446 protein-coding genes, 22 tRNA genes, 3 rRNA genes, 4 pseudogenes, 16 riboswitches and 1 other annotated feature (2 of these 492 only partly in view) are annotated in these 461373 nt (G+C 41.1%); of the genes and pseudogenes, 336 read left to right on the top strand and 139 right to left on the bottom strand.

Annotated features, from left to right (window positions below; all coding sequences use genetic code 11):
- The 4 genes from AC3ISE_RS19645 to AC3ISE_RS19630 form a co-directional block, all read left to right on the top strand.
- On the top strand, positions 1-18 hold the end of the coding sequence (locus AC3ISE_RS19645; protein WP_489222267.1) for a spore germination protein. 1527 nt of this gene lie to the left of the window's left edge; only the last 18 of its 1545 coding nucleotides appear in the window; its start codon lies off the left edge, out of view; the stop codon is at positions 16-18.
- Positions 2-1102, top strand: a complete 1101-nt coding sequence (locus tag AC3ISE_RS19640) for a GerAB/ArcD/ProY family transporter (protein WP_489222266.1) — start codon at positions 2-4, stop codon at positions 1100-1102. Before AC3ISE_RS19645 ends, AC3ISE_RS19640 begins: the two co-directional genes overlap by 17 nt.
- On the top strand, positions 1086-2198 hold the full coding sequence (locus tag AC3ISE_RS19635) for a Ger(x)C family spore germination protein (RefSeq protein ID WP_489222265.1): 1113 nt from the start codon (positions 1086-1088) through the stop codon (positions 2196-2198). The genes AC3ISE_RS19640 and AC3ISE_RS19635 overlap by 17 nt, the downstream gene beginning before the upstream one ends.
- Positions 2199-2330: 132 nt before the next feature.
- Positions 2331-4175, top strand: a complete 1845-nt coding sequence (locus AC3ISE_RS19630; protein WP_489222264.1) for a PAS domain S-box protein — start codon at positions 2331-2333, stop codon at positions 4173-4175.
- 444 nt (positions 4176-4619) lie between these two features.
- On the opposite strand, the gene msrB is transcribed toward AC3ISE_RS19630, so the two are convergent.
- The 3 genes from msrB to AC3ISE_RS19615 form a co-directional block, all read right to left on the bottom strand.
- A complete protein-coding gene (gene msrB, locus AC3ISE_RS19625) occupies positions 4620-5747 on the bottom strand; it encodes a peptide-methionine (R)-S-oxide reductase MsrB (RefSeq protein ID WP_489222263.1) in 1128 nt (375 codons plus the stop codon).
- Positions 5748-6002: 255 nt separating this feature from the next.
- A complete protein-coding gene (locus tag AC3ISE_RS19620) occupies positions 6003-6287 on the bottom strand; it encodes a hypothetical protein (protein WP_489222262.1) in 285 nt (94 codons plus the stop codon).
- 19 nt (positions 6288-6306) lie between these two features.
- Positions 6307-6993 (bottom strand): HAD hydrolase-like protein, encoded by a 687-nt coding sequence (locus AC3ISE_RS19615; RefSeq protein ID WP_489222261.1) that lies wholly within the window; start codon positions 6991-6993, stop codon positions 6307-6309.
- Between the two features lie 127 nt (positions 6994-7120).
- Between AC3ISE_RS19615 and fumC the strand changes: the two genes are divergently transcribed.
- On the top strand, positions 7121-8506 hold the full coding sequence (gene fumC, locus AC3ISE_RS19610; protein WP_489222260.1) for a class II fumarate hydratase: 1386 nt from the start codon (positions 7121-7123) through the stop codon (positions 8504-8506).
- Positions 8507-8965: 459 nt separating this feature from the next.
- On the opposite strand, the gene AC3ISE_RS19605 is transcribed toward fumC, so the two are convergent.
- The 3 genes from AC3ISE_RS19605 to AC3ISE_RS19595 all read right to left on the bottom strand — a co-directional run bounded on the left by AC3ISE_RS19605 (position 8966) and on the right by AC3ISE_RS19595 (position 10830).
- Positions 8966-9373 carry an NUDIX hydrolase gene (locus tag AC3ISE_RS19605; protein WP_489222259.1) on the bottom strand — a complete coding sequence of 136 codons (408 nt, stop codon included), beginning with the start codon at positions 9371-9373 and terminating at the stop codon, positions 8966-8968.
- 208 nt (positions 9374-9581) lie between these two features.
- Positions 9582-9890 (bottom strand): TIGR04104 family putative zinc finger protein, encoded by a 309-nt coding sequence (locus tag AC3ISE_RS19600; protein ID WP_489222258.1) that lies wholly within the window; start codon positions 9888-9890, stop codon positions 9582-9584.
- 118 nt (positions 9891-10008) lie between these two features.
- A complete protein-coding gene (locus tag AC3ISE_RS19595) occupies positions 10009-10830 on the bottom strand; it encodes an SDR family oxidoreductase (protein WP_489222257.1) in 822 nt (273 codons plus the stop codon).
- A gap of 195 nt (positions 10831-11025) precedes the next feature.
- Here AC3ISE_RS19595 and AC3ISE_RS19590 point away from each other — a divergent pair, with 195 nt between their 5' ends.
- Positions 11026-11487, top strand: a complete 462-nt coding sequence (locus AC3ISE_RS19590; RefSeq protein WP_489222256.1) for an NUDIX domain-containing protein — start codon at positions 11026-11028, stop codon at positions 11485-11487.
- Positions 11488-11932: 445 nt separating this feature from the next.
- Here the strand turns inward: AC3ISE_RS19590 and AC3ISE_RS19585 are convergent, their stop codons facing one another.
- Both AC3ISE_RS19585 and AC3ISE_RS19580 read right to left on the bottom strand, forming a co-directional pair.
- Entirely contained in the window at positions 11933-13279 is a 1347-nt protein-coding gene (locus AC3ISE_RS19585; protein ID WP_489222255.1) for an ATP-binding protein, read from the bottom strand.
- Entirely contained in the window at positions 13279-13947 is a 669-nt protein-coding gene (locus AC3ISE_RS19580) for a response regulator transcription factor (RefSeq protein ID WP_489222254.1), read from the bottom strand. Before AC3ISE_RS19580 ends, AC3ISE_RS19585 begins: the two co-directional genes overlap by 1 nt.
- Before the next feature lie 145 nt (positions 13948-14092).
- Between AC3ISE_RS19580 and AC3ISE_RS19575 the strand changes: the two genes are divergently transcribed.
- The 17 genes and pseudogenes from AC3ISE_RS19575 (at position 14093) to AC3ISE_RS19495 (ending at position 32098) form a co-directional block, all read left to right on the top strand.
- Positions 14093-15358 carry a S1C family serine protease gene (locus tag AC3ISE_RS19575; RefSeq protein WP_489222253.1) on the top strand — a complete coding sequence of 422 codons (1266 nt, stop codon included), beginning with the start codon at positions 14093-14095 and terminating at the stop codon, positions 15356-15358.
- 319 nt (positions 15359-15677) lie between these two features.
- Positions 15678-16534 (top strand): annotated as a pseudogene (locus AC3ISE_RS19570) (Mur ligase family protein); the annotation flags it as partial.
- Positions 16535-16543: 9 nt separating this feature from the next.
- Positions 16544-17146, top strand: coding sequence for a glutamate ligase domain-containing protein (locus AC3ISE_RS19565; RefSeq protein WP_489224393.1), 603 nt, complete (start codon positions 16544-16546; stop codon positions 17144-17146).
- 665 nt (positions 17147-17811) lie between these two features.
- On the top strand, positions 17812-19371 hold the full coding sequence (locus AC3ISE_RS19560) for a S8 family peptidase (protein WP_489222252.1): 1560 nt from the start codon (positions 17812-17814) through the stop codon (positions 19369-19371).
- Complete coding sequence (locus AC3ISE_RS19555; RefSeq protein ID WP_489222251.1) at positions 19292-21544, top strand: PA domain-containing protein; 2253 nt, start codon at positions 19292-19294, stop codon at positions 21542-21544. Before AC3ISE_RS19560 ends, AC3ISE_RS19555 begins: the two co-directional genes overlap by 80 nt.
- Before the next feature lie 130 nt (positions 21545-21674).
- Positions 21675-21881 carry a helix-turn-helix transcriptional regulator gene (locus AC3ISE_RS19550; protein WP_489222250.1) on the top strand — a complete coding sequence of 69 codons (207 nt, stop codon included), beginning with the start codon at positions 21675-21677 and terminating at the stop codon, positions 21879-21881.
- Positions 21878-22201, top strand: coding sequence for a hypothetical protein (locus AC3ISE_RS19545; protein WP_489222249.1), 324 nt, complete (start codon positions 21878-21880; stop codon positions 22199-22201). Before AC3ISE_RS19550 ends, AC3ISE_RS19545 begins: the two co-directional genes overlap by 4 nt.
- Positions 22202-22284: 83 nt before the next feature.
- The gene (hutP, locus tag AC3ISE_RS19540) at positions 22285-22731 is read left to right on the top strand and encodes a histidine utilization transcription antiterminator HutP (protein WP_070874867.1); all 447 of its coding nucleotides are present in this window, start codon (positions 22285-22287) and stop codon (positions 22729-22731) included.
- Between the two features lie 119 nt (positions 22732-22850).
- The gene (gene hutH / locus AC3ISE_RS19535; protein WP_489222248.1) at positions 22851-24338 is read left to right on the top strand and encodes a histidine ammonia-lyase; all 1488 of its coding nucleotides are present in this window, start codon (positions 22851-22853) and stop codon (positions 24336-24338) included.
- Positions 24339-24380: 42 nt separating this feature from the next.
- A complete protein-coding gene (hutU, locus tag AC3ISE_RS19530; RefSeq protein WP_489222247.1) occupies positions 24381-26033 on the top strand; it encodes a urocanate hydratase in 1653 nt (550 codons plus the stop codon).
- A 13-nt stretch (positions 26034-26046) separates the two neighbouring features.
- A complete protein-coding gene (gene hutI / locus AC3ISE_RS19525; RefSeq protein ID WP_489222246.1) occupies positions 26047-27330 on the top strand; it encodes an imidazolonepropionase in 1284 nt (427 codons plus the stop codon).
- Positions 27302-28252, top strand: a complete 951-nt coding sequence (hutG, locus tag AC3ISE_RS19520; protein ID WP_489222245.1) for a formimidoylglutamase — start codon at positions 27302-27304, stop codon at positions 28250-28252. Before hutI ends, hutG begins: the two co-directional genes overlap by 29 nt.
- Positions 28253-28310: 58 nt before the next feature.
- Positions 28311-28937 carry a nitrite reductase gene (locus tag AC3ISE_RS19515; protein WP_489222244.1) on the top strand — a complete coding sequence of 209 codons (627 nt, stop codon included), beginning with the start codon at positions 28311-28313 and terminating at the stop codon, positions 28935-28937.
- 173 nt (positions 28938-29110) lie between these two features.
- Positions 29111-29494: a VOC family protein gene (locus AC3ISE_RS19510; RefSeq protein ID WP_489224392.1), complete on the top strand. Its 384-nt coding sequence runs from the start codon at positions 29111-29113 to the stop codon at positions 29492-29494.
- Between the two features lie 102 nt (positions 29495-29596).
- Positions 29597-30388 (top strand): putative hydro-lyase, encoded by a 792-nt coding sequence (locus AC3ISE_RS19505; RefSeq protein ID WP_489222243.1) that lies wholly within the window; start codon positions 29597-29599, stop codon positions 30386-30388.
- A 58-nt stretch (positions 30389-30446) separates the two neighbouring features.
- Positions 30447-30830, top strand: coding sequence for a VOC family protein (locus tag AC3ISE_RS19500; RefSeq protein WP_489222242.1), 384 nt, complete (start codon positions 30447-30449; stop codon positions 30828-30830).
- 698 nt (positions 30831-31528) lie between these two features.
- Positions 31529-32098 (top strand): DUF4256 domain-containing protein, encoded by a 570-nt coding sequence (locus AC3ISE_RS19495; RefSeq protein ID WP_489222241.1) that lies wholly within the window; start codon positions 31529-31531, stop codon positions 32096-32098.
- Between the two features lie 223 nt (positions 32099-32321).
- Here the strand turns inward: AC3ISE_RS19495 and AC3ISE_RS19490 are convergent, their stop codons facing one another.
- Together AC3ISE_RS19490 and AC3ISE_RS19485 are read right to left on the bottom strand one after the other, a co-directional pair.
- Positions 32322-33056 (bottom strand): AAA family ATPase, encoded by a 735-nt coding sequence (locus AC3ISE_RS19490; protein WP_489222240.1) that lies wholly within the window; start codon positions 33054-33056, stop codon positions 32322-32324.
- A gap of 50 nt (positions 33057-33106) precedes the next feature.
- Positions 33107-33877, bottom strand: coding sequence for an alpha/beta hydrolase (locus AC3ISE_RS19485; RefSeq protein WP_489222239.1), 771 nt, complete (start codon positions 33875-33877; stop codon positions 33107-33109).
- 71 nt (positions 33878-33948) lie between these two features.
- Positions 33949-34055, bottom strand: a riboswitch (SAM riboswitch).
- 145 nt (positions 34056-34200) lie between these two features.
- Between AC3ISE_RS19485 and AC3ISE_RS19480 the strand changes: the two genes are divergently transcribed.
- From AC3ISE_RS19480 to AC3ISE_RS19465, 4 genes are all read left to right on the top strand, one after another.
- On the top strand, positions 34201-34617 hold the full coding sequence (locus tag AC3ISE_RS19480) for a DUF4395 domain-containing protein (RefSeq protein WP_489222238.1): 417 nt from the start codon (positions 34201-34203) through the stop codon (positions 34615-34617).
- A gap of 73 nt (positions 34618-34690) precedes the next feature.
- Positions 34691-34798, top strand: a riboswitch (SAM riboswitch).
- An 82-nt stretch (positions 34799-34880) separates the two neighbouring features.
- Positions 34881-34987: riboswitch (SAM riboswitch) on the top strand.
- Between the two features lie 89 nt (positions 34988-35076).
- Positions 35077-36108, top strand: a complete 1032-nt coding sequence (locus tag AC3ISE_RS19475) for a methionine ABC transporter ATP-binding protein (protein ID WP_489222237.1) — start codon at positions 35077-35079, stop codon at positions 36106-36108.
- The gene (locus AC3ISE_RS19470) at positions 36098-36748 is read left to right on the top strand and encodes a methionine ABC transporter permease (protein ID WP_489222236.1); all 651 of its coding nucleotides are present in this window, start codon (positions 36098-36100) and stop codon (positions 36746-36748) included. The genes AC3ISE_RS19475 and AC3ISE_RS19470 overlap by 11 nt, the downstream gene beginning before the upstream one ends.
- A gap of 13 nt (positions 36749-36761) precedes the next feature.
- Positions 36762-37592, top strand: coding sequence for a MetQ/NlpA family ABC transporter substrate-binding protein (locus tag AC3ISE_RS19465; RefSeq protein WP_489222235.1), 831 nt, complete (start codon positions 36762-36764; stop codon positions 37590-37592).
- Between the two features lie 425 nt (positions 37593-38017).
- Here AC3ISE_RS19465 and AC3ISE_RS19460 read toward each other — a convergent pair whose 3' ends face one another.
- Positions 38018-38872 (bottom strand): oxidoreductase, encoded by an 855-nt coding sequence (locus tag AC3ISE_RS19460; protein WP_489222234.1) that lies wholly within the window; start codon positions 38870-38872, stop codon positions 38018-38020.
- Between the two features lie 155 nt (positions 38873-39027).
- Here AC3ISE_RS19460 and AC3ISE_RS19455 point away from each other — a divergent pair, with 155 nt between their 5' ends.
- From AC3ISE_RS19455 to AC3ISE_RS19435, 5 genes are all read left to right on the top strand, one after another.
- On the top strand, positions 39028-39924 hold the full coding sequence (locus AC3ISE_RS19455) for an aldo/keto reductase (protein ID WP_489222233.1): 897 nt from the start codon (positions 39028-39030) through the stop codon (positions 39922-39924).
- A 111-nt stretch (positions 39925-40035) separates the two neighbouring features.
- Positions 40036-40542, top strand: a complete 507-nt coding sequence (locus tag AC3ISE_RS19450) for an RNA polymerase sigma factor (protein ID WP_489222232.1) — start codon at positions 40036-40038, stop codon at positions 40540-40542.
- Positions 40532-41095 carry a hypothetical protein gene (locus AC3ISE_RS19445; protein WP_489222231.1) on the top strand — a complete coding sequence of 188 codons (564 nt, stop codon included), beginning with the start codon at positions 40532-40534 and terminating at the stop codon, positions 41093-41095. The genes AC3ISE_RS19450 and AC3ISE_RS19445 overlap by 11 nt, the downstream gene beginning before the upstream one ends.
- A 50-nt stretch (positions 41096-41145) precedes the next feature.
- Positions 41146-41607 carry a MarR family winged helix-turn-helix transcriptional regulator gene (locus AC3ISE_RS19440; RefSeq protein WP_489222230.1) on the top strand — a complete coding sequence of 154 codons (462 nt, stop codon included), beginning with the start codon at positions 41146-41148 and terminating at the stop codon, positions 41605-41607.
- Positions 41608-41859: 252 nt separating this feature from the next.
- Entirely contained in the window at positions 41860-42378 is a 519-nt protein-coding gene (locus AC3ISE_RS19435) for an NAD(P)H-dependent oxidoreductase (protein WP_489222229.1), read from the top strand.
- 227 nt (positions 42379-42605) lie between these two features.
- Here AC3ISE_RS19435 and AC3ISE_RS19430 read toward each other — a convergent pair whose 3' ends face one another.
- Genes AC3ISE_RS19430 through AC3ISE_RS19415 form a run of 4 tightly spaced genes read right to left on the bottom strand, consistent with a single transcriptional unit; the run spans position 42606 to position 44757 of the window.
- Entirely contained in the window at positions 42606-43514 is a 909-nt protein-coding gene (locus AC3ISE_RS19430) for an EamA family transporter (RefSeq protein ID WP_489222228.1), read from the bottom strand.
- Positions 43515-43526: 12 nt separating this feature from the next.
- The gene (locus tag AC3ISE_RS19425; RefSeq protein ID WP_489222227.1) at positions 43527-43841 is read right to left on the bottom strand and encodes a DMT family transporter; all 315 of its coding nucleotides are present in this window, start codon (positions 43839-43841) and stop codon (positions 43527-43529) included.
- Positions 43841-44179, bottom strand: coding sequence for a DMT family transporter (locus AC3ISE_RS19420; RefSeq protein WP_489222226.1), 339 nt, complete (start codon positions 44177-44179; stop codon positions 43841-43843). Before AC3ISE_RS19420 ends, AC3ISE_RS19425 begins: the two co-directional genes overlap by 1 nt.
- Complete coding sequence (locus AC3ISE_RS19415; RefSeq protein ID WP_489222225.1) at positions 44176-44757, bottom strand: TetR/AcrR family transcriptional regulator; 582 nt, start codon at positions 44755-44757, stop codon at positions 44176-44178. Before AC3ISE_RS19415 ends, AC3ISE_RS19420 begins: the two co-directional genes overlap by 4 nt.
- Positions 44758-44939: 182 nt before the next feature.
- On the opposite strand from AC3ISE_RS19415, the gene AC3ISE_RS19410 reads away from it, so the two are divergent.
- Positions 44940-46118 carry a D-alanyl-D-alanine carboxypeptidase family protein gene (locus AC3ISE_RS19410; RefSeq protein WP_489222224.1) on the top strand — a complete coding sequence of 393 codons (1179 nt, stop codon included), beginning with the start codon at positions 44940-44942 and terminating at the stop codon, positions 46116-46118.
- 122 nt (positions 46119-46240) lie between these two features.
- On the opposite strand, the gene bcaP is transcribed toward AC3ISE_RS19410, so the two are convergent.
- Positions 46241-47626, bottom strand: coding sequence for a branched-chain amino acid transporter BcaP (bcaP, locus tag AC3ISE_RS19405; RefSeq protein WP_489222223.1), 1386 nt, complete (start codon positions 47624-47626; stop codon positions 46241-46243).
- A 371-nt stretch (positions 47627-47997) separates the two neighbouring features.
- A riboswitch (cyclic di-AMP (ydaO/yuaA leader) is annotated at positions 47998-48148 on the top strand.
- Between the two features lie 30 nt (positions 48149-48178).
- A riboswitch (cyclic di-AMP (ydaO/yuaA leader) is annotated at positions 48179-48330 on the top strand.
- Between the two features lie 80 nt (positions 48331-48410).
- Positions 48411-48559: riboswitch (cyclic di-AMP (ydaO/yuaA leader) on the top strand.
- A gap of 104 nt (positions 48560-48663) precedes the next feature.
- On the opposite strand from bcaP, the gene AC3ISE_RS19400 reads away from it, so the two are divergent.
- From AC3ISE_RS19400 to AC3ISE_RS19365, 8 genes are all read left to right on the top strand, one after another.
- Entirely contained in the window at positions 48664-49047 is a 384-nt protein-coding gene (locus AC3ISE_RS19400) for a hypothetical protein (protein WP_489222222.1), read from the top strand.
- A gap of 17 nt (positions 49048-49064) precedes the next feature.
- Positions 49065-49172, top strand: a complete 108-nt coding sequence (locus tag AC3ISE_RS19395) for a hypothetical protein (RefSeq protein WP_133312534.1) — start codon at positions 49065-49067, stop codon at positions 49170-49172.
- Positions 49169-49249 (top strand): potassium-transporting ATPase subunit F, encoded by an 81-nt coding sequence (locus AC3ISE_RS19390; protein ID WP_070874812.1) that lies wholly within the window; start codon positions 49169-49171, stop codon positions 49247-49249. Before AC3ISE_RS19395 ends, AC3ISE_RS19390 begins: the two co-directional genes overlap by 4 nt.
- Positions 49250-49282: 33 nt before the next feature.
- A complete protein-coding gene (gene kdpA, locus AC3ISE_RS19385; protein ID WP_489224391.1) occupies positions 49283-50944 on the top strand; it encodes a potassium-transporting ATPase subunit KdpA in 1662 nt (553 codons plus the stop codon).
- Between the two features lie 93 nt (positions 50945-51037).
- Positions 51038-53089, top strand: coding sequence for a potassium-transporting ATPase subunit KdpB (gene kdpB, locus AC3ISE_RS19380; RefSeq protein WP_489224390.1), 2052 nt, complete (start codon positions 51038-51040; stop codon positions 53087-53089).
- A 21-nt stretch (positions 53090-53110) separates the two neighbouring features.
- Positions 53111-53695, top strand: coding sequence for a potassium-transporting ATPase subunit KdpC (kdpC, locus tag AC3ISE_RS19375; RefSeq protein ID WP_489222221.1), 585 nt, complete (start codon positions 53111-53113; stop codon positions 53693-53695).
- A 60-nt stretch (positions 53696-53755) separates the two neighbouring features.
- A complete protein-coding gene (kdpDN, locus tag AC3ISE_RS19370; protein WP_489222220.1) occupies positions 53756-54907 on the top strand; it encodes a KdpD-like non-kinase potassium sensor in 1152 nt (383 codons plus the stop codon).
- Positions 54908-54922: 15 nt separating this feature from the next.
- Positions 54923-55339, top strand: a complete 417-nt coding sequence (locus tag AC3ISE_RS19365; RefSeq protein WP_489222219.1) for a CBS domain-containing protein — start codon at positions 54923-54925, stop codon at positions 55337-55339.
- Between the two features lie 36 nt (positions 55340-55375).
- On the opposite strand, the gene AC3ISE_RS19360 is transcribed toward AC3ISE_RS19365, so the two are convergent.
- Positions 55376-56788, bottom strand: coding sequence for an amino acid permease (locus AC3ISE_RS19360; protein ID WP_489222218.1), 1413 nt, complete (start codon positions 56786-56788; stop codon positions 55376-55378).
- A gap of 132 nt (positions 56789-56920) precedes the next feature.
- Positions 56921-57097, bottom strand: a riboswitch (Lysine riboswitch).
- 224 nt (positions 57098-57321) lie between these two features.
- Between AC3ISE_RS19360 and AC3ISE_RS19355 the strand changes: the two genes are divergently transcribed.
- Together AC3ISE_RS19355 and AC3ISE_RS19350 are read left to right on the top strand one after the other, a co-directional pair.
- Positions 57322-57498: a twin-arginine translocase TatA/TatE family subunit gene (locus AC3ISE_RS19355; RefSeq protein WP_070874800.1), complete on the top strand. Its 177-nt coding sequence runs from the start codon at positions 57322-57324 to the stop codon at positions 57496-57498.
- A 160-nt stretch (positions 57499-57658) separates the two neighbouring features.
- Positions 57659-59452 carry a M3 family oligoendopeptidase gene (locus tag AC3ISE_RS19350; RefSeq protein ID WP_489222217.1) on the top strand — a complete coding sequence of 598 codons (1794 nt, stop codon included), beginning with the start codon at positions 57659-57661 and terminating at the stop codon, positions 59450-59452.
- Positions 59453-59754: 302 nt separating this feature from the next.
- Here AC3ISE_RS19350 and AC3ISE_RS19345 read toward each other — a convergent pair whose 3' ends face one another.
- Entirely contained in the window at positions 59755-60489 is a 735-nt protein-coding gene (locus AC3ISE_RS19345) for an alpha/beta fold hydrolase (protein ID WP_489222216.1), read from the bottom strand.
- Between the two features lie 118 nt (positions 60490-60607).
- Positions 60608-60748: riboswitch (cyclic di-AMP (ydaO/yuaA leader) on the top strand.
- Positions 60749-60911: 163 nt separating this feature from the next.
- Between AC3ISE_RS19345 and AC3ISE_RS19340 the strand changes: the two genes are divergently transcribed.
- From AC3ISE_RS19340 to AC3ISE_RS19305, 8 genes are all read left to right on the top strand, one after another.
- On the top strand, positions 60912-62159 hold the full coding sequence (locus tag AC3ISE_RS19340) for a dicarboxylate/amino acid:cation symporter (RefSeq protein ID WP_489222215.1): 1248 nt from the start codon (positions 60912-60914) through the stop codon (positions 62157-62159).
- A gap of 141 nt (positions 62160-62300) precedes the next feature.
- Complete coding sequence (locus tag AC3ISE_RS19335) at positions 62301-63662, top strand: sensor histidine kinase (RefSeq protein WP_489222214.1); 1362 nt, start codon at positions 62301-62303, stop codon at positions 63660-63662.
- 3 nt (positions 63663-63665) lie between these two features.
- The gene (locus AC3ISE_RS19330; protein WP_489222213.1) at positions 63666-64346 is read left to right on the top strand and encodes a response regulator transcription factor; all 681 of its coding nucleotides are present in this window, start codon (positions 63666-63668) and stop codon (positions 64344-64346) included.
- Positions 64347-64413: 67 nt separating this feature from the next.
- Entirely contained in the window at positions 64414-64740 is a 327-nt protein-coding gene (locus AC3ISE_RS19325; RefSeq protein ID WP_154318614.1) for a metal-sensitive transcriptional regulator, read from the top strand.
- A gap of 19 nt (positions 64741-64759) precedes the next feature.
- Positions 64760-64966, top strand: a complete 207-nt coding sequence (gene copZ, locus AC3ISE_RS19320; protein WP_133312522.1) for a copper chaperone CopZ — start codon at positions 64760-64762, stop codon at positions 64964-64966.
- A gap of 222 nt (positions 64967-65188) precedes the next feature.
- Positions 65189-67603, top strand: coding sequence for a heavy metal translocating P-type ATPase (locus AC3ISE_RS19315; RefSeq protein WP_489222212.1), 2415 nt, complete (start codon positions 65189-65191; stop codon positions 67601-67603).
- Between the two features lie 247 nt (positions 67604-67850).
- Positions 67851-67994, top strand: a riboswitch (cyclic di-AMP (ydaO/yuaA leader).
- A 99-nt stretch (positions 67995-68093) separates the two neighbouring features.
- On the top strand, positions 68094-68750 hold the full coding sequence (locus AC3ISE_RS19310; RefSeq protein WP_489222211.1) for a potassium channel family protein: 657 nt from the start codon (positions 68094-68096) through the stop codon (positions 68748-68750).
- 27 nt (positions 68751-68777) lie between these two features.
- Positions 68778-70085 (top strand): TrkH family potassium uptake protein, encoded by a 1308-nt coding sequence (locus AC3ISE_RS19305; RefSeq protein ID WP_489224389.1) that lies wholly within the window; start codon positions 68778-68780, stop codon positions 70083-70085.
- Positions 70086-70116: 31 nt separating this feature from the next.
- Here AC3ISE_RS19305 and AC3ISE_RS19300 read toward each other — a convergent pair whose 3' ends face one another.
- Positions 70117-70842, bottom strand: coding sequence for a ZIP family metal transporter (locus AC3ISE_RS19300; protein WP_489222210.1), 726 nt, complete (start codon positions 70840-70842; stop codon positions 70117-70119).
- A gap of 138 nt (positions 70843-70980) precedes the next feature.
- On the opposite strand from AC3ISE_RS19300, the gene AC3ISE_RS19295 reads away from it, so the two are divergent.
- Entirely contained in the window at positions 70981-72621 is a 1641-nt protein-coding gene (locus AC3ISE_RS19295; protein WP_489222209.1) for an acyl-CoA dehydrogenase family protein, read from the top strand.
- Positions 72622-72708: 87 nt separating this feature from the next.
- Here the strand turns inward: AC3ISE_RS19295 and AC3ISE_RS19290 are convergent, their stop codons facing one another.
- Positions 72709-73707 (bottom strand): ABC transporter substrate-binding protein, encoded by a 999-nt coding sequence (locus AC3ISE_RS19290; RefSeq protein ID WP_489222208.1) that lies wholly within the window; start codon positions 73705-73707, stop codon positions 72709-72711.
- A gap of 177 nt (positions 73708-73884) precedes the next feature.
- On the opposite strand from AC3ISE_RS19290, the gene AC3ISE_RS19285 reads away from it, so the two are divergent.
- From AC3ISE_RS19285 to AC3ISE_RS19265, 5 genes are all read left to right on the top strand, one after another.
- Positions 73885-74886: a FecCD family ABC transporter permease gene (locus tag AC3ISE_RS19285; protein ID WP_489222207.1), complete on the top strand. Its 1002-nt coding sequence runs from the start codon at positions 73885-73887 to the stop codon at positions 74884-74886.
- On the top strand, positions 74886-75941 hold the full coding sequence (locus tag AC3ISE_RS19280; protein ID WP_489222206.1) for a FecCD family ABC transporter permease: 1056 nt from the start codon (positions 74886-74888) through the stop codon (positions 75939-75941). The genes AC3ISE_RS19285 and AC3ISE_RS19280 overlap by 1 nt, the downstream gene beginning before the upstream one ends.
- 68 nt (positions 75942-76009) lie before the next feature.
- Complete coding sequence (locus AC3ISE_RS19275; protein ID WP_309194237.1) at positions 76010-76819, top strand: ABC transporter ATP-binding protein; 810 nt, start codon at positions 76010-76012, stop codon at positions 76817-76819.
- A gap of 2 nt (positions 76820-76821) precedes the next feature.
- Positions 76822-77568, top strand: coding sequence for an IucA/IucC family C-terminal-domain containing protein (locus tag AC3ISE_RS19270; RefSeq protein WP_489222205.1), 747 nt, complete (start codon positions 76822-76824; stop codon positions 77566-77568).
- 23 nt (positions 77569-77591) lie between these two features.
- A complete protein-coding gene (locus AC3ISE_RS19265; RefSeq protein ID WP_489222204.1) occupies positions 77592-77858 on the top strand; it encodes a DUF2573 family protein in 267 nt (88 codons plus the stop codon).
- Positions 77859-77900: 42 nt separating this feature from the next.
- On the opposite strand, the gene AC3ISE_RS19260 is transcribed toward AC3ISE_RS19265, so the two are convergent.
- Positions 77901-78125 (bottom strand): hypothetical protein, encoded by a 225-nt coding sequence (locus AC3ISE_RS19260; protein WP_489222203.1) that lies wholly within the window; start codon positions 78123-78125, stop codon positions 77901-77903.
- A 121-nt stretch (positions 78126-78246) separates the two neighbouring features.
- Between AC3ISE_RS19260 and AC3ISE_RS19255 the strand changes: the two genes are divergently transcribed.
- The gene (locus AC3ISE_RS19255) at positions 78247-78789 is read left to right on the top strand and encodes a GNAT family N-acetyltransferase (protein WP_489222202.1); all 543 of its coding nucleotides are present in this window, start codon (positions 78247-78249) and stop codon (positions 78787-78789) included.
- Positions 78790-78878: 89 nt separating this feature from the next.
- Positions 78879-79595, top strand: coding sequence for a gamma-glutamyl-gamma-aminobutyrate hydrolase family protein (locus tag AC3ISE_RS19250; RefSeq protein WP_489222201.1), 717 nt, complete (start codon positions 78879-78881; stop codon positions 79593-79595).
- Positions 79596-79938: 343 nt separating this feature from the next.
- Here the strand turns inward: AC3ISE_RS19250 and AC3ISE_RS19245 are convergent, their stop codons facing one another.
- Both AC3ISE_RS19245 and AC3ISE_RS19240 read right to left on the bottom strand, forming a co-directional pair.
- Positions 79939-80277: a spore coat protein gene (locus AC3ISE_RS19245; protein WP_133312510.1), complete on the bottom strand. Its 339-nt coding sequence runs from the start codon at positions 80275-80277 to the stop codon at positions 79939-79941.
- Between the two features lie 12 nt (positions 80278-80289).
- Positions 80290-80559 carry a hypothetical protein gene (locus AC3ISE_RS19240; RefSeq protein WP_070874751.1) on the bottom strand — a complete coding sequence of 90 codons (270 nt, stop codon included), beginning with the start codon at positions 80557-80559 and terminating at the stop codon, positions 80290-80292.
- Between the two features lie 177 nt (positions 80560-80736).
- Here AC3ISE_RS19240 and AC3ISE_RS19235 point away from each other — a divergent pair, with 177 nt between their 5' ends.
- On the top strand, positions 80737-81654 hold the full coding sequence (locus AC3ISE_RS19235) for a proline dehydrogenase family protein (RefSeq protein WP_489222200.1): 918 nt from the start codon (positions 80737-80739) through the stop codon (positions 81652-81654).
- A gap of 41 nt (positions 81655-81695) precedes the next feature.
- Here the strand turns inward: AC3ISE_RS19235 and AC3ISE_RS19230 are convergent, their stop codons facing one another.
- Together AC3ISE_RS19230 and AC3ISE_RS19225 are read right to left on the bottom strand one after the other, a co-directional pair.
- Positions 81696-82502 carry an alpha/beta fold hydrolase gene (locus tag AC3ISE_RS19230; protein ID WP_489222199.1) on the bottom strand — a complete coding sequence of 269 codons (807 nt, stop codon included), beginning with the start codon at positions 82500-82502 and terminating at the stop codon, positions 81696-81698.
- Positions 82503-82632: 130 nt separating this feature from the next.
- Entirely contained in the window at positions 82633-82782 is a 150-nt protein-coding gene (locus AC3ISE_RS19225; protein ID WP_083328076.1) for a YuzL family protein, read from the bottom strand.
- 202 nt (positions 82783-82984) lie between these two features.
- On the opposite strand from AC3ISE_RS19225, the gene AC3ISE_RS19220 reads away from it, so the two are divergent.
- From AC3ISE_RS19220 to AC3ISE_RS19085, 28 genes and pseudogenes are all read left to right on the top strand, one after another.
- On the top strand, positions 82985-85369 hold the full coding sequence (locus tag AC3ISE_RS19220; protein ID WP_489222198.1) for a 3-hydroxyacyl-CoA dehydrogenase/enoyl-CoA hydratase family protein: 2385 nt from the start codon (positions 82985-82987) through the stop codon (positions 85367-85369).
- 14 nt (positions 85370-85383) lie between these two features.
- Positions 85384-86559, top strand: coding sequence for an acetyl-CoA C-acetyltransferase (locus tag AC3ISE_RS19215; RefSeq protein ID WP_070874742.1), 1176 nt, complete (start codon positions 85384-85386; stop codon positions 86557-86559).
- A gap of 273 nt (positions 86560-86832) precedes the next feature.
- A complete protein-coding gene (locus AC3ISE_RS19210; RefSeq protein ID WP_489222197.1) occupies positions 86833-88617 on the top strand; it encodes an acyl-CoA dehydrogenase FadE in 1785 nt (594 codons plus the stop codon).
- A 154-nt stretch (positions 88618-88771) separates the two neighbouring features.
- Positions 88772-89134: an arsenate reductase family protein gene (locus AC3ISE_RS19205; RefSeq protein ID WP_489222196.1), complete on the top strand. Its 363-nt coding sequence runs from the start codon at positions 88772-88774 to the stop codon at positions 89132-89134.
- Between the two features lie 58 nt (positions 89135-89192).
- Positions 89193-89576: a glycine cleavage system protein GcvH gene (gene gcvH / locus AC3ISE_RS19200; protein ID WP_070874736.1), complete on the top strand. Its 384-nt coding sequence runs from the start codon at positions 89193-89195 to the stop codon at positions 89574-89576.
- Positions 89577-89629: 53 nt separating this feature from the next.
- Positions 89630-89875, top strand: a complete 246-nt coding sequence (locus tag AC3ISE_RS19195; protein ID WP_309194248.1) for a YusG family protein — start codon at positions 89630-89632, stop codon at positions 89873-89875.
- A 134-nt stretch (positions 89876-90009) separates the two neighbouring features.
- Positions 90010-90357: a toprim domain-containing protein gene (locus AC3ISE_RS19190; RefSeq protein ID WP_489222195.1), complete on the top strand. Its 348-nt coding sequence runs from the start codon at positions 90010-90012 to the stop codon at positions 90355-90357.
- A gap of 33 nt (positions 90358-90390) precedes the next feature.
- Complete coding sequence (locus AC3ISE_RS19185) at positions 90391-90699, top strand: thioredoxin family protein (protein WP_489222194.1); 309 nt, start codon at positions 90391-90393, stop codon at positions 90697-90699.
- Between the two features lie 159 nt (positions 90700-90858).
- The gene (locus AC3ISE_RS19180; protein WP_489222193.1) at positions 90859-91188 is read left to right on the top strand and encodes a hypothetical protein; all 330 of its coding nucleotides are present in this window, start codon (positions 90859-90861) and stop codon (positions 91186-91188) included.
- Between the two features lie 77 nt (positions 91189-91265).
- A riboswitch (SAM riboswitch) is annotated at positions 91266-91374 on the top strand.
- Between the two features lie 70 nt (positions 91375-91444).
- Positions 91445-92767 (top strand): O-acetylhomoserine aminocarboxypropyltransferase/cysteine synthase family protein, encoded by a 1323-nt coding sequence (locus AC3ISE_RS19175; protein ID WP_489222192.1) that lies wholly within the window; start codon positions 91445-91447, stop codon positions 92765-92767.
- A 104-nt stretch (positions 92768-92871) separates the two neighbouring features.
- A riboswitch (SAM riboswitch) is annotated at positions 92872-92984 on the top strand.
- A 280-nt stretch (positions 92985-93264) separates the two neighbouring features.
- Positions 93265-94290, top strand: coding sequence for a methionine ABC transporter ATP-binding protein (locus tag AC3ISE_RS19170; protein WP_489222191.1), 1026 nt, complete (start codon positions 93265-93267; stop codon positions 94288-94290).
- Complete coding sequence (locus AC3ISE_RS19165; protein ID WP_070874720.1) at positions 94283-94939, top strand: methionine ABC transporter permease; 657 nt, start codon at positions 94283-94285, stop codon at positions 94937-94939. The genes AC3ISE_RS19170 and AC3ISE_RS19165 overlap by 8 nt, the downstream gene beginning before the upstream one ends.
- Positions 94940-94952: 13 nt before the next feature.
- Positions 94953-95786 carry a MetQ/NlpA family ABC transporter substrate-binding protein gene (locus AC3ISE_RS19160; RefSeq protein WP_489222190.1) on the top strand — a complete coding sequence of 278 codons (834 nt, stop codon included), beginning with the start codon at positions 94953-94955 and terminating at the stop codon, positions 95784-95786.
- Positions 95787-95956: 170 nt separating this feature from the next.
- The gene (locus tag AC3ISE_RS19155) at positions 95957-96325 is read left to right on the top strand and encodes a carboxymuconolactone decarboxylase family protein (protein WP_070874716.1); all 369 of its coding nucleotides are present in this window, start codon (positions 95957-95959) and stop codon (positions 96323-96325) included.
- Positions 96326-96522: 197 nt separating this feature from the next.
- Positions 96523-96693 carry a YuzK family famiily protein gene (locus AC3ISE_RS19150; RefSeq protein WP_489222189.1) on the top strand — a complete coding sequence of 57 codons (171 nt, stop codon included), beginning with the start codon at positions 96523-96525 and terminating at the stop codon, positions 96691-96693.
- A gap of 179 nt (positions 96694-96872) precedes the next feature.
- Positions 96873-97658, top strand: a complete 786-nt coding sequence (gene sufC / locus AC3ISE_RS19145) for a Fe-S cluster assembly ATPase SufC (RefSeq protein WP_070874714.1) — start codon at positions 96873-96875, stop codon at positions 97656-97658.
- 17 nt (positions 97659-97675) lie between these two features.
- Positions 97676-98980 (top strand): Fe-S cluster assembly protein SufD, encoded by a 1305-nt coding sequence (gene sufD / locus AC3ISE_RS19140; protein ID WP_489222188.1) that lies wholly within the window; start codon positions 97676-97678, stop codon positions 98978-98980.
- Positions 98980-100200 (top strand): cysteine desulfurase, encoded by a 1221-nt coding sequence (locus AC3ISE_RS19135; RefSeq protein WP_489222187.1) that lies wholly within the window; start codon positions 98980-98982, stop codon positions 100198-100200. Before sufD ends, AC3ISE_RS19135 begins: the two co-directional genes overlap by 1 nt.
- Positions 100190-100627, top strand: coding sequence for a Fe-S cluster assembly sulfur transfer protein SufU (gene sufU / locus AC3ISE_RS19130; RefSeq protein WP_489222186.1), 438 nt, complete (start codon positions 100190-100192; stop codon positions 100625-100627). The genes AC3ISE_RS19135 and sufU overlap by 11 nt, the downstream gene beginning before the upstream one ends.
- A 38-nt stretch (positions 100628-100665) precedes the next feature.
- Positions 100666-102063, top strand: coding sequence for a Fe-S cluster assembly protein SufB (gene sufB / locus AC3ISE_RS19125; protein ID WP_191557610.1), 1398 nt, complete (start codon positions 100666-100668; stop codon positions 102061-102063).
- 524 nt (positions 102064-102587) lie between these two features.
- Complete coding sequence (locus tag AC3ISE_RS19120) at positions 102588-103445, top strand: DUF72 domain-containing protein (RefSeq protein ID WP_489222185.1); 858 nt, start codon at positions 102588-102590, stop codon at positions 103443-103445.
- Between the two features lie 20 nt (positions 103446-103465).
- On the top strand, positions 103466-104290 hold the full coding sequence (locus AC3ISE_RS19115) for a sulfite exporter TauE/SafE family protein (RefSeq protein WP_489222184.1): 825 nt from the start codon (positions 103466-103468) through the stop codon (positions 104288-104290).
- 15 nt (positions 104291-104305) lie between these two features.
- Complete coding sequence (locus AC3ISE_RS19110; RefSeq protein ID WP_489222183.1) at positions 104306-105709, top strand: bifunctional metallophosphatase/5'-nucleotidase; 1404 nt, start codon at positions 104306-104308, stop codon at positions 105707-105709.
- Between the two features lie 61 nt (positions 105710-105770).
- Entirely contained in the window at positions 105771-106073 is a 303-nt protein-coding gene (locus tag AC3ISE_RS19105) for a YunC family protein (protein ID WP_070874699.1), read from the top strand.
- A gap of 130 nt (positions 106074-106203) precedes the next feature.
- Positions 106204-106971, top strand: a complete 768-nt coding sequence (gene yunB, locus AC3ISE_RS19100) for a sporulation protein YunB (protein WP_070874697.1) — start codon at positions 106204-106206, stop codon at positions 106969-106971.
- 74 nt (positions 106972-107045) lie between these two features.
- Positions 107046-107228: riboswitch (Lysine riboswitch) on the top strand.
- A 138-nt stretch (positions 107229-107366) separates the two neighbouring features.
- Positions 107367-108929 carry a Na+/H+ antiporter NhaC family protein gene (locus AC3ISE_RS19095; protein ID WP_489222182.1) on the top strand — a complete coding sequence of 521 codons (1563 nt, stop codon included), beginning with the start codon at positions 107367-107369 and terminating at the stop codon, positions 108927-108929.
- Positions 108930-109138: 209 nt separating this feature from the next.
- Positions 109139-110645 (top strand): annotated as a pseudogene (locus AC3ISE_RS19090) (sodium-dependent transporter).
- The gene (locus AC3ISE_RS19085) at positions 110645-110749 is read left to right on the top strand and encodes a methionine/alanine import family NSS transporter small subunit (RefSeq protein WP_139149042.1); all 105 of its coding nucleotides are present in this window, start codon (positions 110645-110647) and stop codon (positions 110747-110749) included. Before AC3ISE_RS19090 ends, AC3ISE_RS19085 begins: the two are co-directional and overlap by 1 nt.
- Before the next feature lie 192 nt (positions 110750-110941).
- On the opposite strand, the gene AC3ISE_RS19080 is transcribed toward AC3ISE_RS19085, so the two are convergent.
- A complete protein-coding gene (locus AC3ISE_RS19080; protein WP_489224388.1) occupies positions 110942-111889 on the bottom strand; it encodes a M23 family metallopeptidase in 948 nt (315 codons plus the stop codon).
- Positions 111890-112160: 271 nt separating this feature from the next.
- Between AC3ISE_RS19080 and lipA the strand changes: the two genes are divergently transcribed.
- Positions 112161-113057 (top strand): lipoyl synthase, encoded by an 897-nt coding sequence (lipA, locus tag AC3ISE_RS19075; protein WP_489222181.1) that lies wholly within the window; start codon positions 112161-112163, stop codon positions 113055-113057.
- Between the two features lie 71 nt (positions 113058-113128).
- On the opposite strand, the gene AC3ISE_RS19070 is transcribed toward lipA, so the two are convergent.
- On the bottom strand, positions 113129-113758 hold the full coding sequence (locus AC3ISE_RS19070) for a YhcN/YlaJ family sporulation lipoprotein (RefSeq protein ID WP_489222180.1): 630 nt from the start codon (positions 113756-113758) through the stop codon (positions 113129-113131).
- A gap of 113 nt (positions 113759-113871) precedes the next feature.
- On the opposite strand from AC3ISE_RS19070, the gene AC3ISE_RS19065 reads away from it, so the two are divergent.
- Positions 113872-114147 (top strand): YutD family protein, encoded by a 276-nt coding sequence (locus AC3ISE_RS19065; protein WP_070877943.1) that lies wholly within the window; start codon positions 113872-113874, stop codon positions 114145-114147.
- A gap of 24 nt (positions 114148-114171) precedes the next feature.
- Here the strand turns inward: AC3ISE_RS19065 and AC3ISE_RS19060 are convergent, their stop codons facing one another.
- Positions 114172-114459, bottom strand: coding sequence for a cytosolic protein (locus AC3ISE_RS19060; protein ID WP_489222179.1), 288 nt, complete (start codon positions 114457-114459; stop codon positions 114172-114174).
- A 52-nt stretch (positions 114460-114511) separates the two neighbouring features.
- The gene (locus AC3ISE_RS19055) at positions 114512-114778 is read right to left on the bottom strand and encodes a DUF3055 domain-containing protein (protein ID WP_489224387.1); all 267 of its coding nucleotides are present in this window, start codon (positions 114776-114778) and stop codon (positions 114512-114514) included.
- A 144-nt stretch (positions 114779-114922) separates the two neighbouring features.
- On the opposite strand from AC3ISE_RS19055, the gene AC3ISE_RS19050 reads away from it, so the two are divergent.
- Positions 114923-115360, top strand: coding sequence for a DUF86 domain-containing protein (locus AC3ISE_RS19050; protein ID WP_489222178.1), 438 nt, complete (start codon positions 114923-114925; stop codon positions 115358-115360).
- A gap of 82 nt (positions 115361-115442) precedes the next feature.
- On the top strand, positions 115443-116213 hold the full coding sequence (locus AC3ISE_RS19045; RefSeq protein WP_489222177.1) for a TIGR01457 family HAD-type hydrolase: 771 nt from the start codon (positions 115443-115445) through the stop codon (positions 116211-116213).
- A gap of 381 nt (positions 116214-116594) precedes the next feature.
- Here AC3ISE_RS19045 and AC3ISE_RS19040 read toward each other — a convergent pair whose 3' ends face one another.
- Positions 116595-117095 carry a phosphatidylglycerophosphatase A family protein gene (locus AC3ISE_RS19040; protein ID WP_133312483.1) on the bottom strand — a complete coding sequence of 167 codons (501 nt, stop codon included), beginning with the start codon at positions 117093-117095 and terminating at the stop codon, positions 116595-116597.
- A gap of 171 nt (positions 117096-117266) precedes the next feature.
- Here AC3ISE_RS19040 and yutH point away from each other — a divergent pair, with 171 nt between their 5' ends.
- The 7 genes from yutH (at position 117267) to AC3ISE_RS19005 (ending at position 125151) form a co-directional block, all read left to right on the top strand.
- The gene (gene yutH / locus AC3ISE_RS19035; protein ID WP_489222176.1) at positions 117267-118262 is read left to right on the top strand and encodes a spore coat putative kinase YutH; all 996 of its coding nucleotides are present in this window, start codon (positions 117267-117269) and stop codon (positions 118260-118262) included.
- 64 nt (positions 118263-118326) lie between these two features.
- On the top strand, positions 118327-119292 hold the full coding sequence (locus tag AC3ISE_RS19030; RefSeq protein ID WP_489222175.1) for a 2-hydroxyacid dehydrogenase: 966 nt from the start codon (positions 118327-118329) through the stop codon (positions 119290-119292).
- Between the two features lie 51 nt (positions 119293-119343).
- On the top strand, positions 119344-119517 hold the full coding sequence (locus AC3ISE_RS19025; protein WP_165970995.1) for a hypothetical protein: 174 nt from the start codon (positions 119344-119346) through the stop codon (positions 119515-119517).
- 218 nt (positions 119518-119735) lie between these two features.
- Complete coding sequence (locus AC3ISE_RS19020) at positions 119736-121034, top strand: homoserine dehydrogenase (protein WP_489222174.1); 1299 nt, start codon at positions 119736-119738, stop codon at positions 121032-121034.
- Positions 121034-122092, top strand: a complete 1059-nt coding sequence (gene thrC, locus AC3ISE_RS19015) for a threonine synthase (protein ID WP_489224386.1) — start codon at positions 121034-121036, stop codon at positions 122090-122092. Before AC3ISE_RS19020 ends, thrC begins: the two co-directional genes overlap by 1 nt.
- Positions 122089-123024 carry a homoserine kinase gene (thrB, locus tag AC3ISE_RS19010; protein ID WP_489224385.1) on the top strand — a complete coding sequence of 312 codons (936 nt, stop codon included), beginning with the start codon at positions 122089-122091 and terminating at the stop codon, positions 123022-123024. Before thrC ends, thrB begins: the two co-directional genes overlap by 4 nt.
- A 138-nt stretch (positions 123025-123162) precedes the next feature.
- Positions 123163-125151, top strand: coding sequence for a S9 family peptidase (locus AC3ISE_RS19005; RefSeq protein WP_489222173.1), 1989 nt, complete (start codon positions 123163-123165; stop codon positions 125149-125151).
- A 49-nt stretch (positions 125152-125200) separates the two neighbouring features.
- Here the strand turns inward: AC3ISE_RS19005 and AC3ISE_RS19000 are convergent, their stop codons facing one another.
- Positions 125201-125422 carry a NifU family protein gene (locus AC3ISE_RS19000; protein ID WP_070876112.1) on the bottom strand — a complete coding sequence of 74 codons (222 nt, stop codon included), beginning with the start codon at positions 125420-125422 and terminating at the stop codon, positions 125201-125203.
- 219 nt (positions 125423-125641) lie between these two features.
- Between AC3ISE_RS19000 and AC3ISE_RS18995 the strand changes: the two genes are divergently transcribed.
- A complete protein-coding gene (locus AC3ISE_RS18995) occupies positions 125642-125965 on the top strand; it encodes a YuzD family protein (RefSeq protein ID WP_133312477.1) in 324 nt (107 codons plus the stop codon).
- Between the two features lie 50 nt (positions 125966-126015).
- Here AC3ISE_RS18995 and AC3ISE_RS18990 read toward each other — a convergent pair whose 3' ends face one another.
- Together AC3ISE_RS18990 and AC3ISE_RS18985 are read right to left on the bottom strand one after the other, a co-directional pair.
- Positions 126016-126762 carry a lipase family protein gene (locus tag AC3ISE_RS18990; protein ID WP_489222172.1) on the bottom strand — a complete coding sequence of 249 codons (747 nt, stop codon included), beginning with the start codon at positions 126760-126762 and terminating at the stop codon, positions 126016-126018.
- 542 nt (positions 126763-127304) lie between these two features.
- Positions 127305-128372: an NAD(P)/FAD-dependent oxidoreductase gene (locus AC3ISE_RS18985; protein ID WP_070876044.1), complete on the bottom strand. Its 1068-nt coding sequence runs from the start codon at positions 128370-128372 to the stop codon at positions 127305-127307.
- A gap of 283 nt (positions 128373-128655) precedes the next feature.
- Here AC3ISE_RS18985 and AC3ISE_RS18980 point away from each other — a divergent pair, with 283 nt between their 5' ends.
- On the top strand, positions 128656-128898 hold the full coding sequence (locus AC3ISE_RS18980) for a YuzB family protein (RefSeq protein ID WP_489222171.1): 243 nt from the start codon (positions 128656-128658) through the stop codon (positions 128896-128898).
- 283 nt (positions 128899-129181) lie between these two features.
- Here the strand turns inward: AC3ISE_RS18980 and AC3ISE_RS18975 are convergent, their stop codons facing one another.
- Entirely contained in the window at positions 129182-129862 is a 681-nt protein-coding gene (locus tag AC3ISE_RS18975) for a DUF2225 domain-containing protein (RefSeq protein WP_489222170.1), read from the bottom strand.
- Positions 129863-130108: 246 nt separating this feature from the next.
- Between AC3ISE_RS18975 and AC3ISE_RS18970 the strand changes: the two genes are divergently transcribed.
- The 3 genes from AC3ISE_RS18970 to AC3ISE_RS18960 all read left to right on the top strand — a co-directional run bounded on the left by AC3ISE_RS18970 (position 130109) and on the right by AC3ISE_RS18960 (position 132777).
- Complete coding sequence (locus AC3ISE_RS18970; RefSeq protein ID WP_170292795.1) at positions 130109-131329, top strand: NupC/NupG family nucleoside CNT transporter; 1221 nt, start codon at positions 130109-130111, stop codon at positions 131327-131329.
- Between the two features lie 139 nt (positions 131330-131468).
- Entirely contained in the window at positions 131469-132329 is an 861-nt protein-coding gene (gene dapF / locus AC3ISE_RS18965; protein WP_489222169.1) for a diaminopimelate epimerase, read from the top strand.
- Positions 132330-132414: 85 nt separating this feature from the next.
- The gene (locus AC3ISE_RS18960) at positions 132415-132777 is read left to right on the top strand and encodes a HesB/IscA family protein (RefSeq protein WP_489222168.1); all 363 of its coding nucleotides are present in this window, start codon (positions 132415-132417) and stop codon (positions 132775-132777) included.
- Positions 132778-132833: 56 nt separating this feature from the next.
- On the opposite strand, the gene AC3ISE_RS18955 is transcribed toward AC3ISE_RS18960, so the two are convergent.
- Positions 132834-133352: a hypothetical protein gene (locus tag AC3ISE_RS18955; RefSeq protein WP_489222167.1), complete on the bottom strand. Its 519-nt coding sequence runs from the start codon at positions 133350-133352 to the stop codon at positions 132834-132836.
- A 122-nt stretch (positions 133353-133474) separates the two neighbouring features.
- Between AC3ISE_RS18955 and AC3ISE_RS18950 the strand changes: the two genes are divergently transcribed.
- On the top strand, positions 133475-134143 hold the full coding sequence (locus tag AC3ISE_RS18950) for a hypothetical protein (protein ID WP_489222166.1): 669 nt from the start codon (positions 133475-133477) through the stop codon (positions 134141-134143).
- A 67-nt stretch (positions 134144-134210) separates the two neighbouring features.
- On the opposite strand, the gene yumC is transcribed toward AC3ISE_RS18950, so the two are convergent.
- Entirely contained in the window at positions 134211-135206 is a 996-nt protein-coding gene (yumC, locus tag AC3ISE_RS18945; RefSeq protein ID WP_070876051.1) for a ferredoxin--NADP reductase 2, read from the bottom strand.
- Positions 135207-135597: 391 nt separating this feature from the next.
- On the opposite strand from yumC, the gene AC3ISE_RS18940 reads away from it, so the two are divergent.
- The 5 genes from AC3ISE_RS18940 (at position 135598) to AC3ISE_RS18920 (ending at position 139047) form a co-directional block, all read left to right on the top strand.
- Entirely contained in the window at positions 135598-136821 is a 1224-nt protein-coding gene (locus AC3ISE_RS18940) for an NAD(P)/FAD-dependent oxidoreductase (RefSeq protein ID WP_489222165.1), read from the top strand.
- Between the two features lie 222 nt (positions 136822-137043).
- Positions 137044-137526 (top strand): NUDIX domain-containing protein, encoded by a 483-nt coding sequence (locus AC3ISE_RS18935; protein ID WP_489222164.1) that lies wholly within the window; start codon positions 137044-137046, stop codon positions 137524-137526.
- Between the two features lie 163 nt (positions 137527-137689).
- Positions 137690-137815 (top strand): YuiA family protein, encoded by a 126-nt coding sequence (locus tag AC3ISE_RS18930; RefSeq protein WP_165971027.1) that lies wholly within the window; start codon positions 137690-137692, stop codon positions 137813-137815.
- A 93-nt stretch (positions 137816-137908) separates the two neighbouring features.
- Entirely contained in the window at positions 137909-138208 is a 300-nt protein-coding gene (locus tag AC3ISE_RS18925; protein WP_489224384.1) for a YuiB family protein, read from the top strand.
- 140 nt (positions 138209-138348) lie between these two features.
- Positions 138349-139047 carry a 3D domain-containing protein gene (locus AC3ISE_RS18920; RefSeq protein ID WP_489222163.1) on the top strand — a complete coding sequence of 233 codons (699 nt, stop codon included), beginning with the start codon at positions 138349-138351 and terminating at the stop codon, positions 139045-139047.
- 154 nt (positions 139048-139201) lie between these two features.
- On the opposite strand, the gene AC3ISE_RS18915 is transcribed toward AC3ISE_RS18920, so the two are convergent.
- Both AC3ISE_RS18915 and AC3ISE_RS18910 read right to left on the bottom strand, forming a co-directional pair.
- Entirely contained in the window at positions 139202-140017 is an 816-nt protein-coding gene (locus tag AC3ISE_RS18915; protein WP_489222162.1) for a cobalamin-binding protein, read from the bottom strand.
- A 13-nt stretch (positions 140018-140030) separates the two neighbouring features.
- Positions 140031-140510, bottom strand: a complete 480-nt coding sequence (locus tag AC3ISE_RS18910) for a divergent PAP2 family protein (protein WP_489222161.1) — start codon at positions 140508-140510, stop codon at positions 140031-140033.
- Positions 140511-140683: 173 nt separating this feature from the next.
- Between AC3ISE_RS18910 and AC3ISE_RS18905 the strand changes: the two genes are divergently transcribed.
- The 3 genes from AC3ISE_RS18905 (at position 140684) to AC3ISE_RS18895 (ending at position 144200) form a co-directional block, all read left to right on the top strand.
- Positions 140684-141067, top strand: coding sequence for a DUF309 domain-containing protein (locus tag AC3ISE_RS18905; RefSeq protein WP_070876116.1), 384 nt, complete (start codon positions 140684-140686; stop codon positions 141065-141067).
- Positions 141068-141082: 15 nt separating this feature from the next.
- Complete coding sequence (locus AC3ISE_RS18900; RefSeq protein WP_489222160.1) at positions 141083-142573, top strand: leucyl aminopeptidase; 1491 nt, start codon at positions 141083-141085, stop codon at positions 142571-142573.
- A 298-nt stretch (positions 142574-142871) separates the two neighbouring features.
- Complete coding sequence (locus tag AC3ISE_RS18895; RefSeq protein ID WP_489222159.1) at positions 142872-144200, top strand: Na+/H+ antiporter family protein; 1329 nt, start codon at positions 142872-142874, stop codon at positions 144198-144200.
- A 123-nt stretch (positions 144201-144323) separates the two neighbouring features.
- Here the strand turns inward: AC3ISE_RS18895 and AC3ISE_RS18890 are convergent, their stop codons facing one another.
- Positions 144324-144467, bottom strand: a complete 144-nt coding sequence (locus tag AC3ISE_RS18890; protein ID WP_165970994.1) for a hypothetical protein — start codon at positions 144465-144467, stop codon at positions 144324-144326.
- A 188-nt stretch (positions 144468-144655) separates the two neighbouring features.
- Here AC3ISE_RS18890 and AC3ISE_RS18885 point away from each other — a divergent pair, with 188 nt between their 5' ends.
- Positions 144656-145189, top strand: a complete 534-nt coding sequence (locus AC3ISE_RS18885) for a DUF6241 domain-containing protein (protein WP_489222158.1) — start codon at positions 144656-144658, stop codon at positions 145187-145189.
- 45 nt (positions 145190-145234) lie between these two features.
- On the opposite strand, the gene AC3ISE_RS18880 is transcribed toward AC3ISE_RS18885, so the two are convergent.
- On the bottom strand, positions 145235-145819 hold the full coding sequence (locus AC3ISE_RS18880; RefSeq protein ID WP_489222157.1) for a biotin transporter BioY: 585 nt from the start codon (positions 145817-145819) through the stop codon (positions 145235-145237).
- A 107-nt stretch (positions 145820-145926) separates the two neighbouring features.
- Between AC3ISE_RS18880 and AC3ISE_RS18875 the strand changes: the two genes are divergently transcribed.
- Both AC3ISE_RS18875 and AC3ISE_RS18870 read left to right on the top strand, forming a co-directional pair.
- On the top strand, positions 145927-146523 hold the full coding sequence (locus tag AC3ISE_RS18875; RefSeq protein ID WP_489222156.1) for a sulfite oxidase-like oxidoreductase: 597 nt from the start codon (positions 145927-145929) through the stop codon (positions 146521-146523).
- A 136-nt stretch (positions 146524-146659) separates the two neighbouring features.
- Entirely contained in the window at positions 146660-148432 is a 1773-nt protein-coding gene (locus AC3ISE_RS18870; RefSeq protein WP_489222155.1) for an ATP-binding protein, read from the top strand.
- Here AC3ISE_RS18870 and AC3ISE_RS18865 read toward each other — a convergent pair.
- The gene (locus AC3ISE_RS18865; protein WP_489222154.1) at positions 148429-149364 is read right to left on the bottom strand and encodes a DMT family transporter; all 936 of its coding nucleotides are present in this window, start codon (positions 149362-149364) and stop codon (positions 148429-148431) included. The two genes, AC3ISE_RS18870 and AC3ISE_RS18865, sit on opposite strands and share 4 nt — an antisense overlap.
- A gap of 172 nt (positions 149365-149536) precedes the next feature.
- Between AC3ISE_RS18865 and AC3ISE_RS18860 the strand changes: the two genes are divergently transcribed.
- Complete coding sequence (locus AC3ISE_RS18860; RefSeq protein ID WP_489222153.1) at positions 149537-150268, top strand: DsbA family oxidoreductase; 732 nt, start codon at positions 149537-149539, stop codon at positions 150266-150268.
- 70 nt (positions 150269-150338) lie between these two features.
- Here the strand turns inward: AC3ISE_RS18860 and ald are convergent, their stop codons facing one another.
- Both ald and adeR read right to left on the bottom strand, forming a co-directional pair.
- Entirely contained in the window at positions 150339-151469 is a 1131-nt protein-coding gene (gene ald, locus AC3ISE_RS18855; protein ID WP_489222152.1) for an alanine dehydrogenase, read from the bottom strand.
- Between the two features lie 152 nt (positions 151470-151621).
- Entirely contained in the window at positions 151622-152854 is a 1233-nt protein-coding gene (gene adeR / locus AC3ISE_RS18850; protein WP_489222151.1) for a sporulation transcriptional activator AdeR, read from the bottom strand.
- Positions 152855-153131: 277 nt separating this feature from the next.
- Here adeR and AC3ISE_RS18845 point away from each other — a divergent pair, with 277 nt between their 5' ends.
- The 4 genes from AC3ISE_RS18845 to AC3ISE_RS18830 all read left to right on the top strand — a co-directional run bounded on the left by AC3ISE_RS18845 (position 153132) and on the right by AC3ISE_RS18830 (position 161436).
- Positions 153132-154535 (top strand): alanine/glycine:cation symporter family protein, encoded by a 1404-nt coding sequence (locus AC3ISE_RS18845; protein WP_489222150.1) that lies wholly within the window; start codon positions 153132-153134, stop codon positions 154533-154535.
- Between the two features lie 362 nt (positions 154536-154897).
- Positions 154898-159418, top strand: a complete 4521-nt coding sequence (locus AC3ISE_RS18840; RefSeq protein ID WP_489224383.1) for a cell wall-binding repeat-containing protein — start codon at positions 154898-154900, stop codon at positions 159416-159418.
- A 317-nt stretch (positions 159419-159735) separates the two neighbouring features.
- Positions 159736-160488 (top strand): (S)-benzoin forming benzil reductase, encoded by a 753-nt coding sequence (locus AC3ISE_RS18835; protein WP_489222149.1) that lies wholly within the window; start codon positions 159736-159738, stop codon positions 160486-160488.
- Positions 160489-160884: 396 nt separating this feature from the next.
- Positions 160885-161436 carry a hypothetical protein gene (locus tag AC3ISE_RS18830; RefSeq protein WP_489222148.1) on the top strand — a complete coding sequence of 184 codons (552 nt, stop codon included), beginning with the start codon at positions 160885-160887 and terminating at the stop codon, positions 161434-161436.
- Positions 161437-161568: 132 nt separating this feature from the next.
- Here the strand turns inward: AC3ISE_RS18830 and AC3ISE_RS18825 are convergent, their stop codons facing one another.
- Positions 161569-162030, bottom strand: a complete 462-nt coding sequence (locus tag AC3ISE_RS18825) for a helix-turn-helix transcriptional regulator (protein ID WP_489222147.1) — start codon at positions 162028-162030, stop codon at positions 161569-161571.
- A gap of 239 nt (positions 162031-162269) precedes the next feature.
- On the opposite strand from AC3ISE_RS18825, the gene AC3ISE_RS18820 reads away from it, so the two are divergent.
- The gene (locus AC3ISE_RS18820) at positions 162270-162803 is read left to right on the top strand and encodes an HD domain-containing protein (protein WP_489222146.1); all 534 of its coding nucleotides are present in this window, start codon (positions 162270-162272) and stop codon (positions 162801-162803) included.
- A gap of 51 nt (positions 162804-162854) precedes the next feature.
- On the opposite strand, the gene AC3ISE_RS18815 is transcribed toward AC3ISE_RS18820, so the two are convergent.
- Positions 162855-164363: an esterase/lipase family protein gene (locus AC3ISE_RS18815; protein ID WP_489222145.1), complete on the bottom strand. Its 1509-nt coding sequence runs from the start codon at positions 164361-164363 to the stop codon at positions 162855-162857.
- Between the two features lie 173 nt (positions 164364-164536).
- Between AC3ISE_RS18815 and AC3ISE_RS18810 the strand changes: the two genes are divergently transcribed.
- The gene (locus AC3ISE_RS18810; RefSeq protein ID WP_309194298.1) at positions 164537-164758 is read left to right on the top strand and encodes a YuzF family protein; all 222 of its coding nucleotides are present in this window, start codon (positions 164537-164539) and stop codon (positions 164756-164758) included.
- A gap of 255 nt (positions 164759-165013) precedes the next feature.
- Positions 165014-165145 (top strand): hypothetical protein, encoded by a 132-nt coding sequence (locus tag AC3ISE_RS18805; protein WP_489222144.1) that lies wholly within the window; start codon positions 165014-165016, stop codon positions 165143-165145.
- A gap of 18 nt (positions 165146-165163) precedes the next feature.
- On the opposite strand, the gene AC3ISE_RS18800 is transcribed toward AC3ISE_RS18805, so the two are convergent.
- Complete coding sequence (locus AC3ISE_RS18800) at positions 165164-165730, bottom strand: TVP38/TMEM64 family protein (RefSeq protein WP_489222143.1); 567 nt, start codon at positions 165728-165730, stop codon at positions 165164-165166.
- Between the two features lie 369 nt (positions 165731-166099).
- Here AC3ISE_RS18800 and AC3ISE_RS18795 point away from each other — a divergent pair, with 369 nt between their 5' ends.
- From AC3ISE_RS18795 to AC3ISE_RS18770, 6 genes are all read left to right on the top strand, one after another.
- Positions 166100-166513, top strand: a complete 414-nt coding sequence (locus AC3ISE_RS18795; protein ID WP_133312444.1) for a MerR family transcriptional regulator — start codon at positions 166100-166102, stop codon at positions 166511-166513.
- Positions 166514-166598: 85 nt separating this feature from the next.
- Positions 166599-167933: a hemolysin family protein gene (locus AC3ISE_RS18790; RefSeq protein WP_489222142.1), complete on the top strand. Its 1335-nt coding sequence runs from the start codon at positions 166599-166601 to the stop codon at positions 167931-167933.
- A gap of 153 nt (positions 167934-168086) precedes the next feature.
- The gene (locus AC3ISE_RS18785; protein WP_489224382.1) at positions 168087-169235 is read left to right on the top strand and encodes an AI-2E family transporter; all 1149 of its coding nucleotides are present in this window, start codon (positions 168087-168089) and stop codon (positions 169233-169235) included.
- 614 nt (positions 169236-169849) lie between these two features.
- Complete coding sequence (locus AC3ISE_RS18780; protein WP_489222141.1) at positions 169850-170065, top strand: spore germination protein; 216 nt, start codon at positions 169850-169852, stop codon at positions 170063-170065.
- A 93-nt stretch (positions 170066-170158) separates the two neighbouring features.
- A complete protein-coding gene (locus AC3ISE_RS18775; protein ID WP_489222140.1) occupies positions 170159-171133 on the top strand; it encodes a LacI family DNA-binding transcriptional regulator in 975 nt (324 codons plus the stop codon).
- A 422-nt stretch (positions 171134-171555) separates the two neighbouring features.
- Positions 171556-173610: a molybdopterin oxidoreductase family protein gene (locus AC3ISE_RS18770; protein ID WP_489222139.1), complete on the top strand. Its 2055-nt coding sequence runs from the start codon at positions 171556-171558 to the stop codon at positions 173608-173610.
- On the opposite strand, the gene hpaB is transcribed toward AC3ISE_RS18770, so the two are convergent.
- Positions 173601-175061, bottom strand: coding sequence for a 4-hydroxyphenylacetate 3-monooxygenase, oxygenase component (gene hpaB, locus AC3ISE_RS18765; RefSeq protein WP_489222138.1), 1461 nt, complete (start codon positions 175059-175061; stop codon positions 173601-173603). The genes AC3ISE_RS18770 and hpaB overlap by 10 nt on opposite strands.
- A gap of 508 nt (positions 175062-175569) precedes the next feature.
- Between hpaB and AC3ISE_RS18760 the strand changes: the two genes are divergently transcribed.
- Together AC3ISE_RS18760 and AC3ISE_RS18755 are read left to right on the top strand one after the other, a co-directional pair.
- Complete coding sequence (locus AC3ISE_RS18760) at positions 175570-175959, top strand: YueI family protein (RefSeq protein ID WP_489222137.1); 390 nt, start codon at positions 175570-175572, stop codon at positions 175957-175959.
- A gap of 576 nt (positions 175960-176535) precedes the next feature.
- Positions 176536-177789 (top strand): S8 family peptidase, encoded by a 1254-nt coding sequence (locus tag AC3ISE_RS18755; RefSeq protein WP_489222136.1) that lies wholly within the window; start codon positions 176536-176538, stop codon positions 177787-177789.
- Between the two features lie 150 nt (positions 177790-177939).
- Here AC3ISE_RS18755 and AC3ISE_RS18750 read toward each other — a convergent pair whose 3' ends face one another.
- Entirely contained in the window at positions 177940-178080 is a 141-nt protein-coding gene (locus tag AC3ISE_RS18750) for a lipoprotein (RefSeq protein WP_165970993.1), read from the bottom strand.
- Positions 178081-178217: 137 nt separating this feature from the next.
- Here AC3ISE_RS18750 and AC3ISE_RS18745 point away from each other — a divergent pair, with 137 nt between their 5' ends.
- The 4 genes from AC3ISE_RS18745 (at position 178218) to AC3ISE_RS18730 (ending at position 183126) form a co-directional block, all read left to right on the top strand.
- Positions 178218-179489 (top strand): tetratricopeptide repeat protein, encoded by a 1272-nt coding sequence (locus AC3ISE_RS18745; protein ID WP_489222135.1) that lies wholly within the window; start codon positions 178218-178220, stop codon positions 179487-179489.
- 102 nt (positions 179490-179591) lie between these two features.
- Complete coding sequence (locus tag AC3ISE_RS18740; protein WP_489222134.1) at positions 179592-180827, top strand: EAL and HDOD domain-containing protein; 1236 nt, start codon at positions 179592-179594, stop codon at positions 180825-180827.
- A gap of 72 nt (positions 180828-180899) precedes the next feature.
- Positions 180900-181802 (top strand): aldo/keto reductase, encoded by a 903-nt coding sequence (locus AC3ISE_RS18735; RefSeq protein WP_489222133.1) that lies wholly within the window; start codon positions 180900-180902, stop codon positions 181800-181802.
- Between the two features lie 721 nt (positions 181803-182523).
- The gene (locus AC3ISE_RS18730) at positions 182524-183126 is read left to right on the top strand and encodes a pyroglutamyl-peptidase I (RefSeq protein WP_489222132.1); all 603 of its coding nucleotides are present in this window, start codon (positions 182524-182526) and stop codon (positions 183124-183126) included.
- A 51-nt stretch (positions 183127-183177) separates the two neighbouring features.
- Here the strand turns inward: AC3ISE_RS18730 and AC3ISE_RS18725 are convergent, their stop codons facing one another.
- A complete protein-coding gene (locus AC3ISE_RS18725; RefSeq protein WP_489222131.1) occupies positions 183178-183468 on the bottom strand; it encodes a YuzC family spore coat inner layer protein in 291 nt (96 codons plus the stop codon).
- A 248-nt stretch (positions 183469-183716) separates the two neighbouring features.
- Between AC3ISE_RS18725 and AC3ISE_RS18720 the strand changes: the two genes are divergently transcribed.
- The 10 genes from AC3ISE_RS18720 (at position 183717) to AC3ISE_RS18675 (ending at position 191777) form a co-directional block, all read left to right on the top strand.
- Positions 183717-183944: a hypothetical protein gene (locus AC3ISE_RS18720; protein ID WP_489222130.1), complete on the top strand. Its 228-nt coding sequence runs from the start codon at positions 183717-183719 to the stop codon at positions 183942-183944.
- Positions 183945-184182: 238 nt separating this feature from the next.
- On the top strand, positions 184183-184323 hold the full coding sequence (degQ, locus tag AC3ISE_RS18715; protein WP_101567816.1) for a degradation enzyme regulation protein DegQ: 141 nt from the start codon (positions 184183-184185) through the stop codon (positions 184321-184323).
- 174 nt (positions 184324-184497) lie between these two features.
- The gene (locus AC3ISE_RS18710) at positions 184498-185409 is read left to right on the top strand and encodes a polyprenyl synthetase family protein (protein WP_489222129.1); all 912 of its coding nucleotides are present in this window, start codon (positions 184498-184500) and stop codon (positions 185407-185409) included.
- A 3-nt stretch (positions 185410-185412) separates the two neighbouring features.
- The gene (gene comX, locus AC3ISE_RS18705; RefSeq protein ID WP_489222128.1) at positions 185413-185574 is read left to right on the top strand and encodes a competence pheromone ComX; all 162 of its coding nucleotides are present in this window, start codon (positions 185413-185415) and stop codon (positions 185572-185574) included.
- Positions 185575-185594: 20 nt separating this feature from the next.
- Positions 185595-187907 (top strand): histidine kinase, encoded by a 2313-nt coding sequence (locus tag AC3ISE_RS18700; RefSeq protein WP_489222127.1) that lies wholly within the window; start codon positions 185595-185597, stop codon positions 187905-187907.
- A gap of 80 nt (positions 187908-187987) precedes the next feature.
- Positions 187988-188629: a response regulator transcription factor gene (locus AC3ISE_RS18695; protein ID WP_489222126.1), complete on the top strand. Its 642-nt coding sequence runs from the start codon at positions 187988-187990 to the stop codon at positions 188627-188629.
- An 87-nt stretch (positions 188630-188716) separates the two neighbouring features.
- A complete protein-coding gene (locus tag AC3ISE_RS18690; protein WP_489222125.1) occupies positions 188717-189403 on the top strand; it encodes an SIMPL domain-containing protein in 687 nt (228 codons plus the stop codon).
- Positions 189404-189669: 266 nt separating this feature from the next.
- Complete coding sequence (locus AC3ISE_RS18685) at positions 189670-190752, top strand: PQQ-dependent sugar dehydrogenase (protein WP_489222124.1); 1083 nt, start codon at positions 189670-189672, stop codon at positions 190750-190752.
- 13 nt (positions 190753-190765) lie between these two features.
- Positions 190766-191155: a hotdog fold thioesterase gene (locus AC3ISE_RS18680; RefSeq protein ID WP_070876095.1), complete on the top strand. Its 390-nt coding sequence runs from the start codon at positions 190766-190768 to the stop codon at positions 191153-191155.
- A gap of 61 nt (positions 191156-191216) precedes the next feature.
- Entirely contained in the window at positions 191217-191777 is a 561-nt protein-coding gene (locus AC3ISE_RS18675; RefSeq protein WP_489222123.1) for a GNAT family N-acetyltransferase, read from the top strand.
- A 245-nt stretch (positions 191778-192022) separates the two neighbouring features.
- Here the strand turns inward: AC3ISE_RS18675 and AC3ISE_RS18670 are convergent, their stop codons facing one another.
- From AC3ISE_RS18670 to AC3ISE_RS18635, 8 genes are read right to left on the bottom strand one after another with little or no spacing between them, the layout of a single operon-like run.
- The gene (locus AC3ISE_RS18670; RefSeq protein WP_489222122.1) at positions 192023-192679 is read right to left on the bottom strand and encodes a DNA alkylation repair protein; all 657 of its coding nucleotides are present in this window, start codon (positions 192677-192679) and stop codon (positions 192023-192025) included.
- 38 nt (positions 192680-192717) lie between these two features.
- Positions 192718-193077: a monovalent cation/H(+) antiporter subunit G gene (gene mnhG, locus AC3ISE_RS18665; RefSeq protein ID WP_489224381.1), complete on the bottom strand. Its 360-nt coding sequence runs from the start codon at positions 193075-193077 to the stop codon at positions 192718-192720.
- A complete protein-coding gene (locus AC3ISE_RS18660; protein WP_489222121.1) occupies positions 193061-193345 on the bottom strand; it encodes a Na(+)/H(+) antiporter subunit F1 in 285 nt (94 codons plus the stop codon). Before AC3ISE_RS18660 ends, mnhG begins: the two co-directional genes overlap by 17 nt.
- A complete protein-coding gene (locus AC3ISE_RS18655; protein ID WP_191557221.1) occupies positions 193345-193821 on the bottom strand; it encodes a Na+/H+ antiporter subunit E in 477 nt (158 codons plus the stop codon). The genes AC3ISE_RS18660 and AC3ISE_RS18655 overlap by 1 nt, the downstream gene beginning before the upstream one ends.
- A gap of 5 nt (positions 193822-193826) precedes the next feature.
- Positions 193827-195308 (bottom strand): Na+/H+ antiporter subunit D, encoded by a 1482-nt coding sequence (locus tag AC3ISE_RS18650; RefSeq protein WP_489222120.1) that lies wholly within the window; start codon positions 195306-195308, stop codon positions 193827-193829.
- Entirely contained in the window at positions 195301-195642 is a 342-nt protein-coding gene (locus AC3ISE_RS18645) for a Na(+)/H(+) antiporter subunit C (protein WP_070876102.1), read from the bottom strand. The genes AC3ISE_RS18650 and AC3ISE_RS18645 overlap by 8 nt, the downstream gene beginning before the upstream one ends.
- Positions 195642-196079 (bottom strand): Na(+)/H(+) antiporter subunit B, encoded by a 438-nt coding sequence (locus AC3ISE_RS18640; protein WP_489222119.1) that lies wholly within the window; start codon positions 196077-196079, stop codon positions 195642-195644. Before AC3ISE_RS18640 ends, AC3ISE_RS18645 begins: the two co-directional genes overlap by 1 nt.
- Positions 196076-198466, bottom strand: a complete 2391-nt coding sequence (locus AC3ISE_RS18635) for a Na+/H+ antiporter subunit A (RefSeq protein WP_489222118.1) — start codon at positions 198464-198466, stop codon at positions 196076-196078. Before AC3ISE_RS18635 ends, AC3ISE_RS18640 begins: the two co-directional genes overlap by 4 nt.
- Before the next feature lie 227 nt (positions 198467-198693).
- On the opposite strand from AC3ISE_RS18635, the gene AC3ISE_RS18630 reads away from it, so the two are divergent.
- Positions 198694-198927 (top strand): hypothetical protein, encoded by a 234-nt coding sequence (locus AC3ISE_RS18630; RefSeq protein ID WP_489222117.1) that lies wholly within the window; start codon positions 198694-198696, stop codon positions 198925-198927.
- A gap of 114 nt (positions 198928-199041) precedes the next feature.
- Positions 199042-199599 (top strand): DUF5366 family protein, encoded by a 558-nt coding sequence (locus AC3ISE_RS18625; RefSeq protein WP_489222116.1) that lies wholly within the window; start codon positions 199042-199044, stop codon positions 199597-199599.
- Positions 199600-199631: 32 nt separating this feature from the next.
- Here AC3ISE_RS18625 and AC3ISE_RS18620 read toward each other — a convergent pair whose 3' ends face one another.
- The 3 genes from AC3ISE_RS18620 to AC3ISE_RS18610 form a co-directional block, all read right to left on the bottom strand.
- Positions 199632-200030, bottom strand: a complete 399-nt coding sequence (locus tag AC3ISE_RS18620) for a thiol-disulfide oxidoreductase DCC family protein (RefSeq protein WP_489224380.1) — start codon at positions 200028-200030, stop codon at positions 199632-199634.
- Positions 200031-200088: 58 nt separating this feature from the next.
- Positions 200089-201960, bottom strand: coding sequence for a transglycosylase domain-containing protein (locus tag AC3ISE_RS18615; protein ID WP_489222115.1), 1872 nt, complete (start codon positions 201958-201960; stop codon positions 200089-200091).
- A gap of 109 nt (positions 201961-202069) precedes the next feature.
- Entirely contained in the window at positions 202070-203248 is a 1179-nt protein-coding gene (locus AC3ISE_RS18610) for an MFS transporter (RefSeq protein WP_489222114.1), read from the bottom strand.
- A 384-nt stretch (positions 203249-203632) separates the two neighbouring features.
- On the opposite strand from AC3ISE_RS18610, the gene kapD reads away from it, so the two are divergent.
- Positions 203633-204256, top strand: a complete 624-nt coding sequence (gene kapD, locus AC3ISE_RS18605) for a 3'-5' exonuclease KapD (RefSeq protein WP_489222113.1) — start codon at positions 203633-203635, stop codon at positions 204254-204256.
- A gap of 79 nt (positions 204257-204335) precedes the next feature.
- Here kapD and kapB read toward each other — a convergent pair whose 3' ends face one another.
- Entirely contained in the window at positions 204336-204719 is a 384-nt protein-coding gene (gene kapB / locus AC3ISE_RS18600) for a kinase-associated lipoprotein KapB (RefSeq protein WP_489222112.1), read from the bottom strand.
- A gap of 349 nt (positions 204720-205068) precedes the next feature.
- On the opposite strand from kapB, the gene AC3ISE_RS18595 reads away from it, so the two are divergent.
- Both AC3ISE_RS18595 and AC3ISE_RS18590 read left to right on the top strand, forming a co-directional pair.
- The gene (locus AC3ISE_RS18595) at positions 205069-205281 is read left to right on the top strand and encodes a hypothetical protein (RefSeq protein ID WP_375142574.1); all 213 of its coding nucleotides are present in this window, start codon (positions 205069-205071) and stop codon (positions 205279-205281) included.
- A 104-nt stretch (positions 205282-205385) separates the two neighbouring features.
- Positions 205386-205958 (top strand): superoxide dismutase family protein, encoded by a 573-nt coding sequence (locus AC3ISE_RS18590; protein ID WP_489222111.1) that lies wholly within the window; start codon positions 205386-205388, stop codon positions 205956-205958.
- Between the two features lie 35 nt (positions 205959-205993).
- Here the strand turns inward: AC3ISE_RS18590 and AC3ISE_RS18585 are convergent, their stop codons facing one another.
- From AC3ISE_RS18585 to AC3ISE_RS18575, 3 genes are all read right to left on the bottom strand, one after another.
- Positions 205994-206359: a hypothetical protein gene (locus tag AC3ISE_RS18585; RefSeq protein WP_489222110.1), complete on the bottom strand. Its 366-nt coding sequence runs from the start codon at positions 206357-206359 to the stop codon at positions 205994-205996.
- Positions 206360-206408: 49 nt separating this feature from the next.
- Positions 206409-207704 carry an ATP-binding protein gene (locus AC3ISE_RS18580; RefSeq protein WP_489224379.1) on the bottom strand — a complete coding sequence of 432 codons (1296 nt, stop codon included), beginning with the start codon at positions 207702-207704 and terminating at the stop codon, positions 206409-206411.
- A 174-nt stretch (positions 207705-207878) separates the two neighbouring features.
- Entirely contained in the window at positions 207879-209045 is a 1167-nt protein-coding gene (locus tag AC3ISE_RS18575; protein ID WP_489222109.1) for a MalY/PatB family protein, read from the bottom strand.
- 481 nt (positions 209046-209526) lie between these two features.
- Between AC3ISE_RS18575 and AC3ISE_RS18570 the strand changes: the two genes are divergently transcribed.
- Positions 209527-209781, top strand: coding sequence for a DUF1871 family protein (locus AC3ISE_RS18570; RefSeq protein ID WP_489224378.1), 255 nt, complete (start codon positions 209527-209529; stop codon positions 209779-209781).
- A gap of 301 nt (positions 209782-210082) precedes the next feature.
- Here the strand turns inward: AC3ISE_RS18570 and AC3ISE_RS18565 are convergent, their stop codons facing one another.
- Positions 210083-210916 carry an alpha/beta fold hydrolase gene (locus AC3ISE_RS18565; protein ID WP_489222108.1) on the bottom strand — a complete coding sequence of 278 codons (834 nt, stop codon included), beginning with the start codon at positions 210914-210916 and terminating at the stop codon, positions 210083-210085.
- 242 nt (positions 210917-211158) lie between these two features.
- On the opposite strand from AC3ISE_RS18565, the gene AC3ISE_RS18560 reads away from it, so the two are divergent.
- The 5 genes from AC3ISE_RS18560 (at position 211159) to yugI (ending at position 216433) form a co-directional block, all read left to right on the top strand.
- Complete coding sequence (locus AC3ISE_RS18560) at positions 211159-211659, top strand: Lrp/AsnC family transcriptional regulator (protein WP_070875881.1); 501 nt, start codon at positions 211159-211161, stop codon at positions 211657-211659.
- Entirely contained in the window at positions 211656-212822 is a 1167-nt protein-coding gene (locus AC3ISE_RS18555; RefSeq protein WP_489222107.1) for an aminotransferase, read from the top strand. Before AC3ISE_RS18560 ends, AC3ISE_RS18555 begins: the two co-directional genes overlap by 4 nt.
- Before the next feature lie 209 nt (positions 212823-213031).
- Positions 213032-213589 (top strand): RNA polymerase sigma factor, encoded by a 558-nt coding sequence (locus tag AC3ISE_RS18550; RefSeq protein WP_489222106.1) that lies wholly within the window; start codon positions 213032-213034, stop codon positions 213587-213589.
- Positions 213582-215228, top strand: a complete 1647-nt coding sequence (locus AC3ISE_RS18545) for a hypothetical protein (protein WP_489222105.1) — start codon at positions 213582-213584, stop codon at positions 215226-215228. The genes AC3ISE_RS18550 and AC3ISE_RS18545 overlap by 8 nt, the downstream gene beginning before the upstream one ends.
- 806 nt (positions 215229-216034) lie before the next feature.
- On the top strand, positions 216035-216433 hold the full coding sequence (gene yugI / locus AC3ISE_RS18540; protein ID WP_133312401.1) for a S1 domain-containing post-transcriptional regulator GSP13: 399 nt from the start codon (positions 216035-216037) through the stop codon (positions 216431-216433).
- A gap of 85 nt (positions 216434-216518) precedes the next feature.
- Here yugI and AC3ISE_RS18535 read toward each other — a convergent pair whose 3' ends face one another.
- Positions 216519-216752, bottom strand: coding sequence for a DUF378 domain-containing protein (locus AC3ISE_RS18535; RefSeq protein ID WP_029566094.1), 234 nt, complete (start codon positions 216750-216752; stop codon positions 216519-216521).
- A gap of 158 nt (positions 216753-216910) precedes the next feature.
- On the opposite strand from AC3ISE_RS18535, the gene AC3ISE_RS18530 reads away from it, so the two are divergent.
- The 3 genes from AC3ISE_RS18530 (at position 216911) to AC3ISE_RS18520 (ending at position 220069) form a co-directional block, all read left to right on the top strand.
- Positions 216911-218074, top strand: coding sequence for an iron-containing alcohol dehydrogenase (locus AC3ISE_RS18530; RefSeq protein ID WP_489222104.1), 1164 nt, complete (start codon positions 216911-216913; stop codon positions 218072-218074).
- A gap of 143 nt (positions 218075-218217) precedes the next feature.
- Positions 218218-219567 carry a glucose-6-phosphate isomerase gene (locus tag AC3ISE_RS18525; protein WP_489222103.1) on the top strand — a complete coding sequence of 450 codons (1350 nt, stop codon included), beginning with the start codon at positions 218218-218220 and terminating at the stop codon, positions 219565-219567.
- A gap of 97 nt (positions 219568-219664) precedes the next feature.
- The gene (locus AC3ISE_RS18520; protein ID WP_070875860.1) at positions 219665-220069 is read left to right on the top strand and encodes a YugN-like family protein; all 405 of its coding nucleotides are present in this window, start codon (positions 219665-219667) and stop codon (positions 220067-220069) included.
- Here the strand turns inward: AC3ISE_RS18520 and AC3ISE_RS18515 are convergent.
- Complete coding sequence (locus AC3ISE_RS18515) at positions 220066-221058, bottom strand: potassium channel family protein (RefSeq protein WP_489222102.1); 993 nt, start codon at positions 221056-221058, stop codon at positions 220066-220068. The two genes, AC3ISE_RS18520 and AC3ISE_RS18515, sit on opposite strands and share 4 nt — an antisense overlap.
- Positions 221059-221070: 12 nt before the next feature.
- Positions 221071-221313, bottom strand: a complete 243-nt coding sequence (locus tag AC3ISE_RS18510) for an atypical membrane-integrating protein (Mistic protein) (protein ID WP_489222101.1) — start codon at positions 221311-221313, stop codon at positions 221071-221073.
- 158 nt (positions 221314-221471) lie between these two features.
- Here AC3ISE_RS18510 and AC3ISE_RS18505 point away from each other — a divergent pair, with 158 nt between their 5' ends.
- The 6 genes from AC3ISE_RS18505 (at position 221472) to AC3ISE_RS18480 (ending at position 229708) form a co-directional block, all read left to right on the top strand.
- On the top strand, positions 221472-222776 hold the full coding sequence (locus tag AC3ISE_RS18505) for a glycosyltransferase family 2 protein (RefSeq protein WP_489222100.1): 1305 nt from the start codon (positions 221472-221474) through the stop codon (positions 222774-222776).
- Positions 222777-222893: 117 nt separating this feature from the next.
- Positions 222894-224207: a hemolysin family protein gene (locus AC3ISE_RS18500; protein ID WP_489222099.1), complete on the top strand. Its 1314-nt coding sequence runs from the start codon at positions 222894-222896 to the stop codon at positions 224205-224207.
- A 533-nt stretch (positions 224208-224740) separates the two neighbouring features.
- Positions 224741-225976, top strand: a complete 1236-nt coding sequence (locus tag AC3ISE_RS18495; RefSeq protein ID WP_489222098.1) for a dicarboxylate/amino acid:cation symporter — start codon at positions 224741-224743, stop codon at positions 225974-225976.
- A 600-nt stretch (positions 225977-226576) separates the two neighbouring features.
- A complete protein-coding gene (locus AC3ISE_RS18490) occupies positions 226577-228238 on the top strand; it encodes a glycoside hydrolase family 13 protein (RefSeq protein ID WP_489222097.1) in 1662 nt (553 codons plus the stop codon).
- 149 nt (positions 228239-228387) lie between these two features.
- The gene (locus tag AC3ISE_RS18485) at positions 228388-228804 is read left to right on the top strand and encodes a secondary thiamine-phosphate synthase enzyme YjbQ (RefSeq protein WP_489222096.1); all 417 of its coding nucleotides are present in this window, start codon (positions 228388-228390) and stop codon (positions 228802-228804) included.
- Positions 228785-229708: an MBL fold metallo-hydrolase gene (locus AC3ISE_RS18480; RefSeq protein WP_489222095.1), complete on the top strand. Its 924-nt coding sequence runs from the start codon at positions 228785-228787 to the stop codon at positions 229706-229708. Before AC3ISE_RS18485 ends, AC3ISE_RS18480 begins: the two co-directional genes overlap by 20 nt.
- Before the next feature lie 155 nt (positions 229709-229863).
- On the opposite strand, the gene AC3ISE_RS18475 is transcribed toward AC3ISE_RS18480, so the two are convergent.
- Together AC3ISE_RS18475 and AC3ISE_RS18470 are read right to left on the bottom strand one after the other, a co-directional pair.
- Entirely contained in the window at positions 229864-230196 is a 333-nt protein-coding gene (locus tag AC3ISE_RS18475; protein ID WP_165970991.1) for a DUF948 domain-containing protein, read from the bottom strand.
- A gap of 58 nt (positions 230197-230254) precedes the next feature.
- Positions 230255-230653, bottom strand: a complete 399-nt coding sequence (locus tag AC3ISE_RS18470; protein WP_489222094.1) for an HIT family protein — start codon at positions 230651-230653, stop codon at positions 230255-230257.
- 171 nt (positions 230654-230824) lie between these two features.
- Here AC3ISE_RS18470 and AC3ISE_RS18465 point away from each other — a divergent pair, with 171 nt between their 5' ends.
- The 4 genes from AC3ISE_RS18465 to AC3ISE_RS18450 all read left to right on the top strand — a co-directional run bounded on the left by AC3ISE_RS18465 (position 230825) and on the right by AC3ISE_RS18450 (position 234124).
- Positions 230825-231904 (top strand): NAD(P)H-dependent flavin oxidoreductase, encoded by a 1080-nt coding sequence (locus AC3ISE_RS18465; protein WP_489222093.1) that lies wholly within the window; start codon positions 230825-230827, stop codon positions 231902-231904.
- Complete coding sequence (gene kynU / locus AC3ISE_RS18460; RefSeq protein ID WP_489222092.1) at positions 231905-233173, top strand: kynureninase; 1269 nt, start codon at positions 231905-231907, stop codon at positions 233171-233173.
- The gene (gene kynB / locus AC3ISE_RS18455) at positions 233170-233793 is read left to right on the top strand and encodes an arylformamidase (protein ID WP_489222091.1); all 624 of its coding nucleotides are present in this window, start codon (positions 233170-233172) and stop codon (positions 233791-233793) included. The genes kynU and kynB overlap by 4 nt, the downstream gene beginning before the upstream one ends.
- Before the next feature lie 70 nt (positions 233794-233863).
- Positions 233864-234124, top strand: coding sequence for a hypothetical protein (locus tag AC3ISE_RS18450; RefSeq protein ID WP_489222090.1), 261 nt, complete (start codon positions 233864-233866; stop codon positions 234122-234124).
- Between the two features lie 47 nt (positions 234125-234171).
- On the opposite strand, the gene AC3ISE_RS18445 is transcribed toward AC3ISE_RS18450, so the two are convergent.
- Positions 234172-234996, bottom strand: a complete 825-nt coding sequence (locus AC3ISE_RS18445) for a protein-glutamine gamma-glutamyltransferase (RefSeq protein ID WP_489222089.1) — start codon at positions 234994-234996, stop codon at positions 234172-234174.
- Between the two features lie 201 nt (positions 234997-235197).
- Between AC3ISE_RS18445 and AC3ISE_RS18440 the strand changes: the two genes are divergently transcribed.
- Positions 235198-236592, top strand: a complete 1395-nt coding sequence (locus tag AC3ISE_RS18440; RefSeq protein WP_489222088.1) for an L-cystine transporter — start codon at positions 235198-235200, stop codon at positions 236590-236592.
- Between the two features lie 47 nt (positions 236593-236639).
- Here the strand turns inward: AC3ISE_RS18440 and AC3ISE_RS18435 are convergent, their stop codons facing one another.
- Both AC3ISE_RS18435 and AC3ISE_RS18430 read right to left on the bottom strand, forming a co-directional pair.
- Positions 236640-237104 (bottom strand): hypothetical protein, encoded by a 465-nt coding sequence (locus AC3ISE_RS18435; protein ID WP_489222087.1) that lies wholly within the window; start codon positions 237102-237104, stop codon positions 236640-236642.
- 12 nt (positions 237105-237116) lie between these two features.
- Positions 237117-237896, bottom strand: a complete 780-nt coding sequence (locus tag AC3ISE_RS18430) for a hypothetical protein (RefSeq protein WP_489222086.1) — start codon at positions 237894-237896, stop codon at positions 237117-237119.
- A gap of 154 nt (positions 237897-238050) precedes the next feature.
- Here AC3ISE_RS18430 and AC3ISE_RS18425 point away from each other — a divergent pair, with 154 nt between their 5' ends.
- The 7 genes from AC3ISE_RS18425 (at position 238051) to AC3ISE_RS18395 (ending at position 245388) form a co-directional block, all read left to right on the top strand.
- On the top strand, positions 238051-239814 hold the full coding sequence (locus AC3ISE_RS18425) for an ABC transporter ATP-binding protein (RefSeq protein WP_489222085.1): 1764 nt from the start codon (positions 238051-238053) through the stop codon (positions 239812-239814).
- 252 nt (positions 239815-240066) lie between these two features.
- Positions 240067-240819, top strand: a complete 753-nt coding sequence (locus AC3ISE_RS18420) for a DeoR/GlpR family DNA-binding transcription regulator (RefSeq protein WP_489222084.1) — start codon at positions 240067-240069, stop codon at positions 240817-240819.
- Complete coding sequence (gene pfkB / locus AC3ISE_RS18415) at positions 240816-241727, top strand: 1-phosphofructokinase (RefSeq protein WP_489222083.1); 912 nt, start codon at positions 240816-240818, stop codon at positions 241725-241727. The genes AC3ISE_RS18420 and pfkB overlap by 4 nt, the downstream gene beginning before the upstream one ends.
- Positions 241728-241751: 24 nt before the next feature.
- Positions 241752-243620 carry a PTS fructose transporter subunit IIABC gene (locus AC3ISE_RS18410; protein ID WP_489222082.1) on the top strand — a complete coding sequence of 623 codons (1869 nt, stop codon included), beginning with the start codon at positions 241752-241754 and terminating at the stop codon, positions 243618-243620.
- 100 nt (positions 243621-243720) lie between these two features.
- On the top strand, positions 243721-244035 hold the full coding sequence (locus tag AC3ISE_RS18405) for a hypothetical protein (RefSeq protein ID WP_489222081.1): 315 nt from the start codon (positions 243721-243723) through the stop codon (positions 244033-244035).
- Positions 244036-244290: 255 nt separating this feature from the next.
- Positions 244291-244740, top strand: a complete 450-nt coding sequence (locus AC3ISE_RS18400) for a DUF6376 family protein (protein ID WP_489222080.1) — start codon at positions 244291-244293, stop codon at positions 244738-244740.
- Positions 244741-244773: 33 nt separating this feature from the next.
- On the top strand, positions 244774-245388 hold the full coding sequence (locus tag AC3ISE_RS18395) for a protein kinase family protein (protein WP_489222079.1): 615 nt from the start codon (positions 244774-244776) through the stop codon (positions 245386-245388).
- Positions 245389-245467: 79 nt separating this feature from the next.
- Here AC3ISE_RS18395 and AC3ISE_RS18390 read toward each other — a convergent pair whose 3' ends face one another.
- Complete coding sequence (locus AC3ISE_RS18390) at positions 245468-246319, bottom strand: TetR/AcrR family transcriptional regulator (RefSeq protein WP_489222078.1); 852 nt, start codon at positions 246317-246319, stop codon at positions 245468-245470.
- Positions 246320-246539: 220 nt separating this feature from the next.
- On the opposite strand from AC3ISE_RS18390, the gene AC3ISE_RS18385 reads away from it, so the two are divergent.
- The 5 genes from AC3ISE_RS18385 (at position 246540) to AC3ISE_RS18365 (ending at position 253205) form a co-directional block, all read left to right on the top strand.
- Positions 246540-249758 (top strand): efflux RND transporter permease subunit, encoded by a 3219-nt coding sequence (locus AC3ISE_RS18385; protein WP_489222077.1) that lies wholly within the window; start codon positions 246540-246542, stop codon positions 249756-249758.
- Positions 249759-250204: 446 nt separating this feature from the next.
- Positions 250205-250891, top strand: a complete 687-nt coding sequence (locus AC3ISE_RS18380; protein WP_133313060.1) for an MgtC/SapB family protein — start codon at positions 250205-250207, stop codon at positions 250889-250891.
- 75 nt (positions 250892-250966) lie between these two features.
- Complete coding sequence (locus tag AC3ISE_RS18375; protein ID WP_489222076.1) at positions 250967-251953, top strand: Gfo/Idh/MocA family protein; 987 nt, start codon at positions 250967-250969, stop codon at positions 251951-251953.
- Between the two features lie 355 nt (positions 251954-252308).
- Complete coding sequence (locus tag AC3ISE_RS18370; RefSeq protein WP_133312371.1) at positions 252309-252674, top strand: winged helix-turn-helix transcriptional regulator; 366 nt, start codon at positions 252309-252311, stop codon at positions 252672-252674.
- A 201-nt stretch (positions 252675-252875) separates the two neighbouring features.
- Positions 252876-253205, top strand: coding sequence for a hypothetical protein (locus AC3ISE_RS18365; protein WP_489222075.1), 330 nt, complete (start codon positions 252876-252878; stop codon positions 253203-253205).
- Between the two features lie 138 nt (positions 253206-253343).
- Here the strand turns inward: AC3ISE_RS18365 and AC3ISE_RS18360 are convergent, their stop codons facing one another.
- Positions 253344-254777: an amino acid permease gene (locus AC3ISE_RS18360; RefSeq protein ID WP_489222074.1), complete on the bottom strand. Its 1434-nt coding sequence runs from the start codon at positions 254775-254777 to the stop codon at positions 253344-253346.
- Positions 254778-255228: 451 nt separating this feature from the next.
- Between AC3ISE_RS18360 and AC3ISE_RS18355 the strand changes: the two genes are divergently transcribed.
- A complete protein-coding gene (locus AC3ISE_RS18355) occupies positions 255229-256101 on the top strand; it encodes an AraC family transcriptional regulator (RefSeq protein WP_489222073.1) in 873 nt (290 codons plus the stop codon).
- Between the two features lie 85 nt (positions 256102-256186).
- Here AC3ISE_RS18355 and AC3ISE_RS18350 read toward each other — a convergent pair whose 3' ends face one another.
- Positions 256187-257092, bottom strand: a complete 906-nt coding sequence (locus tag AC3ISE_RS18350) for an exonuclease domain-containing protein (protein ID WP_489222072.1) — start codon at positions 257090-257092, stop codon at positions 256187-256189.
- A gap of 117 nt (positions 257093-257209) precedes the next feature.
- Here AC3ISE_RS18350 and AC3ISE_RS18345 point away from each other — a divergent pair, with 117 nt between their 5' ends.
- The 3 genes from AC3ISE_RS18345 to AC3ISE_RS18335 are packed head-to-tail and all read left to right on the top strand — an operon-like array spanning position 257210 to position 258926.
- Positions 257210-257623, top strand: a complete 414-nt coding sequence (locus AC3ISE_RS18345; RefSeq protein ID WP_489222071.1) for a BlaI/MecI/CopY family transcriptional regulator — start codon at positions 257210-257212, stop codon at positions 257621-257623.
- A 1-nt stretch (position 257624) separates the two neighbouring features.
- Positions 257625-258476: a M56 family metallopeptidase gene (locus AC3ISE_RS18340; RefSeq protein ID WP_489222070.1), complete on the top strand. Its 852-nt coding sequence runs from the start codon at positions 257625-257627 to the stop codon at positions 258474-258476.
- Between the two features lie 60 nt (positions 258477-258536).
- Complete coding sequence (locus AC3ISE_RS18335) at positions 258537-258926, top strand: DoxX family protein (protein WP_489222069.1); 390 nt, start codon at positions 258537-258539, stop codon at positions 258924-258926.
- 158 nt (positions 258927-259084) lie between these two features.
- Here the strand turns inward: AC3ISE_RS18335 and AC3ISE_RS18330 are convergent, their stop codons facing one another.
- Complete coding sequence (locus AC3ISE_RS18330; protein WP_489222068.1) at positions 259085-259915, bottom strand: STAS domain-containing protein; 831 nt, start codon at positions 259913-259915, stop codon at positions 259085-259087.
- 371 nt (positions 259916-260286) lie between these two features.
- Between AC3ISE_RS18330 and AC3ISE_RS18325 the strand changes: the two genes are divergently transcribed.
- Together AC3ISE_RS18325 and AC3ISE_RS18320 are read left to right on the top strand one after the other, a co-directional pair.
- On the top strand, positions 260287-260544 hold the full coding sequence (locus AC3ISE_RS18325; protein ID WP_489222067.1) for a CBO0543 family protein: 258 nt from the start codon (positions 260287-260289) through the stop codon (positions 260542-260544).
- A complete protein-coding gene (locus tag AC3ISE_RS18320; protein WP_489222066.1) occupies positions 260537-261010 on the top strand; it encodes a CBO0543 family protein in 474 nt (157 codons plus the stop codon). The genes AC3ISE_RS18325 and AC3ISE_RS18320 overlap by 8 nt, the downstream gene beginning before the upstream one ends.
- A gap of 34 nt (positions 261011-261044) precedes the next feature.
- On the opposite strand, the gene AC3ISE_RS18315 is transcribed toward AC3ISE_RS18320, so the two are convergent.
- The 6 genes and pseudogenes from AC3ISE_RS18315 to AC3ISE_RS18290 all read right to left on the bottom strand — a co-directional run bounded on the left by AC3ISE_RS18315 (position 261045) and on the right by AC3ISE_RS18290 (position 266532).
- Complete coding sequence (locus AC3ISE_RS18315) at positions 261045-262367, bottom strand: 6-phospho-beta-glucosidase (protein WP_489222065.1); 1323 nt, start codon at positions 262365-262367, stop codon at positions 261045-261047.
- A gap of 2 nt (positions 262368-262369) precedes the next feature.
- The gene (locus AC3ISE_RS18310; RefSeq protein ID WP_309194379.1) at positions 262370-262690 is read right to left on the bottom strand and encodes a PTS sugar transporter subunit IIA; all 321 of its coding nucleotides are present in this window, start codon (positions 262688-262690) and stop codon (positions 262370-262372) included.
- A gap of 12 nt (positions 262691-262702) precedes the next feature.
- Positions 262703-264020: pseudogene (gene celB / locus AC3ISE_RS18305) on the bottom strand (PTS cellobiose transporter subunit IIC).
- 5 nt (positions 264021-264025) lie between these two features.
- Positions 264026-264340: a PTS sugar transporter subunit IIB gene (locus AC3ISE_RS18300; RefSeq protein WP_133312348.1), complete on the bottom strand. Its 315-nt coding sequence runs from the start codon at positions 264338-264340 to the stop codon at positions 264026-264028.
- Between the two features lie 393 nt (positions 264341-264733).
- A complete protein-coding gene (locus AC3ISE_RS18295) occupies positions 264734-265162 on the bottom strand; it encodes a hypothetical protein (RefSeq protein WP_489222064.1) in 429 nt (142 codons plus the stop codon).
- A gap of 38 nt (positions 265163-265200) precedes the next feature.
- Positions 265201-266532, bottom strand: a complete 1332-nt coding sequence (locus AC3ISE_RS18290) for a 5'-deoxyadenosine deaminase (protein WP_489222063.1) — start codon at positions 266530-266532, stop codon at positions 265201-265203.
- A 210-nt stretch (positions 266533-266742) separates the two neighbouring features.
- Here AC3ISE_RS18290 and AC3ISE_RS18285 point away from each other — a divergent pair, with 210 nt between their 5' ends.
- Positions 266743-266961 carry a Rok-like winged helix domain-containing protein gene (locus AC3ISE_RS18285; RefSeq protein ID WP_070875820.1) on the top strand — a complete coding sequence of 73 codons (219 nt, stop codon included), beginning with the start codon at positions 266743-266745 and terminating at the stop codon, positions 266959-266961.
- Positions 266962-267121: 160 nt separating this feature from the next.
- Here AC3ISE_RS18285 and AC3ISE_RS18280 read toward each other — a convergent pair whose 3' ends face one another.
- On the bottom strand, positions 267122-268495 hold the full coding sequence (locus tag AC3ISE_RS18280; RefSeq protein ID WP_489222062.1) for a TerD family protein: 1374 nt from the start codon (positions 268493-268495) through the stop codon (positions 267122-267124).
- Positions 268496-268709: 214 nt separating this feature from the next.
- Here AC3ISE_RS18280 and fabF point away from each other — a divergent pair, with 214 nt between their 5' ends.
- Positions 268710-269945, top strand: coding sequence for a beta-ketoacyl-ACP synthase II (gene fabF / locus AC3ISE_RS18275; protein ID WP_489222061.1), 1236 nt, complete (start codon positions 268710-268712; stop codon positions 269943-269945).
- Between the two features lie 64 nt (positions 269946-270009).
- Here fabF and AC3ISE_RS18270 read toward each other — a convergent pair whose 3' ends face one another.
- Positions 270010-270909, bottom strand: coding sequence for an NAD(P)/FAD-dependent oxidoreductase (locus AC3ISE_RS18270; RefSeq protein WP_489222060.1), 900 nt, complete (start codon positions 270907-270909; stop codon positions 270010-270012).
- Positions 270910-271256: 347 nt separating this feature from the next.
- Between AC3ISE_RS18270 and AC3ISE_RS18265 the strand changes: the two genes are divergently transcribed.
- Entirely contained in the window at positions 271257-272375 is a 1119-nt protein-coding gene (locus AC3ISE_RS18265) for an acyltransferase (RefSeq protein WP_489222059.1), read from the top strand.
- A gap of 154 nt (positions 272376-272529) precedes the next feature.
- A complete protein-coding gene (locus AC3ISE_RS18260; protein ID WP_489222058.1) occupies positions 272530-272844 on the top strand; it encodes a TM2 domain-containing protein in 315 nt (104 codons plus the stop codon).
- A gap of 112 nt (positions 272845-272956) precedes the next feature.
- On the opposite strand, the gene AC3ISE_RS18255 is transcribed toward AC3ISE_RS18260, so the two are convergent.
- Positions 272957-273946: an FUSC family protein gene (locus AC3ISE_RS18255; RefSeq protein ID WP_489222057.1), complete on the bottom strand. Its 990-nt coding sequence runs from the start codon at positions 273944-273946 to the stop codon at positions 272957-272959.
- Positions 273947-274224: 278 nt separating this feature from the next.
- Here AC3ISE_RS18255 and AC3ISE_RS18250 point away from each other — a divergent pair, with 278 nt between their 5' ends.
- The 8 genes from AC3ISE_RS18250 to AC3ISE_RS18215 all read left to right on the top strand — a co-directional run bounded on the left by AC3ISE_RS18250 (position 274225) and on the right by AC3ISE_RS18215 (position 283573).
- Positions 274225-275106, top strand: coding sequence for a sulfite exporter TauE/SafE family protein (locus tag AC3ISE_RS18250; protein ID WP_489222056.1), 882 nt, complete (start codon positions 274225-274227; stop codon positions 275104-275106).
- Positions 275107-275675: 569 nt separating this feature from the next.
- Positions 275676-276470, top strand: a complete 795-nt coding sequence (locus AC3ISE_RS18245; RefSeq protein ID WP_489222055.1) for a 3D domain-containing protein — start codon at positions 275676-275678, stop codon at positions 276468-276470.
- A gap of 164 nt (positions 276471-276634) precedes the next feature.
- Positions 276635-277486 carry a MurR/RpiR family transcriptional regulator gene (locus AC3ISE_RS18240; protein ID WP_489222054.1) on the top strand — a complete coding sequence of 284 codons (852 nt, stop codon included), beginning with the start codon at positions 276635-276637 and terminating at the stop codon, positions 277484-277486.
- Between the two features lie 24 nt (positions 277487-277510).
- Positions 277511-278890, top strand: a complete 1380-nt coding sequence (locus AC3ISE_RS18235; RefSeq protein ID WP_489222053.1) for a YjiH family protein — start codon at positions 277511-277513, stop codon at positions 278888-278890.
- A 16-nt stretch (positions 278891-278906) separates the two neighbouring features.
- Positions 278907-280025, top strand: coding sequence for an amidohydrolase (locus AC3ISE_RS18230; protein WP_489222052.1), 1119 nt, complete (start codon positions 278907-278909; stop codon positions 280023-280025).
- 18 nt (positions 280026-280043) lie between these two features.
- The gene (locus tag AC3ISE_RS18225) at positions 280044-280853 is read left to right on the top strand and encodes a GNAT family N-acetyltransferase (RefSeq protein WP_489222051.1); all 810 of its coding nucleotides are present in this window, start codon (positions 280044-280046) and stop codon (positions 280851-280853) included.
- 1 nt (position 280854) lies between these two features.
- Positions 280855-281964, top strand: coding sequence for an o-succinylbenzoate synthase (gene menC, locus AC3ISE_RS18220; RefSeq protein ID WP_489222050.1), 1110 nt, complete (start codon positions 280855-280857; stop codon positions 281962-281964).
- Between the two features lie 163 nt (positions 281965-282127).
- On the top strand, positions 282128-283573 hold the full coding sequence (locus tag AC3ISE_RS18215) for a DEAD/DEAH box helicase (RefSeq protein WP_489222049.1): 1446 nt from the start codon (positions 282128-282130) through the stop codon (positions 283571-283573).
- 76 nt (positions 283574-283649) lie between these two features.
- On the opposite strand, the gene AC3ISE_RS18210 is transcribed toward AC3ISE_RS18215, so the two are convergent.
- Together AC3ISE_RS18210 and AC3ISE_RS18205 are read right to left on the bottom strand one after the other, a co-directional pair.
- On the bottom strand, positions 283650-284081 hold the full coding sequence (locus AC3ISE_RS18210; RefSeq protein WP_489222048.1) for a hypothetical protein: 432 nt from the start codon (positions 284079-284081) through the stop codon (positions 283650-283652).
- Between the two features lie 164 nt (positions 284082-284245).
- Positions 284246-284455: a hypothetical protein gene (locus tag AC3ISE_RS18205; protein ID WP_489222047.1), complete on the bottom strand. Its 210-nt coding sequence runs from the start codon at positions 284453-284455 to the stop codon at positions 284246-284248.
- 196 nt (positions 284456-284651) lie between these two features.
- Between AC3ISE_RS18205 and AC3ISE_RS18200 the strand changes: the two genes are divergently transcribed.
- From AC3ISE_RS18200 to AC3ISE_RS18185, 4 genes are all read left to right on the top strand, one after another.
- Positions 284652-285545: a TRM11 family SAM-dependent methyltransferase gene (locus AC3ISE_RS18200; RefSeq protein ID WP_489224377.1), complete on the top strand. Its 894-nt coding sequence runs from the start codon at positions 284652-284654 to the stop codon at positions 285543-285545.
- 55 nt (positions 285546-285600) lie between these two features.
- Positions 285601-286440: an MBL fold metallo-hydrolase gene (locus AC3ISE_RS18195; RefSeq protein WP_489222046.1), complete on the top strand. Its 840-nt coding sequence runs from the start codon at positions 285601-285603 to the stop codon at positions 286438-286440.
- A gap of 112 nt (positions 286441-286552) precedes the next feature.
- Positions 286553-286798, top strand: a complete 246-nt coding sequence (locus AC3ISE_RS18190) for a phosphatase (protein ID WP_489222045.1) — start codon at positions 286553-286555, stop codon at positions 286796-286798.
- 243 nt (positions 286799-287041) lie between these two features.
- Positions 287042-287145, top strand: a riboswitch (purine riboswitch).
- A gap of 240 nt (positions 287146-287385) precedes the next feature.
- Positions 287386-288267, top strand: coding sequence for a 5'-methylthioadenosine/S-adenosylhomocysteine nucleosidase (locus tag AC3ISE_RS18185; protein WP_489222044.1), 882 nt, complete (start codon positions 287386-287388; stop codon positions 288265-288267).
- Between the two features lie 407 nt (positions 288268-288674).
- On the opposite strand, the gene AC3ISE_RS18180 is transcribed toward AC3ISE_RS18185, so the two are convergent.
- Positions 288675-288992 carry a hypothetical protein gene (locus AC3ISE_RS18180; RefSeq protein WP_070875801.1) on the bottom strand — a complete coding sequence of 106 codons (318 nt, stop codon included), beginning with the start codon at positions 288990-288992 and terminating at the stop codon, positions 288675-288677.
- A gap of 290 nt (positions 288993-289282) precedes the next feature.
- Here AC3ISE_RS18180 and AC3ISE_RS18175 point away from each other — a divergent pair, with 290 nt between their 5' ends.
- The 15 genes from AC3ISE_RS18175 to AC3ISE_RS18105 all read left to right on the top strand — a co-directional run bounded on the left by AC3ISE_RS18175 (position 289283) and on the right by AC3ISE_RS18105 (position 310611).
- Positions 289283-291670 (top strand): immune inhibitor A domain-containing protein, encoded by a 2388-nt coding sequence (locus AC3ISE_RS18175; protein WP_489222043.1) that lies wholly within the window; start codon positions 289283-289285, stop codon positions 291668-291670.
- Between the two features lie 571 nt (positions 291671-292241).
- Complete coding sequence (locus AC3ISE_RS18170) at positions 292242-294050, top strand: cache domain-containing sensor histidine kinase (RefSeq protein ID WP_489222042.1); 1809 nt, start codon at positions 292242-292244, stop codon at positions 294048-294050.
- Positions 294022-295629 carry a response regulator transcription factor gene (locus AC3ISE_RS18165; RefSeq protein ID WP_489222041.1) on the top strand — a complete coding sequence of 536 codons (1608 nt, stop codon included), beginning with the start codon at positions 294022-294024 and terminating at the stop codon, positions 295627-295629. Before AC3ISE_RS18170 ends, AC3ISE_RS18165 begins: the two co-directional genes overlap by 29 nt.
- Positions 295626-296969: an ABC transporter substrate-binding protein gene (locus AC3ISE_RS18160; protein WP_489222040.1), complete on the top strand. Its 1344-nt coding sequence runs from the start codon at positions 295626-295628 to the stop codon at positions 296967-296969. The genes AC3ISE_RS18165 and AC3ISE_RS18160 overlap by 4 nt, the downstream gene beginning before the upstream one ends.
- Before the next feature lie 220 nt (positions 296970-297189).
- A complete protein-coding gene (locus AC3ISE_RS18155; protein ID WP_489222039.1) occupies positions 297190-297684 on the top strand; it encodes a DUF2798 domain-containing protein in 495 nt (164 codons plus the stop codon).
- A gap of 174 nt (positions 297685-297858) precedes the next feature.
- The gene (locus tag AC3ISE_RS18150) at positions 297859-298242 is read left to right on the top strand and encodes a VOC family protein (protein WP_489222038.1); all 384 of its coding nucleotides are present in this window, start codon (positions 297859-297861) and stop codon (positions 298240-298242) included.
- Positions 298243-298489: 247 nt separating this feature from the next.
- Positions 298490-298942, top strand: a complete 453-nt coding sequence (locus tag AC3ISE_RS18145; RefSeq protein WP_489222037.1) for a MarR family winged helix-turn-helix transcriptional regulator — start codon at positions 298490-298492, stop codon at positions 298940-298942.
- 27 nt (positions 298943-298969) lie between these two features.
- Positions 298970-299488: a spermidine/spermine N(1)-acetyltransferase gene (paiA, locus tag AC3ISE_RS18140; RefSeq protein WP_489222036.1), complete on the top strand. Its 519-nt coding sequence runs from the start codon at positions 298970-298972 to the stop codon at positions 299486-299488.
- A 21-nt stretch (positions 299489-299509) separates the two neighbouring features.
- The gene (locus tag AC3ISE_RS18135; RefSeq protein WP_489224376.1) at positions 299510-300127 is read left to right on the top strand and encodes an FMN-binding negative transcriptional regulator; all 618 of its coding nucleotides are present in this window, start codon (positions 299510-299512) and stop codon (positions 300125-300127) included.
- A gap of 597 nt (positions 300128-300724) precedes the next feature.
- Positions 300725-301696 (top strand): ABC transporter permease, encoded by a 972-nt coding sequence (locus AC3ISE_RS18130; protein ID WP_489222035.1) that lies wholly within the window; start codon positions 300725-300727, stop codon positions 301694-301696.
- A gap of 18 nt (positions 301697-301714) precedes the next feature.
- Positions 301715-302593 carry a carbohydrate ABC transporter permease gene (locus tag AC3ISE_RS18125; protein WP_070875791.1) on the top strand — a complete coding sequence of 293 codons (879 nt, stop codon included), beginning with the start codon at positions 301715-301717 and terminating at the stop codon, positions 302591-302593.
- Positions 302594-302726: 133 nt separating this feature from the next.
- Entirely contained in the window at positions 302727-304331 is a 1605-nt protein-coding gene (locus AC3ISE_RS18120; protein ID WP_489222034.1) for an ABC transporter substrate-binding protein, read from the top strand.
- Positions 304332-304397: 66 nt separating this feature from the next.
- Entirely contained in the window at positions 304398-305861 is a 1464-nt protein-coding gene (locus AC3ISE_RS18115) for a glycoside hydrolase family 32 protein (protein WP_489222033.1), read from the top strand.
- 7 nt (positions 305862-305868) lie between these two features.
- On the top strand, positions 305869-306837 hold the full coding sequence (locus AC3ISE_RS18110; RefSeq protein ID WP_489222032.1) for a carbohydrate kinase family protein: 969 nt from the start codon (positions 305869-305871) through the stop codon (positions 306835-306837).
- Between the two features lie 99 nt (positions 306838-306936).
- Complete coding sequence (locus AC3ISE_RS18105; protein ID WP_489222031.1) at positions 306937-310611, top strand: GH32 C-terminal domain-containing protein; 3675 nt, start codon at positions 306937-306939, stop codon at positions 310609-310611.
- Between the two features lie 80 nt (positions 310612-310691).
- Here AC3ISE_RS18105 and AC3ISE_RS18100 read toward each other — a convergent pair whose 3' ends face one another.
- From AC3ISE_RS18100 to AC3ISE_RS18090, 3 genes are all read right to left on the bottom strand, one after another.
- Complete coding sequence (locus AC3ISE_RS18100) at positions 310692-312050, bottom strand: glycosyltransferase family 2 protein (protein ID WP_489222030.1); 1359 nt, start codon at positions 312048-312050, stop codon at positions 310692-310694.
- Between the two features lie 492 nt (positions 312051-312542).
- Positions 312543-313733, bottom strand: a complete 1191-nt coding sequence (locus AC3ISE_RS18095) for a tyrosine-type recombinase/integrase (RefSeq protein ID WP_489222029.1) — start codon at positions 313731-313733, stop codon at positions 312543-312545.
- 1141 nt (positions 313734-314874) lie between these two features.
- Complete coding sequence (locus AC3ISE_RS18090) at positions 314875-316122, bottom strand: hypothetical protein (RefSeq protein WP_489222028.1); 1248 nt, start codon at positions 316120-316122, stop codon at positions 314875-314877.
- 367 nt (positions 316123-316489) lie between these two features.
- Between AC3ISE_RS18090 and AC3ISE_RS18085 the strand changes: the two genes are divergently transcribed.
- The 3 genes from AC3ISE_RS18085 (at position 316490) to AC3ISE_RS18075 (ending at position 319866) form a co-directional block, all read left to right on the top strand.
- Positions 316490-317719 (top strand): YHYH domain-containing protein, encoded by a 1230-nt coding sequence (locus AC3ISE_RS18085; protein WP_489222027.1) that lies wholly within the window; start codon positions 316490-316492, stop codon positions 317717-317719.
- 12 nt (positions 317720-317731) lie between these two features.
- A complete protein-coding gene (locus AC3ISE_RS18080) occupies positions 317732-317908 on the top strand; it encodes a hypothetical protein (RefSeq protein ID WP_489222026.1) in 177 nt (58 codons plus the stop codon).
- 263 nt (positions 317909-318171) lie between these two features.
- Positions 318172-319866, top strand: a complete 1695-nt coding sequence (locus tag AC3ISE_RS18075; protein ID WP_489222025.1) for an excalibur calcium-binding domain-containing protein — start codon at positions 318172-318174, stop codon at positions 319864-319866.
- Between the two features lie 156 nt (positions 319867-320022).
- Here the strand turns inward: AC3ISE_RS18075 and AC3ISE_RS18070 are convergent, their stop codons facing one another.
- The 5 genes from AC3ISE_RS18070 to AC3ISE_RS18050 form a co-directional block, all read right to left on the bottom strand.
- Positions 320023-320250: an RNA-binding protein gene (locus AC3ISE_RS18070; protein ID WP_489222024.1), complete on the bottom strand. Its 228-nt coding sequence runs from the start codon at positions 320248-320250 to the stop codon at positions 320023-320025.
- On the bottom strand, positions 320247-320489 hold the full coding sequence (locus AC3ISE_RS18065; protein WP_489222023.1) for a hypothetical protein: 243 nt from the start codon (positions 320487-320489) through the stop codon (positions 320247-320249). Before AC3ISE_RS18065 ends, AC3ISE_RS18070 begins: the two co-directional genes overlap by 4 nt.
- Complete coding sequence (locus AC3ISE_RS18060; RefSeq protein WP_489222022.1) at positions 320490-320714, bottom strand: hypothetical protein; 225 nt, start codon at positions 320712-320714, stop codon at positions 320490-320492.
- Positions 320715-320831: 117 nt separating this feature from the next.
- Positions 320832-321041, bottom strand: a complete 210-nt coding sequence (locus tag AC3ISE_RS18055; protein ID WP_489222021.1) for a hypothetical protein — start codon at positions 321039-321041, stop codon at positions 320832-320834.
- Between the two features lie 494 nt (positions 321042-321535).
- Positions 321536-322939: an ApeA N-terminal domain 1-containing protein gene (locus AC3ISE_RS18050; RefSeq protein ID WP_489222020.1), complete on the bottom strand. Its 1404-nt coding sequence runs from the start codon at positions 322937-322939 to the stop codon at positions 321536-321538.
- Positions 322940-323293: 354 nt separating this feature from the next.
- On the opposite strand from AC3ISE_RS18050, the gene AC3ISE_RS18045 reads away from it, so the two are divergent.
- The 4 genes from AC3ISE_RS18045 (at position 323294) to AC3ISE_RS18030 (ending at position 328207) form a co-directional block, all read left to right on the top strand.
- Positions 323294-323902 carry a recombinase family protein gene (locus tag AC3ISE_RS18045; protein ID WP_489222019.1) on the top strand — a complete coding sequence of 203 codons (609 nt, stop codon included), beginning with the start codon at positions 323294-323296 and terminating at the stop codon, positions 323900-323902.
- Positions 323903-324524: 622 nt separating this feature from the next.
- On the top strand, positions 324525-325514 hold the full coding sequence (locus AC3ISE_RS18040) for a hypothetical protein (RefSeq protein WP_489222018.1): 990 nt from the start codon (positions 324525-324527) through the stop codon (positions 325512-325514).
- Positions 325515-325819: 305 nt separating this feature from the next.
- Positions 325820-326485: a GIY-YIG nuclease family protein gene (locus AC3ISE_RS18035; protein ID WP_489222017.1), complete on the top strand. Its 666-nt coding sequence runs from the start codon at positions 325820-325822 to the stop codon at positions 326483-326485.
- A gap of 900 nt (positions 326486-327385) precedes the next feature.
- On the top strand, positions 327386-328207 hold the full coding sequence (locus AC3ISE_RS18030) for a hypothetical protein (RefSeq protein ID WP_489222016.1): 822 nt from the start codon (positions 327386-327388) through the stop codon (positions 328205-328207).
- Between the two features lie 417 nt (positions 328208-328624).
- Here AC3ISE_RS18030 and AC3ISE_RS18025 read toward each other — a convergent pair whose 3' ends face one another.
- Complete coding sequence (locus AC3ISE_RS18025; RefSeq protein ID WP_489222015.1) at positions 328625-329440, bottom strand: LAGLIDADG family homing endonuclease; 816 nt, start codon at positions 329438-329440, stop codon at positions 328625-328627.
- 357 nt (positions 329441-329797) lie between these two features.
- Here AC3ISE_RS18025 and AC3ISE_RS18020 point away from each other — a divergent pair, with 357 nt between their 5' ends.
- Positions 329798-330010, top strand: coding sequence for a helix-turn-helix transcriptional regulator (locus AC3ISE_RS18020; RefSeq protein WP_489222014.1), 213 nt, complete (start codon positions 329798-329800; stop codon positions 330008-330010).
- Between the two features lie 149 nt (positions 330011-330159).
- Positions 330160-331287 (top strand): tyrosine-type recombinase/integrase, encoded by a 1128-nt coding sequence (locus tag AC3ISE_RS18015; protein WP_489222013.1) that lies wholly within the window; start codon positions 330160-330162, stop codon positions 331285-331287.
- Positions 331288-331372: 85 nt separating this feature from the next.
- Here AC3ISE_RS18015 and AC3ISE_RS18010 read toward each other — a convergent pair.
- From AC3ISE_RS18010 to AC3ISE_RS17995, 4 genes are all read right to left on the bottom strand, one after another.
- Positions 331373-331445: transfer RNA gene (locus AC3ISE_RS18010), tRNA-Ala, on the bottom strand.
- 144 nt (positions 331446-331589) lie between these two features.
- Complete coding sequence (locus AC3ISE_RS18005) at positions 331590-332105, bottom strand: hypothetical protein (protein WP_489222012.1); 516 nt, start codon at positions 332103-332105, stop codon at positions 331590-331592.
- 371 nt (positions 332106-332476) lie between these two features.
- Positions 332477-332989 (bottom strand): DinB family protein, encoded by a 513-nt coding sequence (locus tag AC3ISE_RS18000; protein ID WP_489222011.1) that lies wholly within the window; start codon positions 332987-332989, stop codon positions 332477-332479.
- A gap of 30 nt (positions 332990-333019) precedes the next feature.
- Entirely contained in the window at positions 333020-334696 is a 1677-nt protein-coding gene (locus AC3ISE_RS17995; RefSeq protein WP_489224375.1) for an AMP-binding protein, read from the bottom strand.
- Positions 334697-334812: 116 nt separating this feature from the next.
- On the opposite strand from AC3ISE_RS17995, the gene AC3ISE_RS17990 reads away from it, so the two are divergent.
- A complete protein-coding gene (locus AC3ISE_RS17990) occupies positions 334813-335715 on the top strand; it encodes a DMT family transporter (RefSeq protein WP_489222010.1) in 903 nt (300 codons plus the stop codon).
- A gap of 147 nt (positions 335716-335862) precedes the next feature.
- Here AC3ISE_RS17990 and AC3ISE_RS17985 read toward each other — a convergent pair whose 3' ends face one another.
- Complete coding sequence (locus AC3ISE_RS17985; RefSeq protein ID WP_489222009.1) at positions 335863-336945, bottom strand: gluzincin family metallopeptidase; 1083 nt, start codon at positions 336943-336945, stop codon at positions 335863-335865.
- 117 nt (positions 336946-337062) lie between these two features.
- Between AC3ISE_RS17985 and AC3ISE_RS17980 the strand changes: the two genes are divergently transcribed.
- Both AC3ISE_RS17980 and AC3ISE_RS17975 read left to right on the top strand, forming a co-directional pair.
- Positions 337063-337602: a GNAT family N-acetyltransferase gene (locus AC3ISE_RS17980; RefSeq protein WP_489222008.1), complete on the top strand. Its 540-nt coding sequence runs from the start codon at positions 337063-337065 to the stop codon at positions 337600-337602.
- A complete protein-coding gene (locus AC3ISE_RS17975) occupies positions 337599-338486 on the top strand; it encodes an NAD-dependent epimerase/dehydratase family protein (protein WP_489222007.1) in 888 nt (295 codons plus the stop codon). The genes AC3ISE_RS17980 and AC3ISE_RS17975 overlap by 4 nt, the downstream gene beginning before the upstream one ends.
- Before the next feature lie 17 nt (positions 338487-338503).
- On the opposite strand, the gene AC3ISE_RS17970 is transcribed toward AC3ISE_RS17975, so the two are convergent.
- Together AC3ISE_RS17970 and thiT are read right to left on the bottom strand one after the other, a co-directional pair.
- Positions 338504-338701 carry a hypothetical protein gene (locus AC3ISE_RS17970; RefSeq protein ID WP_489222006.1) on the bottom strand — a complete coding sequence of 66 codons (198 nt, stop codon included), beginning with the start codon at positions 338699-338701 and terminating at the stop codon, positions 338504-338506.
- A gap of 102 nt (positions 338702-338803) precedes the next feature.
- Positions 338804-339376, bottom strand: a complete 573-nt coding sequence (gene thiT / locus AC3ISE_RS17965; RefSeq protein WP_489222005.1) for an energy-coupled thiamine transporter ThiT — start codon at positions 339374-339376, stop codon at positions 338804-338806.
- A gap of 107 nt (positions 339377-339483) precedes the next feature.
- Positions 339484-339585, bottom strand: a riboswitch (TPP riboswitch).
- Positions 339586-339727: 142 nt separating this feature from the next.
- Positions 339728-339840: riboswitch (TPP riboswitch) on the top strand.
- Positions 339841-339941: 101 nt separating this feature from the next.
- Here thiT and AC3ISE_RS17960 point away from each other — a divergent pair.
- The 34 genes from AC3ISE_RS17960 to AC3ISE_RS17795 all read left to right on the top strand — a co-directional run bounded on the left by AC3ISE_RS17960 (position 339942) and on the right by AC3ISE_RS17795 (position 361401).
- Complete coding sequence (locus tag AC3ISE_RS17960; RefSeq protein WP_489222004.1) at positions 339942-340232, top strand: MTH1187 family thiamine-binding protein; 291 nt, start codon at positions 339942-339944, stop codon at positions 340230-340232.
- On the top strand, positions 340207-340995 hold the full coding sequence (locus AC3ISE_RS17955; RefSeq protein ID WP_489222003.1) for an ABC transporter permease: 789 nt from the start codon (positions 340207-340209) through the stop codon (positions 340993-340995). The genes AC3ISE_RS17960 and AC3ISE_RS17955 overlap by 26 nt, the downstream gene beginning before the upstream one ends.
- 16 nt (positions 340996-341011) lie before the next feature.
- On the top strand, positions 341012-342004 hold the full coding sequence (locus tag AC3ISE_RS17950; RefSeq protein WP_489222002.1) for an ABC transporter substrate-binding protein: 993 nt from the start codon (positions 341012-341014) through the stop codon (positions 342002-342004).
- A gap of 1 nt (position 342005) precedes the next feature.
- A complete protein-coding gene (locus tag AC3ISE_RS17945) occupies positions 342006-342752 on the top strand; it encodes an ABC transporter ATP-binding protein (protein ID WP_489222001.1) in 747 nt (248 codons plus the stop codon).
- Positions 342753-343073: 321 nt separating this feature from the next.
- Positions 343074-344623, top strand: a 16S ribosomal RNA gene (locus tag AC3ISE_RS17940).
- Positions 344624-344856: 233 nt separating this feature from the next.
- Positions 344857-347787: ribosomal RNA gene (locus AC3ISE_RS17935) — 23S ribosomal RNA — on the top strand.
- Positions 347788-347916: 129 nt separating this feature from the next.
- A 5S ribosomal RNA gene (rrf, locus tag AC3ISE_RS17930) occupies positions 347917-348032 on the top strand.
- The 16S, 23S and 5S rRNA genes sit together here with 21 tRNA genes alongside, the layout of an rRNA operon.
- 21 nt (positions 348033-348053) lie before the next feature.
- Positions 348054-348129, top strand: a tRNA-Val gene (locus tag AC3ISE_RS17925).
- Positions 348130-348224: 95 nt separating this feature from the next.
- Positions 348225-348300, top strand: a tRNA-Thr gene (locus AC3ISE_RS17920).
- 172 nt (positions 348301-348472) lie between these two features.
- Positions 348473-348548: transfer RNA gene (locus AC3ISE_RS17915), tRNA-Lys, on the top strand.
- Positions 348549-348562: 14 nt separating this feature from the next.
- Positions 348563-348643: transfer RNA gene (locus AC3ISE_RS17910), tRNA-Leu, on the top strand.
- Positions 348644-348652: 9 nt separating this feature from the next.
- Positions 348653-348724 (top strand) — tRNA-Gly (locus AC3ISE_RS17905).
- Positions 348725-348733: 9 nt separating this feature from the next.
- A tRNA-Leu gene (locus AC3ISE_RS17900) sits at positions 348734-348822 on the top strand.
- A 14-nt stretch (positions 348823-348836) separates the two neighbouring features.
- Positions 348837-348913 (top strand) — tRNA-Arg (locus AC3ISE_RS17895).
- Positions 348914-348917: 4 nt separating this feature from the next.
- Positions 348918-348994, top strand: a tRNA-Pro gene (locus AC3ISE_RS17890).
- 17 nt (positions 348995-349011) lie between these two features.
- Positions 349012-349087 (top strand) — tRNA-Ala (locus tag AC3ISE_RS17885).
- Positions 349088-349118: 31 nt separating this feature from the next.
- Positions 349119-349195 (top strand) — tRNA-Met (locus AC3ISE_RS17880).
- A gap of 5 nt (positions 349196-349200) precedes the next feature.
- A tRNA-Ile gene (locus AC3ISE_RS17875) sits at positions 349201-349277 on the top strand.
- Positions 349278-349293: 16 nt separating this feature from the next.
- A tRNA-Ser gene (locus AC3ISE_RS17870) sits at positions 349294-349386 on the top strand.
- 90 nt (positions 349387-349476) lie between these two features.
- Positions 349477-349553: transfer RNA gene (locus tag AC3ISE_RS17865), tRNA-Met, on the top strand.
- 3 nt (positions 349554-349556) lie between these two features.
- A tRNA-Asp gene (locus AC3ISE_RS17860) sits at positions 349557-349632 on the top strand.
- A gap of 195 nt (positions 349633-349827) precedes the next feature.
- Positions 349828-349903 (top strand) — tRNA-Phe (locus tag AC3ISE_RS17855).
- Between the two features lie 40 nt (positions 349904-349943).
- A tRNA-His gene (locus AC3ISE_RS17850) sits at positions 349944-350019 on the top strand.
- Between the two features lie 16 nt (positions 350020-350035).
- Positions 350036-350109 (top strand) — tRNA-Gly (locus tag AC3ISE_RS17845).
- Positions 350110-350113: 4 nt separating this feature from the next.
- Positions 350114-350190 (top strand) — tRNA-Ile (locus tag AC3ISE_RS17840).
- A gap of 34 nt (positions 350191-350224) precedes the next feature.
- Positions 350225-350299, top strand: a tRNA-Asn gene (locus AC3ISE_RS17835).
- 5 nt (positions 350300-350304) lie between these two features.
- Positions 350305-350395: transfer RNA gene (locus AC3ISE_RS17830), tRNA-Ser, on the top strand.
- Positions 350396-350410: 15 nt separating this feature from the next.
- Positions 350411-350482 (top strand) — tRNA-Glu (locus tag AC3ISE_RS17825).
- A 1202-nt stretch (positions 350483-351684) separates the two neighbouring features.
- Complete coding sequence (glgB, locus tag AC3ISE_RS17820; RefSeq protein ID WP_489222000.1) at positions 351685-353616, top strand: 1,4-alpha-glucan branching enzyme; 1932 nt, start codon at positions 351685-351687, stop codon at positions 353614-353616.
- Positions 353570-354715 carry a glucose-1-phosphate adenylyltransferase gene (locus tag AC3ISE_RS17815; RefSeq protein ID WP_489224374.1) on the top strand — a complete coding sequence of 382 codons (1146 nt, stop codon included), beginning with the start codon at positions 353570-353572 and terminating at the stop codon, positions 354713-354715. Before glgB ends, AC3ISE_RS17815 begins: the two co-directional genes overlap by 47 nt.
- 81 nt (positions 354716-354796) lie before the next feature.
- Entirely contained in the window at positions 354797-355825 is a 1029-nt protein-coding gene (locus AC3ISE_RS17810; protein WP_070878730.1) for a GlgC family sugar phosphate nucleotidyltransferase, read from the top strand.
- Positions 355822-357273 carry a glycogen synthase GlgA gene (gene glgA / locus AC3ISE_RS17805; protein ID WP_489221999.1) on the top strand — a complete coding sequence of 484 codons (1452 nt, stop codon included), beginning with the start codon at positions 355822-355824 and terminating at the stop codon, positions 357271-357273. The genes AC3ISE_RS17810 and glgA overlap by 4 nt, the downstream gene beginning before the upstream one ends.
- Positions 357263-359668: a glycogen/starch/alpha-glucan phosphorylase gene (locus tag AC3ISE_RS17800; RefSeq protein WP_489221998.1), complete on the top strand. Its 2406-nt coding sequence runs from the start codon at positions 357263-357265 to the stop codon at positions 359666-359668. Before glgA ends, AC3ISE_RS17800 begins: the two co-directional genes overlap by 11 nt.
- Before the next feature lie 375 nt (positions 359669-360043).
- A protein-coding gene (locus AC3ISE_RS17795) for an IS3 family transposase (RefSeq protein ID WP_489221085.1) occupies positions 360044-361401 on the top strand; the annotation gives its coding sequence in 2 pieces (ribosomal slippage) (positions 360044-360515 and positions 360515-361401; 1359 coding nt in all).
- Between the two features lie 161 nt (positions 361402-361562).
- On the opposite strand, the gene AC3ISE_RS17790 is transcribed toward AC3ISE_RS17795, so the two are convergent.
- Entirely contained in the window at positions 361563-362357 is a 795-nt protein-coding gene (locus AC3ISE_RS17790) for a TIGR00266 family protein (RefSeq protein ID WP_191555790.1), read from the bottom strand.
- Between the two features lie 105 nt (positions 362358-362462).
- Between AC3ISE_RS17790 and AC3ISE_RS17785 the strand changes: the two are divergent.
- A pseudogene (locus AC3ISE_RS17785) lies at positions 362463-362594 on the top strand (cell division protein); the annotation flags it as partial.
- Positions 362595-362743: 149 nt separating this feature from the next.
- On the opposite strand, the gene AC3ISE_RS17780 reads toward AC3ISE_RS17785, so the two are convergent.
- Both AC3ISE_RS17780 and AC3ISE_RS17775 read right to left on the bottom strand, forming a co-directional pair.
- Positions 362744-363487 (bottom strand): TraR/DksA C4-type zinc finger protein, encoded by a 744-nt coding sequence (locus tag AC3ISE_RS17780; RefSeq protein WP_070878734.1) that lies wholly within the window; start codon positions 363485-363487, stop codon positions 362744-362746.
- 276 nt (positions 363488-363763) lie between these two features.
- Positions 363764-364699 carry a 1,4-dihydroxy-2-naphthoate polyprenyltransferase gene (locus AC3ISE_RS17775; RefSeq protein ID WP_070878735.1) on the bottom strand — a complete coding sequence of 312 codons (936 nt, stop codon included), beginning with the start codon at positions 364697-364699 and terminating at the stop codon, positions 363764-363766.
- 299 nt (positions 364700-364998) lie between these two features.
- Here AC3ISE_RS17775 and AC3ISE_RS17770 point away from each other — a divergent pair, with 299 nt between their 5' ends.
- The 10 genes from AC3ISE_RS17770 to AC3ISE_RS17725 all read left to right on the top strand — a co-directional run bounded on the left by AC3ISE_RS17770 (position 364999) and on the right by AC3ISE_RS17725 (position 377228).
- Positions 364999-366423: an isochorismate synthase gene (locus AC3ISE_RS17770; protein WP_489221997.1), complete on the top strand. Its 1425-nt coding sequence runs from the start codon at positions 364999-365001 to the stop codon at positions 366421-366423.
- On the top strand, positions 366410-368167 hold the full coding sequence (menD, locus tag AC3ISE_RS17765; protein ID WP_489221996.1) for a 2-succinyl-5-enolpyruvyl-6-hydroxy-3-cyclohexene-1-carboxylic-acid synthase: 1758 nt from the start codon (positions 366410-366412) through the stop codon (positions 368165-368167). Before AC3ISE_RS17770 ends, menD begins: the two co-directional genes overlap by 14 nt.
- Positions 368164-368967 carry a 2-succinyl-6-hydroxy-2,4-cyclohexadiene-1-carboxylate synthase gene (menH, locus tag AC3ISE_RS17760; protein WP_489221995.1) on the top strand — a complete coding sequence of 268 codons (804 nt, stop codon included), beginning with the start codon at positions 368164-368166 and terminating at the stop codon, positions 368965-368967. The genes menD and menH overlap by 4 nt, the downstream gene beginning before the upstream one ends.
- 28 nt (positions 368968-368995) lie before the next feature.
- Positions 368996-369814 carry a 1,4-dihydroxy-2-naphthoyl-CoA synthase gene (gene menB, locus AC3ISE_RS17755; protein WP_070878739.1) on the top strand — a complete coding sequence of 273 codons (819 nt, stop codon included), beginning with the start codon at positions 368996-368998 and terminating at the stop codon, positions 369812-369814.
- 204 nt (positions 369815-370018) lie between these two features.
- Positions 370019-371470: an o-succinylbenzoate--CoA ligase gene (locus AC3ISE_RS17750; protein ID WP_489221994.1), complete on the top strand. Its 1452-nt coding sequence runs from the start codon at positions 370019-370021 to the stop codon at positions 371468-371470.
- Positions 371463-372572, top strand: coding sequence for an o-succinylbenzoate synthase (gene menC / locus AC3ISE_RS17745; RefSeq protein WP_489221993.1), 1110 nt, complete (start codon positions 371463-371465; stop codon positions 372570-372572). Before AC3ISE_RS17750 ends, menC (AC3ISE_RS17745) begins: the two co-directional genes overlap by 8 nt.
- A gap of 736 nt (positions 372573-373308) precedes the next feature.
- On the top strand, positions 373309-374235 hold the full coding sequence (locus tag AC3ISE_RS17740) for a metal ABC transporter solute-binding protein, Zn/Mn family (protein ID WP_489221992.1): 927 nt from the start codon (positions 373309-373311) through the stop codon (positions 374233-374235).
- Positions 374236-374250: 15 nt separating this feature from the next.
- The gene (locus AC3ISE_RS17735) at positions 374251-375009 is read left to right on the top strand and encodes a metal ABC transporter ATP-binding protein (protein WP_070878743.1); all 759 of its coding nucleotides are present in this window, start codon (positions 374251-374253) and stop codon (positions 375007-375009) included.
- Positions 375010-375015: 6 nt separating this feature from the next.
- A complete protein-coding gene (locus AC3ISE_RS17730) occupies positions 375016-376341 on the top strand; it encodes a metal ABC transporter permease (protein WP_489221991.1) in 1326 nt (441 codons plus the stop codon).
- Positions 376338-377228, top strand: a complete 891-nt coding sequence (locus tag AC3ISE_RS17725) for a metal ABC transporter permease (RefSeq protein WP_489221990.1) — start codon at positions 376338-376340, stop codon at positions 377226-377228. The genes AC3ISE_RS17730 and AC3ISE_RS17725 overlap by 4 nt, the downstream gene beginning before the upstream one ends.
- Positions 377229-377306: 78 nt before the next feature.
- On the opposite strand, the gene AC3ISE_RS17720 is transcribed toward AC3ISE_RS17725, so the two are convergent.
- The 3 genes from AC3ISE_RS17720 to AC3ISE_RS17710 form a co-directional block, all read right to left on the bottom strand.
- Positions 377307-377465 carry a DUF1540 domain-containing protein gene (locus tag AC3ISE_RS17720; RefSeq protein ID WP_081414206.1) on the bottom strand — a complete coding sequence of 53 codons (159 nt, stop codon included), beginning with the start codon at positions 377463-377465 and terminating at the stop codon, positions 377307-377309.
- 102 nt (positions 377466-377567) lie between these two features.
- Positions 377568-378611, bottom strand: a complete 1044-nt coding sequence (locus tag AC3ISE_RS17715; protein WP_133313419.1) for a cytochrome d ubiquinol oxidase subunit II — start codon at positions 378609-378611, stop codon at positions 377568-377570.
- A 21-nt stretch (positions 378612-378632) separates the two neighbouring features.
- Positions 378633-379988: a cytochrome ubiquinol oxidase subunit I gene (locus tag AC3ISE_RS17710; RefSeq protein ID WP_489221989.1), complete on the bottom strand. Its 1356-nt coding sequence runs from the start codon at positions 379986-379988 to the stop codon at positions 378633-378635.
- 194 nt (positions 379989-380182) lie between these two features.
- Between AC3ISE_RS17710 and AC3ISE_RS17705 the strand changes: the two genes are divergently transcribed.
- Positions 380183-380425 (top strand): type B 50S ribosomal protein L31, encoded by a 243-nt coding sequence (locus AC3ISE_RS17705; protein WP_070878749.1) that lies wholly within the window; start codon positions 380183-380185, stop codon positions 380423-380425.
- 89 nt (positions 380426-380514) lie between these two features.
- On the top strand, positions 380515-381441 hold the full coding sequence (locus tag AC3ISE_RS17700) for a CobW family GTP-binding protein (protein WP_489221988.1): 927 nt from the start codon (positions 380515-380517) through the stop codon (positions 381439-381441).
- Positions 381442-381482: 41 nt separating this feature from the next.
- Here AC3ISE_RS17700 and AC3ISE_RS17695 read toward each other — a convergent pair whose 3' ends face one another.
- Together AC3ISE_RS17695 and AC3ISE_RS17690 are read right to left on the bottom strand one after the other, a co-directional pair.
- A complete protein-coding gene (locus AC3ISE_RS17695; RefSeq protein WP_489224373.1) occupies positions 381483-382499 on the bottom strand; it encodes a metal ABC transporter substrate-binding protein in 1017 nt (338 codons plus the stop codon).
- A 122-nt stretch (positions 382500-382621) separates the two neighbouring features.
- Positions 382622-383797 carry a GTP-binding protein gene (locus tag AC3ISE_RS17690; RefSeq protein WP_489221987.1) on the bottom strand — a complete coding sequence of 392 codons (1176 nt, stop codon included), beginning with the start codon at positions 383795-383797 and terminating at the stop codon, positions 382622-382624.
- 148 nt (positions 383798-383945) lie between these two features.
- Here AC3ISE_RS17690 and AC3ISE_RS17685 point away from each other — a divergent pair, with 148 nt between their 5' ends.
- Entirely contained in the window at positions 383946-384509 is a 564-nt protein-coding gene (locus AC3ISE_RS17685; protein ID WP_489221986.1) for a beta-class carbonic anhydrase, read from the top strand.
- Here AC3ISE_RS17685 and yidD read toward each other — a convergent pair.
- Positions 384500-384727 (bottom strand): membrane protein insertion efficiency factor YidD, encoded by a 228-nt coding sequence (gene yidD / locus AC3ISE_RS17680; RefSeq protein ID WP_489221985.1) that lies wholly within the window; start codon positions 384725-384727, stop codon positions 384500-384502. The two genes, AC3ISE_RS17685 and yidD, sit on opposite strands and share 10 nt — an antisense overlap.
- A 142-nt stretch (positions 384728-384869) precedes the next feature.
- On the opposite strand from yidD, the gene AC3ISE_RS17675 reads away from it, so the two are divergent.
- Both AC3ISE_RS17675 and purU read left to right on the top strand, forming a co-directional pair.
- Positions 384870-385343, top strand: a complete 474-nt coding sequence (locus AC3ISE_RS17675; RefSeq protein ID WP_489221984.1) for an S-ribosylhomocysteine lyase — start codon at positions 384870-384872, stop codon at positions 385341-385343.
- A 167-nt stretch (positions 385344-385510) separates the two neighbouring features.
- Entirely contained in the window at positions 385511-386362 is an 852-nt protein-coding gene (gene purU, locus AC3ISE_RS17670) for a formyltetrahydrofolate deformylase (RefSeq protein ID WP_489221983.1), read from the top strand.
- Positions 386363-386413: 51 nt separating this feature from the next.
- Here purU and AC3ISE_RS17665 read toward each other — a convergent pair whose 3' ends face one another.
- Together AC3ISE_RS17665 and AC3ISE_RS17660 are read right to left on the bottom strand one after the other, a co-directional pair.
- Complete coding sequence (locus AC3ISE_RS17665; protein WP_083328337.1) at positions 386414-386539, bottom strand: FbpB family small basic protein; 126 nt, start codon at positions 386537-386539, stop codon at positions 386414-386416.
- Entirely contained in the window at positions 386539-386706 is a 168-nt protein-coding gene (locus AC3ISE_RS17660) for a Fur-regulated basic protein FbpA (RefSeq protein WP_489221982.1), read from the bottom strand. The genes AC3ISE_RS17665 and AC3ISE_RS17660 overlap by 1 nt, the downstream gene beginning before the upstream one ends.
- Positions 386707-386943: 237 nt before the next feature.
- On the opposite strand from AC3ISE_RS17660, the gene rpsN reads away from it, so the two are divergent.
- On the top strand, positions 386944-387213 hold the full coding sequence (gene rpsN, locus AC3ISE_RS17655; RefSeq protein WP_191555810.1) for a 30S ribosomal protein S14: 270 nt from the start codon (positions 386944-386946) through the stop codon (positions 387211-387213).
- Between the two features lie 195 nt (positions 387214-387408).
- Here rpsN and folE2 read toward each other — a convergent pair whose 3' ends face one another.
- Entirely contained in the window at positions 387409-388311 is a 903-nt protein-coding gene (gene folE2 / locus AC3ISE_RS17650; protein ID WP_489221981.1) for a GTP cyclohydrolase FolE2, read from the bottom strand.
- 440 nt (positions 388312-388751) lie between these two features.
- Between folE2 and AC3ISE_RS17645 the strand changes: the two genes are divergently transcribed.
- A complete protein-coding gene (locus AC3ISE_RS17645; protein ID WP_489221980.1) occupies positions 388752-389759 on the top strand; it encodes a permease in 1008 nt (335 codons plus the stop codon).
- A 19-nt stretch (positions 389760-389778) separates the two neighbouring features.
- On the top strand, positions 389779-390750 hold the full coding sequence (locus tag AC3ISE_RS17640; RefSeq protein ID WP_489221979.1) for a TIGR03943 family putative permease subunit: 972 nt from the start codon (positions 389779-389781) through the stop codon (positions 390748-390750).
- Between the two features lie 43 nt (positions 390751-390793).
- On the opposite strand, the gene AC3ISE_RS17635 is transcribed toward AC3ISE_RS17640, so the two are convergent.
- Both AC3ISE_RS17635 and ytzI read right to left on the bottom strand, forming a co-directional pair.
- Positions 390794-392149: a S8 family serine peptidase gene (locus AC3ISE_RS17635; protein WP_489221978.1), complete on the bottom strand. Its 1356-nt coding sequence runs from the start codon at positions 392147-392149 to the stop codon at positions 390794-390796.
- Between the two features lie 271 nt (positions 392150-392420).
- Complete coding sequence (gene ytzI / locus AC3ISE_RS17630; RefSeq protein ID WP_309192276.1) at positions 392421-392588, bottom strand: YtzI protein; 168 nt, start codon at positions 392586-392588, stop codon at positions 392421-392423.
- A gap of 109 nt (positions 392589-392697) precedes the next feature.
- Here ytzI and AC3ISE_RS17625 point away from each other — a divergent pair, with 109 nt between their 5' ends.
- From AC3ISE_RS17625 to AC3ISE_RS17605, 5 genes are all read left to right on the top strand, one after another.
- Complete coding sequence (locus AC3ISE_RS17625; protein ID WP_070878770.1) at positions 392698-393138, top strand: Dps family protein; 441 nt, start codon at positions 392698-392700, stop codon at positions 393136-393138.
- Between the two features lie 298 nt (positions 393139-393436).
- Positions 393437-393841 (top strand): phage holin family protein, encoded by a 405-nt coding sequence (locus tag AC3ISE_RS17620; protein ID WP_489221977.1) that lies wholly within the window; start codon positions 393437-393439, stop codon positions 393839-393841.
- A 68-nt stretch (positions 393842-393909) separates the two neighbouring features.
- Positions 393910-394242: a hydrolase gene (locus AC3ISE_RS17615; protein ID WP_309192279.1), complete on the top strand. Its 333-nt coding sequence runs from the start codon at positions 393910-393912 to the stop codon at positions 394240-394242.
- A 66-nt stretch (positions 394243-394308) separates the two neighbouring features.
- Positions 394309-394779, top strand: a complete 471-nt coding sequence (ytkD, locus tag AC3ISE_RS17610; protein ID WP_489221976.1) for an RNA deprotection pyrophosphohydrolase — start codon at positions 394309-394311, stop codon at positions 394777-394779.
- Between the two features lie 108 nt (positions 394780-394887).
- Positions 394888-395439, top strand: coding sequence for a hypothetical protein (locus AC3ISE_RS17605; RefSeq protein WP_489221975.1), 552 nt, complete (start codon positions 394888-394890; stop codon positions 395437-395439).
- A 41-nt stretch (positions 395440-395480) separates the two neighbouring features.
- Here the strand turns inward: AC3ISE_RS17605 and AC3ISE_RS17600 are convergent, their stop codons facing one another.
- The 4 genes from AC3ISE_RS17600 to AC3ISE_RS17585 all read right to left on the bottom strand — a co-directional run bounded on the left by AC3ISE_RS17600 (position 395481) and on the right by AC3ISE_RS17585 (position 399215).
- Entirely contained in the window at positions 395481-396449 is a 969-nt protein-coding gene (locus AC3ISE_RS17600) for a S8 family peptidase (RefSeq protein ID WP_489221974.1), read from the bottom strand.
- A gap of 200 nt (positions 396450-396649) precedes the next feature.
- Entirely contained in the window at positions 396650-397456 is an 807-nt protein-coding gene (locus AC3ISE_RS17595; RefSeq protein WP_489224372.1) for an ABC transporter permease, read from the bottom strand.
- Complete coding sequence (locus AC3ISE_RS17590) at positions 397443-398216, bottom strand: ABC transporter ATP-binding protein (protein WP_489221973.1); 774 nt, start codon at positions 398214-398216, stop codon at positions 397443-397445. Before AC3ISE_RS17590 ends, AC3ISE_RS17595 begins: the two co-directional genes overlap by 14 nt.
- 12 nt (positions 398217-398228) lie before the next feature.
- Positions 398229-399215, bottom strand: coding sequence for an ABC transporter substrate-binding protein (locus AC3ISE_RS17585; protein ID WP_489221972.1), 987 nt, complete (start codon positions 399213-399215; stop codon positions 398229-398231).
- A 134-nt stretch (positions 399216-399349) separates the two neighbouring features.
- Here AC3ISE_RS17585 and AC3ISE_RS17580 point away from each other — a divergent pair, with 134 nt between their 5' ends.
- The gene (locus AC3ISE_RS17580) at positions 399350-400132 is read left to right on the top strand and encodes an alpha/beta hydrolase family protein (protein ID WP_489221971.1); all 783 of its coding nucleotides are present in this window, start codon (positions 399350-399352) and stop codon (positions 400130-400132) included.
- Between the two features lie 64 nt (positions 400133-400196).
- Positions 400197-400439: a DUF2584 domain-containing protein gene (locus AC3ISE_RS17575; protein WP_070878780.1), complete on the top strand. Its 243-nt coding sequence runs from the start codon at positions 400197-400199 to the stop codon at positions 400437-400439.
- Positions 400440-400485: 46 nt separating this feature from the next.
- On the opposite strand, the gene AC3ISE_RS17570 is transcribed toward AC3ISE_RS17575, so the two are convergent.
- From AC3ISE_RS17570 to pckA, 4 genes are all read right to left on the bottom strand, one after another.
- Positions 400486-401154: a FusB/FusC family EF-G-binding protein gene (locus AC3ISE_RS17570; protein ID WP_489221970.1), complete on the bottom strand. Its 669-nt coding sequence runs from the start codon at positions 401152-401154 to the stop codon at positions 400486-400488.
- A gap of 152 nt (positions 401155-401306) precedes the next feature.
- On the bottom strand, positions 401307-401708 hold the full coding sequence (locus tag AC3ISE_RS17565; RefSeq protein ID WP_489221969.1) for a CD3324 family protein: 402 nt from the start codon (positions 401706-401708) through the stop codon (positions 401307-401309).
- Between the two features lie 140 nt (positions 401709-401848).
- Positions 401849-403036, bottom strand: a complete 1188-nt coding sequence (locus tag AC3ISE_RS17560; RefSeq protein WP_489224371.1) for a dicarboxylate/amino acid:cation symporter — start codon at positions 403034-403036, stop codon at positions 401849-401851.
- Positions 403037-403204: 168 nt separating this feature from the next.
- Entirely contained in the window at positions 403205-404794 is a 1590-nt protein-coding gene (gene pckA, locus AC3ISE_RS17555; protein WP_489221968.1) for a phosphoenolpyruvate carboxykinase (ATP), read from the bottom strand.
- Positions 404795-405106: 312 nt separating this feature from the next.
- Positions 405107-405240: riboswitch (SAM riboswitch) on the top strand.
- Positions 405241-405430: 190 nt separating this feature from the next.
- Between pckA and metK the strand changes: the two genes are divergently transcribed.
- Positions 405431-406633: a methionine adenosyltransferase gene (metK, locus tag AC3ISE_RS17550; protein WP_070876597.1), complete on the top strand. Its 1203-nt coding sequence runs from the start codon at positions 405431-405433 to the stop codon at positions 406631-406633.
- A 231-nt stretch (positions 406634-406864) separates the two neighbouring features.
- Complete coding sequence (gene asnB, locus AC3ISE_RS17545; RefSeq protein ID WP_489221967.1) at positions 406865-408754, top strand: asparagine synthase (glutamine-hydrolyzing); 1890 nt, start codon at positions 406865-406867, stop codon at positions 408752-408754.
- 26 nt (positions 408755-408780) lie between these two features.
- Here asnB and AC3ISE_RS17540 read toward each other — a convergent pair whose 3' ends face one another.
- From AC3ISE_RS17540 to AC3ISE_RS17530, 3 genes are all read right to left on the bottom strand, one after another.
- Positions 408781-409923 carry a glycosyltransferase family 4 protein gene (locus AC3ISE_RS17540; RefSeq protein ID WP_489221966.1) on the bottom strand — a complete coding sequence of 381 codons (1143 nt, stop codon included), beginning with the start codon at positions 409921-409923 and terminating at the stop codon, positions 408781-408783.
- A gap of 58 nt (positions 409924-409981) precedes the next feature.
- On the bottom strand, positions 409982-410536 hold the full coding sequence (locus AC3ISE_RS17535; protein ID WP_489221965.1) for a phosphatase PAP2 family protein: 555 nt from the start codon (positions 410534-410536) through the stop codon (positions 409982-409984).
- Between the two features lie 279 nt (positions 410537-410815).
- Positions 410816-411337: a gamma carbonic anhydrase gene (locus AC3ISE_RS17530; RefSeq protein ID WP_489221964.1), complete on the bottom strand. Its 522-nt coding sequence runs from the start codon at positions 411335-411337 to the stop codon at positions 410816-410818.
- Positions 411338-411430: 93 nt separating this feature from the next.
- Between AC3ISE_RS17530 and AC3ISE_RS17525 the strand changes: the two genes are divergently transcribed.
- Both AC3ISE_RS17525 and AC3ISE_RS17520 read left to right on the top strand, forming a co-directional pair.
- Positions 411431-412219, top strand: coding sequence for an alpha/beta hydrolase (locus tag AC3ISE_RS17525; protein ID WP_489221963.1), 789 nt, complete (start codon positions 411431-411433; stop codon positions 412217-412219).
- Between the two features lie 52 nt (positions 412220-412271).
- Complete coding sequence (locus AC3ISE_RS17520) at positions 412272-413318, top strand: tetraprenyl-beta-curcumene synthase family protein (protein WP_489224370.1); 1047 nt, start codon at positions 412272-412274, stop codon at positions 413316-413318.
- A 34-nt stretch (positions 413319-413352) separates the two neighbouring features.
- On the opposite strand, the gene mnmM is transcribed toward AC3ISE_RS17520, so the two are convergent.
- Together mnmM and mnmL are read right to left on the bottom strand one after the other, a co-directional pair.
- Positions 413353-413931 carry a tRNA 5-(aminomethyl)-2-thiouridylate-methyltransferase MnmM gene (mnmM, locus tag AC3ISE_RS17515; protein ID WP_489221962.1) on the bottom strand — a complete coding sequence of 193 codons (579 nt, stop codon included), beginning with the start codon at positions 413929-413931 and terminating at the stop codon, positions 413353-413355.
- Positions 413928-414893, bottom strand: a complete 966-nt coding sequence (gene mnmL / locus AC3ISE_RS17510) for a tRNA modification radical SAM protein MnmL/YtqA (RefSeq protein WP_489221961.1) — start codon at positions 414891-414893, stop codon at positions 413928-413930. Before mnmL ends, mnmM begins: the two co-directional genes overlap by 4 nt.
- Positions 414894-415072: 179 nt before the next feature.
- Here mnmL and AC3ISE_RS17505 point away from each other — a divergent pair, with 179 nt between their 5' ends.
- The 19 genes from AC3ISE_RS17505 (at position 415073) to AC3ISE_RS17415 (ending at position 432509) form a co-directional block, all read left to right on the top strand.
- Positions 415073-415336 carry a YtzC family protein gene (locus tag AC3ISE_RS17505; RefSeq protein ID WP_489221960.1) on the top strand — a complete coding sequence of 88 codons (264 nt, stop codon included), beginning with the start codon at positions 415073-415075 and terminating at the stop codon, positions 415334-415336.
- A 14-nt stretch (positions 415337-415350) separates the two neighbouring features.
- The gene (locus AC3ISE_RS17500; RefSeq protein ID WP_070876588.1) at positions 415351-415512 is read left to right on the top strand and encodes a glycogen biosynthesis protein GlgD; all 162 of its coding nucleotides are present in this window, start codon (positions 415351-415353) and stop codon (positions 415510-415512) included.
- A 492-nt stretch (positions 415513-416004) separates the two neighbouring features.
- The gene (locus AC3ISE_RS17495; protein WP_489221959.1) at positions 416005-416394 is read left to right on the top strand and encodes a GntR family transcriptional regulator; all 390 of its coding nucleotides are present in this window, start codon (positions 416005-416007) and stop codon (positions 416392-416394) included.
- Complete coding sequence (locus AC3ISE_RS17490) at positions 416387-417265, top strand: ABC transporter ATP-binding protein (protein WP_489221958.1); 879 nt, start codon at positions 416387-416389, stop codon at positions 417263-417265. The genes AC3ISE_RS17495 and AC3ISE_RS17490 overlap by 8 nt, the downstream gene beginning before the upstream one ends.
- Positions 417266-417518: 253 nt before the next feature.
- Positions 417519-418244: an ABC transporter permease gene (locus AC3ISE_RS17485; RefSeq protein WP_489221957.1), complete on the top strand. Its 726-nt coding sequence runs from the start codon at positions 417519-417521 to the stop codon at positions 418242-418244.
- 11 nt (positions 418245-418255) lie between these two features.
- Positions 418256-418954 (top strand): ABC transporter ATP-binding protein, encoded by a 699-nt coding sequence (locus AC3ISE_RS17480; protein ID WP_489221956.1) that lies wholly within the window; start codon positions 418256-418258, stop codon positions 418952-418954.
- Entirely contained in the window at positions 418944-420278 is a 1335-nt protein-coding gene (locus AC3ISE_RS17475) for an ABC transporter permease (RefSeq protein WP_489221955.1), read from the top strand. The genes AC3ISE_RS17480 and AC3ISE_RS17475 overlap by 11 nt, the downstream gene beginning before the upstream one ends.
- Before the next feature lie 48 nt (positions 420279-420326).
- A complete protein-coding gene (locus AC3ISE_RS17470; RefSeq protein WP_489221954.1) occupies positions 420327-420731 on the top strand; it encodes a hypothetical protein in 405 nt (134 codons plus the stop codon).
- A 218-nt stretch (positions 420732-420949) separates the two neighbouring features.
- Positions 420950-422140 carry an MDR family MFS transporter gene (locus AC3ISE_RS17465; protein ID WP_489221953.1) on the top strand — a complete coding sequence of 397 codons (1191 nt, stop codon included), beginning with the start codon at positions 420950-420952 and terminating at the stop codon, positions 422138-422140.
- A 358-nt stretch (positions 422141-422498) separates the two neighbouring features.
- Complete coding sequence (locus AC3ISE_RS17460; RefSeq protein ID WP_489221952.1) at positions 422499-423866, top strand: sigma-54 interaction domain-containing protein; 1368 nt, start codon at positions 422499-422501, stop codon at positions 423864-423866.
- Between the two features lie 220 nt (positions 423867-424086).
- The gene (locus AC3ISE_RS17455) at positions 424087-424779 is read left to right on the top strand and encodes a CoA transferase subunit A (protein ID WP_489221951.1); all 693 of its coding nucleotides are present in this window, start codon (positions 424087-424089) and stop codon (positions 424777-424779) included.
- Between the two features lie 14 nt (positions 424780-424793).
- Complete coding sequence (locus AC3ISE_RS17450; RefSeq protein WP_191555832.1) at positions 424794-425468, top strand: CoA transferase subunit B; 675 nt, start codon at positions 424794-424796, stop codon at positions 425466-425468.
- An 11-nt stretch (positions 425469-425479) separates the two neighbouring features.
- A complete protein-coding gene (locus tag AC3ISE_RS17445; RefSeq protein ID WP_430005521.1) occupies positions 425480-426799 on the top strand; it encodes a GntP family permease in 1320 nt (439 codons plus the stop codon).
- A gap of 18 nt (positions 426800-426817) precedes the next feature.
- Positions 426818-427594, top strand: a complete 777-nt coding sequence (locus AC3ISE_RS17440; RefSeq protein WP_489221950.1) for a 3-hydroxybutyrate dehydrogenase — start codon at positions 426818-426820, stop codon at positions 427592-427594.
- Between the two features lie 241 nt (positions 427595-427835).
- Entirely contained in the window at positions 427836-428159 is a 324-nt protein-coding gene (locus AC3ISE_RS17435; protein WP_430005523.1) for a DUF4257 domain-containing protein, read from the top strand.
- A gap of 168 nt (positions 428160-428327) precedes the next feature.
- Positions 428328-428559, top strand: a binding site (T-box leader).
- Positions 428560-428663: 104 nt separating this feature from the next.
- Positions 428664-431078 (top strand): leucine--tRNA ligase, encoded by a 2415-nt coding sequence (leuS, locus tag AC3ISE_RS17430; RefSeq protein ID WP_489221949.1) that lies wholly within the window; start codon positions 428664-428666, stop codon positions 431076-431078.
- Positions 431079-431432: 354 nt separating this feature from the next.
- A complete protein-coding gene (locus tag AC3ISE_RS17425; protein WP_489221948.1) occupies positions 431433-431747 on the top strand; it encodes a rhodanese-like domain-containing protein in 315 nt (104 codons plus the stop codon).
- A 339-nt stretch (positions 431748-432086) separates the two neighbouring features.
- On the top strand, positions 432087-432326 hold the full coding sequence (locus AC3ISE_RS17420) for a DUF2553 family protein (RefSeq protein ID WP_133313465.1): 240 nt from the start codon (positions 432087-432089) through the stop codon (positions 432324-432326).
- Positions 432327-432509 carry a sporulation protein Cse60 gene (locus AC3ISE_RS17415; protein ID WP_070876571.1) on the top strand — a complete coding sequence of 61 codons (183 nt, stop codon included), beginning with the start codon at positions 432327-432329 and terminating at the stop codon, positions 432507-432509.
- A gap of 13 nt (positions 432510-432522) precedes the next feature.
- On the opposite strand, the gene AC3ISE_RS17410 is transcribed toward AC3ISE_RS17415, so the two are convergent.
- The gene (locus AC3ISE_RS17410; RefSeq protein WP_489221947.1) at positions 432523-433800 is read right to left on the bottom strand and encodes a BaiN/RdsA family NAD(P)/FAD-dependent oxidoreductase; all 1278 of its coding nucleotides are present in this window, start codon (positions 433798-433800) and stop codon (positions 432523-432525) included.
- Positions 433801-433983: 183 nt separating this feature from the next.
- On the opposite strand from AC3ISE_RS17410, the gene AC3ISE_RS17405 reads away from it, so the two are divergent.
- Together AC3ISE_RS17405 and AC3ISE_RS17400 are read left to right on the top strand one after the other, a co-directional pair.
- The gene (locus AC3ISE_RS17405; RefSeq protein ID WP_489221946.1) at positions 433984-435606 is read left to right on the top strand and encodes a putative polysaccharide biosynthesis protein; all 1623 of its coding nucleotides are present in this window, start codon (positions 433984-433986) and stop codon (positions 435604-435606) included.
- 35 nt (positions 435607-435641) lie between these two features.
- The gene (locus AC3ISE_RS17400; RefSeq protein ID WP_489221945.1) at positions 435642-436367 is read left to right on the top strand and encodes a pseudouridine synthase; all 726 of its coding nucleotides are present in this window, start codon (positions 435642-435644) and stop codon (positions 436365-436367) included.
- A 102-nt stretch (positions 436368-436469) separates the two neighbouring features.
- Here the strand turns inward: AC3ISE_RS17400 and AC3ISE_RS17395 are convergent, their stop codons facing one another.
- Both AC3ISE_RS17395 and AC3ISE_RS17390 read right to left on the bottom strand, forming a co-directional pair.
- On the bottom strand, positions 436470-436694 hold the full coding sequence (locus tag AC3ISE_RS17395; RefSeq protein WP_029278908.1) for a DeoR family transcriptional regulator: 225 nt from the start codon (positions 436692-436694) through the stop codon (positions 436470-436472).
- Between the two features lie 308 nt (positions 436695-437002).
- Positions 437003-438304 (bottom strand): NCS2 family permease, encoded by a 1302-nt coding sequence (locus AC3ISE_RS17390; RefSeq protein ID WP_154319058.1) that lies wholly within the window; start codon positions 438302-438304, stop codon positions 437003-437005.
- Between the two features lie 188 nt (positions 438305-438492).
- Between AC3ISE_RS17390 and pepV the strand changes: the two genes are divergently transcribed.
- Positions 438493-439887, top strand: coding sequence for a dipeptidase PepV (gene pepV / locus AC3ISE_RS17385; RefSeq protein WP_489221944.1), 1395 nt, complete (start codon positions 438493-438495; stop codon positions 439885-439887).
- A gap of 192 nt (positions 439888-440079) precedes the next feature.
- Entirely contained in the window at positions 440080-441258 is a 1179-nt protein-coding gene (locus tag AC3ISE_RS17380) for an MFS transporter (RefSeq protein WP_489221943.1), read from the top strand.
- A gap of 227 nt (positions 441259-441485) precedes the next feature.
- Here the strand turns inward: AC3ISE_RS17380 and cysK are convergent, their stop codons facing one another.
- On the bottom strand, positions 441486-442418 hold the full coding sequence (gene cysK / locus AC3ISE_RS17375; protein WP_489221942.1) for a cysteine synthase A: 933 nt from the start codon (positions 442416-442418) through the stop codon (positions 441486-441488).
- Positions 442419-442590: 172 nt separating this feature from the next.
- Between cysK and thpR the strand changes: the two genes are divergently transcribed.
- The 7 genes from thpR to AC3ISE_RS17340 all read left to right on the top strand — a co-directional run bounded on the left by thpR (position 442591) and on the right by AC3ISE_RS17340 (position 449472).
- The gene (gene thpR / locus AC3ISE_RS17370) at positions 442591-443142 is read left to right on the top strand and encodes an RNA 2',3'-cyclic phosphodiesterase (RefSeq protein WP_489221941.1); all 552 of its coding nucleotides are present in this window, start codon (positions 442591-442593) and stop codon (positions 443140-443142) included.
- Between the two features lie 53 nt (positions 443143-443195).
- The gene (locus AC3ISE_RS17365; protein WP_489221940.1) at positions 443196-443573 is read left to right on the top strand and encodes a CidA/LrgA family holin-like protein; all 378 of its coding nucleotides are present in this window, start codon (positions 443196-443198) and stop codon (positions 443571-443573) included.
- A complete protein-coding gene (locus AC3ISE_RS17360; RefSeq protein ID WP_489221939.1) occupies positions 443573-444262 on the top strand; it encodes an LrgB family protein in 690 nt (229 codons plus the stop codon). The genes AC3ISE_RS17365 and AC3ISE_RS17360 overlap by 1 nt, the downstream gene beginning before the upstream one ends.
- Positions 444263-444276: 14 nt before the next feature.
- Positions 444277-445218, top strand: coding sequence for an NERD domain-containing protein (locus AC3ISE_RS17355; protein WP_489221938.1), 942 nt, complete (start codon positions 444277-444279; stop codon positions 445216-445218).
- A 126-nt stretch (positions 445219-445344) separates the two neighbouring features.
- Positions 445345-446265 (top strand): diacylglycerol/lipid kinase family protein, encoded by a 921-nt coding sequence (locus AC3ISE_RS17350; protein WP_489221937.1) that lies wholly within the window; start codon positions 445345-445347, stop codon positions 446263-446265.
- Positions 446266-446336: 71 nt separating this feature from the next.
- Positions 446337-448475: a type I pullulanase gene (gene pulA, locus AC3ISE_RS17345; protein WP_489221936.1), complete on the top strand. Its 2139-nt coding sequence runs from the start codon at positions 446337-446339 to the stop codon at positions 448473-448475.
- Between the two features lie 190 nt (positions 448476-448665).
- On the top strand, positions 448666-449472 hold the full coding sequence (locus tag AC3ISE_RS17340) for a phosphotransferase (RefSeq protein ID WP_489221935.1): 807 nt from the start codon (positions 448666-448668) through the stop codon (positions 449470-449472).
- Here the strand turns inward: AC3ISE_RS17340 and AC3ISE_RS17335 are convergent.
- Entirely contained in the window at positions 449469-449747 is a 279-nt protein-coding gene (locus tag AC3ISE_RS17335) for a YtzH-like family protein (protein WP_489221934.1), read from the bottom strand. The genes AC3ISE_RS17340 and AC3ISE_RS17335 overlap by 4 nt on opposite strands.
- Before the next feature lie 566 nt (positions 449748-450313).
- On the opposite strand from AC3ISE_RS17335, the gene trmB reads away from it, so the two are divergent.
- Together trmB and AC3ISE_RS17325 are read left to right on the top strand one after the other, a co-directional pair.
- Entirely contained in the window at positions 450314-450958 is a 645-nt protein-coding gene (gene trmB / locus AC3ISE_RS17330; protein WP_489221933.1) for a tRNA (guanosine(46)-N7)-methyltransferase TrmB, read from the top strand.
- A gap of 53 nt (positions 450959-451011) precedes the next feature.
- The gene (locus tag AC3ISE_RS17325; RefSeq protein ID WP_489221932.1) at positions 451012-451860 is read left to right on the top strand and encodes a YtnP family quorum-quenching lactonase; all 849 of its coding nucleotides are present in this window, start codon (positions 451012-451014) and stop codon (positions 451858-451860) included.
- A 68-nt stretch (positions 451861-451928) separates the two neighbouring features.
- Here AC3ISE_RS17325 and AC3ISE_RS17320 read toward each other — a convergent pair whose 3' ends face one another.
- Positions 451929-452240 (bottom strand): PepSY domain-containing protein, encoded by a 312-nt coding sequence (locus AC3ISE_RS17320; protein ID WP_489221931.1) that lies wholly within the window; start codon positions 452238-452240, stop codon positions 451929-451931.
- A gap of 319 nt (positions 452241-452559) precedes the next feature.
- Between AC3ISE_RS17320 and AC3ISE_RS17315 the strand changes: the two genes are divergently transcribed.
- Positions 452560-453633, top strand: coding sequence for a M42 family metallopeptidase (locus AC3ISE_RS17315; RefSeq protein WP_489221930.1), 1074 nt, complete (start codon positions 452560-452562; stop codon positions 453631-453633).
- Positions 453634-453724: 91 nt separating this feature from the next.
- Positions 453725-454252 carry a DUF84 family protein gene (locus AC3ISE_RS17310; RefSeq protein WP_489224369.1) on the top strand — a complete coding sequence of 176 codons (528 nt, stop codon included), beginning with the start codon at positions 453725-453727 and terminating at the stop codon, positions 454250-454252.
- Positions 454253-454263: 11 nt separating this feature from the next.
- Here AC3ISE_RS17310 and AC3ISE_RS17305 read toward each other — a convergent pair whose 3' ends face one another.
- Positions 454264-454698 (bottom strand): YtoQ family protein, encoded by a 435-nt coding sequence (locus AC3ISE_RS17305; RefSeq protein ID WP_489221929.1) that lies wholly within the window; start codon positions 454696-454698, stop codon positions 454264-454266.
- A gap of 139 nt (positions 454699-454837) precedes the next feature.
- On the opposite strand from AC3ISE_RS17305, the gene AC3ISE_RS17300 reads away from it, so the two are divergent.
- From AC3ISE_RS17300 to murC, 6 genes are all read left to right on the top strand, one after another.
- Entirely contained in the window at positions 454838-455338 is a 501-nt protein-coding gene (locus AC3ISE_RS17300) for a hypothetical protein (protein WP_489221928.1), read from the top strand.
- Between the two features lie 138 nt (positions 455339-455476).
- Entirely contained in the window at positions 455477-455794 is a 318-nt protein-coding gene (locus AC3ISE_RS17295; RefSeq protein WP_489221927.1) for a thioredoxin family protein, read from the top strand.
- 29 nt (positions 455795-455823) lie between these two features.
- The gene (locus AC3ISE_RS17290; protein ID WP_489221926.1) at positions 455824-456642 is read left to right on the top strand and encodes a DUF1444 domain-containing protein; all 819 of its coding nucleotides are present in this window, start codon (positions 455824-455826) and stop codon (positions 456640-456642) included.
- 2 nt (positions 456643-456644) lie between these two features.
- Entirely contained in the window at positions 456645-457256 is a 612-nt protein-coding gene (gene ytpR, locus AC3ISE_RS17285; protein ID WP_489221925.1) for a YtpR family tRNA-binding protein, read from the top strand.
- A 152-nt stretch (positions 457257-457408) separates the two neighbouring features.
- Positions 457409-460111 (top strand): DNA translocase FtsK, encoded by a 2703-nt coding sequence (locus AC3ISE_RS17280; RefSeq protein ID WP_489221924.1) that lies wholly within the window; start codon positions 457409-457411, stop codon positions 460109-460111.
- A gap of 498 nt (positions 460112-460609) precedes the next feature.
- Positions 460610-461373, top strand: the 5' portion of a protein-coding gene (gene murC / locus AC3ISE_RS17275; RefSeq protein WP_489221923.1) for a UDP-N-acetylmuramate--L-alanine ligase. Its footprint extends 535 nt past the window's final position; 764 of the gene's 1299 nt are visible here — the first part of the coding sequence; the start codon lies at positions 460610-460612; its stop codon lies off the right edge, out of view.

Genomic DNA, 461373 nt, shown 5'->3' with positions numbered 1-461373 from the left:
CATGAAAACGAATCATAATATCACGCACAAACAGATGTTTTTCCTTGTCCTTCAAACTCAGATCGGCATCGGAGTCTTGTCGCTGCCTTATAATATCTTTCTTGTGTCGGGTACGGATGGGTGGATATCAGTGATTATTGCAGGTGTATTTGCCCAGCTATTCACCATTTTATTTTGGCTGCTGGTTAAAAAATATCCGGATAAGTCATTGTTTGACATCAATAAACTGCTGCTTGGCAAAATATTAGGGAATTTGGTTAATTTGGGCTACGTCCTGTTTTATATTTTCGTTTCAAGCTTAATCGCTGTATTGTATGTAAATGTATTAAAGAGATGGATTTATCATGAAACTCCGGCATGGGTTTTAATCTTGCTCCTTGCTTCAGTTTCAGTCTATTTTGCAAAAGAGAATATCCGCAAAATGGCACGGTTTTTCGTGATTGTCTCATTTTTGCTGATTTTTCTTTTTTTGCTCACGCTCAATGCTTACCAAACAGCTGATATCCGCTATATTTTTCCTATCGGAGACAGCGGATTGGTTAAAATATTACTGGGAAGCAAAGAAGCAATTATGTCCTTTCTTGGCTTTGAAATCATGCTGTTTCTTTATCCATATATAAACAGTCAGCCGAATCAGGTATTGAAATCTGTTACGGTGAGCAATATCATTGTGACCATTTTTTATTCGTACATTACATTTACCAGTTATGTGTTTTTTAGTCCAAAAGAGATGAAGATTGTACCTGAACCAACTCTTTATTTGCTCAAGGCCATTACCTATTCTGTTATTGAAAGGGTGGATCTTGTTTTCCTTGCTATTTGGGTCGTTTCTGTTATTACGTCGGGTCTGATGTACATATATATTGCAAGCACAGCCATGCAGAATGTGTTTAATAAGAAAAATCATCGTTCTTTTGTTCCGTTAATCGTCTTAGCAGTATCCTTACTTGCTTTATCTCCGGCTGAAAGTGATCAGCTGGCAGGAAAACTCGGTGATTATGTAGATAAACTCTCCTATATATTTGTGTTTACTATCCCAATTTGTTTGCTGATACTATCCTTTTTCAGAAAGGGGAAGAAAAAGCATGATCAGACCTTTTAAGCGGATAATCCCGGCGCTTCTGTTGCTGCCGTTGTTTACGGGGTGCTGGGATCAAAAAATGCTGAAAAACACGGTTTTCATGTCAGCTACTGCCTTTCAAATCACGAATGATGATGAAATTTTAACGACTACGTCTATTCACTCCTATACGTCTAAAGAACAGCAGCCCATCAATAAAACATTTTTTGTAACAGCAACCTCGCCAAGAAATGCAAAAATAAAGCTCAATCAGCAAATGTCCGGAACGGTGATGACCGCTAAAAATAAAATTTTTTTAATAGAGGATGATCTCGCTGAAAAGGGGTTGTTTCAAATAGCGGATGTCCTCTATCGTACTCCTGAAAACCCTCTGAATGGGAAATTTGTCGTTGTTGAGGAAAATCCTCAGGAAATTCTTAATCTGCAAAAGGTCGGCGAGGAATTGATTGGACAATATTTAGCAGGGCTTATTGATACTTCCGAAACGTCTTCTGTCGTACCTGTTGAAACCATTCAAACCATGTGCACGGTTTTATTCGATGAAGGAAAAGGTCTCGTTCTTCCATATATGAAGATTGATAAAGAAAATCATACAGCCGATTTAATCGGAACGGCCCTTTTTCACAAAGATAAATTTTCTGGTACGACAATGGATTTGGCACAATCAAAAACGCTTTTAATCATGGCAAATCGAAAAGATAAACAGATGGATATGAGCCATAAGATCACATATAAGGGGAAAAAGCTTGTTGTTTCCTATGATGTAGCAGAGTCCAAAGCAAAATTGGAAATTAAAAAGGATTATAATCATAAAGTGAAAGCTGTCATTCCTGTAAAAGTGAAAGTAGAAATCACTGAATTCCCGCATGACCATTTATATGACACAAAACTATTAAAGAAAGTCCAAAATAAAATTACTGATTATCTTCAGCAGCAATCAGAGGATACAGCTGCAAAGCTTCAGGAAGCCAATTGCGATTTTCTTGGGATAGGGAGAGAACTCATCGCTTATCATCCTTCTCTTTGGAAGGAGTTAAAATGGGAAGAGGACTACCCGAATATTCTCATTAAGCCCGAGATCAGTGTTGAAATTATTCATCATGGCATTACACATTAGCAATGGATTTTAGCCAGTATCCGCTTTAGGATGCTGGCTTTATTAAATACAGCTTTTTTTATAAAAGTTCAGTAATGGCAGAAAATTTGATATATTATGGGTATGAATGTACTTGGAGGAGGATGGACCGCAATGAAGAATCTGGAACAGGCTCATGAAGAGAAAGTCCTTTCTCAGGAAAAACTGGATGGATTAATGGAAGTTTATCTAAATCAGCTTGAAAACTCTCCAACCGCATTTTTAATTCACGAAAACCGAAAGTGGACATATATAAATCCTTCTGCAATGAGGCTGCTTGGGTTCACACGCAAGGAGGATCTGATAGGAAAACCGATCTGGAATTCCATTGATCCGCAATATAGAGAAATGATCGAGCAGCGGATTACTGATACTAAAAATGGTTTCACGCCAACCTCAATGGAACAGATCTGGTATACCAAAAAAGATTTGCCGATAAACGTGGAAGTGACGACACTCCCAAACGTATGGGGAGACATGCAGTCCACCCAGGTGATTATCAGAGACGTCACTAATAAGAAAAAGCTTGAAAAAGAGCACGAGGAAACGATAAAAAAGTTCCGGCTGATTACGGAGAACATGCGTGATATCGTTGGGCTTCTTGATGAAAATGGACTGTTTACCTATGTTTCTCCTTCTTACAAAGAAGTGCTTGGGTATGACATGTCAGAAGCAGTAGGATATAGCCCTTTTCAATTTGTTCATCCGGAGGACAGAGAACAGATTGCAGACCAATTTTACAAAATGCTGAAAGAAAATAGACAGCTGACGGTTGAGTATCGTTACTTATGCAAGGACAATACTTATATATGGCTTGAATCGCACGGAGTTCCTGTCACTGAAAATGAAACGTTAAAACATGCAATTGTCATTTCCAGAAACATTACGCAGCGGAAGCAAACAGAAGAAAAGCTGAGAAAAAGCGAAAGCAAATACCGGATCATTTTAGAGCACAGCAACGACTTAATTTGTGTAGTTGATTTAAAAGGAAATTATAAATATGCATCACCATCTTACAAAAAAATTCTGGGATATGAGCCTGAGAGTATGATAGGGCAAAACGTTTTCAACTATATTCTTGAAGAAGATCAAGAAAAAGCAGAAGAAATCATGAGCACCCTTTTTGCTACGAAAGAACCTGTCACAATCCCTTATCACAAAATCAGCCATACAGGACAGGCTGTTTTGTTTGAGGGCAAAGGGATGGCTGTTTTAAATCAGCACGGGGAGCCAGAGAGCATTGTGTTTATTTCGAGGGACATAACTGAAAAAAGAAAAGTCGAGGATTATATCCGCAACTATGAAAAGCTTACGGTATTAGGTGAACTCGCAGCAGGTGTTGCCCATGAAATCAGGAATCCGCTTACATCCATAAAGGGCTTTTTTAAGCTGCTGACAGAAGAAGACAGTCACGGGAAAGATAAAAAATATCAGAATGTCATTATGGATGAATTAAGCAGAATTGAGCAGATTGTCAATGAATTCATGGCACTGGCAAGGCCGCAGGCGATTCATCTGAAAGAAAGCACAAATATCGTTCAGCTTCTTAAAGATACAATGATTCTGCTGAATCCGGAGGCATCCCTCAAAAATGTGGACATCGATCTTCAGATTGACTCAGATGCCGCACAGATAGAATGTGAAAAAAATCAAATTAAACAAGTTTTCATTAATGTCATGAAAAATGCAATCGAAGCTATGCCAGATGGCGGCCGCCTCAAAATAAGAGGAGAAAGCAAAGAAGGTTTCTATTATCAGCTGACGTTTGAAGATAATGGGACAGGTATTGATGAAAAACGTCTAGAAAAGCTCGGAACACCTTTCTTTACTACAAAAGAAAAAGGCATCGGCCTCGGTCTTACAATCAGCAACAAAATCATTACCGAGCATAACGGGGAATTCAAAATGGAAAGTGAACTGGGTAAAGGTACAAAGGTGATCATTAGATTGAAGAACTAGCTGAAGGTTCTTGTAGAATGTGCGAGATAAATTCCCCCAACTAGCGAGCTCAAAAGAATAGATAACCCAAAAGAGGCTGGGACAAAAGGTTTCCAGCCAAAGAAAAATCCGAACTATTATGTGAAATTCCAACTTGAATTTCGTTTTAGTTCGGATTTTTTTCTTTGGCTCTTTTCATAAATATTCTTGCTGCAGGCTAAATGATAAAACCTTAAGTGGATTGCAGCGGAAGGAACTTGACTCCTGCGGGAAATAGAGCAAAGTGGGAGACCCCACAGGCAACGCCGAGGAGGCTCCCATGCTCCCCGCGGAAAGCAAGTTCCTGGAGCGGAAAGGAACGGACATTATTTATCATGAAAAACAACAATCTATGCGAAAATAACCTTTTCACACTATTCAATGTTCAGCTTTAATTCAGGAGATGATCGTTACGTCCCAGTCTCTTTATTTCTTAAATAATGATGCAAATTCTCCGTATCCTTCTTTATCTAAGTCCTTAGCAGGCACAAAGCGCATCGCAGCTGAATTCATGCAGTATCTGAGTCCGGTCGGTTCAGGTCCGTCATCGAATACGTGACCTAAGTGGGAATCTGCGTGTTTGCTTCTTACTTCAGTGCGGACTGTAAAGAAGCTTCGGTCTTCTTTTTCAACGATATTTTCTTCCACAAGCGGTTTCGTAAAACTCGGCCAGCCTGTGCCTGAATCATATTTATCAAGAGAGCTGAAAAGCGGTTCGCCTGAAACAATGTCTACATAGATGCCATCATCTTTTAAGTCCCAGTATGCATTGTCATAAGCTTTTTCGGTGCCGTCCTCCTGAGTGACCTCATACTGTATGTCAGTCAGTTCTTTTTTCAACTCTTCTTTTGAACGCTTGGGATAGGCTTTATCAGATGCCTGTTCTTTTTTCAGTTCATCGCCCCACGTTTTTTCTAAAAACTGATCCCGTCCTGAATTATTCCGGTAATATTCATATCGGACCGGGTGCTTTTTGTAATAATCCTGATGATAGTCCTCTGCCATGTAGAATGTTGAGGCAGGCAGGATTGGCGTGACAATCTTTTGATTGAAGCGTCCGGATTGATCCAGTTTTTCTTTAGAGGCCTGTGCCGCCAGTTTCTGATCTTCATTATGAAAAAAAATCGCTGTGGCATATTGCTTGCCCCGATCGACAAATTGCCCCTCAGAATCGGTTGGGTCCACTTGCTTCCAATAAACATCCAGCAGTTCTGCGTAGGACACCACAGCAGGATCATATACGACCTGAACAGACTCAACATGGCCGGTTTTTCCTGAAGAAACGTCATTGTATGAGGGGTTTTCTTCGGTGCCTCCCGTATATCCTGAGACAACTTCCTGAACTCCGTCAAGCTTCTCAAATGGCGGCTCCATGCACCAAAAACAGCCGCCTGCAAATGTCGCTGCTTCTAAATTTTCTTCTTCATAATTGGCTTGAACAGCAGTGCTGCCTGATGATCTTGTAAATAAAGCTTCTCCGCCTTTGACCACCACAAAGACAAGACTAGGAATCAGCACGATTGACATGATTATTTTCACATTCCGTTTTTTCATATCATCCCATCCTTTACCTTTATAGAAAGGTAACGATATTTTCTCGCTGAAAAGATCACTTCTTATCAATAATTTTATTAATAAAATCGTAAATGATTTTTGGGAAGATGAATAGTTTTAATGCTCCTCATGATCCACTAAAAAAATGGCGCATAAACGATTGCGTTTATGCGCCAATTCACTAAATACTGAGGATATATCGTATGCTTGTATATGTTTCAGTTTCTTTTTGTATTTTTATCATCTTATCAACCCTCAAGCATGACTTTTAACTCTGCGGGAATAAAAGCTGATAACGAAAGCAATCATGGCAAGAGCAGCACCTGCCGTAACGAGCATGCCGTCAGGACTGTGATGGCTGCCTGTCAGCTTCCACAATTTATAGGGAATTACCGAAATGGCAATCAGAATTAAAAATCCTAAATATAGTTTAAGAATGTTTTCGTTCTTGTCTTTACTTGAACCCTTCAATTTTGCAAGCGAGTCTAAAACAAAAATTAAGAGCAGCAATGCTGCAGTCAGTACGAAGAAATCTCCCATTCTATCACCTCATTAATAGTTAAACAAACGTTTGATTAAGCTGTGTATTTCCTTGCTGAAGCAAGGTTTTCTTCAGTGCGCTCACTGATGGTGCAAGAAAATCCGCTGATGCTGAGCTCAGTTCTTTCTTTGAACCATACCCATATAAAACCCCAATTGAAGCAATGTTATTTTCCTTCGCTCCAATAATATCGTGCTTACGGTCACCTATCATAATGATTTCTAATTTGGATATATCAGGATAATGCTTTACAACCTCTGCGATGATGTCTGACTTGGAAGTAAGTGAGCCATCAAGATTGCTTCCGGCTATTTGCTCAAAATAGGCATCCATTTTGAAATGCTTAAGAATTTTTTCTGCAAAGATAGTTGGTTTTGAAGTAGCAGCAGCAAGCCGTATATTTTCACGTTGCAAGTCTTCAAGGAGACTGATAATTCCTGGATAAACCTCATTTTCATACATCCCTTTTTCCGTAAAGTACTCCCGGTAAAAGCTGATGGCCTGCTCAGTGTCAGCATGATCGAAATCTAAATGCTTTTGAAACGACACCTGAAGCGGCGGTCCAATGAAGTCTTTTAAAACAGCGGCTGGCGGCATTTTTACATTCATTGCATTCAATGCGTACTTAATAGAATGAATAATTCCTGTCCCGGGATCTGTGAGAGTTCCGTCCAAATCGAACATAGCGAGCTTAAAAGAATTCATTTTATTTCCTCCGCCGTTTTTCTATATTTTATCAAAAAAGCGGCGGGAGAATAGGTGTGTTAAAAAGGTTTATATGAACTTTTCTTGAATTAAAAAGGTAAGGATAAAAAATATGGAGGCGGAGAAAATGGAATTTCGAATTGAAAAAGATACGATGGGTGAGATTAAAGTTCCTGCAGATAAGTATTGGGGAGCTCAGACACAGCGGAGCAAAGAAAACTTTAAAATTGGATCAGAAAGAATGCCTCAGGAGCTGATTGACGCATTTGCCATTTTAAAAAGAAGCGCAGCTAAAGTGAATGGCAGATTAGGAAAACTAAGCACAGAAAAAGAAAATGCGATTGTGAAAGTATGCGATGACATTCTCAGCCGAAAACTCGATGGTCACTTTCCTTTAGTTGTATGGCAGACAGGAAGCGGAACGCAGAGCAATATGAATATAAACGAAGTGATTGCAAACAGAGGAAACACACTGTTAAGAGAATCGGATCAGCTCATTCATCCAAATGATGATGTCAACATGGGACAAAGCTCGAACGACACATTTCCTACTGCGATGCATATATCAGGAGTGCTCTCTATTTTTGATTTATTAATTCCGGCCATTGATAAGCTTTATTTAACGCTTGTGAACAAATCTAAAGAAAACGAAGATGTTGTCAAAATCGGCAGAACACATCTTCAGGATGCTACTCCTCTTACATTGGGTCAGGAAATAAGCGGCTGGGTGCATATGCTGCAAAAGTCGAAAGATATGATTCTCTTATCCGTTGAAAAGATGCGCGATCTTGCCATCGGAGGTACAGCGGTTGGGACAGGCATCAATGCCCACCCTGATTTTGGGAGACTAGCAGCTGAAGAAATCAGCCTGTATACAGCCACCAAATTCCGCACGTCTGAAAATAAGTTTCACGCCCTGACAAGTCATGATGAAATCGTCTTTGTTCATGGGGCTTTAAAAGGTCTTGCAGCAGATTTAATGAAGATTGCCAATGATGTAAGATGGCTCGCAAGCGGTCCAAGATGCGGAATCGGCGAAATTACTATACCTGAAAATGAACCGGGAAGCTCCATTATGCCCGGAAAAGTGAACCCAACTCAAAGTGAAGCCATTACGATGGTGGCAGCACAAGTAATGGGCAACGATGCAACGATTGGATTTGCAGCTAGTCAGGGCAACTTTGAACTGAATGTGTTCAAGCCCGTTATTATGTATAATTTCCTGCAATCAGTGAGACTGCTTGCGGATTCGATTCATTCCTTCAATGACCATTGTGCGATTGGCATCAAGCCAAATCTGGATGTTATTGATAAATATTTAAATGAATCTTTAATGCTTGTAACAGCTTTGAACCCTCATATTGGCTATGCAAATGCTGCGAAAATAGCGAAAGAAGCACATAAAGATGGAAGCACGCTGAAGGAAGCTGCGCTAAAGCTTCAGCTGCTGACGGAAGAGGAATTTGATGAGTATGTGAATCCGCTTGATATGATTGGACCGCGGGGGGAATAGTCCCTCAACTGAAGCATCCTCTTTTTTAGCATCATTGCAGTTTTTAAGAATTCTATGATAAGAAAAGGGCTGTCCAGAAAGTCTGTTTTCGCATAATTATTGTTTTGGAATATTAATTGTTGTCCGTTCCTTGCAGCGAGAGGAACTTGCTTTCCGCGGGGAGCATGGGAGCCTCCTCGGCGTTGCCTGTGGGGTCTCCCAATTTGCTCTATTTCCCGCAGGAGTCAAGTTTATCCGCCACAATCCACTAATAGTTTGTAACATGGAGTCTAAAAATAACAAAGTTATGAAAAGACCCTATAGAAAAAAGCAGAAAGGAAATAACATTAGTTATTCCTGCCTGCTTCATTTTAGATACTTATTGGACAATCCCTTTTATAAGCTGCAATCATTTTAATATTGATAATTAGGAACTCAAACTAAATTATATTGGTCCTTCATTCTAAAGACGAAACTACTTTAATTCCATATAGTTGATTTTTCTTTTAAAAGGTGACTTTCGAACAATTGTTTAGTAATTTCCAAAAGTTCCTTCGGAAAATCAGCTGAGTCAAAGCTGTTAATAAATTGTATTCCCTTTATTTTATCTAATTCATTCATTGAAGGAATACCACTAACGGAATCTGCAAAATAAAAGTGTCCACGCCATTGCATACCCTCAAAGCGAAAATTACCTTGAAATATCTCTGTAAGATTATGAATGTGTAAGCCTATTTCTTCTCTAACTTCTCGTTTAGCACATTCTAAAGGTGTTTCTCCTATTTCCTTTTTACCGCCTGGAAAATTCCAAATGTTCGCCCTGTCTTGAACAACCAGAATATTATTGTTATTATCTTTTATCAGTATACGAGAAAAAACTTTTTGCACTATACCATTCCCCCTTTTCCTCTTCTAAACTTTCTTTTTAAACTTTAACACGAAATTTCAGACAGAGGATTTGGGTGGGTAGATTGCACCCCAATCTTTCATCGCTGAGAAGGTCAATTCTTATGCGAATTGACCTTCTCATTGTCTTGTTATATTTAATTTTGCACTCGGGAACCGAACCAGTAAATAAAAGAGCCCGCTCTTTTATTTACCACAATGGTTTATCTTCTTCTATGTATTCATAGTAGTAAGGCGATAGCAGGACAGAGAGAATTCCTGCGAGAATAATAGCTGTTATTCTTACTGCTGCATCAGCACCAATCATAGAACTGATAAAACTCGCAGCAACGATTGGGATGGCGATTAAGAGTGTTCCCTTGGTTCTGGATTTAGGGGTTGGATACAAATTTGTACCGCACTTTGGACATTTTAGAATTCTGGTGAATTTCAGCGAGGTAAGAAGTGTTTCTTTCCATGTGAATTGATATTGGCATGATGTGCATGTCGGCAGTTTCAAGGCGGGACCTCCTGGGTGAATTAGTGTCAAGTAACTATATTGTAGCATTGATGGAAATTAGAGAGAATATGAGCGGGTAAAAAGGTACTCCCAAAAACAGGAGTACCCCAGATAACCATTATTCCGTTTCTTTTTTCCATTTTTCTTCGATCAGCATTTTTCCCGGCCACGTGTAGGCCATAATTCCGCCGTCTGCTGTAATATCTTCTCCCGTCACATAAGAGCTGTCGTCAGATGCAAGGAAGAGAGCCACAGTCGCCATTTCTTTTGGACTTCCTAATCTGCCAAGCGGTGTTATCCACTTATTCGCGTCCCTGAATTTCTGTCCCATTTCTTCTTCTTTGCTGCCGGCAAGTGTATCAATCAAAGGTGTTTCGATTGTGCCTGGGGATAGAGAATTCACCCGAATTCCATTCCTGGCATAGTCAATGGCCATCGCTCTAGTGAAGTTTGTGATGCCGCCTTTTGCAGCGTTGTAGCCTGAACGGTCAAGATCTGCTGCACGCCCGGACATTGAGGACGTATTAATGATAGAGCCGCCATTTTCAAGCATAAGCGGAATCAAATATTTGCTGCACAGAAAGGTTCCGCGCAAATCTACAGCAATGATCCGGTCAAACAGTTCAACAGGATATTCATGGACTTTTCCGCCCTGCTGATCGACTCCCGCATTGTTGAAGAGGATATCAATCTTTCCGTATGCCTGCTTTATTTTTTCTGCAAAAGAGACAACACTCTCTTCTTCAGCAACATCCAGATAATAAGCTTCCGCCTGTCCTCCAATTGAGCGGATGGCTTCGACCGTCTCGTGCAGCTCATCTTCCTTAATATCTGCACAAATCACAGTTGCTCCCTCATTTGCGAAAACCTCTGCAGTCGCAGCGCCAATTCCTGTTGCTGCTCCTGTTATAACCGCCAGTTTATCCTTTAATCTTCCCATAAGGAAAACCTCCTTTTACTTATCTGATATTCATTTTCCCTGTATGTGAAGCAGTAAACATAAGGTATGTTTTTAGAAAATTGTGCGACTCTTGTCATATCCCGTTAATTGAAACTTTGTACAAAAAATGACAAGTACCTTTAAAATTCCAATATAATAGGGGAGGATGAAATTTCACTCAAAAGGAGATCACATATGGTACGTACAGCATCAAAAGCCATTATTATTACTGACAGCAAGATTTTAGTCATTAAGAAAGAAGATGAGATCGGACCATTCTATATTTTGCCGGGCGGCGGACAGGAGCATGGCGAGAACCTTCATGAAAATTTGAAAAGAGAGTGTATGGAGGAGATTGGGGTTGAAGTGGAAATTGATGACCTGATTTTTGTTCGGGATTATGTCGGGGGGAATCATGGGTTTGATTGGGATAAAGGATTTCATCAATTGGATCTGATGTTTCTATGCCGCATTAAAGAAGGACAGCCAGCACCGGCCGCGGGTGTCATTCCCGATGAAGGCCAAATTGGTGTTGAATGGCTGCCTGTAAAAAACCTTACCGATTATCGGCTTTATCCGATGTCGATGCTGACTTCCATTATGGAACTTGAATCTGGGAAGAAGCCGAAAAAGATATATTTGGGAGATGTTAATTAAGATGGCATTGAAAGAGCAGCATGAAAGCTGTTCTTTTATGTTATTGGGATGGCTGCACGGAAATCATATAAAGAGGCTGGGACATAAGGTTTTCAGACAAAAACAATCCGAACTATTATGTGAAATTCCAACTTGAATTTCGTTTTAGTTCGGATTTTTTTCTTTGCCTCTTTTCATAAATATTGTTGCTGCAGGCTAAATGATAGAAACCTTAAGTGGATTGCAGCGGAAGGAACTTGACTCCTGCGGGAAATAGAGCAAAGTGGGAGACCCCACAGGCAACGCCGAGGAGGCTCCCATGCTCCCCGCGGAAAGCAAGTTCCTGGAGCGGAAAGGAACGGACATTATTTATCATGAAAACAACAATCTATGCGAAAATAACCTTTTCACACTATTCAATGTTAGGCTTTAATTCAGGAGATGATCGTTACGTCCCTGCCTCCTGCTATCTTTTTGGTACTTTCACATAAAACGTACTCATACCATCCTCATTCACAGCCCAAACTGTACCGTGATGAAGCTCGGCGATTCTTTTTACGATGTTGAGGCCGAGTCCAAATTCCCCGTTGCTGCCTTTATGGAAAGGTTCAAACAGATGGGGCAGAACGCCCTCTTCAATTGGAGGACCATCGTTCCATATTTTAAGAAGGAAGTCATTCCCCGCCTGTTTTAGATGAACACCAATCATTGAATCCGCATATCTTAGCTGATTCTCAAATAAGTTTTCAAGCAGCTTGATCCACAGCTCATTATCGCCATGAATAGCCGCATATTCCAGGTTTATTTCATAATCAAGCTCCTGGCGTGACCATCTGATGCGGTCGATGACCCCGCGAATGGTCACATTCAGTTCAACCTCAGATTTACCGGAGTTTCTCGAAGATAAATAATCAAGTTTTGTTATATACAGCAAGTCCTTAATTTTTTTCTCCAGACGCTGTGCTTCCTCCTCGATCACATCCATCGTGCTTGTCAGATCGCCCTTTGGATAAATGCCGTCATTCACTGATTTCGCATATCCGCGGATAACCATAACCGGCGTTTTTAAGTCATGGGAGATATTCTGCAGCAGGGTGCGCTGTGCTTCATCCTTTTGAACAAGCCGTTTTCGCATCACTTCAATTGTTTCTCCAAGCTTTCCAATTTCATCGCTTCGATCAAGTACAACGGGCTCATGCCAATCTTCGTTCGAAATTCTTTTCACATCTTTTTCTAAAGAGACAATAGGACGCGAGAGATATTTAGCAAGCCAGATGGACGGAATCCAGCTGAAAAGAAACACAATGATCATGACGAAAACAAGCTGCTTGAACAAAGTCAGCACAAGGTCATTTCGGTAAGAATCCCATGCATAAGAAAGAAGAAATGCAGGCTGCCCGTCAACAGTCACTTTCTTGATTACAAAAAAGAGCCGTTCATGATTGATTTCCCTCGAGTATTCTTCCGTAATGTCCTTTTGATTAGAAGCAAGTGATTGCGTTTCTTGAAGAAACCTCAATGGAAGCTTTTTCTCGTTGTAAAAAAAAGGCGCACTCTCAGGGAGAATGATGTGCTGAACAGACCGGTCAGGCGAAAGTTTCTCTCCGTTCCTGGTGAGAGGATCCATCTGCACATTTCCCTGAAGCCGGTATTCCGTCAGAATATGCTGCTCATTTTCAATCGTTGTATAGATTTCGTTTGTGAAAAAATTCCTGAGTGTAGTTGGGAATATGATCATCAGCAGCAAGGAAATGACGAGAAGAATCCCTGAGATCACAATCCAAATTTGAAACGTCAATGATTTATTTTTCATTATCCCGTCAGCATCCTGTATCCGTAACCGTAAATGGTTTCTATTTTCAAATCAGGCATTTTTTTGCGGAGGCGGCGGACGAGGTCATCTAACACACGGTCTGTGCCGAAGTAATCGCTTCCCCAAATATGCTCAATCATTTGTTCACGCGAAAAAGCCTGGCCTTTGTTATGCAAAAACAGCAGCAATAAATCAAATTCCTTAGAAGTTAGATTCAGATTTTGCTGATTCAGCGAGACCGAGCGCACACTTTCATCAATCGTATAAGGCGGAAGCTGTACGCTTGATTTAACTGTGCTGCTTTCATAAACACGGGTCAGCAGCTTTTGAACGCGAATGACAAGTTCACGGGGAAGGAAAGGCTTTGAAATATAATCATCGCTTCCAAGCTCAAGCCCGAGCACCCGGTCAATATCTGTATCCCGCGCAGAAATGAAAATAACAGGAGTATCTGACGATGCCGATTTAATTTCTTTTATCAATTGATAGCCGTCAACATCCGGTACCATGATATCGAGAACCCAAAGGTGAGGAGTTTCATGAATGGCCTGGCGCGCTTTTTCCCCATTTGTAAATGAGGTGACCTTATAGCCTTCCTTCTCCAGATATTTTGTCAGCAAATCATTTAAATTCTGTTCATCTTCCACAAGAAAAATAGAGTATGACAAACCGATTCACGCTCCTTCTAATACGTAATTATACAATGTCTTCACAGATATGGTCATCATTTAACAATTTCACATAATCTTTTCATCTTTCTCCCAAAATGATTTTTTATAGTAGGGTTAACAAAGAAAATCACTAGGAGGAATCATGATGGGATATTACGACGATACAGAACGGAAAGATACATTATTAGACACGGACTCACGAGAAATGATGGTCAGATCTGGACAGCCTCAAAAAAAGCCGTCCAGATGGAGAGCGGTTATGTCATCTGTGATCAGCGGGGTAGTCGGAGGAGCGCTGGTGCTTGGGGTACAGCCTTTTCTTGATGAAGAGACAAGCACAAATGAACCTTCTTATTCCATTAATTCAAATACTTCACAAGAAGAAAATGATTCAAGTACAGTGAATACTCAGCCTATTAGTCAAACGAGCGATATTGCGGATATGGTGGAAAAGCTGTCGCCTGCGATTGTAGGAATATCAAATAAACAGCAGCAGCAGGGATTTGGCGGCGGAACTAAGGATGCTGAAGCAGGAACGGGTTCAGGGGTTATATTCAAAAAAGATGGAGATACAGCCTACATTATTACAAACAACCATGTCATTGAGGGAGCAAACAGTATCGAAATCTCTTATTCAGATGGAGAAAAATCACAGGCTGAGCTTGTTGGAGCGGATCCGTTAACAGATACAGCCGTCCTTAAAATTGACAGCAAATATGCAAAAACGGTTGCTGATTTTGGAGATTCAGGCAAGCTTCGTGCAGGTGAAAGGGTCGTGGCGATTGGAAATCCGCTTGGACTCGATTTTTCCCGCACGGTTACGGAAGGTATAATCAGCGGAACAGACCGCACCATTCCAATTTCAACTTCTGAAGGCAGCTGGGAGTTAAATGTTATTCAAACGGATGCGGCCATTAATCCAGGAAATAGCGGCGGACCTTTATTGAATATGAATGGCCAGGTTATTGGCATCAACAGCCTGAAAATCACACAGGACGGGGTGGAAGGATTAGGATTTGCGATCCCAAGCAACGACCTTCAGCCAATTGTAGATGAACTGCTGGAAAAAGGAAAAGTAGATCGTCCTTTCTTAGGTGTTGGTCTTCTTGACCTAAGCGAAGTGCCTGAGCAGTACCGCACAAACACGCTTCAGCTTCCGAACAAAGTGACAGAAGGAGTATTTGTACAGGGTGTCAGCCCGGGATCACCGGCATCTGAAGCTGGCATGCAAGAAGGAGACGTCATCGTTGCGATGAACGGCACAGCCATCAAAAATTCAAATGAACTGCGCAAATTTCTCTATTCACAAACCAATATTGGTGATGAAATAAATGTAGAGTTCTACCGCCAAGGAGAAAAAATCACTGAAAAAGTGAAGCTCTCTCAAAAAGAGGTTGTGAATAGTTAACATAGATCCCCCTTTTAGGCGGCTCCTTAGTTGGAGCCGTTTTTTGATCCACCCATTTCAATTAGTCAGTAAGGTCGATAAGCAGGGGGAGCAAATAACTAGTAACTCACCAAAATTGACGAGTCACCTTCATTTTTTTTGCCGCTAAAAAGCCCAAACACACGTTAATTCGACAATATCCAATATTTTCATCTCCATTCTTCCCTCATAAAACCGGAATGATTTCGAACAGATATGGTATCACATAACGCAAAATGATAACAAAGCTCTTTTTGACGCAACATAACAGAACGGATGCCATGAAATAAGGAGATCAACTATGAAATTACTTACTTTGCTCGAGCAGACTGGCCATTCCATTTTAAATCAGGAAGAACTGGGATCTGCCGAAATCACAGGAATCGACGCAAATTCAGCCAAGATCAAACCAGGCTGCTTATTTGTTGCGATCTCAGGCTTTGAACGGGATGGCCATGATTTTATACAGGATGCGATCAATAAAGGAGCTGCGGCCGTTGTTGGGGAAAAAGATCTGACGGATTTGCCGGTTCCATACGTCAGGGTAGCTAACAGCAGAGATACGCTGGCCAACCTTGCTGCACACTTTTATGATTATCCATCGCGGAAACACATTATGATCGGGATTACGGGAACAAACGGAAAAACGACGACTTCTTTTATGCTGAGGCACATTCTGCAGCATGCCGGCTATTCATGTGCGTTATTTGGCACTGTTCACAATGTGATCAATGGACAGGCATACGTTTCAAAGAACACGACGCCTGATCCGCTTGAGCTGCAGCGGTTACTGGCTGAAAGCAAGGATGACGCTGTGATTATGGAGGTTTCTTCACACGGGCTCTCCCAAAAGAGACTGGAAGGAATCGAATTTGATGTAGGTCTTTTTACGAACCTTGCTCATGAACATCTGGACTATCACAATACGATCGAAGAGTATTTTGAAGTGAAGCAGCAGCTTTTTCAAAATTGAAACAGGGCGGAAAGGCAATCATCAGCACCCATGATGAATGGGGTCAGAAGCTGGCTTGCCTTCTGAAAGAGCGGAACATTCAGGTGTCCACTTTCGGACGGTCATCAATGGATGACCTTGTTTTTACATCGGAAAATGATGTACACTGCTCAAATTTTGAAGTCACTGAAAACGGAGAAAAGCTTCGTTTTTCCATGAGCATTCCGGGTCTTCATAATATCTATAATGCATCAATGGCCTATTTGACTGGACGGAAAATTGGCGTAGACTCAGCAAAGCTTATTGAAGGTTTTCGAACCTTCAAAGGAATCCCTGGACGGTTCGAAATGTACAGCCATCCCAAGGATGCAACGGCGGTTATTGATTATGCCCATACGGCAGATGCGTTTGAATACATTCTGAAAACGGCGAGAGACTGCGGAGCAAAGCGGATTTTTCATGTCTTTGGCTTCAGAGGCGACCGTGATGAAAGCAAACGGGCGGAAATGATGGAGATCTCGTCGCGCATGAGCGACTGTTCGATTCTGACATTTGACGATTTAAACGGTGTTGAGCAAAACGAAATGATTGACGAGCTGAAAGCGTATCTGAAGTCTTCAGGCAAAGAAGCTGACTTGCTCGTGCCGGACCGGACTCTTGCCATTCAAAAAGCATGGGAACTGGCAGAAGCGGGAGACTGGATTCTTGTGACCGGGAAAGGCAGCGAGAAATATAAAGACCAATACGAGCTTCCTGCAGAGTCCGATCAAGAAACGTTTCGTCTTTTGATGAATGAAAAAGAACCCGTAGCTACGTGATGGCCTGCTGCAAAACGAAAAAGAAGGGCGTCAGAACAGGATCATGCATCGTGAGCACACCCTGGCATTTAAAAATAGTGAAAAAGGCGGACATACTTGTTAAACAAGCGGCGCTGTCATTTTTAAAAAGGAAACTCCAATTCAAGCGGAGTTTCCTTTTTATTTTTATTCAGCAGGTTAACAACCAAGTCCGCTGATTGGCAGAGCTCCATATGAATGAACCGGGTTGCTGAGTTATGTAACGTTTTGCAGCAAACAAAACCATTCCTTTCAGTTTTCAAGTTCTATCATTTTTACATTCATAATCTTTCAAAATAATCCATAGTTTGAGCAAAAACCCCAATTTTAAATGCGGTTAAATAGATACTTTGCCTCAGATATTCAATTTTTTTTATCATAATTGAAGTTTCTATCGTTCTGAATAGTTCACAAGACCATTCAAAAACCCCAATTGTTACTTTGCATCCGGCAATATACAATTCTATTAAATTCTTTGGCAATAAACATCATTACAGAAACTCAGTTTAAGAGGATTTTATTTACAGAGGAGGTGTCTTTTCCAGAAAGCAGCAAACGGTTCGTCTCTCTTATCTATGAGTGCATGTTACTTACATCCAGATGTACATATTGAAAGAATTTATTTGTATTATTTAGGAGGATGTATATTGAGAAAATTTATTCTAAAGTCGTTAGTCGCAACCTCTGTATCTGCAGTCATGCTTTCCTCAACTTTCAGCAGCGTCCAAGCAATTAATCAAACAAATCTGAAAAAAACTTCTGAGACTTCTTCCATAATAAATACGATAACAAATAAAGACGAGCATAAAATCACACTGATTACAGGCGATATTGTCACGGTTAAAAAGATAGAAGACGGTAAAAGCGTGATCAATGTGGAGCCTGCCGATCAAAACGGTGCAGGAGCACAGATCATGACCATCGGTGAAGAAACGTTCGTCATTCCAAATTCGGCTATGCCTTACTTGGCAGCTGACAAATTGGACAAGGATTTATTTAACGTAACGGAATTAATTGAAAATGGCTATGACGACAAGAGTCTCGCTTCTCTCCCGGTAATCGTGGAATATGAAGAGACGAAAGCGCGGGCTGCTCAAGCTAAATCGGAGCCAAAAGGGGCAAAGACAGTACGTGCACTTGAAAGTATTAACGGTGCTGCGCTTTCTGCATCAAAAAAGGATGCAGAAACATTCTGGGAAGATATCACCCCTGAAACAGCAGCTTTAGAAAAAGAGAAACCGGAAACAGCTGAGTTTGAAAAGGGGATTGACAAGATCTGGCTGGATGGAAAAGTAGAAGCATCTCTTGCCCAAAGCGTGCCGCAGATCGGTGCTCCGCAAGTATGGGAATCAGGGTTTACGGGGGAAGGCGTAAAAGTAGCTGTGCTTGATACGGGGATTGATCCAGCCCACCCTGATTTTTCGGGCCAGATTGAAACGTCAAAAAGCTTTGTGCCGGGACAGCAGGTTGACGACAAACACGGTCATGGTACACATGTTGCCTCAACCGTCCTTGGAAATGGCGCTGCTTCTGAAGGAAAGAATAAAGGGGTTGCCCCTGAAGCTCGTCTAGTAGTAGGTAAAGTGCTTGATGACTCAGGAAGCGGTCTTGATTCCTGGATCATTGACGGCATGGAATGGGCAGCTGAAAACGCGAAAATCGTGAATATGAGTCTCGGAAGCTCTGAACCTTCTGATGGAACCGATCCAATGGCACAGGCAGTTAACCGGATCAGTGAAGAAAAAGGAACTCTCTTCGTCATCGCAGCAGGAAACTATGGAGCGGAAGGGGCGATTGGTTCACCTGGAGCTGCAGATGCTGCCTTAACAATTGGAGCAGTTGATAAGTCTGATAAGATTGCAGGCTTTACATCTAAAGGACCGCGCTACGGAGATAAGGGGCTAAAACCTGACTTATCAGCTCCGGGAGTCGGCATCGTTGCCGCGCGTTCAGGACTTTCGGCTGGAACCGGCTCATATAAGAGTTTAAACGGAACGTCCATGGCTACTCCGCACGTTGCCGGTGCTGCAGCCCTGCTTTTGCAGAAGAATCCTGGCTGGAGCGGCACTCAGTTAAAAGAAGCACTGATGAGCACGTCTAAAAAATTGCCATATTCTCCGTATCACATTGGTACAGGCCGTCTGGATCTGCCGGCTGCAGGCAGGCAAAGTCCGGGCAACGGGTTCTCTGTCATTCGGTTTCTTTAAATGGCCGAACGCGGATGCACAGCCTGTTCAAAAAACAGTCACTTATACAAATGATTCGGACACAGCTGTCACATTGACTCTACAAGCTGACTTTAAAAATACAAACGGGAACGCTGCACGAGATGGTATGCTGACGATTTCTGAAAGCGAGATCTCAATTCCGGCTGGCGGCACTAAAACCGTTTCCATCACGCTTGATCCGCAATTTGGTGAAGCAGGAAGCAGGTATGAAGGTCATTTGACGGCATTGGAAAACGGGAAACAAGTGGCTCATACTTCACTCGGCACGGTGAAAGAAGAGGAAAAATACACGTTAAAAATGACAGCTAAAGACCGCAGCGGCAATCCAACCCTTGCTTACGTTGGTCTTGTTAACAAGGATATGATTCCAGAGTTCGTCGCTGTAAATGGAGAAGCGGAATTCCGTCTGCGCCCTGGCACATACTCCGCTATGTCCATGATGGAAGTAGATACAACTACAGACCACCGCGGGGTTGCATTAGTCGGAAACCCTGAAATTGTTCTGGACGGACCTCAAACCGTTGAGTTTGATGCCAGAAAAGCAAACGAAATAAAAGTGAATGTGCCAAAAGAGACAGAGCCGAGCTACCAGCGCCTGGAATACTACCGCTCTCTTGACGGGAAATCGATGAACCACGTGTACTTGGCGCCGGTATGGATCGATAAAATGTATGCTGCTCCGACAAAGAAAGTGAAAAACGGAGAATTTGAGATGCTGAACCGCTGGCGTTTAATCAAGCCATATCTTCAAATCCACTTTAAAGATAAAGTGCTCGATGATATTCCTTTAGCAGGCAGCACGCTGCTTGATGGAAAATATAACTTATCAACGGTTTATGCAGGAAGCGGATCTCAGGCTGATTTTGAGCGATTGAATGCAAAAGGAAAGGCTGTCGTTGTTGACCGCAATGCGGATGTTACTCCATCACAGCAGGCTGCTGCCGCACATGCAGCCGGAGCGAAGCTTTTAATCATCGTCAACTATGAAGATACGGAGTTCAGCGTTTATGCAGGCAATACGGATTACACAGACATTCCCCTTGCTGTTGCCGGCATAAGCAAGAGCGAAGGAGACAAAGTGATTAAGGCTGCACGTTCAGGCAACCTGAAGCTGTTCGTTGAAGGCGAAACGAACACGCCATACGTCTATGATTTAATGGATGTTCATGGTGAAAACATTCCAAAGGATCTGACCTATGCTCCTTCTACACGTGAACTTGTAAAAATCGATGCACGCTATAAGTCTGATCAGGAAACTCCTGGCGGGGAATTCCGCTTTGACCTGCGCCCTCATACGGTTAGAGCAGTAGGTTTCATGTATAAAATGCCGTTTCCTTCTGTTCGAACCGAGTGGGTCTCAGCTGTTGAAGGAACACGCTGGTATCACCAGGCTGAAGTTTTAGACAGCACTTGGGCAGTACGCCAGCCGGCTGTGACGTATAAAAAAGGGGAAAGATTGCAGGAAGAGTGGTTCTCGCCAGTCGTCCGTCCTCGTCTGGGTGACGGATATTGGACACCTTTCCGCAGCGGGAACTCGTTCCAGTTTAACATTCCTGCCTGGGCTGATTCAGGAAAAGGACACACAGGCGGAACGGACTTTGATGAATCGCTTAAAAATCAAACACACAAGCTTTATCTGGGAGATACCTTGATTAAACAGGGAACGAGTCAGGCTTTAAATGTATTCAGCGGGATTTCGGAAGAAAGAAAGCAATACCGCTTAGTAACAGATGCCAAGCGGGATCCGGAACGTTGGGATACTTCAGTCAGCACACACACAGAGTGGACCTTCTGGTCTGGAATAGAAGAGAACTCTCGTAAACCGCTTCCGCTTTATTCTCTTGACTACAAGGTTGAAACGGATATGTACGGTGATGCATTGGCCGCACCATCAACGAACCTGGAACTGTCTGCTGCAAAACTGGATGGAGTTGAAGGATACGGAAAATTAGAAGGTGCTGCGCTCGAAGTTTCTTTCAATGAAGGAAAGTCATGGAAGACAGTTAAGCTTGAGCAAACAGCAGAGAACAAATGGACCGCTAAAATCAACAACCCAAAAAACAGCAAACATGTGTCACTAAGGGCATCTGCCTGGGATGATGCCGGCAATAAAATCACTCAGGATGTCATAAAGGCATACGGATTGAGGTAACCAGAAGAATGGTAAGCAGGAAGAGGGGCGTATGCTTCTCTTCTTTTTTATTTCAGTTTAAAAAAGAGTTTACTTTTTATTCCATGTAAAGTAAACTTAACGTAAAGGAAGCTTTACAAGGTGGAGGGACATGAAGAACAGAATCAGGGAAATGCGCGCAGATAAAGGAATGACTCAGGAACAGCTGTCGGTTCAGGTAGGCGTTTCGAGACAATCAATTATTGCGATTGAATCAGGAAAGTACAATCCGTCTTTGGAACTGGCATTTAAGATTGCCAATTCGTTTATGTGCAGAATTGAAGAGATTTTTATTTTTGAGGATGGGGGAGAAGAATGATGGAATCAGCTGGGGCTTTTATCGGGTTATACGGAGGCATGGCAGCGGGTCTAATTGCCTGGTGGCTTGGACTTTATTTTGCGAAGAAAAAAAGGGGAGTGGATGAAGTTTTTCATTTCATTGAACAGAAATCACGGTCTGTCGCATGGATCTTTACGATGGCGGCCATCTATTTTTTCTTCACCCTTCTGCTTTTCGGAGTGGATTTGAGCCCTGCGATGATGCTGTCTCTACTCCTCTTTGTTCATTTGGGCAGCTGGGCGATTACAAAAGTCATTCTCTCGATCCGATTCAGCAGTACTGGATCAGACACCAATTAACCCCTTGACACTTTTCACATTCAATCATAAACTAACGGTAGACACTAGTTTATCAGAAAATTCAGTATGAAGTGAGAATCGATATGAGCATACAACCGGATCATCGTATTGGTAAAAATGCCATGCAGCTCGTTTTGCTCGGTGAAGACGATCAATTTTATGGGCAGCAGCTGACAGAGCAGGGATTTCAATTTTGTCAGGGGAAAACGGGTTCAATGGAGACGCATAAAGTAGTGGCGGCCATTGAAACGGCAGCAAAGCGTTCAGGTGTGATATCACCTGATGGATACCGTGAAACACACTCTTTGTATCATGCCATAATGGAAGCGCTTCATGGCGTGACGAGAGGGCAGGTTCAGCTTGGAAGTGTTTTGCGCACAGTGGGACTTCGTTTTGCCATTGTCCGCGGCAAGCCTTACGAGGCAGAAACGGAAGGCGAATGGATTGCGATTGCTTTGTACGGCACAATAGGTGCGCCTGTTAAAGGTTCAGAGCATGAGGCAATGGGTTTGGGAATTAATCATATTTAAGATGCACCCATAGTTAATAGATAGCAGGGGGCTGTATCGGTAGAAAACACGGTTTTGCGTGTTTCTATTGGTATGGCCTCCTTTTTGATTTTTATTTTGAACAAAAGAGGAGCAGAAAGATGATTGAATTAACGGGAAGTTCACTCACCATACAATCCGCGAAGAAGGTTTTATATGAAAAAGCCATGATTCATATTCCAGACTATGTGTGGGAAAAGGTTGAAAAGAGCAGAAAAGCAGTTGAAAACATAGTCGCTCAGAAGAAGGTCGTTTACGGAATTACAACGGGGTTTGGGAAATTCAGTGATGTCCTGATTGATGCCGAACATGCAGAAGAGCTGCAGATCAATTTGATTCGAAGTCATGCGTGCGGTGTCGGAGACCCGTTTCCTGAAGAGGTGTCACGGGGGATGCTTTTGCTTAGGCTAAATGCCTTGCTGAAAGGTTTTTCCGGTGTCCGCAGGGAGGTTTTATCATTACTTGTATCGCTGCTGAATCACGAGATTCATCCCGTTGTGCCGCAGCAGGGTTCACTTGGAGCAAGCGGAGATTTGGCTCCTTTGTCTCACATGGCACTTGTTCTTGTCGGAGAAGGAGAGGTTTTTTATCAGGGCCGGCAAATGGAGACCGAAGAAGCCTTTCAGTTAGCGGGACTTCATCCTGTGACGCTGCAGGCTAAAGAAGGTCTGGCTTTAATAAATGGGACACAGGCAATGACGGCAATGGGACTCGTCAATTACATTGAAGCTGAAGCGGTGGCGCTGCAGGCAGACTACATTGCTTCAATGACGATTGAAGGTCTGAGAGGAATCATTGATGCGTTTGATGAAGACATTCATATTGCCCGCGGCTACAAAGAGCAAATGGAAGTGGCTGAGCGAATCAGAGGGATTCTGAAAGGCAGCTTTCTGGTCACGCATCAGGGAGAGCTGAGGGTTCAGGATGCCTACTCCTTAAGGTGCATCCCTCAGGTTCATGGGGCAAGTCTTCAGGTCCTTTCTTATGTGAAAGATAAGCTTGAAATAGAAATGAATGCAGCTACGGATAATCCGCTGATTTTTGATGATGGCAAAAAGGTTTTGTCAGGAGGGAATTTCCACGGTCAGCCGATTGCATTTGCCATGGATTTTTTGAAGGTGGGCATCGCAGAGCTTGCTAATATTTCCGAACGAAGAATTGAAAGGCTGGTCAATCCGCAGCTCAATGATCTGCCGCCGTTCTTGAGTCCAATGCCCGGTCTCCAGTCAGGAGCGATGATCATGCAATATTGTGCTGCGTCGCTTGTCTCTGAAAACAAGACGCTTGCTCACCCTGCGAGTGTGGATTCAATCCCATCATCCGCAAATCAGGAGGATCACGTTAGCATGGGGACGATTGCCTCAAGGCATGCCTATCAAATTATTCAAAACTGCAGACGTGTGCTTGCGATTGAATTGATTTGTGCAATGGAGGCAGCCGCCTACCGGGGAATTGAGAAGATGTCTGAAACGACAAGAACATTTTATTTTCATGGAAGAACAGTGGTCCCTGCGATTACGAAGGACAGGGTTTTTTCAAAGGATATGGAAAGCTGCTGCCGCCTGGCTGAAAAAAGCGGATGTAAATAGATTTAAAAAAGATCATAACGATAAAAAGGGGGAAATTTTATCATGAAAGCAAAATTTACAGGAGCAAAACGGGGAACGGAATTAGAGTGCAAAGGATGGGAGCAGGAGGCAGCGCTCCGCATGCTGATGAATAACCTGGATCCTGAGGTTGCAGAAAAGCCGGAAGAGCTCATTGTTTACGGAGGAATCGGAAAGGCCGCGAGAAATCAGGAGGCACTGGGTGGGATCGTCCGGTCGTTAAAATCATTGGAGCATGATGAGACGCTTCTCATTCAATCAGGAAAGCCTGTCGGGATATTTAAAACGCATGAACATGCCCCGCGGGTCCTTCTTTCGAACTCTGTTCTTGTGCCAAAATGGGCAGATTGGGAAAACTTCCACGAACTAGATCAAAAAGGCCTCACCATGTATGGCCAAATGACGGCGGGAAGCTGGATCTATATCGGAACACAGGGAATTCTTCAAGGAACTTATGAAACATTCTCTGCAGTGGCAAAGGAGCATTTTGGAGGAAGTTTAAAAGGCACAATCACTTTGACGGCAGGCCTTGGCGGTATGGGAGGGGCACAGCCTCTTGCAGTCACGATGAATGGCGGAGTTGTAATTGCTGCTGATGTTGATCAAAGCAGAATTGAGAAGAGACTTGCGACAAAGTATTGTGACAGACTGACACACTCTTTGGATGAAGCGGTGCAATGGGCAATGGAAGCGAAATCAGAAGGAAAAGCTCTATCAATCGGATTAGTGGCAAATGCAGTAGATGTTCTTCATGAAGTGATAGAGAAAAACATCAAGGTTGACATCCTCACTGACCAGACATCCGCACATGACCCGTTAAACGGATATTTTCCGCATGATTTACCGATGGATGAAGCGCTGCAGTTGAAGCAGGATCATCCGGATTTGTATGTTAAGAAGTCAAAAAAATCAATGGCAGAGCATGTAAGATGTATGGTGGAGCTGCAAAAGCGCGGAACGATCGTGTTTGATTACGGCAATAATATTCGTCAAGTAGCAAAAGACGAAGGAGTGGAACATGCATTTGCGTTCCCGGGCTTTGTGCCAGCTTATATTCGTCCGCTTTTCTGTGAAGGCAAAGGTCCATTCAGATGGGCAGCTCTATCTGGTGATCCTGCTGATATCCACCGTACAGATCAGTTAATCAAAGAACTTTTTCCAGAAAATGAAGCCCTGCTGCGCTGGATTGATATGGCACATGAGCATGTTGCTTTTCAAGGTCTGCCGGCTCGTATTTGCTGGCTTGGCTACGGAGAACGTGTGAAGATGGGCCTTGCCATTAATGAGCTAGTACGGACAGGAGAACTGAAAGCGCCGATCGTCATTGGCCGCGATCACCTTGACTGCGGTTCTGTTGCTTCTCCAAACCGCGAGACAGAGGCGATGAAGGACGGAAGCGATGCAATTGGAGACTGGGCAGTATTAAATGCATTAGTAAACACATCTGCCGGTGCAAGCTGGGTTTCTTTCCACCATGGCGGCGGAGTAGGAATGGGCTATTCTCTCCATTCAGGAATGGTCGTTGTCGCAGACGGAACGGAAACAGCTAAACACAAATTAGAAAGAGTTCTCGTATCTGATCCTGGAATGGGCATTATCCGACATGCAGACGCGGGCTACGAAGAGGCGCAGACTTTTGCCAAAGAACACAACGTACGCATTCCGATGCAGGAATAGGGGAGGTTCTTATATGAAATATGATCTAATACTTGAAAACATCGGACAGCTCTTGACGATGGATTATGAAAAAGAAGGTCCTCTATGCGGCAAGGACATGGATGAGCTGATTGTTCTTGAAAACAAGGCACTTGCGATTGCCGATGGAAGGATCGCTCTTATTGGCTCAAATGAAGAAGCATCTGAATGGAAAGCTGAGAAAAGGATCGATTGTGAAGGAAAGCTTGTTACACCTGGCCTCATTGACCCTCATACTCATTTAGTGTTTGCTGGATCCCGTGAGCATGAAATGGGACTGAAGCAGCAGGGAGTTCCTTATTTGGAAATCCTGAAACAGGGCGGCGGCATTCTTTCAACGGTAAAAGCAACGCGGGCTGCTAGTGAAGCGGAGCTTTTCGAAAAAGCAGCCGGACATCTTGACCGGATGCTTTCATATGGAATGACCACGGTTGAAGCGAAAAGCGGCTACGGTTTGAACCCGGAAACAGAGCTGAAGCAGCTAAGGACTGCAAAAAAATTAAACGCAGAGCACGCCGCCGAAGTTGTTTCAACTTTTTTGGGTGCGCATGCCATACCTGCAGAGCATAAGCATCAGCCGGACGTTTTTTTAGAAGAAATGGTTCAGCTGCTGGATGTGATTGAAAAAGAAGAATTAGCTCAATTTGTCGATATCTTTTGTGAAACAGGCGTATTCTCGATTGAACAGTCCAGAGTGTTTTTATCAAAAGCAAAGCAAAAAGGGTTTAAAGTGAAAATCCATGCGGATGAAATTGATCCATTAGGCGGTGCGGAACTGGCTTCTGAGCTGGGTGCCGTCAGTGCCGAGCACTTAGTCGGAACTTCAGATAAAGGGATTAAACTGATGGCTGAAAAAGGGGTGATTGCCTGCCTTTTGCCTGGCACCTCTTTTTATCTCAACAAACCGGATCATGCCAAAGCAAGAAAGATGCTGGAAGAAGGAGTCGCGGTGACACTTGCGACTGATTTTAATCCTGGCAGCTGTCCGACTGAGAATCTTCAGCTGATCATGTCGTTTGCAGCGGTTATGTATAAAATGACGGTGAAAGAAATTTGGAATGCTGTCACTGTTAATGCAGCCCATGCCATCGGGTTAGGCGGCATTCGTGGGATTATCGCCCCAATGAAGCAGGCGGACCTTGTCATTTGGGATGCGGGAAACTATGAATATATCCCTTATCATTTCGGCGTGAATCACGCGAGGACCGTGATTAAGAAAGGTGACATTGTTTTTGAAAAGGGGGATCACCGTGAGCCATCTTCCCTTTCTTTCTCATGATGCAAGATTCACAGACCGGGGGATTTCACGGGCTGGAACGCTGCTTAAAAAACGGGATCATGAGATTTGTGAAGGCATTGGGTTAGTTGGAGTTCCATTATCTAAGCCATCAATCAGCCATTCAGGGGCATCATTTGCTCCTGAAACAATCAGAAAAATGATGAACGCTTTTACCACCTATTCGATCCATGACAATACAGATTTAAAAGAAGAGAGAATCATAGACTTTGGCGATATTTCTATGCATGTAACAGACCTTTCAGAATCACACCGGAGAATCGAAACGACGGTGGAGGGAGTTTTGAGTGAACACCCGCAGATGGTTCCTCTTTTTCTTGGCGGCGATCATTCTGTCACAGCACCGATTTTTACTGCTTTTCAAAAAGAAAAAGGAAAGGCTGGAATTATTCAGTTCGACGCTCACCATGACCTGCGCAACCTTGAAGATGGAGGACCGTCAAATGGAACACCATTTAGACAGCTGATCGAAAAAGGTGTGCTGGAAGGAAAACACCTCTATCAGATTGGCATTCGCGACTTTTCTAATGGCAAAGAATATACCGATTTCGGCAAAGAACAAGGCGTCCATATTTTCACGATGCAGGACGTTTATGAAAACGGAATTCTGCAGATTCTCGAGGGATGTGTGAAAGAGTTATTGAAAGAGGTAGATACCATCTATGTTTCTCTGGATATGGATGTCATGGATCAGGCGTTTGCACCGGGATGTCCGGCAATTGGTCCGGGAGGCATGGATTCCCGCATGCTGATTGAAGCAATCCGGTTTTTAGGAGAAATACCGTCGGTGAAAGCCATGGACATTGTTGAAATTGATCCGACGCTTGATTTCCGCGATATGACAAGCCGTTTAGCCGCCTACTCAGTCTTAACCTTTTTAACAGGCTGCAAAAACCGAGTCTGACATCATTCACACTTTTCTGAAAAAAAGCTATACTTGAAAGAAAACAGGAGCGTGGGATTTGAATATGGAGGATAAAATGGTAAAGCTTGCTGTAAATGGAGGCATCAATTTCGGATCAAAGCTTACAGCCAAACAGCTGATCACGCTTGCTGATTATATGGAAGAAGATCAGGAGCTCGAACTGACAACCTTCCAGCAGCTCTATTTAGATATTCCTGAGAGCAGACTTGAAGAAGCAAAAACAGCTTTTGAAACAGCCGGACTGCATTGGTACCCTGTCGGCAATTATGTAAAGAGTTTACGCACCTGCAACTTCTGCAAAGGTGCTGAAGAAGAAGGAATGCCGGTTGCTGCCAAACTAAATGAGAGAATCAAAGGAAAGCCTGTTCCTTTTCCATTAAAGGTGGCTTACACCGGCTGTCCGAATGCCTGCGGAGAGCCGCTCGTCAATGATATTGGCATCATTAAAATGAAAGACGCCTATGACCTGTTCATTGGAGGCCATGCAAAAGGAAAAAATGCACAAATTGGTCAATTATTTTTAGAAAGCCTGCAGCCTGAAGACCTCTATCAAGCCGTTGAAAAAATCATTGCCGTATACGCAGAAAACGGGAAAAAACTCGAGTATTTTGCGAAGTTTTTGAACAGGTACGGAGTTGAGAGACTGAAGGAAGAGATTGTGTAATCATTAAAACTAGCAAATTTTGCACTTCAATCATAAAAATTGGAGTGTTTCTTTAGTTTTATCTTATAAGGATTGGGCAAAACTGAAATGTGTTCTAATAAGTAATAAGGTATACTTAATTAATACTGCGAACTTTCAAAATTATTAATTTCCAAACTGGAGGAAATATGAATATGAAACTTGGTGCATTCTCTGTAAGTTTAAGTGTAAAAGACATAAACAAATCAAAAATATTTTACGAAAATCTTGGATTTCAAGCCTTGGGTGGAGATATTACCCAAAATTGGCTCATTATGAAGAATGAAAGCTGCATAATTGGTTTATTCCAAGGGATGTTCGAAAAGAATATTTTGACGTTTAATCCAGGCTGGAATGAAAATGCTGAAAATCTTCAATCGTTTACGGACATTCGCGATATCCAAAAGCAGCTTAAAGCAAAAGGAATTAAAATACTGTCTGAAGCAGATGAAACAAGCGAAGGGCCTGCAAGTTTTACAATTGAAGATCCTGATGGCAATCCCATCCTTGTAGATCAGCACAGAAAAGCTAGAGGATGAGTTGAAAAAACATGAGTAAGTGGATGGCAGCGGAAATCCACGGTAACTAATACCAACAATGAATGCGAAAACAGCCTTAAGTTTCTAGGAGAGTGATTACAGTTGAAAAACTATGAAAATATGGACCCAGGTGAAATAAGGCAGCTTATTCGCAAACAAACCATTACTGGACCAACTGCCGGCATGTCAAAAGGTTATACACAAGCAAATCTCGTTATTTTAAAGAAAGAATATGCCTTTGACTTCCTGTTGTTCTGTCAGCGTAATCCAAAGCCTTGTCCATTATTAGATGTAACGGAACCTGGTTCTTTCATTCCAGGAAAAATGGCAAAAGATGCTGATATTCGCACGGATATTCCTAAGTATCGGATTTATGAAAATGGTATTTATACGAAAGAAGTAAAAGAGATTACAGAGTATTGGGAAGATGATATGGTGGGTTTTTTACTGGGCTGCAGTTTTACCTTTGAAACCCCGCTAATGGATAGCGGGATTCCTATTCGTCATATTGAAGAAAACTGTAACGTTCCTATGTATAAAACCAATATTCCATGTGAAAAAGCGGGGATATTTGAAGGCCCGACTGTTGTCAGTATGCGGCCCATGAAGCCCGAAGATGCCATCCGCGCGATTCAAATCACCACCCGCTTTCCTGCTGTACATGGGTCACCCATTCATATTGGCGACCCGGGTCAAATTGGAATCCCCGATATCTCAAAGCCGGATTTCGGTGATTCAGTAACAATCAAAGAAGGTGAAATTCCAGTATTCTGGGCTTGCGGCGTTACCCCTCAAGCTGCAGCCATACAAAGTAAACCTTCCATAATGATTACTCATGCCCCGGGTCATATGTTCATTAGTGATGTAAAAGATGAGGAATTCAGTGTTTTATAATGATTAATATAGTTGGATCAACAGTTACCTCGCAGAAATCGAAGGAGGAAAAAATAGTATGAAAATCATTGTTACCAGTATCTTCGTTGAAGATCAAGACAAGGCACTGGAATTTTATTCAGAGAAGCTGGGATTTCTAAAAAAGAATGACGTTCCCATGGGGAAATTCAGATGGATAACGCTTGTTTCTCCCGATGATCAAGACGGTACCGAGCTTTTACTCGAACCGAATGAACATCCTGCCGCAAAGGAGTATCAAAAGAAGATATCTGCCGATGGCATCCCGGCAACAATGTTCGGCGTTGCGGATATTCGCAAAGAGTACGAACGATTAATGGAAAAAGGCGTGAAGTTTACGATGGAACCGACAAAAATGGGCGAAGTCACAATAGCTGTCTTCGACGATACATGCGGCAACCTTATTCAGATTGTGCAGAAGTGAGTTTATGACGAATGTTTCTAAACGACTTTATTGGTAAGTTTTAAGTTCGTGAAGTGTTTTTTATCAAAATGAAACAACTTTAGATTAACCCTGTCCTATTTTTGGACGGGGTTATACTTTCGTCCAATTTGGTTTATGTGGAGGGAAGTGGAAACAAACACCCGGTATGATTCCCCATTTTGGATTTTGCGCAGGGAAGTGGAATCAAAGGTATGCAATGATTCCTCCAATTTGGTTTTTGCAGAGTAAAGTGGAAACAAACACCCGGTATGATTCCTCCATTTTGGATTTTGCGCAGGGAAGTGGAATCAAACGTATCCGATGATTCCTCCATTTTCGTTTTTGCGGAGAAAAGTGGAAACAAACACCCGGTATGATTCCTCCAATTTGGTTTTTGCGGAGAAAAGTGGAAACAAACACCTGGTATGATTCCTCCAATTTGGATTTTGCGCAGGAAAGTGGAATCAAACGTATGCAATGATTCCCCCCAATTTGGTTTTTGGGGAGAAAAGTGGAGACACTTAACAGGTGATGCTGAATGATTCGTTCGCTAAGGTCTCCTTGTTTTTGGAATAAAATAAACGAATTTACTTACTCCTATTTTTTTTGTAAGCTGAAATCACACAATAATTTATTATAAAACAAATAGATATTTATATAAAAATCATTATAAGTAAATACAATTAGGAGGAACTGACATGACAAAAAGCAATAAAAAACAGTTGTCTCAACAACAAAGTGCAGAATTACTCAATCTATTAAAAGTGCGTTTTGAGAAAAACATGAACCGTCATAAAGGTCTTGAATGGTCTAAAGTCCAAGCAAAGCTGGATGCAAATCCTGAAAAAATGTGGTCGCTCAATGAAATGGAAATGACCGGAGGAGAACCTGATGTTGTTGGCTATGATAAACAAAAGGACGAATACATATTCTGTGATTGTTCAAAAGAAAGTCCTAAAGGCCGCAGAAGTGTTTGTTACGACCGTAAAGCGCTAGAGTCAAGAAAAAAACATAAGCCTGAAAATAGTGCTATTGACATGGCAGCCTTCATGGGCATAGAACTATTGAATGAAGAACAATATCGAGAGCTGCAGAAACTTGAACATTTCGATATGAAAACATCAAGCTGGGTGCAAACACCCAATGATATTAGAGAACTCGGTGGTGCTCTTTTTTGTGATTGCCGCTATGACAACGTTTTTGTATATCATAATGGAGCTGACTCCTACTATGCTGCCAGAGGCTTTCGCGGCTTGCTGAAGGTCTGAATATGGCACAAAAAACTGATTGCCTATTACAATTATCCTGAGATTGATGATGTTTCATACGAGGCACCTCCTATAAATATAGACATGTCATTTATCCTCCTTTTTGGATACAAAATAACCTCATCCATAGACTTAAGTAAGTCTTAAGATGAGGTTTGTATTTGCGTTACCACCTTTATTTACAGACCATTCATGTCCTGTTTGAAGCTCAAGAGGTCATTGTTTATTCTTCCTTAAAAAGCTCCTCCAAAAACCGGTCCCGATTCTCCAAAAAATACTTTGTAATCTGATAATGATCTGTGTCCGTATAATCGATTTCGGCAATGCGGTGCGAATCAAAGCTTACTATATTTGCACCGGGAAATCCAAGCAAGATAGGAGAATGTGTGGCAATAATGAATTGTGTGTCACCATCTTTTGTTAAATCATGAATGATGCGCAGCAGGGTCAGCTGTCTTGACGGGGAAAGAGCGGCCTCCGGCTCATCCAGTAAATAGACGGCTTTTTTGCCAAAGCGATTGAGAAAAAGAGATAAAAAGGATTCGCCATGTGATTGATGATGGAGCGATTTTCCGCCATATGATCCAAATACATTACCCGATAACGGGTCTTCATTCAGTTCTTCCAGATAGGATGCAAACTGATAAAAGGACTCGGCTCTCAGGAAAAAGCCATTTTTGATTTTTGGCATCCAGGCAAGCCTGATATACTTCCCTAAATCAGATTGAGAGCTCCTCGTTTCATAAAGATGATGGGTGCCGCCGGCTGTATTGAACCCGCACTGATAAGCAATAGCCTCCATCAATGTCGATTTGCCGGACCCATTTTCACCGACAAAAAAAGTAACAGGGCTTTTAATCTTCAGTTCATCCATGTTTGAAATGGCCGGAATGGAAAAAGGATATGTTTCAAACGAAGGAATCTCTTCTTTTTTTAATTTGATTGATTTTAAGAACATGTTTATCACCTGCTTTTAGTTTAGCAGGAATGTCCGTTTAAAGTCATAATTTAAACGGACATTTTATAAATTGGATGACAGCATAAACGAATGTAGTCCGCTGTTTTATCGGCAATGATCTCTTTATCGTAATCCATGGAAGCAACATGATAGGAGTTATCTAGACTGATGATTTGTTTCATAGTTGATGAGACTTTTTCATAAAGGGTATCGGAGCTGTCCGGAGGGACGACGTGATCTTCTTCGGATTTAAAGATGAGCGCCGGACATGAGACATTTGAAAGCTTTGGTTTTACAGATTTTATCAGGTTAAGGAGATTGTGGACGGCTGTAATCGGAACAGCTGAGTATGTGATTTCTTCAATTCCTTCTGCCTTTATATCCGGTTTTCCTTCGGGGATGTACCTTGGTTCTGACTGATTTTCAAAAGACTCGTATCCAGGCACGCGTAAAGCTGCGTTGATTGTAATCACACCGCTGATTTCTTTATATTTTGCAGCCAAATGCACAGCGAGGATTCCGCCCATTGATTGACCTGCAATAAATACGATGCGGCAGATTTTTTTTAGCTTTAAATAAGCCTGTTCAACGTCTTTGATCCAATCTGTATAACAGCAGGCTTCAAGCTCGAGAATATTAGTCCCGTGACCTTTTAGCCGCGGGGCAAGGACGGTAAAGCCTTTGTCTGCAAGCAGCTTTCCGAGCTCCCCCACACTTTGCGGTGTTCCGACAAAGCCATGGCAAAGCAGAATGCCAATCTCATTTCCTTTATAAAAAAAGCTCTCAGCACCGGGCAATACAGCGTGATTTATTTTAGTCATTTTCCGTTCCTCCAATTCAACAATAATAGAAGAAAAGCCCTATCTTTCACTGGCAATAAAGAGAGGGCTTTTCTTTATCAACCAAAGCGGATAGCTTTGCTGGTGGGAGCACCTTTCCGTTTGCCGGTGGTTGCTGTGAAGTCGGGGAGCCAGATCTCTCGTTCACTCTTGATAATTTATTTAATTCTGATTGGTTTAGTTGGTTTTAATGATCGTATCATGATCAGCTTTTAACTGTCAATAGATTCCTGAAGCATTTGTCTTCACAAAAGACAAAAACTGGAGTAAAATACTTATATTCCAATCAGACAGGTGGGATTTAAATGAACGCCATTCCTAAACCTCTTGTATTAACGAATCAATGGTTTATTGTTTTATCTGTTGCAGCCGCTTGGATTACAGGATTTGGCTGGTTTCTTCTTATACCTCTAATAGCAGGATTAATGGGACTTCTTTTTAAATTTAATCCTATTATGAAGACGGCAAAGCTCTTTTTGAGAAAAAAGCCTTCAGAATATATACCAGAGGATTTTGACCAGCAGCAGTTTAATCAGCTTATTGCAGTGATCTGTCTTAGCCTTGGTTTTCTTGGATATATGATGAACTGGATGACTCTGGCATATATCTTTACCGTTATGGTCGCGCTTGCTGCATTTGTTGCCATTTTGGGCTTTTGTGTGGGCTGCTTTATTCGTTTTCAGTGGCAGCAATATCGATACCGCAGGCTTTCTAAGCAGTGATAATTTTTCTGAAAAAGTGTTGACTTTCTGAAAATACCAGCGTAAAGTAGGACTCACATCGAAAATATGAAACTTCTTATCACGAGAGGTGGAGGGATTTGGCCCTTTGAAACCTCGGCAGCAGACTCCCATGAGAACTGTGCCAACTCCAACAAGCGTGATTTCGCTTGAGAGATAAGAAGAGTGAACGGTCTTTTACCTATGATCTTACCCTCTTCTTGGCTTTCAGGAAGAGGTTTTTTGTTTTCAAAAAATTAATAGATTTCTTATCCAGAGAAGCGGAGGGACTGGCCTGATGATGCTTCGGCAGCGGACTTTTCTAAAAAGTACTGTGCCAATTCCAGCAGGCGAGAAGCCTGGGAGATAAGAAGAGACCTAGTGATTCTTTATGAAGTCATGCCCTCTTCTTGTCGGATAGAAGAGGGTTTTTTTATTTTAAAAATTGCGGGAGGCATACATATGATTCAATTTGAAGGCGTCACAAAGGTTTATAACAGCGGAGGTAATGAAGTGAGAGCACTTGACGGCATTGACCTTCATGTTAAACAAGGGGAAATTTGCGGAGTGATCGGATTCAGCGGAGCCGGTAAAAGCACACTGATCCGCACAGTGAATTTGCTTGAGCGTCCAAGCTCTGGGAAAATCATTGTCGATAATCTTGATTTAACAGCTCTTTCCCAAAAGGAAGTAAGGCAGGTTAAGCGCAAAATCGGCATGGTCTTTCAGCATTTCAATCTGCTGAATTCCAAAACGGTATTCGCCAATGTTGCGATGCCGCTTCTTCTTGCAAAAACCTCTCAAAAAGTAATCAAAGAAAGAGTAACAGAATTATTGTCATTTGTAGGTTTAGAGGATAAAGCGAACCAATATCCTGACCAATTATCAGGCGGTCAAAAGCAGCGTGTCGGAATAGCCAGAGCACTTGCAACACAGCCTTCTATTCTATTGTGCGATGAAGCAACGTCCGCACTTGATCCTCAAACAACAGGCTCCATTCTGAAGCTTTTGAAGAAGATTAATCAGGAATACAACATAACGATTTTAATGATCACCCATGAGATGTCCGTCATCAGGGAGGTTTGCGACAGGGTGGCCGTGATCGAGGGCGGAAAAATTATCGAATCAGGTTCAGTCTTCGATGTTTTCTCAAATCCGCAAACAAAAACAGCTTCGAATTTTGTCAGCTCGGTTCTGAACGATTCCATCCCGGAATCTGTGCTGAAATTAGTGCAGGAGGAGAATGCTCCGGGACAGATTTTCAAAATTAACTTTGTCGGCAAATCTTCAGGACAGCCGCTGCTATCTCAGATTGCAAAACGGTTTGATCTTGATATCAATGTTTTATTTGGAAACATCACAGAGCTTCAGGGCATCCCGTTCGGTCATTTGATTGTTGAACTTCAGGGAACGGAAAGTGAAATTAAACGGGCTTTATTAGTGATGAATCAGGAAAATGTCACAGTGAAAGAGGTGGAAGCACATGCTAGTTGATTCACAGCAAATTATTGATGCACTGATAGAAACACTTGCGATGACAGGTTTTTCATTGCTTTTCTCAACCTTGATCGGACTGCCGCTTGGTGTGCTGCTGGTCATCACAAGAAAAGGTCACCTATGGGAGAATGCCATTATTTTTAATATCTTGAACGGCGTCGTCAATATCTTCCGTTCTGTACCCTTTATCATTTTAATGGTCGCAATTGTTCCTCTTACCAGATTAATTGTAGGAACTTCAATTGGGACAGCAGCAGCTGTAGTACCGCTTGTCTTTTATGCAGGTCCATATATTGCGAGATTGATTGAAAACTCATTATTAGAAGTGGATCCAGGGGTCATCGAGGCAGCAGAAGCTATGGGAGCAACACCAGCGCAAATCATCTTTAAATTTATCGTTCCGGAAGCATTAAGCTCGCTTGTTTTAAGCCTTACAATCGCTACAGTCGGTCTTGTCGGAGCATCAGCGATGGCAGGTGCTGTCGGCGGAGGAGGACTCGGGGATCTCGCCATTACATACGGCTATCAGCGCTTTGATACGGCGGTCATGATCATTACTGTTACAATCCTTGTTGTGCTCGTTCAGGGACTTCAGTCATCAGGTAACTTATTATCTAAAAAAATCAGAAGACGATAGGGAGAGAAACAGGATGAAAAAATTTATAATCTTAGCACTAATTCTAGTATTGGGAGCTCTTGCTGCGGGCTGCGGAAACAAAACAGCAAACGGAAAAGAAGAAGTAAATGTCAAAATTGGCGTTAGCGGATCAGATAACCGCATTTGGGATTTTGTTGCAAAGAAAGCTGAAAAAGAGGGCATCAATATTGAGATCGTCACATTCTCAGATTACGTACAGCCAAATCTGGCACTATCAGAAGGTGAGCTTGATGCAAATGCATTCCAGACTATCTCTTATTTTAACGCATTCAAAAAAGAACACGATCTTGATCTTTCACCGATTGGTACAACTGTCATCGCGCCGCTTGGGCTTTACTCTGAAAAATATAAATCAGTTAAAGACATTCCAGAAGGCGGAAAAATTGCCGTGCCAAACGAAGCAACAAATATGGGCAGAGCGTTCCTTCTGCTTCAGGATGCAGGCTTAATTGAATTGCCTGAGGACTTTGATGGAAATGGTTCATTGGACAAAATCGTCTCAAATCCAAAAAACCTAGAAATTGTCCCTGTTGTTGCAGGCCAGACACCGCGTGTGCTTCCTGACGTAGCGGGATCAATCATTAATAACGGTATTGCTGTGGATGCAGGCTTTAGCCCAGTGAAGGACTCCATTTTCCATGAAGATGAAACGGCTACTCCATATATCAACATTATTGCAGCACGTACAGAAGATAAAGATCGCAAAGAATTGAAGAGAATTGTTGAACTATATCAAGAAGAAGATACTGCAAAATTTATTGAAAAAGAATATGACGGAAGCACGATTCCTACATTTGTGCCTCTAAGCAAAATTGGAGAATGAAATTAAGAATTATATGCAATAAAGGAGTGGAACAGTAAAGAGACTGGGACGTAACGATCCTCTCCTGAATGAAAGCCGAACATTGAATAGTGCGAAAACCTTTAAAAGAAAGGGCTATTTTCCCATAAATTGTTGTTTTTCATGATAAATAATGTCCGTTCCTTTCCGCTCCAGGAACTTGCTTTCCGCGGGGAGCATGGGAGCCTCCTCGGCGTTGCCTGTGGGGTCTCCCATTTTGCTCTATTTCCCGCAGGAGTCAAGTTCCTTCCGCTGCAATCCACTTAAGGTTTCTAACATTTAGTACTGTAGCAACAATATTTATGAAAAGAGCCAAAGAAAAAAATCCGAACTAAAACGAAATTCAAATTGGAATTTCACATAATAGTTTGGATTTTTCTTTGGCTGAAAACCATTTGTCCCAGCCCCTATTTCTTATTGGGCAGCAGTTTCCCAATAATAATCGCTTCCCAAACGCTCCACGGCAGAACTCTTTTTAAGAAAAGAGACAGACGAACCCCTTTCCCAACTATGTATCTCAATTTAACAACCGTCTTTTTTTCACAAAGTTTTACTATGAGTTCAACAACTTCGGCTGGATTTCCAAGCTTTTCTCTTCCCAGTTCAAGTTCATTTTCTATTCCAATCATATATTGATAATAAGGAGAACTTGCATCCATTGAAACAGGCGACACTTTCTTGCCTGTTGTCCAAATATTTGTAGAAAAAGACCCGGGCTCAACCAAAATGACATCAATTCCGAACGGCTTTACTTCTAGGCGAAGACTTTCACTGAAGCCTTCAAGTGCATGTTTTGACGAAACATACGGAGACAATCCAGGAAAACCAATCAATCCGCTGATGCTGCTCATATTAATGATCTTGCCGCTTCGCTGTGACCGCATAAAAGGAAGAACAGCTTGTGTAACGGCAATCACGCCAAAAAAATTCGTCTCAAATTGCTCTCGGTACTCATCCACAGTTATTTCCTCGCCGAAGCCTCCATATGCATATCCAGCGTTATTAATAAGAATGTCTATTTTGCCTCTTTCATTCAAAAATTGGGTAAGCGCCTGAATGGAGTCAGCGGACGTGACATCAAGCTTAAGCAGAGTCACACGGTCGCTCAAGCCATCATCCTCAATCGATTTCATCAGCAAATCCTTCTTTCCCATGTTCCTCATTGTTGCAATCACATCATATCCGGCCTTTGCAAGTCTCTGTGCAGCAAGCATGCCAAACCCGCTTGAAGCCCCGGTGATAAGCACGGTCTTTTTGGACATCCATTTCTCCTCCGTATCTTATATTCTTTCCTTTATTATAGATGCTTTCATCGAAAAGCGGGCGTAAGAGATTTCTAGATTCAAGGTGAATCTTTCGTATAATTATCAGAATTATTATAAAATTAAAGCGCAGACATGCAGAAAGGAATGATGATATGGAACGGCGCGCTTTCGGTAAAACAGATATGAATGTAAGTGTTCTAGGTTTTGGAGCAGCAGAAATAGGCTTTTCAGAAGCAACGCCTGAAACAGTCGACCGTCTGCTTGGCACCGCTCTTGATGCAGGTTTGAATGTCATAGACACGGCAGAATGCTATAACATCAGCGAAGAATTAATCGGCAGCACCATGTCTCATAGAAGAGACGATTATTATTTATTTACAAAATGCGGACATACATCGGGTTTAAACGGTGATGACTGGGATCCTGCCATGCTTGAACAATCGATTGACCGCAGCTTGAAAAGGCTGAAAACGGACTATGTGGATACCATTCATCTCCATAGCTGTTCTGAGGAAGTCCTGCGCAAAGGGGATGTTATTGACGTTTTAAGGCGGGCAAAGGAAAAAGGAAAAACCCGGTACATTGGCTACAGCGGAGATCATACAGATGCCCTTTACGCCATAAAAACCGGGGCGTTTGATACATTTGAAACGTCTGTAAGCATAGCTGATCAGGAAGCAATTGATCTCACCATTCCAGAGGCTTTGAAAAGGGAAATGGGCATTATTGCAAAACGGCCGATTGCCAATGTCGCCTGGAACTATCAAGAGAAGCCTGAGAATGGCTACTATCAGGAATATTGGGAAAGGTTTCATAAGCTGGAATATAGCTTTCTGGAGGGGAATCTGACAGAAGCTGTTGAAAAAGCTCTTCGTTTTACTTTGACCGTTCCCGGTGTCCATACGGCCATCGTCGGGACAGCGAAGCCAGACAGATGGACCCAGAATGCCAAACTCGCGAGCAAGGGAAATCTTACTGAAAAAGAGTACAAAGAAATAAGGTCTCTCTTCCAAAAAGCAGCCCAGTCTGATTGGGTTGGACAAGTTTAGTGAATTTCGTTGAAAAATTCAGTCTGAAAAGACTGAATTTTTTTAATTTAAGTGAGAGAATGAAAATAAATAGACGTCTAATTAGGTAAAGAGTCCAAACGGGGTGGATAAATGAACGAACATCACAGGGAAATCGAGCGGATGTTTAAGCTGTTCGGAGATGATCTGTATCACTTCCTTGTTTACTACAAAGGAACTCATGATGTGGAAGATGATGTCCAAGAAGTGTTCTTCAGGGCTTTAAAAAGCAATTTTCGCGGGGATTCTCATCCGAAAACATGGCTGATTGGCATTGCCAGAAAACTTGTCATCGATCAGCGCCGCAAGAAACGGTTTCTTTCTTGGCTGCCAAAACCCGAGCTGCCGAAAAGTCCTGATGACATTCTGATAGAACATGAAAACATAAGGGAAGCCTGCAAAGCAATCGATGCACTGAAAACAGAATACCGAGATGTAGTCATGCTGAGAGTGATCTCTGAGCTTTCTGTGGAAGAAACGTCAGAAGTTCTCGGCTGGACAAGGGAAAAAGTCAGCCGCACGTATTACAGGGCAATGAAGAAACTAAATCAGAATGGACAGGATGCTATTAAGAAAGGAGGGGCTGAACTTGAATCCTGAAAATCTTCAGTTTCCGAAAAAAACGTTATCTCCCGAACAGCGCGAGAGAATCAGCAAGGCCCTTTCCAAGAATCGGCCAGGAGTTTCCCTTGCCGTGATGCACAGGGTATTCCAGCTGTCAGTCACATTGTTTCTTTTAATCGGAGTTGGCATCTTTTCTCTCTTTTTTGTAAGTGGTGAAAAAGGGGAGGATGCACGAAATGGGGGAGCGAAATACAGCATACAGCTTCCTGATGGAATCGAAGCAGAGGGAAGCGTAAATACACTGATTTTTAAACAAGGTGAAAGGACTGTAGGAGGCACAGCTCCAACTACACCTGAAGAAAAGCAAAGCCTTGAAAGCGGACCTGGAATCTTTGAAAAAAAAGAAATAAATGACTTAAAGTATCCTGCTGTAAGAATACTCGAGCATGTTAAAACAATGACTGCTATTCAAACCTATCACTATTTCGTTCAGACAGAAGAAAAAACATGGGTAAGAGTTTACTTCCATACACCTTACGTAACTGAAGAACAAGCTGCTGAAGCTATGCGAACGTTTTCAATTGAGTAAGCTGAAGTCAAATACAGTTGACTTCAGCTTTTTTTCATGTTAATTTGTATATGCAAATGAAAAAAGGACTGATGAAAGTGAATGAAGAAGAACAAGTATTAATTCATTGCCTCTATTTTACTGCAAACCGCTTTGCCCGCAATATGACGAAACTTGCTGAACAAGTTTTTAACGTTGGAGATCTTGCTCCTTCTTATTTGTATTTGATCATGACTGTGAAGTTCCATCCGGAAATTACACAAAAAGAACTATGCAAAAAGCTGTCAATTGCACCGTCAACCAGTACTAGATTTATTGATAAGCTTGAGAAGCAGCAGCTTGTGAACCGAAAAGTGAACGGCAAGCAATCATTTATCTCGCTGACAGAAGAAGGAGAAAAAGTGTACACCCAGTTCCGTGATTCTTTAAAGGATCTCTTTGAAGACTATTCTGATGTACTCGGACGCGATTTCAGCTTAAATTTAAGCAAAATGCTTCATGAAGCAAGCAATAAATTAGAGAAAGAAAAATAAAAATTTTTTTAAGTTTTCATTTGCATATACAAATGACTAATGGAGGTAAAGAGATAGAATCCGCAGTTTAGCAGACAGTCTTCATTAGGAATTACAGCCGAAAGGTGTTTATGCAGGTACCTTAACAAGCAAAGGGTTTGTTGAGATGCATTTTTGAGATGTGATTTCAAAAGAAGTTATTTATGAAGAGAAAATATAAAAAAATTTAACCTGATATTTGTATATATATAAACGAAAAGAGGAGAATTTAATATGAAAACATTAGTTATAGCAGCTCACCCAAATCTTGAAAATTCAGCAGTAAACAAAACGTGGATGGAAAGACTCCGCAGAGAAAGTGATGTAACGGTTCATGATCTTTATCATGAATACCCAGACTTTAAGGTAAATGTTGAACGTGAACAGAAAATGTTATTGGAGCACGACAGAATCGTTTTTCAATTTCCGTTCTACTGGTACAGCAGCCCGTCTTTACTAAAAGAATGGCAGGATACCGTGCTTTCATATGGATGGGCGTATGGTTCTGAAGGAACGAAGCTTCACGGCAAAGAGTTTGTTTTAGCCATGTCCACTGGAGGGCCGGAAGCGGCCTATCAAGCAGGAGGCTACAACGAGTACAGCATGAGTGAATTGACCAAGCCATTTCAGGCAATGGCTAACCTGACAGGGATGCGTTTTCTCCCTGCATTTATCACGCACGGTGTTCGTTTTCTGACTCAGGAACAATTAAATGAAACTGCTGAAAAGCTGGTTTCTCATCTTAAAGCGTAAAGAAAAAAAGAGGGGATTGTCCAATAAGTCTCTAAAATGAAGCAGGCAGGAAAAACAAAAGTTATTTCCTGCCTGCTTTTTCTGTAGGCTCTTTTCCTAAACTTTGTTGTTTTAGATTACATGTTAAAAATCTTGAATGGAGCGGAAAGGAACGGACAACATTTATAATCGAAAACAACCATTTTATGCGAAAACAGACTTTCTGAACAGCCCCCACTTTTTTACTCTCACGAAGAAATGCTATCCTTCTCAGGCTGCTTAAGTTTTAAAAAGTGATAAAGCTGAGGTGTTACAATTCCAACAAGGATCATGCCGATGCCGGCTGTCTGTAAAAGTGTAACTTGCTCTTTTAAGATAAGTATAGAGCAGAGAATGGCCGTCGGCAGTTCAGCTGCGCCTAAAATCGTTGCAATGCCTGAACCAATTTTGGGTGTTCCAATTGAAAACAAGACAACGGGTATGAATACGCCAAAAAAGCCCAGCAGCAATGCATACACCCATAATCCTGACTGCATGGAGCCATTAGTCAGAAAATCAGGTGAAAAGGTGATTATTAAAAAGAGTGCAGCACCCAATGACATAAACAAACTCCGGTTTAAAGACGGCAATTCGGCAGCCACTCTTCCGCTTGCAAAAATAAACAGTGAAAAGGAAACAGCCGATAATAGTCCCCAGATGATTCCGGGATCACTGAAACTAAAAGCATTTTGGCCAAAGATGTTTCCCGCCAAAAATGTGCCTATTAAAAGAATGCATGCAGCAAGCACCTTATCAGGACCCGGCAGCTTTTTCACAGCGATTGCCTCAATGACAATCCCAATCCAAGTAAATTGAAATAATAGGATAATGGCAATAGATGCGGGAACCGTCTCAAGAGATTTTCCGTAAAAAATACCAGTCAAACTGGTAGTGGTTCCTGTAATCATTAAGACAAGCGCCTGCTTTAAAGGGATTTTTTTTCTTGAGAAAAAGGTCACACAGATCAAAAACATGAAAAAACCGAACAAATATTGGCTTCCAATCACTTCGTTCACTGTAAATCCGTGCATGTAGGCAATTTTAATGATGGTAGAAATAACGCCGTAGCTGCATGCGCCGACCAGAACAAGAAATGAATATTTAACTAAATGGCTCACAATGAAAACTCCTTATGAAACAAGCTTCAATCCAACTGTAGCTGAGATGATCATGCTGATAAAAAGGATTCTTTTCCAGCTGCTTGAATCTCCGTAAAATAAAATGCCTACAAGTGCGCTGCCTGCAGATCCAATTCCTGTCCAGACAGAATATGCGGTTCCAAGCGAAATGGTCTGCAGAGATTGATTTAATAGAAGAAAGCTGAATGAAAAGCCTGCAATCATGATCAGCAAGGGAACGATTCCTTTAGAATCTTTCATTTTGTTGATTCCGATGACTCCGACAACTTCAGATAGGCCTGCTGCTATCAGTAAAATCCAGTCCATCAGTTCGCAGCCTCCTCTTTTTTATCATCAGACAATGTTTTTAGTCCAATGACACCGCCAACTAAGACGATGATTAAAAGTATTTTGATAAGCTGAAATGGCTCGTTAAAAAAGAGAATTTCTGAAATAACGGTTCCTGCAGCGCCAAGTCCTGTAAAGACTGCGTAAACTGTACTCACGGGCAGTCTTTTAGTTGCACTGATCAGCAAATAAAAACTGACACATATTGTAATAATGGTAATAAGCCATTCATACCAAATGTCTGAGTATTTTAATCCCGCCACCCAGATCACTTCGATGAATCCGGCTAAAAAAACGTTTATCCAGTCGCGATTCATGATGTTCTTCCTTTCTGAGAGATAATCCCGTTCCAGTAAACACTAAAACACCCATCTAATCTCTTTTTAAATCGTTCTGCGCCGCCGTAAAGAATTTCAACCAGAACTGCATCAACCAGTCCCATATAGGCTATCACTGCATCTGATTGCTCTATTGATATAGCTTTTTGATCATTGAAGATGGTTGTAAGCAGCTCTTCAAAAGTATCCAAATAGGTGTACACTTTCTTCATCACTTCATCGTAGAGATGAACTGGCGGCAAAAAACTGATCCTGAGCATGAACTTTGTTTTATCGTCTTTTTCATAGCGGATGATATATTCTGACAGGTAATGATAAAGCGCTTCTTTTAAGGAAACGGAATTAGAGAAAACGAAGTAGTTTTTTATATACTCAATTTCGTTTTCAAGCACCTCAGTCATGACAGTAAGAAAAAGTTCATCCTTGCTCTTGAAATGAGTATAGATGGATTGTTTTTTGATGCCAACTTCATTTGCAATTGCTGCTAAAGATGCACCCTCATATCCATGTGCTGCAAAATTGCGTATAGCAGCTTCTTTAATTTGATCTGATGTCATTTTTTTCACCTTCCTGACGTTCGTCAGTCAATTATAATTCCGGAGATCATGAAAGTCAAATGCAAGAATATACGGCCATTTCTATATCTTGACATTGTCACGCTTTATTCCTTCCTGTTATGCTTGTATATGGATTGAATATAGAATAATAATCTAACAACTATACAGGAGATTTTTTTAAAATGATTAAAGCCACTTTGACCCTAACAGGATGCATGTTTTTATCAGCATTATTTTCATTTAAAGCGTTTGCTGAAGAACTCCCTTTAAAAGAACCAGACATACAAAGTGAATCGGCAGTATTGATTGATGCTGCATCAGGTCAGATTCTCTATTCAAAAGACAGTGATGCCATCATGTACCCTGCAAGTGTAACGAAGATGGCTACAGCTATCTATGCGATTGAAAATGGAAATATGGAAGATATTGTTACGGTCAGCAAAAATGCCAGAAGTGTTGATGGAACAAGGGTTTACCTTGAAGAAGGCGAGCAGGTTCCCATGAAAAAGCTCATCCAGGGCTTGTTGATCAATTCAGGAAATGATGCAGGTGTGGCGATTGCTGAACATATCAGCGGTGATACTGAGACCTTTTCTGCGGAAATGACAGCATTTCTAAAGTCAAAAGCAGGGCTTCAGCACACCAATTTCACCAACCCGCACGGCCTGTTTGATCCTGAACATGTAACGACTGCTGAAGATCTTGCAAAACTGACTCAGTACGCTTCACAAAATGATATATTTAGAGAGATTTTTTCAACAGAAGAATTGAAGTGGGACGGAGAAACATGGGATACAACGCTTCATAATCATCACAAGCTTCTTAAAGTAACACCGTATGAGGGTATGATTGGCGGAAAGAACGGCTATGTAAGCCAATCCGGTTTTACTTTATCCACTCTTGCTGAAAGAGAGAATATCAGTCTGATTGCTATTGTACTAAATGCTAAAACAGACCGTATGTCATATAAAGATACCGTGAAATTAATGGATTTTGGCTTTAATCATTTCACATCTGAATTTATTTCAGAAGGTACAGCCTTTAAAGATCAGAGCGGGCAAAAGTTTACACTGAATGAACCTCTTTATTATGCTAAAAAATTTAATGAAAGCATCACAACAGATGTCGACTTAGATGGACTTCTTGCTGTTGAAGGAGAGGATGGAAGAGAGCTCGCCACTCATAAATTAAAACCTGAAACAGCAGATGCCGGGAACGTGATGAAACAAGCAGTTCCAGATGTAAAACCATCGCTTGGTCAAAGCATGCTGCATGATCACCTGAAATTTATTGTCATGGCTTCTTTTGCAGTTGCTTTTCTTCTTGTCGGCTATTTCTTCAGGCAAGTAAGAAGATCATAAAAAAATCCTTCCTCCAATTACTGGAGAAAGGATTTTTTTATGGCGAAGCAGGCGCAGTGCTGTCTGGCTTCAACTTAAGCACTTTGTTCAGACTGGATCTAACCAAGGTGTTTCTGCTTTTCTTAGCTTGAAAGCTTGCTGTTTTTCCGTGCATAAACAAAGTAAATGATAGTTCCTATTGAGATCCAGATGAAAAATGCTGTCCATGTAATGCCAGGCAGGCTTGTCATCAAGTAAATGCAAAATAATGCACTGATTGCAGGGAAAACGGGCACAAATGGCACCTTGAATGCCCGCTCAAGGTTTGGATGGGTTTTTCTTAAGACGATTACAGCGATAGATATAAGTGTGAACGCAGCCAATGTCCCTAAATTTACAAGGTGGGCAAGTGTTGTTAAATCCACAAATCCTGCAATCGCGGCTGCAACTAAACCAGTAATCCACGTATTTTTAAAAGGTGTTTTAAATGCGGAGTGAACACTTGATAAAACACTTGGAAGCAAACCGTCCCTGCTCATCGCAAACGAAATGCGGACCTGAGCATACATCATCACAAGCAGAACAGTAGTAATCCCTGCTATTGCGCCTACAGATACAAATCCTGCAAGAGTATTTTGTCCGACATAATGCAGGGCAAACGATACGGGATCAGCGACATTGAGCTCAGTATAAGGAACCATACCCGTTAAAATTAAGGATACAGCTATGTAGAGAATCGTACAAACAGTAAGGGAAGCAATAATGCCGATCGGAACGTCACGCTGCGGTCTTTTTACCTCTTCTGCCGCGGTAGCGACTGCATCAAAGCCTATGTAAGCAAAGAAAACTGTTGCAGCGCCAGTTACAATCCCATCAAAGCCAAATGGAACAAACGGGGTCCAGTTAGCAGGCTTTACATACCAGACGCCAGCAATGATGAAGGCGACGATGACAGCAAGCTTAACAAATACCATGATATTGTTAACCCGTGTACTTTCCTTAATTCCTTTTGATAATAGTGCCGTAATTATAAAAATAATTAATACGGCAGGCAAATCAATCAATCCGCCTTTCCCCGCACCCGGTGCAGAGGTAAGGACCTCGGGCAATGCAGTGTCAAATCCTGCAAGCAGTGATTGAAAGTAGGCAGACCAGCCAGTTGCAACAGCAGATGTTGCAAGCAGATATTCAAGCATTAAATCCCAGCCAATCAAAAAGGCAAACAGTTCTCCGAGAGTTGCATATGTGTAAGTATAAACGCTTCCTGAGATTGGAACAGATGAGGCGAATTCGGCATAGCAAAAGGCAGCCAGAGCACATGCAATTCCAGACAATATAAAAGAGAGAATCAGGGCAGGTCCAGCAGCTTCAGCAGCGACCACACCTGTTAAAACGAAGATCCCGGTTCCGACTATGGCTCCGATTCCAAGCAGCGTTAAATCAAAAGCCCCCATCGTTCGATCGAGCGATTTTTGTTCGCTTTGCTTCACCATCTCTGTAATGGATTTCTTTCTGAATAAAGTACTCATAGGACCTCCCGAAAACGAATTTTACTATTTTAAAATAATTATTTTGTTGCCTGTTATTTAACCTCATCATTAGTGTTTACGGATTTTCTGTTCATAATGCAGGGCAGTCATAATGAGTAAAAGATAAAATGCTTAAAATGAAAATGTAATTGAAGATTACTTTGAGAGGACCTCTAAATATACCTAACTATTTTAGTCGTTATATTCATTTTAGAAGAAAAACAGCGAATAAATAAGCTAGGATTTTATTTGGTCACTATTTTGAACATATTTAACAGTTTTTCGTCATATTTGATGATTTTAGCGGTTTTATTGTTCTTTACAACTTAAAATCACAGGCGTAATATTACTCTCATGCAACATTGCTAAGTTATACCAGATCGCTTAATCCAATTTGGAGCGGGGGACCCACATCGGTGTGATTCCGGCACTTGGGGTGAATCGATCGCAGCATGCGAAAGAGGGGCAACTCTTATGCCCTAACCCGGCAGCTAACCTCGTAAGCGTCTTAAGAGAAGGGACGGTGCACAATTAATCGACTTGAAAAATAAAATCCGATAATCGCTTAATCCTTAAATAGGAGCGGGGGACCCAATCTTTTGTGGTGAAAATCACTAGGGGTGAGTCCATTTGAAAAATGGTAGGGCTACTCTCAATTGCCCGAATCCGACAGCTAACCTCGTAAGCGTTCTGAGAGAGGATACCTTTGTGGAGAACACTGGGTCTATGCCTCAGTGTTCTTTTGTATGCTTTTTAAATGTAAATTAATTAAATATTTGTAAAAAAAACCTAATCGCTTAATTTCTTAATGAAATCGGGGGACCCAATCTTTTGTGGTGAAAACCACTAGGGGTGAGTCCATTTGAAAAATGGTAGGGCTACTCTCATAGCCCGAATCCGACAGCTAACCCCGAAAGCGTTGTGAGGGAAAATCAAAATCGCAGTGATACGTCACGTTTCTTTAGTGATGCTAAAAGCCGCGGAAGAGATCCCTCTTCCGCGGCTTTTTTATTGAATCAGAAAAGGCAGGGAACGTCATGGAAGCGATGCTGATTTGCATTCCAAGCTATTCAAGGCTCGGCTGCATGGATGAAATTCTCCCGGATGACTCTTCACTTGCATTTGTAACAGGAGATTACAGTGTGCAGAGGTATTTGAAAAGCAGAGGGTTCAAAACGATTTATTTTATCAGGCAGAATGTTCAGTATCTGCTTATACATGAACCGATCGCAAGAGTGCTTCTGCTGGAAGACAAAATCGCAGAAACGTGTCAGTTAATTGAAATTCTCAAAGCCAGTGTAAGAGCTCCGATTACAGTCATCACTAAAAAAGCCAATTACCCGGCAAAGCTTTATGAACTGCTCGGGGCAAAGCACGTTTTTTATTCGAAACAAGATAATGTGAAATTTCTGATTCAGTAAGAACAGGGGGGAACGACATGTTAGACAGTATGATGTTACTTGCATTTGCTGCCCTTGCATTAGTAATGGCGGGGCTTGTCAAATGGTCGGATGAAATTGTGAAAGAAGGCAGGGGAGAGAAATGATGATCGTCTTGCTTCTCGGCATTGCCGCGATTACCCTTTATTTGCTTTATGCATTGGTAAATCCAGAAAAATTTTAACTTGCGGAGGAAAAGACCTTGAGCGTACTATCCATCATTTCAATCATTGTTACTTTGGCACTTGCCGTGCTGCTGGCAAAGCCGGCGGGACATTATATAGCCCGGGCTTTTACGTACCAATCTACTAAATTGGATGCAGTATTCGGTCCTGTGGAAAAAGCGGTTTATAAGATAAGCGGAATTAAACAGGTAGATCAAAGCTTCAGACAATATGCAACTTCTCTTTTATTTTCAAATATGTTCATGATTTTTATTGTGTATCTAGTGTTTCGTTTTCAAGGAAACCTGCCGCTGAATCCGAGCGGCATGGCAGGGATGGATCCAACCCTTGCTTTTAATACGGCCATCAGTTTTATGACAAATACAAATCTCCAACATTACAGCGGAGAAAGCGGCCTGTCCTATTTATCTCAGATGATTGCTATAACGTTTATGATGTTCGTCGCCCCTGCAACTGCATTTGCGGCTGCAATTGCATTAATAAGAGGTCTCGCAGGAAATCCGCTTGGAAATTTCTTTATTGATCTAATCCGGTCTATCACACGTGTTCTTCTTCCGATTGCTTTTATCGCTGCACTGATCTTCGTTTTTCTTGGGGTACCGCAAACACTCGATTCAAGTGTTACGGCCACAACGGTGGAAGGTGCCGAGCAGACAATCGCAAGAGGACCGGTTGCTTCTCTTTTATCTATTAAGGAAGTTGGAAACAACGGCGGAGGTTTTTTCGGAGTAAACTCAGCCCATCCGTTTGAAAACCCGAATGCGATCAGCAACTTGCTTCAGATCCTCTTGATGCTGCTGATTCCGACAGCCATTCCCTTTACGTATGGAAAGATGGTAGGGAATGCGAAACAGGGAAGAATTTTATTTGCTGCAATGGCGATGATATTTGTGGTGTTTCTAGGTACATCCCTTTATGCAGAATTCCAGGGAAATCCAAGATTAGCTGAAGCCGGCCTTGAGCAGGCATCCGGCAGCATGGAAGGGAAAGAAGTTCGGTTTGGTGCAGATCAATCTACTCTTTATGCCATCGTGACAACCGCTTCTGAAACTGGAGCCGTCAATACGATGCATGATACGCTGTCACCTGTAACTGGGATGCTGGCTTTATCCAATATGCTGCTGAATACGGTGTTTGGCGGTATTGGGGCAGGCTTTATGAACATTATCATGTATGCTATCATAGCCGTTTTCCTGTCGGGGTTAATGGTCGGACGTACTCCGGAATTCCTGGGCAAGAAAATAGAAGGAAAAGAAATGAAGCTGATCGCTGTGACGCTGCTTATCCATCCGTTTTTGATTCTGGCTTCAACAGCCGTTGCTTTGTATACACCGCTTGGTTCGGATGGGATTTCAAATCCAGGGTTTCACGGGCTCTCCCAGGTTCTTTACGAGTACACATCTTCTGCAGCCAATAATGGTTCAGGATTTGAAGGGCTTGGGGATGCAACGCCATTTTGGAATATCTCGACCGGAATTGTCATGTTTGTCGGAAGATACTTTGGGATTATTGCCATGCTTGCAGTAGGAGCTTCTTTGGCCGCTAAAAAGATTGTACCCGAGACAATCGGCACATTCCGTACAGATACTGGACTCTTTGGAACCATTTTTGTAGGAGCTGTCTTTATTGTCGGGGCTTTGACATTCTTCCCGGTATTGGTTCTGGGACCGGTAGCAGAGCTCTTAACTTTATAAACCTAATTGGAGGATCCTGAAATGAGTAAGCCATCTTTAGCAACAGCAGTAAAGACTGCTGAGAGATATGAACTGAACAAAGCTTCTGAACAGATGCAGCCTGATGATGATAACAAAGAAAACAAAAAGCCTGCAGAAAAGGGGCTTATAGTGAACGCCATTAAAGCATCCTTTTTCAAATTAGATCCGCGGGTTATGGTGAAAAATCCAATCATGTTCATTGTCGAAATCGGATTTGCTCTAACACTGCTTCTTACATTTTTCCCTTCTGCTTTTGGTTCAACTGAAGTTAATGTCTGGGTTAATCTGACGGTATCCCTGATTCTTCTGTTTACGGTTCTATTTGCGAATTTCGCAGAAGCACTTGCAGAGGGCCGGGGAATGGCACAGGCGAATTCTCTTAAGAATTCGAAAAAAGAAATGACGGCAAATAAGGTAAAACCTAATGGAGATGTGGAAAAAACAGATTCCGCTTCGCTCCGTAAAGGAGATGTCGTCATCGTTTCGCAGGGTGAATTTATTCCAGGGGACGGAGAGGTCATTTCAGGCCTTGCCTCAGTAGATGAATCAGCCATTACGGGAGAATCTGCACCTGTAATAAAAGAAGCGGGAGGAGACTTCAACTCTGTTACAGGCGGCACAAAGGTTGTCAGCGATCAAATCAAGGTAAGAATTACGAGTGATCCCGGTGAATCATTCCTTGATAAAATGATTGCGCTTGTTGAAGGGGCGCAGCGTCAAAAAACACCGAATGAAATTGCTTTAAATACGGTTTTAACAAGCTTGACTCTTATCTTTATGATTGTGGTTGTCACATTGCCTTTTTATACAAATTATCTCGGCTTTCAACTTGAAATCCCAGTATTGATTGCCTTGCTTGTGTGCTTAATACCGACAACAATCGGCGGCCTTCTGTCAGCGATTGGGATCGCGGGGATGGACCGGGTTACACAATTTAATGTGATTGCCATGTCAGGGAAAGCGGTTGAAGCTGCTGGCGATATTAATACCATCATTTTAGATAAAACAGGAACGATCACGTTTGGGAACAGGATGGCAAGTGAGTTTACTCCAGTCGGAAATCACGCGATGCAGGATCTGGCTCAATGGACGGCCATTAGCTCACTTGAAGATGAAACACCAGAAGGAAGATCTGTTCTTGAACTGCTGAAGAAGAAACAGCTTGTCTTTAATACAGATATCGCAATAGGCGGAACGTTTATCGAATTTAAGGCAGAAACGCGCATGAGCGGAATGGACCTTGCGGATGGGAGTGTTGTCAGAAAAGGGGCGGTAGAAGCCGTAAAGAAATGGGTTCTCTCACAAGGCGGAACCATTCCTTCTAATTTAGACCGGAAAACAGATGAAATATCAAAGGCTGGAGGCACACCTCTTGCTGTAGCCATGAACGATCAGATTTTTGGGCTGATTTACTTGAAAGATACAGTAAAGCCAGGCATGAAAGAGCGTTTTGACAAGCTTCGCAGCATGGGAATCAAGACCGTCATGTGCACAGGCGACAATCCACTTACAGCAGCAACGATTGCTAAAGAAGCAGGCGTTGATGAGTTTATCGCAGAATGCAAGCCTGAGGATAAAATTGAAGTCATTAAGTATGAACAATCACAAGGCAAGCTTGTTGCGATGACGGGCGATGGTACAAATGATGCTCCAGCTCTCGCCCAGGCGGATGTTGGTCTTGCCATGAACAGCGGTACGGCAGCTGCCAAGGAAGCAGCAAATATGGTGGATTTAGATTCAAATCCAACAAAAATTATTGAAGTCGTCTCGATCGGAAAACAGCTGCTGATGACACGGGGGGCTTTGACAACCTTCAGCATTGCCAACGATATCGCGAAATATTTTGCCATCATTCCTGCGATGTTCATGCTTGCCATTCCTGAAATGAACGTGCTGAATATCATGAGACTTGATTCACCGATATCAGCTATTCTTTCAGCACTCATCTTCAACGCGGTCATTATTCCAATTCTGATACCTCTCGCTATGAAAGGCGTCAGCTATAAACCGATGAGTTCGAATGCTTTGCTGAGAAGAAACTTGCTTATATACGGTTTTGGGGGAGTACTGGTTCCTTTCATCGGAATAAAAATCATTGATGCAGTTCTTGCTTTATTTATATAAGAAGAAAAGAGGTTTTTTAAAGTGGAAGAAAAACAATCGATCATCGGTCCGATCATCAGAATGAGCTTATTATTAATGGCAGTCTGCGGGTTGGTTTACCCAGCTGCAGTAACAGGGATTGCCCAAACCATTTCTCCTGCAAAGGCAGATGGAAGCTTAGTATATGATGAGAATCACAATGTGATAGGTTCTGAGCTTATCGGGCAGACCTTTGCAGGAGACAGCTATTTTCATGGAAGAATTTCAAGTATAGACAATAATGGCGCCGGCTCAGGATCCAATAACTATGCACCATCCAATGAAGATATGCTGAAGCGTACGCAGGAATCCATCGAAGAATGGAAGAAAAACAATCCGGAAACGCCAATCAGTGAAGTGCCCAATGATCTGCTGACAAATTCGGGCTCCGGACTGGATCCGCATATAAGCCCAAAAGCGGCATATGCTCAAGTCAATCGAGTTTCAGAAGCAGCAGGAATCAAACAATCAGAGCTTGAAAAACTGATCACGCAGCATGTTCAAGGAAGAGACCTTGGAGTGTTTGGAGAAGAAAGAGTTAACGTTCTTCAACTAAATCTGGACTTAAAAAACATGCTGAATGAATGATGAATGTGCACCTCAGCTGTCATTAAGGCTGAGGTCATTCATCTTTAAAGAGGTGAATCAATGAGTGAAAAACACCCTTATTTCAGACGGAAAACGCCACAGGAGCTGCTTGATGAAATTGCAGACTTGAAAAGGGGGAAGCTGAAACTTTACGTCGGGGCAGCTCCCGGAGTCGGTAAATCGTATAAAATGCTGCAGGATGCCCATGATTTAAAACTCGAAGGCATCGATGTTGTGATAGGGCTGATTGAATGTCACGGCAGAAAAGAAACAGAGGAACTGATTAAAGATATGGAAGTGGTTCCTCTAAAAGAGATGAAGTATAAAGGAAGTATGTTTAGAGAACTGAATGTAGATGCCATCATACAAAGAAAGCCGAAAGTCATTGTGATTGATGAGCTGGCCCATACCAACATTCCGGGATCAAAAAATAAAAAGAGATATATGGATGTAGAAGAAATCTTAAATGCCGGTATTAATGTGCTGTCTGCGGTGAATATCCAGCATTTAGAAAGCGTTCATGACATTGTACAGCAAATAACGGGAGTGGCAGTAAGAGAGAGGATACCGGATTTGTTCGTTCAGGATGCCCATGAAGTTCAGCTGATTGATGTTACTCCCGAAACCCTTCGGAAGCGGCTCGCAGAAGGAAAAATCTATGCCTCAGAAAAAATTGAGCAGAGCCTTACTCATTTTTTTACAGTAACCAATCTATCATCGCTGAGAGAACTTGCCTTGAGAGAAGTAGCAGATGATGTAGACGAAAAGATGGAGCAGATCAGCGGGAATTTGGTGAACGGTCCTATAGGTGTTCATGAAAAAATCTTGGTATGTGTCGGGTATGGGCCATCTGCCGAGAAATTAATCAGAAGAGGGTGGCGGATGGCAAATCGCCTAAAAGCTCAGTTGTTTATTTTGAATGTAACGAAGAATTCCCCTGAGGCGTTTACACAGGAAATACGGGAAAGAACGGAGCAATGGAAAATACTTGCCTCTCAATTTAATGCTGTATTTTTGCTGGAGCAGGAATTCAGCCGCAAACCTGCGCAGGTCATTATTGATATTGCAAAACAGTATCACATAACGCAAATCCTTCTCGGGCAGTCAGCGAGAACAAGGTGGGAAGAAATTAGAAAGGGTTCCATCGTGAATACCATAATGAGAAAGACAGAGAATATTGATATTCACATCGTGTCAGATGGACGATCTTAAAGGAGTTCAGGAGAAATGAATATTGCTTTTTTCCTTATACCAAAAAAGGAAGTTGTTTATTTAAACACAAAAGCCACTATGAGGCAGGCGCTTGAACGAATGGAATATCACCGCTATTCAGCCGTTCCGCTGCTTGATGAAGAGGGGAAATATGTATCTACATTAACGGAAGGGGATTTATTATGGAAACTCAAAAACACACCTGATTTAAATTTTCATAATACCGAGAAGATCCGATTAACCGAGGTAGAATTTCATCGGAAAAATGAACCAATTCCTATTCATGCAGAAATGGAACAAATCATCAGCAGGGCGATGGAGCAAAATTTTGTGCCTGTTGTAGACGATCAAGGGATTTTTATAGGAATTATCAGGAGAAGAGAAATCATAGAATATTGTGCGAACCAGCTTTTTGCTGTGAGCAAAGAATAGAAAAAACGGCTGCACGTTAAGTGCAGCCGTTCATCATTAGATTGCAGCAGAATCTTGTTTTTTCATATATTTCGTCAAAAACGGATAAATCACGAAGCCTGCCAAGAAAAGGCCGACTCCCAGTACAAATGTTTTTAAATCAGCTGTACCGGTGACAATGACCCAAACAGAATAAATACAAGCAATGGATGCAATAATTCCGTCTCTTACTCGCGATCCTTGAATTAAATCATATGTTTCTCCTTTAGCGATCAGCTTCAAAAAGAAAATAGATGAAACAAGATATGGGAAAAGATAAGCAAGTGTAGCGGACGTTGTTAAGAATGTATAAGCTTCACTTATGGTTCCGGAAATCGTTGAGAAAATAAAGATTTGAGACATCAAATTCGTAATCAGCAAGGCATTTTTAGGACTGCCTTTTTTATTTGTTTTTGCAAAGAAAGCAGGGAAAATTCCTGTTTTTGCAGCCTGATACGGTACTTCAGCTGAAAGCAGGATCCATCCTATGGTTGAACCAAATAAAGACACGACTGCTAATAATGCCATTGCATTTGCACCGGCATCGCCAATAATGACAGAGAGTACATCTACAAACGGTTTGTCAGATGACTGAAGCTGATCGTGCGGCAGAACACCCATTGTGATAAGCGTGATAATCATATAGATGAACACAGCAATGATTAAGCCGGTAATGGTCGCTCTTTTCACATCACGCTGAGAAGAAGCGCGGCCTGACAAGATGACGGCAGATTCAATGCCTACAAATGCCCATAAGGTTGAAATGGCAGCGAATTGTACTTGATTGCCAAGGCCATAAGTTACACCGGGCTCTGCTTCCACAGGGAAATAAAATTCCCCAAATGATGCTGACTCAAGTGCAAATAAACCAGCGATGATGAAAAGCATAAAACCGATTACTTTAGAAGCAGTCGCAACAAAATTTAATTTTCCGGCACCATTCATGTTCGTTAATAAAATGGTATGAGTGCCCCAAAGCAAAATGGTACAAACAATAAATGTGACCGCTCTTCCTAACTGAATGTCCTGTGAACCTATTGAGAACAGAACAGATTCGTCAGACATTATAGGAAAGAATGAAGAAAGATAGCCGGCAAAGCTAGTGATGATTGCCACGTTGCTGATCCAGTTAGCGACCCAATATCCCCACACCATGCTGAATCCTGCAACGTTTCCCTTTTTCGGTGAATCAAATAACGCTTTTGCATAACTTTGCGGACCAGCTGTTAGGTCGGGTCTGCGAATCGATAAATTGCCGAATACCAGAGCAATCATTAATACTCCAAATCCGGTTACGAGCCAGGCGCTGGTTACTCCAAGCGGACTTGCTGTCTGGGCCAGCGTGCTTGGCAGCATGAATATGCCTGAGCCGACCATATTTCCTACTACAAAGGCTGTTAAAAGCCAAAATCCCCATTTCTTTTGTTTCAAAACTGAAACCTCCTATACATATCAATACTTATCGATATTGTGTGTAGTTTTTAATGAATGTGATCATTTTTCTGCAAACAAAATAGCGCATAGAATAAGTCCATGCGCTAAAAACACAAAAACTCACGATCATCTCCAGATAGCACTCCGCAAATTGACTCTGCGGCAGTCCAGTACCTATTCGATACTGTCCCAGCTTGAAACAAAGTGGCTGTTTCAAACTTCGGCGCCAAATCCTTTCACTTGCAGTCAACAGCTCCACTAGCCTCTTGCAACTTACTCTTAATTGGCGCAACCTCTACCTCACTGAGATGCCGTGAGGATTTTTATTCATTATTTTAATAGAGTAAATTTAGCAGGTTGATCAGAGGATGTCAACTAGATAAATTTTTTTACCAAAAGTTTCAAACCTATATTGAATTAACTGTCACCGAAACTTCACTTTGCAATCCGCCCGCGAATCTACTATAATTTACAAAGATAACGTTTTCTTTCTATTTTTATGAAAATATAACATGGAAGAAGGGCACATGATGAACTTGGGATTTGGCGAAATCATGTTAATTGTCTTCGTGGCACTCCTGCTTTTCGGACCGAAAAAGCTTCCGGAGCTCGGAAAAGCTGCCGGCAAAACACTAAGAGAGTTTAAAAACGCAACAAAAGGTCTGATGGATGACGAAGAAGGTAAGTCAGATAAATCAGTGAAATAAAGGATCGAACAGCCTCGGCGAAATGCCTGGCTGTTTTTTTTTGCGCTTTTAAGTTTTCTTTATTAAAAGTGTTAGAATTATACAAATATTTAGTAAAATGATATATAATAGACCTGAGAGTTTATTTAGTGTAACGAAATATATAGTGGGGGGTATGTCTATGAAAGCCGCTACATATGCAGAGACTTGGGATTTGGATGTTTTTTTCAAAGGAGGCAGCCAGTCTGAAAGCTTTAAGCATCATTTAAAAGAGCTTGAAAATGATGTTCCTTTGTTTAAAGAGCAGGCCGATCAGTTAAAGGTGCCAAGCTCAAAAGAGGACCATATTTACCTTGATGAAATTCTTGAAACGTTCCAGGGAATTGCGAAGAGAGTGAGACAGGCCGGTGCTTTTGTAGGCTGTCTGCAGGCTCAGGATACAACGGATAAACACGCTGCTGTGCTCAGAGGAAAAGTAACGAAGCTCAGCTCTCAGTTTCAAAATGCTCTTGCCAGTCTCGATCAGAAGCTTGTAAAAGTGGAGGATCAAGTATGGGAAGAACTTATAGAGACAGAAAGTCTTTCTGAGCTTGCTTATGTGCTGACTGAACGCAGAAACAAAGCAAAAAATAAATTACCGATGGAGCAGGAGACGCTTATCAATGCTCTGTCCGTAGACGGCTATCATGCATGGGGACAGTTCTATGACACCCTCGTGTCGACTGTGAAAATTCCTTTTATAGAAGATGGGGAAGTAAAAGAACTTTCTGTCGGCCAGGCTGCCAATAAGTTTTCCAGTGCAGACCGTGAAGTCCGCAAATCTGTGTTTGAAGAGTGGGAAAAGGCATGGGGAAGCAAGGCAGATTTATTTGCCCAGACGCTGAACCATCTTGCAGGTTTCAGATTGAATGTTTACGAGAAGCGTGGATGGGAAGACGTCCTTAGCGAGCCGCTTGAAATCAACAGAATGAAGCGCGAAACGCTTGATGTCATGTGGAAAGTTATTTCTGAAAATAAGCAGTCTCTAGTAAAATATTTAAAAAGAAAGGCAGAGCTTCTTGGTGTGGATAAACTCAGCTGGTATGACCTTGATGCGCCGGTTGGCGGGAAAGAGACAAAGGTCACCTATCAGGAGGGAGCAGAATTTATTCTCGATCAGTTCAGCAATTTTGGCGAGGAGCTGACAACATTCACGAAAAAAGCGTTTGAAGACCGCTGGATTGAAGCTGAGGATCGAACTGGAAAGGCGCCGGGCGGATTCTGCACAAGCTTCCCAGAAAGCGACCAGTCCCGCATTTTTATGACATTCTCAGGAACGCCTTCGAATATTGCGACACTGGCCCATGAACTTGGCCATGCTTTCCATCAGCATGCAATGGCAGGCGTTCATCCGCTTAACCGCAGCTATGCCATGAACGTGGCGGAAACGGCATCAACATTTGCAGAGATGATTGTCGCAGATGCTTCTGTGAAAAAAGCAAAAACGGAAGAAGAACGCCTGGCCCTGCTTGAAGACAAAGTGCAGCGCAGTGTTGCCCTTCTGATGAACATTCACGGGCGTTTCATTTTCGAAACAGCGTTTTATGAGGAGCGTAAGAAAGGAATGGTCAGCGCTGAACGTATCAGCGAGCTGATGGAGGCGGCGCAAAAAGAAGCGTACTGTGATGCATTAGGAGAATATCACCCGCATTTCTGGGCATCCAAACTCCATTTTCATATTACAGGAGTGCCTTTCTACAACTTCCCGTATACATTTGGCTACTTATTCTCGCTTGGAATCTATGCAAAAGCGCTTGAAGAGGGGACTGCGTTTGAGGAAAAATACATTGCTCTCCTTAAAGATACGGGTTCCATTCAGGTGGAAGATCTCGCGATGAAGCATTTGGGAGTGGATCTGACAAAAGAAGATTTCTGGCAAAAAGCAGTCGCTCTAACTGTAGAAGATGCAGAGGAGTTCCTTGAGGCGACTAAGTAAAACAAGGTTATTGTGTGATGCTGCATTTTCAGCTTTTAGCTGAGGTGCAGCTTTTTTGTTAAATGGCATAAAAAGGGGTGCAAATGGGGTTTTGCAGTGCGAACTCCTTAAAGTTTGAGGCAAGTCGTTCAGCAAATTCTTTGAATCTAAAACACGTCAATTATGCTGCTAATTGGCGTGTTTTATGATGTGTTATTTATGATGTTGTTTTAATGTTTTGCACCTTGAACCGACCCCGTCAGACGAGCCGCTGTTTCTTTTTATCTGATTCGAACATAAATAAGCCTGGAAACTCTATTTTTTTACTGATTCATCATAATCCACCGGTCAATCTCATTAACCACAAGATCCTGCTGGATAAAGACATTAATGTCCGCTTTTTTATCGCCTTTTTGTTCCCCGTAGATTCCGAACTGTGCATGGTTTCCGTCTTTAATCCGGTAAAAGAATGTATCCTCTGAAAGCAGATGCTTTTTCTCCTGTATATCTGCAAGAGTTGTCAGGGCGTCTTTTTCGGCATAAATCGTCAGAATCGGAAAGTCCGTCCCGGAAAAGTCACTGGAATCAGCAGGATAGGCTGCCAGCAGAAAGAGTCCTTTGAGTGTATCCTGGTGGTTATAGGCATAAATAGAAGCTGACGCGCCTCCAAGTGAATGGCCTCCGATATACCACTTCTTAATGTCACCGTGCTCATTAATGACTTTGTCGGCTTTGTTGATTCCTGCAATGGCCAGGTTGAAAGGCATTTTTGATATAGCAACTGTATATCCTCTCTGTGCAAGCTGCTCAGCAAGATAGGCGTAGGCTTCAGGCTCTACTTTCGCCCCTGGATAAAAAATAATGCCTGTTTCGGTCTTCTGATTCACCGGTTCAAAAAGCAGGTACCCATTCACGTTGTTTTTCTTTTGGATATTTGTCGAATTGTAAAGGTTTTCTGTTGGTTTATATGTCTGCTGGGACCATATATAAAACCCTGCAAATGATAGAATTAAGACCGCTAATGCTATCAGGGAAAAATTTTTTATCCATCTTTTCATTGCTTAAAACTCCTTAAAATATAACGTTTTCTGCTAAATTTTATGTTTAAATCCAACAAAAGGCAAATTTTGATGTTTGCCAAAACAGGATCTTTTATTTAGAATAGTAGTATAACTTAATAAATATACGCTTAATCCTTAACGGGAACGGGGGAACCGAACTGTGCTCATGCACTGGGGTGAATCCTTAAAGTACTAGGTAGGACAACTCTTCGTCCGAATCCGACAGCTAACCTCGTATGCACTGGAGAGACTCATCTGTGGAAAAGTCATAATTATTCAAATTGACGAATACTAACCGCGAGAATTCTCTCGCGGTTTTTTGTATTTTTCAAAAAACTCTCACATTTATGTTTCTCCATCCCGCTTTTTTGGGAATAAAGCATTATCTTTCTATTATTCTTATTTTACGGAGGTTTTATATGAAACTAGCAACGAAAATCATCATTGGTCTCATTCTGGGTGCCATCGTAGGTCTGATCCTTAATATCACGGCTCCGGATTTATTTAAACAGTTAGACACGTTCCTGTTTACTCCGCTTGGAAAAATCTTTTTAAACTTAATTAATATGCTTGTAGTGCCAATTGTTTTCTTCTCTATTACTCTGGGAGTTGCAGGGTTGGGCGACCCAAAGAAATTGGGGAGAATTGGAGTGAAAACTGTTTCCTACTTTTTAGTAACGACAGCTGTAGCTATCGTAATCGGATTAATTCTTGCCTTGACAATTCAGCCTGGAAACGTAGGCGAATTCGATACAAAGTCTGCTGAATATGAAGCAAAAGAAGCTCCATCCGTTGCTGATACATTCTTAAATATGATTCCTACGAATCCTATTAAAGCATTCGCTGACGGAAATATGCTTCAAATCATCATTTTCTCAATCTTTGTAGGACTTGGAATTACGTTCCTCGGCAAGAAAGCGAGTACGCTATATAAAGTCGTTGAACAAGGAAACGATTTAATGATGTACCTTGTAAACGTCGTAATGAAATTTGCTCCATTCGGTACGTTTGGTCTTATCGCAACTGCTGTCGGCAGCCAGGGATTAGACGCTCTTAAAGCAATGGGACTCTACATGGGTGTCGTCCTGCTGGCTCTAGTGATTCATGCAATCGTCACTTACGGATCATCCATTCTTTTCCTGGCAAAACAAAGTCCAATTTGGTTCTTTAAGAATTTCGCTCCTGCAATGGCAGTAGCTTTCAGTACTTCAAGCAGTAATGCAACCCTTCCTGTATCTATGGAAACGGCGCAGAAGCGTCTGAAAGTGCCAGAGCCGATTTCAAGCTTCGTTCAGCCTCTTGGCGCAACGATTAATATGGATGGAACGGCTATTATGCAGGGTGTAGCAACAATCTTTATTGCTCAAGTTTATAATATTGATTTATCTATTACGCAATTGCTTACTGTCGTTCTTACAGCTGTTCTTGCATCGATTGGTACCGCTGGTGTACCGGGGGTTGGACTGATCATGCTAGCGATGGTCTTAAACTCTGTAGGTCTTCCAGTAGCGGGTATTGCCTTAATCATCGGTATCGACCGTTTGCTTGATATGGCCCGTACAGCAGTCAACATCACTGGTGATGCAGCTTGTGCAGTCATTGTAGCAGAAACAGAAAAGAAACACGGCGATTACAAAATTCCTGATATGGAAGAGAAATTATCTTAATAATCAAAGCGGCCTGACATAGGCCGCTTTTTTTGAAGCATTTTTTCTAATTCTGCACCAAAAATGCACAAGTATTTGGTACTGTTAAACTTATCATGCTGAAGGACCGAGACAGGTACTGGTCCTTTCAAGGAGTCATATATGAACAAACTGGCCATAAAGATAGGACTATTATTTTTTACAATCATTCTTATAGTAGAAACATGCCTTTTTTTATTCTTATACCGAAGCCTGGTCAATACACGGGTAAATGAGGAGGTGGCCGCCCTCCAGACAAGGGGCAACAGCCACCGCGATGTCCTGAACAAGCATAATGATGAAACGACAATGGAGCATGTGATTTTAATGGAATCCGAAGCAGATACAGATGTTGTCCTTACAAATGAAAACGGAGAAATTCTTCATTCTTCTAAAGAGATTCATCCATTCATGCAGAAGACAGTCAATGCCCGTGGTGAGGAAGAAATGGACGCTCTTTCCAACTGGCAAAACAATCCTTTCATCTGGTCTGTCAGTCCAATAGAAAAGAATGGTGAAACAACCGGGTTCGTCTATATGTTTAAGGGAACAGAATCTCTTCAATCAATGATTGCGAGATTGAATGATCATTTCATATTTATCGGAACCGTATCTGTTATTTTAACCATCATTGCCGTTGTGTTTTTATCAAAAATCGTGACAAAACCGCTGCTCTCCATGAAACGTGCGACTGAACGTCTGAGCGAGGGGGACTTTACAGTTAAGCTTCATATGCAGAGAAACGATGAGCTTGGGGAGCTTGGACAGTCCATTCAAAAACTTGCTGATGATTTATCTCATTTAAAAAAGGAGAGAAATGAATTTTTAGCAAGTATTGCTCATGAATTGCGTACCCCCCTCACGTATATTAAAGGGTATGCAGATGTTGCACAGAGGCCTGAATTGTCAAGTGCTGATCAGGCAAAATATTTAGATATTATAAGGGAACAGACAGAGCATTTATCAAAGCTTGTGAGTGAGCTGTTTGAACTCGCTAAGCTTGATCATCATTCTTTTCAGATTGAAAAAAAGAAACTGGATCTCGTCTTATTTATAAAAAAAACGATTGAAAAGATGAATCCCATCTTAATGAATGAAAATAGGAAAGTGAATTTTCTTTTACCGGATTATTCTGTTCAGCATTTAATAGATCCGGCAAGATTTGAACAAGTACTTCTCAATATTATGGACAATGCCATCCATTATTCTGAAAAAGAGACCTCCATTACAGTCAAGCTGCTTGACCATGAAGGAAAGATTGAAATCGTTATTTCGGATCAAGGAATTGGAATTCCCGAGGAAGATCTCCCGTATGTATTTGACAGACTGTACCGCGTGGATAAATCAAGATCACGCCACAGCGGGGGAACAGGTCTGGGTCTTGCCATCGTAAAGGAAATAGTGGAGGCTCAGGGCGGCACCGTTCGGGCGAAAAGTACGCTTGGTTCAGGAACGTCCATATACATTTGCTTTAGAAAGGATTAAACGATGAAAAAGATTTTGCTTGTAGATGATGAAAAACTGATGCTGGATCTGCTTGCGCTGTACCTTGCTCCAGCGGGGTATTCGTGCATAAAATCTTTATCAGGAAAAAACGCAGTAGACCATGTTTTAAATGAAGAGCCGGCACTTATTATTCTTGATTTGATGATGCCTGAAATGAATGGTTTTGAAGTGTGTAAAGAAATCAGAAGCTTTTCAGATGTTCCAATCATCATGGTGACGGCAAGAGATCAGCAAGAAGACATTGTAAAAGGACTGCAGACAGGTGCCGATGATTATATTACGAAGCCTTTTAATGAAATGGAATTATTGGCAAGAATAGAAGCGATATTAAGAAGAACTAGAAACAATCATGCTGTGGAATACAAGGGACTTAAATGGAATGAACGAAGTCAGGAGGCAAGCTATAAAGGTGAGCCTATCTTATTTACGCCTAAAGAATTTCAGCTGGCGGGCATCTTTTTAAAGAACAGAAACAGAGTGTTTAATCGAGAACATTTGATTCATTCCATTTGGGGGTATGATGCAGATACGGAGGATCGTACGGTTGATTCCCACGTCCGTCATCTTAGAGAGAAGCTGAGAAAAACCGGGTTTCCAATAGATGATCACCTTCAAACCGTTTGGGGCACGGGATATAAATGGAAGGATGAAAAAAATAAATAAATCTGAATTTTATCTCTTTACATAGGGTAGGGGGGTATGGTAAAGTATAAACAAGGAGGTGCATGGCATGGTTGAAAATATGAATGAACCAGAAAGCTGTCATGTTCCAGGATCGGATCGAAAAAGCCATCATTCAGACGCGGTTAAGAAAAATCTTGTCACGCGATTAAACAGAATTGAAGGTCAGATCCGCGGAGTAAAAGGATTAATTGATAAAGATACTTACTGCGATGATGTACTGACACAAATATCAGCCATACAATCTGCTTTGAACTCCGTCAGCAAGCTGCTTTTAGAAGGCCACATGAAAAGCTGTCTAGTTGAACGCATTCAAGAAGGCGATCTAGAGGTTATTGATGAAGTTTTAGTTACGGTTAAACGATTAATGAAATAATAATAGAGGAGTGTTTTAGATGGAAAATGTTACTTTAAACGTTCAGGGAATGTCTTGCAATCATTGTGTGAAAGCAATTGAAGGCAGTGTTGGCGAACTTAATGGGGTCAAATCGGTCAAGGTAGATTTAAACGAAGGAACAGTTGATGTAGATTACAACCCGAACGAAGTGAATGTAGCTGTCATTAAAGAAGCAATTGATGACCAGGGCTACGAGGTAGAATAATTAGAAAAGCAGAATCGCCCGTTTAGCGCAGGCATGACAGAAAAGGATCTAACAGAAAAGGCGCTTTATGCCAATACTTGCGGACCCGTTCTGGCCGAGGAGCTGGACATTGAAGCGCCAAATTTTATACTTTCTATAATCAAAAAAAAGAAACGTGCTGATCATCGGCACGCTTTCTTTTCAATAAAATATACCCCTATGCGGTATATGGAGGGATTCGAAATGAGCAATCTAAAGGAGACCCAATTTCAGATTACTGGCATGACTTGTGCAGCCTGCTCAAACAGAATTGAAAAAGGCTTAAACAAAATGGATGGTATAGAGAAAGCAAACGTAAACCTTGCACTCGAAAAAGCCACTGTAACGTTTGATAAAGAGAAGACGGAGCCTGAAATGATCCGTCAAAAGATAGAAAATTTAGGCTATGGGGTGGTATCTGAAAAAGCCGAATTTACTATTACCGGGATGACATGCGCGGCTTGTTCAGCAAGAATTGAAAAAGGACTCAGCAAGCTTGATGGGGTCTTGGAAGCGACAATCAATCTCGCACTTGAGACAGGATCCGTAGAATACAATCCATCTATTGTTGCGCCGCAGGATATGATCAAGCGCGTTGAAAAGCTCGGATATGGAGCAAGCTTAAAAAAAGAAAATGAAACGGATTCCGCCCATACAAAAGCTAAAGAGATCCAAAAACAGCAAAGGAAATTTATCGTGTCTGCCATTCTTTCGATTCCGCTCCTTTGGTCAATGGTTGGCCACTTTTCCTTTACTTCTTGGATGTATGTGCCTGAGCTTTTCATGAATCCATGGTTCCAGCTGCTATTAGCCACTCCTGTTCAATTTGTTATTGGCGGACAGTTTTATGTCGGTGCATACAAAGCGCTAAAAAATAAAAGCGCGAATATGGATGTACTCGTAGCTTTAGGAACGTCCGCTGCTTATTTTTACAGTCTTTACCTAACAATTGAGTCGGTCCGGCATAATGGGCATATGCCAGAGCTTTATTTTGAAACGAGTTCGGTGCTGATTACACTTATTCTGCTCGGGAAGTTATTTGAAGTGAGAGCGAAGGGCAGATCATCTGAAGCCATTAAAAAATTAATGGGGCTGCAGGCCAAGACAGCAAGAATAGAAAGAGATGGAATGGAAATTGAAGTTCCTCTTGAAGAAGTTGCTGCGGGTGATATCGTGTTTGTCAGACCTGGTGAAAAGGTTCCCGTTGATGGAGAGATTTATGAAGGCAGATCCGCTCTTGATGAGTCCATGCTGACAGGTGAAAGTATACCGGTAGATAAGACAGCTGGAGATCAGGTTTTTGGAGCTACAATTAATAAAAATGGTTTTTTGAAAATAAAAGCTACAAAGGTTGGGCGTGATTCAGCTTTAGCCCAAATCATTAAGGTTGTAGAACAGGCGCAAACATCAAAGGCTCCGATTCAAAGAATGGCCGATCAGATTTCAGGCATTTTTGTCCCGATCGTAGTCGGAATTGCAGCTGTGACTTTTCTTATTTGGATGCTTTGGATCGACCCCGGCAATTTCGCAGGTGCATTGGAAAAAACGATTGCCGTACTCGTTATTGCTTGTCCCTGTGCACTTGGTCTTGCAACACCGACATCCATTATGGCAGGGTCAGGCCGCGCAGCTGAAGCCGGTATTTTGTTTAAAGGCGGCGAGCATTTAGAAACGGCTCATCTAGTCGATACCATCATTTTAGACAAAACAGGTACAGTTACAAAAGGCACACCAGAGTTAACGGATGTTCATCTTGTAGGAGAAATAGAAGAGGAGAACTTCTTAAAGACTGTGGCTTCTGCTGAAAAGCAATCAGAGCACCCTCTTGCTCAGGCGATTGTAAATGGGGTGACAGGAAGAGGGATAGAACTTAGTGATGCGGCTGACTTTGAAGCGATTCCGGGATATGGAATCAGAGCAAAGGTTGCCAATCAGCAGGTTCTTGTGGGAACGAAGAAGCTGATGGATAAGTACAGAATAAGTGCTGAAGCTGTATTGGAAAAAATGCAGCATTTGGAGTCAGAAGGTAAAACAGCGATGCTTGCCGCCATTGATGGCGAACTGATGGGTCTTGTTGCCGTAGCAGATACGATCAAAGAAACGTCAAAATCAGCTGTTGAAAGATTGAAGCATCTTGGCCTCCACGTTGTCATGATGACTGGTGATAATGAAAGAACTGCTCATGCCATCGCAAAAGCAGCCGGCATTGAACATGTCATAGCAGAAGTTCTTCCAGAGGGTAAAGCTGAAGAGGTACTTAAGCTTCAGCGTCAGGGTAAACGGGTAGCAATGGTTGGCGACGGCATTAACGATGCACCGGCCCTTGCTGCAGCCGATATCGGGATGGCTATTGGCACAGGTACCGACATTGCCATGGAAGCTGCAGATATTACCCTTATGAGAGGCGATTTAAACAGTATTGCAGATGCCATTTATATGAGCAAATTGACGATCCGCAACATTAAGCAGAATCTGTTCTGGGCTTTTGGATATAACACGCTGGGCATTCCTATAGCAGCAGCCGGGCTTCTTGCACCGTGGCTTGCAGGTGCTGCTATGGCATTCAGCTCCGTATCCGTGGTACTGAATGCTCTGAGACTGCAGCGGGCTAAACTGTAAATTTCGGCACCGAGTCCTAAGAGGCTTGGTGTTTTTGTGATTGATTAAATTTGATCCTTGATTTAAACGGACAAGTTTGAAAGTTTGACTGATAGGACGTTGTAAAATAAACAGATACGCTGAGCAAATAAGACTTGAAAGCGCTTAAACGGATGTATTTGGTCATTTATAGCAAAATCCTGCAATAATTGGCTCTTTACTGTCCAATTCAACAGGAGTAAGATACTTTCATAAATACATTTCATATATTCTTAATTCGCTTAATCCATTATGGAGCGGGGGACCCAATTTTGCTGGCATTTTTGCAGCTTGGGGTGAATCCTTTACTGGTAGGGCTACTCTCATTGCCCGAACCCGACAGCTAACTTCGCAAGCGTTCTTGAGAGAGGATAATGAAACTAATGTGACCCTAAAAAATGAGACACAGCGGTTCATGGAACCTCTGTGTCTTTTTGTGTGCAAAAATTGGTATCGAAAGAAGGAAATCCTGTTGAAAAAGCAATTTGCTGTATTTGGTCTTGGCCGTTTTGGAGGAAGTCTAGTAAAGGAATTTCATGAAATGGGCATTGAAGTTTTAGCCGTTGATAAAGACGAAGAGAAGGTTCAATACTACTCTCAATATGCGACTCTTGCTGTAAAAGCGAATGCAATTGATGAAGCGACCCTGAAACAGCTTGGCGTCCGCAATGTAGATCACGCCTTCGTTTCTTTTGGAGACGATATAGAAGCAAGCATTCTTACCTCTCTTCTGCTGAAAGAAATGGAGATTCCGCAAGTTTGGGCAAAAGCTCAAAATGACTATCATCAGAAGGTTTTAGACAAAATAGGAGTAAACAAAGTCATTCATCCTGAACGGGACATGGCAAAGCGGATTGCGCACCATATCATTTCAGAAAAAATGATTGATTATATTGAGCTTTCAAAGGAATTCAGCATGGTAGAGCTCATTGCTTCAGCAAAAATTCACCGAAAAACGTTGATCGACCTGGATATTAGGGGAAGATATGGCTGTAACATAGTCGGCATACAGCGGGAAGAAGAGGTCATTGTATCACCTCCTGCTGATGAATCAATCAAATCCGGTGACATTCTGCTTGTCATCGGACGGAACAAAGACATCATTCGTTTTGAGGAGGAGGGGATGTAGGTGATAAACACAAATAAACTGCAAAAAATGCTTCGCTTCAATCCTTCTCAGCTGCTTGTAATCGCATTTGCAGCGGGTATCATTCTTGGAGCGGTTTTATTAAAGCTGCCAATCGCGACACATGGTTCCATCAGATGGCTTGATGCTTTATTTATTTCAGCTTCGGCCATGACCGTAACAGGTCTCGCTACTGTGGATCCAGGAAGCACATTCACGACCTTTGGGCAGACTATTATTGCTGTTCTCATTCAGCTTGGCGGACTTGGAATCATGTCGTTTGCCATTCTGACATATATGGTTCTGGGAAAGAAAATCGGGATCAAAGAACGGCTTGTCATGCAGCATGCCCTCAATCAGACCTCGCTTGGCGGAGTTGTGAATCTTGTTAAATACTTATTTCTTTTTTCTATCATGATTGAATTTATCGCCATGATTTTTTTATCTTTTAGATGGGTTCCGGAATTTGGCTGGTCGAAAGGGTTATTTTACAGCTTCTTCCACTCTATTTCTGCTTTTAACAATGCCGGGTTTGCTCTATGGCCAGATAACATTATCCGTTATGTGAATGATCCATTAGTGAATATTGTGATATCGTCTCTATTTATTATCGGAGGCATTGGATTTACAGTTCTACTTGATATATGGAAAAAAAGAAAGTTCAGCAAATTTTCTCTGCATACTAGAATCATGTTAGTCGGAACCCTTGTCATCAATGTTTTTGCCATGTTGTTCATCTTTTTCGTTGAATACTCAAATCCAGAAACTCTTGGCAATCTTTCATCTGGCGGGAAATTGCTTGCCTCCTATTTTCAGGCGGTTTCCCCAAGAACAGCCGGTTTTAACACATTGGATATGGCAAGCCTTGATGAGGCCACACTTTTTCTCATGATTATTCTAATGTTTATTGGCGGGGGAAGTGCTTCAACAGCAGGAGGAATCAAGCTTACTACTGCGATTATTATCGTGCTTGCAACGATTACATTTTTGAGAGGGAAAGAAGACATTACAATTGGAAGAAGAAGCATTCATTCACGCTATATCTTAAAAGCGCTGGCAATCGCAATGGTCAGTTTAATGTTTGTCTTAACAGCGATCTTTATCTTAACTATTTCTGAAAAAGCGTCTTTCATAGAAATCCTTTTTGAAACTGTTTCAGCCTTTGGGACTGTTGGGTTGTCGATGGGGATTACAGGCAGCCTTTCGGATCTTGGGAAAGAAGTCATCATCGTGATTATGTTCATTGGAAAAGTAGGGCCGCTTACTCTTTTATTTACACTGACTAAACCACAGAAACAAAAAATTAAATATCCTAATGAAGACATCTTAACTGGATGAGAAAAAGGCTTCGCAGGTGCGAAGCCTTTTATTATAGATTTGAGAGAATTAACGAAGCAAGAACGCCTAAAGAAGCAATCAATCCTACGATCGGCCCGCCTTCTTCGAATGCTTCCGGCATCATCGTCGAAGCTACCATTGCAATGATGCCTCCAGCTGCAAAGGCACCTATGAATGCTATCACTGCAATGTCTGCATTTTGAAGCAGAGAGAAGCCCAGAAATGAACTCAGCGAAGAAAGAAGTAGAACGATCAGCCACATGCTGAGAATTCTTTTCTTGGAATATCCGTCTTTTCTCAAACCGACAGAGCTTGATAGCCCTTCAGGGAAATTACTGATGAAAACGGCTGTCACCATTAAGAAGCTGACAGTATTCTCCTGAAGCAGGCTGACACCGATGATAACGGACTCCGGTATAGCATCAATGACAGTTCCAATGAAAATGGATACTCCTGAGTGGTTTTCAGGATTTTGCTTTGAACGTTTTCTGTCGCTTCCGCCCTTTTTATTTATAAGCAATTCACTGATTGTAAATGTTAATGAACCGAAAATGAATCCGCCCGATGCTGCCAGCAGTCCACCTTCATCTACAGATTCTCTAAGCAGTTCAAAGGAAGCTGCCCCAATCAGGACACCCGTTCCAAACGACATAATAAATCCTAAAAATTTGCGTGGTATCTCTTTGTAGATGCCAAGCAAAGCTCCCAGCAGTATAGAGGAACCAGCAAAAGCTCCCCAGAGTGCGGCCTGCAGCATTAGACTGATTCCCTCCTCACGGAATATCTAATGTTAGCTTACCAAATATCTTACAGAGAATGCAAAAAGCGTATATGAAATGAAGAGAATATTCTGTAAAATAAATTGTAAGCGATTACATAAAGAGGGGTGCTGAATATGCAGGATGCTAATTTGCTGTTTAATCTAAAAAAATTTATGGATGACGAACTTTATGAATATACGGTTCAAAGGCTGGCAGAATTTCAAAAGCTTTGTTTTGAAGAATTTGATCAGCGCGCTGCGCATACGGACAGAGAGGGACAGCCGAAGCTTATCCGCTATGATAAGTTCGGAAATGATGTTTCGGAAGTGTGGCTGAACGAAGGATACAAAAAAACGATTGCGGACACCTATGAAACAGGGATTGTCGGCTATTTACATAAGAACATTCCTGAATTGAACAGAAAGGCAAACTATCACTACTCGTATGCTTTAGGCTATCTTCTGTCACAGGTTGAATCCGGCTTTTATTGCCCAGTGACGCTTACGATGGCAACTGCCTATTTAATAGACGAATATGCAGATGAGGGATTAAAAGCCAGATTTTTGCCGCATGTCATCTCAACAGGTGACGTTGAACTTTATGAAGGAGCTACTTTTTTAACAGAAAGACAGGGCGGTTCTGATGTAGGAGCAAATGAAACGAAGGCTGTGAGAAATGGATCAGGCTACAGGCTTTATGGCGAAAAATATTTTGCAAGCAATGCAGGTGCATGCAAGGTAGCGGCAGTGCTTGCGAGAATAGAGGGAGCGCCGGCTGGAACAAAAGGATTATCTCTTTTCTTGGTTCCATGGAAAAAGGAGGATGGAACTTCAAATCAATTCCATATCAGGCGTCTGAAGGATAAACTGGGGGTAAGGGCCGTTCCTTCGGCAGAAGTTGAATTAAACGGAGCGGAAGCCTACTTGATTGGAAATCCTTCCAGAGGGTTTTACTATATGATGGAGGCCCTTAATCTTTCAAGAATCTGCAATGCCATCGCTTCAGCGGGAATTATGAGAAGAGCTTACATCGAAGCAAAAGGCTACGCCGATCAAAGGAAAGCTTTTGGGAAAAAACTGACGGAATCTCCGATGATTCAGGAAACACTGTGTAAAATGGCTGTGCGGCAGGAAATTCAGACAAGCGCATGTTTTGAATTGATAGAGCTGTTTGAAAAGGTGATGAGAGAAAAGGCTTCTACAGACGAAGAAAAAGCGCTAACCCGTCTTTTCATCGCGCTATTAAAAGCAAAGACGGCAGAAGAGGCAATTGAATTTTCGCACGAGGCCATTGAAATGCACGGCGGAAATGGATACATTGAAGATTTTGTAACGCCAAGACTTTTGCGAGATTCTCAAGTCCTTACCGTATGGGAGGGTACAGCTAATATACTTGGTTTAGAAGTATTGCGTCTCATCAAAAAACATGATGTTCATTTATCTTTTCTCGGATGGATGAGAAAGAACTCTTGCGGAAGCTCAGCTGTTAATAACGGTATAAGGGAACTTGAAGATTTGCTCTCTTTTTTGGAAAAACAAAAAGAAGAGGGATGGAATGTTCATGCGAAAAAATTATCCGCGTTAATGTGCGATCTGCTGCTTAGTGCCATTGCGCTTAAAGATGCCCAATCAGGAGATCAGCGGAAACAGGCAATAGCAGATGTATGGCTAGATGATTGCTGGAACAAATCCTATAAGGATGAAAAAATGCTGGCCATTAAATACTATGATTTAATTGTTGAATCTATGGGATCTGCAATGAATGCTTATATATAGAAGAAAACGAAAAAGTCTTCCGGCTGGAAGACTTTTTTCGTTTAAAAGGGTGAACACAATCTATTAAAATTTGTGTGGGAGACTGATTTATTTCTCGAGAACGAGTTTCTCGATATCATCAAGCATCAAGTTAGCTGCTTTAACTCCTCCAGCTGTATTCCAGATCGCATCATCAACTTGATAAGCTTTGCCTGATTTTACAGCATTAAGGTTTTGCCAAAGCGGATCTTTTGTCCATTCTTCAGCTGTTTTTTCAGCATCTGCTTTTGATTCAGCAGGGGCATACGTAAAGTAGAATAAGATGTCTCCGTCCATTTCAGGAATTAATTCCTTCGTTACTTCACGTGCGAACAAATCATCTGGCTTATCCGAGAATACTTTTTCAAGGTTAGCAGGGCGGCTGAAGCCAAGCTGCTCTAAAATAACACCAGAGAAAGAATCTTTATAATAGATGCGTGTCGATCCAGCTAAGAAACGGACAACAGAAACATCCTGGTTTAGTTTATCTCCAGCTTTTTCTTTGATTTCATTAATGCGTGCATCATAGTCTGCAATGACTTTTTTGCCTTCTTCTTCGCGGTTTAATGCTTTTGCATAGAACTCGAAGTTATCTTTCCACTGCCCTTTAAGCGTTTCAGAGAAGACAGTTGGTGCAATTTTGCTTAATTTTTCATACTGATCTTCCTGACGGAGTTTGTTTCCGATGATTAAATCAGGCTTTAATGCAGCAATTGCTTCTACATTTAGTGCGCTCTCATCTCCTACAACCTCAACATCTGTCATTTCATCAGAGATGTGAGCATACCAAGGATCGCCTAACCATGATTTAACAGCTCCAACAGGCTTAACGCCTAAAGCTAAAAGAGCTTCTGTACCTTCATTTGTTAAAATAACAACCTTTTCAGGTTTTTTCTTAATTTCTGTTGTGCCCATTGCATGCTCAACAGTGTATGCTTCGCTTTCTTTATCTTTGCTGCCATTGTCAGCAGCGTCTTCTTTCTCGCCGTTTCCGCATGCTGCAAGAACTACTGCAGATAAAACGATTGCAATAAGTGCCAGCCATGCTTTTTGATATGTAGCTTGCATTTAATGTTACCCCCATATATTCTTTTGATAATGATTTTCATTTACAATTAAATATTAATTTTTCTGATTTCAAATGTCAACATTTAATTGAAAATGATTTTCAAAGTCAATTGAATTTGTTACAATAGTTTTAGAAAATTATGAAGAAGTGATGGTTTCACATCAAGAGGTATAGATATGTTATTACAGACTAATTTGGTGAAGACAGCTGGACTTCTCACTGGTTTTATTTTGCTTTTACTTAGTATTTGCGCAAGTGTCGTGCTTGGCTATACACAAACCTCGTGGGGTACAGCCATTCATGCTTTTACTAACTTTAATGGATCGAATGAACATTTAATTATTCAAACAGTCAGGCTTCCAAGAGCAGCAGTGGCTGTTGTGGTCGGAGCGAGTCTTGCTGTTGCAGGAGCGCTCATGCAGGCTCTTACGAAAAATCCGCTCGCATCTCCTGGTGTATTCGGAATCAATGCCGGAGCGGGATTCTTTGTTGTGATTGCTGTCTCCATATTTGGCGTGAGCTCTCTGCAGGCTTTCACTTGGATTTCCTTTTTAGGAGCGGCAGTTGCGGCCTTCACTGTTTATTTTGCAGGGTCTTTCGGGAGAGAAGGATTGACCCCGATGAAGCTTACGCTGGCAGGAGCGGCGATGGCTGCTTTGTTCTCCTCGCTGACTCAAGGGTTTCTGGTGAGCAACGAGGCGGCTTTGGATCAAGTCCTATTTTGGCTTGCCGGCTCAGTTCAGGGAAGGAAGCTTGAGCTTCTTTACAGTGTGCTTCCTTATATAGGCACCGCATTTGTTATTTGCATCTTCCTTGCATCAAAAATTAACCTGCTGATGATGGGAGAAGATGTTGCAAAAGGGCTCGGACAGAAGACTGGAACTGTTAAATTAATCACGGCTGCTGTGATTATCCTGCTTGCAGGAGGAGCAGTTGCGATTGCAGGGCCTGTTGGATTTGTAGGGATTGTCATTCCGCATATTGCACGTTTCTTTGTCGGGAATGACCATCGCTGGATTCTTCCTTATTGTGCGGTACTCGGCGGAGTGCTGTTGGTGACGGCTGACATTGGAGCCAGATTTGTAGCGATGCCTGAAGAGGTGCCGGTAGGAGTGATGACGGCTCTTGTCGGAACACCATTTTTCATCTATATCGCACGCAGGGGGTTCCAGAAATAATGAAAAGCTATCAATCATTTAGAATAGGAAAAGGATTTATTTCTTTCCTTATCGATAAAAAGGCCTTAACGGTCTTCAGTGTTTTGCTTCTGGTGACTGCGTTTACATTTCTTTTCAGTACAGGTATGGGTGACATGAGAATCGGACCGATTCAAGTGCTTAAAACACTGGCTGGATACGGGACAGAGATGGATGAGCTTGTCATTCAATCCTTCCGCTTGCCGAGGATTCTGATTGCTTTAATGGTCGGAATATCGCTTGCTGTTGCTGGGGGGATTCTTCAGGGGATCATCCGCAATCCGCTTGCATCTCCGGATATCATTGGGATTACAGGTGGAGCTTCCGTTGCTGTTGTGATGTTTTTAGCCATTTTCAGTGATAAAAATAACTCATTGACTGTTCCTATTCAGTGGATGCCGGTTGCTGCATTCATAGGTGCGACAGTCATTGCCTTATTGGTTTATATTTTGTCTTGGAGAGGCGGCTCCTCTTCAATAAGACTCGTTTTGGTCGGAATCGGACTTTCCATGCTTGCTCAATCCCTTACCACGTTACTGATGATAAAAGGACCGATCTACCGTGCGGCACAGGCAAATATCTGGATTACAGGAACGGTCTATTCCGCAACCTGGGATCAAGTGAAGATTATGGTGTCTGTTACAATTGTATTGGTCATCATCAGCTTTATTTTTGTAAGAAACGTGAACATTCAGGAATTAGGGGATGAGCTTGCAGCTGGTGTGGGAAGTGCCGTTCAGCGCAACCGATTTATTTTGCTGCTCATTGCCACTGCATTAACTGGAAGTGCTGTTGCATTTGCCGGCGGAATCGGCTTTGTAGGTCTTATTGCCCCGCATATCGCAAGAAGACTCGTAGGGTCATCTTTTGGTGCTTTGCTTCCTGTATCGGCATTGCTCGGAGCGGTGCTCGTTATGGTTGCAGATTTGATTGGAAGAACCCTTTTTGCTCCGCTGGAAATTCCTGCAGGGGTTTTCACTGCTGCGATTGGAGCACCTTATTTCATCTACCTGCTTTATAGAAGCAGAAACAACTAGGCTGTTTCCAAATAAATTCACCCCTCAGCCAATAATGAACCCTTATGTGAAAAGGAGCTGGATTGTCAATGACAGCAATTAAAACAAAGGCGCTCACATTGTCATATGGAGAAACAACCATTATAGATGAGCTCGATTTAGATATCCCAAAAGGCGAAATAACGGTATTCATCGGCAGCAACGGCTGCGGAAAATCAACCCTTCTGCGTTCAATAGCACGGCTTTTAAAACCTGAAAAAGGCGCAGTTCTTTTAGAAGGTGAAGCTATTGCGAAGCTGCCTACAAAGGAAGTGGCTAAGAAACTTGCCATTTTGCCTCAAGGTCCTGCTGCACCTGAAGGTCTGACGGTGCTTCAGCTTGTCAAGCAAGGCCGATATCCTTATCAAAACTGGCTTAAACAATGGACCGAAAAAGATGAGCAGGCAGTGATGAGCGCGTTAGAGTCTACGGGAATGCTTGAATTGGCAGAAAGACCAGTCGATTCATTGTCTGGCGGACAGCGCCAGCGCGCCTGGATTGCCATGACTCTAGCACAGGATACGGATATCATTTTACTTGATGAACCAACGACTTATTTAGATATGACTCATCAAATTGAAATCCTGGATCTCTTATTTGAGCTGAATGAAAAAGAACAGCGAACGATTGTAATGGTTCTTCATGATCTGAATTTAGCTTGCCGCTATGCACACCATATTGTTGCCATTAAGGATAAGCAAATCTATGCTGAAGGCAGACCGGAACATGTCATTAACTGCAATCTTGTGAAGGATGTTTTTCAAATGAACTGCGAAGTAACAATGGATCCTCTGTTTGGAACACCTCTTTGCATTCCGCATGGCAGGGGCAGATGCATCATTAAAGAGGCGGCAATATAATTATGAACCATTTTACAAAAGAAGAACTAGGGCATTTATCGAGATTCAGGCTGGGTTTGGAACGAAATGATTCAGTCTTATCGGTAGATGCAGCAAACCTGCTGCATCCTGATTTTCTCTCGCGATATTTGATGGAGATCCAGCCGAGAATTCATTCAGACAGATTAAATGTTACTGGGTCTATGCTTGTAAAACGGTATGCCTTCCTTGCAGCGATGGCTCTTTTCTCTATGACTGTTTTCGGGAAAAAACTGAATACGGACCCTGCAAATCTTTCACTTGTGACGGATGATGAGGATCCATTATGGCTGCCGTCTTTTTACTTCCGTTCGATGGAATGTATTCCCGTTTCTGAAAGCAGAGAAGCGTGGAGAGACGAATTGCTGAGAGATTTATTCCGGGACCATATTAGCAAACTCATTTTGATTGTGGCTAAGGAAGCAAGAATTTCCAAGCTGATACTTTGGGAGAATGTCGTCCTCTATGTTGTATGGATGTACGATACGCTGCTTGCAAACAAACCTGAGTATGTTACGATAGAGCAAATACAAGCGGATTATCTGTATGTAGTGAATGAAGCAGACGGAGAACTTTTCGGAGAAGGAATGAAAAACCCTTTCTTGCCTTTCTATAGGGAACCAGGGCAAGCAGCAAAAGCGCCGAAACTTAGACAAACATGCTGTCTTTACTATCTGACTTCAGAAAAAAGAGATCGCTGCAGTACTTGTCCGAAGCATTGTTTAACATAATGGATGATTAGGAGGAGATCTTGTTGAAGGAAGATCTTAAAGAACCGCTGAATGGCCTAATTGAAAAATATACAGAACTGCTTCTTGGAGAGGCGACGCCAGTACTTCAGGAAAAAGTAAAAAACTGGGTGATCTATTCACATATCGCGAAATCCATGCCGCCTCTTGTAAAGCATTGGAACGATACGTATCCTGCAGAAAAAGAAAAGGTAAAACAGCTTATTGCAGAAATCAAGCAGCTGAATGAACAGCATCGGGAAAAATCACAGATGAATAATAAAGAATCATAATTAATCTCAGAGAACGAATGAACAGCTCTGGGATTTTTTGTTTTATTCGGCAGAATAGTCTTTTGCAGTTTTTTTTGTAAAGAAATAGTAAACAGGCAAGCTTAGGAAAAAGGGTATGACAGAACCTGAAACCGCTTTAATTGTACCATCCTGATAGGTGACTGTGTGTTCCCACTTCAGCCAGACGATTTCAAATGCATAGCCAATCACATATAAGAGACCCACAGAAAAGAGATATAGAAATACAGATGCCGCATAATATTTCATTCGAAATCAACTCCAGTATTTTCCTTTATTGTGATTATACTGTATATTTTGAAAGAGTGAAAGAATGGAAAAATCTTTCATCAGTGAATAAATTCTTGCAAAAATGGGGGACTTACCAATCATGTGTCAGTCAATAGCAATTATCCGTCCAATTGAAACGAAGGATCTTATTCATTTATGGGAGATCAAGTATAAAGATGAGCACCCTGAGTGGAAGAAATGGGATGCTCCTTATTTTGAACATAAAAATCTTACTCTGACAGACTTTCTTTCACAGAAAGACAGTATCGTAGATCAAGAGGATTACTGGGCCATCGTTGCCGGTGACAAAATTATCGGCACAGTAAGCTATTATTGGGAGCATGAGCCTTCACTATGGCTTGAAATGGGGATAGGCATTTATGATCCCTCTTATTGGAACGAGGGATATGGAACGAAAGCCTTCCGTTTATGGATCGATCACTTATTTGAGACATTGCCTATTGTAAGAGTCGGCTACACCACATGGTCCGGAAATATAAGGATGATTAAAGTGGGAGAAAAGCTTGGCATGACAGTAGAGGGGCGCATGAGAAAGTGCAGAGTGGTAAATGGAGAATACTATGATTCCATCAGAATCGGTTTATTGCGGGAAGAGTGGGAAGAACGGCCTGAAAAAAGGTAAATTTTTAAAATGATAAAAAACGGGTTCGACCAGGGAATGAGAGGGGTATAGATAGAAGAAGAGTAATTCCCAGGGAGAGTGAACACAAAATGGACCAATCAAGACCAGTTATCGGCATATCAAGCTCAGTAGTAGATCACGGAGATATTCCGAGCGTGCATGTGCATCAAAAATATATTAGTTCTGTCATTGGGGCTGGAGGGATTCCAGTTGTTATTCCGCTAATAGACGATGAAATGGCAAAAGTTATCGTATCAAAATGCGACGGCTTTATACTAAGCGGCGGGGAGGATGTGGACCCTCATTCTTACGGGGAGGACCCAGATCCAAAACTTAGAAAAACAAACGGTGTGCGGGATGAAATGGAAACAGCCGTTGTGAAATATGCGAAAGAAACCAAAAAACCTGTATTTGGAATTTGCCGGGGCATTGCGATGCTGAACGCAGCTCTCGGAGGTACGGTCACACAGGATATCGAGAGTACTTACGAGAATCCAATAAAGCATTATCAAACAGCAGACCGCCCGAATCCAACTCATGAAATCACGGTTGAAAAAGGCAGCAAACTGCAGGACATTTTCGGAACGGATACGGTCCGTGTGAACAGTATGCACCATCAGGCAGTCGGAAAGCTTGCAGATGGGCTAGTTGCAACAGCTAAAGCGTCAGATGGGATCGTAGAAGGACTTGAAGGAACTGACAGCGAGTGGTATGTACTTGCCGTTCAATGGCACCCTGAAGAAATGGCCGCCCATGATGAGGCGATGCATAACCTGTTTAAAACATTTGTGGATAACTGCAAATAAAAAAGAAAGCGGCATAGTGCTGCTTTCTTTTTTATTTGGGCTTTTCATAGTTGGCCCTCGGCGAGAACGACTCCGCAAGCAGTGGCAAAAAGCGCCTTTACTGTCGGGTCGCCTGCGCTAAACAGTCGGTTCCGCTTTTCTTATTGTCCAGCTCCAACGCCCAGCTCCTCGGCCGATCCTTATCTGTCTGCCTGCGCTAAACGGGCGATTCCGCTTTTCGGTGATGTCTAGCTCCACCTCCTAACTCCTCGGCCAGAACGGCTCCGCCAGCAAAGGCAAAAAGCGCCTTTACTGTCGGATCCTTATCTGTCTGTCGGAGCTAAACAGTCGGTTCCGCTTTTCGTTATTGAAGATAAGGTGATTGCTGCTGCAGGTAATTAGCGAACTGCTGGTGGGATTGCTGCAGTTTTTGGCTGTCTGCCGCTTCGAGCTTGTACCAGCCGTTTTTGTACATGAGATTATATAATTCTCTTTGGCAATTTTGAGTCTCGTTGAAGATCCCCTGAATATCCTGATAAAGAGAATCATGGCTCATTTCATTTAGGGCTGTGCAATAAGAATCTGTCATATATTTTTCAGTAGCCAGCAGTTCATTGATAAAGTCCCGGTCATTCATTTGAGGGGTTTTAGGTACTTGTGTTTCAGGGTTGCCGATTTTGTTCTGGTTCTGATTATTATTCATCCTGCACCTCTCCTACTGAAGCTGTGTTCCGTATGCTTCCTGATTTGGATTTAAATGAGTCAAAATTTTAGAATAATGCTGTTCGTGCATCTTTCCAACCTTCTCAAGCTCGCTTTTTAATTGCTGATCACTGCATTGTCCCGCAAAGAAGTGAGCTTTTTTCATGGCAAGCAAATTCCACGAAAGCATATCTGTTAAGTAAAGGTGATCTTTAGTCGTAATGACTGATGGCGGCTGCTGCATCATGCCTTGCTGCGTGCCTGTATTCTGCTGTTGTTGCATGGGTATAACCTCCTTCAAACATTTTCTTCCTTATCGTTCCTCATCCTAGAAATCCTATACGGAAATTAGGTGACAAATCTCGGGCAACTAAAGGTAAATAATATTCAAACTATTTTAAATATGATAAAGTAACAGATAATTCTTGGTTAATGCGCCAAACAGAGTGGAGGACTTCAAATGGAGCAATTACTTCGAAGTTTTTTCTTGTTTTTATCAAAGAATAAAAGAATGACAAAGGCTGCAAAGAGATATGGTCTAAGATTTGGAGCAGCACGCTTTGTTGCCGGTGAAACGATTGAACTTGCAGCAGCTGCCATAAAAAAGCTGAATGAAAAAAATTTAGATGTGACAATTGATTATTTGGGTGAATTCGTCGATAACGAAGCGGAAGCAAATGAAATGGCGAATCAAACCATTCAAGCAATAGAAGCAATAGGCAGAGAAAATCTGCGGTCACAGCTTTCCTTAAAGATGACCTCCATGGGACTTGATATCTCAGATGAGGCGGTACTTAGAAATATGCGGCGGATTCTGGATGCGGCAAAGATAAATAATGTTTTTATCACCATTGATATGGAAGACTATTCGCGGTGCGGGAAAACCATCAAAATCTTTAAAACCTTGAAGAAAGAGTACGATAATGTCGGAACGGTGATTCAGGCATATCTGTACAGAACGGTTAAAGATATTGAAGATCTGAATCCGCTTCACCCAAATTTGCGACTTGTTAAGGGAGCATACAAAGAATCTCCGCGTGTAGCTTTTCCTGAAAAAAAAGATGTTGACGAAAATTTTAAGAAAATCATCAAAATGCATTTGCTAAATGGAAATTATACAGCAGTTGCTACTCATGATGATGCGATCATTGAATTTACAAAACGATTTGTAAAGGAAAATAACATTCCGAGTGATCACTTTGAATTTCAAATGCTGTATGGCATCAGACCGGAACGTCAGCTCGAACTGGTGAAGGAAGGATATAAGATGAGGGTATATGTCCCATACGGCACAGACTGGTACGGTTACTTTATGCGCCGTCTTGCTGAACGGCCGGCAAACGTTGCTTTCGTACTGAAAGGGATGCTTAAGAAATAATAAAAAACGCTCAGGAACCTGAGCGTTTTTCCGTATGAAGATTATTGTTCTAAAAATCGGAAAAGTTCACTGTTGAATTTCTCTTTTTCATCAAAAAACAAACCATGTCCGCTGTTTTCAAAAGGAATAACAAATGAATACTGAATACCGTCACTCATTGCCTCAGTGAACTCAAACGGACAGATCTGATCTTTCTTCCCGTGGAAAATGGCAGTCGGAACATTTACTTTTGCCAAATCAGAGCGGACGTCTTCATCACGCAATGCTTCCGCAGATTTAATTGTTGCATAGGAAGATGCCTCAAGTCCGAGGCCATGGAACCATTCTTTAAATTCTTCGGAAAGCTTGCTTCCAAAGAACATATTTCCGAACTCTGCAAGCATGGCCGGTCTGTCTGTTTGAAGGTTTGTGATAATATCATCTGTTTCTTCCTTGGATAACCCGTAAGGATAATCATCTCTTTGGGTGAACAGAGGTGCAGCTGCCGCAAGCAGCATTAACTTAGAAACCTTATGTCCTGCGTGTCTTGCCATATATCTTACGGCAATCGGTCCACCCATCGAAAACCCGGCAAGCACGACATTTTCAAGTTTCAAATCATCAATAACCGCTTTAACATCGTCCGCCATTGTGTCATAATCATAACCATCTTTTGTGCGGTCTGATTTTCCATATCCCCTTAGATCGATGCCGATAAAGCGGTAGCCTTTTTCAGGAAGCTCATTCAGCTGATATTCAAACATTTTATGATTCACTGGCCATCCATGCAGGAATACGACTGGCTGTCCTTCTCCAATATCTTCAGCAAATATTTTTACGCCTTTTTCTACTTCGATAAAGTGTCCCATGTTTAATCCTCTTTTCCTTCAAAAGTTTATATGTAAGAAAATGTACCCTGTTCCGAATGCCATAAAACGAAAGACAGAGAGTTTTGCTTTAAAAAAAGCCGATTCTCATAAGAATCAGCTTTCATTTGCCTTATTCATGTCCCATGTTTTTCTTTCCATATTGCTGATTTGTACTAGAGCGTTTGCCCCCGCCATCCATCTCGTTTGTTGGACCAGAGCTGCCTTTTACGCTTGATGCACTTACTCCTGCTTTAGATGGCTGTTTCTTTAATCTTGCCATAATTGGTCACCTCCTGGCTTTTATCCTTCCCGCAGCTGCTTTTTTTCATGCTGTCTGCAATTAATATGTGAATTTTTTGTAAATGTATTGAACAAATTTTCGAAATCTTTTATATTAGTATATAGAGGAATTGATTCCTGACTATTTTTTTCATCAAAAAATGAATGAGCATTCATTCAAAACGACAAAAGGGGGAGCATTCATGGTCCAGCGAATTAAAAAAGCTGCAGTTTTAGGATCTGGTGTAATGGGTTCGGGAATTGCTGCACACTTGGCAAATATCGGAATCCCTGTATTATTGCTTGATATTGTACCGCGCTCACTTACGGATAGCGAAGAGAAGAAAGGACTTTCTTTGGAAGATCATTCTGTCAGAAACCGAATCTCGAGCGAATCCATCCAAAAGTTATTAAAACAAAAGCCGGCTCCGCTGACTGCAAAGGAAAATCTCTCATTGATCGAAGCGGGTAACTTCGAAGATGACATGCACAGATTGTCTGAAGCTGATTGGATTATTGAGGTAGTCGTTGAAAACTTAGACATAAAGAAAAAAGTCTTTACATTAGTCGATCAATATAGAAAACAAGGAAGCATTGTCAGCTCTAATACATCGGGTATTTCTGTCGAGGCAATGGCTGAGGGAAGATCTGAGGATTTTCAAAAGCATTTTCTCGGAACACATTTCTTCAATCCGCCGCGCTATTTAAAATTGCTCGAAGTTATTCCAACTAAAGCAACATCACCAGAGGTTTTATCTTTCATTAAAACATTCGGGGAAGATGTGCTCGGCAAAGGCGTCGTTGAAGCGAAAGACACTCCAAACTTCATCGCAAACCGAATTGGAACGTACGGTCTGCTTGTCACTGTTCAGGAAATGCTGAAAGGAAAATACAGTGTAGGTGAAGTGGATTCTGTAACAGGACCGCTGATCGGACGCCCGAAAAGCGCCACGTTCAGAACACTTGATGTTGTGGGACTTGACACATTTGCACATGTAGCAAAAAACGTATATGACCAAGTTGAAGGCAGTGAAAAAGCGGTCTTCGAAATTCCTGAATTTATGAAGAAAATGCTCGAAAATGGCTGGCTTGGAAGCAAATCAGGCCAGGGATTCTTCAAAAAAGAAGGAAAAGAGATTCTTGAACTGAATCCAGATACGCTCGAATATGGAGAAAGAAAAAAATTAAAGAGCCAAAGCATTGAGATGGCAAAACAGGCAAAAGGTGCAGCAGCTAAAATGAAAGCGCTTATCTACACTGGCGACAGAGCTGGCCAATTGCTTTGGAATATTACAAGTCCGACTCTCCTTTATTCAGCAGAATTATTGAGTGAGATCGCAGATGACATCGTTGCGATAGATGAAGCAATGAAATGGGGCTTTGGCTGGCAGTATGGTCCATTTGAGACATGGGATGCCATCGGGCTCTCAAAGTCAGCTGCAAAAATGGAAGCTGAAGGCCACAGTGTTCCGTCATGGATTAAAGACATGCTTGAGCGAGGATTTACTTCTTTCTATAAAAAAGAAGATGGCATCTCTTATTTTTATCATGATGGAGATTACAGACGCATTCAGCAAAACGAAAAAGTCCTTGATTTAAAAGAGATTAAAGAGAAAAAAGGGGTCATTAAAAAGAACAGCGGTGCAAGCTTAATCGACATTGGAGATGATGTTGCACTTCTTGAATTCCATTCACCAAACAATGCAATCGGCATGGACATCATTCAAATGATTAATTTCTCCATCGATGAAGTAAGCAAAAATTACAAAGGGCTTGTCATCGGAAATCAGGGCAAGAACTTCTGTGTCGGAGCAAACCTTGCGATGATTTTAATGGAAGCCCAAGATGATAACTATTTTGAAGTGGACATGGTTGTCCGCCACTTCCAGCAGGCAATGATGAAGATTAAATACAGTTCTAAACCGGTTGTAGCAGCCCCGTTTGGCATGACGCTTGGCGGCGGAGCTGAAATCTGTCTTCCGGCAGCACACATTCAGGCTTCAAGTGAAACCTACATGGGATTAGTAGAAGCAGGTGTTGGTTTAATCCCGGGCGGAGGCGGCAACAAAGAGCTTTACATTAAACTTCTGAACAGCATCCCGAAAGGTGTAGACTTCGATCTTCAGAATGTTGCAAATAAAGTCTTTGAAACAATCGCTATGGCTAAGGTTTCAGCCTCAGCTGCTGAAGCACGAAACAATTTCTTCTTAAATGAAAGTGACTCAGTAAGCTTTAATGGAGACCATCTCCTTCATGATGCAAAGCTAAAAGTCATTGAACTGTTTGATAAAGGATATAAAGCACCTGTCCGCAAAAAGGTTCCGGTTGTAGGCGAAACAGGTTACGCAGCATTGCTGCTTGGCGCACAATCCATGCTTCAATCCGGCTTTATTTCAGAGCATGATCTAAAAATCGCGAAAAAACTTGCATATGTCATTGCAGGCGGCAAGGTGCCATTTGGTACTGAAGTGGATGAACAATACCTGCTGGATTTAGAAAGAGAAGCTTTCCTGAGCCTGGTTCAAGAGGGCAAATCACAGCAAAGAATGCAGCACATGCTTGTTAAAGGGAAACCACTACGTAATTAGGAGGGGGCACTGTTATGAGAGAAGCGGTCATTGTAGCAGGTGCGAGAACACCTGTAGGAAGAGCGAAAAAAGGATCACTTGCAACTGTCAGACCAGATGATTTAGGGGCTCTCGTTGTAAAAGAAACGCTGAAGCGTGCCGGGGGCTATGAAGGAAATATAGATGATTTAATTATCGGTTGTGCCATGCCTGAAGCAGAGCAGGGATTAAACTTGGCGCGAAACATCGGAGCGCTGGCGGGACTGCCTTACACAGTTCCTGCCATTACCGTAAACCGCTACTGCTCATCAGGATTGCAGAGTATTGCATATGCAGCAGAAAAAATTATGCTTGGCCATTCAGATACGGCGATTGCAGGCGGCGCAGAATCAATGAGCATGGTTCCGATGATGGGTCATGTTGTCCGTCCAAATGCAAATCTGGCTGAAACTGCTCCTGAATATTACATGGGAATGGGCCATACAGCAGAGCAGGTAGCAAGAAAATACGGCGTCAGCCGTGAAGATCAGGATGCATTCGCGGTCCGCAGCCATGAGCGCGCTGCAAGAGCCATCCAAGAAGGCAAATTTGATGATGAAATTGTTGCAGTAGATGTTACACAAAGAAGTGTAGGCAGTGACAATAAGCTTCAGGAAAAACAGTTCCAATTCTCGAGAGATGAAGGTGTTCGTCCTGGAACGAGCATGCAGATTCTTGCGAATTTAAGACCTGCATTTTCTGTTAAGGGATCGGTTACTGCAGGAAACTCATCACAAACAAGTGACGGGGCTGCGGCAGTGATGGTAATGGACCGTGAAAAGGCAGATGCACTCGGACTTCAGTCGCTTGTAAAATTCAGATCCTTCGCTGTTGGCGGAGTTCCGCCTGAGGTAATGGGAATTGGGCCAATTGAAGCGATTCCGCGTGCGTTAAAACAAGCTGGACTAAGCTTATCTGACATTGGACTTTTTGAACTGAACGAAGCATTTGCCTCTCAGTCAATTCAGGTAATCAGAGAACTTGGCTTAGATGAAGATAAAGTAAATGTGAACGGCGGTGCGATTGCACTCGGCCATCCGCTCGGCTGTACAGGAGCAAAATTAACGCTTTCTCTTATTCATGAAATGAAGCGCCGAAATGAACAATTTGGAATTGTTACTATGTGCATCGGCGGTGGAATGGGTGCAGCAGGCGTATTTGAATTAATTTAATAAATGCTCTTTTCGTAAACTTTGTTGCTATCGAATTAAATTTCAAAAGGACTAAATGATAAAAACCTTAAGTGGATTGCAGCGGAAGGAACTTGACTCCTGCGGGAAATAGAGCAAATTGGGAGACCCCGCAGGCACGTCGAGGAGGCTCCCATGCTCCCCGCGGAAAGCAAGTTCCTCTCGCTGCAAGAAACGGACAACATTTAGAATGAAAAACAACAATCCAGGCTAAAACAACCATTTAATTAAATTTAGTAAACGGGGGAACCAATCATGTCTAAAACGACTGAAAATGTAATCAAAGGCGGCAGCTTTTTATTAGATGATGTGACTTTTGAAAGTGTATTTACTCCTGAGGATTTCACAGATGAGCATAAAATGATTGCTAAAACGACAGAGGATTTTGTTGTAAATGATGTTTTGCCGCACTTAGAAGATATTGAGAATCATCAATTTGATAAATCTGTGAAGCTGCTTAAGCAAGCAGGCGATCTTGGACTGCTTGGAGCAGATGTTCCTGAAGAATACGGCGGACTTGGACTTGATAAAATCAGTTCAGCTTTGATCACAGAAAAATTTGCGCGTGCAGGCAGCTTTTCATTATCCTACGGAGCACATGTAGGCATCGGATCTCTTCCAATTGTGCTCTTCGGCAATGAAGAACAAAAGCAGCAATATCTGCCTGACCTTGCAACGGGCCAGCGCATTGCAGCTTACGCATTGACTGAGCCGGGTTCTGGATCAGATGCACTTGGTGCAAGAGCAACTGCAAGACTGAATGCTGAAGGAACTCACTATGTCTTGAATGGAGAAAAGCAATGGATTACAAACTCAGGCTTTGCTGATGTTTTTGTAGTCTATGCAAAAGTTGACGGCGAGCATTTCTCAGCTTTCATTGTAGAAAAAGAATACCCTGGCGTATCAACAGGTCCAGAAGAAAAGAAGATGGGAATCAAAGGTTCATCGACTAGAACTCTTATTCTTGAAGATGCGATGGTTCCAAAAGAAAATCTATTAGGTGACCTTGGAAAAGGCCATGTTATCGCCTTTAATATCCTTAACATCGGAAGATATAAATTAGCGGTAGGTACAATCGGCGGATCAAAACGCATTATTGATGTCTCTGTTCAATATGCGAATCAGCGCCAGCAATTTAAAACGCCAATCAGCAGCTTCTCGCTGATCCAGGAAAAACTGGCTAATATGGCTTCTAAAACCTATGCAATGGAGAGCTCTGTTTACCGTACAGTAGGATTGTTTGAAGACCGCATGAGCCGCTTGACTCCTGAAGAGGTAAAAGACGGGAAAGAAGTAGCTGCTTCCATTGCTGAATATGCGATCGAGTGCTCTTTAAATAAAGTATTGGGATCTGAAACGCTGGATTATGTAGTGGACGAAGGTGTTCAAATCCATGGCGGATACGGATTTATGGCAGAATATGAAGTGGAAAGAGCGTACCGTGATTCCCGTATTAACCGTATCTTTGAAGGAACAAATGAAATTAACCGCCTATTAGTGCCGGGAACGTATTTGCGCAAAGCAATGAAAGGCGAATTGCCATTGCTGCAAAAGGCTCAAGCTCTGCAGGAAGAGTTAATGATGCTAATGCCGGAAGAAGTTGGCGAAGGCGTTCTTGAGCAAGAAAAACATTTATTGAAAAATGCTAAAAAAATCGGCTTAATGATCGCTGGACTTGCTGCACAAAAGTATGGCCAGTCATTGCAGAAGGAGCAGGAAGTATTAGTGAACATTGCAGATATCGTAAGCAATATTTATGCAATGGAATCAGCGATTCTTCGCACTGAAAAAGCAATCAGCAAAGCAGGAGAAGCAAAGAGTGCTCAAAAACTTCTCTACACTCAAGTATATTGCCAGGAAGCATTTAATGAAATTGAAGCACATGCAAAAGAATCTTTAGTTGCGATCGAGCAGGGGGATACACTCCGCATGATGATTTCAGCACTAAGAAAATTCACGCGTCACACTCCGATCAACGTGATTGCTAAAAAACGTGAGATTGCAGCTGCATTAATTGAAGAAAATGGTTACCGCGCTTAAGCAGACTGTAAGTAATAGACCTTTTCCAGTAACGGAAAAGGTCTTATTTCTTTGGGAAATCTGGAAATTCCAAGATAGAAACTTGTGATTATGATTGTCCAAATGATTGTGGTAAAATAATGTTGTTCAATTACGGTTGCAGGTGGTGAAAAGAGTGGCTCTTACGTTTTACTGGTATCCAAAATGCGGTACATGCCGAAAAGCAAAGAAGTGGTTTGAAGATCACAATTTGCAGGTAGAAGATGTACATATTGTCGAAAATCCACCGACAAAAGAAGAATTAAAAACGATGCTTGATAACAGCGGACTAGAAGTAAAAAAATTTTTTAATACCAGCGGTCAAAAATACCGTGAATTAGGCATGAAAGAAAAGGTTGCTTCTTTATCTGACGATGAACTGCTTGAGATTCTGGCATCAGACGGCATGCTTATCAAAAGGCCATTAACAACAGACGGCAAGAAGGTTACCGTCGGCTTTAAAGAAGATCAATATGAAGAAGCATGGGGAAAGAAGTAGAAGACTTACACTTCGGTCTTTTTACAAATAAACATGATAAAACTTGGAGGTAATAAAAATGAACACACCAAAAGAACTTCGTTATTCTGAAGAGCACGAATGGGTTAAAGTTGAAGGAGAAAAAGTACGTATCGGGATCACTGATTTTGCTCAATCAGAACTTGGGGATATTGTATTTGTTGAGCTTCCTGAAGTTGGAGATGAAATTAAAGCAGACGAGCCTTTCGGAAGCGTTGAATCTGTAAAAACGGTTTCTGAGCTTTACGCGCCAATCAGCGGAAAAGTTGTAGAAATCAATGAAGATCTCGATGACAGCCCAGAATTTGTAAATGAGTCACCTTACGAAAAAGCATGGATGATCGTGATTGAGCCTAGCAATGTGAGTGATGTTGACAGCTTAATGACAGCTGAGCAATATGTGGAAATGACAAACGAAGACTGATAAAGGACATAGAACAAGGACACCCTAAGTTATAAAAAGGAGGGTGTTCAAGTATGTCTTTCGAAAAGAAACGTTTAGATATTACAGACCGGGTTACAGGACGTTTTTCGGCTGGTCAAATGAACTTGTTTTTTGAAAAAGAGCAAATTGGCACAATGTCTTTTGGTCAAAATGGAAATCAGGTTTCATTGAAAAATGGATATGAAGAAGAAAACCATTCCTTTTTCCAGTATGCAGACGTTTTATCAAAACAAGATGAAAAGTATGTAGATTGTGACGAAGAAAACGGCTGGTGCTAATCGAATGGCAGTGGAATGAAATGTTCCGCTGCCATTTTTGTTCAATTTATTTCTTTTCATTTCATTTAAGAAACAACCTCATGCAATTCGAATAGGTTATAAGATAACACATACTGACTGAATAGGTGATGGCGATGTCTGCAATTGAGGTTGAAAAGGTCATAATAGTTGAAGGAACATCTGACAAACGCAAGGTTCTTAATGTTGTAAATGAACCTGTGGAAATCATCTGTACGAATGGGACAATAAGCCTTACACGTTTAGACGAAATGATTGATGAGCTGTTTTATCGGGATGTATATGTGCTCGTCGACTCAGATGAATCAGGGGATCGCCTTAGAAAACAATTCAAGCGGGAACTGCCCGAAGCTGCGCATTTATTTATAGATAAAATGTACCGTGAAGTTGCGACTGCACCTGATCAGCATGTTGCTGCAGTGCTTTTAAGCGCAAATATTGATGTTCAGGCGAAATACTTATAATTTTTAAAAGAAAAGGGAGTATCAGATAAAGCAATGATTGAAATTCAGGAAGAACAATTAGATATTTTTGCTGAAAAAGAATTTGGCATTCTTTATCTATACACTCCATTTTGCGGAACGTGTCAGCTGGCAAAAAAAATGCTGACTGTTGTTGAAGAATTGCTGCCGGGTTTAACCATTCATACGGCAAACCTTAATTTTCTTCCAAAGCAAGCGATCGAATGGGGAATAGAAAGTGTACCCTGCATGCTTATCTTTGAAAATGGAGAAGTTGCGCAAAAGAAATATGCCTTTCATTCTGTAGAACATATTTATCAAATATTGAAAGAATATGCCGCCTGAGAAGGGCGGCATTTGACATATTTCTTGGGAAATAGAAAATAACGATTATTTTGTCTGTCCAAGTCCAATAAAGTGTCGAACCTTTCTTAAAGGTGTTGGTTCGTATGAAAACGAATTAATACTTTACGATCAGAAAAGAAAGAAATGGAGAGACAAAAAATGGACTTATTTTCGTTTGTAGAAAAAATGAATGCGTCTCATTTTATCCAGCCGCTGCTTCCTATAGAAGAATTGAGAATACAGATAACCAGTTCCGGCTCGAAACAAAAGCCAGTTCTTCTAGTGCTGAAAAAAGGCACGTGTTTTCTGAGCAGCGGCAATGATCATCTTTCAGCACATGTACTGGTGTCTGGTGATGAAGATCATCTTTCAGACTGTTTTCATACACCAATCAGACTTCTGCAGCTTGCTAAGCTTGGAGCACTGGAGGTTAAGGGGTCTTTTCGCAATGTATTGAGACTTGAATCCATTATTCAGCTGTCTAAATAATTATCTAAAAATTCAAACTACTAATTGACGGAAGAAATAAAGGAGTGTTACAATTCATGTAGATTTAAGTGCGAATAACCTTATCAAGAGAGGCGGAGGGACTTGGCCCGATGAAGCCCGGCAACCGGTTGATTTAACACGGTGCCAATTCCAGCAGAGCAGGCAGACAGCTCTGGCAGATAAGAAGAGATATGGTAATTGTACCTCTTCTATGAAGGGGTATTTTATTTGAAATTATTTAAGGGAGATGGGGAAAATGGGACAAAAAAAGTATCGGCTTGAAACGGTAAATGTACATGGGGGGCTGCAGAAAGATCCGGCGACAGGAGCGCGGGCTGTGCCGATCTATCAGTCTAACGCTTATGTTTTTAATGATACTGAACACGCATCCGATTTATTTGCCTTAAAGGAGCAGGGTTACATTTATACCCGTATACATAATCCTACATCCACGGTTTTCGAAGAAAGAGTTGCCCAGTTAGAAGGGGGAGTTGGAAGTCTTGCTGTGGCAAGCGGCATGGCAGCAATCACGCTCTCAATATTAAATATTGCCGGAACAGGAGATGAGATTGTCTCTGCCTCAAGCCTTTACGGGGGCACCTACAATCTTTTTCAGACGACATTGCCCAAGTACGGGATTCAGACTAAGTTCGTAAATGCGAATGAACCAGAGAATTTCCGGAACGCCATTACACCGAAAACAAAGGCGATTTTTGCCGAAACAATCGGCAATCCGAGTCTTCAGGTTCTTGACATAGAGGCAGTTGCGAAAATTGCTCATGAAGCAGGAATCCCTTTAATTGTTGATAATACCTTTGCAACTCCGTATTTATGCAGGCCAATCGAGCACGGAGCAGATATTGTTATTCACTCTGCAACGAAATGGCTTCTTGGAAATGGCACGACACTCGGCGGAATTATCGTAGACGGAGGAAAGTTTGATTGGAACTCAAGTAAGTTCCCGGGCTTTACGACTCCAGATCCAAGTTATCACAATCTGGTATATGCGGAGGCATTGCCTGAAGCAGCTTTCATAGTAAAAGCACGGGTTCAGCTTTTGAGGGATTTAGGCCCGGCTATTAGTCCGTTTAATGCCTTTCAATTTAATCTGGGGCTTGAGACCCTTCATGTAAGAATGAAAGAGCATATTTTTAACACGAGAAAAGTTGTTGAATATTTGAATGAGCATCCTGCTGTTAAATGGGTCCTGTACCCGGAAGATGAACAGCATCCTGATAAGAATCTTGCGGATAAATATTTGGCTAAAGGAGCAGGAGCAGTAGTCGTGTTCGGCATTGAAGGCGGCCGTGCAGCAGGTGCAAAGGTCATTAATTCCGTTAATCTTTGGTCACATGTAGCCAATGTCGGAGATGCCAAAAGCCTGATCATTCATCCTGCCAGCACGACACATCAGCAGCTGGATGCAGAAGGATTGAAAAAATCAGGAGTAACAGAAGATTTAATCCGATTGTCAGTTGGAATTGAACATATTGATGACCTTTTAGAGGATCTGGAACAAGCGATTGAACAAGCAACAGGTGTGAAATCATTAATTGAATCATCCGTCTTTTCAAATTAATAAAACACTTTAGGATTGACACCTTCTTTTGACACATGATAAAATCACACTCGTAGTACAAACTCACTGAAATTAAACGTTAATTAATTTAATAAATTGTAAGTCTCTTATCCAGAGAGGTGGAGGGAAAGTGCCCTGCGAAGCCCGGCAACCGTCAATTTTATTGAAAAGGTGCCAATTCACTCAAAGCTGATGTTTATGCTTTGAAAGATGAGAGGAAGGTTCTTCTATTGATATGCCTTTCTGCTCATTTATGCAGAAAGGCATTTTTGTTTAGAGATAAGAAAGTATAAAATTTTGCGCTTCGATGTCTAGCTCCATCGCCCAACTCCTCGGCCAGAACGGCTCCGCCAGTAAAGGCAAAAAGCGCCTTTTCTGTCGGATCCTTATCTGTCTGTCGGAGCTAAACGGGCGCTTGCGCTTTTCTTATCTCATCATGAACCTATACCATTTCGTGCAAAATGATAGTGAGTTGAATTTTGGAAGAAGGTGAAGTCGTGATTACGTTAAAGGATGTCAAAAAAGTCTTTCAATCTAAAAGCGGAAATGTTACCGCGGTTGATTCGGTTGACTTGAACATAAATCAAGGAGAAATTTTCGGAATTATCGGTTATAGCGGTGCTGGAAAAAGCTCATTGATCAGATTGCTTAACGGACTTGAAAAGCCCACAGACGGTTCCATTCAAGTAGCTGGGAGAAAGATTGATAAAATCCGCGGAGATGAGCTGAGAAAAGCAAGACACGAAATCAGCATGATCTTTCAGCATTTTAATCTCCTTTGGTCAAGAACAGTCCGGGAAAATATTTCGTTTCCATTAGAAATCGCCGGAGTAAAGAAAGAGCAGCGGGTAAACCGTGTAGAAGAGCTGATTAAGCTTGTAGGACTTGAAGGACGGGAAGATGCCTATCCATCACAGCTGAGCGGAGGACAAAAGCAGCGTGTCGGAATTGCCAGAGCTCTTGCGAATAATCCAAAGGTTTTGCTTTGTGATGAAGCTACATCAGCACTGGACCCGCAAACAACAGATTCCATTCTCGAGCTGCTTGTAGATATTAACGAGAGGCTCGGTTTAACAATTGTCCTGATTACACATGAAATGCACGTTATCCGTAAAATCTGCCACCGGGTTGCGGTGATGGAAAACGGGCGGATTGTTGAGCAGGGTGAGGTACTTGATGTATTCAAAAAACCTCAGCAGTCTATTACGAAGCGCTTTGTGAAACAAATTACAGAGCCGGACGATACGCAGGAAACAATGGAATTAATTCTTGAGAAATACAAGTACGGAATGGTAATTCAATTAACATTTGTGGGAGATTCAACAGAAAGTCCGCTCATTACGAATCTTATCCGAAATCATCCGATTGAAGTAAATATCCTTCAGGGAAAAATATCTCAAACTCAAAGCGGATCATATGGAACCTTGTTCATTCATATGGACGGGGAACCTGATCAACTGGATAAGGCAATGGCATATATCCGCAGTCAGGAAGTAGAAGCGGAGGTGATTGCGAATGTTTGAGAACGTGAGATGGGAAAATGTATGGGAAGCAACTAGTGAAACCTTATTTATGACAGGATTCTCTGTAGCTGCAACCTTTATCTTGGGTATTATACTCGGACTGCTATTATTCTTAACGTCTAAAGGCGGTATTTGGGAAAATAAACCGGTAAATATCATTATATCTGCATTCGTGAATATTTTCAGATCCATTCCGTTTATTCTTCTGATCATTCTGCTGATTCCTTTTACAAAGGCTATTTTAGATACGTTTCTTGGAGCAAAAGCAGCACTGCCGGCCTTAATCATTGGCGCCGCACCGTTTTACGGGCGGATGGTTGAAATTGCTCTGCGTGAAATTGATAAGGGAGTCATTGAGGCAGCAAGATCAATGGGGGCAAAAACATCCACGATCATCTGGAAGGTGTTAATACCTGAATCATCCCCTGCGCTAATCTCCGGAATTACGGTAACGGCCATTGCTCTTGTCGGCTACACAGCCATGGCGGGGGTAGTCGGAGCCGGGGGACTCGGAAATCTTGCATTTCTTGAAGGCTTTCAGAGGAATAATAATGCTGTAACAATGATTGCGACAATCCTGATATTAGTTATTGTATTTATCATCCAATTTATTGGAGACTTTATCACATCAAAACTAGATAAACGTTAGGGAGGAAATTCAAATGAAGAAATTATTGTTAAGTGCTGTATTCGCAACATCCGCTTTCGCTCTTGCTGCTTGTGGTTCCGGTGGCGGAAACGGAGAAGGAGAAGATACAAAAACGCTTAAAATTGGTGCATCAAATGTACCTCATGCTGAAATCCTTGAAGAGGCACAACCGTTGCTTGAGGAAAAAGGCATTGAACTGGATATCGTGCCGTTCCAGGATTATATCCTGCCAAATAAATCACTTGCTAGTAAAGAAATTGATGCAAACTATTTCCAGCACGTTCCGTATTTAGAGTCTCAAATGGCAGAAAATAAAGACTATGACTTTGTTAATGCAGGCGGCATCCATATCGAGCCAATCGGTGTTTATTCTAAAAAACATAAATCGTTAGAAGATATTCCAGATGGCGGCACAATTATCATGAGTAATTCTGTAGCTGACCACGGCCGCATGCTTTCATTGCTTGAGAGCGAAGGATTAATCACAATTAAAGAAGGTGTCGATAAAACGACTGCAACAGTTGATGATATCGATGAAAACAAAAAAAATCTTAAATTCAAAGCAGATGTAGAAGCAAGCATTCTGCCTCAGGCTTATAACAACGACGAAGGCGATGCCGTTTTAATTAATACGAACTATGCAATTGGTGCAGGTCTCAATCCTCAAAAAGATGCGATTGCACTTGAAGGTTCAGAATCACCATACGTTAACATTATCACTGTCCGCAAAGGCGACGAAAACAAAGAAGAAATCAAAGCTTTAGTTGAAGTGCTTCATTCAAAAGAAATTCAATCATTCATTGAAGAAAAATATGAAGGTGCAGTTGTACCTGTAGACGGAAAATAAAAGGCAAGAGAGCATCGAAACATGGTGCTCTCTTTTTTTGTCTGAAAAGGTCAGTATAATATAGTAGAAATTAGGAATAAATGCTTCCCGAAAAACTCTTTTTACGCATACATCTCCCTCATTTTTTGCATACTAACGGTGATTAATATCAGGAATGGAGCTGAAAAAAGATGCAGCATTTTGAAGCGAGAAACAGCAGTGAAGCCGCTTTGCATAATTACAAAGAGGGTCTCGGTGTTTTTACAGAGAAGATGCCTGAGCTTGCACACCTCTATAATGAATTCACGCAAGAATGTTTTAAAGAAGGAACACTTTCCCAAAAAGAAAAGCAGTTAATTGCGCTGGGCATCAGCATCTATTCACAAGATGAATATTGCATTATTTATCATACAAAAGGGTGCTTAGATCAAGGGGCAAGCGAACAGGAAATATTAGAAACGGTCGGAGTGACTGCAGCATTTGGCGGCGGTGCAGCAATGAGCCAATCGGTTACCTTAGTCCAAGAATGCATCACAGAATTGAATCAGCTTAAGCAATAGCATACTCGAGCATATCGGAGCATTTATATAAGATTGCATTCTTAAATGCTGAAATCATGTATGAGGAACCATGATCCTTTCATATCCATCTATATGATGTTTGAGGCTGTTTTGTCGAGGTGTTATCATGTAATAGTACTAATTGATAAACTTTGAAAGGATGATTCATTATCTACGCAAGTCAGCAAAAGCTTGATTTGAATTACACAACTGAAATGGAAAAAGCCTTAATGCAGTCTCATAAAATGGGATATGCAGTGTACAGCAGAAACCATGAAAAGCGTATGGAAGTAGAAAAGAATCGTGAAAAAGATTATCAGCAAAGCAAACAGCTATTTGCAGAATTAGACCGCAAAATGAATTCATAGAACAATCTTAAAGGAATCAGTCACTGGCTGGTTCCTTTTGAGTTATAAATAAATCAGGCACAATCAGGCAAGCCTCCGAAAAAGTTGTATTCACATTTCATTTGTTATAAAATTAGAATGAGAATAAAATGAGAATGATTAAATTGAGATCTTATAGATTATTGGAGGTATAGTTATTTATGGCAGGTTCTACTTTAGTTATTAAAGATTTACATGTTGAAATCGACGGAAAAGAAATTTTAAAAGGTGTAAACCTTGAAATAAAAGGCGGAGAATTCCACGCGATCATGGGACCAAATGGTACTGGTAAATCCACATTATCATCTGCGATCATGGGGCACCCTAAATATGAGGTAACAAAAGGAAGCATCACACTTGACGGTGAAGATGTTCTTGAGATGGAAGTAGATGAGCGCGCACGTGCAGGTCTATTTTTAGCAATGCAATATCCAAGTGAAATCAGCGGGGTTACTAATGCTGACTTCCTTCGTTCTTCTATTAATGCACGCAAAGAAGAAGGACAGGAAATTTCTTTGATGAAATTCATCCGCAAAATGGACTCTAACATGGAATACCTTGAAATGGATCCTGATATGGCACAGCGTTACCTGAATGAAGGATTCTCAGGCGGAGAGAAAAAACGCAATGAGATTCTTCAATTAATGATGATCGAGCCTAAAATCGCGATTCTTGATGAAATCGATTCAGGTCTTGATATCGATGCATTAAAAGTTGTTTCAAAAGGCATTAATCAAATGCGCAATGAAGATTTCGGCTGCCTGATCATCACTCACTATCAGCGCCTGTTAAACTACATCACACCTGATCATGTACACGTAATGATGCAGGGACGCATCGTTAAATCAGGCGGTCCTGAGCTTTCACAGCGTTTAGAATCAGAAGGCTATGACTGGATTAAACAAGAGCTTGGCATCGAAGACGAAACTGTTGGTCAAGAAGCGTAAGCGTTAGGGGGATTAAGATGACAGTAGAGACGAAATTCAACCACGACTATGTCACGGGTTTCTCAAATGAACTCGGTGAACCGGAATGGCTTAAAGAACTGCGCTTACAAGCTCTTGCAAAAGCTGAAGACCTTGCAATGCCAAGACCGGATAAAACGAAAATTGATAAATGGAATTTTACACAATTCCAGACACATTCAGTTAAAAGCAAACCTTTAGCATCTCTTAATGATTTAAGTGATGAAGTAAAAGCTTTAATCGATCTTGAAGATGAGAATAAAAATCTATATATCCAATTGGATACAACACCGGCTTATACATCTCTGTCTCAGGAATTAAAAGACCAGGGTGTAATATTTACGGATATTCATACGGCTGCACGCGAACATTCTGAGCTTGTGCAAAAGTATTTCATGACTGACGGAGTAAAAGTTGATGAGCATCGTTTAACAGCTCTTCATGCAGCTCTTATGAACGGCGGAGTATTTGTATATGTTCCTAAAAACGTTGAGGTAACAGCACCTCTTCAGGCTGTGTATGTGCATGAAAATCCTGAAACGACTCTTTTCAACCATGTGATCGTTGCAGCAGATGACAACAGCTCTGTCACTTATGTTGAAAACTACATTTCAACGACAGAAACAGAAGGATCGATTTTCAACATTGTAACGGAAGTATTTGCAAACAATAATGCAAAAGTTACTTACGGTGCTGTAGACCATTTAAATAAAGGTGTTACAACGTATGTAAACCGCCGCGGAACTGCTGCACGCGATGCACGTATTGAATGGGCGCTTGGTTTGATGAATGACGGCAATACGATTTCTGAAAACACAACAAACCTGATGGGTGACGGCTCTTATGGAGACACGAAATCTGTTGTTGTCGGACGCGGAAGTCAAATTCAAAACTTCACAACAAAAGTCATTCACTTCGGCAAAAATTCCGAAGGCTACATCTTAAAGCACGGCGTAATGAAAGACAGTGCTTCATCTGTCTTCAACGGCATCGGCAAAATCGAACATGGAGCTTCTAAATCAAATGCAGAGCAGGAATCAAGAGTTCTTATGCTAAGCGAAAAAGCACGCGGAGATGCAAATCCGATTCTATTAATAGATGAGGACGATGTAACCGCTGGACATGCTGCTTCTGTAGGCCGCGTTGATCCGCTTCAATTGTATTACCTGATGAGCCGCGGAATTCCTAAAGTAGAAGCTGAGCGTCTTGTCATTCATGGTTTCCTTGCGCCTGTCGTTAAGGTTCTGCCAATTGAAGGCGTGAAGAAACAGCTTGTTGAGGTAATTGAAAGGAAAGTTAAGTAATGAATATCCAAGATATCCGTTCACTCTTCCCGATATTGGATCAGCAAGTAAATGGACAGAATCTTGTTTATCTTGACAGTGCAGCGACTTCTCAGAAGCCGCTGCCGGTCATTGAAGCGTTAGACCGCTATTATAGAGAATATAATTCAAACGTTCATCGTGGAGTTCATACACTGGGCACTAAAGCTACAGATGGCTACGAGGGAGCGCGCGAAAAGGTAAGAAAGTTCATTAATGCTCATTCTGCAGAAGAAATCATTTTCACACGCGGTGCTACTACTGCATTGAATACAGTAGCAGCAAGCTATGGACGTGCAAATCTTCAAGCCGGCGATGAGATAGTGATTACACATATGGAACACCATGCTAACGTTATACCTTGGCAGCAGCTTGCCAAAGCTACTGGTGCGACACTGAAGTATATTCCTTTGCAGGAGGATGGCACGATTTCCCTTGAAGATGCCCGTGAAACGATTACAGATTCAGCTAAAATTGTTTCTGTCATGCAAGTTTCAAATGTATTGGGAACAATAAATCCTATAAAAGAAATTGCTGAGTTAGCCCACAGCAAAGGTGCGATCATGGTTGTTGACGGTGCGCAAAGTGCTCCGCATATGAAAATTGATGTTCAAGATTTGAATTGTGATTTCTTTGCTTTTTCAGCTCATAAAATGTGCGGCCCGACTGGTGTTGGAGTTCTGTACGGAAAAAAAGCGCTTCTTGAAAACATGGAGCCTGTTGAGTTTGGCGGCGAAATGATTGACTTCGTCGGATTATACGAATCCACATGGAAAGAGCTTCCCTGGAAGTTTGAAGCCGGAACGCCTATTATCGCAGGTGCAATCGGGCTTGGTGCTGCCATTGATTTCCTTGAAGAAATCGGTATTGAAAACATTGAAGCATATGAGCACAAGCTTGCTGATTACGCACTTGAGAGATTGTCGGAAGTTGAAGGAATCACAATATACGGTCCTAAAAAGCGTGCTGGTCTTGTAACGTTCAATATTGAAGATGTGCATCCTCATGATGTTGCCACAGTACTGGATGCTGAAGGCATAGCAGTTCGGGCCGGCCATCACTGTGCACAGCCTTTAATGAAATGGCTGAATGTTTCCTCAACAGCTCGTGCTAGTTTTTACCTGTACAACACAGAAGAAGAAGTTGATAAGCTTGTTGCAGGAATCATAAAAACAAAGGAGTACTTCACGAATGTCTTTTAATAATCTGGACACTCTGTACCGCCAGGTCATTATGGATCACTATAAAAACCCGCGGAACAAAGGTGTACTCGAAGATAGTTTAACTATAGATATGAATAACCCTACATGCGGCGACCGTATTCGCTTAACGCTGCAGATTGAAGACGGCAGCATTACGGATGCAAAGTTCGACGGTGAAGGCTGTTCGATTTCAATGTCATCAGCATCAATGATGACTCAGGCGATTAAAGGTCAATCGGTCGAAACGGCTTTAAAGCTTTCTAAAATCTTTTCAGACATGATGCAAGGAAAAGATTACGATGATGACGTTGAGCTTGAGGATATTGAAGCATTGCAAGGTGTTGCTAAATTCCCTGCACGAATCAAATGTGCAACACTTGCCTGGAAGGCGATGGAAAAAGGGGTCCATAGCCAAGAAAAAGAATGAGGGCAGACCTCATTCTACTATGATTGGAGTGAAAACGGATGGCTAAAAAAATGCCAGAAATCGGCGATTACAAGTATGGATTTGCTGATAAAGACGTTTCGATTTTCCGTTCTAAGCGCGGATTAACTAAAGAAATTGTTGAAGAAATTTCTCGCATGAAAAGCGAGCCGCAATGGATGCTTGATTTCCGTCTGAAATCACTGGAGCATTTCTATAACATGCCAATGCCTCAATGGGGCGGCGATATGGCTGCACTTAACTTTGATGAAATTACGTACTACGTAAAACCATCTGAAAAATCAGAGCGCTCTTGGGATGAAGTACCTGAGGAAATCAAACGCACGTTTGATAAACTAGGAATTCCTGAAGCAGAGCAAAAATATTTGGCCGGTGTTTCAGCTCAGTACGAATCTGAGGTTGTATACCACAATATGAAAGAGGATCTTGAAGATCTTGGTATCGTCTTTAAAGATACAGATACAGCTCTTAAAGAAAACGAAGATATTTTCAGAGAGCATTTCGGCAAAGTGATTCCTCCGACAGATAACAAGTTCTCAGCACTTAATTCAGCTGTATGGTCTGGAGGATCATTCATCTATGTGCCAAAAGGCATCAAAGTTGATACACCGCTTCAGGCATACTTCCGCATTAACTCTGAAAACATGGGTCAGTTCGAACGTACGCTGATTATTGTTGATGAAGGCGCACATGTGCACTATGTAGAGGGCTGTACAGCTCCTGTTTACACGACGAATTCACTTCACAGTGCTGTAGTTGAAATTATCGTTAAAGATGGCGGCTACTGCCGTTACACAACCATTCAAAACTGGGCGAACAACGTATTCAACCTTGTTACAAAACGTGCAGTTTGTGAAAAGAACGCAACAATGGAATGGATCGATGGAAATATTGGATCTAAATTAACAATGAAATACCCGGCTGTCATCCTTAAGGGTGAAGGCGCGCGCGGTATGACATTATCCATTGCATTAGCAGGCAAAGGCCAGCATCAGGACGCAGGTGCGAAAATGATTCACTTAGCACCTAATACGTCTTCAACGATTGTTTCAAAATCAATCTCTAAACAAGGCGGTAAAGTAACATACCGCGGAATTGTTCACTTTGGCCGCAAAGCTGAAGGCGCACGTTCAAACATTGAGTGTGATACGTTAATCATGGATAATCAGTCTACATCTGATACAATTCCATATAACGAAATCTTCAATGATAACATCTCTTTAGAGCATGAAGCTAAGGTTTCAAAAGTATCTGAAGAACAATTATTCTATCTCATGAGCCGCGGTATTTCAGAAGAAGAAGCAACTGAAATGATCGTAATGGGATTCATTGAGCCATTTACAAAAGAACTTCCAATGGAATATGCGGTTGAAATGAACCGTTTAATCAAGTTCGAAATGGAAGGCTCTATCGGTTAATAAGAATGAAGAAAAGCTCACCAGTCGCGGTGAGCTTTTTTGTATGGGGAATGATATGAGGGTTGGATTATAATACCCTTCTAATATATGAAGTTTTTTAAAAAGCGGATAGGAATACTTTAGAGACCTTCTTTAAATGTGAAGTGCTTTAAAACCCGGATTGGACACTTTAAAACAGCACCCGTATAAGTGAATTGCTCCAAAAACCGGGTTGCAGCACTTTATAGCAGCACCCGTATATGTGAAGTGCTTTAAAACCCGGATTGGAGCACTTTATAGCATGATCTGAATCAGTGAAGTGCTCCAAAAACCGGGTTGCAGCACTTTATAACAGCACCCGTATATATGAAGTGTCTAATAAAAGATTGAAAACACACTACAGGTAATCTTCAGTAAGCCGAGGGAGTACCTGCCCAAGACGTTTGTGCTTTTCTTAACTTCACAGGCCATGCAGAATGAAAATATCTTATCCATGTAGTATCATAAAAGAACCGACAAAAACGAAAAAGGAGGCTGAACGCAGATTGATCTATATTGGACTTACAGGCTGGGGAGATCATGATTCGCTTTATCCTAATGGGATTTCGTCCGGAGACAAGCTGAAGGAATACTCGGGACATTTTCCGATCGTTGAAGTGGATGCAAGCTTCTATGCTGTTCAGCCTCAGCGCAACGCAGAAAAATGGGTGAAGGATACGCCAGACAGTTTTCAATTTATCGTGAAAGCGTATCAGGGAATGACAGGACATCAGCGGGGAGATATTCCTTTTGATTCTAAAGAAGAGATGTTCCAGGCTTTCCATCATTCGATTGAACCGTATCAGGCTGCAGGCAAGCTTGCGATGGTTTTATTTCAATTCCCGCCGTGGTTTGAATGCAAAAAGGAGAATGTCAGTTATTTGAGATGGTGCAGAGAGCAAATGGGCTCCGTTCCAGTTGCCTTAGAATTCAGGCATCAATCATGGTTTGTGCCTGATACATATGAAAAGACCCTCACTTTTATGGAACAGGAAAAGTGGATTCACAGCATTTGTGACGAGCCACAGGCTGGAAGCGGGTCGATTCCGGCAGTAGTGAGAGCGACAGATGAAAATAAAACGTTAATCCGGATGCACGGCAGAAATGTGCATGGCTGGACAAGACCTGCAAATGGTGAAGACTGGCGTGAGGTCAGGTATCTCTATCGGTACAATCAGCAGGAATTGCAGGATTGGCGTGAGAATATTGATCAATTGAAAGATTCAACTAAAGATGTTTATCTTCTCTTTAATAATAATTCAGGCGGAGATGCAGCAGACAATGCAAAACAGATGCAAAAGCTTTTAAATATAGAGTATGAAGACTTAGCACCTAGACAGCTGGATTTATTCAGCGGAGAATAAACGGAAATGAGTTGGAGTAAATGGAATGGGTTTTTCTTGTCCTGATCGGTTTTATTGCCGGCACGATCGGTAGTCTTGTTGGTCTTGGCGGAGGAATTATTGTTGTGCCGGCTATGCTTTTTTCCTCTGCTTATTTTACGATTTTTGAACATGTAACTCCGCAGACGGCAGTCGGAACTTCTTTGCTTGTCGTCATTTTTACTGGTTTATCCTCAACGCTTGCTTATATGAAGGTTAAAAAAGTGGATTATAGAAGCGGTTTGATTTTTTTTATCGGAAGCGGACCTGGAGGTATAATAGGCGCTTATCTTAATAAATATTTGAATTTGGATTCATTCTCCCTTTACTTTGGGCTGTTCATGATTTTTGTCTCACTGCTTCTTATGATGAGAGATAAATGGAAGCCAAAATACAGAGAGCCCGGACATGGGGATGTGATCCGCTATTATTCATCTGAAAACGGCAAAGAAGCTGCTTATTTTTACAAGCCGGTCCCTGCGGTCTTTATTTCATTTGGAGTTGGATTTATCTCAGGGCTGTTTGGAATTGGCGGCGGAGCTTTAATGGTGCCTGCAATGGTGCTGCTTTTCTTATTCCCTCCGCATATAGCAGTGGCTACGTCGATGTTCATTATTTTTTTATCGGGTATATCAAGCTCTGTTATGCATATTGCTCTTGGAAATGTGAACTGGCTTTTTGCTTTGGCTTTAATACCCGGTGCTTGGGCTGGTGGGAAGGCAGGTGCCATGATTGCGGCGAAGCTTTCTGGTAAAGCTGTAATTAACCTGCTGCGGCTCGTTCTGATCGTTGCCGGATTAAAACTGATTTATGAAGGTATTTTTTAATTGAGGAGAATGTAAATGGCAGAGACCATTCATCTATATCACACAAATGATTTACACAGTTATTTTGAAAACTGGCCAAAAGTTGCTCACTATTTGAAAAGAATGAAAAAAGAGCATGCTGCTAAAGGAGAAGACATGATTTTAGTAGACGTGGGAGACCATATCGACCGTGTTCATCCCATAACAGAAGCAACACAGGGAAAAGCAAATGTGGAACTTCTAAATGCACTAAATTATGATGCTGTTACAATCGGCAACAATGAGGGGATCACTCTCCCTCATGCGGCACTGGACACTTTATACACACATGCACGTTTTCCGGTTATTCTTTCAAACTTATACACAGAACTCGGGGAACGACCTAGCTGGGTGAAGCCTTATGAAATCATGACTCTCTCTGATGGCACTAAGGCAGTATTACTGGGAGTAAGCGTTTTTTACGAAAAATTTTATCATTTGCTTGGCTGGAAAATAAAAGATCCGTTTCAAAGTCTGAAAGAAACAATCGAGATGGTAAAAGGCGAAGCGGATATCATCATTTTGCTCTCTCATTTAGGAATTAATGATGATGAAATCGCGGCAAAAGAGTTTCCGGAAATTGATATCATACTGGGGGCGCATACTCATCATATCTTTGAAAAAGGAAAACTTCTGCATGGCGCTTTATTAACAGGTGCAGGTAAAAACTGTGGATTGGTCGGGCATATTTCACTCACTGTGGATAAATCACGCTCCTTAATCGCAAAGGAAGCTGAAGTTATTAACATTCTTTCAGAGCCTGAGTGTGAAGAAACAAAACAGTTTCTAATAAATGAAGCGATAAAAAGTGATGAGATTCTCTCAGAACCAGTCGCCATTTTAGAAGAGGATTTATCATTGGACTGGTTTGGTAAGTCTGAATTTCCGGACATTTTAGCTTCAGCTCTTAAAGAGTGGTGCAATGGTGAGGTCAGCATGGTGAATGCAGGAATGCTGCTTGAACCGCTGAAAAAAGGACCGGTTACAAAAAAAGATCTGCACCGCATTTGTCCGCATCCTATTAATCCCTGCACTGTTTATTTAAAAGGAGACGTCTTAAAAGAAGTTATTTTAGAAGCGCGCACAGAAAGGATGGAGCAGCTGAAATTAAAGGGTCTTGGTTTCCGGGGCCATGTTATGGGACGAATGGTTTTTGACGGAATTGAGGTTTTTACAGAGCCATTAGAAGACGGTCTGCACCATGTAAAAGAAATTCTGGTATCAGGGGCACCTATACAGCCAGAACGAATTTATGCAGTAGCTACAGTGGATATGTTTACACTTGGTGTCCTGTATCCATCTATTGGCCATGCGGAAAAGAAAACGTATTATATGCCTGAAATGCTGAGGGATCTGCTAGCCTGGAAGCTAAAACAGGGACATTCGTCCAAGAATGCCTAATTTTCACACTTCATGTCTGCTTTCTTCATAAATTGTAGAAGGAAGGGAGTGTGAAATAACGATGGTATCCATGACACCAATTATTATTGAAAACAATCAGTTTACAGCTATAACGGTAGCATTGCCCAAAACCAATTTTATGGCTGTTACAAGTGAGAAGGGATACATTATGTGCGGTGCGCTTGATGTAGCTTTACTCAATGAAAAATTAAAAGACCGCGGAATTATTGCTGGGCGTGCAGTCGGCGTCCGTACCATTGAACAGCTGCTTGATGCACCTCTTGAATCCATTACATTTGAGGCTGAAAATCGCGGCATACACGTCGGTATGAGCGGCAGAGATGCACTGTTAAGGATGCTGTAATAACAGCTAAACAAAAGCGCCATATTATAGCTATCGCTATTTAAATATCATTTCAAAATCATAGATGAAAAAGAATGCGTACATCCCCCCTTGCCTGCATAAACATATCATGTAAAGGGGGGATTTATTTTTGGCCAGATTCCGCAAACGCCCTCATAAGAAGGGACCGCTTCCTTTCCGATATGTATTCCTGCTGTCGCTTGTCTTTTTTATTTTTTCTACAGCTGCAGGTCTATGGATCGTCAATAAAGGAATTGAACCGACATTAATGACCGTAGCAGAAACGGAAACAAAACGGATTGCAACACTCGTTATTCAAAATGCAATTAATAAAGATATAAAAGAAGATGTTGATGTGGATGAAATGTTTGTTGTTGATACAGATGAAAAAGGGAATGTGACAACGATCGATTTTAACGCGAAGTTTGTCAGAAGCGTGCTTGCTAAAACTACAGATAAAATTCAAACGAACTTGAGAGAGGCTTCGAAAGGAAATATTGATGCACTCGAGCTTCCTGAAGGGGAACATATATCAAAAGATGAGCAGGGGGAGGGAATTATTTATTCCATCCCATTGGGTCAAGCTACAAATAATGCCCTGATCGGGAACTTGGGACCGAGGGTGCCGGTACGCTTCTATGTAGTGGGGGAAGTACAGACTGACGTAAAAGAAACGATTCAGCAGTATGGAATTAATAATGCTTTAATTGAGATTGCTGTTGAAATTGAAGTGAATGTAGAAGTGGTCATTCCCTTTTCCACTCAAACAGCTACAGTCAGAAACACAATTCCAATTGCTATTAAAGCAGTACAGGGGCAGGTTCCAAGTTATTACAATGGCGGCGGAGCGGGTTCCCCTCCCGCAATCGATGTGCCGGTGGAATCATCTGGAAGGTAACACTAGCAGGTTGAAAGTTTCATAGTTTATTGTTATAATCCATAATTATAAACTGAATACTTCACCTTGTCTCATGATGAGGTAGAGGCGCGAAAAAGAAGAGTAGATAGTGTGAGGATGACAACTGAGACCACTATACAAAAGGCTTTTTTGCCGAAGTTATGCAAACGTGTCAGCATTTGCATGGCTGGGGTTACCTTGAATAAGGGTAACACTGTCATTATGGATGATATCTATAATGGAGGGCTACTGATCGTGGAGGATAACATAACATTACACCGTAATGCGGGAAGAGTAATGATAGTTATTTTCTATCGCTACTCTTTTTTATTTGCACTTTTTTATCCCTTCCTCGTGCCGGTAGCCTAAAAAATATTTTTAGGAGGCAATATACCATGTCAGGCACTATTTATTCGATTCTTCCCCCAATCATCGCGATTCTGATGGTTATTTTAACACGGAGAGTTCTGCTTTCCCTTGGTGTTGGAATTCTTTCCGCTGCACTTATTCTTACGAATTTTTCAATTTTAGAAACACTTACGAAAGTGTATGAAGCATTTAAAGCCATCTTTATTTCAGATGGAGCATTAAACACCTGGAATGTCTTTATTCTGCTTTTTCTTTTAATTTTAGGTGTTGTTACAGCGCTTATTTCGATTTCAGGAGGCAGCAGAGCCTTTGGAGAATGGGCTCTAAAACGTGTCAAAACAAGAGCAGGCGCTCAATTTACAGCAGCCCTTTTAGGTGTCCTGATTTTTATTGATGATTATTTTAACGCACTTGCAGTCGGTCAGGTAAGCCGTCCGATTACGGACCGTCAAAGAGTATCCCGCGCAAAACTTGCTTACATTATTGACTCAACATCAGCACCTGTTTGTGTAGTTTCGCCGGTTTCAAGCTGGGGAGCCTATATTATTGCTATGATCGGAACAATTCTTGCGACGCATGGTGTCAGCGAATACACACCTCTTTCAGCATTCATGACGATGGTTCCGATGAATTACTATGTATTTGCAGCATTGGCTTTAGTTTTTGCAACAGCTTACTTCAATATTAATTTAGGAAGCATGAAGCAGCACGAAGAGCGTGCGATTGAAACAGGCGTTGTTTTTGATCCCGAAAAAGAACCGCTTGGAGATATTAAAGAAGATTTGCCTACAAGCGATAAAGGGACGATTGCAAATCTTGTATGGCCGATTATTGCCTTAATTATCGGAACGGTAAGTGCCATGCTATGGACCGGATATCAGGGTGTTCAGGGAGAAGAAGGAGTTGCTCTCACCCTTTTGACTATGTTTGAATATACCGATGTAGCTAAATCTCTAGTTTTAGGCGGATTATTCGGCTTACTCGTAACTCTTGCTCTTTATTTCAGCAAAGGAATCAGTGCTTCTTACTTGCCGAAGGGATTTCTTGAAGGCATTAAATCAATGCTGCCAGCAATCTACATCCTAAGCTTGGCCTGGATGATTGTAGACTTAATCGGTCAGCTGAAAACAGGTGAATACCTGGCAGGGATTGTTGAGCAATCGAATCTGAACACAGCACTCCTTCCGGTTATTCTGTTTATTCTTGCAGGCTTTATGGCATTTGCAACCGGGACTTCATGGGGCACTTTCGGAATTATGCTTCCGATCGCAGGTGAAATTACAGCAGCGACTGACATTTCCATGCTTCTTCCTGCGATGGCAGCCGTTCTTGCAGGGGCTGTGCTTGGGGATCACTGTTCTCCTATATCCGATACAACAATCTTATCCTCAACAGGGGCAGGAAGCCATCATATCGATCATGTTATCACACAGATGCCTTATGCCATTACCGGAGGAATTATAGCAGCGGCTGGCTATCTTGTTTTAGGATTTTCAGGAAGCATGCTTCTGGGACTTTTGACAGTAGTTGTCCTCTTAGTTGTTTTCATCCTCATCTTCAAAAAAAAGGAAGAGATTCCTTTGAAATAGGTTAAAAAGGCAGAGTTCTCCAGGACTCTGCCTTTTATTGTAAGAAAATATGACAGGTAAATCATCTTAAAATAATAATTTTTAAAAATCATTTTGACTTAGGCATAATGTCCGATTATACTATGTATAGTTATACTGAAATATCAGAAAATAGTAAAAATTATAATTCTTCCAAATTCGGGAAGAAACAGCAAAAGGGGGCTTTACACATGGATAATCGTCCACAGTGGGGAACAAGGGCAGGCTTTATTTTAGCAGCTGTTGGATCGGCAATCGGTTTAGGAAACATCTGGCGCTTTCCTGGAGTTGCTTATGAAAATGGAGGGGGATCCTTCTTCATTCCGTATCTATTTGCACTATTGACTGCAGGGATTCCGCTGCTTGTAATGGAGTTTACGCTCGGACATAAATACCGCGGTTCCGCACCACTCACGTATGCAAGACTAAGCAAGAAATTTGAATGGCTAGGCTGGTGGCAGGTCGGCATCGCATTTGTCATTTCAACGTATTACTCGGTCATCATCGCTTGGGCAATTTCATACAGCGGCTTTTCTTTAAATTTAAGCTGGGGAAAAGATACACAGACATTCCTTTTCAGCGATTATCTTCAGGTTGCAGCTTCCCGGGGAATTAGGCGGATTTGCGCCAGGCGTGCTTTTGCCACTATTAATTGTATGGGTAGTTACACTTGGTGTGCTGTTTGCAGGTGTTAAAAAAGGAATTGAACTTGCAAATAAAATTTTCATTCCTACTTTAGTGGTCTTATTCTTAATTATTGTTATCCGCGCATTAACTTTAGAAGGCGCAGCACAAGGTCTGGAAGCCTTTTTTAAACCGAATTGGGATATGATTTTCAACGGAAAAGTATGGATAGCTGCATATGGACAAATTTTCTTCAGTTTATCCATCGCGTTTGCAATTATGGTTACTTATTCAAGCTATCTTCCAAAAAAATCAGATATCACAAACAATGCATTTATTACAGGATTCGGAAACTCTGCATTTGAACTGCTTGCAGGTATTGGAGTATTCAGTGCACTTGGTTTCATGGCGATGCAGCAGGGTGTTCCTGTTAATGAAGTCGTTTCAAAAGGAATCGGTTTAGCTTTTATCGTATTCCCGCAAATTATTAATGAGTTCCCGGCATTTAATGAGCTTTTTGGTTTCTTGTTCTTTGCATCACTGACACTTGCAGGATTAACATCACTCATTTCAATCGTTGAAACGTTTGTAGCAGGTGTTCAAGATAAGTTTAATGTTTCCCGTACAAAAGCCGTATTTATCGGCGGAGGAATTTCAGCAATCATTTCTCTTTTATTTGCTACAAGAGGCGGAATTAACTTCTTGGACGTAGCAGATGAGTTTATCAACAGCTTTGGTGTGACTCTGGCAGGTTTTGTTGAAGTAATCGTTGTTATTTGGATTCTTAGACAGGCAACAGATCTTCAAAAACATGCCAACCAGATTTCTGATATTCAATTAGGAGCATGGTGGAAAGTATGCTTAGGGGTCATTACTCCTATCGTTCTTGGCTACATGATGATTGATAAGCTTAGAGCAGAGCCGTATGGCGGAGGATCCTATTCAAGTGAGTTCCTTTTATATTCAGGCTGGCTGGTTGCAGCAGGAGCATTAATTGTGGGTATTCTGTTCTCATTCATTTCATGGAAAAAGGATACAATTGAGCTTCCAGCTGATAAGGAGGTATCACGCTAATGAGCGGCGGAGCAATTACAATGATGATTGTTGGTATAGTTGTTATTTGGGGCGGATTGGCTGCAAGTATAGCTAATGCAGTTGTTAAAGCTAAAAGATCATAATTAAAATGCGGGTCAGCGTTTATTGCTGACCCGTTTATTTAAGCAATAAGCAAGTATAAAATTTTGCGCATTGGTGTCTAGCTCCAACGCCCAACTCCTCGGCCAGAACGGATCCGCCAGTAAAGGCAAAAAGCGCCTTTTCTGTCGGATCCTTATCTGTCTGTCGGAGCTAAACGGGCGCTTACGCTTTTCTTATTTTCTCTTTCTTTTCCTGTATTCTGCACGTTCCCATACTTTTAACTGCGGATAAGGATCATATGACCATTCTGTTCTGCCATTATCTTTGTACATGCCATAATGAAGATGCGGAGGGAACTTTCCAGAGGTTCCCGGTGGTCCATAGCCTGAGCTCCCGACTGAACCGATTAACTGCCCGGGCTCCACAATTTGTCCTACTTGAAGGCCATCTGCAAATCCATTCAGGTGGGCAAAGTAATGGTACGTATTGGAGCTGTCCCGAATTCCCAGCCTCCAGCCGCCAAACCTGTTCCAGCCCTTCATTTCAATAATTCCATAGCAAGTAGAACTCACAGGAACACCGTAATTGGCAAAGATGTCTGTGCCTTCATGTATTCTTCTGCCGCCCCATCCTCGTGCATCTCCCCATGTGTTTTTATAGCTGTAGTTGAAGCGAATAGGGACAGGGAAAGAATGCTGATCAAGATCCAGTCTTCCGTATTTTTGAAAAAGCTTCATATGTCCTGAAATCAATCCAATTGTTTTATCACGCTGATAGTAATCCCAAAGACCAATTTTTATGTTTTCGAGATCAATTCCATAAGACAGCAAATAGGCTGCAAACGTAAACAGCACATCTTCGTCATTGTCAGGCTCCGCCTTTCCGTCGCCATTTCCGTCAATGCCAATCCCGCCAAATAAAGAGATGCTTGTCGGGTTGGTGTCAGACCGATCTGGATTTTGCAGCCCAGTCCATATTTCCGGTTTAATATAGATGCCAATAACGCCTTTTGCTTTAGGGATATCATTCCTGGTTCTTCTTACGTTACGCTCATATTGATCAACAGAGGCCAGTACGTACCAGGGAATTTGAGTGATGGTTTCAGCTTTTTTAAATAAGTTCATTCGTTCTTGATTAATTTGTTCGATGCTTTTATCTGCCCCGAGCACCTGATTAGGCAGGGCAGTGCAGAAGAAACAAAGAATAAACAGGATCCATATTTTTCTCACATTACCGGTCTCCTTTAAACCAATTTCATAACCTTAGTTTGGTGTAATAAAGAAAATTCATATGTAGAAAATGTTAGAAATTGCATCGCTCTCTTTCCCTTGTCCTATCTTGCTCTGTTATGTTAAAGTGACTAATGTACCTATTTCATTTTAAATTTTCCTTTTATGCTGAACATTCGCAGAATCAGAGGAATACTTACAATACATACTGGAGATGATTCAGATGGCTAAGAAAGAAGAATACCTGAGAAAGCCGGATTGGCTAAAAATAAAACTAAACACCAATGAAAATTACACAGGCTTAAAAAAAATGATGCGCGAAAAAAATCTTCACACCGTTTGTGAAGAAGCAAAATGTCCCAATATTCATGAATGCTGGGCAGTAAGACGAACTGCAACATTTATGATTCTTGGCGCTGTGTGCACTCGTGCATGCCGTTTCTGTGCGGTAAAAACTGGATTGCCGACTGAACTTGATTTACAAGAGCCGGAACGCGTTGCAGATTCAGTAGCATTGATGAACTTAAAACATGCTGTTATAACAGCGGTTGCAAGGGATGATCTGCGTGACGGGGGAGCTAACGTATTTGCCGAAACAGTCCGCGCCGTACGCCGCAAAAGTCCATTTACTTCAATTGAAGTTCTGCCATCTGATATGGGCGGAGTGGAAGAAAACTTAAAAACACTCATGGACGCAAAACCGGATATATTAAACCATAACATTGAAACCGTAAAACGTTTGACTCCAAGAGTTCGCGCACGTGCAAAATATGACCGTTCCCTGGAATTCCTGCGCCGCGCTAAAGAAATGCAGCCTGAAATTCCGACCAAATCAAGCTTAATGATTGGACTCGGCGAAACAAAAGAAGAAATCATCGAAACAATGGATGATTTGCGTGCAAACAATGTTGACATTATGACAATAGGCCAATACTTGCAGCCTTCAAAAAAGCATCTTAAAGTAATGAAATATTACACACCTGAAGAATTTGCAGAGCTTCGGGAAATTGCGATGAGCAAAGGCTTCAGCCACTGTGAAGCAGGCCCGCTCGTTCGTTCATCCTATCATGCAGATGAGCAGGTTAATGCAGCAACTAAAGCAAGACAGGCACAGGCATAATAAAAGTACCCGCATCTTTGAAGCGGGTACTTTTTTAGTGTGAGCAGACGATTATTGTGTTTGTAGAGCTCTTATTTATCCTTCATGTCCTTGTCAAGGTTTTCGTTTGTTTCGCCGTAGCCTTCTCCGTTTGCGTTTTCACCTTTGTTCAGTTTGCGGCCTTGAGGGGATTTCAGCATTTCTTTTATTGTGCTATCGATAATTTGATCAATATCTCTGCTTTCTGGATCAAGGCCTGAGTATCCTTCGACTTGCTTAATCATCTCAGGATCATCGGACAGGTAAACGTGGTAGTATCTGGGAACGACGGAAATCGCCGTTTTTTTCACTTGATCCGCTGTTTCATTTCGATTTTTCGTATCCGTCTGATAAGCGATCAGGACTTCTTCATCAGTTACAAGTGTTGCCACATCCTGGATGTTCGGAAGCTGAACGATTAAGCTGGAAATGGCATTAGCTGTCTTTTCGTAATCAACTTGAGGCACCTTATCGTAATCATTTTCCTGGGCTAAATTGTTTTTTACATGACGCACATAGCCAAAACCGGAGTTGGTGTCTTTTCCGTTTTTTATGCCATTTTCATCATTTACATTTACCGTATTGCCATTTTCCTCAAACAATTCATTTTCACTTGCAGTATTCTGGCATCCAGTCATGATAATCATACCTATTAAGGATGCCGTGAACGCGATTTTCTTCATCGCAAACACCTCCGTAACCTTAGGTTGACCAAAACAAACGCAATCTTTCTTAGCAATTGATGGGGAAATCGATTATGATAGTATTTAGACAGCTTTCATGCGAGGTGATAGTAGTGATAACGGTCCAAAATCATAGCTTTGAGCTCATTAAAGACGAAAAAAATGGCTTTAATGAAGAGGCCTTTAAAGCGCGTTACTCAGAAATTCTGAATAAATATGATTACATCGTCGGTGACTGGGGTTATAACCAGCTTAGACTTAAAGGGTTTTTTGACGATCAAAATCAAAAAGCTTCCTATGACACAAAAATCAGCACACTTGATGAGTACATATTTGAGTACTGCAACTTCGGCTGCGCCCATTTTGTCTTAAAAAGAATAAAGAAATAAGCCGCGGGAGAAATCCGCGGCTTATTATTTTGACGTATAAGGAGGTTCTTCGTTTTTCTCAGGATCGTCGTGGGTAGGATGTGCTCCAGGGTACTGTCTTGGCAAATTCTGATGCAGTGATTTGAACTCATAGTTAAAAGCACTGTAATACCGCTGGCCTTCTTTCCACTCCGAGCTCTTGTTTTCCACAGGCTCATCCTTGCCGCGAGGTGCACCGTATGGCCCCTCAGGAAAAATTTCAGGCAGCACCAGATTTCTCATATCTTCAACATTTGAAAAATCCGTGTACTCCCGTTTTTCTTTATCATCCATTGTCTCACCTGCTTTTTTAGCTTAGTGTACGATTGATGACAATTAATTATCCTTACACCATTTCATACAAAAATTCCCTCAGCTCATTTGCTTCGTCTTCCTCGAGATTGAAGGCATGTTCAATATATCCCGGTTCATTCAGGTCATCTTCGCCGATAATGGCAAAACGGCTGCTCAATAAATTCAGAACAAGGTGTTTGCCATAATAGCGGTCAGACTTAACAATGGCTAAATCAAAGCGGCTGTTTTCTCCCATAAAGCTGACAAAGCGTGTTTTTGTTTCGACAGTATCATCATATAAATAAAATCGTTCGGACATCATCATTTCCCCTTTATTCCATATCATTTTCCTCTATCATAGCAAACGTTCCTCTTTACCGAAACCAGCTGCAGGGAAATATTGAAATCAGCCAAATTGTGATAAAATACAAGTATTGAGTATGAAAGTTAGGAGTGTCAAAAGATGTATTTTGTAGATCGTGAGAAAATTGAAGAAACCTTGGTTTATTATGAAAAGAACTTTGCTTTATTTGGCAAGCACAAAGAATGGAAAACTGACATAGAAGTGAAAGCGCTTGAACGTCTAGCGCAAATGATGATTGAAGCCATACTGGATACCGGGAATGCCATTATTGACGGATTTATTATGAGAGACCCGGGCAGCTATGAGGATATTATCGATATTATGCTCGATGAGAAAGTGGTTGATCAGGATGAAGCTGCCGGACTGAAAGAAGTAATCAGTTTCCGTAAACAGCTCGTTCAGGAGTATCTGGCCATCGATCACACTGCTCTTACAGCCAGCTTGAAAAAACAGTCAGACGTGCTTCACAGTTTTCCTTCCCGCGTAAGGGCTTATCTGGAAAATGAACTTGGCCCGGTTTCCGCTTTTAGACATTAAAGAATAAACGTATTATAATAAATGGACGCTTTCTATTTAAGAAGGCGTCTCATTTTTTTACATAAAGCAAGGAGTGAGATAGATGAAGAAGTACAAAGGCTACTTAATTGACCTGGATGGAACCATGTATCGAGGCAAAGAACGAATTGAAGAAGCAAGCGATTTCGTTAAATTATTAATAGAAAAAGAAATACCGTATTTATTTGTTACAAATAATTCATCAAGAACTCCCAAACAAGTAGCGGATAAGTTAAATTTATTTGACATCCCTGCAGACGAGGATAAAGTATTTACAACAAGCCAGGCAACGGCAAACTTCATTTATGAGAAAAAATCTGATGCAACTGTTTATGTGATTGGTGAAGAAGGCATTCAGCAGGCATTGATTGAACGTGGCCTGAAGCTTGTGGATGAAAATCCTGATTTTGTCGTAACGGGTATAGACAGAGGCATTAACTATGAAAAGTTAGCATTGGGCTGTATCGCTGTCCGCAATGGAGCAACGTTCGTTTCAACTAATGGGGATATTGCCATACCAACAGAACGAGGGCTGCTCCCGGGCAACGGCTCCTTAACATCGGTGATTGCCGTATCAACTGCCGTCCAGCCGATTTTTATCGGCAAACCGGAAAGCATTATTATGGAACAGGCTTTAAAAGTATTGGGCACAGACCCTGAAGATACGTTAATGGTTGGGGATAACTATGACACAGATATCAAAGCGGGCATGAATACAGGTTTGGATACTTTGCTTGTCCATACTGGAGTAACTCTTCGCGAGCATTTGCTTAATTACAATGAAAAGCCGACATATACGGTTGACTCATTAGAAGAGTGGTTTGACAAAATCTAAAGAACGCAGAAAGCGCATCGGATATGATGCGCTTTTTTCTATTGCTGAGCTATAAAAAGGTCATATGGGCTAACTAATACACAAATCAGCAACCAATGTGAAAAACTCATAATATGGCGGCACCGTTTTTCTTGTTGGCCAGCTCCATCGCCCAACTTCTCGGCCAGAACGGCTCATCCAGCAAAGGCAAAAAGTGCCTTCACTGGCTGATCCTTATCTGTCATGCCTGCGCTAAACGGGCAATTCCGCTTTTCTATATTGTCTAGCTCCGCCTCCTAGCCCCTCGGCCAGAACGGATCCGCCAGCAAAGGCAAAAAGCGCCTTTACTGTCGGATCCTTATCTGTCTGTCGGAGCTAAACGGGCGATTCCGCATTTCAATGTTATTCCGTATTCTTAGCCCGATGCGCCAGCCTGCTTGATGCAGCGGCTGCAATGGCCCCGATGATGTCATCGAGATAGGTGTGGACCATTCCGGTTGATTTGTCGTTCAGGAATTTAAGAATTCCGGGTTTTTCCTTATCGATGTAGCCGTAGTTCGTAAAACCGATTGATCCATAGATATTGACGATGGACAGGGCGATGATTTCATCTACCCCATATAGGCTTTCATCACTTTCAATGATGGCTTGAAGGGGTTCCTCAAGCATTTTTTTCTCTGCCAGAATATCTAATTGTATGCCGGTTAAAATGGCGTTTTGCACTTCTCTTTTTGATAGTACTCGATCTATATTCTCCAAACATTGATCGATTGTTAATGAAGGATGATATTTGACTTGCAGAAAGTATACGAGTTCTGCGATATCTTCTACCTTTACTCCGCGGTCCTGTATCCATTGCCTTGCTGTTTTTTCAACAATGTCCATCTTCTCTTTTTCTTTCATCCATTTCACCCAATCTTCTTTTTACTATTTTACGCAAACGGCCTTCTGAATGTGTAATGAAAATGTCAATCATTAAAAAGTGTTTAACTTACGATCCAAAATATACATAAATGAGTAAACTTCCGATTAGGATAGGGTAAGGACTTTTATCTATATATGGGGGAGAAACTCGTGGAAAAATTGATACGGGAACAATATGGACTTAGAGTGGCAGAGACATTCAGAGTAGGAAATTATGATGCTTTCTCATTTCATCAGCACGTCTATTTGATTGTCCCGCTGTCACATATAGACGATGAAGAGCTTTATGAACTGTATAATATGAGTCATTTTCTGCTTGAACGCGGAGACCCGTTTGTAGCGGTTTTTTTGTTAACAAAGCAAGGGAATTTATATATAGAGTGGGAAAAAAGGAAATATGGAATTTTGAAAACCTCATATGTTCAAAGTGAGCGTGTGTATCAGGTGGGAAGAGAGCTCGCACGATTTCATCAAAAAGCAAGAAGCTATCCTTATCAGGTTTCAAAAATAAGCAGAATCGGCCAATGGAAGATGCTGTGGGAAAAGCGAACCGATCAGCTTGAAGGGTTTTGGCGCGGAAAAATCAGTTCGCAGCCGCTTGATTCGTTTGAAAAAATGTTCGCTGAATCATTTCCATATTATATGGGACTTGCCGAAAATGCGATTCAATACTTAGTGGACACAGAACTTGACGATGAGCCTCAGCCTATTGATTCAGCAACAGTCTGCCATCACAGATTCTATTCGGATACTTGGAGGTCATCAGGACTCGTGAAAATCCCGACAGATTGGGTGTTCGATCACTGCAGCAGGGATATTGCCGAATATTTAAGGAACCAATTTTTCGATCAGCCAGAAACACTGCGTCAGGACGGGTTTTTACTTTTAGAGGATTATGACCGGACAACACCGCTCTCGTCTTTTTCATGGAGACTTATTTACAGCCGCCTGCTCCTGCCGATTCATTATTTTGAATGCATTGAAGATTATTATTTATCATCTGAAACGGATAAACCCTATTATGAAGCGAAGCTTTCGGAAATGCTCAAGAATTCCTCCAAGTATGAGGGATTTCTGAAATCATATGCGCAACTACTGTCCATGCGGACGAAAAAAATCTATTTGCCGGCTATACACTGGCTTTAAGACCTGTTCATTCCTCTCACACCTTATGTGATAAGATAAAAGAAAATGGAAAAAGGGTGAGAGGATGAAAACGCCAAAAATATTCATAACAAGAAAATGTCCTGATGAAAGATTGAAAGCGCTTAAGGAGCTGGGTGAAGTGGAAATGTGGGAGAAGGAAGATGTCCCATGTCCCCGCGGTCTGCTGCTTGAAAAAGCTAAAGAAGCAGATGCCCTTTTGACGATGCTATCCGATCAAGTTGACGAGGAGCTTCTTAATAAGGCAGAGAACGTAAAAGTGATTGCAAACCTTGCCGTTGGATACGACAATATTAATCTTCAATATGCCAAGGAAAAAAAGGTCATCATTACGAATACACCCGATGTCTTAACTGATACAACGGCTGACCTCACATTTGCGCTCATCCTCACAGCGGCAAGACGGGTCGTTGAAGCGGCAGACTATGTGAAGGCAGGAAAATGGACTAGCTGGAGTCCGCTTTTGCTTGCGGGTGCAGATGTTCACCATAAAACAATCGGCATTGTCGGCATGGGGAAAATAGGACAGGCTGTTGCTAAACGTGCCAAGGGGTTTGATATGAATATCCTGTACCACAATCGGTCAAGAGATTACGATGCGGAAAATAAGCTGGGAGCGGCTTATACAAGCTTTGATGAACTGCTGGAACAATCAGATTTTGTCGTCTGCATGACGCCGCTTACGAATGAAACGAAGCATATGTTCAATGCTGAAAGCTTCAGAAAAATGAAATCTTCAGCTCTTTTTATTAATTCTTCGCGAGGCGGAACGGTTGTAGAGGGAGATTTGATAAAAGCCCTTGAATCAGGTGAAATTGCAGGAGCGGGACTGGATGTATTTGAGAAAGAACCAATCAGCGCCGATCACCCGCTGTTAAAGCTGCCAAATACAGTAGCTCTCCCGCATATAGGCAGTGCAACGGCTGAAACACGTTACGCCATGATCGATTGCTGTGTTCAGAACATCCTGTCAGTTTTAACAGGGAAACCGCCCATCACACCCTTAAATTAGATTACTTCTGCAAAGAGCGGGGTATAGTCTTCTAAAACGGGAGGTTTTAATATGAACAGTTTTTTAGTGCAGTACACAGATAAAGAGACGATGGAGAGGGTCTTTGACGGGCCTATCTTTCCAACCGAGGAAGAAGCCATGCTTGAGAAAGAAAAGCTTGAACGAAAAGGTCATTTTGATGTAACCGTTGAAAGCGAAAATGATATACAGCTTGACCGAGAATAAATAAAATGACGTGCGATTCCCTCGCACGTCATTTTATTTTATATTTTTTGGAAAATATAAACCTAGTATAATCAACGAAGAAAGCGATTTCATAAAAAAACTGAAAATTCTCTATTGATAAGCAATAGCACACTGTTTATAATGACAATAATAGAAAATGTCTATCATACATATACAAATGTATTTCTTAGAAGGACATCAAGGGAGTGGATAAATTCATGAAAGCAATTCAAGTTGGTTTATTGGGACTGGGAACAGTCGGAAGCGGTGTAGTGAAAATTATTAACGATCACCAGGATAAATTGATGCACCAGGTAGGCTGTCCTGTTAAAGTGAAAAAGGTCCTCGTACAGGATGTTGATAAAAAAAGACAAGTTGAATTCGGAAAAGAGATTCTGACGAGTAATGCTGATGAAGTTATTCATGATCCTGAAATAGATGTCATTATTGAAGTAATGGGCGGTGTCGAGCATACAAAGGAATATATTCTTCAAGCTCTTCAGGCGAAAAAACATGTAGTAACTGCAAATAAGGATCTAATGGCCGTGTATGGCACGGAGCTTTTAGATGCGGCAACAGAAAATGGCTGTGACTTATTCTATGAAGCAAGTGTTGCCGGAGGGATTCCGATTTTAAGAAGTTTAGTAGATGGACTGGCTTCAGACCGGATCAACAAAATGATGGGTATTGTGAACGGTACAACAAATTTCATCTTAACAAAAATGAGCAAACACGGAAGTCCATATGAAGAAGTGCTGAAAGAAGCCCAGGATCTTGGGTACGCAGAATCAGATCCTACTGCGGACGTAGAAGGACTCGATGCTGCCCGCAAAATGGCGATTCTTGCCCGCCTTGGCTTTTCGATGCACGTAGATTTAGAGGATGTAAGTGTAAAAGGCATCAGTGAAGTAACAGATGAGGACATCAGCTACAGCAAGAGACTTGGATATACAATGAAGCTGATCGGCATCGCCAACCGCGACCACAATAAAGTCGAAGTCAGCGTACAGCCGACCCTGCTGCCTGATTATCACCCATTGGCATCGGTTAATAACGAATATAACGCTGTGTATGTGTACGGGGAAGCTGTAGGAGAGACAATGTTCTACGGCCCGGGCGCGGGAAGCTTGCCAACTGCAACAGCTGTCGTATCTGATTTAGTAGGCGTCATGAAAAATATGAGACTTGGGGTAAATGGACGAAGCGCTGTTCTTCCTCAATTTGAAAAAGCATTGAAGCAGAGCGATGAAATCTATGCTCAGCATTTCCTCCGCATTCATGTAAAAGATCAAGTCGGAGCATTTTCAACAATCACTTCATTGTTCTCAGAGCGCGGTGTCAGCTTTGAGAAGATTCTGCAGCTTCCGCTTAAAAACAGCAATCTGGCTGAAATTGTGATTGTTACGCATCAGGCATCAAATAAAGACTTTGATGAGATTTTGGCAAACCTGCTTGATCTTGAAGTCGTTCATGGCATTAAAAGCTCATATCGCGTAGAAGGGAACGGTTACTCATGATGTGGAAGGGTCTCTTAAATCAATATCGGAATTACTTGCCCGTAAATGATCAAACACCTTTACTTACGCTGAACGAGGGGAATACCCCTCTTGTTTTTCTGCCGACTCTGTCAGAGAAGCTTGGACTTGAGCTATATGCGAAAACAGAAGGCGCCAATCCAACGGGTTCTTTTAAAGACAGAGGCATGGTGATGGCTGTTGCAAAAGCGAAAGAAGAAGGCAGTGATACTGTCATCTGTGCTTCTACTGGAAATACATCCGCTGCTGCAGCCGCCTATGCAGCCAGAGCGAAAATGCGATGCATTATCGTTATTCCTGACGGGAAAATTGCGTTTGGAAAACTGGCACAGGCTGTGATGTACGGAGCAGAAATCATTGCGATCAAGGGGAATTTCGATCAGGCGCTGACAATGGTCCGCAGCATGTCTGAGAAGCTTCCTATTACTCTTGTAAACTCTGTGAACCCTTACCGTCTTGAAGGGCAAAAAACAGCTGCATTCGAGCTTTGCGACGCATTGGGAACTGCTCCTGATATTCTGGCAATCCCTGTCGGCAATGCAGGAAACATTTCTGCTTATTGGAAGGGCTTTTTAGAATATGACAGCATGCATCAGACCGGCCTCCCGCAAATGCATGGCTTTGAAGCAGAAGGAGCCGCTGCGATTGTACGCAATCAGGTGATTGAAAACCCTGAAACAATTGCGACTGCTATTCGGATCGGCAACCCGGCAAGCTGGGACAAAGCCGTCAATGCAGCTGAGCAATCCAATGGTTTTATTGATGAAGTAACAGATGCGGAAATTATTGAAGCTTATCAGCTTTTAGCAAAGACTGAAGGTATCTTTGCAGAGCCTGCTTCTTGCGCTTCGATTGCAGGATTGATTAAGAGTGCCAAGAAAGGCGTTTATCAAAAGGGAGCTAAAGCAGTTGCTGTCTTAACAGGGAACGGATTGAAGGATCCAAATGTAGCTGTTGATCTCTCTGAAATCAAACCAATTGTGCTTCCTAATGATGAACTTGCGGTTATGGAGCAGCTTAAGGGAGTGGGGGCATGGTGAAGGAAGGCGACATGTTAAAGATAAAAGTTCCTGGAAGCACGGCAAACCTAGGACCTGGCTTTGATTCCGTCGGTCTTGCTGTCAATCGGTATCTGGAACTGAGAATCACTCTTTCTGAAACATGGTCTTTTATTCCGTTAAATGAGGAAATGCTCGATATTCCAAGAGATGAAGAAAACCTCATTTATCAAGTGGCGAAAAGAGTGGCATCTTCTTATGAATCTGTACTGCCCGCCTGTTCAGTTGAAGTCTGGAGCGATATTCCGATGGCACGGGGGCTGGGAAGCAGTGCTGCTGCTATCGTGGCAGGTGTCGAGCTTGCAAATGAATTATGCGGATTGCAGTTAAGCATGAAAGAAAAGCTGCATTTGGCCAGTATTATTGAAGGTCATCCGGATAATGCAGGGGCATCCTTGTACGGAGGATTAGTTGTGGGACTCCATCAGGAGCAAGAAACAGAATTGGTGGCTGTTCATGAAGTCGACATTGATCTAGTGGCAGTTGTCCCGCCATACAAGCTGTATACTAAAGATGCCCGCGACGTGCTTCCCGGATACTTGGAATACACCGGGGCAGTAGAAGCAAGTGCAGTCAGCAATGTTTTAGTAGCAGCTGTTCTTTCAAACAACTGGCGTCTTGCAGGGAAAATGATGAAGAAAGATTTATTTCACCAGCCTTACCGCGGAACTCTGATTAAGGAGCTTTCGAAAGTTCAGGAAGCGGCTATGGAAGCAGGTGCATATGGCGCAGCACTCAGCGGTGCGGGGCCGACTGTCCTGGCATTTACGGCTAAAGGGAAAGGGAAATCACTCGCTAAACTGCTTAAAGCTCAATTTCCTAAATGTGAAGTTGATGAGCTGACACCAGTCTTAGAGGGATCAAATGTTTATTATGAAGCCTGCACTGGACAAGTTCGGGATTCGATTGGATAGAGCATTCTCATATGAGGATGCTTTTTTAGTTATGTAAGTAAGATCCATTTTATTCTGCTCTTAGGAGGAAATTTATTTAGCTTGTCGAAATAAATAGAATGCCGGAAAAATTCTAGGGAAAGTTTGGTGTTGATCGAAATGGAAAGTGTAAAACAAAAAAGAGGGATGACAGCGGAAGACTTATACAAGCTGAAATCCGTCAATGATCCTCAAGTTTCACCGTGCGGCACAAAAGCCGTTTACGTTCAAACATCTATTCATGAAGAAAAACATCAATACATATCGAATCTATTTTTAACTAATTTGGAAAAGAATACTTCCAGTCAATGGACATACGGTGAAGGCAAAAACACATCCCCGAGATGGTCTCCTGACGGAAGCAGTCTTGCCTTTCTATCAGACCGAAATGGAAAGAATCAGCTGTTTGTCATGTCAGCAGCAGGCGGGGAGGCTAAACCCCTTACAAAAGAACACCTATCTGTCTCACAGCCTGTCTGGAGCCCTGATGGAACGAAAATCCTAGCAGCTATCTCTTTAGCGCCGGCTGACGGATTAGATAAAGAGGATAAAGATGAGAAAAAGCAGCCGGAGCCGCTTGTAGTAGAGGATATGAGGTATAAGTCTGATGCAGCGGGTTTTGTGAAAAACCGTAAAAGACAGCTTGCGATAGTTGATGTGAAAACAGGCGAACTTGAGCTTATCGGTTCAAGGGAGTTTGATTATAACGACGGAGCATGGTCCCCGGACGGGAAATCAGTTGCGTTTACTTCGAATATGACGGATGATCCCGATCAAACATTAATCTCAGACGTTTTTATTCTATCTTTAGAAACTGACGAGCAGCAGCAGCTGACAAACAGCAATGGATTCTTTGGCAATCTATCCTGGTCGCCGGATGGAAGCTATTTGTCTTTTCTGGGGCATGAAAAAGAATTCCAAAGTGCAACTTTCTCAAAAATTTGGCTGTACAGCCTGAAATCAGGAGAGTTAACGTGCTATTCAGCTGACTGGGACGTTCACATCAGTGATGCCGTTGTTGCCGATTTTATCTCAGGCAGTGTGTATCCAGGCCTGATTTGGACAGAGGACAGCCAGGGATTTTATTTTATTTTAACCGATCAGGGCAATACGGGTGTCTATTATGGCTCACTTGAAGGACAAACCCTTCCAGTAAGATTTGAACAGGAGCATGTATACGGATTATCGGTTCACACCGGCAGCCATACCGCAGTTCTTGGCATCAGCCGTCCCAATCATCCTGGTGATCTGTATTTCTTTGATTTTAGTACAGGGGAAAATCGTCAGCTTACAAATGTGAATGAAGAATTTTTACAGGAAATTGAACTTGCTGTTCCCGAGGCAATAAAGTGGAAGGCACAAGATGGACTTGAGCTCCATGGCTGGATTATGAAGCCGGCTGGATTTAAAGATGGCGAGAAATACCCGCTCGTTCTTGAAATTCACGGCGGCCCGCACGCCATGTATGCCAATACCTATTTCCATGAGTTTCAGATGCTTGCTTCAAGCGGGAAAGCCGTCCTCTATACAAATCCTCGTGGAAGCCATGGGTATGGACAGCATTTTGTAGATCAGGTTCGCGGTGATTATGGCGGAAGCGACTATACCGATTTAATGAGTGCGGTAGATTATGCCCTTGAAACTTATGATTATATTGATAAAGATCGGTTAGGTGTAACTGGCGGCAGCTATGGCGGTTTTATGACGAACTGGATTGTGGGTCATACAAACAGGTTTAAAGCAGCTGTCACGCAGCGTTCAATCAGCAACTGGATCAGCTTCTACGGAGTGAGTGATATCGGCTACTACTTTACAGAGTGGGAAATCGGCGGGGATCTGATCAATGATTTTGATAAACTCTGGCACCATTCGCCGTTAAAATATGTCACAGCTGTAGAAACGCCTCTTTTGATCCTTCATGGCGAAAAAGACTACCGCTGTCCTGTTGAGCAGGCTGAGCAGCTTTATATCGCATTAAAGCGCCTGAAAAAGGAAACAAAATTTGTGCGCTTTCCAGAAGCAAACCATGAATTATCCAGAAGCGGGCATCCTAAGCTTCGGATTGACCGATTAAATCATATCAAAGGATGGTTCGACGAGTATCTATAAACACAAAAAAAGATGGTGAGCGGGCTCACCATCTTTTCATTTTCTGTTATTAAAAAACTTGTTCTACTTCCACAACACCCGGAACTTCTTCAAGAAGTGCGCGTTCAATTCCAGCTTTAAGTGTAATGGTTGAACTTGGGCAGCTGCCGCAAGCTCCTAAAAGGCGTAATTTTACAATGCCGTCTTCTATATCAACCAGCTCACAGTCTCCGCCATCACGAAGCAAGAATGGACGTAATTTATCTAATACTTCCTGTACTTGTTCTACCATTTGTGTTTCTGTTGTCAAAATAATCGACTCCTTCCTTATCCTGCTATTATATTCAAAAAACCGCTGAAAATCTATTCATATGATTGATGTAATATCTGTTAATGCCACTATTTTAACATATTCCGCGCCGAATAAAAACGGATACTTTCAGCATATAAGTTTTCATGGAAAAAAAACGCTTACTCCCTTACAATGAAACTTAAGAAAAGGGGGAATACGATGAAAAAACAAGTGGAAGTGTGTATTTATGGAGCTGAAGTACTATGCCCAAGCTGTGTGAATCTCCCCTCATCAAAAGAAACATATGAATGGCTGGAAGCAGCAATTTCAAGGAAATTCCCGCAGCAGCAGTTCAAAATAGAATATGTCGATGTGTTTGCGCCTCAAGACAATCCAGAGAAAAAGAGTTTTGCAGAGAAAATCGCAAATGACGAGTATTTTTATCCGTTAGTTGTCATCGATGGAGTAGTAGTGGGGGAAGGCAATCCGAAACTGAAAACCATTTATGCTGAAATGGAGAAGCATGGGTATGTTTCTGCATAATATTTCTATATTTGTTCATTTTAATGAATCTTCATGTTAGAAAAACTGCTTTACACGTAAACCAGTCTGGATAATCCTTCGATTCCAAGAAAATACGTTTCCGGCATATGATTGCCAGCTATGGAGCCTGCTTCAATTGTAAAAGAATACGGAGCTTGAACATGCTTGTAAAAGTATTTCAGCTTCGTCATAGGATTATAAACAAAGACAGGAGGCAGTTTCGGCACCAGATCGGCGGTATTGACGAAGCGGATGCTGTTCGGAACAAGCTGGTCATAGAGAGCCGCAAACTGCCCGTCTCCTACTCTGGGAGCCCCATAGTTATACATGACGATAGATCGGAATCCTGCGTTTGCCGCTGCATCGGCAGCGTGAAGAACAGCTAGTGCTCCTCCAAGACTATGCCCGGTAATAAAGAGATTTTTCTTTTTTGAGAGGGCAGAATACGTTTGGAAGATTTCGTCCCGGCACTGGGAATAGATCGACTGAAATCCCTGATGCACGAGGCCGCCGTTTTGAATATAGGGATAAGGAGTCTGACGGATGGTGGCATCGGCGACCCAGTCTGCATCCGATTGTGTACCCCGGAACGCAATCACCACTGCATCGTCTGATTCGAGGATAAATCCGAACCATTCCATGACGCCGTTTGCGCTGGATTTAAAAGCTTTTACCAGCTTGAATCCCGGAACGGGTTCCACCGGACCGTTGTTTAAAAACTGGCGGTATGAATATACACACATATGGAGAAGAAATTCCACAAGATCTTTATTGTAAAAAGGTTTTCGTCTTGGCATAAACATCTTCCGCACCTCGCAGCAATAGGCTTATGCACTATCATACGCATGGAAGAAAAAGAAGTGCCTGTATGGCAAATCGCTGAAAATACCTAATAATGGATCTGTTGTAAAAGAGGATCAGCAACAATTAATCGCTCATGGTTACACATTTCCAAATATGCGAGCCGAGTTTGAAGCGCGGCTGAAAGGACGCAATGATCATATACGTTCATTCCTGAAAAATGAAGAAAAGAGGCTGTCCAGAAAGTCAGTGAAGGCTGACTTCTGACAGCCTCTTTTTTCAAGAAGCCTCTTTTCGTAATAGTGAACTAAATGTTAAAAACTTTAAGTGGAGCGGAAAGGAACGGACATCATTTATCATGAAAATCAACAATCTATGCGAAAACAGCCTTCAAGAAAAAATGTAAAAAAAATCGTTCCTTTTAGTAGCCTGGCTGCTTTCAGTCAAAAAACAACAACTAAAAAAAGCAGGGAGGAAAAACTGGTTATTTTTCCTTCCTGCTTTTATTTTAGGAACTTATTGGAGAGCACCTTTTTATTTATCCATTATGATACTTATACATCCATAGAATTCCTGACTTAAGCAAGCGCGGAACTCGTCCAATAAGCGGACGGTCATTCACAAGGCCGAAACCATGTTTCTTTCCAAGTGACCCAAGTACGCCTTTAAGCTTAAAGGCAGGGAAGTCCTGCGGCAGTTCTTCGCCATTCCACTTTTTCAGGAGAACTTGAACGATCTGTTCAGCTTGAGCTTCGGCAAGCTGAGCACTTGGTGCATGAGGAAGACTTGCGCAGTCTCCAACAACGAATGCATCTTCATGATGCGGAAGGTGATGCTGTTTTGTCAGAACGACACGTCCCTGTGGATCTTTGTCTACAGGAAGATCTCTGACGACTTTATTCGGCTGAATGCCTGCAGTCCATACGATGGCATCGTAAGAGACAGGCTCATCATGATTATATAGAACGTTTTGTTCTACTTTTGTCACGTTAGCACTGTTGATAATGGTTACGCCATGATCTTCAAACCAGCCTTGAACATATTTGCTCAAACGTTCTGGAAAACTGGAAAGAATGTTTTTGCCCCGGTCATATAGTGTGATTTTAAGATCTTTTCGGCTTTCTCTGAGTTCACTCGCAAGCTCAACTCCGCTGAGTCCTGCGCCAACGATTGCAACAGAAGCACCGCCGCTTAAGTTATTAAGAAGCTGATACGTTTCTCTTGATTGATCGATTGTCTGGATGCTGTGTGTAAATTCTTTTGCACCCGGAACATTATGATACTTGTCCTCGCAGCCTAATCCGATAATAAGATCATCATATGAAATCGGTTCCTGATTATTCAGGTGAACCTTTTTTTCTTCAAGATCAACCGAAGTGATTTCCCCGAATGTTAAGTGCAGACGCTCATGCTCTGGAAAATCTACGCGGATGTGATGGTCTGAAATCGTTCCCGCAGCAAGTGCGTAATATTCCGTTTTTAAACAATGATAGGGATTTTTATCTATGAGTGTAATTTGCACATCTTCAGGCAGCTGACCTGGAAGAAGTCGATGAAGGACGCGCATGCCGCCGTATCCACCGCCAAGAATAACTAAGTTCTTCATTGCAGATTCCCCTTTTTCTCCTCTTAAAGTGAGTAATATTCTTATCTATAGGTTAATTCAGTGATTAAGAAAACCTTTGCAATATGCCATCTAAAAGTATAACGAATTTGATGATAAACCACAATATGTTATGAAAAAGTCATCTATTAATCTGTTAACCCGCTCATTAGTAAATCACTTTTATGAAAATGTGTTGGTATTTATGAAAAAAGTATAACATAAAACGTTAATTATTGACGATAGTACATAGAAAGAGGTAGCATAGGATTGCAGGTGTGAGGTGATGAAGTTGAAACCGATAATAGAATTTTGTATAAGCAATTTAGCGAACGGTTCACAAGCTGCTTTGGAAAAGTTAGAAAAAGATCCTAATCTGGACATTGTTGAATACGGATGTCTTGGATATTGCGGAAAATGCTATGCTTCTCTTTATGCCCTTGTAAACGGTGAAGTGGTAACTGGGGAATCTTCTGAAGAGTTAGTTAAAAACATATATGATTACTTGGATGAGAATCCTATGTTCTAGGAAATGGGCTGGGAAAAAGGTTTTCAGCCAAAGAATAATCCGAACTATTATGTGAAATTCCAATTTGAATTTCGTTTTAGTTCGGATTTTTTTTTTGGCTCTTTTCATAAATATTTTTGCTGCAGGACTAAATGTTAGAAACCTTAAGTGGAGCGGCAAGGAACGGACATTATTTATCATGAAAAACAACATCTTTTATTGGTATTCGCACTATTCAATGTTCGGCTTTCATTCAGGAGATGATCGTTACGTCCCAGCCTCTTTTTTACTGTCCCGTCCACTTTTACTTCATTTCCCTCATTTCACGCCATCTGTCTTTTGCCATTTCGACGATCACTTTTTCCTCAGTATTTTTTTGCTTTTCAATGATTTTTGAAAAGTAGAGTCTGGCCTGCACTTCATCATTTGATCTTCTGCTCAGTTCACCTATTAAATAGAGAACTTTCATTTCAGTTAAATGTGTGGCGGAGAAATCATCATTTATATAAGAAGCGATATATTCCTTCAGGGCTAATTTTAGAAAGCGATTTTCCTGTAATTCCATCTGCTCCGTCCGGTAGAGCCAGGCAAGTCTTAAATAAAGTCCCCCCATTGAAACGTGTTTTTCTTTTTTCAATACTCCTGAATAAATAGCAAGCTTGTATGTATGAATGGCATCTTTAACACTTCTCTTTTTGCAGAAATTCATGCTCCCCCAGTTTGCCCTTATCTTATCATTGATTATTTCCTCTGTTCTAAAAGGAAAAACAGGAGAGAATTCTTCTGACATTGAAAACCCGCATGCAGGACACACATTTACATAGTAAAGAAGAGGGCTGAATTCATTTTTACTATAATAAGAACAAAAGTCACTGTCATGATTGACGGCACGTATGAAGCCTCTTTTTACTTTTTTTGTTGTATATGTATGTTTGCAAATTAGACAATCTATATTCTTGTCGTATAGGAAATCAAGCTTATTCATATAGTGTACCTCCCATTAGTAAAACAGGGTAAATTGTAGTGAAATCATACCACATATATAGGTATAAAGGATTATAAAATGGTAAATAGCCTTTTTGAATAACTAAATCCATTCAGATGCAACCTAAGTTTATGCAACTAGTTAATTTGTCGGAAAATATCATTATTTGTCACAATGATATAGACATACTCGCTATCGCCTGTTATTTTAGACACATCAAAAACGATTGCCTGAGGTGAAGAAATGATCAATTTTTTATGGGGGCTAATGGGAATTGCAGTCCTTTTTGCCATCGCTTTTCTCCTATCGGAACGAAAAAGTCATATTAAAGTCCGCACGATTCTCGGCGGCCTTGCCATTCAGCTTTTATTTGCATTTCTGGTATTAAAATGGGAGCCTGGAACGAGAGCTTTTAAAGGGCTGACAGAATCTGTACAGAACCTGGTAGGGTATGCCAGTGAAGGGATTGGATTTCTATTTGGTTCACTTGGAGATCCATCACAGCCAACAGGGTTCATCTTCGCGTTTAATGTACTGACTATCATTATTTTCTTTTCTTCGTTAATTTCGGTTTTATATCATATTGGGGTTATGCAGTGGATTATCAGAATTTTAGGCGGCGGTTTATCGAAATTACTAGGGACAAGTAAAGCAGAATCGCTTTCTGCTGCTGCTAATATCTTTGTAGGGCAAACGGAAGCTCCTTTGGTCATTAAACCGTACATAGCAAAAATGACAAAATCAGAATTGTTCGCTGTCATGACAGGGGGTCTTGCTTCTGTTGCGGGATCTGTACTGTTCGGCTATGCTGCTCTTGGAGTTCCTCTTGAGTACTTGCTTGCTGCAAGTTTCATGGCTGCGCCTGCAGGGCTTATTATGGCAAAAATGCTTATTCCGGAAACTGAAATGCCTGAAACCATGGAAGGCGTTAAGATGGAAAGTGATGAGGATACGGCAAATGTAATTGATGCTGCTGCAAAAGGAGCATCTGTAGGGCTTCAGCTTGCCTTGAATGTTGGGGCGATGCTTTTAGCTTTTATCGCTTTGATAGCACTTTTAAACGGAATCCTTGGCTTTATCGGAGGGATTTTCGGAGCTTCTAACTTAACACTTGAATACATTCTTGGGTTTGTATTTGCACCTCTTGCCTTTATCATCGGGGTTCCTTGGGAAGAAGCTGTGAAGGCAGGTAGCTTTATCGGTCAAAAGCTGGTACTGAATGAGTTTGTTGCTTATTCAAATTTTGCACCGCAGCTTGATGCGCTGTCAGATAAAACGGTAGCTATCATAAGCTTTGCACTTTGCGGATTTGCCAACCTGTCATCTATTGCCATTTTGCTTGGAGGACTTGGCGGAATGGCTCCAAGCCGCCGTCAGGATATTGCTCGGCTTGGTTTTAAAGCAATAGCTGCAGGAACACTTGCCAACCTTTTAAGTGCGGCAATTGCAGGAATGTTTATGTTTTAATCATAGTAGGATCACGAATAAAAGCTCCCTGCACCAAAGCAGGGAGCTTTTATTATCTATAACAAACGGGGGATATTTCTATTGTGATCCTGTTTCCAGCATTTTATACTTATAAAAAGAAAAAAAGAGGGAGAACAGTATGAAACAATTCCAATTTACGAAAATGCATGCACTCGGCAACAATTATATATATGTAAATATGTTTGAAGAACAAATTGAAGAATCAATGCTTCCTCAGCTTGCAAAGGAAGTATCGAATGTATTTACCGGCATCGGATCAGATGGAATGATCTTAATTTGTCCATCTGAGAAAGCGCCAGTAAAGATGAGGATTTTCAACAGTGATGGGTCAGAAGGGAAAAACTGCGGAAATGGTCTTCGCTGCGTTGCGAAATATGCATTTGAGAATAAACTGATAGAAAAGAAAGAATTCTCGATTGAAACACTCTCAGGTTTGGTTCATGCTAAGCTTGAAGTGGAAGATGGCTCAGTCAGCAGAGTAACAATCAATATGGGGCAGCCCAAGCTTAATCGGGCTGAAATTCCTATGGCAGGCACTCCTGATGAAAAAGTCATAAATGAACAGCTTGAATTTGACGGCAGTGTCTATCATGCTACAGCCGTTTCAATGGGGAATCCGCATTTAATATTTTATGTGGACAGCATTGAAACAGCACCAGTGTTAACACTTGGACCAAGAGTTGAGAAAGATCCTCTTTTTCCTGATTGCATCAATGTTGAGTTCGTTGAAGTGGCAGCGGAAAATGAACTTCATTTCAGAGTGTGGGAAAGAGGTTCGGGTGTTACTCAGGCATGCGGAACAGGTGCTTGTGCAGCCGTTGTCTCTTCTGTACTTAATGGGTATACGAAAAGAGGGCTCGATACAACTGTCCACCTTGCCGGCGGAGATCTTATGATCAACTGGACAGAAGAGGGGAATGTATTAATGACTGGTCCTGCAGAGGTTATTTGTACAGGAGTTTACTTCTACGGCAAATAGAAAAGTGTTTCATTTGAGAGTTCCAAATAGAAAGGGTATACTTACTGTATAGCCTTTGGATGATTGGCAAAGGAGGAACAAGAAAATGAATGATTTTGTAATAATTACTGAAGCGGCAGCTTATCAGATAAAAGATATGATGAAAGAAAACGGTGAAGAGCAGGCTTTTCTGCGCGTTGGCGTAAAAGGCGGCGGCTGCAGCGGTTTATCGTACGGCATGGGTTTTGAACAAGAGCCGAATGATGACGACACTCAATTTGAAGTGCATGGCATCAAAGTGGTTGTTGATAAAGAAAGTTCCCTTATTTTAAAAGGGACAAAAATTGATTTCAAAGAGTCCCTTATGGGCGGCGGATTCACGATTGATAATCCGAATGCCATTGCTTCATGCGGATGCGGTTCTTCATTCAGAACCGCTACGAATACAGGTACTCCTGAAGAGTGCTGATTGTAACAGAAAAAGACACTTCATTAGCCTGACAAGCTAATGAAGTGTCTTTTTTCTTATTTTTTTCTTTTATAAACTATGATGAAAATAAGGATGAAAGTTACAGCAAAAACGATAACCCACATTAATCTATTAGAATCAAGCTGATGTTCTAAGTTCACTTGTTTTTCAGGTTCTTTCCCTGCACCGAGATCCCTTATGTCATCCCCAGAGTCTGTAACTAAAGCTGTTCGCTCACATAACCCTGTCTCAAGAGTATTCTTTTCCCCGTATGCATAAACAAGATAAGTTTGCCCTTCAATAAAATCAAAACCGCAGCCTGCTGAATCTCTTTCTGTTTCAATTATTAGCTGTGATTGAGAAGGGCCTTTCCAAATTTGATCGACCTCTATCAACGCTTTTTTCTTGCTGTTTTCAGTTATTTTTAACACTTTTCCTGAAAAAATGGCCGTTTTGTTTTCTAATTCAGATTGAACAGAAGGCGTCTGGGCACAAGAGCAAGCATAGCCTTTTTCTTCATTTACAAAAAAGATGCCTGAAATCACCAATAAGCAAAGAATGATTTTCCATTTCATGTATTTTCCCCCTTTAAACACCATAGTCGTTAAGAAGTGAGAAAAGGTTACATTTTCCATAAAAAACATAGGACAAATATTGGGCATATAGTATTGATGTGTGAATTGAGAAGGGAGCTTGAATGATGAATTACTATCCATATCCATATCAGATGTATAATCAATTTCGTCTGTCATCAACAGATGAATTAAATGAGGGCTTGTATAAATGGGTGAAATTGACCTTTACAAACGGTACGGAAAAAGAGGCATTTGTATTCTACTTAGATAAACCATCAGGTGCGGTATTTATTTTATCCTTTCCTGCATTAACGGCAAGTCAGGCGAATGTGAATAGTATCAAATCATTCGAAGTGATGCCGAAACCTCCAAAAATGGAAAAAGAGGCTCAGCAAGAAGAGGAAGGACAAACTGAAGCTGAGGAGCAGGAGCAGCCGGAATCTACTCAGAATGGCGGAGGATCATCTTCACCTGAAGGCGGTCAGGAAAGTCCGTTCGGCCAAATGCCGGGAATGGATCAAGGCGGAGGCATGCAGTCCGGCCAGGGAAGCCCATTCGGTCAAATGCCGGGAATGGATCAAGGCGGAGGTATGCAGTCCGGCCAGGAAAGTCCATTCGGCCAAATGCCGGGAATGGGTCAAGGCGGAGGCATGCAGTCCGGCCAGGGAAGCCCATTCGGCCAAATGCCGGGAAGTAGTGATCAAAGCGGCATGCCGTTTGGCGGACAGAGATATCAGCAATGGAATCAGCCGGTGTATTATAATCCTTACAGCAATTACTGGCAGAGCTAAAAGAGGTTTATTCCATAAAAAAGAGGAAAAGCAGACCGCTTTTCCTCTTTTTAGGAGTAATATCTATTCATTTTTCAAACAAACTTGTGCTGTGAAGCGGCTGAACTCTTGCTTTTGGATCCATATAAGCTTTCGCGTTGTTAACCGCGGTTGGAGCTTCTCCAAATCCGCTTGCGATCAGTTTTACTTTTCCTTCATACGTGCAGATGTCTCCTGCAGCATATATGCCTTCTACGTTTGTTTCCATTTTGCTGTTAACGACAATCGAATTTTTCTCAATTTCAAGACCCCAGTTCTTGATTGGGCCAAGAGATGAGACGAATCCAAAGTTAACAATGACAGAATCCACATCGATGACTTCTTTGCGGTCGCCTTTCACTTCTTCTAATACAACTTGCTCAATATTTTCTGTACCTGTTAATTCTTTTGGTACAAATGGTGTGAGAACTTGAACTTTTGAGTTATTCAAATTTTCAACACTATGCTCATGAGCACGGAACTTATCCCGTCTGTGCACAAGAGTTACTTTCTCGGCAATTGGCTCAAGCATAAGCGCCCAGTCAACAGCAGAATCTCCGCCTCCGCAAATAAGAACTCTCTGTCCGGCAAACTGATTTAAATCATCAATGAAGTAATGAAGATTTGCTTTTTCAAATGAAGCAGCTTCTTCAAGTTCAATTTTACGGGGCTGGAACGCACCATTTCCTGCAGTGATGATAATCGTTTTAGAATAATGGATTTCCTGATCAGTTGTTAATTTGAAGACACCATCAGCTTGTTTTTCAACAGTATCTACTGCTTGCTCTAAGCAGACAGTCGGCTCAAATTTAGCCATTTGTTCTTTTAGATTGTTAACTAATTCCTGTGCGCGCACTTTAGGAAATCCTGCAACATCATATATGTATTTTTCAGGATATAAGGCAGAAAGCTGTCCGCCCAGCTGAGGCAAGCTTTCGATAATTTTAACTGAAGCCTGACGCATGCCGCCGTAAAAAGCTGTGAACAAACCAACAGGTCCGCCGCCAATAATTGTTATGTCGTATACTTTTGTGTCTTCCTTCACAAATATCCCCTCGCTTGTAATTGATAATAATTCTTAATTATAACATATCATACCTCTTTAACAATTTCACCTGGTGACCTGAGTAAAGAGATGTGGCTTGTATAAGAATATGATTATTATAGAGAATGTTTTTATTTTTGTAAAATTCTTAACGTTTCTAATCCTTCAATTTGGTCTTGAAAAATAAATCGCAGATGCTATTATGTAATATAGGCGTTATTTATATTCTATGTTACTACTTACAAAGTTTTCGGTATTATTTTGAAAAGTTAAGTGAACATTTTCACATACTTTTTTAGGCAAAACAAAATAAAATGTTGTGAAGCAGCGGAAGATAATCAGTATAGAACTTATTTCAATCTTTACAACAAATTCAGAAAAAAAGGTGGATGTGATTCGGTTGAGAAAGCCCAAAATAGTAGTTTTAGGTGCAGGTTACGGCGGATTAATGGCAGTTACACGTCTTCAAAAAATGATCGGTGTGAACGAAGCAGATCTTACACTGGTTAACAAAAATGATTACCACTATGAAACAACATGGCTGCACGAGGCATCAGCTGGTACTTTGCATCATGATAAAGCAAGATACCAAGTGAAAGATGTTATTGATAACAGCCGTGTGAAATTTGTGAAAGAAACAGTTGTTTCGATTAACAAGGATGAAAAGAAAATTGTTCTTGCAAATGGCGAGCTTGAGTATGACTACCTTGTGATTTCTCTTGGATCTCATCCAGAAACATTTGGAATCAAAGGCTTGAAAGAGTACGCTTTCGGTATTACTAACATCAATGCTGCGCGTCAATTGCGCGAGCATATCGAATATCAATTTGCTACTTACAACACAGAAGAAGTAAAACGCGACCAGCGTCTTGCAATCGTTGTGGGCGGAGCCGGCTTCACTGGCATTGAGTTCCTGGGAGAACTTGCTAACCGTGTTCCTGAGCTTTGCCGCGAGTACGATGTTGATCATAAGAAAGTACGCATTATCTGTGTAGAAGCTGCACCAACTGCTCTTCCTGGATTCGATCCAGAGCTTGTAGAATACGCTGTTAACCACTTAGAGCGTAAAGGTGTAGAATTCAAGATCGGAACTGCGATCAAAGAATGTGTAGAAGATGGTATTATTGTTGCAAAAGACGACATAATGGAAGAAATCAAAGCTGATACAGTTGTATGGGCAGCAGGTGTGCGCGGAAACAGCATCGTTGAAGAAGCTGGTTTTGAAAATATGCGCGGACGTGTAAAAGTTGATTCTTATCTAAGAGCTCCTAACCATGAAGATGTATTCATCATTGGCGACTGTTCTCTAGTGATCAACGAAGAAATCAACCGTCCATATCCTCCAACGGCTCAAATTGCGATGCAGCAAGGTATTACAGCTGCTAAAAACATTGCTGTTGCCGTTCGTGACCAAGGTGAAATGGAAGAATTCAAACCAGACATCAAAGGTACAGTTGCTTCACTTGGCGAAGATGATGCTGTAGGTATGGTATTTGGCAAGAAAGTAATGGGAACAAAAGCTTCATTCATGAAGAAAATGATTGATAACCGTGCTCTCTTAATGGTTGGCGGAGCTGGATTAGTCGTTAAAAAAGGTAAGTTTAAATTTTTCTAAGAAGTAGAGTAAAATAAAAGACAGAAGCCTTGTGCTTTTGTCTTTTTTTTATGGCTATCTTCGTAAACTTTGTTGCTTTTTGACTTTATGTTTAAAATCACAAGTTCCTGCAGCGGAAAGCAACGGACAACATGTATAATCCATAACAACAATCTATGCGAAAACAGTCTTTTTTATTGAAAAATTAAATGAAATATAAAAAGTGAAAAGGGGGAGATTAAAGTGGCAAATAAACGGGGGAATGTTTGGATTGCTGTTTCTGGTGTAGTAGAAAACGAAAACGGGGACTGGCTTGTCGTAAAAAAGAAATACGGCGGATTGAAAGGGAAGTGGTCTTTTCCTGCAGGTTTTGTGAATGAGGGGGAAACGCTGGATGAAGCGATTGTTCGGGAAATTCATGAGGAAACCGGAATAGAAGCAGAAGTAGAAGGCGTCATTGGGATTCGGTCAGGCGTCATTCAAAATACGATCAGTGATAATATGATTATTTTTAAATTGAAGGCGAATTCTTCTGCAGTTATTGTACAGGAAGATGAACTGTTTGAAGCTGCTTTTTTTCCGCCGCAAGTTCTTAAGGGAGACGAGAATGCGTCGCTTCTGCTTCAGTCATTTGCAGAAGATGCATTTGAGAAAATGCTTTATAAAATTGAAGGCCTGAACCCTGGTGATCAGTTTGGATATACGTCATACCGTCTATTTTTATAATTTTCAAAATAATAAGAAAAATTGAGAAAAAAGAAGGATGAGCTTGATGTATTCGCTTACATCGAGAATCCCGTGAGATTTTCTCCCTTTATCCTTTACAAAGAACCTGATATAGTATCTTCAATATCTAAAAAGAGATACTTGACAAAGGGGAGAATAGATGATGAATACATCTGCTATCGAAAAGAAAGAATGTCCATATTGTTCAGGTAAAGGTTATTTTCAATTGCTTCTTGGCGGTTCAGAGACGTGTGATTGCTGCAACGGAACTGGAAAGAAGTCTTCATAAAATGTTCAGTTTTTTTCCGATTGACTGAATATCGCTTGTTCAGTACACTTAAATAGGTGTACTGGAGGCGATAACTTGTTTTTACCTGTATTGATGATTTCGATGCTTTTATTTTTTGTTTTATTTTTTGGAATCGGTTTCTTGCTGAATATGCTGCTTCGCATGTCTTGGATCATGGCTATTATCTATCCGATTGTCTGTATATTGATTGTAGATAATGTGAGATTCACTGAGTACTTTACCTCACCTGGATCATCTTTTTCATCTTTAGGAGAGCGTATTCTATCATTGGCTTTGGCAGATGTTTTAATACTTGTCAGCGGTTTTGCAGGAGCAATTGTGTCCGGAATTGTCATAAAGATGCTCCGCAAAAGAGGATATCAAATGTTTTAACAACGGATCTGTACAGTGTGTACAGGTCTTTTTATTTGCCGAAAAACAAAACTTGTAAAATATGGATCCCTCTCTATCCTGAATATTTCGTTTGCCATTTGGAAACGATTATGGATGTGAGAGGAGTGAACACATCGTAAATGGATAGGACGAAAACCTGGTCAAGGCGTCTATTAATGACACTATTATTGCTATTGGCGCTCGGTACCACTTTAAAAGCTTTTTCAGGTGCAGAGGCAAAGGATCTGCCTGTTTTTAAGGGATGGAGCAAGGGCATATTGGTAAGCGAAGGGCATCCTTATAAGCTGACCGGACTCATCCCTAAATCTCTGCACAGTGAAAAAACGGTCGCAGCCGCGATTTCCTCAAGCGGAAACGCAATCAGCCAAATGTCGCTTGAAGATGAATTTGACTGGTCACAGTACCCTAAGCAAGAAGTAACAGCAACAGGATATACAGCTGGCTATGAATCAACAGGCAAAAAACCTGAACATCCCGAATATGGGATCACGTATTCTGGAGTGAAAGTGAAAAGAGATTTGTATTCAACCATAGCAGCTGATTTAAGTGTGTTTCCGATCGGAACTATTCTGTTTATTCCAGGTTACGGCTTTGGTGTTGTAGCAGACAAGGGCGGTGCGATAAAGGGGAATGAACTGGATCTTTATTACGATACAGTTGAAGAAGTCTTTCAATTTTGGGGCAAAAAAACGTTAGACATATACATCGTCCAAAAAGGAAGCGGACGATTAACTGAAAATGAACTGATGAAATTGAATGAAAATAAGTCGATGCAGGCATTTCGTCAAAAATACATGAAACCCAAAACGAAAAGTTAATGATGGACGGCGGGATTGATGCAAACCGCTTTAGGTCTGGTACATTCTTGCTGGGCAATCGAGTATTTTTTCGGGATTGGTACAATGTCTCGGAATTAATCTTAAAATTATTCTCGGTAACGGAAAAAGCCCAGGTTTTTAACCTGGGCTTTTTCTATGTAATAGAAGTTAGGGAATCTTTCTCTTCAGGCTCCGGAAAGTGATCCGGATGAAGGATGGCTGCAAGTTTCGCAAGTCCATTTAAGAGCCTTGGTGATGGTCTGCAATAAAGCTGTTCTTCAAGCAGGTGAATGCGATTCTCTCTGACGGCAGCAAGGTATTCTGCCGATTCACGCTTTAAAACATGCTGGACTTTCATCCTGCTTTGCTTAACGCCGACCCAAGCAAGACAAATATGATCAGGATTTCTGCGGATAATGTCATCCCAGCTGGTTTGGACACTCGCAAGCTCCACATCACGGAAACTATTGCGCCCTCCTGCCAGTTCACACATTTCAGTCAGCCAGTTTACTTGACCAGGTGTGAAAATGGGATTAGGCCACCATTCAAAATAAACTTCAGGGTAATGATCAACTTTTGAGGATTTTTCTTTATAATCATTTAAAATTTGATGATAACGCGAAACAATTGCAGCAGCTTCTTTTTCCTTGCCTGCAGCAATGCCTACAGCCATTAAATCATTTCCTATATCCTCGAAAGACTGAGGGTTTAAAACAAGGTGAGGAATGTTTCTTTTTATAAGTTCATCCACGTTTTTTTCCATACCAGGCACACTCAATGAAGCGAGAACAAGGTCAGGCTCCATTTGTTCAACCAGATCCATATTAATGGACAGGTCAGGTCCAAGGCGCGGCAGATCATTCACTTGCTCCGGCCAGTCAGAATAATCATCAACTGCAATCAGATCGTCAGTCAGCCCTAAATAGGCGGCAAGCTCTGTATTGCTTGGGCAAATAGATATTAGCCGCAAAATAATTCCTCCTTTACAAGATGAATAGGTAGTGCAGAAACAGCGCTAATAAGATTCCTGTCAGGCCTCCGAAGAATACTTCAATAGGCTGATGCCCGAGAAGTTCTTTCAATTTCTTCTGCTTTTCTTCTTCTTCCTGCTGGGGCCATGACTTTGCCTCACCTACAAATGTATTAAAATCAGTTACGAGTTTATTAAGAACTGTGGCCTGCTCTCCGGCATGTCTTCTTACTCCCGTAGCATCAAACATGGTGATGATGGCAAAAACGGCTGAAACAGCAAAGAGGGAAGAAGCAAGCCCATTATCAAGAGCGACTCCCGTTGCAAGTGCCGTGACAGCAGCAGAATGGGAACTTGGCATCCCCCCTGTGCTTAAAATAAGGGACCAGTCAATTTTACGGGTCGCAATATACGTAATCGGGACTTTTACAAATTGCGCAAAGAAAATGGCTGCAAGGGAAGCTAATAGCGGGAAATTAAGCAGTATCTCCATGAAGTCGGACATCCTTTCGGTTCGAAAAATAAATGTTCTGTTATTGACTGTATGGTATAGTTCCATGCATTCATGTCCTTATCCTCTGCCATTTGTTCAAATAGTATAAAAACTTTTTATCCTTTGATACAATAAGGTCAGAGAGGAGTGCATGCCACGTGACTCTTTACCCAATGGAATATTATCAGTTTTTTATCCATTTTAATGAAGGCGATTATTATACTTGCCATGATTTGCTTGAATTAATCTGGCTGACAGAGAAGGATAATTTATTTCTAAAAGGCCTGCTGCAAATGACAGTTGCTATTTATCATTATGAATATGGCAATATTAAAGGAGCAAGGCTCATGATGCAAGCCGGACACTCATACATACAGTCTTACCGCCCATTCCATTGGGGAGTGGACCTTGAAAACGTAAATGCATTCATTGAGGAATGCCTGATGATTATACCTGCAGGCATTCAGTCTGTTTCTTTTGAAGAAGCCGGGCAGCTGCCTAAATTGCCTGCTCTATTTCTATACCTTGAAGAAGACCCGGGGAAACCTAATTATTAATGGAGGTGTGTTTTCATGTTTCATATTCAGTCAACAATTAAATGGAACGAAGAAACAATCATCTTTGGATTGTTTCAAAAAAACGGCTCGTTTGAAGGGCCTTTAGCTGAGCTTGATCATAAGCTTGAAGGCCAGATTTCATCACTCGTAAAAGACGGCGATATTTCGTCCAGAAAGAAAGAAATATCAAAAGTACATACTCTTGGCAAAATCGCTTCAAAACGAATCTTTTTTGTTGGCCTCGGCAAAGAAAAGGAATACGATTTTGATGCAGCCAGAGAATCTTTTGCAAAGCTTTTCAAAACGCTGCAAAATGCAAAAATTCAATCGTTTTCAATCGTTCTTGATTCATTCACAAGTGAACATGTTCAAGGAAACGAAGCTGCTCATGCATTAGCAGAAGTTCTTCCGCTTTCTACATATAAAATACAGGACTATAAACAAAAATCAAACGAGCCTGAACGAAACATCAACCAAGTGACAATTATCTCAAAAGAGGATGAAGCTGAAATACGCTCAAGTCTTACAGTTGGATCTGCCTTTGGAGAGGGAACAAATTCTGCAAGAACGCTTGTCAACATGCCAGGTAACATATTAACAGCAACGGAACTTGCTAAATACTCGGTGGATGTCGCCCAGAAATACGGCTTCGAATATGAAGTGCTTGAAAAAGAAGACATGGAGAAGCTTGGAATGGGAGCTCTTCTTGCTGTGAACAAGGGATCTGATGAGCCGCCGAAAATGATTGTTCTCAAATACCAGGGAAAAGAAGAATGGACAGACGTGATTGGTCTGGTTGGAAAAGGAATTACCTTTGATACTGGAGGTTACTCAATTAAGCCGAAAGACGGCATCGTCGGCATGAAATCAGATATGGGCGGTGCAGCAGCTGTTTTAGGAGCAATGGAGATTATCGGTAAGCTGAAACCGGAACAAAATGTTCTGGCCGTCATTCCATCAACCGACAACATGATCAGCGGCAATGCGTTCAAGCCTGACGACGTGATCGTTTCTCTCAGCGGAAAAACAATCGAAGTACTCAATACAGACGCAGAGGGCAGATTAGTCCTTGCTGACGGGATGACATACGCCAAGCATCATGGCGCAAATTACTTAGTAGATGTTGCGACATTGACAGGCGGAGTGATCATCGCCCTTGGAACACATACAACAGGTGCAATGACAAATAATGAAGCATTATTTGAGCAAGTGTTAGAGGCGTCACATGAATGCGGAGAGCCAATCTGGAGATTGCCGATTACTAAAAAAGACATTGATAAAGTGCGCGGCAGCAAAATGGCGGATCTGAATAATTCCCCAGGGCGTGAAGGCCATGCCATCATGGCGGGAACGTTTATTGGAGAATTCGCAGAAGGAATGCCTTGGGTCCATTTAGACATCGCAGGAACAGCCACATCTAATCATGCAGATGATCTTGGACCATCTGGAGGCACCGGCGTTATGGCTAGAACGCTTGCCGCTTTCGTGGAACGATTTGAGGTATAATGACGGGAAAAGGCACTGAACAATCAGTGTCTTTTTTTTGTTCTTTTTATTCATCGCGGTCTTAGTCTCCGCTCCGGAAAAAGAGTTAAAATCATCAAAATTCATTACAATTTCACCCCATTAAATGCCCTTTTCTATTCATCAATCCACTGATTTCCCACAATATCCTTTAGTCTGCTAATATAATAAAATTTTTACATTGACACTAAAAATGAAAGTATGTTATTTTAATTCTATTGAATTTTATCTCTCTAATACATTAGCACACTAAAGTATAAAGATTCCGGAGGTTTTATAGATGAATGCAGTAATTTTAGCTGTTTTGGTCATGCTTGTTTTAAGTTTGCTGCGGGTAAATGTCGTTTTTGCATTAGTTGCAGGCGCACTCGCAGGCGGTTTAACAGGCGGACTGGATTTGAAAACAACAATCGAAACATTTACAGGCGGCCTTGGCGGAAACGCCACAGTCGCATTAAGCTATGCTCTGCTTGGAGCATTTGCAGTTGCCCTATCCAAAACGGGTTTGCCTGATGCGATGGTGGAAGGTGCTGTAAAGCTTGTTGGCAAAGAAGGGGAAGACAGAAAGAAATCACTTTCTAAAGTTCTTATATTAATGGTTATTTTGATCATTTCGATTTTCTCGCAAAATGTGGTGCCTGTTCATATCGCATTTATACCAGTATTAATTCCGCCGCTTTTAAAAGTGTTTAATCAGCTGGAGGTTGACCGCCGATTAATAGCAGTAGTGATTGCATTTGGATTAATCACACCTTATATGCTGTTGCCGGTCGGATTTGGAGCGATCTTCCATGACATTCTTCAAAAGAACATGGCAGCAGGCGGATTGAATGTAAGTCTTAAGGATATTCCGCAGGCGATGCTGATTCCATCAGCAGGTATGGTTGTCGGTTTAATCATTGCATTCTTTACTTACAGAAAAAAGCGCACATATGAAACAAAAGAGATTGCCGGACAGGCTCCTGCTGTCTATACGAAGAAAACTGTCGGATTTGCTGTTCTTGCCATCATCGTTTCATTAAGTGTTCAATTGTTTCTTTCTCAGAAACTTGAGGTAGAAGGAATGATTTTTGGAGCTTTGGCGGGAATTACAGTGTTGTATGCTACAGGTTCAATGAAATGGAACGAGGCAGATCAGCTTTTATCATCCGGAATGAGAATGATGGCATTTATCGGATTTGTCATGCTTGCTGCAGCAGGATTTGCATCTGTTATGCAAGAAACGGGTCACATTGATACTCTCGTCAAAACGTCGGCTGATTTTGTTGGAGGAAATCAATCTCTTGCAGCAATCCTAATGCTGCTTGTCGGTTTACTTGTCACAATGGGTATTGGATCATCCTTCTCGACTGTTCCGATCATAGCGACGATTTTTGTTCCGCTCTGCCTTGAGCTTGGATTCAGTCCAATGGCGACCATTGCCCTTGTCGGTACTGCAGGAGCTCTGGGTGATGCTGGCTCACCTGCATCTGACAGCACATTGGGACCAACATCAGGCTTAAATGCAGATGGAGAACATAATCATATATGGGATACAGTTGTCCCGACCTTCCTGCATTACAACCTGCCGCTTCTGGTTTTTGGATGGATCGCGGCAATTGTCCTTTAATAGAAAAATAGAAAAACAGAAAAGGCCTCCTGCATAAATAGCAGGGAGGCCTTTTTATTGATGCTTGGCTCTGCTTAATCATTAGAAGGCAGAGCTTTTCTATGGTGTTAAACTTTGCTTTTGTTATTTCAATCTCTCCACTAGCTCTTCGTCGTCCATTTCAAGGACTCTCTCCCGGAGCTCAGGCTGTCTTTTTAAAATGCGTTTTTCATAGGTTTCGCGTTCCTTTTCACTTAAAAAATAACGCTTCATTTGAAGTACGGTCATGAACATTCACCTCTTTCATATGATTCCGTATTAAGTATTTTCCAATTAAGGAATCTTTTATACATGAAATCTATGATACTGTAAGATTTTATCGAATTATGTCTAGTTATGCAAGAATCTTTACTGGAGAAGGAGATATAAATAGATGAATAGAACTAATTAGTATAAAAAAGATAGGGGTGCAGTGCATGAAATGGATGAAGCAGCATAAGTTTCTCACGGGTGCAATTTTTTTATTGCTATGCTGTGCGGGCATTGTTTTTTATATTTTCACTGAAATGATTCACACACCTGTTCAAAGTACAGAAGAAGTAAATAAAACGATTAATGAAAGTTCTGGGAAGCTTGCTGAAATTGATTTAAGCAACAATCCATTTCCAACAGGAGGAGCTACGATTACAGAAGATCAACTGCAGAAATACCTGCACGGGATGTCTCATCAAAAAGTGCAGGCCGAAGATAAGTGGGTCCACTTTGAAATTACGGAAGAGAGAATTCTGTATTTAATCAAACAAATTGAGAGCGACAAAAAAGCGTTTGATAACTCGGATTTATATTTGGATATACTCAGCAGGTGGCTTAAAAATGATTATTCAGAAGCCGACAGGGACCACAATGCAATATGGAGCCTTCAGGGCGGCACGATCGGGAAAGCAACGGGATTGCTGTCCAAGGAAGAAGAATTGAAATATCTTGAAGAAAACAGGAGTAAGATCAAATAAAAAAACACATGATTCTTCATGTGTTTTTTTACATGCCATTCGAAATTAAGCAGCGCGATGCTTTCCAAGACCTGTCGCTCTGTTTACAGCTTTATAAATGCGCGGAGCAATTACAGCGCCAATGGCTGTGAAAATTACATCTTTGACTATAAACCACGTCATGACAAGCCATGCGCCTGAATAGCTCATATCTACGTTCAGCCAATAATTAAGAGCTGCGTACATATAAGTCGTTCCAATGATATAGATAAGTGCAATTCCTGCAAAAGAAGAAAGGAAGAAAACTGGGAGCGTCGGTTTTTTGCTGGCTTCAACAATTTTGCCTGCTGCATAAGCAGCTGCAATATAGGATAAAATAAACCCGCCGGTGCTGCCGAAAATCACGCCGATGCCGCCGCTGAACTGCGCGAAAACAGGTGCTCCTGCTATTCCTACCAGCGCATAAACAATCATGGATAAGGCACCTAACCTGCTTCCGAGCAGCAAACCTGCTAAAATACAGAAAAAGGGCTGCATGGATAAAGGAACTGTTCCAACCGTTAAAAACGAAGTTAAATTTGCTCCAATTGCCATTAAAGCAGCAAACATCCCAACGAGCGCTAAATCATAAGCTTTTAATTTGTTTTTCATTCTCTCATCCCCCATAGATGCTATGTATCTTTCTATAAAAAGAGTACTGAATCCTGCTATATATGTCAACTTTATTTTGTGTGAGTTAACAAAGAGGGGGTGTCAACATGTATTTCGGCAAGGTCAAAAGCAAAGGAGATCCCAGCCGGGTCCCGCCTAATCAGCATGTCACAACAGCATTTCCGGTTCTTCATGCAGGAAATGTTCCTTATTACGAGGACATAAGCAAATGGGATCTTCAAGTATTTGGCTTACTGGATCATCCTAAGAGATTTACATATGAAGATCTGATGAACATGCCGCAAATCGATCAGGGCAATGATATTCACTGCGTAACAGGCTGGACGAAGCTTGATAATGTATGGAGAGGAATCAGCACCCGACAGCTCGCGCACGATTTGGGGCTGCATGAGAACGCAAACTATTGCATTCTCCATGCAGAGGAAGGATGGACTACGAATTTGCCCCTTGATGACTTTCTTAAGGAAACAAGTCTGCTTGCCCACTCCCATAATGGGAAACCGCTGACGCCTGAGCATGGTTTTCCATTCAGAGCCGTTTTTCCTCATTTGTACTTTTGGAAAAGTGCAAAATGGATACGCGCGATTCAGTTTACAGAACATAATCACCCAGGGTTCTGGGAGAGAAACGGCTATCATATGAAAGGAGATCCTTGGAAGGAAGAACGGTTTACATGGGATTAGTGAAAGGCACCTGTATCATTCAGGTGTCATTTTTTCTTTTTATGAACCTGTTAAAAAAACGGACAGGCGCAATTTCCTTTCTTCGTCTATAATGAGAAGGCTGGCAATTTCATACGAATGTTCGGAGTGACTTACAATGTATTTTACCGTGCTTGGCCTTGTTTCTCTTATCCCGCTGCTGCTTGGGATGATTATATATTTGAATGAAAAAACGATTCTTTCAAGAGCAATCGTTTATTTCTTAATCATGCTTTTTATTTGGCAGATAGATGTTGCTCTCTTATATGGAACGGATTTATTTTCTGAGGAAACGGCAGAAATGTTGTTTAAAATATGCCGCTTCGGATCAATTATGATCATGCCGATTTTATTTTACTTTATGTACTTAATGATTAATCAAGAAAACGGAGCGGAGAAAAAGCAATGGCTCCGTATTGTTAACATAAAAACACTAATCATCATCGTAATTTGGAGCCTGTCTGTTTTTTTCATTAATTTAACTTCTTATGGAATATCCGGATTAATAGTAATAGAAGACGACTTTTTCCCGGATCATTACTATCCGGTTTTTGGACCTTTAAACTGGACGTACTACATAAATGTCTGTTTTGTATTCATTAACATCATTTTGCTTATCATTGTGTCGAAGAAACTATTAAATAAGGACTTGCGTTCTTTCAGTCTTTTTTTCTGCACATCGATTTTATTTGTCTTTATTAATGGAGTGCTGTCTGGCTATCAATTGATTCCTCTTTTTTTATCCAGCTTTGGGTCAGTTCTCTCGACTTTGATCATCTTTATGGCTTACTTCAATATGCATTCAAAAAGAATTCAATTGATGAACAGAGATTTAAGGGATCAGAAAGATTTTCTTCATAAAGTGATGGATTTAAATCCAAGTTATATTTATGTAAAAAACCATGAGCTTAAGTTTGTGCTGGCCAATAAGGCGATGTCTGCTTTATACGGCAAAGAAGTACATGAATTAATAGGGAAGATTGATTCTGACTTTAATGATCAGCCGGATCAGATCAAGAAAATCCGAGATGAAGAGCTTCTGATTCTTGCCTGGAAAACAGAAAAATGGGCGGAGCCGGAACTTGCGATTGATTCTGCTGGGAATACAAGGTGGATTGAAGTGACAAAGATCCCTGTAAGATTAGAAGGGGAAACGTACATTCTTTGCATCGGCAATGATGTGACACAAAAGAAGCGGGATGCAGAGGTTATTTTAATAACAGAAAAGATGAATGTCATTGGAGAATTAGCTGCAAGCATTGCACATGAGATCCGAAATCCGCTGACATCCATCAAGGGATTTGTGCAAATTCTGCAGGAAGATGAGCATTTGAAGCAGAGCAGAGAACATTTAAGAGTGATGTCAGAGGAAATTGACAGAATCAACGAGGTAGTGGGCGAACTGCTCCTGATTGCAAAACCGCAGGTGCAAACAATCTTATCTGTTGACTTGAAGACAGTCATTGAGGACGTCATGACGCTGATGAAAAGCAGCGCTCTGCAAAATAACGTCAGTCTTAGGCTTACTTCAGAAGCGAACGGAGTATTTAAAGTCAGAGGGAATAAAAATCACTTAAAACAGGTTTTTATAAATTTAATAAAAAATGCAATTGAATCCATGCCTGAGGGGGGAACCGTTCATACCTCAATTGAGCATATAGAGGATGGCGGCATCCGGATCTCAATTTCTGATGAGGGAATCGGATTAAGTCAAGAAAGAATGGAGAAACTGGGAGAACCTTTTTATACGACAAAGGATAAAGGTACAGGTCTTGGATTAACGGTTTGCTATAAAATTATCCGGGAAGAGCACGCAGGAGAGATTCTATTTGAAAGCGAGGAAGGGCGGGGAACAACTGTTCATCTCATCCTTCCCGCAGAATCCATCTAGTTTGCATCTTCTGTTTTAACTTGTTTTTGTTTAAATGCATTTGTTCCGATAACCCCGGCTATGATGAAAAAAGCGCCTATCCAGTGATAGAAATAAATGTCTTCACTCAGGATAACGGCTCCTGCAGCAATTGAAATAACGGTTGATAAATTAGCGAACACGCTCATCTGAGAAGCTGGGATTTTCGAAAGAATGTAGTTTGACAGAAAAGAAGTCAATAGAGTGGCAAATACCCCTAAATAGAACGTGAATAATAAAAATGGCACGTTTGTCCACAGCGAAACATAGTGAACAAAATCTCCTGCAGCCAAATGCTGAATAACGGCATATAGATTAAAAAAGATAAACCCGAATGTTACCATTATAAAGCTGAGCTGCAGGGGAGAATAAGAAACAGACAGAAATCTCGCAAGCACGGTGTAGCCTGCAATCGACAAACAGGCAATAAATAAGAAAAGAAAACCAAGCATACTGTTAAATTCGATGCTTGACCCTTTCATCAAAAAAATAAAAACGACACCGAATATGGACATGGAAATAAACAGAACTTGAATCAAGCTGGTTCTTTCTTTTAAAAAGACAGAAGCAAGCAAAGCTGTTAAGATTGGTGCAAAAGCCATCAGGATGCCGCCTTCTGCAGATGTTGTGTGAAGGAGTCCGAAAGCCTGGAAGCTGAAAAACATCGTCGGATAAAATAAAGCAAGCAGCAGCAGAAAAGCAAGAGATTTTCCGTTATTCTTAAATGACGGCATTTTAATAGGCACAAAAAATTGCAGAAGCATCAGAACAAGAAAACCTAGTGTAAACCGGTATGAAAGGGTATCAACCGGCGAAGCGTCTTCAAGGGCGAGCTTTGTAAATAAAAAGGTAAGTCCGACTATTGAGGCATTTAATACAGCGCCAAGGTAAGGAAGCACCTGTTCTTTCTTCATCTTTCATTCCCCGTTTCTGAATTCTTATGTTCACCTTACCACTTTTTTAGTGGTTTTGATCAGTGCAAGTTCGTTTTTTGAAATTTATTGATTGATGCATGAGCAGTGTTTGATGGTTTTTTGATTGGTTATGCTACTATAGAAGCATTCTATGAATGAATGAGGTGTTCTTATGAAAATTGAAGTGTGGTCTGACTTTGTCTGTCCATTTTGCTATATAGGAAAGCGCAGATTAGAAGAAGCGCTGGCTGGGTTTCCTCATAAAGATCAGGTTGAAGTTGAATATAAAAGCTTTGAACTGGACCAAAATGCACCTCTGAACAGCGGGAAGACGATTGATGAGGCATTGGCATCCAAATACGGCATGACCATTGAACAGGCGAAGGAAGCGAATGCCGGAATCGGACAGCAGGCGAAAAGTGTGGGTCTGAATTTCCGCTTTGATGAGATGAAACCAACAAATACATTTGATGCTCACCGTCTTGCTAAGTTCGCTAAAACTCAGGGGAAAGAGGAGGATGTAACTGAAAATCTTCTTTATGCCTACTTTACCGATAATAAAAATTTGGGAGATCATCATATCCTTGCCGATCTGGCGGAAGCATCAGGGCTTGATCGCAAGGAAGCTTTAGAAGTCCTTGCTGACAAAACTGCATACGCTTCTGAGGTGCGAAATGATGAAGGAATCGCACAGCAGTACGGGATAAGCGGCGTGCCCTATTTCGTCATTAATCAAAAATATGCAATTTCAGGGGCGCAGCGGGCAGAAACTTTTGCAGGTGCACTTCAGAAGGTTTGGGAAGAAGAAAATCCTGCACCTAAATTGCAGGATCTCACTGAAGGCAGCGGTGATGACGCTTTTTGCGCTGACGGCAGCTGTGCTGTACCGAAGAACAAAGAGTAGTCAATATGAAAGAAATAGCCTGGAGGCGGCCTCCAGGCTATTTCTATAGTTAATCCACTATTAATCCGAATTAGTTTACAGCGATTTCTTTATCAAGAGCTACATCAACTGGGACGAACGTATAGCCAAGATCGCGCGCTACTGCTTCATAAGTGATATCACCTTTTGCAACATTGACACCAGCTTTAAGTGCAAGGTTCTCGGCGATTGCCTTGTTTACGCCTTTGTTTGCAATTTGAAGTGCGTATGGCACTGTAACGTTCGTAAGTGCAAGTGTTGATGTTCTTGGAACAGCGCCAGGCATGTTTGCAACTGCATAGTGAACAACGCCATGCTTTTCGTAAGTTGGGTTATCGTGAGTCGTAATGTGGTCAACTGTCTCAACAATCCCGCCTTGGTCGATCGCTACGTCAACAATAACTGAGCCTGGTTTCATTGATTGAACCATTGCTTCAGATACAAGTGTCGGAGCTTTTGCACCTGGGATTAAAACAGCACAGATCAATAGGTCGGCTTCTGCAACTGCATTTGCAATATTGATAGGGTTAGACATTAATGTCTTAATTTGATTGCCGAAAATGTCGTCTAATTCACGAAGACGGTCTGCACTTAAATCAATGATTGTAACGTCTGCGCCTAAGCCGATTGCCATTTTCGCAGCGTTTGTTCCAACTACACCGCCGCCGATGATTGTTACCTTGCCGCGGCTTACTCCAGGAACGCCTGCAAGCAGAATGCCTTTGCCGCCCTTTGGTTTTTCAAGGAATTGCGCGCCAATTTGAGCAGCCATCCGGCCAGCAACTTCACTCATTGGTGTAAGCAATGGAAGTGTACGTCCAGTTGTCACTGTTTCGTATGCTATAGCTGTAACACCTTTGTTTTTAAGTGCTTCTGCAAGAGCTGGTTCAGCAGCTAAATGCAAGTAAGTGAAAAGAATAAGCCCTTCGCGGAAGTATTCATATTCAGATTCTAAAGGTTCTTTAACCTTCATGACCATTTCAGCAGCCCATACATCCTTAATATCTTCAGCAATTACTGCACCAGCAGCGATATAATCTTCATTCGTGAAACCGCTTCCAATTCCTGCGTCTTTTTCGATAAGTACTTTATGTCCAGTTGCCACAAATTGTGTAACCCCGCCAGGCGTTAATGCAACACGATTTTCATTATTTTTAATCTCTCTAGGTACTCCAATAATCATTTGAAACCCTTCCTCCTTTAGCAGCCAGCTTAAACTGTGCCGCTTATCTTGAAATGTGTGATGATTTCTTGAATATGAGATTAGTATAAAGCGTTTTCTCACACATTTGTTTGTTTAAAAAAGAGAAAGGATTTCTGATCTTTTGTGAAATTTCACAAACTCATTTTATCGAGCTTTAAGTTAAGATAAACAGTTATTTTTTGATTTGGATCTCTTAAATCAAGCTCAGCGATCTGCGATATGCGCTTGATTCGGTAGCTTAATGTATTGACATGAACATTCAGCGCTTTGGCAGCGTCGTTGACATTGCTGTCTTTATCTAAATAAACCTCCAGCGTTTCAACAAGGTTTGTGTGATGCATCTCATCATATTCTTTCAGTTTTCTGAGAGGATAGTTTACAAAGCCCTCCTGCTTCCGTTTTTCATGAAGCAAATCCAGATATTGATAAATGCCAAGCTCTGAAAAGCTGATCAAACCTTTTGTTTCATTCACAAACCGCTTTTTAATATTTTGAACGGCAATGGCTTCTTTATAACTGAGTTCAATTTGTTCTGCTTCTTTATATATGCTTCCTATTCCGGCTTTCACATCATCAATCATGAAACGCTCTTTAAGCTGAAGGATGGTCCAGTCAACAAATTGCTTAATATCCGAAAGAGGGTCTCCGCTCTTAGGAGCAAGCAGGATAATCAGTTCATTCTGATCTAGAGTGGACAAAATAATTTGAACCTGCTGGGTTGTTTGAAGCAGATAATTTATTTGTTTTTCAGTCGGTTCTTTAATTTCATCGCTGAAACGGAATAAGACAACGGAATGCTGAGCGGGAGGAGTAATGCCGATATCATGGAATCCATTGATGATGTCATTTTCCTCGTGAATATGGCCAGTGAGCAATTTCCAGAAAAATTCCTGGTTCCGCTCTTCTTTTTTTGATTTGCGGTTATGGAGATTAAGAAGTTTATTTTTAACAACCTGCGCTGCTTTTTTTAATAGCTCAAGCTCGTCATCTGTCAGTTTTTTATTTATTTCCAAAGCCCAGATAAAACCGAGAACTTCATTGTTTTTCCAGATGGATATAGCAATGCGGTTGCCAAGACCAACCTCATCAATGTTTTTTACACGGATAGGCTCATCTGTTTGCAAAAGCATCGGAATCGTGCCGTCTCTCCATAAGCTGTTAATGACTTTCTCCGGAACCCGCCTGCCGATTATCGTTGATATTCTCGCCGGATCTGTACAGTCATCATGTGTACTGTAAGCGAGAAGGCGATGATTGATGTCTTCAATCGTGATTGGACATTGAAGAACCTCGCTGATGCGGTCAGCGACATCTTCAAGACGGTCGGCATGATAATTAAAGGCTTCATTAGCCGGTTTATTCATCGCAATTCACCTGCTTCTTCTATGAAAAATATATTATTTGATTTCTTATCTTCGTATATCACTTTAAAAAGTATAATTCGATAAAAAAATTGGTACTTTTTTAACTTTGACAACGTACACCCTTATGGCTATTATGTAACTAGCGTTTGTAAAAATCAACAAAAAGGGTGAATCTGTTTTATGAATTTTAACAATTACAGACCTGTATGAAAAATTTTATTATATTAATATGACATGAAAGCGCTAACAAAGAAAAACATCTCAGGGGTGATGACACATGATGGATATATTGGCGAAGATTAATGGGATATTGTGGGGTACACCAAGTTTAATCTTATTATTTGGGACAGGCCTGTTTCTGACGTTTGTTCTCAAAGGATTACAGTTTAGAAGATTGCTGTATGCATTTCAATTAGGATTTTCGAAAAAGCATCAGGAAGATGACGGGGCTGAAGGAGACGTAAGTAATTTTAAGGCGTTAATGACGGCTCTTGCAGCGACGATAGGCAATGGAAATATTGCAGGGGTTGCAACAGCCATCACACTCGGCGGTCCAGGAGCGATTTTCTGGATGTGGGTTGTCGGATTGCTTGGAATGGCGACAAAATATTCAGAAGCGCTTCTGGCAATGAAATACCGTGTGAAAAATGAGAACGGTGAATACTCTGGCGGTCCAATGTACTATGTTGAAAAAGGTTTGGGCAAAAAGTGGAAATTCCTTGCGATTGCGTTTGCTCTTTTTGGAGCCTTTGCGGCACTTGGAATAGGAAACAGCGTTCAGTCTAATACGATAGCACAAGTAATGGACGACAGCTTTGGCGTCGGCGGTCTTGTTACAGGGATTGTGCTTGCACTCTTAACAAGTTTGATCATTTTTGGGGGAATTCAGCGAATCAGTACAGTGGCAAGCTTCTTTGTTCCGGTAATGGCCTTTCTGTATATTGGCGGAGCACTGATGATTCTTGTCATTAATTATGATTTAATTATCCCGGCATTTGGAACGATCTTTCATTATGCATTTAATCCGGTCGCAGCTGCCGGCGGTTTTGTTGGAGTCGCGGTTGTTGAGGCAATCAGAAGCGGTGTTTCCAGAGGGATATTCTCAAACGAAGCCGGACTTGGGACAGCTGCACTAATTGCAGGTAATGCTAAATCAGATCATCCTGTTAAACAGGCACTTGTTGCGATGACAGGAACATTTATAGTCACGCTCGTTGTATGTACAATGACTGGACTTGTCCTAATTATTACAGGCTTCTGGGATCCGTCAGGCGGACTTATCTCAGGTGTTCAGCATAATGCGGCGCTTGACGGCGGTGCACTGACATCTGCTGCATTTGCATCAACACTTGGCGTACTTGGCGAATACATCGTTGCGTTCTCAGTTATCTTCTTCGGATTTTCAACGATTGTCGGCTGGTACGTTTACGGTGAAAAATGCTTTGAATACCTTGTTGGCTCTAAGGGAATTCTCGGCTACCGTCTCATTTATATTTTTGCATGCGGATACGGTGCGGTTGCACAGCTTACAGTTGTGTGGGCTTTTGCAGACATGGCAAATGCGCTCATGATGATTCCGAACTTAGTTGCTTTGATCTTATTATGGAAAGTCATTGTGAATGAAACAAACGATTATTTCGAAAATCACTATAAAATAGCAGAATATAAGAAAGCAAGTTAGGTAGAAAGAAACGCGGACGATAAGTTCGCGTTTTTTTTTTGGTTCAAATTGTTCACCTTTTCCAGCGGAAAAGGTGATAATTATTTACATTATGTAAATGAATTGTGGTTTTTTTGCAAATCATCTGTAAATTCCTTAAAAATTGACAAAAAAGTGATATATTAGAAGGGTGCTAAATTACATGATTCGACCGGAGGTGTTTTACGGAGATAAAACCAGGGGCAGACATTTAATTGTTTATTAGACATGTCCATGAAAGTAAACGCTTACATTTTACCCGCAGCCTAAAATAAGCAGATTCATGTTACATACGCTTATTTTCATCATCTTACTTTATTTAAGGAGGAACCAGTTTGAAAATCATGAAAAAACAGCTGATCGCACTGACAACTATTTTTGCTCTGCTTGTAACGCTTATGGTCCCATTTGGGGCACCGGCACAAGCAGAAGGCAATATGACTGTTCAGGAAGCAATAGCGAATAATTCCGGAACAGGCACAGTGGAAGGCTATATTGTAGGATATACGGTAAGCGGTACAAATATTGATTTTGAAGCGCCGTTTTCTGCTGACACAAATTTTGCAATCGCTGACAGTGCAGACGAGAAAGATGTTTCAAAAATTCTGCCTGTACAGCTTCCATCATCTCTCCGCAGCAAATTCGGATTGATGACAAACCCTGATATTGTCGGCAAAAAAGTGCTGGTTACAGGTACACTTGAAGCTTACTTCTCAAAACCTGGCCTTAAAAATCCAACAGCCATGGTGTTTGAAGGTGAAACTCCTGAAGAGCCGAAGCCATTTGAAGGCATTGAAGGCCTCCGCATTCATGATATCCAGGGCGAAGGACATAAATCACCTTATGACACTAAAAATGTAAAAGCAGTTGAAGGAGTCGTCACTCATGTAGCGGATGCAAGCAATTTCTACATGCAGGATGCGGCATCTGATGATAATGCAAACACATCTGAAGCAGTTCTTGTTTATAAACCATCTCATGGTGTTAAAGAGGGGGATCTTGTTTCTGTAGATGGACAAGTGAAAGAATGGGTGCTTGACGGCTATGCTGAAAAGCTTCAAACCGATCTTGCCATGACTGAAATTAATGCCCAATACGGCAACGTCATTTTGAAATCAAGCGGGCAGGCACTACCAGCTGCAGTCGTTATCGGCAAAGATGTTATTCCTCCGACCGAAGTCATTGATAATGATCAGCTTGGAACGTTTGATCCTGGGGAAGACGGCATCGACTTTTATGAAAGTCTTGAAGGCATGCGCGTTTCCCTTGAAAGCCCGTCAGTAACTGGTCCTCAGAAGTATGGAGAAGTCACAGTTATTGCTGGAAAAGCTGAAGGCAAAACATACACAAAAGAAGGCGCTCCACTTCTGACGAAAGAAAATCAGAATCCGGAAAGAATGTTCCTTCTTCTTGATAAACGCAATTTTGTGGCTAAAGCAGGAGATCAATTTGACGGCACAGTTACAGGTGTTGTCAGCTACGGATTCAGCAACTTTAAAATTCTTGTAAAAGAAGCAGATCTTCCTCAATTGAATGAGCGTGAATTTACGCCGGAAGTAACAACAATCGAAAAAGCTGAGGACAAATTGACTGTTGCAGGCTATAACATTGAAAATTTCGCAGCTTCTGATACGGAAAAGCGCGATAAGCTTTCTAAATCTATTGTTGAAAACTTAAAATCTCCCGACATTATTGGTTTAGTAGAAGTATTAGATGAAAGCGGTACAACAGATAATGGTGTAGTAAAAGCAGATGCAAACTACAAAGCATTAAGCGATGCGGTTGCAGGATTCGGCGGCCCGACTTATGCCTGGACTGAAATTGCTCCGGAAGATAAAGTTGACGGCGGAGTACCAGGGGGCAATATCCGCGTTGGATTCCTGTATAACCCTGAAAGAGTAACACTGAAAGAAGGCACAAAAGGTTCTGCTGCAGAAGCGACAGCATACGTTAATGGGGATTTGACACTTAACCCTGGACGCATTGCACCTCAGGACCCAGCGTTCACAGACAGCCGCAAACCGCTGGCTGCAGAATTTACATTCAAAGGCGAAGATGTTGTTGTCATCAACAATCACTTCAACTCAAAAGGCGGAGACGAACCGTTATTCGGCAAAAAACAGCCTCCTGTGCTTGGCAGTGAAGCCCAGCGTCTTGAAATCGCGGAAATCGTTAACTCCTTTGTAGCTGATATTCATGCGAAAAACGAAAATGCAAATGTCATCGTAACAGGTGACCTTAACGACTTTGAATTCTCGGCACCGCTTCAGACTCTTAAAGGCTCTGAACTTACAAATCTAGTTGAAACTCTTCCTCCTTCTGAGCGCTATACGTACTCATATCAAGGAAATGCGCAAGTTCTTGATCACATGCTGGTTTCAAATCGTTTAGCTGCAGGTGCAGCATTTGATATTGTTAACTTTAACTCTCCTTACATGGAAGAGCATGGCCGCGCAAGTGACCACGATGCTTATGTTGGTCAGTTTGATTTGTCTTCTGATGATAATGATGAGTTCAATCTTTCAATTATGCACACAAATGATACTCATGCTCATGTAGAACAGTATCCTCGATTAATTACAGCTGTAAACGAATTGCGCACACAAAAAGAAAACAGTTTACTTGTTGATGCAGGAGACGTTTTCTCAGGAACACTATATTTCCGCCAATATCTTGGTCTGGCTGATCTGCATTTCATGAATCAGCTGAACTATGATGCTATGACTTTCGGAAACCACGAATTTGATAAAGATTCCAAGACTCTTGCAAACTTTATTAAAGAAATGAAGTTCCCAATGGTATCTTCAAACGTTAATGTAACACAGGATGCAGACTTAAGCCCTCTTTTCAAAAATGAAGTTGGTACTCCTGGTGCAGGCGGAAACATCTATCCGGCAATCATCAAAGAAGTGGATGGAGAAAAAGTGGGAATCTACGGATTAACAACTCCAGATACATCATTCCTTGCAAGCCCAGGAGAAAATGTTGTTTTTGAAGATGTAGTCCAAAAATCAAATGAAACAATAGATATGCTTAAAGCAGAAGGGGTCAACAAAATCATCGTCCTTTCTCACTTAGGCTACTCTCCGGACCTAAAGCTTGCTGAAGAAGTGGATGGGATTGACGTCATTGTCGGCGGCCATTCTCATACAAAATTAGATGCACCGGTTTTAATTGATAAAGAAGAACCGACCGTTATTGTACAAGCTGGTGAATACTTAAACTTCCTTGGATTACTGGATGTAACGTTCGACAAAGAAGGGAAAGTAACTGGTCATGCCGGTCATTTAGAAGCAGTCGGCAACTATGAAAAAGATGCAGCTGCTGAAGAGAAAGTTCTGGAATACAAAGCACCATTAGAAGAAATTAAAAATGAAGTTGTTGGAAATTCTGCGGTCAGCCTTAATGGGCTCCGAGCAGATGTCCGCACTAAAGAAACAAACTTAGGAAACTTGATTGCAGACGGCATGGCTGCAAAAGCAAACGAATCTGTTAAAACGCATATCGCCATGCAAAACGGCGGAGGGATTCGTGAATCGATTGATGCAGGTGAAATTACTCTAGGTGAAGTTCTGACGGTATTGCCGTTTGGAAACAACTTAGTAACACTGGACTTAACAGGCCAGGAAATCCTGGATGCTCTAGAGCACAGTGTAAGCGGAGTTGAAACAGGAGAAGGCCGCTTCCTGCAAGTATCAGGGCTTAAATTTAAGTATGATGTAAGCAAGCCTGTTGGTGATCGTGTTTGGTTTGCTGAAGCGAAAACAGACAATGGATTTGAAGCAATTGATGTCAAGAAAACATATAGAGTCGCTACCAATGCATTTACAGCAGATGGCGGAGACGGCTATACAATGTTTAAAAAAGCTAAAGATGAAGGGCGCATGACAGAGTTATTCGTTGTAGATTATGAAGTCTTCACATCATATCTTGCAAAGAATAATCCAGTTTCACCTGAAGTTGAAGGCAGAATTATTGAAGGAAAAGAAGTGACAGAGAAGCCTGTAAAACGCATTAAAGGTGAAACACGTTATGAAACAGCTGTTGAAATCTCTAAATCAGGCTTCGAAACAGCGAAAACAGTTGTCCTTGCCCGCGGGGATTTTTTCCCTGACGCACTTGCCGGCGGACCGCTTGCTTACAAGCTTGAAGCACCAATTCTTCTTACAGAAAAAGGATCATTAAATAAATCAGCGAAAGAAGAAATCAAGCGTCTTGGCGCCGAGAAAGTAGTTATTCTTGGCGGAAAAGGCGCAGTAAGCGATTATGTAAAATACCAGCTTAAAGGCATGGACTTAAAAGTACAGCGTATTGGCGGAGCGGACCGTTTTGAAACAGCAGCAAACATTGCGGCTATCCTTGGCGGTTCACCTGAAAAAGCTGTCATTGCAAATGGGATGAACTTCCCAGACGCGCTTTCAATTGCTCCTTATGCAGCTCAAAATGGATATCCGATCTTATTAACAAAAGCAGATAAGCTTCCAAATGCTTCAAAGAAAGCATTAAATAATATCGGAAGCACAATCGTAGTTGGCGGCGAAGCTGCAGTAAATACGAAAGTATTCAAGCAGCTGTCGAAACCTGATCGCTACTACGGGCTAAACCGATATGGCACAGCTGCTGAAATTGCAACAAAGCTTAACCCATCTAACCGCGTGTATATTGCAACAGGAGAAAACTTTGCTGATGCATTAGCAGGTTCTGTACTTGCAGCCAGAGAAAAGGCTTCAATGCTGCTGGTTCAGCCTAAAAAGATTCCTTCTGAGACAAAAACAGCACTAGACGCTATCAAAGCTAATGAATTTAATGTTTTGGGCGGCGAAAATGCAGTTAGTGAAGAAGTAGTAAATGAATTGAAAAAGTAATAGGAAAGAGATCGAGCTGCCGGGAGATTCCCGGCAGTTTTTTAAGAGATAAGAAAGTATAAAATTTTGCGCTTCGATGTCTAGCTCCATCGCCCAACTCCTCGGCCAGAACGGATCCGCCAGTAAAGGCAAAAAGCGCCTTTTCTGACGGATCCTTATCTGTCTGTCGGAGCTAAACGGGCGCTTGCGCTTTTCTTAGAATCTGCATTTCTCATTTACTCCAAAAAGCTGCTTGCGGAAATAGGTCCTGAATCTAATTTCTATTAGACCGATTAAAACTTTGATAAAATATATGGTAAGAAGGAAGGAGCGATTTTATGAATACGACGATTATTACTGGTGCATCCCGCGGACTCGGTGAAGCTATTGTGAAACAGCTGCTGAAACCCGGACATCAAATTATTTATCTCTCAAGGTCTGAGAATAAAGAACTAAGACGCCTTGCCGTTGAAAATGGCGCTATTCTCCAGTTTGTACCTTGCGATTTATCAAATGCTCCTCATATTGAAGCGGCTATTCCTGAAATTTTCGAAAAAATTGATATGAGTGCTGCAGAAAGAATCACTCTGATTAACAATGCAGGCACGGTCGATCCTATGAAGCCTGTTGGAAAAGCAGAAGCAGCTGAGCTTGAAGCGCATGTTCAGCTGAATTTGATCGCTCCGATGGTATTATCAAATGCTTTTGCAGCTGAAACGAAGAATATAGAAGCTGAAAAAGTGGTTGTTAATATCTCATCTGGAGCTGCCAACAATCCAATTTACGGATGGAATGCATACTGCAGCTCAAAGGCAGGTCTTGATATGTTCACTAAAGCTTTTGGACTTGAACAGAAACAAGAAGAGCATCCTGTTACAGTCCTATCATTCTCACCGGGAATTATGGACACAGATATGCAGGGCAGTATACGGAATACACAGCCTGAGGACTTTGCAGAAGTTGCACGCTTTCAGGAATATCATGAGTCAGGGAAGCTTAGATCCGCTGAATTTGTGGCAAGTGAACTGCTTAAGTTATTAAACAGTCCGCTTGAAAATGGAAGAGTCTACGATATAAAAGAACTTATTTAATAACAGAACGGAACATCCTCACGAGGGTGTTCTTTTTTGAAGGCTCTTTAACATTGTTGCTTTTAGACTAAATGTTTAATACCTTAAGTGGATTGTGGCGGATAAACTTGACTCCTGCGGGAAAATAGAGGGAAATGGGAGACCCCGCAGGCATGCCGAGGAGGCTCCCAGCCGGACCGCGGAAAGCAAGTTCCTGCGCGAAAACAGCCTTTTTGAATGATGAGGAAGCACCAAACCAATTTTTCCTGCCTGAATAAAGATATTTTCCAAGTATGCCGGATTTCTCTTTAGAAATCTCTTAAAATCATTTTCACATCATTTCACATAATTCTTTCATTATGTTATGCCTTTAAATGGATAAAATAAGGAAGAAAATAAATAAGGAGTGATGGAAAAATGAAAAAGAACAAATGGCTTATTGCTTTCACTGCACTGACACTTGTCATTCCGACAACGGCGATGGCTAATACGGAAAAGGGACAGCTGAGTAAACCTGCAGCCCATGAAGAAATGAAGATGGATTGGCATGAAAGAAGAGCTGAAAGAGAACAAAAGGTTCTTGAATTAGTCAGCAAGTATTCACCTGAAACGAAGCAAGAATGGGAGAATGTATTTAAGGAAAGAGAAGCGCTGATCAAGCAGCTGGATCAAACAGATTTAAGAGAGAAGCATCATGCCCTTAGAGAAAAGAAAAAACAGGAAATGGCTGAGCTTGAAGAGAAAGTGAAAAAAGGTGAAATAACGAAGGAACAAATGAGAGAGAAGATGGAAGCTTTCAGGGAACATAAAATGGAGCACAAACAAGGAAGACAAGAGATGAGAGAGCAGTGGAAACAAGCGATCGAAAGCAAGGATAAGGTCAGAATAAAAGAACTGCTTCATGCAAGATTACAGCATATGAAAGAACATAATCAAAAGATGAAAACACTGATAAAAGAGCAAGAATAAACGGCTGATTGGGACGGCCAAAATGGCGTCCCTTTTCCTGTATATCAATCTCTAGATCACTTTTAATGAAATTTCCCTATGGCAACACATTAAAAGTGACATATATATAATAAAAGACAAACTCTATAATCGTTACGTTACGTTGCTGTCTGTCAGCTCATTCAGCTTTTTTTCCATCTCTGTCCTGTCAAATGAAGAACACCAGCGATAATCGTCTTCATCAATGATCCGGAAATGGAAGCTGATTACGTTTTGCTGCAGTTTAAAGCCTTCGATCTGATGAATATCTTTCCACCATATTTTACCTCCGAGCGTCTTTTCCTTGCGGGTCTCCATTTTTTGATGAGCGAGGAGCTGCAAAATATCCAATGGGTCACCGCCTGTAGTCTGCTGAAGAACACTGCTGTGTCTAAAGAGTGCACACAATGCAACGATTGTTGACCAAGAGGCTTCCTGCCGGCCTTTTTCAATCTGTACGAGCGTTTTTTTGGAGAGCCCGAGTACTTCAGCCATTTCTTCTTGAGTGTAACGGGATTCGGTCCGGATCAGAAGCATTTTTTTAGATAGAGTGGCAGTAAGTTCATGCTTTTTCATGAAAGAGCTCCTTTTACCTTGGTATAGTGTAATTCTACACGAAATGGCAAGCAACTCAAGCATTCCGCTTGAAAATATATAAGAAGTTAGATAGATTTGATCATCACGTCATACAATATAACAGGATTGTTGCGGCAAATGCCGTATTATGTTAATGTATACAGAAATATTTTTAAAGAATGCTCAGCTTAATTAAATAGGTTTTACAAGTTTTACACGATTTACAGGGAGGAGATTTCATGCGAAATGTAACATTGACAGAGGTTTATTCCCATCCTATTGCTCAAAAATATCTACAGCGTTCTGGCGTAGCGCATGCAATTGCAGTAACCTGCCATGCATATAGATTAGCCATCCAGCACGGTGTCGATCCCGATCTTGCAACCAAAGCAGCCCTGCTTCATGATATTGGGCATTATGAGTGGTATACAGACGGGGAATGGGATTATGAAAAGTACAGAGAGAATGATATTCATGCAATAAAAGGTGCAGAACGTGCCCACAAGCTTTTGATCCGTCTTGGTGAGGATCCGCAATCTGCCAAACAGATCGCTTTAGCCATTCTGCTGCATACTGATTCTTATCTGCCCGAAGGCTCGCTCAATCAAAGTTCCCTTCAAAAAGTAGTTCGCTTAGCTGATGAAATGGATGAGGAACCGGGCGGAGGCCATCATTACCGGACAATCAGTGAAAAGACTGCATTAAAGAAAATTCAAAAGCTGGATGAAAAAATCAATCAGCTCCAAAACCCCACCTTGAAAAAATCTGTCTGAGTTAAAAAGTTATAAAAATCCACCCAAAGGAAATGGTGGATTTGATTTGTTTTATTGACTGTATATTTTTCCTGATGAATCTACGTAGACTGATTGAACTATCGTTCTTTCAAAGACATCTCCTTTCTGAGTTTTCCCTCTAATATCAACCGTTATATTATAGATTCCTTCCTGCTTTAGCCCAAGGACGATGCCCGATTGTTTTTTAGATTTTATGAACGTTTTTGTCTGCTTCTTTATTTTATTTTGAAAGTGATCAACAGTCACGGCAGCTTCGATCTCACTTTGAAGTTTTGCCTGGTTTACTTTAAAGGCAAGGTTCTGATTTTGGTTATTGATTGGCTGAAGTGAAATGGCCTCATTTTCGGCTGAAAGATAAGCAACGTTCATGAAATAAGCTTCACCTGAAGAGTTTAATGCAGACAAACTCCATTTTCCTTTTTGAGGTTTTTGTATGACAAGCTGATGATGATACGCTCCTTCAAAAATTCCATCTGCTTTTATCGTTTTGAACGAATGATAAACTGTTTTCCCATCAGGAGAATACAGGGAAAGCTTCGTGGCAGGAGAGCTGCTCATCCAATCAATGACAATCTCACTAACTGATGCTTCAACATGGAAGGATTCTTGCCGTGTTCCGGTAAATTCTCCCCCGCGAAAATAGGATGAAGCGCTGGCAGCGTTGGTTTCTTCACTCATATTCAGGTTTGCTTGAGAAGCAGCAGTTGTTGTTCTTAGGTACGGTTCCAATAGCAGAAAGGTGGAACTTCCTTTCTTAATAGAAGTATGGTCCCAGCTGCCCGTTCTGATTTCAGTGGCATAAGGCAATCTTGAAGACTGCACGGTAACCGCTCCATCATTGCTGCCGTAGGAGCTTAAATATAATCCGCCCCAATAGAGGGATGAACCGAAGCTTCCCCACTTTGTTCCGCCGAACGTATAGATTCGGTTCTTTCTGGAATTTACATGGGCATCCGTTTGTGCTCTGAAATTGCTCATGTAGCCCGTCTGCAGGGAATAAACTGCATCATTTTTGCTTCCTAATATACCTGACAGCCAGCCGGCCCAGCTGCTGTAAGCAAGGTCTGCAAGCTGAGATCCGGAATGCGGTGTCGATAACGTAATCAAGTTGCTTACATACTGATGCGCACCATAATGAACAAGCGCAGATTGAGCATCAATTCCCCCTTTGCTGTGAGTAACCAGAACAAGCTTTTGACCGCCAAAATACTGATATATTTCGCTTAATTTCTGAGCCAGCAGCGCCCCGTTATCCCACATGTTTTTAGTAGGATATAAATCGATAAAAGCTGTACGATATCCATTTGCATATGCGGTACTGTACATATCATTTTGATTCCACCAAGTATTTGATGAACTGTTCAAACCATGAATGAATACAATAGGCGATTTTGATGAAGTGCTCCCAGGCGGGGGATCGCCTGTATACCACTGACCCGGATTTCCCGGTGGGTCCTGATCTCCAAACGAGCCGGCATATGTGCTTGCTGGAACAATAAGCATGAAAGCCGTAAATAAAATTATCAGTTTTCTGATCATATAAAACTCCTTTACATGGTGATGAAAGCCTTTACAAATATATGGGGAGCTTATTTGAAAAAGAAGAAGGAACAATTGCCTATTTTGAACGTGTTAAATTAGGATAATTGATGTGTCAATTGGCCGCATGCCTACATATAGTGTCATTGATCTGTATGAGAGGAAGTGAAATGATGCAAAACCAATCACAAGGCCCGCAAATGATCACAATTGTTGATCCATATGTGTTTCAGACCCTTCAAAGCGTCATTGGAAAAGTGCTGGTTATCCAGACTGTCAGAGACAGCATCCGCGGAAAATTAAAAGATGTTAAACCTGATCACATTGTATTGGAAGCTGGAGATTCAGTCTTTTTTATAAGAATTCAGCAAATCGTGACGATTATGCCTGATTGATGAGGATGGGCCTATTTGGTCCTTTTTTTATTGGCTCTTTTCGTAAATATTGTTGCTATTAGACTAAATGTTAAAAAACTTGAGTGGAGCGGAAAGGAACGGACAACATTTATCGTGAAAAACAACAATCTATGCGAAGACAGCCTTTTTATTATAAGGAGTTTGCACTGGTTTTTTAAAAAATTCATATATTTTCCATTTTAAATTTAAGTTACAATTATATAGAAAATTTGTGAAACAGAACGGGGTGTACATATGGGTTTCTTTATAGCCATCATCTTAATCATCTTTTTATTTGATTTTACAAAACTAAGAAATCAAAATAAGGAAATCATCGAACAAAATGAAAAGATGATCTCTCTGCTGAAGAAGATCAGTGATAAATAAAAATCTGCAGGAGAACATTTACTCCTGCAGATTTTTATTTATCCTTCTTTTATGCATCCAGAAAATGACCAAAATGAGGATAGATCCAATTCCCATGATCAGCTGAATGTGCCAGTCAGCTTTCAGGACTTGATGCACGGCAAACCCTTCAATAAGAATAGCGGGAATTTTTCCAATCAAGCTTGCACTGAAAAAAATACCTGTGCCCACTTTGCTATATGCTGCTGCAAGTGTGACAGCACCTGATGGCGCAAAAGGAAAAATCCTTAAAGCAAGGATAAGCATAAATCCATCTCTGCCTTTTGTTTTTGAAAGGTTTTGAAGCATGGTATTTTTGGGCACTTTCTTTTTTTTTAGGAATGAGAAACCTTTCCGGTATACATAAAAGCTGACCATAACTCCAATCATTTCACCGGAAAAAGAGAGGAAAAGCCCGTCTGCAAATCCAAAATAAGATAGATTGGCAGCTGTAACAAAAACACTGGGCACAAATGCCAATAAACTTATGAGTGTGTTGGCAGCGAGACTTATAATAAATGCCCAAGGCCCGCTGATTTCGAGCCATTCGATTAATTGCTCTTTCATTCTTTCACCACTGTCTGATCGTTAGATAAATTTTTAGTGTACTTTCCACCTAGCTATAGTTTAAACTCTGATGTCCTCACTTACCAATAAAGAATTCTTAAGAATCTTTTATGTTATTGTTCATTCCGCAGCGCAGGGACTTTGAAATAAACAAAGGAGCCTGCAAGAAGAATTGTTTACTATTCAGCTTCTTTAACGTTCGATTTATTATGAATACTTTTATTTAATTTGTTGATTATTGGAATAACAAAATTACTTTTATTAAATCTTGAAAATTAAGCCGTTTCATAACCGTAACGTTTGACTGTACAGTTAAAAAAAAGGTATGATAGGAGTAATCTTTTTTTATTGGGGTGATAAGATGGGGCATTGTATCGAATTGGCGAACTAGCAAAATTGGCAAACGTATCTAAGAGAACAATTGATTACTATACTCAAATTGGGCTGCTCCATGTAGATAAGACATCTAAGTCCAACTATCGCCTCTATTCTGAACAGGCGCTTAACGACATTCATTTTATTGAGGAATGCAAGTTATTCAATATGTGTCTGCAGGATATTAAAGAAAGACTGGAACTTAAAAGAAGTCAAACCAATGAAGAAGATAAGCTAATCAAACAAGCCGAAATACTGGCTAATCATATGAAGCAGCTCGAACATGAAATTAAAGAGCTGAAACCGATTTTTGATAAAATGAATGGGGAAAACCAGGAAATCATTGCAAGCCGCATCTCTCCGCAGAGTATGGCGCTTATGCAATCATTGATGGTGCTGCTGCATTGATTGAATCATTTACGGATTTTTAAAAATTGATAACTTACTATTTTAGGAGGTGACTCCTTATTCTCTATTAGGGGATAAGGGTGTTTTGGACATAGTTAACTTGTTATTCGTGGCGATTTTAATTGCTTTAACAGCTTTTTTCGTTGCATCAGAATTTGCGATTGTCAAAATCCGCAGTTCACGATTGGATCAATTGATTGCAGAAGGTAAAAAAGGGGCAGTTGCTGCAAAAAAAGTAACAACTCATTTAGATGAATATTTATCAGCGTGTCAGCTTGGAATAACGGTAACAGCCTTAGGTCTTGGGTGGTTGGGGGAGCCGACAGTAGAACGTCTTCTCAGACCGGTATTCGATAATTTTGAAATTAACGAATCATTATCCCATATTTTAACTTTCGGTATTGCGTTCGCGTCTGTTACGTTCCTGCACGTTGTAATCGGAGAGCTTGCTCCTAAAACAGTAGCAATCCAAAAAGCAGAGGCTGTGACCCTTTTATTTGCTCCTCCTTTGATTTGGTTCTACCGTATTATGTTCCCATTCATCTGGGTATTAAATGGTTCTGCTCGCGTAATAACAGGTCTTTTTGGATTAAAGCCTGCTTCTGAGCATGAGCTTGCTCATACTGAGGAAGAGCTTCGCATTATTCTTTCAGAAAGTTATGAGAGCGGAGAAATCAACCAATCTGAATTAAAATATATGAACAAAATTTTCGAATTTGATGATCGTGTAGCAAAAGAAATTATGGTGCCTCGAACTGAAATCGTAGCTGCTTCAGTAGAGAAATCGTTTCAAGACAACCTTGAGACAATGAGTATGGAAAAATATACTCGTTATCCGGTTGTAAACGGAGACAAAGATCACGTCCTTGGTATGATTAATCTCAAGGAGATCTTCACTGACATTTTTTCACTATCCGAAGAAGAACGCAAAAAGAGCACGATTGATAAATATATCCGTCCTGTTATTCAAGTCATTGAATCGATTCCAATTCATGATTTATTAATTAAAATGCAAAAAGAACGCGTTCATATGGCGATCCTTGTGGATGAATACGGCGGAACAGCAGGACTTGTAACAGTTGAAGACATTATCGAGGAAATTGTAGGAGAAATCCGCGATGAGTTTGACCAGGATGAGGTTCCTGAGGTTCAGAAAAAAGGTGAAGGCCATTACTTGCTGGACGGTAAGGTCCTTATCTATGAAGTGAATAATCTGCTGGGACTCGAAATTGATGATACAGATGTAGATACAATCGGCGGATGGATGCTGACAGAGAATATCGACATCCAGCAAGGCGAAAGCATTATTTTAGATGGCTATGAGTTTTTTGCAAAAGAAATGGAAGGCCACCTGATCCGTGTAATCGAAATCTTTAAGCTTGAAGAGGCTGAAGAAGAGCTGGTTGCAGGAGAAAATTAATAGTATTTGTTGAAAGCTATGCTTACGGGCATAGCTTTTTCTTTGTATATGAAAAAAATCGGCATTCTAACCTTCACCAAATCTTAATTTGACACCTTATCGTTCACATAGTACGTTTGAAACAGCTATATTGAAGCAGGAGGAGGATGTAACCTGAATAAGTCAAAGGTTCATTTTTGGACGATAGAAATTTTGCTGCTGCTGTTAATTTTTTATGTAAGCACAAAGGTTTCGTTTTTGTTTCAGCCGCTGATTGTTTTTGCATCTACGCTGTTCTTCCCGATCCTGATTGCGGGCATTCTGTTTTTTATTTTCAGCCCGGTCGTTAAGCTGTTAGAAAAAAATAAAGTTCCAAGAACGCTTGCGATCCTCATCTTGTACCTCATCTTTATCGGATTGATTATGCTGCTGTTATCAACAGTCGGTCCAGTTGTTTCTCAGCAGATCACTGACTTGTTTAAAAACTTCCCAAGATACATAACTGAATTCAGGCAGTTCATCATGAACCTGTCTGAATCGCGCTGGTTTACGTGGGTGATGACACAGGAATATGTTTCGATTGAGGAAACGATTGATAAAATGGAAAAATCATTGGGCAGTCTGACGACATCGCTCCCTGAAAGCATTACTTCATCTGTAACAAAGGTGCTGGGTGTTGTGACGAATATTACCCTTACCATCATCACGGTCCCTTTCATTTTATTTTACATGCTGAAGGACGGGCACAAGTTCCCCATCACAGCAGTCAAAATTCTGCCTGCTGCGTATAGACGGGAAGGCATTAAAATTTTTGAAGACCTTTATCAGACGCTTGCAGCGTATATACAGGGCCAGCTGCTTGTTTCTCTCTTTGTAGGGACAGGCTGTTTTATCGGGTATACGCTGATTGGACTTGATTATGCCCTGATTCTCGGGATTGTTGTAGCTATTGCAAATATTATTCCTTATTTAGGACCATTTATCGGTGCTGCACCAGCAGTGGTTATTGCTCTCCTTGATTCACCGACTAAAGCTTTGCTCGCTGCAGTTGTGGTAACCGTAGTTCAGCAGATTGACGGAAACGTTCTTTCACCATTAATTATCGGAAAGAGATTAAACACACATCCGCTTACCATCATTCTCCTTCTGATAGGCGCAGGTAGCTTTGGCGGTATCTTAGGGATGATTTTAGCTGTACCGACTTATGCAGTATTAAAAGCTGTTTTATTACATGTCATAAGACTGGTGAAATTAAGAAACAGATATAAGCAGGAGACAGAGAACCGTAACACAGTTGAAAAAGACAGGAAGCCGCCGGTTTAAATGGGGGCTTTTTCTTTTAGTCTGTGTTCGCAGTAATTGTTGCTTTTGATGATAGATGTTGTCCGTTCCTTTCCGCGGTCCGGCTGGGAGCTTCCTCGGCTTTGCCTGTGGGGTCTCCCATTTCCCTCTACTTTCCCGCAGAAGTCAAGTGCCTTCCGCTGCAATCCACTCAAGGTTTTAAACATCTAGTCTAAAAGCAACAGTGTTTAGGAAAAGAGCCTTCTTTTAAGAGATAAGAAAGTATAAATTTTGCGCTTCGATGGCGAGCGGAATCGCTCAGGATCCTCGGCCAGAACGGATCCGAAAGTATTGGAAAAGCGCCTTTTCTGTCGGATCCTTATCTGGCATGCCCGTGCAAAACGGGCGCTTGCGCTTTTCTTATTAAAATGAAACCCAAAAGCGGTTCCCGGCATAGGCTAATAAGAAATGGCTGTGTTCGCATTGATTGTTGCTTTGCGTATAGTAATCTGTCGTCCTCTTTTCTTCAAATTTGAAGATACAGGGCTATTTTAGACGGCGGAAGGAATGTGAAAAATCCAAAAACTGAATTTTCACTGACTAGCTAAAGCAACAATGTTTACGAAAAGAGCCTAATAAATAAAGGAGGAGATTCTATGCCGGCTTTTGTTGGTCCTATTTTAATTCATTCAAGCACCGGTGCAGTCAGTGCCGGGGATGTCTTTGCACTCTCGCCAAAAAGCACAAGTAAATTCTCTGTAGGTGCGGGTGTCCTCAATACAGGAGACTTCATGGTCATTACAAGTGATAAAAACAGCACGAATTTGTTTGATGCTGACATTATTGATCAGCCGAAAATCTTCAATAGCTAAAATCCTGACCCTTTCTTTTTCTGAGAGAGGGTTTTCTTTTTGGCGGGAAAAGGGTATTAAACATAAGAATTCAATGAATGAAGAGGTGTAGGGATGACAACCATTAAAGATATAGCAAAGCTTGCCAAGGTGTCTGCAGCAGCAACATATGAAGTGCTCCATGAGAATGCTGAATCAACGGCCTCAGAAGATACAAAAGCGAGAATCTTTCAAGCTGCAGAAACATTAAATTATAGATTGGCAGAGAAGCAATCTTCTTCCGCAAATAATAACAGCGTCCATATAGGACTTGCGATTTTAGATGCTGCCGATGGAGAACTGGAAAATCCTTTTTATATCGCACTAAGGAAACATGTTGAGCAGGCTTGTCTCATTGGCGGCGTTCATATTAAAGAGATTATCCGTTATGAAAATATTGATTCATCCAATAAAATGGAAGCGTTGGATGGAATCATTGTCATTGGCCGATTACAGGAAGGCGATATGGAAAAGCTTAAAAAAGTTTCGGAAAATATCGTGTTTGTCACAGACTGGGATACAGATCCCTCCGCAGATCTTGTAAGTATAGACCTTTCTCAAATGACAGAGCTTGTGATCTCCCACTTGAAGGAAATGGGACATGAACGGATTGGCTACATAGGTGCTTCAAATTGGGGGCATACAATGAAAGAGCAGCTGGAAAAAGCGGACCTTCTGTCAGAAGAACATATTTATTTGACAGAACCATATGGGACGGAAGGGTACCGGATTCTAAAGGAAGCTGCTTCAAACAGAAAGCTTGCTGATGCCTATATTATTCAAAGCAGCGTCATGTCTCTTGCAGCCATCATGGCATTGCGCGAGGAAAATGTGAAGATCCCAGAGGATGTTTCTATTGTCAGCTTTTATGATGTGCCTGAAGCTCATTACTTTGCACCTTCGCTGACGACCATTCATGTGTCACCTGCTGAAATCGCAAAAATCGCTTTGAAACTATTGCATGAACAAGTCACTGAACACAGAGATACGCCTCTGAAAGTACTCGTTCCATCCACTCTCAAAATGAGAGAATCAACAACATCAAAATAATTCAATCCATGCTGAAGAAGGGTTTCTTTCTTCAGTTTTTTACTGTTTGGGAAATTATAAAATTTATAGACTGGCGCTATCGCGACAAGGATATCTTCGGCAAGCTCATCTCCTAGAGACTCTGTCAGAATTAATCCGCTAAAAGTCGGGACCCGGACTTTCTGTCGAATTCTTATCTGCCTGTTCGGAGCGGGCCATGGCGCTTGTGCTTTTGTTCTGAAATAAGAAAATATAAAATTTTGCGCTTCGATGTCTAGCTCCATCGCCCAACTCCTCGGCCAGAACGGATTCTTTACTGGCGAATCCTTATATGTCATGCCAGTGCAAACGGGCGCTTGCGCTTTTCTGGAGCGAATTCTTGATGGAATGTTAAAACTATTCTATCATTAATAAAACGATTCTCACCGTAAAGGAGAAACTATATGGATTCATATATTGAAAAGCGGGACGGAGTGTTTCCATCTGTTTGTTCGTTGGATTGTCCAGATCAATGCGGACTTCTTGTCCATAAAAAAAACGGGAAAATCATGAAAGTGGAAGGAGATCCGGAGCATCCGGTAACAAAAGGCAGCATCTGCAATAAAGTGAGGAACATGGCTGAACGTATTTATGATGAGAATCGGCTGCAATATCCTTTGAAAAGAACAGGGAAAAAAGGATCAAAGCAATTTGAACGGATCAGCTGGAATGAAGCTCTTTCCATCATTACTTCAAAATGGAAAACACTTATTGATACAGATGGACCGGAGAGCATTCTGCCATACAGCTTCTATGGGAATATGGGCAATCTGAATGCAGAAGGGATGGATCGCCGTTTCTTTCATAAACTTGGAGCAAGCAGACTGGATCAGACCATTTGCCAAATTGCAGGATCAACCGGGTATAAGTATACAATGGGCGGAAGCTTTGGGATCGATCCGGAGGATACGGTACATACAAAGCTGTTTATTATGTGGGGCATTAATGCAGTGAGTACAAATATGCACCAAATAACCCTTGCTCAGAAGGCCCGTAAAAACGGGGCAAAAATCATCGTTATTGATGTTCACAAAAATCAGACTGGAAGACTTGCAGACTGGTTTATTCCAATTCTTCCGGGAACAGATGGCGCTCTCGCTCTTGGAATTATGCATATTTTGTTTAAGGAAAACCTGGTGGACAGCGAGTTTCTTGAGACGTGGACAGTTGGGCACGATGAATTAAGAGAACATGTTGTTCAGTATGATCCCTATACTGTATCAGAAATAACAGGAGTTCAAACAGATGACCTTATAAAACTGGCAAGAATGTACGGCCAAACATCTCCTTCCTGTATTCGAATCGGCAATGGTCTGCAGCATCATGATAATGGAGGCATGTGCATCCGGACCATCGCCTGTCTTCCGGCTCTGACTGGCCAGTGGCTGAAAAAAGGGGGAGGTGCTATTAAAGGCAACTCTGGATATTTGGCATTCAATACAGAGGCTCTGCAGCGCCCGGATCTCCTCCAGAATAAACAGACAAGAATCATTAATATGAACTTAATTGGCGAAGAGCTTTTACATGCTGATCCAGCAATAAAGTCCATGTTCGTATATGGCAGTAATCCCGCAGTCGTAGCTCCCGAAGCTAACAAAGTGAAAAAGGGATTAGAGCGGGAAGATTTATTTCTCGTGGTCCATGATTTGTTTTTAACAGAAACAGCCGCCTATGCGGATCTCGTTCTTCCGGCATCGTCGGCCTTTGAGAATACAGACTTTTATACGTCATACTGGCATCATTATCTCCATTTGCAGGAGCCGGTTATTGAAGCATATGGAGAGTCAAAATCAAACGTGGAAGTGTTCAGGCTTTTAGCGGAAGGCATGGGATTTACAGACCAGGCTTTTAAAGATACTGAGGAAGAGATGATTGATCAGGCGCTGAATAATCCTCAAAATCCATATTTTAAAAAAATCACTTTTCAGGAATTGAAGAAGAAGAAATATGTGAAAGCAAAAGTAAAGCCGTTGTTTCCGGGAGTTCTTAAAACGCCAAGCGAGAAAATAGAGCTCTACTCACACGCGATGGAGAAAGCAGGATATCCGCCATTGCCGACATTTACACCGCTCGTCAAAGAAAGTGATTTGCCTTTTCTTTTTGTTCCTGGTCCGAACCATAACTTTTTAAACTCTACTTTTTCAAATAATGAAAAGCATAAATCCCTTGAAAAAGCTCCTAAACTGCATATGAATGGGAAGGATGCTGAAAGACTTGGTCTGAAAAATGGAGATATGGCTGTCATTTGGAATGCGCGGGGCGAATGTGAGCTTGAAGTTTCAGCTGGAGAGAACGTATTGCCCGGAGTAGTCGTAAGCCAAGGTTTATGGTCGGATACACCCGGTACAAAACAGATCGTGAACTCACTTACGCCAGACCGTCTGTCAGATATGGGCGGCGGCGCAACCTTTTTTTCAGGAAGAGTTGGTGTTAAAAACAAGGAGAGACCTCAATCGTGAGGTCTCTCTTTCGTTTGATCTAAAAAGTCTGTGACTCTCTCAATGTATTGTTCTCGTGCATAACCGCTGTATAAATTTTTCGCAAGGCGTATGGGGTCTCCAAAAAAGTATCTCTCATAGTGAGTTTGTCTTGTGCCAAAAGAGCTCATTGTCAGCTCCCATACTAATCTAAACAGTTTTGTTTTTGTTTTTGCATCAACTGAAGTTCCCTGCAGATATTGCTCAACGTCCTTGCCGATCGGGGAAGCGAAATCCTCCTCTGATGGCAGAACCATTAAACCGCCTGCTCCGATCTGCTGCAGAAGACTGATATAGTGAGGATAAAGCTTTGAAAATAAATTGACTGCCGCATATAACGGGTGTACGCTTGGCGTCATGGTTCTGAAAGCATCGATTTTAGCTTCTGCTTCTGATTTAAGAAGGAGTGCCTGCATGCTCTCCAGACCTAAAATCATTTCAGACAGCTTAAGTTTGATATGTTCATATTCAGATACATCCAAAGTATTGATCAGCAGCTGTGAAAGTCCGATTAAAAATTGCAGCTTCACCGTCTGGCGTGTGACAACCTGGTGAAGGGCATGCGAAATAAACCCGCTATGGTTAAAAAGTTTATAGGCAATATCCTGCCTATGGTAAAAAAACACGCGATTCCATGGAACCAGTACATGATCAAAGACGAGAAGCGTATCCATTTCATCAAAGCGCGAGGACAGAGGATAGTTAAATGCAGATTCACCTGAATGAAACGGCTCTCGGCAGATGAATTTCAGTCCTGGTGTATTTGCCGGAATGCTGAAGGCAAATGCATACTCGTCGCCCGATTGATTGCCTCCGGAAGGGAAAATCAGGACTTCATCGGTCATTCCGCCTTCTGTCGCAAGCAATCTGGCTCCTTTTATGATAAGCCCTTCTGCTGTCTTTTTCATCACTTTGGCCCCAATTGGCTGCCCGGATGTTTCAAGAAAAGCGGACGAACGATTGACCTGCGGATTAATAAAACTGTGTGTAAAAGATAAGTCCTGTTCAAGCGCAGTTTCGTACATATTACGGAGGTTTTTCGAAAACTCTTCATCCTGAGCGCCGACAATAGCGGATGCCGCTGAAATAGACATTAATGCCGTATTCATATAGTCAGGACTTCGTCCCATCATTCCGCATGTTGCGTTCGCCCAGTATTCAATCATTTTTCTTCTTTTCTGCAGATCTTCTATTGTCTTAGGCTCTAGATAGGACATTCCCACACGATTTTGGGTAAATGGGGAAGTGAATGTCATAAAATCGATTGCATCCTTTTCAACCTGCAAATCATAAAGAGAAGCTTTTGTTTTGACAGCTCCTTGATAAACCGGATGTGAAATGAGATTTTCTGTAATGGCCTGGCCTTTTAACCAAACGTTAGGTTTTAATGCTTCCATGCGCTGCAGATATTCTCTCCCTGAAATGGCCGGCATTTTTTTCCTCCTAGCGGTCTTTTGATCTGACTCTTTTCTGATGACAACTATCAGCGTGCCTGTCATTTAAACAGGCACAGCACGTGTCTGAAAAAAGCCTCTGATCTAAACACTATATGCCGCTGAAGGAGTCCGGGTGAGACTTGACAAGAAAAGACATCCAGACTTTTGAAAAGGAAAAAAATGAAGAACATATTATGGAGGATATTATAAGAAAGAAAAGAATATTATTGTAAGCGCTTTCGTATTCATTCAGTTATATAAAACAGCCAGAAGGGTAAAATGAATAGTAAGGAAGATTCGGAGGGAGAGCTGCTCATGCAAGATGCTAACTTTTTCAAAGGAATGATGTGGGCGACCGTTCTTAGTATTCCATTGTGGGTATCCTTCTTCGGGTGGATGAAAATCATTTTATCTTATTCTAAATGGTAGTTAAACATATGATTTTATGTCAGCTATCTTATCTGATACACTAATCCTGTACTTTTAGAACAAGGAGAATGACATCATGCCAGACGAACAGCTTGATCTTTATATAAAGCAGGGAATATACGGAACGTTTGAAACGAAGCCGGAGGAGAGAAATGTTTACCTTGGCACATTGAGAGAAAGAATTTATGTGGCTCTCACTGCAGGACAGGTGAGACAAAACAAAATATACGATGAAGTAATTAAGGCACTGGGAACGGGAAGGGACAAAGTGCTTCTATTGAATGGCACAATAGATTATGGAGCCCTGTCTAAATATATCAAAGCTGCCAACAAAGAAAAAATCCCATTTACCATCGTAAGTGATCAGAACAAAACAAAAATAGGCTTAATCGTTGCCTCTGAACATGCGGTCGATCGAGAAGAAATTTATGTGAAAGATAAAATATTTGATCAGTCTTTTAAATGAACACAGGAGAGCCTGTGTTTTTTTATCCTTTACTTATAAGAAAATAAAGTAGAATCCAGATTGGAATTGACAGGATCATTCCATAAAAACAGCCTTTTGCAAATGATTGATCGTCCCTCATGACATACCCCGCAATTTCAGTCTTATGATTAGCCCTTTTCGTAAACTTTGTTGCTTTTAGTTTAAATGTTTATACCCTTAATAGGAACGCACTACATTTATAATCAAAACAACCATCCATGCGAAAACAGCCTATGATTAATATATCTCCGTGTACCATAATTTATCAATCCATCATCGTATCGCTTTTAGCAGAAAAAGAATAGGATTCAAGAACCACTTCATGTAAGTGGTTTTTTTGATTTTATAGCTATTTGTCCTTACTGTGAAAACTATTTCCAAATTACTTTAAGAAAAAGCAGGGCTATTGGTGGGATATGGGATAAGCACTTAAGCTGGATAATAAGAAAATTTTAGTAAATTTAGATTATTGTGAAAATAGTTAATGTAATTTATATTTAAATTGTTGAGTTATAAAAGTTATAAAATACTAACATTTTTGGAAGGGGAAATGAAATGAACATCACTAAAGCACTTGGAGCTGCAGCATTAAGTTTATCAATGAGTCTTTCAATGTTTGGAACAGCCGCTTTTGCAAATGAGGAGATAAAAACAGATGTGAAGCAGGAATCCATTCGAGTTGTGATCAAGGGAACTGACGCAGAAAAGGGGAAAGTGAAGAAAAGTCATCAGGTTCGCCGTGATTTTGGAAAAGATGGATTCACAACAACCGTTACCCAGAAACAATTAGAAACCCTGCAAAAGAACAGCAAAATCAAAGTAGAAAAAGTTTCAACCTTTAAAATTGCCGCAGGAAAACCAATAAAGACAATGGCATACCCAAGCACAAGAACGCCATGGGGCATTAAAGCCATTTATAATAACAGCGGTCTGACATCAACAACTGGTGGAGACGGCGTTAAAATTGCTGTTCTTGATACCGGCGTGCAGACAAGCCATATTGATTTATCACAAAATGCCGAGCAATGCAAAGACTTTACAGTTGGTACTACTTATACAAATAACTCCTGCACAGACAGGAACGGACATGGGACGCATGTTGCAGGATCTGCACTTGCAAATGGCGGTTCTGACGGACAGGGAATTTATGGAGTGGCACCTCAAGCAGAGCTTTGGGCATACAAAGTACTCACTGACAGCGGTTCTGGCTACTCAGATGATATTGCAGCTGCAATCAGACATGCTGCAGATGAAGGAACAAGAACAGGTTCAAAAGTCGTTATCTCAATGTCTCTTGGATCAAGCACAAAAGATAGTTTAATATCAAGCGCAGTTGACTATGCATACGGCAAAGGTGCATTGGTTATTGCTGCAGCCGGAAACTCAGGATCTGGCAATAATACAATTGGATATCCCGGTGCACTAGTAAATGCTGTGGCAGTTGCGGCTCTTGAAAATGTTCAGCAAAATGGAACTTACCGCGTAGCGAATTTCTCTTCCCGCGGCAACTCGGCAACTGACGGAGACTATGTCATTGGAGAACGGGATGTTGAAATCTCAGCTCCAGGCGCTGCCATTGAATCAACATGGATCAACAGCGGATACAATACAATCAGCGGTACGTCAATGGCAACACCTCACGTATCAGGACTTGCTGCAAAAATCTGGTCCTCAAATAAAGGACAAAGCAATGTTCAAGTTCGTGCAGAGCTCCAGCGTCGTGCAAAGCTTTATGATATTAAAGGCGGGATTGGCGCGGCAACAGGCGATGACCACGCATCAGGATTTGGATTTGCAAGAGTTCAATAATAAGAGAAATGAAAAAGAGCTTCCCATGAATTGGGTAAGCTCTTTTTCTAATTCGTCATACAAAATTTGGTTCAAGTCTATGAAAATATGGTTTAATAGATAGATATAGAGTGAAGTCATGAATCTTCTGAAGCACATTTAGAGCGGATGTTAACTATATTCGTGGGCTTTAATAATTCTTGGCCATTCTTCGTCAGCAGTCTGGATGCCTTTCTCTGCTTTTGAACATCCAGATAAAAGGATTGCTGTACCAAGTGCAAGTAATAAAAGGTGCTTTCTCATTTTCTTCATCTCAAAACCTCCGTTAGTTCTTTTATGTTAACATTTAAAAATAAAAAACATTTTGTTATAATTAACTGACAATTCAAATATATACAATAATTCATTTTCTTGTCAATACATATTCGATTTTTTTCAGGAGGCGCCGTATGAATACCGTTGGAATGAAATTAAGACAGCTGAGAAAGAAGCAAAAATTGACTCAAAGTGAGCTGGCAATTGGCATCGTCAACCGCAGCTATATCAGCCAGCTTGAAAAGGGAATGGTACAGCCTTCTTATAAACTGCTGCTGAAATTCAGCGAAAGACTGAAATGTGATATTCATGATTTTTTCGAAGACGAGGATAAATCGCTTTTGTCTTTTGATATAAAGAAAGCTCTTTCCAGTTTGGAATATGCAGTCATTAATGAACATTTTGCAGATGCAGCTGAACACTTAAACGATTTAGAAAAGAATCTGGAATCGTTAAACCAAAGTGATCTTGCCCTTTATTATTTCTGCCAGGGGCGGATTCTGCAGCGGATGAAGCTTCAAAATGAAGAAGCAATTGCAGCTTATGAAAAGAGCTACGAAATATTCTGCAGCCTGCAATATTCTGAACAAAGACTCAGGACCAGCAATTATCTGACGTCCTTGCTCATTAACCAGGATCAGCTCTCAAAGGCATTTTCTTATTTAAATGAGGCTTATGAGGATTCGATTGCTTTCAAGGCTTCAGGAGTTGAAAAAATTTCTTTACTGAATAACCTTGGACTCGCCCATGCTAAAAAAGGGGAATATTATTCTGCAATCCGTTTTTTGAAACAGGCGCTCTCGATCAGCAGCAAAACATCCATATACTATCAAACAGGTGTTGTATATATGGTGCTGGGATTATGCTACAGACGAATGAATGAGTATGAAAACGCAAGTGCTGCTTATGCAAAAGCGCTGTTGTTTTTTGAAGGGACAGACGATCAATTGAATTTGGCGGGCACCTATACAAACTTAGGTATTCTCAGCAGGTACTTATTGGATGCCGGGAGTGCGATGTCCTATCTGCAATCAGCTCATGAAATTTACAAACAGGAGAAGGATGTAAAAGGAATATCAAATACGCTGTATGAACTGGCCGTTACCTATTATGAGGCAGGACAGGATGATGAAGTATTAAGCCTTTATGAAACGTTCCTGGATGTTTATTCGAGCGAATTCAGCGATTTTAAATTTAAATTTCTTCATTTAATAGGAGATTTGCATTGCCGAAACAGTCACCAGGAAGAAGCGCTGAAATGCTATTATGAAATCTTGAATAATTCTGTCCTAGTCGTGGATTCCTCAATCGTCAAAGATGTACTGAAAAAAATAGCTGAAATCGCCTATTTGACGCAAAATGAGAAAACCCTTTTTTATGTTGTGGAAAAATACTTAAAAATGTAAAGCAAAAGACTACATAATTCGACACAACCTATGCTTTCTTTCATGTACAATCGGTATAGTTCAAATGTACTGATTGGAGATAGGGCAAAAGGGGTTGGAGAGATGAAGGTATTTGTAGCCAGGCAGCCGATATTTGACAGAAAAGGACAAAGTGTTGCCTACGAACTTCTTTACCGGAACGGAAATAGCAGTAATTCATTTCCCAATATAGATGGAGATGAAGCAACAGCTGATGTCATTATAAACAGTTTTATCAATATTGGCCTTGAAGAGCTTGCGCAGGGAAAAAGATGTTTTATTAATTTCACAGAAAGCCTGCTGAAAATGAACTTGCCAAGCTATTTTAATCCTAGTTCCATTGTAGTGGAGATTCTCGAAGATGTTCCCATTACAGAAGAATTGATAGAGATTTGCGCTGACCTGAAAAAACTTGGGTATACCATTGCGCTGGATGATTTCAACTTGCAGCAGAACTATTTTCTGCTGCCGAAATTATTAAAGCATATTGATATTATCAAGGTGGATTTTCTGCAGACACAGGTGCAGAAAAGAAAACAAATTATGAACCGGTACAAGCATTATGGAGTGTCTTTTTTAGCAGAAAAGGTAGAAACACAAGAGGAGTATCAGCTTGCTTTAAGAGATGGATATGATTATTTTCAAGGCTATTTCTTCAGCAAGCCTGTTGTTCTCTCAAGCTATGATATTCCCGTTTATATTCATGGCTATTTGCAGATCCTCCATGAGTTATCTAAAACGGAGCCTGACATTGAAAAAATTTCAGAGCAGATTGAACAGGATCTTTCCCTTTCCTATAAGCTTTTGAAATTAATTAATTCACCGGCATTCAGGCCAAGAAACAAAATTAAGTCGATCAAACAGGCAATTGTCCTCCTTGGATTAAATGAAATTAAAAAGTGGATTTATATCCTGTCCATTAAAAATCTGAATCTCAAAAATGATCCGATTCAGGAGGAAGTGATCCGCCTGTCGCTGATGCGTGCCAAGCTTTGTGAGAAGCTGTCCATTAAGATTGGCAGAAAAGAACCTTCCGTGTATATGCTGACGGGCATGTTCTCCCTTGTTGATGCGCTCCTGCACCGCAATTTGGATGACGTTTTAAATGAGCTGCCTCTTTCGGATGAAATTCGGGAGGCGTTAAGCGGAAAAGAAAATGATATACGCAAAGTATTTAAATGGGCCATTGAAATAGAAAAATCAAATTGGCATGCACAAGACTTGCCGCTCAAACCTGAGGAAATTCAAGAATGCTATATGGAAGCTATTCTTTGGTCAAATCATCTTTTAAACGGTGAAGAAATTGCGCAAACAAGCTGAGAAGGATTCGGGGCCCAATCATTTTGAGATCGAACGCTTTCAGTATACAATGTTAGGGAAAGGAGAATGATTATGCAGAGAATACAGCTTACAGAAGATCTATCATTTTCAAGAATCATTCATGGATTATGGCGTCTTTCTGACTGGAACATGTCAAATGAAGAAGTGGTTAACTTAATAGAAGAGTGCTTAGAGGCAGGCATTACAACCTTTGATCACGCTGATATTTACGGAAATTACACATGCGAGAAAAAATTCGGAGATGCACTTGCACTCAAACCTGACCTTCGAAAGCAAATGGAGATTGTCACAAAATGCGGCATTAAACTAGTCTCAGACAATCGCCCGGAACACAGCATCAAATCCTATGATACAAGCAAAGAGCATATCTTGGCTTCAGTCAGCAAGTCACTGGAAAACTTTCAGACAGATTACATAGATGTTCTGCTTATTCACCGTCCGGACCCGTATATGGATCCAGCACAGGTCGCTGAAGCGTTCACACAACTTAAAAACGAAGGAAAAGTCCGCTATTTTGGCGTGTCGAATTTTAAACGCTCACAGTTTAAAATGCTTCAATCATATTTAGACTTCCCGCTGATTACGAATCAAATTGAGCTTTCTGCCTACAACCTGGAGAACTTCGAAGATGGCACACTTGATTTATGCCAGGAAGAAAGAATCGCGCCAATGGCATGGTCTCCGCTTGCAGGAGGTTCTATTTTCTCAGCTGATGACGAGAGAGCTAAGAGTCTGCGCGATACACTTGAGAGAATTGCTGGCGAAGTCGGTGCAAAAGGAATAGATGAAGTCCTATATGCATGGCTGATCAGCCATCCGGCAAACATTATGCCGATTGTCGGCTCAGGCAAAATGAACCGCATTGAGTCCGCTATCCGCGCTCTTGATTTAACCTTAACACACGACCAATGGTTTGATATCCTGCAGGTTGCAATGGGACGCGAAATCGCATAGTTTTAAACCCTTGTTACTGCTTTAAGGAAAAAAGCAGGGGGCAGAAGAAAACGGGTACTAAATTGCTTGGCAATTTAGTACCCGTTTTCTGTTGTTTAGGTGAATAAACGGCAGTCCATGATTCCACAAAAACCTGGAAAAGCATGAGAAGTGGAATCAAAGGCAGTCAATGAGTTCACAAAAGCCTGAGAAGTGGAATCAAAGATGGTCAATGATTCCACAAAAACCTGAGAAAGCCTGAGAAGTGGAATCAAAGTAGTCAATGATTCCACAAAAACCTGAGAAAGCCTGAGAAGTGGAATCAAAGGAGGTCGATGATTCCACAAAAACCTGAGAAAGCTTGAGAAGTGGAATCAAAGGTGGTCGATGATTCCACAAAAACTTGAGAAAGCCTAGAAGTGGAATCAAAGGCAGTCAATGATTCCACAAAAACCTGAGAAAGTCTGAAAAGTGGAATCAAAGGTGGTAAATGATTCCACAAAAACCTGAAAAAGCCTGAGAAGTGGAATCAAAGGCAGTCCATGATTCCACAAAAACCTGGAAAAGCTTGAGAAGTGGAATCAAAGGTGGTCAAAGATTCCACAAAAACCTGATAAGTGGAATCAAAGACGGTCTATGATTCCTCTAAATAAAAGCCATTCTAACGTTTTAAATAAAATATACATTGAATTTTCTGATATAATAATTTCATTCGAGTTCCTAAATAAGGAGAGAGAGAAGGATGAAAAAGTTACTGTTAACAGGGTTTGAACCGTTTTTGCATTATACAATAAACCCAACAGCTCAAATTGCTGAGGATTTGCATGGACAGACGATTGGTCACTATGAAATCTGCGGGAAAGTTCTCCCTGTTCAATTTTCAAAAACGTGGGAGCAATATCTTCTGCATATTGAGGAAGAAAAGCCTGATGCTGTATTGATGCTTGGACTTGCTGCCGGCAGATACAAGATCACTCCCGAAAGAGTAGCCATCAATTGTGCGGATGGGGAAAAAGATAATGAGGGAATAGTAAAACAGGATGAAACGATACAGTCTGAGGGGCCGGCAGCCTATTTCAGCACACTTCCTATCCGTGCGTTTGTAAATGTGCTTCAGGAACGGGGACTTCCTGCAGAAATATCCAACACGGCCGGAACTTACCTGTGCAATTATATTATGTATCAGGCTATCCACTATTTTAAGCAATCAAATCAAAACATCCCGGCAGGATTTATCCATGTTCCGGCTTCACATAAGCTGGCTCTGGAAATAGGAAATGTTCCAAGCTTTTCTCAGCAGGACTTAACAGAAGCGGTGTCATTGATGATTAGCAGCATGGAGTAATTTCAGTATAAAGGTAAAAACGGTGACCATGTTGGCACCGTTTTTTAAGATTTACCATTTCAGCACCAATATTAACCTGCAGCAATTCAGATCAGGATTTTTATAAGAAAGGATGAGTCTGACACCATCAGGATTGAACTCAGTTTCTAACTCATTTGTTATGCCGGAAGCGAGCAAAAGTTTTTTTACCAGAATGGTGTTGGATTCCTGGGCGGCAGCCAGGATCTTTTTTGCCTGTTCTTTAGAAGTTGAGAGATAATTGGTCAATTTTTTGGCATCAGCCATCAGTCCATCCATATGGGATGCGGAATAAACAAACTGACTTGAGTCAACTTCCGGCATCGGTCTCCTCGAATATTGAGTACAAGGGTAATGAACTGCACAATAAGGGTTGAAATAAAACGGCCGAAACCATTGTTGCCTTTGCACCCGCAAAAAATTTCACCTCCGAGCGAACTTGCTCCTTATATATATGTAAAGGATCTTGTTCGTGCTATTTCGATAAAATGAAAAAGTTGCAGGAATACTGCTGCTTATGTCGAATATGGATAATTGTTAAACTACTTTTTTCGGGGGAGGTTCAGCTCTCTATGCGCGTGCAGCCATCCATATATGTGCTGGATGATAAGACGGTTGCGGTCTTTTCGGTTATAAAAGGCGAATGTAAGGTTAAAATGGAGTGTTTACTGTCAGAACAGGGAATTCTGGATTACACCTTAGAGTTTAGCGGACCGATTGAAAAGAGAGATGAACTGACGAAAATTGCATTGGAAGAAGCGCAAACCATTTATATGAACACCATTATAGCTGCAAAGTGACAAGTCCCTGAATATGGGGCTTTTTTTCTGTATTAAAGGATGAAAACGGCATGAATTCCAGCCGAAAAAACAGATACAATGGACTATTGCGCCGGTTGCGGTATCACGCATTGATTATTTCGCATTATTTTCGGTGAAATTACTTTCTGAATCCTTTAAAATTAGAAGTAGGAAAGATCAAAACAAGTGTTTCGTTCACCATGCATAATTTGATCTTTAACAGAGGAGTGTGGAAACGATGAAAAAGCACAACATTGAAGAAATTACTCAATTATTGAAACGTCTTGAGAAAGAAATTCAGGAAACGAAACAGTCGCTGAGATCAATTAATAAAAGCATTGATAAGTATGATAAATACTCCTTTATAAACGTGTCATAAGACCGACTTGGCTTTTCGAGCCAAGTCTTTTTTTATGTCCGTTTTTCCGAAAATATGTTAAAAATTTTATATTTATGTAAAAACCTCTTTTTATATCTACTATATTGGTCGCGAATATTGTAATATAATTTCGAAGGGGTGATTGCAATTAGATTACATTTGGACTATGAAGAATTGAATCGCAGTCTGAAAGCTGCTGTTTCTTCATATATAACGAACAAAGAATTATTGCAGCTTATCCTGTCGTTCTCAGAAACGAAAAAAACCTTTCCGTTCGGTCAATTGACACAATTGCATTACACAGCTTTTGGAGGAGAAGATAAGCAAGTCATTCATCTTTCAGCTGCTGTAGAACTGCTTGCGCTGTCATTCGACATTTTAGATGATCTTGAAGACCTAGATAACTTTGAAGAGCCTTGGATGAAAATAAACCCATCTCTTTCACTGAATGCCGCCACTGCAATGTACACAATCAGTCTCCAAATGCTTCAAGAATTATCAAGCGAGCATAAATGGAAGATCATCAGCACGTTCCAGCGTTTTGCTCTTCAAGCAATGGAAGGTCAGCACACAGATCTTCAAAATGACATCGCAAATGAAGAAGAGTGCATCACTATGATCGAAAAAAAATCCGGTTCACTGATTGCTTTAGCCTCAGTCACCGGGGCCATGCTTGCCACCGGAGAAGAATTCACATGCGTTGAACAGTACTCCTATCAAGTAGGCCTGGCTGCACAAATTGAAAACGATTACCGTGATTTATTTCATGAACATAAAAATGATCTATCAGCACAGAAAAAATCGCTGGCGCTTCTCTTTTTAAACAGAGGATTTAACGAACATGCAAAAGAGCTGACTGAATTTATCGCCGGCAGCCAAACCTTTACCCAACACTATGGGAGTATCGAATCATTTAAATCGAAATTGTTACAATCTGGTGTCGTTCATTACCTGAACGTCATGAAGCAAATTGCGATTCAAAAGGCTTCAACTCTGATAGCGGAAGTGCCCTTGCCCAAACATCAAATTGAGCTTCTAAAGTCTCATTTGATCATAAATTCATCTGAAAATAAAAGGAGAGATTAAGTCATGCAGGAAATCGTAAACTTTTTAGTGGAAAACCCGGAAGTAATCGAAAAAGTAGCCAATGGTGAAGCTAGTTTACTGGGTGTGAAAAATGTGGATGAAGTGTTAGGATTAGTAGAAGGACTGTTGAGTACAGCTAGAACGACGAATATGTTTTGGTTCTAATATTTTAGAAGGAAGATTTGATGATTAAAAATCTTAACAAGAGTTATATTATCATTTTATCAATCAGTGTCATTTTAGCAGTTTATTTTTCCTACATTAATATAAAGATTCCATATGTGGGTGCAAATGTTCAGATTGATGAAAAAGGCAGGCTTGAAATAACAGCCATTGAACCGAAGTCATGGGCAGATAATGTTGGGATAAGACCTGGAAATATTGTTACTAAAATAAACGGTGAAGATCCTTTAAGTCACTATACTTCTGTAAATAGCGGTCTGTTAGAACAAGTGGATACGCTAAAATTATTAAAGAATAATAAAGAAATAGAATATGTTGTTTCAGATTCAATTTTCAACTATCAAAATATGTTTGTTGTTGTCGTACCTCTAACCATTTATTTGCTCTGTCTATTTTGCAGCTATTTTATACACAAAACCAATAAGAAACTAAATTTGCCATCTGCTTTAATCTTGAATTTATTTTTGTTAACTATTGCTATGGCTTACTTAAGCGGCGGAAGCTCAGCAAGAGGGGATGTTATGAGTAGATATTTTAATCTCACCCTGTTCTTGCTGACTCCAGTGTTTTATATGCATTTTATCTATCAGTATTTCAAAGAACTTGGTAAAGTTCTCTTTTCAAAAAAATTCGTTTTCACTGGATATATTCTTGTTTTACTAAATTTAATTACTGAAACCCTCAGAATATTAACTAATGAGTCCTATCCTTTAAGTTTTTATTCTGTAGTAAAAACAATAAACTTATCATCTTTTTTAGTTCTCTTTATTTTGACATTTGTTTTAAAAATATATGGACTCCAAAAAGTTAAATATTCTGATCAAAAATATTTGGTCAAAGTCCTTATTATAACTAATATTATTGCTTTCTCACCTTTTTTGCTTCTTTACACAATCCCTTTTATTGTATTCAATAAACAGATATTCCCACCAACTTTCTTAGCAGCATTCTTATTGCTTATACCTTTTTCACTAGTGTATCAGTTTCTTGCTACCAAGATTTACGACATAGAATTCATACTGGGTCGCGTGAAATATTATGCACTTCTTGCTGTTATTCCAACTTTTGTGGGTGTTGGTGTTGTCTTAATTAATAAAGAAAGCAGTCCCACATTTTATCCTATTAGATTGTCAATTATGATATATATCCTGTTTGTTATCGTATTTTACTTTAAGGAAATTCTCGACTTCCGCTTCCGCTTCAAGCGTTTTTCAGAAAAGTACAATTACCAGGACAGTGTTTTTAAATATACGCAAAGCATCCGTAAGGCAAGCAAGCTTGATCATGTAATAAATGAACTGAAACAGGTGATTACAGATGTATTGCTTGTCAGCAGGGCGAATTATGTGGAAGTTGATAAGAACGGGAACATCATCTCAGTCGAGATTCATATGAAGGGTACAGATTATCTGTCATATGAAAAAGAGATTACGAAGGCTTCCCATGAGATAGGTAAAATTGTCGAAGTGGATCGGGGTTTTGTGATTAATGTGGGCGAGACAGATGACCGAAGCTATGTCATGGTTTGTTTGTCTATGCTTAATACGCCAAAATTAAATCGTGATGAAATTTCCTGGCTGAAAACCCTGTCTTTCTATACGAATATATCTCTTGAGAACTTCCTAAAGATAGAAGAGCTGATGAATCATCTGCAGAAGATTAAGAGTGAAGGGAGCAATCCGGCCTGGCTGACAAAAGTTTTATTTTCGATAGAGGAAAAGCAGCGTTCTAATCTGGCTAAGGATTTGCATGATTCTGTTTTGCAGGATTTAATTTCTTTAAAGCGGCAAAGCGAGCTTGCCCTGGCTGAGCTTGAAATGGCTCCGACTGTTTTCAGGGATCAGCTGCAGGACATGAACAGCTCGATGACCAATATCATCAAGACTACGCGGGAGACGTGCCAGGAGCTTCGCCCGCAGCTGTTATATGATCTTGGGCTGGTAAAAGCTTTGCAGAAGCTTGCCGCTCAGTATAATGAGTCTGCAGCTTTTGATGTGAGATTAAATACAGGCAACTTTACTAAAGCGATTGATATCGATACACAGCTGAATTTATACCGGATCGTTCAGGAGCTCTTAACTAATGCCGGAAAGCATTCCCATGCACTTCATGTTCTGGTTATGCTTGTGTGCATTAAGGATAAAATTGTTCTTCATTATGAAGATGACGGCATCGGTTTTGATCAAAGCGAACTGTATTCCAATCATCAAAGCATGGGTCTTTCTGGCATAACAGAAAGGGTAAAAGCTTTAAATGGCTCCCTTCATATTGAGACTTCAAAGGGAAATGGATTTAAAGTGGTTGTTGAACTTTGAAAGAATAGTTCAGACTTGGCATTTGCCAGGTCTTTTTTATAAAATAGAGAGTATATGCTCGGTCCAGAGAGGTTGATTACATGATACATATTTTAGTTGTGGATGATCATCCAGCAGTACGTGAGGGAACAAAAGCGATATTGGAAACAGAGCCTGATGTGAGGGTGTCCTGCTTAAATCCCCCATATTCAATTGATGTTATTAAGCACATCAGCTTTCACGAATACGATGCTGTCCTGATGGATATGAATCTCGGAGATATAAATGGAATGGAGCTTTCCACTGAAATCATTAAGCATTCTGAGGATTGCAAGATTATCCTGTATACAGGCTATGATGTTGAGGATTATTATGAAGAGGCTATTCGCATTGGGATTCACGGGGCGATCAGCAAAACAGAGACAAAGGAAAAGATTCTTTCTTCCATCCGGCATGCTCTCTCGGGAGACATCGTTGTGCCGTATTCCTATTTAAAGTCTCTTATTCTTCAGCAAAAAATGAAAACCAGCTCCTCTTCAAATGATACAGAGGCCTTGAATGATCGGGAGAAAGCCATTCTTCAAGAGGTTGAAAGAGGTTTAACAAATCAGGAGATTGCCGATAAACTTCATTTAAGCAAGCGGTCAATTGAATATAGTTTAACTTCCATCTTTAATAAATTAAATGTCGGCTCAAGAACAGAAGCTGTGCTGATTTCTAAATCAGAAGGAATTATCGATTAGTGTGCAAGAATCATTCTTGCGCACTTTTTTTTATCGCTCAGGCATATAGTTTGAAAAGAGTGTTAGATTCTGAGAGGAGTGTTGTGTATGTATCCAATGTATGGGCAGCCTTTTGATCCGGCCTACAGAACCCGCGCGAGAGAAACAAAATCCCAAAATTTGATTTCTGTCCGCGGAACAGGAAGAGTGGAAGCAAAACCGGATACTGCCGTTTTGCAGCTTGCGGTAGTGACAATAGACAAGGATGTTGCTGCAGCTCAGCAGGAAAATAAAAGGCGCGTCAATCAGCTTATTCAAGCCTCGCAGTCAATTGGCATTTCAGAAGATCAAATTGAGACCATTTCTTACACCGTTTTTCCCCAATACGACTATAGTGCGGGTTCAGATCCAGTCTTAAAAGGGTATGAAGTCACTAATACGATTTCTATCACCACCCAAAATTTAGATGACATTGGATTGATCTATGATACAGCCTTTTCTAATGGAGCCAACCGGGCAGATTCATTACAATTTTCTCTTTCTAATCAAGAGAGGTGGATCAATGAAGCTTTAAATCTTGCTGCAAAACAAGCTCTGGATAAGGCAGAAGCGATTGCCCGTTCTTATCAGCTGAATCTGGTGCGCAAGCCTGTAAAAATAACCGAAGAACCTAGAGGATTTTTCCCTTTGTCTAAAGAATTAAGTTTAGGTGCACAATCGTCAGGACAGACCCCTGTCTTTGTAAAGAATATAGAAATCATTGCAGAACTGACGGTTTTGTTTACGTATCAGTAAGCATAAGTTTACAAAATTTATACTTTCTCTCAATATCCCCATCACAAACCTGCGATAAGATGGAATCTAAATACAGATTCAAGCGTTAGAAAGCGCTTTCTTAACAGGAGGTTATGATGGACGTGATGGCGGTATTGCCCGTGCTTATGTTGATGATGGTTTACTTTTTCTTTGCTGTATACGCCCTTCGAAAATAAATCACGGAAGTATAAATCCGTGAATCATTTCTTATTTTTCGTTAAACTTAAAGAAAATGGGAATAAGAGGTGATTTACCTGAAGAGGTTATGGGTTCTACTTTTCAGCAGTTTGGTCATAGCCGGATGTCAGTCTGCTCAGAATGAAAGTCAGGAAGACAGGGAAGTGAGCGGCCAGTCTGAGCGGCAGAATTCCGAAAGTATTCTAAAGAACTTGGACGTTCCATGGTCCATTGCAAAGAATAATGACGTTTTTTATCTGAGTGAACGTACAGGTCAAGTTGTAAAATGGGACCAGGAATCAGACAAAAAAGTGATTCAAAAACTGAAATTGAAAAAGAAGCTGCATCTTGAAGGTGAGGGCGGATTTCTTGGATTTCAGCTTGCCCCTGATTTTGAAGAGAGCAGGCAAGCGTTCGCCTACCATACATATAAAGATGGAAACGAAGTGAAAAACCGAATTGTCATCCTAAAGGAAAATGCAGACCAATGGGAGGAAGTAAGGGCTGTTTTAGAAGATATTCCGGGTGCACAGTTCCATAATGGCGGGCGCCTCAAAATAGGGCCTGACGGCAAGCTTTATGCAACAGCGGGAGATTCTTTGCGTCCTGACCTTGCACAGGATAAAAATTCTCTTGCAGGAAAAATTCTAAGGCTTGAACTTGACGGATCTGTGCCGAGTGACAATCCTTTCCCTGGTTCGTTTGTATACTCTTATGGTCACCGTAATCCTCAAGGGCTTGCATGGGACGAGAAAGGCTCGCTGTTCAGTACAGAGCATGGCCAGTCTGCGCATGATGAAATTAACTGGATTCAGCCTGGGAAAAATTATGGATGGCCTGTCATTGAAGGGGACGAGCAGCAGGAAGGCATGGAGGCGCCGCTCTATCACACCGGAGAAGAGACATGGGCCCCTTCCGGCATTGCCTATAAGGAAGGAATCCTGTATGTGGCGACTTTATCGGGAAATGCAGTGAAGCGATTCGAAGTTCATACAGGAGAGGTGCAGACTTATCTCGAAGGCTGGGGCAGGATGCGCGATGTAATAATTGAAGATGATCGTTTATATACGGTAACCAACAATCGTGATGGCAGAGGAAGTCCGCGCAAAGATGATGATCAGATGCTGCTGATGAAACTAAGCCCGCAATAGAGGAGGAACTATAATGGAATATAATGTTGAAAATACGCTTCTGAACTCACTTGGAATTGAGATAAAAAGCGTTACAAATGATGGAGTCGTCGCTACAATGCCGGTAGATGACCGCACGAGACAGCCTTTTGGGATTCTGCATGGAGGAGCATCAGTAGCGCTTGCAGAAACAGTTGCAAGTATAGGGGCCTTTCATTTAATCAACCAGGAAACGGAAATGTGCGTTGGTCTGGAGATTAACGCAAATCACATAAGAGGAAAGCAGGACGGCACCGTCACTGCACACGCCATCCCGATGCACCGCGGCAAAACAACAATGGTTTGGGAGATTAAGATTGTTGATGAAAGAGAAAGCCTGATCTGCATTTCCAGATGCACGATGGCGATTTTGCAGAAAAAATAATTCCTGACATGCCCTGATAACATCGGGCATGTTTTATTTGAATAAAAGGGGAAAATAACAGATGAAAACAAGTTTTCCAGTTCTTTATACAGAGCGTTTTGTTTTAAGAAAAATGGAAGAAAGTGATGCAGGCGAGGTGTTTGCTTATTTTTCAGATGATGAAGTCACACGATATTATGATCTTGAAAGCTTTACTGAAGTAGGTCAGGCTGTTGAGGTAATTAACCGCTGGGCTGAAAGGTTTTATCATAATGAGGGGTTCAGATGGGGAATCGCAGATAGACAAACAAATAAAATCATAGGCAGCTGCGGCTATCACAACTGGGAAAAAGAACATTTTAAAGCGGAAATAGGTTTTGAAGTGAATCCGTCCCACTTTAGAAAAGGCGTGATGACAGAGGTTTTATCACCTATTTTGAAGTTTGGTTTTACCCAAATGAATCTAAATCGCATTGAAGCTTTTTATGATCCGGACAATACGGCTTCAAAACGGTGCCTCGAAAAAGCAGGATTTATATATGAAGGAGTCTTAAGACAGGCTGCCTATGAAAAAGGGGTATTCTGTGATGCAGCTGTTTGCTCTGTTTTAAAAGAGGAATACATGAAAGAGCACAGCGTGTAATTAGAAGAAAAAGGGTGCATAATTGCTAAGCAATTAAACACCTTTTTTTAGTTGCTATTTTTAAACTTGTGGATTTATGATTCTATTATGAGGATAATCAACATCATCACTCTACGATTCCAAATCCAAAGGAAATGAGCTGTTTGGTGGGATCAAAAGTAGGCTATGATTCCAAATCTGAATGGGAAGACCTGTTTTTTGGAATCAACATTCCCCAAATTACCGATTTTGAAAAAATTAGATCATTACACATACTTGCTTCCCTCGCGCCTGCTTAACGAAGACAACTCTGTGCTTTCAATAAACGCCCGGACAGATTCCGGGTTTGTTTTTGAGTATTCCCGCAATGCCCAGCCGATAGCCTTTTGAATGAAAAACTCATTTGATGTTGAGTGCTTTATGATGACGGGATAGAGCCATGCTTCGTCTGTTTTTTGCTTATATTTTAGTTGATGCAGGATAGCCGTTCTTTGCAGCCAGAGATTGTCCGAATCAGCCCACTGGTCAATATACGTTCCCCGCAATTCGGGGTGCTTCATTACGAGCTGGCCGATCACGTTTGAGGCAATCAGATCGACCGTATCCCACCAGGAGGTTGTTATAATCAGGTGCTTTATCCATTCTATATCTGATGGCCCAATTTTCTTTTTTTCAAGCAGAAGAAGGTCAATTGCCGCATATAAAAGTTCTCTCTCTTCAAACGTCCAAATCTCCAAAACAGTGTCACTCAAGTAATCAGGCCGCCCGTGCTGTTTAAGAAATTGCTTGGTTATTTCTTTTCTGTCAGGTGATTTTATGCCGAAAAAGCGAAATTGACCGCGCATATACTTCTCCATGACAATCGCTTTTTCCTGATCTGCGTGCTGTGAAAAAACGTCTCTCATCTTACTTGCATAGCTCATTTTGCTTCTGCTCCTTTAAAAAAAGGATGAGACAGTTCTCATCCTTTTACACCTTCTTTTTTTCGATCTGATTTTAATTCATCCTGAACACTTTTTTCCCATAGTGGCACTTTCGTGTTGTATGCAGCTCTCATAATGAGGTGCCCGGCAACCGGTGCTGTCATAAAGACAAACACAATACCCAGTATAATGCGTGCATTAAAATGGCCTTCAATCAGCCAGAAATAGAAGAATACACCAAGCAGGATGCTGATGACGCCAAGCGTTGCGCTCTTGGATGCGGCATGATTGCGCGTATAGGCATCAGGAAGACGGACAACCCCATATGCTGCTATAAGGCTCAGCAAAGCACCCTGCAGGATGAAATACCCGATAATGATATTAGCGATTACGATCATTTTCAATTATCTCTCCCTTCTCAAGGAACTTTGCAAAGGCAACTGTTCCAATGAATGTCAGGATTCCAAGCAGCAGAATGACTTCAAGAAAAGCATTGGTGCGCAGCATAACTGAAATGATGGCCGTAATACCGATCAGGTTAATTCCGATGGCATCAAGTGCAATGACACGGTCAGGAATCGAAGGGCCTTTGATCAGCCTGTACAAGTATAAAACCGTTGAAATGGCGATGAGTAGAAGGGAGATTCTTAATACTAAATCAAACATTAGCGGCTCACCTCCTGAATTGCTTTTTCAAACGTGTTTTTAATATCTTTTCTGGCTTCTTCAGCGTCAGCTAAGTCCATCGCATGAATATACAAGTAGCGGTTATCGTCAGATATTTCGACAACAAGTGTCCCGGGTGTTAGGGTGATCAGGTTTGCAAGAATCGTAATTTCCCAATCTTTTTTCAGCTCTGTTTCAAGCTTGAAGATTCCGGGACGAGTTGTAATTTTAGGCGCAAGCACGACCTTTAAAACGGCTAAATTAGACATAATCAGCTCGCGATTAAAGATATAAAGGAGTTTTAAAACGGCAAAAACATTCCATAAATAGAACCGGTGATTGAAAAAACGGCGAAGTGCAAAGATCATCAGCAATCCGAAAAAGTAGCCGTTAAAAAAGTCCTGGACGGAGTATTCTCCCTTTAGAAACATCCATGTAAATGCAATAGAGAAATTAAGTAATATTTGAAAGGCCATATCATCTACTCCTTCAGCACGGCTTGAATATAGATTGATGGATCAAGCAGCGTTTCAGCAGCTTGAGTGATATACGGTGCAGCTGCTTCCGTTCCAACCCCAAAAGCAATCGACAGAGCAATCAGGACAGCAATTGGAAAGAGAAGACCTTTTGTTGAGCCTTTCTCCTGTTCTTTCTCAAGCTTGACTTCACCCCAGAAACCATTGATGAAAATTTTCATGATGGAGTATAGAACAAGCAAGCTTGACAGCAGTACAAACAAAGCAAAAACATATTCCCCGGCTTCAAATCCGCCCTGAATAATCTTAAGCTTCCCGACAAAACCGCTTAAAGGAGGAATTCCAGCAAGAGCAATGGCGGCGATAAAGAACATCCATGCAAGCAGAGGATGATTCTTCAGCAATCCTCCCATTTTCCTCAAGTCGCTTGTTCCAGTTATCACAATCATGGCACCGGCAAGCATAAACAATGCACCTTTTATGATCATGTCATGAATTAAATAGTAAATAGCTCCTTCAATGCCAGGTGAATTAAAGACGGCAACTCCAAATAAAATGACGCCGACTGCGACGATAATATTATAGATCACAATCTTCTCTACATCCCAATAGGCAACGGCTCCAATCACTCCAAACAGAATGGTCAGAACAGAGAGCCATGCTAAAATCTGATGTGTATAGCCCGTATCATGAATGAAGATGAGCGTATACACCCGTGTAATAGAGTACACGCCAACCTTTGTCAATAGAGCTCCGAATAAAGCTGTTACAACAGCCGGCGGCGCCTGATAAGATCCCGGCATCCAGAAGTAAAGCGGAAAGATAGCGCCTTTCATGCCGAAAACGACCAAAAATAAAATCGCGATAACAGTCAAAATGCCTGTTTGGCCGCTTTCACTGATCTTCTGACTTAAATCTGCCATGTTCAAGGTTCCTGTCACTGCATATAAGTAGGCAACGGTGATGACGAATAAAGCAGAAGATAAAATGTTCACGATAATATATTTAATAGATTCCCGCAGCTGCGGCTTTGTTCCGCCAAGAACAATCAGTACATACGAGCTCATAAGCATCACTTCAAAGAAGACAAACAGGTTAAAAATATCGCCTGTTAAAAAAGCGCCTGTTACGCCGACAAGCAGGAACTGAACGGCAGGATAAAAGTAAAAACGCTCCCGTTCAGCCCCGATTGAACGGAAAGCAAACAGAATAGAAGTCAGTCCGATGATGCAAGTTGTCAGCACGAGCAGACTGGAAAACATATCTGCTACGAAGACAATTCCGTATGGAGGCGCCCAGCTTCCAATTTCCACCGTGAGGATACCATTTGCTCTGACATCCTGAACGAGCAGAAAAGATATGATAACTGCAGCAACTGAGGCAATGACGCTCATCCACTTTTGAACCGTTATATATTTATTGAAAAAGATTAAAAGAATACCTGCCAATAATGGAACAATGAGAGGCAGCATCACGATATTATTCATTATGATCATTTCCCCTTAACTGATCCATATCATCACTTCCAAGTTCCTGATACGCTCTGTAAGCTAAAACAAGCAAGAAGGATGTAACACCAAAGCTGATAACAATTGCCGTTAAAATCAAAGCCTGTGGCAGAGGATCGACATATGATGAAGCTTCTTCGCCAAGAAGCGGTGCTGCGCCTTTTTTCAATCCGCCCATAGTAAGGATTAAAAGATGGGCGCCATGGCTCAGCAAACCTGTACCGATAATAATGCGAAGCAAGCTTTTAGATAGCATTAAATAAGTTGCAGCCATAAACAAAATACCAACAACGATTGCCATTAAAATTTCCATTATTCTGTCTCTCCAATCGTCTGAATAATGGTCAGGGTTACACCGATAACAACAAGATAAACCCCGAGATCGAACAAGACTGCTGTTGCAAGCTCCGTATCCCCAAGAATCGGCAGATCAACATGTCCGAATGTATGGGATAAAAACGGAACGCCGAAAAAGAAAGACCCGACGCCTGTTAAAACCGCGATCAGCAGTCCTGCTGCAGCCAGATTGATGTAATTGACAGGCAAAATATTGATGACTGTTTTTACATCATAAGCGAGCAGAAGCAGCACAATTGCAGAGGAAGTCATTAATCCTCCGACAAATCCCCCGCCAGGTGTGTAGTGTCCGGCGAAAAAGAGATAAATCGAGAAAATGATGATGATGAAGAACACAACTTTAGTAATCGTCTGCAGGATTACGTCGTTTGTTTTGATATTTGTTTTTTTCATCCTTCCTCCCCCTTTGCCATCCGCAGCTTGACCATTGCATAGATACCAAGTGCAGCAATGCCAAGAACGGTAATCTCAAATAAAGTATCAAATCCGCGGAAATCTACTAAGATAACGTTGACCATATTTTTCCCGCCGGCTTCTGTATAACTGTTTTCAATAAAGAAAGACGAGATCGTTTCACCGACGCGATTGCTGTTGGCGGAAATAGCAACTAATGTGACTACAAGTCCCACTCCCAGTGAAATAAAGAAATTGACTAATCGGAAGCTGAGCTTCTTTTCTCTTTTCTTAAAAGAAGGCAGGAAGTAGAAGCAGAGCAAAAACAGCGCAACCGATACCGTTTCAATCACAAGCTGGGTTAGGGCCAGGTCTGGTGCGCGGAACAGGACAAAGAATAAAGCTAAACTGTAGCCCACTGATCCGAGTGCAATAATCGCCGTCAATCTGGATTTGGAAAATAAAATCGTAACCGTACCGACAATCATGGCAAAAGCAAGAACGGCTTCATAAATGCCAATTTCCGCGGTACCATCCAGACTGAATGAAAATCCGCCTTTGATGACCATTGTTCCGCCTGTAATTACAATCAGGAAAACAAAAATATAGGCAAGATAATCTCTAATAAATCCTGTCATATAAAAGCGAGTAAATGTGCTTGAATAGCGCTCCATGCCGCTTAAAGAAGCATCATAGAATTTATTGAGTGCAAGTTTTTTCGGGAACAAATCGTACATCTTTCTCCATTTTCCAAGAGTCAGATATCCGATTACACCAAGTGCGATAACCCCGATTGTCATCATTAATTCAGGTGTGAAGCCATGCCAGAATGTGATATGGACTTCAAATTTTTCGCCTTCAGAAAGAAGCGAAGGCATAATCGATTCTACGGCAGGCTCAATTAATGTGTAAGACAGCAGATTCGGGAAAAATCCGAAAATCACAACAAGTGAACCTAGAATAATAGGAGAAATCAGCATGCCAAGCGGTGCTTCATGCGGCTGCTTTTCAAGCTTCTCCAATTGAACAGGGCCTGTAAAAGTTTTAAATACAAGGACCATACTGTATAAGAACGTAAAAATACTGGCGATCCAGGCGAGAACAGGGAATAATAAGCCCCATGTTTCCATGCTGAAAATATCCATTTTTGTTACGTTGATCATACCGGTAAAAAACATTTCTTTACTTAAAAATCCGTTGAAAGGCGGCAGGCCGGCCATAGAGAAAGCGCCAATAACAGCGATTGTGAACGTAATCGGCATAAAGCTCATCAAACCGCCGAGCTTGCGGATATCGCGTGTGCCGGTTTCGTGGTCAACGATTCCGGCTACCATGAAAAGACTGCCTTTAAATGTTGCATGATTGATTAAATGGAAAATAGCTGCAACAGTTGCAATGGTATAAAAATTATCATCAAGTGAATCGTAATGAAGAGCGGCTGCCCCAACTCCGAGCAATGACATGATTAACCCAAGCTGACTCACCGTTGAGAAAGCGAGAATCGCTTTTAAATCAGTCTGCTTCACGGCATTTAATGATCCCCAGAACAGCGTAATGATTCCGAAGATGCTGACAAGCCAAAACCATTCAGCCGTCATGGCAAATACAGGGCTGAACCTTGCAACAAGATAAATCCCCGCTTTAACCATTGTCGCAGAGTGAAGATACGCGCTGACAGGCGTCGGTGCCTCCATGGCATCCGGCAGCCAGATGTAAAATGGAAATTGCGCAGATTTAGTAAATGCCCCAAGCAGAACAAGCACAAGAGCCGGTATAAACAGCTGGTCGTTCATAATGCCTGGAACAGACTCGATCATTTCGCGAATGCTGAAAGTTCCTGTCATCAAATAGAGCAGGACAAAACCCCCGAGCATTGAAAGTCCGCCAAACACTGTAATCATCATCGACTTTAATGCACCGTATCTTGATTTTTCTCTGTGGTACCAGTAGCCGATCAATAAGAAAGATGAAAGACTGGTAAATTCCCAGAACGTGTAGAGAACAATGACATTATCCGAAAGCACAACGCCAAGCATAGCTCCCATAAACATCAGCAGATAAACATAAAAGTGATTTAATTTTTCTTTTTCTTTTGAGAGATAATAAATGGAATACAATACGACGAGTGATCCGATACCTGTAATCAGCAAAGCAAACAGCAGACCAAGCCCGTCCACATAGGCTGTAAAGTTAATGCCCAGCGATGGAATCCAATTTACAGTGGATTGAACGGTTTCGCCGATAAATCCTAAAAAATAAATGAACAATACAATCGGCAAAACGAGTACAAACCAACCAGTATGTATGCTTCTGAAATATTTATAAAGGAAAGGTATCAGAATGGCTAGAAGAAATGGTGAGATGATAGCCGCATGTAATAACGTCATTTTTGATCCTCCTTATGATTAAATTTCACGGTCATAAGACCCTAAATTGATTATAACGTAAAAATTTCGTTCGTGCATTCCTTACACACCTATTATTGACCACCTTTATCTGTTCTATTAAATAAGAAGAAAGAAACGAAAATCAGCCAAAAAATAACGGATTTTTTTCACTGCAGGATTGTATATTTCCTTTTTTGAATGAGCATGCTAGTGATGAGGTGATCCATATGAATAAAAAGAAGATCATCACTGCTTCCTTTATTTTTACAGCCATGTTCAGCAGTGCATGGGCTGCAAATGAAAAGACAAAACGAACCTATATTGATCCAGATTCCTTGAGTGGAAGAAAAGCGGAAATGTCTGAAACAGAAGAGCCGTTTTATTTGTCTAACGAGGAAAAAAGGATGCTTGAGAAATTTAAGCCGAGAGAATACATTCGGATTGTAAATGTGAATAAGTAAAACAGAACGTCAGCCTTTGGACGTTCTGTTTTATATGTGGAAAAAAATTCTTGTAACCCTTATAGCTGTGAGGCATAATGAATGAGTATTCTGTCAGATTAGGAGATTCATGGAATGAAAAATACTTATTTCACCAGCTACTTTCCGCTGATCTCCATTTTGCTGTTCAGCACTTCTTTTTCCATCTCGACAGTCATGATGGTATTAAAAGTGCTTAAAAGGCTCGGTATTTACGGGGGAATGCTTGAGTTCTTTTCGGAGAATGGCATCAAATTAGCTTTATTTATTGTTTTTACTCTTATTTATTTTATGGTTTTTTCAGCATTAAAGCTTATTGCAGATACAGTCACAGAGCTGTCTTTGCTGTTTTTTTCAAAGGATGTGAACGGTGAGAGCCTGAAGAAAATCAGACTTGGATCGGCGTTCTATTTAATAGCAGCTGCACTTTCTCTGCTGCTCGTCCAATATGGAATTGGGATATTTGCCATTTTTCTCCTCGCCACATTGTGTTATTTCATTTTTGCGGTATATCAGTTCAGTTTTTTCTTAACATCATTCTCATTGATAGGACTTGTTTTGTTTCATGTGCTGTTCTGGTCCATCTTTTTGTTCGGCATTCTTTATATTTGCATGAGATTGTACAACAGCCTGATGGCGAGTTTGCCTGTATAAAAGAAGCCCCTCGGTATCCCGAGGGGCTTTTCTTATAAAAATCTTTCTCTAACATCAGGGGAAGGTATAGTACAAGCTTCCTTTTTTCCAAACCAATTGTATCTGTTTTTGGCAAGAATGCTATAAATATAATCCCTGATTGGCCGGGGGATGACTATTAATAGAAAAGAAAGCCTGAATAATCCGCCGAGCTCCTTTAATACGTGTAAAGCTGCAGTAGATTTGAGGTAAACCTTCTCCCCATCGACGTAAACGAAGCTATTAAAGTCCGTCAAGGGGAGGCTGTTTTCAGCAAGAATTTGCTGTCCCGCATCAGACTGAAGGGAGGCAAACTTAAAAACAGCTTTTTTATCATGTTTTAAGACAAATTGCACAGTCCCGTCACAAAAATTGCACACACCATCAAACAATAGAATTTTTCTGTTTTTCATGATTTCACCCTCAATTACATGCTTTATCTTTTCTATTCCACGAATAAATAATCTAAAACTATCGATTTTTTGTGATATCACGCCAGATGAGCTGCTGTGGAGCGGATTTGGATAATTTCTCTATGCTGCCTGATTTGTCTTTCCCAATCCACACGCCGGCTGTATAGCGGTCAGTTAAACCAACAAACCATAAATCTTTAAAGTCATTTGTTGTTCCTGTTTTGCCGCCTGTATAGAGAGCAGAATGCTTAGCTTTTGTTCCGGTTCCGCTTGATGTGACAGCCGATAAAAGCTTCCTCATTTCATTGTTGGTTGTGCTTTTCCACACTCTTAAAGGTTCTTCATTCCATTGGTATAAAGAGTTCCCTTGCAAATCTGTTATTTGGACAATGGCATGACTTTTATGGAAAACACCGTCATTTGCAAAGGCCGAATAGGCTTGTGTAAGCTCTAAAGGTGAAAATCCATTTGTGAAGCCGCCGATTGCTGAAGGCAGCACGTAATCGGCTTCCGTTACAGCCCGGAAACCGAAGGGCATTAAATAAGAATATCCTTTTTCAATGCCAACTTCATCAAGCATTCTGACTGCAGGTGTGTTGTACGATTTTTTAAAAGCTGTTTCTAGCGTCACATTTCCATATGTTTTCTCATCATAGTTTTTGGGGCAATAGTCTTTTTTACAAAAAGGTTTTGCACTTATCACGGATGATGCAGAAGCATTTTTCACATCTATATACGGAACATAATCCAGCAAAGGCTTGATCGCTGAACCCGGCTGCCGGTATGCCTGATAAGCCCGGTTGAAATTGAATTTTTGATAATCTTTGCCTCCGAATAAGGCTTTTATTTGATGAGCATGATGATCTATAACCACACTCGCTCCTTGAACAGAAGAATCGCTCAGGTGATTTTTAAAAGCATCGGCCACGTTTGCCTGCATGGTTGGATCAAGAGCAGTATGGATGATCACGCCTTTTTTTACAACTTCATGCACTCTATTATTCAGCTCTTCTTCAATCGCAGCTTTTTCTTCCTTGCCCGCATCCGCTGCTCTTTTTGTGAAGCCTTCCTTTTCAGCAATAAGGCGTTTTAGTTCATCATGTACATAGGTAACGTAGTCAGGATAGCGGTCAGTCCGATGCTGCAGATTCAACCTGATTTTTTCTGCTGATGCAGAGTTATATTGTTCCCCAGTGATATATGCACCGTCTAAAAGATTTTTAAGCAGCAGAAGCTGTCTTTTCTTTGTATGTTCAAAATGCTTGATTGGATCATATAAGGACGGATTATTCGGAATGGCACTGATGAACGCAATTTGTGCCAGTGTCAGCTTGTCGATTGGCTTGCTGAAGTAATAATTGCTTGCCATTTGAACCCCGTAAACTCCGTTATGAAAATAGACTGCATTTAAATATCCTTCAAGAATTTCTTCTTTTGAAAATGTTCTCTCTATGTGATAAGAGTACAGTAGCTCGCTAAGCTTCCGATTATAGGTTTTCTCATGAGATAAAAAGACATTGCGGGCAAGCTGCTGGGTAATGGTGCTTCCGCCCTGTTCGATCGATTGGTTCTTGGCATTAATCAGGACCGCTCTCGCCATTCCGGCAGGATCAAATCCAATATGTTCATAGAATTTCTGATCCTCTGAAACGATGAAAATGGTTTTGACAGCTTCAGGGATATTATCAAAAGGCACATAGGTCCGGTTTTCCTGATCTGTGATGATATCAGAAACGAGGGCGCCGTTTTGATCAACGATAAAACTATTTTGTGTTAGAGGAATTTCTTTTAATGGGAGCTTTTCATCTAAAACCGTTGATACAGCTTTCACATTTTTAACTTCATCCCCGGAAATCAAAAATAAATAAATAAGAACGGGGCCCATGATGATCAGGCTTATCCAGCCAATTATTGAACGCAATGCTGTCACTCGCTTTATAGGTTATTGTGTACACTAATAGTACCATCAGTTGGAAGGAGATAGAAGATATTTCCTGTAAAGCGCAGCGAAAACGCCCTCCAGTTTGGAGAGCGTGTCTTCAGCTCGCTTTTGCAAGAGCTTTCTGTTCACTGCGCAAACTTTTCCACAATAGAATCGCACTGCATAGAAATAATCCGGCTGTTACATAAAAAACGGCAGAAATTCCGAAGCTTCCTGCTATGATTCCGCCAAGAACAGGACCAATGACATTCCCCAGAAACCTAAAGCTGACATTGTAGCCAAGGACCTCTCCCTGCATAGCAACAGGTGCTGTCTGGCGGATAAATGCGGTAATGCAAGGGATAATTCCGCCAATCGCCATGCCGAACAGAAAACGAAAAATCATCAGCTGCCATAAAGTCTGGACGAGCGCCTGCGGAATAAAGCAGAAGACAGAAGCAATCAAAAGCCCGATCAGCACTTTTTCATGTCCAATCCGGTCGCCAAGAGCTCCCCATCTCCGTGATGCCAGTAAATTGCCTGCACCAGTTGCAGAAAAAGCCAGTCCAGAGAAAAAGGCCAGATTGACTGGACCGTGAAGCTCGCTCACATAAAGAGCCAGCAGCGGCTGAATACTGAAGTTGCCGATTTGAACAAGCAGGGTTAAGAACATAATCGTTAAGAGAAGAGGAGATTTAAAAATATGCTGGAGGACTTGTTTCCTTGTGTACGATTTCTTTTTTTCCTCTTTTCCTCTTAGCGGTGCTTCTTTAATGCCAAAAGCAACAAGAAGGACTGATATGTAAATAACGCCTGCTGTTATGAAAAAGGTGTAGGTAAAACCAAACTGGTCAGCGAGAAGACCTCCAATAAGCGGTCCGAATAATCCTCCTGATACCGTCCCCATCTGAAGGGTGCCAAGTGTGCGCCCTGCAACTTCCTTTTTAGTCTGTGCTGAAATTAAAGCAAGAGAAGTCGGAATAAATCCAGTAACAGCACCCATCAGCAGCCGCAGCAAAAATAATTCATGAACGGAATTTACGAACCCCATTAAAAGAATGCTTGTAGCAATGCCGGACCCTGTAATGAGCAAAATCTTTTTATAGCCATACTTATCTCCAAATCTCCCCCAGAGAGGTGAGACAAGAAAAGCCATTAAAAAAGAGATGCCAAATACATAGCCGGCCCATTTGCGCACATAGTCATCAGAAAAATCACCAAATGTACTCAAGTATAATGATAAAAAGGGCATAATCATGGTCGCACTTGCCGCAACAAAAAAATTAGCCGCCCACATAATTAAAAAATTTCTTTTTTGAATTGAGATAAAAAACACCTTCTTTAGTATAAAACCCCAGCAATATATCGCAGATTAACGGGCAGTAAGTCCCCAAAAAGGGAGATGAACAAATCTATGATGAGGTCAGTGGACAACTGCCCGTAAAGGCCCGATTGGTTCAACTAACACTCAGTGGAAAAGCAAAAACTCCACTGAGTGAAGTTTCACTTTATTTCGTGTCCCTTAATATTATAAATCAACCCTTTCGTTTTTAGAAATAATAACTGAGCATATTCATTATTTTTAGAAAAATAAAGCTATATTTTCCAGTTTGGTGATATAATAGTAATAAAAAGGAAATTTCTTTTTTGATGAATAAAATGAGGTGAAAGGAGGGCTCGTATGGCAGATCACCATCAATTAATTTTTATTGATTTTGAATTCACTATGCCAGAAGGAAAAGCTAACCCACGCGGATTTTATCCGGAAATAATCGAAGTAGGAATCGTCTCCGTCATCAATCAAACCGCACACAAACAATTTTCCTCTTATGTAAGGCCAGTTCAGTTTCCCTTTTTATCAAATCGCTGCAAATCATTTCTTCACATTTCTCAGGCACAGGTTAACTCAGGTATTTCCTTTCAGGAATTGATCACGATCTTAAAGGAGTTTGGAGATTATCCGAAGACTACCGTCGTTACTTGGGGAAATATGGACATGAAGGTGCTCAGGCAAAATTGCCAGAAGAACAACGCTGATTTCCCTTTCAGCGGCAAGTTCAGAGATTTATCAATGGAATACAAGAAGTTTTTTGGAGACAGAAATCAGACAGGTTTATGGAAAGCGGTTGAAGAGTATGGAAAAAAGGGAACAGGCAGGCATCATTGCGCATTAGACGATGCACTGACCACCTGCAATATTTATAATCTTGTCGAAAATGATAAGCGATATCTTCAAAAACCAACTCCGACGACAATCGGAGACCGAATTGATTTTTCAAAAGTCATGAACAAATTTGCAACATAGAGCCAAATCACCTTACACGTGATTTGGCTTATTATTATTTGGCTGTGTTTTTAGCAGCTATGTTTTACACAAGAGCCTATTACTTAAAGTAATCTGCTTTTAACCCTTGGATTTTCTCGAGTGACATTTTAGCCCATGGTCTAGAATCTTCTGCTAAATCATTCTCAAGTTCGGCAACAGCTTTGCTTAGAGATTCCTGATAAGATGGGAAACTGCCTTCATATTTACGGACCATACTTTTAGGAATATTGGTTTGCTCATTCTCTGCTAGTGCTCTGCGTTCATGAAAGAGCGGGACCTCGGCTTCCTTAGGCATGTGCAAGTCTCCTTGAAGCGGATGTTTAATGACGGCTTTCACTTTTACTAAATAATGCTCCGGGCGAATATTCGTGATTTCTCCGATATACTTCCCTGTTTTATAGATGCCTGTCACGATTTCCCCTATAAGAAGTTCTTCTCTCATTTTTATGCCCCCTGTTTTTATTTGGTGCAAATCCCCATTTTTATTTTTGAAATTTATTTAATCATAAGTATTGATAGATGTCAGTTTAAGATATATGTGATCATCAGCTTTGAAGTGTCATCAATGCGGTCCCGCTTTTCTTTATGTCCAGCTCCACCTCCTAGCCCCCGGCTAGAACGGATTCGTCATGAAAGGCAAAAAGCGCCTTTCCTGCCAGATCCTTATCTGTCTGTCGGGTCTGACCAGTCGGTTCCGCTTTTTTGATTATACCAAAGCATTGAGAATTTTTGTGACCAGGAGTGGAGCTTATGGTTAAAACTTGTTATAGTTAAGGGGATAAAGGTAAGGAGTGATCGTTTTGTTAAACGCTTTCATATTTGGTCTGTTTCTCTATTTTCCTGAAGATAAGTCTGAGTACCTTCCAGCTGGAATTACGATGTTCATCTTTTTCGTTGCTGCTGTAGCAGCGTTCATGCTCATTAAAAAAATCTCGAAAAAAGAAGAATTAAAAGCGGAGGAGTTTGAACAAAACCTTAAAGCCGCTCATAAAAATAAATTGTAAGATAAAAGCCAATTCCATACTCGGGGTTGGTATTTTTATTTTCCAGAATAAAATACCCGCCGTATGCCGAAAATGGTAAGAAGTACATATTTCTGGAGGGAACAATGAAAAAACGTATCGTTCCGGCAGTCTTATTCCTTTCATTCTTAAGCGGGTGCATGGAAGAGGCACCGACAAAAGTAGATGTAGAAATGTTTAATGCAAGCGGCGATTCACTTGGGACGGTGAAACTCTCCGAACAGACAAAAGGCATAAAGATGGAATTGGTTTTAGAGGGTCTTCCGCCTGGCGAGCATGGTTTTCATATACATGAAAATGCAAAATGCGAGGCGCCTGAATTTAAAAGTGCAGGCAATCATTTCAATCCTGATGAAAAGCAGCACGGTCTGCTGCATCCAGAAGGATCGCATGCAGGTGATCTGCAGAATCTGATTGCAGATGAAGATGGACTGGTGGAGGCGGAGATTGCTGCACCGGCCGTAACGCTGAAAAAAGATGCGAAAAACTCTTTGTTGATGAAAGAGGGAACAACGCTGATTATTACTGAACTGAAGGATGACGGGATGACTCAGCCATCTGGAGATTCAGGAGCACGCATCGCTTGCGGTGAAATTACAGAAAAAGAAGGCAAACGTCCGGATAAGAAGGAAGTAAAGCCAGCTGACGAAAAAAAATAATCCTAAACGGTAAAAACGGCCTCTTTCGGCCGTTTTTACTTTATTTCAGCAATTTGATTACAGTCTGCTTTTACTTTTGAGAAAGGCAGTCCGAAAAATGTATAAAACTGTACAGTCGTTTCATAGCATTTCTGATCAGAGCCTTTTTGTTCTTTGATGCTCAGCACTTGCTCGTTCAGGGAAAGAGCACGCTGAAAGGAATTAAAGTGAAGGGTTAGAATCGTGTCAATCGCAAGGGTAGCTTCTTGCTGCATTTCTTCATTTGGTATCGCTTGTGCGCCGTTCCCCATTTTCTGCGGGATAAAAAAGGCTGCGGTCAGTAGGCATAAGGTAAGCAGAAAAATCAGCATGAATCGGTTCTTCAGAAAAAACCCCTCCTCATGTTCTTTTCGTCTGGTCACTTCTCGTCTCTATGGTCAGTTTATTATAAAAATGAAAGAAACATTCGAACTATTCAGCATCTGACTGAATGGGCAGAGATACAGTGACAGTTGTCCCTTCGCCAATGGAGCTCTGATATCGAATCGTTCCCCCGTGATGATGAATGATGGAGAAGGTGACAGTTAACCCAAGACCGGTTCCTTTTTCCTTCAAGGTAAAATAAGGTTCCCCTAATCGTTCAAGCTGATCTGACGTCATTCCGCTTCCATTGTCAGAAATTTTGATTCTGATGTATTCATGGGAAGAATAGGCTCTTATGAAAACTTGTCCTTCTAAATCAGGGACAGCTTCAATTGCATTTTTTAATAGATTGATAAACACTTGCTTTAATCTCGGATTATCTCCATAAACGACTAAATCAGAATTGATTTTTGTTTCAATTGTGACCGTTTTGTAGTTGGCATAGGAACGCATTAATTGATCGACTTCAATCAGCAAAGAGGATAAAGAAACGTTCTCTTTTTCAAAATATTGCTGTTTCGCTAAATTTAAATAATCGGTAATAATATCCTGAGCCCGATCAAGCTCTGATAATACTAATTCGAAATAATCCTTATTTTTATGTTCGTTCTCCTGCAGTTCCTGACCCATCAATTGAATGAAACCCCTTACTACCGTTAATGGATTTCTGACTTCATGAGCAACACTGGCAGCAAGCTCGCTTATGATAGAGAGTTTTTCGTTTTTGATGATCTGATAACGCATCATTGCGTTTTCACGAATGTATTCGATGGCGTATTGTGCGAGAAAAAATGCAAATAGGAGAAAAAGCCAGCCCAGCGATAACATAACCATATTGCTTCCGGAGAAAATCATAGGAGTAAGACCAATAGTTCCAGTTACATATAAGGCAGAATAAGTGACTGCAGTTTTAATAGTTGCTGTCAGCAAAATGAACATCATTTTGCGCTGTTTATTATAGAAAAACCATTTTTTTTGCAGATAGTAAGGAAGAATAATATAGAAAGGGATGGTAAGCAGACTCAGCATCAGCCAATATCCGCCTGTATAAAATCGGTAGGCAAATACAGTGAGAATGACCAGAGCGCCAGACAGCGGCCCTCCATATAAAATGCTGATTATGATGGGAATAGAATGCAGATCAAAGCTTAAATCGTCAATAATATGAAGCGGGTAAGTCATGCAAAGAATTGCAGAAGGTGCACAAAGCAAATAAATAAGTGTTTTGTTTCGGCTGGGGGGCGATTTGAAAGGCCTGCTGAGCCATGCGGTTTGATATATAAATACAGGAAAAAGAATGAATGTCATATGCAGAATTAATTCTTTAATCGATTCAATTGTCATGGTCAATGGATTCGACACCTTTACAATATTCTGAATACATTATACCATTAAAAAATTCATTATACTTCAATATATTTCAATTTATACCCAGGGGATGTGCTGCCGAAATGGCGCGCTTAAATAAACGGATCGCAGGTTAAAAAAGCCATAAACCAAGTTATGGCTTTTGCTGCTTTAAGAAAATGCTTTTTCAAGGCGTGTTAACCCATCAAGAACAACTGAACGGGGACAGCCAATATTCATGCGGACAAAACCTTCACCGCCAGGGCCGTATTTTGTGCCTTCTTCAAGGGCAAGTCTCCCTTTTTCAAGCAATAATCCCTTTAATTCCGCGTCTGTTTTTGAGAGGCTTCTGCAGTCAATCCAAACAAGATAGGTGGAATCCGGCTGAATCACCTTTAACTCCGGCAGTTTTTCTGCAATAAAGGAAGTAACCGTATTTACGTTGCCTTCCAAATACGCTGTTAACTCTTCAAGCCAAGGAGCGCCATAAGTATAAGCAGCTTCCATGCCTGTAATTCCGAATGTATTCAGGGTGAAAAAACCCTGTCTTTTTTGAAAATCCTCATATTTTGTGCGAAGATCCTTATTTGGAATAATAATCGCAGAAGATTGCAGACCTGCAAGATTAAATGTTTTGCTTGGAGCCATACATGTGATGGAAAGGTCGGCCAGCTCCTTTGAAATGGAGGCAAATGGCACATGCTTATGCCCAAACAGCATTAAATCAGAGTGAATTTCATCTGAAACTACGATAACATGATGGGCAGCGCATAACTCGCCAAGCTTTTTCAATTCTTCCAAGGACCAGACTCTGCCGCCAGGGTTGTGGGGATTGCAAAGAAGCATAAGTTTAACTGCAGGATCAGATAGCTTTTCTTCAAGATCTGCAAAATCAATCTCATATTTTCCCTGCGCCAGCTTTAATTGATTATTTATGATGGTCCGGTTATTCTTTTCGGTCATGTCAAAAAAAGGATGATATACAGGAGACTGAATGAGGACACTGTCTCCGGGATCTGTCAGTGACTGAATAGCCATGCTTAAAGCTGTCACAACACCTGAACTGAAAACAATCGATTCTTGCGTAATGTTCCAGCTGTGGCGTTTTTCCATCCAATTCTGCACGGCTTTTTTGGCCCCGAACCCTGCAGATGTATATCCGAAAATACCATGGGATGCCCGCTCTGCAAGAGCCGCAACTACTTCTTTTGGAGCTTTAAAATCCATATCCGCCACCCACATAGGCAGCACATCCTTAATGCCGAAAATTTCCTCCGTGTAATCCCACTTAACGGATTGAGTATTGTATCTGTCAGTTGTCTGATCAAAAGGATTCATTTTAACACTCCTTCATTGCTGGTTGTATGTATTATCGGGCGGTTACGCTTTTCGTGCTGTCCAGCTCCACCGCCCAACTCCTCGGCCAGAACGTCTCAGCAAGCATTGGCAAAAAGCGCCTTTACTGGCTGAGACTTATCTGTCTGTCGGAGCTAAACGGGGATTTCGGCTTTACACATTGTCCAGCTCCATCGCCCAACTCCTCGGCCAGAACGGCTCATCCAGCAAAGGCAAAAAGCGCCTTCACTGGCTGATCCTTATCTGTCTGTCGGAGCTAAACGGGGATTTTGGCTTTACACATTGTCCAGCTCCACCTCCTAGCCCCTCGGCCAGAACAAATTCCCCCAAAAAGTCAAACCCGGACTTTTCGGGTGAATTCTTATCTGTCTGTCGGGTCTGACCATTCGGTTCCGCTTTTCTTTTATCATATCTATGATAAAATAGCTATGCAAATGAAATGAATGGGTGATCACAAGTGGAAATGAAAGAGGCTAATGAGCAGATGCTCGAAATTTTATATAAGTGGGATCCGCTTCACTACGGTGCGGAAGCTTATGAAACAGAAGTATTCGATGTTTTGCAGGCTGTTCACGTTTCAGAAGCGTATCCACCTTTGTCCAGAAAAATTCAGGCTATATATGAATTCTCGTTTGAAGAAATCATTCCATTAAAAGAATGCGAAAAAATAGCCATAGAATTGCTTCTTATAAAAAATAATGCAGCTTGTGAACGGTAATCGGCCGTTCTCAGCTGCATTTTTTGTTTAAAGCTCTTTCGTAAATATTGTTGCTATTAGACTAAATGTTAACACTATAGTGGAGCGGAAAGGAACGGACACATTTATAATGGAAACAACAATCTATGTGAAAACAGCTTGTTTAGAGATAAGAAAGTATAAAAATTTTGCGCTTCGATGTCTAGCTCCACCTCCTAGCCCCTCGGCCAGAACAAATTCCCCCAAAAAGTCAAACCCGGACTTTTCGGTTGAATTCTTATCTGTCTGTCGGGTCTGACCAGTCGGTTCCGCTTTTCTATTGTCATACACAAAATTCGAAGATCCGCTCCGATACGAAATCAGGACGCTCCTCAGGAACTAAATGTCCTGTGTTTTTCAATGAAAAGAAATGAGAATTCGGAAGATCTTTATTCATGCGTTCACCGATCTGTACGGGAACGACTTTATCTTCCTGCCCCCAAATGAGCAGGCTCGGTGTTTCAATTTTTCTTAAATCTTCTGCAGATAAATCACCTTCACGGTCACGAATCATTCGTGATAAAGCCATAAAAATCCTGTCATCATAAAACGGCCGAATATAGCCATCCATCATTTCCTGATCAATCAAAGAATGGTCGTAAACTACATTGCAAAGGTTTTTCCATACTCCCTGACGGCTCATAATATGTTTAATGCAAAGGTAGAAATAAGGCACATATGAGCCAAAAATAAGGGATGGATGAGATCTTTTCATATATCCTGAACTGCAGAGAAGGACAACCTTTCTGAACATTTCAGGCATTTCTTTTGAAGCGTACAAGGAAATTTGCCCGCCCATTGAATGTCCTACAAGAATCGCGTCATCCACCTGAAGATTTTTTAAAAGCTCTATGACGACTTTAGCCATATTGCGGTAAGAGTAAACAAATGCGATCGACTTTTCCGACTGCCCAAAAGGAGGCAGATCCACCGCAATAATCCGATACTCATTTCGTAAATACGGAATCAGCCTCCGATAGCTGAAAGTAGAAGAGAGAAAGCCATGAATCAGGACCATTGTAGGTTTTCCAGGATTCTCATAGAGCTCGTAATGAACATGAATGCCTTGTATCTTCATCTTAAATTCCTGTTTATTTTCAAAAGTCACCATAGTCATTCACTCCAGCATTTATTCTGAATTTCCCCTATAGACATGAATTCGTATAAGCTGACAAAAGCTGACGGTTATCAGCATATTTGCCGTGAGAGTTTCTGTTATTTTAACCTTGAATCCCGAAATAACTCATGTAAAATCTACCCGTATTTTGAGGAAAAAAAACGGAGAACCCCATGTCTGTTTTCTCCTGTTCATGCTATAATTATCAGAACATTCTTAATGGATAGAAGGAGGACGACGAAATGAAGCTTTCTCAAAAAGAAACGGAAATACTTGAGATTTTAGAGGAAAACAGCAGACTGACTCCTCTTGCAATTGCTAAAATGGTGCAGCTGTCAGAGGAAGAAACGATTGAAACCATTAAACGTCTTGAAGAACTAAAAGTTATTATTGATTATTCGACAACTGTCAACTGGCGCAAAGTTGATGGCCATGAAGGTGTAACAGCGATGATTGATGTAAAGGTCGCGCCAAAAAGAGGTACAGGCTTTGATGCGATTGCAGAACGGATATACAGATTTAAAGAAGTGAAATCTGTTTATCTCATGTCGGGAGCTTACGACTTATCTGTTGTGATTGAGGGAAGATCGATGTCAGAGGTTGCTCATTTTGTTTCAGATAAGCTATCTACGCTTGATTCCGTGCTGTCAACAACGACTCATTTTATTTTGAAAAAATATAAGCATGACGGCAAAATTTACGAGCAGGATGATGAAGACAGACGAATTGTGGTGTCTCCATGACACAAGAGAGATATCTATCTAAAACCGTTTCACAATTAAAGCCTTCCGGCATCCGCAAGTTCTTTGATCTTGCGGATGGCATGGAAGGTGTTATTTCGCTTGGAGTCGGAGAACCGGATTTTGTCACTTCATGGAATGTCAGAGAAGCATGCATCTTATCGCTTGAGCAGGGCTTTACTTCCTACACAGCGAATGCAGGTCTTGCAGAGCTGAGAGTGGAGATTGTCAGGTATTTGCATCAGAAATTCAATGTTTCTTATCGCTATGAGGACGAAGTTATTGTTACTGTAGGGGCCAGTCAGGCTTTGGATATTGCGTTAAGAGCAATTACTGATCCTTTAGATGAAGTGCTGATTCCAGAACCGTGCTTTGTTTCTTATGGACCTTTAGTATCGCTTGCAGGAGGGGTGCCTGTACCGCTGCATACAAAAGCTGAAGATCAGTTTAAACTTCTGCCAAAACAAATAGAAGCAGCAATTACAGATCGTACAAAGGCGCTGTTGCTTTGCTCGCCAAGCAATCCTACAGGTGCTGTGTTAAATAAACAGGAGCTCGAACAAATCGCTTACATGGCTGAAAAGCACGATTTAATCATTTTAGCTGATGAGATTTATGCTGAACTTACATATGATGAGGCCTATACCAGCTTCCCGAGTTTAAAGGGAATGCAAGAAAGGACGATTTTAATATCAGGCTTTTCAAAAGGCTTTGCGATGACTGGATGGCGCCTTGGTTTTATTGCGGCTCCAGCTGAACTGTCTCAGGCTATGCTTAAAATTCATCAGTACTCAATGATGTGCGCTCCAACAATGGCTCAGTTTGGAGCAATTGAAGCCCTGAAAAACGGACTTCAGGATGTCGAACAGATGAAAAAAAGCTACAGGCAGAGAAGAAATTATTTCGTTGAGACGCTTAATGAAATCGGGCTGCCTTGCCATTTGCCGGGGGGCGCTTTCTACGCGTTTCCGTCCATTGTAAATACCGGACTAAGTTCAGAAGAATTTGCTGAGCGGCTGCTGCTTGAACAAAAGGTAGCTGTTGTGCCCGGGCATGTTTTTGGAGAAAGCGGAGAGGGTTTTATCAGATGCTCATATGCATCTTCCTTAGAGCAGCTGCAAGAGGCATTAAGAAGAATTTCTATTTTTATGAAGAATTTTCAGTAGGAATTCATAAAAAAATGGACAAAACCGTTATGGTTTTGTCCAAAAAACAAAAGGGGGGAATACTAGAAAGCTTATACGCTAATAGTATTCCCCTTTTTATGAGGGATAAACCTCTTTTTTACATTTTTCCGCTTCTAAATTCTGAAGATATTTTTTGAAACAAATAGTCATTAGCTCACGTTTCATAGATGTCAGAAGGAGGGCAGAACATGAACGATGATGAGTTGGTTTTAAAAGCAAAAAAAGGCAATATGAATGCGTTTCAGGAGCTTGTTGAGAAATATACTCCAGTTGTTGAAAAGTTTGCTTATCAGCTGGGAAACCGGCGCGATGATATAGATGATATTACACAGGAAGTATTTATACGCGTGTACCGTTTTCTTGATCAATTTTCAAAAGCGAAATTTTCAACATGGCTTTATAAAATAACCTTGAATGTAACGCGCGATGCTGCAAGGAAACGAATGTCTAATATGCAAAAGATCTTTAAAATTCAAAACGAGCCTGCTAATGATTATCCGGAGGTTGAAGCTCATGTTCTTCAAAATGAAGAAGACAGGACCCTTCATCTATGCATTCAAAAACTTGATGAAAAATACAGAATTCCAATTGTCCTCTATTTTTTTCATGAGCTTAAATATGAAGAGATTGCTGAAATCATGTCAATCACGTTATCAACTGTGAAAACAAGAATTTTAAGAGGAAAAGCGATGCTTAAGAAGATATTGGAGGAGCACGAGAAGAAAGAAGGTGAAACTCATGGATGATCAAATCTTTGAGCAAAGATTATCGAACTTAAAACAATCCTACCAGCAGCTGCCTGTGCAGACTTCTTCAGATAAAATTATGGAACGAATTAAAAAAGAACAGAAAAAGAAGCAGAGCTTTTTCTCGGCACAAACCTTATATGCCGCAAGCTTTATTGGCGTTTTAATTATAGCAGGACTTTTAGGAACACAGCTTTTAATGCAAAAAGAGCACCACAATGGAGGAACAGGGGACCAGCCTCCAGCAGCCGCAGTGCCTCCTTCAGCTGAAGAAATTGAAGCAAGGCATGAAGAAATCAGACAGCTGTATGATGATCAGCTGACGGCATTTGATGAAAAAGTCAGTATAGCTGACCCTGAACAATATTCTTTTATACAAGATGCCAAAAAAGCGGTAGCTGATTTTGAGAAAAGAGATACTTTTAAATCAGAGCCGGAACTAGAAAATTACTACAATAAAGTGAAGCAGACGGTTCGGCAAAATGTCTCAGTTCCAAGTGAGCAGCTTAGAAATTTGCGTACGAAAGCTGAAGAAGGACAGCAAATAAAAGATGAAGAAATCATCAGTTTGCTTGAAAAACAGCGTATCATGAATGAATATTACTTTGAAAAATGGCTGGCCGTCTCACAAAACTTACAATATACAGATGTGTTTGCTTTTGCAGACGAATTGAATCGTTCCGGCACAAATGACCCTGAAGCTGGTCCAGTCGTAAAAGAGATCAGGGACAGCGGGTATCGTTTTTACCATGAAGGGGAAGGGATGATTAATTTTCAGTCTGACCTGGCTATATTGGAAGCGGAACTAAAGCCGAGCCCTCAAATGCAGAAGTATTTTGAAATGGAAAATCAGGCTCAGGTGACAGAAGACGGTGCTGTCAGTGTTACACCGCAGGAACTTGCAGATCGGACAGTTGCATTAGAAGACTTTATTAATAAAAATCCGAATTTTAAATATGGTGAAAAGCTAAAAGAGCGGTATGAATTTTGGCTGTTCTTACTCTTAAAAGGACTTAACAACTCTCCTGCAATCGATGAAGAGAATCGCTTGAAGGAGGAATGGAAGTCGGCAATGGAATATGTCATGGAAAAGAATCCAAATAGTCAAACCGCGGCTGCCGTATCAGAATACTACAATTATTTAAAAGAGAAGAATTTTACGTTTAATACGATAGAGGAATATCAGCAATATAAGGTAACAGTACCAGAAAGCTTAAGGCCGGCAGTATCGTTTTACGGAGGCAGAGAATTCAATTTGCTTCCTTTATCAAATCGAATATACAATGCCTACCTTTCATTTAAGGATGATGGAAACGACACAGCACTAAATGAACTCCAGCCTGCCGATATAATTCGACTATATATGTATACAATTGTTAAGGGAGATGCAGATACTGCTTATGAGCTCCTTTTAAAGGAAGAAGGGACTCCGTCAAAAGAGGAATTTGAACGGGAAATACAGAATAAAGCACCCGAGTATCAAACACTTTCCGATAAGCTGTATAAGCTAGGTGAAAAATATGATGAAAATAACGTAAAATTAGAATTTTTCTATGAGGATGGTTCTGTTGACAGCTTTGAACTAAGAATCGATCCGCAAAATTATTTATCGAAGATTGTTTACGAAAAAAGGAAGTAAATTCTTTCATTAGGTGGATACCGGGCGCTTATGCAGCCCGGTTTTCCTAGTTGCAAAGCCAAGTGTCAGCGTGTGGGTTCAAAATAAGATAGAAAAAATGGGATAGTCCAATAAGTCTCTAAAATGAAGCAGGAAAAACAAATATTATTTCCTGCCTGCTTTTTTCTGTAGGCTCTTTTCGTAAACTTTGTTGTTTTTAGACTACATGTTAAAAATCTTAAGTGGATTGCAGCGGAAGGAACTTGACTCCTGCGGGAAATAGAGGGAAATGGGAGACCCCGCAGGCAGGCCGAGGAGGCTCCCACCCTCCCCGCGGAAAGCAAGTTCCTGGAGCGGAAAGGAACGGACTACATTTATAATTGAAAACAACTATTTTTGCGAAAACAAACTTTCTGGACAGCCCCGTCTGGCATTAGGGTCCAAGAGTTATATGAGGAAAGTAACAATCCGTTTTCTTTGGAGAGGGCTAAAAAGAAGTTTTACGATCCTAATAACAAAACCGTTAGATGTATCATAGCCTATGATGATATCCCGATTGGTAAAGGATTCTCTTGCGACGTATGAACGTGCAATCGCCGCTATGAAAAGTGCGGTTTTAATAAAGTAAACCTGCTGAAAAACCCGCCCTTTTCATGAATGCGCTTATAAATATTACTGGCTTATGGAAAACAAGAAACCTCAATCTTCGAAAAGCTCAAAGGCTTGACATAAATAAAATATTTCATTGAAAAAAATGGAGATATATGATATAGTTTTAAATTGCGTATATTAAACGAGAAAAATACAACTTATATAGGAGTGTTACCATGAGCACAAAATACGAAACAGGTTCTGTTCACACAGGCAAAGTAACAGGAATCCAACGCTACGGAGCGTTTGTAGCATTAGATGAATCAACACAAGGTTTAGTTCACATTTCTGAAATCGCACACGGTTTTGTTAAAGATATTAACGAGCAATTAAAAGTTGGCGATGAAGTTCAAGTAAAAGTTCTTTCAGTTGACGAGCAAGCTGGAAAAATCAGCCTTTCAATTCGTGCAACTCAAGAAGCTCCAGCACAAACTGAAGCTCCTAAAAAGCCTAAAAAGCGTCAAGCTACAATGAAAGCAACTCCTGCTTATTCTAATGAAACTCCACAAGGTTTCAACACTCTTAAAGAGAAATTAGAAGAGTGGATCGAGCAGTCTAAACAAACAAATAAATAAGAACATGAAAAGGATGCATCCTGTTGGATGGATTCTTTTTTTTTTGCATAAAAAAAGCACCGGATTAAAATTCGGTGCTTACTCTTTAGCGTGCTTCTGGTTTTGGTTCTGTACGGCCGAGTTCAGCTGCAGGCTTGAAGAGGATGGCAAGGTTGATAAGACCTGCAATTCCTACTAGTCCATAGATAATTCTAGATAATGCAGCGTCCTGGCCGCCGAAAATAGCAGCTACTAAATCAAATTGGAAGAAGCCGATTAAACCCCAGTTTATCGCTCCGATAATAGTAAGTACAAGTGCAATTCGCTGTAATGCGCTCATGCTGTTACCTCCTTTAAATATGTGAATGCACTCATAGATTGTGAAGATATCGGTCAAATTATTCATGCTGTTAAAAAAGAGTTTGCCAAGCGCATTTCTTGCAAAAACAATCAAAAACAGGTCATACTTAATTTATATAAAGTAAGGAGGCGATGATTGTGGAAAATTTTACATACCATAATCCTACTAAATTAATTTTTGGTAAAAATCAGCTTGAACAGCTAAAAACAGAGGTGCCTAAATACGGCAAAAATGTTCTCCTTGTTTATGGAGGCGGAAGCATTAAACGGAATGGTTTATATGACAAAGTTCTTGCGCAGCTTGAGGAAATCGGAGCGAACGTGTTTGAACTTGCAGGAGTTGAACCAAATCCAAGGTTATCGACTGTAAAACGGGGCGTAAATCTATCTAAAAGCGAAAACATTGACTTTCTTTTAGCCGTAGGCGGAGGAAGCGTCATAGACTGTACAAAAGCTATCGCTGCAGGAGCGAAATATGACGGAGATGCTTGGGATATTGTTACGAAAAAACATATGCCGACAGAAGCTCTTCCTTTTGGAACAGTTCTCACATTAGCAGCAACTGGATCTGAAATGAATGCTGGTTCTGTTATCACAAACTGGGAAACCCAGGAAAAATACGGATGGGGAAGTCCTCTGACATTCCCGAAATTCTCTATTTTAGATCCTGTCAACACGTATACAGTTCCGCAGGACCAAACAGTGTATGGCATGGTGGACATGATGTCCCATGTGTTTGAACAATATTTCCACCATACTAAAAACACACCGCTGCAGGATCGTTTCTGTGAAGCTACTTTAAAAACAGTTATTGAAACAGCTCCTAAGCTGATGAATGACTTAGAAAATTATGAGCTTCGCGAAACCATTCTGTATTCAGGCACAATTGCATTAAACGGTTCTCTGCAAATGGGATACCGCGGCGATTGGGCTACTCATAACATTGAGCATGCTGTATCAGCTGTATATGACATTCCGCATGCAGGCGGCCTCGCGATCCTTTTCCCTAACTGGATGAGACATACGCTGGATGAAAATGTTGGACGCTTTAAACAAGTGGCTGAACGTGTATTCAATGTAGACCCAGAAGGAAAATCAGATCGTGATATCGCATTAGAGGGAATTGATAAGCTAAGCGAATTCTGGAGCAGCTTAGGCGCGCCAAGCCGCCTGGCTGATTATGACATCACAGACGAGAAGATTGATCTGATTGCTGATAAAGCAATGGCTAATGGCGAGTTCGGCAACTTTAAAAAGCTGAATAAAGAAGACGTTCTTGCAATCTTGAGAGCATCTCTGTAATAGCAGAACACCCTGTTTTGGCAGGGTGTTTTATTTATTTTTGAATTGGACACGTTTACATCAGGAGGCTCGCTTGATTTACCCTCTCAGTTTCGTTAAAGTGAAAGAGGATAAAAATTTTTATATGCGATGGAGGAACTGCAATGACACATGTTCGTTTTGATTATTCTAAAGCGTTGTCATTTTTTGGTGAACACGAACTTACATATTTGCGCGATTTCGTTAAAGTGGCGCATCATTCAATTCATGAAAAAACAGGTGCTGGAAGCGACTATCTGGGATGGGTTGATCTTCCGTCTGAGTATGATAAAGAAGAATTTGCACGCATTCAAAAAAGTGCTGAAAAAATCAAATCTGATTCAGATGTTCTTTTAGTTGTCGGAATTGGCGGTTCATACCTTGGAGCACGTGCTGCTCTTGAAATGCTGAACCATTCTTTCTACAATGCTCTATCTAAAGAACAGCGCAAAACGCCTCAGATCATTTTTGTTGGAAATAATATCAGCTCAACCTACATGAAGGACTTAATGGATCTTCTTGAGGGGAAAGACTTCTCCATCAATGTTATTTCTAAATCAGGCACAACGACAGAACCTGCGCTTGCATTCCGTATTTTCCGCAAGCTGCTTGAAGAAAAATACGGTAAAGCTGAAGCTAAATCCCGTATTTATGCGACAACAGACAAAGCTCGCGGTGCTTTAAAAACACTTGCGACTGAAGAAGGCTACGAATCATTCATTATTCCAGATGATGTTGGCGGACGTTATTCTGTATTGACAGCTGTTGGTTTATTGCCGATTGCTGCTGCAGGAGCTGACATTGAAGAAATGATGAAAGGTGCAACAGCTGCTATGGAGGACTTTGCAAATTCTGAGCTTGAAGAGAATGCTGCCTATCAATATGCTGCTGTCAGAAATGCATTATATAACCGCGGCAAAACGATTGAAATGCTCATTAACTATGAGCCGGGTCTTCAATACTTTTCAGAGTGGTGGAAACAGCTGTTTGGCGAAAGTGAAGGAAAAGATCAAAAAGGTATTTTCCCTGCTTCAGCAAACTTCTCAACGGATCTTCATTCAATGGGACAATATGTTCAAGAAGGACGCCGTGATTTATTTGAAACCGTGCTGAACGTAGAGAAGCCTCGTCATGAATTAACGATTGAAGCAGAAGAAAATGATTTGGACGGTTTAAATTACTTAGCTGGAGAATCAGTTGATTTCGTTAATAAAAAAGCATTCCAGGGCACAATGCTTGCTCATACAGACGGAGGCGTTCCAAACTTGATCGTGAACCTTCCGGAAATGAACGAGTACACATTCGGATACCTTGTTTATTTCTTCGAAAAAGCATGTGCAATGAGCGGATATCTTTTAGGAGTCAATCCATTTGACCAGCCTGGTGTTGAAGCATACAAAGTTAACATGTTTGCTTTACTTGGCAAACCTGGTTTTGAAGAAGTGAAAGCAGAGCTTGAAAAGCGTTTGAAATAAAAACAAAAAGGAGATGCGCCACATGGCGCATCTCCTTTTTTAATGATAAAAAAGAACCCTTTAGGAAAACCTATTCTTTAAAAGGAGGTTGATGGACGTGATTGAAATTCCATCAAAGCTTGAAGGGAAGTCATTTAAGCTCTATCATCTTGAACAGCAGCTGAAACCGCTTGGATATGCGATTGGCGGAGGATGGGAGTATGATCATGGATCATTTGATTATAAGATTGATGATGAAGTAGGCTATCAGTTCCTGCGTGTTCCATTTACAGCGGTGGATGGCCAGCTTGATTCGCAAAATACAACAGTTAAGCTGACAAATCCATACTTGCTTTCACATAAATACCAAATTGGACTTGATGATAATGTTCATATTGGAAATGTGAAAGCTTCGTTTGATCAATTTCAGGAACCTCAGGACAAGGATGCCGAGTTTCCTGAAAAGTATATTGATCTTGGCAAGGATCTAGTGAAAGAACTTGAAGCAGTTTTGCTGGACTAATGAGTAATCAGAATGAGTAAATCATCCTGATGCAGGACTTGGGAGATGGGCGGGTTTAACTTCGTCTTATCTCCTTTTTTAATGCCGATTAACAGCAGCTCTTTTTCTAGAAGGGCATGGCTTGCCGCATGAAAGGTTTCTCCTATTAGTTCCTCGGGAATCGGTTCTATTTTGAAGTAGTTTCCATTTGCCGGATTAAGTTCTGAGTATACGCTTGATAATCCATACTTTGCTAAGTAGCTGTTCATCATTAAGTGACTTGACAGCTGATAGGATTTAATAATCTCATCAGCACCTGCACGTTTTGCATTATTCAGCTGCATCCCGGTAACGAGCTCAATGACCGTATATAAATCAGGGTTTATCCCTTTTAAAGCAAGCAAAATAAGGATGGAATGCATATCAGCGTCCGATTCATTTTTATGCTGGTTCGCTGTAATGATAGCTGCATCCGCCTGTTCGATATTCGCTTTCACAAGCGTGCGGTCTATTGTCGGATTTCCTCTAATAAAATGAAGATTTTCAATAAGTGGTGACTCCTCAAGCGTATCATCAATTAAAACGAGGTTTTTGTATGGCTTTATTTTTTGAAAGGTCTCAATGAGTTCGCTCGTTTTCTCATTCCATCCGATAATGACGATATGATTGCCATGTTTAAACGTGGTATCCCCTTTAAGGTATGAATGCTGTTTTTGAAAAGCTGCAGCTGACAATGTAGCAAAATAGGTTGTGACAAATCCTGCACCGATTAAGATGAGTACCATTCCTACAAAGCGTCCCGCTACGGTTTTCGGCACATAGTCTCCGAAGCCGACTGTGGATACGGTGACAAGCGCCCACCAGATTCCATCAAACACGGTTGGGAAAACTTCAGGTTCAATAAGTGAAATTACCTGACCGAAGAGAAGCACAATCAGCATCACAATCAAAACAATTCTAAAATACAGCGGCCACTTCAGCCAATCAATTAATAATTTATTAGACCTCACTATATTCACCTCTTATTTTTCTTTTGGAAGAAAAGAAAGGACCTCTCTTATAATAGAATTAATTTTCTCAGTGACAGCATCTTTTCCGTAGGCACCTATAGCTTTTTCGATTGCTGACATCGTTTTCTCATTAAATTCGATAACAGGCTTATCCTCTTCTGCGTCATTGTAAAATTGGATAAAGACATCAAGTCCTTCGTTCATTTTATCAATCGCATCGCTGAGTGCGTTTTTTTCATCTTCTGTCAGTTTCATCGTTTCACTTCCCGTTCAAAACGTATTCCTCCGTAGTATGTGCAATCTTACTCTATTTTTTCGGCAATCGTTGAAAGTTATCATCTTTGTCCTCAGGCATGTAATTTATTCTTTTGTAAAAGATAAAAGAAACAGGCATTACCTGAGGTTGATAACTTATGAAAAAAAGATATGTATCAGTAAAAAAGAAGTTTTGGATCAGCCAGACAGCTGCCGTTCTTTGGATGGGCGCTTCGATCTTCATTTCATTGCCATGGGTAAGGGAGCTGGCAGAAATCATTGGTTTTCCTCTTGCCATTATGATTATTGCCGGAATTGCGTATATTCCGGGATTTTTAAATGCTTTTTTAGTGTGCAGTCTGTGGATCGACAGACAGCCAGGACATAAGAACACCAGCCCCGATGTGCCGGTTACCGTCATTATTGCTGCAAAAAATGAGGAAAGAAATATTGGGACTGCGATTCATTACATCGCTAAACAGGATTATGAAGGCGAGATTCATGTGATCGTGGTTGATAATGGTTCCACTGATGAAACTGCAGCTAGAGCTGATAAGACTGGGAAAGAACTAAGGCTGAACCTGCGAGTTTTTAATGAGGAGAAGCAGGGGAAATTTCATGCTTTGAACCGTGGAATCAGTCAAACAGATACGGAGTTTGTTTTGACGCTTGATGCTGATACTCTTTTACATAAAAGTGCCATTCGCTATATAGTTGCCAGAATGGTCAGTTCACCTGAAGATGTATGTGCTGTTGCAGGTACGATTCTTGCGAGAAACAGCCGTGAGAATTTACTTACAAAAATGCAGGAGTGGGATTATTTCCTTGGAATTGCAGCCATAAAGAGACTTCAGGGACTTTATCAGGGAACACTTGTCGCACAAGGGGCTTTTAGTCTTTATAAGACAGAAGCAGTAAAGGAAATCGGAGGCTGGCCTGAAGCTATTGGTGAGGATATTGTGCTGACATGGCGGTTCCTCCACCGCAACTACAGGGTTTACTTTGAGCCGCTTTCTGTTGCTTTTACTGAAGTTCCGGCGACGCTGCGTCATTTTGCCAAACAGAGATCAAGATGGGCCAGGGGAATGATCGAAGCTTTGAAGGAAATGAAGCCTTGGCACCAGCCGGTTCTCTTCGCGAAATTTTTGACCGGCATAAACTTTATCATGCCATACCTGGATTTTACATACACATTGTTCTGGATTCCGGGCCTTATTCTTGCATTCTTGGGTTACTTTTGGATTGTAGGACCGATGACATTATTTGTTCTTCCGATTACTTTAATCAGCTATTACAGCATTTACTCCTATCAGAAAAAAGTGTTCAGGGAGCTTGATTTAAAAGTCAGAAAAAACACGGCTGGGTTCTTCTTATTTGTCTTAGCTTATCAAATGATCATGTCGCCAGTGTCTGTGTGGGGGTATATCCAAGAATTTTTTCATTTAAGGAGAATATGGAAATAAATGAGATGCTAATCGTCTTCTAATTAGTAAAGAATAGAAACTATATATGAGTATTCACCTAGATGGATTTCACCAAAGAAGGGAGGTGACCTTATCCGCTGACGGGTAAGGGAACTCTTGATTGTCACAAATTTATTATTGGTCGCCCTGTTAATTGCTGCTACCGGATTTTTTGTTGCTGCAGAATTTGCCATAGTTAAGGTGAGAAGTTCCAGAATTGATCAACTGGTCGGTGAAGGGAATAAGAACGCGATAGCTGCAAAAAAAGTGACAGGCAGCCTGGATGAATATTTATCCGCCTGCCAGCTCGGCATTACCATTACAGCCCTTGGACTTGGATGGCTTGGGGAGCCGACAATTGAACATTTGCTTCATCCTTTTTTTGACTCATGGGGACTAAACCCATCGCTTTCAGGCATTTTATCGTTTGTTCTGGCTTTTTTAGCTATTACTTACTTGCATGTAGTTATTGGGGAGCTTGCGCCAAAAACACTTGCTATTCAAAAAGCCGAGTGGGTGACAATGACTCTGTCCCGGCCGCTCATTATTTTTTATAAAATCATGTATCCCTTTATAAAAACGCTGAATGGTTCTGCATTATTTATTGTCAGGCTGTTCGGTCTGCATGCGGCATCAGAGCATGAAATGGCTCATACAGAAGAGGAACTGCGGATCATTTTGTCTGAAAGCTTAAAAAGCGGCGAGATCAATCAGTCAGAATATAAATACGTTAATAAGATTTTTGAATTTGATAATCGAATAGCCAAAGAAATCATGGTTCCAAGAACAGAGATGGTTACAGTGGCACTCGAAGATTCTTTTGAGGAAAACTTAGAGATCATGAGGAGCGAACGGTATACAAGATATCCGCTTGAACATGAAGACAAAGACAACATTGTGGGGCTCGTAAATATCAAAGAAGTATTAGATGCCCTATACATGTCAAAAGAAGGCGTGCTCCTTAAAAATTATATACGTCCCGTAATTAAGGTTATCGAAACAATTCCCATTCAGGATTTATTGCTGAGAATGCAAAAAGACCGGATTCATATGGCAATCCTGGTTGATGAATATGGCGGAACAGCCGGGCTTGTAACAGTAGAGGACATCCTTGAGGAAATCGTCGGAGAAATCCGCGATGAGTTTGACGTGGACGAACTGCCTAATGTTCAAAAGAAAAGCGAATATCATTACATTTTCGACGGCAAAGCACTAATTGAAGAAGTGAATGATCTCCTTCAGCTCGAGATTGATTCAGAAGACGTGGATACAATCGGCGGCTGGGTTCTCACCGAGAAAATCGATGTGAAAAAAGGAGACAAAATCATGTCTGACGGATACGAGTTTACCGTAACGGACATGGAAGGGCATCATATTAAGACGCTTGAAGCAAAAAAGAAGATGGAAGCAGTAACAGGTGATCCAGAATGATTGCCTGTTTTTTTATATGTGAAGAATTCAACAAAAAGATGCAAAACACACGCATTTTACCACCGGAATAGTTGGAAGTGTTCATTTTTAATGGCTGTTTTCGCATAGATTGTTGTTTTTGATTATAAATATTGTCCGTTCCTTTCCGCTGCAGGAACTTGCTTTCCGCGGGGAGCGTGGAAGCCTCCTCGGCGAGCCTGCGGGGTCTTCCATTTCGCTCTATTTTCCCGCAGGAGTCAAGTTCCTTCCGCTACAATCCACTAATGGTTTTAAATCATCTAGTCTAAAAGCAACAATGTTTACGAAAAGAGCCTTTTTAATAGAATAACTTCTCGATGATAAACATGCTAACTATTACAGAAAAAGACATTCCACTGTCCTCTAGAGGGCTGGAACTATCGGGAAACATCATCTCACTATCTTGAACGGACGTTTCACTATCCGTCCGCTTCGACTATTATTTAGTTGAATAATTTTTTTCCCTCTGATAGCATTAGTGAGTTCTTATCGTTATTAGTTGGAGGGATTTTTGGATGAAAGCTTATCGCTTTCCGCTTATTTTGCTGTCTTCTGTTCTTATTGGCGGAATAATCGGACTTGTGTTTGGAGAAAAAGCAACATTATTAAAACCGTTTGGTGATCTGTTTTTGAATGCCATGTTTACGGTTGTTGTACCATTAGTATTCTTTACAATCGCTTCTTCCATAGCAAATATGGGAGGAACGAAGCGGCTCGGAAAGATTATGGGAAGCATGCTTGGCGTGTTTCTGTTTACAGGCTTAATTGCTGCTCTTTATATGGTAGTCGTTGTTAAAATCATTCCGCCTGCACAGGGAGTGTCTCTTCAGCTTGAAAAACCGGAGGCGCTGGAAGATGTAACACTTGCAGACCAAATTGTCAGCACATTTACGGTTCCGGATTTTGTTGAGTTATTTTCAAGAAATAACATGCTGGCAATGATTGTTTTTTCAGTTTTAGTAGGACTGTCGGTTTCGATGATCGGGGAAAAAGGGAAGCCGTTTGCAAGCTTTCTTTCGTCCGGATCAGAAGTTTTAATGAAGCTTGTATCATTAATTATGTATTATGCACCGATCGGGCTCGGCGCTTATTTCGCGACTTTAGTCGGTGAATACGGTCCAATGCTATTAGGTACTTATTTCAAAGCAGGTGTCATGTATTACGTCTCGGCATTTATCTATTTTGTGATTGCCTTTACAATTTACGCATTCATGTCTGGAAAAAGGCAGGCGGTCACTGTATTCTGGAAAAATATGCTTTCTCCAACCGTGACTTCACTTGCTACCTGCAGCAGTGCAGCTTCGATTCCTGTGAACCTTGAAGCTACACGCAAAATGGGCGTGAGCGCTGATATTCGCGAAACCACTGTCCCTCTGGGTGCTGCTCTTCACAAGGATGGATCCGTACTTGGAGGCGTATTAAAGATTGCTTTTCTTTTTGGAATCTTTGAAATGAACTTCTCAGGTTTTGGCACATTAACAAGTGTTGTTCTTGTAGCCATTCTCGTTGGAACGGTAATGGGAGCTATTCCAAGCGGCGGTATGATTGGTGAAATGCTGATTCTCACGCTTTACGGATTTCCGCCTGAAGCCCTGCCTATCATTGCGGCAATCTCCACGATTATTGATCCGCCGGCAACGATGCTCAATGCTACCGGCGATAATGTCAGCAGCATGATGGTTTCCAGATTAGTAGAAGGAAAAGACTGGATGAAGAAAAAAACAGCTGAACTTAGTTCCAAAATTGCATAATTGTTTGAGAAGGGATTGTCCAATAAGTCTTTAAAATGAAGCAGGCAGGAAAAACAAATGTTATTTCCTTCCTGCTTTTTATGTAGACTCTTTTCGTAAACTTTGTTGTTTTTAAACTACTTGTTAAAAATCTTGAGTGGATTGCAGCGGAAGGAACTTGACTCCTGCGGGAATTAGAGGGAAGTTGGAGACCCCGCAGGCATGCCGAGGAGGCTCCAACCCTCCCCGCGGAAAGCAAGTTCCTGCAGCGGAAAGGAACGGACAACATTAATAATCGAAAACACCAATTTATGCAAAAACAGACTATCTGGACAGCCTCTTCTTTTTTAATTTTTAGTGAATACAAAAATTTTGGGCTCAGCTTTGATGTCCAGCGCAAGCGCAGCCGGAGCTAAACGGGCACTTGCGCTGTTCTTACTAGAAAACTATTAGAAGGAATTCAAAGGAAATTGTTCATTCTTTAACATAATTAGAGTATAATATTTTTTAGTAATGACAACTTTTAATTAAATGTAAGCGAATACTTTTATTTTTAACATTTTAACCCTATTTTTCATTCGTCTTACTCGACGTTAAGGTTGATATAAAGGAGTGTTTCAGTTGAAAAAGATTTGGTGGAAAGAATCGGTTGCATACCAAATATATCCTAGAAGTTTCATGGATTCCAATGGTGACGGAATTGGCGATATCCGCGGCATTATTTCTAAATTAGATTACTTAAAGGATTTCGGCATCGATGTGATCTGGATTTGCCCAATTTTTACATCACCTAATGCTGACAACGGATATGATATCAGTGATTATCAGGATATTATGGCAGACTTCGGAACAATGGAGGATTTTGATGACCTTCTGGCTGAAGTGCATAAGAGAGATATGAAGCTGATCCTTGATTTAGTCGTTAATCACACTAGTGATGAGCATCCTTGGTTCATCGAATCACGCTCTTCAAAAGAGAACGACAAACGGGACTGGTACATCTGGCGCGATGGCAAAAACGGCAAAGAGCCAAACAACTGGGAAAGCATCTTCAGCGGTTCGGCATGGGAGCTTGACGAAGAAACAAATCAATATTACATGCATGTATTCGCAGCAAAGCAGCCTGATTTAAACTGGAAAAACGAAGAAATGAGACAAGCTGTATACGATATGATTAACTGGTGGCTTGATAAAGGCATCGACGGGTTCCGTGTAGACGCAATTTCTCATATCAACAAAAAAGATGGCTTTCCTGATCTGCCTAACCCGAACGGACTTGATTTTGTTTCCTCATTTGATTATCACATGAACGTAGAAGGTATTATGGAGCATCTAAGCGAGCTGAAAGCGCAAACGTTTGCACGTTACGATATCATGACAGTGGGCGAAGCGAATGGCGTTAAGCTTGAGCAGGCGGAAGACTGGGTTGGCGATACAAATGGCATCTTCAACATGATTTTCCAATTCGAGCACCTCAATTTATGGGACAATGGAACAGAAGGAACAGTCGACCTCATTAAGTTAAAAGAAACGTTAACAAAATGGCAAAAGGGATTGGACGGTTCCGGGTGGAACGCATTATTCCTTGAAAATCACGACCAGCCTCGCTCTGTATCAACATGGGGCAATGATAAAGAGTATCTGACTGAAAGTGCAAAAGCCCTCGCAGCCATGTACTTCTTAATGCAGGGTACACCATTTATTTATCAGGGACAGGAGCTTGGAATGACAAACGTTCATTTCCCGTCAATTGATGATTATGATGATGTAGCCATGAAAAACCTTTACCGCATTGAAACAGCAAAAGGACGCTCACATGAAGAAATTATGGAAATTATCTGGCATAAGGGCCGTGATAATTCCCGTACACCAATGCAATGGAATGAAGAGAAAAACGGAGGCTTCACAACAGGCACACCATGGTTTGGAGCTAACGAAAACTATAAACAAATCAACATTGAAAAGCAGTTGAAAGATGAGAACTCAGTCTATCATTTCTATAAAAAAATGATTGATCTGCGCAAGGAGCATCTAGTTTTTGTTTATGGATCTTACGACTTGATTCTTCCAAAAGACAAGCAAATTTATGCCTACACAAGAACATATGAAGGCAAAACAGCACTGGTTATCGCAAACATCAGCAACAAAACAGCTTTCTACCAGTACAGCAAGCTGCCGTTATCGAAAGAACAGCTGATTCTTCAAAACTATGAAGCTGCTGACCACAAACACACAACTTCATTCACATTGAAGCCATTCGAAACAAGAGTTTACGTTCTTTAATTCACATGACCCCCAACAAGGATGAATGCCTTTTGGGGGTTTTTTTGTCATTAGACGGATCAATTCATTTGAAGAGGCGTTCCGAACGTGCCTGATTATGCTTCTTAATGATACAATTCAACCAAAGGAAATAAGGAGGGACATGCAACATGCTGAAAAGCTTTACTTTAAAAACACACTCTCGCGATGAGATGGCAGATGTGACATCAAGTGTTGAAAAACTAGTGAGAGAAGCTTCTATAAAAGAAGGCACTGTCCTTATTTACTGCCCGCATACTACAGCAGGCATTACAATCAATGAAAATGCGGATCCGGATGTAAAAAGAGACATGATCAGACGTTTTGACGAAATCTTTCCTTGGCAACATGAGGAGGACCGGCATGAAGAAGGAAATACAGCCGCTCATATGAAAGCGAGCACTGTGGGGGCATCGCAGCATGTTATCGTAACGGACGGAAAGCTGCTGCTGGGTACGTGGCAGGGAATTTACTTCTGTGAATTTGACGGTCCCAGAGAACGGACATTTTACGTAAAGGTGCAGGCAAATGGGGAAAAGATATCATAACTTAGATGGTGTCGAAAACACCAAAAGCTTTTCTGACTTCAGAAAGTGGATGAAGGAGCGGAGATCGAAAGAAAAGGATTTATCCATATCCATTGAATCTGCTGAAAAAACTTATATAAAAGAGATTAAAAATAATCGGTCTCGAACGAGCATAACCTGGGTTGGTCATTCTGCGTTTTTGATTCAGATTGATGGAGTAAACATTCTGACCGACCCCGTTTGGGCAGAACGAATGGGCATGCAAAAACGGCTGACAAGACCCGGTCTTCCGATTGATGAGCTGCCCGAAATAGATGCAGTCCTGATTTCGCATGGGCATTATGATCACTTGGACTTTGCAGCGATCAAACGGCTGAAAGGCAAACCCCTTTTTTATGTGCCTGAGGGACTTGGTGCTTTATTTCTAAGAAGAGGCTACAAAAATGTGACAGAAGCGTCCTGGTGGGAAGCCTTTCACATGAAAGGCGTCAGCTTAACCTTTGTTCCTGCCCAGCATTGGACAAGAAGAACACTCTGGGATACGAACACGTCTCACTGGGGTGGATGGGTGATTCAAATTTCGTCATACTCAATCTACTTCGTTGGAGACACAGGATATTTCCGCGGTTTTAAGGAAATCGGCGAGAAGCTGGACATTGATGCCGTGCTCATGCCAATCGGCGCCTATGAACCCGAGTGGTTCATGAATGTATCCCATATCAACCCGGAGGATGCAGTCAAAGCATATCAAGATTTAAACGCAAAAGGGCCGTTTATTCCAATGCATTACGGGGCATACCGGCTCGCGGACGATACGGGGCCGGAAGCTCTGGAGCGGCTGCTTTCAGAATGGGACAAGCGCACACTGGATCCCGGACAGCTTAACGTAATGAAAATCGGAGAGACATGGTGGGTAGAGCATTGACCAAAATAGTGTATGGTGTAGCTGCTGGATTGTAAAAGAAAACGCAGGGATTCTAAATTCCCTGCGTTTCTTAAATCTTAGCTCCCATTAGTGGAATAAGATTTTCACCGTAAAATTCATTGTTTTTCACACATCAAAAACGTAATCTGTTTTCTTCAGCCCCGCACTCTGTGAGCGGCTGATTCTTCCTTCTTGGAAGGCAAAAACTCTTTAAATCCTTTGATTGTTTCCGGAGTTTCTTTAGCAATCTCAATTGTTGTCTGCACGGTCTGTTTTTTGTATTCAACATCTGACATGATTTTCTCCTGTGTGGCAGAAAGCTTCGTAGTTTCGGTTTGAATGCCCTCTGTTTGCTTTTGAATGCGGTTAGCCGTTTCCTGAAGATCCTGCAATGCAGGCTGCGCTTTCTTAAACGTTCTAAAAGCAGAGACTCCTAAATAAATAAGTGCACAAACTACAAGAGCGATGCTTATATAAACAATGGTCATCTGATAATCTCCTTTCGATTTCATCTCTTTTTTATTTTTTACCCTAAAAAGGTCATTCTTAATCTTGTATAGAAGGCCTCATATTTTCTGGATCCTTTAGCCAGGAGCGAATGCCGCGGCCTGCATAAGGCTCGTCTTCAAAACGCGGAATAACATGCAGGTGGGCATGGAAAATATGCTGTCCTCCCGTTTCTCCTGAATTCCATCCAATCGTATAGCCATCAGGCTGATACTCTTCGTCAAGCAATTTCTTCACTTCCTGCAGGAGACTGAAAGTAGCAAGCCACTCTTCTTCTGTTAACTCGAAAACGGTCGGCCTGTGCTCTCTCGGAACGATTAAGCCCGAACCTTTCAGCACTTTTTGCGGCATTTGCAAAAAGAGGCAATGTTCATTGGACAAAACGGCTTGTTGATCTTCTATCATTAAGGGATTGCAAAGCGGGCATAATTCTTCCACCTAAGACCACTCCAATCTTTCTGAATCTATTTTTTACCATTTTAGCATAATCAGCTAAGATGACGTCACTATTTGCCTCTATGAGGGTATTCCTTTTAGTATGGCAGGGAACAGCGCATGACATGTAGAAGAAGATATACAGCATTCTTCTGAAATTGGAGGGAAACTTATATGACATGGCATCATACTTCTATAAGCAGGCTGCTGAAGATTGAATACCCGATTGTTCAAGCGCCGATGGCAGGAGGAATTACTGTTCCTGAGCTGGTCAGCGCAGTCAGCGAGGCCGGGGCGTTAGGATCAGTCGGTGCAGGGTATTTAACGTCCGCTCAGCTTGATCAGCAAATAAAAGAAATAAAAGCTTTAACAGGCAGACCGTTTAACGTGAATCTTTTCGTACCTGAAAAAGAAGTAAGCATCAGCAAAGAAGCTATTCAGACGATGAAGGATATTCTTAAAAAAATGAACATGCCTGTCCAGGATGTTTCGTTCACAAATGAAACGAGTTATTCAAATTATGAGAAGCAGCTTGAGACTGTTCTTCTAAATGATGTGCCGATTTGTTCATTTACTTTTGGCCTTCCTTCAATTGAAGCTGTCAGGGAGCTGAAACGGGCAGGCAGGATCGTAATAGGTACGGCAACAACGGTTGCGGAAGCTATTTTATTTGAAGAGCGCGGGGCAGACGTGATCGTCATGCAGGGAAGCGAAGCAGGAGGACACCGCGGTACATTCAATGATTCCGCTGATGCCTGTATTGGCACTATGGCTCTTGTACCCCAGGCGGCAGATGCTCTGAGCGTACCGGTTATTGCTGCTGGCGGGATTGCAGATGCTAGAGGAATCGCAGCAGCACTGATCCTTGGTGCAGATGGCGTTCAGCTGGGCAGTGTTTTTATCCCCTGCACAGAAAGCGGTGCTCCTGCTGCTTACAAAGCAAAAATACTAAGCAGCAAAGATGATGAAACGGTTCTGACGAGAGCCTTTTCAGGCAAATATGCACGCGGAATATCAAATGACTTTATTCAGAAAATGAAACCATTTGAAAACAGCATTTTGCCTTATCCTGTGCAAAATGAACTGACAAAACGGCTGCGCAGTCATGCGGCACAAGAGCTAAATGCAGAGAACATGTCGCTGTGGGCAGGACAGAGTTTAAGATTGATTAATGAATCAATGTCTGCGAAAGAGGTTTTAGACAGATTAATTGCAGGAATGAACGATGTAACAGAATCAGCCGGAAGGACGTGAATGCAAGTGGATCTTAAAACGGCGGCGGCCCTTGATGAGAAAGATGAGCTTGCCCATTTTCGAGATGAGTTCTATCTGAAGAATACGATTTATTTAGACGGCAATTCACTTGGCCTGCCTTCAAAAAGAGCAGAGGCAGCGCTGCTGTCAATGCTTGATGCCTGGAAGGAGTTTGGGATTGACGGCTGGACACAAGGAGAAAAGCCCTGGTACTACTTAGCTGAAACACTAGGAGAGCAGTCTGCTTTTCTGGTAGGGGCGAAGCCTGAAGAGGTAGTTGTGACTGGGTCAACAACAGTTAATCTGCATCAGCTTGCTGCGAGCTTTTTTCATCCAGAGAAAAAGAGGACGAAGATTCTGGCAGATGACCTGAACTTTCCATCTGACATTTATGCCCTGCAAAGCCAGCTGTCTCTAAGAGGGCTCGACCCTGCGGTGCATCTAGTTAAAGTGAATAGCAGGGATGGGCATACGCTTAGTGAAGAAGATATCATCGCTTCAATGACAGATGAGATTGCCTTAATTGTTTTGCCTACTGTTCTATACCGGAGCGGACAGCTTTTGAATATCGAAAAGCTGACGAAGGCCGCAAGCGAGCGCGGGATTTTGATTGGTTTTGACGGGTGTCATTCAGTAGGAGCCGTTCCGCATGAGTTTCACAAATGGGGGGTAGATTTTGCCTACTGGTGCAATTACAAGTATTTAAACGGGGGGCCTGGGGCAGCAGCAGGGCTGTTTGTTCATGAAAAGCATTTAGGGAAAATGCCGGGCTTAAGCGGGTGGTTTGGGTCAAATAAAGAGTCTCAATTTGATATGGAGCACACTTTTACACCTGCATCCACTGCCGGAGCCTATCAGATTGGAACGCCCCATATTTTCAGTTCTGCCCCTCTATCTGCTTCTCTTCAACTTTTTAAAGAGGCAACTCTATCAGCCATCCGCAAAAAGTCACTGAATATGACAAGAATTATGATGGATTTAATTGATTCAGAGCTTTCAGGGTTTGCTTTTCGCATCATCAATCCTGCAGAAGACGAAAGACGCGGGGGGCACGTTGCACTCCTGCACCCTGAAGCAGCAAGGATTTGCAAAGCGCTAAAGCAGGCTGGCGTCATTCCGGATTATCGCTCACCCAACATTATCAGACTGGCCCCGGTTGCATTGTATACGTCCTACGAAGAAATTTGGAGAACAATCCAGGTTTTAAAGGACATTATGAGGGAAAAAAGATATGAACAATATGAAAATAAACGTGAGGTGATCGCATGAAGATTATTGATGTTTCAAGACCTGTCCAAAATAGCACGCCAACGTGGCCCGGCGATACGCCATTTGATTTTGAACTAATGTGGACAAAAGAAGCAAGCGGATCTGTTAACGTGGGCAAGCTTGAAATGAGCACCCATACCGGGACGCATATAGATGCCCCGTTTCATTTTGATTCAGAGGCGAAAAAAGTACATGAGCTTGATCTTTCCATCTACTGCGGAAAAGCAAAAGTCATCCATCTTCAAGGTGTTGAAGTGATAACAGCACACGAGTTGAAAAAATTCGGCCTTTCTCAAACTGAAAGGCTGTTAATCCGCACAGATTCCTGGGATGACCCGCTAAGATTTCCAGAAGAGTTCTCTTATTTTCATCCTGATGCAGCCGCTTATCTGAAAGAAATCGGAGTCAGGCTTATAGGAGTAGATGTACCTTCCGTTGATTTTATGAAAAGCAAAGAGCTTCCTGCCCATCATTCATTCCTTGAGAATTCTATTTTTATTTTAGAAGGGCTGGATTTAAGCGCGGCAGAACAAGGGGATTATGAATTGATCGCTTTGCCGCTCCGGATTGTAGATGGAGATGGAAGTCCTGTCAGAGCTGTTTTAAGAACGTTTGAATAATAGGCTTGAAAACCGATTGTTTCTTTTCTTTTTAGAGTAGAACGTGTATTCTGTAAGCAGGTGATGGAAAATGAAAATTATTCATTATACTTATAGAAAGCGCGGAAAAATTGAATTCTGGTTTGATCAGTGGCCAAATTCCCCCGTCGTTTTTACTCCAATTAAAGAATACTATTTTATTAGAGTTGTTAAGTGGAGCGACCTTGATCCGCTCGTAACCAGAGATGACCTTGGCAAGATGGAGCTGATTGTCAATCAGTACCTCGGACGTGAGGAATACTACTTGCAGCGCAAATATTTTGATAAGGAACGATTTGGGCTGCCTAAATAATAGGCAGCTATTCTTGTTGTTTAAAAAGGGATTGCGCTTCTGTTCTGTTATTTTAAATAAACAGCCGTTCCAATTTTCGAAATGATTTTTTGATCATCAGCCAGTGAGAAATTTCCCTGGATTGCTCTTCCAAGCTTTCTGTAATCATATAAATATCTGTAATCCAGCCTCGTAACCTGTGAAAGCAGATAAGCAGTTTGGACTGCTCCTTCTTTCCGGTATTTATTCAGTGATGCAATAATTCCTTCTGCATCTTTAATTCCAATCCCATGGCCGTAATAGAGATCGTATCCCATATCGATTGTATTTTCTCCACGCCACTGAGGCTTCTCTGGATCGAAATCCGGATTTTTAAAATAGACACAGTCACCTGGCAGATAATCGTTTCCTCTTCTTGTGAAAACACCCAAATCATCATCGTAGTGCCAGTCATACAGAATCATTCCTGCGAATAGCCGATTGAAATGCCGCTCTTCGATCATCTCAAGCACTGCTTTGTAAAAAACGGCCACAATGGCAGTGGCACATTCAAAAGCATACAGTTCCCCGTTTGCATAAAGATCCCTGATTCCTTCAGATGGAGGAACTCCGGGTTTTATGACAATTGCTCCTTGACTTGTCAGATCCCATAAAGCCGGGTTGCACTTGGAATATTCAAAGGTTGTAAACTTAACGCCGCTTTGATAGAGGGCGGAGGCAGCTTTGACAATCTCAATTCGTAAATCCATTTCAAATTTAAACTGATTAAAATGTTCATAGGAATAGACTTCTTCATATTTCACCATCAAATCAAGGATCTCTTTCTGCTCACCGGTCAGAGCAGCTGTATTCATAATGTTTTCACTTTGATTCGCATGTTTGATTTTGATCACAGCAATCATTCACCTCCTTTTTATGTAGCTGATTTAATAATTTATGAGAGCGCCCTGCGAGTTGGAACCCCTGATGAATATTTCCTGAAGGACGGACGTATGATGAATCAATTGTTCTGCATCAGTAATTCCTACTTGACTGATTGGAATAATTGCATTATATTTTTTTAGTATTAAAGGAAAATGTTAGGGGGAGAAAAAATGTCTTCTTTTTTAGTTATTATTAATATTGCCGTGCTTTTGGGTCTTATCTTTTTATTGTTTTTTATGCAGAAAAAACATGTTTCGTTTTCAAAACGTGTATTTGCTGCACTTGGCCTTGGGATCGTTCTCGGGTTTGCTTTTCAATTTATTTATGGACCGGAAAATGAGGTTCTTCTTGAATCAATCGGCTGGTTTAATATCGTAGGAAGCGGTTATGTAAAGCTTCTTCAAATGATTGTGATGCCGCTTGTATTCATTTCGATTCTTGCAGCATTTACGAAAATGAAATTATCGAATAACATTGGAAAAATCAGTGTTCTAATCTTAGGTATTCTTGTAGGGACTACAGCAATCTCTGCTGCAATTGGAATTGGCACTTCTCTTGGATTTAATTTAGAGGCCGTTCAAATTGAGCAGGGCGAGGCAGAAACAGCAAGAGGGGAAGCGCTTGATGCATCCTACACTGAGATTCAGGATCAGACGTTCCCGCAGAAAATGCTTGAGCTGCTTCCAGGAAATCCTTTCCTTGATTTTACTGGGGCACGCCCGACCTCAACGATAGCCGTTGTTATTTTTGCGGCAATCTTAGGTTTGGCTTTCTTGGGAGTTAAACGAAAAGAACCTCAGCATGCAGAGCTGTTTGCAAAAATTGTTGATGCCTTTTACGCCATCATCATGAGAGTCGTCACACTCATTTTGCGACTTACTCCATACGGCGTACTTGCCATCATGACAAAAACGGTGGCTTCAAGTGATCTTGATTCCATCTTAAAGCTTGGAAAATTTGTGCTTGCTTCTTACGTGGCACTGCTTGTCATGTTTATCATCCATTTGCTGCTCCTGACGCTTGCGGGACTTAACCCGATCACATATGTCAGAAAGGTTTTCCCTGTTTTGACGTTTGCTTTTACATCACGTACGAGTGCAGGAACGCTGCCATTGAATATCAGCACACAAACGAAACAGCTGGGTGTTCCGGAAGGAATTGCAAACTTTGCAGGATCCTTTGGCCTCAGCATCGGACAAAATGGCTGTGCGGGCATCTATCCGGCGATGCTTGCCGTCATGATTGCACCAACTGTCGGAATCGACCCGTTAAGTCCTTCTTTCATCTTTACATTAATTGCGGTTGTTGCCATCAGTTCATTCGGAGTTGCAGGTGTGGGCGGAGGAGCTACATTTGCTGCGATCCTTGTCCTCTCAACAATGAATATGCCGATTGCTTTAGCAGGATTGCTTATTTCTGTTGAACCGCTGATTGATATGGGCCGTACAGCATTAAATGTAAGCGGAAGTATGACAGCGGGAGTTTTAACTGGGAAAATAACAAAAGAATTAGATACAGATACGTATAATCACAGCGGCTCATCACAATTGGAGCTGGAAGCTTAATAAAAAAAAGCAGTTAGCAACTGAAAAGGTTCAGTCTAACTGCTTTTTTATTTTACAAACCCGATCGCCATGGCATAATTATCCGAAAGAACTTGGTTGATTCTTCTATAAAAATCTTCATGGCATTCAATCACTAAAACAACTTCCGTTTCTTTCGTTTTGGAACGAAGCTTAAGTTTTTTCTTTTTAATCACACGATAATAGATAAAATTGAGAAGAAATCCAAGCAGCAGACCGCTCCCGGCTCCGATCAGCCCCCAATAAACAGGTCCCCACGCTAACTTAAACCCAATGCTCACGCCTATTACGGCAAAAGCGGTCGCAAGTGCGGCGCCAGTATCAAACAAACTGACTCCATCGGAGTGATGAATCGAATCCATCAGCTTCATTGAATCGTCTGTTGTTTTTAATGAAACCGCCAGTATCCTCTCTTTTGGTATTCCTTCTTGTTCCAACTGAGAAATGGCCAGTTCTAGATATGTGCAGTGATCAAAGGTAGCAAATACTTGCAATGGAATCGCCTCTCAAACTCTGTCTGGAAATTTAACACGATAATGCTGATAATTCTTCACCAGAAAATTCCTCTGCTCATCTATAAAAAGCTTATTGTTCTCAACTGTATTTATGTAGGCATCATAAGCAGCAAAACCGTACACAGAGGGTACAAACATCAGCCATGAAGGATTTAGAATATCTGTAGCATGCTGAACTTGACCTAAAAACAAGTAATGTACCGCAAGCAGGCATTTAGAGTAGTAGACAAAAACCACTGTCCAAATCAGAGCGAAGAATCCCGTAATGAGGCGGTGAATATAAAGCTGCCCAGTTCCCGGCATTAAAAAAGACCAAACGACTGCCATTCTGGGATTTCGTTTATCTAAATAATTGATTTCCATCCCCCCTATTGAAAACGTGTTGAAAGGGGCATTTTCCCGTTCAGCAAGCAGAAAAACACGATTAGAATCAATAGTAGTCCTGTAGCTGTCCCAGATTGCAAAGATGTAAACAGGAATATATAGAAGAGTCCAGCGGTAATCAAGTGCATCCCGCGCCTTGTCAATTTCACCGCAAAATGAGTAAACCATGGCGATGTTCAAATGAGATTGCATGTTAATAAACACTTCCCAGATAAATAAGAGCAGGCCTCTGAAATATTTAGAAAGAAGAAGATGTCCAAATCCCGGGAAGGCTGCAGACCACCATGCAATAATATACGGGTTTCTTATATGAAATTGGGTCGTTCCAAACATGCTTAAATGGGCTTTATACCGTCTGTATTGATTGGTGCCAGTGTAATTATCCATCTTATTTCCTGCTGCTTTCTATATATTGATATTCACCTTATCATTTCCTTTTTTATGGAAATACATGCGGAGAGTGCAGGAAGTTTCAAATTTAAAAAATTAAGAAGGAAAATGTATAATAAAGGATAGTACGCGAGTTAGGAGACAAAATGAGATGAGTTCACAAAAGACAGGCGGCAAATGGCGGGTATTCTTTCAGCTGATACGGGAGACAAAGCCTTCAAAGACAAAAATGGCGATTGCAGGTACGCTCAGCGTTTTATCTACAGTTGTCGGTCTTGTCATCCCTTTATTCACAAAGAATTTAATCGATGAATTCAGCTTTGATAATTTTGGAAGTGTGCATATTTTTCTGCTGATATCAGCTTTTATCGCACAGGCAATTACAAGCGGCGTATCCATTTACCTTCTCAATCATGTCGGTCAGCATGTCGTTGCACGATTAAGGGAAAGACTTTGGAATAAGCATATCCATCTTCCCGTTCGATTTTATGACGAGCACAAAACCGGCGAAATGATCAGCCGGATGACAAATGATACGGCCATTTTAAAAGGGTTGATTACAGATCATATTACAAACTTCTTTACAGGAATCATTGCGATAATAGGATCATTTGGCATTCTCCTTTATCTGGACTGGCAAATGACGCTAATCATGCTTGCCTTGATTCCTCTCTCCATATTAATTTTGCTTCCGCTGGGAAGAAAAATGTACAAAGTCTCTAAAGGTCTTCAGGATGAAACGGCGAGCTTTACAGCATTATTAAGTGAAGTGTTATCTCATGTCCGATTAGTGAAATCCTCCAATGCGGAACAAAAAGAGTACACCTCAGGAAAAAGCGGAGTAGGCCGGCTCTTTCAATTTGGATTGGCTGAAGCAAAAATTCATGCATGGATTGGCCCGTTAATCTCACTTGTGATTATGTCGCTGCTTGTAGTGATTCTGGGCTACGGCGGTCTGAGAGTTCAAGCAGGAGTTCTGTCTTCAGGGGATTTGGTTGCTTTTATTCTTTATCTCTTTCAGATTGTCATTCCAATGACTCAATTCACTGCTTTTTTCACCCAGCTGCAAAAAGCAATGGGAGCTTCTGAACGGATTATTGAAATCCTTGAAGAGGAGGAGGAAAACCTTCATTCAGGCAAGAAAGCAGAGAACATTCATCAACCGATCCACTTTAATGAGATTGATTTTGCCTACAAAAAAGAAGAACCAATATTAAATAAGGTTACTCTTGAGATTAAACCGGGTCAGACTTCGGCTATTGTCGGACCGAGCGGAAGCGGAAAAACGACGCTGTTTTCACTAGTGGAACGTTACTACTTGCCGACAGGCGGAGCCATTTATCTTGGGGATGAAAAAATAGACGGCTTTACCCTTGCTTCGTGGAGAGCGCATATTGGCTATGTCTCTCAGGAAAGTCCGATTACCTCAGGCACAATTAAAGAAAATATATGTTATGGATTAACGAGAGAAGTGACAGATGCAGAAATAGCCAAAGCTGCGAAGATGGCCTATGCGGATCAATTTATTGAAGAATATCCTGACGGCTATGATACACAAGTAGGTGAACGCGGCGTTAAACTCTCAGGCGGGCAGCGTCAGCGCATCGGCATTGCCAGAGCGCTGATCAGGGATCCTAAAATCCTCCTTCTCGATGAAGCAACCTCAAGCCTTGACAGCCATTCTGAAATTGTTGTTCAAAAAGCACTTGGCAACTTAATGGCCGGACGGACCACGATCGTCATTGCCCACAGATTGTCCACTGTCATTGATGCCGATCAAATTATCTTTTTGGATAAAGGGAGAGTCACCGGAACAGGCACACATTCGGAACTGCTGCAAGCTCATCCTTTGTACAGGGAGTTTGCTGTTCAGCAATTAAAACTGAATGATAGTAGGTTAAATGAGACTGTCTGAGTTTGATCAGATGGTCTTTTTTGCTGTAGAAAAGGTTGAGGGAAATTACACGCGTGCGCATGACATGGGATTCACCTGGAAGACAAAAGAGTAAATCAAAGAACTTTTGACTGTTTTTGATTGAATAATAGAATTTGTGATTAATAATGATTGTTTTTGAAAGTTTTTGGTTGATTTATGAAAGGGCTTACGTTAGAATGAACTCAAGGAATAGATTTTAGGCAAAAAGAACGATTAGCTGGAGGTGACTGAATGATTACACCAGAACGGCACCGGATCATCATCAAGGTACTTGGTGAAAAACAGGTCGCAACGATACAGGAATTAGTTGATGCTACATCTTCTTCAGAATCAACCATCCGAAGAGATTTAAGCCAGCTCCAAAAAGAGAAAAAACTAAAGCGGGTTCACGGCGGTGCTTCTCTTTTCCATCAAAAGGGAGAAGAACTCAGTGTTACTGAAAAGTCATCACAAAATGCTGCTGAAAAAGAACGAATAGCCAAATTTGCAGCAGAGCTTGTAAAAAACGGAGACAGCATATACATCGACGCAGGTACAACAACCATGCAGATGATTCCATATTTAAAAGAAAAAGATATAACGGTTGTCACAAATGGCGTTTCACATCTCGAAATGCTGCTTGAGAATCACATTCCCACTTACCTGATTGGAGGGATCGTAAAGCCGAAAACAAGAGCGCTAGTAGGCAGTGCAGCACAGTCAGGGATAACCGCATACAGATTTGATAAATGTTTTATGGGTGTAAACGGCATTCATCCTGAAGCAGGTTTTACAACACCGGATCCAGAGGAAGCAGCGATCAAGAGGCTTGCCATCACATTGTCTCAAGAAGCTTATATTCTTGCAGACGATACGAAATTTAATGAAATTTCGTTCTCTAAAATTGCCGGCCTGCATGAAGCAGCGGTGATTACGAACGAACTGGATGAAGACACCGCTTATGATTTTAAGGAAAAGACAGAGATAAAGGTTGTGACAGCATGATTTATACATGTACGCTGAACCCTTCCATCGATTATGTCGTGAAGGTAAACGATTTTAAAGAGGGGCACCTCAATCGCACGGAGAGCGCAAACGTTTATCCGGGCGGTAAAGGCATCAATGTTTCAAGAGTTCTGAAACGTCTTGGAACAGAAAGCACAGCCCTTGGCTTTGCAGGCGGATTTACAGGCGAGTTCATTAAAGAATTTCTCTCATCAGAGGAAATTACACATGATTTTATCAGTGTCTCAGATCATACAAGAATTAACGTCAAGCTTAAATCGGCTAAAGAGACAGAAATCAATGGCCAGGGCCCTCAGATTACCAAAGAACAGAAGCTTGCATTGCTTGGGAAAATTAGTGAATTGCAAGCAGAGGATGTACTTGTTTTAGCAGGGAGCATTCCATCCGCTCTTGATGAAACCTTTTACAAAGAAATCGCTGATTCAAGTTTAAAAAATGGTGTGAAAGTTGTCATTGATGCATCAGGCAATGCTTTAAGAAGCACATTCCAAAGCAAGCCATTTCTCATCAAGCCAAATCATCATGAATTAGGCGAACTTTTCGATACTCAGATCAGCAGCACGGAAGAAGCTGTTCATTATGGGAAGAAACTGCTTGAAGAGGGCGTGCAGAATGTGATTGTTTCAATGGCAGAAAAAGGCGCCTTATTCATCAATCAGCACGGAGCATTTTTTGCAAATGTACCACCTGGAAAAGTGAAAAATTCAGTTGGAGCTGGAGATTCAGTTGTTGCAGGCTTCATTGCAGGATACAAAGAACATGGTGATTATAAGAAAGCCTTTAAACAGGGTGTTGCCACCGGAAGCGCAACTGCTTTTTCAGAAGATTTAACGGAGAGGGAATTTGCAGCAAAGCTCATAAATGAAGTGAAAGTCAATGAGATTTAGATATTCATTGAAGGGGGAAGAAAAATGAAGATTACAGATTTATTAACAAGCGATACGATTATCCTTGACCTGAATGCACAATCAAAAGCAGCTGTTATCGACGAGATCATTGAGACACTTGATCGTGCAGGCAAGCTTAAAAATAAAGAAGAGTATAAAACAGCAATTTTGGCGAGGGAAGAGCAGAGCACGACTGGAATCGGTGAAGGGATTGCTATTCCTCATGCAAAAACAAGTGCAGTATCCGTACCTGCGATTGCATTTGGCCGCTCTGCAAAAGGCATAGACTATGAATCTCTCGATGGCCGGAATGCTCATCTGTTTTTCATGATTGCCGCTTCTGAAGGAGCAAACAATGAACACTTGCAAACGCTTTCCAGACTTTCGAGTTTTTTAATGGATCCGGCTTTTAAGAAGAAGCTTGAAGAGGCGGCTTCAAAAGAAGAAGTTCTCGCTGCTATTGATCAAAAAGAAAAAGAGATGGAAGCAGAAGAAGAACCTGCACCATCCGCTTCAGGCAAGAAAATCCTTGCTGTCACAGCATGTCCTACTGGAATTGCACACACATATATGGCTGCAGATGCACTGAAGGCAAAAGCGAAAGAAATGGGTGTGAGCATCAAGGTTGAAACAAATGGATCAGGCGGAATTAAAAATGGTTTGACGGCTGAAGACATTGCAGAAGCAGAAGCGATTATCGTAGCTGCTGACAAGCAGGTGGAAATGGATCGTTTCGCAGGCAAGCATGTCATTCAGGTCCCTGTTGCTCAAGGAATCAGAAAGCCTCAGGAATTGATTCAAAAAGCGCTGGATCAAGATGCGCCTGTTTATAAAAGCAGCGGTGAGAAGAAAACAGCTGACTCACCTAAAACAGGTAGAAGCGGTTTTTATAAGCACCTCATGAATGGTGTATCAAACATGCTGCCGTTTGTCGTGGGCGGAGGAATCCTCATTGCGCTTTCCTTTGTTTTTGGAATTAAAGCAGCAGATCCAAACGACCCATCCTATCATCCTATAGCTGAAGCATTAAGCACAATCGGAGGCGGCAATGCCTTTTATCTCATGATTCCTGTCTTAGCTGGATTTATTGCAATGAGTATTGCGGACCGGCCGGGATTTGCACCAGGTATGGTCGGCGGTCTTATGGCAGCTACAGGGGGAGCCGGTTTCCTTGGCGGATTAATCGCAGGTTTCCTCGCAGGTTATTTAGTTGTCGGTCTTAAGAAAGCATTCAGCGGTCTGCCGAATTCTCTTGAAGGCATTAAGCCTGTACTGCTTTATCCTCTGTTCGGTATTTTGCTGACAGGTCTGATTATGATGTTTATAATTATCGAACCAGTGAAAGCATTAAATGATGGATTGACCGTTTGGCTTAAAGGCATGGGAACTGGAAACCTTGTGCTGCTCGGATTGATTTTAGGCGGAATGATGGCTGTAGATATGGGCGGGCCAATCAACAAAGCGGCCTTTACATTCGGGATTGCCATGATTGACGCAGGCAACTTTGCACCGCATGCAGCTATAATGGCTGGAGGAATGGTGCCTCCGCTTGGTCTTGCTCTTTCTACAACTTTCTTTAAAAAGAAGTTTACAAAAGCGGAGCGTGAAGCGGGAAAAACCAATTACGTGATGGGAGCATCCTTTATCACTGAGGGAGCCATTCCGTTTGCAGCGGCAGACCCGGCGCGTGTTATCCCGGCTGCGGTTATCGGATCTGCGGCAGCAGGAGCGCTTACAATGATTTTTGGCATTGGACTTCGCGCACCCCACGGGGGAGCATTTGTTATCCCGATTGTTGATGGAAATCCATTGTTATATGTAGCAGCGATCTTGATTGGATCACTGATCACAGCAGTCATGGTCGGGTTTATGAAAAAAGAAGTGAAAGAATAAACGAATGGCCTATTCACTTGATGAATAGGCCATTTTTACATGAAGACCCAATTTTTGATACAATAAAGATTATCTGCTTAATTGACGGGAGGAAAAAAACATGACAGACATCATTTATTATGACTTTTGGTATTTAAAATCGGAAGAAATTAATCTTGACGGTTCTGATACAGGAGCTGTAGCTTATGAAGTCGGCATTAACGTGTTTGCTGATGAAGAATTTGATCATCTATTGGATGATGTCCGGATCTCAGGGCTGAATATAGAAGAGATGCTGAGTTTTGATGTGTTAAACGCAGATCGCTTATTTTCAAAGCTCGAGGAAGAGGGGCTGCACAGTGTCGTCCGTGATATCAAAACAGCCGGCTTTTATTATGTGATGAACAAAAAAATTTCTATCAGCCAAGGAAAATAAAAAGCTCTAAAATTGACCTCGATGCTTGCCTGATTGTATAATAAGAGTAACTTAAATATTTCTTCCTTAAAGGGGAGTAGCTTTAACAGCAAAGTCGTCATTACGGGAATGTTCCCCGGCTTTGCTGGCAGCGATGCTGTTAGCGAGACCTTTGCCGATTATTTGGTGAAGTCTCTTTCGAAAAAAGACGTTATGACCAAGTAATTGGATCTGACGTCTTTTATTTTTTTATAAAAATAAACCTAAAGGAGCTGTATGATGATGAAAATGTTTAAGATATTGGCTGTTTTGTCATTAGTGTTTCTAAGCGGGTGTTCTTTACTTGAAGGTGTGAATTCTTCTCTTCAGTATGCAAATGATACAAAGGACTATATTAATGAGGCCAGTGCATTTGCGGAAGAGCTGCCGGCACTTGCTGAAAAGGCTGTAAATAATGAGGAAGCCAGAGCTGAGCTTGTGCAGAGTTTAAATGATATGAAAGAAGAAATAAATACATTTAAAGAAACGGAAGCGCCGGAGATTGCTCTGGATGCCCACAACCAGCTTGTCAGCTACAGCGAATCCCTTGAAAGCGGAATTGATTCTGCTTTGGAGCAAATTGAAAACGGAGATTGGAACATTCAGCTTCTTGAGGACTCCGAAATCGTCAAAACAGTATCAGATATGAAAGGGATCTTAGATCAAATTGAACAGCTTGGATCTTAACGAGCAAGGGAAAGAGGAAAGGAGGTTCTCAGGATGAAAGGATACAAGCAATTTGCAGATAGCGTCAAAATTGGAGGAAAAGGGACACGCGCCAAGCTGCATGGCTATGACTCTTCTTTAGCCTTCATTGGAGCTGGCCGGAGCGCATTTGTTTTTAAGCTTCCGAATGAGAATAAAGCGTTAAAAGTGTTCTTTCCTTCTTTTACTCATATTGCTAAGGAAGAAGCAGAAATTTACAGCACTCTTCATGGAATTGAGTATTACCCCAATCTATATGAAGCGGGGGAAAACTTCTTAGTCATTGATTATATTGAAGGAAGCACTCTCTTTGATTGTGTCAGCATGGGAATATCCATCACAGATCAGCATATTGCGGAAATTGATAAAGCCCTTATGCACGCTAAAGAAAGAGGGCTGAATCCGTCTGATATTCACCTTCGCAATATATTCATTAATGACCGGGGCGAGATCAAAATGATTGATGTTGCCCGGTTCCGCCAAACCAAAAATTGTACCCAATGGGACGATTTGAAAACAGCTTTTCATAAATATTACCGAAAGGCCTACTTTCCTAAAAAAATACCTGCTGCCATGATGAATTTTATTGCAGCCCTGTACAAGAAAAAGCTGATTCCATTACCATCATAAAAAACGAGAGATTTCTGGTAAAAGAGATCTCTCGTTTTTTTGAGAAATAAGAAAGTAAGGGCGCATACGCTTTTCTTTCCTATACTAGTTTAATTTGATAATAAGCAGCAATGCTCTGCTGAAGCTCTGCTAAAGCAGAATCCTGATTTAAATTCGCAAGCATCCCTTGTATAACAGGGATACGCGGTGAATCTTCCTTCATTTCTGCCTCAATCACCTCAAGTGTGACTTGAAGATCTCCTGATAGCTGATGTTTGGTGTGTTCAATTTTGGCTAATATTTCATCATGGCTTAATGCTGAACATAGAGAGAAGATGTTTTTCTCGCCCTCACCTGAAAGGATTGGTTTATCATGCGAATTCTTCAGCCCTGCAGTTATATCATCCACCCTGTTTATAAGAAAAGCAGCAAGTTCATCAAAATCCAATTCCGCTTTTTCAAAAATAATGAATTTTAAATAAGAGTGAATCATCCCCTGAAGGATCGTGCTTACATCCCAGATATATTCTTCAATGGACTCGCCGTAAATAGATAGAAGCGCATTTTTGACAAAAAGATTGGAATCTGCATTCATTTTTTGAATGAAAGCTGCCATTGAAGGATTATTGGGTATGGCGTTTTCTCTCATTTGCATAATAATGAAATCTTTATGTTTATTAATCTCACTCAGCTGGCAGGAAAGCTGTGCGATTAAAAGTGCCCGTGGTTCCAGATCCTTTTCTTTCACAGCCTCCATTTTTGAATGGATCAGCTCAAAATGATATTTGAATGTTTCAAGCAGGAGAGCTTCCTTCGATTTAAAATAAAGGTAAAATGACCCTTTAGAAATTTCGCATTCGTTCGCTATATCCTGTATGGATGTCGAAGTAACCCCTTTTTTAGCGAAAAGGCTCATAGCCGCTTCGATGATCCGCTTTTCTTTTTCCTTCATCGTGTAATCTCCTTATTTAACAGTAAAGATTGAGTATAAATATACATGAGTTGTGACTTGGGCGTAACGTTATTAATTGAATGTTTCTGACTGAATGTTCACATTTACAAAGAATTCATGTTCAAAAAGGTTATTTATAATTGACTGTAAACGACTGGTCATTTATATTATTAATTATTATGACCAGTCAGTCAATAAATATAAATTGCCGGAGGACAACATGAATCAAATCATTAATTTTGTTTTGAAAAACAAATTTGCAGTTTGGCTTCTTACTATTATTGTGACCGTTGCAGGACTTTACTCAGGTTTGAATATGAAGCTTGAGACCATTCCAAACATCACAACACCAATCGTAACAGTCACAACTGTCTATCCTGGTGCTACACCGGAAGAAGTAGCAGAAAAAGTTACAGAGCCGATTGAACAGGCAGTCCAAAATTTAAATGGAGTGAACGTTGTCAGCTCAACATCATTCCAAAATGCCTCATCCATTCAGATCGAATATGAATTCGAAAAAGATATGGATAAAGCAGTGGAAGAAGTAAAAAGCACTGTTTCAGATCTCTCATTGCCAGATGGAGTAAATGATTCAGATATTTCAAGGCTCAGCATCAATGCTTTTCCAATTCTGGCTTTAAGTATATCAGATGATGAACAATCACTAAGTGATCTGACTGCGCTTGCCGAAGATGAAATTGTACCGGCAATAAAAGGACTGGAAGGTGTTTCTTCTGTTCAGGTTTCAGGCCAGCAAGTTGAAGAAGTCCAGTTTACTTTTAAAGAAGAGAAGCTTGAGGAATACGGTTTAGATGAAGAAACCGTTCAAAATATGATTAAAGGCTCCGATGTTCAATTTCCTCTTGGATTATATACGTTCGGAGATAAAGAACAATCGGTTATTGTAGATGGAAACATCCTGACAATGGAAGATTTGAAGAATATGGAGATTCTGATCACGCCGGGCGGCGGTGCTTCTGGACAAGGCCAAAGCGGTATGCCGGGACAGACTGCGCCGGGATCGGAGCAGAATCCAGCAGGATCAGCCGGGACTACAGCGCAGGCACCAGGATCAGCTCAAGCGCCGGCAGCCGGACAGACACCGCCTGCTGCACAGGATATAGAGCTTCCGACTGTAAAGCTGTCAGAGCTTGCTGAAATTAAAACTGTCGGTGAAGCAGAATCGATTTCCAGAACAAACGGTGAAGAAGCAATCGGCCTGCAAATCGTTAAATCAGCAGATGCAAATACAGTTGATGTAGCAAATGCTGTAAAAGAAGAGCTTGATGGTTTTGAAAAAGAGTATGAGAACCTTAAGATCCTCTCAACCCTCGATCAGGCTGAACCAATTGAAGAATCAGTCAGCACGATGCTGAGCAAAGCATTATTTGGTGCTGTTTTCGCGATTATCATTATTCTCTTATTCTTAAGAGATATCAAATCAACCTTGATTTCAGTGGTTTCCATTCCATTATCTTTATTAATAGCTGTTCTTTTATTAAAGCAAATGGACATTACGCTTAATATCATGACACTCGGTGCCATGACGGTTGCCATTGGCCGTGTGGTTGATGATTCAATCGTTGTCATCGAAAATATTTACCGGAGAATGTCGCTGCAGGGCGAGAAGTTAAAAGGCATGAGCTTAGTGCGGGAAGCTACAAAGGAAATGTTTGTTCCGATTATGTCTTCAACAATTGTTACAATTGCTGTCTTCCTGCCGCTTGCTCTTGTTAATGGCGTTATCGGAGAATTATTCCTTCCATTCGCATTAACAATCGTTTTTGCCTTGCTTGCTTCATTAGTTGTTGCTGTTACGATTGTGCCAATGCTCGCACACAGCCTGTTCAAAAAAGGACTATATGGCGAAACGGCTAAAAAGCATGAAGAACACAAACCCGGGAAAATGACTGGTGCATACAGAAGCATCTTAAATTGGTCATTGAACCATAAATGGATTACATCAGGCCTAGCAGTCTTGATGCTTGTCGGCAGCTTATTCCTTGTTCCGGTTATCGGCGTCAGCTTCTTGCCTTCAGAAGAACAGAAGCTTGTCTATGCAACTTACAAGCCTGCTCCGGGTGAAACAAAAGATCAAGTTGAAGAAGTGGTTACTAAAGCAGAAAAACTGTTAATGGACCGTAAAGATGTATCGTTAGTGCAGTTCTCTTTAGGAAGCGAAAACCCTATGAGCCCAGGCGACTCAAACAGTGCCGTTTTCTTTATCGAGTATGAAGATGATACAGAGAATTTTGATAAGGAAAAAGAGAGAGTGATTGAAGACCTTCAAGCTGAGACTGTTCAGGGCGAATGGGCTGCACAGGACTTCACTCAGAGCGCTGGCAGCAATGAAGTTCAATTCTTTGTTTATGGAAATCAAATAGAAGATATTGAGCCGGCTGTCGGAGAAATTGAAAAAATCATGAATGACAATGGAAGCTTTAAAAACGTAAGCTCAAGCCTTGCTGAGTCATACGATGAATATACCCTTGTTGCGAATCAGGAAGAACTGAGCAAGCTCGGTTTAACCGCAGGCCAAATCGGCATGGAGCTTAGCCCGCAAAGAGAGCGTCCTGTTCTGACACAAGTTGAAAAAGACGGAGAAGAACTAAACGTCTATCTTCAAACAGAGAAAGAAACGTATGAAAATGTAGAGGATTTAACTGAAAAAACAATCACTTCACCGCTTGGCAAAGAAGTGAAAATCGGTGATGTCGTAACTGTTGAAGAAGGAAAAACTTCAGATACCGTAACACGTCGTGACGGCCGCATTTACGTACAGGTTTCCGGAGAACTGACAACCGATGATGTTGCCAAAGCATCTGCAGAGGTTCAAAAGAAAGTGGATGGTCTAGACTTGCCGTCAGGTGTTGACATTGATACAGGCGGAGTAACAGAAGACATTCAGGAATCCTTTACACAGCTTGGCCTTGCTATGCTTGCTGCGATTGCCATTGTTTACCTTGTTCTTGTCATAACATTCGGCGGCGGACTTGCACCTTTTGCGATTCTGTTCTCTCTTCCATTTACCGTGATCGGTGCATTGGTCGGATTATTGATTGCAGGTGAAACCATCAGTATTAACGCAATGATTGGTGCATTAATGCTGATTGGCATCGTTGTAACAAACGCGATTGTTCTAATCGACCGCGTTATTCACAAAGAGCGTGAAGGCCTGTCGACTAGAGACGCACTTCTTGAAGCAGGAACGACACGTCTTCGTCCAATCCTGATGACAGCTATCGCTACCATTGGAGCGCTCATCCCGCTTGCAATCGGAATTGAAGGCGGCAGCGGCATCATTTCAAAAGGACTTGGAGTCACAGTCATCGGCGGATTAACGAGCTCTACGCTGTTAACTCTTCTGATTGTGCCGATTGTTTATGAGATGATGAGCAAATTCAGACGAAAAAACACAAGAGCAGTTGAGGAAGAATAAGGCTCATTGAAAAAGCACCCTGAGTGGTGCTTTTTCATTTGGCTTTTCAGATATGAAATATAGCTGATGATGATTGACTTCGGCTAAAAAAGGGAAAGTCCAGCTTTTCAATATGATAAATGGCTAAATAAACATAAAAATAGATTCCGCTAATAAAACTTTCTCTGTGGCCGTCGAAGAAAAGCAGATTATCTGAAAGGACTCCGCTGATCAAAAATCAATATAAAGCTGATTTCTGGGTCTAATCGGGGGGGGGGGGGGGGGGCCAAAATTCTATAACCAACCCCAAATTGAATAATATGCAGGCTGTTAGAATAAACTCAGTTAATTAGACGTAAGAGCTTGACAAAATACACATATAAACAGCGCTTGCCGAATGGTATAATGATTGAAATAAAATTAGAGCAGACTATAGACAAAGAAAAGGGTGAGGGATCTTGGAGGATATTATTGTTCATCAGCATACTATTATCAAATTATTTTTATCCCTGCTGGTTGGAATAATTATTGGACTTGAGCGGGAAATCAAGAAAAAGCCGCTGGGATTGAAAACCACGATTATCATTGCGGTAAGCTCCTGTCTGTTAACCGTGATTTCAATTGAAGCAGCTTATACATTTTCAAATGATTATAATCGTCCAATGGATCCGCTCAGACTTGCAGCGCAAATCGTTTCAGGTGTCGGATTTTTGGGAGCGGGAGCGATTCTCCGCAGAAGCAATGATGTCATAAGCGGGCTTACAACTGCTGCGATGATTTGGGGAGCGGCGGGACTTGGCATTGCTATTGGAGCCGGATTTTATCAGGAAGCACTCATAGCCCTTATTTTCATGATTGGGTCAATCGAAATCATTGCTCCGTTAGTAAAGAAGCTTGGACCTAAGACGCTCAGACTTAAAGAATTGAAGGTAAAGCTAACTGTTCCTGTTAATGTGAATATCTCGGATATTCTTCATGTGCTGCGCAAAAAAGATATGAAAATAAAATGGGTAAAGATTAAAGACATTACCGATCGTGAATTAAGGACGGTAGATTTGCTCCTGCTGATAAAAAATGACCGCTATACTTCAGACGTATATGAGGACATAAAAGAAGTACAGGGCATAGAGTCGGTTGAGGTTGAACTCATATAAGCAAGCGTCGGTGAAGACGTTTGCTTCATACATATGGTATTGTAATAGCAAACAAGGTATATAGGAGGAACAAAATTGATACGCTTTGGAATTATCGGAACAAACTGGATAACAGACCGCTTATTAAAGGCTGCCATGCAAATCGAGGATTTTTCGCTGAAGGCCGTTTATTCAAGAACCAGCGAAAAAGCTGAAGAATTCGCTGCGAAATATGGTGTAGAGACTATATTTACAGATTTAGAAAGCATGGCAAAGAGCGATGAAATTGATGCTGTATACATAGCCAGCCCCAACTCCCTGCACGCAGAGCAGGCCATTTTATTCATGAATCACAAGAAGCATGTACTGTGTGAAAAGCCGCTTGCGTCAAACGTTAAAGAGATTTCTGAAATGATACAGGCAGCAAAGGAAAACCGCGTTCTGCTGATGGAAGCGATGAAATCAACGTTCTTGCCTAACTTCAGAAGCATTCAGGAAAACCTGCACAAAATTGGCACCGTAAGAAGATACATTGCCAGCTACTGCCAATACTCATCTCGTTATGATGCCTATCGCTCAGGAACTGTGCTGAATGCATTCGATCCAACATTCTCAAACGGATCACTTATGGACATCGGTATCTATGCACTGTATCCTTCGATCGTTCTGTTCGGAAAACCTGAAACCATCAAAGCAAGCGGCTTGCTTTTAAGTTCGGGTGTTGATGGAGAGGGAAGCATTCTTCTTCAATATAAAGACAAAGACGCTGTGATGATGTATTCCAAGATCACAGACTCAGCTCTTCCATCTGAAATTCAAGGTGAAGATGGCACGATCGTTATTGACCGGATCAGTACGATTGAAAAAGTAGAAATTCGCTACCGTGACGGCAGAACAGAAGATATTACAAAACCTCAAAAAGAAGACACCATGTATTATGAAATGAAGGAATTCATCGATTTAATCCAAAATGATCTTTATGAATCAACAATCAATACCTATGAAAATTCAATAAAGGTAATGGAAGTTATGGATGAAGCGAGAAAACAAATCGGCGTCGTTTATCCGGCTGATCAAAAATAGAGGCTGGGACAAAAGGTTTTCAGCCAAAGAAAAATCCGAACTATTATGTGAAATTCCAACTTGGATTTCATTTTAGTTCGGATTTTTTTCTTTGGCTCTTTTCATAAATATTGTTGCTGCAGTACTAAATGTTAGAAACCTTAAGTGGAGCGGAAAGGAACGGACATTATTTATCATGAAAAACAACAATTTATGCGAACATAGCCTATCTTTTAATGGTTTTCGCACTATTCAATGTTCGGCTTTCATTCAGGAGATAATCGTTACGTCCCAGCCTCTTACTATGCTTTGAGGAAATTCTTCATAAGTGGCTATAATAAAATAAATACCCCGTTAACTAAGGAGGAACATGACAATGGCAGAAACAAAGCGGTATAACATTCCGGTAGAAGCAGCTCTCGAAGTGATAGGCGGAAAGTGGAAATGTGTCATTCTTTGCCACTTAATGCGGGGGAAAAAACGAACGGGCGAGCTGAAAAGGCTGATGCCGGGCATCACCCAAAAAATGCTGACACAGCAGCTGAGGGAGCTCGAAGAAGATGGAATCATCAACCGCATAACCTATAATCAAGTTCCGCCAAAAGTGGAATATGAACTAAGCGAGTATGGATGGAGCGTGACGGCAATTCTTGAGTCCTTATCTGCCTGGGGACTTCAGCATATTGAAAAAGTGTACGGAGATAAATCAGCTGTTCTTGAGGATAATATATTGAATATCTAGCGGGGTAAAGTGCAAAGGAATCATTTTTTCTTAAAGATTGCATTCTCTCTCTGAGTCCAAAAACTTCAAATTATCTGCAGCGCTTAAAGCAGTTAATGAATCTTGACTGACCTTCTTGCCATGGGTCAGTTTTTTTGTTCTATTATTTAATAATCATATATGGTAGAATTGGATAAATATGTAATGTCAGGAGGACTTAAAATGAAAAGCTTTATTTTAGGTGTTTTGATGGTATTACTTCTCGGAGCTTGTTCAAATAATAATGATGTATGGGCAGAAAACGAAAGAGAAAAATATGTTGGAGAAAAAATCTTTCATGAATTAGGCAAACAAGAGTTTAACGTTGTGGCGGATCACATTGTGGCGGAAGGAATCTCCGAAGAAGAAATGATCATTTCTTTAATGATAAGACCGCCAGAAGGCGTCAGTTTCGAGAGTCTTAAACAAAATGCGACTGATGCAATTAATAAGGCTTTTAAAGAAAATGACATTAAAGGTTTTGAAGTCAGAATAAAAGAAGAACCAGAATAGTAACATGGAGAGCTCAAGTTGAGTTCCCATTGAATTCAAAAGACTCGTCAATCGACGAGTCTTTTTGTATTAACCTTTGCTAATTGTGGTGCTGCTAAACGAACGAACTCTATTATTGGTCCATTTTCTTTTTAACTGCTATATGATTTTTTCTTTATCCGTTTGAATTAAGTCCTGATTTTGGACAAAGCCCTTCTTCTTCATCTTTTCCTTAGCGGAAAAACGATAATATAAAGCACATCCGATCAGAAAAGGTATTCCGCAGTACAGGGCCATTCTTTGGTCTGGAATAAAAGCAAGACTCACCATCACCAGTACATTGGCAGATAGCGCAGCCAGAGGAACAATTGGGTAAAATGGCGTCCTGAACTTAAGATCACTGATTTTTCCGCCGTTATTCAAAAATTGTTTTCTGCCTAAGTAGTTTGAAAGAGCGATGGATGCCCATACAAACACTGCTCCAAAACCGGCGATAGACAGCAGCCACAAGTATACCGTGTCTTCGGCAAAAAAACCGCATAATAGACACAAGCATCCTACGACCATGCTTGCAATAAGTGCGTTGATTGGTACTCCGCTTTTATTCAGCTTTCCGAATCTTTCATGAATCATTCCCTGTCTGGACATCGACCAAAGCATACGGGATGTAGCGTATAATCCAGAGTTTGCTACTGATAGTACAGCAGTGATAATAACAAAGTTCATAATGTCAGCCGCATATGGAATCCCAATGTTATCAAATACAACCACAAACGGACTTTCCACAAGTCCTGCTTCTTTCCATGGAAACAGTCCGGCCAGTACAAAAACAGAGAGAACAAAGAAAATAAGAATGCGCCAAGCTGTATTATTGATGGCTTTTGGAATTGTTTTTTCAGGATTCTCACTCTCTCCAGCTGCAACTCCAACGAGTTCCGTTCCCTGAAAAGAAAAATTCACGCCAATCATCGTAATTAAAATGGCAGCTATTCCGTGCGGAAACAATCCGCCGTGCTCCGTATAATTGCTTAAGAATGGTGCAGGCTCCCCGCCGCCCATTTCAAGAAATCCAAACATGGCAGCTCCGCCTAAAAGAATAAAGGCTAAAACGGTAATCACTTTAATACTTGCAAACCAAAACTCAACTTCTGCAAAGCTTTTTGTAGACAAGGCATTGATGCAAAAAAGCAAAATGGCGAATACGATGCACCAAATCCACGGAGAAACGTCCGGAAACCAGCGCTTCATTAAAATACTGACTGTAAGCAGTTCAAGCCCAATTGTAACAGACCAATTCAGCCATGACATCCAGCCTACCACATAGCCGGCTCCCGGTGATATAAACTTCGTTGCGTAAGTTTGATAGGATCCTGCGTCAGGGTTTGCAACGGCCAATTCACCGAGGCAAAGCATGGTCAAATACATGACAAATCCGCCAATCAGGTAGGCGAGAATGGCTCCCCCGGGCCCCGCCTCGCCAATGGTATACCCAGTGCTCAGGAATAGTCCTGTACCAATTACACCGCCAAGTGCAATCATCAAAATATGCCTTTCTTTTAATTCCTTTTTCAATTCCTGATTCTGATTTAACATGAAGGCCTCCTTATAAGTAAGCGTTTGCAATATTATAAAATCTCCACTATTTTATCACTATTTAGTATTATATGAAAATTAATTTTTTTATAAAAAATATTGCTTTTTTAAAACGATGAGCCTTTAAGTCTATGAAATGGGGATTATTTGAAATATATATTGTTAAGGTATTAGTGTTTTTTAGGGAGAAGACTATTGTAGAATAATTATACAAGAAGGAGTATAAAATGCAGGTGAATACACAGGACAGCTGTCATGCTTTTTCATGAAAGATAGGATTGAGTAAATTGCTTTGTTTTGAAATAATTGGCGGTAACAAAGGATTTTACCTTGTGGACCATACAGCAATTTGGTTTGAAGGTTCTAACATATACACCCCGCATAAGTGTGCATAAAATGTCGGGCAGCTGTATTCGCCCAATGATATTGTATAGATAAAGGAGGTCATGTCATGGATTTGATAAAGAATATGAATGAAGCGATTCATTACATCGAAGAAAACCTTACGGACGAAATTGACTATAAAGAAGTCGCAAGACTTGCATTATGCTCTGACTATCATTTTAAAAGGATGTTTTCTTTTCTGGCAGGCATTTCACTGTCAGAATACATCCGCCGCAGACGACTTACCCTTGCAGCATTTGAGCTTAAAGACAGCAGAGCAAAGGTCATAGATATTGCGGTGAAATACGGATACAGCTCACCGGATTCGTTTGCACGGGCATTTCAAAATCTGCATGGAATCACGCCTTCAGAAGCAAGAAACAACGGCCATTCACTGAAAGCTTATCCAAGGATGACCTTTCAGTTATCAATAAAAGGAGGAAGTGAAATGAACTACCGAATAGAAGAAAAAGAGGCATTTTGCATTGTAGGCATAAAGAAAAGAGTTCATCTTCAATTTAATGGGGTTAACCAGGAGATTGCTTCGATGTGGAAAAGTTTAGATAATGAAACAATTAGTACCCTAAAAGCCCTTTCCAATGTGGAGCCTATGGGGCTGATCAGTGCCTCCACCAACTTTTCTGAAGGAAGAATGGAGGAAAAAGGGGAGCTTGATCACTATATTGGTGCAGCCACAACAAAGGAATGTCCAGATAACCTGACACAGCTTGATGTCCCAGCTTTAACATGGGCTGTATTCGAAGCAATCGGGCCATTTCCTGATAAGCTGCAGGAAGTATGGGGACGAATTTATTCCGAATGGTTTCCCTCCTCAAATTATGAACAACTGGAAGGTCCGGAAATCCTGTGGAATGAGAATAAAGATACAGCTTCACCGGTGTTTAAAAGTGAAATATGGATACCTGTATTGAAAAGGTGATAGAACAGTGCATTAACATGGATGAATCTTCCTGCAATCCATTCATCATTTGCAAACAAAAAAAGAACAGCTGCACGCTGTTCTTTTACCAATTAAACGAAGGCTCTTTTTTCTTCGCCAGTTTTTCAATCATAATCTCTACCCTGCAGCCGTGTTCTCCTTTTTCATTCACAAGCTTTTCGATAACTTTCGCTTTGAGCTGAAAAGATTCTTTTAAATAGCCAGTCAGCTTTTTGCTGGGGGCAGCACCGATGAAGCCAAGATAGTTGAGGTCCGTTGTATATACATGAAACCGATCTGTCTGCTCTTCTTTTTTGAGCAGCAGTGTATCGTTTTGATTAATATGAGGCAGATAGGTTTGCGGACTCGTTCCGTCTGCACTTTTCTGTTTTACACCCGAAAGCGAACATTTAATGGACTTTACCTTTGGTGCAGAAGAAGGTTCTGTTAAAGCGACCTGCAAATAAGATTTGCCTTCGTAATTCGTGCTTTTCAGCAGCAGGTGCAGCTGCTTCACATCATCGAGAGCACGGTGAGTCTGGACGGCAGCCAGCTTGTGACTATGTAATAGGCTGATTAACTTGGCACTTTGATATCCGTATTTTTTCCACGGTATATTTCTGGCAGAGCAGTACCATTTCTTTGAATGCAGCTCTGGGTACATTTTAGCGGTGAAGCTTCTGTCAAAAGAAGCATTATGAGCGATAATAAAATCAGCCCTCTGAATCGCTGACTTTACTTTTGTATCATCAAATGATCTGCCCTTAACATCTTCAAAAGGAATTGAATGGATTCGAAAGGCAAATTCATAATTTTTTCTGGCTGAAAGAGACAAAGGCTCTCTTAAGTACGAATGCTCTTCAAGCGTTTCTAAAAAGACATCTGTATCTGTATCATAACGGAACAGCAGGAAGCCAATTTCAATCATTTCGTCCTGAATGGGCGACAGGCCTGTTGTTTCCACATCGAGAATCATACCGGTAAGAATCATGCGTGTTTTCCCCCTTTCTACTAATCTACCATCTATTATTAGATTGAAACAACTTTAAGAATCATTTGACTCGGGAGTATTTGCACATTACAATGTGTAGTGTGAGGTGTTGTTATTGTGAAAATCCAGCATTTTAAATTCAATGAAAAAGGGTTAAATCGATTTTTTGGTCCATTAGAAGCTAAGATTATGAATATCCTTTGGAGTTCATCTGAGCTGTCGATTAAAGATGTTCAGCAGAGGCTTGAAAAAGAGAAAAAAATGAGCTTTAACACGGTGATGACTGTCATGAACCGGCTTGTCGAAAAGGATGTTCTGACGAAACGCTCTGAGGGAAGAGGATCATTATACCGCCCGGTTCTGACAAAGGAAGAGTTTCTCGAAGCACAATCCAAAGAGCTTACAAACGGATTGATTGACGAGTTTGGACAAATTGTCGTGAGTCATATGATTGACAGCATAGAGGAAGCCGATGAAAACTTGATTGCAAAGCTTGAGCAAAAAATAAAAGAAATGAAAAAGGGAAAATAGTATGTGGGAAAAAAGATCAAAACAAGTATTTTTAGCTTGTGTGTCCGTCTCAATGATCCTGCTAATTCAAATGACGATCTATCTTTTTCGCAAATTGCTTGGCCTTCCGATTGAGTTTAACCTGATTCAATTGTGCAGCACAGCTCTTCAGTCCCTGGGGTTTACGTCGCTTGAGTATTTACTGGAAGTGATTATTTATGCGACCATGTCCATGACAGTCTACAAGATTGTGAAACAGCTTTATCTCTCACATACCATTCATAAAAAAATGGCTAAAAAGATGAACGCAGCTTTAACGGTTCAATACAATCGGCAATTTTCATTTCCAAAAGAGACCATCCAGGTGATTGACGAGGAAGCGGTCCTTTCTTTGACGATGGGGTTTTTTCGTCCGAAAATCATTCTTTCTGCCGGACTTTTGAATTTGCTTGATGAAGGAGAACGACAGGCCGTTGTTTTTCATGAAATTTATCATCAAAAAAACAGGGATCCTCTGAAGCTGTTTGTTTTATCCGTATGCTCATCGGTGATGTGGTATATTCCGATTCTTAGCTGGTTTTACCAAAAATACAGAACCATCCGCGAATTGCTGGCAGATCATTATGCCATCAGCAGCCTGCAGTCTTCAGCAGATTTAGGAAGTGCGCTGCTCAAAATCTTGAAAACAAATCAAAAAAAGAAGCTATTATCATTCTCGTATGCACCATTTGCAGACACGGCAATAAATCTCAGAATCCAAAAAATTCTTGATCCATTCGCAGAGACGCCATTAGATATGCCGCTTAAAAAGGCCGCGGTCTCTATGCTGGTTTTCTTTATGCTGCTCTCGATGTTTTTGATTGAGCTGTCCTAAAAAATTTTTAAAATTTACACTACGGCATGTAGTATAAAATGAAAAGGAGTGTTTTTTCATATGAAAAAGAATGCAGAACTTGGCGGGCTGGTTGTCCGCGTCGCTTTAGGAATTATTTTTTTCGTGCATGGCTTGGCGAAATTTCAAGGAGGAATTGAACATACAGCCGGATTTTTTGACAGTATAGGAATTGCCGGTTTTCTTGCTTATCCTGTAGCCATAATAGAGGCTGCGGGAGGAATCCTCTTAATACTTGGACTGGGCACTAGAATTATTGCTGCTCTTTTCGGGCTGATTATGCTCGGAGCCATCTTTACAGCTAAACTTGGCAGTGAATTTATCGGCGGATACGAATTGGATGCGGCCCTGCTTGCAATGTCAGCCTTTCTTGTTTTGAGCGGCAGTAAATTTCTTTCGATAGAGCAGCTCATTTTTAAAAATAATTACTAAAAAAGACGTGCTGCACGTCTTTTTTTAGAGATAAGAAAGTATAAAATTTTGCGCTTCGATGGCGAGCGGAATCGCCCAGATCTCGGCCAGAACGGATCCGAAAGTATTGGCAGAAAGCGCCTTTCTGTCGGATCCTTATCTGTCTGCCTGCGCTTTTCTTAATTCTCTTTATATAAAAACTTTAATGCGTGTTTAAGCTGCCCGAAGGTACCAAGGTTTCCAAAGTCGATCCCGAGCTGGATCGAGGTTTGGGCGATTTCTGGGCGAATGCCTGTTATCGTGACCTCGATGCCAAGTAAATTCATCATTTGAATCATTTTAAAAAGCTGGCCCGCAACCATTGTATCTATCAGTAAAACGCCGGACATATCAATCACAATATGGCTTAAGTTCAGCTGCTCGGCTTTTTTAATGGCGCTCTCTGAAATAAGCATGGCCCTGTGTGTATCAATATCGCCAACGATCGGCAGTATGCCTATTTCATCTGAAACGGGAATGATGGGGGTTGTTAATTTATAAATCATGGTTTTATGAGCTTCCATTCTTGCTTCTGATACCTGATGATAGTAGCGGGTAAAGAGTTCGATTGCATGATCAAAAGCAGAGTGGATGTTTTTGCTCCAATAAAGAATATCCTCTGAAGTAATTTCATCCTTATGAATAGAGATATAGGTTTCCACGGTATCCCACAATATCATCCTAAATCGTCTGAATTGCTGAATCGAACGGTAAAGAGGCGTTTCAGACATCGCCCGCTTTGTTGCAACCTCCTGTGCCCAGCTGCTGACGCGATCTGGTGATGGATCTTCCAGAAGATTGACGATCGTATCAATGAAATGCTGATTTTGCTCCCGAATTTCTTCTCTTATATCTTCTGGAGCATCTATCGAATAGACGGACACGGGTTCGTGTGTTCTGGATTCCAGCCAGCGGGCTGTCATCTTCTCTGATTGTTCCCTTAAGAAATCATGCAGCGCCTTTGTTTTCATGAACGTCTCTCCCATATAAAAGATATGACCTATGTACAATCACTTTATCATAAAAAAATCCAACATCCTATTCCTTCTCACATAATTTTCTATTTATGAACCGATAGTAATAAAAAAATAGAAATGGGAAAAGAGATTATGATCATAGAGAGATGGATTATAGCAGGTGCGATTGTTCTCAGTATTTTATTAATCTGGAAATTTGTCCCGAAAGAGAGAGCCAGAGAAGCCTGGGTGCCATTTCTTTCAATGAGCTCACTGACATGGGCAGCCGGTTTAATTGTCGTCGAAAAGAGATGGATTTATTATCCTGTTCAACTTTTCAGCAAGGAGAATCAGGTAAATGAATCGAGCTTTACCTTTGAGTTTTTTTGTTCCCGGTACTGGCAATTTTGTTTAGTCTTTATTATCCTTCATCCAAAAAAATTCATAGTAAGTGGCTCTATGCAATTGTGTTCTCTGGAGTTTTTACTATTGCTGAAGTTATTCTTGAGAAGTACACAGATACTGTGGAATATGATGAATGGAAATGGTACTGGACATTCTTCTCAGTCATGCTGATCCTGATGGTGAATCATCAATATGTCATGTGGTTTAAAAAAGGACTAAAGGGAGAAAATCATGCGTGAGATCCTTGTTCTACTGTCACTTTGGGGATTGGCCATTTTATTGCTTGTGTGGAAAATCCCCAAAAATAAACGAAGAGATGCGCAAATTGTTCTTTTATTTTCACAATCGGTTGGCTGGCTGTTTGTTTATATTCAAACGCTGTCGGGAAGAATGAAATTTCCATTCAGAGAATTTCCGGATGCTACAAAAATGAGCTTCACCCTGTATTATCTTTTTTATCCGGCCATCGGAGTCTTGTTTATTCTCGGTTATCCTAAAAAGGGGTTTTGGCACAAATTCCTTTACTTTTCTTTATCCGCATTTGGCATTCAGTTATCAGCGTGGCTGCTTGCTGAATATACAGATTTGATGGAGTATACCAGGTACAGCTGGCTGTTGACTTTTCTGGTTAATTTTATGATCTTGGTGATTATACGGATTTTTTACGTTTGGTTTCAGAAGGGATTTACATATGAAAGAGGATAATAAGAGAACCGGCCAATTGCTGGCCGGTTCTGTTTTACATGAAAAAGAGAGGAAGATGCTCCTTATGAGCTTCAAGCATCTCATCAAGTATTTTTTTTCCAGTAGCATCGGATGCTACTAGAGGATTAATTGTCATTGCGAGCAAAGCTGTGCTGTAATCTCCAGTAACTGCGGCCTCTGCTGCTACACGTTCAAACGATTTGATTTGCTGGACAAGACCGCGCACAGCAACAGGCAAATCACCAATGGCAAGCGGTTTAGGACCATCCTTTGTGATAACTGAGCTGATTTCAATCGCAGAATCATGGGGAAGACTGGCAATCGCTCCATTATTCATTGTATTTACGGGCTGAATGTCCCGTCTGTCTGTATAGATGGAGTGAATCAGCCTGACAGCAGCATCACTGTAATAGGCACCGCCGCGTTTTTCCAGCTGCGGGGGCTTGATTGAAAGCTCCTCATCTTGATAGAGTTCAAACAGCTCATCCTCAAGCTTTTTTACCACTTCTGCACGGGTGCCGGCGGTTTCGGCACTTTTCATCTCTTTTTCAACCATTTCCCTCGTTTTGTAATAATACTGATGGTAAGGACACGGGAATACGTTCAGAGCTTTTAGAAATTCAGGCTCCCATCCGAGCGCCACAATATTCTGCATGGTGACGGATTGCTCCGGATCTGTAATCAGATCAATCACTTTCTGCTTAACGCTGATGCCGTCTAAATAGACATCAAGCCCGTATACCATATGATTTAAGCCTGCAAAATCAATCCGTACCCGGTGATGTTCAACATTTAATAGCTTAGCCACGCCCATTTCCATCCCAATCGGCACGTTGCAAAGACCGACAACCTTTCGGATATTGCTGTATCTCAGCACAGCCTCCGTCACCATTCCTGCTGGATTTGTAAAATTAATCAGCCAGGCATCGGGACAATGGGACTCCATTTCCCTGCAGATGTCCAGGATAACAGGAATGGTGCGGAGCCCTTTAAACAATCCCCCGGGACCATTTGTTTCCTGGCCAAGTACGCCGTATTTCAGCGGAATTCGTTCGTCTTTTGCACGGGCTTCTAATAACCCGACCCGAAATTGGGTTGTAACAAAATCTGCGTTTTCCAATGCTTCCCGCCTATTAAGAGTCAGGTGAATAGAGATGGGCACATTTGCTTTTTCGACCATGCGCTTTGCGAGGCTGCCGACAATCTCTAATTTCCTTTTTCCCTCAGGAACATCCGCAAGCCAAATCTCTGAAACGGGAAGTTCATCATAGCGTTTAATGAAACCCTCAATCAGTTCAGGCGTATAAGATGAACCTCCGCCAATCGTCGCGACCTTTAATCCTTTTTTATTCGTCAAGCTTACACCTTCTTTGTCTGCTGATAAATTTCAACGATTTCGGCAGCAAGATCTTTAACGGTCATTGCAGTCATTAAGTGATCCTGCGCATGTACAAGGATGATAGGGAGATCGTACTTTTCACCGCCCGCTTCTTTTTGAATCAGCTCTGTTTGAAACCGGTGAGCTTTGACGAACTCCTTATCCGCTTCCTCAAGTTTTTCAAAAGCAAGGTCAAAGTTTCCTTTTTTGCATGCCTGTATTGCTTCCATCGCAAGGCTTCTTGCATTGCCGCTATGGGCGATCAGATGGAAGGAAAGCTCGTAAAGCTGTTCTTTATTCATAGATTCCCTCCATTATGAAGCAGCTTGATTTTCTTCGCTGAATTTCTGTTTATCCCACATGCGGAAGAAAGGATAATAGATAAAGAAGGCAATCAGCATGTTAATCAGCTGCATAATGAGCCCTGATATCTTTCCTCCAGTAGCCAAGTATCCGCCAAAGAGCGGAGGCATTGTCCATGGAACACCGATTCCTGCCGGTTTAGCAACAAGTCCAGTTGTCATGCAAATGTAGGTTGCGATTGTAATCGCAATAGGTGTTAAGATAAATGGAATAATCAGCAGCGGATTCATGACAATCGGCATTCCAAATGTAACCGGCTCATTAATATTGAACACACCCGGTCCAATGGACAGCCGCCCAAGCTGCTTCATCTGCTGGCTTTTTGCAAGGAAAAGCATACAGAAGACCAGTGAAAGCGTGGCACCGGATCCGCCAATATAGACGAAAAGGTCAAAGAACTGCTGAGTGAAGATATTCGGCAGGGCTTCTCCAGCTTGAAAAGCAACCCTGTTTTCATCCATGGAAGTGAGCCAAATCGGTCCCATGACTCCGCCGACGATGCTTGCTCCGTGAAGACCTGTGGACCAGAGAAGCTGAATCAGGATAACAGCGACAAGACTGCCGATCAAACTGCCGCCAAGGACGCCGAGCGGTTTACCGAGAAGGATGCTGACCACATTATGAAGACTTTCAAAGGACGTATTTTCTACCAGTAGACGCAAAAGCCACACAGTAGTAAGAATAAAGAATCCAGGGATAAGCGCAATAAACGATCGGCTTACGGCAGGGGGAACACCGTCTGGCATTTTAATAACCAGGTTTTTCTGAATGACGAACCGGAAGATTTCAGTTGATAGGATAGCAAGAAGCATCGCTACAAATAGTCCTTTGCTTCCCATTAAAGCGGAAGGAATGGCACCGCCGACCATAACAGCTTCTGATGCACCTTCTGCAAGAAATGGAACTTGATAGGGAGTTGCTAAGAGGAATGCTGCTACTGAGACCGCACCAGCTGTAAGCGCATCAACTCCATACTTTTCAGCGAGACGGTAGGCAATCCCAAAAGAGGCAATCAGCGCCATAATGTCAAACGTAGCACCTACAGGATAAAGAAGCTTTGTCAGCCACTCGTCCCCAAACACACTGGCCATGAACTCTGGATATCCTTTAATCGGAAGAAATCCGAGAATTAAAAACACAGAACCGATTATAATGAGCGGCATAGTAAGAATAATTCCATCCCTTAAAGCCTGAAGATGCCGCTGTCCTGCAACCTTGGCTGCGAGCCACCATAAATTTTTCCTCAAAGAAGCGATTGACCTTTCCCATCCTAGTCACCCCTTAGCTGAATTAATAAGCCCATACGCGAAATTCAGTACTTCCTTTCCATTGCATGTTCCATAATGGAGCATATTGATGGAATCTACCGGAATGCCGCGTTCCTGCCCCTTTGTCTTTAATTGCGGCAGCAAATAGCGGACTTGCGGTCCAACAAGCAGAACATCCGCCTGATCCAAATGCTTGTTTACTTCACTGGCGCCAACAGCCCATATCCTGCAATCGAGTCCTTGCTCTTTAGCGCTTGCCTCCATTTTGGAAACAAGCAGGCTTGTTGACATCCCGGCAGCACAGCATAATAAAATATTCACCTTACCAGCCCCTCCTTTTGTAAGCGATTTCATAAGTTGTTCAAAAAAATAAACGAGCTTAATAATAGGTATGGAGAATTTTTTGAAATATGTATAAGCCGGAAGCGGGATATTAGAAAAATTAAGGAGGACAGGCTATCTGGTGGGAGAAATCTGAAGTTGAGGAATGGTGATAGAACGGTGATTTACATCGAATAGAACGTATAAAGAAAGACTGATAACCATATTAAAGAATTGGTTTAAGTTTAAATAGAAACTGAAAGACTATTTTGGTAAATGTTGTATTTAAAAGCCTTGAGTGGAGCGGAAAGGAACGGACAACATTTATCATGAAAAACAACAATCTATGCGAAAACAGCCTAAAAAAAAGAGCTTCTCAGCCTGAGAGCTCTTTTACAAATCAACATTTTTATTTTTGCCCCTTTTGAAAATACTTCTGATGATCAAGAAGACAATGATGAGTGCGATATAAATCAAGAACATGGCAATGAATCCCCAAAGTCCTACAATAGCATCAATAAATTCCATATTTCCTCTATTAGTCAGGGCCTGCTGAATCTCAATTCCAAATACGAGAACAAACATAAATGTCAGAGTATATAAGAATGAAAGAGCAGTAATGCCGAATGGCAGCTTTGACAGCCATTTGGATAAAAGGTAGATGAACACGAATACACCCATTCCGATGATGCCCATAATCCAAAAATGCAAGTCTTTATCTGTCACGTTCAGTCCAAGCGTCTGGTAGGCAGCCGCATTGATCATGTCGTGTATATTATTAACGATTTCAGCTAGAAGCTTAATAAAATCTTTCAGAATCATTCACTCATTTCTATTAGGTGATGACTCTATTATACATCCTAAGTCAATGCCGCTCTTTTCAGCAGGCGATGAATGGAGTTATTGGCTTCTCGTAATATCATTTCCTTATCCATTGTTTTCATGATGCGGTTTTCCATCACGATTTTTCCATTGATGATCGTTGTCTCAACATCTCCGCGTCCGGCAGAGTAGACAATTCGCGAGATAGGGTCAGAATCTTGAGAAGGATATGTATGGAACTGATTGAGATTCAGAATGGCCATATCTGCCTTTTTTCCTACCTCAAGGCTGCCAATTTCTTTTTCTAATCCTGCAGCCTTAGCTCCGCCGATGGTCGCCATCTGAAAAACGGTTTTCGCATCCATGGCTGCAGGACCATGAACCGGCTTTTGAAGGAGGGCAGCAAGCCTTATTTCATTAAACATATCAAGATTATTGTTGCAGGGAGCACCATCCGCTCCAAGGCTTAAGCTCACATTCATATCGAGGAGTCCCTTTGTATCTGCCACACCGGAAGCAAGCTTAAGGTTTGAACCGGGGCAATGGCTGACGTGGACGCCTCGTTCTTTAATAATCCGCTTCTCATTGTCATCAAGCCAGACGCAATGGGCAAGAATCAGGCGTTCATTCGCAAGTCCGAGATGATCTAAATAGACAATGTTTCTCATGCCTGTTTCTTCAAGAACGACCTTAATTTCTTCTTGATTTTCAGAAGCGTGTGTATGAACTTTCACATCGTGTTTGAACGATAGCTCTCTTACTTCCTTTAAAAGCTGTTCTGTGCAGGAAATAACAAATCTTGGAGAAAAAGCATAACGGATTCTGCCGTTATCGTGCAAATTCCATTTCTCCAGTAAATCTACACTTTCCTGAATAGAGGCCTCCGTTTTCTCTCTAAGACCTGAAGGCACATCAAATCCTCTATCCATCATGACTTTGCCTGATAACGCGCGTATTCCGCTTGCGGCAATAGCCTGAAAAGCAAAATCGGTATGGTGAACGGTTTCCATGTCAACAATGGTTGTCGTGCCGCTTTGAATCAATTCCCCAATCCCAAGCATTGCCGAATAAAAGACAGATTCTCCGTCGTGAGATGCTTCAAGAGGCCAAATTCTTTTTTTCAGCCAATCCAATAATTCTAAATCGTCTCCTCTGCCGCGGAATAGTGTCTGGCATAAGTGAATATGTGTTTGAACAAACCCGGGAATAATGGTCCTGCTGGAAGCATCAATAATTTTTTCAGCAGAATTCTGCAGATTTGGTCCCATCGCTGCAATCAGGTCATCTTTAATAAAAAGATCTCCTGTGAAAATGTCATTCTGTTCATTCATGGTAATAATTTGTGCATTTTTAATAAGTAGAGAGTCCATAGAAAACCTCCGCCCGAAAAAGTGACATGCATCATTATATGCAAATTTCTGAATGGGAATTTTATAAAAATCGAAGTCATAAAAAGTTAATATAGGAATATAGTAAATATACGAATCAACGCTTTAACGTTTTAAAACGTTGTAGATTTAAGGGGGATTTCCAAGTAAAATAGATAAAATAGGAATTTTATCAGAAAGGGATGGAGAACTGTGAGATATACAAAAAAAGAGTCTAATGAATTGATTGCAGCTGCTTTTCATCTTTTAAGAAACCGAAAAGTAGCTACTCCTAAACAAATTGCAGATGATCTGGAAGCTCAGACAGGCAAACGGGTATCGTCTCCCTCCGCATTTATGGTAAAGGTTATTGAACGCTATCCTTCTGTCGTAAAACCAAGAAGAGGGGTTTATATGATCAGGGAAGGATAAATTTTTTTCTGATTTTCTCTTATTCTACTATAGAAAAATCGTAAGTACTTCAAGTGTGTGAGAAAATGTAACAGCCTTTTTTCATGAAAAAGAACCCCTGATTGATTCAGGGGTTCTATTTTTATGAGATAAGTTTCAATATCTGGCGCTTCCGCTTTTCTTATGAAAGAAATTCATTTGGGTTTAAGCCAAGTTCATTGCAGATATCAGCTACCACTCTTTGCTCATTGTGATCGAAATGGCCGTCAGCATAGCCGATTGCGATGCAGTAGCGAGCTACAAGTCTCGCAATTTCAGGCTTGGATCTGACTCTGCCAAGTGCTTTAAATGCTTCAGCACGGCCAATCATAGGGTCCCTTTCGATTCGCTGTACATATAAATTGAATTGCTGTATGACTTTATTTGTATCAAAAACGCGCAATTCCTCGCTCTGATTCACAAATTCCATCATTTTTTGACGCTCTGCCGGATCTAATCTTCCATCTGCCATTCCTACTAGCGCGCATGCAGAAACAACGGCTTCAAGCACATCCTGGCTTTTATACTTCTGGAACAATTCCATTGCTTTTCTTTTCTGCTGATTGGCCCAATCTGCATAGTCTGTCTGATTTGGAGACCATGAATTTCCGCAGCTGCTGCATGTGAACTTCAGCTTGTTTTTTCCGATGAATCCGCCAAGCAAGCCGACAGGACCGAGGATTAATCCGCCGACAGCCGCTTTCCCAAGACCAAATCCTTTTTCTCCAGTTCTGACATTTGTTGAGTGACAGCGGGTACAGCTGATGTTTTCGCCGCTGTATGTCTGTGATCCCTGGGAAGGAGGCTGGGAATAAGGCTGGCTTGTTTGCCCAAATGTCTGATTCTGCTGACCGTATGATGGAGCTGGCTGAGAATATGCAGGCTGCGACTGGCTTTGCTGAAATCCTTGGGAATGAATGCCTGCCGCAGGGGCGGGTTCATCGTCTACAGTTACTCCGAAATTCCGGCACAGTGCTGCAAGTCCGCCCTGGAAGCCGCTTGCAATTGCATTGAATTTCCATTCGCCGTTATGGCGGTAAAGCTCTGCTGCCACAATCGCTGTTTCAACAGTGAAGTCTCTGCCAAGATTAAAGCGAAGAAGCTCTTCATTATTAAGAGGATTAAAAATTCGGACATACGCATTTTGAACTTGTCCAAAGTTTTGCTGCTTCATTTGTGCATCATGAATCGTAATGGTAAAGGCAATACGGTGGATGGACTGAGGGACAGCCGTCAAATTAATCTGAATTTGTTCATCATCCTGGTGTCCTGCACCTGTGCGATTATCGCCAGTGTATAGAATCGAGCCATTTCCGCCTGAAGGATTATTGTAAAAAACGAAGTCAAGATCACTGTTTACTTTGCCGGATTGTCCAAGCAAGAAAGACGAGGCATCGAGATCGTAATTAGCACCATGCTGGCTCACGTCCCATCCTAATCCTACAATGACATTCTGAAGACCGGGGTTGGATTTAGTTAAATCAACTTTTTGACCTTTGCTGAGAGTAACACCCATTCAATTGTTCACTCCTTAGGTAATTTTTCTACAGAAAAAAATTTCTATAATATGTAAAATCAGTAAATTTTCTTACTAATTAAATACTAAGTCTTTTAAACTATTTTTTCAATGATAAGCTGGCATTTCTTTAAAGAGAGAAGATTGGTGGAAAGAGCCTGCTGCTTGATGATAGAATATCTCTACAGAAACATTTCCAGGGAGGCGATTAAGGTTGAAAAAAAGAGTTGTCGTTACAGGTCTTGGAGCTGTCACGCCGGTTGGCGGTACAGCCGAAGAAAGCTTTGATCGTATTAAAAAGGGGATAAGCGGAATTGGACCCTTATCTCATATCGATTCTAGTATTTATAACGTGAAAGTTGCTGCAGAAGTAAAAGATTTTAAACCCGAAGAGTATATGGATATGAAAGAAGCACGCAGAATGGGCAGGTTTACACAGCTCGCTGTAGCTGCAAGCAAAATGGCCGTCCAGGATGCAGATCTGATAATTAATGAAAAGAATGCAGCGAGAGTCGGAGTCTGGATTGGTTCAGGCATCGGCGGTTTAGGCGAGTTTGAAGAGCAGCACATCAAATTTTTGGACAAGGGAGTAAGACGGGTCAGTCCCTTCATTATTCCAATGCTGATTCCTGATCTCGCAGCAGGGAGAGTTTCCATTGAGCTTGGTGCGAAAGGAATGAATTCTTGTACTGTTACGGCCTGTGCGAGCGGCGCGAATTCTATTGGCGATGCCTTTAAAGTGATCCAGCGCGGAGATGCTGATGTTATGATTACAGGAGGAACAGAAGCAGCGATTACTCCGATGACGGTTGCCGGATTTTCTAATATGACAGCTTTGTCTGCAAATCCTGATCCGCAAACTGCCTCAAGACCTTTTGATAAAAACAGAAACGGATTTGTCATTGGAGAGGGAGCTGGAATTTTAATCCTTGAAGAGCTCGACCACGCACTGGCCAGGGGCGCCGAAATTTACGGTGAACTTGCAGGGTATGGCGCAACGGGTGATGCTTTTCATATTACTACACCTGCACCAGAAGGCGAAGGAGGTCAGCGTTCCATGCTGATGGCGATCGAGGATGCAAAACTGAAGCCTGAAGACGTTGATTACATTAATGCCCATGGCACAAGCACTCATTATAACGATCTTTACGAGACACAGGCCATCAAAGCGGTATTCGGCAGCCATGCTTATAAGCTTCCGATTTCTTCAACAAAATCCATGACGGGTCACCTGCTCGGGGCAGCCGGTGCAATCGAAGCTATTTTTTCTGTAATGGCTATCAGAGATAAGGTGATTCCGCCTACAATCAATTATGAGACAGCTGATCCTGAGCTGGATTTGGACTATGTTCCGAACGAAGCAAGAAATCAAGAGCTGAACGTTGTATTAAGCAATTCGCTTGGATTTGGCGGACATAATGCGACGCTGATTTTTAAAAAATATAAATAAATAGAAGAAAGCCGGCTGATGAGCCGGCTTTTTACTCTGTCTGATGTGAATGGGTGTGATCACCTTAAAGCAAACTCTTGTGAATCCATATCGCTGCCTGACAGCCATCCCCCATTGCGATTGTGACTTGTTCGGAATGAACCCCGATATCTCCCGCAGCCCAGACATGCTTTACACTCGTCTCTTTAGTTCGGGGATTCACCACTACATGCTTGTTCTGGAGTCTTTCTGCTCCAAGCATTCCTGCTAATTCAGAGTGAACGGCATTGCCTCCAAATGCAGTAAATGCCCGTTCGCCGTAAATCTTTCTTCCGTCTGAAAGTTTGACTCCTATAAACTCCGAAGGGTCTTTCACTAAAACAGAAGCGATAGCTTCATCCACGCAGACAATTCCTTTCTCAAGCAATTTCGTTTTTAGCTCCTCAGGCACATATTCTTTTTCATGATTGATATAAGTAAGATCGCTTGTCCAATATGTAAGAGTAAGAGCGAGATTTGCTCCAGCTGTTCCTGATCCAAGTATCAATGTCTTTTTTTTCTGCACCTCATAGCCGTCACAGTCAGGACAGACATAGATACTAATCCCAAGGCAGGGCAGAAGATTTGGCAAATCAGGCAGGCGATCCGTCAATCCGGTTGCCAGTAAAATTCTCATTGCCTCATGCTTCTCACCAATTGCTGTCTCCACATGAAAAATAGAACCAGCCTTCTTGACTCCTGTTACCCGGCCATTCAAAAAATGAATGCCTGACCTCTCAGCCTGCTCTTTACCAAGCTCCCGAAGCGTTTGACCGCTAACACCCTCAGGCCATCCTAAAATATTATGGTAACTTCTGCATAGGGTAGAACGGCCTGAACCGGAATCAATCACAAGAACCGTGCGATTATATCGTCCGAGCTGTATAGCAGCCTGCAGTCCTGCGATGCCTGCGCCAATGATGATGCATTCGTAGGGATCTTTCATTTGAGTAACACGCCTTTGTCTGAAAAGATAATGTTAGGTTGTGTTAATTTCGAAATGTGATTCTTAAGATTCAGCAGCAATGAGAACATTTCTTTCTATTTCCATAAAAAAGAAACATTTACCAAAGGTCAATGACTATTCAACTAACTTTTTCTGCGGTTGTTCTTATAGGTATTAAAACTGACATAGCATTACCAATTGTTAAAGCGTTTACATTATGTGCTGTTGAATCAAATGTCCCTTAGGTTAATTCAATACGAAAGAACGTTTTTTTACAAAAAGCACCACTTGTTTCGTGATTCAATCTAAACTAAGATGGGACCTAGAATAAAGGGAGGGGAAAATGAATGTCTGCTCAGTCTGCAGGTGCTGCTAGTTCAAAAAGCAGAAATTACATTTTTGAAATCCATTTTTTAAGGGCCTTTGCCTGTATCGCAGTGGTCGGTGTACATGTAACTGCGACACATTATTATGCCAATGAGCAAACATGGCATTGGTTTACGTATTTTATTAATCAGTTAGGCAGGTTTGGTACTACAGCATTCGCTGTCATCAGCGGGTTTCTCCTTTTTTATCAAGTAAAGAGGAAAGGGTTTGAAATGGGAAGCTTTCTTAGGTCACGCTTTTCTAAAATTCTGATTCCCTTTCTGATCTGGAGTTTGGTTTATCGTTTTCTGGTTTATTTTTATGATCAGCAGGCCTTCGGAGATCTTGGTTCAGAATTAACGAAGATCCTGAGGGGAGAAGCTTTTTATCATCTCTATTTTGTTGCCATTGTGGTTCAATTTTATTTTATTTTTCCATTTATACAAAAGCTTTTTCGGACAAAGGCGCTAATGATTGTCTTTGCATTTATTGCTCTCATCATCAGTTATCAATTATTTGGATTTAATCCGGAAATTGAAGGGGCTATTGGTGCGTTTTTAGCAAGTAAAACGTTTATGCCGATCTGGATATTCTATTTTGCATTTGGCGGCGTTCTTGCGTATTTCTGGGATGAAATTGTGCATTTTGCAACGAAGCGGCCGCGGCAAATGCTTGCAGTTGCCCTGCTCGTTTCTGCAGGTGCAGTCGTTGAGTACAATGTGACTGGACAAGTATCTAACCGGAGGCTGACAAACTTAATTAATCTTCCGCTTCTGTGCATTGCTACGATCGGTATTTATCCGCTGCTTTCAAAGTGGAATGTGATCAATAAGCCTTTGAAGCTGATTGGGCAATATTCAATGGGCATTTATCTGATTCACCCGATGATCCTGTATCTTTTTGCAAATCATATGCCGGATCATTATTGGACAGTATCTAATGTTCCTCTGATGTTTCTTGCCGTCATGCTGATTGCAGTAGCGTTTATCCGAATTCTGCAGTTTATACCGCATAGCGGTTATATCATACCCGTTCCGAAAATCAGAAAAACAAAGCGCCCTTCTCAGAGTGAATCTGAGAGAAGAGTACAGTCTGCATAAGCTTGTTATGAAAAGTCCGGCAAAAAACCGGACTTTTTTTGTATCGCCCAAATTTCACATAATTCATATTGAACAGCTAGAAGTTATCATGTATGATATGAAAGAATTTATAAGTCTTATATCCTGATTATATTTTACTAGATTGGAGAAAAAAATGAGCCTTAATTTAACTCTTAAACAAAACCTGTCACAGCATCAGCACGCGATCTTAGCATCTGAATTTGACAAAAGAAAGAAGTCTAAAGGGATTACCTTTTTATTATGGTTCTTTCTGAGCACATTCGGCGCCCACAGATTCTACCTGGGAAATACAGGTCTGGCAATTGCTATGCTATTGCTTGGCTGGGCTACATTATTCATCTGGCCGCTTGTTGACGGCATCTATTGTTTAGTTAAAAAAGTGGACGAAATGAACGAGGAAATTGAACGAAAAATTATTTCTGAGATTTCCACGCTTGCTGTATCATAATGAAAAGCCCTGAATCAGGGCTTTTTTAATGGATATTTTTAAATGCCCAGTTTAGACCGGGTCAGCTTCTTAATGACTGACAGCTTTTTTCACAAATCTGTCCACAAGCTGATCAAGGCGCTCGCAGCTGGAAAGCATATTCATAAATAGCTGAAGCAACAACAGTTAAGCGCTGATTTTCAAGCTTTTCAGAATCAGATTCCATCATTTGAATCAGGAAAATCCTGCTTTCCCTGATTAACGTGTCATCTTCAAACTGATCATTGGCCTTGATTTTCCCCTCATATTTAAAGAGGAGATATTCATGCCATTTAATTAATTGTTCAATCTGGGAATCAAATAATTGATCGTCAACCGTCGTACTGCGGCTTTGAAAGTAATGTTCTTCAATGACTTTTAAGACATCAGCTGCCTGCTGAATCGTTTTCAGCATTTGTTTAAAAACGACAAGCTCTCTGACATTCACTGGATTTACCTTCGCCATTTTTTCCCGTTCTTCGTCAAAAATTTCGTATAAATCCTCAAGCTTCTGAAGCTCGCTTCTAAATTCCTTTTGCTTTTCCTGAAAATATTTCTCGGTTAATTCATCTGAGATGGCTGTCCTCATCAATAAGGACATGGTTTCAAAAACCGATTGAACTTTTGTAAAGTAATTTTCTTTATACTTTGGCGGCAAAATCAGCAGATTAACAAAAAATGCAGAGGCTATGCCTATTAATATGATTAAGAATCGATTCCAGACAAATAAAATGTCTTCATTGCCGGGAGCACTCATAATCGCCAGGACCGTTACTAAAGTCAGCGATATGGTCGCTTCCATTTTGAGCTTTAAGCTGATTAAGATGACTGAAATTACAACAACCCCAGTCACAATCGGATTACTGCCGAAAAAGAAAATAGCAAATAGAGCAAGCAAGGCACCAAGTGTATTCGCCTGAAGCTGATCGAGCACTTGCTTCCATGTGCGGTAAATGGATGGCTGAATGGTAAATATAGCTGCAACACCTGCAAAAACCGAAGGCTCAAGCTGAAAAACAGAGCAGATAAATAAGGCAAGTGTAACGGATAAACCGGTCTTTAAAACTCTGGGTCCTAGTATCAAAAGGGGGAGACACTCCGTTTCTTAAGAGATAAATCTTGTGTTTCATTTAGTTTATCAGATTTTTTAAATCGAAGAAAAAGCTGGTGCTTTTTAATTTGGTGAATTAGATCAGCAAAATATCAATTCAAAATACAGAAAATTAATCCTTGTAAACACATAGGAATTATGTATAATAAAATTACATTTGAATATTTCTAATAATCAGACTGATTGGATAACCAAAGGTCCTTAACATTTTGTTAGGGGCCTTTTTCGTTTCCAAAGGGGGAGGAATTGTTTTGAGAAAGTTAATTATTTTTGCTTTCATCGGTTTTTTGGCTCAGCTTATTGATGGCTCTTTGGGAATGGCATACGGTGTGACATCAACAACGATGCTGCTGACGTTCGGCATTGCCCCGGCAGTCGCTTCTGCTTCTGTTCATTTGGCAGAAGTAGTTACAACTGCGGCATCAGGAGCATCTCATATTAAATTTGGGAATGTAGATAAGCAGGCAGTGTACAAATTAATTATTCCGGGATCGATTGGTGCATTTGCAGGGGCATGTTTTCTCAGCAACTTGCCTGGGGATCTGGCTAAGCCATTTATAGCTATATTTCTTTTAGTATTAGGTCTGTATGTTCTGCTTCGTTTTTTGTTTCACCATGAAGCACAGCAGCAAAGTGAAACCATCCCTCTAACCCGGAAAAAATCCATCCCGCTTGGATTAATTGCAGGCTTTGCAGATGCAACTGGCGGAGGAGGCTGGGGACCGATTGCAACTCCGGTGCTTCTGTCTCAGAAAGGAACATCTGCACGAAAGGTTGTGGGCACTGTTGATACGAGTGAGTTTGCGATTGCTGTTTCTGCGACACTTGGATTCTTCATTTCACTCGGATGGGAACAGGTAAACTGGTATTGGGTAGCAGCACTCATGATTGGAGGAATTGTGGCAGCTCCGATTGCGGCATGGCTTGTCAAAAAACTGCCGGCCTATCTGCTTGGTGTCCTTGTTGGAGGATTTATTGTTCTGACAAATTCAAGAACTCTGCTTACGACTTGGGCTGTTGACACTTCTGCAGTGCCATTTGTATATGGCTTCATATTAATCGGATGGACACTTGCGGTTGGATATGCAGTGAGGAGGAACCGGGTAAAGGCGGAGGAAGCGATCAGTGTTTAGAAAAATGAGAAACCCTTGATTTTTGATCAAGGGTTTCTCATTTTATAGTGAATAAAAAACAGCCTTCCCGCTTAAGTAAAACGTTTAAGATAGGAATTGTACAAATGAAGCGACCAGTAAAGAGCCTGTAATTCCAAAAATAAGGTCTTGTTTTGTCATATCCATTTTCTTTAATAATTTACCCATGTTTGATTACCCCTTTGTGCCTTTTATAAATAAGACGATTTTCGTTATTGAATTGTTTCAATGCAATTAAAATGAGATGCTTCTCTTTTCTTCAACAATAAACTATAGAAAAACAGAAACGGTACTTTTTAAATTCCCCCAGAAACAGAAAACCAAACTGGGCTAATATAACGAAACATTATAGTAGGAAGGTGTAAAATTAACTAGAATATAAGAAATTTTTAAAGGAAAACAAGGAATAAAGTGGGAATTTTCAGTTTTTTAGTAAGGTTATTGTTATAGCACTGTTACAATTGTAATAGATTTATTATCTCGCTGTTTTTTACAAGCCTCCTTTTTGTGATAACATGGGAACCATCGTAATTGCTGAAGGAGGAAAAAATATGAAAAAAACTATCTTTTCATTAGCGGCTGTAGCCGCACTAACAACTACAGCAGGATTTAGCGCACAGGCAGAAGAGGTCGTAGTAGATAAAGGAGACACTCTTTGGAGCCTATCTCAAGAACACAAGGTTTCAGTAGATGATATTAAAAACTGGAACAACTTAACATCAGACATAATTATTGCAGACAATACATTAAAAATATCAGATGAAGAAGTATATACTGTTGTTTCAGGCGATACGCTTTGGAGCATTGCAGAGAAATTTGACGCAAGTGTAGGGCATATTTCTGAGAAAAATGGATTATCAGGAGATGTTATTCATCCTGGTCAAGAGCTTGTGATCTACAGTGACGCTGACAATTCACCAGAACCAGCGCCTGCTCCGGCTCCAGAACCAAAGCCGGAAGCTAAACCTGAGCCAAAACCAGAACCGAAGGATCAAAACCCTTCTGTGGATGAAGCTTCTGCAAGTGCAGTCTCAGAAAACGACGTAGAAGGTGTTGCGAAAGAAGTAACAGTTACTGCTACAGCTTACACTGCTTTTTGTGAAGGCTGCTCAGGAACAACTGCTACAGGTGTTGATTTAAGAGCAAACCCTGATAAGAAGGTAATCGCTGTAGATCCTAACGTAATTCCGCTTGGATCTAAGGTATATGTTGAAGGCTACGGCTATGCAACAGCAGAAGATACTGGCGGTGCTATTAAAGGAAACCGCATTGATGTCTTCATTCCAACACAAGATGCAGCAATAGCTTTCGGTAAGAGAGAATTAAATGTGAAGGTTTTAAATTAATAGATTAGCAGATTGATAAAGTGCGGCAGATCTCCCCAAGGGAAATCTGCCGTATTTTTTATGGGTTAATTTCAGAATAATAAAATAATAGTTGAATGTGCAGGATAAGATTTACTATAATATAAAAAATGAAGTTTTTCCTGCATACCAAAAAAGGAGACGACATGAAATCAAAATCAATCTCACAAATTATTAAAGAAAACTATTCTTCTTTGTCGCAAGGACAGAAAAAAGCAGCTGAATTTCTTACTCTTCATAAGGATGAAGGGGCATTGCTTACTGCTTTTCAATTAGGAAAAAAAGCAGGTGTGAGTGAGACGACTGTCATACGTCTGGCCTATGCATTAGGTTTTAAAGGCTATTCAGACATGCAGGAGGCCGTGCGCAGGGACTGGCTGGAAAAAAAACAGCCGGCAGAAGAAATTCCTTCACTATCACAAGAACAGCAGGAAAAAAACTTATTCAGCAGGATTATCGATAAAGAAGCATCTGTTTTAAAGCAATTATTAATGCAAATCGATGAGAATGAAATTTGGAAGGCAGTGGATCATTTAATCCAGTCAGACCATATTTACATTGGCGGGTTTGGGAGTTCATACGGAGCTGCCTGCTGGCTGCATTACACACTCCAGCAATATAGGGGAAATGTAGCGATTTCAAGTCCGGCAGGATTCTCCCTTGAAGACATTCACGATCTGAATCAGCATTCTGCGGTAATCATTTTCTCTTTTCCAAGGTACCGAAAAGAAGCCCTTGAGCTTGCAAAATGCTCTCAAGCACAAGGGTCAAAGGTGATAGCCATTACAAACAGGCAGCTATCTCCTGTTGGACAACTTGCCGAAATCACGCTGACAACTGAGGAAAAGGCAGATTCGGGTCATCATTCCATAGCATCTGTCGTCAGTTTATTGGAAGTGATTATGGAAGGTGTTAAACATCGGGACCGCGACAGAATCAGCATTCGACAGCAAAAATTAGAACAGCTTTATACGGATCAGGGGTTATTTTTAGAGTGAAAACATACATTGGGGTGGGTCTAGATGAATGGAGTGCCGAAATTAAATGAAAAAACAGAGTTCAAAACGTTTCCTGCAGGAGACATTTTAACATTCTTGATTCCTTCACTGATTGGAATCTTCTTATTTATATTGCCAATCATGACGGAAGACGGGATGACCATTCCGGTTGCTTTTTTAGCCGGACAGATTAACTCGTACATAGGTGATTTTATTCCTGCTATTACTGTTTTAATTATGGTTCTTTCCACAGCAGGATCACTTGCTGCTGCAGTCATGAAGCCGAAATTTATAACAGAAAGTACTTATTTAAATACGCTCCTGAACGTCAGCCCGTTTTGGCTGATGGCGAGAGTTCTCGGAACCGTTTTTGCGGTAATCACCTTCTATAAGATAGGATCTGAAATGATTTTTTCAGAGAATACAGGAGGTCTATTAATCTATGATTTGATTCCGATTCTCTTTTCTACATTTTTATTAGCAGGACTGCTGCTGCCGCTTTTATTAAACTTTGGATTGCTGGAGTTTTTTGGAGCTCTGTTTTTAAAAATCATGAGACCTGTGTTTACGCTCCCGGGCCGAGCTTCACTTGACTGCCTGGCTTCATGGGTAGGGGATGCGACAATTGGGGTTCTTTTAACAACAAAGCAATATGAGGAAGGGTATTATACAAAGCGTGAAGCCGTTGTTATTGCGACAACTTTCTCTGTTGTTTCTATCACGTTTACAATCGTTGTTATTAACTATTTGAAATTAGAACAGTATTTTCTGCATTATTATGGAACGATTGTTGTTGCGGGACTTGCTGCCGCTCTCATTATGCCGCGCATACCGCCGCTTTCAAGAAAAGCAGATACTGGCTATGAAAAAACGGATCTTAAAGAAGAAACTGAAATGCTACCGAATATTTCTATCTTCAAATGGGGATTTCAGCAAGCTGTATCTAAAGCAAAAAAGAATGACGGACCTCGAGCTGTATTAAAAGAGGGAGTTCAAAATGTCGCGGATATGTGGTTTGGGGTTTTGCCGATCGTCATGGCCATTGGTACGGTGGCGCTGGTTATTGCGGAATTCACTCCATTTTTTACGTATTTTGGAAAACCTTTTGAACCGATTCTTACTCTCATGCAGGTTCCAGAAGCTGATAAAGCAGCTCAAACTATGGTGGTCGGATTTGCGGATATGTTTTTGCCGGCAGTAATCGGCAGCGGGATTGAAAGTGAAATGACACGATTCATTATTGCATGTGTATCTGTTACACAGCTTATTTACATGTCTGAAGTAGGCGGTTTACTGCTTGGTTCAAAGCTTCCGGTCACTATTTTTGATCTGATTCTGATTTTCTTAATCCGAACGTTAATTACACTGCCTATTATAGTAGTATTCGCTCATATGATTTTTTGATAGGAGGCAAGACAGAATGAACTTTGCAGACGAACACAAGGAAGAAATTCTAAAAACTTACCAGGAGCTGCATCAGCTTGCCGAGCCCAGCTGGGAGGAAGAAAAAACCTCCCAGTATTTAATAGAAAAACTAGTAAGTGCAGGCTTCACGGTCCAAACCTATGAAGGGCATTTCGGTTTTACCGCAGATCTTGAAGGGGAGAAGTCGGATATTATCGCTCTCAGGGCAGATATGGATGCCCTGGTTCAGGAAGTGGACGGCGAGATTAAGCCTAACCACTCATGCGGCCACGATGCACACAGCACAATGGTTCTGTTTACAGCACTGGCTCTTTCAAAACAGAAGCTGAAGCATCCGGTCCGGTTTATCTTTCAGCCGGCAGAAGAAAAGGCGGCGGGCGCACTTAAAATGATAGAGGAAAACGTACTTCAGAATATAAAATTTCTTGGCGGCATCCATGTGCGCCCAGTGATGGAAATTCCGTATGGAAAAGCCGCACCCGTTATTCTGCATAGTTCAACTGCAAGTATAAAAGGAGTTATAAAAGGGGTGCCTGCTCACGCTGCAAGACCAGAACTAGGAAATAATCCGCTTGAAGCCGCAGCCCTGTTAATCGGCGCGATACGCCAAATACGCTTGAATGCAGCTGATCATTATTCGATTAAAATAACGGAACTGCATGGGGGAGAAGCCTCCAATTCCATCCCTGAGAACGCTCGCTTTACCCTTGATTTGAGAGCAGAATCGAATGACACGATGGAGATGCTTCTTAAAAAAGCGGAGCATACGATTTCAAAGACAGGAGAGTTAACCGAAACAGAAATCACTTCAAAGGTAGAGGAATATTCACCGGCAGCGGTAAAGAATACTACTGCGATTGAGATTGCACGAAAAGCGATCACCTCCATTCTCGGCGAAGAGAATGCTGCAGAGGCATGTGTATCTCCCGGGGCAGAGGATTTTCATTTTTACACCGCAGAAAATCCGGGAATTGCAGCGACAATGATCGGACTCGGCTGCGGATTAAAGCCAGGTTTACATCACCCAAAGATGCAGTTTAATCAAGAAGCTTTAATTTATGGCACAAAGATTTTAACACAAATGGTGCTGGAGGCAGATCAGCAGCCATGGTAAATATGGAGGAGAGATTTTTTGAAAAAAGAAGTGCAGGAATCATTGATTATCCGCAATCTTCAATCGGTTAATGAATTGGAAGAAGTCAAGCGTCTTGAAGCAATGATCTGGAGTTTGGAGGATGCTGTGCCTGTGAATCAAAGTATAGCTGCCGTGAAAAACGGCGGCTTTATACTGGGGGCATTTTTTAAAACGGAGCTCATTGGCTTTCAATACAGCTTTCCGGGGTATGACGGGAAAAAAGTGTATCTCGTTTCCCACAGCTTAGGCATCCATCCGGATTACCGCAAATTTGGAATCGGAGAAAAACTGAAAATCGCTCAAAAAGAAACAGCACTGGAGATGGGATATGACCTGATCACCTGGACTTACGATCCGCTGGAAACAGTCAACGGAAATCTGAACTTACATAAGCTTGGAGCTATTGCCACGGAGTATATTCCTAATGTTTACGGTGAAATGGCGGATCATTTGAATGCCGGGATTCCGACAGATCGTTTTTTGGTCGAATGGCATTTGAATGAGCCAACTCGATCATATTCGAAAGAAGCAACTATTCCATATGCTCTTTATACATGTGAGAAAAAAGATTTTCCTTTTCCGGAGAGAACAGACCTGACACTGAATAGTCCGCATATTTTCGTCCCCGTGCCTGGACAATTTCAGGAAATCAAAAAGGCAGATTTCAAGCTTGCTAAAAAATGGAGAGAGAAAACAAGCGAAGTGTTTACCCATTATTTGAGTCAGGGTTTTGCAGTCTCCGATTTAGTGAGAGACAAACAGCACCTTGGGCAGTACTTATACCTCTTAGTGAAAGGGGAAGGATGAAATGGAGATTAAAAGCATTATCCTCAGACAAATTAAAATGGATCTGCTGCACCCTTTTACAACAAGTGTCGGAACAGAAGAAGATAAGGATATCATCTTAGTGGAAGTGAAATCGAAATCCGGCTTATCAGGCTGGGGAGAATCTGTTTCGATTACACAGCCAATTTATAATGAAGAAACAGTCAAAACAAACTGGCATATGATGAGCGACCATTTGATTCCCCTTCTTTATCAGGAGCCCGTCAGTCATCCTGATGAGGTGTCAGAGAGATATAAGAAAATTCGAGGAAACTATAACGCCAAAGCAGCGATTGAAATGGCTGTATGGGATCTCTATGCAAAAGAGAAAAACATGCCTTTAGCAAAGGTGCTCGGCGGTGTAAAAGATAAAATTGAGGTTGGAGTAAGTGTTGGTATTCAGCAATCTCAGGGGAAAATGCTAAAACAAATTGAAAGTTACTTAAAAGACGGCTATAAGCGGATTAAAGTGAAAATTATGCCGGGATGGGATGTAGAAATCATCAAATTAATCCGTCAGGAATTTCCGCATATTCAACTGATGGCCGATGCAAACTGCGCTTATACACTGAACGATATAGAACATCTCAAAGCACTCGACGAATTCGGATTAACGATGATTGAACAGCCGCTTGATCATAATGACATCGTTGACCATGCGAGACTTCAGGCCGAGCTCAAAACGCCTATTTGTCTGGATGAAAGCATACATAGTGCAGAAGATGCCAGAAAAGCGATTGAGCTTGGAAGCTGCAGGATTATCAATCTTAAAATCGGACGTGTCGGCGGTCTCACAGAATCACTGAAAATTCATGATTTATGTGAGCGTCACAACGTTCCGATGTGGTGCGGCGGAATGCTGGAAGCGGGAATCGGAAGGGCTCATAATATTGCCATAACGTCCCTGAGCAATTTTACTCTGCCTGGAGATACAGCTCCTTCCTCACATTATTGGAAGCGGGATATTATCACACCGGAAGTGGAAATGAAAGATGGGTACATTTATGTTCCTGAAAGTCCGGGAATCGGGTTTGAACCGGACATGGAACAAATCGAGAACATTACCTCATACAGCCGTTTTTATCATTATTAATTATGGCATCACAACACAAGCAAGAGAGGGAAGCCTTTCTTGTTTTTTTATGTGTCTCAAAATCAAAAACCAATATTTATCCCGCTCATGTCTTCTTTTCAAGTATAATGATGATTCATGCGTTAAATACTTGAAAAAACACAAGAAAAAATGAGGTTGCTAAATGAGTCATAAAAGCTTTAATACCTATAAATTAAGTTCGGAAATTGTGAGCGCGCTGGATAGCTTGAATTATACGGAGCCTACAGAAGTTCAGGATAAAGTGATTCCTGTGGCTTTAGAAAAGAAGGATCTTGTCGTGAAATCACAAACAGGAAGCGGGAAGACGGCCTCGTTTGGCATCCCGCTCTGTGAGATGGTCGAGTGGGAGGAAAACAAGCCTCAAGCGTTAATTCTGACACCAACAAGGGAGCTCGCTGCACAGGTAAAAGAGGATATTACGAACATCGGCAGATTCAAACGGATAAAAGCGGCCGCGGTGTATGGTAAACAGCCATTTGACAGGCAAAAGCTAGAATTGAAGCAGAAAACTCATGTGGTTGTCGGAACACCTGGGAGAGTACTTGATCATATCGAAAAAGGAACACTTGCTTTAGAAAAGCTGCAATATCTGATTATTGATGAAGCGGATGAAATGCTGAATATGGGGTTCATCGACCAGGTAGAAGCAATTATCGCAGAGCTGCCGAAGGACAGAGTCACGATGCTCTTTTCAGCTACTCTCCCAAAGGATGTAGAAAATCTCTGTCATAAATATATGAAAAAACCAGTGGAAATTGAAATAAAAGCAGCTGGGCTGACGACTGCATCAATTGAGCATTCATTAGTTGTGGTGAGAGAAGAGGAGAAGTTTTCGCTTCTTAAAGCTGTTACAGTAGTAGAAAACCCTGACAGCTGCATCATCTTCTGCAGAACACAAGAGCAGGTTGATACTGTATTTAAGCAATTAGACCGCGCAAATTATCCTTGTGACAAAATTCATGGCGGTCTTTATCAGGAAGATCGTTTTGCTGTCATGAATGATTTCAAAAAAGGGAAATTCCGTTATTTAGTTGCGACCGATGTAGCCGCCAGAGGAATCGACATTGATAATATTACACATGTCATTAACTATGACCTGCCGCTTGAGAAAGAAAGCTATGTTCACAGGACTGGCAGAACAGGGCGGGCAGGAAAGACAGGAAAAGCGATAACTTTTGCTACGCCTTACGAAGAAAAATTCCTGTCTGAAATAGAAGAATATATCGGTTTTGAAATTCCTAGAATACTCGCGCCAACAAGAGAGGATATTTCAGAAGCAAAAGTGGCATTCGAAGCAAAAATAACTTCTCGTCCTGTGATTAAAAAAGATAAAAGTGCCCAGCTGAACAAAGGCATTATGAAGCTCTACTTCAACGGAGGCAAGAAAAAGAAAATACGCGCAGTCGATTTTGTCGGAACAATCGCCAAGATTCCCGGCATGACAGCAGGTGATATTGGAATCATCACCATTCAGGATAACGTTTCATATGTAGAGATTCTGAATGGAAAAGGTCCAATCGTTTTGAAGGCAATGAGAAATACAACGATTAAAGGAAAGCTTCTGAAAGTTCACGAAGCGAATAAATAATAGCATAATAATAGCGAAAGTCCTGTTATTTAGAAGGTCTTTCGCTTTTTTATATCGCTCATTGAATATAAAAACATTACTTCTTTTTCTCAGCTATTTCTCCTTCAAGAGAGGCTAATTCTTTCTTCCTTGCTTCTATCTTTTTAGTTAAATTAGCAAGCTGCTTGTTCATGTTTGCCAAATTTTCTTTTGCATTCATAGATTCACTTTCAAACTTCTCTTTATCCCTTATGATAGCGATTACTTCATCAAACTCTTTTTGCTTCTCTTCTATTTCCTCAAGAGTATCATCTAGTTCTTTTTTTAGAAAAATGAGTTCTGATTGTTTATCTGCAATGATCGATTTGAGTTTGTCATAATTAAGTTTTTCACTAGCAATATCAGTAGTTGCTGAATTTTTGCCAAAAGAGAAAGAAAGAAATAATAACATAACGACAATAATTGGAATGAATAACCAAAGCACGAATTTTTTCATCTTCTGATTTGTTTCTGTCCCCGGAGCTGACAATCGTTTACCCTCCTTTGCAGGGTGATGTTTAATAGTGAATGCAGTCTGTTTTTCCAAGGCTGTTATGATGAATTGGAGTATAAAATATCATATGCTGCTGTGGAAAAAACGCTTCAATAAAAACGGGTTTAAATGAGGTGATCATTTAAACCCGTTTTTATAATTTATTCATCATCACGAACCGTATCATCCACAATGGCAAACAGCTGGCGGTCAAACAGATCATCACTGCATAACAAATGTTCATCAGGAGTTTCTGCGATTTCTTTTAATTCTCCTTCATCACCTTTTGCATTAATGATCTCAAAAATCTGGTTCAGCCCCTCTGAAGTTTGCTCGTCTTCTTGGTTTTGTGTTCGTTCTCGCTCTTTCAAGACAATCAGCCTCCTTTTTATATGTATCATTTGCTCAAAAAGAAGAAATTACCCGTCTGGACAATTGCATTTCTCTTTGAATACAGATATGGTTTGATAGGAAGAATATTTTAAAGCGCTGAAGGATGGGAATAGATTGGATAAACTTAGCCGAAAACCGGCATTTATATATACATTTGCATGTACAGAAGAGGAGATGTCCCTTTGTCACTTGGAAATGCGTTCTTTTTTTGGCGTTCAGCCCGATGGATTCAGTCTGAAAAGTGAAGTTGGCATAGATCCAAGCAGAAGTCCTTTTATGAAAGAGAGACTTGAAGTCATCTACGAAGGCGACGATCTTTCTGAGATTGTAAAGCAGGTTGATCAGATTGATATCGGAACGGATACGTTTAAGATTATTTTTCTGAAAATCAATGATCTTGAAGATCACGAGCAAATCAGCTATCAGGAGCGCAGAAACATGGAGCGGCAGGTTGGCTGGCCATTCAAAGCAGAAGCAGATGTTCGGAATCCGGACCAGACGTTTGGCCTGACAACTCACGGCGGGCGCTGGTATTTCGGAAAGTACCGCAAAAGCGAACCGGTCTGGCTGCATCATTTAAAAAAACCGCGTGAATATTCCACTGCACTTAGCACTCGGGTTGCAAGAGCAGTTGCCAATATTGCTGTGCCAAACCCTGCTGGCATAAAAGCGATTGATCCGTGCTGCGGAATAGGAACCGTTTTAGTAGAGGCTTTATCCATGGGCATTGATATTGTGGGACGCGATATTAATCCACTTGTGACAGACGGCTCCAGAGAAAATATCGCTCATTTTGGCTATGAATGTGACGTCAAAACAGCACCGATATCAGAAATCACAGGCAAGTATGATGTCGCCATTATTGATATGCCCTATAACCTATATACTCACGCTACACCTGATGAGCAGCTGTCTATCTTAAAACATGCCCGCCGCATTGCGGATAAAACGGTGGTTGTGACCAGTGAAACGATGGATCACATGGTTGAAGAGGCAGGCTTTCGTATTGCAGACCGCTGTACAGTGAGGAAGCAAATGTTCTCAAGGCAGATACTGATTTGTGAATAAAGACAGGCTGATTGAGGATACTAATCCTTTGAACCATACATAGGAGGTATCAGCAATGAGTGACCAAATGGAGAGCTCCTTTGAGAACAAATGGATGCCGATGACATCTGTTGCAAGCGGGCTGGAATTCGATGTCCTGCCGGGTGTCTACTGCTATACGAATCAAATCGTAAATGTTGTTTTCCTGAGAAGCGGAGACGACTGGTATTTAATTGATGCAGGAATGCCGCACTCTGCAGACACGATTAAATCAGCTTTTGAAGTGCATGCCGGGGTAGAAATGGCGCCTAAAGCAATCTTGCTGACACATGGGCACTTTGATCACGTCGGCGGCATCATTGAACTCGTTGAACAGTGGCAGGTGCCTGTCTACGCTCATGCACTGGAACTTCCGTATTTGACCGGTCAAAAAGATTATCCGGAACCGGATGGAAGTGTTGAAGGCGGATTGATCGCCAAGATGTCACGGCTTTTTCCGAATGATGGCATCAATTTAACTGATCATGTTCAAGCATTAGGAGAAAATGGACAGATTCCAGGACTGCCAGAATGGAAATGGATCCATACGCCTGGACACACGCCTGGCCATGTTTCTTTTTATCGTGAAGAAGACCGTACATTAATCGCAGGAGATGCTTTCGTCACAGTCAGACAGGATTCACTCTATAAAGTGTTTACTCAGAAGCAGGAACTTTCAGGTCCCCCAAGGTATTACACAACCGACTGGCAAGCTGCCTGGAACTCAGTGAAAACATTGGAAGCTTTGAAGCCATCCACTGCTATTACTGGTCACGGACTGCCAATGTCAGGCGAAGAGCTGAGAAAAGGCCTTGCCGAATTAAGCAGGGATTTTGAAAAGCTTGCCATGCCTGATCATGGGAAATATCTTCAATAAGAATCAGCCGGAGAAAACTTGCCGGCTGGTTTTTTTATGATTTAAAAGAAGGTTATATTACCTGAATATGGAATAGATACATAGTCTTACTTTGATTTAGGGAGAGAAGAATATGAAGAAATTAGTCATTGGCGGCATGGGTGTCATATCAAGTGCTGTGCTGTTTGGATTAACACTTGTCTCAGCAGCAGTTTATTCACTCTATTTATCGGCTCCAGACATCGGAGGAGGATTTGACTCTCGTTTCGGTTTGTTTAGTACAGCTCTAATAGAGATAGGCACCATCCCATTAATTATGAGCGCTTTGCTTTTTATAGGGGCGGCATATTATGTAATTATTGGAATGAAGGAGAAGTGATTAATAAAAGGAAGGCGTTTCTTATAAAAGAGGAAGCGCCTTTTCAAATCCATATTATTATTCAATTTCAAATAATAGGAATCGACTTTAGATGATGAAATTCGGAATTAGCTCTATTTAATCATATTTAATTTAACTAGTTTTTAGAATATCGCTGATAATGCGAACGGTATAAAATTTTTATTATTTAATATTCGTATTTTTATTGATTATCCATCATTATTTTGTTATGTTATCAAAGTAATTAATTTATATATCATTACTCGTATATCCTCAGTAATATGGTCTGAGCGTCTCTACCTGGTTCCCATTGAAAGAACTGGACTACGAGTTAAAGTATTAGGCTGTTCAGCTTTTTTAGCCTTGGCAAGAAGTTTCTATTTTGCTGGATTTTCCATACTTTAACTTAGGGGTCTAGAAGGTAGAAATCATTCTGCTTTTCTAGACCTCTTTTTGTGTCAGAACCAGCAGCATTCAGATCATATTCAGACGGAAGCAGAAAAAGCGAGTTGGACTAAATAAGGAGGATTTCATATTTAATTCTGCAGAAATACAATCAGAAGAGTCACACTAAGGAGAGAGAATGAATGAAAATCAAACAGCTGAAAAAATATGCTTCATTAGCGATTATCACCATATATGTATTAACAGTGTTAGCAGGCTGCAGCTCTGCTTCCCAGTCTGAAGCTGCTAAAAAAGATGATCAAAGACCTATTCTTGTTCAAGGTCCAATGCCGATCGAAGCTGAAAATTTCGCAAAAAAGTTAGAAGATGTTAAAGAAGAAAAATCAGGAACATTTATATTTTACATAGGAAAACTGGACAACTATCCGGTTATTGTTGCAAAAACAGGCAAGGGTATGGAAAATACAGCAGCTGCTACGGCGGTGGCTATTGAAAGATATAATCCAATAGCAATAATTAATCAAGGAACTTCAGGAGGACATGATCCGGATTTAAATGTTTTTGATATTGTTTTGGGGAAAAGAACGGTAAACTTGGGTTCCTTAAAAACAGCAGATAAGGATGAAAATCAAGGAATTGATCCAACGATTTGGAAACCAATGGACTTAATGGCTTCTGAAGGAAGTGCAGGAGAAGATCCTAATGCTGAAAAGCCGCGTTTCTATGAGGGAGATGAAGATTTACTTACAGCTGCAAATGCTGTCAAAGATACATATACAAAAGGTAAAATTGTCGAAGGTACGATAGGCTCTGCAGACGTATGGAATAATGAAGTTGACCGCATTAAATGGTTTCATACTAAGTATGGTTCGTCTGTAGAAGAAATGGAAGGCGCATCTGCCGCACAAATTGCCAAAGCTTATGATGTAGCATTCCTTGGTATCCGTGTATTATCTAATAATAAAGTAAACGGCGGTAAATATAACCCTGATACTGCTGCAGCAAATCAAGAGTATGTTTATGAAGTTGTTAAAAAGTATATATCTGATTTCACGAGTAAGTAAATTTGTTCAGACTTAAGTGAATATAGATCAAGAGGCTGTCCGATAAGTCCCTAAAAAAAAGCAGGCAGGAAAAACAATGTTGTTTCCTGCCTGCTTTTTTTCTGTAGGCTCTTTTCGTAAACTTTGTTGTTTTTAGACTAAATGTTAATCCTAAGTGGATTGTAGCGGAAGGAACTTGACTCCTGCGGGAAATAGAGCAAATTGGGAGACCCCACAGGCAACGCCGAGGAGGCTCCCATGCTCCCCGCGGAAAGCAAGTTCCTGGAGTGGAAAGGAACGGATATTATTTATCATGAAAAACAACAATCTATGCGAAAATAGCCCTTTCTTTTAAAGGTTTTCGCACTATTCAATGTTCGGCTTTCTTTCAGGAGATGATCGTTACGTCCCAGCCCCTTTGTAAATCGTTAATTCTCTTCAGACTCACTGACCTTCTCAATCTTCTCCACAAACATCTGATAAACCCTGCGCTTTTCTTCCAGCTCTTTAATATAAAGCTTCAGCTCATTGAATTTTTCTTCGAATGGCTTTTGATAGGTTGTTTTGATATTGTTTATGATTTCATCATTTATAGTAGATTGAATGACTTGTTTTGTAATGCCAAATTTATAGGAATATAGCTGAAGCTCGCTTTTGACCTTATCATATTCTGCGTCTATTTCATTCTTTTGCTTCAGCATGTCCTCTTTCCATTCATGCAGAGAATCTTTCACATATGATTCCATATTTACCCTCCTCAGCAGCTTGATTGCCTATGTATCTCAATACACTATTTATCATCTATGACTATTTTGTGGGGGTAATTCGGGGATTATCGTCCTTCCTCCCTGCTTTTGCACCAGGTTTATAGGCTGAATAGAACAGGTTAGTCATATTCCTATTGATCTATTATTCTAGTAAAATTTTTCCGATTATAGGAGAAAAGGTCAATTCTATCTAATCCTGATTGTGCTATCTTTAAATATGTAGAAAAAACAGAAAATTCTACATGTTCTTACAAATAGGAGGGGTAGTATTGGCAAAGTGGAGCAAGAAATTCGGAACATCACTTCTAGCAACGAGTCTGGTCGCAAGCTTATTCGCGCCAGCTGCATTTGCGAAAGAACCTGTACCAACAGACGTTCAAACAGCGTTGTCAGCACCAATTGATCTAAACATTATCAATGAGGACCGTCTGGCAAATGCGCTGAAAAAACAAGGACTCATTCCGCAAAAAGCAAGTGACAAGGAAGTCGCTGCAGCCGTGCAAAAATATATCGAGAAAAAGCAAGGCGAAAAACCGACAGTTGATCTCCAGGAAGATGATCATGATGCAAAACTGGAAATCGACAAGAAATCAAAGGATTTCTTAACAAAGCAGAAAGAAAAGCTGACAAAGCAATTAAATAAAGGCCATGAAAAGCTGGGTAAAAACAAAAAAGACGGCTTTGTAGATGTGAAGCCGGCAAAACAGGCTAACTACAATGGCACTGTAAGAGAAGACAAAGTCCTGATTTTGCTTGTCGAATTTGAAGATTTCAAGCATAACAACATTGTCAAAGAAGACGGCTACATGTATTCAAACGACTTCAGCAAAGAGCATTATGAAAAAATGCTGTTTGGGGACAAGCCGTTTCAGCTGTTAGACGGTAAAAAAGTGCCGACATTCAAGCAATATTATGAAGAGCAATCAGGCGGCAGCTATACCGTTGACGGCACTGTTTCGGAATGGCTGACAGTTGAGGGCAAAGCAGCTGAATATGGTGATGACAACCCTAATGGCGGTCATGACAACTTGGCACCAGGAGGTCCGCGTGACCTTGTTAAAGATACGCTGAATGCGGCAGTTGCATCTGGGATGGATCTGTCTGAATATGACGAGTTCGATTTATATGATTTAGATGGAGACGGCAATCAAAACGAGCCGGACGGACTTGTTGACCATTTGATGATCGTACATGCAGGAACTGGACAAGAAGCTGGCGGAGGCAAATTGGGCAATGATGCAATCTGGTCTCACCGCTGGACATTAGGTGGAGTATACCCAGTTGCAAATACACAAGCTAAAGTGGATTATTGGGGCGGGAAAATGGCTGCTTTTGATTACACAATCCAGCCAGAAGACGGAGCAGTCGGCGTATTCGCACATGAATTCGGACATGATTTAGGTCTTCCTGACGAATATGACACGCAGTACAGCGGAAACGGCGAGCCTGTTGCTTCATGGTCAATCATGAGCGGAGGCAGCTGGAATGGCCAAACAGCGGGAACAGAACCGACAAGCTTCTCCCCGCAAAACAAAGAATTTTTCCAAACAATTATGGGCGGAAACTGGGCCAACATCCAGGAAATTGATTATAAAGATGTGTCAGCTGAAGGAACAGCGACATTCCTCGATCAAAGTGTCACTAAATCAAACAATCCGGGAATCGTGAAAGTAAACCTTCCTGAAAAACAAGTGAAAAGTACAATTCAGCCAGAATTCGGCGAAAAATACTATCACAGTACAAAAGGCGATGACCTTCACACTGTGATGGAAACACCTGAATTTGATTTAACAGGAAAAACGAGTGCAGCATTCACTTACAAAGCAAACTATGACATTGAGTATGGCTGTGCATGTGACTACTTGAAAGTAAGTGCAGAAACAGCTGATGGCACCAAAGTTCTTGAAGTCTTAGGCGGCGATGTTTCTGACGGCGACGCAACTAAGGGAACAACCAATGGAGCATGGATCGACAAATCCTATGACCTCAGCGAATTTGCCGGCAAAAAAGTAAAACTTGTATTTGAATACTCAACAGACGGCGGCCTTGCACCTGAAGGTTTTGCTTTAGACAACGCAGTACTAACTGCTGATGGCGAGCAAGTATTCAGCGACGATGCAGAAGGCACACCTAAGTTTACATTAGACGGCTTCAAAGCATTTGACGGAACATTCTTTGCAAAACACCATTACTACCTGGAGTGGAGAAACTATGCAGGTTCCGACAAAGCACTAGCTTTCTCACGCGGACCTAAATACAATACAGGCATGGTAGTCTGGTATGCGGATGACAGCTACTCAGACAACTGGGTTGGCGAGCATCCTGGTGAAGGATTCCTTGGAGTCGTTGACTCTCACCCTCAGCCATTATACGGATTGCTTGACGGCAAACTGACAACAACACAATCAACACGTTATCAAATTGCAGATGCAGCATTCTCATATGACAAATCTGCCTCATGGTACGTAGACAGCCCGACACGCGGTGAATACAGCTACAACGGCTTAAAAGGAGTCACATTCTTCGATGATTCAAGATCATACATGAACGAAGTTATTCCAGACGCTGGACGCAATGTTCCAAACTACGGCCTGAAATTCCAGGTTGTAGGCGAAGCGAAGGATAACTCTGCAGGAGCCGTTTGGATCCGCAAATAAGTTATCAATGAAAGGCAGCGTTCTTGTGGACGCTGCCTTTTTCATATATGCATAAATTTTTTTTGAATAGGAAAAAAGAAGGGAATGAATTGTCATATTAAGGTGTAATTTGTATTGAATATTCAGAAGTTTAAACCTATACCTGCACGGCTGCAGGCGCAATCATGATTTTAATTGGAGCAGCGGGAGTGCTGATCAGCCGCAGTAAAGCGGGTGCAAATTAACTTATCATTTAAAGAGAATAAGGGATTGTCCAATAAGTCTCTAAAATGAAGCAGGCAGGAAAAACAAATGTTTTTTCCTGCCTGCTTTTTTATGTAGACTCTATTCATAAATTTTGTGGTTTTAAGACTACATGTTAAAAATCTTGAGCGGAAAGGAACAGACGACATTTATTATTGAGAACAACATTTTTTCCATAAACAGACTTTCTGGACAGCCCCATTTCTTTTTTTTCTGAATTTTACCAAATTGATTTTTAATAAAAATACAAACCAGCAAACTCAAGTTTGTATTATACTGTAAGAAAATAGAACTAACAGAAACTTTTGAAAAGTTACCGGGAGGCTTCATGTTTTATTCTCTTAGAAATCGGCTGTTCATCATTTTTACGATTCTCCTGACCGTTCCATTCCTTGTTTTATCACTTCTCATTCCGGCTTGGTTTACATCCGTAATTGAAGAGCAGACGAAGGATTCAACAGTCGAAATGATGGAGCAATACTCCATCTATATTAACTCGGTCACCTCGCAGGCAGAGGATTTAGGGAAGCAGGTGCTGGTCAATCAGGCAACTCAGGAATGGCTGCATGCAGAAAGTGATCCGGCTGTCCAATCTGCTGAACGGATGCTGATTAAAAATCATCTGAAGATGCAGCTTTCTTCCATGATGATCAATAATTCAAATGGCATGGACATTTCTGTTTTTCTAAACGATGGTACAGGAACCTGGGGAGATAATCCGCTCCTTGCTGAAACGGATTGGTTCAAGAAATTTTCAAGGGGAGAAAAACGCTGGGTAAGCCATCACCGAGACCCGTATCAGCTTCATCAGCTGATGAGGGAAACAGAGGTTAACAGTTATTTAATTCCTCTCTTTGATATGCAGATGCTTGATTTATCGGGAATTATTAAAGTCAGTTTTCCTTCATCGCTGCTTGAAACGGCACTGGGCAAAATTAAACTCGGCGAAAACGGGCGGGTGTATTTGCTGGATGAATACGGAGAGAACGTTTTATCTGGCAGGATTGAGACCCCGGCTCCCGTTTTAAATAACAGTCTCGGAAAAATTCAGCGAATGAAGCAGTTTAATGGATTAATAGAAACAGCGTATAACCATGAAGACTATCTTGTCTTTTTTCAGAAGCTGAAGATAGGCAATTGGACGCTGGTGAGCGAAATCACAAAGTCTGAGCTGTTTGCCGAAATTGACAGGCTGCAGCAAAAATTATTGATTTTCAGCGGAGTGATCTTTCTGTTGACGATCCTTGCCTCATATGTCCTTTCTTCAAATATTGTCCGGCCGCTTGGAAAGCTCACAAATGCGATGAAATTTGTTGAAAAAGGAGACCTTGAAGGAGCAAGGACGTTTATGCCGACGATTAAATCCTATAATCATGAGGTCGGGTATGCGATCAAGGTTTTTGATCATACGATCAGAAAGCTGAATGAATTAATTAAAACAGAATATAAGGCGAATCTCCGAAGAAAAGATGCTGAATATAAAGCACTGCTTCTGCAGATCAATCCTCACTTTTTGAACAATACTCTTGAGGTGATCGGCAGTCTTGCCCTGCAGAATAAACAGAAGGAAGTTTTGGATGTAAGCATCTATCTTGGAAGAATGATGAGGTACTCGTTAAACACCAAAACAGACATTGTCAGGTTACGGGAAGAGCTTGCCTATATCCGGGATTTTATTGAAATAGTGAAGCTGAGGTACGATGGTGCTATTATGTTTAGAATTGAGGAGGAACCGGAGCTTGCTTCCTTCCCTATCTGCAAATTTATTATCCAGCCTCTTGTTGAAAATGCGGTGAAATATAGTTTGGCGGAAAAAACATCTGCAGAGATTCTGATTCGGACGGAATGGAGAGAAAACAAGTTAACCATATTGATAGAAGACGATGGCATAGGCATGTCCCAGAAGTTGATTTCACAGCTTTTAGCCGAAGAAAAAGAATATGAAACGATGGGTGTATTGGACAGCAGCGGAAGCAGTATTGGCCTAAGAAATGTGATTGGCAGGCTGAAGCTCTTTTACGGCAGCCGTTTTTCAATCGAAATCTATTCAGAAGAGGGAGCCGGGACAAGCATTGCATTATGTATAAAGGGAAATGAGGGGGATATACATGATGAAGGTCATTATAGCGGACGATGAAATTCAAGTCCGCAGAGGGCTGAAAATGAAAGCAGATTGGGAAGAAGAGGGATTCCAAATTGCAGGAGAAGCATCAAACGGAAAGGAAGCGCTCCAATTAGTGGAGGAAACAAGGGCAGACCTGGTGATAACGGACGTACGGATGCCTGTCATGGACGGGATTGAATTTGCGGGAAGGTGCCACAGGGAATATCCTCATGTAAAAGTCATTGTGTTATCGGGATACTCAGATTTTGACTATGTACGATCTTCTCTTATTGAAGGTGTGAAAGATTACTTGCTTAAGCCTGTTGCTCCAAATGAGCTGGCAGAGGCTTTGAGAAGAGTGAAGGATGAAATTATCCTTGAAAAAAAGAAGCAGGTGGAAACAGAAAAAGTGTCCAGGCTTGTTCACACACAGCTGGAAGAAATGAAAGAGCAATATGTGCTGCAGCTGGTAAAGGAAGAATGGTCTGAAGCATTTGCGGCAGAAAGACTCCAGCACCTCAATCTGGGCTTTCTTGCTGAGGAAGAAAAACATGTTCAATTCTTCACTGTTGAACTTAGGGCGTCAGCTCAATATTCAGTAAAAGAGCTCTGGCTGCCGTTTAGGATGCTCTGCAAAGAAATGGCAGATCAGTATGAAGGAACTTGTACTTTTTATGATGCGGGCTATGCAAACATGCTTCATTTTCTTCACTGTAAAGATAAAAAAGAGCCTTTAGAAACGTCGAGTATGGTGAAAAAGGTGCAAACTTATGTTAGAAAGTATCTTCAAGCTGAGACAGTGATTGGAATGGGCAAACCGTTAAGTGTGACGGAGTTAAAAACAGGCTATATTTCTTCCTTGCTCGCGTGGAGTCAGAGTGATCCTTGCGCAAAATCACAAATAATTGATGGAACGCTTCATAAGGAGGTTTTCGAACTCTCGCCTGATCAGGAGAAAAAAGCAGCAAACATGATTGAAAACGGCAATTTACAGGAATGCAGCAAGCTGATATTCGATCTTTTGAATGAAGCAAAAATCAAGTCTATGCTGTCTTTCTCGTTTGCAGCCAACCGGCTTCTCCTGCTGCTTGAATCGCTTGCTGCGAAATATGATATGGACAGAACGGAAATCAATCAAACGATGTGGACATGCCAGCAGAGTATCGGAGAATTGACTGCCCATGAAAAAGTCATTGAACAAGTAACGGCATTTGCTCACAGAATCATCCTTCTTGTAAGCAAGTCTCGTTCTTCGCCCAATGGTTTAGCCATTGTAGAAAATGTCCGCCGCTACTTGGACCTGAACTTTGCAAATGAAGTGACGCTGACCTCTTTGGCTGAGCAATTTCATATTAACAGTGCCTACTTATCTGAACTTTTTAAGCTCCATATCGGTCAGAACTTCAGTGATTATTTAGTGGAAGTACGGATGAAGCATGCATGCGAATTGTTAAAAGACAGACAGCTGAAAGTGATTGATATTGCATACTTAACAGGCTATTCCAATTCCGGCTACTTCAGCACCGTCTTTAAAAAACAGGTTGGACAAACACCGGCAGAATACCGGAAGTCTGCTTTGAACTTTGATGAAGCGGCAGGCAGGGATAGATGATGAAAAAAAGAGTAATCATTTTTATACTAATCATTTTGCTGTTACTTGCAGCAGGATATTATGCTTTTTCATCAGTAAGCTTGTTTTCAGGTGAGGAAAAAAACAATCAGCTGCCCGCTGAGAAATCAGAGAACATTGAACTTACTTTCTGGAGAAATTATGGCACCAAGCTTGAAAATGAAGCTTATAAAGAACTGATTTCGGCCTTTGAATCCTCCCATCCAGGCATCAGCATTAACATGAATGCCATCCCTTATGGGGATTATGAATTAAGACTGAGAACGGAAATAGCGGCAGGAAGCCCGCCTGATATTATGTCCATCGACAGTCCTAACCTGGCACTCTATGCCAATTCCGGTGCGCTATTGTCAATTGACAAGGAAATGAAAGAAGAAGGGCAAATCGAGGATATTCCTTTTTCAACACTTGAAGGCATGAAATTTAAAGATGAAATCTATCTGTCTCCCATTGCAGAATCCGGTGTGGCCTTATTTTATAACATTGATCTGTTTAAAAAAGCGGGACTGCCTCTTCCGTCCCAGGACCCGGCTGATCCGATGACATGGGGCGAAGTGGTGGAACTTGCAAAGAAAATCAATGATCCCGGGAATGAAATCTACGGAATTGATCCTGGTCAGGGATTCAGCGACGGGGAATCTCCAGCATACTTTAAAACGCCATTATTATGGCAATTCGGTGCGGAGGTTCTCAGTCCTGATGGCACCACTGCCACGGGTTATCTTAATTCAAAACATGCGGTAGAAGCTCTGCGATTTTATCAGGATCTCTATCACCGCTACAAAGTGGCGACTGTAGAGATGCCTCCAGATCCATTTGTAACAGGACACCTGGGCATGTCTGTCCTGGGATCATGGATGCTTGAGGAAATCGAACGGAACTATCCAGATTTTAAACTTGGTGAGGACTTTGGAGTAGCTCCTTTGCCGAAAGGAGACCATCAAATTACTCCAAATGGCGGCTGGGCACTCGGCATCTCTGCAAAATCAAAGCATCCGGAAGAGGCCTGGGCCTTTATCAAGTATATGACGAGCTTTGAAGGTTCAAAAAAATATGTCGAAATAACCGGCGACATGCCAGCGAGATTTTCCGTCTCAAAAGCATTTCCCGAGCTGACCGCCTATCCGAAAAATATCTTTGTGCAGCAGGCATTAAAGTACTCAAAAAACCGGCCAGTTTCACCGGCATACCCGGTCATAAGCGATGCTCTTAAGGAATTATTTGAAGACATCGGCATAGGGGGAAAAGATGTAAAAGCATCTGCTGATAAGGCTGTGGCTAAAATTAATGACGGTTTGGAAGATATTGATGAAAAGGAATAAATGGTGTTGATGCACAACACAAGATGTTTTATTTTACACGTATGATGCATTTTAATGAAATTTAAAATGAATAAAACATAGGATAACCAGCCTTCCAAATAAATGGGGCTGGTTATTCGCCTATTGGATTCAAGAGAAATTATTCACAAAATTGTCACTTATGAAAGGATATCCCTTTTCGCTATAATGGCGAAGTACTTAAAAGAAGGGATGAAGTAATTTGCCAACAACGAAGAGAGAAAGTTTTTATTTTGGACTGATCATGTGCGCGGGGATGGTCATAGTTATGACGTTTTATAATTTAATAATTAATGATTTGATAGGAATGGTACCTATTCAAGGTATCCTTCTTCAACTTATGCTGGGTTTTATTATTGCTTTCGTATTGGAGCTATTTATTGTCGGTCCAGCGGCTCAGAAACTAGCTTTTTCTTTGCCAAATGACAAATCTAAAAAAATCTTAGTCATTCTATCTGTTTCATTTTTTATGATAGTTGGCATGGATTCTTTTATGTCTCTCTATGGATTAGGGACTGCCTATTTTTACAGCAGCCTGGGTGAAGAATCATTAGTTGAAAGCTACTTATCCATCGTGTTTAAAAATTTCGTATTTGCTTTCCCCCTGCAGCTCATCATCATGGGACCTTTAGTTCGTTATCTATTTGCTAAATTTTATAAAGATCAAAGAATGATGGAAACCAAAAGTATAAGTTAGAGCTCTGTAACCAATAAGTGCATTTCTTCATGAATAAGAAATGCACTTTCTTTTTGAATTGAGGATTATATGTTTTATGTTAGGAAGGATAAAGCTTATATTTGTTGAATAAAAAATATTGAACTAGATAAGCAGCCCATAATTCTGTTATCAAAATATAAGGAGTGAATAGGGATGATTAAGAAACTTGGACAAGTTATGGTATATGTAAAGAACCAGGATGAGGCAGTGAAATTTTGGACAGAAAAAGCAGGGTTCACAGTTATTTCTGAAGAGGAAAACGGTCAAGGAATGCGCTGGATTGAAATAGCCCCTTCAAGTGAGGCTGAAACAAGTATTATTCTTCATGATAAAGAACTCATCGCTAAAATGCAGCCAGAACTAAATCTCGGCACACCTTCCTTAATGTTTTTCACAGACAATCTCGATCCATTACACAGCCGCCTGTTAAATAAAGAAGTCACCGTCGGAGAAATTGTAGAAATACCTTCTGGGAGAGTTTTTAACTTTGCTGATAGTGAAAAGAACTATTTTGCAGTCATGGAGAAAAGTGAGTAAAAAACAACTCAAAACGTTTGGCCGATTCCAATTGGGATCGGCTTTTTAATTCACCAATAGAGATTGTGAAGTAATGTACTTAAAGTAACGGGCAGATTTGTTGAACAAGAAAAATAAAAATATTCTATGTTGAATGCTTTTTATCTTTATCATTATTTTTTGTTGCAAATGCAATAAAGCTAGGTTAAATTAAATACATGTCATTTTTATTGTATTTACAACAAAAATATATACTAAGGAGTTAATTATGAAGGGAATTCTTCGTGAAATTGGAATGATCGCAAGGGCATTAGATTCTATAAGCAATATAGAATTTAAAGAATATGACCTTACAAAAGGGCAGTATTTGTACCTTGTGCGAATATGTGAAAACCCAGGAATCATTCAAGAAAAGTTAGCTGAGATGATAAAAGTAGACCGGACAACAGCAGCTCGTGCTATAAAAAAACTTGAAATAAATGGATTTATTGAAAAGAAAGACGATCAACATAACAAAAAAATAAAAAAGCTCTTTCCAACAGAGAAAGGGAAAAATGTTTATCCTTTTATAAAAAGAGAAAATGATTATTCCAATATCGTAGCATTAGAGGGATTTTCCGAAAAAGAAGTAGAAACCATTTACAATCTTCTTCAAAGAGTAAGAAAAAATATAGAAAAAGACTGGGAATTTGTAAAAAAGGGAAACAAGAGAAATTATTGATAATATATAAAGGAGAGACATATTTAAATGAATATAAATATAAAAACGTGTACCCTTGAAGATTCACGCAAACTTCAAGAAATTAGTTATGAAACATTTAATGAGACATTTAAGCATCAGAATTCACCCGAAAATATGAATGCCTACTTGGAAAGGGCATTTAACTTAAAACAATTAGAAAAAGAATTATCCAATAATTCTTCGCAATTCTTTTTTGTTTATTTTAATAATGAAGTCGCTGGATATTTAAAGGTCAATACTAATGATGCTCAGTCTGAGGAAATGTGTGATGAATCACTTGAAATCGAGAGGATTTATATAAAGAACAACTTTCAAAAACATGGGCTTGGTAAATATCTTCTAAATAAAGCTATGGAGATTGCGATGAAACGTCATAAAAAGAAAATCTGGCTAGGTGTATGGGAAAAAAATGAAAATGCTATTGCTTTTTATAAGAAAATGGGGTTTGTTCAAACTGGAGCCCACGCTTTTTATATGGGTGATGAAAAACAAATGGACTATATATTGACCAAAATACTCATATAACTTTTTGAAGGGTGGATTATGATGTATATACCTAAACAATTTATAATTGATGATGAAGAAGTAATTTATGATGTTATCGAAAAGTATAGCTTTGCAACATTATTTTCTCAGCATAAAGGTGAACCATATGCTACTCATCTTCCACTGATGTTAAATAAATCTGAAAATGCTTTATATGGTCATTTTGCACGTCCGAACGAACAATGGAAGGATGCTGAAAACCAAGAAGTCCTTGCGGTTTTCCAAGGGCCCCACTGTTATATTTCACCTACTTGGTACGAAACAACTAAAGCAGTACCTACTTGGAATTATGTGTCTATCCATTTATATGGAAAGATGGAGATTGTCGAGGATAGAAAAGTAATATTCGATTCTTTAAATGACTTGGTCAATAAATATGAAAGCCCTGATAGTCTATACAATTTAAATGCTGTTGAACCTAGTTTTATTGAAGGGATGAGTAAAGGAATTGTAGCGTTCAGAATAAAAATCACAAAAATTGAAGCAAAAGCTAAATTAAGTCAAAATCATCCTGTGGAACGACAAGAATTAATTATTAAACATCTAGAAAACACTTCTCAACAAGATAATATACAAGTAGCATCTCTTATGAAGAAAAATCTGCAAAAATGCAAATAAAAGTCATTCATTATTGAACTAACGGGGCATTAACTAAATAAGAACCAAGTGATTTTATGAGTGAGGTTAGATTTAGTTATTCCATTAAAGGGTGCAATTCACAAATTGTCGATCGTATCCTTCCACAATCGGGGGCTATTGCTGAGTAACCATCTTTATGATTATTGGCTCGGAGTACAAACTCTTAGCCTTTTTTTGTTTTCCAAGGCTTTGCTCTGGGATAAATGTGCAAGACAATTTACACAGCATTTTTCAGCTCATTTTACAGGGTATACATAAAGTTATTCCACCTCTACAAAACACCTTTAAAGTCAATTATAACAACAAAAAAACGGGTACAAATTGCTGTGCAATTGAATACCCACTCTCGACTGCATTTTGTTGGTTGCTCACTCAAAACGGAACCCGTTAGTCATAGGACTCGGGTTTTTTCCATTTAAAAAGAACCAAAAATATTAAACTCCTACTTCCAAAGAAATCAAACTTTTTCAAAATGCCTGTTTGATAAAGTGGAATTACAGAGAACACAGATAGAATCTCTGAACGCAAATTATGAAAGCGCTTATAAGTGTTTTCTATCAAAGGGGGGGGAGTTGCATGCAGGAGGTAGTGAAGGCAAAAGATGAGAACGCTGTCATAATCAAGGCGGAAAAGAAGGCCAAAGCAAAGTACAAATGGGACTATATTAAAAAGAATTACTTTTTGTACCTGCTGATCGCACCTGCTGTTATTCTGACAATCGTTTTTAAATATGTTCCGATGTACGGAGCGATCATTGCCTTTAAGGATTTCAGCACAATCAAGGGGATATGGGGCAGCGAATGGGTCGGTCTCAAACATTTTGAAGAGTTTCTGACCTCGCCTAATTTCGAAACAATCTTCATGAGCACACTTAAGCTCAGTTTATACGGGCTTTTGCTTGGGTTTCCAATTCCAATCATTCTTGCTCTGATGCTGAACCAGGTCAGAAGGGCAGCCATTAAGAAAAATATCCAGCTGTTTTTATATGCGCCAAACTTCATTTCTGTCGTGGTCATTGTCGGGATGCTGTTTATCTTTTTAGCTCCGACTGGTCCAATTAATCATTTTCTTACATTTATAACCGGTAAACCGGTGATGTTTATGTCTGACCCCGAATACTTCAGATCCATTTATATTATCTCTGGCATCTGGCAGGCTGCAGGATGGGCGTCCATTGTCTATGTAGCGGCTTTGGCAAACGTGGATCCTGAATTGCACCAGGCAGCGACGATTGATGGAGCAAACATTCTTCAGCGCATGATCCACATTGATCTGCCGGCTTTAAAGCCGCTTATGGCCATTATCTTTATTTTAGGTGCGGGCGGCATCATGGCGATCGGCTTTGAAAAAGCGTTCCTGATGCAGACCGCCATGAACTTGCCGACATCGGAGATTCTTCCGACCTACGTATATAAAATTGGTTTGCAGGCAGGAGATTATGCTTATTCAACCGCTGTCGGCCTGTTCAATTCAGTTATCAATGTCATTTTGCTGATTGTCGTGAACTTTGTGGTCAAAAAGCTGAATGAAGGAGAGGGACTCTATTAATCTGAGAGGAGGATTTTCATGATTAAACATACAAAAGTAGACCGGATTATCTTGTCTCTGAATGCTGTATTTCTTTGTCTGGCGGTACTTGCCGTTCTTGTCCCGCTCGTATATGTCGTCATCGCTTCATTCATGGATCCGACGGTTCTGCTGAATCAGGGGCTGTCGTTTAACATGAACGATTGGAGCCTGGAGGGATATAAACGGATTCTATCCGATGATTCAATGATTAGAGGATTTATTAATGCCATGCTTTACTCTGCAGGCTTTGCCATTATAACGGTAGTTGTCTCCATCTTTGCTGCTTTTCCTCTGGCAACTCAAGGGTTTGTCGGTAAAAACGCTTTTATGACATTCTTTCTTTTTACGATGTTTTTCAGCGGCGGACTCATTCCGACGTATCTGGTTGTCAAAGATCTCGGCATGTTAAATACGGTCTGGGCGATTTTGCTTCCAGGAGCAGTCAACGTGTGGAATATCATCCTTGCCAGAACTTACTTTAAGGGAATCCCGCATGAACTTCATGAAGCAGCAAAAGTCGATGGGGCTTCGGACTTGCTTATTTTCTTCAAAATTGTGATCCCGCTTTCGAAGCCGATAATCTTTGTTCTCGCACTCTATGCATTTGTCGGCCAATGGAATTCTTATTTTGATGCGATGATCTACCTTGAAGATCCCAAAATGCATCCATTGCAGCTTGTATTAAGATCCATTTTAATTCAGAACCAGGCTGAACCCGGCATGATCAGCGATCAATTGGCAATGGCTGAACTGGCCAAGGTTTCAGAGATGATTAAATATTCGGCGATCGTGATTTCAAGCCTTCCGCTGATCATTATGTATCCGTTCTTCCAGAAGTACTTTGAAAAAGGGGTTATGGTTGGTTCATTAAAATAAAGGTTTTTTCGTAAGCTTTGTTGCTTTTAGACTATATGGTTAAAACCTTTAGTGGATTGTAACGGACGCCATTTATCATCAAAAACAACAATCTATGCGAAAACAGCAAAAATAAATCATAGGGGGAAATGTAATGAAACATGTTAAGAGAGCTGTAGGAACTGCTGCAATTGCTGCAGTGTTATTATCCGGTTGCACTAGCAAAAATGTCGCATCCTCAGAAGACTATGAACTAAAGGATGTATCGTTTCCGCTGAAGGAAGAAGTAACGCTGAAATTTATCACGCAAAGCTCTCCGCTTGCGCCTAAGGATCCAAATGAAAAACTGATTTATAAGAGACTTGAAGAAAAAACGGGTGTTCATATCAAGTGGAAAAACTATACGAATGATGTGTTTGCAGAGAAAAGAAACCTTGCCATGGCAAGCGGTGATTTGCCGGATGCCATCATGGATGCCGGATACGGCGATTATGATTTGCTGAAGCTTGCAAAAGACGGCGCCATCGTTCCTGTTGAGGAGTTAATTGAAAAACACATGCCGAATCTGAAAAAAGTGCTCGATTCTTCGCCAGAATATAAATCGATGATGACAGCTCCAGACGGTCACATCTACGCCTTCCCATGGATTGAAGAGCTTGGTACAGGCAAGGAAAATATTCATTCTGTAGATGATTTCCCGTGGATCAATGTAGAATGGCTGAACAAACTTGGCTTAAAAAAGCCGACTACGACCGATGAACTGAAGAAGGTATTAGTTGCATTTAAAACGCAGGATCCAAACGGAAACGGAAAAGCGGACGAAATTCCGATGTCCTTTATCATTAATCACGGCGGTGAAGATCCTGCCTTCTTATTCGGAGCATTCGGCCTTGGCGACAACTGGGATCATACCGTTGTAAGCAATGAAGGCAAAGTCATCCTGACAGCAGCTGAGGAAGGATATAAAGATGCGATCATGTACTTCAGTGATCTTTATAAGGAAGGCTTAATTGATGTAGAAGCGTTTGAACACGACTGGAACACGTATCTTGCAAAAGGCAAGGATGAACGGTACGGCATGTACTTTACATGGGACAAAGCAAACATTACCGGCATGAATGACAAATATGATCTTATGAATCCAGTGGCTGGACCGGATGGGAATGTAAACGTTACCAGAACAAACGGTATGGGCTTTGACAGAGGAAGAATGGTAATTACAAGTTCAAATAAAAACCTTGAGCTTACTGCGAAATGGATTGACCAGCTGTATGATCCTCTGCAGTCTGTTCAGAACAACTGGGGAACATATGGAGATGACAAACAGCAGAACATCTTTGAATATGACGAAGCTGCAAATATGCTGAAGCATTTGCCGCTTGAAGGAGCTGCACCGGTAGAAGTGCGCCAGAAAACAAGTGTGAATGGGCCTCTTGCGATTTTAGATGAATACTATGGCACGGTTACAACGAAGCCGGATGATGCAGCTTGGAGACTGGACTTAATGAAAGAGGTCATGGCTCCTCATATGAAAGCTGAAAACACGTATCCAAAAGTGTTCTTCTCGCTAGAAGAGCTTGATAAGCTCTCATCCATTGAAGCCGATCTGTTTGCTTACATTAATAGAAAGCGGGCAGAATGGATGACAAATGGAAAAGCGGAAGCAGAATGGAAGGAATACTTGGCAGAACTTGACCGTTTAGGACTTCAGGAATGGCTTGAAATTAAACAGACAGGCTATGACCGCAATCAGCAATAAACGGTAAACTAAAGAGGCTGTTGTTCCATATGCAGCCTCTTATTCTATTGAAAAGGAGTTTTTTTCGTGAAACCGATCCTAACAGATAAATATCGTCCCCAGTTTCACTTTACGCCGGAAGAAAAATGGATGAATGATCCTAACGGAATGGTGTACTTTCAAGGCGAGTATCATTTGTTCTATCAATATCACCCTTATAGTACAATTTGGGGCCCGATGCACTGGGGCCATGCGGTCAGCAAGGATTTGATCCATTGGGAGCAGCTTCCTGTCGCATTGCATCCAGATGAGCATGGCGCCATTTTTTCAGGCAGCGCTGTTGTTGATTGGGAAAATACAACTGGTTTCTTCGATGGTCAGCCAGGCCTTGTCGCCATCTATACAAGTCACGATACATATCCTGGGTCGGACAGGCCGCGCCAGCGTCAATGCCTTGCCTACAGCAGTGATAATGGAAGAACATGGACAAAGTACAGCGGCAATCCGGTCCTTGAAGACGAAACAAAAACAGATTACCGTGATCCGAAAGTGTTCTGGCACTCCGAAACAAAGCACTGGATTCAGGTGCTTGCTACTGGGCAAAGCGCAACCATTTACAAATCTAAGAATTTAATTGACTGGCAGTTTGCGAGTGAATTTGCTGAAGGATCGCACGCCGGGTTCTGGGAGTGCCCCGATCTGTTTCCGCTTCCTCTCGATTCCGAGAAGGAAAAATGGGTGATGCTTGTCAGCCTTGGAGATACCGGTGAACATGCAGAAGGTTCCCGGACTCAGTATTTTATCGGGGATTTCGATGGAGCAACCTTTGTAAATGACCATGAGAAAGATACTGTTTTATGGCTGGATTACGGAAGAGATAATTATGCAGGAGTGAGTTGGTCGGACCTTCCTGACAGACGTATTTACATCGGATGGATGAGTAACTGGCGCTATGCCAACCAAGTGCCGACAAAAGAGTGGCGGGGCGTTATGACAATACCGAGGGAGTTATCCTTACTCTCAAATGCAGATGGAATCCGGCTCATCCAAAAACCTGTTTCAGAAGCCCAGGTGCTGAGAAAGGGATGCGCATCTTTTAAAGATAAGCTTGTCACAACGGAGCAGCCTGTATCGATTCCTCTTAAGAGCCCGCTGCTTGAACTGTATCTGGAAGTGGAGTTTGAGAGTGCGTCGCTTGCAGAATTCACGATCCAGCATTCTGAAGCAGAAAAAACGATCATTCGCTATGACTCAGAAACAGAAACCCTGTCAGCAGACCGAACGGCCTCAGGAGAAGCTGACTTTTCAGCATCATTTCCTGCCGTGCAGGAGGCACCCCTGAAGATGAAGGATAACAGCATTCGTCTGCAGCTGCTTCTTGATGCTTCATCTATTGAACTATTCGGCAATGACGGCGAATGCGCCATAACGAGCCTGGTGTTTCCGGAGTCAAAAGAGAGTGTTTTACACCTTGCCTCACATGGAGGAGCCATAAAGATAAGATCAATGGAGCTGCATGAGCTGTCTTCCATATGGAACAAGGAAGGGTGAAAGCAAAGTGGGTACTTCGGTTATTTGCATCGGGGAATTGCTGATTGATTTTTTCTGCACCGAAACAGATATTGATTTAATAGAAGGAAAAAAATTTGAAAAGCAAGCGGGAGGAGCACCTGCCAATGTTTGTGCGGCGATCGGTAAATTAGGCGGCAAGGCTTCCTTCTGCGGTAAAGCCGGAAAGGACCCGTTTGGGGAGTTTCTGAAAAAAACGCTCGATGAAGCAGGCGTGGATACGAGCATGCTTGTGCTTGATCCTGACCATAAAACATCGCTTGCCTTCGTATCGCTTCAGGCGGACGGCGAGAGAGACTTCCTTTTTAACAGAGGGGCTGATGCTTTTTTAACGGAACAGGATATTGATGAGGAAAAAATAAAGCAAGCGGGCATTCTTCATTTTGGTTCAGCAACAGCACTGCTGGAAAACCCGTTTCGAACGCTGTATTTTGACACGATGAAAAAAGCGAAGCATAAAGGCAAATTCATTTCATTTGACCCGAACTTCAGACATGATCTATGGAAAACTAACACAGGAGAGTTTATCAGTCTGGCTAAAAAGGCAATGATGCTTGCTGACTTTATTAAAATGAGTGCGGACGAACTGGAACTGATTTCAGGAGTAAAGGGTGTCAGTGCAGGACTCGAAGTTCTTCATAAAACCTGCAATGGGCTGATTGCCGTCACTTTAGGAAGTGCCGGCACAATTGTATCAAACGGCAAAGAGAGGGTGGCTGTTCCAAGCATCAAAGTTCAGTCGATTGATTCTACTGGTGCCGGGGATGCCTTTGTTGGCGCCTTTCTCTATCAGATTGCAAACGAAGAGAATCCGAAGATCGCAGCAGCTGATATGGATTTGGTTAAAAAGATGATTTTCTTCAGCAATCGGGTCGGAGCGATCGTCTGCACTAAAATAGGTGCGATATCTGCCATGCCTTCTTTGAAAATCGTCAATCAAGAAGCTGTCAGCAGCTGACAAACTATTTTTAAAGGGATTGTTGAAAGTGACTCTTCAATCCCGTTTTTTTTAGAACTAAATGAAAGCGCTTTATTAAATCTGGAAGGGGATAGATACATGAAAAAAATGACCTTGCTGAAAATGGCAGCCGCTGCTGCCCTGCTTTTTTCGGTCTTCTCTTTAGAAGGATTCAGAGGAGCAGCTGTTGAACGAAAAACGGCCATTTTCGGCTACTCGGCTTTGTCAGGAAATTGGACAAAGGAATCTGACGGCTCTTTAAAAGGAAGTGCGGCTAAAAATCAGCCTGCTCTTATTCTATCAGACTCAGAAACAGGCAGTTATTTTGTCTATGAAGCCACAGTAAAACTCGAGAAAAACAGCACAGGATCCCTAATATTCAGGGCAAATCAGACAGGCACAGAGGGCTACAAAGTTAGTCTGGATTCCAAAAAAGACAGAGTCTCCCTCTCATCTTTGAATGGGAATCGTATACTGAAAACTGTTCCGCTTAAAGTAAAGGATCATTCAAACGTGAAAATAAAGGCCGACGGTCCTTCCATTAGTGTGTCTGTAGATGGAACAAACGTAATGGATCTTCAGGATTTCAGTCATTCTAAAGGTTTTACAGGCTTCCACGCGGAAGGCGGCAAACTTGTCTTCAGCAAGGTTCAGCTAAAGGAAGTGCGGACAAATCTGAGAGGCTTCAAAACAATTGCCGGCAAATGGGAGACTGGCTCTGAAGGGTTAGAGGCTGCACCTGATCAAGGAGAGAATCTCTATTCTATTTCCTCTACTTCGTCTGCTGATTTCATAGTTGAATCGGATCTTCTCTTAAAAGATAAAGCTGCAGCAGGCTCCTTGCTGTTCCGGTCCGACAAAACAGGAAGTAAGGCATACCAAGTGAAGGCTGATGCAAAAAATGACTTTTTGCAGCTGATTGATTCCCGCCAGAAAAAAGTCCTGGCGGAAGCAAAGATGCAGATCGAACAGGGAATGCTTTACCGCGTGAAGGTCAAAGCAGAAGGTTCTTCCCTGCAGGTTTTCTGGCAGAATGGAGGAACTCCTGTATTGAAAGCGAAAGATAATTCTTACTCAAAAGGATTTCTTGGACTGCATGCCAGCGGAGATGCCGTCTTTCAAAACATTCAAGTGAGTGATCTGCAATCCAATTTAGAAGGCTGGCAATCGATAAATGGAGAGTGGGCACCGCATCTTGACGGAACGGCTGGAACGAGCCCGGCGGAAGAAAATACCTACCGAATGGCTCAAACAGCTGGAGCAGATTTTGTCCTGGAAGGAGATATAAAGGTAGATGCTGAAGCTCCATACGGTACGGCAGGGCTTGTATTCAGGGGAAAGGCAGATGGCATGGAAGGATATATGCTCACCTTGGATCCAAACCTGAACATAATCCGTCTCCTGGATTTAAAAGGAGATCGTACCCTTGGAATCGCTGAGCGGAAATTAGAAACAGGTAAAATCTATCATGTTGAGATTCATGCTGCCGGAGATGATCTGAAGGTTTATTTTGATGGATATGCAGATCCGGCCATTTCCGTAAAAGACTCAGCCTATTCAAGCGGAAAATATGGATTAAATGTCTATAATGGTACAGCCTATTTTCAGCAAGTTTACGCAACACCACATGACGATTATTATTCAGAGCTTTACCGGCCGCAGTATCATTTTACGCAGGCAAGAGGATATGCGAGCGACCCGAACGGCTTAGTTTATTATGAAGGGGAATATCATCTTTTCCATCAGGACGGAGGAAAATGGGCTCATGCAGTGAGCACGGATCTTGTCCATTGGAAGAGGCTGCCGATCGCCATTCCGTGGAATGAAATGGGACATGCATGGTCTGGTTCCGCAGTGGTCGATAAGACCAATGCTTCCGGTTTATTTGATGAAGAAGGATCGGGTCTGATTGCTTTCTACACCTCATATAATCCTGAAAAACATAATGGCGATCAGAAAATTGGCGTTGCTTACAGCAAAGACAAAGGGCGCACGTGGGAATTTTATGATGGTAATCCAATCATACCGAATATAGGAGAATTTTACGGAGGAGAAGGCTGGGACTTCAGGGATCCGAAAGTCGTTTGGGATGAGGATCATAACCAATGGGTAATGGTTGTATCCGGAGGAGACCACATCCGGTTCTTTACCTCTCAAAATCTCCTGGACTGGGAAATGATTGAATCGTTCGGATACGGAGATTATGTGAGAGGCGGAGTATGGGAATGCCCTGACTTCTTCCAGCTGCCAGTAGACGGAGATCCCTCCAAGAAAAAATGGGTTTTGTCCATCAGTACAGGTGCCAATCCTAAAACTGACGGATCGGATTCAGAATACTTTGTGGGGACATTTGACGGAAAGCGTTTCGTCAGCGATCATCCAGCGGGCACTGTACTGAAAAATGAGTTTGGCAAAGAAATGTATGCGGCGATGTCATTCGCGGATATTCCAGCCGAAGACGGCCGCAGAATTTCACTGGGGTGGATGAGCAACTGGGATTACCCGTTCAGTTTTCCTACCTCACAATGGAAAGGGCAAATGTCTATACCGCGTGAGCTGACATTGAAGACAGTTCCAGGGGAAGGAATCAGACTGTTCCAGCAGCCGATTGAAGAGCTGGAGCAGCTCAGAGGACAAGCTTCCTCATGGAGCAATAAAACAGTAAAGCCTGGAGATGCGAATCTGCTTGCAAACGTAAAAGGAACATCCTATGAACTAGCAGCAGAAATCGAACTGCCTGTAAACAGCAAAGCAGAATTTGGATTCGGGCTAAGGGAATCTGACTCTCAGAAAACCGTTGTTGGCTATAAGGCTGGAGAAGCCAAGATGTTCTTTGACCGGTCTGAATCTGGAGATATCAGCTTTTCTGACAAATTTTCCACCTATCATGAAACGAACGTTACTCCAAAGAACAAACGAGTCAAATTTAGTATTTTCGTAGACGAATCTTCCATTGAGGTATTCGGAAACGACGGCCAGGCCGTTTTCTCAAATGTCGTGTTTCCGGACGGAGCAAGTGATGGCATGAGCTTTTACACCAAGGGAGGAAGTGTGAAAATTGTTTCCCTTGATATATATCCTTTAAAAGGTGTCTGGAAGGAAGAAAGCACGGATCCTGCTGCAATCGCCATGGATCATGAAACATTGTCTCTTCCCCTTGGAGGTGTGCACAAACTTTCTGCATCTGTCTCAGGCAAGCATCAAAAAATAAAATGGCATTCAAGCAATCCGGATGCAGCAGAAATCAAGAAAGTGGATGAACGCAGTGCAGAAGTCCGAATGACAGGTCATGGAAGAAGCATCATCACCACAGCTTCCACAAATGGAAAGCTGATCGGCAGAACAATTGTCGAGAGCAAGGCATCCTTTAAGATTGCTGAGAAGACAACCGGAAAAATCCTTACACCTGAAGGGAATTCAAATGGATCTAAAGCGAAACTTCAGCCAAGTGGAGAGCATTCATGGAAGATGGAAGGAGTTTCCCCTGGAGCTTATAAAGTTCACGCGGGTGACAGCAAGTTCGTACTGGATGCTTCGGGGGTCTCTGCGGGAGACGATGTGCAAATATGGGAGTACTTTGGCTACGGCAATCAGCAATGGAGAATCACCGACCAGTGGGATGGAACCTACCGTTTCAGCACTGTCAACAGCGGCAAAGTACTGGGCGTTAAGAATAACAGGCCAGAGAATGGAACGATTGCGGAGATACAGAATGCAGGGGGAGGGGAATTTCAGGAGTGGAAGCTGATTGATGCTTCAGATAATCAAAAATAAACCTTTTTCAGACCTGCAATAAAAGACTGCGGGAGTTTAAGCTAAAATAAAGGTGCCGGTTCCGGCACCTTCTTTTATTATTAAGCCGCTGTTTCTGAATCCGTCTTATAATCCCTGCCTGTTCTCTCAACCTTATTCCAATTCTGATTGAAGAAATAGGCAATGCTGCCATACATAATGAACATCATTGTGGCGAGGCGGTAGATCAGGATGTCAAACAGAATCGCCAGCAGCAATTTTGGCATTTCTCTCTTTTTAAAAGAAATGCCATAATGTCTGCTCATTCGAACAGCTGCCAGATCATATATCATTCCGAATATCAGTATGTAAATTGAAAGAAACAAAAAGTAATCCAAATAGGAAGATGGAGGATGAATGATTCCGTTAAGAACAATTAAGCCTGTCATGACATACGCGGCAATGGTTCCCGCGAGGAAGGATTCAATCAAATAAAAGAAAGAAACAGGTTTCGTAAACAGGGTTCTTACAAGGAATGCTCTGAAATGGATGACGCAATCGATAAAGGCTTTTTGCCAGCGAATCCGCTGCTTAAATAAATCCTTCCAATTTTCCGGAAGTTCTGTATAGCAGACTGCTTCAGGTATAAAGATGATTTTCTTCTTTTTATGAGTGGAAATATGTCTATGAATCCGCAGGGTAATATCAATATCTTCCCCGATCGTCGTTCTGAATCCCCCGACTTCAAGCAGCACTTGCTTTCTGAAAATGCCAAAAGCACCTGAAATGATCGCTAATGCATGGAATCTGGCAAGTGACATTTTAGTAATATAAAAGGCTTTAAGAAAGTCGAGCGCCTGCACGCTGACAAGAAGATTTGCCCGAAGCAGAGACAAAGATTTCAGAGGTTCAGCTGTTTTCGTCTGCAGCACATGAACCATACCGCCAGCAGCTACAACGTTCTCATCCTCAAAAGCATCATTTACAACAGGAAGCGCCTTGTCTGTCAAAATGGTGTCTGCATCAAGAGTAATCACAAGCTCTTTTTGTGCATACTCAATTCCGGCGTTTAAAGAATCTGCCTTTCCGCCGTTCTCCTTATCAATGACATAAATATTTGGATATAGCTTTGATTGATAGAATCCCAAAATCTTTTTGTGGCCTATCTTTCTAGGCGGCTGCTTAGAGCTTGGCTGCAGCTGCAGGAATTGGTTCAGCAGAAGCATAGTGTCATCAGTTGACCCATCATTAATGTAAATGACGTCATACGCTGAGTAGGACAAAGATTTCATACTATTAATAGAAGTATCAATAATTCCCTGTTCATTATAGCAGGGAACTAAAATGCTGATGCCCTTATCTCCCTTTGCAGCACACTTTAACCTCTCAGTCTGCCTTTTGAACCAAGGCAAACTATGAATTAGATGAATCACTGGAAACACGATACATAAAGAAAAGAGCAATAAACTGTAAATATCCAAAAAAACACTCCTTTAAGTAAAAAAACAAAGATACCATATACTTTCTGGGAGCTTGGATTTTTTCGAGGGTAAGCGGGAAAGGTTGAGAGATCTTGTCGAAAAGGAACTATGTGAGAGAAGGTATATCAACATGAAAAAACACCATTTTGAGAAATCTCAAAATGGTGTTTTTTAGATGGAGCATAACGGGATCGAACCGATGACCTCTACGCTGCCAGAGCTATTCTGTGAAATAAATTCGTAAAATATCTTTTAAGAGTACAAATTAGGATGTTTTAATCCTTTTTAAACTTATATTTAACAAAATAAATTAAAATATTTAAATCTAGAAATTACTTCTGTGCATATGCTGTGCAGTTTGTGCAGTATGTGGTATAAGGTGGTCAGCCTACTAGCAGTGGAGTTTGAATTGATCTTAAATTTGTAGAAGCTCGAAACTTTCGAGCTTTTGTTTTTTTCCAGAATAAGAACTTACACTTTTTTTAAACCTGTTTATTTTGTATCTGGAATTATATAAGATAACACTATATCTTGCCTCGAATGTCCAAGGTACAATGATACCAACATTCTTCTCATTTGTTCGTGTGTAAATCCTTTTAATTCTTGTCCATTCATTCTTCTATACGTATTTAGTCTATCTAATTCTTTTTTCATTCTTTCTACAATGATCTCTTGGTTGGACCCTTGGTTTCTCACATAATTACCAATTTCTTTCTTTAATTGCGCCTTGCTCATAAAACGTGTTTTATCATAGAGATTTTGGGCATATTTCTTTCTATTTGAGTGGGTGGAATATCTCCTGCCATCTCTGTTTATTCCAGTCTTTTTAGCAGCATCATTTGTATATCTTTGAACAGTTTTTACCGATTTTTCCAAATTCATATTATTGCCTTTTGAATCCCTCATTGCGAAAACCGGGGTACCAAGTTTTTTACCGGCACAAAAATCTCTAAAAATCTTTTCTACTTCCTTATTCATTTTAACTGTACGAGTAAAGTTATTTTTATCGTTCCTAAATGTAACATTTCCTTTTTCAAAATCAATGTCCCGGACCTCTAATTTGAATATAGATTTTATTCTACCACCAATTAGAACTTGGACTTGATTAATTGTTAACGAGATCTTTCCATTTTTTGTTTTGGTGTTTATAGCAGAATGCACTGTATTTACTTCTTCATTTGAGGGCTTTATAGCAGTAATTTCATCTTTGGATCTATATACACCACGAAATTTAAGAAAATTCAGCCGCTGCCCTTTGTCACCAACCCTTATTTTTGTGTCTTTACCACATACATTCGTGTTGTTTACCATTACTCTAAATGCTTCTAATGCGTTAACACGCCTTTGAATTTGTCCAGCTGATAGTTTCCCTTCATCGTAGCGATTTGCAAGAATCTCAAAATATTTATCCCATAAGACCCCATTCATATACTTAGGCAATAGTCTTTTAAAATCAGGACCTTCAATTTTTGCAATATCGTTCAACATTGTAAATACCGATTTCTTATATCCTTCGTAGGTGTTTTTTCTCCATTTTTTCTTCTTTACTGTAATGCCAGTTTTTTCACCTTCTCGAAAGGCTGCTTCAACATTATCTATTGCTATTTCTAAATTACTCATTTGACCCCGTGTTTTCTCGGAATCTTTTTTATTACTGTGTTTTTTCTTTCTCTTTTTGCTCATTGTTTCGCCCCCTTGCTGTAAAAATGAGCCAAACCAAAAATCACGGCCGCCAAGTGTCTGTAATGTTCGTCCGAAGGACGAAAGCTTCGCTTTTCATCCTTCGATCACGAACAAACAGACACTAGGCGATAGAGATTTGGTGTAGATTATGCAAAATTTAGGCGTGAAAAATCAATGTATGTTTTAGCAGTTTCCCTCCAAGTCTTCGATTTCAAAATCTCACCGTTCAGCGATACATCGCTTCAACGCTTCGCTTTTTCAAACTACGACTGGAGAGAAACTGCTCAAGGCACGCCTGTCCTTTCCATTTGTAATTTTATCGCCGCTTTCGGCTGTAGGCCGAAACCATTCTATAAAATTACTGCATTCCAAGAACATTCGTGTCCTACCTAAACCCATAATGCAAGTGCTTTGCTCGAATGAACGTATCTAACAAATGTCCCCGATACGCTCCAATCAAATATAGATCGTAATCTATATCTCATAGGAACTTACCCGTTTCATCTGCGCTCATAGGAGTTACGGACGCAGCTGTAGCCACGCACATCGATGCCTCTATTACATCGATGCTCTCTCTAATTTCTTAGAGTTATCTTATCCATAGATAAGAACAGACCGCCAATCTTCGGGAGACCGTGATTGGTGCATATCCACTTCCGGACTTAGCAACGGTACAGCGGGCGGTTAACCCTTTTTGAGTTCTCCAGGACTTTGAAACAACACTTCACATAATGACAATACATTTTATAAATTTTTCAGCTGAAGTTAATCATTTTCTTATTTCCTCCAAGTTATTATTGCTCTTAACATCACTCTCATAAATTTAATTATCTACTTTATCAGCCCGTGTCTCTGTACCGCTTCTGGGATTTTAGAGAACTTCGTTCTTACGTTTCTAAAGTAGGCCTTGCTGCTATTTTTTTTCTAATTTATCACTCCTCATTTTTATAAATTTTGTTCAATATTCAGTTGTACTTAGTAAATGACATAAAGCCACTTCCTCTCCGTTTTATAGGTTTGTTATCCCATTTTTCAGAAACGAGATTCTATTACTTTCACTTACGTAAATAGTTAAAAAGATACGCTCAAATTATAAATTAAAATTAGATTTTTTTAGAAAAATAAATGAAAAAGCAGCAGATTAGCTCTGCTGCTCTAAACGCATAAGTTCATCTATAACTCTTGCTACATAATCATTTTCTGACCTAAAATCTTCTGCTTCTGGCGTTAAAGAGGTTCTTCGTTGAAGCTGCATAATGTTAGGGAAAACCTCGTTTGTTTTTAGATCATAGTCAATATATCCAACCATAATATTACTTTCGCTTATTGATAGAGGGAATGCTGATGACCTTACCTTTGAGAATTTTTCTAATTCCGGGAATACTTTATTTTGAATAAATTCTATATTTTTAGCAGTTGATTCCACTAAACTGAATTTTGAATTAAACTCATATTCCTTATAATTTTGATCAGTTAAATTTTCATTTCTCTTTATTTCTTTGATCTTATCTATAGAGTTATCAATTAATTTTACGAGGCTATCTTTTTTCTTTAAAAGTTCATCATATTCTCTTACAGATGAATTTGAATAAAACAGCTTTATTTTCAGATTTTCGGTCATTGAATCTTCAAGAAACATTTTATACTCCGATAAATATGACTCCACAGATCCAATCGTTACTCCTTTTTCTGAACCATATCCTAAAACGCTCCAAGCTTTTAATTTCGGCAAATAAGAAAGTGTTAATTCATATATTTTTTCTGTAATTTCATCTACAAGTTCTTCTCTTTTTATGTATTCCTGGACAGTAATATGATAGTCCTTTTTGGCATCCGGAATTAATTCCATTTTCCCCTTACATTCTTCAAGTTTGTCTGAATAAACCCTATGGTACTCTTTAGATTCAAAATCATAATAGAAATATAGATAATTTTGATAACCTCGATTTCTGAAATCGTTTGATGGTTGTGTATATCTGATATCACTTCCGACACGAATATAAGGAATTCCTAACATCTCAACTTTTAATAGACCTAGCGGCCTTTTAATAAGCTTAGATGAACCCGTTACATAATAACCTCGTTCAGGGAAGCAATCATCTTCTTTTTCCTGAAACAACTTAACCTGAAATTCGGGCAATTTTCTTTCATCAAAAGAAGGCACTTTGATTTCATAAATATCAGTTTTATTATTTTTTTCATATTTTATGTATTCCTCCAATACATCAAATTTTGCTTTAGTAGGCATTTTATATGCAAGTTCATTTTTTTCTTCACTAATTAATATTACTGGACCTAAAAAATTAATAGATTGAATGGCTGCGTCTAAAACTTCTTCTGGAGATTTCTTTTTAATCTTGTCCTTATCAAACAAATCTTTAAATTCCAATACATACACCCCTAATTTAAGAATAAATCTCATAAATTATAAGCAGATAAGTATATAAATCAATAAAAAAAAATACATAAGTACAATTACTAATATAAGCTAGCATTTCGTCCAAATCAGAAAGAAACAGAAGAAAGCAAAACCTTGTCCTATACCGGACAGAAGCTAGTTTTACACATTTCCAACAAAATATATTAATCTGCTTTAAGACTTTATTACTCCTATTTTTAAATAAAAATACCAATACATAGTTAATTCTATAAAAAATTTTTCATTTTCTGGATTTACAGGAAAAAAATTCTGATACAATATTATCAGTTCAGTTCAATAGATTTATTGACTAATAAAAGAATTTTAGGAGGAAAGTATGAGTAATAAAGTTTGTTTGTTGACATTCATTTTCTTGTTAGTTTTTGGCTCTATATCATTTGCTCACTCCGGAAGGACTGACAGCAAAGGCGGTCATAACTGTAGTGCCAAATCACAGGCTAAAGGACTGTGTAGCGGTTATCACTATCATAACGGAGGAGGAGCAACTGCTCCAAGTGAACCAGCCAGTACAGCTCCTGCAGCTGCACCTCAACGCAATGATAAAGATTGTACGGAGTTTGCCAACTATGATGAAGTCGTAGAATATTGGAATGCTAAAGGATACTCTGCTCAAAATGATCCGGAGAATTTAGATGGTTGGGGCAATGGAGTCGTTGACGACGGTATTCCTTGCGAGGCCCCCGATAGCTATGATAAGTCAAAGATAAATAATAGTCCGGAACAAGTTCAGGCAAAACAAGATGAGTCAGATAAGCAAAACGGGATGAAAGATGGACGTGCAAAAGGCTTAGAAGATGGATACAACGATGTAACGCCTAATGAGGTTGCTGCTTCAGGAAGCATTGCCTATAGAGAAGGTTATGAAGAAGGTTATACAGCAGCATATGCAGAAAGTAAAAAGAAAATGGATGCTGAAAAGAAAAAAGCTATGGAAGCCGGTACTGCTCTTGGGGAAAAACAAGATTCTATTTCCATACCACAAGCATTCTCTAAAAATGAAAGTTTAAAAAGTGCGTTTGAAGCAGGATTCACAACAGCTGTAAATGAACGAATTGAAGCTAAACGTCAAGAATATGCGGACAAAGGATATTCAGATGGCAAGAAAGATGTACTCAACCTACCATCTAATGTCGATGAGCGATTTATAAAAGCTTATCAAGAGTCCTATGATAAATCGCAAGTAGAGCTCAAAGACCAATATTTCAAACAAGGGTATGAAGCTGCATTTACAATGCTGAAATACGAAGACCCTTCACTTGGTAATGAAAAATTAACAGGATGGTATAAAGAAGGCTTTGAATCGAATAACAAAATTGACAAAATTAAAGAAGTAGCCCTTTCATCTGGTGAAGCCGGCGAAGATTATTCCATTCCAAGCAAGTATAATCAAGGTGAAGTAATTTATAAGCACTATTACAATTTAGGCTATAAAGAGTATGAAGAAAATCAAAGAGACCGAAGAACTGCATCTGCTGGTGTAGCCGGAGCAGCTGTTCTTGCGTGGCTTGGCAGAAGATTTTATGTAGCGAAGAAAATGGTATCGTAAAGGAGGCTTACAATGTCTGTATATCGTAAATTGTGTTATGGAGTAGAAGATTTATTCGTTAAAATGTTAACCAAAAAGCAAGACAGTTCCGTTGCTTCTCAAAAAGTACAAGAATTTAGGACATCAAAAGAACGGTACCGTGCTCAAAAAAAGCAAAATAAACGGGCGCAAACAGAACAAATGAGGTAATTTAGTACAACTAAATCGGGAGGAATCCCAATGATAGCGTATTAGTTAACATACCAATTGGCAGAGTATTGGTATGTTTTTTGTTGTATAACTGTTTGAAACTGTACCTAGTTGAGTGAAAGTCTAACTAAAAGTGTGAATTTAATGTGGACTTATTCATAAAGACTTATGTTTACGATAGGGTATTTCCATATTTTTATATAAAAGTTTGAAATTTCATCTTATACTAGGTTTAAGAACAAATCACAGTCTTGGAGGTTTATATGGAGAAATGGATTGGTAATAGACCTACGCTTGAGCAAAAGAATTTAGCAAACAAGCATAAGAGTTTATTAACAGAGCAATGCAACGTTATTACAAGCGGGAAAACAGTATTAAAAGTCATTGAAGCAGAATTTGACAAGAAATTAGGAGCTGATCTAAAAGGCTTATTGATTTTAACGGAAGATACTCTTTATTTTGTATCGAAACGTCAGCATTTCACATTTACCTACGCTTCTATTCAAAACATCACCTATAAAAAAGATGGAAAAGACAAAAACGAATGGGAATTATCTTTTACATCTGGCTCAAAAAAATATGCTTTTGATGACATTAAAAAAAGTGAAGACACTGATGAATTTATAGAAATTCTTCAGTATGTGTCCATTGGTGATGCACCAAGAGAGGTGTTGACCACTACCAACCACGATTTTAACACGTACTTAGATAAACAAACTCAATCTAGGTTAAAAGCTCAAGGTGTAAAAATAACTTCTTTCCTAATTAAGCGGGATAACTTAGGTTTGACCAAAAATGGAGAAAGACACCTACGGAGCAAACACCAGAATGCAGTGTTGGTTGCTGAAGGGTTTTATCAAGAAGAAAATGTAAAAAAAGGTAATTTCATTGTTGTTGAGCAGCTGAAAGTACTTGTGTATCTCTATGACAACAAGATCGGTGCTTCTTCTGAAGAGGTTGTAATACCATTTATTGAATTCTCCCATAGTGTAGTGGACCATTTCGCCATTAAAAGTGAAGTGAAAACAAGTAATGGTTTATTAGTCCTTAATACAGGTGGGAAAAGTTTTGTTACTTTATTAGAAAGTGCCGGCATCTCTTTAAATACGAAAGAAAGAAAGTGGTATCAAAAGATTTTAGGTTTCCGGAGCGGGAAGGTTTGGAAAAGTGTCGTTGCTTCTTTCACTTATACACTAGCTCTCCTTCTCGTGTTGATTATGGTTGTAGGTGGCGAAGACTCAACATCTAATTCAGCTTCAACTAAACCAGAAACGAAAACAGAGGAAAAAACAAACCAACAAGATACTTCTCGTTCTGATAAAGTAAAGGAAACAAGCACTGTTCCATCACCAAGTTATACAATCACAAATGAAAGATTAGATGATAGTGGAACGTGGTATGTGACTGCTGAGACAGAGGTAACGGATGAGGATTCTCTAAAGAACTTATCACAAGCATTTATTGAAGAGGCGAAATCAAGAAAAAATGTTACTTCTACATTTTTGAATATGACTTATGCCAAAGGTGGAGAAGCTCATATTGCAAATGCAAAATTCGCTTTAACAAATAAAGGTCTAGCACAAACCGGTTTAAGTAAAGTTGAAGAGATCGAATTTGAATATCTTCCTGATAATATTGAAGAAGTGGATTCTACTGTCACTGAATCATCCAGTAAATATTCAGCTGATGATGTTCTCTCTGCTTTTAAGAACGCTAATCTTAGCGTTAAAGAACCAAGAGACAATACTTCGAAACAATGTAAATCAGATGGATTAAATTGCACCCAGTTAATAACAACAGAAGATGTAAGTATTTATCTATGGCCTTCAGAAGAATTAGCTGTAAAAAATGCTTCTAACTTTAGTCACCAGTCTGGCGCTTTCACTATCCGTTTTAATAAGCCTAAGAGCCCCGAAAACGAGTACATTAAAGTGATTGATACTATAACTAATTCATAAAACGGGTTACTTCTTGAGGAGAAAACAGCAAAATGCAGTAGACTATGGGTACTAAATTGCACAGCAATTTGACCCTTTTTTGATATAACGAGCATTAACGGTGTTTGGGAGCATCATTAGATGGTCCTTTACTTTTTATTTCTTCGATATAAAATGTCAAATAAAATGTGTACTTAATGACTTATAATACTCGATTGCTTCTTCCGCTTGTTTTTTTGAATTAAACTTTAAAACTCCGTACTTCTGCTTATCTCCTTTATCATCTGTTCGATGTATAATTCGGCAAGAAAATAATGCACCTTCTAGTGTTTTTCTTGTAAACAGCTGAAGAAGTTCAAAAGAGCCGTTTTTCATCGTGTAAGCTACGAAATAATTCCTGCTCATTTCTTTTTATTCCTTCTATATAATATTTCAAATACGTGTTCCGGAAGATTTATTACTGATTTTATTTCATCCAACGTTAATTTATCCAGCTCAATCAATTTCTTGATATGTTTTTCTTTCCAATGGATTTCATCGTTTTCTTTCCATTTAGCATCGTAATAGGCCATCTCTTGACCGATACCTACTCGCCAATAGTCATCTACTGCTTTGCGCTTGCGTGGTTGTTCGAATTTTCTCATTTACCATCGCTCACTTCCTTCTAAAGGTCTAAAAGACAGAACACCTTTGTGATGTTTTGGAATTTCCCATATATCCTTTACCTTATTCCGATAGTCGTATTCTTCTCGTCCTTCACTTATATATTCAAGGATTAATTTATGAGCAGACTCTTCTGTTTTAGTATTAACGATTATTTGCTGCAATAACGAATCATCTTCCACCATTATAACAAACGTCTTAAACATTCTTTAATCCTGGATAAGGTATATCACCTGGTTTAGCATTAACAAATCGTCTTTAATCTTCGTTAATCCACCGGCTAAATTCATCAGATAGGTCAGTTTTTTTAGCATCTACTTTATTCATTTTGGATCTCGATGCTTATTAATGAGTACTAAGCTTCGGTTTATTCCGAGATTATAAGCCAGCAGCAAGAACAGATTCTCACGATCTTCTTCCGAAAAATAAATGTTGCCATCAAAGAGTTCCATATGACTTTCTGAGGTCAATTTGCTGTACAAACCGTAAGTCACTTGTTGGGGTTCATTTTTCAACTTAAAATCATCAGCCATTCTCTTTCCCTCCTGTAATTTTATTTCACCTTACCAGTACTTCTACTTAATTTTACTTCTTCCTGTTCCAAGGTAAGTTATCGTGATCCTTTTGAACACCAGGAAAGCATTTGGGACAATACCTACGATTCAATTGAGGACTGTCTTCATTATAGAGAGATTTTAATTGTTCTTCAGTAAATCTACCCACGCAATATGTACAAGTACCCATCAAAACACCCTTTCTCACTAGAGCGTATGTTCTTATTTAAATCCACCAACTATAGATAACATTGATTGGTTTTAAGGAGTGGGATAAGTGTACACAAAAAAAGCCAGATTCATAAAAGTTTCTGGCTAGGAAATAAAAGTTCTTTTATGAAGTTTCCCTGGTACCAATAATTATTCCTTCACTACCTTCAGTCCAATTGTACCTTTTATAACTGTTGTAATTGTTGTGCTAATTGAAGGGGTTTTATTTATGTGCAAGGTTTGAAGTCTGTTGCTTTAAACAATTAATATCTTAGATAACTGAATTTCCGGGAGTTTTTAATAGATGTAATAATTTTTTCTTTAGGAAGCTCTAACTCAACTAGTAAACAGATTTCCAAGATACAATTTAAAACCTCACATAGGTTGTACAATTCTTTCCCTGTCTTTGTTTTAGATTGTAATTCAATACTAAAGTGTGTTAAATAATTTCTTGTATTTAAAACGGAATTAATAAAATTATTATCAAGATCAATAACCGTGCATATTATTTCCTCATTTTTCTTAATAATATCTTTTATACGTCGGCGTAAACTTAACTCATTCAAATATGAAAGTTTAGAAACAAAGATATTATTCATTTCAGATGATAAGTTTTCCTGCAAAACAAACTTTACTTTTAAGAGTAGAACTTCATATTCTTCATTGTCTAAGTATTGTCCTCCATATACTCTTCTATGATAAGATTCAATTGCTTGTATAAGGCTAAGAAAACGATGTTGTAGATACATAGAATTGTTATAAATAGTCCCAAAATAAAGATCGTATATTGGCTGCATATTTTCATTTTTATCGAACCAATTTTGTAGTATGTTTTGAAAATCATCTTTAATTGTATTAAATGTTATTAGCATATCTTGAGAATATACTTTTTTAAGGTTTTGTGGGATTTTAGGATTTATGAAATACAGGTGTACATCGTTGTCTGTAACTACACCATTAAATGTCTCATTATATTTATCACTCTGAGCAATTACTTCTAATGGATATGTTGTGGTACCTGTAGATAATGTCAGGAAATTTTGAAGATTATATAAATAGGTGTTAAAAAAATTTTCTATAGTGATTTCTTCATTGTTTACTAATTCTAAATATGTTTTTTGTGTAAGAGTAATAATTGAACTCTGGTCGCCACTAAAATTAAACGAATAGTTTAAACTTATATTTGTATTATTTATTGTTGCTAAAGTGTCAGTGCTTGGAAATTCATAAGAAACATTTACTCCAGAAAGTGAACCTTCTTTGCTAGTTACAAACTCCCTTTCAAACCCTGATTTACCAATCCATCTTTCTAAATTATTAAAAGTTACTAAGTACTTCTCAAATTTCAATTCACTTAGATGACTTATATGAACTCCCATTAATAAATATTTAGCTTGAATAGTCGATTTGGCATAACCGCTATCATTATACTTGGAAATTATTTGGTGGCAGTCCACTAAAGTGATTTTTGTGCCCTCAGAAGTATGGCCTAAAATGATATCAAGGTTTATAGGGTTGTCTAAATCACTACCAGAACAAAAGAATCCATTTAATTCTAGATTTAGTTTTTCTTTTTGATTAAATATGAGCCTACCTGAAACATTATTTTCAACTTTTTCGTCAGCAGATGGTAACCACCACATACCAGTCAAATCGAAATCCTTCAAAGATATACCCCCGTTATCTTGTTTATGAAATATTTGGTAGTTCAAATAAATATTATCATCATACGCTAAAATAGTACATTGAAAATTTTCGGAATTTTTAATCATAAGTTTTAGCGTCTTTTTATTTTTATAGACCCTTAACCGGAAAAAATAAAAGAAAAAATTGGTTCTATAGTAAAATTTTTTTCTTTATATCTTGAAAATGTAGAAATTTAAGAATATAAGTAATGTACCAATTGGCTAAAGTCGATGGAACGAATTTTCAGACAATCACAAAAACATAAGAACAAGGGTTCAAAGGGTGTCAAAAATTTGTACCATAATTTTTCATATTCGAGAGGAGGTATAAAATAAATGACTATATATGCGTATGGGAGAGTATCTTCAAAACTTCAATCAGCAGAGAGGCAACAATTGTCATTGATAGAGTATGGTGTTAAGGAGGAAAACATTTTTATTGATAAAATGTCTGGGGGAAATTTCAAACGTCCTCAATATCAAAAATTAAAATCTATATTAAAGGAATCAGATACTGTAGTGTTTCACGAATTAGATCGTTTAGGTAGAAATTATGACGATGGTATGAAGGAGCTGTCTTGGTTCCAGCAAAATAAAAATCGATTAGTATTCCTTGATTATCTATGGATGAACGAGATGACAGAAAGCGACGATGTAATTGTTAGAGCTAATGGGTACAATATGCTTTATATGTATTTAGCTATTGCAGAGACCGAACGGTTAAAACTGTTGAAACGCCAAAAAGAAGGGATTGCTATCGCTCGTACCAAAAATCCTGAAAAATATACCGGCAGGAAAAAAGGATTTACAAAAGATCAAATCCAAGATGCAATTAACAAGTATGTATCACGTGAATATACAGTTAAACAAGCCTGTGCTGCATCAAGAATGAGTAGATCAACCTTTTATAGAAGGTTACGAGATTATAAAGCTGACCAGGATTGAGTGCAAAAAGCATTCGGATTTTCTATATGATTTAAAGGAAATGTTGATGATATATGATACTTTATTTATGCTCTAAATCATTATAAAAATTACTTTTTAAATAATATATAAAGAAGGAGATCAATATTTATCGATAAAAATTATGATGCGCTTAAAAATGAGGAAGTGATTGGTTTTAAAAAGATAAGACTACCTTCTAAAAATCCCATTAGAAGGTATTAAATCGATTTTAAGAATATCAGCTGATTTAAAAATACTGTAGAGGCAGATTGTAGCTAAATGCCAAAGGTAATTCAATGATTTATTGAAATCTTTAAATTAAAAAGTTGTGCAGCTCAAAATCATTAGTAGAGTTATATAAAAAGAAGACATAAAAAAATTACTTGGCCCCATCTAGTAATTTAATTTATAGTTTGAAGTTGTATCTATTAACCTTTTTCCCTTGATAAGAAAATGAGATGTGTAACTTAAATCATTTGTAAATTGCTTTAATTTTCGAATTAATAAAGTAATACTTTTACAAATATAATTAATATTTACGGAAAAAATTAAGAAATTGGCTTCGGATAAAACTTCACACTTCTTCTATTACAAGTCTTTTTTTAAATAGGAGTTGATTGAAGTGCCAAAGGCAACAACTAGAAAAACAGCAAATAAAGAAGAACAGGAATCAGATTGGGGTCTTCTTAATAAGAAGACTGGGGAAATTAAACCCGTACCGGAAGGTTCTGTAATAATTCCACCAAAGAAAAATGAAGCTTATCAACGAGTAAAGAATAAACAAAAAAATCGTGCTTTGGATGTTAAAAAAAGAGGTCTATTTGTACAAGTAATTCACAATAATGATAGGGAAATTGAGAAAGAGTTAAGTTTGAAACAAGCAAGTGTCCTACTAGAATTATTTTTTTGTGTAACAGACAAGAGCAAAAATTATCTAGTTCACACAGTTGGGGAAAGAGAAGGACAAAAAATGAATGTAACAGATATCTCTTTGTACCTGTGTAAAAGTGAAAGACAAACAAGGCGAGATTTAATAGAATTAGTTGATTTAGGGGTTTTGATCTGTGAAAAAAACTCAAAAATGAGAAGAGAAAACTTCTATTTATTAAATGATAAATTCTTTACTACTACCAAAAGAAAAGGTCCAAAGGTTAAATTCACAAAAATGTTCCATAAAAAATTAAAAGAAGTACGTGCTAAATTAACTAATAACCAATATGGTGCTTTGTTAAAATTAATTAGATATTTTCATTATCAAACATACTATTTAGTGGCTAATCCCGACTACAATGTAATGCTTGAAACTGAATTAAACATTTTTGATAATTTACTTTTAAAGGATAACAAATATGCATTACAGCATTTAAATCAACGACAATTAGCTGAAATTATAGGTGTAACAGAAGATGGAGTACGGAATTTTATAAAAGAATACGCAAAAGCTGGTGCAATAATGATCTTAGACCGATACAAAAGTTATCGTTTTATCATACATCCTGATCTAATGTTTAGAAAAGACGATCAAGGTGAAGACGATTACACCAAATCAATAAGATTTCATTTTAATCAATTTGAAGAAGAGTTGAGAAAAAAACAAAAAAAGATGCGTTAAGAATAATAACGGGTTCGGTTCAGAAGTGTAAAACATTAAAACAGAATAGTAAATAACATATCGTTTAACACACCAATTAGCAGCATAATTGGTGTGTTTTATCTTGCAAAGTACCATTTATAAAGTTGTATTTGTGATAAAATGGAAATAACAGTTATTTAGCAATCGGGCAGTTAAATTGAAGAATGGATTCAACTTTTTGTTCAACAATCGGGCCAAATGGTTGAGAAATTAATTTCAAGATAATATAAATGCATATAGTTATGTATTAAATTTTCTTGCGAAAACAAAAAGGCGGGGGACTTATGGCATATCATTTTGAATTGAAGGTACTTGAGGGCAAACGAGGATTGAAGTTAACACGAGAAAAATATGCGATTGTTAATAATAAAAACTCATTCGGAGTTCGTTTTTCTAGGGATATTTATGCTGATGAAGAAGGTAAAATATACACGGAACAATGGTGTGAAGAACAACTTAAAGAATGTTTAGAAAATTTTGATTTAAATATGGAATATTTCTCTTTATTAAATCACAGCGAATTTTGTACAGGAATAGAAGAGTTTCTTGAACGGAATATTCAATTCACTGAGGTGTATGACCTTAATTTCTATGATGGAAAAGCAGGTTACTACGTAATGGTACTTGATGAATATTCACAAGTGTACATTGGTACAACGAATGATATTAAAAGACGTATTAGACAGCATTGGTCGAATAGCAAATCTTTTGATCGCCTTCTATTTCCAATGGGTAATGTTGATTCCTCGATACTTTCAATCGATAGTTTTCGCGCTCTTGATACTACCAGAATTTATGCATATGAAACAAACAAAACGTTTAGTAGTGAGGACAACTTCATAAATCAATTTCCAGCTAAATTCGTATGTAATAGGATGGGCGGTGGAAAAGTTACTGGTGGTTTACTTCAGGCAATTACAATGATAAAAGAGCGAAATTTAAAAAGATAAATATTGTTCGTAACAATAGAGTTGTTTCAAAGATTTCAACAATCGGGGGCAATAATTGAAAAGTAGCTTCCAACTGCAAATACGAAACAAAAGACTCGTCATAAAAATCTATAACGAGTCTTATCGTGTTAAGTTGCAGATTGTATTGCTAATTAGTATTTTGCACTCCAAACGGAATCAGTTAGTTAATCAATGCTTCTTTTTTGTTGAAAATACTCTTTCCTAATGTCTGGTATTAGACGAAAAATACCCAATTCAGGTGTCCGGTATGCTTCGAAATACCCTATCTTGATGTCCGCTTTTGTTCGATATTACCAAGTAGTATCAACGTTTATTTTAATTTGCTCTTAAAACATCTTAAGACACTGATATAAGGGTTAAGAACTAAAAAGCTCTCTATCCCAAAAAATATATGGAATGATTAAGTTTAGTAACCTTCATTTTATATCTACCTCAATATCTTACATTATATAGTAAAACGTTCATCATAACTTCTCAGGCAAAGAGATATGACGTTTGTAAAAAAACTACTTTCAATAAATAAAAATTTAGGTCGTTCCGCTACACTCCACTTCGGGCGGCTTCGCCTTCAAAACCATAAACACATAATAAAATAATACAGTATAAAAACTACTCTTTAAGTATTTATCTATAATAAATGACCTTTATTCAGCTTACTAATTATGTAGTTAGCTATATGGATTTAGTTTAAAAAATAATTATTGAATAAGAAGGAATTGTTCAAAAGTAGAATACTTTCTTTCTCTTTTTGGTTAAGTCTACTATGTAGAAATAAATATATGTAAATTTATAAACATATTGGTAATATTAATTAGATAATATTAAAGATGTTGGACTCCTTTAAAGTCCGAAATTTCAATAGATAAGTAGGTGAAGAATTTGGCGACAGTTCAGGATTTATATACACATTATCAAACTAATCATTGGTTCGACTATGAGCCGCAGGATCAACAGTATGTGAAATTCGATCCTAATCTAATATATGCTGCACATAAAATTGTAGATGTTTATGCAGCATTTAGTAGTGCAAGATCCTATTTGTCAGATTATGATTGTGATAATTTTGGTCAATTAATTAGTCAGCAAGATGAACTACATCTCAAATATATTAGATCAAAGTTTTTACAAAGTTCTTTAGCTTTTTATAATTATGCTATTGACTTATCTTGGCAGGTATTATGGTTCTATATGGGAGATAATTCTTATCTCTTTATGGAAAAACAAAAGTATTATAACCAGTACTCCGGATTATGTACCTTTCCATCATTGCTTGAAATGCTTGAATTTAGAAGAAGAGCAGATTATAGAAGTCACCTTATTGACTTTAATTCCAATGATCTTACAAAACAGGTTCGGCAGTTATACAACTATGTAAAACATAGAGGTAGTCTTTATACCAGAGGATTAGGAAACCAGTATAGCAATATGATGATTGGATTAAACCATAACGGTGAAACTTATACTTCATCTATGATTACTAGAGTTGAGTTTGATTTGGATGAATGGAAAGAAAAATTAGTTAACTTCGATATTCAATTCTTTAATTATTTCGAACAAGTTATTAATTGGTTGATTCCTTCTGATTTTCTTAGTGTCCAACTTACCTTCCAAGAGCAACTTGAATACACTCAAAGAAGGTTAGAATTTATAAATGAAGAAATGCAGAATTATGAGAGACGCTTTAACGAGAATTTCAGATAGATTAATATGCATAATTGCTCAATAATGGACTTTTCCTCCTTCTTCCTATATTTAGGATATGCGCAAACTCTTAACTGTATTTATCATATGATATGCGTTCGATGATGGAGATAACATTAGTTCGTTTAATTTCACTCAATTCCATTTCACTCAAGGAACTTAGTCTACTTCGAAGAATCATTTTACAATTGGTATCACAACAGGTTATATTACATTTTGATTCTCTTCCAAGGTGAGTTTGACATATAAGACGATCAAAATGTTTATTGCATATAGGGCAACAAAAAGAACCAAATTTTGAAACTCTCGGCTTTTTAAATTGTTCGACATCAAGTTTTTTTCTTTCAAGAAAAAACTCATCGCCATCTTTATACAACCATTTTTGTATTGCTGTTATTTGAATATTCCCTGAATAAGTTAGAGAATATGTATAATCTTGTCGAGGATCTGAATTACTTCCCCTTGGACACCTGGTACATTATTTGATATAAAATCATTTAAGTCTTCAAGAAATACCTCTTGACCTGTAAAAAAAATTTTGGGGGATTGAGGATCAAAATGAACTCCACCGTCTCCAGCAAGATAACCTAAAATGTAGTATCTCAACAACTCTTTATTTAAAAAGGTTGGAAACGCTAGGTAAAATGTTTTATTTTCCATAATTCCTAGTTTTTTTAAATTTTCTACAAATGCTTTATTGCAAAATTGAAATCTAAAATATTTTAGATCTTTAATGGTTCTCTCTTTAATTGGATGAGAGGAACCAATAAAAAAAGCAAGTTTTTCTAAAAGGTGTTTATCCTTTTCTTTTAGTGTAATTTCGAATTTTATTTTATGTACATTTCCATCGGCAGCAATTAAACCTAACCAAAAAGCTTGGATTTTGGAGTCGATTTTTTCAAAATAGGTTTCATTAAGTGTATGTTTCTTTGTTTGCTCAACAGCACTTTTTACATCTACACCTATTTTGCGCAAATATTTCGATATTGTATGTCTTCTTATACCAGTTCGCCTTGAAATCTCAGACAGGCTCAAACTATCTCTTTCATACAATTCTTTCCACAAAAAAGAAATTTGGTCATAATCTGGCTTTGATCTTAATTGAACTTCATTAGCGACTAACCAATTTTTCATTGTTTTCGGGGAAGTTTTAAACATTTTTGCTAACTTAGTCAGACTCAAACCATCTTCGTATAGCATTTTACAATCATCGATCGAAAAAGTGGATTGCAAAGTAATCACCTCAATATAGTAGGGTCTCTATTAGTGACGGATTTATGCATAATATCAAAATCTAGCTGAGGTACTTCATAAGGTAAGAATTAAGGGAATAAAATTCAAACGCAAACTTATTTATATTGAAATCTAAAATTTTTTAAAAAAATTAAACTCTATTAAAGTAAACCCCTTCATAGTTATTAATTTATGAGGGGATTTTTTTATTTTGATTTGCTCAAAAAATTTTAAAAAGAAATTTACTAGAACTATTGAAAAATCGAATTTTTAAGAAATATAATGTATGCGAATTAAATAATTAAATTAAAAAAATTCAATTAAATATTGAAAATTATTTAGAGGAGCAAAACAATTATGTATAAAAATCTTGAAGATTATCCAATGATCCTAACTGCTAGCCATATTTCAGAAATTCTATTAATTTCTAAACCAACTGCATATGAAATTATGGAAGATAAATCGTTCCCACTAATGAAAATCGGTCAACGAAGTAAGCGTGTCTTTAGAAATGAATTCATTAAATGGTTACAGCAGCAAGTCAAGACGTCAGAATTCACTCAAATATAAAAAAAGTACTAATAAGGAAGGTGTTAGAGAATAAAGTAGTTACTTCTCTCCCTCCATTTCTATTTAGTAAATTTACAAAAAGACAGGTATTTGGATGGTATACTGAAACAGACCACCTTCATACCTGTCACAGAATGGAGGTAATAATTATGAGAATGCCAAAGTTAAATAAAGATAAGAATGGGTACTATTTTAGAGCACGGTTTACTGACTCAAATGGAAACAAGCATCAGAAGTATAAGAGTGGTTTTAAACGAAAACAAGATGCGCTTGATTGTTACATTAGTATGTTTCAAAGTTACCAACAAGATTATTGTACCAATCAAAAAGAACCATTTAATGAACATATTCATAAATGGTTTAACTCAACTTATAAACGAAGTGTTGCTGAAACAACTGCTGAAACAAGATGGTATTCAATCAACAAACACATCCTACCCTACTTTCACGATCAGACTTTGGAAAGTATAACTGCCCGGATGATTGACGAGTTTTATAATGAGAAGTTGGATGAAGGTCTTGCCTCAAAAACAGTTCGAGAATATCATAATTTGTTAAACGGAGCTTTTTCACAAGCAATCAAATGGTCTTTGATAAAGAAAAATCCCGTTACTGAAGCTACACCGCCAAAAATTCAAACTAAAGAAGTAACTCCTTGGACGAAAGAACAAACCGAAATGTTCCTAAAAGTGGTAAAAGAAAATAAAGAAGAGGGATTTTATGTAGTGGCAATCTTTACGGGGATGAGAAGAGGTGAGATATTAGGTTTAAAATGGGATGATATTGACTTTGATCAGGGCAAGATTCACGTCAAAAGAAGTTTAGCTAGAGTAAAGGGAAAAGGGTTAATTCTTAAAGACGTAAAGACTAAGAAATCAAAGAGACAAATTGCTATTTCTCCTTATGTAATTTCTGTGTTAAAAAAACAACAGGAAAAACAACTCTATTGGAGAAACCAGATTAATGAAGAATATATTGACAAGGGAATTGTGTTCAGTGCTATGAATGGGAATCCTAAGGATCCAAATAACCAACTTCGTGAATTTAACAGATATACTAAGCAAGCTGGAGTCCCAAAAGTTACTATTCACGATCTCAGACATCTTCACGCAACATTAATGCTGAAAAACGGGGAAAATCCTAAGGTGGTTTCAGAGAGGTTGGGCCATAGCCGAGTCGGAATTACATTAGATATTTATTCTCACGTTACTCCGGATCTCCAAGACGGCGCAGCACTTAGATTAGAACAATCCTTCTTTCAAAAAGAAACTCAATAACACCGTGCAATTTTTGTGCAATTACTAAATGAGGCGTTGGATTAAAAATAAGAAAAAACCCTTGCTACACAAGGGTTTTCGGATATGGAGCATAACGGGATCGAACCGATGACCTCTACGCTGCCAGCGTAGCGCTCTCCCAGCTGAGCTAATGCCCCGTATAAAAGAAATCTGCAAAATTCATTTGCGATATTATAAATTATACTTCCTCAAAACCATACTTGCAATAGAAATTAACAGTCAAAACGAAAAAAAGTTTGACTGTTAATTAACATAATTATAAAAACCAACTTATTAAATGCTCACTCGCTCTCAACCACCCCAAAAAAGTCATTGTGCACATACCCATTAATCACCATATCCAAATCATGAAAGTAGCGGTGCAGAGTTTGGACGTTGTCACTGTTTCCGTTTATGACACTTTCAGAATGCTGGATAATGGATTGCAGGTCGGTTTTTAAAGCTTCATTTTCAACCAGCGGGACGAAATGTTCGGCATATGCTTTTGCTGCAGTGGCACGGGCAAGTTGATCGGCCATGTTTAGGCTGTCAATTCGGTTCCAGCCTGTAGTTTCGTTATAGAATGCGTGGAAATCGGCTATGAATTCTCCGGCGTCCTGGTATTCTGGGTTTTCTGTGTTGCCGTAATCCTGTACCGGCTGCTCTGCAGATGCTTCAGCGTCAATAGATTCGTACTCTTCCTGATTTTTCTCTTCTGAATTGTCTTGATCCAAGAAATACATTGTGGCAAATCCGATTGTTGTTATTACAGCTAATGCTGCAAATGTCATGATGAAGATTTTTAGCCCTTGTATCATCTGCAAACTCCTTATTTGTCTTTGTGGTTGTCTGACCAAGTTATTAATTGAAATTCTATAAAATTATAACATTAATGGATTCAATTTCCTACTTGTCTATAAAGTAATCTGGCCTACAAAAAAGAAAGCCTGGGGCATACGTCCCGCTGCTTTCTTTACCTGTCATCCCGGTCTTCTTCCATGCGCTTTGATCGTTTATTCTGGCCTGTCATAGTTTTAAAAAGGTAGATAGCTCCAGAAATGACGGCGAAAAGAAATAAAAGGATCATGATTTGAAAGATTAAATCTCCGGTATTCAGAATATCTAGATTACCCCACAAAGTTTTCTTCATTTGAAAAAGAAAAAAGCAAGAGGAAAATCCTCTCACTCTTTAATAAGCCGCACTTTTCACTTCTGTTAGTTGCAGCAAGTGTCTTTTTTCATGATAGCCAATAAACTCAACCCATTGTTTTAAGGAAAGATCACCAAGGTGAGGGTGCTTCATCGCTTTTTCGTTCAGGTCTTGTTCGGGAACAGTTTCTGCGAAATTAATCAGCTCGCGGCGGGAATCTTCAAGTTTTGATAAGAGTTCTTCTTTTACGTAAGGTCCTTCGGCTGGTTTCAGGTTTTCGGGTGCCGGGACTTTGCGGGAACGGTCGATGACCAGTACCAGCGGTTTTTCGCTAACATTTTTCTTTTCGCCTGACATAAGGACCTGTTTCATGCCGCCTGTGATCACACGCTCCATTAAGTAGAGGTGCTCAAGGATTTGGCCAGGGCTCCATACGTCCTGTGAAGGTTTTTGGTTGAGCTGTTCATCTGTCATGTTTTTGACTTCGTTCAATAATTCAACGCGTACTGCCTGTGAATGTTCTAGCATCGTAATCTCTCCCTTCACCTTCATTCTATCAAAGTGATATGCAAAGTTCTCTTTTCAGCTTCTTCCTGACAGTTCCTGTGTTAAATGATTTTTTACTTGCTCTCTGAGCTTGTATTTTTGGATTTTTCCTGAAGCGGTCATCGGGTAGTCTTTGACGAAATAGTAGTATTCAGGAATTTTATAATGCGAAAGCTGTCCTTTGCAGAATGCTTTTATGTCTTCTGCCGTCAGGGTGACGCCTTCTTTTGGAACGATGCATGCAGCGACTTTTTCACCGTATTTTTCATCAGGAACACCAATGACCTGGACATCCATGATATCTTCGTGACGATATAGGAATTCTTCAATTTCACGCGGGTAGACGTTTTCGCCGCCGCGGATGATCATGTCCTTCAGGCGGCCGGTAATGACGACATAGCCGTGTTCATCCATTGTGGCCAGATCTCCTGTATGGAGCCAGCCTTCTTTATCAATCGCCTCTTCTGTTGCTTCAGGCATTTTGTAGTAGCCTTTCATGACAAGGTACCCTCTTGTGCAGAGCTCTCCCTGTACACCAGGCGCTGTTTCTTCGGCAGTAAGCGGGTCAATAATTTTCACTTCCACATGAGGATGGGCTTTGCCGACTGTTTCAACCTTGCGTTCAATGGAATCTGTCACTGTTGTCTGTGTAATGACAGGTGAGGATTCTGTCTGGCCATAGGCAATGGTTACTTCCGACATGCCCATTTCATTGATGACTTTTTTCATGACTTCGATCGGACAGGTTGATCCGGCCATAATCCCTGTTCTCAGGGTTGAGAGATCATAGGTTTTAAAATTAGGAGAGTTCAGCTCAGCGATAAACATTGTTGGAACTCCGTGCAGTCCTGTGCATTTTTCTTTTTCAACGGTCTTAAGGACAAGGTCTGGATCAAATTCAACGATTGGCACCATGGCTGCTCCGACAGATACACATGCCAGAACGCCAAGAACGCAGCCGAAGCAGTGGAAGAATGGAACCGGGATGCATAAACGGTCCTGATTCGTTAAATTCATAGAGCTTGCAACAAGAAAGCCGTTGTTCACAATGTTGTGATGAGTCAGCATGACACCTTTAGGGAAGCCGGTTGTGCCTGATGTGTATTGCATATTGATGACGCCCTCAGGAGTTAATTGACTCTCGCGTTCGGCAAGCTCTTCATCTGTCGTTTTTGATCCGTGAGCGAGAAGCTCATTCCAGCTGTACATTTCTTCAGGTGCTTTTTGATTTCCTATGTAAATGAGGTTTTTTAAGTGCGGCAATGCTTCAATCTGCTTGTATTTCTCTGCAGAAGCTGAATTTGTGATGGAGCGGACAATATCGACATAAGATGTTCCTTTAAAGCCGTCAATTAAGAAAAGGGTGGTAGAGTCGGACTGCTTGAGCAGGTATTCGAGCTCGCTGCTCTGGTAACTTGTGTTGACGGTAACAAGGACGGCGCCAATGCGGGCAGATGCGAACTGCAGCAGGAGCCATTCAGGGACGTTGGTTGCCCAGATGGCAATGTTTTCACCCTTTTTCACGCCAAGACCCATTAAGGCTTTTGCGAGCTTCGTTGTTTCAGTGTAAAAATCATCATACGTATAGCGGATGTTTTCCTTTGAATAGACAACGGCATCCTGGCTCCCGTATTTAGACACAGTTTCCTTCAATAATTGACCGATGGTTTTATTTTTTAGTGATTGCATGGGACCTCCCTGGACAAAAAGAATGATTACGCTTTCATTATAAACTATTTTTAGAAAGTTTTGAAAACTATTATTCTCTAAAATATATAGATGCACTTGCAGTATAATAGAAGAGACGTACTTTCAAAAGGGGAACAATCATGAATAAATCAACATTTTATCCTTATCTGGCACTCGCAATTGGAGTGGCAGCGGTGTCAACATCTGCGATTTTCGTAAAGCTGACTTCTGCACCTGCTCCTGTTATCGCGTTTTATCGCCTGTTTTTCTCAACGCTTATCGTTCTGCCGCTGTTTTTGGCGAAATCGCTGCCTCATATTAAAACGTTAACGAAAAAAGACTGGAGCTATTCGATCTTAGCGGGTGTGCTGCTTGCGTTTCACTTTATTCTCTGGTTTGAATCATTGAACTACACCTCTGTGGCAAGTTCGGTTGTGCTGGTGACGCTTCAGCCTCTGTTTGCGTTTATCGGGACCTATTTCTTTTTTAAAGAGAGAGTGTCAGCAAGGGCGATTCTCAGTGCCATGCTTGCCATTGCAGGCAGTGTTGTTATCAGCTGGGGAGATTTCAGGATCAGCGGGCTTGCACTGTTCGGAGACTTTCTTGCGCTTGCGGCCTGCGGGATGGTCACGGCTTATCTGCTGTTTGGCCAAGGAGTGAGGAAGCGTCATACGCTGACCCTTTATACGTTTATCGTTTATGCGGTAAGCTCTGTGACATTATTCCTTTACTGTGTGTTATTAAGCTATCCGCTATCAGGTTTTCCTAAGCAGGATTGGCTGTACTTTTTGCTGCTTGCGATTGTGCCGACATTGCTTGGCCACTCACTGTTCAACTGGTCGCTTAAATGGATTTCGACAAATGTCATTTCTGTAGCGATTCTGTTTGAACCGGTTGGTTCGATTATTCTTGCGTATTACTTTCTAGAAGAAACGGTTCTTCTTACGCAATTAATTGGCGGAGCCATCATTATTATCGGGGTCATGCTGTTTCTATTTGAAAAGAAAGAAGTGGCCGAGATTTCAAGCGAACAAGCGCTTTAAAGATCAAAAGCGCAAGCGCCTTGGTCAGATCGGACAGGCGGATTCGTTCTGACCGAGGATCTAGGCGCTTACGCTTAACGTAGATAACATTATATACTTATCCACAACCTATTACATTTTGTAATTTCCTAAACAACGAGAAAGGACTCAATTTCGAGTCCTTTTTTGTGTTTCTATGATTTTCTTTTCCAAATCTTTATACGTATACTTCGTCTTCTTTTTTAAAGCTTCTTCAAAGCTGCTTGCTTCTCCGGTTTCATGCAGGAGTTCCATAATAATGTCTTCTCCAAATTCATCTGCCAGAATTTTAACGGCGCAGTAGCTTTGAGTATAAACTTCCGCTTCCGGGCTGTCTTCCAGTGCCGTTGCCCAGCTTCCTGGATTTCTAAGTTCACTGAAAGGAATAACCCTGTCAATACGGATTTTTGCATCCTCTCCGTTATAGCCGGCATATTCTGCTACACCTTCATTAAACCAGATCGGAATTTTCAACGAGTCGATTTCCATTTTCTCTAATGCTTTCTCCATATAGTAATGGGCATATTCATGGTAAAACGTTTCCACGACAAGCGGGGATGCGGCATCGAAATCATCGGGAATGACAATCGCCATGGTTTCTTTCAAATGATCGTAAAAACCCATATAATCCAGATACTCAAGCTCCTGCAGCGAGTCCGGCGACTCATCAAGCAGAATCAGGTCAATCGGCTGATCTTCAATATCGCCGAACAAACGTTTACTAATTTTACGTGCATTTATGAATTCGTCCTCAACGAGCAGGATATCTCTTTTATTCAGAGAGGAATAATAAACAGTCAGATGAGAAATTTTCTTCGTTTCAGCATCCTCTTTATATTTTTCGTAAGGGTCAATCGGCAAAAAAGCGTTTACTTGAAACTCAAACTTCTCCCGCGGACTAATATTTTGATAATTAAAATGAGTCGTCATTACATTCATGAGGACAACGAAAAATAAGGTGATAATTAAACTGATGGCTGTGATGGAAAGAAAGATGGATCCGGACAGTCCTTTGAAAAAGAGGAGATTCCTCTCTTTGCGGTGGATCATCTCGAATATAGAATAGATAAACAAGCTGATCAGCAAAAGCGCCATAATGCTTCCTGCGATCACACTTGCAGGGATATTCAAAAAGAGAAACAGAACGTAAAACACTCCGGTGAAATAAACGATATACAGAACCGATAAGAAACTATGCAGAAGTATTTTCACATGCAGCCTCCGATTGTCTTAGTCTATGAACATATTCTGTTTTATAAAAAGAAACTCCTTTTAGAGGTAGGGATTTAATTTTGACTTGTCGAATTTTATCAGCAAGGAGTGTTGAACATGAATTATAAGATAAGAAAAGCTGTCAATGAAGACGCGAAGCAAATTGCCGTCGTACATGTGGACAGCTGGAGAACAACCTATAATAGTATTGTAGCAGATGCCTATCTGGAAAGTCTTACATATGAAAGTAAAGAAAAAATGTGGAGAACCATTGATCCTGACACTGTTTTTGTGGCAGAAAATGAAGATGGCCAGCTTGTCGGGTTTGCAGGATTTGGACAAGAACGAACGGGGGAATATGGATTTGATGGAGAATTATATGCGATCTATCTATTGAAAGAAGTGCAGGGAGCGGGCATCGGACGGAGACTCGTAGAAGCGGTTGCTGATGAGCTGATGCAGAAAAACTATCAATCTATGCTGCTGTGGGTAATGAATGCGAATCCTTCTAAAGGCTTTTACGAACGCTTTTCACCTGAAAAGATTGCGGAGGACGTCTACACGATTGAGGGAACAGGTCATCAGGAAACGGCATTGGGATGGCGTGACTTGCCGAAACTGTCAGCTGCATTGAAAAGGAAAGAGGGATCACTGTGAAGCGTGCATTAATACTGGGCGGAACTCAATTTTTCGGGAAGAGACTTGTTTATAAGCTTTTGGAAAATGGGACAGAAGTGACGATTGCTACAAGAGGAAGAACACCTGATGACTTTGGAGATAGAGCCCAGCGTCTGATAATCGATCGTGAAAACAAAGAATCAATGATTAAGGCCTTTGATAATAAAAAATGGGATGTTGTCTATGATCAATCGTGCTTTTCGCCGCTTGAAGCAAAATCTTCTTATGAAGCGCTGCAGGGCAAAATCAAGCATTATGTTTTCACGTCTACTATGGCAGTCTATGAATTTGGGAGAGAACGAAAAGAAGAGGACTTTGATCCGTTATTGTATAAGCCTTCCTTTAAAGAGCGCAAAGACTATAAAGGGATGAGCGGCTATCAGGAAGCAAAGCGCAGTGCGGAAGCCTATCTTTTTCAGACTGCAGATGTGCCGGTTGCCGCTGTTAGGCCAGCACTTGTTATTGGAAAAGACGATTATACGGAACGCTTTTTATTTCATGTGAAAAAGGTGAAGAACGAGGAGTCGATCGGCCTCGCGGATCCTGGTCATTTTTATAGCTATACATCATCTGAGGACGCTGCGGGATTCTTGTATATGGCCGGAGAAAAAAACTTAGCGGGTGCATTCAATATTGCTTTTGAAAAAAGTCTCTCGCTGAATGATCTGCTGCATAAAATCGAGAGTGCTGTGGGAAAAAAGGCGATGGTGACAAGCGATATTACGAAAGAGAATGCCTCGCCTTATGGATTAGCAGGTGATTGGACACTGGATGTGTCGAAGGCTGAAAGAGCTGGGTACTCATTTGAGAAATTGAATCCATACATAGAAAGTTTAATAGAGGAAATGAAAAAAGAAACGTGACATTGTCGCGTTTCTTTTTAGTGCGGTAAAATCTGCTGATGAAACACCGCAGCAAAATATGCGAATACAAAGGCAAGCGGAAAAGAGAAAATGACAGACCAGCCGCTGACTAAATCTTCTTCGTTGCTGATCCTGATAGCTTCAAAGTAACCATATAGAAAATGAATAATCGACAATAAAAAGGTCAGCAGCATGAATGAGTAAGATAGATTCATCGTTTGCCCTCCATAAGAAATCTATTACTACTAGTACATGCAGACGAATGAGAGATTATGACAAAAAAAGCACCGAGAAAAAATCGGTGCTTTTGCCAGAATCTATTTTCTTTTTAAGACAAGAGATTTAGAAGTTGTCAGCATCAATACTAAGATAATGGAGCAAATGACAAATGTCGGCACCATGTACGATGCATTATAGCCGGCTGAATACAGCAGAACGGGCTGATCTCCTGCAAATTCTGCAAAGAATACAGCTCCTGCAAGTGTATGTGCTGCAAATCTCAGAAAGCTTCCGAGAAAAGCTGCCGCCACTACATAAGTAATTAACCGTTTTTTGTTTAGCGGGTTCAAAGAGCTTTGGACTTGCTTATAAAATACTCCTCCGGCACCCACGACGGTAAATGCGACAAAATAGTCAAGAAAACCCTGTACCGGATGCACGATTGTAGTGTAGCCCATAATCGTCTGCAAAACGCCAAGTAAAAACCCTGTAAGCAGTCCGCCTTTTAAACCGTGGCGAAAACCCATGATCAGAACTGGAATCATCGCAAGCGAGATCGACCCGCCCTGCGGCATTTTGCCAATGAAACTTGTTGCTAAATCAAGCAGAAATGCAATCGCTCCAAGGATTGCTGCCTCTACTAAGAAAACAAGACGTGTATTTGTCTGCATAGCTTTTCCCCTTTTCGGCATTCGACCGGGGCTGTTTTTTTCCATAATAAAAAGCAATGCGGGGAATGTCGGATGGTTTCCACGCACTGCTTTGGTTGGGTTATCACTTGAATCCATCGCCACATCCCTACGTAAGCTTTAACTATACAGGTTCAACGGGTCTGAACAGAATGTTCACTCTCAGCCGAATGGCTCCCCAAGTGGTCAAATGCAATATATGATTTAGACACTACTATACAGGAAGTTGCAAAATTCGACAAGGATATATTGAGATTTTTTTCAGAAAAGTTTGGAAAGCCCTTTCTTATATCTTTACAATTTTCAGGAATCTTGCTATAGTTTCCATGAATTCAATATATGCAGGGGAGCTGAGTGAACTTGGCTGAGAGGATACTGATTCTTGTATCGACCCTTTAACCTGATCTGGGTAATGCCAGCGGAGGGAATGCGGAAGATGCGTTATTTTTCCATAACTTTGCGAATGCGTTAAGGCTGCCCCAGTGGCAGCCTTTTTTGTCGTTCGGTCAGCTGTTCATATATGAAAAAAATTTAAGGAGGAAAAAGAATGTCCAGTGTAAATCTAGCATTTCAGGTGCTGCCTAAATCATCAGAGGGGAATACATATGAAATTGTCGACAAAGCCATCGAGGTTGTCCAGCAATCCGGAGTGAAATATGAGGTTGGTGCAATGGAGACGGTAATGGAGGGAGAGCTTGATAGACTGATTGAAATTGTCAAGCAAGCGCAGGATGCCTGCATTTCAGCCGGTGCGACTGAGGTAATGACTCACATGAAAATTCATTACCGTCCAAAAGAAGGGGTCACAATGGATGAAAAACTTAAGAAATACCGTTAACACCCTTTCAGGGATTGCGCTTCCTGGTATTGTGCTGCTGTCGTTCTTCTTTTTATGGGAATTGGCTGTCATCGTCACTAAAGTGGAAAAATGGATTCTGCCGCGCCCGACTGATATTTTCATCACGCTTGCAGAAATGAGAGGGACGATAGGCGTCCATATCCTGCAGACCCTGGCGGAAGCAGTGCTTGGATTATTGATCGCAATAGCCGCGGGAGTATTGATTGCTATTTTGATAGACATGTCAGAGTGGGTTCGAAAATCTGTTGAACCGCTGCTTGTTCTTTCGCAGACCATTCCCATAATCGCGCTTGCTCCACTGCTTATCATCTGGTTTGGGTTCGGTATTTTTCCTAAAGTCATCGTGGTGGCGCTCGTCTGTTTCTTTCCGATTGCCATCAACCTGTCTGATGGATTCCGTTTAGTTGACAGGGACATGGTGAAGCTCATGCAAACGCTTGGAGCAAGCGGGAGGCAGATGTTTATAAAACTGAAACTTCCTGCTGCAGCGCCTTTCTTTTTTTCAGGATTAAAAATAGCAGGAACATACAGTGTGATGGGAGCCGTTATCGGAGAGTGGCTGGGTGCAAGCAAAGGACTCGGCATTCTATTAACTCGATCATCACAATCGTTTCTAACAGAAAAAGTATTTGCAGCGATCATCTTAATAGTAGGTTTAAGCTTAATAATTTTTGCACTCATTGAAATCCTGGCAAGAATCATGATGCCCTGGAAATACAAGCAGCAAAAGCATTCTAATTAGCACGGGGGAGAAAGAAATGAAGAAATTCTTATTTATTTTATCTAGTTTAGTGTTCATCTTATCTGGATGCGGATCAGCCGAAAAAGCATCTAATGAGGAATTGAAAAAAGTAAAGATTATGCTGGATTGGTTTCCAAACACAAATCATACAGGCATTTATACAGCGAAAGAAAAGGGCTTCTATAGAGAAGAGGGTCTTGATGTAGAAATCGTAGAACCGGGCGAAGGAGTCAGTGCTGATCAGATTGTTGCTTCGGGTGAAGTTGATTTTGCCGTCAGCCATCAGGAGAATATTACACATGCAAGATCAACTGGCGTTCCGATTGTTTCAATAGGAGCAATCATTCAGGAGAATACTTCTGCATTTGCTTCATTAAAAGAAGAAAACATCACTTCTCCAAAGGATTTTGAAGGGAAACGATATGGGGGATGGGGTTCTCCGACAGAAGAAGCTGTTATCAAAGCTGTCATGGATAAATCGAATGCAGACTTTGAAAAAGTGGATTATGTCACGCTTGGAGCAACTGACTTTTTCAAATCAATCGGACGCGATACCGATTTTCAATGGATTTTCCAGGGGTGGGACGGAGTTGAAGCTGATCGCCAGGGAATTGAATTGAATTACATCTATCTAAAAGACCTTGATCCAGCTTTAAACTATTACACTCCACTTATTGCAACAAGCGAATCCAAAATGGCAAAAGACAAAGAAATGGTCCAATCCTTCATGAAAGCTACATCAAAAGGCTATCAATTTGCTATTGAGGATCCGGAAAAGGCAGCGGATATCCTGATTAAAAACGTACCTGAGATTAATGCACAGCTGGTTAAGGACAGTCAAGTGTGGTTAAGTGACCAGTATCAGGGAGATGCAAAGCAATGGGGCATACAAGAAGAAAAAGTCTGGAAAAGATATGCGGATTGGATGTATGAACGAAAGCTGATTGAAGAGAACATCGACCCAAGCGAAGCTTTTACAAATGAGTTCCTGCCTGAAGGAAAGGAATAACATGCTGACTCTTTCTCAAATCAGCAAATCTTATTCTGAAGACCAGCATGTCCTGCTGCCGACAGACTTGACTGTGAAAAAAGGCGAATTTGTAAGCATCATTGGACCAAGCGGCTGCGGGAAAAGTACATTGCTTGATATTATAGCCGGCATCAATAAACCGACTAATGGCACTGTCCATTACAATGGAGAAGAGATAACGAATAAAACCGGGCTTGTCGGATATATGCCCCAAAGTGATGTACTGTTTCCATGGAGGACGGTTTTGGATAATGTCGTTCTTCCTTTAGAGATACAAGGCAGCGGGAAAGAAGAAGCGCGCATTCAAGCGCGCGGTCTTTTCCAAAAATTCGGGCTGGCAGGATATGAAGATCATTATCCTTTTATGCTTTCGGGCGGAATGCGTCAGCGCGCCAATTTCCTAAGAGCCTATTTAAATAATAAAGAACTCCTTCTATTAGATGAACCGTTTGGCAAGCTTGATGCGATGACAAGACTTGAGCTGCAGAAGTGGTTTATCCAAATATGCGAGGAAATGGGACAGACAGTGATATTCATTACTCATGATATGGATGAAGCCATCTTTCTGTCAGACAGAATCTTTATTCTTTCGCCCAGACCGGGACGAATAATAGAAGAAGTTAGTGTGGAGTTTACCCGGCCAAGGACAGATGATCTCTTTACAAGTATGAAGTTTGCTTCACTTAAACGGAGGTTGCTTGATGTTCTTTATTTGAAAAAGACCTGATTCAGCTAGAAAATGACGCACTGAATTTCATGCAAATTCAGTGCGTTTTCGATCTTTAAAATCTTTTTTTATAAAATGATAAAAAAGCTATTGCAAAGGGAATTTCAGCGTGGTATATTATTATTCGTTGCCGCGAAAAACGCGAAAAAGCAACACAGCCTGAAAAAAGAAAAGTGAAATTAATGCTTGACTTTAAAACGGCAAAATGTTATATTAATAAAGCTTCGCTTGAAGCAAATGATCTTTGAAAACTAAACAAAACCAAAAGCGTACCAAACGTTTTAAATTTTTGAAGTCAGCAACAAATTGAGTCACAAATTTTCTTCGGAGAGTTTGATCCTGGCTCAGGACGAACGCTGGCGGCGTGCCTAATACATGCAAGTCGAGCGGACTTGCTGGAGCTTGCTCCAGCAGGTCAGCGGCGGACGGGTGAGTAACACGTGGGCAACCTGCCTGTAAGACTGGGATAACTCCGGGAAACCGGAGCTAATACCGGATAGTATCTTGAACCGCATGGTTCAAGTTGGAAAGACGGTTTCGGCTGTCACTTACAGATGGGCCCGCGGCGCATTAGCTAGTTGGTGAGGTAATGGCTCACCAAGGCAACGATGCGTAGCCGACCTGAGAGGGTGATCGGCCACACTGGGACTGAGACACGGCCCAGACTCCTACGGGAGGCAGCAGTAGGGAATCTTCCGCAATGGACGAAAGTCTGACGGAGCAACGCCGCGTGAGTGATGAAGGTTTTCGGATCGTAAAACTCTGTTGTTAGGGAAGAACAAGTGCGAGAGTAACTGCTCGCACCTTGACGGTACCTAACCAGAAAGCCACGGCTAACTACGTGCCAGCAGCCGCGGTAATACGTAGGTGGCAAGCGTTGTCCGGAATTATTGGGCGTAAAGCGCGCGCAGGCGGTTTCTTAAGTCTGATGTGAAAGCCCCCGGCTCAACCGGGGAGGGTCATTGGAAACTGGGAAACTTGAGTGCAGAAGAGGAGAGTGGAATTCCACGTGTAGCGGTGAAATGCGTAGAGATGTGGAGGAACACCAGTGGCGAAGGCGACTCTCTGGTCTGTAACTGACGCTGAGGCGCGAAAGCGTGGGGAGCGAACAGGATTAGATACCCTGGTAGTCCACGCCGTAAACGATGAGTGCTAAGTGTTAGAGGGTTTCCGCCCTTTAGTGCTGCAGCTAACGCATTAAGCACTCCGCCTGGGGAGTACGGTCGCAAGACTGAAACTCAAAGGAATTGACGGGGGCCCGCACAAGCGGTGGAGCATGTGGTTTAATTCGAAGCAACGCGAAGAACCTTACCAGGTCTTGACATCCTTTGCCACTTCTAGAGATAGAAGGTTCCCCTTCGGGGGACAAAGTGACAGGTGGTGCATGGTTGTCGTCAGCTCGTGTCGTGAGATGTTGGGTTAAGTCCCGCAACGAGCGCAACCCTTGATCTTAGTTGCCAGCATTCAGTTGGGCACTCTAAGGTGACTGCCGGTGACAAACCGGAGGAAGGTGGGGATGACGTCAAATCATCATGCCCCTTATGACCTGGGCTACACACGTGCTACAATGGATGGTACAAAGGGCTGCGAGACCGCGAGGTTTAGCCAATCCCATAAAACCATTCTCAGTTCGGATTGCAGGCTGCAACTCGCCTGCATGAAGCTGGAATCGCTAGTAATCGCGGATCAGCATGCCGCGGTGAATACGTTCCCGGGCCTTGTACACACCGCCCGTCACACCACGAGAGTTTGCAACACCCGAAGTCGGTGGGGTAACCGCAAGGAGCCAGCCGCCTAAGGTGGGGTAGATGATTGGGGTGAAGTCGTAACAAGGTAGCCGTATCGGAAGGTGCGGCTGGATCACCTCCTTTCTAAGGAATATATGAGGACGCTTTTGGTTTTTGTTTAGTTTTGAGAGATCATTCTCTCTATAATAGAAGACAAATCTTCTGATTTGTCGGTTGTTCTTTGAAAACTAGATAACGTAATTGATAACAAGTAATTCACTGAGATTTACGCTTACCATAATTAGTGATTTTCTAGACATTTATGTCTGAACAAACAACGAAATGCGAAACGCATCTTAGATGCGGCTGACCATTTAGGTTAAGTTATGAAGGGCGCACGGTGGATGCCTTGGCACTAGGAGCCGATGAAGGACGGGACTAACACCGATATGCTTTGGGGAGCTGTAAGTAAGCTTTGATCCAGAGATTTCCGAATGGGGAAACCCACTGTTCGTAATGGAACAGTATCTTTATCTGAATACATAGGATATTGAAGGCAGACCCGGGGAACTGAAACATCTAAGTACCCGGAGGAAGAGAAAGCAAACGCGATTTCCCAAGTAGCGGCGAGCGAAACGGAATTAGCCCAAACCAAGAGGCTTGCCTCTTGGGGTTGTAGGACACTCTATACGGAGTTACAAAGGAACGGGGTAGATGAAGCGACCTGGAAAGGTCCGTCAGAGAAGGTAAAAACCCTGTAGTCGAAACTTCGTTCCCTCCAGAGTGGATCCTGAGTACGGCGGGACACGAGAAATCCCGTCGGAAGCAGGGAGGACCATCTCCCAAGGCTAAATACTCCCTAGTGACCGATAGTGAACCAGTACCGTGAGGGAAAGGTGAAAAGCACCCCGGAAGGGGAGTGAAAAGATCCTGAAACCGTGTGCTTACAAGTAGTCAGAGCCCGTTAATGGGTGATGGCGTGCCTTTTGTAGAATGAACCGGCGAGTTACGATCCCGTGCAAGGTTAAGTTGATGAGACGGAGCCGCAGCGAAAGCGAGTCTGAATAGGGCGTTTTAGTACGTGGTCGTAGACCCGAAACCAGGTGATCTACCCATGTCCAGGGTGAAGTTCAGGTAACACTGAATGGAGGCCCGAACCCACGCACGTTGAAAAGTGCGGGGATGAGGTGTGGGTAGCGGAGAAATTCCAATCGAACCTGGAGATAGCTGGTTCTCTCCGAAATAGCTTTAGGGCTAGCCTCAAGTATGAGAGTCTTGGAGGTAGAGCACTGATTGGACTAGGGGCCCTCATCGGGTTACCGAATTCAGTCAAACTCCGAATGCCAAAGACTTGCTCCTTGGGAGTCAGACTGCGAGTGATGAGATCCGTAGTCAAGAGGGAAACAGCCCAGACCACCAGCTAAGGTCCCAAAGTATACGTTAAGTGGAAAAGGATGTGGAGTTGCTTAGACAACCAGGATGTTGGCTTAGAAGCAGCCACCATTTAAAGAGTGCGTAATAGCTCACTGGTCGAGTGACTCTGCGCCGAAAATGTACCGGGGCTAAACGTATCACCGAAGCTGTGGACTGTTCTTACGAACAGTGGTAGGAGAGCGTTCTAAGGGCGTTGAAGCTAGACCGTAAGGACTGGTGGAGCGCTTAGAAGTGAGAATGCCGGTATGAGTAGCGAAAGAGGGGTGAGAATCCCCTCCACCGAATGCCTAAGGTTTCCTGAGGAAGGCTCGTCCGCTCAGGGTTAGTCGGGACCTAAGCCGAGGCCGAAAGGCGTAGGCGATGGACAACAGGTTGATATTCCTGTACCACCTCCTCACCATTTGAGCAATGGGGGGACGCAGGAGGATAGGGCAAGCGCGCTGTTGGATATGCGCGTCCAAGCAGTTAGGCTGAGAAGTAGGCAAATCCGCTTCTCATATAAGGCTGAGCTGTGATGGCGAGGGAAATTTAGTACCGAAGTTCCTGATTCCACACTGCCAAGAAAAGCCTCTAGCGAGGTGAGAGGTGCCCGTACCGCAAACCGACACAGGTAGGCGAGGAGAGAATCCTAAGGTGAGCGAGAGAACTCTCGTTAAGGAACTCGGCAAAATGACCCCGTAACTTCGGGAGAAGGGGTGCTTTTTAGGGTTCATAGCCCTGAAAAGCCGCAGTGAATAGGCCCAGGCGACTGTTTAGCAAAAACACAGGTCTCTGCGAAGCCGCAAGGCGAAGTATAGGGGCTGACGCCTGCCCGGTGCTGGAAGGTTAAGGGGAGAGGTTAGCGCAAGCGAAGCTTTGAACCGAAGCCCCAGTAAACGGCGGCCGTAACTATAACGGTCCTAAGGTAGCGAAATTCCTTGTCGGGTAAGTTCCGACCCGCACGAAAGGCGTAACGATCTGGGCACTGTCTCAACGAGAGACTCGGTGAAATTATAGTACCTGTGAAGATGCAGGTTACCCGCGACAGGACGGAAAGACCCCGTGGAGCTTTACTGTAGCCTGATATTGAATTTTGGTACAGCTTGTACAGGATAGGTAGGAGCCTTGGAAGCCGGAGCGCCAGCTTCGGTGGAGGCATTGGTGGGATACTACCCTTGCTGTATTGAAATTCTAACCCACAGCCCTGATCGGGCTGGGAGACAGTGTCAGGTGGGCAGTTTGACTGGGGCGGTCGCCTCCTAAAATGTAACGGAGGCGCCCAAAGGTTCCCTCAGAATGGTTGGAAATCATTCGCAGAGTGTAAAGGCACAAGGGAGCTTGACTGCGAGACCTACAAGTCGAGCAGGGACGAAAGTCGGGCTTAGTGATCCGGTGGTTCCGCATGGAAGGGCCATCGCTCAACGGATAAAAGCTACCCCGGGGATAACAGGCTTATCTCCCCCAAGAGTCCACATCGACGGGGAGGTTTGGCACCTCGATGTCGGCTCATCGCATCCTGGGGCTGTAGTCGGTCCCAAGGGTTGGGCTGTTCGCCCATTAAAGCGGTACGCGAGCTGGGTTCAGAACGTCGTGAGACAGTTCGGTCCCTATCCGTCGTGGGCGCAGGAAATTTGAGAGGAGCTGTCCTTAGTACGAGAGGACCGGGATGGACGCACCGCTGGTGTACCAGTTGTCTTGCCAAAGGCATCGCTGGGTAGCTATGTGCGGAAGGGATAAGTGCTGAAAGCATCTAAGCATGAAGCCCCCCTCAAGATGAGATTTCCCATCACGTAAGTGAGTAAGAACCCTGAAAGATGATCAGGTTGATAGGTCTGAGGTGGAAGCGCGGTGACGTGTGGAGCTGACAGATACTAATCGTTCGAGGACTTAACCACAGTCTAATAAAGTGTAACATTTAAGTGAAACTTGTTATCAAACGTTATCTAGTTTTGAAAGAATAACTTCTTTCGAAAAAAAAGCTTGAAATCTTCGGATTTCATAGTATAATAATTTTTGTCACTATGTCTGGTGATGATGGCAAAGAGGTCACACCCGTTCCCATGCCGAACACGGAAGTTAAGCTCTTTAGCGCCGATGGTAGTTGGGGGTTTCCCCCTGTGAGAGTAGGACGTTGCCAGGCTAATGACAAAAATATTCAAGCGGAGGATTAGCTCAGCTGGGAGAGCATCTGCCTTACAAGCAGAGGGTCGGCGGTTCGAGCCCGTCATCCTCCACCATTTATTCTTGTTATTAACACGCTGCTTATCTAGGCTTCCTGAGATCAGGACGACTTTAACAAGCTTAAAACCATATTGTATTTCTTACTTTATATGCCGGTGTAGCTCAATTGGTAGAGCAACTGACTTGTAATCAGTAGGTTGGGGGTTCAAGTCCTCTTGCCGGCACCATTCGGTCTTAATCCGAATCAAAATGTTTGAATATGTGCCATTAGCTCAGTCGGCAGAGCATGATCGAGTAATCTTCGATACTTATGCTTCAGCACACAAATCGAGCCACTTCTTGAATAATCTTTCTGAGATTTGGGTGTCTTGCAAAACTAAAGAGTGTTTTCTTAATTAAGTGCCATTAGCTCAGTCGGTAGAGCATCTGACTTTTAATCAGAGGGTCGAAGGTTCGAGTCCTTCATGGCACACCATTTTTCCTTAATATGCGGGTGTGGCGGAATTGGCAGACGCGCTAGACTTAGGATCTAGTGTCTTTGACGTGGGGGTTCGAGTCCCTTCACCCGCATCATATTTTGCGGAAGTAGTTCAGTGGTAGAACACCACCTTGCCAAGGTGGGGGTCGCGGGTTCGAATCCCGTCTTCCGCTCTTGCTTTCGCCGGGGTGGCGGAACTGGCAGACGCACAGGACTTAAAATCCTGCGGTAGGTGACTACCGTACCGGTTCGATTCCGGTCCTCGGCACCACTTATTTTATACATGCGCCCGTAGCTCAATTGGATAGAGCGTTTGACTACGGATCAAAAGGTTATGGGTTCGACTCCTATCGGGCGCGCCATATACGGGAAGTAGCTCAGCTTGGTAGAGCACTTGGTTTGGGACCAAGGGGTCGCAGGTTCGAATCCTGTCTTCCCGACCATTTCCAACTTTTAATTAGGGGCCTTAGCTCAGCTGGGAGAGCGCCTGCCTTGCACGCAGGAGGTCAGCGGTTCGATCCCGCTAGGCTCCACCAATTAAATAGAATTAATTGACTTTGTTCCTGGGGCGGTGTAGCTCAGCTGGCTAGAGCGTACGGTTCATACCCGTGAGGTCGTGGGTTCGACTCCCTCCGCCGCTACCAAAAAAGGACCTTTAGCTCAGTTGGTTAGAGCAGACGGCTCATAACCGTCCGGTCGTAGGTTCGAGTCCTACAAGGTCCACCATTCTATTTAGTCATTCGGAGGTATACCCAAGTCCGGCTGAAGGGATCGGTCTTGAAAACCGACAGGGGAGTCAAATCCCGCGGGGGTTCGAATCCCTCTACCTCCTCCATTTTTATTTTGATAAGTGGAATAACTTACTTCAGCAAGCCGATTGATTCGCAGCATAATAATCGGATTAAATGAACTTAATTAATATTGTCGCGGGGTGGAGCAGTCTGGTAGCTCGTCGGGCTCATAACCCGAAGGTCGCAGGTTCAAATCCTGTCCCCGCAACCAAATGGTCCCGTGGTGTAGCGGTTAACATGCCTGCCTGTCACGCAGGAGATCGCCGGTTCGATCCCGGTCGGGACCGCCATTTTTACTTTATGTAAAGGTTAGTAAAAATTTTTATCCATACAAATGGCTTGGTAGCTCAGTCGGTAGAGCACGATCGAATAAGCTTCGAAGCATAAGCATCAGCGCACAAATTGAGCCGCTTCTTGGCTAAGCTTTCTGAAATTTGGGCGAAGGTTTCAAGAATGTAACATTATTGTACTACAAATTATAAAATGGCTTGGTAGCTCAGTCGGTAGAGCAAAGGACTGAAAATCCTTGTGTCGGCGGTTCGATTCCGTCCCAAGCCACCATTTACTTTAATGTTGTAAATGCTAAACAAATATAATAGTGGCGGTTGTGGCGAAGTGGTTAACGCACCAGATTGTGGCTCTGGCATTCGTGGGTTCGATTCCCATCAGTCGCCCCATTTTTATATTCATATTGCGGGTGTAGTTTAATGGTAAAACTCTAGCCTTCCAAGCTAATGTCGTGGGTTCGATTCCCATCACCCGCTCCATAATGGGCCTATAGCTCAGCTGGTTAGAGCGCACGCCTGATAAGCGTGAGGTCGATGGTTCGAGTCCATTTAGGCCCACCATTTCTGTTTTGGAGAAATAAGGTTTCAATATTATTCCGCAGTAGCTCAGTGGTAGAGCTATCGGCTGTTAACCGATCGGTCGTAGGTTCGAGTCCTACCTGCGGAGCCATATCTGGGGAAGTACTCAAGTGGCTGAAGAGGCGCCCCTGCTAAGGGTGTAGGTCGCGTAAGCGGCGCGAGGGTTCAAATCCCTCCTTCTCCGCCAGAAAGCCTTGTTTTTGGCCCGTTGGTCAAGCGGTTAAGACACCGCCCTTTCACGGCGGTAACACGGGTTCGAATCCCGTACGGGTCATACTTGAAAGAGTGCTGCACATAGTGCAGCACTCTTTTTAATTGGCTCTGTTCGTAAATATAGTTGCTATTAGACTAAATGTTAAAAACTTTAAGTGGATTGTAGCGAAAGGAACTTGATTCCTGCGGGAAACAGAGGGAAATGATTGATTCCATTTTGCAGCCGCCTTTCTGGATATTTGTCCTCAAACAGCGTTGTTGATTCCATTTCGCAGCCGCCATTCTGGATATTTGTCCTCAAACAGCGTATTTGATTCCATTTTACAGCTGCCATTCTGGATTTTTGTCCTCAGACCATAAAACCAGTAGGCAAGCCGGGTAGGCTCCCAACAGGATCGCAGAAAGCAAGTTCCTGCAGCAGAAAGTAACGGACAACATTTATACTCGAAAACAACAATCTATGAAAATACAGCCTTTTAATTTTAAAAGTTGTGTAAGAGAATCTTTTAATACTTAAAGGTTATATGAACCCATCCCCTTTACTATCTGTCTCAACCATCTCCTATCCTTTCTCTGCGCCTGTATGGAACCACTCCTAACTAACCCTTCAGTCAATATTCTACAAACAATAAGCTCTTATAGTTGCCTTTGGCCGTTTATGCAAGTGCCTTGATGAAACACTTAACTTTTAACTAGTCTCCAACTATCTTCCAAAGCTCTCTAACTCTCCAATTAACCTCTTAACTAAAATCTTCAGAAAAAGTCATGTAAAAAAATGATTCATTTTCTCTTTCATGAACTTAAAATATATTTTCAACAAATAATATAAATCTTTATAAATATTTTATCGAATAAGGTTTGAAATATATTAAAGAGAGGTATAAGTAATGGTAATAAAGAATAAACGAAAATGAAGAATAAAAAGATTTCGACAATTCTTACTCATTTTGTCGAATTAACTATTTTTGTGATATAACTTACTCAAAATACACAATTAGAATATCCTGTTAGAAATTCCTGTATTTTCTTACGTATATTGATTTTTTTAGTATATTTGACTGATGTTCATTTCGCCAAATTCTTCGATTATCCTTATTTCTTTCGTTTCCTCATTCGACATCATTTTAAAAGAATAGTTTTTTGAAAAATGAATGCTGATTCATGACATATCATGTCAATAAGTAGAAGCGCTTACAAAAAAGGTAATCCTTCCTTCTGATTGAAATTAGAATTAAGATAAACTTATAGAAAGGGTGATTAGGAATGAATCTTGCTACGCCAACTGATTTTGAGGTTCATCTTTTCCATGAGGGAAATTTGTTTAAAGCTCATGAATTATTTGGTGCTCACAGCAGCGTACGGAACGGTGTTTGCGGTACTGTGTTTACTGTTTGGGCTCCTCATGCGCTTGAGGTGCGGGTTGCAGGTGATTTTAATCACTGGGACGGCTCGAATCACAAGCTTGAAAGAGTGAATGATCAAGGTATCTGGTCTGCTTTTATTCAGGATATAAAAGAGGGTGACCTGTATAAATACGAGATTATTACACGGAAAAATGAGAAAATTCTTAAATCTGATCCATTTGCCTTTTATGCAGAGGTGAAACCGAATACTGCTTCGATTGTTTATGATCTGGCAGATTATGAGTGGAATGATCAGAAGTGGCAGAAGAAGAAGCGTCAGAAGGAAATTTATAATCGGCCGATGTATATTTACGAGCTTAATCTTTGTTCTTGGAAAAAGAAAGAGGACGGCAGCCTTTATACATATTTGGAGCTAGCGGATATTTTGATTCCGTATGTTCTCGATCATGGATTTACTCACATTGAGCTTCTGCCTATTATTGAACATCCTTATGACCGTTCATGGGGATATCAGGGAACCGGATATTATGCGGCTACAAGCCGGTACGGAACTCCTCATGAATTAATGAAGTTCATCGATCTTTGTCATCAGAATAATCTTGGCGTCATCATGGACTGGGTGCCGGGCCATTTCTGCAAGGATGCGCATGGGCTTTATTATTTCGATGGGGAACCGACATTTGAATATGAGAGATATGAAGACCGGGAGAATGAGGTTTGGGGTACGGCTAACTTTGACTTAGGGAAGCCTGAGGTTCAGAGTTTCTTAATCTCTAATGCTCTTTTCTGGCTTGAAAAATATCATATTGATGGATTCAGAGTGGATGCAGTAGCGAACATGCTCTACTGGCAGAATACTGAAGAGCCTCATGAAAATCCGTTTGCAGTGAATTTCTTGAGAAAGCTGAATGAAAATGTATTTGCCTATGATCCTGGTGTTTTAATGATAGCAGAGGATTCAACCGACTTTCCTCTGGTGACATCACCTACATCTGATGGAGGGCTTGGGTTTAACTACAAATGGAACATGGGGTGGATGAACGATATCCTCAAGTACATGGAAGCTCCTCCGGAACAGCGGAAACACCTTCACCACAAGGTATCATTTTCACTGATTTATGCTTTTACAGAGAACTTTATCCTTCCGCTTTCACATGATGAAGTTGTTCATGGAAAACGTTCACTTCTGAATAAAATGCCGGGGGATTATTGGCAGAAGTTTGCTCAGTATCGTCTGCTTCTCGGGTATATGATGACTCATCCAGGAAAAAAACTGCTGTTTATGGGCGGCGAATTTGCCCAGTTTGATGAGTGGAAGGATCTTGAACAGCTTGATTGGGTGCTTGATGATTTTGACATGCATCAAAAGGCAAGAACCTATTTCAAGGAACTGCTGGCTGTTTATAAAAAACAGCGTCCTCTGTATGAGCAGGATCACTCACAGGAAGGCTTTGAATGGATTGATGTGAATAATTCCGACCAAAGTATCTTTTCCTTTATCAGAAGAGGCCAAAAGCCTAATGAGCAGCTCGTTGTAGTCTGCAACTTCACACCGCAAACCTACCACGAATATAAAGTGGGGGTGCCGGCCGATACAAAATACATTGAAATCATGAACAGCGATGACGCTGTATTTGGAGGATCAGGCCAGGTTAATAAGAAAGATCTTAAAGCACAAGAAGGCACGCAGCATAATCAGCCTTATCACATATCAATGACCATTCCGCCTTATGGAATATCCATTTTACGCGCAGTTAAAAAACGAGAGGAGACAATCAACCATGGTGAAAAAAAAGTGCGTCGCAATGTTATTGGCAGGAGGAAAGGGTAGTCGTTTAAGTTCTTTAACGCAAAACCTTGCAAAACCAGCAGTGCCATTTGGCGGAAAGTACCGCATTATCGACTTTACATTAAGCAATTGCTGCAATTCAGGTGTAGATACAGTAGGAGTGCTGACACAGTATCAGCCGCTTGTACTGAATTCTTATATCGGGATTGGCAGTGCATGGGATCTTGACCGCAAAAATGGAGGAGTTACTGTACTTCCTCCATATGCAGAGTCCTCAGAGGTGAAATGGTACAAAGGAACAGCAAGTGCCATCTATCAAAATCTTAACTACTTAAAGCAATACGATCCTGAGTATGTTCTGATTTTATCTGGAGATCACATTTATAAAATGGATTATTCGGATATGCTTGATTACCATGTGGAAAAAGATGCAGACGTCTCTATTTCTGTAAAAGAAGTGCCATGGGACGAAGCAAGCCGCTTTGGTATTTTGAATACAGATGCAAATCTTGAAGTCATTGAATTTGACGAGAAGCCTCAAAATCCTAAGAACAACCTGGCATCAATGGGGATCTATATTTTCAAATGGTCCATCTTAAAAGAGTACTTGGAAATGGATGAACGTAATCCATACTCAAGCCATGACTTTGGCAAAGACGTCTTGCCTTTGCTGCTTGATGAAAAGAAAAAAATTGTGGCGTATCCATTTAAAGGCTATTGGAAGGATGTAGGTACGGTTAAAAGCCTATGGGAAGCTAATATGGATCTATTAAATGAAGTGCCTGAGCTGGATTTGTTTGATAACAACTGGCGCATCTATTCTGTGAACCCGAATCAGCCTCCTCAATATTTATCAGAGGGTGCAGAAGTTACTGAGTCCCTTGTAAACGAAGGATGCGTGGTTTATGGAACCATTCACCATTCGGTTTTATTCCAGGGCGTAACAGTGGGGCAGCATTCATTCCTGAAAAATACGGTTGTCATGCCGGATGCGGTCATTGGCAATAATGTTTATATAGAAAATGCGATTGTACCATCAGGTTTAGTTGTACCGGATGGCATGGTCATTCGTTCGGATAAAGATATTGAAGAAGTCATTTTAGTAACGGAAGAACTAGTAGAGCAAACGGCAGGAGCATAACCGGAAAGTACGATGTGCAAACAGCAGAGAAATCCTATTTATTTCCGATGAAAATAAACTAATGCGAGAGGTGGAACAGCTATGAATCAAAGGATGCTGGGAATTATTGATGCAACAACGTATACAAATGCCATCGAGGACTTAACGGTGAATCGGTCGATGGCTGCTATTCCGTTTGCGGGGCGTTACAGATTAATCGATTTTGTTTTATCAAATATGGTGAACTCGGATATTGACAGTGTAGCTATTTTTCCAAAATACCAATATCGTTCTCTGATGGATCATTTAGGGTCGGGCAAGCAATGGGATTTAAACAGAAAGCGTGATGGGCTGTTCTTTTTCCCGTCTCCGCATTTAAACGACCAATATAATGAGTTTGGATCGATCCGTCAGCTTTCAGATCACATTGACTATTTCTTGAGAAGCAAGCAGGAATATGCGGTGATCACAAACAGCTATACGGTCTGCAACATTGATTTCAAAGATGTTCTTGCGAAACATGTGAAAATGGGCTGCGATATTACGGAAATCCGCAAAGATGGCGAATCTTTGCATATGTATGTGATGTCGACGAAATTATTGCTGAATCTTATCCATGATAATAATCAAACAGGTTACAAAACCATTGGCCAAGTGATTATGGATAATACCCATAAAATGATGATTTGTGATTATGAGTTTGATGGATATGTTGCCATTATTGACTCCATTGAAAGCTATTACCGCCACAGCCTGGAAATGCTTAAGCCTGAAGTCTGGCAGCAGTTATTCCTAAAAAACCGTCCTATCTTAACTAAGGTGAAGGATGAGCCGCCAGCAAGACATGGACAGAATGCTGTTGTGAAAAATTCAATGATTGCAAACGGCAGCGTGATTGAAGGACATGTAGAAAACAGCATTATTTTCAGAGCTGTTCATATCGGAAAAGGAACGGTCATAAAAAATGGCATCATCATGCAAAAATCTCAGGTTGGAGAAAATTGTGTGCTTGAGAATGTCGTTCTTGATAAGGATGTAAAAGTTGGCAGCGGCATTGAATTAAAAGGATCTGCGGATCTGCCGATCGTGCTTAGAAAAGGAACAGTACAAGGAGCGCTGATGAAATCGTGAAGGTATTATTTGTTGTATCGGAATGTGTCCCTTTTGTAAAGTCCGGAGGTCTGGCGGATGTTGCAGGGGCGCTGCCCAAGGAATTAAAGCGTCTTGGCACGGATATTCGAGTGATTTTGCCTAAATACGGTCAAATTCCAGAGCGTTTCCGCTCAAAAATGAAAAAGATTAAAGATATTGTAGTCCCTGTCGGATGGAGACGCCAATATTGCGGAATCGAACAGCTGGAATTTGAGGGAATCACGTATTATTTCATTGATCATGAATATTATTTTAAGCGTGACTCTTTGTATGGTCATTTTGATGATGGGGAGCGTTTCTCTTTTTTTTGCAGAGCGGTTCTGGATTCGATTAAAGCAGTCGATTTCCAGCCTGATGTGCTTCATTGCCATGATTGGCATACAGGCATGGTGCCATTCCTGTTAAAAGAAGAATACGCTTCTCAATCGTTTTATGAAAATATGAAAGCGGTTTTTACGATTCATAACCTGCAATTTCAGGGGATTTTCCCAAGAGATATCCTGCATGATTTACTTGGTCTTGATGACAGGTATTTTAATGCAGATCAATTGGAATTCCATGGCTTTGTGAACTTCATGAAAGCTGCTCTTGTTGCTTCAGATTTAATTACAACGGTAAGCCCTACTTACAAGAATGAGATCCAAACCCCGTACTTTGGCGAGCGTCTTGACGGCCTGCTGCGGGTGAAGGAAGCTTCCCTTGTGGGCATATTAAATGGAATTGATGATGCAATTTATAATCCGGGGGACGATCCATACATAGCGTTTCCATATGATGAGCACTCAGTCAAAAACAAAGCAAAGAATAAAAAAGAGCTTCAGAAGATGTTTGGCCTTCCGGAAAAAGAGGATACGCCTCTTCTTACAATGGTCACTCGACTAACGCAGCAAAAGGGCCTTGATCTGGTCGAGCGAGTGCTTCATGAAATGCTTCAATCAGATATGCAGATTATCATCCTTGGAACCGGAGAGAAAAAGTTCGAGGATTTCTTCAGGCACATGGAGTGGCTGTATCCTGATAAGTGCAAAGCATACATCGGCTTTGATGAGCCGCTTGCACACCGCATTTATGCAGGCTCGGATTTCTTTTTAATGCCTTCGCAGTTTGAGCCATGCGGTCTTGGCCAGCTGATTGCTCTAAGATACGGATCGATTCCGATTGTCAGAGAAACTGGCGGCCTGAATGATACCGTGACTTCTTACCGCGATGATACAGGCGAAGGGAACGGCTTTACGTTCACGAACTTCAATGCTCATGATATGATGAACACCGTTAACCGGGCATGCACGATTTATAAGAATAAAACCATTTGGAACAGCCTTGTCAAAACAGCTATGAAAGAAGACTACAGTTGGGCGCAGTCTGCGTTTAAATACAACCAGCTTTATGCTGATTTAATGACTAGGAGTGGGAGTCATGTTCTCTAACAAAAATGAATTTAAAGACAGTTTTCTAAAGCGCTTGGAAATGAGTTATGGAAAGAAATTCGCAGAATCAACAAAACGTGATCAATACCAAACGCTTGGGAATATGGTGAGAGAACATATCAGCAGCAATTGGATCTCAACAAACGAATGGAACCGGGCAAGCAACAACAAGCAAGTTTATTACTTGTCAATTGAGTTCTTGCTTGGAAGGCTGCTCGGACAAAATCTTTTGAATTTGGGCATTCGTGAAGTTGTGCTTGAAGGATTCGCTGATCTTGGAATCGATCTTGAGGAGATTGAAGAAAGCGAAGCAGATGCAGGGCTTGGCAATGGCGGTTTAGGCCGCCTTGCTGCTTGTTTTCTCGATTCGCTTGCATCATTAAATTTACCTGGACATGGCCTCGGCATCAGGTATAAACATGGTCTTTTTGACCAAAAGATTGTAGATGGCTATCAGGTAGAATTGCCTGAACAATGGTTAAGGCACGGAAATGTATGGGAAGTCCGCAAGCCGGACCAGGCAATTGAGATTCCATTTTGGGGTAAGATTGAACATTCACACGAAGATGGAAAGCTTGAATTCCGCCACGTTCAATCTGAGAATATTATGGCTGTACCTTATGATATGCCTGTCATTGGCTATGAAACAAGCACAGTTAATACATTAAGGCTGTGGAACGCTGAGCCGGCTCCAAATCCGCCTCACCGTGATGTACTTGCTTATAAACGCGAAACAGAAGCAGTATCAGAGTTTTTATATCCGGATGATACACATGATGAAGGAAAGATTCTCAGGCTTAAACAGCAATATTTCCTAGTTTCTGCAAGCCTGCAGTCCATTGTCCGGTCATACCTTAAAAAGAATGATACCCTTCATGAATTTCACAAGCATGTGGCCATCCATGTAAACGATACTCATCCCGTTCTTGCCATCCCGGAGCTGATGAGAATTCTGCTTGATGAAGAGCATATGGAATGGGAAGAAGCATGGAATATTACGTTTAATACGATATCTTATACAAATCATACGACTTTATCGGAAGCACTAGAAAAATGGCCCCTGCATATCTTTAAGCCGCTACTTCCAAGAATCTATATGATTGTTGAAGAATTAAACGAGAGATTCTGCAAAGAATTATGGAATCGTTTCCCGGAAGACTGGAAACGTATTGAAAATATGGCGATTATCGCTCACGGCGTCGTGAAAATGGCCCATTTAGCAATTGTCGGAAGCCACAGCGTCAATGGAGTTGCAAAGATCCATTCTGACATTTTGAAAAACCGTGAAATGAAACTGTTTCATCAAATTTATCCTCAAAAGTTCAACAACAAAACAAATGGCATCACACACCGCAGATGGCTGCTTAAAGCCAATCCAGAACTGACAAATCTCATTACCGAAACGATCGGAACCGACTGGATTAAAAACCCGCACCTCATGATTGAACTAAAACGACATATCTATAATCCACTATTAAAAGAAGAATTTGCAGCCGTTAAACGGAAAAGAAAAGAGATTCTTGCAGATATTATTGAAAAGAAAACCGGAATATCCGTTGATAAACATTCAATCTTTGATGTTCAGGTTAAGCGTCTGCATGCTTATAAACGCCAGCTTTTAAACGTACTGCACATCATGTATCTGTATAACAGGCTGAAAGAGGATTCCAATTTTACGATTTATCCAAGGACATTTATTTTTGGTGCCAAGGCATCCCCAGGCTATTATTATGCTAAGAAAATCATTAAGCTTATTAACTCTCTTGCTGATAAAGTAAACAGTGATCCGAAAGTTTCAAAGATGATGAAAGTCATTTTCATGGAAAACTATAGGGTCTCACTTGCAGAGCATATCTTCCCTGCGACAGATGTCAGTGAACAAATCTCTACTGCGAGTAAAGAGGCGTCTGGAACAGGCAATATGAAATTCATGATGAACGGTGCGCTCACAATGGGAACATTGGACGGGGCGAATATTGAAATCTTAGAAGAAGTAGGAAAAGAGAACATCTTCACCTTTGGCTTAAAGGCTGATGAGGTTCTGAACTATTACGAAAATGGCGGATATCGCTCATCTGAATATTATCATCATGATCTGCGGATCAGACAAGTGGTTGATCAGCTCACAAACGGATTCTTCCCTGATACCGAAGATGAGTTTGAAGCAATAAAAGATTCCCTTCTTTATGAAAACGATCATTACTTTGTACTGCGTGATTTTGCATCCTATGTGGATGCTCAGGAGCAGCTTGAAAAAGCCTACAAAAACCAGGATAAATGGCTTGAAAAAGCACTTCTTAATATTGCGCACTCAGGTTATTTCTCAAGTGACCGGACGATCCATGAGTATGCTGATGGCATTTGGGACATACAGCCGATCCCTGTTATCCATTAAATTTTGAAAACCCGCTTATTGAGCGGGTTTTCTGCTGTCTGAGTTTTGGGATTTCCAAATCAGGTTCATTAGCATTTATCGCAAATAAGTGAGAAAGCTGCTGCTTTGACAAATCATATAAATTAAGATGGGATTGTCTAATAAGTCTCTAAAATGAAGCAGGGAGGAAAAAAATGTTATTTCCTCCCTGCTTTTTTATGTAGACTCTATTCATAAACTTTGTTGTTTTAGACTGCATGTTAAAAAATCTTGAGTGGATTGCAGCGGAAGGAACTTGACTCCTGCGGGAATTAGAGGGAAGTTGGAGACCCCGCAGGCATGTGAAGTGCACCCCTATTGTTGGACACACATCTAACAACAGGAGGTGTACTTCAATTGCGTAATTTTACATTAGAAGAAAAAATTCAAGCCGTACAACGTTATTTGAATGGTTTAGTAAGTTATCGAGAATTAGCTAAAGAGGTTGGAGTCGATCACTCCGTTCTCCGAAACTGGGTGATGCTGTTCAAACATCATGGTGACCAAGCATTCTCCTTTCCCTATACAAACTATTCGCCAGCCTTTAAACTGAGGGTAATTCAATTTACAAATGAAACGAATTACTCGATTCGAGAGGCATCGGCCATTTTCCACCTACCAGATCCTTGTATGCTCCGTAGGTGGAAGAAAAAGTGGGAGATTGGTGGTGAAGATGCCCTTAAAATAAAGGAAAAGGGGCCATCTGCCATGTCATCTCATAATCAAAAGAAAAAGAATAAGAAAGAAAATTCCTCTGACCCATCTATAGAAGAACTGAAAAAAGAAAACGAACTTCTTCGTATGGAGAATGCGTATTTAAAAAAGCTGCGAGCCTTAGTTCAGAAAGAATCAGTAAAACACTCAAAACGCAAGTAATCTATGAACTAAGGCACGAATTCCCTGTTAACCAACTGGTGAAGATTGCTGATTTGCCGAAAAGCACCTACTATCACCGCGTTCAATTATGGAAACAGCCGGATCCTGACCGCAAGTGGAAAAGGAGAATTCGCTTCATTTACCGTAAGCACAAAGGACGCCTTGGCCATCGCCGTATCACAGATGTCCTTCAAGCCAAAGGGTATATGATTAACAAGAAGAAAGTCCTTCGTATTATGAAAGAGATAGGGCTTCAATGCATCGTACGAATGAAGAAGTACAAATCCTATAAGGGCGGGGTCGGAAAAACAGCTCCAAACATCTTAAATCGTAAATTCAAGGCCGAAAAACCAAATCAGAAGTGGGTGACAGACATCACGGAATTTAAATTGTTTGGACAGAAATTATACCTGTCCCCTATTCTGGACCTGTTTAATGGCGAGATTATCACGTATACGCTCAATACAAGGCCTACGTTTGATTTAGTAGAGACGATGTTGATAGAAGGCCTACAGCGCGTGAACGAAAACGACGAACTCTTACTTCATTCTGACCAGGGCTGGCATTATCAAATGCCTCGATACCAGCACATATTAAAAGAAAATCACATTACTCAAAGCATGTCTCGAAAAGGAAACTGTTACGACAACGCCGTTATAGAAAACTTTTTCGGGATATTGAAATCAGAATTTCTGTACTTACAACAATTCGAGAGTATAGACCACTTCAAGAAAGAACTCGAAGAGTATATACACTACTACAATCATTTGAGAATCAAATCACGATTACAACGTAAAAGTCCAGTGTCTTATCGAACTAGTTTTGAGCAAGCTGCTTAGTAAATAAAGTGTCCAATTTATAGGGGGCAGTGCAGACATGCCGAGGAGGCTCCAACCCTCCCCGCGGAAAGCAAGTTCCTGGAGCGGAAAGGAACGGACAACATTAATTATTGAGAACAACATTTTTTCCGTAAATAGACTTTCTGTACAGCCCTATCTTATTAACGGTTATCCCCATCAAGCAATCGTCCAAGTCCGCCAAGGATGCTGCCTTCTCCTGAAGAGTGTCCGCCGGCGCTTGGCGCATTTGCAAAAATGCGGTCCGCAAGACGGCTGAACGGAAGAGACTGCACCCATACAGTTCCAGGCCCTTGTACAGTTGCAAAAAATAATCCTTCACCGCCGAAGAAGGCCGTTTTGACTTTCCCGACATATTCGACATTGTAGTTAACGTCTCTTGTCATCGCGACAAGACAGCCTGTGTCCACTTTAAGACGTTCCCCGGGTGCAAGCTGCCGTTTATGTATCGTGCCTCCCGCATGCAAAAAGGCAAGTCCGTCTCCTTCAAGCTTTTGCATAATGAACCCCTCGCCGCCGAAGAAGCCAGTACCTAATTTTTTTTGAAAATCAATACCGACTGAAACGCCTTTTGCAGCACATAGAAACGCATCTTTTTGGCATACAACCTTGCCCTGCATTTCTTTTAAGTCGACAGGGATGATCTTTCCTGGATAGGGAGCTGCAAATGACACCTGCTTTTTGCCTCCCGCTTTATTGGTAAAGACTGTCATAAATAAACTTTCTCCGGTAATGACACGCTTACCGGCACCTACTAAACGGCTCATTAAGCCTTTTTGCTCTGACCCATCTCCAAAGATGGTTTCCATATCAATGCCGTCATCCATCATCATCATTCCGCCGGCCTCGGCTACTACACTTTCACTTGGATCGAGCTCAATTTCAACAAACTGCATGTCATCTCCATAAATCTTGTAATCAATTTCGTGTGCGTTCAATAAGATCACCTCTTTTCTTTTTTTGTAAACATTCGTCATTAAGGAAGAAAACCCTTCCGATTTCCATTTATAATGAAAGGAGTTCTTCAAAAAGGAGATAAGCCTATGCCTGTTATTAAAAACACCATTCTCATTAAAGCGCCGATCGAGGTCTGCTTCGACCTTGCAAGAAATGTAGAGGTTCATACAAAAACGACCGAGAAAACAAAAGAGAAAGCGGTTGGAGGTGTGGCTTCTTAAATTTCTCTCAGATCGGGCCGCAGAGCTGAAAAAAATCGCAGAAGCAAAATAAAACAGAGTCCCAAAGGGGGAACTCTGTTTAAAATAAAATTTGCACCTTGATGTCTTGCTCCATCGCCTAAATCCTCGGTCTGAACGGATCCGCCTTATTCACTATAAGGTTCTTTCTCTGATGCAGGAAGGTCCCCGAAAGGAGTCATAAGCCCTTCTTCATCAAGTGTATGTTCATACTGTCTATGCTGTATGTTTGGATAAACGGTTACGTTCTTACCCTCGATATCTGTAGCTGCGAAGTTCTCATAATCTTCAACATACCCTGTTGGGTCATCGTTCTCCATGTACACGTCATTGTAGGAATCGACAGGATACTCCATGTCAGACGGAGTTTCAGAGTTGCCGAAGCGTTCTACATCCTGATATGTGTCTTCTGCATCATAGGCTTCAGAATCGCTTTCATCGTATTCGAATTGTCCGAATGCCGGCTCAAGAATGCTTTCCTCAATCGGTCTTGAACGGGAAATTGCCTGCTCCGGTGAATGTTCCTTGCATGTTGTAGCAGTGGGAAGCACTTCAAGTCTTTCTTCTGGTATGTCAGTTCCGCATACTTCACAAACCCCGTAAGTTCCCTTTTCAATGGCTGCAAGTGCCCGGTTGATATCGCTTAATTCTTCCTCAACATGCTCATTTAATGCAATATCTTTTTCACGTTCATAAAGCTCTGTGCCTTCATCACCAGGGTGGTTGTCATAGCTTGAAAGCTCTCCGGTAGAATCGTGCCCGAAGCTTTGCTCGAGCCCGAAATGTTTGCTTTCCTGCAGGTGCTGCTCAATTTCTGCTTTTCTTGCGTCAAGCTGTGAGCGAAAGGAAGCCATTTGCCCGCTGTTAAGCATTCCATTCACGCTCCTTCCTTAAGAAGTAATTTCTTCTTTTTTTCGAGATAAGAAAGTATAAAATTTTGCGCATTGGTGTCCAGCTCGAGCGCCCAACTCCTCGGCCAGAATAAAATTCCCAAAAAAGGCGGGACCCGGACTTTTCCGGTGATTTCTTATCTGTCATGCCTGAGCTAAACGGGCGCTTACGCTTTTCTTAGTATGAACAGAAAGGGCCAAATCATGATTGTAAATAATGCACAAAAAAACACGGCTCATCAAAGGGCCGTGTTAAGGTTAGATTGTGCTTATGAATAAACCAAGTGCGAGCAAGAAGCCGAATTGAATATTTGTCTGAGCAGTTGCTTTCATTGCAGGCATCATTTCAAGCGGAAGTGATTTGCCGACGAATTTTTTTACGGCACTGTATGCTTTAGGTGTGCTGATTAAGACTAAAAGCGCCCAAAAGGACAAGTGGCCGAGTGCAATCATGATTAAGATGACCGCATATGAAGCAGCGAACATGGAAGCGAGGAAAATGATCGCTTTTTTGCGTCCAATCAGGATTGCAAGTGTTTTGCGCCCGTTTTCTTTATCGCCGTCAAGGTCGCGGATATTATTTGACAGCATGATGTTTCCAACCAGGAAAGCGATTGGAATGGAAATAATGATGCTGATCGGTGATATCGTACCAGTTTGAATGTAATAAGCAAGCAGGATAATAACCATGCCCATAAAGAAACCTGCCACAAGCTCCCCAAATGGAGTGTAGGCAATTGGCATAGGGCCTCCTGTATAAAAATAGCCGGTAGCCATGCAGATTAACCCGATAACAGCGATCCACCAAGTGGAGGTCATGCAAATATAAACTCCTAAAAGTGCTGCGACGGCGAAGAATGCAAAGGCAAGATTTAGAACCGTCTTTGGTTTCACACCGTTTCTTACAATTGCTCCGCCGATTCCGACAGAATTTTCATTATCAAGTCCGCGCTTAAAATCAAAATATTCATTAAACATGTTGGTTGCAGCCTGAATTAAAATGGATGCAATCAGCATAGCTAGAAATAATAAGATATGAACCTGACCTTCATTTAAAGCGAGCACCGTACCGATCGTAACAGGAATAAAGGCGGCAGACAGTGTGTGCGGACGCAGCAGCATCCACCATACTTTCCAGCTTTTATCCGGTTTGATGGAAGGCACGTTTTGTGTAGTGTGTGATTGTGTATGCATCAAAGATTTCTCCCCTTTTTGTAAACCAAATGGAGCACGTTAGCTTCCCAAAATTAAGTGTAGGAAATTTACAATATTGTGTCAATCCTTTTACAAATGTTTGAACAATCATTTAATTCCCTGACCGGGAAATTTCTTCTGCGAGAGCTTTTGATTTTAATGTTGTCTGGGTAGTAATATAATAAGGATAATAGTCGTTATTTCTATTATACCATTTCTTTGTCCAAGTACTATTGACACCTCTTTCCTCTGAGGTGTATCTTAATATAAGCGATTTTTCGGTTTTGGAGGGATTTCCAATGATTACGGCATTAAAACATACATTTACGGAGATTATGAAGCGTGCTTTGGAGGAAGCCAGACAGTTTGATAAACCGGTCATTTTAAGTCAGGTCAAGTCGTTGAATGATTCAATGAACCCCCTCCATTTTTATGCGGCTGGCGAGCGGCTTTTTTTAGGCGAGCGGTTTTATTGGGCAACTCCTGGTTCACGCTTTACGATTACAGGCTTGGGAAACGAATGCACAGTAGAGAATGACTCTGCTGAAAGCGATCGTTTCGGGCGGATTGAGTCTGATTGGAAACGCTTTAAAAAAATGGTGCATTACGAAGATGGTGCAAAATCTCATATAGGTACAGGCGCTTTATTATTCGGCGGTTTTTCTTTTGATCCGCATAACCGCAGAAACGAGCGCTGGAATAACTATCCTGAGGCAAAATTCTTTTTGCCGTCGGTTATGGTGACAGTAAAAGACGGTGTTTCTTTTCTGACAATCAATCGTGTGATTAAGCCGGATGATGATCTTGAATCATGTGCCAAGCATTTTACAACGATTGCTGGTGAAGTACTGACAGGAAAGGCAAGCACCGGGGAAGAGTCCGTGAACAATTACACTCTAAAAGAAGCGGATACGGAATCATGGCTTTCAGCTGTACAAAAAGCCACAGGATTAATTAAAAGCGGTGAGCTGGATAAAGTCGTGCTTGCACGTGAAGTACAGTTAGAGTATGATCACAAAATTAATATCTATTCAACTTTAAGCAAACTGCAGACAGAGCAGCCTACAAGCTTTATCTTTTCTTTTGAAAATGGCCGGCAATCGTTCATTGGAGCAACACCTGAACGTCTGATCAAAAAGGAAAACAGCAGGCTGCTTTCAACATGTCTTGCTGGTTCCATTAAAAGAGGGAAGAGCAAGCAAGAAGATACGGAGCTTGGAACAGAGCTTCTGAATGATGAAAAAAACCTGATTGAGCACGCGATTGTTGTGAAAATGATCAAAGATTCATTTGAGGAATGCTGCAGTGAAGTAAAGGTTTCAGATCACCCGCAATTATTAAAAACGAAAAATATTCAGCATTTGTATACACCGATTGAAGGGGCAATGAAAGCAGGTTATTCTTTATTGAACTTAGTGGAGAAACTCCATCCGACACCTGCCTTGGGCGGATATCCCAAAATGGCTGCTGTAGACATGATCAGAGAAATTGAACCTATGGACCGCGGCTGGTATGCAGGTCCAGTAGGCTGGCTTGATGCTGAAAACAACGGTGAGTTTGCAGTAGCCATCCGCTCCGGCTTAATTGAGGGCGAGCAGGCAATCCTGTTTGCAGGATGCGGCATTGTTGCAGAATCGGATCCTCAAATGGAATATCAGGAAACGCTGATTAAGCTGAAGCCGATGCTCTCTGCGCTGGGAGGAGTCAACCATGAGTGCAAATAAATCTTTAACCCTTTATGCAGCAAGTTTCGTTGATGAATTAACTAAAGCGGGTGTCCGGGATGCAGTTATCAGCCCTGGTTCAAGGTCAACGCCTATGGCCATGCTGATGGCTGAGCATCCTGATATCAATATTCATGTTCTGATTGACGAACGATCAGCAGGTTTTTTTGCCCTTGGCATGGCTAAGATTCAGCAAAGACCTGTTGCATTGCTTTGTACTTCAGGAACGGCAGCAGCTAATTATTATCCGGCAGTTGTTGAGGCATTCTATTCAAGAGTGCCTTTGCTTGTTTTAACGGCAGACCGTCCGCATGAGCTTAGAGATGTGGGTGCTCCGCAGGCAATCGATCAGCTCCATCTGTTCGGCCGCTATGCAAAATGGTTTGCTGATATGGCGATTCCGGAGCATACTGCTGAGCTTCTTCATTATGGAAGAACAATGGCCGCACGTGCAGCGGGCAAAGCCATTTCTTCTCCATCCGGACCGGTTCATCTTAATTTTCCGTTCAGAGAACCTCTCGTACCTGATTTAGAATCTGAGGATTTATGGACAAGCTTGAATAGCCGTCCTAAACAGGTTCATGTAACAGCAGGTTCTTCAGTTATTGATGTTTCCGAAGTGCAGCGCTTAGCTGATCTCATGTCAGAAGAAAAAAAGGGATTGATTATATGCGGAGAGCTTCGCGATCCTGATTTCGCTCAAGCGGCGGTAAACTTATCTTCCGTTCTGAAGTACCCGATTCTTGCTGATCCTCTTTCTAATTTAAGAACAGGTTCTCATGATCAATCATCTGTCATTGAATGCTATGATGCATTCATGAAGGATGAATACATAACAGAGCAGCTAAAGCCGGAAGTCATTATCCGGTTCGGAGCAATGCCGGTTTCAAAGCCGCTGTTTTTATTCTTGAAGAAAACAGCTGACATCCGTCAAATTGTTGTGGATGGACAAGGTGGCTGGCGGGAGCCGACCTTAATGGCCGCGGAAATGATTGAATGCAGAGAAAGCTGGCTGTGCAAGGAGCTTATCAAACAGGTCAAAACGCGGGAAGACACGGATTGGCTGCAGTCATGGCAGAAAGTAAATCTCATTTCACGTGAGTTAGCAGGCTCTGCTGAAGACAAAGGCGGCGACCTGTTTGAAGGAAATGTTTTCCGTGAATTGCAGCATGCACTTCCGCAGAAGTGTCAGCTGATTGCAGGAAACAGCATGCCAATTCGTGACTTGGATAATTATTTCCTGAACACGGAAAAGGACATTGAAGTATTTGCGAACCGCGGTGCGAATGGAATAGATGGGATTGTATCGACAGCGCTTGGAATGAGTGCGGGCGCCGGCACAGATCATCCCACTTTTTTAGTCATCGGCGACTTATCTTTTTATCATGATATGAATGGTCTGCTTGCTGCGAAAATGCACAAGCTCAATCTGACTATTATTCTTGTTAATAACGATGGGGGAGGCATCTTTTCGTTTCTTCCGCAGTCAAAAGAAGAGAAGCATTTTGAAACTTTATTCGGCACGCCATCAGGTCTTGATTTTAAACATGCTGCCAATCTATATGACGCTGCCTATACATTGCCTGCAACATGGGAAGAATTCCGGGCAGCAGTGTCAGATGCTGTCATTAAAAAAGGCTTAAATATCATAGAGGTGCGCACAAATCGTCAAACCCGTGTCAGCATTCATCGTGAATTGATGAATCGTGTTTCCCAGGAAATAAGAGAGAAGATCTTAAAATGATGCTGACGATAAGAGGAGTATCCTATCATGTCGAAACATATGGAGAAGGAACACCACTAGTTCTTCTCCATGGATTTACAGGTTCAGCTGAAAACTGGCACCCCTTTCTGGCCATGTTCAGCCAATATAAAGTTATTTTAATTGATCTGCTAGGACACGGACAGACAAATTCACCTTCAGCATTTGAGCGCTGCAGCATGGAAGAATCTGTTAAGGATTTACATGCTATATTTGCAGAACTTCATCTTAAGAACTTCATTCTTGCAGGCTATTCTATGGGAGGAAGACTGGCATTAACATATGCCGTTCAGCACCCTGAAAGGATCGACAAGCTGATACTTGAAAGTGCCTCTCCGGGTTTAAAATCAGAGGCTGAGAGAATGAATAGAAGAGAAAATGACCGAAATCTCTCTCAGTTTATAAGGGAACAGGGAATGAACCACTTTATTAACTTTTGGGAGAATATACCGCTTTTTGCCTCTCAGAAAGCTCTGCCGGAGACTGTTCAAAACAATCAGCGTAGCCAAAGGCTGAAAAATGATGGGACAGGGCTTGCAAATAGTCTTTTGGGGATGGGGACAGGATCTCAGAAGCCCTTATGGGACAGCCTCGATACTCTCAAAATTCCCGTTCTGCTGCTATGCGGAGAGCGGGATGAAAAGTTCTGTGGAATCGCAAATGAGATGAAAGATTTGCTCCCGCTTTCGACATTTATTAAAATAAATGGTGCAGGCCATGCAGTTCATGTGGAACAACCGCAAATCTTTGGTAGAATAGTAAATGAGTTTATTAATTCGTAAACGTATTCATAAGGAGGCAGAACGCGAAATGACAGTAGAATGGATTGCTGAACGCAAGTACGAAGATATTTTATATGAAACGTATAATGGGATTGCTAAAATCTCGATTAATCGTCCAGAGGTACATAATGCATTCCGTCCGAAGACGGTAATGGAATTAATTGATGCTTTTGCTTATGCAAGAGATGACGCAAATGTTGGGGTCATTATATTAACTGGAACAGGCGGCAAAGCATTCTGTTCAGGCGGCGACCAAAAGGTGCGCGGACATGGCGGTTATGTTGGCGAAGACCAAATTCCGCGTTTGAATGTTCTCGATCTGCAGCGCTTAATCCGTGTGATTCCAAAACCGGTTATTGCCATGGTGGCAGGATACGCAATCGGCGGAGGCCACGTGCTTCATATTGTCTGTGATTTAACTATTGCAGCTGACAATGCTGTTTTCGGCCAGACAGGTCCAAAAGTAGGCAGCTTTGATGCCGGCTATGGTTCTGGATACCTTGCCCGTATTGTCGGACATAAAAAAGCACGCGAAATCTGGTTCCTGTGCCGTCAATATAATGCACAGGAAGCACTTGACATGGGTCTTGTCAACACGGTTGTGCCATTAGAAAAGCTTGAAGAAGAAACGGTTCAATGGTGCGAGGAGATTTTAGAAAAGAGCCCGACTGCCATTCGGTTCCTTAAAGCCGCATTTAATGCAGATACAGACGGTCTTGCTGGCATTCAGCAATTTGCAGGAGACGCAACTCTGCTGTACTATACAACGGATGAAGCTAAAGAAGGAAGAGATGCTTTCAAAGAAAAACGCAATCCTGACTTCAAGCAGTTCCCAAGATTCCCTTAAACAACATGCAGCAGCTTGATGATTTCATCAAGCTGCTTTCTTATAGTTTACAATTTATTTTATCTTTTGCATCTATGTCTGGCGCAAGCGCCTGTATCCCCGGTCAGAACGGCTCCGCCAATAAAGTCGGGACCCGGACTGCCGGACCCTTCCGGAGCAGGCCTTGGCGATTGCGCTTTTCTACTATAAAGGCGGTGATCAAACATGAATACAATGCCCAATTGGTTAAAGCAGCGTGCCTATTTAACCCCTGACCGAATTGCGATGATGACAGATGAGAGAACATTAACATTTCGTGAACTGCATGAACTGACAGAACATATGGCATTTACTTATCATCAGCATGGGATCAGAAAAGGACAGCATGCTGCAATCCTTATGAAAAACAGTATTGAAATGGCTGCTGCTATACATGCGCTTACATACATTGGAGCAACAGCCGTGCTGTTAAATACAAGATTGACTGCCTCAGAGCTTGATTGGCAATTAAGGGATTCAGAAGCAGCATTCCTCATTTGTGATGAAGCTCTTAATCAAAAATGGGAGAATCCAAGCTGGATAACAATAGATAGTGCAGAGCTTGTAACAGCAGAAACAGCTTTTGTTCAATATGAACATTCATTTGATTTAGATCAGACGGCAACTATTATGTACACATCAGGAACAACCGGTAAGCCGAAGGGTGTTCTTCAATCATTCGGCAATCATTATTGGAGCGCTGCCGGTTCCTCTTTAAACCTGGGCCTTCATCATGATGACAGGTGGCTTTGCGCCGTTCCTCTTTTTCATATCAGCGGACTGTCTATCTTAATGAGAGGTGTGATCTATGGAATGACCGTCATCCTCCATGAATCCTTTCATCCATCAAGAGCGAACCGCGAAATCATGGAGAATGGAGCAACAATCGTTTCCGTTGTGCAAACCATGCTATCTCAGATGATAGAAAACCTTGGAGAAGGTGAATATCCAGAGACTTTCAGATGCATGCTGTTAGGCGGCGGTCCGGCACCTATGCCGCTGTTGAAAGAATGTGAAAAGAAAAAAATCCCTGTCTATCAAACATACGGAATGACAGAAACCTCCTCGCAAATTGTCACGCTATCACCAGAGTACAGCCTGACAAAGCTTGGTTCAGCAGGAAAACCGCTTTTTCCCTGCGAGATTAAAATTATGAAGAACAATCAGGCTTGCCCCCCTTTTACAGAGGGAGAAATTCATGTGCATGGCCCGAATGTAACCAAAGGGTATTGGAAACGTGATGCAGACATTCATCATGGATGGCTGCAAACAGGAGATATGGGATATTTGGATGATGAAGGATTTTTATATGTTCTTGACAGACGTTCAGATCTGATCGTATCAGGCGGCGAAAATATTTATCCTGCGGAAATAGAAGCTGCTCTGCTTTCTCATCCTTTAGTCAATGAAGCCGGTGTAACCGGAATGCCTGATGCAAAATGGGGACAGGTTCCGCACGCATTCATAGCGGCAAAAGATGAAGTGAGTGAGGAAGAACTGATTTCCTATTGCTCAGCCCTGCTTGCAAAATATAAAATTCCAAAACGCATTCATTTTATTAATAAGCTGCCTAGAAATGCTTCAAATAAATTAGTGCGCAGAAAGCTCGCAGAATTTCTTGGAGGTACTCATGATTGATGTACAGGAAGTGACCCTTCATCACCTTGATATGAAACTCGTTACCCCCTTTCAATCCAGTATTGAAACAGTTTCTAAGCGTGAGAGCATTCTGATTGAAGTACGTGATCGAAGCGGACAAATTGGATGGGGAGAAGTTGTTGCATTCTCTTCACCCTGGTACACAGAAGAAACGATTGGAACATGTCATCACATGCTGAAATCATTTCTTATCCCTGAGCTGCTTGCAAAACCATTTCAAGATCCGGAAGCATTCATTGATTCTTTTTCCTATATCAGAAGAAATCAAATGGCTAAAGCAGCAATTGAAGGTGCTGTATGGGATCTTCATGCAAAGCTTAAGGAAAAGCCGCTTGCAGCCATTTTGGGCGGTACGGCAAAGCAAATTGATTCAGGTGTTGTCGTTGGCCTGGCCTCAATAGAACACATGCTTGAAACAATCGGGAAGCATGTCAGCGATGGATATAAACGAATAAAAATAAAAATTAAGCCTGGATTAGATGCTGTCCTGCTTCATGAAATCAGAAGCCATTTTCCGGATGTTCCCTTAATGGCAGATGCCAACTCTGCTTATACACTTGATGATATCAGCCTTTTAAAGCAGCTTGATGAATATAATCTCTTAATGATCGAACAGCCGCTTGCTCACGATGACATTATCGATCATGCGGTTCTTCAGTCTCAATTAAAAACACCGATTTGTCTTGATGAGAGCATTATTACGCTAAATGATGCAAAAAAAGCGATTCAGCTGGGCAGCTGCGGCGTCATTAATATTAAGCCGGGGAGAGTCGGCGGTCTTTTTGAATCGATAAAAATTCACGATTATTGCATGCAGCACAATGTTCCGGTTTGGGTAGGAGGAATGCTTGAGACAGGGGTTTCACGGGCACATAACATCGCTCTTGCATCTCTTCCGAATTTCACGATACCTGGTGATATTTCTGCATCTGCGCGATATTGGAAAGAAGATATCATTTCTCCGCCAGTTACCGTGAATAATGGGAAAATAGATGTCCCTGCAGGTCCTGGGCTCGGATTTGAAGTAAATCGGAGCAATTTAGCAAAATACTGTACTCATATCGAACGTTTTACTAAATAAAATAGATTTTTCTCTAGGAGAAAATCCGATTTTAGCTCTGCATAATTTGATTTTGCGGTTTTGTAAAATTTCGCATTCCATGTTAAAACTAAATGGAATGATGCTAGAGACATCATTTCGACAATCAGCCCTCTCTGCTTCAATCTTTGGCCAGCTATGTATGTAGCTGGCTCTTTTTAGTTTTAGGCTCTTTTCGTAAATTTCGTTGTTGATAGACTAAGAAGTAAGAACCTTAAGTGGATTGCAGCGGAAGGAACTTGACTCCTGCGGGAAATAGAGCAAAATGGGAGACCCCACAGGCAACGCCGAGGAGGCTCCCATGCTCCCCGCGGAAAGCAAGTTCCTGGAGCGGAAAGGAACGGACAACATTTATAATGTAAAACTACAATCTATGAGAAAACAGCTTAATTATATGTATAGAATTTTACGCATCTATGTGATTGCGTTCTTTTAACTCCTCGGCCAGAAAAATAATCGGACATCTGTCTGTCGGATTTAACGCGATTCCGCAATTCTTTTGTCGAGAAAGAATGATTGACAGAAAGATTAAAATGCTTTAAATTGTTGCATATAGGCAAAAAAATTATACTCATCAACAAAACATGAAACAAGCTAACTTATTAGCACATGACCTAACTTTCTTTCATAAAATGGTTTTTGCGAAGGAAAGTCTTTTTTTACTCAAAAATTTGCATCAGGGAAACATTTGTTGACGAAGGAAAGAGGAGGATCAAGAATGAAAAAGAGATTATTCATGATGATTTCAATCCTGGCCCTGTCCGTTATGATGACAGCATGCAGCCAGGGCGCAAGCGGGGATGGAAACGGAAAAATAAAGGTAACCACAACAACTGCGCAAATAGCGGATGTCACAAGAAACGTTGCCGGCGACGCTATAGAAGTGCAGTCGTTAATGGGTCCAGGAATTGATCCCCATTTATATCAGGCATCCCAGGGAGATATTCAAAAGCTGAATCAGGCAGACATTATTTTTTATAACGGTCTGCATTTAGAAGGTAAGATGGGTGAAATTTTCGAAAAAATGTCGAATGAAAAGCCTACAGTTCCAGTAGCAAGTGCCATTCCAGAAAATAAATTAATAAATGATAAAACGAACGCGAAGATACACGATCCTCATGTATGGTTTGATATCTCGTTATGGATTCATACCGTTGATATTGTCGAAGATGAACTCACTAAGCTTTCACCTGAAAATAAAGATAAATTTGCTGAAAATGCAGCTGCTTATAAGAAAAAGCTCCAGGAGATGGATCAATATGCAAAAGAGCAGGTTCAGACCATTCCTGAAGAAAGCAGAGTTCTGGTAACAGCGCATGATGCATTTACTTACTTTGGAAATGCCTATGGATTTGAAGTCATGGGGCTGCAGGGATTGAGCACAGATTCTGAATACGGTCTCCGTGATGTGCAAAATTTAGTCGATGTACTGGTAGACCGTGAGATTAAAGCGGTATTTGTGGAAAGCAGTATATCAGAGAAATCGATTAACGCTGTTGTGGAAGGTTCAAAAAAGAGGGACCATGAAGTCGTCATCGGCGGACAGCTTTATTCTGACGCCATGGGTGAAGAAGGAACAGAAGAAGGAACGTATTTAGGAATGTTTAAACACAATATCGATACAATTGTTTCATCATTGAAATAAGGCAGGTGTTTTACAATGAATCCAGTAACTGTTGAAAATTTGACAGTAGCCTATCACCGCAAACCGGTTTTGCAAGAGGTGGGGTTTGAAGTTCCGGAAGGAAAATTAATTGGAATCATCGGCCCAAATGGAGCCGGGAAGTCTACGTTAATTAAAGCCGTTTTAGGATTGATTCCAGTGGCATCGGGAGAAGTTGAAATCTATGGCGATCATTATAAAAAACAGCGTAAACGCGTCGGATACGTCCCACAGCGCGGATCAGTGGATTGGGATTTTCCGACGAATGCACTTGATGTCGTGCTGATGGGACGATACGGCCATATTGGCTGGCTCAAGCGTCCGGGGAAAAAAGATATTGAATTTGCCCGCGGTTGTCTCGAAAAAGTAGGCATGCTCGATTTCGCTGACAGACAAATCAGCCAGCTGTCTGGCGGACAGCAGCAGCGTGTGTTCTTAGCAAGAGCACTTGCACAGGATGCAGATGTGTATTTCATGGATGAACCGTTTGTGGGTGTTGATGCAGCAACTGAAAAAGCGATCATTTCCCTTTTAAATGAACTAAAGGCAAGACAGAAAACGGTATTGGTTGTTCATCATGATCTTCAGACAGTTGAAGAATATTTTGACTGGGTTCTGCTTCTGAATTTAAGAAAGATTGCATTTGGTCCAACGAGTGAAGTCTTTACGATGGATAATCTTCAAAAAACATACGGAGGCAGGCTCACATTTTTACAGGATAAAAGTGTGCTTGTGGATGAAACAAAACAGGAGTGAGTTAAGATGATGGAAGAACTATTCTATCAATTGCAAAATCAGAATACGCAGTGGGTTCTCCTTGGAACGATGCTGCTTGGGCTTGCAAGCGGGGTTCTCGGAAGTTTTGCTCTCCTGAGGAAACAAAGTCTGATAGGAGATGCAATGGCCCATGCTGCCTTGCCGGGTGTGTGTATGGCATTCCTGCTTTACGGGTCCAAATCATTAGTTTGGTTTCTTGTCGGAGCAGCCATCTCAGGGATGATTGCTGCATGGCTTATCCAATTTATCATCCAGAATTCCCGCATTAAAGAAGATTCAGCTCTAGGTCTTGTTTTGTCCGTATTCTTTGGATTTGGAATCGTTCTGCTGACTTATATTCAGCACAACAGCGGCGGAAACCAAAGCGGCTTGAGTGATTTTATTTTCGGAAAAGCAGCTTCAATGGTCGGTCAGGATGTTCAGATCATTACGCTGATTGCAGCCATCTTACTCCTGCTGACAGCTGTTTTCTTTAAAGAATTTAAGATTTTGACGTTTGACCCTCAGTTTGCAAAAGGAATTGGTCTTCCAACAACATTTCTGAATGGACTGCTCATGGTTTTAATTGTTTGTGCAGTCGTTATCGGACTTCAGACCGTAGGGGTCATTTTAATGGCAGCAATGCTTATTACACCTGCCATCTCAGCGAGATATTGGACAGATAAGCTTGGGCATATGGTAATTATCGCTGGAATCATCGGTGGGATCTCCGGGGTCGCTGGAACCTTCCTGAGCACAACAGTAAGAGGTATGGCAACTGGTCCTCTGATAATCGTTGCAGCAACCCTGCTCTTTCTAATCTCACTGATTTTTGCTCCAAAACGCGGGCTTGTCTCAAAAGCGTTAAAGCAAATCAAGCTGAGAAAAAGAACATCGGTTGAACAGCTGCTTCTGTCTTTTTATGATTTAACAGAAAGTGCAGGGGGGAAATATTCTGCTGTAACCTTCTCGTTGGACGATATTGTGAATAAAAGAAAGGCAGCCAACAGTCTTGTCACCAAATCATTAAAAGAGCTTTTGAAAAAGCGCCTGATCATGAAAGGCGAAGGGGATAGATGGAGGCTTACAGAAAATGGCCTGCAGCTTGCCTATCATCTTGCTTTAAATCAGCGCCTTTATGAAATGTACCTTATGCATGAAATGGAGCTTGCCCAGCTTCAAATTACAAGCCGTGATGATGTTGATGTGGAAATGATGTCAAGCGATATGAAGGATCGGTTAATGAACCTGTTAAAAGATCATCACAGAGAGCCGATGCTGCTTCCTAAGACGAAGAATAGCCTAAGCAGGAAGGAGTGGCTGTATCAATGAGCTATGATGCATGGATTTTACTTACAGGTTCTCTGGTTGGCATTACATGTGCGATGATTGGCTGTTTCCTGATCTTAAGAAAAATGGCTATGCTTGCAGATGCGATTAGTCATTCTGTCTTGCTTGGCATCGTAGGAGCCTATTTTGTCAGCAGAAGCTTAGATGGGATTTCAATGTTTATCGGTGCCGCTGTTGTCGGATTGCTTACAGCGTTTCTAGTGCAAATATTAAATGCTAAAGGTGTCCAGTCAGATGCTGCAATCGGGGTTGTGTTTACATCTCTTTTTGCCATAGGGGTTATCTTGCTTTCGTTATTTGGAGGTAACATCCATCTTGATGTCAATCACGCGCTGATGGGAGAAATCACATTTGTGCCGTGGGATACGATCACCGTAGCCGGTGCTGACCTGGGGCCAAAAGCAGTATGGATGCTTGGTTCCGTCTTCATCGTTAATCTATTGCTGATCGTTCTTTTTTACAAAGAATTTAAGATTTCTTCGTTTGACCCTCAGATGGCAGTTGCGATTGGGATACCAGTGCTTCTCATTCATTACCTGCAAATGGGGATGCTTTCGATTACAACGGTTGCATCATTTGACAGTGTTGGTGCGATTTTGGTTGTAGCCATGCTTATTGTTCCTGCATCAGCTGCCTACCTGCTGACGGATAAACTGCTTCATATGCTGATCATCAGTTCTATCATCGGAATTTTATCAGCGGTTACCGGCTATTATGCAGCAACATGGCTGAATGTCTCAATTGCAGGGGCAATGGCTACTGCTGCAGGGCTGATCTTTTTCCTGACATTTATCTTTTCACCCTCACACGGGCTGTTATCAAAGCTTCTTTCAAGAAGAAAATTTGCATCGACCGAAGTTAGTAAATAAAATGGTATGAAATGTGAATAAAAATGATTCTCATTATCAATAATAAAGAAAAAGGACAGCGAAAAGCTGTCCTTTCTTTTACAGATCATGTGGTTTAAAGGTTTTGCAATCTGTTTCCTCGCTGCGGGAAGCAGTATCTCCTCTATGGCTGACTACATAGATGGCATCAGCTGTACACTGATTGCCATTGCCCCAATACTCACAGTTATTGACTTCACACTTAACTTCTCTTGGCATTCATCAAAACCTCCTTATTTAGGGTTCAACAATTAGTTTTACATGATAGGGAGTTTTTCATACGCAGGATTTAAAAAACAAGGTGCGGCTGCACCTTATTTTTTATGATTCATTTTGCTTCAGATACCGTTTGTCCTTCATAAATAAGCGCCAGAAGTAAAAGAACCCTGGAAAGAGAATTAAAAATCCAACAATGTAAGTAATAAACACAGCATGGAAGGTGTTGGGATGGGTAAAGCCATCCTGGATTGAGACATCAGGATAAAGCATATAAGGGAGGTGTGCCCGCCCGTATGCATAGCTTGCAAGAAAATATTGAATGGTTACAGCTACAACCGCGATTCTAGGTCTGCCAAGCGTTCTTTTGTCTTTTTGCGACGGCAAAAACAGAGCACCCCCTGCAATCATAAACATCGCAACAGATCCAATCAGGAAAGGCAAATACTTCATCATGTTCATATAGAGCCAGTTTGCCTCAGTGCGAAGGGTCAGCATAATCAAAAACCCCATTACAAGGGATAACGGACCTAAGATCAGGGCATCACGCCGATATACTTTATAGGCTTCCGGTTCATTGGCCACATTTGAGTAATCAGAAAGCAGCAGCGATGACAGGAAGAGCGTGCTGGTAATCGCGAACCCGCTGAAGGCGTAGGCATTTGGACTTGTAAACAATTTGTCCAGCTGAAGCTGATGTGAACCGTTTACTACCTCAATAAACCCGCCATGAGTAATGGGCAGCACCAGCAATAAAATAGCGGGTATAATGAAACCGGAAATCCCGGAAACATAAGTAAGTGCTTTTTCATACCCTTTAGAGTAATGGGAGAATACAAGGAATCCGCTTCGAATCGCCAGAAGCAATAGGATGATGCTTCCTGGAATCAGCAAGACGGTCCCGAGTATAAACGTAGCGCCGGGGAAAAAGCTGAAAAGCGCTACGACAATGGCAACAATAAATACATTCGTTACCTCCCAAGTAGGGGATAAATAACGATTGGCAATATTGGTTGCGTTCGTCTTTTCTCTGTTAATGTAGATCATGGACCAAAAGCCTGCTCCGAAATCCATTGTCGCCATGACAGCATAGATAAAAACAAATCCCCACACAACTGTAATGGCGAGCAGTGCATCTGTTGTAATCATCCAAGTAACGCCTCCATTTCTTTAATAAACACTGACGCCATCACCATCACCTGCTGACTTATCAAGTTCTTTTTCAACTGGGTTTCGTTTGAAATAATAGACCAGAACAAGAATGACAGCGAGTCCTAATATCGCATAAACAAGTGTGAAAAGAATAAAAAGGGTTCCAATCTGACCGGAGGCTGTCACAACATCTTCTGTTTTCAGCAAACGATAAATAACCCAAGGCTGTCTTCCCGTGCAGGCAAAAATCCAGCCAAACTCAATCGCAAGCATGGAAAGAATACCTGAAGGAACAAATATCACGAGCATCCATTTTGGGAAGTGCGGACGCTTCAATATTTTGTACCAGAAGAATCCGAGAAGAGACAAGAAGATCAGCAGACTGCCGATTCCAACCATTGCATTAAACAGCGTATGTACAAACAGCGGGGGCCAATATTCCTCAGGGAAATCATTCAAGCCAATAACCTCCGTTTTAAAGCTGTTGTCAGCTAAAAAACTCAGAGCCCACGGAATTTCTATGCCCCATTTAACCTCCTGTGTTTCCCGGTCCGTAAAGCCTCCAATTGCAAGGGGGGCATACGTCTGAGTTTCAAATAAACCCTCAGCAGCTGCCAGCTTCTCAGGCTGATATTCATGGAGCATTTGCGCTGATTCGTGCCCATTCAAAGCTGTAATAAATGAGAAAATCCCCCCTACAACAAGACCCATCATTAATGCTTTGCAGTGAAAGCGGTAAAGGCGTTCATTTTTCATATTTCTCAGCATCTTATAAGCTGATATAGAAGCAATAACAAATGCACCAGTCATAAACGCTGAAACCACAACATGTCCAGCTGTAACGATAAAGCTTGGATTGAAAAAAGCAGCCCACGGGTCAACATCAACAATTTCCCCATTTTCAATTCGGAAGCCGGCTGGAGTACCTTCGAATGCATGAACATTTGTAATTAAGATGGCGGAGGCCGCAGCCCCGAGCAGGACAAGCGAAACACTGACAATTCTCATCCGGGGAGAAATTCTGTCAGCTGCGTAAACGTAAATTGACATAAACAAAGCTTCCACAAAGAAAGCATAGATTTCTATTTGAAACGGCAGCGCCATTACACGTCCGATAACCTCCATAAAACCCGGCCATAACAAAGCAAGCTGCACACCTGCGATTGTTCCTGTAGGAATCGCAACTCCTAGGAGCACCGCCTGACCTTTTGTCCATCTTTTCGCCATGACCGCATAATCATGATCCTTTGTTTTTTGAAACAGCAATTCTGCAATCAGAATCATGAGAGGAAGACCTACACCAAGTGATGCAAAGATAATATGAAAGCCCATTGTCGTTCCAAACAAGGATCTGGCTAATACGAGATCATCCATCTTATTTCCGCCTTTCTTTCCCAAGGTTGTAACAATCTTCCCTTATTGTTTTCTTTTTTTTAGGAAATATGCGGTAAAAATGGAACGGATTTTATAAAACATCAAATTCTAAGTAAATCACTAACATTGACAAACAGGGATAAACCCTGTAATATATAAAACGTAATAATTACGATTAAGGGAGTGCTTTTACAATGAAACAAGGAATCCATCCGGATTATCATAAAGTTGTTTATATGGATACAAACAGCGGGTTTAAATTCTTGAGCGGATCAACCATGAAATCAAATGAGACAACTGAATGGGAAGATGGCCGCACATATCCTCTTATTAAAATAGAGGTAAGTTCAGATACACATCCATTCTACACAGGACGTCAAAAATTCGCAGATCGCGATGGACGTGCAGAGCGCTTCAAGAAAAAATACAATATGTAATCTGTCAAAGGCGCCTGGGAACAAATTGTTTCCGGGCATCTTTTTTAATGATGAAACTTGATATTCATACATATAGAGGAGACTTGAACATGAAACGAATACCTGTGTATACCATAAGCGGTTTTCTTGGAAGCGGGAAAACGACTGTATTAGGAAAGATGGTCAATGAGTTTAAAAAGAGAGGAATACAAGTCGGAATTATCTTAAATGAACTAGGCGATGAAAATGTTGAAAAGCATTTATTTGAGGATCAAACCGTTCATGAACTTTTAAATGGATGCATTTGCTGTACGATTCAGGATGACCTCAAAACTACACTCAAAGGCTTATTAGAAGGTGAAGGAGCTGATGTTCTTTTAATTGAGGGGACGGGAGTGGCCAATCCGTTAGAAATTAAAGATATCCTGCTGTCTCCTGAACTGATTGAGGAATTTGAGCTTATGTCAATGATCGGAATAGTCGACACAAGCCACTATCTCGATTATCAAAGTATGTTTGCAAGCTCCAAGGAAATCCGCTCGCTATTAAAAGAACAAATCATTTCATCTGATTTTATTATCCTAAATAAAATAGATATGGTTAATGAAAAAGAACAAGTAAAAGTCAGACAAAAAATTGAAAAAGTGATCTCTCAAGGTGTTGAGATACGTGCAGCTTCATACGCTGATGTTCCTTTTGAAAAACTTGCTGAACAAAGGCAAAGCCTTGTAACCCTGACAGAGACTGAAGGGCATCATCACCACCATCATTCGATTGGAACTCTAAAAATAGCTGAACCTCCAGCGGTTCGCCTGAAAAAGCTTGAAACATGGCTGAAAGGAATAAATGGACTGATTCGTGCGAAAGGCTATTTGTATATAGAGGGAGAAAGTGAGGCGAGGGAGATGCAGTTTGCTTCAAAAAAAGCCGTTCTTTCCGATTCTAAAGTCGATACAGAGAAAACAGTTTTGATTTTAATCGGACAGAATTTGAATGCAGAAGAAATCAAAACGACATTTCATCACTTATTTCAGTGAAAATATAAAATCCCGGCCAGTTCAAAAGGCCGGGATTTCTCTTATTTCGATAATGCCGTTTTCAGCGTTTCCAAATTTCGTTCCATTAAACTGAAGTAGTCCTCATTGTTTTTTGCATCTTCTTCAGAGATTGACTCCAGATTAGACAGGGTCAGGCTCTCCGCTCCAATTTCTGTCTTGACGATATCTGCAATTTTGCTGTTTACGTTGTTTTCAAAAAGAATATAGTTCATGTTGTGTTCTTTTGCAGTCTCAATAATGGACTGCAGCTGCTTTTGCGATGGCTCCTGGGTCGGCGATAATCCGAGGACACTGATTTGCTGTATGCCGTAGCGCTCTTCCCAATAGCCGTAAGCGGCATGAGACACCAGAATTTCTTTTTTGTCTGCAGCATCAATTGTTTCTTTATAATCTGCATCCAATTTTTCAAGATTTGATTTGAGGGTTTCAAAATTCTTTTCAAATTCATGCTTAGATTCTGGCTGAAGCTCTATTAAACCATTTTTGATCGTTTCAGCCATTTGAATGGAGAGGGCAGGATCCAGCCAAATATGGGGATCTTTATCTCCATGATCGTGGGCATGAGCGTCTTCATCAGCGTGCTCATCATGGTTTTCCTCATCGGAATGTTCAGCATGATCTTCCTCTTCTTCATGCTCCTCATGAATTTCTCCATCGTGGGAAGCTTCAGCAAGCTCAATGCCTTCACCGGCTTTAATGATTTTCACATCTTCTGATTTTAAGGTTGCCGTTGCTTTTTCGGCGAAGCCTTCAAGGCCAACGCCTGAATAAATAAATGCGTCTCCCTCTGCCATCGCAACCATGTCTTTCGTTGAAGGTTCAAATGTATGTGCATCTGTATTTGCAGGATAGATGCTTTCCACATCAACGGCATCGCCGCCAATTTTCTTTGTAAAGTCCTGAACAGGGAAGATTGTTGTATAAACCTTCAGCTTGTCTTCACCATTATCCGCTGTATTTTGATCATTATCTGCGCATCCTGCAAGCGCTGTTCCAAACATTAGCGCAAGTGCCATTATTAGTCCTGTTTTTTTCATCATATACTCCTTATATATCTGGTAATTAGTTAATTTCAATATATCCTTTCACATTATATCGTAATACTTACGATTTGAGAACCGGAAATGCTCAGATGAAAAAAGAAAAACCATTCTCACAATTATGAAAAAGAAGGAAGCGGATCATGCATGGAGGACCAGTCTGATTTCATTTCTTCATCTGTTAGAAGACAATCGTCAAGGGATGCTTCGACTTCCGAGCGATTAAGATCAATTCCAATGAAAACAAGTTCTGTCATACGGTCTCCAAACGCTTCGTCCCAGCGCTCAAGCAGCTCCGGTTCTTCTTTTAGCGTTTGAATCCGTTCCTCTTCTGAATAGGCTGCAACCCAAACGCCTGCTCCCTGGATCATAATGGATGTACCTGCCTGTGACAGGAGGCCTGTTGTGTCATTTCTCGATGCGAGCCAGAAAAAGCCTTTTGCCCTTACCACATCATTTGGCCAATTTTCGAGCCAATTCATCAAACGCCCCGGATGAAATGGCTTTCGCCTTCTATAAACAAAGGAGGATATTCCGTATTCTTCCGTCTCAGGTATGTGTTCTTCGTTTAGTTCTTTGATCCAGCCAGCAGACTGGCTCGCTTTTTCAAAATTAAACCTGTTTGTATCCATGACTGCTGCCAGAGGAACATGGCTGAAGGATGACGTTAAAATGTATGCATCCGGATTTAATTTTCTCAAGACACCATATAATTCATTCACAACTTCGTCATCCAGTAAATCTGTTTTGTTTAAAAGAAGAACATCTGCGAATTCAATTTGGTCAATTAGCAGGTCGATGACCTCCCGTGTATCGCTCTCATCTGTGCCCTGCTTTCTGTCAAGAAGGCTTTCACCTGAAGAAAAATCTTCCCAGAAACGGTTTCCGTCCACAACGGTTACCATTGTATCTAAACGGCAGAATGCAGAGAGGTCAATGCCGACTTCTTCATCAAAATAGGTGAACGTCTGAGCTACAGGAACAGGTTCACTGATACCCGATGATTCAATAACGATATAGTCAATGTTACCTTCCTTCACGAGGCGCTCTACCTCTATCATCAGGTCTTCGCGCAGTGTACAGCAAATGCAGCCGTTTTGCATCTCTACCAGTTTTTCTTCTGTCCGGCTGACAGTATTTTTAATTAGATTGCCGTCAATGTTGATCTTGCTCATGTCATTGACGATCACAGCGATCCGTTTGTTTTCTTTGTTCTCAAGAATATGCTTTAAAAGTGTCGTTTTTCCGGCTCCAAGATATCCGCTTAAAACCGTAACGGGAATGTGCTTGCTCATGATTATCCTCCAAATAATATAAATAGTAATTATTACGATTTACATCATATAGCAAAACGCGCCAAAAAAACAAGTGTTATGATATAGTAAATAAAAAGCTGCTAATTACATGCAGCCCAACTATACCACTTTTTAAGGAGAATAGCAGATGAGATTATTAGAAGAAATTATTGAACATAACTCCCAGTTTGTAGAAAAACGAGACTATGAAAAATATCAGACAACTAAATTTCCTGACAAAAAGATGGTCATTCTAACTTGTATGGATACAAGACTTGTCGAGCTTCTTCCACAAGCAATGAACGTCAAAAACGGTGATGTCAAAATTGTAAAAAGCGCAGGTGCGATTGTTGCCCATCCATTTGGAAGCATCATGAGAAGTATCCTTGTAGCCGTAATGGAGCTCGGAGCAGATGAAGTGTGCGTTGTCGGACATCATGACTGCGGCATGAGCAGCCTGAACCCGGATTCATTTCTTGATAAGGCAAAAAAACGGGGAATTTCCCAAGATAAAATAGATACGCTTCATTATTCAGGAATTCAACTGGAAGATTGGCTAAAAGGGTTTGATAAAGTCGAAGACAGTGTTAAACACAGTGTAGACGTCATCCGCAATCATCCATTGCTTCCAGCTGATGTTCCTGTACACGGACTTGTAATCGATCCGTCCACTGGAAAGCTTGACTTAATAGAAGACGGCTATCAGTCCTGATCCTTTTTTTCCGGAACTGGATCAAAGCCGCCCGGGTGAAAAGGTTGGCACTTTAGGATTCTCTTTACGGTCAGATAACCACCTTTTAAAGCTCCGAACCGTTTGACTGACTCAAGTCCGTAATGGGAGCAGGTCGGGTAAAAGCGGCAGGACGGGGGCTTAAGCGGCGATAGGAATTTCTGGTAAAAACGGATTAGTGCAATAAACAGCTGTTTCATTTTTAGTCACCTCTTTGTATGCCTTAAGTATACTGCAAGAGGGAAAAAGTTAAAATTGGAAACACTTATTCAGACAAATGTGATGAATTTTATCGGAATTAATTGTATGATAATAAAAGATGATTAAAAAGGAGTGGGAATTATGCCATCAGTTGAAAGCTTTGACCTTGATCATAATGCAGTCGTTGCCCCGTATGTCAGACATTGCGGTGTTCATAAAGTAGGGACAGACGGACTTGTTAATAAATTTGATATTCGCTTCTGCCAGCCGAATAAGCAGGCGATGAAGCCGGATGTGATTCATACTTTAGAGCATTTGCTTGCATTTAACATCCGCACACACTCAGAAAAATACGATCACTTTGATATTATCGATATTTCGCCAATGGGCTGCCAGACTGGTTATTACTTAGTAGTCAGCGGTGAACCAACGGTGGAAGAAATTATTGATCTTTTAGATGATACGCTGAAAGATGCCATTGAAATTACTGAAATTCCTGCAGCTAACGAAAAGCAATGCGGTCAGGCTAAGCTTCATGATTTAGAAGGTGCTAAGCGCCTTATGCGTTTCTGGCTTGATCAGGATAAAAAAGAATTGGCAAAAGTATTTGGCTGATTTACCTTTGGAAGCACTGCATTTAGCGCAGTGCTTCTTTTTATTGTGATCGTGAAAGTAAACTTATAAAGAATTTGTTGCGAATCGATATCCACTTCGTTATACTGTTTTCATTGCTTATACAGATGTCCGTACAGCAAATACATACGGGCTTAGGAGGATTCAGGATGATAGGAAGACTATTGATTTCATGTGAGGACCGCCCGGGAATTGTCGCCGCGGTATCAAGGTTTCTGGCAGATGAGGGAGCAAATATTATCCATTCGGATCAGCACTCAACCGATCCGGTCGGCGGGCTTTTTTTTATGAGGATTGAATTTCAGCTTCATGGCATTGAAGATCATATAAATGAACTCAGAACCAGATTTGACCAAACAGCAGCATCTTTTCAAATGAAATGGCGCATGTCATGTGCCAGCGAGAAAAAGAAAATAGCCATTTTTGTTTCTAAAGAAGATCACTGTCTGCAGGATCTTCTTCAGCGTTTCCGGCTTGGAGAGCTGTCTGTGGACATCTCAATGGTCGTCAGCAATCATGATGACATGAGAGAAATTGTGAAGCCATACGGCATACCGTATCATCATGTTCTGGCAACAAAGGATACAAGGGAGGAAGCAGCTGAACGCCATCTTTCATTACTTGAAGAAGCCAATGTGGATACAGTTGTGCTTGCGCGTTATATGCAAATCATACCCCCTGTCATGATTGAGCAATATAAAAACCAAATCATCAATATTCATCATTCGTTTCTTCCGGCATTCGTCGGCGGTAAACCGTACAATCAGGCATATGACCGCGGTGTAAAAATCATTGGTGCTACAGCGCACTATGTTACAGAAGAGCTTGATCAAGGCCCGATTATCGAACAGGATGTTGAGCGGGTGAATCACCGCAATCAAATTAAGGACTTAAAAAGAATTGGAAGAGATGTCGAGAAGCTTGTTCTATCAAGAGCAGTAGGCTGGCACTTAGATGATAAGGTCCTTGTTTATGAAAACAAGACTGTTGTGTTTCCATAAGATATGCAAAAAAGCCGCTATTAGCGGCTTTTTCACATGATATCGAGTGGTCTATTTTTTTACACTCTGCTTTGAATCGATTTTCTCGTACACTTTATCAAGCAAAATTTTATCATTCAAGATGGTTTGTTTATTTTCTTCAACCAGCTCTTTAAATGATTTCTTTTTAATTCTCATCAGGTTATCTCCTTCCGCTGCATTCTTTCGCTGAATTCCTTTTCAAGCTCGGTTTCGCAAAGCTCATAAAGCTGGCCTTCTGCGGTTCTATATATCCCCATATCAAGCAGCTGTTCAATTAGTTCGTTTTTTCTTGAATCAGCAGCTCCATGTATTGTTGGTTTCATTTAGAAAAACTCACCTCGATATAAATGATTACGATAATCATTCTCAACTAAAGTATACTTGCTAACGATCATTCATGCAAATATTTTCTGAATTTTCACAGGCCGAAAATGTATCCCATTATATATATCACCAAATGAAGAAAACAAAACCAGAAAATTTGTTTTTTGAGGAAAGATGGTTTAATATACAAATAGTAATAATTACGATTTAATTCGTTTAGTGAAAGGAAGAGGAAATTGGCAAGGAAAGCAAAAGTTATGAAAGAATTAAAACGTCAGGAAATGGTTGAAAAATATAGAGAACTAAGACTTCATCTGAAAGCGGAAGGAGATTTAGAGGCCTTAAGAAACCTGCCGCGTGATTCCTCGCCGGCACGCTTGAAGAATCGCTGTGCAATCACCGGAAGACCAAGAGGATACATGCGGAAGTTTAACCTTTCAAGAATTGCATTTAGAGAATATGCCCACAAAGGACAGCTGCCAGGAGTGAAGAAAGCAAGCTGGTAGAGATGAAAAAGCGGGGGATGTTGGCGTCCCCCGCTTTTTTTAAAGTATCAGAAATTATATGTTTTGCGCTTCTCTGTCTAGCTCCACCGCTCAGGCTCCTCGGCCAGAACAAAATCACCCAAAAAGGCGGGACCGGGACTTTTCGGGTGATTTCTTATCTGTCATGCCTGCGCTAAACGGGCGGTTGCGCTTTTCTTATTTTCGGTACGAAAGTTCTGCAACAGCATCATGAAGATGAATGGATTCTTCATTTCGGCATTCGACATGAAAAGCTGCCACAAAATCCAGCTCGTAAAGGTCTGCTGCGACTAACCGCACCATATCTTCGACAAAACGCGGATTTTCATAGGCTGTTTCGGTTACCATTTTTTCATCAGGACGCTTTAGGACGGGGTGAATCATGGCACTTGCGTTTGTTTCTGCCGCAGCAAGCAGTGCTTCTTTCCAGTCCTGCTCCTCACGGAAGTCTTCTGTAAATTCAACATCCATTGTGATAAATCCCCGCTGATTATGCGCGCTGTATTCACTGATTTCTTTTGAGCACGGACAAAGAGTTGTGACTGCACACGTAAGCTTTGCACTGGAAGTGAACCCTTTATCTTCTTCATACTTAATTTTTAAGCCTGCCGTTGCATGGTTTAAGCCTGCAAGCTCAGAGCTTGGTCCTTTTCTCTCATAGAACCATGGGAAGGTGACTTCAATTTCGGCATCCTTTTGTTTAAGACGCTCTGCAAGCTCTTTAGTAAAATCATAAAGCTCGTTTAATGAAAGTGTGAATCCTCCATTTAAGCGGTACTTTTCAAGCTGTTCTGTAAAGCGGCTCATGTTTGTGCCTTTCGCTTCATAAGAAATGGATGATGTCATTTTAAAAGAAGCAACAGTCATCTGCTCCATTGGACTTAATGAAGATAGGATATGCACAGGGTATTTCACGTTGCTGATTCCAACTGCATTTATATGAAAAAGAAAATCTTTTTTAGAATTTTGCAGATCAGGCATTTTGTCTTTTTCGGTTGGTTTTGTTTTTAAACCTGGTTCAACAGAGCCGAAAAGTCTATGTCTCTCTTTTTTCGGCGGTAATGTAATCTCTCTAATCATGGATGATCTCCTCTCAAGTGCCTCAATAATAGAGAGTATACTGTACAAATATAGATAACGGCAATTAAAAATGCTTTACAAAGGAGGATAAACTCAGGTTTTTTGGACGATTTTTTTAATTCGAAAGGCTGTTTTCTCATAGATTGTTGTTTTTTATTAAAAATGTTGTTCGTTCCTTTCCGCTGCAGGAACTTGCTTTCCGCGGGGAGCATGGGAGCCTCCTCGACTTTGCCTGTGGGGTCTCCCATTTTGCTCTATCTCCCGCAGGAGTCAAGTTCCTTCCGCTGCAATCCACTAATGTTTTTAACATTTAGTCTAAAAGCAACAACATTTACGAAAGAGCCATTCGAAAAGAATGAATTTGACCTCGCATTGCATAATTTATGACGGCCATCAATATGATATATTGCTAGAAGAAAAAATAGGATTGGAGTTTTAAGATGAAAAAACCAGCCTCTTCTATTGTGAAAGAGTCGTTTGCTCTTGCCTTAATAGGATTGTTTATTTATCTTTTTATTTTCATAGATTTCGGGGATTTTCAAATTGACGCCCCGAAAGCATTTCTCAACTTAAATACCATTTTCTTAAGTATTGTGCTTGAGGCCATCCCGTTTATTTTGCTTGGCGTTTTCGTTTCGGCACTTATTCAATCGTTTGTATCTGAGGAAATGATTCAGCGGTTTTTGCCGAAGAACGCAATTATTGCTCTATTTCCGGCAGCCCTGCTCGGCATTGTTTTTCCAGTTTGCGAGTGTGCAATTGTCCCGATTGTCAGACGTTTAATTAAAAAGGGTATGCCGCTGCATGTAGGAATTGTCTTTTTAGTTGCCGCGCCAATATTAAATCCGGTCGTCTTTGCGTCTACATACTATGCATTTCAGTCATCAAAAGAAATTGTATATGGAAGGATGGGACTGGCGTTCGTCGTTTCCATACTGGTTGGATTCGCTGTGTATTTGTTATTTAAAAACCGCGATCAGCTGAAGTGGACAAGAGAAGAATTAGCAGGAAGAAGTGTGGGGGAAGAGCCTGTCAAAGGTGTGAATAAATTTAAGGAAACACTCTTTCATGCAAGTGATGAATTTTTCGAAATGGGGAAATATTTGATTCTGGGTGCATTTATCGCCAGTGTGTTTCAAACCTTCTTAGACAGATCTCTATTAGCTGAACTAGGCTCCAGTGACTTTTTGTCACCGGCAATTATGATGGCATTCGCCTATATTCTCTCGCTTTGTTCAGAAGCCGATGCGTTTGTTGCTGCTTCATTCGGAGGAACGTTCACTGCTGGCTCACTGCTGGCATTTATGGTTTATGGCCCTATGATAGATTTAAAGAATACGATAATGCTGTTTGCTTTTTTCAGAGTAAAATTCGTGGCAGCATTTATTGGAATCGTAACGGCAGCCGTTTATGTATCGGTCATAGTTTATCAGCAGTTTATTTTATAAAAGAAGGAGTCCTTAAGAAATGGAAAAGCAAAGAGATTACCGTTTTCACCTCTACCTGCGCGGAATTATCTTAATGGGGTTTACAATGCTCATCTTTAAGCTGGTCATAACAGGAGATATTCAAAATTTTATAGCTCCCCGCATGCTGCCGTTTATCTATTTTGCAGTGATCACCTTTTTGCTGCTTGGAGTTGTCCAGATTTGGAGAAGCGGCAGTAAAAATGAAGAAGAAATATACTGCAATTGCGGTTTTGATCATTCAGGTAAAAGCACTCCGATTCAATCGATCATTATATACGCTATGTTTATTTTCCCGGTAGTCACCGGTTTTGTTTTCCCGGATGTCGTACTGGACAGTTCGATAGCAGCAAAACGCGGTTTTAAAACGGGCTTAAGCGGGTCTCAAGAAACGGCAAAAACGGAAGAGGCACCAATGGATGAGGACTTAGCCGATCTTTATTTGCAGGATCCTGATGAATATATGCAGCAGCTTGAAGAACGGGTGCAGGAAAAATCTCAAGCCCCGGAATCAAGTCCCGATGTTCCGCTTGAACATCCGGACGGATTCCAAATTCAGGCTCCTCCGGAAGAGTTCTACAAAGAGCTGGAAGCCAAAATGCAGAAGATGAAAAAAATCGTTCTCACAGAAGAGAATTACATTGCCATGACAAACATTATGGATGAAAATCCAGAAAAGTTTGCCGGGAAAGAAGTAGAAATGCTCGGATTTGTTTATCGTGAAGATGACTTTAAGGAAAATCAATTCGTGGTAGCAAGGTTCGGATTATCGTGCTGTGTTGCCGATGCATCTGTCTATGGAACGCTTGCTTCGATTGACGATGGAGAAAAATATCAGCAGGATGAATGGGTGAAAGTCTCCGGGATCATCAAAAGCGTTAAATACCAGGAATGGGTTCTTCCAAGTGTTGATATTCAATCAATCGAAAAAATCGAACAGCCGAAGGAACCTTATGTTTATGAAGAATATTGATTAAAAAAACGAGCAGGAATTTAAATTCCTGCTCGTTTTAGTCTTATTTTAGAGCATTTACCGCATTGATTAATCCATGTCCTGCTTCGCCGTCATATCCACTTTTAAACAAATCGGTCGATGAAGATTGAACAATGTGCTTTACTTGTGCAGGAGAGAGCTTGTCTTTTCCGTGCTTGGCAATGATAATCCCTGCTAGAGCAGCTGCTTTAGGTGCGGCCATTGATGTTCCGCCTTTATAGCCGTATTCTCCTCCAGGAATGGTTGCTAAACATAAATAAGTATTATCTCTGCCTGCTCCAGTAGCCGGATCATAATTAGGTCCTAAATCTCCGCCGGGAGCGATTACGTCAATTTTCCCAACGCCATAGTTAGAGTAGAAAGCCAAGTTTTTAAGCTGGCCGCCAGCTGAAACGCGAATCATGCTCTGGCTGCTTGGGCTTCTGTGAGTAGCACCGTTATCATCACCTGACAATTTGCCTGGGCTGCTGATATCTACTGCGTTGTTGCCGGCAGAGCCCACAACTGTTACTCCTTTTTGAATCGCATACTTAATGGCACGGTCAAAGAGCCGAACATCAGCAACGATATCTTTTGTAGCATAATCAGGGTTCTGGAACCAGTCATAACCGCCTAATGACATGTTCACTACATCTACATTATCATCTGCAGCCGTCATAAGGGCTTCAGCGATATGAGCTGTCTCAGCTCCGCCTGTTGGTCCAAACACACGGTATGCAGCTACTTTTAAATCAGGGCCGACACCCATTGTTCTCCCTTTAGCTGCAATTGAACCGGCTACATGTGTGCCATGGCTGTTTTGATCCATTGCATCTGGATAACCAGGTACAAAAGATTTTCCGTAGGCATAGTTGGCTTTTAAATCGGGGTGGTTATAATCGATGCCTGTATCAATGACCCCTACGACAATTTCATCACCATTGACTGCTTTTCCAGTACCTCCAGGAAGTTTCCATGAGTCACCATTGTTTGTAACCTGCTTTATATCCCATTGAAGCGACTCATACAGATCTGCATTTGCTGTTGCAGTATCCTGTAAGGTGAAGTCAGCTTCAACTGCAGGTGTTTCAGGGTATAATTTGTTCTGAACGCCGGCTTCAGCAATCTGGGAGGATTTTTTGACTTCTTTTAAAAATTCAGAATTGGAAGAAGCAACTTCTACTGCTCCAACACGTTCAAGTGTGTCTGTTATTTTTCCTCCAGCGCCTTCTACTAAATCCTTATACCCGGATGGTAAATTAGTCTCGTTTTTGAAGATAACTATGTATTTCTTCTCAACTGACTGAGCCTGTCCAGTTTGCGCAGCTCCCCCAAATACGGCAGAAGCACACAGAGCAGTAGTCAAGATGCCTGCAAAAATACCCTTTTTTAATGTCATTATTTTTAACCCCCTTTGTTTTCTTAATTTTCATTATATTATAAAAAGTATCAGGAAAATGATTATTATTCGACATGATTTTTGCTTTTAAAATGCCTGAATAAGTCTATTGATATAAGACTATTTTCCGTTTTACAGAATTTGAAAAAACATAGTGACTTTTTGAATGCGATGACGGAGGTTTATTTTTTATCATGTTAACTAATTTTGTCGAAATGAACGTTCTTTTGGCATGGTGCTCTAAAAATAAATAAAAAAACGTCTGAACTTGTCAGACGTTCTCTCTGTTATTTTGTTTGGACTCTGATTCAGGTGTTTGATCTTCCTTATGGAGAGGATCGATTTTATGCTCGTATTTATACGCTTTTGAAGTAGTCAGAACACTGAGCAGAAGCACGATAATTATTATGAGAATGCAGATCGCAAAGATATAAAACATGTGAAGATCTCCCCCTGTATACCATTAATTGTATCAGAAATCCGCCAGGAATCTGTTTTATTTTTTCTTAAAAGGGGTAATTTATAAGTACATAAGGAGGAGATTGAATATGTCTGAAAAATTAGTACAAACCGTCAATAAACAAGTAGCAAACTGGACAGTTTTATATGAGAAACTACATAATTACCATTGGTATGTAAAAGGACAGAATTTCTTTACTCTGCACGAAAAATTCGAAGAGCTTTACAATGAAGCGCACGTTCATATAGATGAACTTGCAGAACGTCTATTGGCACTTGAAGGAGCACCTGTAGCAACGCTGAAAGAATGCCTGGAGCTTTCAACAGTAAGTGAAGCAGAAGGTAAGGAAACAGCAGAGCAAATGGTGCAAACCGTCTATGACGACTTTTCAAAAGTTGCCGATGAACTAAAAGAAGGCATGGACCTTGCGGATGAGGTCGGCGATGAAACAACGGGTGACATGCTCCTTGCTATTCACCAAAGTCTGGAGAAGCATAACTGGATGCTGAAATCATTCTTAGGGAAATAAGGCTGCCGCAGGGCAGTCTTTTTCGTTGTTCAATAAAACTAAAACCATTGATTCCCTCCTGAAAAAAAGTGCGTTTTAGATCCATCCACATAGCTAGTAGATTTTTCATGCCCAATTTCAAGAATGCTCTCTAAGAACTTCTTGAGCACCTAAAAGACTGGTTCATAGTAAATGATCCGGTCTTTTAGGTGATTGCAAATTAGCACATTTCTTTAATGATGGGATACCTGCTAGAGCAAGGTGAGATTGAAAACATAAAATAGATAGAATTTATTCTTTTAGAAAGGATGGCAAGAACATGTCTCGTCTGGAACTGGGCTTGCTTATGCTAACATCCATCTATTTCAGCGTACTCACCTTCATAATTGGCGAGCTTCATGAAATTTTTTTAATCCTGCTATCGTTAATGTTAATCGAATTTCTAACTTTCATTTTGGCTGATGCTCTTACTAATACCGCGAATTTGCTGAAAAATTCGGCTTCAAGGCTAGGGGCAAAGGTTATCATTATTTCAGTAGTGGCCGTAGCAAATTTAATTGATCTTGTGCTTAATACGAATTATATTTTGCGTGATGGAACAATTTGTTTCTACATTGTTTTCGAAGCTCTCCGCATATTGAGAAACGCTCATCATGTCAAGCTGCCTGTCCCTAGATTTTTGATCAGGATTTTAGAGTTTATTGAGCAATTGTTTAGAAAATGAGTGCCGAATAATTTGTTCATGAATAGGAAAAAAATAAACAATGGACAAGTAAAGGGGTGCTTAAAGAAATGTCAGATACGAAGCAAACTTATTATGTAACGGTTGCGAACGGTGAAATATCTCAGCTGAGCACGGAAGCTCCGTGGGATTATAAGATTGAGGCGACAGAAGAGGAAATTACATCGCTCAGAGAGTATTTTGATCAGGTGTATTCATCTGACTGGCAGGGATTTTTCAGAGCCCATGTTCCGTACTTAGAATATCATTATGATAGACAGAATGATGCGATTGATCAAACGAATTATAAAATTTATGAAATGATTTATCAGCTTGGAGACGAAGAAGCCAAGAATCATATTCGCTCACAGGGAATTTTAAAAAAGATTGAAGAACAACAATAGGTCTTATACAAACTCTTTCATTGTGATAAGATTTTTATGGACACATAGAAATTGAGGGATAGAAAAATGTTTCGATTTAAAGATTATTATCACAATGAAGTTCATCTGTCTTTTGAGGAGTATCCATTCTCAAAAGATCCTAAGCATGTTTGGGTCATTTGCCGTTACGGAGATCAGTGGCTGCTTACGATTCATCGCGATCGGGGATATGAATTTCCGGGAGGCAAGGTCGAAGAATCTGAAAGTCCTGATGATGCTGCTGTAAGAGAAGTCAAAGAAGAAACAGGGGCGTCTGTGTCGAAGTTAACGTATATCGGACAATACAAGGTGCTTGGAAAAGAAAAAACAATCGTCAAGAATATTTACTACGCAGAAATCGGCGAGATTATCCCCCAAACGGACTATCTTGAGACAAAAGGGCCTATCTTATTTGACTCACTGCCTCCGGATATTGGGAGAAATCGAAAATTCAGTTTTATCATGAAAGACGAAGTATTGGTTAAGAGCTTGATGAAAGTAACAGCGGAGTATATTTAGTGAATCCCGGCAAATGAATGCCGGGATTTTTTTATATCAAAATAAAACAACTCAATGGAAAATATAGTAATATGAAGTAGAGCAGATGAAATTAGGGGGATGAATAATATGTCTCACAGTGAACCCAGATACATATGGATTGCCGTTTCTTTGTTATTAGCAGTTTCAAGTTTTTTTGTCATCCTGATTGTTCCGTATACCATACATAACATTTTATTTCACACGATGAATACCGCTACGATCCAAACGCCTAAGCTTGTGCTGTATATGTATGGAATCTCAATTGGAATCCTTGCTCTTGCCAGTTTTTTGATGTATTTAAATCAGAAAAAACTATGGAAGGCTGCTTTGCCTCTGGCTATTACTGGGTTTATCGGAATTGGACTTGGCACAGATCACTATAAAGTAGTGACCTACGATGAAATTAAGTTCAGCAAGCCTTGGTCCTTTGCTGAAACAAGCTACAAATGGAAGGATGTTAAAGAAATTATCACGGAAGATTCTGATGATGCGGCGGTTAATTGGCAGGTAAAGTTTTTATTCAAAGATGGAGAAGAACTTGTTTTTCTTCGTGACAGAAGATTTAACAGCGATCACGCAAATTTTTATTCTGCTGCAAAAATGAACGGGGTTCCTTACAAAGGGATAAATGATAAATAATAAAAAGGCTTTCGGATACCCGAAAGCCTTTATTAATGTGCTTATACTCCAATTGATGAAGCAATATTTTCTTTTTTAAGAAAATCAGCCAGCAGGTCTGGAGCCGTTAAGTAGATTAAGCCGTTTCCTTCAAGACTCTTAGGAAAGCCGAGCGGTATCGTGCGTTTCATCAGCTGGGCATAGATTTCCGGTTCTGAAAGCTTTCGTTCGAATTCACTCTCAGCAAGCTTCTTGACTATTGCAAGAGCGCCTGAAACATGCGGTGCGGACATAGATGTTCCGCTGAATACGGCATATTTTCCGCCGGGAATGGTAGAAATGATTTTCTCGCCAGGTGCCACGGCGTCTATTTCGTTATTTGAATTGGTAAAGTAAGAAGATTTTCGCTGGAGGCTGATGGCTCCGACTGAAATGACTTCATTGTAGCAGCCGGGGTACGAGAATTCCGATGTTTTGCTGTTCCCGTCTCCTTCATTGCCTGCTGAACACACAACGAGAATTTGGTTTTGTACAGCTTTTTGTATCACTTCATGAAGCTCAGGCACATCGGATGGTCCGCCGAGAGACATTGAGATGATATCAGCCTTTTCTGAAATGGCATATTCAATGGCATTGATAATCCATTCATAGGCACCTGATCCTTCTTCTCCCGCAAGTGCTTTTAAAATTAGCAGCTTAGCTTCAGGTGCAACACCAATCACACCTGATTCCGCATTTACGGCAGCAATTGTACCGGCTACATGAGTTCCATGGCCGCTGTAATCTGTAAATACGTCAGGGTCTCCATTATCATCATCGGTAAAGTTGCGGCCGCCGATTACTCTGTCTTCTAAATCCGGATGCTGTGCGTCACATCCTGTATCAATTACTGCAATCAATACATCTTTGCCTTTAAATCCTTTGCTCCATAATGCGGGGGCTTGAATCATATCCACGCCTTCCGGGATTTGCTGAGCCTCTACAAGATGATTGTCAACTTTGTACGGGATCAATTTAATAGACTTTTCCATTACAACCCCTCCTATCATTTCTTAAGAAACAAATGTTAAGGCCAGAGACAGAGGTATAATAATCAGAACTTTCTGTTAAATTTTATCATTTTCTATCAATTCTAGCAAATGCCAAATAGACTAGAGAGGAATAATGAAAATGGCATAGGGACTATTCAGACTGACAAAACAAAAATACGGCCCAATATAGACCGTATTTGCTATTCATCATCCTTAACCAGCTTTCTCTCCAGCAGTTCAACGGCCTGATACATAATGGTGGCAAAGCAGGCAATGATGATAAGCGAGAGAAGGACAAGCGTAAAGTTGAAGACCTGAAAGCCGTAAATGATCATGTAACCCAAGCCTTTTGCGGATACCAGGAATTCTCCTACAATGACACCAACCCATGAGAGTCCTACATTGACTTTAAGGGTAGATATGATGGTTGGAAATGATGCGGGCAGTACGGCTTCTTTAAACATCTGCCATTTCGATGCGCCAAATGTTTGAAGCACCTTCAGATAGTTGGAATCTATTTCTCTGAATGCCGTATAAACTACGATCGTTGTTATAATGATAGAGATGATGGCGCCCATTGCAATGATAGAGAAATAACCCGGTCCAAGCGCAACAATTAAAATAGGTCCTAGCGCTACCTTAGGCATTGCATTTAAAATGACCAAGTAAGGATCAAGTATATTTGACAGCCGCTTAGACCACCATAGAACAGCTGCAAGCACAGTACCGGACAGGGTGCCGATGATAAAGCCAAGAACGGTTTCAAATAAGGTGACGCTCAAGTTTGATAAAAGAGATCCGTCAGCAATCTTCACTAAAAATAAGTTCCATATTTTAGAAGGATAACTGAACAGCAGAGGATCAATCCATTCTCTCTTTCCTGCTATTTCCCAAAGGGAGAAAAACGTGATAAAGATAAGAAGCTGATAAAATCTTACCCAGTTTTTCTCTTTTTTTAAGCCTTTTAAATAGGATTGATGCAGTCTGTTTAATTCATTCTTTTCCATCAAGCTGATCCAGCTCCTTCCAAATGTGCTGAAACAGGTCTGTAAAGGAGGGATGCTGTCTCGCTGTAAATGGTGTCATGTTTTTTAATTCTTCTGGAACTTGAAAGATTTGAGCGATTCTGCCAGGTTTTGAGGAAAGAAGAAAGATGCGGTCACTCATCGCGATGGCTTCGCCGATATCATGTGTGACAAGCAGGGCTGTTTTCCTGAAATCCTTCAATGTGCTCCAAACGAGGTCTTCGAGCTTAAGCTTTGTTTGATAATCCAGCGCAGAAAAAGGTTCATCAAGCATGAGAAGCTTAGGATTCGTTGAGAGCGTTCTGACCAGAGCTGCACGCTGTCTCATACCGCCTGAAAGCTGGCGCGGATATTTCTTCTCGACGTTTTCAAGTCCCATATCTTTCAGCAGAGAAAGACTTTTCTTTATCGCATCAGCTGACATGCTGCCTCCGATTTTTAATCCGAGCAGAATGTTTTCTTCAATTGTTTTCCACGGGAAAAGGTAATCCTGCTGCAGCATGTATCCAATGGCAGATGTGTCATGTTTGACCGGTCTGCCTTCCATTAAAATGCTGCCTTTTGTAGGTGAGATCAGGCCCGCGATAATGGACAGCAATGTAGTTTTGCCGCATCCGCTTGGGCCAAGAAAGGAGATGAATTCTCCTTCCTCTACTTGTAAATCAATATCCTCTAATGCAAGAGTTGCTGATTCTTTTGTAAAGTACATATGGTGGATATGCTGGACCGTCAAGAAAGACATGCTGAAACCTCCTTACTTTGCAGCGTCTTCTGCGAACTTCGTATTAACCAGTGTTCCGTGCTCAATGCGTTCAGGCAATTCGTTCGCTTCTTCCATGATGTTTTGAAGATTCGTCCATTCTGCCTCATCAAGGATTGGATCAGTCGCAAAAGATCCCTGCTCTTTATAGCGTTCGACTACTGTTGTAATAAGCTCAAGGTCTGTATCTTTAAATTGCGGGGCAATAGCCTTTGCAATGGTTTCAGCGCTGTTTTCTTCCACCCATTGCTGAGCTTTATATATGGCTTTTGTGAATTTTTCTGCTGCTTCTGAATCCTCTTTTAAGAAGCTTTCTTTTGCCATAAATGTTGTATAAGGAACTTTTCCTGATTCATTCCCGAATGATGCCACAATGTGGCCGGTGCCTTCTTTTTCAAAAATGCTCGCTGTAGGCTCAAAAAGCTGGACAAAATCGCCGGTTCCTGAAGCAAAGGCGCTCGGAATATTGGCAAAATCAATATTTTGAATCAGATTTAAATCATTTTGCGGATCAATACCGTGCTCCTTTAAGACGAATTCTCCTACCATCTGCGGCATTCCGCCTTTCCGCTGGCCAAGGAACGTGCTGCCTTTCAGCTGATCCCAGCTGAAATTCTCGATTTTTTCTCTTGAGACTAGAAAGGTGCCGTCCGTTTGTGTAAGCTGGGCAAAATTGATTACGGGATCTTTAGAGCCTTGAGCAGAAACGTAAATCGACGTTTCAGAGCCGACAAGTGCAATATCCGCGCCATCTGAGAGAAGAGCTGTCATTGTTTTATCTCCGCCCCATGTAGTTGTAAGCTCAACATCAAGACCTTCTTCTTCAAAAAAACCTTCAGCCATTGCTGCATACAATGGTGCGTAAAAAATGGAATGGGTAACCTCAGCCAACCTGATTTTTTCCGGCTTGTTTTGATTGCACGCACTTAGTGTAAAAATAAGAAGAGCGAGTACCGCAAAGCCGATGAGACTTTTTTTCATATAAAATCCTCCTTGGTGACAGACACCATCAAAAAATATTAAAATGAGTATCCAGTTTTGTAACGCCTAGAATAATGTATGAGAGCGAAAAAAATGTGTGAATGCCTATAAATGATTTTGCGAGGTGCAAGAAAATGGAAAATGGTTCAATTATCGAGCGTCAGCTGCTGCCGTCGCCTAATCCTAAAATCAGACTGCAGCTCGTCACCTATTTATCCGAAGGGCTTAAGGTAAAGGGACTTCTTGCTGAACCGGAGGAAGAAGGGAAATATGATGGTTTTCTTTATTTAAGAGGCGGAATTAAAAATGTTGGCAAGGTCAGAGCGGGACGAATTGTGCAATTTGCTTCAGAAGGCTTTGTCGTGATGGCTCCATTTTACCGTGGGAATCAAGGGGGAGAAGGAAACGAAGATTTCGCGGGAGATGACAGATACGATGCTCTGCATGCGCTCACTCTTTTAAAAAACCATCCTAAAGTTAATCAGGAACGAATACATGTCTTCGGTTTTTCAAGGGGAGGAGTGATGGCGCTTTTTGCAGGAATTTTAGACCCGGACGTCCGATCAGTCGTTACATGGGGCGGCGTTTCTGATATGGCCCTTACATATGAGGAGCGGGAGGATTTACGGAGAATGATGAAGCGGGTGATAGGAGGGACACCTTCAAAATATCCTGAAAGATATAAGTGGAGAACTCCTCTGTATAATCTGGATTCATTAAGGGCTCCAATTCTTATTATTCATGGTGCTCATGATCAAAATGTATCAGTCGAACATGCTTACCTGCTTGAAAAAAGACTCGGTGAACTTGGTAAAACTGCAGATACGATGTATTTTGAAGAATATACACATTACTTTCCTCCTGCCGTTAACCGGAAAGTAGTAAGAGAGCTGACTTCCTGGATGAAAAAGCAATAAAAACGGGGATCCTGAGCCGAATGAATATGTTAAAATAACGATATATGAAAAAGGAGTGATGGAGATGGGTATGCCTTTAGAATTGAACACGATGATCGTGACAAAAGGGAGAGAAAACCGATTAGAAGAGAATCTATTTTCGCTCGAGAAAGAGGGCTATCGCATTTATCCGCTTGAGATTCCCGTTGAAGTCAGAAAAACAAAAGAAGGGGACGTTAGCGGTCAGGCTCTGATCAAAAAACTTGAGCTTTCTGATTCTAAAACCATTCTGACTTATCAGCTGATTGCACTGAAGTCTACAAATTAACATTTTAACGTAAGAAAAGCTGCCTGCGGGCAGCTTTTTTGTATATTTATTCAGACATCTGGCCCTTCAGCGTGCTATTTTTCATCCAGGCCAAAAAGTCATTTAACTTCGTCATTGAAGTGATATTTTGGTTGCATGTATGAGGGTCCTGGCAAATATAATTTCCGCGTTTAATGAAAGTTCCAGGTTCGGCTCCTTTAATTTCTGCAGTAAACATCCCTACTTCTTCAAACCTGTTGCAGATCGTGCAGACGCCTTTTTGATGGATGCTGCTGAACGTGCCTTGCAGGCCGATGAGTTTATTGAATTGAGGGGCTATTATATATTGTTTGCCAGATCCTTTATCATGCCAGCTTAAGTATGAAATTTCCGTGAAATCCAGTTCTTCCAATGAAGAAGGAGCCTTTATTTTCTTAGCTTTAGGAAAAAGCTTTTTTATCGTTTGCTCGGTTACATGTTTAAACGGAATAACAAATGGTTTCAAACGCAATAGAAAGACATCCGCATCAGACTTATCTTTGACCGCATTAATGGGTGACAGCAAATCAATCTGTTCAGGTTTAATTTCGTCAAATAACATTAATGTTCTTTCCTGTGCAAGAGATTTTAAGGCATTTAACACGTTCGGGTCATTAACCGTTCCATATCCATTCACAAGCAGCTGGGTCTGCGCCTTTATATAATTGTATTGGTCGCTTCTGATAAAAGGTTCCATAGTATGTTCACTCCATTCATGCTGCCTTAATAATAAAAGGCTTAATTTTATAATAAAAGAAGTGCTTCATTTTTAATATGATGAGAATGATTATGAAATAAACTCTGCACAAAACAGCACTGATCATCCATAGGATCAATCAGTGCTGTTTACTATGATTTCGTATAGACAATCTTTTTGATTGTTTCGGGTGAAAGGTAATATTCTTCAGCTAATTCTTGAATTTTTTTTCCTCTTTTAAAACCGTTTTTAATCGAAAGGTTTCTGTCATCAAGCGCCTTTCTTCCCCCGGAGCGGGTGCCCCACTTATGGTGCGCTGTTTCCGGTTTGGGAATGTAGAGGGTCTCTCCCTGAATGTACTGCTGAATTTCTGCAAGCAGTTCCTCAGGTAAAATAGCGGTTGCGTTCACATATTTCATTTCTGCCAGCTCCTTATTTGTGATTGTATAAATAAGGTGCAAAGCCGCAGGAATAGAAAAGGCAAACGCTTTGGGCGATTTAAATAAGTGTCCGCCCCATGCAAAGTATCGCCTTTTTACTGCCGGGCTTTGCATGAGACGCTGCAGAATCTGGCAAACGGACTGAATTCACCAAAAACATCACCCCCTTAAAAATGATTTACTTTTTTTTCAATTTTATCATATGGATCTATCTCGAAAAAGAAAAACGTTCAGACCGGAGTCTGAACGTTTTTTTATCCAGCAAGCTGTGATTCTTTAATCTTTTGGGGCTTTTTTGTGCTGAATTTATTGACGAGCATTGTTAGAGCTCCGTCACCTGTGACATTTGTTGCTGTTCCAAGGCTGTCCTGAGCGAGGTATAAAGCAATCATAAGGGAAACCATTGTTGGATCAAAGCCGAGCATTGTTTTAAGGAGGCCGATTGCAGCCATAACTGCCCCTCCTGGTACTCCTGGTGCGGCTACCATTGTCACACCAAGCATAAGGATAAATGGAATCATCATTTCAAAAGATGGAGTTGTACCGTTCATAAACATAACACCCATAGCGCAGCAAACCAGTGTAATCGTACTTCCTGACAAGTGAACAGTTGCCAGCAATGGTACACTGAAGTCTGCTATCTTAGACTGAACGCCGGTTTTTTTAACTTGTCCAAGCGTTACGGGAATTGTAGCTGCAGATGATTGTGTCCCCATTGCTGTAAAGTAGGCAGGAGACATAATCTTTAACAGCTTTATTGGATTATTTTTAGTCAGCAAACCGCTAGTGCAGTATTGAATAAGAAGCATTGTTAAATGAAGCAGGATAATAAGGACAAAAACTTTTGCAAAAACAGATAAAATCGACTGAACTTGTCCGCCGTAAGTCATATTTGCGAAAATGCCAAAAATGTGGAATGGAAGCAGCGGGATAATCGCTGTTTTTATCAATTTCTCAACGATCTTTTGAAAATCTTCAAACGCATTTTGCAGTGTATTTCCTTTGATGGATGCAAGTCCAATTCCAATGATGAAAGAGAAAATGAGAGCGCTCATGACTTCCATAACAGGCGGCATACCAATTTCAAAGTATGGTTTTAATAAAAATTCCTCAGGGTTATCAGTTTTTACGAGCTGATTTCCAGAAATGAATTTTGGCAGAATAGATGAACCGGCAGCGAACGCCAGCAGTCCTGCAAAAATCGTAGAGATATAGGCCAGACCTGTAGTAATGCCAAGCAATTTACCAGCACCTTTACCAAGCTGGCCGATGCCAGGTGCAATAAATCCAATAATGATAAATGGAATGACAAAGCCTATAAAGTTGCCGAATATCCCATTAAATGTTGCAAATCCTTTTACGAGCCATTCTGGTGAAATACTGCCGATTACGACACCCAGAATAATAGCCAGTATGATTTGCGGTAAAAGTCCGAGCTTCAATTTCATGATGTTGTCCTCCTGAAAGATACATGTGTACATGTGTTATAGAATTACTTTAGCACAGGTATGAAGGGTTTGGTATAAAAAATGTTCATTTTTATTTTATTAATATATGGAAAAGAAAATGAAAAAGCCATGCCAGAGTGTATGGCATAGCTTTTGAAAGGGTTATACAGCTGGTCCGCCAAGGGTCTCGATCTCAGCTGAAACATTATTGAACTTCTTGAAGTTTTGTTTGAATTTGCCTGCAAGCTCTTTTGCTTTTTCATTATAAGCATCCACGCTGTTCCAAGTTTTAACCGGCTGAAGCACTTCATCAGGTACACCTGGCACATGAATTGGAATTTGTAGTCCGAAGTGTTCATCTGTGACAGTTTCCACATTGTCTAATTCACCTTCAAGAGCGGATTGAACCATGGCGCGGGTATATTTCAGTTTCATGCGCTGTCCAGTTCCGTATTCTCCGCCAGTCCAGCCTGTGTTTACTAAGAAAACATTAGCCTGATGCTCATCAATCTTCCGGCCGAGCATCTCTGCATAAACAGTAGCAGGAAGAGGGAGGAAAGGCGATCCAAAGCATGTTGAGAATGTTGCCTGAGGTGATGTAATGCCGCGTTCAGTTCCAGCAAGCTTGCTTGTGTATCCGCTTAAAAAATGGTACATAGCCTGTTCTTTTGTTAACTTGCTGATAGGAGGCAGAACGCCAAATGCATCAGCCGTTAAAAAAACAATTGTATGAGGGTGGCCGGCAATACTAGGCTTCACAATGTTATCCATTGCTTCAAGCGGGTAAGCCGCTCTTGTATTTTCAGTAAAGAAAGTATCATCATAGTCAGCAATTCTTGTATCATCGTCAAGGACTACATTTTCAAGCACTGACCCGAATCTTATCGCATCAAAGATTTGAGGCTCTTTTTCACGTGAGAGGTTGATGCACTTGGCATAACAGCCTCCTTCGATATTAAAAACACCTGCATTTGACCAGCCGTGCTCATCATCACCGATTAATTTGCGTTTTGGATCAGCAGAAAGGGTGGTTTTTCCTGTTCCTGACAGACCGAAGAAAAGGGCAACATCGCCTTCCTGGCCAACATTTGCAGAGCAGTGCATTGGCAGGATACCGCTTTCAGGAAGCAGGTAGTTCATGACAGAGAAAATGGATTTTTTCATCTCTCCAGCATATTCAGTACCGCCGATAAGAATGGTTCTTTTCTCAAATGAAATGATGATAAATGTTTCAGAATTTGTTCCATCCACAGCAGGATCTGCTTTAAAGTTTGGAGCAGAAACGATTGTGAACGGATTGTCATGCTGAATCAGCTCATCCACGCTCTCTGGCTGGATAAATAATTGCTGAGCAAACAGGTTGTGCCATGCGAATTCATTTACAACCTGGATCGGCAGGCGGTATTTTGCGTCAGCGCCGGCAAAGCCTTTGAAAACAAAGAGCTCATTGCGGTCTTTTAAGTATGAAAGAACTTTTAAGTACAACTTTTCAAATGCCGTTTCTGAGAAAGGCTGATTAACAGCTCCCCACTCAATTTTGTCATTTGTTGAATTTTCATTTACAATAAATTTATCTTTAGGTGAACGTCCTGTGTAAGTACCCGTTGTTGCACGGACAGCTCCCGTCGAAGTTAATGTTCCTTCACCCCGTTCTAAGACTTTTTCAACAAGAACAGGAACTGATAAGTTATGAAATGCATTTTCCCCTTTAAGTAATACATCAAGCTCATTTGTAATTTCGATTGAATTCATCCCATACCCATCCTTTACCTATATTTCTATTATTATTTTTAACTATATCTTAAAGTGACTCTTCTTAATTAGTATAACACATTAAAATAAATAGTCTATACTATTTAACTTATTCTACGTACAAATTGATGAAATGGAACTGCTTAAAGAACGTTTTCGATGAAAATGATACATATATAATAGGAAGTGTTTTTATTTCGGCATTTTGTGGAAACATACCAAAAGGGAACAGAAAAATCTTATCCGAAAACCTTGTCATTTTTTGTTGACACCTGGAGGAAATATACGATATTATATGTCCTTGAACGGATTCTCTTATCCCGAGCTGGTGGAGGGACAGGCCCAATGAAACCCAGCAACCTGCTTTATTTTTAAAATTCATTCATGAATTTTTGCGAGCAAAGGTGCTAACCTGATGCAAGGCGAAAGCCCTTGATCGATAAGAGCGAAAGGCTACGATTTTAGTAAATAACCTTTCCTCGCGGGAAAGGATTTTTTATTTCGAATAAATATATTTTGCCTGAATGTACTCGTGGATTCTCCTAAAACATGCCAACTGAAATATTTTGCCGAATGGTCAAAATATGAAAGGGAATGAGTTCCGTATCATCTAACCTTTTGAGGAGGAAAACTTTAATGACTAAACAACGTCGTCTGTTTACTTCAGAGTCTGTAACTGAAGGTCATCCTGATAAAATTTGTGACCAGATTTCTGACTCGATTTTAGATGCAATCCTAGAAAAAGATGCAAATGCCCGTGTAGCTTGTGAAACATCTGTTACAACAGGTCTTGTTCTGGTTGCTGGTGAAATTACAACTTCTACTTATGTAGACATTCCAAAAATCGTTCGCGAAACGGTTAAAGAAATTGGCTACACTCGTGCAAAATATGGTTTTGATGCAGAAACATGTGCAGTCCTTACTTCAATTGATGAGCAGTCAGCAGACATCGCGATGGGTGTTGACCAGGCGCTTGAAGCACGTGAAGGAAAAATGACAGATGAGCAGATTGAAGCGATTGGTGCAGGTGACCAAGGACTAATGTTCGGTTTTGCCAATAACGAAACGAAAGAATTAATGCCGCTTCCGATCTCGCTTGCTCACAAACTTTCACGCCGTTTAACGGAAGTACGCAAAGAAGAAATTCTCCCGTACCTTCGTCCGGATGGTAAAACTCAAGTAACAGTTGAGTATGATGAAAATGACAAGCCAGTTCGCATTGATACAATTGTTATTTCAACTCAGCACCACCCTGAAATTTCATTAGAGCAAATTCAGCGCAACGTAAAAGAGCATGTTATTAACCCGGTTGTTCCAAAAGAATTAATTGATGAAGATACGAAATACTTCATCAACCCGACTGGCCGTTTCGTTATCGGCGGACCACAGGGCGATGCAGGCTTAACAGGCCGTAAAATCATCGTTGATACTTACGGAGGCTATGCTCGTCACGGCGGCGGCGCATTCTCCGGTAAAGATCCAACAAAAGTTGACCGTTCTGCAGCTTATGCAGCACGCTATGTAGCTAAGAACATTGTAGCAGCAGGCCTTGCTGATAAATGTGAAGTTCAGCTTGCTTATGCAATTGGTGTGGCACAGCCAGTATCAATCGCAATCGATACATTCGAAACAGGCAAAGTGAAGGAAGATGTGTTAGTTGACGTTGTTCGTGCTAACTTTGATCTTCGTCCAGCAGGAATCATCAACATGCTGAATCTTCGCCGTCCAATTTACAAACAAACAGCTGCTTACGGACACTTTGGCCGTAACGATCTTGACCTTCCATGGGAAAGAACGGATAAAGCAGAAGCTCTTAAAGAGCAAGCGTTAAACCGATAATTAAATGAAGGATGAAACCAGCTTTGCGGCGGGTTTCATCCTTTTTTTTATGCGTAATAGTTGGTTCTGATTAGTAGGAGATTGGCTGAGGTAATTGAAGTGATTGTACCATTGCTCTTCAAATACATAATCTCATCCTTAGACTTTATTTTGTATTATTTTGTAAAAACCTGCAACATTATCCCAATATCTGTCGTTTAATAAGCAATCAGTATTTATGGAGGGAAAAACATGTGCGGTTTTGCAGGAGTTATTGATTTTGAAAAAGTACATACAAAAAGGTACCGGGAGTATATAGAGGCAGCAAGCAGGCAAATTGTGCATAGAGGACCTGACGACAGCGGAATATTTGAGGATGAGCATGCCATCCTTGCTTTTAGGCGGCTTAGCATTATTGATGTAGATGGCGGGCATCAGCCTATGCCATATGGAGACGATGACCGCTATCAGATTGTTTTTAACGGGGAAATTTATAATTATGTGGAACTTAGAGAACTCCTATTCCGAAAAGGAGAAAGGTTAAAAACAGAAACAGATACAGAAGTGATCGTTGCGCTGTATCATCTATATGGCAAGGATGTTCTTCGCTATTTGAGGGGGATGTTTTCCTTTCTGATCTGGGATGCGCAGGAGCAGCACCTTTTTGCTGCAAGAGATCATTTTGGGATAAAGCCGCTATACTACATAGAAGATGGATCCACTGTCCTTTTTGCTTCTGAAATGAAATGCTTGAAGGAATACAAAAAGACCTCTCATGTTAATGATGTATCTTTACAGCATTATCTTTCTTTTCAATATGTCCCTGATCCTGATACCATCCAGAAAGAGGTTCACAAAGTACCGCCAGGATATTGTGTGACAAAAGAGGCTGGCGATCGAATGGTTTTGGAGAAGTATTGGGAACCAAAGATGAAGCCGGTCCCTGCTAGTGATGGGAGCAGAATGATTGATGCCATTCAAACTGTGTTAGTCGATTCTGTGAAAATGCATATGCGAAGCGATGTTCCGGTTGGCTCTTTTCTGTCAGGCGGTGTTGATTCGAGTATCATTGCTTCCATTGCAAGTCAGTTCCATCCAGGTCTAAAAACATTTTCTGTAGGATTTAAGCAGGAGGGCTACAGTGAAATCGATGTTGCAAAAGAGACCGCAGCTGCCATTGGAGTAGAAAACTTTTCGTATTATGTAGATCATACGGAGTTTATGAGAGAGCTTCCCAAGATAATCTGGCATATGGATGATCCAGTAGCAGATCCTGCTTCTATACCGCTGTATTTTCTTGCCCGGGAAGCGCGCAAGCATGTAAAGGTTGTTTTATCAGGTGAAGGGGCAGACGAGTTGTTTGCAGGCTATAACATTTATAAAGAACCTTATGATCTGTCTGTCTTTGGGCATCTTCCAACAAGCATCAGGCAAGCATTAAAACAGCTTGCATCCATCTTTCCTGATGGAATAAAAGGCAAAAGCTTTATTGAAAGGGGAACAACCCTTCTGGAGGAACGCTATATAGGAAATGCCAACATTTTCTCTGCAGATGAGAAAAAACGGCTGTTAACAGGAAGAGATCATTATGTCAATCCAACAGAAATCACAGGAGATCTTTTTGAAAATGTCCGTCATCTCGACAGTGTTTCAAAAATGCAGTATATCGACCTCATGACGTGGCTGAAAGGAGATATTTTAGTTAAAGCAGATAAAATGACAATGGCTCATTCTCTTGAATTAAGAGTTCCCTTTCTGGATAAAGAGGTATTTCAAGCAGCAGCAGCTATACCCTATGAATGGAAAGTGAAAAATGGGGAGACCAAATATCTGCTTCGCCAGGCAGTCCGTGATCTAGTTCCTCCACACGTTCTTAACAGAAGAAAGCTAGGGTTCCCAGTACCAATCCGAAATTGGCTGAAATATGAGATGTATGAGTGGGCGAGTGCCCTCATTTCAGAAAGTGAATTGGATGGTCTGATCAATAAGGAATTTGCACATGAACTTCTTGAGAAGCATAGAAAAGGGGAAGCGGATTACAGCAGAAGGATATGGACGATTTTAACATTTATTATCTGGCATCAGGTTTTTATAGGAAATGTATACAGTTTTAACCGAGACAAGCTTGCTGCAGCAACATAAGAAAAGCCTCTTCATATGAAGGGGCTTTAAGCATAACGGATAAACTCATGCTGATGAAGGACTTCACTGTACTCATTAAGGAGTCCTTCAAATATACTGTCCCATGTTTGACTGAGGGCATAAGCACGCGCGCTCATTCCCATCTGATACCGCAAAGCATCATTTTGCAAAAGAGTTTCAATGGCGCTGATGAACTCTGATGCCGATCCTGTGCTGCATAAATACCCTGTTTTTCCCTGCTGAATAATGTTTTTTACTCCGCCTGAGTTTGCCCCGATAACGGGAGTCCCTGCAGCGAATGATTCAAGAACAACGTTTCCAAAAGTTTCGGTAGGTGAGGGAAAGACAAATAGATCAGAGCTGGAATAGATTTTTGCGAGCTTTTCGCCGCTTTCGTATCCGGCAAATGTCATATTGTCCGGTGCATCTTTCATCATTTCTTCTTTGGACGGTCCATCCCCGACAATTAAAAAGTGCACTTTGCTTTTTAGGTGCAGAGGAAGCTGGTGAGACATCTTCATTAATGTCTGAACATCTTTTTCAGGGGCTAGCCGCCCAACATAAGTTAAGATGAATTTTTCTTTTATTTGATATTCCAGCGTGACTTCTTTCCGCAGATAGTTGGGGTGAAATAATTCGCAGTCTACACCCCTGGACCATATATGGACATTTTCAAATCCCTGATGCAGCACTTGCTGCTTTGTTTCTTCAGAAGGCACAAAGATTTTCTCCAAAGGCCTGTGGAACCAATGCATATATTTCCATAAAATTTTTGAGAATATCTGCAGATCGTAAAATTCCAGATACTGATCAAAATCAGTATGATATGAACCGACAATGGGGATATTTAATTTCCTGGCATAATGCAGTCCGCATAAACCAATGTTAAAAGGAGTGGCTACATGAATAATGTCAGGCTTAAATCTGATGAGCTCAGACTTGACTTGCAGCATGTTCGGCCAGGCGAGCCTGCATTCCGGGTATAAAAAAAAGGAAGAACTCGCAAACCTGTGGATATGACTTGAAAAAAGAGATTCCTTTGTGCTTTCGGGAGCAAAAACTTTATATTCATGACCTTTGCTTTCTAAATAATCGGTAAGACGTTTTAACGTTCTCGCAACACCATTTACATCCGGTGCAAATGTGTCTGTGAATATCGCAATTTTCATCTTATCCCTCCATAAATCAGTTACAGTAGCCTGAGTTTATTTCAAATTCAGCTGGAACTTAGAGAATCAGAGAAGCCCCGAAATATTTATTAATAAGTAGAAAACAAGTAATGCCTGCTGTAGTGCCGAGTAAACATCCTGCCAGTACATCAGAAGGGTAATGCAAGCCCAGATACATTCTTGAGACACCGATGATGATTCCGAGCGGCAAAAGCAGGATGGCTGCCTGAGGGAAGATAAAAATAAAAGGAATAATTACTGAAAAAATAGCTGTTGTATGTCCAGATGGAAAAGAATGATCTTCTAGCGGATTTGCCGTTACTTTTATTTCTAATAAAGCAAGATAGGGACGTTTGCGCGGATAGCGTTTTTTTACAAATGCTACAGGCAGATGACTAATGAGCAATGCTGCTGCACTTGCGATGGCCGCCATGCGTGTTTCGCCGCCCGTCATGAATATAAGCAGCAGACAAACGGAAATCGTGAAGGTCGCTCCGCCAATATGTGTAATATTGCGGAAAAAGCAATTCATAAATTTCCGGTCAAAATGCCGGTTAACACTGCGAAACAATCTGCATTCGAAATCGTACATGTTTTCCATTAGTTTGGTCATCAATCGGATGCTCCTTTTCAACCCTGTTTAACCACATTGTAAAACACAAATATTTAGCAAATAATAAGGAAATGTAAAATTTACAAGTAAATTTTTTACAAAATAGCACCAGGATCGTTTAGGTCAGCCTGAAGCTATTTTCACAAATTTATTTGAGGAGATGACAAATAGCAGCTAATAAAAAAACGTGAAATCGCAGACAAGGGCAATTTCACGGAAATACAGGAAGATGAAAACACCCATTACTCGGTGTTAACTTATATGAAGTGAGAGTATGAATTATTCTTGGTTATTCTGGATCTTCTTATAATATTGACCTTTTTCAGTATACTCGCGGCGAATGCGCTCCATGTCTTTTCGATCTTCCTCATTTAATTCCCGGACTGCTTTCGCAGGTCTTCCGAACGCAAGTGTGTTTGGCGGAATCTTCTTACCCTGGGGGACTAAGCTGCCAGCACCAATGAAAGCACCTTCGCCTATTTCTGCACCATCGAGTATAATGGAACCCATCCCGATCAATGATTGCTTTCTAATAATCGAGCTATGTAAAATGACTTGATGGCCCACAGTTACCTCATCTTCAATGATAAGAGGAGCATCCGGGCTTTGATGCAGGCAGCACTGATCTTGTATGTTTACCCTGCTGCCAATAACTGTAGGGGAAACATCGCCTCTTATCACCGTATGAAACCAAATGCTTGATTCATCACCAATTATGACGTCACCGGTAATCACAGCGGAGTCTGCGATAAATGCCGATTTTGAAATTTGGGGAAAGCTTTCTTTATAAGGGTATATCATAAATTAAAATCTCCTTTATATATGTAAAATGTACACATCGTTATTATAGCAAACTAAAACATATTTTCTGAAAAGAAAGGTGTGAACAAGATCATGTGGAAATGGGAATGTGAAGACTCGAATCCTAAGGGTGTTATCGTAATTGTGCACGGTGCAGCAGAACATCACGGACGTTACCGCTGGCTCGTTGAAATGTGGAAGTGCTCCGGGTATCATGTCATTATGGGAGATCTCCCGGGTCAAGGTACATCGACGAGAAGACGGGGTCATATTCTGTCATTTGACGAGTATATCACCGAATTTAATGTGTGGGTGGATGAAGCACGGAAGCTTGGATTGCCTCTTTTTTTACTGGGTCACAGCATGGGCGGGCTGATCGTCATACGGGCTCTGCAGGAAAAACACCAGCATATAAACGGTGTTATTTTATCTTCACCATGCCTTGGCCTCGTATATAAGCCAAGTAAAGCGATGGAGCTGATTTCTAAACCTTTAAACATTATTGCTCCGGCATTGAGAGTTGATTCCGGCTTATCTGTAAGTATCGCTACAAGAAATAAAGAAGTGAGAGACGCCGATGAGAATGATACACTTTATGTGACAAAGGTGTCCATAAGATGGTATCGTGAATTAATTAAGGCAATTGAGCAGGCGCATATAAACGTGAAGAAGTTTCCTGATTTACCTCTTCTAGTCATGCAGGGCGGGGATGATAAAGTGGTTGACAGCTCGGCTGTTAAGACATGGTTCAACCGTGCTGCTTTGTCAGAAAAAGCTTTTAAAGAATGGAAAGGCTTCTATCACGAAATATTTAATGAGCCTGAGCGGGATCAAGTATTTAAGTACGCTCAATCGTTTGTCGATGCACATTTAGAGAGCTGATAATAAAGAGGTGATCTTATTGACGGCAATACCGCAGCACCCGCTGCGACTAATGGCGAAAATTTATAAAGATATTTTTCCGATTGTGCATACCCATCTAAATGGATGGAGAGAAAAAGCAAGTCAGATTCAGAATGCGGAACTTAGAAATCAGGCGCTGGCAAGTATAAATGATAAATCCTTCCACTGTGAGGGCGGAGGGATTTTTGGCCTTTTATCAGAGACAAACAAGCATGAATGCATTGAATTTATTGTAGCTTATCAGACGATAAGTGATTATCTTGATAATTTATGCGACCGAAGTACATCGCTTGATCCATTGGATTTTGCCATGCTTCATCAATCAATGAATGATGCACTGACTGTAGGAGCACCCCTGAAGAATTACTATTCTTACCGGACCGATCAAAATGACGGCGGATACTTGCACGCACTCGTATCCACTTGCCAGAATATATTAAGCAGACTCGGTAACTACTCTCTTATTGCAGAGCATCTGCTCGAATTATCCTGTTATTACTGTGATTTGCAAGTACATAAGCATGTAACCATGGATGAGCGCATTCCAAGGCTTGAAACATGGTTTGAAAAAAACAAACAGGGATTGCCGGACATGCAGTGGTATGAATTTTCTGCATGCGCAGGATCAACTTTAGGCATTTTTTGTCTGGTCTCTTACGCATTCCGGGATGATTTCAGCGAAAAAGAAGCCTTCCGCATCCGTGAAAGCTATTTTCCGTACGTTCAAGGATTGCATATTCTGCTCGACTATTTAATTGATCAGGAAGAAGACCGGATCGGCGGAGATTTGAATTTCTGCAATTATTATGAAACCGAGCAGGAAATGATGATGAGGCTAGAGCATTTCGTCCTTCAGGCTGAATCAAACCTCAGCGGAATTCCTCATGAAAACTTTCATAAACTTATTCACAGAGGACTGCTTGGCGTTTATTTATCCGACGAGAAAGTAACTTCAAGAAAAGACCTCGGGAAGCTTGCCAGACAGTTAATCAAACTTGGAGGAAAAACGTCTTCATTCTTTTATTGGAATGGACGGGCCTACAGGGCTATTCAGAAAATGGCTGCCAGAAGCTCTTAAGGAAAAGAGACCGGGATTCTTTCCCGGTCTCTTTCTATGCCTGCATTTTTTCAATTGCCAGTATAAATGGAGCACTGTTCTTTTGATTAAGAAATTGATATTGCAGAACGTGCGCCTTTTTTTGATCCAGCTGTCCTGCATATTCTAAAAGGGCATCACGTTCCATTTTCCCGCCGGGGTGACCGTGATAAATGACAAGAATGATGACTCCTCCCTGCTTCATCATGGAAAAGAGCTGTTCAATTGCCCCGATCGTTGACTCTGGCTTCGTGACGATTTCTTTGTCGCCGCCAGGCAAATAGCCTAAGTTGAAGATAGCAGAAGCTATATTTCCTGAGACAGCCGCCGGCAGGCAGTCAGCTGCCTTTTCATGGCTTTCTTTAAATAGTGTTACACGGTCAGTTAATGAGTGTTCTGACAGACTTGCTGATGTCGCTTGAATGGCATTATCCTGAATATCAAACCCATAAACATGCCCGGTTTCACCGACAAGTTCTGCGAGAAAAACCGTATCATGTCCGTTTCCAATTGTAGCGTCTATTGCAATGTCACCTAGAGTCACTGTCTTGGATAAGAGGGATTTTGCAAAAGGAAGCACCCGTTCTAATTTCATTCTGCGGTTACCTGTTCTTTCTGAAAGTATTTTCCCTGATAGCTGCCCCGGGCTTTAAGTTCTGCATCAATGGAGTTCAGAACATCCCACTTGTTCACACTCCACATCGGGCCAATCATTAAATCAATTGGTCCATCCCCTGTAATCCGGTGAACAATCATTTCCGGCGGCAGAATTTCAAGCTGATCGCACACCAGGCTCACATAGTCTTCTTTTGTTAAAAATTCCAATTTGCCCTTCTCATACTGCTTTACCATTGGCGTCCCTTTTAATAAGTGAAGAAGATGGATTTTAATGCCCTGTACATCCAGTTTTGAAACGGCACGGGCTGTTTCCATCATCATTTCATTTGATTCAAGCGGAAGACCGTTAATAATATGGGAACAAACTCGAATGTTATGTTTGCGGAGCTTTTCTACGCCTTCTTTATAGCATTCATAATCGTGAGCCCGGTTTATAAGCAGTGCTGTCCGCTCATGAACAGTCTGCAGCCCAAGTTCGACCCACAGGTACGTTCTTTCGTTCAATTCAGCCAAATACTCCAGCACATCATCCGGCAGACAGTCCGGCCTTGTCGCAATGGAAAGCCCTACAACACCGTCCAATTCTAAAACAGACTCAAATTTCTCTCGCAGCACCTCAACTGGTGCATGAGTATTTGTATAAGCTTGAAAATAAGCCATGTATTTGCCGTTTTTCCATTTTTCGTGCATTTTATCTTTTATTTGATTGAATTGAGTAACAAGATCCTCTGCGCGGTTTCCTGCAAAATCGCCTGAACCGGCTGCACTGCAAAATGTGCAGCCGCCGTATGCTGCAGTCCCGTCGCGATTGGGGCAGTCAAATCCTCCGTCTAATGCTACTTTAAAAACTTTATGTCCAAAGTGATTTCTTAAATGATAATTCCATGTATGATACCGTTTTTCATCTGCTGCATATGGAAAAGGGTTTATCTGCTTCAAACTAGAAAAACCTCCTTAAATCGTAAATAGCCATCAGAGCATTTTATCATGGTGTTTGTCTCCATGACAAACACCTGTAACGTCATTTCCAATTGTTTTTCCGTAATTTGAATGCTGAAATAGAGCAAACTATCTGTAATGAAGTGAAATGCTTCATTTACTTATAGGGGGTTTGCAAAATGGCAACAAGACAATCTGTAACTGAATGTCTCGACAGATGCACAAATACGTATGACTATGCCAGAAATCAATATGCTGAAGGATCTAAGCAGGAGCATTACAATGACACAGAGTATTCACAAGCTCAGCAAATGCTTGAGGATGCGGTAAATGAGTGCAATTCTTTAACATTAAGCGCCAATGATCAGCAAAAAGAACAGCTTTACAGAATGCGCCTTCAGCTTCAGCAGCTTCAAAATGAAATGATTTTACTTGATCATTAGGAGGTCTGTGTCAGATGAAAAAACGTTCAAAACAGAATAACCCTGAACAAAAGACAAGAAACGGCGCTAATAATCAGGATGTTGAATTTGGGAAAGATTTCGATCCTGTTAAGCAATCCAAGAAAAAGTACGAGCAGCAGGGACAGCCTGTAAAATCGAAACAGCGTTCTGAATAAGGTTGAAAACTGCTTCCATAATGGAGGCAGTTTTTATTTTTTGGCTCTTTTCTTAAGGCTTGTTGTTTTAGGCTAGAACATGCGGTTGATTCCACATATCAGTGCAAAAACCAAAATTGTGGAATTATAGATGTAGTTGATTCCACGTTTCAGTGCCAAAACCAAAATTGTGGAATCATAACATGTGGTTGATTCCACTTCTCAGTGCAAAAACCAAAATTGTGTAATCATAGCATGCGGTTGATTCCACGTTTCAGTGAAAAAACCTAAATCGTGGAATCATAGCGTGCATTTGATTCTACTTTTCTGCACAATAACCAAATTTATAAAGGGTAGTCAAAAACACAATCTATGCGAAAACAGCCAAATTTTTTAAAAAACTCATTGACAATGTATGTAAAAAAATATAATGTACTAGGTGTACTACATAACATAATACACCTAGTACATTAGAAACAGTATATATCCCGGTTAAAGAAAGAAGGGAGACGGATGATTCAAATTGATCCGCGCAGTTCAACAGCAATCTATGAGCAAATCATACAGCAGATGAAAGAACTTTGTTTAAAGGGAGTATTAAAGCCTGGTGAAAAATTGCCGTCTGTAAGGGAGCTCTCAACAATGATTATTGCAAATCCAAATACAGTGAGCAAAGCTTATAAAGAATTAGAACGGGAAGGCATCATTGAAACCTTAAGGGGAAGAGGAACCTTTGTATCGGAAAATGTCCAAATAACATTGGATCAGGGGAAGATGGAGATGATTAAAGAACAGTTAAAACCGCTTATTGTAGATGCGGTATATGCAGGTGTGGACATTGAAATCATCCATAAATGGATTGAGGAAATCAGCAGGGAAATGAGAGGTGGAAGAAATGATTGAGCTGAAGAATCTTTCAAAGACGCTTGATGGAGAAAAAGTGCTTGATTCCATCTCACTGAAGCTCGGCAAAGGTGAGATATTTGGATTGCTTGGCCGGAATGGTTCAGGGAAAACAACGATTTTACGGTTAATTCAGCAGATAATTCTGCCAGATGAAGGAGAGGTTTTGTTTGAGGGTGTCTCGATAAAAGAAAATCCTCTTGTTAAACGGAAAGTGGTTTTAGTATCTGTTCATAATCCATTTTATGAAAGATACACGTACAGAGAACTAGTGCGTATTCTTAAGCCGCTCTATCCAGATTTTGATGTGACGTACTCAAATGAACTGATCAACAGATACGCTATTCCTGAAACAAAAAAATACCGTGAGCTTTCAACCGGTTTGAAAAAACAGCTTGCCCTGATTCTTGCATTTGCAACTCGTCCTGCAGTGATTATGCTTGATGAACCGACAGACGGCATTGATGCTGTAACACGTCATGATCTCCTGCAGCTGATGATTGATGAAGTCGCAGAAAGGGAAACGGCTATTCTCATTACATCTCACCGGTTAGAAGATATCGAACGAATCTGCAGCCGCATTGGTTTTTTGGAAGGGAAATCCCTTACAAACGTAATGGAAATGGACGCAGTAAAAGAAGATTACATGAAAATTCAGGCAGTATTTGATGAGGATGTTCATCTGTTAATCAGAGAACGGAACATCTCCATTCTCGATTACACAGGTGTATTTTATACCCTGCTTTTAAAAAGAGATGACGAAGAGAGTAAGAATTGGCTGAGAACACTGAATCCTAAAGTGTGGAATCAGCTTCCGGTCAATTTGGAAGAAGTATTTATCGCTAAGTTTGGAGGGAAGCGGAGATGGTAGGAGGTCTTTTTGAAAAAGAGCTTAAGCAAGTAAGGACGCTGTTTCTCTTCTTGTTTGTATTTAACGCGTTTGCATTGCCATTTACTATTTGGTCACAGTATTCAAGTTATATGGAATTTTTGAAAAAACATCCCAACTATTCTCTTGAACCCTTTGTCTTTCAATTTGGGGAGATCCGCTTCTTTTCATCAGCTCACTGTTTGTCTTTTTTATTGCCATAAATCAAATAGGGACAGAACGGGCGAAAGGAATCATGGATTTTACTCTCGCTCTCCCGTACAAGAGATCTAACATATTTTTCGTGAAATGGGTTATAGCTTTTGGAATTATCGTATTATCCACACTCATTTCGCTGATTTTATCAGGCAGCTACATTGAATGGCACAATATTCCTGTTTCTCAGTCGCTGTTCCACTATTATTTTATCTACTTTTCGTCCCTTACGATGGTTTATACACTGACCTTGTCGGCAGGAGCACTTACCGGAACACCATTTGCGCAGGGGCTGACAGCAATCAGTGCTTCTGTTCTGCCGCTGCTGTTTACATTTGTTATTGGGATGAATGTCGAGGCATTCAGGATTGTTTCCTATTCAGAAATGGAATTGTTGTATGAAGCAGGGTATTTACTTACTCCGGCTCTTCAATTTTTCGGGGGGACGTTCTTTCGGGAGATCGCATCCGCTTACAGGTACTATTTCGCCATTCCAGGCAGTATGGCGATCATTTTCTATCTTATTGGCTATTTTTCGTTCATTAAGCATCCAAATGAGCGAAACGGAAATTTCTTTTTGTGGAAACAGCTGAATTTACCAGTTCAAATAATTGTTATTCTGCTCGGTGTGCTTGGTTTCAGTTCAATGGGATACGGTATCTCTAATGAAAGTTTTACAGGCTATATCTTAGGTGCCATTATTGGTGCAGCAGTCAGTATCATACTTGGCTATTACTTGATTTATAAAAAAACAAAGCAGGCATAGGAGAGAGAAACATGATTAAAGTTGAACATTTAAGTCACTCCTTTAAGGTTGGGAAAAAAGGCAGTGAAAGAGAAATTCCGGTTTTAAAAGATGTAACACTTGAAGTGAAAAAAGGGGAAATTGCATCGATAGTCGGCAGAAGCGGTTCCGGAAAATCGACTTTGCTGAATCTTGTATCAGGTTTTATCCCGCCGACAGCCGGCAAGATACTGGTAGACGGTACAGTTGTTACAGATTTCAATGAGAAGGAATGGGCTGAGTTCCGGTTAAACACTTTCGGTTTTATTTTTCAAAGCTTTCAGCTGATACCCAGCCTGACGACTTTTGAAAATATAGAACTTCCTTTGACATTAAAGGGCATACCTTCGTCTGAACGCAAAACAATCGTGACAGAGATGCTTTATCGCATTGGGCTTGAAAACCATTCATCCCATTATCCGAATGAACTTTCCGGAGGTCAGCAGCAGCGTGTTGGAATTGGCCGTGCTTTAATTACTAATCCGGAAATCATCCTGGCTGATGAGCCGACAGGAAGTCTTGACAGTGAAACAGAAAAAGAGATTCTTCTGCTGATCAAAGAATTAAACGCTGAAAAAGGCATTACTTTTTTTATCATCACACATGACGAGGAAGTAGCTGCTTACAGTGACCGCAGATTTGAGCTTCAAGATGGTGTGTTAAAGGAAGGGGGTGTTCCGGTTGAAATTTAAAGATCAGCTAAGCTTAGTGAAACGCAATATGAAGAAAAACCGGATGCGGGTATTTATGACCGTCCTTGCTACAACGATAGGCTGCGCCTTTTTAATTGTCCTTGCGTCTGTTGGATTCGGCATGCAAAAAAGTATGCAGGAGGAGTTGTTAAGCGCACAAAAGCTGAATGAAATTCAAATCAGCGGCAAAGAAACTGACGGGAAATATGAAGAGCCTTCAAAGGCTCAGATAAATGAACTCGAGAAAATGAAAAATGTTGCAGCGGTAGTGAGAAGATCAGGTGTTTCTCCAACTGCTGAAAAAGCCGTTAAGCTTTCAGACAGGACAGCTTATTCTGCGAACCCCATTCTCACAAATATGGAACAGGAGCTCAAAGGGAATTTAGAACTTGAAACTGGAAGTATTCCAACAAATGAAAATGAAGTAATTGTGGGCTATCACTTTGGGAAAGCCCTGCTTACTGAAGGAGAAAGAAAAACACAGGATGAAATCGATCAAAATTCTGACTCAGCTCAATCACCGCCAAAAGGATACAGTGGGGAACTGATTGGGAAAGAAATTGTGTTTTCAATGATCGAGCAAATAGACGGGAAGCCTGCAGAAAAAAGCTGGAAGTTTAAAATCACAGGGATTGCTAAAGAGCCTGCAAGGGATTACATGGAAGATGCTTCTGTCTATATCAGTGAAAAATGGAAACCTGAAATGACTGCTTTTGCTAAGACGGCAGATGGAGCTTCAGAATTTGAAATGGCTGAGTATGATCAGGTGCTTGTTTATACAGCAAGAATTGATCAGGTAGAAGGAGTCACTGAAGCATTAAAAGAAAAGGATTATCTCGTATATTCAATTACCGAAGAACTGGATAATTTGAATTTATTCTTTAATGCATTTAAAGCAGGTCTGATTTTCATTGGAACGGTAGCAGTCCTTATCGCCTCAATCGGAATTTTTAATACGATGACCATGGCTGTGACAGAACGCACACAGGAAATTGGCATCATGAAAGCAATCGGTGCGCAGCCTAGTATAATTAGAAGAATATTCTTATTGGAAAGTGCATTTATTGGCATCCTTGGCGCTTTGCTCGGAGTCGCGATTTCTTACATAATCAGTTTGGCTGCTAATTTCGCTATCCCTCTCATCTTAGAGTCGGTCTCAGAGGGAAGTATGGATGGAGTAGATTTCACCTTCTCTTCTATCCCGCTCAGCCTTGTCCTGATTGCGAGTGCGATCAGCGTGGGAGTAGCAGTTATCTCAGGCTTGAGACCTGCAGTGAAAGCAACTAACATCAATGTCCTTTCAGCATTGAGACGTGAACTATAACAAGAAGCAGGCGGAATTTGCCTGCTTTTTTTTGAGAGGAGGATTCATATGAAGAAAGGATTTCTAAATCTGCTGATTGCGTTTATCTTCATGCTTTTATTTTTCCTGCCTGTTAAAGATTTTTTCAGCAGCGGAATGAAAATCTCCGTTCTGAATTCGACTGGACGAGAGATCAGCGGTCTTGAAATCTCTTATTATTATAATGATGAAAAGATACTCATTCCTTCACTGAAACCGAATGAGGTGCGTGAGATTACAATTGTGCCTGATGAGGATTTCAGTGAAAGCTCCATGCAGCTCTTTTACACAGATCAAACCGGAAAGCTGAGACAGGAAATGATATTCGGCTACTTTGAAAAAGGGTACAAGGGCACTGCAGCAATAACGGCAAGATCAGTGAACAACGAAGGGGTAATTACATTCAAGGTGAACGAAGAATTAAATGTATATTGAGTTGCTTTGGCATGAACCGGCAACTGAAATCATTTTTAGGCTGCAAGCCTCCGAACCGTTATTCCTTTTCTGCTTCTTTGAACTGAACAGCGGATCCAGCATTTCTTTATTGCATTCTCCTTTAAAAAGGACTACAATCTTCAATGGATTAAAAAAGACGCGAAGGCAAACTGATGCTTTCGTGCTTTTTTGTGAGTTTTTTTGAAGGAGGTTTTATCATGCCGCGTTCTTTATGGCTACTGATTATTGGCATGCTGATCAATGTCACGGGATCATCGTTTCTATGGCCTTTAAATACGATTTATATTCATGACCATCTTGGCAAATCGTTAACCGTTGCCGGAGTTGTTCTGATGTTAAACTCTGCTGCGAGTGTGGCAGGAAATCTGATTGGCGGTGTTTTATTTGACCGCTTTGGAGGATACCGATCAATCTTAAGCGGAATTATCCTTACGTTTGCAGCTATTTTAGGTCTGGTGTTTTTTCATGGCTGGCCATCATATATCGTCTTTTTGACACTTGTAGGTTTTGGATCCGGAATTGTGTTTCCTTCTATGTATGCACTCGCTGGAACCGTTTGGCCTGAGGGCGGCAGGAAGGCTTTTAATGCCATCTATGTCTCTCAAAATGCAGGAGTCGCTGTCGGAGCAGCGCTTGGAGGATTAATTGCAGGGTATTCCTTTCAATATATTTTCATTGCGAATGCAGCTTTGTATGCTGTATTTTTCTTGCTTGCATGTTTCGGATATCGAAATATAGCTGCACGTCCAGCAGCACAAACATCGATCCTGCAGCAGTCATCTAAAGTGAGAAAAAATGATAAATTTACTGCCCTTATCATTCTTTGCTCAGGATATGCACTTTGCTGGGTGGCCTATGTGCAGTGGCAATCGACAATTGCTGCACATACTCAGGAGCTTGGCATTCCGCTTACCCAATACAGCTTAATATGGACCGTCAACGGGGCGTTAATTGTTTTTGCCCAGCCTTTAGTGAATACCTTTGTTAAGTATTTTGCTGAATCCATTAAAAAACAGATGATGATAGGATTTGTTATATTTATCGTTTCTTTTGCAGTCGTTCCGTTTGCAGATGCGTTCAGCGGATTTATGGCTGCGATGATTATTTTGACAGTTGGAGAAATGCTTGTGTGGCCTGCAGTCCCAACGATAGCTAACGACCTTGCACCTAAGGGGAAAGAAGGTTTTTATCAGGGATTCGTCAACAGTACAGCGACAGGCGGAAGGATGATTGGTCCTCTCCTCGGCGGGGTTCTGGTAGATATGTACGGAATGAACATGCTTTTCCTCGTTTTGATTGGATTGCTTTTCCTTGCAATGTTCACAACCTCGATCTACGATAAAAAAATGAAAGAACAGTCTGTAAGTGAACCAGTTATAAGTTCATAAGGGGAGGCTGGGACAAATGGTTTTCAGCCAAAGAAAAATCCGAACTATTATGTGAAATTCCAACTTGAATTTCGTTTTAGTTCGGATTTTTTCTTTGGCTCTTTTCATAAATATTGTTGCTGCAGTACTAAATGTTAGAAATATTAAGTTCCTGGAGCTGCAAGGAACGGACATTATTTATAATGAAAAACAACACTTTATGCGAAACTAGCTCTTTCTTTTAATGGTTTTCGCACTATTCAATGTTCAGCTTTCATTCTCGTTACGTCCCAGTCTCTTTTTTAAATCTGAGGAACGCAGCCGTTTTCATATCTTTTGTGATACGATGATAAAAAAGGTTTAATGGGTGGGAGAAACAATGTTCAATCAAAGCTTTCCATATGCAAAAGAGATTTTTGAAACCGTTATTGAAAATGCATTTGCCTGGATAGTGATTGTAGATGATAAAGGGAAAGTCATTTATATGAACGAAGACTATTGCAGATTTCTTGAGGTAGACCGCAATACCGTACAAGGGCGGCACGTAACGGATGTGATCGAAAATACAAGAATGCATCTGGTCGTTCAGACTGAAAAGGAAGAAATTGCAGATCTTCAATATATTAGAGGAAATTACATGATTGCCAACCGAATTCCGATTTTTGCAAACGGGAAGATTGTCGGAGCGTTTGGGACCGTTATGTTCAGAGATACAAAAGAGTGGAATGAAATGAACAGCCAAGTGAGGCATCATTTATCATCTATTCAAAAATATCTTGATCAGCAGGAGCAGACGGGTGCGAAGTATACGTTAAATGATATTAAATCAAATTCGAGAAAAATTTTAGAATTAAAAGAGAAAGTAAAAGCCATTGCTGCAAGTGACAGCTCAGTTCTTTTAAGGGGCGAAAGCGGGACAGGAAAAGAATTATTTGCTCATAGTATTCATCAGCTGAGCCACCGCAATGATCAGCCTTTTATTAAAGTAAACTGCGGGGCTATTCCTGAGCATCTGCTTGAATCTGAACTCTTCGGCTACGAGGAAGGAGCGTTTACTGGGGCAAAAAAAGGCGGCAAGAAGGGGAAATTCCAGCTCGCAAATGGAGGAACCATTTTTCTTGATGAAATTGGAGATATGTCCTTGCATATGCAGGTTAAGCTGCTTCGCGTGCTGCAGGAAAAGGAACTCGAGCCGGTTGGTTCCATAAAAAGCATTCCGCTGGATGTTCGGGTGATTGCGGCAACCAATCGTCCGCTTGAATTGATGATGAAAGAAAATCGCTTTCGCGAAGATCTCTATTACCGCATAAGTGTCATTCCGTTTAATATTCCAGCGCTTAGAGAACGGATTGAAGATATAGAGACTCTGGTCAATCACTTCATGCAGAAGATTTCCCTGCGCACAGGCAAACGGATTATCGGCATTCATGAAGATGTGATGAATACCTTCTATCAATATCATTGGCAGGGGAACATCCGCGAGCTTGAAAATGTCATCGAAGCAGCGATTCATCTGACTGATGACGTCATTATAGGCATTGATGCCATTCCTGACTACATCCGGAAGATTCATTCCTTCGAAACGGAAGATATTACGTTAAAAGAGATGCTTGAAGAAACGGAAAAAAGAGTCATTATTGCTGCTTTAAAAAAATGGAGCGGCGATAAACAGAAAGCCGCTAAATCTTTGGGGATCAGTAAATCAAGCATGTATGAGAAAATACAAAAATATGAGCTGACGTTATAGTCCAGAATTTTGGAATAGAGTCCATAATTCTGGACTTTTCTTTTTTCTTATACAGGCCATATCGCCTACTTCAAATAAAACTTGTCCAAGTTCATTTTATATTCCGAAAAATCGGAATATAAAATGATTCTGTGAACGATTTGTTACTCTTTATCCCCGTTTTTAAAGTTGGCACGGCTCTTGCATATATAATAGCGAGAACAAAGAAGGGAGGATCTTCATGAAAACACTTCATCATTCATTCACCGATGCCGTTAAAGATATAAAAGATGGATCGACGCTTATGGTCGGCGGATTTGGTCTTTGCGGCATTCCAGAAAATCTGCTGCTTGCTCTAGTAGAAACAGAAGTAAAGAATTTGACTGTGATCTCCAACAATTGCGGTGTAGATGATTGGGGTCTTGGACTGCTTTTGAAAAATCGTCAAATAAAAAAAATGGTTGCATCTTATGTTGGCGAAAATAAGGAATTTGAGCGCCAGGTTTTATCAGGCGAGCTTGAGGTCGAGCTTTTGCCGCAAGGCACCTTAGCTGAAAAGATCCGTGCTGGAGGAGCAGGCATCCCCGCTTTCTTCACACCTGCAGGAGTAGGCACACAAATCGCAGAAGATAAGGAAAGCCGCGTTTTTGATGGGAAAGAATATGTACTGGAGACTGCACTAACAGCTGACTTCAGCTTGATCAGAGCGGCCATTGCAGATAAGTGGGGAAATTTAATTTACAGCAAAACGGCTCAAAATTTTAATCCGATGATGGCAGCTGCCGGAAAAATAACGATTGCGGAGGCGGAAGAAATTGTCGAGGTAGGAGACTTAAATCCAGAGCATATCCAAACACCAAGCATTTATGTTCAGCGCCTTATTCAAGGTGTACAGCAAAAGAAGATTGAGAGATTGACCGTCCAAAAAGTGTAATGGAGGTGAAAAGGATGACAGGAGAGAAGTATACACAGAGGGAAAAAATCGCAATAAGAGCCGAACAGGAAATTGAAAGCGGTTACTATGTAAATTTAGGAATAGGTATGCCAACGCTTGTCGCAAATTTCATTTCAGAAAATAAGCAAGTGGTGCTGCAATCTGAAAATGGTCTGCTCGGAATTGGGCCATTTCCTTCAGAAGATCAGGTGGATCCGGATTTAATCAATGCAGGGAAAGAGACCGTTACCGCGATTAATGGAGCAAGTTATTTCAGCAGTGCAGAATCTTTCGGGATGATCCGGGGGGGACATATTGATCTCGCCATCCTCGGAGGAATGGAGGTATCGGCTTCAGGCGATCTAGCAAACTGGATGATTCCCGGAAAAATGATTAAAGGCATGGGCGGCGCTATGGATCTTGTGCATGGTGCAAAAAAAATTGTTGTGATTATGGAGCATGTCTCTAAAAATGGAGCTCCTAAGATTGTAAAGGAATGCTCGCTTCCTCTTACCGGAAAAGGCGTAGTAAACAGGATTATTACAGACCGGGCTGTTATAGACGTGACTGAGGATGGTCTGAAGCTTGCCCAGGTTTATGACGGTTATACTGTGGAAGAAATTCAGGCGGTTACAGAGCCTGAACTGATTGTCAGTGAACATCTTTTAAAACAGAGACAGTTGGACTAGGGGGAATGTAAATGTTAAGCATGATCGGATTAATCGGCGGTCTGGCATTATTAATTTTTTTAACAATGAAAGGCATGAACCTGCTTGTTGCAGGTCCATTATGCGCATTATTTGTAGCAGTTCTGAGCGGAATGCCGCTGTTTCCGCAGCTTGTAGGCGAAGGGGAAGCCAATTTCGTAGGAAATTATATGACAGGGTTCTCAAGTTTTGTTACCTCATGGTACTTAATGTTCCTGCTTGGAGCCATATTCGGTAAGGTAATGGAGGACAGCGGTGCAGCAGACAGCGTTTCCCAGTGGATCGTATCCAAAATTGGGATGAAGCGCGCTGTTTTGGCAATTGTTATTGCCTGTGCTGTACTGACATACGGAGGCGTAAGCTTATTCGTTGTAGCGTTCTCTGTGTACCCTATGGCAATCAGCTTATTCAGACAGGCTGACCTGCCGCGCCGTTTTATTCCGGCAGCACTTGCATTTGGTTCTGTTACTTTTACGATGACTTCAGCTGGATCTCCTGAGATTCAAAACTGGATCCCAATTGAGTTTTTAGGTACAACTCCATATGCAGGCTGGGAAGTCAGCTTAATCGTTGCCATCTTCATGATGATTTTCGGCTACTGGTGGCTGAAACGAATGATCAGCAAAGCAGTCGGCAAAGGGGAAAGGTTTGAAGCGAGGGATAATGATCCTAAAAATGAAAACCGTGATTTGCCGAATCCGTTCCTTGGACTGGTTCCGCTGCTGGTCGTCCTTATCATCTCATTTATTTTCCATGATTCTTTAAAGCAGTCTGCTTTAATTATCGCTCTCCTTGGCGGTGTAATCGCGACTTATTTATTAAACAGAAAATATTTCAAATCGTTCTGGAACGCTGTATCCGAAGGAACGATGGGTGCTCTTATAGCAATCGGGAACACAGCAGCTGTAGTAGGATTTGGCGGCGTTGCTAAAGCAGTGCCTGCATTTGAAACCGCTGTCAATGCAATGACGAGCATCCCTGGAAGCCCTCTGATCGGCGGAGCCATCGCGGTCAGTGTTATTGCCGGTATGACAGGTTCATCATCTGGCGGTCAGGCAATTGCCCTTCCGTTGCTTGCGCCTCACTATTTGGATATGGGTGTCAACGCGGAAGCACTTCACCGCACAATCTCGATTTCTTCCGGAGCGCTTGATTCATTGCCGCACAATGGTTATGTTGTTACGACGGTTCGCGCAATTTGCGGAGAGTCTCACCAGGCAGCTTACGGTGCAGTTGGAGCAGTAACTGTTATTGTTCCTCTATTAGGAACAATACTTGCAATCATCTTGTTCTCTCTTGGACTGGGAATCTAATACTGGAGGTTTACGATTTTGGAAAAAGATCAAGTTGTTTTTATAACAGGAGCTGCGCAGGGCATTGGCTATGAAATGGCAAAGGCTTTTGCAGAAAACGGAGCTAAAGTAGCCCTGACAGATTTAAACGAAGAAAAAGTAGCAGAAAGTGCCGAATCATTGAAAGCATTAGGGTATGAGGCGATCGGTATAAAATGCAATGTGACAAGTGAAGATGATATTGCGGCAGCCATTTCGCAGACAGTAGAAGAATTTGGCACCATTCATATCTTAATGAATAATGCAGGACTTCAGCATGTCTCAATGATTGAAGATTTCCCGACAGAAAAATTTGAGCTTCTTATCAATGTGATGCTTGTTGCACCATTTATTGCTACGAAACATGTTTTTCCAATCATGAAGAAGCAGAAATTCGGCAGAATCATCAATTTATCATCAATAAACGGTCTTGTCGGTTTTGCCGGAAAATCCGCCTACAACAGTGCCAAACATGGTGTGATTGGATTAACAAAAGTTGCAGCGCTTGAGGGTGCTGCAGACGGAATCACGGTTAATGCCATTTGTCCCGGTTACGTCGACACGCCGCTTGTCAGAAATCAGCTGAGTGATCTTGCAAAGACAAGAAATGTTCCTTTAGAAAGTGTTCTGGAGGAAGTCATCTATCCGCTTGTCCCGCAAAAAAGATTGCTTCAAGTGTCTGAAATTGCTGACTATGCATTATTTTTGGCAAGTGAAAAAGCAAAAGGAGTCACTGGTCAGGCAGCTGTCATTGATGGAGGCTACACGGTGCAGTGATAAATGGTACTTATCGCTTATTCTAAAAACCGAAAAAACGTTCGGTCTAGTGAAAAAGTATGATAAATAGTTTCCTGAAAATTCCTTCTATTTAATCAAGCTTGTTTTACCTCCATTCACATATAATGGAAGTAAAACAAGCTTCTATTTTTTCATAAATCTGTACAAGCAAAGAGAAGCTTAACTATCTTGTACCTGAAGTCGCGTGCCGAAATTATTACGGCTTTAGGAAGGTGATCTTATGCTGCAGACAGTAGTTGTGGCGTCATTGATTGGGGGGTTAATGGGTTTACTCGGTCATATTAAAAAGAAAGGAAGGATAGAAAAACCAAGAATGACGAAACGGTTTATCTACTTAGGATTCTGGGAAGATATTGCAATGGGAATAACAGCTTCAATCCTGCTTGTTTTATCTACAGAACCCTCATCCTCATTTCAGCTTGTCGTGCTTTCAATTATCGCTGGGTACAGCGGGGAAGCGGTACTAAGGAGTTTTGACTTTGTCAGACAGCAGCAGGACAGCGCAGTGCAGCCAGAAAAAGACAATGAGCGTCAAGCAAAATAACCTCCTGATGACAGCAAACTCACTTCTTAATCTCTCAACATCTTACACTTCTCATTTCGCAGAAATTGAATATCTCTGCCGCCCATCATCCGATTTCCGCTTTTTCTTCATTTAACAACTTGCATCACGGTAACAAATTCTATAAAATACAATATATAAAGGTATACGATATGAACGGTGATAAGGAATAGTAGCAGACTTTAGATGCTCAGAGAATTGACGGCAGGTGCGAGTCAATCATCTATTGTCTGTGAACTCGTCTTTGAGTTACAGACGTCAACTGCAGTTCTGACTGCACAGTAATGTCTGTCGTGATCCACGTTACGGATGCTTAAGTGAGTGCCTATTGCTGGCGCTAAATTGGGTGGTACCGCGGGAAATCAAACCTCTCGTCCCTTATTGGGATGAGAGGTTTTTTTCTATTGTGCGGTTTAATCCGGGGGACAGCCGTTCAGACTGAATACTAAAAGCGAAGAGCAACGCACCAATTTGAGGAGGATCTATATGAGTTTTAAGCACGAAAAAGTTGAGAAAAAATGGCAGAATTACTGGCTTGAAAATAAAACATTTAAAACAACAGAAGACGAAGGCAAACCGAAGTTTTACGCGCTGGATATGTTTCCGTATCCATCAGGAGCAGGTTTGCACGTAGGACACCCTGAAGGCTTTACGGCAACAGACATTTTGTCCCGCGTAAAACGGATGCAGGGGTTCAATGTTCTTCATCCAATGGGCTGGGATGCATTTGGTCTTCCGGCTGAGCAGTACGCGCTTGACACAGGAAATGATCCTGCTGAATTTACAGCAAAAAATATTAATACGTTCCGCCGTCAAATTCAGAGCCTGGGCTTTTCATATGACTGGGATCGTGAAATCAATACAACGGACCCTGAATATTACAAATGGACACAATGGATCTTCCTTCAATTATATAAAAAAGGATTGGCATACGTTGATGAAGTAGCTGTAAACTGGTGTCCTGCACTGGGAACGGTTTTGGCAAACGAAGAAATCATTGACGGCAAAAGTGAACGTGGCGGACACCCTGTTGAGCGCCGTCCAATGAAACAATGGATGCTTAAAATTACTGCTTATGCTGACAGATTAATTGAAGACTTGGAAGAAGTGGATTGGCCTGAGAGCATTAAAGAAATGCAGCGCAATTGGATTGGCCGTTCAGAAGGTGCTCACGTTCATTTCGGCATTGATGGTCATGAACAATCGTTCACTGTTTTCACTACTCGTCCTGATACTCTTTTCGGAGCAACTTATGCCGTGCTTGCACCTGAGCATGCGCTTGTAAAAGAGATTACAACTGAAGATCAACAAGAAGCGGTTGCTGCTTATATCGATAAAGTGAAAAGCAAAAGTGACCTTGAAAGAACAGATTTAGCTAAAGAAAAAACGGGTGTATTCACAGGCGCCTATGCATTAAATCCTGCAAATGGCGAGAGAATGCCAATCTGGATTGCCGATTATGTTTTAGTCAGCTATGGAACAGGAGCTATTATGGCGGTTCCGGCTCATGATGAAAGAGACTATGAGTTTGCAAAAACATTCGATCTTCCTATTAAAGAAGTAGTAGAAGGCGGAGATGTTGAGAATGAAGCTTACACTGGTGATGGACTACATGTAAACTCTGACTTCCTTAATGGCTTAAATAAACAAGACGGCATCGAAAATATGATTAACTGGCTTGAAACAAATAAAAAAGGCGAAAAGAAAATCACATATCGTCTGCGCGACTGGCTTTTCTCCCGTCAGCGCTACTGGGGTGAGCCGATTCCGATCATTCATTGGGAAGACGGCACAATGTCTGCGGTACCTGAAGATCAGCTTCCGTTAACATTGCCGAAAACAACTGAAATCCGTCCATCCGGCACAGGCGAATCACCGCTTGCCGTGATTGAAGAATGGGTGAATGTGACAGATCCTGAAACAGGCAAAAAAGGCAGACGTGAAACAAATACAATGCCTCAATGGGCAGGCAGCTGCTGGTACTACTTGCGCTATATTGATCCGAAAAATTCAGATCATCTTGCTGATCCTGAAAAAATTAAAGAGTGGCTTCCTGTTGATACGTATATCGGCGGAGCAGAGCATGCCGTTCTTCACTTGCTGTACGCAAGATTTTGGCATAAGGTTTTATATGACCTTGGAATTGTGCCGACAAAAGAGCCATTCCAAAAATTGTTCAATCAGGGAATGATTCTTGGCGAAAACAATGAGAAAATGAGTAAATCTAAAGGAAACGTTGTAAATCCGGATGATATTGTAGCAAGTCACGGAGCAGATACTTTACGTTTATACGAAATGTTCATGGGACCGCTTGAAGCCTCAATTGCATGGTCTGAAAAAGGATTAGACGGAGCACGCCGTTTCTTGGATCGTGTATGGCGTTTGTTCATTGAAGACAACGGGGCATTAAGTCCAAAAGTGACAGATGACATGTCTGACAGCTTAGAGCGCGTCTACCATCAAACAGTTAAGAAAGTAACGGAAGATTACGAGGGCTTGCGATTTAACACAGCCATTTCTCAATTGATGGTATTCATCAACGAAGCATACAAAGCAACTGTACTTCCGAAAGCCTACATGGAAGGATTTGTGAAATTATTGTCTCCGGTTGCTCCGCATCTTGCTGAGGAATTATGGGAAAAGCTTGGACATGAAGGAACGATTTCCTATGAAACATGGCCGGCTTATGACGAAGGCAAATTAGTTGAAGATGAAGTTGAAATTGTTGTTCAGGTCAACGGCAAATTAAAAGCAAAACTGCATGTTCCAAAAGATGCAACACGCGAGGAAATGCAGGAAATTGCCCTTTCTGATGCTGCAGTTAAAGAACAAGTAGACGGCAAGACAGTCCGTAAAATCATTGCGGTGCCAGGAAAGCTGGTAAACATCGTAGCAAACTAAGAAAAGCGGAACCGACTGTTCAGCTCCGACAGGCAGATAAGGATTCGGCAGAAAAGGCGCTTTTTGCCTTTACTGCCGAATCCTTTCTGACCGAGGAGTTAGGAGGTGGAGCTGGACAATGAGAAAAGCGAAACCGCCTGTTCAGCGCAGTCAGGCAGATAAGGAATCCCCGAAAGTCTGGGTTTGACTGACCGAGCATTTAGAAGGCGGAGTTTAACAATAAGAAAAACAGATGCAGGCGCTGATGCAGTGCCTGCTTTTTTCTGTTATCGCAGCATAGATGTCTTAAACTGGTATGGGCAGACTACGTTTTGGTATAATAAACTCATCTGCTAGTGAAAGGGAGTAATCTAAATGAAAGAAATTTCGACAGAAGCATTACATAAGAAACTTAAAAGCGGCGAAACATTGAATCTTGTAGATGTTCGTGAAGATGACGAAGTAGAAGAAGGCATGATACCAGAAGCGAAACACATTCGAATGGGAGAAATCCCTGAAAAGCTCGATGCTTTTGATAAAGAGAAAGAATATATCATCATCTGCCGCTCAGGCGGACGCAGCGGAAATGTCTGCTCATATCTTGAGGAACAAGGCTATAAGGTTACAAATATGGCCGGCGGCATGCTTGACTGGAAAGGCGATACAAAACGCAAAAGTGAATTAGGTTAAAGTTAAGTAGGATCCCTGTTTAGAACAGGGATTTTTTTAATGTTTTGGCATTTATTGAGCGAAGGATTGTTAGGACCCGGGTTCAAGATAATAAGCCTACAATCATTGAGAGTAAGCTTATAGGTTACTTGCCAGATTCACATTTTTACTTGCCGGAATAGCTTCTTTACTGGCGAAAATTGGAGAAATACTTGCCGTTATGGAGGAATTACTATCTTTTTTCCAAATTACTCCTAGTGTAACGGATTAGTTTGTTCAGTATTTAAACCATCCTTAGAATGAAAACGCTATCATAATCTTATACCCGCCAAAATACAATAAAATAAGGAGGGATGTGATATGTCTGAATATCACAAGCTTGATGTAACGGACCGGGTGCTTGCAAGGCTCCATGGGGATTTCATGGAATTGTACATTGGGAAGGAGTATATCGGGAAGCTTGTCATAACTTCTGAGGGACGGGAATATGAATTAGAAAGCGGATTTGTTGTGGAAGAGGACAGGTTTTACCGGATTTATGAAAGAAATTGTGAGCTTCAGCAGCAATATGCAGAAGGGTATGATATGGGATGGTGTTAAATGTACAAGGTAGCCGTTTTTGATAAGGAGCATGAAAAAGATCTTGAACGTGAAATAAACCACTTTTTAAAATCGATCTCAGACGAACAGCTTGTGGATATAAAGTACAACGTGGCGGCTGCCTGCAATGAAGATGGCGAGCAGCTTTATTGTTTTTCAGCGTTAGTCTTATACAGAACATAAAAAAAGGAAGCAGCTACAGGATAGCCGCTTCCTTTACATATTCTGCGGCATTTTTGCCGGCGAGTCTGCCTGTAACGAGCGCAGACGTAATGTTGTACCCTCCTGTATATCCATGGATATCAAGAATTTCTCCGCAAAAGTAGAGACCATTCATCACTTTGGAAGCCATTTGTTTTGGGTGTATTTCTTTTACGGATACACCTCCGCCAGTTACGAATGCTTTATCAATGGACAATGTTCCATGTACGTTAAACTGGAACTGTTTGCAGTCAGAGGTAAAGCTGCGCAATTTCTCCATAGATAAGTTCGCAAATGTCACTTGCTGGTCAATTCCGTTCCGCTCCAATAAAAAGTGAAGATATCGTTCAGACAAAAAGCCTTTTAATACATTTTTAACGGCCTTTTTTGGTTCTGCTTTTAACAGCTTCACTGTCTGCTGGAACAATTCCTCTGAATTTACATCAGGAAAAGAATCGATGCTCACCGGAATGGAAGTTGTTTTAAACTTTTTCATTGCTTTTACAACATACTGACTGCAGCGAAGGACAGCAGGGCCTGAAATGCCAAAGTGGGTGAAAATCATGTCCATTTGGTGGGTCTTAATGACTTTGCCTTTAGGATTCAGAACACTTAATGCAACATTTCTGAGCGACAGACCCTGCAGTGTTTTTTCCTGAATGAACGGCTCATTTGAAGTAATCGGAACTTCTGTCGGAAAAAGCTCTGTAATCGTATGGCCGGCTTTTTCTGCCCATGCATAGCCGTCCCCCGTGCTTCCTGTGTGAGGTACGCTTTTGCCGCCAACTGCAATGACTACAGCGTTTGTGCTGATGTATTCTCCATTCTTTAAAAGAACTCCCGCAGCTTTGCCTTCTTTATAATCTACTGTTTCAACAGGTTCATTTGTCCGGATCGTCACATGAAGTTCTTTCAGCTGGTTAAGCAGCGCATCTACAACAGATTGAGCCTTATCTGTTACAGGAAACATCCTGCCGTGATCTTCTTCTTTAAGCTGTATGCCGAGCTTTTCAAAAAAACGAATGATATCTTCATTGCTGAATTCTGAAAAAGCACTATATAAAAAACGTCCATTTCCCGGGATATGCTTGACAATTTCATCGATTGGCAGCCGGTTCGTTACATTACAGCGTCCGCCGCCGGAAATGGCGAGCTTTCTTCCCAGCTTATTTCCTTTATCCAGCAGGAGTACATTAGCACCTTGTTCTCCGGCAGCAATTGCCGCCATCAAACCAGAAGGGCCGCCTCCGATAATGACCACATCATATTTCATTTGCTCACAACCTTTTTCTTTCTAAAAACCTTATTTCCTATCTTATTATAGCTGAATCGGAAAGAAATCAAAATACGGCCGTTTTATTATCGGATGAGCTGTGCACAAACATTATTGTTATGGCAGTTTATTGTGTTAAAATAGAAAAGTTGAATCTTCAGAGAGAAATTGGTGATTTCATAAATGTCGAATAAATTATTAAGAGGGACGTTAGTCTTAACGCTCGGCACATATATTTCGAGAATATTAGGGATGATTTACATTATTCCGTTTTACGCGCTTGTCGGAAAGGACGGCGGAGCATTATATCAAATAGGATATGCACAGTACGCCGTATTCCTTGGAATTGCAACAATGGGTTTTCCCCAGGCGGTATCAAAATTTGTCTCCAAGTATAATTCAATCGGAGATTACGAGACCAGCAGGAAAATGTTCAGAGTCGGCATTTCCGTTATGTTTGGAACAGGAGTTTTAGCTTTTGCCATTCTATACTTTTTGGCCCCGTTTTTAGCTGAAAGCTCGCTTGGTCAGAGAGAACTTGGAAATACCACGATAGATGATGCTGTTCTGGTTATTCGAATGGTCAGTCTAGCACTGATTGTTGTTCCGATCATGAGCTTAATCAGGGGATTCTTCCAAGGCCATCAGTCTATGGGGCCGACTGCTGTATCCCAAGTCATTGAACAAATTGTAAGAATTGCTTTCTTGCTGGCTTCTACATACCTGGTTTTAAAAGTATTTAACGGAACGCTTGTCACTGCTGTCGGGTATTCTACATTTGCTGCATTTGTAGGAGCAATAGGCGGACTGCTGATCTTGTTTGTTTATTGGCAAAAACGCAAACATACACTTGATGCATTGAGGGAAAATGCTGTACCTTCTGCTGACATGCCGGCCGGCCGGATGTTCAAGGAGCTTTTCTCCTATGCCGGCCCGTTTGTTTTTGTTGGACTTGCTATTCCTTTATATACGTACATCGATACAAATACTTTTAATAAGGCAATGGTGGCAGGCGGATTTGAAAAAATTTCAACGGACATCTTTTCAATTGTCACTTTATACTTGCCTAAACTGGTAATGATTCCTGTTTCACTTGCAACAGCTTTTGGGCTTACACTTGTTCCAACCATCACCAAGTCATTTACGAATAAAAACATGACCCTTGTGAACCGGCAGATTGACCAGGCATTTCAAATTATCATTTTTCTGACACTGCCTGCGATTGTCGGCCTTGTGATACTTGCTGAGCCTGCTTATATGGTGTTTTATGAAAATGACCCGGATGGGCCTGGTCTTCTTAGATGGTTTGCTCCCGTAGCCCTTCTGTTTTCATTTTTCACTGTTACAGCGGCTGTTCTTCAAGGAATTAACAAGCAGAAGCTTGCAGTCATATCACTTGCGTTCGGATTGATCATTAAGATTGCTTTAAATGCACCGCTGATTGAAGCTTTCCAGGGTCACGGTTCGATATTGGCCACTGCGCTCGGTTTTGGTGCATCTGTTATATATAGCTTTGCCATGATTCACCGTCACGCCGGATATTCCTTTAAACTGCTTTTTAAACGGACAGTTTTTATAGCGATTCTCACAGCCTTTATGGCACTTGTAGTTTCCGTATCACAATCTATCTTGTCCATTTTCATAGATTATGCCGATGGCAAGATGCAATCGGTTATAATCCTGTTGATCTCAATAGGTCTGGGAGCGGCAGCCTATTTGTATGCTGCTCACCGTTCACACTTGCTTGAAAAACTTTTGGGAAATCGTTTTTCCTTTTTAAATCGAAAGAAGAAGGCTGCTGAATAAACAGCCTTCTTTTTTAATAGGAGGATCTTTATTTTATGAGGATAGATAAACTTTTATCAAACATCGGCTATGGCAGCCGAAAAGAAGTCAAACAGCTGTTAAAAACAGGTGCAGTAAAAGCGGATGGAGTCAGTATTAAAGATGCTAAGACACATGTCGATCCTGCAGAACAGATGATTACCGTACATGGGGAGACAGTAGAATATAAGGAGCATATTTATTTGATGCTGAATAAACCAGGCGGCTATCTCTCGGCTACAGAGGATTCTGTTCAGGAAACCGTTATTGACTTGCTGGAAATGGAAGACGCGGTTTACAAGCCGTTTCCGGTAGGACGCCTTGATAAAGATACGGAAGGGCTTCTGCTGCTGACGAATGATGGCCAGCTGTCACATCAGCTGCTTTCTCCAAAAAAACATGTACCCAAAACGTATTATGCAAAAATTCTCGGCAAAGTGACTGAAGACGATGCAGCAGCGTTTAAACAAGGTGTAGAGCTTGATGATGGATATATGACGAAACCTGCATCACTTGTCATTCTTTCAGCAGACGAGCAGTCTGAAATAAACATTACCATCACAGAGGGCAAGTTTCATCAGGTAAAACGAATGTTTGAAGCTGTTGGAAAAAAAGTAACTTATTTAAAAAGAATCAGCATGGGACCGCTTTTGCTTGATGAAAATTTGGCATTAGGCGAGTACCGCGAGCTTACGGATGAAGAAGTGGAAGCCCTGCAGAATGCTAAAGCAGTTGAATTATAAAAGAACGACTTAAACCATCAGGAAAAAAACCAGCCATATCATGATTGGCTGGTTTTCTTATGTATACAAAACGTTTCGGTTTTCCATTGTTCAGTCTCTTCATTAAGAAGACATTTTTCTAACCTTCTTCTGTGTAATTGTCCATTTGCCTCGGCTTGGGCTCCGAACCAGGTCATTATACGCTAACACATTTAAATCTCTTTGAATGGTTCGTGGTGTAATACCAAATTCGTCGACAAGCTGCTGAGTTGTCACAGTACCTCTTTCATGGATAAACATGTAGACAGATTTGATACGAGTTAGCATACGGTTTGTTGAAGGTTTCAAAAAACCACTCCTTATCATTTGATCGTACGGCATAGCCTACTACAACCTACGATGTCCCCTACTGCAGATGTTACTGTACTTATTTAAATTATGAACGCTACAACAATATTTTACACGATTTCGACAGCTTCATACTAGTGATATGCTCGAATTAACAAAATTTTTACATAGTTTTAATCTAATGACATAAAGTTAAAACTTATATATCATATTTTACTATATGTAGTTAATTCTGAATAGTATGACATTTTTGTGTTTATATAGAAAAAGCACCCATTTTTTAGTATGGATGCTTTTTCACATTATTATTAATGTCCTCCAAGGAAAACGAGCTGTATAAAGAATAAAACTGCAAAAATATAAACGAACAGATGAACTTCTTTCCATTTACCCTTTGCTATTTTCATAAGGGGGTATGAAATGAATCCAAGTGCAATACCTGTTGCAATGCTTGAGGTAAGCGGCATGCTGATGATGACGAGAAACGCCGGGAATGCTTCATCAATTTCATTCCAGTTAATCTTTGCAATATTGCCCATCATTAAGCTTCCAACAATAATTAAGGCTGGAGCGGTGATTGCGGCAATTCCAGATACGGCGCCGACAAGAGGGCTGAAGAACGCTGTTAATCCGAAGAGCACAGCAACTGTTAATGTAGTAAGACCTGTACGTCCGCCGGCAGCTACTCCTGCAGAAGACTCAATATAGGCCGTCGTAGGGCTTGTTCCAAACATGGCTCCTACGGTAGTTGCGGCAGAGTCGGCTAATAGGGCTTTGCGTGCATTCGGCAGTTCATTGCCCTTCATTAACCCAGCCTGCTGTGCAACACCGATCATCGTGCCGGTTGTATCAAAGATTGTAACTAGCAGAAAAGAAAATACCACGGCATAAAGGCCATGCTGAATCACTTGTCCGATTGCTTCAACAGGATTCAGGATAATAAATCCTTCCGGCAGGCTCGGCATAGAAACAAATCCTTCTTTAAAAGAAAGTTCACCAGTAAAGAAGGCGATTATTCCAGTAATGATCATCCCGAAAAAGAGGGCGCCATGTACATTTAAACTCATTAATACGAGCGTAACAGCAAGACCGGCAAGTGCCAGGATGACAGGCGGAGAAGTTAAATCTCCAAGCGTTACGAGGTTTTCCGGATGATCTGTCACAATTCCAGTTAAGCGAAGACCGATAAAGGCAATGAAAAGACCGATTCCGGCGGTAATTCCATATTTTAAGTTAGCAGGAATCGCCTCAATCAATTTTTTGCGGAACGGAGTTAAAGATAAAATAAGGAACAGAATACCTGCCACAAATACGGAAGCAAATGCAATCTGGTAACTGACCTGATGGCCTCCGACAACGGAATAAGCAAAATAGGCATTCAGCCCCATGCCAGGAGCAATGGCAATCGGATAATTTGCAGCAAGGGCCATCCACAATGTACCGACGATAGCGGCGATAATAGTTGCAGTAAACACCTGGTCAAAAGGAACACCAGCGTCTGCAAGGATAATAGGATTAACGACGACAATGTAAACCATAGTTAAAAACGTTGTAAGACCTGCCAACGTTTCTGTGCGCACTGTCGTTTGATTTTCTTTTAATTTAAACATAAGAGCCTCCAATTAACGAACGTTTTTACAAAACATTTATAATAATATTCGTTTTTCAGGTAAATTGCAAGGATTATTCTTTTTAGTCTTCTTTTAGTTTCTCCTATAGAAGCTTTCTTATGTCCGCGTCCTTTGGTATCTTACTAGGTAAGGACCTATTGAAATAAATATGAAAAGGGGTTTTGAAAATGGATTGGATGCAGGAAGTTTTAAGCAGAAAAGAAGATTTTATTAAAGACACTCAAGAATTTTTGCGCATTAAAAGTTTGCTTGATAAAAAAACAGTCAAGGAAGGAGCTCCATTTGGAAAGGGAATTAATGAAGCTTTGACTCACATGCTTAAAAAAGGAGAAAAAGACGGATTTATTTCTAAGAATCTCGAAGGCTATGCAGGGCACCTGGAAATGGGACAAGGGGATGAGATCGTTGGCATTCTGTGTCACGTCGATGTTGTGCCCGAAGGTGACGGATGGAGCAGCGATCCTTTTGGGGCGGAAATAAGAGACGGTAAAATCTTTGCGCGCGGAGCCATTGATGATAAGGGACCGACGATGGCAGCTTATTATGCGATGAAGATTGTAAAAGACCTTGGACTTCCATTGAATAAAAGAGTCCGCATGATTCTTGGAACAGATGAAGAAAGTGACTGGGGATGTGTTGATCACTATTTTAAACATGAGGAAATGCCTGCACTCGGCTTTGCACCTGATGCGGATTTTCCGATTATTAATGCTGAAAAAGGAATTATCGATGCAAAGCTTACATACTTTTTTGATAAAACATTAAGCAGCAAAGCCGGAACAAAACTTCTTTCTTTTCAATCAGGAAGGCGCTTCAATATGGTTCCGGATCATGCAGAAGCTCTTATTCAGTCAGTGGATTCAAAGGGGCTTAAAGATAAATATAACAAGTACTTAAATCAATATGATATTACAGGCAGCGCTTCTGAAGAAAATGGAGTGCTTACCCTTAAAGCTGAGGGTGTTTCTGCGCATGGGAGCTTGCCGCACACGGGCAAGAATGCGGGACTTCTGCTCTCTCTCTTCCTTGCAGATGAAGAATTGGACCATAATGGAAAAGGATTTATCAGACAGATTGTTGCCTTCTTCAGCAATGATACGAGCGGTGAGAAGCTTGGCATTCAATTTGAAGATGAGGTGAGCGGTCCGCTGACTGTTAATCTTGGCATCATTTCATTCGACAGTGAAAAATCAGGTGAGCTTGGTGTGAATATCCGCTATCCTGTAACAGGTGATGTTGAAAGAATTTCTGAAGGGCTTAAATCAATCAGCGAGTTTCAGCTGGCAGCTTTTAGTGATTCAAAGCCTCATTATGTCGATGCTGAACATGAATTGATTCAAACACTGAAAAAAGTATATGAGGAACAGACAGGAGATCGTGCTGAACTAATTGCAATTGGAGGCGGAACCTATGCCCGTTCTCTGAAGGCTGGTGTGGCATTTGGACCGATGTTCCCGGGAAGACCTGATGTCGCTCATCAAAAAGATGAATATGTCATCATTGACGATTTGCTTAAAGCTACTGCCATTTATGCACAAGCCATTTATGAATTGGCAAAATAATGTTAACGAATCCATCCTGTTGTGGTAGGATGATTGAAGAAGCTTTTTGGCCGCTCTCTGTTACTGGAGGGCGGTTTTTCTGGGAGTTCAGCCTTTTAAAGGAATTCCCGATTTATTAATTAGGGTTATGTATTGTGATCTGGTTTTATTGTTGAAATGAAGAAGGAACATTAAAGAAAGAAGGCTGCTGTTTTGGAATATTCATTGCAAAGAGAGCATCGTACAACTAGAGTTCATTTTTATTCTTTTTATTTTTTAGTGTTTTTTGCTTTCGGTTCGCTGTTTCCGCTGCTGCCGGTTTACCTTAAAGACAGTGCCGGGCTTTCTGGAAGTCAGATTGGCATGATCATGAGCATCAGTCCTGTAGTCATGATTTTAATTCAGCCTTTATGGGGTATTTTGAGTGACATGACGCAAAAACCAACTGTTTTATTAACAATTGCACTGACGCTTGCAGGGGTTTTTGGACTTGTTTTTTCAATGATTGATACATATATGTGGATGATCGCCATCGCTTCTCTCCTTGCGATTGTACAGAGTGCGCTGATTCCCTTATCAGACAGCATCTCAATGAATTACGTTCAAAAAACGAAAACGGAGTACGGTTCGATCAGGCTGTGGGGAGCGGTTGGATTTGCGGTTGCTGTAATGGCTGTAGGACAGCTTTCCGAGCTTTTTTCATTAAGTATGATTTTCTATGCGTTTGCCCTTATTTTATTTATTGCAGTGTTTTTCGCCTATCAGCTTCCTAATGAAAATAAAACGATGCAAATCAGCATCAGGGAAGGAATAAAGGAGCTTGCGAATGTTCCAAGGTATTTTTTATTTTTATTCGTTGCTTTTCTGGTGCTCGGACCGATCTTAGCGAACAATATTTACTTTGGTATTTTTGTGGCGGAGCTTGGCGGGGGACTGACTGGAATTGGCATAGCATTTCTTCTTGCAGCAGGCAGTGAAGCGCCTTTTATGAAATTCGCCAGCAGCTGGATCAGCAGACTTGGGATGATGAACATTCTCATGATGGCAACTTTTATTTCAAGCATCAGATGGTTTCTGTATTTTACCGAGCCTCCGCTTGGAGTCGTTTATGTGACGACCATCGCTCAAGGATTTTCTGTAGGCTTATTTATTCCGGCGGCCCTTCAGTATGTGAGAGATCTTGCGCCGATTTCTGTTGGGGCGACAGCCATTTCCCTTTATTCATCTGTAGGAAACGGTCTCGGAAACTGGTTTTGCACCTTTTTCGGAGGGTTGATCTTAGAGGGTTTTTCTATTCTATATGTGTATTTGTTTTTTGGAATCCTCTCGTCCATCGCGTTACTTGTTTTAGCTATCATGAATATAAGAATGAGAAAAGCTGCTCCGGTTTAAGTTCCGGGCAGCTCTTTCTGTTGCTTAGGTAATAATAAAAGTCAAAAGGCTGCGGACAGGGTTCTTTTCTGTCTATCGGAGCTAACCAAGCGATTCCGCTTTTCGGATTGTCTAGCTCCATCGCCCAGCTCCTCGGCCAGAACAAATTCCCCCAAAAAGTCAAACCCGGACTTTTCGGGTGAATTCTTATCTGTCTGTCGGAGCTAAACGGGCGATTCCGCTTTTCGTTATTCCTGAAGAAATAAATCACTTGATAAATAGCGCTCGCCTGTGTCGCAGGCGATGCACACGACAACATCATCAGGAGTGAGACGTTTTGCTACTTCCAGCGCAGCAAAACAGGCAGCGCCTGATGAAGGGCCGACCAATATGCCTTCTTCTGCGGCAAGGCGGCGTGTAATGTCGTAAGCCTGATCATCTTTAATTTTAAAAATTTCATCATAAACGCTTTGATTCAGAATTTCAGGGATGAATCCGGGACTGGTGCCTACAAGCTTATGCTTGCCGGGTTTTCCGCCCGACAGGACAGGAGACCCTGCTGGCTCAACAACGTGAACTGTCAAATCAGGATAATGCTCTTTCAGCTTTTCGCCAGTTCCTGTAATGGTTCCGCCTGTTCCCGCAGTTGCCACAAATGCAGACAGTTTTTTTCCAAGCTTATCCATTGCAGAAATGATTTCAGGCGCTGTGGATTTGCGATGGGCATCTGAATTTGCTTCGTTATCAAACTGCATTGGAACAAAGCTGTCCGGGATTTCTTTTGCCAGTTCGTTCGCTTTATTGATGGCACCCGGCATTTTCTCATCGCCTGGAGTCAGTACTACTTTAGCGCCATAAGCTTTTAATAGATTAATTCGTTCCTGGGTCATCGTGTCGGGCATAACGAGAATGGCTTTATAGCCTCTCGCAGCGGCGTTCATTGCAAGCCCAATGCCGGTATTGCCTGAAGTCGGCTCAATAATCGTGGAGTTCTTATTTAATAGGCCTTGTTTTTCAGCCTCAATGATCATATTTAACGCGGCTCTGTCCTTTACACTTCCGCTCGGATTGAAAAACTCAAGCTTCAAATAGACGTCCGCCCCGTTTTCAGGGTTCAGCCGATTTAATTTTAATAAGGGAGTGTTGCCAATTAAATCGGCTATATTTTCAACTACACGCATTTCTCTCAGCTCCTTTATTTGATATGATAGCATATATTTTTTCAGCAGCCATCCAAAGCGCTTGATTATATTCTTGCCTGTATCTTTGATAAAATGAAAACTAAAGTAATTTTTGCGCTCTTGGCTATAATAAGACACTTCTGAAAAAAATTAAGAACAGGAGTCTTAAAAAATGACAATGACACATTTTTTTATAGGTATTTCACTTCAGGAAGCAGCAGCAAAATCTATTTATGATCAAACGTCCCTTTTAAGGGAAGAAAAACTGTTTAAATCTTGGGTCCACCCGCTTGATTATCATCTTACACTGGCCTTTTTAGGCCATCCATCATCTGAAAATCAATTAAATCAGGTGAAGCAGGTTCTTGAGAAAAACCTTGCCAGCTATCATTCCTTTGATCTGCAGATAACTGAATTCCAGACATTCGGGAGACCGCAGTCTCCAAGGATTTTCTGGCTGGGAATAGAGGAATCTGAAAAACTCGCAGAGCTTCGCAGCAAGGTTTATCAGATATGTCAGGATGCTGATTTTAAACTGGACGAGCGTCCGTTTGCTCCTCATATTACAGTGGCAAGGAAATGGATCTCAGAAAAAGATTTTTTAGAGCAGCTCATTCCTTCACCTGAAAAGCTGAGCTTTAAAGTGACTGCTGTGGATCTTTTCAAGACAAAGCTGGATGAAGTGCCTAAATATCATTCTATACACAACGTGATGCTGCGCTGAAAAAAGGTTTGCCTGTCATCCTGTGTACCAACAAATGCAAAGCAGGGATAACTATGAAATGGATAAAAATTTTAATTCAAATTGCTTGTTTATATTTTTTTTACCTGGCTGGAATCTATATACAGCAGATGTTGCAGCTGTCTATGCCAGGAAGTATCATCGGCATGTTTCTTCTGTTTTTCTGCCTTTCTTTAAAGATCATCAGGCTGCCGCTTTTAAAAGCAGGAAGTTCTATGCTGTTAAGTCATTTATCCCTGCTTTTTATACCGGCGACGGTCGGTTTAATCGATCATTTTAATTTGTTCAGCGGAAAAGGAATCATCAGTGCGCTTGTCGCTCTATTCAGTACGGCCCTTGTTATGATTTCGTCCGCTGCCATCGGTCAAAGGCTTATGAATTCAAAAGTGTCCGAAAAAAGAGGAGAAGTCTAATGTTTTTAGCAGTACTGTACATAGCTTTAACGATTGTTGTTTATGCAGCCATGAGGCAGCTCTATAAGAAGTATCCGCTTCCTTTTCTTGTACCTATAGCTACATGCACTTTTATTATCATTCTTCTTTTATTGGGAAGCGGAACGGATTATGCAGAGTACATGAAAGGCGGCATCTGGATTGACGGGCTGCTTGGTCCTGCGGTTGTGGCTTTGGCCTATCCTTTATATGAAAGCCGCCGGATTCTGAAAAAATATGCTCTTACGATTGTTGCAAGTGTTTTTGCCGGAAGCATCATTGGCATTGGCAGCGGAACGCTTCTTGCGGGGGTTTTTCATGTGGATGAAGAGCTGATATTATCTCTTGCACCAAAATCAGTCACAAATCCGATTGCAATGGATATTGCAGACATGATGGGAGGTATACCGGCGCTTGCTGCCATTTATGTAGTCATTGCAGGGGTCTCTGGTGCCATGTTTGGGCCATCTTTGCTGCAGCTTTTTGGCATTCATCATCCAGTAGCAAAAGGAATTGGACTTGGTGCTGCATCACATGGAACAGGGACGGCCAGAGCACTGGAACTGGGTGAGCTTGAAGGTGCCATCAGCTCGATTTCAATGACTTTATGTGCCATTTTTACAGCGATTATTTGCCCGCTGCTCGCACCATTTATTTTAAATATGCTTTGAGGAGTTGAAAAAAGTTGGCTCAATTAATCAAGATCCATTCTTGCATATCGCGCTATGAAATGGATATATACCGCTACCAAAGCCAATTTCTGCGCTTAAAAAAACAGCAATGGCAAATGATCAAGCTTGCATACGAAAATAACGAGTTTCAGCATTTTATAAGCCGCGAATCGGAGACAATGGATGAGGCAGGAGGAATAGAGGGAAATGAGAATTTTCTAAGCAGGGTGAGAAATAAATTTGGGAAGAAAGAAGAAACACTGTCTTACGATTTGACCATTCCGGCTGCTGATCAGCAAACAGATACAATGGAATTGATCTTTCACTCTGTTCCCCGGTCTATGGAAGAGTTGAAAGTCAAATTTATGAATCACATCTTTCAATTCCAAATGAAGTGGGCAACGTCTACCATTCGTGAAAAATCTTATGCAGATGCATCATTCTGCGAAGATGAAAGGCTGCATGAACTTCTTCAGAAATTGCCGGATCAGCATCTTATCATGTATCATCCTGTTTTCAAAATGAAGAATACATCCATTGCGCTTGACCCGATTTTAATAAGCCCGGGAGAAATCGTTTGTATACATTATTTAGAAGGAGAACAGCACGATGTTTTTGAAGGTTCATCTGAACGCTTCTGGACAGTGAATCCGGGAAATCATGAAAAAAAACAGCTTTCTCCCTTAATCAGTCTGAATCGGACTGGAACAATCGTGAAGCAATTACTCAGAGAAAGAAATATCAAACTTGAAATAAAAAAGGTGCTGATTTGCAAAAATGGGTTCATTGAGTTTCCCCAGGCGCCATACGACGTAACAATTGCAGACAAACGGAATTTCAATCAATGGTTTCAAATTTACAGAGATTCTTCAACTCCGATTAAGCATGATCAGCTGAAAGCTGCTGAGATTCTTTTGTCTCAATGCTTGATTGACTCTTTCCGGAGAAACGATTAATGCGCCTTTAGGCGTATTTTTTTATCGTTTCATACATACAGTTTCACCAAAAAAAGCTATAATTTTACTAGACTGGGAATATCTAATGAGATATTCATGGAATTATTGAAGATAATGGAGCTAAGAATGAAAAACAGCATATACTTTATCATTAACCCTCTTGCCGGGAATGGCAGATCATTACGTGTTTGGAAAAAGGTAAAAGCTGAACTTGAACGGAATCATGCAGACTATCGTTCTTTTTTAACTGAATATTCAGGTCATGCTGAGATACTGGCCAGGCAAATCGCGACGATTCAGGATTATCATCTGAAGACAGTTATTGGAATTGGCGGAGACGGGACGATCCATGAAATCGTAAATGGGCTGAGTGAATTTCATTCTGTGCAAATCGGATTTATTCCAGCCGGATCCGGAAATGACTTTAAGCGAGGGTACAACCTTTCTTCTAAAGATCCGTCATCGATTTTTCGCAGGCTGCAAAGGCAAGTGAAAAGCTTTGACCTTGGTCAATATCACACAGGGCAGATGAACCGTTTCTTTGTAAACAGCATGGGCGCAGGATTTGATGCGTATGTTGCAAAGCTTTCAAACGAAATGGAATTAAAGAAATGGCTGAATAAATTCCAGGCAGGTTCTTTTATTTATATAGCTGCCCTGCTGAAAGGGCTTTTTAGTTACAAGCCAAGTGCCGTAACTTTGACTGTTGATGACACAGATTATGTATTTGAAAATGTCTGGCTTGCTGCAGTCAGCAATCACCCCTTTTATGGGGGAGGAATGAAAATTTCCCCAGCTGCAAAACCAGATGACGGTGTACTTAATCTCATCGTTGTGCATAATTTATCAAGATTAAAGCTGATGCTGCTCTTTGGTCTGGTTTTTGCAGGAAAGCACACACGTTTAAAAGAAGTTCATACGTTTACGGCGAGGAAAATAAAAATTGCAGGAGCTGCTCCGCTCATGATTCATGCTGACGGAGAATACATAGGCGAAACACCGGTCACAGTCACATTGAGACCTAAAAGCATAAAGTATTATACGTAACTCTAATATCAAGTTGTTTCACTATGGGTATACTGATGTGATGAAACAACTTTTGCAGGCAGGTGACTAAAATGTTATCGGTACAACGTTTATATCATGCATACCTTGATGAAATGAACTTAATTACAATCCTTATCCCAAAAGAGATGCAGGCCTCAGACAATAAGACATTTTTTCTTCTGGACGGCGAAACCCGGCTGAAGCTTCAATGCGAGCGGCAGCAGGATATAGAAAACAGAGTTAAATATCAATGCAGACTGGATTCATCCATAAAGCCTTTTGGAAAATTGTTTGAAGTATGTGATGAACAGGATAATAAAACAGATCTGCAAATAGGTGCAGTTATTCGGACGGCTGCTTTTGATGAACATTTTTATTATAACGGTGATGACCTTGGAGTGCGTTTCAGCAAAGATTCTGTCACACTGAAACTTTGGGCTCCTACAGCGACGGATGTTCAGGTGAAATTGCTGTTTCCAAGCGAACAGCGCGAGGAAACTCTTCCGCTGAAGCGCGAGGACAAGGGCGTTTGGACGATCGAACTGAAAGGCAATTTTGACAGTGTTTTCTACACGTATCTTGTGTGTGTGAATTTAATCTGGAATGAAGCGGTTGATCCCTATGCAAAAGCGGTATCCATGAATGGCGTTTACGGGGTCATCGCAGATTTTGACCGGACAGCGGTTGAGAAATATACACCCGCCCCGCTTGGCCAATTAACAGATGCCATTATTTATGAAGCGCATATACGTGATTTTACTATCCACCCAAACAGCGGAAACAGCCATAAAGGAAAATATGCAGCATTCACAGAAGCTGATACAAAAACTCGAATGGGAATGACTTCAGGCATTTCTTATTTGAAGGAACTTGGCATAACTCATTTGGAATTGCTCCCTTTCAATGATTTCGAAGGAGTTAATGAGCAGAATGTTTTGGAGCATTATAATTGGGGCTACAACCCCATCCATTTTAATGCGCCTGAAGGCAGCTACTCATCTGATCCGGAAGATCCTTATTCAAGAATCAGGGAGTTGAAGACGGCCATTCAATCTATCCATGCAAATGGTATACGAGTCATAATGGATGTGGTTTACAATCATGTTTACATCAGGGAAAACTCATCATTTGAGAAGATTGTACCGGGATATTATTTTCGGCATGACCATAATGGACTCCCTTCCAACGGAACTGGAGTAGGCAATGATTTTGCGTCAGAAATGAAAATGGCCGGAAAGTTTATTGTGGATTCTATCACTTTTTGGCTGAAGGAATACGATGTAGACGGTTTTCGCTTTGATTTAATGGGGATTTTGGATATTGATACTATGAACATGGTGAACGAAGTTTGTAAGCGGTTAAAGCCTGATATTCTTATTTTAGGAGAGGGCTGGGATTTGCTTACCCCGCTTGCATTTGAAAAAAAAGCGATTATTGCAAATGCCGCAAAAATGCCTGGTATCGCATTTTTTAACGATCAGTTCAGAGACAACATTAAAGGAAGCACTTTTGAAGTGCTGGACAGGGGATTCATTCTGGGCCATACTGGAAATCCGGAAATGCTGGCAAAAATCATGAGCGGTTCGATTGCCCATTTTCAGACTCCCGCTCAATCAATCAATTATGTAGAATCACATGATAACCATACACTATGGGATAAAATGAATTTGTGTCTTCCGAATGATCCGATTGAAGATAAACGGCTGAGGCAGAAGCTTGCTGCGGGCATGGTCATTCTTGCACAGGGCATTCCATTTCTTCATAGCGGCCAAGAGTTTTACCGCACAAAGCAGGGTGTGGAAAACAGCTATAACTCGCCTGACAAGATCAATCAGCTGGACTGGAATGAAAGAGAGCATCACTCAGAAGATATCAAATACATTCAGCACCTTATTTCTCTGCGAAAATCTCATGGTGCATTCAGATTTAATTCCTCAGAGGAAATAAGCAGGCATTACCAGATTTTTATGAATGAGGATGGCATTTACGCATACTGCTTAAACGATGTAGGTTCATATGGGCCATGGAGCAGAATTGCGGTCATTCATTGCTGCCATAAAAATGGAAAGGTTATTTCTTTGCCAGGCGGATGTCAATGGGAGCTTGCTTCAGGTCCATATATCAATCAGATTGAAGGAAACTCAGCCAAGCTTGTAAGTGAATCATTTGAGGTGAAAGAGATAGGGACTTTTGTCTTATTCCAAAAGTAGGTTTTCGGTTTTTCTTGACTAAAATTGCTTAGAAACGATAAAATTTAAAAGGATAGCTATCGGTACCTGATTCTTTATCTTTGATTAGCTGTCTTTTTTAATTGACTTAATGAAAAATAGAAGGTGAAGCAAACAGGCTGTAAACTGCCGTTTGCTTTCCCTATTCCAAACTTATAAATGAAATGTTGGGTTGAAATTGAAGGTGAACTGGTTGGAACAACTACTAGGAAGCGAGTGGGAGCTATCTCCTGCTGGCGGAGCAACAGGCGATGCATATTTTGCACAGCGAGAAGGGCAAAAATTGTTCTTAAAACGAAATAGTTCTCCATTCTTGGCCGTTCTGTCTGCTGAAGGAATTGTTCCTAAGCTGGTATGGACAAAAAGGCTGGAAAATGGCGATGTGATAACAGCACAGCATTGGCTAAGCGGCCGTGAACTGAAGCCAAACGATATGAATGGCGAAAATGTTGCGGAACTGCTGCATAAAATCCATCATTCTAAAGAGCTGCTGGATATGCTGAAACGTCTGGGAAAGCAACCGCTTACTCCTTCAATTATTTTAGAGGATTTAAAGCAAACGGTTGAGTTTGAAAACTTTTATCTCCCAGAAGTCATACAGGCGCTTCATTATCTTGAGTCCAATCTCCCTTATGTGGACTGCGAAGATAAAGTGGTCTGTCATTGTGATGTGAATCATAATAATTGGCTGCTGTCCAACGATGAACAGCTATATCTGATTGACTGGGACGGGGCTTTAATTGCTGACCCTGCAATCGATATCGGCATGCTTTTATACTGGTACATAGACGAAAAAGACTGGGAAAGCTGGCTGTCCACTTATGGCCTCAAAATGACCGATCAGCTTCGTGCAAGAATGTACTGGTATGTGCTTGCGCAAACGATTACCTATACCTTATGGTATCGGGCGAAACACAACGAAAAGGAAACAAATGAGTGGCATAACTACCTTCGGCAAATGATTTCCAAGTTAAATTAAGAAAATGAATCAATATCATCAATCCATTGTGTAAGAACATTTTGCTGAGATGTTATATAGGAATTCAGTTCTGAAGAATTTTTTCCGTCCTGACTGTACGAATAAATATTTTGCAGGATGTTTTTTAAATCCTGATGAATGTTTGAATTCACCATCAGAGATTTGATGACACGCTCCAGCTGTTCACATTCTGCAACTGTTCCGCAGCAGTCACTTTGATGTTCAGTCAATATATCCTTTAATAATTCAACTTGATGCTGATATCCTAGCGGCACGGCAAACACTCCTTTACAGATTCTTGTCTTAATTTGTGCAGGAAGCAGCCATTTCATTCTTCGTAAAAAAAGACCAGTTCCAGTGGGGCCTGGTCTTTTTTTCGCATAGATTGTTGTTTTTCATAATAAAGTTGTCCGTTTCTTGCAGCGAGAGGAACTTGCTTTCCGCGGGGAGCATGGGAGGCTCCTCGGCTTTGCCTCTGGGGTCTCTCATTTTGCTCTATTTCCCGCAGGAGAAAGTTCCTTCCGCTTCAATCCACTCATGTTTTTAACATTTCGTGTAATAGCAACAATATTTAGGAAAAGAGCCTTTTACGAAGAGAAATAAACTTGAATTCAGTCTGACATTGAAGTGATTCAAAGCTATGGAAACCGATTTAAATCCTGATTTATACTGACAGAAACTTGATTTTCACTGATAGAACTTTGATTCATTCCGATAGAAGCCTGATAGACAATCATAAACCTTCAAGAAAATACGACATTTTTACATGGAATTCCTCTTGCACACCCTTCTAATTCATGATATCTTTTATGGCGACATTAAATCGATAGAGGTGTGCTTCATGCGATTGCGTAATAAGCCCTGGGCCAATGATTTCATTGCCGGGCATTCAAATATTGTGATACAAAATCCTAAAGAGTATAAAGGAAAATGGAATGAACTCTTTGGGAATAATAATCCGATTCATATTGAGGTTGGGACAGGAAAAGGGCAATTTGTGGTTGGAATGGCTGGCGCTAATCCAAACATTAATTATATTGGCATAGAATTGTCTGAAAGTGTCATTGTTGGGGCTCTTCAAAGAGCTGTGGACGCAGAACGAACAAACATTCTGCTCCTAAATGAGAATGCAGAAGATCTGACTGACATTTTTGCCAAAGATGAAATTGAGAGAGTGTATTTGAATTTCTCTGATCCGTGGCCGAAAACGAGACATGAAAAACGCAGATTAACTTTTAAAACATTTCTTAAAAGGTATGAAGATATCTTGGTTGATGAAGGTGAAATTCACTTTAAAACAGATAATCAGGGGCTGTTCGAGTATTCGCTTCAAAGCTTCTCATCCTATGGACTGCTTTTAACTTACGTAAGCCTGGATTTGCACAAAAGCGAATATGAAGGCAACATCATGACAGAATATGAAGAGAAATTTTCACAAAAAGGGCAAAGAATCTATCGCTCTGAAGTGAAATTTTTAAAAAAGTAACCCATGTCCACGGACGCGGGTTTTTTTGTTATGATTGAATTGGAGGGGATAATATGGAAACTTTAAAAATAGGTCAAACAACGTTAACATGGCTTGACGGCGGGGTAACTTATCTTGATGGAGGCGCAATGTTCGGGGTCGTTCCTAAACCGCTATGGTCAAAAAAATATCCTGTTAATGAACTGAATCAGATTGAGCTTCGCACGGATCCAATCCTTGTTCAAAAAGAGGGCATCAATTTGCTGATTGACAGCGGTATTGGTTCAGGAAGACTTACCGATAAGCAAAAGCGGAATTTTGGTGTAACGGCTGAATCAAATGTAATCGCTTCATTAAATGAGATGGGATTGAACGCTGAAGATATTGATTATGTTCTTATGACGCATTTGCATTTCGATCACGTTTCCGGTCTGACCAAGCTCGTAAATGATGAACTTGTATCCGTATTTCCATGTGCAAAAATTATCACGTCTTCTACCGAATGGAATGAAATGAGAGAGCCTAATATCAGGTCCGCTAATACATACTGGAAGGAAAATTGGCTTGCCATCGAAAAACAGGTCGTTCCTTTTGAAGAGAAAACAGAACCGGTGCCGGGCATAGAAATCATTCACACGGGTGGCCACAGTGATGGTCACAGTATAATCAAAATAGAGGATAATGGAGAAATACTTCTCCATATGGCAGATCTCATGCCTACACATGCCCACACCAATCCTTTATGGGTGCTGGCATACGATGACTATCCAATGAACTCGATTCAGCAGAAGCAAAAATGGCTGGGGTATGCGGTCGAAAAACAGACTTGGCTGTCTTTTTATCATGACGCCTTTTACCGCGCAATCAAATTCAATGAAAAAAGAGAAATGATCGATAAAGTTGAGAGAATTCGACCAGAATAAAAAAATGGCATGGAGAGCAGTGTCTCCATGCCATTATGCATTTTTTAATCAAGTTTTTTTCTTTATCTTTAAGCAATTTGTTCTACGTGAAGGATATTTCCGCTTTTTGCATCCACAAAAGCTTCGTATTGTTCGAGCTCCGAGTCAGCTGTTCTGGTAATGCCTGCTTTATAAATACTGTACGTCTCACCAGAATCGATATAGGACTCGCGGACTGTATAGATCCATGATCCATTGATTGGCCCCTTTTCCTTAAATGCATTTTTCACAACTGCAAGAGCTTTTTCAGAAGAAATATATGCCGGCTTTAATTGATCCTTGAATATGTATGCAGCAGCCAGGCCTATTCCAATACCAATGAATGCTTTTCTGCAATTCATCACGATCTCCTCCATCCTTTACACTTTGATTTAAGTATACCGAAGATCTGCATGGTTGTTAAGTGAATTGAGCTTAAGGCTGAATCTAAAGATGGACGGTTAAATAAAGCTGCCATTCAGCTGGAAAATCAGAATGAAAGATACAGTTTTCAGCTAATTTAATGGAGAATCAACATATGGAAATGAAACAAAGAAGGCCAATTTTCACAGAATTTTTATCTTCTTTCAGTTTCTATGAGGTGCTGTGCTTTTCTTTAGTAGCACGAAACGATAACTTTCTGTAAAATAAAAGAATACATACGTAAAGGGGATATGATGGATGAACCAAGAGACGTTAGAGCTTTTTAAAACATTAACGGAACTTCCGGGTGCACCGGGAAATGAGCATGCGGTGCGTAAATTCATGCGTTCTGAGCTCAGCAAGTACTCAGATGAGATAGTTCAAGACCGTTTAGGAAGTATTTTCGGAGTGAAGCGCGGTCATTCAGAAGGTCCCAAGATTATGGTTGCAGGGCACATGGATGAAGTTGGGTTCATGGTAACGGGTGTCACGAAAAACGGAATGGTAAGATTTCAGACGCTAGGCGGCTGGTGGAGTCAGGTGCTGCTTGCACAGCGCGTTGAGATCATAACAGATCAAGGACCAATTCCCGGCGTCATCGGATCGATTCCTCCCCATTTATTAAGTGAGGATCAGCGCAACAAACCAATGCAGATAAAAAATATGCTAATTGATATTGGAGCAGATTCAGAAGAAAATGCAGCAGAGCTTGGAATTAAGCCAGGTCAGCAAATTCTTCCTGTTTGTCCTTTTACTCCAATGGCAAACCCTAAAAAGATTATGGCTAAGGCCTGGGATAACCGCTATGGCTGCGGATTGTCCATTGAGCTGTTAAAAGAGCTGAAGAACGAAACGCTTCCAAACACTCTTTATTCAGGAGCAACTGTACAGGAAGAGGTAGGGCTTAGAGGAGCACAAACTGCTGCCAATATGATTCAGCCTGATTTGTTCTTTGCTCTTGATGCGAGCCCTGCAAATGATATGAGCGGAGCAAAGCATGAATTTGGCCAGCTTGGCAAAGGCGCGCTGCTCCGCATTTTAGACCGGACAATGGTGACACATAGAGGAATGCGGGAATTTGTTTTAGACACAGCAGAATCGGGCAATATCCCATATCAGTATTTCGTGTCGCAAGGCGGAACAGATGCAGGACGTGTTCATACTTCAAATGACGGTGTTCCTTCAGCAGTTATTGGCATCTGCTCGCGTTATATTCATACGGCAGCTTCAATTGTCCATATTGACGATTATGCTGCAGCAAAAGAATTAATCGTCACTCTTGTAAAAGCTTGTGATCAAACGACATTAGATACAATTAAGCAAAATTCATAAAGGAAAGAAGAGGAAATCACTGCTGTGGTTTCCCTTTTTTAAAGATAAGGAGTATAAAATTTTGCCTATAGATGTATAAGGAGAAACAATGATGAAAACAGCAATTGGAACTTTAAACCCTGCAAAAGTAAATGCGGTAAAAGCAGCTCTATCTAATTATGAGCATATTACATTCCAAAGCTTAAAAGTCCCATCCGGAGTATCTGATCAGCCGTTTTCAGATGAAGAAACCATACAGGGGGCCATTAACAGGGCGGACAAAGCGAGAGAGATGGAGCTTGCTGATCTTGGCATAGGTCTTGAAGGGGGCATAATTGAAACCAGTCAAGGTTTTTATTTATGCAACTGGGGTGCTTTAACAGGAGCTGGCTTTGCGCCAATAATTGCAGGCGGCGCGAGGATCATACTCCCCGATGATATTGGCAGGAAAGTGAAATCGGGTGTTGAGCTTGGCATCGTTATGGATGAATATGCGAATCAATTTAATGTAAGTCAGAATGAAGGAGCCATTGGAATTTTCACAAATGGCATGGTGAACCGGACAGAAATGTTTACTCATATTTCAAAACTCTTATTCGGACAATATTTTTACATGCAAAATAAGAGCGGCGGCAAATAAAGCCGCTGCTCTTATTCAAACAGATAGGATAAGACTGCAATTGCCTGATCAATTGTTTCTACCGTGACATCGGCTTTAGAAGAAAGCTCTTTGAGGGGGTGGTGCAGATTCTCAGGCCGAATGATAATTAACGGTTTTTTGTTCGACAATGCACTGCTTGCATCCATTGCAGTATTCCACTGTTTATATTTTTCTCCAAATAAAGCAATCACAATATCTGCTTTCTCCATCAAAATTTTCGATCTGAAATTATTAATTCTTGATGCAGCTTCGTCTCTGAAAATAGCATTGGGTTGGGTGCCCAGTATTTCTTCTCCAATCAGATCAGATCTATCATGGTTTTCCATTGGTCCTGTAAAAATGATTGGGAGATTCACCGTCTTCTCTTTAACTTCATTTCTCCAATTACTATGTATTTCTCCAGCTAAGTAAACATACAGCTTCATTCCAAAAGTACACCTCTTTTTTAAAAATTTATTTACCCTTTTTTTCTTTTCATAAAACAAAGCTCTCTTGTCAATTCTAAAATGAAAGGGTTATTATAGAAAAGGGTCCTATTTTCCTATTGAATAAGGAGGGTTTTTCTTGAAGAAAATTCTAGCAGGCATCATCTTTGCTTCTCTTTTTTCCTTATTAGCCTGTTCAATGAATGAAGAAGAAATGCAAACTGCAACGATAGATCAGACAAAAAAGACTTTTACAAGCAAGCCGGCTGCTGCCAATGAAGAAAGCGGCACTTTTCACTATCATTTGCCTGAAGGCTATAAAGTTGAATCTGCCAAAAATAATAATTTGATTTTCAAACGTGATGATGACCAATATATTTTATTTGTTAATGATAAAGAAAAAGAGGACAGTACCGTTTTTTACGATTCTCTGCTTGAGCAATACAAAGATCCAATAGTAGAAGAAACCTTTAAGGATAATGGAAGATTCGGATACGTTCTCGTCGATAAACTGGAAGACGATGAGTATGAGGTTTCTGCCGGAATAGGCGGAGTTAAAATGACAACGCAAACAAACGGACGCAATGTTGCAGATACAGCTGAACAAATGATGGGAATTGTGTCTTCTGTTACCTATTAAAAAAAGAGAAGTCTCCTTTGGACTCAAAGGGGCTTTTTCTTTTATACAGGCAAAACTATTGGTAACCAAGTGCTTCTTTTGGTATGATGCGAATGGATGAATGCACGAATTGGAAACGATATTACTGGAGGTTTTAACATGGAAAAATTACAATCAATGGCTCAATATAACGAATTAATTCAAAAAGAAAATGTGATTCTTATGTTTTCAGCTGACTGGTGCCCCGATTGCCGTTTTATTGACCCGTTTTTGCCGGAGCTTCAGGCTGCAAATGACAAATTCACTTTTTATTATGTAGACAGGGATCAGTTTATTGATCTTTGCGCTGAATTAAATGTATTTGGCATTCCGAGTTTTGTCGGATTCAGCAAAGGACAGGAAACAGGCCGTTATGTGAACAAGGACCGTAAAACGAAAGAGCAGATTCAGGAATTTATAGACGGATTATCTTCATAAAACAGTTTCGGCAGGGAGCGGAATGAAACATGAAAATGACTTCAAGAAAAATGGCAGAGACAATCAAAGAGCGTCTAAAACATAAAGATTGGACAAGCCATTTTGATCGAGAAAAGGATCAATTGCGTGTCGAAGATGATACGACTAAAAAAGGAATGACGATATCTCTTCCCGGCATTATAGCTAAATGGGAAGAGAATAAAGACGCGGCTGTTGATGAATTAATTTATTACATCGAAGAAGCATTGACAGTTATGAATGTTGAACAGGAACTGACAGGTAAAGAAAAAGGGATTTTCCCTGTTATCAGATCAACGTCCTTTCCTGTAGAATCCTCTGACGGCGTTCAGCTGATTCATGAAGAACATACAGCTGAAACGAGAATCTATTATGCGCTGGACCTTGGAAATTCCTATCGTTTGATAGATGTGAAAATGATGGAAAGAGAGAACTGGACGTTCAGCAAAATGAAAGAAATGGCAAGGTTCAATCTCAGGTCGCTGCAGACCAGTGTAAAAGAAGATCATGTTGCAGGAAATGTCTTCTACTTTTTAAATGCGAATGATGGCTATGATGCGAGCCGTCTGCTTAATGATACCATCCTTGATTCGTTCCAAGAAAAAATGGAGGGAGCGATGGCCATTGCAGTGCCGCATCAGGATGTTCTGATAATTGCGGACATCAGAAATGATACAGGTTATGATATTTTAGGCCAGATGGCTATGAGCTTTTTTGCAAGCGGAAGGGTGCCTATTACAGCACTGTCTTTTCTATATGAAAACCGCGAGCTGGAGCCAATCTTTATTCTTGCAAAGAACCGGGCAAAAAAGGAAGAGGAAGGTAAATAATAATGCGCGTATTTTATAACAAAGAAGGTGTAGGGGATACCCTGCTGATTTCAATGACTAAAGTGTCAGAAGAAAATAGAGCATTTGAAAAGAAGGGAGATGCAGTCCGGATATTCAACAATGTTTCAGGAGAAACGGCCGGATACAACCTCTTCAATGCATCTACTTATTTTGTAATCGAGAGCAGCGGCGGCGTTGTTGAATTGACTGAGAATCTGCTAAATGATTTGAATGCCAGCCTGCATCAAAATGGCTTTGAGGAACAGCTGCATGCTGATCTTTCCCCGAAATTTGTAGTTGGTTTGGTTGAAACAAAAGAAAAACATCCAAACGCCGATAAATTGAGCGTATGCCAAGTTAACACCGGCAGTGAAAAACTTCAAATTGTGTGCGGTGCACCCAATGTCGACAGCGGACAAAAGGTTGTCGTGGCTAAAGTTGGAGCAATCATGCCAAGCGGTCTCGTGATTAAGGATGCTGAGCTCAGAGGCGTTCCTTCAAGCGGAATGATCTGCTCTGCAAAGGAATTAGATCTGCCGGATGCACCACAGGAAAAAGGGATATTAGTTTTAGACGATCATTATGAAATCGGGGCCGATTTTTTAAAAAAATGACGGACTCCCATAAACCCATTTTCTTAAGCGAATACTCTATTTAAAAGTTAAAAAGTCACTAGGGAATTTTCTAGTGGCTTTTTTCATCTTTAAAAGATAGGATTAACTGTTACAATAGTAAATAAGACGAAACCTTTGAAAGAGTGGTTTTTATGAGTTGGTTTTCAAAAATGATCAATTATTTTGCCGGTGAAACAGAGACAGACAAGCACCTGGAAAAAACATCAGCTGAAAAAAGGCAAATTCCAGAACAACAGCAGCAGCCTGTACATAGAGCACCTGTACCGCCAAAAACGCAGCCTTCAAATGTGAAAAATGTAGAAACAAAAGTAGCCTATCAATATCCTAAAGGCAATTTTAAATTTCCGATGATTCCTGATCATCAAAAAAACCGTTCAGAACCGAGAAGGAAAAGTCCGGAAAGTGCAAAGACTGAAAGGACGAAGCCTCAGAATGTAAGCAGCACAGGGCGTACTCCGGGTAAATCAGCCAGAATGAAGACAAAATCAGATTCAAAGAGGCCATTTCACCCAACTGAAATTCCTTCGCCAATTTACGGCTTCAGGCCAAGAGATAACCAAGAGCCCCTGGAGTATCGAATCAGTCCAAGAAATGAAGCCAATCAAAGCGGCGGCGAGCCGGTTTCAAGTTTATTTAAAAGCTTTCAGCAGGCAGCGCAATCTACTGAATCCGTTATGTCAAAATTAAATGAACATAAACGGTCCGAGCTTTTGAAAAGAGAAGCTGCGAGGATGAGAGAGCGTGAAGCAGCGGAAATTCCTGTACCGCCCGTGCGTGAAATTCCGAGAAAAGATGAGCAGGTGATTTTAAGTACAGAAGCAGCGGAGCCTGTACCTGAAATGATTCCAGAAATCAGCGTTCCGTATGAAGGACTGAATAAAGATACCCAGCTTCTTTCTTTTGCATCTGAGGACGATCAAGAAGAAATAAGCATTCTTTCATCATTTCAAACCTATAAAAAAGAAGTACAGTCTCTTCCGTATGAAAATAGAGAAATAGCGGCAGCTTCTGATGAAACCGAATTGGTCCTGACAGAACAAGTTCAGCCGCCAATTGTAAAGACAGAAGAGGAACCCTTCGAGAGTATTATTGGAACCGAAGAAAAGCAAACCCAGACCGAATGGATGCCAGTTGATGAGCCGGAAGGAACTCCAGAAGCCGCCATTATAACGGAAAGAATTAATGAGCTAAGCTTTCAGACGGACGCTATTGAAGAGATAAATGATGATAAAGAAGAGGAAAAAGAGTTAGTTGATGAACCAGAGAAAAATGCAGCTGAATTAACGCACGAACAGCCTTCAGAAGCAGGGAAAGAAAATGATTCACGCAGATCAACCGTTCCCTTTAATGTCATGATGTTTGGAAGAGATAAACAAAAAATTCAAAAGTCCGAGAAATCTTCAAATTCTGGATCATCCTATCTTTTCCCCTCATTGCAGCTTTTGAACATTCCGCCTAAGGAATATGTGGATGATGTGGATTGGCTGCGGGAACAAACAGAATTGCTGAATGTGACCCTTGAGAATTTCAATGTGAAAGCAAGAGTTGTTCATGTCACACAGGGTCCAGCGGTTACCCGTCTTGAAGTCCAGCCTGAACCTGGAGTGAAAGTAAATAAGATTACCAATTTAACAGATGATATCAAACTTAGCTTATCAGCTAAAGATATTCGCATAGAAGCTCCTATTCCGGGTAAAAACAGAATTGGAATAGAAGTGCCGAACAGGCACAGCAAGATGGTCTATTTGCGCGAAATTCTAAGAAGCGCGGAGTTCAGAAATAATCCGTCTCCGCTGACAGCGGCACTGGGCCTTGATATTTCTGGACAGGCTGTTGTGACAGATCTGAAAAAAATGCCGCATGGATTAATTGCCGGAGCAACGGGTTCAGGCAAAAGCGTGTGTATCAATACCATCTTAGTAAGTTTGCTTTACAAAGCTTCGCCTCATGAAGTGAAGCTGCTTCTGATTGATCCTAAAATGGTCGAGCTTGCCCCGTATCACAATGTTCCCCATCTTGTCAGTCCGGTCATTACGGATGTAAAAGCGGCAACTGGAGCATTGAAATGGGCTGTGGAAGAAATGGAAAGACGGTATGAGCTATTTGCACATGCAGGAGCAAGGGACATTTCCCGGTATAATGAGCTTGTTGCCAAACATAACAGCGGTGAGCACATGCCGTATCTGGTCATTGTCATTGATGAGCTTGCTGATTTAATGATGGCAGCTCCTGCTGACGTAGAAGAAGCAATCTGCCGAATTGCTCAAAAGGCAAGAGCGTGCGGAATACATTTAATTGTTGCTACACAAAGACCATCCGTTGATGTCATCACTGGATTAATCAAGTCGAATATTCCGACCAGAATTGCTTTTTCTGTTTCATCTCAAGTTGACTCCCGGACAATTATCGACTCAGCCGGAGCAGAAAAATTGCTCGGTAAAGGAGATATGCTCTTTTTAGAAAATGGCACATCCAAAGCTGTCCGCATTCAGGGGAACTTTGTATCTGACGAAGAAATTGAACGTGTCGTCAGCCATGCGAAAAAACAGATGAAGCCGGTCTTTTTATTTGAACAGGAAGAGCTGATGAAGAAGTCCAGCATAGGAAGCGAAGAAGATGAACTGCTGCTTGAAGCATGTGAATATGTGGTAGATCAGGGAGGAGCTTCTACATCGAGCCTGCAAAGAAGATTCAGAATCGGATACAACCGTGCAGCAAGGCTTATGGATATGATGGAAAAGCAGGGAATTATTTCTGAAGCAAGAGGAAGTAAACCCCGTGAAGTCCTGATTTCAGAGCAGGACCTTGAAACCATTCAAGAAAGCGGAATGTAAGGGAGAGCTTGGTTTGCCATTATCATATAAATACAAAAGGTGTATTTTATGGTAAATCTTCTTCGAAATAGAAATTTTTATATTAAGAAGTTATTATCACCAGGAATAGGGAAAACTGTTTTTAAACAGTTTCCCCTATTTTCCGCGTAAATGAAGACAGATTTTGAAGCAGCTGTCCGTAATGTTTAAAGGGACAGGGAAATAATGCCTTTTTATTCCGCACTTGCCAAGTTCATGGATATCGTTTAATATGCATTGGGCAGGATAAATCGGCCCGTTACATTCACCTAATAAATAAAAATAAAAAATGCCTGGTTTGTTTGTCAGTTATGACGGACGCTTTTCTTATAGTTATCTATATAGCGTTCTGCTATAATGTTAAATCGTAAGCTATACTACATATCCGCTATCTTATGCATTCTAATTAAACCTGGGTTGCAAATTGGGATAAGAATCATATAATGTCAAACAGATAGACGTTTGTTGGAGGTTCTATTTATGACTGTTTACCATTTCGTTGGAATAAAAGGGACTGGAATGAGCGCCCTTGCACAGATTCTGCATGATATGAACTACGAAGTTCAGGGATCTGATATTGAAAAAACCATTTTTACTCAAAAAGCTTTAGAACAGCGCGGTATTCCGCTTTTTCCATTTTCAAAAGATAATATCAAAGAAGGATTAACGATCATAGCCGGAAATGCGTTTCCTGATTCCCATCCTGAGATTGAGGAAGCACACAGCCTTGGACTTCAGGTTATTCGCTATCATACGTTCTTGGGCGAGTTCATGGAGAAGTTTACAAGTGTCGGCATTACAGGTGCCCATGGAAAAACCTCAACCACAGGCTTGCTTGCCCACGTTATTCAGGGAGCGAAGCCAACTTCATTTTTAATTGGAGATGGAACTGGAAGAGGGATGGAGCAAAGCGAATACTTTGTTTTTGAAGCATGTGAATATCGCCGACACTTCTTGTCCTATTATCCTGATTATGCAATCATGACGAATATCGATTTCGATCATCCAGATTACTTCAGCAGCATCGATGATGTGTTTAAAGCATTTCAAGAGATGGCTATGCAAATTAAAAAAGGCATTATTGCCTGCGGTGATGATGAGCATCTTCAGCATATTCAGGCAAACGTGCCAGTCGTTTATTACGGCTTCAGTGAAGAAAATGACTTTCAGGCACGCAATGTTGTAAAAGCAACTGATGGAACAAGTTTTGATGTATTTGTCCGAAATACTTTTTATGCATCCTT

The organism is Metabacillus sp. KH_069, from assembly GCF_057838075.1.
Note: the sequence above shows the minus strand (reverse complement) of the source record. Positions and strands in the feature narration are given on the sequence as shown.

Coding starts and splice junctions, on each gene's coding strand:
- AC3ISE_RS18985 (WP_070876044.1), bottom strand. CDS start 128,372: ATGAAGAACTTAGTTATTCTTGGCGGTGGATACGGCGGCATGCGCGTC.
- AC3ISE_RS18610 (WP_489222114.1), bottom strand. CDS start 203,248: ATGTGGGCGGCTAATTTTTTTGTTGCGGCAAGTGCGACCATGATTATG.
- AC3ISE_RS19135 (WP_489222187.1), top strand. CDS start 98,980: ATGAATATCCAAGATATCCGTTCACTCTTCCCGATATTGGATCAGCAA.
- AC3ISE_RS18130 (WP_489222035.1), top strand. CDS start 300,725: ATGCAGGAGGTAGTGAAGGCAAAAGATGAGAACGCTGTCATAATCAAG.
- pckA (WP_489221968.1), bottom strand. CDS start 404,794: ATGAATTCAATCGAAATTACAAATGAGCTTGATGTATTACTTAAAGGG.
- AC3ISE_RS19180 (WP_489222193.1), top strand. CDS start 90,859: ATGGACTTATTTTCGTTTGTAGAAAAAATGAATGCGTCTCATTTTATC.
- sufC (WP_070874714.1), top strand. CDS start 96,873: ATGGCAGGTTCTACTTTAGTTATTAAAGATTTACATGTTGAAATCGAC.
- AC3ISE_RS17530 (WP_489221964.1), bottom strand. CDS start 411,337: ATGATATACCCTTATAAAGAAAGCTTTCCCCAAATTTCAAAATCGGCA.
- AC3ISE_RS18885 (WP_489222158.1), top strand. CDS start 144,656: ATGAAATGGATGAAGCAGCATAAGTTTCTCACGGGTGCAATTTTTTTA.
- AC3ISE_RS19480 (WP_489222238.1), top strand. CDS start 34,201: ATGAACGCCATTCCTAAACCTCTTGTATTAACGAATCAATGGTTTATT.
- AC3ISE_RS18330 (WP_489222068.1), bottom strand. CDS start 259,915: ATGAAAACAAAGGCGCTGCATGATTTCTTAAGGGAACAATCAGAGAAG.
- AC3ISE_RS17480 (WP_489221956.1), top strand. CDS start 418,256: ATGATTAAAGTTGAACATTTAAGTCACTCCTTTAAGGTTGGGAAAAAA.
- AC3ISE_RS18805 (WP_489222144.1), top strand. CDS start 165,014: ATGGGTTTCTTTATAGCCATCATCTTAATCATCTTTTTATTTGATTTT.
- AC3ISE_RS19590 (WP_489222256.1), top strand. CDS start 11,026: ATGGTACGTACAGCATCAAAAGCCATTATTATTACTGACAGCAAGATT.
- AC3ISE_RS17715 (WP_133313419.1), bottom strand. CDS start 378,611: ATGATTACAACAGATGCACTGCTCGCCATTACAGTTGTGTGGGGATTT.
- AC3ISE_RS19195 (WP_309194248.1), top strand. CDS start 89,630: ATGTCTTTCGAAAAGAAACGTTTAGATATTACAGACCGGGTTACAGGA.
- AC3ISE_RS18875 (WP_489222156.1), top strand. CDS start 145,927: ATGTATTTCGGCAAGGTCAAAAGCAAAGGAGATCCCAGCCGGGTCCCG.
- gcvH (WP_070874736.1), top strand. CDS start 89,193: ATGAACACACCAAAAGAACTTCGTTATTCTGAAGAGCACGAATGGGTT.
- AC3ISE_RS17420 (WP_133313465.1), top strand. CDS start 432,087: ATGTCTGAATATCACAAGCTTGATGTAACGGACCGGGTGCTTGCAAGG.
- AC3ISE_RS17310 (WP_489224369.1), top strand. CDS start 453,725: ATGAAAACAGCAATTGGAACTTTAAACCCTGCAAAAGTAAATGCGGTA.
- AC3ISE_RS19175 (WP_489222192.1), top strand. CDS start 91,445: ATGGGACAAAAAAAGTATCGGCTTGAAACGGTAAATGTACATGGGGGG.
- AC3ISE_RS18770 (WP_489222139.1), top strand. CDS start 171,556: ATGGATTCATATATTGAAAAGCGGGACGGAGTGTTTCCATCTGTTTGT.
- AC3ISE_RS19255 (WP_489222202.1), top strand. CDS start 78,247: ATGTGTCAGTCAATAGCAATTATCCGTCCAATTGAAACGAAGGATCTT.
- AC3ISE_RS18955 (WP_489222167.1), bottom strand. CDS start 133,352: ATGAAATGGAAAATCATTCTTTGCTTATTGGTGATTTCAGGCATCTTT.
- kynB (WP_489222091.1), top strand. CDS start 233,170: ATGAAGATTATTGATGTTTCAAGACCTGTCCAAAATAGCACGCCAACG.
- AC3ISE_RS17730 (WP_489221991.1), top strand. CDS start 375,016: ATGATGGAAGAACTATTCTATCAATTGCAAAATCAGAATACGCAGTGG.
- AC3ISE_RS18240 (WP_489222054.1), top strand. CDS start 276,635: ATGAAATCAAAATCAATCTCACAAATTATTAAAGAAAACTATTCTTCT.
- AC3ISE_RS17685 (WP_489221986.1), top strand. CDS start 383,946: ATGAGATTATTAGAAGAAATTATTGAACATAACTCCCAGTTTGTAGAA.
- AC3ISE_RS17470 (WP_489221954.1), top strand. CDS start 420,327: ATGAAGAAAGGATTTCTAAATCTGCTGATTGCGTTTATCTTCATGCTT.
- AC3ISE_RS17955 (WP_489222003.1), top strand. CDS start 340,207: ATGAAAAACTTAAGAAATACCGTTAACACCCTTTCAGGGATTGCGCTT.
- AC3ISE_RS19390 (WP_070874812.1), top strand. CDS start 49,169: ATGATGATCGTCTTGCTTCTCGGCATTGCCGCGATTACCCTTTATTTG.
- AC3ISE_RS17425 (WP_489221948.1), top strand. CDS start 431,433: ATGAAAGAAATTTCGACAGAAGCATTACATAAGAAACTTAAAAGCGGC.
- AC3ISE_RS18860 (WP_489222153.1), top strand. CDS start 149,537: ATGAAAATTGAAGTGTGGTCTGACTTTGTCTGTCCATTTTGCTATATA.
- AC3ISE_RS18555 (WP_489222107.1), top strand. CDS start 211,656: ATGACACAAGAGAGATATCTATCTAAAACCGTTTCACAATTAAAGCCT.
- AC3ISE_RS18145 (WP_489222037.1), top strand. CDS start 298,490: ATGAAGGGAATTCTTCGTGAAATTGGAATGATCGCAAGGGCATTAGAT.
- AC3ISE_RS19280 (WP_489222206.1), top strand. CDS start 74,886: ATGAAAAGCTATCAATCATTTAGAATAGGAAAAGGATTTATTTCTTTC.
- AC3ISE_RS19460 (WP_489222234.1), bottom strand. CDS start 38,872: ATGTCCAAAAAGACCGTGCTTATCACCGGGGCTTCAAGCGGGTTTGGC.
- AC3ISE_RS17675 (WP_489221984.1), top strand. CDS start 384,870: ATGCCATCAGTTGAAAGCTTTGACCTTGATCATAATGCAGTCGTTGCC.
- AC3ISE_RS19270 (WP_489222205.1), top strand. CDS start 76,822: ATGAACCATTTTACAAAAGAAGAACTAGGGCATTTATCGAGATTCAGG.
- AC3ISE_RS18745 (WP_489222135.1), top strand. CDS start 178,218: ATGAATACCGTTGGAATGAAATTAAGACAGCTGAGAAAGAAGCAAAAA.
- AC3ISE_RS18095 (WP_489222029.1), bottom strand. CDS start 313,733: ATGAGCAAAAAGAGAAAGAAAAAACACAGTAATAAAAAAGATTCCGAG.
- AC3ISE_RS18510 (WP_489222101.1), bottom strand. CDS start 221,313: ATGAAACTGACAGAAGATGAAAAAAACGCACTCAGCGATGCGATTGAT.
- AC3ISE_RS18235 (WP_489222053.1), top strand. CDS start 277,511: ATGAATGGAGTGCCGAAATTAAATGAAAAAACAGAGTTCAAAACGTTT.
- AC3ISE_RS18355 (WP_489222073.1), top strand. CDS start 255,229: ATGGATTTGATAAAGAATATGAATGAAGCGATTCATTACATCGAAGAA.
- AC3ISE_RS19005 (WP_489222173.1), top strand. CDS start 123,163: ATGGAAAGTGTAAAACAAAAAAGAGGGATGACAGCGGAAGACTTATAC.
- AC3ISE_RS18995 (WP_133312477.1), top strand. CDS start 125,642: ATGAAAAAACAAGTGGAAGTGTGTATTTATGGAGCTGAAGTACTATGC.
- AC3ISE_RS19550 (WP_489222250.1), top strand. CDS start 21,675: ATGAAGAACAGAATCAGGGAAATGCGCGCAGATAAAGGAATGACTCAG.
- hutU (WP_489222247.1), top strand. CDS start 24,381: ATGAAAGCAAAATTTACAGGAGCAAAACGGGGAACGGAATTAGAGTGC.
- AC3ISE_RS18820 (WP_489222146.1), top strand. CDS start 162,270: ATGCGAAATGTAACATTGACAGAGGTTTATTCCCATCCTATTGCTCAA.
- AC3ISE_RS18910 (WP_489222161.1), bottom strand. CDS start 140,510: ATGGAGATACTGCTTAATTTCCCGCTATTAGCTTCCCTTGCAGCCATT.
- AC3ISE_RS18810 (WP_309194298.1), top strand. CDS start 164,537: ATGCAAAACCAATCACAAGGCCCGCAAATGATCACAATTGTTGATCCA.
- ytkD (WP_489221976.1), top strand. CDS start 394,309: ATGTTTCGATTTAAAGATTATTATCACAATGAAGTTCATCTGTCTTTT.
- glgB (WP_489222000.1), top strand. CDS start 351,685: ATGAATCTTGCTACGCCAACTGATTTTGAGGTTCATCTTTTCCATGAG.
- pepV (WP_489221944.1), top strand. CDS start 438,493: ATGGATTGGATGCAGGAAGTTTTAAGCAGAAAAGAAGATTTTATTAAA.
- mnhG (WP_489224381.1), bottom strand. CDS start 193,077: ATGATCGTAATCGCTAATATCATTATCGGGTATTTCATCCTGCAGGGT.
- AC3ISE_RS18535 (WP_029566094.1), bottom strand. CDS start 216,752: ATGAGCGCATTACAGCGAATTGCACTTGTACTTACTATTATCGGAGCG.
- AC3ISE_RS18405 (WP_489222081.1), top strand. CDS start 243,721: ATGACAGACATCATTTATTATGACTTTTGGTATTTAAAATCGGAAGAA.
- AC3ISE_RS18015 (WP_489222013.1), top strand. CDS start 330,160: ATGAGAATGCCAAAGTTAAATAAAGATAAGAATGGGTACTATTTTAGA.
- AC3ISE_RS18430 (WP_489222086.1), bottom strand. CDS start 237,896: ATGGATAATTACACTGGCACCAATCAATACAGACGGTATAAAGCCCAT.
- AC3ISE_RS18060 (WP_489222022.1), bottom strand. CDS start 320,714: ATGTTTAAGACGTTTGTTATAATGGTGGAAGATGATTCGTTATTGCAG.
- AC3ISE_RS18150 (WP_489222038.1), top strand. CDS start 297,859: ATGATTAAGAAACTTGGACAAGTTATGGTATATGTAAAGAACCAGGAT.
- AC3ISE_RS18065 (WP_489222023.1), bottom strand. CDS start 320,489: ATGAGAAAATTCGAACAACCACGCAAGCGCAAAGCAGTAGATGACTAT.
- AC3ISE_RS17315 (WP_489221930.1), top strand. CDS start 452,560: ATGAACCAAGAGACGTTAGAGCTTTTTAAAACATTAACGGAACTTCCG.
- AC3ISE_RS17290 (WP_489221926.1), top strand. CDS start 455,824: ATGAAAATGACTTCAAGAAAAATGGCAGAGACAATCAAAGAGCGTCTA.
- adeR (WP_489222151.1), bottom strand. CDS start 152,854: ATGAATAAACCGGCTAATGAAGCCTTTAATTATCATGCCGACCGTCTT.
- pulA (WP_489221936.1), top strand. CDS start 446,337: ATGTTATCGGTACAACGTTTATATCATGCATACCTTGATGAAATGAAC.
- AC3ISE_RS19325 (WP_154318614.1), top strand. CDS start 64,414: ATGGTTGAAAATATGAATGAACCAGAAAGCTGTCATGTTCCAGGATCG.
- AC3ISE_RS19025 (WP_165970995.1), top strand. CDS start 119,344: ATGAACAGTTTTTTAGTGCAGTACACAGATAAAGAGACGATGGAGAGG.
- AC3ISE_RS19020 (WP_489222174.1), top strand. CDS start 119,736: ATGAAAGCAATTCAAGTTGGTTTATTGGGACTGGGAACAGTCGGAAGC.
- AC3ISE_RS18085 (WP_489222027.1), top strand. CDS start 316,490: ATGAGTAATAAAGTTTGTTTGTTGACATTCATTTTCTTGTTAGTTTTT.
- AC3ISE_RS18335 (WP_489222069.1), top strand. CDS start 258,537: ATGAAAAAGAATGCAGAACTTGGCGGGCTGGTTGTCCGCGTCGCTTTA.
- AC3ISE_RS18755 (WP_489222136.1), top strand. CDS start 176,536: ATGAACATCACTAAAGCACTTGGAGCTGCAGCATTAAGTTTATCAATG.
- AC3ISE_RS18960 (WP_489222168.1), top strand. CDS start 132,415: ATGAATGATTTTGTAATAATTACTGAAGCGGCAGCTTATCAGATAAAA.
- AC3ISE_RS18980 (WP_489222171.1), top strand. CDS start 128,656: ATGAAGTTGAAACCGATAATAGAATTTTGTATAAGCAATTTAGCGAAC.
- AC3ISE_RS18480 (WP_489222095.1), top strand. CDS start 228,785: ATGGGGAAAAGATATCATAACTTAGATGGTGTCGAAAACACCAAAAGC.
- AC3ISE_RS19545 (WP_489222249.1), top strand. CDS start 21,878: ATGATGGAATCAGCTGGGGCTTTTATCGGGTTATACGGAGGCATGGCA.
- AC3ISE_RS18420 (WP_489222084.1), top strand. CDS start 240,067: ATGATTACACCAGAACGGCACCGGATCATCATCAAGGTACTTGGTGAA.
- AC3ISE_RS18295 (WP_489222064.1), bottom strand. CDS start 265,162: ATGATTCTGAAAGATTTTATTAAGCTTCTAGCTGAAATCGTTAATAAT.
- AC3ISE_RS18000 (WP_489222011.1), bottom strand. CDS start 332,989: ATGAAGGTGAAGGGAGAGATTACGATGCTAGAACATTCACAGGCAGTA.
- AC3ISE_RS17635 (WP_489221978.1), bottom strand. CDS start 392,149: ATGACATTAAAAAAGGGTATTTTTGCAGGCATCTTGACTACTGCTCTG.
- AC3ISE_RS18385 (WP_489222077.1), top strand. CDS start 246,540: ATGAATCAAATCATTAATTTTGTTTTGAAAAACAAATTTGCAGTTTGG.
- AC3ISE_RS18990 (WP_489222172.1), bottom strand. CDS start 126,762: ATGCCAAGACGAAAACCTTTTTACAATAAAGATCTTGTGGAATTTCTT.
- AC3ISE_RS18270 (WP_489222060.1), bottom strand. CDS start 270,909: ATGAAAGATCCCTACGAATGCATCATCATTGGCGCAGGCATCGCAGGA.
- AC3ISE_RS18245 (WP_489222055.1), top strand. CDS start 275,676: ATGAAAAAAACTATCTTTTCATTAGCGGCTGTAGCCGCACTAACAACT.
- AC3ISE_RS17600 (WP_489221974.1), bottom strand. CDS start 396,449: ATGGAAAAGTCTATTAAATTGATCCCGTACAAAGTTGACAATCATCTT.
- AC3ISE_RS18930 (WP_165971027.1), top strand. CDS start 137,690: ATGAATACATCTGCTATCGAAAAGAAAGAATGTCCATATTGTTCAGGT.
- AC3ISE_RS19165 (WP_070874720.1), top strand. CDS start 94,283: ATGTTTGAGAACGTGAGATGGGAAAATGTATGGGAAGCAACTAGTGAA.
- AC3ISE_RS17405 (WP_489221946.1), top strand. CDS start 433,984: ATGTCGAATAAATTATTAAGAGGGACGTTAGTCTTAACGCTCGGCACA.
- AC3ISE_RS19465 (WP_489222235.1), top strand. CDS start 36,762: ATGAAAAAATTTATAATCTTAGCACTAATTCTAGTATTGGGAGCTCTT.
- AC3ISE_RS19495 (WP_489222241.1), top strand. CDS start 31,529: ATGACAAAAAGCAATAAAAAACAGTTGTCTCAACAACAAAGTGCAGAA.
- AC3ISE_RS19425 (WP_489222227.1), bottom strand. CDS start 43,841: ATGGACTGGATTTTACTGATAGCAGCAGGCCTATCTGAAGTTGTCGGA.
- AC3ISE_RS18835 (WP_489222149.1), top strand. CDS start 159,736: ATGAATACGACGATTATTACTGGTGCATCCCGCGGACTCGGTGAAGCT.
- AC3ISE_RS19365 (WP_489222219.1), top strand. CDS start 54,923: ATGAATATTGCTTTTTTCCTTATACCAAAAAAGGAAGTTGTTTATTTA.
- ytpR (WP_489221925.1), top strand. CDS start 456,645: ATGCGCGTATTTTATAACAAAGAAGGTGTAGGGGATACCCTGCTGATT.
- AC3ISE_RS18975 (WP_489222170.1), bottom strand. CDS start 129,862: ATGAATAAGCTTGATTTCCTATACGACAAGAATATAGATTGTCTAATT.
- AC3ISE_RS18720 (WP_489222130.1), top strand. CDS start 183,717: ATGCGCGTGCAGCCATCCATATATGTGCTGGATGATAAGACGGTTGCG.
- AC3ISE_RS18845 (WP_489222150.1), top strand. CDS start 153,132: ATGATGGATATATTGGCGAAGATTAATGGGATATTGTGGGGTACACCA.
- AC3ISE_RS19410 (WP_489222224.1), top strand. CDS start 44,940: ATGATTAAAGCCACTTTGACCCTAACAGGATGCATGTTTTTATCAGCA.
- AC3ISE_RS17665 (WP_083328337.1), bottom strand. CDS start 386,539: ATGAGAATTAAAAAGAAATCATTTAAAGAGCTGGTTGAAGAAAATAAA.
- AC3ISE_RS17295 (WP_489221927.1), top strand. CDS start 455,477: ATGGAAAAATTACAATCAATGGCTCAATATAACGAATTAATTCAAAAA.
- AC3ISE_RS18200 (WP_489224377.1), top strand. CDS start 284,652: ATGTCCCTTTGTCACTTGGAAATGCGTTCTTTTTTTGGCGTTCAGCCC.
- kynU (WP_489222092.1), top strand. CDS start 231,905: ATGCAAGTGGATCTTAAAACGGCGGCGGCCCTTGATGAGAAAGATGAG.
- AC3ISE_RS18390 (WP_489222078.1), bottom strand. CDS start 246,319: ATGAAGGAAAAAGAAAAGCGGATCATCGAAGCGGCTATGAGCCTTTTC.
- AC3ISE_RS17645 (WP_489221980.1), top strand. CDS start 388,752: ATGAAAAAACCAGCCTCTTCTATTGTGAAAGAGTCGTTTGCTCTTGCC.
- AC3ISE_RS19225 (WP_083328076.1), bottom strand. CDS start 82,782: ATGGCAAGATTAAAGAAACAGCCATCTAAAGCAGGAGTAAGTGCATCA.
- AC3ISE_RS18950 (WP_489222166.1), top strand. CDS start 133,475: ATGATGAATTACTATCCATATCCATATCAGATGTATAATCAATTTCGT.
- AC3ISE_RS19285 (WP_489222207.1), top strand. CDS start 73,885: ATGTTATTACAGACTAATTTGGTGAAGACAGCTGGACTTCTCACTGGT.
- AC3ISE_RS19575 (WP_489222253.1), top strand. CDS start 14,093: ATGATGGGATATTACGACGATACAGAACGGAAAGATACATTATTAGAC.
- AC3ISE_RS18190 (WP_489222045.1), top strand. CDS start 286,553: ATGAAGAAATTAGTCATTGGCGGCATGGGTGTCATATCAAGTGCTGTG.
- AC3ISE_RS19210 (WP_489222197.1), top strand. CDS start 86,833: ATGTCTAAAACGACTGAAAATGTAATCAAAGGCGGCAGCTTTTTATTA.
- kdpDN (WP_489222220.1), top strand. CDS start 53,756: ATGAGTGAAAAACACCCTTATTTCAGACGGAAAACGCCACAGGAGCTG.
- AC3ISE_RS19105 (WP_070874699.1), top strand. CDS start 105,771: ATGGTATCCATGACACCAATTATTATTGAAAACAATCAGTTTACAGCT.
- AC3ISE_RS18350 (WP_489222072.1), bottom strand. CDS start 257,092: ATGATTCTTACCGGTATGATTCTCGATGTGGAAACAACAGGCCTGTCG.
- AC3ISE_RS19160 (WP_489222190.1), top strand. CDS start 94,953: ATGAAGAAATTATTGTTAAGTGCTGTATTCGCAACATCCGCTTTCGCT.
- AC3ISE_RS17565 (WP_489221969.1), bottom strand. CDS start 401,708: ATGCAAAGCCCGGCAGTAAAAAGGCGATACTTTGCATGGGGCGGACAC.
- AC3ISE_RS17775 (WP_070878735.1), bottom strand. CDS start 364,699: ATGCATACACAATCACACACTACACAAAACGTGCCTTCCATCAAACCG.
- AC3ISE_RS17725 (WP_489221990.1), top strand. CDS start 376,338: ATGAGCTATGATGCATGGATTTTACTTACAGGTTCTCTGGTTGGCATT.
- AC3ISE_RS19055 (WP_489224387.1), bottom strand. CDS start 114,778: ATGTCCGAACGATTTTATTTATATGATGATACTGTCGAAACAAAAACA.
- AC3ISE_RS17365 (WP_489221940.1), top strand. CDS start 443,196: ATGAAATGGATAAAAATTTTAATTCAAATTGCTTGTTTATATTTTTTT.
- AC3ISE_RS17950 (WP_489222002.1), top strand. CDS start 341,012: ATGAAGAAATTCTTATTTATTTTATCTAGTTTAGTGTTCATCTTATCT.
- AC3ISE_RS18690 (WP_489222125.1), top strand. CDS start 188,717: ATGTATCCAATGTATGGGCAGCCTTTTGATCCGGCCTACAGAACCCGC.
- AC3ISE_RS18620 (WP_489224380.1), bottom strand. CDS start 200,030: ATGAAAAACAGAAAAATTCTATTGTTTGATGGTGTGTGCAATTTTTGT.
- AC3ISE_RS18580 (WP_489224379.1), bottom strand. CDS start 207,704: ATGACAATTGAATCGATTAAAGAATTAATTCTGCATATGACATTCATT.
- AC3ISE_RS18725 (WP_489222131.1), bottom strand. CDS start 183,468: ATGCCGGAAGTTGACTCAAGTCAGTTTGTTTATTCCGCATCCCATATG.
- AC3ISE_RS19335 (WP_489222214.1), top strand. CDS start 62,301: ATGAACAAACTGGCCATAAAGATAGGACTATTATTTTTTACAATCATT.
- AC3ISE_RS18560 (WP_070875881.1), top strand. CDS start 211,159: ATGAAGCTTTCTCAAAAAGAAACGGAAATACTTGAGATTTTAGAGGAA.
- AC3ISE_RS19470 (WP_489222236.1), top strand. CDS start 36,098: ATGCTAGTTGATTCACAGCAAATTATTGATGCACTGATAGAAACACTT.
- AC3ISE_RS19510 (WP_489224392.1), top strand. CDS start 29,111: ATGAAACTTGGTGCATTCTCTGTAAGTTTAAGTGTAAAAGACATAAAC.
- AC3ISE_RS18750 (WP_165970993.1), bottom strand. CDS start 178,080: ATGAAGAAAATGAGAAAGCACCTTTTATTACTTGCACTTGGTACAGCA.
- purU (WP_489221983.1), top strand. CDS start 385,511: ATGATAGGAAGACTATTGATTTCATGTGAGGACCGCCCGGGAATTGTC.
- AC3ISE_RS19000 (WP_070876112.1), bottom strand. CDS start 125,422: ATGGTAGAACAAGTACAGGAAGTATTAGATAAATTACGTCCATTCTTG.
- AC3ISE_RS18395 (WP_489222079.1), top strand. CDS start 244,774: ATGAAAGGATACAAGCAATTTGCAGATAGCGTCAAAATTGGAGGAAAA.
- AC3ISE_RS19395 (WP_133312534.1), top strand. CDS start 49,065: ATGTTAGACAGTATGATGTTACTTGCATTTGCTGCCCTTGCATTAGTA.
- AC3ISE_RS17415 (WP_070876571.1), top strand. CDS start 432,327: ATGTACAAGGTAGCCGTTTTTGATAAGGAGCATGAAAAAGATCTTGAA.
- AC3ISE_RS18590 (WP_489222111.1), top strand. CDS start 205,386: ATGAAAAAACGTATCGTTCCGGCAGTCTTATTCCTTTCATTCTTAAGC.
- folE2 (WP_489221981.1), bottom strand. CDS start 388,311: ATGATTAGAGAGATTACATTACCGCCGAAAAAAGAGAGACATAGACTT.
- AC3ISE_RS17800 (WP_489221998.1), top strand. CDS start 357,263: ATGTTCTCTAACAAAAATGAATTTAAAGACAGTTTTCTAAAGCGCTTG.
- AC3ISE_RS18120 (WP_489222034.1), top strand. CDS start 302,727: ATGAAACATGTTAAGAGAGCTGTAGGAACTGCTGCAATTGCTGCAGTG.
- AC3ISE_RS17585 (WP_489221972.1), bottom strand. CDS start 399,215: ATGAAAAAAAGTCTCATCGGCTTTGCGGTACTCGCTCTTCTTATTTTT.
- AC3ISE_RS18840 (WP_489224383.1), top strand. CDS start 154,898: ATGAAAAAACAGCTGATCGCACTGACAACTATTTTTGCTCTGCTTGTA.
- paiA (WP_489222036.1), top strand. CDS start 298,970: ATGAATATAAATATAAAAACGTGTACCCTTGAAGATTCACGCAAACTT.
- comX (WP_489222128.1), top strand. CDS start 185,413: ATGCAGGAAATCGTAAACTTTTTAGTGGAAAACCCGGAAGTAATCGAA.
- menH (WP_489221995.1), top strand. CDS start 368,164: ATGATGCTGACGATAAGAGGAGTATCCTATCATGTCGAAACATATGGA.
- kdpB (WP_489224390.1), top strand. CDS start 51,038: ATGCAGCCTGATGATGATAACAAAGAAAACAAAAAGCCTGCAGAAAAG.
- thiT (WP_489222005.1), bottom strand. CDS start 339,376: ATGCAGACAAATACACGTCTTGTTTTCTTAGTAGAGGCAGCAATCCTT.
- AC3ISE_RS19635 (WP_489222265.1), top strand. CDS start 1,086: ATGATCAGACCTTTTAAGCGGATAATCCCGGCGCTTCTGTTGCTGCCG.
- AC3ISE_RS19085 (WP_139149042.1), top strand. CDS start 110,645: ATGAGCGGCGGAGCAATTACAATGATGATTGTTGGTATAGTTGTTATT.
- AC3ISE_RS18195 (WP_489222046.1), top strand. CDS start 285,601: ATGAGTGACCAAATGGAGAGCTCCTTTGAGAACAAATGGATGCCGATG.
- AC3ISE_RS17735 (WP_070878743.1), top strand. CDS start 374,251: ATGAATCCAGTAACTGTTGAAAATTTGACAGTAGCCTATCACCGCAAA.
- AC3ISE_RS17490 (WP_489221958.1), top strand. CDS start 416,387: ATGATTGAGCTGAAGAATCTTTCAAAGACGCTTGATGGAGAAAAAGTG.
- AC3ISE_RS18495 (WP_489222098.1), top strand. CDS start 224,741: ATGAAAGCTTATCGCTTTCCGCTTATTTTGCTGTCTTCTGTTCTTATT.
- fumC (WP_489222260.1), top strand. CDS start 7,121: ATGGAATTTCGAATTGAAAAAGATACGATGGGTGAGATTAAAGTTCCT.
- AC3ISE_RS18080 (WP_489222026.1), top strand. CDS start 317,732: ATGTCTGTATATCGTAAATTGTGTTATGGAGTAGAAGATTTATTCGTT.
- AC3ISE_RS17520 (WP_489224370.1), top strand. CDS start 412,272: ATGGCGAAAATTTATAAAGATATTTTTCCGATTGTGCATACCCATCTA.
- AC3ISE_RS19455 (WP_489222233.1), top strand. CDS start 39,028: ATGGAACGGCGCGCTTTCGGTAAAACAGATATGAATGTAAGTGTTCTA.
- AC3ISE_RS18425 (WP_489222085.1), top strand. CDS start 238,051: ATGAGTTCACAAAAGACAGGCGGCAAATGGCGGGTATTCTTTCAGCTG.
- AC3ISE_RS18730 (WP_489222132.1), top strand. CDS start 182,524: ATGAAAAAGTTACTGTTAACAGGGTTTGAACCGTTTTTGCATTATACA.
- AC3ISE_RS17305 (WP_489221929.1), bottom strand. CDS start 454,698: ATGAAGCTGTATGTTTACTTAGCTGGAGAAATACATAGTAATTGGAGA.
- AC3ISE_RS18020 (WP_489222014.1), top strand. CDS start 329,798: ATGTATAAAAATCTTGAAGATTATCCAATGATCCTAACTGCTAGCCAT.
- AC3ISE_RS17660 (WP_489221982.1), bottom strand. CDS start 386,706: ATGAAACCAACAATACATGGAGCTGCTGATTCAAGAAAAAACGAACTA.
- AC3ISE_RS17485 (WP_489221957.1), top strand. CDS start 417,519: ATGGATTTTACTCTCGCTCTCCCGTACAAGAGATCTAACATATTTTTC.
- AC3ISE_RS18410 (WP_489222082.1), top strand. CDS start 241,752: ATGAAGATTACAGATTTATTAACAAGCGATACGATTATCCTTGACCTG.
- AC3ISE_RS17360 (WP_489221939.1), top strand. CDS start 443,573: ATGTTTTTAGCAGTACTGTACATAGCTTTAACGATTGTTGTTTATGCA.
- AC3ISE_RS19400 (WP_489222222.1), top strand. CDS start 48,664: ATGGAAGCGATGCTGATTTGCATTCCAAGCTATTCAAGGCTCGGCTGC.
- AC3ISE_RS18565 (WP_489222108.1), bottom strand. CDS start 210,916: ATGACTATGGTGACTTTTGAAAATAAACAGGAATTTAAGATGAAGATA.
- AC3ISE_RS18895 (WP_489222159.1), top strand. CDS start 142,872: ATGAATGCAGTAATTTTAGCTGTTTTGGTCATGCTTGTTTTAAGTTTG.
- AC3ISE_RS17390 (WP_154319058.1), bottom strand. CDS start 438,304: ATGTTTAAATTAAAAGAAAATCAAACGACAGTGCGCACAGAAACGTTG.
- hpaB (WP_489222138.1), bottom strand. CDS start 175,061: ATGCCGGCCATTTCAGGGAGAGAATATCTGCAGCGCATGGAAGCATTA.
- AC3ISE_RS17620 (WP_489221977.1), top strand. CDS start 393,437: ATGTCTCGTCTGGAACTGGGCTTGCTTATGCTAACATCCATCTATTTC.
- AC3ISE_RS17945 (WP_489222001.1), top strand. CDS start 342,006: ATGCTGACTCTTTCTCAAATCAGCAAATCTTATTCTGAAGACCAGCAT.
- thrC (WP_489224386.1), top strand. CDS start 121,034: ATGTGGAAGGGTCTCTTAAATCAATATCGGAATTACTTGCCCGTAAAT.
- AC3ISE_RS18740 (WP_489222134.1), top strand. CDS start 179,592: ATGAAGGTATTTGTAGCCAGGCAGCCGATATTTGACAGAAAAGGACAA.
- AC3ISE_RS18180 (WP_070875801.1), bottom strand. CDS start 288,992: ATGGAATCATATGTGAAAGATTCTCTGCATGAATGGAAAGAGGACATG.
- AC3ISE_RS17500 (WP_070876588.1), top strand. CDS start 415,351: ATGAAAAAACGTTCAAAACAGAATAACCCTGAACAAAAGACAAGAAAC.
- AC3ISE_RS17460 (WP_489221952.1), top strand. CDS start 422,499: ATGTTCAATCAAAGCTTTCCATATGCAAAAGAGATTTTTGAAACCGTT.
- AC3ISE_RS17350 (WP_489221937.1), top strand. CDS start 445,345: ATGAAAAACAGCATATACTTTATCATTAACCCTCTTGCCGGGAATGGC.
- msrB (WP_489222263.1), bottom strand. CDS start 5,747: ATGAAAAAACGGAATGTGAAAATAATCATGTCAATCGTGCTGATTCCT.
- AC3ISE_RS18105 (WP_489222031.1), top strand. CDS start 306,937: ATGAAAAAAATGACCTTGCTGAAAATGGCAGCCGCTGCTGCCCTGCTT.
- AC3ISE_RS18655 (WP_191557221.1), bottom strand. CDS start 193,821: ATGGCCTTTCAAATATTACTTAATTTCTCTATTGCATTTACATGGATG.
- AC3ISE_RS18905 (WP_070876116.1), top strand. CDS start 140,684: ATGGAATATTATCAGTTTTTTATCCATTTTAATGAAGGCGATTATTAT.
- AC3ISE_RS18165 (WP_489222041.1), top strand. CDS start 294,022: ATGATGAAGGTCATTATAGCGGACGATGAAATTCAAGTCCGCAGAGGG.
- AC3ISE_RS17445 (WP_430005521.1), top strand. CDS start 425,480: ATGTTAAGCATGATCGGATTAATCGGCGGTCTGGCATTATTAATTTTT.
- AC3ISE_RS18735 (WP_489222133.1), top strand. CDS start 180,900: ATGCAGAGAATACAGCTTACAGAAGATCTATCATTTTCAAGAATCATT.
- AC3ISE_RS18185 (WP_489222044.1), top strand. CDS start 287,386: ATGAAAATCAAACAGCTGAAAAAATATGCTTCATTAGCGATTATCACC.
- AC3ISE_RS17690 (WP_489221987.1), bottom strand. CDS start 383,797: ATGAGCAAGCACATTCCCGTTACGGTTTTAAGCGGATATCTTGGAGCC.
- AC3ISE_RS18465 (WP_489222093.1), top strand. CDS start 230,825: ATGACATGGCATCATACTTCTATAAGCAGGCTGCTGAAGATTGAATAC.
- AC3ISE_RS17525 (WP_489221963.1), top strand. CDS start 411,431: ATGTGGAAATGGGAATGTGAAGACTCGAATCCTAAGGGTGTTATCGTA.
- asnB (WP_489221967.1), top strand. CDS start 406,865: ATGTGCGGTTTTGCAGGAGTTATTGATTTTGAAAAAGTACATACAAAA.
- AC3ISE_RS17980 (WP_489222008.1), top strand. CDS start 337,063: ATGAATTATAAGATAAGAAAAGCTGTCAATGAAGACGCGAAGCAAATT.
- AC3ISE_RS18290 (WP_489222063.1), bottom strand. CDS start 266,532: ATGGACTCTCTACTTATTAAAAATGCACAAATTATTACCATGAATGAA.
- AC3ISE_RS19290 (WP_489222208.1), bottom strand. CDS start 73,707: ATGCAAGCTACATATCAAAAAGCATGGCTGGCACTTATTGCAATCGTT.
- AC3ISE_RS18780 (WP_489222141.1), top strand. CDS start 169,850: ATGCCGGCTTTTGTTGGTCCTATTTTAATTCATTCAAGCACCGGTGCA.
- AC3ISE_RS19260 (WP_489222203.1), bottom strand. CDS start 78,125: ATGAAATATTATGCGGCATCTGTATTTCTATATCTCTTTTCTGTGGGT.
- AC3ISE_RS19500 (WP_489222242.1), top strand. CDS start 30,447: ATGAAAATCATTGTTACCAGTATCTTCGTTGAAGATCAAGACAAGGCA.
- AC3ISE_RS17720 (WP_081414206.1), bottom strand. CDS start 377,465: ATGCCAAGAGAAGTTAAGTGTGAAGTCAATAACTGTGAGTATTGGGGC.
- AC3ISE_RS17465 (WP_489221953.1), top strand. CDS start 420,950: ATGCCGCGTTCTTTATGGCTACTGATTATTGGCATGCTGATCAATGTC.
- AC3ISE_RS18625 (WP_489222116.1), top strand. CDS start 199,042: ATGAAAAATACTTATTTCACCAGCTACTTTCCGCTGATCTCCATTTTG.
- AC3ISE_RS18320 (WP_489222066.1), top strand. CDS start 260,537: ATGCGTGAGATCCTTGTTCTACTGTCACTTTGGGGATTGGCCATTTTA.
- AC3ISE_RS17320 (WP_489221931.1), bottom strand. CDS start 452,240: ATGAATTGCAGAAAAGCATTCATTGGTATTGGAATAGGCCTGGCTGCT.
- AC3ISE_RS18125 (WP_070875791.1), top strand. CDS start 301,715: ATGATTAAACATACAAAAGTAGACCGGATTATCTTGTCTCTGAATGCT.
- AC3ISE_RS18035 (WP_489222017.1), top strand. CDS start 325,820: ATGGCATATCATTTTGAATTGAAGGTACTTGAGGGCAAACGAGGATTG.
- AC3ISE_RS17970 (WP_489222006.1), bottom strand. CDS start 338,701: ATGAATCTATCTTACTCATTCATGCTGCTGACCTTTTTATTGTCGATT.
- yidD (WP_489221985.1), bottom strand. CDS start 384,727: ATGAAACAGCTGTTTATTGCACTAATCCGTTTTTACCAGAAATTCCTA.
- AC3ISE_RS18775 (WP_489222140.1), top strand. CDS start 170,159: ATGACAACCATTAAAGATATAGCAAAGCTTGCCAAGGTGTCTGCAGCA.
- menB (WP_070878739.1), top strand. CDS start 368,996: ATGACAGTAGAATGGATTGCTGAACGCAAGTACGAAGATATTTTATAT.
- AC3ISE_RS19630 (WP_489222264.1), top strand. CDS start 2,331: ATGAAGAATCTGGAACAGGCTCATGAAGAGAAAGTCCTTTCTCAGGAA.
- AC3ISE_RS19030 (WP_489222175.1), top strand. CDS start 118,327: ATGAAAACGCCAAAAATATTCATAACAAGAAAATGTCCTGATGAAAGA.
- AC3ISE_RS18260 (WP_489222058.1), top strand. CDS start 272,530: ATGAGCCTTAATTTAACTCTTAAACAAAACCTGTCACAGCATCAGCAC.
- AC3ISE_RS18650 (WP_489222120.1), bottom strand. CDS start 195,308: ATGAATAATATCGTGATGCTGCCTCTCATTGTTCCATTATTGGCAGGT.
- AC3ISE_RS17505 (WP_489221960.1), top strand. CDS start 415,073: ATGGCAACAAGACAATCTGTAACTGAATGTCTCGACAGATGCACAAAT.
- AC3ISE_RS17615 (WP_309192279.1), top strand. CDS start 393,910: ATGTCAGATACGAAGCAAACTTATTATGTAACGGTTGCGAACGGTGAA.
- cysK (WP_489221942.1), bottom strand. CDS start 442,418: ATGCGTGTAGTTGAAAATATAGCCGATTTAATTGGCAACACTCCCTTA.
- AC3ISE_RS18645 (WP_070876102.1), bottom strand. CDS start 195,642: ATGGAAATTTTAATGGCAATCGTTGTTGGTATTTTGTTTATGGCTGCA.
- menC (WP_489222050.1), top strand. CDS start 280,855: ATGGAGATTAAAAGCATTATCCTCAGACAAATTAAAATGGATCTGCTG.
- AC3ISE_RS18365 (WP_489222075.1), top strand. CDS start 252,876: ATGAAAAGCTTTATTTTAGGTGTTTTGATGGTATTACTTCTCGGAGCT.
- AC3ISE_RS17325 (WP_489221932.1), top strand. CDS start 451,012: ATGGAAACTTTAAAAATAGGTCAAACAACGTTAACATGGCTTGACGGC.
- AC3ISE_RS17625 (WP_070878770.1), top strand. CDS start 392,698: ATGTCTGAAAAATTAGTACAAACCGTCAATAAACAAGTAGCAAACTGG.
- AC3ISE_RS17695 (WP_489224373.1), bottom strand. CDS start 382,499: ATGAAAAAAACAGGACTAATAATGGCACTTGCGCTAATGTTTGGAACA.
- AC3ISE_RS18890 (WP_165970994.1), bottom strand. CDS start 144,467: ATGACCGTACTTCAAATGAAGCGTTATTTTTTAAGTGAAAAGGAACGC.
- AC3ISE_RS19340 (WP_489222215.1), top strand. CDS start 60,912: ATGAAACTAGCAACGAAAATCATCATTGGTCTCATTCTGGGTGCCATC.
- AC3ISE_RS18230 (WP_489222052.1), top strand. CDS start 278,907: ATGAACTTTGCAGACGAACACAAGGAAGAAATTCTAAAAACTTACCAG.
- ald (WP_489222152.1), bottom strand. CDS start 151,469: ATGATTATTGGAGTACCTAGAGAGATTAAAAATAATGAAAATCGTGTT.
- AC3ISE_RS19415 (WP_489222225.1), bottom strand. CDS start 44,757: ATGACATCAGATCAAATTAAAGAAGCTGCTATACGCAATTTTGCAGCA.
- AC3ISE_RS17780 (WP_070878734.1), bottom strand. CDS start 363,487: ATGCTTAACAGCGGGCAAATGGCTTCCTTTCGCTCACAGCTTGACGCA.
- AC3ISE_RS18880 (WP_489222157.1), bottom strand. CDS start 145,819: ATGAAAAACAAATTAAAAGCTTATGATTTAGCGCTCGTTGGGATGTTT.
- copZ (WP_133312522.1), top strand. CDS start 64,760: ATGGAAAATGTTACTTTAAACGTTCAGGGAATGTCTTGCAATCATTGT.
- kapB (WP_489222112.1), bottom strand. CDS start 204,719: ATGAGAGAAGAACTTCTTATAGGGGAAATCGTGACAGGCATCTATAAA.
- AC3ISE_RS18660 (WP_489222121.1), bottom strand. CDS start 193,345: ATGTTTGATTTAGTATTAAGAATCTCCCTTCTACTCATCGCCATTTCA.
- AC3ISE_RS19275 (WP_309194237.1), top strand. CDS start 76,010: ATGACAGCAATTAAAACAAAGGCGCTCACATTGTCATATGGAGAAACA.
- AC3ISE_RS18135 (WP_489224376.1), top strand. CDS start 299,510: ATGTATATACCTAAACAATTTATAATTGATGATGAAGAAGTAATTTAT.
- hutP (WP_070874867.1), top strand. CDS start 22,285: ATGAGCATACAACCGGATCATCGTATTGGTAAAAATGCCATGCAGCTC.
- ytzI (WP_309192276.1), bottom strand. CDS start 392,588: ATGTTTTATATCTTTGCGATCTGCATTCTCATAATAATTATCGTGCTT.
- AC3ISE_RS18635 (WP_489222118.1), bottom strand. CDS start 198,466: ATGACGTTATTACATGCGGCTATCATCTCACCATTTCTTCTAGCCATT.
- AC3ISE_RS18760 (WP_489222137.1), top strand. CDS start 175,570: ATGCCAGACGAACAGCTTGATCTTTATATAAAGCAGGGAATATACGGA.
- AC3ISE_RS18070 (WP_489222024.1), bottom strand. CDS start 320,250: ATGAGCAGGAATTATTTCGTAGCTTACACGATGAAAAACGGCTCTTTT.
- AC3ISE_RS17450 (WP_191555832.1), top strand. CDS start 424,794: ATGACAGGAGAGAAGTATACACAGAGGGAAAAAATCGCAATAAGAGCC.
- AC3ISE_RS18370 (WP_133312371.1), top strand. CDS start 252,309: ATGGCAGAAACAAAGCGGTATAACATTCCGGTAGAAGCAGCTCTCGAA.
- AC3ISE_RS17575 (WP_070878780.1), top strand. CDS start 400,197: ATGGGTATGCCTTTAGAATTGAACACGATGATCGTGACAAAAGGGAGA.
- dapF (WP_489222169.1), top strand. CDS start 131,469: ATGAAACAATTCCAATTTACGAAAATGCATGCACTCGGCAACAATTAT.
- AC3ISE_RS18870 (WP_489222155.1), top strand. CDS start 146,660: ATGTATTTTACCGTGCTTGGCCTTGTTTCTCTTATCCCGCTGCTGCTT.
- thpR (WP_489221941.1), top strand. CDS start 442,591: ATGACAATGACACATTTTTTTATAGGTATTTCACTTCAGGAAGCAGCA.
- metK (WP_070876597.1), top strand. CDS start 405,431: ATGACTAAACAACGTCGTCTGTTTACTTCAGAGTCTGTAACTGAAGGT.
- AC3ISE_RS18340 (WP_489222070.1), top strand. CDS start 257,625: ATGTGGGAAAAAAGATCAAAACAAGTATTTTTAGCTTGTGTGTCCGTC.
- AC3ISE_RS18360 (WP_489222074.1), bottom strand. CDS start 254,777: ATGTTAAATCAGAATCAGGAATTGAAAAAGGAATTAAAAGAAAGGCAT.
- AC3ISE_RS17710 (WP_489221989.1), bottom strand. CDS start 379,988: ATGGATGATCTCGTATTAGCCAGATCCTTGTTTGGAACGACAATGGGC.
- AC3ISE_RS18630 (WP_489222117.1), top strand. CDS start 198,694: ATGAATAAAAAGAAGATCATCACTGCTTCCTTTATTTTTACAGCCATG.
- AC3ISE_RS19305 (WP_489224389.1), top strand. CDS start 68,778: ATGCTTCGCTTCAATCCTTCTCAGCTGCTTGTAATCGCATTTGCAGCG.
- AC3ISE_RS19350 (WP_489222217.1), top strand. CDS start 57,659: ATGAAAGCCGCTACATATGCAGAGACTTGGGATTTGGATGTTTTTTTC.
- trmB (WP_489221933.1), top strand. CDS start 450,314: ATGCGATTGCGTAATAAGCCCTGGGCCAATGATTTCATTGCCGGGCAT.
- AC3ISE_RS19040 (WP_133312483.1), bottom strand. CDS start 117,095: ATGAAAGAAAAAGAGAAGATGGACATTGTTGAAAAAACAGCAAGGCAA.
- AC3ISE_RS19240 (WP_070874751.1), bottom strand. CDS start 80,559: ATGCAACAACAGCAGAATACAGGCACGCAGCAAGGCATGATGCAGCAG.
- AC3ISE_RS17705 (WP_070878749.1), top strand. CDS start 380,183: ATGAAACAAGGAATCCATCCGGATTATCATAAAGTTGTTTATATGGAT.
- bcaP (WP_489222223.1), bottom strand. CDS start 47,626: ATGAGTACTTTATTCAGAAAGAAATCCATTACAGAGATGGTGAAGCAA.
- menD (WP_489221996.1), top strand. CDS start 366,410: ATGAGTGCAAATAAATCTTTAACCCTTTATGCAGCAAGTTTCGTTGAT.
- AC3ISE_RS18400 (WP_489222080.1), top strand. CDS start 244,291: ATGATGATGAAAATGTTTAAGATATTGGCTGTTTTGTCATTAGTGTTT.
- AC3ISE_RS19490 (WP_489222240.1), bottom strand. CDS start 33,056: ATGTTCTTAAAATCAATCAAATTAAAAAAAGAAGAGATTCCTTCGTTT.
- AC3ISE_RS18545 (WP_489222105.1), top strand. CDS start 213,582: ATGGATGATCAAATCTTTGAGCAAAGATTATCGAACTTAAAACAATCC.
- hutI (WP_489222246.1), top strand. CDS start 26,047: ATGAAATATGATCTAATACTTGAAAACATCGGACAGCTCTTGACGATG.
- AC3ISE_RS17570 (WP_489221970.1), bottom strand. CDS start 401,154: ATGGAACCTTTTATCAGAAGCGACCAATACAATTATATAAAGGCGCAG.
- lipA (WP_489222181.1), top strand. CDS start 112,161: ATGGCTAAGAAAGAAGAATACCTGAGAAAGCCGGATTGGCTAAAAATA.
- AC3ISE_RS18485 (WP_489222096.1), top strand. CDS start 228,388: ATGCTGAAAAGCTTTACTTTAAAAACACACTCTCGCGATGAGATGGCA.
- AC3ISE_RS18055 (WP_489222021.1), bottom strand. CDS start 321,041: ATGGCTGATGATTTTAAGTTGAAAAATGAACCCCAACAAGTGACTTAC.
- pfkB (WP_489222083.1), top strand. CDS start 240,816: ATGATTTATACATGTACGCTGAACCCTTCCATCGATTATGTCGTGAAG.
- AC3ISE_RS17455 (WP_489221951.1), top strand. CDS start 424,087: ATGAAAACACTTCATCATTCATTCACCGATGCCGTTAAAGATATAAAA.
- AC3ISE_RS17750 (WP_489221994.1), top strand. CDS start 370,019: ATGAATACAATGCCCAATTGGTTAAAGCAGCGTGCCTATTTAACCCCT.
- AC3ISE_RS19615 (WP_489222261.1), bottom strand. CDS start 6,993: ATGAATTCTTTTAAGCTCGCTATGTTCGATTTGGACGGAACTCTCACA.
- AC3ISE_RS17605 (WP_489221975.1), top strand. CDS start 394,888: ATGTCTCACAGTGAACCCAGATACATATGGATTGCCGTTTCTTTGTTA.
- AC3ISE_RS19185 (WP_489222194.1), top strand. CDS start 90,391: ATGATTGAAATTCAGGAAGAACAATTAGATATTTTTGCTGAAAAAGAA.
- AC3ISE_RS18925 (WP_489224384.1), top strand. CDS start 137,909: ATGATTTCGATGCTTTTATTTTTTGTTTTATTTTTTGGAATCGGTTTC.
- AC3ISE_RS17640 (WP_489221979.1), top strand. CDS start 389,779: ATGGAAAAGCAAAGAGATTACCGTTTTCACCTCTACCTGCGCGGAATT.
- AC3ISE_RS19060 (WP_489222179.1), bottom strand. CDS start 114,459: ATGGATGATAAAGAAAAACGGGAGTACACGGATTTTTCAAATGTTGAA.
- AC3ISE_RS19355 (WP_070874800.1), top strand. CDS start 57,322: ATGAACTTGGGATTTGGCGAAATCATGTTAATTGTCTTCGTGGCACTC.
- leuS (WP_489221949.1), top strand. CDS start 428,664: ATGAGTTTTAAGCACGAAAAAGTTGAGAAAAAATGGCAGAATTACTGG.
- AC3ISE_RS18920 (WP_489222163.1), top strand. CDS start 138,349: ATGGATAGGACGAAAACCTGGTCAAGGCGTCTATTAATGACACTATTA.
- AC3ISE_RS18045 (WP_489222019.1), top strand. CDS start 323,294: ATGACTATATATGCGTATGGGAGAGTATCTTCAAAACTTCAATCAGCA.
- AC3ISE_RS17535 (WP_489221965.1), bottom strand. CDS start 410,536: ATGACCAAACTAATGGAAAACATGTACGATTTCGAATGCAGATTGTTT.
- AC3ISE_RS19345 (WP_489222216.1), bottom strand. CDS start 60,489: ATGAAAAGATGGATAAAAAATTTTTCCCTGATAGCATTAGCGGTCTTA.
- AC3ISE_RS19245 (WP_133312510.1), bottom strand. CDS start 80,277: ATGAATAATAATCAGAACCAGAACAAAATCGGCAACCCTGAAACACAA.
- AC3ISE_RS18525 (WP_489222103.1), top strand. CDS start 218,218: ATGACACATGTTCGTTTTGATTATTCTAAAGCGTTGTCATTTTTTGGT.
- AC3ISE_RS18815 (WP_489222145.1), bottom strand. CDS start 164,363: ATGATCAGAAAACTGATAATTTTATTTACGGCTTTCATGCTTATTGTT.
- AC3ISE_RS18505 (WP_489222100.1), top strand. CDS start 221,472: ATGAAAAAAAGATATGTATCAGTAAAAAAGAAGTTTTGGATCAGCCAG.
- menC (WP_489221993.1), top strand. CDS start 371,463: ATGATTGATGTACAGGAAGTGACCCTTCATCACCTTGATATGAAACTC.
- AC3ISE_RS19220 (WP_489222198.1), top strand. CDS start 82,985: ATGGTCCAGCGAATTAAAAAAGCTGCAGTTTTAGGATCTGGTGTAATG.
- AC3ISE_RS19215 (WP_070874742.1), top strand. CDS start 85,384: ATGAGAGAAGCGGTCATTGTAGCAGGTGCGAGAACACCTGTAGGAAGA.
- AC3ISE_RS18440 (WP_489222088.1), top strand. CDS start 235,198: ATGTCTTCTTTTTTAGTTATTATTAATATTGCCGTGCTTTTGGGTCTT.
- AC3ISE_RS17590 (WP_489221973.1), bottom strand. CDS start 398,216: ATGTCTTTCTTGACGGTCCAGCATATCCACCATATGTACTTTACAAAA.
- AC3ISE_RS19585 (WP_489222255.1), bottom strand. CDS start 13,279: ATGAAAAATAAATCATTGACGTTTCAAATTTGGATTGTGATCTCAGGG.
- sufB (WP_191557610.1), top strand. CDS start 100,666: ATGGCTAAAAAAATGCCAGAAATCGGCGATTACAAGTATGGATTTGCT.
- AC3ISE_RS17580 (WP_489221971.1), top strand. CDS start 399,350: ATGGAAAATGGTTCAATTATCGAGCGTCAGCTGCTGCCGTCGCCTAAT.
- AC3ISE_RS19595 (WP_489222257.1), bottom strand. CDS start 10,830: ATGGGAAGATTAAAGGATAAACTGGCGGTTATAACAGGAGCAGCAACA.
- AC3ISE_RS19640 (WP_489222266.1), top strand. CDS start 2: ATGAAAACGAATCATAATATCACGCACAAACAGATGTTTTTCCTTGTC.
- AC3ISE_RS17495 (WP_489221959.1), top strand. CDS start 416,005: ATGATTCAAATTGATCCGCGCAGTTCAACAGCAATCTATGAGCAAATC.
- AC3ISE_RS19070 (WP_489222180.1), bottom strand. CDS start 113,758: ATGAAGAAAATCGCGTTCACGGCATCCTTAATAGGTATGATTATCATG.
- AC3ISE_RS19235 (WP_489222200.1), top strand. CDS start 80,737: ATGGAGCAATTACTTCGAAGTTTTTTCTTGTTTTTATCAAAGAATAAA.
- AC3ISE_RS19250 (WP_489222201.1), top strand. CDS start 78,879: ATGGACCAATCAAGACCAGTTATCGGCATATCAAGCTCAGTAGTAGAT.
- AC3ISE_RS19420 (WP_489222226.1), bottom strand. CDS start 44,179: ATGAATCGCGACTGGATAAACGTTTTTTTAGCCGGATTCATCGAAGTG.
- AC3ISE_RS18075 (WP_489222025.1), top strand. CDS start 318,172: ATGGAGAAATGGATTGGTAATAGACCTACGCTTGAGCAAAAGAATTTA.
- AC3ISE_RS18265 (WP_489222059.1), top strand. CDS start 271,257: ATGTCTGCTCAGTCTGCAGGTGCTGCTAGTTCAAAAAGCAGAAATTAC.
- AC3ISE_RS19450 (WP_489222232.1), top strand. CDS start 40,036: ATGAACGAACATCACAGGGAAATCGAGCGGATGTTTAAGCTGTTCGGA.
- AC3ISE_RS19330 (WP_489222213.1), top strand. CDS start 63,666: ATGAAAAAGATTTTGCTTGTAGATGATGAAAAACTGATGCTGGATCTG.
- AC3ISE_RS19315 (WP_489222212.1), top strand. CDS start 65,189: ATGAGCAATCTAAAGGAGACCCAATTTCAGATTACTGGCATGACTTGT.
- AC3ISE_RS18475 (WP_165970991.1), bottom strand. CDS start 230,196: ATGACCATTGTTTATATAAGCATCGCTCTTGTAGTTTGTGCACTTATT.
- AC3ISE_RS19095 (WP_489222182.1), top strand. CDS start 107,367: ATGTCAGGCACTATTTATTCGATTCTTCCCCCAATCATCGCGATTCTG.
- AC3ISE_RS19475 (WP_489222237.1), top strand. CDS start 35,077: ATGATTCAATTTGAAGGCGTCACAAAGGTTTATAACAGCGGAGGTAAT.
- AC3ISE_RS18695 (WP_489222126.1), top strand. CDS start 187,988: ATGATACATATTTTAGTTGTGGATGATCATCCAGCAGTACGTGAGGGA.
- AC3ISE_RS19050 (WP_489222178.1), top strand. CDS start 114,923: ATGTATTTTGTAGATCGTGAGAAAATTGAAGAAACCTTGGTTTATTAT.
- AC3ISE_RS18550 (WP_489222106.1), top strand. CDS start 213,032: ATGAACGATGATGAGTTGGTTTTAAAAGCAAAAAAAGGCAATATGAAT.
- AC3ISE_RS18865 (WP_489222154.1), bottom strand. CDS start 149,364: ATGAAGAAAGAACAGGTGCTTCCTTACCTTGGCGCTGTATTAAATGCC.
- AC3ISE_RS18450 (WP_489222090.1), top strand. CDS start 233,864: ATGAAAATTATTCATTATACTTATAGAAAGCGCGGAAAAATTGAATTC.
- AC3ISE_RS17595 (WP_489224372.1), bottom strand. CDS start 397,456: ATGGAAAAGAATGAATTAAACAGACTGCATCAATCCTATTTAAAAGGC.
- AC3ISE_RS19435 (WP_489222229.1), top strand. CDS start 41,860: ATGAAAACATTAGTTATAGCAGCTCACCCAAATCTTGAAAATTCAGCA.
- AC3ISE_RS18215 (WP_489222049.1), top strand. CDS start 282,128: ATGAGTCATAAAAGCTTTAATACCTATAAATTAAGTTCGGAAATTGTG.
- yugI (WP_133312401.1), top strand. CDS start 216,035: ATGAGCACAAAATACGAAACAGGTTCTGTTCACACAGGCAAAGTAACA.
- AC3ISE_RS17990 (WP_489222010.1), top strand. CDS start 334,813: ATGAATAAATCAACATTTTATCCTTATCTGGCACTCGCAATTGGAGTG.
- AC3ISE_RS18800 (WP_489222143.1), bottom strand. CDS start 165,730: ATGAAAGAGCAATTAATCGAATGGCTCGAAATCAGCGGGCCTTGGGCA.
- AC3ISE_RS18160 (WP_489222040.1), top strand. CDS start 295,626: ATGATGAAAAAAAGAGTAATCATTTTTATACTAATCATTTTGCTGTTA.
- mnmM (WP_489221962.1), bottom strand. CDS start 413,931: ATGAAATTAGAACGGGTGCTTCCTTTTGCAAAATCCCTCTTATCCAAG.
- degQ (WP_101567816.1), top strand. CDS start 184,183: ATGAAAAAGCACAACATTGAAGAAATTACTCAATTATTGAAACGTCTT.
- AC3ISE_RS19230 (WP_489222199.1), bottom strand. CDS start 82,502: ATGGGACACTTTATCGAAGTAGAAAAAGGCGTAAAAATATTTGCTGAA.
- AC3ISE_RS17740 (WP_489221992.1), top strand. CDS start 373,309: ATGAAAAAGAGATTATTCATGATGATTTCAATCCTGGCCCTGTCCGTT.
- AC3ISE_RS17410 (WP_489221947.1), bottom strand. CDS start 433,800: ATGAAATATGATGTGGTCATTATCGGAGGCGGCCCTTCTGGTTTGATG.
- AC3ISE_RS18680 (WP_070876095.1), top strand. CDS start 190,766: ATGGAATATAATGTTGAAAATACGCTTCTGAACTCACTTGGAATTGAG.
- AC3ISE_RS18670 (WP_489222122.1), bottom strand. CDS start 192,679: ATGAGCTATGCAAGTAAGATGAGAGACGTTTTTTCACAGCACGCAGAT.
- AC3ISE_RS18570 (WP_489224378.1), top strand. CDS start 209,527: ATGAAAGAGGCTAATGAGCAGATGCTCGAAATTTTATATAAGTGGGAT.
- AC3ISE_RS17700 (WP_489221988.1), top strand. CDS start 380,515: ATGAAACGAATACCTGTGTATACCATAAGCGGTTTTCTTGGAAGCGGG.
- AC3ISE_RS18280 (WP_489222062.1), bottom strand. CDS start 268,495: ATGGGTGTTACTCTCAGCAAAGGTCAAAAAGTTGATTTAACTAAATCC.
- AC3ISE_RS18900 (WP_489222160.1), top strand. CDS start 141,083: ATGTTTCATATTCAGTCAACAATTAAATGGAACGAAGAAACAATCATC.
- AC3ISE_RS19485 (WP_489222239.1), bottom strand. CDS start 33,877: ATGACTAAAATAAATCACGCTGTATTGCCCGGTGCTGAGAGCTTTTTT.
- AC3ISE_RS19110 (WP_489222183.1), top strand. CDS start 104,306: ATGGCAGAGACCATTCATCTATATCACACAAATGATTTACACAGTTAT.
- AC3ISE_RS19045 (WP_489222177.1), top strand. CDS start 115,443: ATGAAGAAGTACAAAGGCTACTTAATTGACCTGGATGGAACCATGTAT.
- AC3ISE_RS18825 (WP_489222147.1), bottom strand. CDS start 162,030: ATGAAAAAGCATGAACTTACTGCCACTCTATCTAAAAAAATGCTTCTG.
- AC3ISE_RS19440 (WP_489222230.1), top strand. CDS start 41,146: ATGCAAATGAAAAAAGGACTGATGAAAGTGAATGAAGAAGAACAAGTA.
- AC3ISE_RS18310 (WP_309194379.1), bottom strand. CDS start 262,690: ATGAATAAAGAACAGCTTTACGAGCTTTCCTTCCATCTGATCGCCCAT.
- AC3ISE_RS17435 (WP_430005523.1), top strand. CDS start 427,836: ATGCTGCAGACAGTAGTTGTGGCGTCATTGATTGGGGGGTTAATGGGT.
- sufU (WP_489222186.1), top strand. CDS start 100,190: ATGTCTTTTAATAATCTGGACACTCTGTACCGCCAGGTCATTATGGAT.
- AC3ISE_RS17810 (WP_070878730.1), top strand. CDS start 354,797: ATGAATCAAAGGATGCTGGGAATTATTGATGCAACAACGTATACAAAT.
- AC3ISE_RS18700 (WP_489222127.1), top strand. CDS start 185,595: ATGATTAAAAATCTTAACAAGAGTTATATTATCATTTTATCAATCAGT.
- AC3ISE_RS17960 (WP_489222004.1), top strand. CDS start 339,942: ATGTCCAGTGTAAATCTAGCATTTCAGGTGCTGCCTAAATCATCAGAG.
- AC3ISE_RS19565 (WP_489224393.1), top strand. CDS start 16,544: ATGAGCATTCCGGGTCTTCATAATATCTATAATGCATCAATGGCCTAT.
- AC3ISE_RS17400 (WP_489221945.1), top strand. CDS start 435,642: ATGAGGATAGATAAACTTTTATCAAACATCGGCTATGGCAGCCGAAAA.
- AC3ISE_RS18675 (WP_489222123.1), top strand. CDS start 191,217: ATGAAAACAAGTTTTCCAGTTCTTTATACAGAGCGTTTTGTTTTAAGA.
- AC3ISE_RS19300 (WP_489222210.1), bottom strand. CDS start 70,842: ATGCTGCAGGCCGCACTCTGGGGAGCTTTTGCTGGTTCCTCTATACTG.
- AC3ISE_RS19190 (WP_489222195.1), top strand. CDS start 90,010: ATGTCTGCAATTGAGGTTGAAAAGGTCATAATAGTTGAAGGAACATCT.
- AC3ISE_RS17280 (WP_489221924.1), top strand. CDS start 457,409: ATGAGTTGGTTTTCAAAAATGATCAATTATTTTGCCGGTGAAACAGAG.
- AC3ISE_RS19295 (WP_489222209.1), top strand. CDS start 70,981: ATGCAGGATGCTAATTTGCTGTTTAATCTAAAAAAATTTATGGATGAC.
- AC3ISE_RS18575 (WP_489222109.1), bottom strand. CDS start 209,045: ATGAATCCTTTTGATCAGACAACTGACAGATACAATACTCAATCCGTT.
- hutH (WP_489222248.1), top strand. CDS start 22,851: ATGATTGAATTAACGGGAAGTTCACTCACCATACAATCCGCGAAGAAG.
- AC3ISE_RS19620 (WP_489222262.1), bottom strand. CDS start 6,287: ATGGGAGATTTCTTCGTACTGACTGCAGCATTGCTGCTCTTAATTTTT.
- AC3ISE_RS17770 (WP_489221997.1), top strand. CDS start 364,999: ATGATTACGGCATTAAAACATACATTTACGGAGATTATGAAGCGTGCT.
- AC3ISE_RS17540 (WP_489221966.1), bottom strand. CDS start 409,923: ATGAAAATTGCGATATTCACAGACACATTTGCACCGGATGTAAATGGT.
- AC3ISE_RS18005 (WP_489222012.1), bottom strand. CDS start 332,105: ATGATACAAGGGCTAAAAATCTTCATCATGACATTTGCAGCATTAGCT.
- AC3ISE_RS18640 (WP_489222119.1), bottom strand. CDS start 196,079: ATGAAAAAAACAAATATCAAAACAAACGACGTAATCCTGCAGACGATT.
- AC3ISE_RS19115 (WP_489222184.1), top strand. CDS start 103,466: ATGGAATGGGTTTTTCTTGTCCTGATCGGTTTTATTGCCGGCACGATC.
- AC3ISE_RS19155 (WP_070874716.1), top strand. CDS start 95,957: ATGCAGCATTTTGAAGCGAGAAACAGCAGTGAAGCCGCTTTGCATAAT.
- AC3ISE_RS18830 (WP_489222148.1), top strand. CDS start 160,885: ATGAAAAAGAACAAATGGCTTATTGCTTTCACTGCACTGACACTTGTC.
- kapD (WP_489222113.1), top strand. CDS start 203,633: ATGGCAGATCACCATCAATTAATTTTTATTGATTTTGAATTCACTATG.
- sufD (WP_489222188.1), top strand. CDS start 97,676: ATGACAGTAGAGACGAAATTCAACCACGACTATGTCACGGGTTTCTCA.
- AC3ISE_RS18170 (WP_489222042.1), top strand. CDS start 292,242: ATGTTTTATTCTCTTAGAAATCGGCTGTTCATCATTTTTACGATTCTC.